Source organism: Bacillus sp. DTU_2020_1000418_1_SI_GHA_SEK_038, assembly GCF_032341175.1.
Lineage (GTDB): Bacteria > Bacillota > Bacilli > Bacillales > Cytobacillaceae > Cytobacillus.
Window position 1 is genome coordinate 692,059 of the sequence record NZ_CP135435.1, and the last position, 461,373, is coordinate 1,153,431.

Below are 461,373 nucleotides of genomic sequence, written 5' to 3' on the forward strand. Positions count from 1 at the left end.
AAACCTTTACCGGCGGCCACGGCCACATCAGCTTTTTCTAGCAAATAATCCGCGAAGGATTCACTTGTAAATCTAGCTGGGACAGGGAGCCACGCAAAGAAGGATCCGCTTGGTGCTTCTGCTTTCCAGCCGATTTTTTTGCATTCTTCTATTAGTACGTTACGGCGGCTTTCATAACGTGTAAGCAGTTCATCCACACAGCTTTGATCCTCTGTTAAGGCTGCAGCAGCTGCTTTTTGTACCGCTGGAAACAAACTGCAGTATAAATGATCTTGAATTAGATTAAGTGCTTCAATAATTTTTGGATTGCCAACTGCGAATCCAACACGCCAGCCTGCCATATTATAGGTTTTGGATAATGTATACATTTCTACACCAATTTCTTTAGCCCCCTCGACTTCAAGGAAGCTAGTCGGTTTCTTTCCATCGAATCCAATCGCGCCATAGGCAAAATCGTGCAGAACAGTTATATTATGTTCCTTAGCAAATGCAACTGTTTCTTCGAAAAAGACACGGTCAGCAGTAGCTCCTGTTGGATTGTTAGGGTAGTTCAAATACATTAGCTTAGCCGCTTCCCTTTGCTGAATAGGGATTGCGTTGAAATCGGGCAGAAATTTATTTTCTGCTTTTAAAGGAAAAGTCTCATATTGGACATTAGCCAGGACGACACCGGATAAGTAATCAGGATACCCTGGATCAGGAAGCAGCATGAGCTCACCTTCATTTAATAAACACATAGGCAGCTCCACTAATCCTGTCTTTGTTCCAAAAAGGATCGCCACTTCAGTTGAAGGGTCAATTTCAACACCGTATTGTTTTTGATAAAATTCCGCAGCTGCATTTTTTAATTCTTGAATCCCGCGAAACGGTGAGTATTTATGCGTTTTTGGATCCTCAGCAGCGGATTGAAGCGCTTTTACGATATGAGGCGGTGTTGGCTGATCTGGGTTTCCTTGTCCTAAATTAATAATGTCCCGGCCTTCTGCAATAGCTTTGTTTACCTTTTCAACCAAGGTAGCAAAAAATTGGACAGGCAGTTTTTTTAAGCGATTTGAATATTCCATGTGCTTCACCTTTTCTATAATAAAATGAAATAATTGAAAAATAAATATAATACTATTGTAGATGCTTGCATTTTAATTTCAAATTTTATATTTTTTCAGTTAAAATGTCTAGAGCCTGATAAGAAAATTTTCGAACAAGATGCTTTATTCATACCGGAAAATATTATATGTTAATGGGGGTCAGTTTCCGCTTGTTTTTGCAGGAGACTGGCCTATTTGTGAAATATTGGTAAGAGGGATAAGTAAAAATGAAGGTAGAAATGCGAAAGAGGGCATACTAAAATCATTTCCAAGAGTGGTTTTAAGTGTTGAAAAAGAGGAAGAGAAAAGAAAAAACTTCAAAAGTTTCAATTAGATTTCTGAATATGATTTTCGACAAGATATGATATAATTATTTTATAAAAATAACAGCGAGGAGCAATCACTATGCTAAAAGATATATTTATGGGCCTATCCCAAAACCAATTTCTTAATAGTGCTGCTAAAAAGTATGGTTTAAAATTGGGAGCGCAAAGTGTCGTTGCGGGAACAAATATCGAAGAAACCATTAAAAGTATTAAAGAACTTAATGCTCAGGGCATCTCTTGTACGGTAGATAATTTAGGTGAATTTGTATTTAAAGAGGAAGAAGCAACAGAAGCGAAGGAACAAATTCTCAAGGTAATCGAAGCGATTCATGAACATCAAGTAGATGCTCATATTTCTTTAAAGCCTACACAATTAGGTCTTGATATTGACTACAATTTTTGCTTAAGCAATTTAAGAGAAATTGTTGACGCAGCAAGTAAGTATGATATGCATATCAATTTTGATATGGAGGATTATGGACATCTACAGCCATCATTTGACCTATTAGACGAACTTTCTAAGGAATATAATAATATCGGGACGGTTATCCAAGCTTATTTCTTCCGTGCAGAAGAAGATATTCAAAAGTACAAAAACTACCGTCTTCGTATAGTTAAAGGCGCTTATAAAGAAACTGAGCAAGTTGCATACCAAGATAAAAAGGATATCGATCGAAACTTTATTAAGCTAATCGAATATCATTTATTAAATGGAGAGTTCACATCCATTGCTACACATGATCATCATATTATCAACCATGTGAAGGAATTCGTTAAAAAGAATGATATTCCAAATGATAAATTTGAATTCCAAATGCTGTATGGCTTTAGAAAAGACATGCAGTTACAACTGGCAAAAGAGGGATATAACTTCTGTACGTATGTGCCATTCGGCAAAGATTGGTATGGATACTTCATGCGCCGCCTTGCAGAAAGACCGCAAAATTTAAATCTTGTTGCGAAACAAGTATTTAACAAGAAAACAAACACCTTCCTTGGTGTGGCAGCGGGAGCATTCTTATTAGGAAGAATGACGAAGAAGAAAAACAATAAATAATTCGGGTCCATTCTCGTTTTGAATGGAAAGGTCTGTCTCTAATTGGGGCAGGCCTGTTTTGTTTGATAAATGATGGTAAAATAAGAATAATAATGAAAAGTGATAGGGAGATTCAAATGTTCAAAGCTCAAAAAGAATATTATTGGAAGATTGGATTATTAGTATCGTTTATTTCGTTTATATTACTTATTACAGCGGTCGGAAAGGTTTTGGATTCAGAGTTAAATATTAAAAACCTTGCTGCTTTTATAGGGTTTTCACTGGCAGTTGGACTGATCGCATTATTATTAGTGCGCTTTGGTTTCAAAGTAGCACTTATCTTCTTTCTCGTTGGTCTCATCATTGGATTTATTGAAATGTATCGCCTTTTCTTTAGTGACTCTTCTGGATGGGGAGATTTAGCGGGACTTATCTCTTTATTTATGTGGGTGTTTATGGGTATTGGATTAGGAGTTTTTGCTCAATTAGGTGCATACTACTGGCGAAAAAGGAAATAGCAGTAACATGGAAGCCTCCACAAACAGTGGGGGCTTAACAGGACGCAAGCATATTTTAACAAATATCATCGATAGCCTCATAATTTACCTGCATGAATTTGAAGTTCCTCAAGAATAAACCATCTAAATGATCCATATCCAAAGTGTAATTCCTACAATTCACGAAGATTTTTCAAAAGGACAAGCATTCTGCTGAGAGCACTCGACTTTTTCGAGGGCTCTCTTTTTTATTATTAGACTAAATGTTTACCCCCTCTAAGACTGTAGACTTAGAAAAATATCTGTCTAAGGCACGTTATGAAAGATTGGAAATGTAGTTAAGATGGTAAAAGAATGAATTGTTAACTTTTACCTAATCATGTTAAAATATCCAAATCTATTTTAACCTACAAGGTAAAGGAAGAGAGTGAGGAGAAAAGGATTGAAATTATTGAAGTTTATTGTGCAAAGGAAAATGTTAATTGCTTTAATGTCAGTGTTGGTTTTAGCCATTGGAAGCTACTCGTTATTTGAATTAGATAAGGAATTAATGCCAGCCATTAGTATGGACGGCGCCTATGTTGAAATTGGTGCGGGAGAAATGGCTGCAATTGAAGTTGAACGGACAATCACAACTCCTTTAGAGCAGAAGATTAGAGGAATTGACGGTGTCGAAAGTATTCAATCGACTACAATGATTGGCAGAAGCGCTCTGCAAATGACATTTGAGCGGGGTCGTGGGGAAGAAGTATTTAAGGAAGTAGAGTCAATTGTTAATGCTGAAAAGGCCGACAATTCAGGAATCAAGGAAATGGCTGCTGGTCAATACGGTGCAAGTCAGAGCTATGAATTCTTTATGGATATTTCGAATGGCAGCATGAATGACATGACGGAATTTGCACAGACCATATTAGAGCCAAGATTAGAAGAGCTTCCAGAGGTACGTGACGTAATGCTTTCCGGAATTCTGGAGCATGAAGTAAAAATTGAATTTAATCGTGCAGAAATGCTGAAGCATGGATTAGAGGCAGGCCAAGTAATCAGTGCAATCCAGATGTCCAATAATGAAGCCACTTTAGGCGAACTTACTAATGAAAAGGATTCTCCTTCTTTGCGATGGAGTACGAAATTAGAAAATATTAAAGATGTAAAAGAAATAAAAATTCCTACTCAATCGGAATATATCGAGCTTAGCAAAGTAGCAGATATTTCCCTGCAGCCTAAGGAGAGTTCATCATTTGTCTGGAAAGATGGAACGAAAGATCTTATTTTTATCCAGGTTGGCAGGGCTGCGGATGTAACGCAAATTGAGATGGCAAAAGCAGTTCGGGATGAAATAAAAAAAATTCGGGATGAAGGTTTAGTTGCAGGATTTCAATTAAATGAAATGGTCGCACAGGCAGATTATGTTCAGGAATCGATTGATGGGGTAACAGACAATATCCTTATTGGCGGGCTAATCTCTGCAATCATTCTTCTCATTTTCCTTAGAAATCTGAGGGCAACGATCATTATCGGCATTTCCATCCCAACATCCGTATTATTAACCTTTGCAGCGATGTGGATGTTTGGCTACAGCTTTAATATTTTGACCTTAATTGGACTTGGATTGGGAATTGGGATGATGGTTGATTCATCCATCGTTATCCTAGAATCCATTTATCGAAAGAAAGAGCTAGGTTTGAACAAGCTTGATGCGGTTTTAGAAGGAACTAAGGAAGTCGCTTCCTCCGTAATTGCATCGGTACTAACGACTATTGTCGTATTCCTTCCAATTGGAATGATCGGTGGCGAAATGGGTCAATTTATGATCATACTTTCAGTAGTTGTTGCTATTACACTAATCAGCTCAATGATTGTGGCCTTTACATTAATTCCTACATTATCAGATAAGTTTATGAAGCTTAAAAAGACAAAGGGATCTGCTAAAGAAGGAATTTTTATCCGGGTGTATAGCCAAGTTGTTTCCTGGACGATAAAGAAAAAGCGCCGCAGTCTTAGTGTCATTACTCTCTTTTTCCTAATGTTTGCAGGGTCATTATTACTAGTAACAAAGATCCCAATGACGATTATGCCCGATATGTTTAACCGATATTCAGAGCTGATGGTGGATCTAGAACCAGGTATAACGAATCAAGAAAAAGTAGAAATTGTTCAAACGATGAATGAAAAACTAAGTGCTATCGAGGATGTAGAAACGAGTTATGTACTCGATAATGGCGGAATGCTGTACAGTATCATCAATATGACAAAAGGCGATGATATTAAAAAGGAACAAAAGGAAGTAAACGAGGATATCCTTAAAACACTGCGGGAAATGCAGAAGGATCATCCAATTGAAAGCATCCAAAGTGCAATGTCAGGTGGTGGAGGCTCACCTGTTCAAGTAAATATTAAAGGGGAAAGCATTGAAGAGCTGCAAACAGCCGGAAATAAATTTAAGGAAAAACTTCAAGAAGTTGATGGAATCGTTGGGGTAAGAACCTCAATAGAACGCATGTCCCAGGAGGAAGTCATTGTTTTAAAAACGGATGAGATTGAAAAAGCTGGACTTTCTCAACTTCAAATTAAACAATTAATCGAGCAGTCATTTTTACAAATGCCTGTTGGTGAAATGATCATAAACGATGAGAAGGTTCCTTTATCTGTAAAGTGGGATAAAAAGACCGGGACGAAAAAAGATTTATTGGAATTAAAAGTTCCCATTATAGATGGAGAGAAGAACTTATCTGCTTTCATTGAATTGAAAAGTGTAGATACGCCTAATGAAATTTCCCATACAGACGGCGAACGGTATATCTCTATTTCTGCTGAAATTGAGGGTAAGGATCTTGGAGCGGTCAATCGGGATGTTCAGAAATTAATCGAAGAGTTCAATGTCCCTGCAGGCTATACAGTGTCAGCTGCCGGTGATCTTGAACAACAGCAGGAATTAATGATGGAAATGATCTTTGTTATAGGAATTGCTTTATTCCTGGTTTATCTAGTTATGGCGGTTCAGTTCAATCATTTAGGCCATCCAATCATTGTTATGTCAGTGATCCCGATGACGATTGTAGGTGCCATTCTAGGTTTATTTATCACCCAAATGGAGCTAAATCTGATGTCAGGAATGGGTGTCATCATGTTAATTGGGATCGTCTTAAACAACGCTATTCTGTTAATTGATCGTACAAAACAGCTTCGCAGTGAGGGCTTCTCTGTTGAAGAAGCGCTTCTTGAAGCGGGAAAAAATCGTATTCGTCCAATATTCATGACAACCTTAACGACTGCTGGCGCGATGCTTCCATTAGCCCTTGCCTCAGGCACATCGGGTAATTATCAGGCGCCAATGGCCACAGTGATTATCTTCGGCCTAATGTTCGCGACTTTTATTACATTACTTCTTATACCGGCCGTTTACCGTTTATTTTCAGTAAAGACACTGAGTTTAAAGGCGGCGAGGAAACAGAGGCGCAAAGATGTTATCGAGGTTCAAGCTGTGCCTGAAACAGTGAAATAGGGAGATCGTTTTAAAAAATAGCCCAGAGCAGATGCTTTGGGTTATTTTTGTTGAAAAAAATGCAAAGGCACCTTCTAACTTTTTATAGCCTTAAGACTTATTCTTATTTAAAATCAATTAAATCCTAAGTCCCTGATAAAAGTCTTGTTTTGAAAAATAGCTAGGTTTAAAGTTTCGTTTTTAGTTTTTGAAAAGGTTTGCAGGAAATCAAAGCGAATTCCTTTTGTGAAATCATAACTCAAGGAGGTTTTCGTTTTGAGAAAAAGTTCGTCCATTTTGCTTTCTACTCTTCTAGTCACTTCAGGTTTGTATCTTGCTCCTATGAATCCCGCCCATACAGCAGAGGCTGCTCCTAATCATGTTGTTCATCCAAGTGAAAAGGCATTTGACCAAAAGGTAATTGCCAGAGTCAGTGCAGAGCGCATGTATGAAGATGTCTATTATTTATCAGAAACGATTGGCCCGCGTGTAACGGGTACAGAAGGGGAGCAGCGTGCCGCCAATTTTATTAAAGAGCGTTTGCTTTCTTACGGCTATGAAGTGACAACACAAGAATTCAGCATTCCTGATAAAATGACTGGGCATTTACAGACAAGTAATCAAAATGAAGTAATGGTTAGTATTCCTGCAGGCTCAGCAGATACACCAGAGGAAGGGATCACTTCTGAGCTTTACGATGCTGGATTAGGAAGGACAACTGATTTTACTCAAGAGGCAGCAGGAAAGATTGCTCTTATCTCTAGAGGGGAGATCACATTTAAAGAAAAAGTCGATAACGCTGTAGCTGCAGGGGCTATCGGGGTACTGATCTATAATAATGTGGATTCCCCTGGACCGCTGAATCCTTCCATTGGTGGGAATGCTTCTATTCCGGTTGGAGGAATTTCAAAAGCAAGCGGGGATGCATTGCTTCAAGATATAGCATCACAGAATAAAACGGTAACCTTAAAGGTGAAGCGGATTACAAATGCAAAATCGCAAAATATCATTGCGACTAGAACTCCGCAAAAAGGGAAGGAACACGATATTGTACATGTATCGGCACACTTTGATAGTGTACCATTTGCACCAGGTGCCAGTGATAATGCCTCAGGTACAGCTGTTGCTTTAGAATTGGCAAGAGTGTTGAAAAGCTATCCTATCGAAAAAGAATTAAGATTTGTTTTTGTAGGTGCGGAGGAAATAGGCCTAGTCGGTTCTGCATATTATGTGAGCCAGCTGAGTCAGAATGAGGTTGAACGAAGTATCGCGAATTTCAACATGGATATGGTTGGAACCTCTTGGGATAATGCAACTGCTATTTATATGAATACACTTGATGGCAAGGCAAACATCGTTACTGAAACAGCATTGGCTACGGCTGAAAGAATTGGAACTCCATCTGAATTGGTTCTCTATCAGCGCGGCGCTTCCGATCACGTTTCCTTCCACGATGCAGGAATTCCAGCTGTTAACTTCATTCGCCGAGAGCCAGGTACAGCGAATTTAGAACCTTATTATCACACACCGTTAGATAAAATCGAATATATCAGTGCTGAACGTTTGAAAGAGGCAGGGGATTTAGTTGGAGCGTCTGTATATCATTTAGTAGGTAAATAGTATAATAAAGAAGCTGATTTCCGATTTGAAGTCAGCTTCTATTTTTTTGATTAGGCAGGAGATCTATCATGTTAGAACGTGATTTTGATGAATTATTAAAAATTGAAACGTCTGGGGACCAGAAAGGTTTTAACCAATCATTTCATTACCATCGATATGAATCAACTCCATATAGTGCATTGGACATTTTATTTAAACAATATGAATTGAAAAGCACCGATAGGCTAGTTGATTTTGGTTGTGGAAAAGGAAGATTAAACTTTTTTATTAATTATTTATTCCATTCTACAGCAGTTGGGGTGGAGATGAATGAAGGGTATTACGCAGAAGCGATTGAAAATCGGCAGAGGTATGTAAAGAAATTTAAAAATAGAAAAGATGATATTCACTTTCATTGTTGTTTAGCTGAAGAATACAAGATTGATCCCGCGGACAATCGGTTTTATTTTTTCAATCCGTTTTCAATACAAATCTTTATGAAAATCATAAATAATATCTTGTTGTCTGTGGAAAAATTTGAGCGGGAAATTGAGCTAATTCTATATTATCCCTCTAAGGATTATACTTATTTTTTAGAAAATCAAACTGCCTTTGAATTGAAGAGTGAGGTATTATTACCGGAATCTAAACATAATCCAAATGAGAGATTTTTGATTTATCATTATTCATTGGGATAAGAATGTCCATGGTGAGCGTTTTAGATATAGTAACGAGAAAACAAGTGCCATAGAGCAGTCATGGAGAGCGTTTTACATAGAGAAACGCAAAAACGAGTGCCATGGAGCTTTCGTGGAGAGAGTTTTGCATAGAGCAACGCAAAAACAAGTGCCATAGAGCTTTTATAGTGAGGGTTTAATGTTTCGCCCCACAAAAATTGTCTTTAGTCAAAAAAATAAATCCTAGTTAATTGATGAATCATATAGGAATATTAATTGGATTTAAGGTAAAATGTTGATAGAATTCATTTAATCAAAACGTTTGTTTAAATACTTAAATTTACAAAGAAGGTGCCTGTTTTGGAAAAGAGATTTGAAACATTAGTTTTGCACAGTGTAGAAAAAACAAAGAAACCGATAAAAAGCAAGGTAACACCCATTTATCAAACGTCTGCGTTTACATTTGAAGATTTAGAGGACATGGAAGGGTATTACCAAGGGGAAGGGAATTACTTATATTCTCGCGTTGGCAATCCAAATACCGATGAACTTGGTCAGGCGGTTGCAGCACTCGAAGGCGCCCCTGCAGGTGTTGCCACATCATCAGGGCTTTCAGCTATATTGGCAGCGGTACTGGCCGTGCTAAAAAGCGGAGATCATATCGTTGCAGCAGAAGATGTTTATGGAGGCAGCTTCCACCTATTAAAAGAAGAATTTAGTCAACTGGGGATTGAAACAACATTCGTGCCATTTTCCAACTTACAGCATGTGGAACAGGCTATTCAGCCAAATACAAAGCTATTGTATACAGAATCAATCACAAACCCGCTATTAAGAGTGGAAGACATTGATGCGGTTGTTCATTTCGCAAAAGAGCATCAATTAGCTGTGCTTGTTGACAACACATTTGCAACTCCCTTACATTGCAGCCCATTTAAGCTAGGCGCAGATTTAGTCGTTCATAGTGCAACGAAATATATTGGCGGTCATAGTGACGTTACTGCCGGGGTAGTTGTCGGAAGAGCAGATTTAGTAGAAAAGGCGAAAGCGAAAGTCGTAAATCTCGGCGCAAATGTAAGCCCATTTGAAGCTTGGCTTACATGCCGCGGGCTTAAAACTCTAGCCCTTCGCATGAGAACCCAATCTGCTAATGCAAGAAAACTAGCCGAGGCACTACAGGGGAATTCAAATATTTCTAAGGTGTATTATCCTTTTAATAAAGCAGAGACCGGATTTGGCGCAATGGTTACGATCGAGCTATCAAAAAGTATAGATGTCAATCAATTCTTTAAATCCCTTTCATGGATAAAATTAGTTCCAACCCTTGCTGGAGTTGAGACAACGGTTTCGCATCCTTTACTGACCTCTCACCGTGCCCTTCCGCCTGAAGCAAGCGAAGCGTTAGGGATTACAAGAGAGGTCGTAAGGATTTCTGTTGGTATCGAACATTCGGAAGATATTATTGCAGCCTTTGAGCAAGCGATTAAAGATTCAATAAAATAGTTTTACAACAAGAACCATTCATGGCTAGAACCCTGGCCGTGAATGGTTTTTTTATTTTTCCGGAATTAATTCTCGCTCGTTAATTTTGTTTTGCTACGTCTCAAGTCCTATAATAATTTAAGGTTGAGGTCTATAGAAGAAAATGTAACTATCCTGTATCTTTATAGATGAGAAGGAACTTTTTATAGCTGAAACCTGTAGTTACTTCATACGTATATATATTAAGGGTTTTATCTTTATTCAGCATTAGTCTTTCACTTCTAAAGTGATGTGATTAATGCAACGAGGTATTCAAATTCAGCAGGGGGTTAGCCCTAGCTGATTAAAAATAAGCCTTCGGCGGATGCCTCAGATTTTTTAGAGGAAATTATCGAGCTCGCTCAGGCAATCTGGGCGCAAATACGCCAAGGCGAATTTGAACTTAGGAGTCGATTAAATATGAATCAATTTTTAGCATTTCTATTACGCATGTTAATTGCGCTTCCAACTTCGTCCAGTGTATGGCTGCTGAGCTATTTTGCCTTTAACCAAACTTTCTGGCTTTCAGGAGCCATTGGCTTTGGGACTGGTGCACTTGCTTATTTAATAACAGGCATGATACAAAAGCAAAGGTTCTTAAAACGCCATCATCTGACAAGGAAGGAATACAAATTTATTAAGAAAAACATCGATGATGCCAAACGAAAAATTTCCCGCTTGCATAAGGCGCTATTCTCGATTCGTCATATTCCTTCTTTGAAGCAAAGAATGGAGCTAATGCGAACAACGAGAAAAATATACAGGCTAACGAAAAAGGAGCCAAAACGTTTTTACAAAGCAGAACAATTTTATTTTTCCCATTTAGATTCAGCTGTAGAGCTTTCGGAGAAATATGTGTTTTTATCCGCCCAGCCGAAGAAAACATATGATCTTGACCAGTCACTTTATGAAACTCGCCGAACACTTGAGCAGTTAACGGCAATGGTGGAAGAGGATTTATACAAAGTCATTTCAGACGATATTGATCAGCTGAACTTCGAAATTGATGTTGCAAAGCATACGATAAAAACAAAAAAGGATTCACAAATTATCGATGAAAGCAGGAGATTAAAATGAGTGAGCACAATCCATCTCTTTTAAAAAACACAAGCAGTACAAATTTAATGGATGATCTGCTATCTAATCCATTTGGGGAAAAACTTGAGCTGACTAGCAAGAGTGAACCCCTAAAAGACAAACCTGTTAAGCTGATTGATGTGATTCCAGAAGAAAATAGACAAAAGGCATATGAGCTGGCCAAGCAAATTGATCCGACAAACCATCAGGCGATGATCTCGTACGGAACGCCTGCACAGTCAAAGCTTTTGTCCTTCTCCAACTCCATGCTTGAACAAGTCCAAAAAAAGGACATTGGGGAAGTAGGGGAAATCATTAGCGAATTAATGTTGAAATTTAATGATGTAAACCCAGATGATTTAAAAATGGAGAAATCATCTTTTTTTGCACGGATGTTTGGGCGAATATCTAGCTCAATTCAAGAGACTTTGTCCAGGTATCAAAAAACAGGTGCACAAATTGACAGGATTAGTGTAAAGCTTGAACGCAGCAAAAACATACTTCTATCGGATGTTGTCATGCTGGAAAAGCTTTATGAGAATAACAAGGAATATTTCCATGCCTTAAATGTTTATATTGCAGCGGGTGAAATTAAGCTGGAGGAATTACATGAAGTAACAATTCCAGCATTGAAGAAGGCAGCTGAAGAGTCGAACGATCAAATGAAATTCCAGGAAGTAAATGATATGATCCAGTTTGCTGACCGTCTGGATAAACGACTCTATGATTTAAAATTAAGCCGAGAAATCACGATTCAGAGTGCTCCGCAAATTCGACTCATTCAAAATACAAATCAGGCGCTTGTCGAAAAGATCCAATCATCCATAATGACTGCCATCCCGTTATGGAAGAACCAAGTAGCAATTGCGCTAACGCTCATTAGGCAGCGTCATGCGGTAGAAGCACAAAAACAGGTATCTAAGACAACAAATGAGCTCCTGCTGAAAAACGCTGAAATGTTAAAGACAAATACAATTGAAACTGCCAGAGAAAATGAACGCGGCCTTGTTGATATTGAAACATTAAAGAAAACCCAAGAAAATTTAATTTCTACACTGGAAGAGACTTTAAGGATCCAAGAAGAAGGAAGACACAAGCGTCGACTAGCAGAGCAGGAGCTGGCCACGATGGAAAGCGACTTAAGGCAAAAGCTGCTTGAAATTAAAGGGTAATACAGCCTCTAAATAAAAAAGAAGATCTATTAATCAAACGCTTGGTTAATAGATCTTCTTTTTAAATTGATAGTCAGGTTAATTAGTCCAATTTTTTATCATTGGTTACTGGCAGTTTGATCAGGACCTCTGTTCCTTCGTTAATCTTACTATTGAAAACGATCGAACCATTGTGAGATTGTACGATCTTAAAGCTGACAGTCAGACCTAATCCTGTTCCTTTTTCTTTAGAAGAATAAAACGGCTCCCCGATTTTTTCCAATCGTTTTTCAGATATGCCACAGCCTTGATCCTTAATAATAATGGAAACCTCATTATTTTCCTTAGATTTTAAATAAACGGAAACTGTTCCTTTGCCTGAAGATGCCTCAATTGCATTCTTGATTATATTGATAAAAAGCTGTTTTAATTGATTCGGTTCACAGTCTATCATATATTCCTGACCATCTGATTTATAATCGATTTGGACATTATATAAATTGGCATCAGATTGAAGCAATGAGATGACCTCAAATAAAATGAGATGGATATCAGCACGTGTAAACTGGACCTGCTGGGGCTTAGCCAATAGGAGCAACTCTCCTGCTATATAATTAATTCGGTTTAATTCGTCAAGCATAATTTTATGATATAAATGATCTTTTTCATTCTCTTTCTGAAGCAGCTGAACAAATCCGATGAGCGAGGTAAGCGGATTACGAATTTCATGAGCCACACTTGCAGCTAATTCACCAACAACGGACAGCTTTTCTGTTTGTCTTAGTCTTTCTTCCGTTTGCCTTATATGGGTCATATCCTTTCCGTAACCAATAATCCCCTCAATTTCTCCATTTACTATGATAGGCAGATTCGTGAATTGTATAGTTATGGTCTCACCATTTTTATGAGGTATCTCAAGCTCATATTTTTGAACACGTTCTCCTTTAAGGATATTAGAAATCGATTCTTTGACAGTCTTATATCCTTCGGCTGTCAGCGAGTCCTTTATTTTTTTGCCTACTACCTTTTCATCATCATAACCAGTAACGGCTTTAAATTGCGGATTGACGTTTGTAATAACGCCGTTAAGATTCATCATAAAAACAATATCAGGATTATATTCAAATAGCGATTTATACTTTTGCCTGCTCCTTTTTAGAAGGTTCTCAATGAGCTTTCTTTCAGTTATATCCCTTCCGATAATGACAAGCCCCTTGCGGCTGCCGTCTTCATGAAAGAGAGGGACTTTAATCGTGTCGAACGTTTTTTGCAGACCATTCGGAAGAGGGATGACTTCCTCAATACGTGTGATCCCTTTATTCTTCCAGGCCTCTTCATCCGATACCTCACAGTAGATTAACGCGTCCCGGTAAAACTCAGTATAATCTGCTAGTTCCGAGTCCTTTTTTCCTTTGTAATCTACATCCTCAAGCTGAAATAATTTTAAACCAAATTCATTGGCTTCGATCCAGCGACCATGCCCATCCTTAAAATTTACAAAGTCCACCATTGAGTTGATAAGGGTTGATAATCGCCTTTCTTCTTTCTCAAGATTGTTTAGCTTTTCCGTCTTTTTAATAAAATAATAAAATAGCCAGGCAGTTGTAAAAATATAAAGGAGTTCTTTTATTCTTTCGATCGTTTCTATAAGATGAGAAGGCTGAAAATGACTAAAAAGATAGTTGGTGCCAAAAATCCAAATAAAACTGATTATTATATACAGGATAATGAGTTTCTTTTTGTTCATTTAGTTTTTGTGACTCCTGTTCCATACCTAAATGGATAAAAATGAAAAATTCCACTTCGCTATGTTCGTAATGGTATAGTTATGATAGAAAAAATATATTTCTAGTTAATAAACATTCTATCTTAGTTTGATAGACAGTAAAAGTCCTATAAAAATTTACCTAAAAAACCACAGGAGTGAAGTTAGAAGTGTATTTAACTATTGAGGAAACAGCTGAATATCTATCTGTGTCTATAACATATGTGGAGAACTTAATTTTACAAGGCAAGGTAAGAGTGCTGCATGATAGTGAGGGGGCCGTATTGGTCTACAAAGATCAGTTTAAGACACATTTTGAACAGCTGGAGAAATATAAAAATTTGGTAAAAGAATTAGCGAATGAACCAATTCCTGAGGATCGAGATATAAAGGATGAGGATTGAATTTTCCGTCTTTAATTATGGTCATAATAGTGGAGAAGAATGATTGTATTGTAAAGTCACTTTATTTTACAAACAGCATTTAGTTCGTTAATCTAATATTATGAAGTGAGATTAAAGGAGGAAACTAGTTATGTACGATATTACGATAATTGGAGCAGGGCCAGCAGGAGGAAGTGCGGCATTATTCGCTGCTAAAGCGGGAAAAAAGGTTTTAGTCATTGATAATGACAAAAGTGTAACGAAGCGCGCTTGGTTAGAGAACCACTATGGCGTGCGTGAGATTTCCGGTCCAGACTTAGTTGAGGTTGGGAAGAAGCAGGCTGCTAAATTCGGTGCTGAAATCGTGGAAGCATCCGTTGAAAATATTGAAAAGTCAGAGGCTGGATTCGCAGTTCAAACAGATAATCAAACATATGAATCTAAGCATGTAATCCTCGCAACAGGCTTTTTAACAGATCTTGCCGAAAAAGCGGGATTAAAAACAACTGATGGTACAGAACCGAGAGTTAAAACTATTTTTGATGTGGATGCCGCCGGAAAAACGAATATTGATGGAATATGGGCAGCAGGTACTGCTGCAGGGGTAAGCGTGCACACGATTATCACAGCAGGAGACGGTGCAAAAGTTGCCATTAATGTGATTAGTGAGTTAAATGGTGAACGCTATGTTGACCATGATGTTTTAAAATAAGTGAGATGAGCCGTCCCTTAATGGGGTGGCTTTTTTCGTGCTTATTTTTACGGGTAAGCTGCAGATCGTGCTTTATTGCCTGAGTCTTTTATCCTTAGTAAAACATAAAAGGAAAAAAATAGAATTTTTGACCTACCTCAGAGTGGTTATAAATCCCCTTTGTTAATATTTAGAATAGTTTAAAATTTTAATTAAACTATATCTAGGAGGGATTCTATGAGAAAACCATTTTTATCTGTGGCATTAGCAACCACATTAGCCTTTGGTGCGATTGGAACTCAGGCTGTATTTGCTAAGCCGAATGAAGCAGGACAAGCTCAGTCAGTTAAAGTATTTGATCACATGGTCATCAATAAGATTAATGCAGAAAATATTTATCAAAATATTGCACATTTGTCCAAAACCCCACGTGTAGCAGGGACTGAGGCAGAGGATCAGGCAGTTCAGTATATTAAAGAACAATTTGAATCGTATGGATACGAAGTTGAAATTCAGCCGTTTACTTATTATGGCTACACTCCTCCAAGTTCGATTGAATTGAGCGTTAATGGCTATGATGGAGAGCTGAGACCAAGTTCCTTTACATACACAGTAAGCGGCGATGTTTCCGGTGATCTTGTTTATGCAGGCTTAGGGAAGAAAGAGGAGCTTGCCAATACAGATCTTACTGGAAAAATTGCACTCATCAAACGCGGAGATATTAGTTTTGCTGAAAAAGTGTTAAATGCGGCTGAAAACGGCGCTGCTGGGGTGATTATTTTTAACAATACGAGCGGCGCAGTAAACGGAACGCTTGGCGAAGCAAATGATAATTACGTTCCGGCTGTCTCTTTGACACAAGCGGAGGGCGAGGCGCTTCTTGCTAAGCTAAATGCAGGAACAGAATTAAAGGCAAACTTAAAAATTGAGGGTGCTAGAGCGGGAGAAAGTCTTTCCCATAACGTAATCGCTACTAAAAAGCCGACAAATAAACAAAAAGATACGGGTAAAGTTATTGTCGTTGGAGCTCATCACGATTCTGTTGCAGGTGCACCTGGTGCCAATGACGATGCCTCTGGAACGGCAACGACCCTTGAGCTTGCGCGTGTATTTAAAAACGTGCCGACTGACACAGAAATTCGATTTATTACATTCGGGGCGGAAGAGCTTGGACTAATTGGTTCAACCTACTATGTTAACAATCTAACAGATGATGAAAAAGAACGCACCATTGCTAACTTTAACCTTGATATGGTTGGAAGCAGAGATGCGGGAGATTTAGTCTTGCTTACTCTTGATGGGAAGCCTAACCTAGTGACTGAGCTTGCACAGGCTTCAAGCACAAGACTTAACGGAGAACCAACTCCATATGGCCAGGGCGGACGCAGTGATCATGTTCCATTTGCCGAAGCAGGAATCCCAGCAGCCTTATTCATTCACAGTCCAACTGAGCCTTGGTACCATACGCCTGAAGATTCTATTGATAAAATCAGTAAAGAAAAGCTTCAGGATGTTGCTGAGATTGTAGGGGCGGCAGTCTATGACCTAGCTCGCTTTGACAACATGGGGCCAAAGCTGAAAAAAGGTCCTAAAGTAAAAGCTGATAAAGATCAGTACCATGAGCAGAATATAAGATAGTATGAAAAAATGAAGTCAGTTCTCTGTCAGGAGGGCTGGCTTTTTTCTTCATGGATTCAAATAAAATGATTTTGTAAAGAATTCCATGATAAAATAGGTTAATTATGTGAAAGTGAAGGAAGAAGGAAATCATTTTGAAAAATATACAAACCTATCTTTTGCTCATTGGGATCATGATTGCTTGGGGATTCAATGTGCCAATTGTCAAGATACTTGTAGGTTATTTTCCACCAGTAACCATTACCTCTTTACGAATTTTTACGGCAGGGATTTCAGTCTTTCTCATTATGGCTTTCATACAGAAAATAAGAAGGCCGAGTAAAGAAGAATGGAAGTTTATTATTTTTGGCAGTTTGTTCAACGTGGTCGGCCATCATTTTTTCTTATCAGTAGGTCTTACGAATACAACAGCTACAAATGGGGCGCTCATTTTAGGAACGGGTCCATTATTAACGGCCATTCTCTCGTCAGTCATCCTGCGTAATCGGGCAACATGGATTCAAATTCTTGGATTCCTATTTGGAAGTGCAGGGGTTTCTTTTATCGTATTATCGGGTGAAAAAGGACTATCAGGTCTTTCGATAGGTGACTTACATATATTCTTTTCGATTCTGTCACAAGCCCTCAGCTTTATTCTTATTAGCAAGGCAGCGAAAACAATGGATCCACGGCTTTTAACCGGATATATGCTGATCCTTGGAAGCGTTCTTTTATTTTTCATTAGTTTGTGGCAGGAGCCAAAAGGGTTTGAAGGGTTATTCGGTGCCCCTATCCTGCTATGGGTTGCCTTCTTTTCATCAGCAATACTTTCAACAGCCTTGGGGCATATGTTTTATAATTCAGCTATTAAAAAAATCGGACCCGCAGAAGCATCCATTTTCATTAATTTAAGCACGTTTTTCTCATTAGTAGGTTCGGCTGTTTTTCTGGGGGAAATCATAACTTCTATTCACTTATTTGGTTTGCTATTCATTGTTTCCGGTGTTGTTCTTGGATCAGGTGCATTAGAGGAGCTGCTGCGGAAACGGAAGAAAAGGGGAGTGGGGCAGACTCAGAAACCAAAAAAGGGATTCATGTAATCCCTTTTTTGCTATTTTAATAACCTTTTTGATAATCAACTAAATTAATTGGAAGCTTCTCCTCTTTTAAATAACTTTTTAAATTCGGGATAAAAATATCCTCAATGACGCGCTTATCGTAATGTTCGGTTGATCCTGCTGTATGTGGCGTGATAATTACATTTTCAAGCGCCCATAAAGGACTGTCTTCACTAAGAGGCTCTTTTTCAAATACATCCAAGCCTGCACCAGCGATTTTTCCTTCAATTAATGCCTTGGTTAGCTCTGATTCTACAACAATATCGCCCCGGCCAATATTAATGAAGAAGGATGAAGGCTTCATGAGGTTAAATTGTTCTTGTCCAAATAAATGTTTTGTTTCCCCTGTGAGGGGAAGTGTTACGACAACATAGTCACACAACGGTAAAACATCATTTATCTGATCAAGTGTATACATTTTATCAACAAACTCCTCAGGTTGACCTGAGCGGCGGAAGCCTAAAACATTCATGCCAAAGGCCTTGGCAATTTTGGCTGTTTCCTTTCCAATGGCGCCTACTCCAAATAGGCCCATTGTTTTACCATGCAGCTCAAGCTTTAATCCTGAATGATGCCATGTTTTTGTCTGTTGATTTTTCACGTATGTATGTATTTTTCTAGTAAGCGCGAGCATGAGTGCAAAGATTGTTTCGGAAATAGGGAAGGAATGGACCCCATTAGCTGATGTTAACTGGATATGATGGGAATTGAATTCCTTCAATGGCATACTGTTTATACCTGCCGACCATGATTGAACCCAACACAGCTTAGAATCAGGGGCTAGCACATATTCTGTTATTTCCTTCTTCCAGCCTGCAATAATTTCTGTTTCTTGTAAATGATCTTGCCAAATTTCCTTCTCTTTTCCAACAATAAGCTCCCAATCGGGAATAACTTCTTTTATGGCTTGGACTAAATCCTGACTTAAATTTTGGGTAACAACTAGCTTCCGTTTCTCCACAAAGACTCCCCCTAATTAATGCTATTTATATCATAGCAAAAAAAGGAAGATCCAATAAGGATAAATAGTTCATTGGAGAAAACTTTTAAAAAATAATGACTTTGAGCGTTTATTTGTTCAAACCGATCGTAGAAGAAATTTATGCGGACATTAAATCCGTTATTTGCATAAAATGCCCTCATTTTATGGGCTAAGCGGACACTGTGTACGTTATTTGCGAAAAAACGAAAGGAAATTATTGTTTTTTTACGAATAGGGGAATCTGTGTCCGTAAACATAAGGAAATACCCCATTTATGTGCAAATAACGAAACTAGAGCCCGCAAAGCTTCAGTTAGGCAAAATAGCACTATTAACCTTTATTGGATGAAATCAATTAATGAACCCCATCGACAAACCGCCCAAAATCTGGGATGGCGATTTTATCAAATTCTTTAACTAGCTTTGTTAAACTTTCTGTTAATAATTCCCCTGATACCGGTACTCCGTGACCTGTTACAGCATAGGCAGGTTGAAGGTCAAATAGTTTTTCAACCGACTCCCGTGATGACTCCCAGTCAGGAGTTAAGTATCTTGGCGGCCCACTTATTTCAAATTCCTGTGTTAGAACTTTATAGAGAGATTCTTGCTTAACCGTAACAAAGGCATCACCCGCAATAAGGGCACGGTCACTTTCTCTAAATAATGCTATATGACCAGGTGTATGTCCAGGTGTATGAACCCATTTCCAGCCCTGCATTTCTGGAACGTTTCCATCATCGGGAAGCGGGTGAACATGTCCCGAAATATTGATAGCCTCATTCGGGAAAAAAGGAGAGATTTTTGAAATCATTCCGCCTTCAACAGATGAATCAGGTTCTACATAATTTTTCTTCCCGGTTAAGTAAGGGAACTCTAGTGTATGGGCATAGACAGGAACTTGCCAGTGATTAATTAAATCAATAATGGCTCCAACATGATCGAAATGACCATGTGTTAAAATAATAGCTTTTGGTTTTGCACCCTCACCGTAGAGCTCTTCAGCAGCATCGATAATTTTTCTGGCAGATTGGGGCATACCTGCATCAACCAATACCCAATCTCCAGGGGTGTCAGAAATAGTGACAAAACAAATATTGACGATTTGAACGGTATAGCATTGGACACCTTGAGCGACAAGTTGAAACATGCCGCTAGCAATAGATGTCATCGGCATAACTCGTTCAGTTGAAGGACTTCCTTCCAAATTAACATCTTCCAAGGGGATGCCTCCTTTTCGTTTTGATATAAGTTTCCCCTTGTTTGAAGATGGGTATGCGGATTGAATTAATTAAAAAACAAAGAGCCCTTTTTTAGGAGAGGGCTCTTCAAAAAGCTATTTAGACTTCACGATTATGATAAAAATTCTTGAGGATTTAATCCTAATTCCATACAGATTTCTGAAACGATCTGCTTTTCACTAGGATCGAAGTGACCGTCTGCATAGCCGAGTGCGATACAATAACGAGCAACAAGGCGAGCAATTTCAGGCTTCGATCTGACACGCCCTAAAGCTCTAAATGCTTCAGCACGCCCGATAATAGAATCACGTTCAATTTTTTGGACAAAGTAATTAAATTGCTGCATCACTTTGCTTGTATCAAAAACGCGCAATTCTTCGCTTTGATTGACAAATTCCATCATTTTTTGTCGCTCGGAAGGATCCAGTCTGCCATCAGCTAATGATACGAGTGCACATGCTGCAACAACAGCATCTAGAACATCCTGGCTTTTATAGCGGGCAAATAATTCTTGAGCTTTTCTTTTTTGCTGGTTAGCCCATTGTGTATAATCAGTTTGATTAGGGGACCAGGCGTTTCCGCAGTTGTTGCATGTAAATTTAAGCTGGTTTTTGCCAATAAATCCTCCTAATAAACCGACCGGACCAAGGATTAACCCGCCAATTGCCGCCTTACCAAGACCAAAGCCTTTCTCACCTGTTCGTACATTTGAGGAACCACATCGAGTGCAATTAATATTGTCTCCGCCATAAGATTGCCCTGAGGAATAGCCTTGACCGTATGTAGGCTGATTATAGCTTGCCTGCTGGCCATAGGCAGGCTGATTGAAAGGCTGGCTTTGCTGCATTGTTTGATTATACGCTGGTTGATTATAGGAAGGATTGTGCGTATTTGGTTGACCGAAAGCCGGCTGATTATAGGCTGTATGTTGTTGGCTCGAAAAAGGCTGCGCTTGATGAGAGCCGGCATATGGTTGATTGATGGGCTGTGATTGATAAGCTGGTTGTGCAGAAGCAGGCTCATCATCTACTTGAACGCCAAAATTTCTGCAAAGTGCAGCTAACCCGCCTTGAAAGCCACTCGCAATGGCATTGAATTTCCACTCTCCGTTATGGCGATACAGTTCAGCTGCCACAATGGCCGTTTCTACAGTAAAATCACGTCCTAAGTCGAAACGAATTAATTCCTCATTAGTAATAGCGTTAAAAATTCGAACATAGGCATTAGCAACTTGTCCGAAGTTTTGCTGTTTAACATGTGCATCATGGATTGTGATGGTAAATGCAATCCGGTGAATAGAAGGAGGAACTTTATTTAATTCTATTGTAATTTGTTCATCATCACTGGCTCCAGCTCCAGTACGATTATCACCGCTGTAAATAATCGAACCATTTCCGCCCCTAGGGTTATTATAGAATACAAAATCCATGTCACTTTGGACCTTTCCAGAAGGGCCAACTAAGAATGCTGAGGCATCCAAATCATATTGAGAATGGCTGTGGCTAACATCCCAGCCTAACCCCGCCACGACAACCTCAAGACCCGGATGAGCCTTTGTTAAATCGACTTTCTGTCCTTTTCGTAAGGTAACACCCACTTTTAATACCACTCCTATCCCTATAGATTCATATCAATATAGTAACTAAGAAAACTTATCTCCGAATTTTTAATTTCAATTAATATTATAATGCAGAATGGAATCAAAAGGAAAATGATAACATCCTGGCTTTTATTTTAAATGGTATACAGTGTGTTTTATACAAAAAATGAACGCAGTCAACCATAAAGGAGATGCTTTCATTTTTTTAGATTCCTATAGAAAAAAGGGTACCAAAGAGCGCGCGATGTTTCCAAAATTTTTAGGCCTCCATTGAAAATTGGAAACAAAGAGCATGATGTATCCAAATTTTTCGAATTCCCATGAAAAAATGGAAACAAAGAGCATGATGTATCCAAATTTTTCGAATTCCCATGAAAAAATGGAAACAAAGAGCATGATGTATCCAAATTTTTCGAATTCCCATGAAAAAATGGAAACAAAGAGGATGATGCTTCCGAATTTTTCAGATTCCCATGAAAAAATGGAAACAAAGGGTATGATGTTTCCGAATTTTTCAGATTCCAAAGAAAAGTGGAAACAAAGAGCACGATGATACCGAGTTTTATAATCCCTAAGAAAAATGGCCAGGCTCTATAGCGAGGCTGACCATTTTTAAGATTATTATAGGGAAAAGTGACAGTTACATAGTAATGAAATGTACACCGACTTTTACCAAAGGGAAGGTTTTACTACCATTAGCCAGAGCATGACCATTAATAGAATAAGATAAAGCCATGTTGATTTTAAAAGCTTTTGGATAAGCTGCTGTTGATTTTGTCCAGGCTCATGAAAACTTCGAAAAATAGGAGTGAACGCCCTTGCTAGAAAAAATACGGAACCAAACATAACAGCTAACGTAGCAATAATCCATGGTGTTTTCCACGTCCAATGACCCATAGCAATAAGTAATGCACCACTCCCGACAAGGAGATGTCCGGCATGCTTTACAAGCCGGACTGTGAAGCGGAAGATATCCAGGTAGGCAAGCTGGACTTCATGTTCAGCTCCTCGTAATTTTTTCGCTATCGGAATTAAAACGAAAAATGGACCAATGGAAAGAACAGCACTGCCTACATGGATGTATAGGATAAAGCGATATAGTGTATCCATGAAAAATACGATTATTCCGAAACAGGACGGAACTCATGCACCCATACTCTCATTTGCGGCAGCCAAGGCATGCCAGGGTGATAGGATAGAATGGATTGCTTATAATCCTCAACGGTTTCATAGCCTTCTTGCTTGGCATGCTCATCTGTTAATTCACCTAAAGATTGTGAATAAACCTTCTCAACGACAAATTTATGTCCCTGAAGGTCCATAATCTCACCGACATCTGCATAGCGGCCATTTCGGCGCGTAGCCGTTTTTTTTCCTGCTAACACCAATTCTATGTCTGCTGGTAAAGTTATAAGTCGCTCAATTGTACAAGTTTTTGGCGGAAGTGTTTGATTTTCATTTTGGTTTGTCATTTTTGTTTCCTCCCTTTGATGTGTTAAGTATGAAAAAAATTGATGCAAATGGTGATGATTATTATAGCTTGAATGAACTCTTTAAGGAAACAATCCGGTTAAATACAGGCTTTTCAGCCGCTGAATGCTTTGGATCCACGTTAAAGTAGCCATGACGGAAAAATTGGAATTTATCCTGTGCTTTAACATCCTTCATATTCGGTTCAATAAAGCCTTGAACGATTTCAAGTGAATTTGGATTTACATAATCCAAAAACGTCTTTTCTTCCCCAGGATTGTCCATTGCTTCAGCTTCCAATTCCGAATCAAGTATTAATGGCTCATATAAACGAAATTCAGCTGGAAAAGCATGTTTAGCATCAACCCAGTGAAGGGTTCCTTTCACTTTACGTCCTGTAAAGCCTGTCCCGCTTTTTGTTTCAGGATCATAAGTGCAGTGAATTTCAATGACCTTGCCTTTCTCATCTTTAATCACATCATTACATTTAATGAAATAAGCATGCTTAAGACGAACTTCATTTCCTGGGAAGAGGCGGAAATACTTATTCGGCGGATTTTCCATGAAGTCATCCTGTTCAATATAAATTTCTCGAGAGAATGGAATTTGCCGTATACCCATTTCTTCATTTTCTGGGTTGATTTCAGCATCAAGCATTTCGACTTGATCTTCTGGATAATTCGTAATCACGACTTTAAGCGGGTTCAATACACCCATAGTTCGCGGTGCAGTCAGCTTTAAGTCTTCTCTGACAAAATACTCAAGCATAGCCTCATCTACAGCACCAGATCCTTTAGAAATACCAGTTGCTTTAACAAATTCACGTATTGCGCCTGGAGTAAAGCCTTTTCTTCTTAATCCAGAAATCGTTGGCATCCGTGGATCGTCCCAGCCATCGACAAAGCCCTCGTCCACAAGCTGCTTAAGCTTTCTTTTACTCATGACTGTATTCGTAATGTTAAGCCGTCCGAATTCAATCTGCTGCGGCTTGCTTTCCATTTCGCATTCTTCAATAAACCAATTATAAAGCGGACGCTGATCCTCAAATTCAGTCGTACAAATCGAATGAGTGACATCTTCAATCGCATCTTCTAAAGGATGGGCAAAGGAGTACATTGGGTAAATGCACCATTTATCGCCTGTATTATGGTGGGCAGTATGTGAGATGCGATAGATGACAGGATCACGCATATTTATATTCGGTGAGGCCATATCAATTTTTGCACGAAGCACCTTGCTGCCATTTTCGAATTCGCCATTACGCATGCGTTCGAACAAATCTAAGTTTTCCTCTACTGAACGATTGCGATAAGGACTTTCTTTTCCAGGCTCAGTCAGTGTCCCGCGGTATTCCCGGATTTCTTCCTGGGATAAATCGTCAACATAGGCTTTACCTTTTTTAATAAGGAGAATGGCACGGTTATACATTTCCTCAAAATAGTCGGAAGCGAAGCGGAGGTCCTCCCACTCATACCCAAGCCACTTTACGTCCTCCTTAATGGAGTCAACATACTCCTTATCTTCTTTTAATGGGTTGGTATCATCAAATCGTAAATGTGTTTTTCCGTTAAACTCATCGGCAAGACCAAAGTTAATGACAATGGATTTCGCATGACCGATATGAAGATACCCGTTCGGTTCGGGAGGAAAACGAGTAATGATATCTTTATGTTTTCCTGATTCCAAATCCTCGATAATAATATTTTTAATAAAGTTTGACGAATTTTGTTCCAAACCGGTATCAGCCTTTCTATATGTAGGTAGTTAATTCTTATTTTACTGTTATTACCCAAGTAAATCAATCGAAGGGGATAACCATATCCGATTGTATGGATATGACATCATGTGAAATTGTAATTATATTGAGTTTTGCTTAGAATGAAAAGAAAAGCGCAGCAAATTGTTTGCAAAATAGGAAATTAGGGTAATCAAGTAGGATCCAGGCATTAGGACTTTTGCCCATTATTTAATTTGTTACATAAGAATACAATAATGTAATCAAAATTGAAAATTTGCCATAAAAATATTTTGTTAGAATAAAAGAATAGGAAAAAAGTAAATAAAGCTACTTAGGCTTTAGCCGTTTCGGCTCGTTTTGATATTAGTTGAAAATATCAAGTATGTAAAAATTTTCTGCGGGGGTAGCATGATGACAATAGATGAACAGTTAATAGGAAAAAGTTATTACAAGATGTTAGTGGAAGGAAAAGAGAATATACATCCCATCAAGGCATTAGGTGAACTGTATGTGGAGGAGCAAAAGAAAGCGATTTCGGATCTTTCCTTTATTCGGTTTGCTCAAGGGGAGATTTACTTCCAGAATTATGATTATGAAACAGCTATTTTTAAATGGGAAAATATTAATAATGAGCTTGAGCCATGGGCAAAGAAGAATATGGCAGATGCTTATTTTGAACTAGAAATTCTCACCACAGCGGAGGAATTGTACCGATCAATACAAACAGATTCAGATGTTCTAAAAATGGAAGTGCTTTTACAGCTATTTTCCACCTATGTCGCACTGGGTAAGCTTGATTTTGCAGTTGAGGCGATAAAAGAGGCTGTTTCTTTTAACCCAGACTATCGGGATGTAACGAGCATCGCTAAAGAGTTTTTTGAAAAGCATCAGGATTGGAAAAATGCCATTGAGCTTGCTGTTAATGAATCCGTTCGGACTAGAGACCTTGTTTGGTTTGATATTCTGCAGATCTATGTCGAGCAGGGAAAGGCAAAGAAGGCAGAACCTAATTATTTCAATGAAGCATTAGTCACATTATTTAAGGAGGATTTGGCAAAGTTTGAAAGACTGGCTGTTTCCTTATGGAATCATTATCGAAATGGAGACTTATATTTTGCTTGGATTAAAGAATTTAATCACATCCTTCTCCATTTGGAAGGGGGAAGCTCCCATTCATGGAAAGAGCTTTCGGCCGTGTATTATGATACATATTTCGAATTAATAAATGGGAAGTATTTAATAAGAGAAATTTCACATTTAATTCCGAATCATTTAAGCAACTGGGTGAAAATGGCTGATTCTGCCTATTCCTCCATTGCTGCAGCTTCAGCTCTTGCCTGGGGTGAAATTTTCCCTTCAAGCATTGAGCACTCAGCCATCAATTTAGCAGAGAATAAGATGGGCCAAATGATGCACTACGGCAATGGATTGGAAGATGGATTCGAGCTATTCAAGACCATTGTCTCTTGGGCAAGAAAGAATGGAATAGAGATTGGCCACCGATTCCAATGGATGGTGAAGGAGCTTCTAGATCTTAATGCACCTTATCTATTAATTGCAGGAGCCGCTGGCAATGAGAAATCGGATTTTATTAATCAATTACTTGGGGAAAGAGTAATTGATGACTCAATTTCAACCACCGTTATGTTCAAGGATGATGCGGCTGTGGAAATACAGGAGATCACAGATGAAGGAGAAAGGGAAATTTCTCAGTTATCCGATGTCAGCGATAACTTACAGACTGTGATCCTGTATAAAAAGCCTGCGCCGTTTCTTCGCGAAAAGCAGCTTGCCTTTATTGATACACCTGGGGTAACTGGTCTGAACCGATTCAGAAATGAAGTATTTCAATATTTGCAGCTCGCTGATAGTCTGCTTTTTGTGCTAAATGCCAATCATGCTTTTACAGAGGAAGAGCTTGAAATTGTCGTGAAAATTCGCGAGCAGGCACCAGATCTTCCTATTCACTTCTTATTAAATGGAATAGATGCTAATGAATTGGAGCAGGAAGTGATAGACAGAGCCACATCTAAAGTGAATACTTATTTTTCAAAAGCAAGGCTATTTGCTTATTCTGGCCATGATGACCAACTTGAGCCTTTAGCTCATTTCTTGGAATCTATCACTAATCACGAGAATCTTGAAGAAAAAAGAACGTCTAAGGTTCAGCATTATATACGTAAGACGATTAAGTTTCTTCTGGAAAGACGCGTTGAGATGGAGAATGGCTTCATAGAATCGATTAAATGGAATGATGAGATGGTAACCAAATTAACGGGAGCCACTAATCAATTACGTGATTTGGAGGAAGATAAGGCCCGAATCATGAAAAGGTCGTTTACGAAGATAAAAGACGAAATCAAGCTGCAGCTAATGGAGGATATTCCTGAGTTGCTGAAAGAGAGTTCTAATTTGATCCAAGAGGACAGCGACTTTGGGAAGATCCATATTCAGCTGAATACAGAAATGAATAATCGTATTTGCCATCATATGGATGAAAAGATTATGCCAAGCTTTCATAAGGTAATTCATCAGTGGATTGACGAGGCGAGTGATGAATTTAGCGGGGCTCAGGAATTCCTGAATGAAATGGGTGCGGGCTTCAACGATCTTTATGAGGAAGATAAATTAATTCTTGCATGTGATTTTAAAGTGCTTGATGATTGGCGCAGAGATGCGGAACGGATGACAAGAGGAAAAGTGCAAATCGAAAATATTAATATATTAAACCGCTTTACTCCATCCCAATTTATTTTAAAGAGTGCAGGAAGATTGCTTGGGGCAATCCAGCCGAACAATCCAATGCTCCATAACAAATATAAACAATTTATTGAAAATGAGGACTATAGTGAAGTGGCTTCAGAAGTTGCAGATCAATTCTTCCAGCCATTTGATCTTTTTGAAAAATCGATTGATAGAGATGTTAGCATGTTTTTTAATCCGCCATTTGCTGAACTGCAGGAGACAGTAAATGAATCAGCAGGACTTATTGAGTCAAGTAAACAGTCTCTGAAGGAAATTAGAGAAAATCCTGAACTATACCGTGATCCGATAACTTTATTCCAGCTTAAGCTCATTCAGCAAGAATGGATGACAGATGTCCGAGAAGAGACTTATCAAAACCAGTAAAAGCAAATAAATGCCGCTCGGCTAGCATTTTAGCCGAACGGCCATACATAACGTTATAGCAGTCATTCTGCACTCATAAATAATTAAACCACTTAAACTTATTTCATCATAAAGGAGGCATATTCATTGAGTTTTAAAAGGAAGCAATATCTAAGCTTAGGCTTGACTGTATTATTTATGCTTCTATTGATGTTTGTCGTCCTATTTATGGCAAATTTAATAAAAGCGAATATGCTGGAGATTGTGAAGGATCGATACTATAAAGTGAATCAAGTTACTGAGATTAGAAGGCTCTTTGATCAAACGGATCGCCAACTGTTGCGGATTTTGATTGTTAAAGAAGAAATAAACCCGGAATTGGTTGAGAATTCTCTAAAAGATAATGAAAAAGGCATTATTTCAGAAATAATTAGTTTAAAATCTACCATTAATACCCCTAAAGGCATAAAGCTTCTAAATGAGATCGAAAAAACTTACACCTCTTACAATCAAATGGAGCAGGAATTTATTGCGAAATTTAAAAGCAGCAAGTTTGATGAAATGCAAACTATTTATGATGCAGAACGAAGCAATCGCGATATGCTTTTACACGACTTAGGAGAATTTATCGAGTATCAGGAATCATTAATGGATGAATCACTGCAAAGTGCTACAAAGACCCATGCCCAGCTTGTCATTGTGCTCGTATCAGCTGTTATGCTAGCCCTAGTGATGATTGTCCTTGTTACACTTTCACTCATTCGAACCACAAGTAAGACGATGGCAAAAATATTAAAGGGGCTTAATCGGATTGACTATAAAAATCTGTCAAAACTCCCGAGGGTGGAAATTCATACAAAAGATGAATTTGGTGAAATCGCAAAGTCCTTTAATGCCATGGCAGCATCCTTAGAAATCTATAATGAAAAAGAAACAAAATATATTTCAGAAATCACGGAGCAAAATTGGATACAAAGCAATTCTGCAGACATCATTCATCTGTATAGCCACCATGTCAATATTCATTCCCTCGGTGAAGCTCTCATTCGCCAATTATCCCATGCAATCAATGCCAATCTCGGTGTTTTCTATGTTAAAGAAACGGAAAACGGAAAGACTGTTTATCGAAAAAAATCTTCCTATGCAGAAGACGGTCAACATGCAGGGAGAGAGTTTTTTTATCCTGGCGAAGGGCTAGTTGGTCAATGTGCCATTGAAAAGAAGCATATCATTCTAAATGATGTGCCAAGCACGTATAGTCTAATTCATACAGGCCTTGGCAGCGTGGCACCAAGAAGCATTATGATGGCACCGGTTTTAGTGAAGGATGAAGTCGTAGCCGTTTTGGAGCTGGCAAGCTTAAGCGAGTTTACTTCCACCCAATTAAAGCTGATGGAGGAAGTGCTGGATACGCTTGGTATAGCTATTACAAATATATTAAGCAGAATGGAAATTGCTCGTTTATTAGAGGACTCACAGGCAAAGACAGAAGAGCTGCAAATGCAATCTGAGGAATTGCAGACTCAGTCAGAAGAATTGCAGTCACAATCTGAGGAGCTGCAAACCCAAGCCGAAGAGCTCCGAATGATTAATGAGCAATTAGAAGAACGCACAAATGATGCAGAGTTGAAGTCAGAGGAATTGAGGTCTGCCAAGGAAGCACTAGAAGAAAAGGCTAGGGAGCTAATGCAGAGCTCTAAATACAAAACAGAATTTCTTGCCAACATGTCTCATGAGCTCCGTACACCTTTGAATAGCATTCTGCTGCTCTCAGAAATGCTGATTGATGATCCGAATCACGGCCTGAATGAAGAACAAGTTGAGTTCACTAAGGTTATTCATTCGTCCGGTCAGGATTTGCTAGACTTAATTAATGATATTCTTGATCTTTCTAAAGTGGAGGTAGGGAAGCTTGAGATTCACTTTGAGGAAGTGAATATGAATGATTTTGCTAGTCGCTTGGAACGGAGCTTTGTTCCATTCGCTAAGAAAAAGAATCTTGAATTCTCAGTTACTGAGAGTGCAGGCGTACCGGCGGCAATTTTTACTGATGAACAGCGCCTTCAGCAAATGATAAAAAACTTACTATCAAATGCCTTTAAATTTACAGATGCCGGGTCTGTTTCTGTTACGTTTGAAAAGGCGGACAGCCATGAGATTTCCAGTTTCCCGCTAGCGAACTGCTCAGATACTTGGTTAAAGGTGATCGTTTCAGACACAGGAATTGGAATTCCAATAGGAAAGCAGGAAGAGATATTCGAGGCCTTCCAGCAGGTGGATGGAGCCACAATGAGAAAGTATGGCGGAACAGGGCTGGGATTATCTATAACAAAAGAGTTTGCACAGCTTCTTGGCGGGGTATGTAGAGTAAAGAGTGAAGAAGGGAAGGGCTCTAGTTTCACTTTATTTATTCCCAGTCTGCCTAATGGGTTACCAAAAAGAGCAGAGGAAACAATGAAAAATGAAGCGGCTTCCGCAAAAGATTTAGAATCTATTATTGAAACATCCATTGAAAATCATTCTATTAGTGATCAGGATGAAAGCCCATCATCTACGGTTCTGCAAGGAAAGTCGGTTCTCGTGGTTGATGATGATCATCGGAATATTTATGTGATAAAAAATGCTCTTGAAAAAGAGGGCATGCATGTTCTAACAGCCGAAAATGGCATGGAGTGTCTAGAGACAATTACGAAAGAAGAAATCATTGACATTGTGTTAATGGATATTATGATGCCTGTTATGGATGGCTATGAAACGATGAAAAGAATCCGTGAGCTTGAAGAATATCAGAATCTGCCCATTATTGCTTTAACAGCAAAAGCGATGAATTATGACAGAAGAAAATGCATAGAGTCTGGCGCATCAGATTATATCAGCAAGCCGCTAAAACTAGATCAGCTATTGTCTGCTATGCGTGTATGGTTATCTTAGAAAGTAAAAATATTGGGATGATGAAGAATGTTTAAAGTTAGTAAAGAGGATGTAGAGCTTGACCTATTGTTATTAGCTATTTTTCGTCTATCAGGCTATGATTTTCGGCAATATATGAGGTCATCGATCAAGAGACGGGTGCAATACCGATTAACCCAGGAACGTTTATCAAGTATCACCAGTCTAACGGAGAAAGTTATTCATGATGAAGTATATTTAGAAAAAATATTAGGAGATTTTTCGATTAATGTGACGGAGATGTTCCGGGACCCTGCCTTCTTCAAGGCATTTAGGAATGAGGTTATTCCATTTCTAAAGGATCTTTCTGAAATTAGAATTTGGCATGCTGGCTGTTCTACTGGGAAAGAGGTATACTCCATGGCCATTTTGATGGAGGAGGAAGGGCTTGGGCACAAAACAAAAATCTATGCAACCGATATGAATGAAAACGTCTTAGCTAAAGCAGAGCAAGGTATAATCCCCCTGCGGAAAATGCAGTTATATACGAGGAATTACATGCTTGCAGGGGGCCATAAGTCGTTTTCCGAATATTATACGGCTGATTGTGATGCTGCTTATTTAAACCCTGATTTACTGAAAAATGTCGTCTTTGCACAGCATAATTTAGTAACGGACCGATCCTTTAATGAGTTTCATGTCATCATATGCCGGAATGTCCTTATCTATTTCAATACTGACCTGCAGGGACATGTGCTGCAATTATTTAATGAAAGCCTGGGTCCGAGGGGATTCCTCGGGCTCGGCAGCAAAGAATCCATTCGTACGGACTATAACTGCTTCGAAGACTTTAACCCAATAGAAAAGTTATTCCGGAAGAAATCATAACTTTCTGAATTTCAGAGCAGCTTCTTATTTAAGAAGCTGTATTTTTTTTTACTATTTTTATGTGCCTTTTCATTGTAATGTTACTTATTTTTTGGTAAATTATTTTTATGTAACATTAGATAATCAGAGGAACAAAAAAACTTCCAGCAATAGGGAGCTGGAAGTGTTCGAAATCTTTATTATAAATCGCTGTCTGTATCAAACGGATCAGTCATTCTGACATTTTTTAATTCTTTGACAATATCTTCTGTTACAACAACTTGCAGTGTTTCTTTATCCTTCATGAATTTGAAAACACCATTATTGAAGTCTGTGCCTTGTTCCTTAAAGAAAATCCCTTCAAATTCAACTTCTTTTGTATGAAGGAAGCTTAGGCGATAAAAATCCCCTTCTTTAATTAGGTATGCGCGAACCCCTTTTTCGAAAAGTCCTTCTTGGTCTCTAAGGGCACGGGAAACAGAAATAATGTGCAGGTCAACAAAAGGAATTTCTCGCAACAAGGAGTTAATGATAGAGCCCTTAGCTATTTGTTCCCAGCGGCTCTGGGCAGTCTGACCTAGGATAATTTGAGTGATGTGCTTTTCGCGGGCAACCTCTGCAATTACTTTTGAGACAGGTCTCTTTTCATTATCTTTTAAGATAAATTCCTCTATACGATGATGCTCAGCGATTTGCTGCCATCTCGTAATATAATCGGATTTTTCTGCATCCAGTTCATCAAAGGGCAGAGGATCAATGGTTAAAATATAGAGTGGGCAATTAAGCATGCTCGCAATTTTACAGCCACGTTGAATAAGACGTTCACCATTTGGCCCATAGTATACACAGACGAGGATGCTTTCGTCCATACGTCCCTTTACTTTTTTCATTTTCATTTCACCTCGTGTTAGATGCGTTTAACAGAAATTAGATTCAATTAAACTATGTTTGAATATATATCATGCCTCTGTATTAAGTCAATCTATTTCCATTATTTATATATAAAGTAGATTGTCAAAGACTAAAAATGAATGAAGAAACAAACATTAATAGAAATTGGTATTTGAAACATTTAATCTTTGTTAGGAGGGGATCTAATTGTGTCTTTGCTACCTATCATGATCTTTCTGCCGTTTATTTTTGCTGTATTAACACCATTTTTATATAAAATGGCTACACCGCGAATACATACGGGCTGGTTTGTCATCATTGTCCCGCTATCAGTATTTCTATATCTGTTACAGTATATTCCTATGATTGCAAATGGACAGACAGTTTTCCAAACACTTTCGTGGATGCCATCATTAAACATTAATATAACAACGTATTTGGACGGATTAGCCTTAATTTTTGGCCTGTTAATTACCGGGGTTGGAACGCTCGTTGTTTTCTATTCAATATATTACATGTCTAAAGAGCGTGAAGCTCTTCATAATTTTTATGTTTATATGCTTTTATTCATGGGTGCTATGCTTGGCCTCGTTTTTTCGGATAATATTTTAGTTTTATATGTATTTTGGGAACTAACTAGTATTTCATCGTTTTTACTGATTGCCTATTGGTATCAACGAAAAAACTCTCGATATGGTGCGCAGAAATCATTGCTTATAACGATTTTTGGCGGATTGGCGATGTTATCTGGTCTAATTATGCTTTCTATGATGACAGATACATACAGCATTCGTGAAATGTTGAGCATGGTTCATACTGTTACTGAGCATCCCTTATTTTTGCCTGCAATGATTTTGCTTCTATTAGGGGCTTTTACAAAATCAGCCCAATTTCCATTTAGTATTTGGCTTCCCGATGCAATGGAGGCACCTACGCCAATCAGTGCTTATTTACATTCAGCCACAATGGTGAAAGCTGGCATATATTTAGTAGCCAGATTTACGCCTGTTTTCGGCGGAAGCAGTGAATGGTTTTGGATGGTAACAGGGGTGGGTCTGATAACATTGCTTTATGGCTCCTTGAACGCTGTCAATCAGAAGGATCTAAAGGCATTACTCGCTTATTCGACCATCAGCCAATTAGGTTTAATTATGTGTCTTCTCGGATTAGGTTCTGCTTCTATGTATTTTGGTCATGGAGATGAGTCAACTGTCTATGCCTTTGCGGTATTAGCGGCTATGTTTCATTTAATTAATCACTCCACCTTTAAGGGGAGCTTATTTATGGTGATCGGGATTATTGACCATGAAACTGGGACACGTGATATTCGCAGATTAGGCGGATTAATGAGCCTAATGCCTATTTCGTTTACACTTACGATTATCGGAAGCTTTGCAATGGCTGGACTTCCTCCATTTAATGGATTTTTGAGTAAAGAGATGTTTTTTACAAGTGTATTAACCGCAGGGGAGCATCCGGTATTTGGAATGAAGACATTTGGGCTGATCATTCCATGGGTTGCATGGATTGCAAGTGTGTTTACGTTTATCTATTGTATGATTCTTGTTTTTAAAACTTTTACTGGCAAGCACCATCCAGAGAAAATAGATAAAATTGCGCATGAACCACCGATTGGGATGTTGATTCCGCCGATTATATTAGCCGTGCTTGTCATTGTTATTTTCTTTTTCCCAAATGTCGTTTCGGAGAATTTTCTTCAGCCTGCAGTAATGGCGATCTTGCCTGGACTTTCATTAAGTGAGATGGATGTAACGATCAAGCCATGGCACGGATGGAATTCGGAACTATTTATGACCATAGGTGTTGTCATCGTTGGTTCCATATTGTATAAACTTTTTAAGCGATGGATGTTCCTATATGATTTCTATCCTAAAGCTCTATCGCTAAATCACCTGTATAACTTATCACTAGAAGGTACGGAAAGAACTTCATTAAGAGTAACCAATCGGTATATGACAGGATCTATTAGAAATTATTTAGTTTATATTTTTGGTTTTATCATTCTTGTTCTCGGCAGTGCTTTATTGCTGTCAAAAGAATTAAACCTGCAATTTTCAACGAATGCTGAGGTTAGTTTATATGAAGGTGTATTGATAGTCGTAATGGTCTTTTCAGCCTTAACTGTGCTTCTTGTAAAATCAAGACTAACAGCGATTATTGCTCTAGGCGCACTTGGCTATCTCGTATCCTTGTTCTTTGTTATTTTCCGGGCACCTGATTTGGCGCTTACACAGCTCGTTGTAGAGACCGTGACTTCAGCTCTATTCCTGCTATGCTTCTATCATTTGCCTAAAATGCGGAAGGAAGTTGGCAGAGTATCATTCAAGATGACAAATCTAATTATTTCTCTTGGGGTTGGCGTCATTGTCACTTTACTAGCAATGTCCGCCAATAATCACCGGCTTTTCGCATCTATTTCGGATTTCTTTGAGGATTCTTATACACTTGCAGGTGCAAAGAATATCGTTAATGCTATTCTTGTTGATTTCCGTGGATTTGACACGATGTTGGAAATTCTCGTTTTATGTATTGCAGGCCTAGGAGTTTATACGTTAATAAAGCTTCAATTAGCAGGGAGGGAGCCTAAGGAATGAACCCGAATGATGTAATATTGCGTTCCGTGACGAAGGTGGCCATCGTCATTATACTAACCTTTTCAATATATCTTTTCTTCGGCGGTCATCATAATCCGGGCGGGGGATTTATCGGCGGCTTGAGTGTGGCGGCAGGGCTGGTACTTCTCTACCTTGCATTCGATATTGAAACGGTTGGAAAAAACATTCCAGTCGATTTTAAAAAAATTGCTGGATTCGGTGTGCTGCTTGCTGTTCTAACAGGGATGAGTTCCATATTTGTCGGGAAACCATTTTTAAACCAAACCTTTGGTTACTTTAACCTTCCTATTTTCGGTAAAACAGAGCTAGCAACGGCGGTGATTTTTGATGTGGGTGTTGCCTTAGCTGTTATTGGCACTGCTGTCACAATCATTCTAAGTATTAGTGAGGATGAGTAGAGATGGAAACACTTATATCTATTCTTGTAGGCTTGTTTTTTTCAATTGGCACTTATTTAGTTTTGAGTAAAAGCTTAATTAGAATCATTTTGGGGACTTCAATTATCAGTCATGGAGTCAATCTGTTAATTCTAACTATGGGCGGTTTAAAGAAGGGGGGTCCGCCTTTATTAGGCGGGATCCAAACAACATTTACCGACCCATTGCCACAGGCACTTATTTTAACGGCGATTGTCATTAACTTTGCCGTTACCGCTTTATTTTTAGTGCTTAGTTACCGAACATATAAAACAGTAGGGACTGATGATATGGAGCAATTAAGGGGAAATAAGGATGAATAATCTTGTTATATGGCCGATAGTCATTCCGCTTATTTCGGGTCTGATTTTAATCCTATTCCGGAAAAGCATTCGTTTTCAGCGCTTGCTTAGTATACTGGCCATAATAGCTATAGGGGTTGTGTCTGTCTCATTAATGAATCAAATAAAAGTGAATGGCGTTCAGACTCTTCAGGCAGGGGGATGGGCCCCTCCCTATGGCATTAGTATAGTAGCGGATATGTTTTCGGCATTACTGCTTTTGAGTGCGAGTATTGTTGCGCTCTTTTGCCTGATTTTCTCCTTTCGTTCGATTGGAAAGGAGAGGGAGAAGCATTATTTTTACCCATTTTATTTATTTTTGATTACTGGTGTGAACGGGTCGTTTTTAACAGGTGATTTATTTAATTTGTTTGTCTGTTTTGAAGTCATGTTAATTTCATCCTATGTACTGATTTCATTAGGTGGAACAAGGATTCAGCTTCGGGAGTCCATCAAGTATGTCCTGATTAATGTTCTGTCATCTTCTTTATTTCTTGTGGCTATTGCATATCTTTATGCCATGCTCGGGACATTAAATTTTGCGCATTTATCTTTACGGGTAGCGGAAGCTGGGCAGGATGGGTTGCTTACTGCGGTTGCGCTGCTATTCTTAATTGTATTTGGGATGAAGGCTGCCCTATTTCTTTTCTTTTGGCTGCCAGACGCCTACAGCGCTCCGCCAACAGCCATCGCGGCCATATTTGCGGCACTATTAACAAAAGTAGGGATTTACGCCTTATTCCGTACGTTTACACTCGTTTTCTACCATAAGCCAGAGGTAACCCATTTGGTTATTGGGATTCTTGGCGCATTAACGATGATTCTCGGAGCAATTGGGGCTATTGCTTATTGGGATATCAAAAGAATCTTAACGTATAACGTGATTGTTGGAGTTGGGTTTATTATCGCTGGGCTGGCCTCCCTTACCCCGAATGGCATATTGGGTTCCTTGTACTATCTCATTCACGACATTCTAATTAAGGCACTTATATTTCTATTAGGCGGAACGATTATTGCCATTACAGGTACGAGTAAGCTGAAGGAAATAAGCGGACTTATTCGTAATCATCCTTATTTAGGGTGGATGTTCTTTATTGCCGCTTTATCGTTAGCAGGAATTCCACCATTAAGCGGGTTCTTGGGGAAGGTCTTTATTACACGGGGAACGTTTGAAGCTGAATATTACTGGCTAGGCGGAATTGGATTATTAACGAGCCTAATGGTCTTGTATTCGATCATGAAAATCTTTATGAATGTTTTTTGGGGCGAAACGGCTTTAAGCAAGGAAATGGAAAAGGGAACTACGAAAGGTTTGATGTTTCCAATAGGATGCCTGACTGCTCTGACGATTGCACTCGGATTAGGAGCAGAGGGAATTCATGAATATGTTCAAATGGCTGCAGATGGATTATTAAATCCGAGCCTTTATATTGAAGCAGTAATGGCTGGAACCGAATAATTAAGAAGGGAGGAGAAACCTTGCCTGTTCAGGTGTTAATTAATCTTTTTATCGCCTTTTTATGGATGTTTTTTCAGGATGAATGGAGCATGTTATCCTTTTTTAGCGGATATCTCGTTGGAATCATCGTGTTATTTTCTTTAAGACGCTTTTTCCCATCATCCTTTTATTTGAAACGGTTTATCGCCATTCTGAAGCTGTTTATCCTGTTTATGACAGAATCGATTATATCCAGCTTTGCGATTATTAAAGAAATCATTAGGCCTACGATCGATGTCACCCCCGGAATATTTAAAATGGAGACAGATCTAAAGGGGGATTTGGAAATTACGTTGCTTGCTTTACTTCTAACATTAACCCCAGGTTCTGTGGTTATAGAGGTTTCTCCAAGCAATAAGATTTTTTATCTTCATGCTTTAAATTTGCCATACTCCAAGCATACTGTTTTCCAGTCGCAGATAAAATATGAGAAAGCGATAAAGGAGGTAACCCGGTAATGTTTAATCATTTTATATTAGTCTGTTTATTCTTCTTGTCCCTTTCAATACTTGCGGCCCTCTATCGTGTTATAAAAGGGCCTTCTACACCGGATCGGGTAATGGCATTAGATAATATTGGGGTAAACCTGATTGCTAGTGTTGCATGTCTTTCGATCCTGCTTCGGACACATGCCTTTTTTGACATCATTTTATTAATTGGCATCCTCTCCTTCGTGGGTACGATTGCTTTTGCAAGATTCATTGAAAGAGGTGTTGTGATTGAACGAAAACGTATACATTGATATCATTGTTGTTATGTTTCTTTTATTCGGCACCGTCTTGAGTTTTCTAAGTGCGATCGGATTAATTCGGATGCCTGATGTGTATTCTCGTTCTCACGCGATATCCAAAAGTGCAAGCTTAGGGGTACTATGTACGTTATTCGGAACTTTTCTTTTCTTTTTGCTTTCTGACGGATACTTCAGTATTAGACTCATACTGGGAATTTTCTTTGTATTCCTGACCTCTCCAGTGGTTGCACATTTATTAAATCGGGCTGCCTATCGTTCAAAGGTTCCTCTTACAAAGGAAAGTGTACAGGATGATTTGAAGGAGTTTCTTGAGGGGAAATAAAATGATGCTCCGCTTTACAGCGGACATTGAATCCGTTATTTTTATTAAATAACGATAAAGTAGGGACTGATCGGACACTAGGTACGTTAATTACTAAATAACACTAGATAAACCCTGTTATTTTACTAATTAGCGGATTCTATGTCCACGAACATATGGAAATCCCCCTTTTTGATTCAAATAACGGCACTGATGTCCGTAAACATCAAAAAAGTATATATTGTAAGTTTTTATAATGTCTGCTACCTTATTTTAGTAACATTTGATTCCAGGAGGAACTACAGTGGAGTATGTCGATCCTATTAAGGATATCGAAAAGATTAATGCGATGAAGGAAAACTTAAAGAAGCAATCATTAAGAGATTTTTTACTATTTGTATTTGGCATTAATACAGGAATTAGGGTGCATGATTTACTCTCTTTAAAAGTAGAAGATGTTTGGGATAAAGCGGAAATTAAGGAATTTCTTTATCTTTATGACGATAAAAAGGATGAACAAAAAGTTCATTATATAAACAGTCAAGTGAAAGCGGCTTTGCAAAACTATTTAGCTACATTTGATTTTAAGGAAGATGATTACCTTTTTAAATCGAAAAAGAATCATCTCCCGATTACACGCCAGCAAGCTTATCGCATTATTAATCAAGCAGCTAAGGAAGTTGGTATTTGTGGCAAAATCGGCATGCATACACTTAGAAAAACATTCGGCTATCATGCCTATCGGAAGGGCATTGCCATTTCCATCTTAATGTCGATATACAATCATCAAACCCATGCCGAAACATTGCGGTATATCGGAATTGAAAAAGATGAGGAAAAATTAATAAAAGTGGATGTTAATCTTTAATAGTCAAAAGGAAGCAGCTATGCTTCCTTTTTTAATTCGCTTGAATTAATACAACGCACATATCATCGTCTGCGTTGACTTGTTGTGTTTTCGTTAAAATAAAATCAATTGGTTCTTTGTTTTTGGCATCATGCCAATAGGATGAGGCGATTTTCTTAATAAGTTCATAGCCATCGGTTTCATAACGATCAATGGTTTCTTCTACACCGTCCGTACATAATAGTAATTGAATAGAATCTGTATATGTAATAATTGACTTTTTGATATCAATTTCTTCAAAGAATCCAACAGCACACGTATTGCTGGATAGCTCAATCAGCTCAGTTTGGCTGACTAGGGCAAATCCAGTTGGATGACCAGCATTTACGTACTCCAGCGTTTTCTCCTTCGTATCAAGCACAAGATAAATCGCCGTGAAATAATAAGGAATTTGCTGGTTTCGATGGTTTAAAGAATTCATCCAGCGGTTAAGCTCCTTCATAACATACTCAGGATCGGCATAGGTTGTAATTGAATCCCTTAAAACAGATGAGATAAACATGCAAACAAGTGAAGCTGATATCCCGTGGCCCATCATATCAAGCTGAATGGCGGCATAACGGTGTTCATTTATTCTATGCCAATAGTACATATCACCTGCTAATTTAAACGCAGGTAAATAGGAAGCCTTTAATAGAAGGTTCTCCTTATAAACAGGCTCGCTCAGCAGGCTGGTCTGGACTTGCATCGATAATTCTAACTCATTTCGAATCTTTTCTTCTTGCTCAACATGCCAGTCCTTCTCGTATTTCAGCCTTAGTGCCACTCGAATTCTTGCTAGAAGCTCTGTTTTATTAATCGGTTTCGTCACATAGTCAATGCCTCCAGCATCAAGTGCCTCAACAACTTTATTGGAATCTTCAAGAGCCGTTACAAATATAACAGGAATATCCTTTAAATGTGGGTATTGCTGAAGTTTTTTACATGCTTCAATTCCGTCCATTTCAGGCATCATAATATCCATCAGTATAATGTCTGCCTGTTTTCCAATTTCTACTGGCTGATCCTTTAGGAGATAAGTGAATAATTCCTGTGCTGAAGTTAAAGATAAGTAATCATCATAGCCTGCACGTTTTAAAATGTTTTCAATAACAAACAAGTTCGCCTGGTTGTCGTCCACAATAAGAATCCCCATATAGTCTGCTCCCTTATTTCTTACATATTTACTTTTATTATATTTTAAAAATGGGTAAAGTTGTTAGAGATAAACACTATAAATGGAAAAAGCATCGGAAGTGTCTAGAATGGAAAAAATAAATAATAGGCTATTAGACCTATTTTGTCCATTACTAGTATACAAATGTCCTTATAGAAAGGAAAAACTCTTGATTATTTTCTGAATAGGAGTAAAATTAGGGATATATTTTTTCAGTAAGGGGTTGTAAAAATGAAAGTCGTAAAGTTTGGCGGATCTTCTTTAGCATCCGGAAAACAACTAGAAAAGGTCTTCCAGATTGTTGTTTCTGATCCCGCAAGGAAGGTAGTTGTCGTATCTGCACCAGGAAAGAGATTTTCAGAGGATGAAAAGGTAACAGATCTCTTAATTGAATGTGCAGAGCTCAGTTTGCAAAATAAAGATCCAAAGAAAAAACTCGATGCTGTTATTGAAAGATATGCTCTAATTGCAGAAGAATTAGAATTATCCGAGGAAATTATTCATACCATTCAACAGGATTTGCTTGAACGATTAAATTCAGACAAAAGCAACCCTGAAAGATTCATGGATTTACTGAAGGCGAGCGGAGAGGACAACAATGCTAAGCTGGTTGCAGCTTATTTCCGTAAACAGGGTGTGGAGGCTACTTATGTAAGCCCTAAGGAAGCAGGGCTTTTAGTAAGTGCAGAACCAGGTCATGCACAAGTTCTGCCAGAGGCCTATGATCGTTTGTTTGAGCTGCGTGAGCGCCCAGGCCTCGTTATTTTTCCAGGGTTTTTTGGTTATAGCAAGGAAGGCGAGATTTTTACTTTTTCAAGGAGTGGATCAGATATCACGGGCTCCATCCTCGCTAACGGAATCAAAGCAGACTTGTACGAAAACTTTACGGATGTGGATGCTGTTTATTCAGTCAATCCTTTTATCGTGGATAGACCAAAGGAAATTAAGGAATTAACCTATCGAGAAATGCGGGAGCTTTCCTATGCCGGATTCAGTGTTTTACATGATGAGGCACTTGTTCCGGCATTCCGGGCTGGGATACCGGTACATATAAAGAATACGAATAACCCATCGGCACCAGGCACTCGAATTGTTTATGAGCGGGACAACACAAATGGCCCGGTTATTGGGATTGCAAGTGACGAAGGCTTCTGCAGCATCTATGTAAGTAAGTATCTAATGAACAGAGAAATTGGATTTGGCCGAAAGCTGTTGGAGATATTAGAAAGCTATGGTCTTTCCTATGAGCATACACCGTCAGGAATTGATGATATTTCTATTATTTTAAGAGAAAATCAATTCACCCCTGGCATGGAAGAAGCGATCATTGATCGAATTAGGACAGAGTTAGAAGCTGATGAAGTCGTGATTGAGCACAGTCTTGCGCTTATCATGGTTGTAGGAGAGGGAATGCGACACAATATTGGTACTACAGCAAGAGCATCCAAAGCTTTGGCAAAAGCGGGGGTTAATATCGAAATGATTAACCAAGGCTCTTCTGAGGTGAGCATGATGTTTGGCGTGAAGGAAGTCGATGAGAAGCGAGCGGTTCGGGCGATTTATGACGAGTTTTTTGCTCCTGTTACGGTTTAAGGCTTTAAGGGCTTAAAAAAAGAGTTGGCGCACAAGTTTTCGCCAACTCTCATTTTTATATTGATTTTTCGAAATTTACGCGTTTATTTAATGCATACATAAGAGGCATTCCAACTGCCATCACGATGAATTCACCAATAGCGGTTGTGAGCCATGTAAACATAAATGGCAAGCCAAAGGCAAGATGGAGCTCAAGGGCAATTAGGAACATAGTGAAGGTGAACACGAGCGTGTTTACAATCATGCGTGCCCATATGTTTTTAATAAATCGGCAGCAAGCAATTGTGATTAATAATGAAATCAGTGTTTGCCCGACTCCGAAAATGAGATCGTACGCGACCATTGGTGAAAATAATAAATTCGTTAAAAATACACCTAATACCATTCCGAAAATATATTTCTTGTTAAAAACGACTAGGTGATTAAACATTTCGGATACACGAAACTGGATATTAGTGAATCCAAAAGGCTGGATAAGCATAGAAACAGCAATATATAAAGCTGCTAAAATGCCATTTCCGACAAGCGTTTTTACATTCATATTCAATTCTCTCCTTAGTTTTTTATCGTGGGATGGTTACGAACCACGCGGGCGCTACCCAAAGATAATATTCTAATAGGCAAATCATATGCTGTCAAACCGCAATTATTGTAAATTTTTTTTGTGTTTTTCAAACCGGAATGAACACTTTGTGAACCTTTTCCCAAAAAACATTAAGATACTGTTAAAATGCTTGACATTACAGTGCTAAAGTATTATTCTAAATTTATAGAAAATTCCATATAGGCGGATGACGGTTGTGGGAGAGAGCATTACGACAAGCCACCGAAGGAGCAAGTTCCAAAAAGACCCTTGGAACCAATCTCTCAGGTAGAGGAACCACAACGGGACGCATCTCTGGAGAGCTCGTAAAAATGAGTACGACACCCAAGGGGACCCCATTATTGATTTGGGCATAAACTCTCAGGTAAAAGGACAGAGAAGGGTAAACAATCTTACCCTTTTTCTGTCCTTTTTTGCGTGGATAAATTTGGGGATTGATTGTTAAAATGTTCACAATATATCCAAAGGAGAGAATGATTTGACCAAAGAATATGATGTAGTCATTATTGGCGGAGGTACAGGCGGATACGTTGCGGCCATTCGTGCTTCACAATTAGGTTTAACAGCTGCGGTTGTTGAAAAAGGGAAGCTTGGAGGGACGTGCCTACATGCTGGCTGTATTCCTAGTAAAGCATTACTTCGAAGTGCGGAGGTTTATGCAACGACAAAAAATGCAGCAGCATTTGGTGTTATAGCTCCCGAAGTGGGACTTGATTTTTCCAAGGTACAGGCAAGGAAAGCAGAAATTACGGATCGCCTGTTTAAAGGTGTACAGCACCTAATGAAAAAAGGGAAAATTGATGTTTATGAAGGAAAAGGCAGAATCTTAGAGTCTAGAAATATATTAGTAGATTTGAATAATGGGGAAGAGGAAGTAACTCTTGTTCCTAAAAATATAGTCATTGCGACTGGATCACGGCCACGGACACTTCCAGGTCTAGAAGCCGATGGGAAGTATGTCATGACATCGGATGAAGCATTGCAAATGGAAGAACTGCCAAAGTCGATTATTATTGTTGGCGGCGGTGTCATTGGAATTGAATGGGCTTCGATGCTCGTTGATTTCGGATTAGAAGTAACAGTGATTGAATATGCTGATCGAATTATTCCGACAGAGGATGCAGATATTTCTAAGGAAGTACAGCGCTTAATGAAGAAAAAAGGCGTTAAGATTGTAACAGGTGCAAAGGTACTGCCTCAATCTCTTGAAAAAGGTGATGGGGTGACAATTAAGGCAGAGCATCGTGGAGAAGAGAAAACGTTTTCTGCAGACAAACTTCTCGTTTCTGTAGGCCGTCTTCCTAATATCGAGTCGATAAGTCTTGAAAATACGACCATTAATGTTGAGCGCGGGTTTATCGTTACAAATGAATACTACCAAACAAATGAGTCAAATATTTACGCAATTGGGGACGTAATTGGGGGCTTGCAGCTTGCACATGTAGCGTCACATGAAGGAATCATTGCGATTGAACATATTGCAGGTAAAAACCCAGCACCACTTGATCCGACATTGGTATCAAAATGTATATACAGCAGCCCTGAGGTTGCGAGTGTAGGGCTTACAGAGGAAGAGGCAAAGCTTCAAGGTTACGAGGTACAAACAGGGAAATTCTCATTCCGTGCAATCGGAAAAGCCCTTGTTTTCGGTGAATCAGATGGATTTGTGAAGCTTGTTGTGGAACAAGGTTCGAATAAGCTGCTAGGTGCCCATATGGTCGGCCCACACGTAACAGATATGATTACGGAGGCAGGACTAGCCCGTGTTCTAGAAGCGACATCGATGGATATCGCTAGAACGATTCATCCCCATCCAACATTAGCAGAAGCAATCGGTGAAGCTGCATTAGCCGTAGATGGAAGAGCCATTCACGCATAATTTTGGAATTGAGGTGTATCAATGACAACAAGAGAAAAAGGAAATAGAGGCGTTTTACTAATTTCTTGTCCGGAAAAGCCGGGGATTATTTCAATCGTTTCCAACTTTTTATTGGAGCATCAAGCGAATATTGTTCACTTTGATCAGCATACAACCGACCCGCTGGCTGGCAGATTCTTTATGCGAATTGAGTTTGATTTACAAAACTCTGACACTTCTATTGAAGGGCTTAAGCAGGATCTTCTTGAAATAGCACAAAATCACTCAATGGAATGGCAGCTTAGCAGCTCAAAGAAAAGAAAGAGAATGGCCATTTTTGTATCAAAAATGGATCATTGCCTCCTCGAGCTAATTTGGCGCTGGAAGTCTAAGGAATTGCCGGTGGATATACCTTTAGTGATTAGCAATCATGCTCACTTAGCTGATGAGGTCGAAAGTTATGGGCTTCCTTTTTATCACATTCCGTTAACTCATGAAACGAAGGAAGAAGCTGAACAGAAGGCGTTGGAACTATTGGATGGGAAAGTAGACTTTATTGTGCTAGCACGATATATGCAAATACTTTCTCCGAATTTTATAGCGAAATATCCGAACCAGATTATTAACATCCATCATTCATTCCTTCCAGCCTTTGTTGGCGCGAACCCGTATGTACGCGCTTTTAACAGGGGAGTGAAATTGATCGGCGCAACCGCCCACTATGTCACAAATGATTTAGATGAAGGGCCAATTATTCAGCAGGATGTTCTGAGAGTAAACCACCGCTACTCGGCAGAGGATTTAAAAATAGCTGGACGGCATGTGGAAAGAACCGTTCTCGCTGAGGCAGTTTCTTGGCATGTAGAGGACCGCGTCCTGGTTCATGGGAATAAAACGATCGTGTTTGAGTAAGAGCTTTTGGGGTTATGTATATAAATGGGAATACATTCTATTAACCATACAACATGAATAAAGGGAGATATTACAATGAGCAGAAAAAGAGTAACATTATCAAATTTAATCAGAAAAAACAGAGAAGAGCTTCTTAGAGACAGAGATCAGCTTGAAGAAATCGAAAAGCGTATTGACGAAAAGCATATCATCACGAAAAAGAAAACTAGCCGTTATGGATTACAATATAATTAGGTTGTAAAATCATTGACAGTGACATTTATTTCAATTATGATTAAAGTATCAATTAAATAGTTTCTCCTAAAGGGGAGTAGCTTTAACGGCAAAGTCGTCACTTCGGAGATCTAATCTCCCGGCATTGTCGGCAACTTATTATCGTTGTTAGCAAGACCTTTACCTATTCGGGGTAAAGGTCTTTATTTGTTTATTAAACCTTTACCGCTTGCTGGTAAAGGTTTTTTGTTTGCAAAAAAGGCATTACCAGCAGATTAAGATGCAGATAACATTAATCAAAAAATGGAGGAATAACAATGGAATTATCGATTTTATTAGAATATGGCTGGGTATTGCTGCTATTGATTGGGATAGAAGGACTTTTGGCAGCTGACAATGCATTAGTGCTAGCTATTATGGTTAGACATCTTCCTGAACAGGAAAGAAGAAAGGCATTATTTTATGGGCTGGCAGGGGCCTTTGTATTCCGATTTGGTTCTCTATTTGCCATTTCATTTCTTGTTGATATCTGGCAGGTTCAAGCAGTTGGTGCACTTTATTTATTATTTATTGCTTTAAATCATATATTTAGAAAGCTTATCGTAAAAAAGGGAAAAGAAAAAGCAACTCCCCAAGACGAAAAGAAAAAGGCTGGCTTCTGGATGACTGTTTTTAAAGTGGAACTAGCGGATATCGCCTTTGCGATTGACTCAATTTTAGCAGCGGTAGCTCTTGCGGTAGCACTTCCGAATACAAGCCTGCCGAACATTGGAGGCCTTGACGGAGGAAAATTTATTGTCATTTTTGCCGGAGGATTTATCGGTTTAATTATCATGCGATTTGCAGCAAATGTATTTGTTAAGCTGCTGCAAACAAAGCCTGGTTTGGAAATTGCAGCTTTTCTTATTGTAGGATGGGTCGGAGTGAAACTATCCGTTTATACCCTGTCCCACCCAGCATTAGCGGTACTGCCGGCAGAATTTGCACACTCCATAGAATGGAAAATTATTTTCTATGCCGTTCTCATTTTGATCGCTGTAGGTGGATGGTTTTTTTCCAAGGAGAAAAAGGAAATGATGACAGAGGAGAAAGCGAGTTAAGGATCAGAACTAGAAGGTTAACCAAATTGGTTAACCTCTTTTTAATGAAATGACTTAGTTAAAATTCGCCGGGCACCATTCCTTGGTGAATTTCATCAGGTTCGCAAATAAATGAGGTGGTTTCGCAAACAAACTGAGTCGTTTCGCAAACAAATCCTGTAATTTTGTAAATACCATGGGAAAAATGCCTGCCCCCGGCATACGGGAGCGCAGGCACACTTTAATTTTGATATTTTTTCCTTTTTAATTATTGATTTTTAGGACTTTATCACTATAATAAAGTGATATCGAGGAAAAAGCATAAAATTATGGAAGCGATGAAGAATCATTTGTATTTGGGCACTTTGAATGGTTCTGAGCGAGTAGTGCAACCGATCCTAATAGATATAGGGTCGTTTTTTTTTTTTTTTGAAACCTTGGAAAATGCCAATTCTGAGTAAGAATGGGTGTGCTCAGGATTAAGAAGTTCTGTCAGCCATTATCCAGTGATGAATTTGAAATATATATAAATCTACTATAATCAAATAAAGGGGTAATTTAAGAATGAAATATAATGGATTCTACAAAAGACAAGAAGGATTTCGACTGGCTTTTAATGAACCTATCCCAGCCACATTTACAATTTTAAATCTAGAAGGAAAAGTCGATGACAGCCAAAATGGATTTTTTCATATTTTAGATATGAGTGTAAAAGGAGCAAAAATCATCTCTATTAAACAAATCCACATCCCTAACTTCCATATAAAAATGGAATGTGTAATTGTTGATGAACCCATTCAAATGGATGGTGAATTAATTTGGGAAAAGAAGAGAAATAATGAATTTATTTACGGAGTAAGTTTTATCCCTAAATCGTATTCGGAACAACAATTGTTACAAGAACTAAAAAAGTATGTTATTAAAAATAAATCTTCATAAAGGGCGCTTTTCTATACTTCGCAAAGATAACAAAGTTTTGGGAACTATTGGTACATTAAGGACGTATATAATAGAGGAAAAAACGGTCCCACTCCACTAAGATTTATTGAAACGTCTTGAAGATTTAACGACATATGGAGTTGCATAGTACGAATAGAGAGGCAGGGAGATAATGTCAAGCTCGTCAGTATTAGGAAATGATCGAATTGTTACATTAGATGTTATAAGAGGATTTGCGATCCTTGGCATATTTTTAGTGAATATGCCATCTTTTACAGGAAGCGAATTTATGGTTTATACAGGCCTAGATAAAACCATTCGAATGCTGTTTGATATGTTTATCCAAACCAAATTCTATACAATCTTCTCATTTTTATTTGGACTTGGATTTTATATTTTTATGACACGAGCGGAGGATAGAGGGGAAAAAGTATTCCGTCTATTTTCAAAAAGGCTATTTGCTCTGCTGTTATTCGGTATTTTCCATCTTGTATTTCTTTGGGAAGGCGACATTTTGCATTCTTATGCGTTAATTGGATTCTTTTTATTATTATTCTATCGCAGGAAGGCAAAAACGGTCCTTATTTGGGGACTCATACTTATCCTTTTCTTTCAATTTTTAACAGGTGCTTCAGCATTGTTAGCGTATGTTGGCGAACAATTTGACGAATCATTAAATATTTCGGGACAGCTGCAAATGGAAAGGATGGAAGAGGGAGAAAAGAAGATAGAGGCCTATACAAGTTTATCATACCTTGAATTGTTAAAATGGCGTATTCCGAATGAACTAAAAGAAATAATCATGAACGAACCTTTTGTTATTCCGGATGTTCTTGGGATGTTTTTACTTGGTTTGTATGCAGGGAAAATTAATTTGTTCCGAAGGGTTAATGAATTAAAGCGAAGGCTTCGTATTATCCAGCTTATTACACTGTTAATCAGTATTCTTCCACTGGCCGCCATTGTTTTTAGTTACTTGAAGCTAGAAGAAGTAGTGTTTATGCACAGTCTTGGAAACTATTTTTATCTTCATTTTAGCGGATTTACATTATCTATTTTCTATATTGTCACGATTGCACTCATGCTGGAAAAGCAAATATGGCAGCGTATATTAAATCCGTTTCGCTATGCAGGGCAAATGGCGCTTACAAATTATTTATGTCAGACGTTTTTTGGTGTCATTGTATTTTACGGGTTCGGTTTGTTCGGGCAAATAACGCTAGCAATGGGGCTCTTAATTTCACTTATCTTTTATTTTGTACAAATAATCTTTAGCTATCTTTGGTTAAAAAAATTCCAATTTGGACCTTTTGAATGGTTATGGCGAGTGATGACATATGGAAAAGTACAACAATTTAGAAGGACGTAAGTAATTGAATACAAAGATAGTACAGCTGGAAATTCTTTGTGAATGTTTTTCAAATAATAGTGAACCCTTTTAATAAGCAAATAAATTAAGGGGTTGATCACTTTGAAAGAAAAGCAAAAGGATAACAAAAAAGTCCATGAAGCTGTTAGTGACGAAAAGCAGCTGATCAGGGAATTTGCTAATCCCGAGTCTAACCAGCCTGTGCCACAGCCTAAGGATTTTGAGGATATTGAGTATTGATTGGAAATAGAGCCAGTACTAGAGGGAAGCTCCGGTCTAGAACTGGCGATTTTTTAAATCAATAGTATTTTCAGCAAGCTTTTTTATTTTTGGAAGCACTTTGTCTAAGATCTATATTTCATCCCGACTGTAAAAACTTCAAATCCAAGCTTTTCGTAATAGGGAGATTTCTTTTCCTCGCTTAATAATTGAATATGTAATTTCGAAGCTTTACCCTTTTCCACTAATCTCAGGACAATTTCCTTCCCAATTCCTTTGTTTCGATAGTCTGGATGGACAATGACCCCGCAAATATATCCATTTATAAGTCCGTCCGAAATTATTCTTCCAGTACCGATTAGTTGTTCACGATCATAAGCACTTAAAACAGACCAGCTTTGAACCATAGCTTTGTGTAAAAGATCCTTAGGTAAATTCAAAAAGTCATTCCAGCCTTCAAGCTGGTAGAGCTGATAAAGTTGATCAGGATTCGGAACTTCAGCTGTATATTTAATAGATTGTTCTTCCATAGTTTACTCCTTCATTCATTGATATAGAAATAATTCTCTATTTCATTTAGAATTCCTTTAATACAAGTTAGTTGCTCATAAATACTCGAAAAAAACAAATTAAATGAGGTATAATATATTTGGAGACAAGAGAGAGTAACTAGCATTAAAGGAACATTTACCCAATCGGGAAGTTATTTTGAAAAAGTATTGAAGAAATAACCTATTTCGTATTAATATTTTTTATGTAGATCCAAAGTGGAAAGAGAGTGGTCAAGTATGGGCCGTAAATGGAATAATATTAAAGATAAAAAAGCATCAAAAGATGCAAATACTAGCCGTATATATGCTAAATTCGGGGTCGAAATTTATGTTGCTGCCAAACAGGGCGAGCCAGATCCGGAAGCCAATCAGGCATTAAAGTTTGTATTGGAAAGAGCAAAAACATACAATGTTCCAAAACATATCATTGACCGTGCGATTGATAAAGCAAAAGGCGGTTCAGAAGAGAACTATGATGAGCTTCGATATGAAGGCTTCGGGCCTAACGGTTCAATGGTTATTGTTGATGCATTAACAAATAACGTGAATCGTACAGCATCAGATGTGCGTGCGGCGTTCGGGAAAAACGGCGGAAATATGGGTGTAAGCGGATCAGTCGCTTATATGTTTGATGCCACGGCAGTTATAGGACTAGAAGGTAAATCAGCAGATGAAGTACTTGAAATCCTTATGGAAGCAGATGTAGATGCACGAGATATTTTAGAAGAAGACGAAGCTGTTATCGTCTATGCAGAACCAGATCAATTTCATGCCGTACAAGAAGCGTTGAAAAGCGCAGGTGTAACCGAATTTACAGTTGCCGAAATTACAATGCTTGCCCAAAATGAAATCACATTGCCAGAAGATGCACAGGAGAAATTCGAGAAAATGATCGATGCCCTTGAGGACTTAGACGATGTGCAGCAAGTGTATCATAATGTTGATTTAGGTGAATAAAACCATTAAGTTTAAATATTAATTGTGAATTGGCAATTAAAATGAAAAGAGAGTTAACATACTTTCAGTTGGAAGAGCGTTGTTCAATAACAATGCTCTATTTTTTTGCAAAGAATTGCGGAAAATAAAAAGCCCTCTTTGCCTGTCAGATCCCACTTAAAATATCATATTTTAAATAGGAAAGGAGTAGCAATCTAAGCTACTTCCTTTCCTTTTGATTAATTTTCACTCGCTATTTTGTTGATGTAAAATATAATTCCCCTAGAAGTTCCTTCACCTGAAAACTACCTGGTGTAAGCTCTTTTTCAATAAAAGTGTTAATAGCTGATTTTTCAACATCGTACATCACTTCAATTTCTTTTGAAAATAGAAGTTTTTCTTTTTCGAGTAAGGTAGAAAGGGCTGGTTGTTGTTTTGGCTGCAGCTCTTCCACATTTAGAGCCTTCTTTAATCCGTCAACATAGTATTCAAACGGACGGCCACCAACAATTTTTACGCCTTTATTTTCCTCATTGATCATTATTATAGTAGGGAAACCTCTGGCACCTAAGCTTCTAGTAAGAGCAAAATCTTCATTCAATAATTGTTGTCCGATTGGTTGTTTTGCTTCATTTACAATGGCCTCTCCATTAAGACCAAGTTTATTTACGATTTCAATCAGAACTGACGTATCTGAAATATTTTGATTAAATGCGAAAAGTTCTTCTCTTGCACGGCGTAAATATTCGAATGCTAATGCATCACTATGATTTTTTTGAATTACTTTAAATACACGTGAGGGTGGGTAGGATGATTGAACAGGATTATCAATCATTAAAGAGCCGTCAATAGGCATTCTTGAGTATTCCCCAACTTCTCTCCAGTGACCAGCAACATCGGCTGGTTTATAAATTCCGTTTGCAGGATCGATTGGTCCATCGTGCCATTTTTCCAGCAAACCACCCATAACCGTATGAAAATTAAAATAGTCTCCATACTGCTCTACAAAACGACGGAGATTAGGTTCAATTGCCCAGCAATGAGAACAAATAGGATCAGTCACATAATAAAGATTAACCGATTTTTTTGGCTGGTTAAAATCAATAACCTCCATTTCTTCCTCTTCTGCTACTCCGCATACACCTGTTTCTAAATCACAAATCATATTATTGTTGTTCGACATATTCTTTTCCTCCATTCATTTAATATCTACTATCTATAGTGTCTGAAAAATAAGCCTCTTATTTGCTTTACAATTGTATTTTAGTACATAATGAAAACGACCAATACCGTTAGTTCATTGTATCTGTCGTTTATACAACACATTGGAAAAATTGTTGAAAAAGTAGGAGGGAGTTGTAATTGACTCAACCAAAGACTGATCCCCGAATTCTGCGTACGCGTAAATTAATTATGGATTCCTTTATCGAACTTTCCGGTAAAAAAGAATTTAAGGATATTACCGTTAAGGATATTACTACAGAGGCCATGATCAATCGTGCCACTTTCTATTATCATTTTGAAGATATATATGATTTACTCGATAAGGTACTATCAGAAGTACTATTGATTAACTTGAATGGTCATACATTTGAGCAAAACGCATTCAATGAAGAATCGATGATTAGTATTTTCATAGCTATAACGGACTTTCAAAAAACTTTATCCAACCGTTGTCATAGAGGATACGAGGATACGATTGCCCGTATAATAAGGGAACAACTCGAAATCATTTTTTACAAAATGTTAGGAAAGCAATATCCAACACAAGATGAGCAAGCTCTCAAAATTACCTCAGCCTTGCTAAGTTGGGGAATTTACGGAGTTTCTGTCGAATGGAGAAGAAGTGGACAGGAGACACCGCCTGAAGAATTTATTAAATTAGCGATACCTTTTATCATGTCTGGGATTGATTTTGGGTCAAAACCTAATTAAACATATTAAGGAGCCTGTTTTGATTAATCTTTTTCAAAAACAGGCTCTTTTTAATTTGTTTTTATATTCCTTCTGGCTTTATGCATAGCTGACTTAAAAGTGATATCACTTTTTTAACATGAACAAACAACAGATTTCTCCAAAGAGTCTTTCATCCTCTCTAATATCATATTACCTTATAATTAGATATTAAAACACTTATTCAAACTTAGTTACTTGACAAAATATAATTATATAAATAAACTTACTTACATAAAGTAACTGATTGGAAAGGAGGTTCAAGCAGCCAAACACTCAGATGAGGCTGGCCTTGATGAAGTGAGATTGTTCTAAAGTGATAAACAACAAGAATTAGTATTAAAAATGGTGGTGTAATAGGATGAGTTTTTTAGAGAAACTATTTGGGAAAACAACGAAGGAGGAAGAACCAATGGCAGAGAAATTAAATATTGGAATTATTTTAGGAAGTACACGTGACGGACGTGTCAGTCCACAAGTAGGAAATTGGGTAAAAGAAATTGCAGACAAACGCGGAGATGCAAACTATGAAATTGTAGATATTGCTGATTTCCAATTACCGTTTTTAGGAACAACTGATGGATCTGAGCCGGGAATTGCAGCCTGGAATGAAAAGCTTGCTAACTTGGATGGTTTCATATTCATCGTTCAAGAATACAATCACAGTATCACAGGAGCATTAAAAAATGCACTTGATTTTGCTCGTGAAGCATGGAACAACAAAGCTGCCGGAATCGTAAGCTATGGTTCAGTCGGCGGAGCTCGTGCAGCAGAACATTTACGTGGAATTCTCGGAGAATTAGCGGTTGCTGATGTCCGTACACATCCAGCCTTATCACTGTTTACAGATTTTGAAAATGGAACAGACTTTAAACCAGCTGAAATGCATGTTGGTACAGTAAATGAAATGTTGGGTCAGCTTGTAAATTGGTCTTCTGCATTAAAAAACGTTAGATAAAGGGATTCATCCATAGTTGGGGGTCACCCTCAACTATTCTGAATAACTGCAAATATTTGTATTAGAAAAAAGAAGACACTACTATTTTAAGAATAGTAAGATGTCTTCTTTTTTATTATTGAATTTAACGGCTAGTGTAGCCAGCATCAAATTGTATAGTTGTACCCGTTACATTCACAACACTTCTTAATATTTATAAGATTGTCCGCCATCGATTGGAATAACGGTTGCATTGATAAAGTTGGATTGATCAGATAGCAGGAATGCCACTAAATATCCTACTTCTTCTGGTTTACCGAAACGTTTCATTGGGTTTGGCTCAACAAATTGTTTTCCTACTTCTTCCCAGTTGACTGGATCCATTTGTTTTAATGAACCTTCGACCATTGGTGTCATGATTGCGCCTGGTGCAATGGCTTTAATACTGATTCCGTATTGACCGTATTCAATTCCAGAGTTTCTTGTTAATCCGACAACGCCGTGTTTACTAGCTGCATAACCAGATTGGCTTCCTACTCCGCGAATACCACCAACAGAAGCAGTATTAACAATAGAGCCAAAACCTTGTTCTCTCATGACTTTCAATACGTGTTTTAATCCATAAAACACACCATTTAAGTTGACATTGACTACTTTTTGGAATTCATCAATACCAAAATCCTCTGTTAGGTTTTGTTTTCCTTCAATCCCTGCGTTGTTGAAGAAACCATCGATTTTTCCAAATTTCTCAACTGTTTCATTTACATAGTTTTCAACTGCTTTTTCATCTGCCACATTTGCAGTGATAAGCAACACTTCTGCATTTGGTGCAACTTCTAACACTTTACTTTTTGTTTCTTCTAATGAAGCAGCGTTTAAATCAACGAGTGAAAGTTTTGCTCCTTCTTTGGCTACTTGTAAAGCTGAAGCTTGTCCTAAACCAGATCCTGCACCAGTAATTAATACTACTTTTTCATCAAAACGATTGCTCATTGAAAATTTCCCCCTTTATTATTATCATCGAAAACGATAAATTACATAGTTATAAGATCTATCTTCAATTTACTCTCATATAAAATATCTCAAATTAAGGATATACTGCATTGTAATGGCAACTTTTTCCCCTTACTCCCCTGATAATACAAGTAATCCCCTATAAATTAATCGCAAAGAACCATTGCTTGTTTCAACTTGATGTAAAAAATCGATCTTCATAATTTATTATTGAGCCGTATACCCACCATCAACGGTTAAACTATTACCAGTCATGAATGAAGAATCATCACAAGCCATAAATAATACAGCTTTTGCCATTTCTTCTGCTTTACCAAGACGTTTTACAGGTGTAGCTGCAGCTAAAACTTGCTTGCTTTCTTCAGGAATAATTGGTGTATCAATAAAACCAGGGCATAATGCGTTAACACGAATATTTTGTTCTGCATATTCAAGTGCAAGTGAACGAGTTAAGTTAACTACGCCACCTTTTGCTGCGTTATAAGCTGCTGAACCAGGTGAACCAACCAAACCGAACATAGATGCCGTATTAACAATCGTACCGCCACCTGTTTTTAACATTTCACGAATGGATTCACGTGCGACTAAGAAAACACCATCTAAGTCAACATTTACGGTATTACGCCATTCAGAGTACTCTAAACTATGTGAAGGATGAACACGGCCGATACCCGCATTGTTGAAGACAACATCTACTTTGCCGAACGTTTCAACGGTTTGTTTAAAGACATTTGCGACATCTTCTTCACTCGTAATATTTGCTTTAATAAAAAGAGCTTCAGCATTAAGCGCTTTCAATTCAGCCTCAAAAGCTTTCCCTTTTTCCTCATTTAAATCAACAAGAACCACTTTGGCTCCTTCAGAAACGAATAAACGTGCTGTTGCTGCCCCAATACCTGATACCCCACCAGTGATCACGGCTACTTTATCTTGTAATTTTCCCATTCTAGATTCCTCCCTGTATTTAAGTTCCCCTACTACATTTTCGTGAAAAAGGCTAGACAGTTTTTCAATCTGTACTATTTTGTTCACAATTTAATTTTACTACTTTGTTCACATTTAACAATCATTAAGATATCATTAAGTGTCTACTTATTAGACACATAAGGTAAATCTGTCTATTTTGAGGGGGAATTCACCATGGGAAAAGAACAAAATACGACATCTATGCGACAAAATCGGACAAAAGAACATCTAAAGCAAGCATTAATTGATCTCATAAAAGAAAAGGGTTACCATTCCGTTACTGTAAAAGACATTGTTGATTATGCCGCTTATAATCGCAGTACCTTTTATGTCCATTACTTAGATAAAATGGAAATCGCTGAAGATTTGCTTTTTTCTATGCTAGAAGGGTTAGAAGATTCAGTTGGCAAACCATATGTAACGGGTCAGAAAGTTTATACAGCCAAGCTAAATGAACCATCTTTTAATATTGTTTCTTATATTTATAAAAACCGGCACTTTTTTGAACTGATTAACTATGATGACACATTACCAGGACTACATACACGGTTTCCTCAAACGATCTTAAAAATCTATAAAGAACAATTTATTTTTGAAACAATCAACAATATCCCTGTCAATATGGATTATTTTAAAAGTTATACAGCCTATGGCTTTTACGGACTTATTAAAAATTGGATCCAAAATGGCTTCAAAGAAACGAAAGAGACATTTATCCAAGAAGTCATAGATCTTACGAAAACACATATTTACGCAGTTGAGTTTATTGGTAAAAATTAAAATGGCTTTGTATCTCAATAATCAATGAGAATGCCATTAAGTAAATTAACAAAAAATACAGGTGAACAAAATGACGATTAAAAGTGAAGAGGATATCGTTAGAATCATTAGTGAAGATACCTGGATGATGGTTTTATTAAAAACAGTTAAAACATTGAACCTTCCCGATTGGTGGATATGTGCAGGTTTTGTGCGTTCAAAAATATGGGATGTGTTACACGATTTTTCTGAAAGAACGCCAATTCCCGATATTGATGTTATTTATTTTGATTCTACCAATTTGGATGAATTAGAGGAAAAGAGTTTAGAAGAAAAATTAAATCATCTTATGCCTGGTATTCCTTGGTCTGTCAAGAATCAGGCAAGAATGCACGTGATTAATAATTTGCTGCCTTATACCTCTTCTATTGATGGAATTTCGAAGTTTCCTGAAACCGTTACAGCTTTGGGGGTTAAGCTAGATGGCAATGACAATGTTATTCTGGCAGCCCCTTGGGGAATCAATGATGTCGTCAATTTAGAAGTCAAACCTACCCCGTATTTTGCTGAGACAAAGGAACGAATGGAAATCTATGAAAATCGAGTGGCAAAAAAGGCTTGGGATTCGATTTGGCATAAAGTAAATATTTTTCGTTACTAAGAATTCAAAAAGAGCAGAATGATAAAGCATTCTGCTCCTCTCATTTTAAACCTCTAAATAATTCCTCATTAAATAAGAAATCCACTTACACTCCGGATGATTTCGAATATTTTCATTTAGGCCTTTTACAATCGCGGGACTTAAAGTCGGATCGATCATCTGTTGCTTTAAGAGAATTAATGACTCCTTTTCAATTGGATCTTCAATATCCGCGATTTTTTCTTCCATCATTTCAATCAACTGTTCCTTTGTTATTTCTTCATTTATCGGCTGCTTAAGAATTTCAAATAGATCTTTCGAAATGAATGGGATCGTTACTTGCTTTGCCAGTAGATTTGTTTTTTCCACGAGCGATTGAGAAAGAAGATTCAAGTCTTGCGGTGAGCTACTGAATAGAAAAAGCTTTGAATAAGTATGCATAAACCCTTTAATACAAAAAATTAAATCATATTTTATCTGTTCGATGGATTTTCCGTATAAACGTTCAATCAGCATTAATATCGTTTTGTCGATCAGCGTGTCGTAATAACGCATTTTTAAAAAGAAATCTTTATTAAACGAATGGGACTGCTCTTTCATGAGGATTTTTGCAAAAGCAAAATGCTCGTGAAAAGAGTGAAAGGTTGCATGATAAAACTCATATAAAAGATTATCATTCGTATTTCTGACTATATGGTCAATATCAGCTGTGAACCGCATCATAAATTGGTCAATGATGGCTAAGATTAATTCATCCTTTGATTTAAAAGATAAGTAAAATGCACCTTTAGAAATCCCGCAATAATCTGTGATTTGTTGGACGGTTGTGGCATCGAATCCTTGAGTTGCAAAAAGCTCTAGTGCTTTTTCCATAATTAACTGTTTCTTCATCATTTTTTAACATCCGCTCCTAGGACTTTCGTTGACAAATGACTTATCGGTCATTATTATAAGGAATTAGGACTGATTAGTCAATTAAGGGCAGGTGTAGATGTGAAAGGGTTAGTAAACTTTGTTTTGAAGAATAAACTAGCAGTTTGGCTGCTGACTATTATTATAACCGTTTCGGGAATTTATTCAGGAACACGTATGAAAATGGAGATGATTCCGGATATTTCCATTCCCTTTTTAATGGTGATGGACGTATATCCTGGGGCTACTCCCGAGCAAGTGATGAATGATGTGTCGATCCCTTTAGAAAAAGCAGTTGAGGGATTGGATCATGTAAAATCTGTTAATTCTAATTCATATTCGAATTTTGCTAATATTCAAGTGGAATATGAATACGGTATTGATATGGATGAGGCGAAGCGGGCTTTGGATTCTGCGATTGATGCAGTGAAATTGCCTGAAGGCGCCCAAAAGCCTACCATTACGGCTATAAGCATGAATATGATGCCAGTTGTAGCCCTAAGTGTAAGCAGCACGAAAGAGGACATTGTTGAATTAACGTCAACAGTGGAGGAAGTTTTACTCCCAAAAATCGATAAAATCGATGGTGTTGCCTCTGCCACGATCACAGGGCAGCACATTGAAGAAGTTGACCTTACTTATAATAAGGAAAAAATGGCTAACCTAGGCTTAACGGAAGATTCCGTCAAGCAAATGATTCAAGCAAGTAATCTCGGTATTTCTTTAGGACTTTATGAATTTGAAGAAGGCGAGCAAGCTGTAGCGATAGACGGCAAGTTCACGACTGTTGACGAATTAAAGGAAATGCTCATTCCTGTTACGCCATCAGCTACACAGCCTTTACCATTTGTGAAGCTTAGTGATATTGCCTCTATTCAAGTAGTAGGGAAGGTACAATCAGTTTCCCGGACAAATGGGAATGATGCGATTGCTATTCAAATTGTCAAAACCCAACAGGGTAACACAGTTGATGTTGTAAACAGTGTGAAGGAATTAATTAAAGAAGAGAAGAAAAGAATTGATGGGATCGTTATCGATGTAACGCTTGATCAAGGGAAACCAATTGAAGAGTCTGTCACTACGATGGTTGAAAAAGCGTTATTTGGCGGTCTAATTGCAGTATTGATTATTCTCCTGTTCTTAAGAGATTTCAAATCGACCATTATTTCGATTATATCTATTCCGGTTTCAATTTTAATGGCTATGTTAATCTTAAATTGGATGGATATTACGCTAAATATTATGACGCTTGGAGCGATTACTGTTGCCATTGGCCGTGTTATTGATGACTCCATCGTTGTGGTTGAAAATATTTACCGCCGCCTGCATTTAAGAGGTGAGAAACTTACAGGGCGTGCACTCATTCGTGAATCAACGATTGAAATGTTTAGGCCAATCATGTCGTCAACCATCGTCACGGTTGCCGTATTCGCACCACTTATTTTTGTTGGTGGGATGGTCGGCGAGTTGTTTATGCCGTTCGCGTTAACGATGTCATTTGCACTCGGAGCATCATTAATTGTTGCGATTACAATTGTTCCAACATTATCTCACTTTTTATTCAGAAAGAAGCTATATAGTGAAAAGACGGAAAGCAGACATAAAGAGGCTGGAAGATTATCCAACTGGTACAAAGGATTCCTTGAAAAAACTCTTAATCATAAAGTGATTACTTCCATTCTTGCCTTTGTTTTATTAGCAGGGAGTTTGGCGTTAACACCATTGATTGGTTTTAGCTTTATGGGCAGTGAAGAGGATAAAGTAATGTATTTAACATACACGCCTAAAGCGGGAGAGCTGCCTGAGGAAACATTAGAAAATATTCAAGTAATGGAAGAGAAAATGCTTGAACATGATGATATTGATATCGTTCAAGTATCTGTTACGGAAAGCGGAGACCAGCAAGCAGCCATGATGGGCGGCGGGGGAAAAGGCGGGTTAATGTATCTTATCTTTGATCCCGAAATGGAGAACTTCCCAGAGGTCCGAGAAGACATAGAAGAGTATATGAAGAATATTGGACAGTCTGGTGAATGGAAGAGCCAGAACTTCTCTTCGATGTCCATGTCAACAAATCAAGTTAGCTATACTTTTTACAGTGAAGATCTAAATAAACTGAACAAATCAGTAAAAATAGTTGAAGATGCATTAAAGGAAATTAAAGGTTTAAAAGATGTTTCTTCTAGTGCAGAGGATGCATACGTTGAATACACCTTTAAAGTGGCACAAGATGAATTATTAAAGTATGGATTAACAACAGGGCAAATTGTCATGATGTTAAGCCCAGAAAAAACAAAGAATGTGTTGACCACGATTGAAAAAGAAGGAAACGCCTTAAATGTCATCGTTCAGCAGGAACAAACAGCTCAGCCAAAATCAATTGATGATATATTGGAAAAACAAGTACCAACACCATTTGGTACGACCATGCCTCTTTCTGAGCTTGTGACTGTTGAGAAAGGTACAACATTAAATACTCTGGCTCGCAGTAAGGGTGAATACTATGCTAGCGTTTCAGGTACGATCACTAGTAAGGATATATCCAAAGCAACAGCTGAAGCAGATAAAACAATTGATAAATTAGATCTTCCTAAAGGGGTCACAGTTGATGTGGGCGGCGTTGCAGCAGACATGCAGGAAACCTTTACACAGCTTGGTATAGCCATGCTTGCGGCGATTGCCATTGTGTATTTTGTTCTAGTTGTCACATTTGGTGAGGGTCTTGCACCATTTGCAATTCTTTTCTCACTGCCATTTACAGTTATTGGATCATTTGTAGGATTATTAATTGCGGGTGAAACCATTTCTGTATCTGTCATGATGGGGCTGTTAATGTTAATCGGAATTGTAGTAACGAATGCGATCGTTCTCGTAGACCGAATCATTAGGATGGAACGTACGGGGATGGTTATGCGTGAAGCGGTTCTTGAAGCAGGCGCAACACGTTTACGTCCTATTCTCATGACAGCCATCGCAACGATTGGTGCGCTAGTGCCATTAGCCTTTGGTGCAGGCGGAGGCGGCTTGATTTCGAAAGGCCTGGCCATTACGGTAATCGGCGGATTAATAAGCTCTACACTATTAACATTAATCATCGTTCCGATCGTTTATGAAGTATTGTCCAAGATGTTTAAGAAAAACCGTATGGAAATAGAAGAGAATTAATGAAGAAGCCCCACAAGATGAGTAAAATCATCTTGTGGGGCTTTTGTTGTTTGGAAATGGCATCATCATTGTTTTCTATGAAGTTAAAGAAAAATGCTCAATTTATGGAGGAAAATAGGGGGGGATTAAATACTATGGTAATTATTTGGGGTTTGTGAAAAAATTGTACTTAAATTAACACCAAAGGAACATCATAAATTGGTAAAATCATTTAACATACAATCTCATTGTTTTACCACCGTTACTAGGAATTGATTTAGTATTTAAAGTATAAAGCGACACTTTAAAGGATAAACCAACAGGTCTTGAAATTGTAATGAATTTAGAGTGACTTCGTTATGGGTGTTTTTGTTTAAGATATTCGAAAGCCTTATTCTTATTGGGAGGATTCGTTTTGTTAGAAATGGAAAAGGTGAGGGAAAGAATTAAACTGTTAGATGAATCAGATGCTAAAAGTTTATTGATGATAATTTATGCAGGACTTGATACTGCATTAACTGGTACGGGTGGGGATGAAGCCCTTAAAGAAATTATTAAGAATTTACACGATATGTATTCAAGGATACCAGACAATAATGATTTCAGAGAAAAATAAATCTTTTTTTACTAACGGTGGCTATTCTTCAACAGATTTATCTCAAGATTCCTTGCCACAAGAATGGCTACTTAAATGGTTGAAGGAGTTAAATAGTTTATAAAGGTAATGGTAACCTTCTTGTTCAACTAGTGGGGGCAAGAGTGAAGAACGGATTGCTGCGGTGTTTCTTTTTTCTTATTCGACTAACGGGACAGAATAGTGTAATAAAATTAGATATATCGTTACATTTATTTTCAAAAAAATGGGAGACAATTAAATATAAGGAGGTGGATTTCCCATATGGGAACAAGTTTTTCGAACGTACAAATAAAAACAAAAAATATTCAAACAGTAAAAGAAGCACTTATAAAAATTCATGAAGATAAAAAATTTGATAACTTGTTTGTAATGGGTAAAAAAAATATTATTTAGGAAAATCAGATGAATGGATTACTCTATTAAACGAAATGTATGATGGATTTTTTTATGATTTTACTATTCTTTTATCAACATACATAAATTTTCCAATGTTCGTAATTGAATGTTTTGATGAATGTTTGCTGGAGATATGTTTTATTCAGAATGGGAAAATAATAACCAAGCATAAAACTGATGAAGAAGAAGAGTTCGACAAAGATGAAATAAATGAAGCCCTTCTATCTGAAGATCCAAATCATCAGTTGGACGATGTCGGAGCCATAATAAAATTATTAGACCTTGATGTTAACGAAAAAGAACTTACTGAAATATTGAAAATAGAAGATATTGAAGACAAAATTTCTTCCTTGGAAAAGTTATTTAAAATTGATATTTGGGTTAAAGCTGATTGGGTTGAGGATGATGACGATTTAAGGTTGAAATTTAAGCTATTTTCTATGAAAGAATAGTTGATAATCTGCAACTAACTGGTAACTTTAACACAATAAGAAATTCCAATACAGGGCCTAAAATATGAAAGTTTTTATGCACTACATTTATAAAGATACTGTCATAACAGCATTTTTAATTGCCAAATACACATATTCCTCCTTGTTAGTATTGTTGTATGGCATCTAGAATAACTAAATATAAAATGAATTATTGTCACTAAGCAGATATACGATATATATTAAATGACCATTTTCCAATAACAATCTTCAAGAATCGGGCGCTTTTCTGTAACAAGGAACAGCGCTTATTTTCATTATAGGGGCATTAAATGAAGGAAAAAAATCAAGACGAATTGAAGGCTTATAGGGTAAGGATAATATGGTATTGTAAAATTTGCTGCACTTAAACTGGAGAAGAGTTGAATAAGGATTTTGATTATTATGGTATTCTTCATATAAGAATGTGGTTAGAACAAGATAGAATGGGAGGAATCACACTTTTTATGATTAGAATTGAAGGACGAAAAGTTGAGTTGAAAGAGGCTACTCAACAGGATATTGATGAATTATATTTTTGGAAATATGAAGAAAAGGAACAAGATGCTAAGAAATGGAATGGTCCCTACATACCTGAGCCTTACATAACAAAAGAACAATTTCAAATAGATTGGGAGAAAAACTATGAAATTGTCCCCAACGTTCCCAATACACTAATCATTTTTGTAGGAGATAAGTTGATTGGAACAGTTGGCTCTTATTGGGTGGACAAAAACACAAATTGGTTAGAAACTGGTATCGTGATTTATGATAAAAATTACTGGAATGGTGGTTACGGAACTGAGGCTTATAAACTTTGGATTGATTTCCTATTCAGTTCTACTGAATTGCATCGGTTAGGGATGTCAACTTGGTCAGGAAATATAAGAATGATGAAGGTTGCAGAAAAATTGGGAATGAAAGAAGAAGCAAGAATAAGGCAAGCAAGAATGGTGAATGGTGAATATTTTGATGCTATTAAAATGGGGATTTTACGAAAAGAATGGGAACGGTCTTTTTGAAGTAGTAGCTTTAGTAAAATAACAGAAGAGCTTTTATTGCAGTTTTTTTATATTAATAATGGGCGCAATCCTGAAACAAGGATAAGCGCTCATTATCCATTTTATGAACATTTTTTGGGATTTCTAAAGTTGTTTTATATTCAATGCAACCAATTGATACTCTCCCATATCTATATATTGAAATACAAAACAACTGGTTAAGTTAGGGGGTGTTGAAATGGGATCACTTAAAGTATTGGTCAAAAAGGCAAAAAAGGGCGATGGAGAAGCGTTTGTTTCACTTGTAAAGCAATACGAAGATGTATTGTATCGTACTGCAAGTAGATTGTTGAACAATGACGACGATGTAGCTGATGCTATTATCTCGGCCTATGAAAACTTACATACTCTAAAAAATGACGAGTACTTCAATACTTGGATTTGTAAAATCCTAATCAATAAATGTAACAGCTTGCTCAATAAAAATAAGAATGTTTCGGTGATTGATGAGAAATTACTCCCAGAAAAGGAAAATGGCGACTTTCAGAAAATCGAATTAGAGGATGCGCTTAATAGTTTAAATGAAGGCTATAGGTTGGCACTTATTTATACTATGGGATATATGAAAATGAAAATACTTTTGTAGATATAAAAATCATTGATGAAGATGGTAAAGATTATGGAGTAACTGGTTTTAGAATGAGTACAAAAAATAACAAAACAATTATTTCAACAAACTTCCCAATAACTTCTTATAACAATTCTGAAAAACTAAAACTAATTGTAGAAGGTATAGGGGAAGTGGAACTGTTTAAAAAATAGACGATGTAGAAATATTAGGGATAGTTGTTTATGGCACAAAAGATGAAATATTAGAAATCATGAAAGAGGAGTATTGTTCAATAATCAAAAGGAAACCTTGAGAAAAAATATAGCAGGAACATAGAAGGTATGAAATTTGAAGATCCAAAGAATGTTGGTGTAATCGTAAATGATCTCTCTGCTGCCAAAGAGTTTTTTCTCGATTTTGGACTTGAGGTGAAAGGGGAATGGGAAATGGAAGAAGAGTTGATGGGATATGCGGTTGGTCTAAATGACGTTAAAGTAGCGTGTGTAGGATTGGGAACGCCAGACGGTCAGACATGGATAGAGCTAATCAAATTTTATAAGCCGTCAGATGAAAGTGATATTCAGCAAACCTTTGCAAATACACTGGGTATTCGACATATTGCATTTACTGTTGAAGATATTGAAGCTGTTGTTGCCAAATTGAAAAAGAATGGTACGGAAATCTTTAGTGAGCTACAGCACTATGAAGAAAGTTATAAATTATGCTACGTTCGTGGTCCAGAGGGAATTATTTTGGAGTTGGCTGAAGAAATCAAATAAGTAATATTAATTAATATGAAAGTACGACTTTTTGTTACTTTCTATTTTTTTCGGACTGTGAAGAAATGTACTTAAACGTAAATAGGTTGGAAACTAAAATCTGTTAAAGAAAATATCCATTTTGAGCAAGGTTTACTCAAAATGGATTGGTTATTTTTTGAATGTTACTGCATTATTCAAATGAATTGCCTTTAGGCTTCGCTCCCATCACAATATGAAGCGACAACTGCAGCCATTGCTTTAGCACAAATGATCAGGCTTTTTTCATTAATATCAAATTTAGGGTGATGATGCGGGTATGCTTCACCTGATTCAGGCATCGCACCGACATAGAAGAAGCAGCCTGGAACCTTTTCAAGATAATAAGCAAAATCCTCTGAAGGCGGTTGTGGCGGTGTTTCCAAAACAGCTTCAACTTCTGGAATAGATGCCTGTTCTAAAGCTTGGTGTACAAGTTCGGTTGCTTCTGGATCATTATATAATACAGGATAGTCATTTTTGTATTCGAAAATAGATTTTACCCCATATGATTTTTCTAATCCTTCCGCAAATGCTCGAACATTTGATTCTACGGTATCTCTTGTTTCAGAAGACATTGTACGAACGTCTCCTTCAAGTGTCACTGCATCTTTGATGACATTGAATGTACCTTTTCCATCAAAGTTTCCAATTGTAATCGAAGCTGTATCAAACGGATTGATGCGGCGGCTGATAATCGTTTGAAGGTTCATTACGAATGAACTTGCTGCCACGATTGCATCGTTTGCCATATGAGGAGAAGATCCATGTCCGCCTTTACCTTGAACGACTAATTTAAAATAGGATCTTCCCGTTTGAGTATTTCCGCTTCTGTAATAGATATTACCTGTCTTCATTGTCGACATGACATGGATTCCAAATATTGCATCTACTCCTTCAAGGACTCCAGCTTTAATCATGCCAATTGCTCCCCCAGGAGGAGCTTCTTCTGCTGGCTGATGAATAACTCTAATCGTTCCACTTAACTGTTCCTTTGCTTCTGCCAATGTTTCAGCTAATACGAGCATATAGGCTGTATGGCCATCATGACCACAAGCATGCATGACTCCTTCGTTTTTCGAGGCAAAAGGCAGTCCAGACTCTTCTTTAATGGGCAAGGCGTCAAAATCTGCCCGAATGGCAATGGTTTTACCCGGCTTAGAACCTTTAATTGTGACAACAATGCCGCGATCTCCACCAAAGTTTGTCTCCACTGAATCCACTGGGACTCCTTTATAAAAATCGGCAATATATTTAGCCGTTTGTTCTTCTTGGAAAGAAAGTTCTGGATGTTCATGAAGGTAGCGGCGAATCTCAATGATACGTTCTTTTTTATCATCTAATTTCTTCATTAATTCGTTCAGCAGCATTTGTCCAGTCTCCTTTCATTTAATGACTAGGCTCTGGTTCCCGTTGACCAGGGGTTTGGATATTTATTCTTTTTCCTGTTTTTTGGGCTCCTGTTTTTCCAGCATCCCCAGGAACTAAAAATAGAATGGATAGAATGGAGAGAACGCCGAATATGACGTTTACGATAATCCCTGCTGATGCTGCCATTTCCAAGTTTCCACCTGCTGAAATTGAACCATAAACTGTCGCTGATATCGCAACACCGAACGCTCCACCAAGCGAGCTCGCCATTTTGTAAATTCCTGCAGCTGCACCAACTTTGTCTGAAGGAGCATTAGATACAGATGTGTCAGTTGATGGAGTCGCATACATTCCTAGTCCGAATCCAAACAAAACAAAGCCGATGAAAACAGCTACGGTATATGGGAAATCAGGTAAGAAGGTGAGACCCATCAATGCTACACCAATAGTCGTGATAAGGGCTCCCCAAACCATTGGCTTTTTTGCGCCAATTCTTTGTAAGATTTTTTCACCAACGCGGATCATCGCTAAAACAACGACTAAATAACCAAGAGAGAGCATCCCTGATTGAAGGGCACTGAAGCCTCTGCCTACTTGAACATACGTATTTGCTACGACTAGTGTACCTGCAATCGCGTTCAACAGGAAATTAGAAACGGTTGCACCAGAATATGGTTTGCTTTTAAAAATTGAAAAGTCAATTAGAGCGATATTTTTACCTTTTTCGACTCTATAGAAAATAATAACCCCAATAATTACCACTACCGCTAGAACTATTGTGGTTAGACTTGTCCAACCAAAATCTGAACCATAAGTGATAAATATGTTTAAAGCAACCATCGTGATAATAAAAATGACTAATCCAGAGTAATCAAATTTAAAAGCACCTGTTGATTCACCTCTACTTTCCGGTGTATCTTTAATGAGCCACATACCAAGTAAAGAGAATACGATAGAAAAGACGAAAATCCATCTCCAGCCCATATATGTTGCAATTGCACCACCTGCGAATGAAGCAGCTCCTGAGCCGCCCCAAGATCCGATGGACCAGTAACTTAGTGCACGCTGACGATCGGCACCTTCAAAATAAGCTTTCATGAGAGCGATTGTTGAAGGCATAATACATGCTGCTGATAGTCCTTGAAGGATACGACCGATGATTAGTAAAACAGATCCTTGTGCTAACACAAGGCATAGGGAACCGATGACACTTAGGATCAGACCGATATATGTTATTTTTTTTCGGCCAACTTTATCTGCTAGTCCACCGGCAGCAACGATAAATAATCCAGAGAACAATGCACTTAAACTGATGGCAATGTTTAATGTACCAAGTGAAATACCTAAATCTTTTTGAACATCCGGCACCACATTGACTACTGACTGTGCAAATAGCCAAAACGAAATAACGCCGAATACAATTCCGGTGATCATTTTATTTGTGCCTTTATAGTTCGTTGTTGTTTCCATAATTAAACCTCCGTTAAAGGGCTACCCCAAATTGATTGATCAGTTCTCATTTAATATTTGCAGTTTTTTTCTAAGATAATCTGCAAAAAATATCCAAGTCTGTTTTTACGTAATCCAATAAAAAAGACGCCTTCTTAATTTAAGAAGCACGCCCTAATTCTGAGCTAGATTTTTTGAAAAATTTAACGAGATTTTTTCACATTATACCCTTGTTCTTCATATGGCTGAAGGTTTTCTAACCATTTTTTCTCAAGCTCGGCCAAGGCCTCTTTCTCATTGAAATAAGGATCGTCTTTCTTTTTAAAAACCTCCAAAGTTTCAATAGTAAAGGCCTCTTTCCCAAAATGGTTCCAATCTTCCTGAAGAGCTTTGTTAGTGTGAGTCCCTGATTCAAGCATAAACTTTTCGCCATTTAAAGTTTTGAAATTTCTTGTGCTGCTGACAAAAACCTTTTGATTCTTCATGTTTTTAATTTGATAAACACCCGCCTCAATGGGGATTTCTTTATATTGTTGTTTTAATTCTTTTTTACGGTCCACTTGTTTAACTCACTTTCCATGATTATTTTTTCAGCCAATATTGGCTTCCATCTTGCTTTCGACCTAAAAATCCATATTCAACTAGGTATCTTCTGATCATGACGTGATCCCCATAAATAGTGTTCAAAATTTGATTTAATTCTTTTTCGTCATAAATTCGCCCACTTTCGATCTGAGCTGCGATTTCTCGAAGGACAATCAGACGCTGCTTTTCCTTTGGCGGGAATTTCTTCAGGCTTCTATTCGGTCCTTCTGTGAAAAACTTATTAATGATTTTTCCCTGTTCTTCTTTAGTGATTGCATATCGTTCATCCACCATTTTTGCACTTTTATGAGGAGCGATAAAGGCCGGGGCATATTCGTCCTTTTCTTTCAAAAGCTCCATCATTGTCAAAAAGACCTTTGCTTGACGTTCCTTCTCTTTTAACGCAAAACGATGATGCCTAATGGTTGAGGTGCTGCCAATGCCCATTTCTTGCTGGACCTCTTTATCACTTTTACCTTGATAAAATAGCTGAAGAAGCTGATTTTGATGGTCAGTTAGACCAGTAAGCTTTTTATCCATACCAGTTAAATAGTCAAATACAGATTGGTGTGTACTCTCAATATGAATCCGCATGTATCTTTCCGCTTCATAAAGTGTATTGTCATAGGAATAAACAATTCCCTTTTCAATCTTTTCCCCGCATAGAAGGCATGTATAGGAATTCTTTTCTTGAATATAACCTCTTTTAAGCTCTTCCAAAGACGCATTCCAGAAGAAATCTATTTCCATTTTAAAATCACACCCAGTCAACATGAAGTAAATATCTATCGTTTGCTTTATCTTAAAATATTATTAAGTTACAGTCAAACATAATTTATAAATGTTTGCCCTTTTACAAACAAAAGAATAAATTATTTATTAATCGGATGATTCAAAAATAGCATTCACCTAATTTATCCAGTTTAGGGTAAAATAAGGGTGTAGCTGATGCAATGAGAAATATGGTTAGTTGTTTAGCCCTGTGCTATGTAGTTGTGAGGAGATGGAGTTATGAAAAAGATATTTAGAAATAGAATAAAACCTTTAGTTATTATGCAGTTGCTGTGTCTAATCCCTATCTTAATTTTATGTTTATTTATTTTCAAAGATGGAAACGTCAATTTTTTCTATAATGGAATATTTCAGCTTATATTTGCTGCATTCTGGTTACTAACGGGGATTGAAAATATAATGATGAAAAAAAGAGGCTATTCTTTTATGTCAGTTGCCTTATGCATAATATTTATATATTTGGCTACACAAAGTTTTCAATTGGCCAACATTAAATAAACATAGTTTGAGGGGAAGCAGGTATGGCTTTTGAACCATTGTATATTTTTATATTCTTATTTTTAAAAGGAGAGGATTTCAAATGAGTTACTTCGCTAAAGCAACAGAGTGTCCAAAATGTGGAGGAACAGAATTGGGGAAAGGGAAGCACTCTGGATATGCTGTTATGCACCCAGATAATAAGATGAGCCTGGGATCGAATGTTGAATACATCCTTTGTACGGATTGTGGATTTATTATCGAAAGCTACGTGAAAAGGCCAGAGAAATTTAAGGGGACGATGTTTTAAACTTAGGGAATAATAATTAGAATAAGGATAGCTACGAAAAAGCAATGTCATTCGTAAAGGAATTTGCCATAGGTTTAATATTTCTTTGCAGGTATAAAATCATAAGCGGATATTTTCCGCTTAATGTATATAATGGAGGCTTAAGAAGTAGATATAAGAGGAGAAATTCCGATTATCTGTTCTAAATAAGGAAAAATCCAGAGATTTGTATAAGATAACCGGAAAAACTTCCTTTATTGTTAGGAAAATATAGATATTTCTTAAATTAAACGGAATTTTTCCGTTTATTTTTCAAACTTTCAGTTATTATTATTAACATAGTAATTCACATCTATTAGCTTCCAATTATCAGATCGAGGATGTCTATTAGTTGAATAGATGAAAGAAGACTGTATATATTTCAATATAATTAAGGGTAAATTAACCAAAACAAAACTATGAGGTGCTAGATGAAAAAATTTGTTTTGGGTATATTGATTATTTCAAGTTTGGTTATTTATCCTTCACAGTCAAAGGGAATATCTTTACCGTGTAGCATGGTATTGGAGCCCATCGATAAAAAACTGACAAATGCAAAGGGAGCAGCATTGATTAATAAAGTACATTTAATTCCTCAAAGTTTTGCAAGAACGAATTTAAGTATTCTTGGGGTGCACCTTCCCAAACCAGCACATTATGGCAATTACGATAGCTATGAAGGATTTGCCTTTATCCCTAATGAAATCAGTTGGCGTTTCAGGCTTTATCCCACTCCAGAAATAGATGGTCCAACTTGGGCTGGGAGAATTGATGACATTACAGCAAAAATGGACAATGTAGAAGTACAGATCAGACTTTCTAATTCAAAGACTCAAAAGCTTGGCCCCAGTCTATTATCAGGAAAAATTAAATTTTGTAATTAGCAGATATAGGCCAAATGCGCATTACTAAAACGGATGAATTTCTATAAAAAAGGAAGGGCTTATTTTACTTCCCTCAAGCCCTTCCCCTCATGAATCTCCCGGATCCCTTCCTCACAAACTCCATATGAACGCCACGAACATGTTTCGCACAAAATTTGAATATCGGAAGGAACAACAAACTTTCGGATGCATGACTCAATGTCCTCCCATTTCAAAATTTGTCCGAGTTTTAGTCCTACTTTCTCTAATATTGCTGCATCTCTTTCATAAATATTTTCGTCTTGGCAGTGATAGGTACCAGAGTTTGGATATTTTTCACACAACTGATCAGGCCCCTTTACAAGCTGAATTAACGATTTGGGATTTTCTCTCAAGTTTTGATGCAATTGCGTCATATTTTTCACGTATTCTTCGGAGTAGCCCATTCCCCGATAACCTAAAAGGCAAAAAAGATGATGACCTCGTAATTTATACATAGCTCTCCCCCGGAACTAATTTCTATGTTAACTTCAATCTTTGGTTGGTTAACATTTATTTTTAATCATATCACAACTTACCTGGGCAAGTGGAAAAGAGTTTACTCCAAATAACACACTTTAGAACCTCATAGACGTTGACAAATATTTCAAAAAATTATAATATAAAAATCCTGCCAATTAAATCTTGGCATTAAGGGGACTTTAAAAGTTCATTCTTCTTTGAAAGGGATGGATAATATGAACAAAGAGCAATTAGTAGAAAGTGCACGTAAGATGAAGGAAAGAGCCTATGCTCCTTATTCTAAATTTCCGGTTGGAGCAGCTTTATTACTAAAAGATGGCACTGTTATTAATGGAGTGAATGTGGAAAATGTTTCATTTGGTGCAACTAATTGTGCTGAAAGAACCGCAATTTTTACTGCAATAGCAAGTGGTTATAAAAAAGGTGATTTCCAGGCTATAGCTGTATCAGGTGATACGGAAGATTATCTTCCACCTTGCAGTATTTGCAGACAAGTCTTAGCAGAATTCTGTTTACCTGAAATGCCAGTTTATTTAACAAATGAGAAGAAAGATATTTTAGAACTGAGCTTACGAGAATTATTGCCGTATGCATTCACAGATTTAGATATGTAAACATATTCCCTATCCAAATTTAATAAAAGAAGGGCAAGTTTTGATTATCTTTTCTCAAAACTTGCCCTCTTCATTTTATATGAACCATGGACTTAGACGGTAGTTTTACTGACAAATGGTCGTTTAATATAGGATAATGATGATATATATTTGTTGAAAAAATATTAGGGGGAAACTCCAAAAAAAGGGAAGTGCAAAACGATGAATACAGAAATGGTTATGGGGGAGCTTGAAGCCCTTGGCAAGGAACGAACTAAAAAAATGTACATATCCAATGGCGCGCATGAGCCGCTTTTTGGCGTGGCTACGGGTGCAATGAAGCCAATAGCTAAGAAAATAAAAATAAATCAAGCTTTAGCTGAAGAGCTTTATGCTACAGGGAACTACGATGCCATGTACTTTGCTGGCATTATTGCGGATCCAAAAGCTATGACTGTGTCTGATTTTGATCGTTGGATGGATTCAGCCTATTTTTATATGCTGTCCGATTATGTGGTAGCGGTTACTTTAGCGGAAGCAGATATTGCACAAGAAGTTGCTGATAAATGGATCGCAAGCGGGGAAGAGCTGAGAATGTCAGGGGGCTGGAGCTGCTATTGCTGGCTTTTGGGAAATCGCAAGGACGTTGAATTTTCCGAAAGCAAGATTGCCGATATGCTAGATCTTGTGAAAAATACAATTCACGATTCGCCTGAACGAACAAAATCTGCGATGAATAATTTTCTATACACGGTTGGAACTTCATATTTGCCGCTCCATGAAAAGGCGGTCGAAACCGCAAAGGCAGTAGGTGTAGTAGAAGTTAAAAGGGACAAGAAAAAAAGCAGTTTCTTAAACGCTTACAAAAGCATTCAAAAAGAAGTAGAGAGAGGGAAGATAGGTTTCAAGCGCAAATATGTAAGATGTTAAATAATAGCCTCGCAACAGGAGTAGTATTCATCAGCTGTACGAAAAGAGTATGAGAATAGAATAGTGGGCATTAGTTAGCACTGAAGAGTGTAAGAAGGCAAATAGAAAAGAAGAAGAATACGCATTTACAAAACAAAAGGAATAAAGGAAGCAATCAACGTATCCTCCTTTAATCCTTTTGTTTATTTTTGAAAGAATTTTTCTAGGGTTTTTCCCGTAGTCCGAGAATACAAAGCCAAATCAGCTTATCCTTTTTGATATAAAGTAACAACACAAGCACCACCAAGGCCTAAATTATGCTGAAGCGCAGTTCTTGCATTTTCTACTTGGCGATTACCTGCTTCACCACGAAGTTGCCATACAAGTTCAGTACACTGGGCTAAACCTGTTGCCCCAAGTGGATGCCCTTTGGACATTAGTCCCCCAGATGGATTGATCACATACTTCCCTCCGTAGGTATTATCACCATCATTTATTAGTTTTTCTGCTTCACCTTCCTCGCAAAGGCCCAATCCTTCATAGGTGATGACTTCGTTTGGAGTAAAGCAATCGTGCAACTCAATGACATCTATATCCTCCGGACCGATTCCTGCCTTTTCAAAAACTTCTTTTGCAGCACGATTGGTCATTCCATAGCCAACCAAATATAGGTTATCACTATCAATACTATTAGGTAAATCAGTCGTCATAGATTGGGCAACTATTTTTACTGTTTGACCAATATTATGTTTTTTGGCAAAAGAATCACTGCAGACAATCACAGCTGCTGCACCACAAGTAGGAGGACATGCCATTAATCTTGTGAGACCTGGATATATGTCAGGCGAATTCATTACGTCTTCCAATTGAATCTCTTCCGTAAATAAAGAATACGGATTATTTACTGCATGTTTTCTTGATTTTACAGCTACTTTTCCGAAAATCTCAGGACTTGCATCGTATTTCTTAAGATATTCTAATGCAGCGGCACCAAATACCTTTAATGCAACTGGCCCCTCTGGCAATTCACTATTCAATTGATCAAACCGATTGTAAATCCATTGGAAAGGTGAGGTCCGGTCTGACCAGTTTTCACCAAGTGCCCCTGGTTTCATTTCTTCAAAACCAAATGCAAGGACACAATCTGCTGAGCCTGATTCCACCGCTTGCCGGGCCATATAAAGGGCTGTTGAACCTGAAGAACAATTGTTGTTTACATTAATAATTGGAATTCCTGTCATGCCTACCTGATATAAAGCTGTTTGACCGCATGTGCTATCCCCATAAACATAGCTGGCATACGCCTGTTGGACCTCTGATAAATCAATTCCCGCATCGTGAAGTGCTCCTGTAATGGCTTTTGATGCCATGATTTCATAGGGCTCATTTCTACCTGGTTTTTCAAATTTGACCATGTTGACACCAATAACGTTTGCTTGATTCGTCATTAGAAATCCCTCCAGTTTAATTCTTTTAAGAGTACAAAGGATTATCTCATTTGAATAGAAGGCAGTATGGTATTATCTTGGGGACATACGAATTCCGCCATCTAAACGAATGACCTCACCATTTAAATATTCATGCTCCATGATAAAGGTTGCTAGCTCCGCAAATTCGGAAGGACGCCCTAATCGCTTCGGAAATTCAACACTTTCAGATAATTTCTGAATGACCTTTTCGGACAAAGTGTCCGCCATGGGTGTCATAAATAAGCCTGGAGCAATTGTATTCACACGAATGCCGAACTCCGATAAATCACGGGCTACAGGCAAAGTCATCCCTGTTACCCCAGCTTTACTTGCTCCATATGCTGCTTGCCCCATTTGCCCATCGAAAGCAGCCACAGAAGCCGTATTAATGATGACGCCTCTTTCGCCGGAATCGGTAATAGGATCGTTATTTTTCATTTCATTGGCTGCTAATCTTAATACATTAAACGTTCCTACTAAGTTAATACCTATAACCTTATTAAAATCTTCAAGTGGCAATACACCTTTTCTGCCTATGGTTTTCCCAGGGGTACCAACGCCTGCACAGTTTACACAAATATGAATCGCCCCAAATGCTTCGATTGCTTGATTGATTCCCTTTTGGACTGATTCTTCATCTGCTACATTCACTATCGCATATTGAACTTGGTCTCCTAATTGCTCAACAGCTTCCTTGGCTTTAGCTTCATTTAAGTCAAAAATTATAACATTAGCACCTTTTTCAACAAGTCTAGTTACTGTTGCTAACCCTAATCCTGAAGCTCCACCTGTTACAACTGCTACTTTATCTTTTAAATTCATATTCTATCATCTCCTTAGTTCATTACTTGCTTTCCGAAGGCTCCTTTATTAGATAAGGCATTAATTGTTTCCTGATCAAACCCTGCTTCTTTCAAAATATCTTCTGAATGAGTTCCTGTTTGTGTGCCCGTAAATCGGTATTCCGCAGGCTGAGTTGAAAATTTTATAGGAAAGGCAATTTGCTTTTGTGTACCACCCTCTGGCTTTGGTACAGAAACAACTAAATTTCTTGCTTTTATTTGTGGATGCCGAACCGATTCAGAGAATGTGAGGACAGGTTCGACACAACCGTCAAAATCATCACCAAGAATTGTTAACCATTCTTCAAATGTTTTCTGCTTAAAAGCATCCGTCAGTTTCTTTTTAAAAGCATGCTGATCCTCTTTACGCTGACTGCCGCTTAAGAATTGTAAATTGCTGTCACCTATTAATTCACAAAGTCTTGCCTGAAATTGCGGCTCTATACTTCCAACGGAAAAAAAACGATGATCCTTAGTTTCATAATAGTCATAGAAAGACCCACCATTTAGCAGCAGGGATTCGGCCTCTGGCTCAACTCCTCCAACTAAATATCCGGAGCCGTATAGGGCATTTAGGGCAAAAGCAGAATCGGTTATACTAATATCGATGTACTGCCCTTCACCAGTTTGATCACGGTGATAAACAGCCGCTAGTATGCCAATGACAGCGGGCATTGATCCTCCTGCGAGATCCGCAACCTGTATTCCGGTTGGAATAGGCGCTTGATTTTTTCTTGACGAATAGCTTGCTGTGCCAGCCAAGGATAAATAGTTGATATCATGTCCAGCCTTATTCCGAAGCGGACCTGTTTGTCCATAACCTGTAATCGAACAATAAATAACTTTAGGATTAATTTGTTTCAGCTTTTCGTAGCCAATGCCCAATTTATCCATGATACCTGGACGAAACTGCTCTACGATGATGTCATAATCGCGGACCAATTGGTATACGACTTCTCTCGCTTCCTCCAGCTTTAAATCCAATGCTAAGGAACGCTTCGAACGGTTAAGATGCCCAAATGCCGCTGAGACCTCACCATCCATCGGTTCCATGAACTTCGTTAAATCCACCCGATAAGGTGATTCCACTTTTAAGACATCAGCCCCCATATCTGCCAGCATCATCGTAGCAAAAGGACCTGGCAATAGAGTCGAGAAGTCTAAAACTTTCAAACCTGTTAAAATTCCCATGCTTACCCCCCAGAACTATTTTCCTAAAATATCTTTACTGATAATTTCCTTCATAATTTCAGAGGTTCCGCCATATATTCGCTGCACTCTTGCATCTGTATAGGCCCTTGAAATTGGATACTCTACCATATAGCCATAACCGCCAAATAACTGAAGGCATCCGTCTACAACCCGGCCTTGAGCTTCGGTGGTAGATAATTTTGCAATACTGGCGTCAGTAGTAGATAGCTGTTTTTTCTCAAGGGCATTTAAACATTGGTTTACATAAGCCCGGTTTACTTTTGCTTCTGTTGTCATTTCGGCAATTTTATGACGGATCACCTGTAATTGACTAAGTGGTTTTCCAAAGGCTTCTCTTTCGTGAAGATATTGAACAGTAATCTCTAAGACTCCTTCCATGGCCCCGCATGCTGCAACAGCAAGTATCGTTCTCTCTCGTGGCAACTCCTGCATCAATGCGGCAAATCCATGATCTAGTTCACCTAATATTTGCCTTGGTGAGACAGTCAAACCATCAAAAAATAATTCGGATGTATCAGCAGAGTGCAGCCCGATTTTCTTTAGCTTTTTTCCTTTGATTAACCCGTTTGTATCAGCATCAACAATAAAGAGAGTGGTTCCTTTTGAAGCAGGAACTGCCTGCGTTGTTTTAGCTACAGCAATAACAAAGTCAAAGTTCTGGCCGTTTGAGATAAAGGTTTTGGAACCATTGATAACATAGTCGCCAGTAACCGTATTTTTTATTGCAGTTGCTTTTATACCCTGTAAATCACTGCCCGCACTTGGCTCAGTCATTGCAATTGCGCTAACGTATTCCCCAGACGCCATTTTAGGTAAATAATGGGCTTTCTGTTCTTCCGTCCCCGCGTTTAAAATATAATGGGCAACAATATTTGAATGAACAGCTAAATTTCCGGCAACAGAGCTGTATCCAAGTCTGCTTAATTCATCGACAATGCTGGCTGCAAAGTGTAACGGTGCCCCTAAGCCGCCGTATTGTTCAGGAATATCTACACAAAGCAAACCGGCATCCCCAAGTTTTTTCCATAACTCTCTTGGAAAAATTCCATCCTCTTCCCATTGGCTGTAATGGGGCTCGATCTCTTTTTTAGCGAAGCCTTCAATTGATTTTTTAAATAATGTAATCTCTTCTTCAATGGCTATTGAATGTTTCACTTTGTTTCCTCCCTTTCTTAACCTTCTATCTATTTTACTTGCAACTTTCATGCCAATTTTCTAATCTGTATTGAAGCCTTTTATTATATAAAGGTGTTAAGTCATATTAACAGGATACTGTAAAATGTTAAGTTAATTAACAATATTCTGTTAACATATCTATATTCATTTGATATAATGTGCATGAAAAGGGGTTGATAGATATGCTTATTTCAGATCTCATGACAACGAATTTTATTTGCTGTACTAATGAGCAGACATTAAAAGAAGTCCTTCCAATGTTTACTGAAACTCAATCAAACATTCTCCCCGTGGTAGATGACTCCAATAAATTAATTGGCATCATTACAAAGAGCAAAGTTTTCCAGGCTTTAGCTTCCCAGCTATCTTTGGACATGACTATTAACCAAATTTATAATCCTAATCCGATCTTTCTTCATCCAACTGATCATGTAGAAGAAACAAGAAAATTGCTGTTAAAATACAATGTTGGACATGCACCTGTTGTCAATAAGGTAAAGATTCCTGTTGGGGTCATCTCAACAAAACAATTATTGTCATCCTATAACATTGTTTATAGTCAATTATCTTCCGTACTCGATATCGCCTATGATGCTATTATTCTTGTGAATAAAAAGGCAGAAATTACGATGGTGAATAAAGGCTTCACCGATTTATTCGGATTAACCAGGAAGGAAGTTTTAAATAAATCTACAACCGATTTGTTTCCTGAACTTGATATTGAAATGGTCATTAATACTGGAATCAGCATTCACAATAACCCGCATATTATTGAAGGACAACAATCTCTCATATCGATTTCGCCTATTAAAGAAAATGGCGAAGTTATTAGTGCGATTTGTAAAGTAACCTATCGAGGGCTAACCCATTTACACGAAGCCTTAACTAAAGTGAAAGAACTAGAGAAAAAGCTATCTTTCTATCGAAATGAAATAAATGAAATGAAGGGTACGAAATATACATTATTTGATATTGCTGGAGAATCAGAGAAAATCAGAAAGGTTAAGCATGAAGCAACTTTAGCTTCTAAAAGTATGTCTACGGTTTTGATTATTGGTGAAAGCGGTACAGGAAAGGAGTTATTTGCCCAAGGAATCCATGCTGCCTCAAGTCAAAGAGGGACCTTTGTTCAGGTTAATTGTGCTGCCATTCCACCTGAATTACTTGAGTCTGAGCTTTTTGGCTATGTTGATGGTGCCTTTACGGGTGCCAAGAAAGGAGGGATGAAGGGTAAATTTGAATGGGCACAAAACGGAACGATCTTTTTAGATGAGATTGGAGATATGCCTTTAACTCTTCAGACGAAAATCTTACGAGTGCTGCAAGAAAAAGAATTTCAGCCAATTGGCAGCTCAAGAACCATTCATCTAAATACAAAAATCATTGCTGCGACCAATCAAAATATCGAAAAACTTGTATCGGAAGGAAAGTTTAGAGAGGATTTATACTATCGGTTAAATATCATAAGATTGGATATTCCTCCTCTAAGAGAAAGACTAGATGATCTGCCGGATATCATTCAGGCCATTATCCAGCGTTTGAGTCAAAATGGATTTTACATTAGAGGAGTCACACATTCAGCCTTGACCCAATTAATGAAACATACCTGGCCGGGGAATGTAAGGGAATTAAATAATGTACTTGAAAGAGCAGCAAACCTTAAAACAGATGATTATATAGATGCAGAAGATATTCCCGCTTTCAGCCAAAACAATGAGAAAAATGATCTAGTTGATCAATCAACTTCAAGATATAAAGATAAACTTCTTTCAACCGAAAGGGATATGATTATCTCGGCATTGAAAGAATCAAAGGGGAATAAAACAAAAGCAAGTCAATTGCTTGGGATCAGCCGACCATGGCTCTATGCAAAAATTAAGAAATATAATATAGAGTAAAAATGCACCGCTGCACCTAAAATCAGGTCAGCGGCGCATTTTCATTAGACAGGAACCAGTTACTATTGCAACTTTATTATCTAATAACCTATTCTCCATTTTAGTAACCTCCACCTAATTTTTAACTGAAAAAATAAAGTGATAATTTAATTGAACAACATAATCAAGATATATTAGTATCACTGTTTATTGACGGTTCTTAAATAGTCTGAATATTTTTGTCTAAGCTCAAATTTCATAAGCTTACCTGATGCATTCCTTGGCAAACTATCTTCAAAGATTATTTTTTTGGGACACTTGAAACCAGCTAGATTTTGTTTTGTAAAATTGATTAATTCGTCTTCGGACAATTCATGGCCTGCCTTTTTGACAACCACTGCGGTTACGAGTTCACCCCATTTGGGATCGGGAGTACCGATAATTGCAACGTCTGATACACCTGGGTGTGATCCAACCACATTTTCTATTTCAATTGAGTATACATTTTCTCCACCCGATATAATCATATCTTTGTTTCTATCAACTAAAAGAATATAGCCTTCTTCATCTCTTACTGCTAGGTCGCCTGTATATAACCATCCATTTCGAATAGTTTTAGCTGTAGCATCTGGGTTTTTATAATACTCTTTCATTATTGATGGAGCCTTGAAAATTAACTCTCCCACATCTCCTGCCTCCTATTGACAAATCAGGAGCATCCCAGTTCTATGACATATCAACAAGAGTCCCTAATAGGTTCACTCTTTTTGATAGAAGGTGACGACACAAGCACTATCAAGACCAAGTTTATGCTGCAGGGCAATCCCTGCTTCTTCATTTGCAGATTGCCTGCAGCTTCTTGTTCATTTTATTAATATCCTCTAAAATCCGGTGTTCTTTTTTCAGTAAATGCTGATAATCCCTCTTGAAAATCATAGGACTGGGTATGACTCTTAAGCGCGAGCAGTTCGTGCTTTAATGCAATGTCTAATGGCTGTTCAAGGCCATCATCAACGAGCCTTTTCATTTCTTTTAAAACAAGAGGGCTCTTCATTGCGATTTTGTCCGCTAACTCCTGAACGAATCCTTCAAGATTTTCAGGTTCCACCACTTCATTAACTAATCCAAATTCTTTCATTTCTTGAGCAGAAATAAATTCACCCGTAAATAATAGATACTTTGCACGATTGATCCCTATCTTACGAGGAAGCCTGACTGCCCCTCCTCCGCCTGGAAGAACGCCAAAGTTGGAGTGGGCATCTCCGATTTTTGCTTTTTTAGAGGCGACAATAATATCTGCGGTCATCGCGATTTCTAATCCTCCGGCTAGGGTAATCCCATTTAAAGCAGCGATTAATGGTTTAGATAAATGATTGAGCTTGTCAAAGAGTTTTCCTGCCAAATCAAGTATCCCAACTTTTCCATTCGGTTCAGTATCTAAATCATCAAGAAGCTCCTTTAGATCCGCGCCAGCACAAAATGCTTTCCCTTGACCAGATAATATAATGACTCGTACTGATGGATCCTCTTCTACAGTTTGAAGGACTTGAATTAATTCCTCCACCAATTTTCTAGAAAGGGCATTCATATGATCCGGCCGGTTTAAGTAAATCCAAGCTGTTTGCTGCTTTTTTTCAAGGATAATAGATTCAAAGTTCACTAAAAACTCCCCTTTGGTTTGTATTTTTACTTTGAAATAAGAGCAGATATTTCTGCCTGTAGCACTAGTTCACCATCGTTTTTAAAAGACGAAAGTAATAAAGTAACTTCCCCGGCAGTTTTTGCTTCCTTTTTCCTAATTACTTCGGTGATAACATAGATGACATCATCCGGGTACACTGGTTTTGTAAATTTAAGGTTATTAACACCTGTTCCGGCAATGACGTGGTCACCAAGCACGTCTAATTCAACCCACAACTTAAAAGAAATACTCAAAGTATGTAGACCTGAGGCAATAATTCCTCCAAACCTACTTTGCTTTGCTTTCTCCTCATTAATATGCATATATTGGGGGTCAAATTGCGATGCAAACGAGATGATATCCTCCTTACTTACCTTATATGATGCTGTCTCAAACTTTCTCCCAACGGTTATTTCATTAAAGTTCATCTCTTCCTCCTCCACCCATAGCAGATCTATAGCCATAAGATAATAGAAATGTAAAATACACCTCCATAAAAATTAATAATCTTTCTAGTTACTAGCAAGAAGCATGCCAATATAAAAAAGTAATTACAAGTATTTTAAACAGTGAGTTAGGGACTTTTTTTCATAAAAGAAATGGTGAATGAATTGTAACCGTTAACTAAAACCGTTAACTTACTTTACAGTTCGCAATTTTCTGTTAATAACACTTAACACAACATAGGCAAAAACCTTTATTTTTCTGGGTGTTATCTTGGCATGGAATTTGCAAAAAAGATACATATAGGAGTATTGAGAATTTTGGCAAGGGAGGAAGGCTCATTATGTCATTGGTAAAAACAGCACTTAACGATGGAGTTTATGAAATAGAACTTAATCGCCCTAAGCAGCTTAATGCACTAAATTCGGAGTTGCTTTCGGATTTAACGGAAGCGGTAAGGGAGGCAAAAATTAATTCGGATATTCGGGCTGTCTTATTATACGGAAGTGGAAAGGGATTTTGTTCAGGTGGAGATTTAAAGGATTTTGGAATCGACAGCACAAATCCGATAGAAGTAAAAGAATTCTTACAGAAGGGCCATGAAGCAATAATAGGCCTCTATAATATGGAAAAACCAGTGGTGGCATCTGTACACGGCCCAGCAGTTGGTGCAGGGTGCAATTTAGCTTTTGCCTGTGATTTAATCGTTGCAGATGAGAGTGCTATCTTTTCGGAAATATTTGCAAAAGTAGGGGCCATACCGGATATGGGAGGATTATATTTCCTTCCACAAAAAATTGGGATGCATAAAGCAGCCGAACTTATTTTTACAGGGAAAAAGATCGATGCTCACACAGCCTCCGAATATGGATTAATAAATGAAGTTGTACCAGAGGGACAGGTAATAGAAAGGGGGAGAGAACTTGCACTTTCATTAGCGAATGGGCCAACTAAGGCTATAGGAATTGCAAAGCGAATTATGCATCAATCCACGCATTTGTCACTTGAAGATATATTAGAACTGGAGGCCTATGGACAATCGGTTATTTTTCAAACAAAAGATTTTTCAGAGGGAAGAAAGGCGTTTCAAGAAAAACGAGAACCTATATTTCTTGGGTTTTAATACTAGAATTCCCAGCTAATAGATTTATATATTAGGAATTGTCAACATATGTAAAGCAGATTGAATGCTTATTTTTTAATATATCTTAGGATAAAAATAAGGAGGAAATAGAAATGAGAATGGTAAAAGGGTGTCCATCTACTTCCATGGATGATTATCAATTAAATACAACGACATTAATACGTCATGCTGTCAGGAACTTTCCAGAGCAGGAAATACTGTATCGAGCAAATAACCATCTTCATCGCTATACGTATAAGGATGCATATACTCGTATGTCAAAAGTTGCGAATTTTCTTGAAAATAAGTTGGGTGTAAAACCAGGTGACAAAATTGGAGTCTTAGATTGGAATAGCCACCGTCATTTTGAGTTGTATTTTGCCATTCCTGGGATTGGTGCTACACTTCTCCAAATGAATTTACGTATTTCACCAGATGATTTAGCCTACGTGACCAATCATAGTGAAGCTACATACATCTTTGTTGACGAATCATTGATATCAGTTGCCGAAGCAATTGCTCCATTATTGAATACTGTCAAGGGATTCATTATTATGACGGATAAGCCAATGTCTGAAATCAAAACAAATCTATCTCCAATCTATCATTATGAGGTAAAAATTATTGATGAAAGTGCTGTCTTTGATTGGCCGATGGTAGAAGAAACAACAGCTTACAGTGCTTGCTATACTTCAGGAACGACTGGAAGGCCTAAAGGTGTGTATTATTCACATCGGAATATTTACTTGCACACTCTTAAAGAAGCTGCACTTGTTGGTGCAAACAGTCATGATTGTTTATTAGTGATTGTCCCGATGTTTCATGGTCAATCATGGGGGCTTGTTCACACGGCTACAATGATGGGTGCAAAAATGATTTTCCCTGGACGATATACAGCAGAGGATACATCACCACTTGTAGACTTAATGATAGAAGAGAATGTCACAATTACAGCAGGTTCACCGGCTATATTCCTTCCAATGCTTCATTATATTCGAACACTTAATGAGAAACCGGATCTTAGTAGAGCAAGATTCTTATCGGGTGCAACTGAACCCCCTATCTCTATGATGAGAGGATTCAAAGAATTAACAGGGGCAGAAATTATTCATGCCTATGGAGCCACGGAAACCACTCCATTAGTTGCAATGAATTATCTTCTAAATCCAATCTTACGTAATAGATTGACTGATGAAGAAAAATGGGACTTGAAACGCAAACAAGGATTACAGGTATCAGGCATCGATTACAAATTATGTGATCCAGTTACGGGGGATGAGGTTCCCCGAGATGGAAAAACGGTGGGGGAAATTTGCCTAAGGGGTCCTTGGATTACAGGTGCTTACCATAATGCACCTGAAACGGAACATAACTTTAGAGATGGTTATTGGAGAAGTGGGGATGCAGGTACAATTGATCAGTATGGTTATGTGAAAGTTGTAGATAGGATTAAAGATGTAATCAAAAGTGGAGGGGAATGGATTTCCTCTATCGATTTGGAAAATACCTTCATGGACCATCCCGATGTTTTAGAGGCTGTAGTTGTAGGAATTCCGCATGAAAAATGGCAGGAGCGGCCTCTTGCGCTAGTTGTTACCAAAAATAATAAAATGATACCAAGGCAAGAATTTGAAGATTTATTATATAAGCATTTTGCCAAGTGGCAATTCCCAGATGAGATCCTTTTCGTTGAAGAAATACCAAAAACAAGTGTAGGTAAATTTAATAAAAAAGAAATTGTTAAAAAGTATAAAAATCTATACCAAGAGTCGTCTGAATGCGAAGTTACCACAGATTAATGAAATGACCATATTTGGGCAAAGAAATTTTCTGAATTGGCAGATTAATTAAGTGTAAGTTTCTAAAATTATTTTTTGGGCCTCTATGAAACTACTGTCAGATGTTATTAGGATGCAACCATATAGTGGTTAATCAATATTTTCCATTTAAGTTGGGGGGAAAAGTAATGGGAATAACAAATAATTTGAAAAATAGGGGATTAATTGGTGACGGATTAAAAAGGGCAAGTTATCGATATCCGTCACGGCAGGCTCTAATTTATTATGATTCTGAAGGAAAACAAACGATTTTTACCTATGAAGAACTAAATAAAGAGGTGAATCGTGTTGCCCATTCATTACTTGAAATGGGAGTGAAAAAGGGGGACCGGATTGCTGCTATTGGTCGTAATAGTCCTGAAATGGTCCTATTATCATATGCCTTATTGAAAATTGGGGCATGGTACACACCTTTAAATTTTATGTTAAAACCTCAAGAAATAAGCCAATTGATAAACATTTCTCAGACCCGCATGTTTTTTGTAGATAGAGCAAATATTGGTGCAGTTAAGTCCATTGTCAATGAGTTGCATAGCGTTGAAAAATTTGTTTGTTATCGAACAGATGAAGTCCCAGAAGGATGGGGAGATTTTAACCAACTGGTAGATGGAGGCACCGATGAATTAGAGATTGAAATTGATGACAAAGATGTTGCAGCCTTATTTTATACAAGCGGAACGGAGTCTGTACCAAAGGGTGTAATGGTCACTCATCGCAACTTTTTTTATTCAAATTATTCATATATGGCAGCAGGCGTTTTTCAACCCGAAGATACTTTACTGCTGACACTTCCATTAATTCATATGGCAGGATTTACTTTAATGCTTCACGGCCACATGGTAGGTTTGACAATAGTAATGACAGAGGTGCCAATTCCTTCTCAAATGGCCACATTAATGGAAGAGCATAAAATTACATTAACTGCTTTGCCGCCAACATTGTATCTGGGTATTCTTAATGTAGAAAAGGTAAATCAATATGATTATTCTGCACTTCAAAAGCTAGTTACATGGTCTAGCACCATTCCAAAAGGGATGGTGGATGGATGGAATAGGATAGCCCCAAACGCTCAATTTTTTACGATACAAGGTTCCAGCGAAACAACAGCGAGCCCATTAACCGGTAGTTGGTTTAAAACATGGGATGACGTGCCAAATGGGGATGGAAGGTATGTAGGAAAAGTGGTTCATACTGGAAGTGAAATCAAACTTGTTGATGATTATGGAAACGAAGTTCCTAATGGTATACCAGGTGAACAACTTGCCAGAGGCCCTGTAGTTGTAAAGGGATATTTTAATAACGAAGAAGCCAATATGAAGGCGTTTCAAAATGGATGGTATCATACAGGTGATGTACTTATTCGTGACAACGATGGCAACTACTTCTTTGCAGATCGAAAAAAGGATATTGTTAAAACTGGAGGAGAGAATGTTTCCAGCCAAGAAATAGAAAATATCCTAAGTTCTCATTCGGAAATTCTTCAATGTGCTGTTTTTGGTGTTCCTGACCCGCGCTGGGGAGAAGCTATAACGGCGGCAATTGTATTAAGGGATGGGTCTGTCCTTACAAAAGAAGAAATAATAGATTATTGTAAAGGAAAACTATCCGGCTATAAAATTCCAAAGTATTTTGTGTTCAGGTCTAGTCTTCCTACGACATCCGCAGGCAAGTTATTAAAACGAACCCTGAAAGATGAATACAAATCTTTAGCACAAAGCTTTAAATAACAATATCAATGTAGGCTAGATAAACTAAACCTAATATTAAGTGAACAGAAACAAGTGGATTTCGGTGGAAAGTGTAGTTTTTACTTGCAAAAGCTACACTTTTTTTCGATTTTAAAGAAAAAACATTACATTACAATCCAATTTGGGATTAGGTATTACTATGTAAGGTTTTTAAATTATGAAAAGGAATGAGGGTATTCGAAAAAAATGTTAAATATTTATGAAGAGGATAATGTTACCTGTGCGGAAGCTATCATTTATAGATCTAATCGAAAAGAAAGGTCGGTTTATTCATTTTTAGTTGATGGCATGCTCATTGATACTGGAGCGAATTCTTTAGAATCAGATCTTTTTACTTTTTATGAACAGTGTTCGTTTGATTTTGTTGTTTTAACCCATAGCCATGAAGATCATACGGGAAATGCCTCAAGGATACAAAGTGAAAGGAATGTCCCCATTTTTATTCACCCTAATGGAATCAATATTTGTGCCAAGCCTGGGTCTTATCCAGAATATAGGAAAAGGGTCTGGGGGGAAAGAAAGGAATTTACCGCTTTGCCCCTTGGGAAAACTATTCAATCTCGGCAATTTGAATGGGAGATAATTTATACACCAGGTCATGCGGACGACCATGTTGCATTGTTGAATAAGGCTACCGGAATACTGTTTTCCGGTGATTTATATTTAGATCCTAAAACAAAAATTCTCATGTATTTTGAGTCAGTACCAGTCATAATGAATTCTATTAGTAAATTACTCTCCTGTGATTTTGATACAATGTTTTGCTCCCATTCAGGTTATATCCCAGAAGGAAAAAAGCAGTTAAGGCAGAAATTGATCAATTTAGAGTATTTATATGGGGAAGTTAAATATTTGTACAATAAGGGACTTTCCATCTCCGAAATTGATAATAAGCTGTTTTCAAAAAAACATCCTATAATCGAACTATCAAATGGAGAATTTGATACATTACATATTGTCACTTCCATTATTTCCGATGCTAAGAGTGAAAAATAGGAAAAAAGCATATATACAGGCGAAGATACGAATTTATGGGGGGGAATGCACTCCCTTTAGGTTATTATCTCAATATAATGTTTTATATAGGCAATACTGCCTCGAATTCTCCAAGATGAAGAGGAGCTCTTTTGGCTATGCCCGTTGTTTGAGCTGTACATAAAGTATTTAATTCAAACTCGACCATTCAACCCGCTAATAAAGGGAAACCCAAAGGGCATATTAAGTTTATATTTAAAGTGGGAGGAAATAAACTTGAGCACAAAAGAGAATGTGTTATCTATCTTTGCTTTAGGCGGCTTGAATGAAATCGGGAAAAATATGTATGCAATCGAATATTCAAACGATATCGTCATAATTGACTGTGGAAATAAGTTTCCAGATGAAAGTTTATTGGGGATTGATTTGATTATCCCTGATATTTCTTACTTAGTTGAAAATAAAGATAAAGTCAGGGCTTTAATTGTCACACACGGGCATGAAGATCATATCGGTGGGATCCCATTTTTCTTGAAAAAATTGAATGTCCCTGTTTATGCCACACGCTTCACACTAGGATTAATTGAGATCAAATTAAAAGAACACAAACTTCTAAGAGAGAGTGAATTGGTTGAAATTAACTCAAACTCAAAATTAAAAATCGGTGAAATGAGTGTGAACTTTTTCAAAGTGATCCATAGTATTCCTGATTGCTTGGGCATGGTCTTTCACACACCAGAGGGAAATATTGTACATACCGGCGACTTTAAGTTCGATTTAACCCCTGCGAATCATGAGCATGCGGATATTCATAAAATGGCAGAGATTGGTACAGAAGGCGTCTTACTTCTACTGTCTGAAAGTACGAATGCAGAGCGTCCTGGTTTAACCCCATCTGAACAAATGGTAGGTGAACATGTGGACGCAGCTTTCATGAAAGCCAAACGTAAAGTGATTGTTTCTACCTTTGCTTCAAATATTAGTCGTGTTCAGCAAGTCGTAACTGCAGCATTTAAAACAAATCGAAAACTTGCGTTACTTGGGCGAAGTATGGTTAATGTTGTGGAGGTTGCGATGGAACGTGGTTATTTAACTGTTCCTGATGGAATGTTAATTGCTCCACAAGAAATTAATGAGATGCCCCCTGAAAAGGTAGCTATTTTATGCACGGGGAGTCAAGGGGAACCATTGGCTGCCCTTGCCCGCCTGTCCACGGGAAACTTTCGCGGAGTCGATATTTTGCCTGAAGATACGGTTATTCTTGCAGCAGGTCCAATACCAGGGAATGAACGTAATGTCACAAGTATCATCGACAACTTATTTACACTTGGTGCCAAAGTGATTTATGGAACAGGAAGTTCATCCGGCATGCATGTTTCCGGCCATGGTTATCAAGAAGATTTAAAGCTAATGCTTACTTTAATGAAACCAAAATATTTTATCCCCATTCACGGTGAATTTAGAATGCTGCATCATCATCGTTTGTTAGCGGAATCCGTTGGAGTAGAGAAAGGACACACGTTTATTATCAAAAATGGAGATGTGATCGATATTGAAAATGGGATCGCCCGTCAAACTCGGACGGTACCAGTTGGAAACACATATGTAGACGATGGGGATGTCGGTAATGTAGGGGAATATGTATTACGGGACAGAAAACAGCTCTCTGAGGACGGAATGTTTATGATTATTGTAACGATAAGCAAATCGGATAGAAAGCTGATGGCTGAACCCGAAACGATTTCTCGCGGATTTACAGATCACCGAGATTTTTCGGAGCTACGCAAAAACGTAAATGAACTCACTATAAAAACGGTCAACGAGCTACAAGAAGCCAATAGAAGCTCAAGGAATGCAATGAAAAAACAAATAAAAAAATCAATACGAGAATATCTATATACACAAACTAAGAAAAATCCAATGATTGTTCCTATACTTATTGAAATTTAGCTGACAGAGCAGTTTAGTTTAAGAAGATAATAATACGAAATAGAACTTCCAATTATTTGGGGGTTCTATTTTTTTATTTAATATCAACCATGTTGTGTAATCTATGTGGCTATATCTGTAAGAAAAGATGGTTGTTATGCCCTGCTTGTGGCAACAATAGGATGAATTATCATCTAATCATTTTACTTTTATTTACTATCATTGGAATGATTATTGGATTTTTAAATTTTTCTATCTCTGAAGTTTTACGAAATAAACTAAAATAGTCTTATTTAACTATTGGGTGCGTTTCTTAAAAAGGAATGCCTTTTTCGATCCAATTAATAGGAAGTAAATGTTATTATTATATTAAAGAGGGTTGCTCTTCTATATAGGTGGAGAAAGCTTTAATACGATATATACTACAATATTAAAAAAGGTAAACTTTGGAGGCACACCACTGCAATAAGACCTTTAACGAAATTAAGTTCTTGATATATCCCGTCAAGGACATATTATGAAACAGTGCTTTTATAAAGGAGTTGTATAAAATGGGTGAAAAAAAAGATACAGAAAAAAAAGCTCTTCAAAAGCAGAAAACATTCTACTTCAGATCAATAGTAAAACTAAGCTAGGCGACTTACGAAAAATCGCGAAGGACATTAAAAAAGATCACGAACTAGCTATGGAACTTTGGTCAACCGAAGAGTTTTTGCCCAGACTATTAGCAATCTTAATTATGGACAGAAAACTTCTTTCACAAGATGTGCTACATAAGCTTGATAAGGATATGCAGACTCACACTTTTGATGAGCGAAATAACTTAATGGATTGGTTAATGGCTAATCAGCTCACCAAAGACAAGAAGAAAATTGCATTGATGGAGTCATGGGAAAATAGTCCTTCTGCTCTTCAAAGGCGAGCTTTCTGGTATTATCAAGGGCGATTGAGATGGACTGGACAAACACCGCCTGATAACACCGCAGACCTGTTATCTGCAATAGAAGCTAATATTACGCAGGAAGAACCGGAAGTTCAATGGGCTATGAATTTCACCGCAGGCTGGATAGGCGTTTATGATGAAAAGAATCGTGCACGTTGTATTAAACTTGGTGAGAAAACGGGTCTTTACAAAGATGAAATAGTAGCAAAAGGATGTACTCCTAGCTATTTACCGGAGTTCATTACGATTGAAGTTAACAAACGACATAATAATTAGTTCGGATAGAGTAAACCAAAATAGTGAAATGACAGATAGAACAACGTATGAATATAAACGTTGTTTTTATTTGCACAAAAAAGGGCTTTTCATTTCAAATGATGTTGTAACGATAATAGTGTACGGTACATAGTATAGTACAAATACTGTATGACATATAGCATGTAAAATGAGGTGGGTGAATGAGTACTTTATTGAATTCATTAATGACAGAACTTAGGAGAGGAACATTGACATTGGCCGTTTTAAGTCAATTGCGAAGACCCCAGTATGGATATTCACTTGTTCAGTTATTGGAGGAGTCGGGCATTAGCATTGATCAAAGTACTTTATATCCATTGCTTCGCCGTTTAGAAAAACAAGAGCTAGTCACAAGCAGTTGGGATACATCTGAGAGCAGACCGCGTAAGTATTATGTTTTAAGTGAATACGGACTGGAGATATTTTTACAGTTAAAAGAGGAATGGATTAAGAATTCGAAAGAACTTTATGGTTTATTAAAAGGGGATGAGGAAGATGAATTTAATTGAGGTTTATATTCAAGAAGTCACTCGCAGGCTGCCTGAGAAAAGCCGTTCGGATATTGCTCTCGAACTGCGTTCAACTATTGAGGATATGCTGCCTGATGATCACAGCGAGGAAGATGTAAAGGCAGTCCTTGAAAAATTAGGGAATCCGGCAGCGTTAGCGAGCGGTTATCGAGACCAGCCCATGCATCTCATAGGCCCACGCTATTTTGACGTATATGTCTCGTTATTAAAAATGATTTTACCAATTGCTGCTGTGGTTGCGCTGATTTCTATGATTGCCAAATATTTTATTGGCTATAATGGGGAAGAGGGTATTGTAAATGTTGTTCTTACTATTATGGGTGAAGGGGTATGGAAAATAATTGAGGTGGGCATTCAAACCTTTTTCTGGCTAACGCTTGTTTTCGCTCTTATAGAAAGAATGGATAAAGGAAAAGACCAACAGCCGTTATCGGCAAGTTTTAAAAAATGGACACCTGATGATTTGAAAAATATCTCTTATATTCCTAAGAAAAAAGCTATTAAAAAGTGCGAAGTATTTGGAAGTTTCATGTGGACAGCGATTTGGGCCACCCTTTATTTTTATGCGAATCACCTTGTAGGTATTTATAGAGGAGGCGGAGATCAACTTGAATTCAAAATTCCGGCTTTTAATCAGGAGGTTTTATTTCAATATTGGCCAGTTGTTCTTATTGTCATCGCTCTTGAGATTATTCTAGCACTCTATAAATTAATCAAAGGGCAATGGACCAAAAAAATAGCCATCTTCAACACGGCAGTCGAGCTGTTCGCAACCATTGTATTCATTGTTATTTTCAGCAATCCGAATGTATTGCACCTAGAATTTATTACGTATATGTCTGAATTATTTACTTCAACAGCCAAGCAATTTGAAACGTGGGTAATAAGTGGTGTGATGATCATATTTATAATAACTGCGGTAATAAATATTATCGAGGGGTTTCGTAAGGCTAGAATTCGTTAATATATTTGTTTATTAAACTAACAATACATTACTTTTATTTCGGGATAATCATATTCTTGTGGTAAATAAGATCACTTTTTACAAAGAATAGAGATAGCACAATTATTTCTGCATACTTTCTATTTTATTATTCCTCTTTATTCTTCAACACTCGGCGCTATCTTCGAATAGAAAAACTAATTTTTTTACAAAAATAAATGAATTCGGGTCTCTTGAAATCCTTCACATTTTGATAATCCATTTTCTTTATATTTTTTTACCTCAATTTAGTGCTTTTTATAAAATAGTCAATTTTCAAAAATCGGGCGCATATCTGTAGAAAGAAATGCGCTCTCCTTAATAAATCGGGCCAGATTATTGAATAAACACTCAGCAGATTTTATGATAATCGTATAGCGATTGTGAAGGTAAGTACTGAAAGGGCAGGTAATGGAATAGTAAATTGATAAAATAAAGCTACAAGGAGGATGTTGAAATGGTCATACAAGCTAATATGTCACCCGAGGCAATTGTTGAAGTTTGGGAAGTTACCGCCGATATTTTCCCAAATACAAAATTCCACTTACAAAAAAGACTTTAGAAGCATTAGTTGAAAAGGAACAGCTAAATACGCTTCTTCAGGAATTAAATGCTGCTGTTGGCAGTTCTACTGCTACCTGTATAGAAGGTGGCTGACAAATGCCATCTAAAAAGGAGTAGTTTACTCCTTGATTGAACATAAAAAGAAAGGTGTTGTATGTAATGAGTACATCTAAAATAATTATGAAAAATACCACGCCAATACTTCGGATTTTTGACGAGGAGAAAGCCAAAGAATTTTATTTGGCTTTCTTGGAATTTGTTTTGGATTGGGAGCATCGATTTGAAGATGATTTACCTTTATACATGCAGATTTCATATGGCAATTGTATTATTCATCTTTCAGAGCATCATGGAGATTGCTGTCCTGGAGGTGCGATAAGAATCGAAGTAGAAAATTTAGAATTACTCCATTCAAACCTTATATCAAAGAAATATAAATATGCTCGCCCTTGCATAGATACAACCCCTTGGAATTCTCGAGAGGTTAGCATTGGAGACCCATTCGGAAATAGAATTGTCTTTTTTGAGAACCTTCAAAAATAACATTGCTATTTTCATCGTACATAAACTTTATTATATGTATGCTTCTTGAAATAACGAGGGCGGTAATCGGACAAGGATTAACGCTTTTTATATTGAAGTTATTAAGCTAATGAAGCAGGATACTAAAAAAGAAGTATAAAATGAGGAGAGGTATCTAAAATTTCTTAAAAGTGCCTGTATCTATAATTACATAGTAATCAAAGATACAGGCTTTATATTTAGTAACTTAATTTCCAAATTTATTTAAATAATTAAAGACCGTGATATCTGTATAATTTAAAGTTGAGCGGAGCCAGATCTCTATTTTACTTGTGCCAGCACTGCCTTTGATGGTGTTTCGTATTTCACATAACCCTTTATGTTTGTGATATAGAGGCTTGCCCCTAAGCCATATTGTCCGCCATACTTGCTGTCATAGCGGTAGACTCGGTATGCTTCTCCAGGTTTTAACACACGTACGAAAACTAGCTTATCACCTTCGCGCTTCCAAAGATTGATCCTTTTCGTTATGGTAACGAGTCCGATTTGTCCCTTTTTCAGCTCCAAACCTTTCCAAAAGACAGGCTTTTGTTGTTTCATTTCTCCCATTATTGGCAGAGTAACAACAATTCTTCCTTCTTTGCTTTTATTTTCAAATTTATCCTCAGCAATAGCCGTAAAAATATCTCCTAGGCTTGGAGCCTTAATTGTGTACTTGAAAACTCCATTCTGATCTGCGAAAGTATCCACGATAAACGTAGACTTTTTATAGATTGTAACTTTTGCATTGGCCTCTGTTTTTCCACTAATTTGCCTTGAATCACTTGTCACAGAATCAAATGCAGGCACAGTAGGCGGCGTTATATCACGAACAGTCATACTGAAATAATCGCTCTCCCGTTCGTCCTCATTTTTCGTGAAAAATATTAGGGAATAACCACCTGGCAGCTTTCCTGTATAGAACTTAAATGTTCCATCAGGATTCACCTTCTGGGATTGGTCCCGAAATAATCCATCTTTTCTTTCAGCTGTAACATAAACAGTCGTATTAGGCTCTGCATTTCCTGTAATATATTCATTTTGATCGGTTATAGAATCTATATTTGGCATCTGGGGCTTTTCCGATTTATAAATTGGCACGGTAATCGTATTGCTTTTAATCCCGAGTTTTGATTCTGCCCAAACCTGTAATTCCGTTAATCCCTCAAGGTTTGGCAGAGCAAATGTAAGTGTGCCGGAAGGTTCAACGACTGCAATTACCTTGCCATTTCCAGCTACAACCACTTTGTCTTCCTCCCCGTAGGCAGTTACGGTCATCTTGTTCGTTTGTAGCGTCACATCCCGATGAATCGAAGGATCTAGGGGTTTATAGTATTTATCCTTGACAGTTAACAGGAAGGAATGTGAAAAATAAGGATCTGTTGAACCTATAATAGAGCAGGTAACGGTTGTTGTCCCTGGTTTTTTTGCTAAAATATTTCCGTTTTCCGTTCTTTCTGCCACCTCTGGGTCTGAAAAAGTTATTGTCAAATCTTTGGAGTGGATACTATCTATCCATTCCTCATCCGAATACTTTGATAAAATAGATCCGTCTGTCACAGAGCCAATAGCCAATTCTAACGGTTTTGGCTTACCTATTTGATATTGTGGATATCCAACAAACTTTGCTGGATTTTGTTCATCTGAGACATCAATCAAATTATGTTTGGCTAACAATGATTGCAATACTGGGAGCTTGGTCATTTCACTGATAGAATGGATATAGTTCGATTCCGCATGAATCGTCTCCAATGAAGGGAATAGACTAGCATGCTCTCCTAGTATATTGATATTGGTAATATTATTGCCATCTACATCCAGTTCCTTTAAATGTTGATATGGAATATCTGTTTGAACAAGCTGAGATAAATCGGCAATCTCATTTCCTCTCATATTTATTTTTTCAATGGCCGGAAATAGATAAGACAGTTTTTCGGCCCCATCAATGGCAGAAAGTTGATTATAGCTTATATCTATATTACTTAGGTGGATCAAAGGTTTATTTATTGCACTGAATAAGGACCTAGTATCCTTTAATGAATATAATAATTTTAACTCCTCTAATCTTGGCATATCGTTAAGGAAATCATAATTTCCTTGGATACCAGTCAATCGTAGGTATTTAAGTTTTGTTAACTTTTTTAAGTCATCTCCCTGAATGACTTTTGGTTTATCAATAAAATTAAAGATTGATAATGATTCTAGATTAGGCAGGGAATGTAAAAAACGAAAGCTGCCATTATAAGACAAAGATAATTCTATCAACTGCGGTGCTTTTGTCAATTCACTATAATCAGGAATTGAGACATCATTTATTTTTAATGTCTTAAGCTGTTGCATCCTTTCAATTCCAGCAAGTGAGGTAACTTTATTTCCGCTAAGTTGAAGGTTTTGTAGGTTTTTTATTGAAGAGATCGTAAGCAACGGTTGATTATGAGCAGCGTTGATCGTTAAATCTTTCAAATTCGGAAGTGCACTTAGCGGAGAGAAATCATTTGCGTATGTATCAAATAATTGCAAACTCTCTAAACTTTTTAACTTTGAAAGCGGTTTAAGATCTGTAATGCGGCCGCTTGCATGGGAGTTTTGAATGGTTATTTGTTTAATGGGCAAATCAGCCAGTTTCTCCATCCCTTTAAATGTTGTGACATCTCCAGAATACCAATTTCCAAGCGTTATGGAGTAATTATTTTTCTCCAAACAGGTGGATATTCGTTCAATGGTGATATCCTTGTTATTTTGGCGGTCGCAAGAGTAAGCATAATACTCTAACCCTTCTTGAAGCTTGGGATCTTCTAATTGTATAACCGTATTCCCAGCCAAATCAGAAGCATATACAAGTGACTGTGAACCCAGTAAGAATAATGCAGAAATAATGGATAAAATAGTACGCTTCATATAAGTCTTCCCCCTGAAATCATATATAGTTAACGCTATTATCTTTGAAAATTAGGGCAATAGATATAGGAAAAAAATGGGCTTTAAAAAAGAAACTCAGTATTTTTGAAGAAGGAAAACATATTTATAGGTGGTATATTATTACAAAAAAGATAATTGTAAAAAGGTAGGGATCGAAGAATGTGGAAAAATTACATAAAGACAATATCGAAAGATTATCATTTCAAAGCACCAGCAACCAATGCTCAAATCACCCTTATTAAACAACGATTAAATGTTGAATTGCCCTACAAATTATTAGAATTGTTCAATGAAACAAACGGAGTATTTGATAAACATGATTGTCCACTAATTTGGCCAGCAGAACAAATAGTTGAAGATAACTTGTTTTATAGGAATTTTGAGGAATACAAAGACTGCTATATGCCTTTTGATAATTTATTATTTTTCTCTGATGCAGGAAATGGTGATTTATTCGGTTTCTCAATATTAAACGGGTGTATCCAAAAAGACGACATATTTGTATGGGACCACGAAGACGATAGCCGAAGTTGGATTGCTTCTTCTTTAGAGGAATTTATCAAAGGATGGATTACTGATGAAATTTCCATATAATTAACAACTTGAAGTAACGGGTAGAGTTAGCGAAAAATCTATGCTGTCCATACTGGCAGTTTTTCTTATTGTGCTAACTAGCAGCAGAGTTAAAGAAAGGATGTTAAAAACGATAAGGGGGAGATTATGAAAAAGGCGTTAATTACTTTGGTAGTTTTAGTTGTATCAGGTGTTGGGATTTTCTTCGTTATCGGGTTATTTAATAATAATCCGCCTTCACCAACTATAACTTTTAATGAAAAGAAACTAGAAGTGGCACGAGGTTCATATTGTTGGGATGGTTTATTTAATTCTATTTGTGCCGATACAATTACTCCGCCAAGGCTAATTGAATATCATGAAATTAAACCTGTGACTGTATTGCCTGAATCTGAAATAAAAATAGAATTTGAAAAAGAACCCAATGCAAATACATTGGGAGTAAATAGATGGCTTAATGATAACGAAGTTGTGCGATAAATAGCTTCTCACTTGCTTTTGAAAAACTTCCACATTCCGCAATGGTTTTAAATACCTCGAAGTCACGTAAATTCATGGAATTCCCCCATTATGCCTTTTGGGCATATTAAATATGATTATTATATATTGTACATTATAAAAGCGTCCTCATATACTTTTAGAAACAGGAGGGATAAAAATGTGTAAAGTTGCTGTCGTTCAGGCAGGTTCAATCGTGATGAATAAAGAAAGATGTATCGACAAGGCAATCAAGATAATTGAAGAGGCTGGGGAACAAGGAGCCAATCTTATTGTTTTTCCAGAAGCTTTTATTCCAGCATATCCACGTGGAATGAGCTTTGGGGCGGTGGTTGGAAATCGTTCGGATCAAGGACGAAATGACTTTTTACGTTATGCCAAAAATGCCATAACAGTACCTGGTCCTGAAACCGATCAATTAGGTGCTGCTGTGAAACAAGCAGGTGCTTATACGGTTATTGGTGTCATTGAGCGTGATCAAGAAACGAGTGGTGGCACACTTTTTTGTACAGCGATTTTCTTTGGTCCAGACGGGGAATTGCTGGGTAAACATAGAAAACTGAAACCAACAGGCAGTGAACGTCTCATTTGGGGTGAAGGGGATGGCAGCACGCTCCCTGTTTTTGATACACCTTTTGGAAAAATTGGCTCTCTAATTTGTTGGGAAAACTATATGCCTCTAGCACGTGTTGCCATGTATGAAAAGGGGATTCAGATTTATATTGCCCCAACTGCTGATGCTCGTGATACTTGGTTTGCTACTATGCAGCATATTGCGATTGAAGGACGTTGCTTTGTTTTATCTTGCAATCAATATTCTACAAAGGAAATGTATGAAGAGGATTTACTAGAAACAGAGGAAATGCAAAATATGCCTTTTGAATTGACTCGAGGTGGCAGTTGCATAGTAAATCCACTTGGGAAATTTTTAGTAGAGCCTGTATTTGGAAAGGAAGAAATACTATATGCATCTCTTGATTTAGACGACATTACACGTGGTCATTTTGATTTTGATGTAGCTGGGCATTACGGACGAAAAGATGTATTTAAATTAATTGTTAATGAAGAAAAGCAATAGATTTCCTGGTAGCTATAAAATCTGTTAGTATTCCAATCTTGCATATGCCTTTGGAAACGACTCGTTTTGTAAAAGAAAACAATATGAAGAAAGTAGGTTTGATAGCTACAGATGGCACGATTAAGTCGAAATTATACCAAAACAGTTGCCGGAATTACAGGATTGATGTAATTGAGCCTGATAAAGAAATGCAAGAAAAAGTGATGGAGGAAATATATGCCATCAAAGGTGGGAATTTGGAAGCTGGATTTTTACATTTTTCGATGGTTGCTAATCAATTAAAAGAAAACGGAGCGGAGGCTATTATAGCAGGTTGCACCGAGGTTCCCCTTGTATTGAAATCATCTGAAATCATTACCATCATTGATCCAACAGAAATTTTAGCCAAAATGGTGATCAAAATAGCTAATGAGAAAGATGAAAAAATAATAGAAGTGTATTTTGAAAGTGAAGAATGCGGTAGTATGCGGCCTTCTTATAATACATATGACAAGCTTAAGAAGCCACCTTAGTTTAGGTATTAACACCGTTAATACTTTTACAACAATAATGATTATGACATATCTGTGAAGTCTATTGTACTTTATACAAAACCGTTGTATATTAAGAGTGTGGAAAGTAAGTGAAAAACTTCACAAACTTTCACCTCAAGCTGGCAGCTATTTTTTTAATACATCTTGTGAAAATATTCACAAATTAATATTAAAGGGGAGATTCCTCATGATGAACTTTTTAAAAGGGCCGAAAATGGCGATAGTATGGACCGTATTAAGAATATGGTTAGGAATTCAATGGATAGAAGCAGGATTTCATAAAATTACTGGTGGATTTGATGCAGGTACCTTCGTACAAGGCGCAATTGCAAAAGCTGGTGGAGATCATCCGGCAGTACAAGGCTGGTACGCAGCATTCCTTGAAGGATTTGCAGTACCCAATATAGAAATATTCAACATCCTTATCCCATGGGGAGAATTCCTAGTTGGCTTAGGTTTAATCATCGGAGCAGCAACTATTCCAGCATTACTTGCGGGTGCGTTCATGAATCTTAACTTCTTAATGGCGGGAACAGTAAGCGTTAACCCAGTTCTTTATACAGCAGCAATCATCCTATTATTCACTGGAGCAGCAGGTTACTTCTACGGAGTTGACAGATTCGCAGTCCCTTATGTTAAGAATTTCTTCAATAAAAAGAAAAACTTACCGAACGAAATGAAACCTACTGTAGCATAAATATTGCACAAAAAAAGTAAGTGATTCCAAGAGAATCACTTACTTTTTTACTTACTGAATCGAGCCTGAAGATAAGGAAAATACTAATCAGCTTATTTCTTCTCCTGTACGCCATACTCTTCAAAAAAACCCCACATAGCCTTATTTATAAGTTTAAATTTATCCCCATTTTTCCTCAGCTATAATTTTATCTGCTCCTGCATTCGTAGTGGAATAATACTTTTTTGATTCGAATACGCAGCTGGCAATTGATTCCGATGTCACAAAAATAATAAAATGCAAAGTAACTGTTGACCTTGTGGTGTACCCCACAGTTTATTATAGGGAGGGAGGGAAAGTATGTACAAGATTAGTGATTTTTCTGAGATGACGGGATTAAGTAAAGAAACCTTGCGATACTATGCGGAAGTTAAATTACTCGAGCCAGCTTATATTGATCAGAATAACAACTATCGCTACTACGATGATGGAAGTTACTTCTTGGCTATCCTTCTAGGGAAGTTAAGAAAGTTTGGTTTTACTATACAAGAAATGATTTCGGTTATGGAGGACGAGTCATTTGCTAATTTAGAAAAGTTATTGATACAAAAAAGAAATAAAATTCAAATGCAGATAGATGGTCTCTTTCTTCAGATTGAAGAGATTGATGATTTTCTTGCATCTGGTAAGGAGGATACAGAGTGATTCAATGGAAAGAAGAAATCGTTATTGCGACTAATATTGAAAAAGTATGGTCTTTATTTTTAGATAAAAACATTAAAAAAATTATGCCTAAAGTGGAGGAACATACATTAATTGAAAAGAGGGAAGAGGATGTCGGGGCCAAGCATCGGCAAACATATCGTGAAGGAAAGCGCTTAGAAACATACATCGTAGATACACTAGCATATGAAGATCTTGCAGAAAAAAAACAAAAACAAATAAGTTTTGTTTTAGGAAAAGCTTTTGAAATTACTCTTGCATTTACGTTGTTTAAAATCGATGATACACACACGAAATTTATTTATGAGGGGCAAAACAAAGGAGTTAATTTTGTAGGAAGAGCCATGTTGAAGCTAGGCAGCGAGAAAAGCAACAATAAAGTGGTTGAAGAGTTTATGGAAAAAGTGAAGGAAGAAGCATTAAAAGTTTAGAAGGGCTGACTACTTGGTTTATATAAGTCTATATAGAATTTTCGATAAAAAAAAAGGTTTATTAGAGGAGTTTCTTCTAATAAACCTTTATTCACCCAAAGATTTAATGGGTTTCGAATCCCTATCAATGGTCAGAATGGCAATCTTTATCCAAACAATTTTTGCAAAAGCCATTTAAATTTCTTTGATTCCACGCTTTTTTGCTGTGTAGTTATGATCCATTCTAACTGTGAAGCGACCTTTTTTTGTTCCATTTTCTGTTCTGTCATAATTTCCTCAATGGTTTGTCTTAATTCTTGTACTTCATGAATCAGCTGCTGGTTCTGTTCTCGAACCTTATTCTGCTGGAGGCGGGATTGTTCATTTTGTTGGACTAAAAAGCTCACTAGCTTCTTCATATGAGCAAGTTCATTGTTAACGGATACGAGTGACCGATCTTCACTCACATTATACGTCATGGTTACCGCTAGGCCACTCTCCTCCAGCTTTGCAGTGACCTCTTCTTTCTTTAAGCCAGCAGAATAATATTGTCGGATCCGTTTTAATTTCTCTATTTCCGAAGCGTGAATCTTATATCGGTTATGTTCCTTTTTAAAGTCTAGGAATTCTTCGTGCTCCTGCAAATATCTATTTAAGCTATTCTCAGGGATTTCGGATAGTGCCTCTTTCAGCTCTTTCATCGTCAAATACTGATTCATTAACGATCCAGCACCTTTCATGATTAATCAACCATCCAACTACCAACATACACCACGACTATTCATAAGCTCGGCTCGGTGCGAGAAAATTATTACGGCTGCAATCTTTATTAGTAGACTTATATTTTCCGTAGAAACCCTTTAGTCTATTAACCACCCAACCACCAGCATACCAACCATCTTCAAATCCATGATCTTTTATATTTTGTATGTAGGGAAAATACTTAATCACCGATTTCTCCGATTTCGTAAAAAAGCAGGAATATCTAGAGATTCGACTGATGGCTGCGGATACTTTCTATCATTTTGAGGTAATACGTCACGCTCGACTCGATGACTGTGGGCATGTTGTACTTCTAGACGCGCGTCTGAAATCCCTTCTTTTGCAGGGGGAGTCGGTTTGGATGATGGCATCTCCTGTTCTGTAAAACCTGTCGCTATTACGGTTACTAAAATATGATCTTTTAAATTCTCGTTAATCACAGAACCAAAAATCATGTTTAACTCATCGTCTGAAGCAGAAGAGACGATGCTTGCGGCCTCTTGTACTTCGAATAGACTTAAATCGCTGCCGCCTGTAATGTTCATTAATACACCGCGGGCTCCTGTGATAGACGTTTCAAGTAAAGGACTTTCAATGGCTGCCTTTGCGGCTTCAATTGCTCTATTTTTTCCTTTGGCTAAACCGATTCCCATTAAGGCTGTTCCTTGATTGGACATAATCGTTTTTACATCTGCAAAATCTAGATTAATTAAACCTGGCAAAGCAATTAAATCCGAAATCCCTTGAACCCCTTGACGCAGGACATTATCTGCTTCACGGAACGCTTCAACCATAGGTGTTTTTTTATCAACAATCTCCAACAGGCGATCATTAGGAATAATAATTAATGTGTCTACGGCTTCCTTCATGAGCTCAATGCCGCTGGCCGCATTGGCTGCACGCTTGCGCCCTTCGAATTTGAATGGACGTGTGACCACACCAATCGTTAAGGCACCAAGCTCACGGGCAATTTTTGCAATAGCGGGCGCTGCACCTGTACCTGTGCCGCCACCCATTCCAGCTGTGACGAAAACCATGTCAGCGCCTTTTAATAACTCCTGGATCTGTTTTTTACTTTCTTCCACTGCCTTCCTTCCTACCTCCGGGTTTGCTCCCGCCCCTAAGCCTCTCGTCAACTTAGAGCCAATCTGCATCGTGATCTCTGCCCTCGACTGTTTAAGAGCCTGAGCATCCGTGTTAACGGCAATAAACTCAACGCCCTCCACACCGTCCTCAATCATCCGGTTCACAGCGTTGTTGCCCCCGCCGCCAACTCCAATTACTTTAATTTTGGCGTTTTCGTCTATAAAACCTTCGAATTCTAACATAATCATACCTCCGATTTTTCTTCTATTATTTCCACTCTAAATGTTTCGTCATTGTTATTGTATTTAGTATTAAAGAATACTAGATTAGCTTGTTAATTTCTATTGGTAGATAGGCATAGGTATATTTTACAGCTTTATTGTTTTGTATTTAAAGATTCTAGTTGGACTAGGTCTATACCTTTTGACTAAAGACCTAGTTGTATTGTGCTTTCAACAGTAATTGATGTATTCGTCTTAATTTTAGATTTCCAGAATGAGAAAGCCTACATAGGGCATTGCCTTAGTAATGACTATTATCCCAAAAGTATTACTTGGAAAAAAGATATTATCTTAACATTTTTTCAAAGTAAAAATTTGTTACCCGGCGTTTTTTTTTCCACCCTGTCCTTTTCTCCAAATTCTCTATATATAAAGATTGAAAGCAGTGAGCAAATGGAAGATCCCAGATTGGTCGGGCTAACATTTAGGATGTGTTCATGCTTTTTAAAATAGGAAAGTTTGGAGGCATACGAATGAGCAAGCTGCTAATCAATGAGAATCCGATTATGATTATTCCATCTTTGGCTTTGAAGATAGGGTTGAATGAGGCGGTGGTTTTGCAGCAGATTCATTATTGGCTAGTGTGAAGAGTTCACATGTGATGGAGGGGCGAAAGTGGATTTATAACACGTATAAGGAATGGCACGTGCAGCTGCCGTTTTGGTCGGAGAGTACGATTATGCGGACAATTAAGTCGCTTGAGAATCAAGGTTATTTAATTTCTGCTAATTTTAATATTTCGAAAATGGATCAGATATGTCAGGACATATTAATAACGAAAGTTACTGTATTTATTTTGAACAGGCCTGGGGAGAATACTTAAATAGTATCAACTTCTTCAATAGTCATGTAACAGCGGTTACTGCCGATCTATGGTGTCATTATCATCAGGAAGCGTTCTTCCCAGATAATTTAAAGGTGGGAGTAAGAGTTGTAGCATTAGGCAGTAAAAAAATGGACCTAGAATATTACATCATATTCGAAGATGAAAGCCTTATCGCGACTGCCCGTGGAACATTAGTTATTATAGATAAAAAAACGAATAGAAGTACAACTATACTTAAGGAAATACAGGACTCAATAAAAATAATAGAGGGATTGGAGCTCGTCTCTAAGTAATTCTCTAGTAGAAAGTTATATCTACTCTTAGCCACTATAAGAAAAGGTAAGGAATATAAGCAGAAATTTATGCTCTTCTTATATTCTTTACTGATTATTGCTGGTAAAATGTTATCCTCAAAAATTGATTATAGTAATTATCACAATTTCAAAACTAAAAAATTTTAACTAAAACTTAGGTAAGCATCCACTGCATCCGCCAAATAACTATATGGATCCTTCAAGTATCTTCTCGTGGTCGCAATGTTACAATGCCCCGCCAATCTCCTTACGATTTCAATATCATTATTGGTAGCTTTTAACATCCACGTATGCCGAAACATATGAATAGTTAATTTCTTTTTTGGCAGACTATATCCTTCTATGGTCTTTTCGGTTAGCCACATGATTGTTTCCTTATCTTTATTGCTGTTTTTAAATCCTGAATATCGAACATTAGATTCTGATAATTAATGTTAAGAAGGATTAAAGCTTACTTTTATTGAACCTATTGTATTAATGAAGCGGGTTTGTTCAAAAAAAGGAAGTAAAGGCACCATTAGTTGAAGTAGAAGGTTAAAGTTTATAATTATAGCAAACAACCGATTCTTCTTTTTTAAATCCTTCTTTAGTATAAAGATGAACCGCTCGTTCATTATCCGCGTTGGCACTTAAAACCGCCTTTGGAAGTCCGGTGTTTTTTCCAAATTCAAGAGCTTTTCTCAATAACTGACGTCCTAATCCTTTTCCTTGATATTCAGGGATAAGGGCTAAAGGACCAATGTTTAGCACAGATTCATTATTGTAAAAATCTCTAGATGAGCGTACAACGCCAATCGGCTTTTCTTGGTGATAAAGAAGAAAGATTCCACCTTCTAAATAATCTGCTTTATTCTCCATGTTCTTGACCTCTTCGACTGTCAGAGGAGTCTCCGAGCCTCTAAGTATTGCAAAACCAGTGTTTCGTACATAAAGATAGACTTCCTCATCTTTATTAAATTGGAAGTTTTTAAATGAGTAGTCATTTGGTAAGTTTGGTTGTGCGACATCCATGTCTTCTCTTGTTAGAAAATAGGCGTAACGCTCAATATTAAACTGCATGAAATGAAAAATATCCCGGACGACCAAATTGTCTTCTTGAATAAAAAGAAAGACCTGGTCTATTTCTGTTGTGTGGGACTTTATACTTTGGAGCATCAGCTTATAAATATTTAGGTTAGGTTCTACAGAGTGAAAGATCCGGAAGCGTCCCTTTTTTCCTCTCCTAAAATAGGAATCCTTGATGAGAGAAACCGCAGCAATAATTTTTGATTGGTCATTTAACACTATATATGTTGGATTGTCCTCATCAGGCTGAAAGTTTTTTAGGTCTTCCTCATAGAGAAAAGAATCGTCTATTTCATTCCTGTATTTTATACAGAAATCTATAAAATCTGAATATCTGGCTTCAGATAAATATTCAATATTCATAAATTGCCCCTCCTGCACTTTGTCTGACCATTAATAGAAATACTTTATGCTTTCTGCCATATTTTTATAATAAATTTTTTATCTAATAAATTCCACCTCTAATAAGGTTATTTATTATGAGAAATGATAACTTTTGGGTTAGACCCTGCATGAAAGCGGCCAGATTGAACAAGATGCCGATGTCATCGCCTATCTCTACCGAGATGACTATTATCATAAACAGTCAAAGAAGCAGAACATCATCGAAATCATTCTTGCCAAGCAGCGCAATGGTCCGATTGGGACTGTGGAGCTTGCGTTTATGAAGGAGTATGGGAGGTTTGCCGATTTGGTAGGAAGCACTTTAGCTAGCGGTTCAATTGAGGGGGAAAATAGTAATGTTATAGAGCATTCCTTGTAATGAGGAATGCTTTTTATATTGTCAAAAGCTAAAATAAACAATAATAATATAATTAAAATCAATATTTATTTATTGTAAAACGATAAATATTGTGTTAAATTCAAATTGCGATAAATAAGTTAGGCAATATAATGTCAGCTCAGAGATATTTTAATACCGAAGTGATGAAGACAGCCAAGAATAAAAAAACGAAGGAAGGTTATTAGGCGGTGAACTTATGTACAAAAACATCAATCTATTTAGTTACTATACTAGGCGGAACTTATACACATTCAGAAAAAGGAGTCACAAATCCATGGGACCATTAAAACAACTCGTTCGATTTGGTTGGGAGCAGGCCCTTTCATGTTTGTTTCCTGTCGTTATTTTTGCCTCGTTGGCTATTACAAAAATCATTCCACTTCCCTTCCTGCCACGGTATGACTGGCTGCTCATCATCTGCCTTCTGATGCAGTGGTGGATGGTACGTACTGGGCTTGAGACAAGGGATGAACTAAAAGTTATTACACTGTTTCACATTATTGGACTTGCACTTGAACTTTTCAAGGTTAATATGGGCTCCTGGTCATATCCAGAGGAAGGATTTTTTAAAATTTTTGGAGTGCCTTTATACAGCGGGTTCATGTACGCAAGTGTAGCGAGCTACCTTTGCCAAGCATGGAGGAGGCTGGAGGTTGAATTAGTAAAGTGGCCACCATTTTTGGCGGTCGTTCCTCTTGCGGCTGCGATTTATTTGAATTTTTTCACCCATCATTTTTGGATTGACGTTCGCTGGTGGTTATCTGGACTGGTCATCATCGTCTTTTGGCAGTCGTGGGTCACATACGAGGTTGGTGGAACTCGTTACCGTATGCCAATCGCACTTTCATTTGTGCTCATCGGATTTTTCATATGGGTAGCGGAAAATATCGCAACATTCTTTGGCGCTTGGGAATATCCAAACCAAACCGAAGCTTGGAGCCTCGTTCATCTAGGAAAGGTGAGTTCCTGGCTCTTGTTAGTGATTGTTAGCTTTCTTATAGTAGCAACGTTAAAACAGGTTAAGGGAAAAATTGAACGAGGATAGGAAGTTGGAGGTTATTAACAACAAAAAAATAATAATAAATGATAATAATTTATTGAAAAACGATAAATTATGTATTAGAATTAAATTATCAATAAATAAATGAGGTGTTATATATGAATAGAGAAACACTCTTTTTAAAGTTCGCTGTTGTTCTAATGGGAATCCCTGTTCTTGCTCTGTGCATCTTTTTAGTTCCTGAGATAGGGAATGTTGCAGCACAATTGCTTCCAAAGTTTGCTTTAATAAAAATTCTTGTTTACATCGTTTTTTATGCATCAGCGATCCCTTTTTACTTTGCTCTGTATCAGGCTTTCAAACTTTTACGCTTTATCGATAAAAGTGAAGCTTTCTCCGAATTAGCTGTAATAGCTTTAAAGAAAATCAAACAATGTGCCGTTACAATCAGTATCTTGCACTTGCTAGCCTTGCCGCTATTCTATCTCTTTGCGGAAGTTGATGATGCTCCAGGTGTCATCTTTGTCGGATTGGTTGTTCCTTTTGCTTCCATGGTGATTGCTGTCTTTGCCGCTGTTCTTCAAAAGCTATTAAAAAATGCGATCGATATTAAATCAGAAAATGATTTAACGGTTTGAGGTGAAAACATGGCGATTATAATCAATATTGATGTGATGCTGGCTAAAAGAAAAATGAGCGTAACTGAACTTTCGGAGCACGTTGGAATCACAATGGCAAACCTTTCTATCTTGAAAAATGGAAAGGCAAAAGCAATTCGATTTTCAACTTTAGAGGCGATTTGTAAGGCGTTGGACTGCCAGCCTGGGGATATTCTTGAATACCGAATTGATGATGGTCTTCAAGAATAAAATTGTTTAAATATAAAAAGGTGAAGAACTTACGGTTGAATTCCTAAAAGAAGACTTTGAATTAGATGGTGTAGTTGAATTGGAGGTTCTTATACGACCAATAATCGTACTAACGGACGAGTGCAAGAGTTAAGGATGGAGGGTTGCTAAAGCAATCCTTTTTCTTATTCCACTAACGGTTAGTGTAATAATTTTTGAGAAGCAAGGATATGATGAATAGCTTCTAAGAATGTATTGTGGATGGGTTTCTGCTGGAGGAAGGACGCTTGTATTGTGGATTGCATAACGGCTACCGCTCCATCATAGAGATTTTTTGGCACAAAACAATTAGTATACAATAATTTACTCCTTGTAGTCGTAAAAAAGCAAGGAATCCTTGCTAGCTTTCTTCATTAATTATGCGAAAATTTAAACAAGGAGGGAAGGAAGTGAACATTGGTGAAAAGTTAAAGTTAAGAAGAAAAAAAGCAGGGTTTACTCAGGAACAAGTGGCGGAAAAAATGAATATAACCAGGCAAACCCTTTCTAATTGGGAAGTCGGGAAAAACTTTCCCGATATTGACTCCATTATTAAGCTAAGCCATATATACCAACTCTCCTTAGATGAATTTTTATTAGGTAAAATTTTTTTCAAAGGAGCGATGGCAATGGTAAAGAAGTTCCCGGAATTGGATATTCAAAATTTGATTCAAATGCATTATCCTTCTGCAGATAATTTTAAAGAGCTTAACGGTGGTCTTGTCTCTCAAACGTACTCCTTTTATTCAAATAATGATCGCTATGTTTTTCAAGTGGGAAATCGATTCGAAGTATATGAAAAAGAGAGATGGGTTTACCATCGCTATCATCACCACCTCCCTTTAAGGGAGGTGCTGGATATACAGGTAACGGAAAGTGGTGTCGCTTATTCCATTTCTAAATTTATTGAAGGAACTAAAATATTTGATTTAAATAGCCAGGAAATACTTGATATTTGTCCTGTTGTAGAAAAAAACCTTGAAGCATTGGAAGCAATTGAAATGACCGAACAGAATGGTTATGGCCGATTTGATCATACTGGTCAGGCGGGTTATCCAACCTGGGAGGATTATATAAAAGCAGTTTACAATGAGAATATTTATGATTGGTCAGCCCTGGAACGGAAAGGATTAGATTCGGATGTAGTTGAAAATGCTATTAAAGAGCTGAAAGCCCATATTAAGAGTGTTTCATTAAGTAAAAAATATTTAGTTCACGGAGATTTAGGATCATTTAATTTATTGGCTAAAGACGGGCAAGTTTCGGGAATGATCGATTGGAGCCTTTCTATGTACGGAGATCATTTATATGACAAAGCAAATATACTTTTTTGGAATGAGGATAAGCTTCAGCCACTCATACAACGGATTACAAATAGGTATATGAGTTCTCCTGAATGTAAGGGAAAAATTTACTGCTATATGCTTCGAGTTGGTCTTGAGGAAATTTATAATACAGTTATTCTTAACGAAATAGGTTATGACATTGAATGGGTTGCAAATAGATTGCAACGAATTATTAATAACAACCATTGAAGGAAGAATAATTAAAGAAATATAGCCATTGGATAAATGGAACCAAATCAATGAACAACGTATGAATTTCAACGTTGTTTTTTTATTTATTTTAAGGCCATTTAATAAAAGAGTGTGTTTGAAGTAAAGTCGAATATATTGTATTAAAATTCAGTAGTATGTATATTTATTATAATAAAGAGGAGGGGTTAGTTTGGAAATTAAACTTGCAGAATTAGCGGATGCTTTAATAATTCATGACTTAATGATTAAGGCATTTATGGAATATAAAGAAGAAGTACCGCCATCAAGTGCTTTAGAGGAAACCGCTGAGTCAATATCAACGGCTTTAAAGAGTAATGAGAAGGGGTTAATTGCTTATGTTGATCATAAGCCAGTCGGAATGGTTCGTTTTCAATTAACAGAAAATGGACTTTATTTTTATAGATTGTCAGTTATTCCAGAGGAACAAGGAAAAGGCATTGCGAAAAGAATATTAAAAGCACTTGAAGACTACGCGAAAAATAAAGAAATGCCTGTAATATATTGTAAAGTTCGGATGACTGTCCTGAGAAATATTAAATTGTATAGTTCAGTAGGATATACAATTTATAATGAAGAAGTAGTACATAAACCAAACGGTATAAATTTAAAGGTTGTGTCCATGAAGAAACAGATTAAGTTTTCCGATTAAAAGGGGAAAATGAAAGGTGTATGTTATGAAAAACTTTATCAATCTGAATTTGAATAAGTAAAAGTAAATTGAGGGGAAAAGCCTTCTATTGCAATTGCAGAAAATATCGGGTTTACCAATGTTTTTAACTATACAGGGTATGAATTTCCAATTGATTAATATTGTTGCTCAACAAAAGGGCGCAATTCTGCAACAAGTATTTCACTCTTTCTTTTTTGTTAAGGGACAGTTTCGTGAGAATGGGAAGGATTTCAAGAAAATATATTGAAATTAGAGAGAGGATTTCATTTTTCCAGTTGGACTCTTATTTAATTTCATGGGGGTGTTAATAATATATACAGGAATATTACTATACCCTAGATTTAGTGAATATGAATTATCAGTGCTTTTATCTGTACTGAAGCAGGGGCAGAAACGAACCGTATTTATTGGGTTGAATAACGAAGTAGTTAAAGGGGAGGCAGGATTGACATGTATTCCTGAAGTAACAGTGAACGAAATGGACATTAATCAATTAGATAGTATTGTACTTCCTGGTGTGGATGATTTTGAACATTTAGTTAACCATCCTGAACTGACCTCGTTCTTAAGGGGATTTTTAACAAGGAATATCATAATAGGTGCAATATCCAGTGCACCATATCTATTATCTATGAGTGGATTATTAAGTGAAAGAAAATATACAACTGGATTAACGGCTGATCAAAGAGATTTCTTAGGAACGTTTAACGAAGGTAATTACTTAGATTCACCTGTTGTGATTGATAGAAATCTTATAACTGCAAAGGGATCAGCTTTTATAGACTTTGCCATAAAGTATGGAGAGTTACTAAATTTAAATTTTGATAGTAGCTGGTACACAATAAAATAAGAAAACTTATTATCAATCTTCAAATAAAGGGCGCGCTAATCCAATAATTTTTTTGTAAGAAATAACAGCTAAAGGAGAGGCGCACTTATATGTCTAAACATAATAATGATGCTTCATTTGGCGATATGAATATAAAAGACAAAATAGCAGCAGTTGCCGGAATAACGCTTCTCATTATTCTGGTGCCCAGCTTTGTTTTGGGAATTTATTTTTTGGGGCTGGCCGGGGTTTTTGAACTGCTTGGAGTCCAGTATCAATCTGTCTGGTCATTGATTGTTTTTGTTGTTTGTTTCTTTATTTTGAGCATGATTGTCGAATTGTTTTCCGGAGCGATTTTTGTGATGCTTAAGCGGAAAATGACAGGAAAATTAAAGATGTTTTTTGTCCGGATCAGTATTGAAGGTGCCTCTAACTGGCTATGTCTCTTTACAGTGGATGAGTTTATGAATAGTATTATCCTTTCATTGAAAACAGAGATCGTAGTTGCTTTGCTGTTGGCTGCAGTAGAAATTGTACTTGATGATAAGATGGAAGAAGAAAAACAGAATGGTGTGGAATAGGTTATTCGAGAGACATCTAGATAATATTCGGCAATTTCGCTTTCAACAACAAATCGACCAGAGCAAAAAAGAAATTTTAAGAAATACGGAGATTAATATAAAATCACTTTGATAGTAGGGAAAAAACATTTCTATCTACTAACGTTGTTTTCCTCTCTTTTTTATTCTTTTATCCTTTATTACCCTACAATACTCCTTCCATTAAGATTTTTTAAAAATTTTCCCTTTTGATCTTTAGTTCAACCACCTGCCACTCCAACTAAAACCCTTTCATTTCCTAGTATATAGTCCTATTTATTGGTAACTTAAGGAATTGATACCTTTACACTAGCAATATAGTAAAAAAGTGCTATAATCTTGTGTGAAGTGAGAGAAAATTGTCGAATTATGTATAATTTTGCACCTGGATAATGGCAAATTCGTTGAAAGGCGATGACGCAAAGCCACAGGTCTAAGGCAATGGCTATGACAGCTGGGCTACCGAAAGGAGACTATATTTTACGAAATGAAAAAATTCAAAATAAGAATGAAAATAATTTTCGTTCTTATTACATGTATGTCCTTATTTGATATTTTGGATGAAAAAGTATTAATGTTCTTTCATTTAAAAGGGGACGGTTTTTGGAAAGTCCTTATAGATACCGGAAGTTCTTTAGTAGTCCTTTCATCGGTTCTATGGGCTTTTTTACTAGGCAAGAAAATCATTCTTAATTACAAAGAAAAAGAAAAACATTATCGGAATTTGATTGATTTATCTCCAGAGGCCATATTTGTCCATCGAAATGGGAAAATCCTCTTTACAAACAAAGCAGGTGTTACATTACTGGGAGCAAACAGTGAGGATGACTTACTTAATCATAACTGGAAAAATTACATACAGTCTAGTTCCAGTGATTGGGATCACCTAAAGGAAAAAGTGAAATATTATAATGGGGGAATATTAACCTTTCAAATTAGAGTTAAAAGATTGGATGGCCAAGTCATCGATTTAGAAATCACATCAACAAATATCGAATATGATGGACTGCCTGCAAGGGAATTTATTGCAAGAGACATTACTTTAAGAAAAAAACAAGAAAGTATGATAAAAAAATTAGCTTATCAAGATACATTGACGGGATTACCTAATCGAAGAGCTGTTTTAGATAGTCTAGAGCAGCTAATAAAAGATTCGGAAAAAAACAAAACTCATTTTGCTGTTTTTTTTATTGATTTGGATGGGTTTAAGAAGGTAAATGATTCCTTAGGACATGATACCGGCGATGAGCTCCTAAAGAGGGTAAGTGTGCTTTTAAAGAGCTGTGTCAGAGGGAATGACATAGTCGCTAGATTTGCAGGAGACGAATTTATGATTCTTTTACCTAAAGCAAATAAACAATATTGCAGCATAATCGCGGATAAAATCATCGGAAGCTTAGATTCACCTATCTACATTATGGGAAAAGAAATTCACGTAACACCTAGTATCGGAATTTCTTTATATCCACAAAACGGAGAGGAAGCAACAGCATTAATTAAAATGGCCGATGAAGCTATGTATCAAGCTAAGAATAACGGAAAAAACAGTTATCAGTTTGTAGAAGAATCTTCTGATTTACCTGAAAGGAGAATATGATGTGAGTTCTACTAATAAAACATTGAATCTCTCAACAAGTCATATAGAAATTTCGGATATATTCTTTCGCTCCATATTTGAACATAACCCGGACACCGTTTTCTTTCTAGATAAGGAAGGTATGATTGCGATGCCTAATGAAGGGTTTTCTGAATACCTGGGTTATACAAAAGACGAAATAGTATTTCATGCGATCGAGCAATTTCTCTATATAAATGAAATCCCAATATATATAAAATGCTTTAACAAAGTTCTTTCTGGCGAAGTGCAGCATATTGATACTGTTTTTATACATAAAGCCGGAAGAAAGGTTCAAATTAATCTCACTCTTATCCCTGCAAAATTTAATGGACAAGTGGTTGGTGTTAGTGGGATAGCCAAAGATATTACAGAAGAAAAGGAAACCGCCATTGAATTAATAGAATCAGAATTAAAATTCCGCAGCCTAGTTGAGGAAGCTCTAGTTGGAGTCTATATCATACAAAATGATAAATTAATATATGGAAATCCACGGCTGCATCACCTTTTAGGAACAGAGATTTCGTCTAGTCCATTAGATGTTTTGGATTATATTCATCCAGAAGATCATGCTGAAATAAAGTCAGTTTTTAATCAATTAATCAATGGGAAGAAAGGCATTGATCATACCTTTAGAATCATAAGTAAAAATAGTTCTATTATTGATATTGAAGCCCATTCAAAACGAATGTATTATCATGATCAATCTACTATTATAGGCACACTACAAGATATTACCGAGCGTAAAAAATCAGAGGAGTTAAACAAATATTTAGCCTATCATGATTTTTTAACCGAACTGCCAAACAGAAGATTCTTTCAAGAAAAATTGGAAAAAGAATTAATTATAAGTAAAACGCTGCAACAAAAAATGGCTGTTATGTTTCTCGATTTGGACCGGTTTAAATATATCAACGACACTCTAGGACATTTTGTGGGAGACGAGCTGCTGAAACTCATTTCGAAAAGGTTAAAAATCTGTCTAGGGGAGAAGAACATACTAGCCAGGCTGGGCGGCGATGAATTTTCCGTTTTATTGCCAAATATTCAAAATATAGATCAGATCATCAAACATTCAGAAACCATTATTAAATCATTAGAGGAACCATTTTTTATTGAGGGGTATAAGCTTTTTATTACGACAAGTATCGGGATTAGTATTTATCCTACCGATGGGGAGGATACAGAGTCATTAATGAAATACGCCCATTCTGCTCTTTATAAATCGAAAGAAAGCGGGAAGAATTCTTACCAAATCTATACCTCTTCAATGAACATACAAACCTTCAAAACATTTAATTTGGAGACGGGACTTCGAAGTGCAATAGAGTTAAATCAACTAGAATTTTATTACCAGCCAAAGGTTTGCACGCGTTCAAATCAAATTGTCGGAGTTGAAGCTCTAATTCGCTGGAATCATCCAGAATGGGGAATGTTATCTCCTGATGAATTCATTCCGTTAGCTGAAGAAACAGGTTTAATCGCGGAAATAGGGGAATGGGTCAAATATAAAGCTTGTTCCCAAAATAAAGCATGGCAAGAGGAAGGCTTACCGGCTATTCCTATTTCTATTAACCTATCTGCCAGTCGATTTTTGGAGAAAGACCTAGTGGGAAATATCGTCAGTATTCTAGAAGAAACAAGGCTTTCACCTGATTACTTGCAAATTGAAATAACAGAAACATCTCTATTAGAAAATGAAAAGGTGGTTTTGGCTACTTTAGATGAGTTGAGGAGCATAGGGGTTAGAATAGCCTTAGATGATTTCGGAACAGGGTATTCCTCACTCTCCTACCTTAAACGTTTTAGAGGTAGGATAGATACATTAAAAATAGATCAATCTTTTATAAGGGATTTAAGCGAGACGGATCCAGATAACTCCAATTTTATAACGAAGACCATAATTGAATTAGCACAGCACCTCAAAATGGAGGTTGTTGCAGAAGGAGTAGAGAGAAAGGAACATCTCCAGATCCTAAATAATTACAATTGTGATACTATCCAAGGCTATTTTTTCTCCAAGCCTGTCCCAGCAGATGAATTTGCTCAACTGTTAAAAATAGGCAAATTTGAAGTTTCGGGAATGAGCGACGCTACTGATAAGTTTGAAGATAAACGGGAGTATTTTAGGATAAATCTCGATTTTCCGTTACTTGCCTCTATGACCCTAATTCGAATTCACGGAAGAAAAGTAGAACTAGGGAGCACGAATGTTTTGATTGAAGATATTGGATTAGGAGGTCTTAGGTTTATATCTGATATAAGGTTAACTGTTCATCGTGATATTATTTTGGAATTTGAAACGGAGATCTTAGGTGAGACGATTAAAATGTATGGTTCTGTAGTATGGATGCACGAAGCAAAGCCTGGTATATTCCAGTATGGATTGGAATTCTTGGTAGAAGAAACTGAGCGCTCAAATCTAGCTAAGTTACTTAATAAGTTCGCGATTCTTCTAAGAAAGAATCCAATCGTTCCGGATTGCAATATTGTTAAAACGGATCGATATCATTTTATAAAGAATCAAAGGGAAATATTAAAAAAGGAATAGTACTTCTAAAATATCGTTTTACTATATCGTGATTTTCAAGGCAAAAAGCAACGAACATTGAATCTTCTAACGCAGATACTGATTATTGGGTTGTTTCGGAAAAAATGACAGAATTAATGGATAACTGGAAATTAACAGGATATGATTAAAGACCGGTTATACATAAAGGGAAGAATCTAAACAAAAAAAGTAGCTCATAAAGCTACTTTTTTTGTAAATGTTCCAATCGTACAACTGGAAACCATCCCTCGACCTCCAAAATTAATTTCCATAAAGGAGTTGGAATCATAGCTTGATGTTGATCGGTAGTTGTTAGTTGGCTTCAATTGTCCGGCGTGTTGCGTCATCATTTTATTTTCAGTTGCGGAAAATGTAGCCATAGGGGCCATCATAAGACGATTTTTTACATGGACACCACTTTTAGATGTGAAGTCTTGAAATAAGTTTTGATACTTGTCTTTCGTTGAAATACTCCTTTAAAAACACCTCAGCATGTGAAAAATAGAGGTGTTATATTTTTACACGTATAGTTTCATCCATTCTTGGAAGTTTGCGATAACGCCGTCTAAGAAGGCGATTGTTGCTTCATCTATTAAGTTTCCTTTAGCGTCAAATTTCTCATGAACAGCGCCAACGTATACTTCATTTCCACCTAGTACTGGAGAATTTAATCCACTCGCAAATAGAATGTCTCGCAGATGCATTTGTGCTTTTACAGAACCTAAAATCCCCATTGAAGAACCCATAATAATGGATGGCTTACCATTCATCACCTTATCTACGCGACTTAACCAATCAATCGCATTTCCTAACACACCCGGAATAGATGAATTGTATTCAGGCGTTACCCAAAGAACGGCATCAGCTTCCTTAACTTTTGCTTTAAAATCAAGTACTTCTTGAGGTGCATCTAGTTCAATATCTTGGTTGTACATGGGTAGGGGAGCTAAGTCTAAAATCTCGACCTCAAATTGATTGGCATAACGTTTTTGAACATGCTTTGCCAGTTGTAAATTATATGAATCTTTACGAATACTTCCTACGATTGCTGCTACTTTCATTTTGTTGACCTCCAAAAGTTAATTGTTGACGAGGGTTTCTATTTCTTTTGAAATGGCGTTACTGCCTGAATGTAATTTTGTGCCACCTGGTAAATTGAACGTAATGAAGCCCAATCAATTACTGAACGCTTTTCAAAACTTTCGCAAAACATTTTATGATGTATAAAATATTGAGTTTGAAGTTTATACACATACCCCATATATTCTAAGGTTGTTAAAATCCGAAAAGCAGTAGATTTACTTAATTTCAGTTCGTCCATCACTTCTCTTAATGTAATGCCTTTACGCTGTTTTACTAATTCTAAAACTAAAAGTCCTTTTTTCAATGTCGATAATTCATTCTGTGCCATTTCATCACCTCAGTCTCCGATAGTATAGATGATTTATTTTTTTTACTCAAAATATACAGAAAGAGTTTCATTATTTGAAACTTCTTCAAAGAAATTAAAATACGGCTAATTTTGCTTTAAATATGTAGTTGAAAAAGGCGGTGGTTTTGCAGCAAATTCATCATTGGCTAGTTAGGAGTACATGTATGGATGGATGAAAGTGGATTTAAATTGCAGGGAACAAGTAACACTTTGAGGTGTCTAAAATAATGACTTTTTTCCAAAGAGAATACATGCTAAAAAATTGAATTCAATATGGTAGAATTTAATATAGGGGGTGGGAAATAATGGATAGAATAAACTTTCATCCGCTAATACTATTAAGTCTTTTTATTAATGCTATTGCAATGGGAATGTTTACTTTTGAAAATTATGAAGAAAATAATATAGGTTATACTGTTACATTTATTATTCTATGTCTATTTTTAATTGTTCTTATTATTTACGGATTAATAAGAAACAGTAAAATAAACCATACCAATAAATAAAAAAAGAGGGACTTATTTAACTTCTCTTAAGCCCTTCCCTTCATGAATCTCTTGAATACCTTCTTCACAAACTCCGTTTGAAAGTCAGGAACAAGTTTCGCACACCATTTGTTTTAATAAAATAAAGTGTTAACCATAAGGGGATATTAGTTAACACATATTAATCATCAGAAACATATCAGACCTAATTTATGGGGACTTTTTGATTCTTTAATGAATAGATATTAGTTGGATGGTTTGAAAGAGATAAAGAAAGCCTTTTTATACATCACTGGATATTAAACTACGATTCAGCCCTTTCAATTGTTCTGCTGTATTCCTTTTTCATCATGACCTTTTTAAAATCTATCTTCGTTGTTAAGATTCCGATTAAGACAAGAAAGGCACCCAAGTATCCTTTTTCCGAAAGAACTTCACCAACGAAAATAAAAGCAAATAAAGCTGCGAATACGGGTTCCAAAGAAAATATGAGACCTGTATGTGTGGGAGTCGTATATTGTTGGGCAGCAGTTTGGCCGATAAATCCAATCGCACTGCAAAATATACTTAATGCCAAAATAGATATCCATGATTCTGTCGTGTTAGGAAGATGTGGATTTTCAAAAAATAAAGATAGCAGCAGCCCCCAAGCCCCGGTAAAACCAAGTTGTAATATTCCGAGAGAAATAGAATCTACATTCTTCGTCAATTTATCCGTCACAATGATGTAAATGGCATAAAACAAAGCCCCTAAAATGATGAGAAAGTCCCCAGAGCTAATGCTTAATCCATCATTCAATGTTAAAAGGGCGATACCTGCTATTGCGAAGACGACACCGATTACCACCCGTTTTTCAGTTTTTTGTCTAAAAAAGATGGCTAATATCAATGGAACAAATACAACCGCGAGACTAAATAAAAATCCTGCATTTGAGACGGACGTGGAGTTTACCCCAATCGTGACAACAGAAATGGCCGAGAACAGGATGGTACCTAATAAAAATCCATATTTAATCGTCTGAAAATCAATGTGCATTAAGCGTTTGTAGAATACGAGGCCTGCTAAAACAAAAGCTATACCGAAGCGTAATGCGATCAAGTTAAATCCTTGAATAGATTCAAGCCCCATCTTCATGAATAAATAGGAGGACCCCCAAAATAAAGTGACCACAAGCATCGTGAAATCTGCCTTTAATTGAGTATTTATACCCCTCCTTTTTACTTGAGCGAACATCGTACTTCCATTCATTTTCCATCATCACCTATCCTGTTATAAATTGATTATTTTACATTATAAATGTAGAATTTGAATTAGAAAAATGAATGTTTTTAAAGGTATGCATGAATAAATTTCATGAAAAGGGAGTGATCAAATTTTCTCTTGCAAAGTTTGAGATTTTTAGTAGCGTTGTGGAATTAGGGAGCCTCACAAAAGCTGGGGAAGCACTCGGTTTAACACAATCTGCTGTTAGTCATGCCATTTCTAGTCTTGAAACGGAGTGGGGATTTTCCATTCTCAATCGCGGACGCTCAGGAATCCATTTGACGAGCAATGGAGAGCGCATTTTAACATACATCCGTGAAATTTTAAAATGGAACGAAGAAATGATTCAAGAAATAGCTAATATCAATGGACTGGAAATCGGTACAGTCCGGATTGGCACTTTTTCGAGTGTGTCCATTCACTGGCTGCCTGAAATCATGAAAGTGTTTAATGAGCGGCATCCTTCTATCGAAATCAAACTGCTGGAAGGAGATTATGATGATATAGAGCATTGGATATCAACAGGTATGGTTGACTTTGGGTTTGTGTCCTTGCCCACCTTGCAACAGTTTGAAATGATTCCACTAAAAAAAGATAGAATGCTCTGCATCGTTTCAGATGAACATCCTCTCGCTGACCAAAATGAGATTTGCTTTGACATGATCAAGGATGATCCTCTAATTAAGTCGAAAAAAGGAAGCGATAACGATTTAACCCGAATGTTAAAAGAAAATAATGTTACGCCTAATATTAAATTTGAACTTACAGATGACCAAGCCATTATTTCAATGGTTGGAAATGGAATGGGAATCAGTATACTTCCTCAAATGGTATTACACCGGGTCCCAGCTAACGTGCGGATTCTTCAATTAGAGGGAGAAAATTACCGGACAATTGGTATTGCTGCTACATCCTTTAAAACCCTTGCCCCAGCTACAAAAAAGTTTATTGAATACCTGAATTCGTGGTTAAGTGAGCCTACGCTCCCATCGGATTTGAATGGCTAGTACGTCATAATCGAATACCTTTCGTAAACTAACTAGGGAGCCATCATGCGATTTTGTTGGGAAATTTTTTAAAAAAAGAAGCTTGTAAATGCATGTTTAAAATTACAAATTTACCCATTTTAATGTTAAAATATAGGTAAATCGGTTATGGATGTGGGAAAAGTGAATTTTTCTTTATCCAAACATGCCAAAAAGCAAAAGAAATATTGAGATAATAGAAGAGCATTCATTAACTGAGATGCTTTAAAAGAGCTATGGAGGACCCACATGAAAGTTCGACTGTCTAATTTTAGTGAAGAGTGGGCTCTAATGTTTCAAACTGAGGCTGAAATGCTGAACACAATTTTTGGCGATGAGATCATTAGAATAGAACATTTTGGGAGTACGTCAGTTCGAGGAATGAAGGCAAAGCCTGTCATAGATATGATGTGTATTGTTAAAAACATTGCGAAGGTTGATTTATTCAACCACAAAATGGACTCTCTTGGTTATGATGTAGCGGGGGAATGGGGCATTGCGGGTAGAAGGTTATTTCGAAAAGGCGGTGAAAATAGAACCCATCATATTCATATTTATCAATATGATAACGCTCAAATTGATAGGCACTTAATTTTTCGGGATTTTCTTCGGTCCCACCCAGATGAAGCAGCAAATTATAGCCGCTTTAAAGAAGAGCTGGCCGAGAAGTTCGATAACTCAAGAGAATATAGTCAAGCCAAAAGAGATTTCGTGAAGGAAATGGAACAGAAAGCACTTCTCTGGTTTGAGGAGTTTCAGCGAAAATAACAACCTTTTATAGGTATATTAATCAAGAATTTGCCGGAAGGAATTTATCCTATAATAACAACGAATTAATATAAAGGGAAACTAAAAATTGAACACTTGGTAATCGAATTAAAGAACAAAACTAGGTTTAATGTAAGGAGAGAAACGATGAAAGAAAATACAAAAAAAGAAATCTTTTCTTGGATAAAATCACTCGCATTTGCACTCATAATTGCTTTTATATGTAGGGAATTCTTATTCTCGCCTACAACTGTTTTTGGAGAATCCATGTCCCCTACTTTTCTAGATCAAGAAAAGGTTGTAATAAGTAAGACGGCTAGTATTCAAAGGTTTGATGTGATCGTATTCAAAGCCCCTGATGTGGAAGACAAAAAATATATTAAGAGAGTAATAGGACTTCCAGGTGATCGCATCGAGATGAAAGACGATGTTCTTTACATTAATGGAAAAGCATTTGAAGAATCATATTTAAAGGAAAATAAAGCTGACAATCCATTTCATAAGCTGACTGGTGACTTTGAATTGCAAGAAGTGCCTAAAGGTTCTTTATTTGTAATGGGTGATAATCGATTAAATAGTAAGGACAGCAGGCATATTGGTTTTATTCCATATGAATCAATCATCGGAGAAGTGAAGTTTCGATTTTATCCGTTTCAGGCAATTGGCATACCGAAATAATGCAGCAGTTGAATGTAAAACCGAGCGTTTCTACAAAATGTAGGGACGCTTTTTTAATAATAGGCTGAAGTGGAGAGTCAGGAATTCTCTCCACTAACGGGTCAAGTTGCTATTCAGAAAACGAAACAGGGGATCCAGTTGAAGTATGCTCATTAACCCAGTCAAGAGAGACCTTTGAAACATCTTGCCAGTCAGATATCTCTGATTTATGCTGCTCCACCCAACTCATACAAAATTGTGGATCTATATTATTTTCTAGGCACTGTTCCAAGAACAATTGGATAGTTGACTCGGTACAATTTTGCCATGTTCCACAAGTGTTGTTAAAAATATTTTCCATTTTGGTTTGTATAGAATCATTTGTAGTGGACATCTTTGCTCCTCCTTTTGTTAAAACACAAGTAACTATTGTAGTACTGCCAACATTAAGTTTGTCCAAAAGCAGATAATTTATGAAATGAAAGAGTTTGAGCATTTTACAAAATTCTATTGGAGATGGTATTTAATTTCGATACGCGAGAAAATATGTGATTTTGCTAATCAAGCATGTAAGAGTAGGGGAAAATGTTATAATTATAATTAAAGTTTTTTTGGAGGGGTAGAAATGGCAAAGTTTGTTGATGACTTGGCTGGGGCTATCTATGATATCTTTAAGTTTATTTTGACTAGTATTTGTTATTTACTTGCTGGAATGTTAATGGTTGGAGTCCCACTTTATCTTTTTGCTAAAATATTCCAGTAAATAACAGGATTTAACGTGGTTGAATTAATAATTAATTTGGAAGGTCAAAAATAGCAACCCTTGTCTTTTGAACGGACAGAGAATCCGCTATATCCAAGAAAACACCTTAATTCACGTTGGTTTAGGACACATAGTCCATAATTTCATAAAAATATGCTTATTTGCCAATATCAACGGAACTATAGTCCGTAACTATAGAATAAATAGGTCCAATAATTCTTTAGTCCCTTTTCAACAGAGGAAAACTCTATAATATCATCAATTGGACCAAGTTAAGATAGGGAAAACGGTCAATCTCGATGAAGATTGACCGTTGTTATTTACGAAAGTTTTTTAAACATCACGATATGCGGACCAATAGGAGGATAATCAAAAACATCACCATGTATGTTAAAGCCTACTCTACTATAATACTCCTGTACAGAGGTTCTGGCATTGCACCATATAAGGTCAAACCCCTGAGCTTTTACTAAATCTTCGGCATAGGCAATAATTAATCTCCCAGCTCCTAGCTTTCTAAACTCTTCTAAAGTAGCCATTCCTCGTAAGCGATATTGCATTTCAATAGAAAAATCAGGATTCTTTTCGATACAAAAGGAAGCAATACTGATTAGTCTGCCATGAGAAAATGCTCCAACATGAAGCGCCCCAGGTTCATAGTCTGTATCATATTTACAGTCCTCAATTGTTTGGTGAGGACGCAGGACAGTATGTCTAAGACGATAAGTCATTTCTTGTGTAATTTTTTTAACCTCTAACATGCTGATCCTCCGATCTTTTTATATTAAATAAATTATTCTCTAATAGATCTAGTATTCCTGCTGCTTATTAAATTGGAACTGCATGGAAAAGTGGTGAAGGAGATAGAAAAAGTGTTAAAAATACCTACCATATGGAAACTGAAATTGCCTTCTAAAATTATATAAAGGACATGACTGTATTTCTGTTTAAAATTTTTATATTGTAAGGATAAAGATGGAAGAGGGGGGACGGATAAATTGAAGAAAATTTATGTTATTAGGCATTGTGAAGCAGATGGGCAGCCACCTGAATCAAAACTAACAGTTAATGGTTTGAAACAAGCGTTAGAGTTATCTGAGTTTTTTTCAGAAATGAAAATCGATCGAATTATTTCAAGCCCATATAAACGAGCGATTGACTCTATAGACCCACTTGCCAAGCGATTAAATATAGAGATTGAGCTTGATAGAAAATTAACAGAACGTATACTAAGCACCAGAAATCTTCCTGATTGGCTAGAAAAACTAAGAACAACCTTTAATATTATGGAACTGAAATTTGAAGGCGGCGAGTGTAGTCAAGCTGCAATGGAACGAATCGTTGAAGTGGCAGAAGAAATTTTTAACGGAGAAAAAGAAAATACTATCATTGTGACACATGGGAATTTAATGTCCTTGCTATTAAAGTATTATAAAAATGATTTCGGCTTCGATGATTGGAAAAAACTTAGCAATCCTGATGTATTTCTCTTAAGAAATGAAAATAACGAAGTAACTTTTGAGCGGGTGTGGAAGTAAAAGGTGGAAGCTTTTGCTTAATGATGCTATTGCCATTGTTGATACAGGCAGCTACCGAATTATATTAAACCACGTTTGGGAATGCTTGCATCCAAAAGAACTTTTGCAATCCAATGGGTTAGGGACAATGGGATATGCCCTGCAAGCAGCCATTGGCGCTCAGCTTGCGCATCCTGACCGAAAAGTCGTTGCCTTTATGGGGGATGCTGGATTAGATATGATTACGGGAGAATTGCCCTTTGAAATCAAGATCAACTTCCAGTTACACTGGCTGTTCTCCGGATAATATGTTTAGATTAATTTGTTTATAGCAGCAGCGAATGGGTTATGAAAGTACGGGAGTCGAATTTATTGCTCCTGCCTATGATCAATTAGCAAAAGACTATGGCGGTATAGGTGTCGTTGTAGAGAATGTTAATGAATACGTGAGGCGGTTAAAATCTCACAACAGAGTGAACGATTTACTTTAATTGAAGCTAGAATTAATCCTAGTGAATACCATGATCAAATGTAAGGGTAAAATATTTATCCATAATCCTAGAAGACAAGATGTCCAAAAAGAGAAACTCTCCAAACTATATCAAACACGTGACGTTAGTTTTTAATAGAGTGTAATTTATATACTTATTCCAAAAATAGTGCCCTTTTCTGTAGTAAAGAAAAAAGTCCAATTCCTCCATTTTAAAACGAAGAAATTGGGCTTTTTATATTGTTAGCTATTAAATCTCTTATTATGTTTAACATCTTTAGATTTAGGGTTCCCAAAGAACATTAAAGAACCTGCAACTACTATGCTTCCTATAAGTGCCTCCCCTGGAAATGCATAATCAGCCATCCATTTTAGCTCTTTTAGTCCAAGTGTTGCTTGAGGGGAGACCATCATCCAAATTCCGATTGCAAAAAGAATATAACCTAATACCTTCATTTCATTATTCCCCCTTTGAAATTAGGATGACTTTCTAGATTGAGTTATAGCTGGAGCAGGCGCTGTTTTCATAGGTGCAAAACGATCTTGTACCATTGCTCCGATTAGACCATCATCTGTTGTATTGACTGCAGTACAAATCATTGGGATAAAGCCAGAGTACATAGTAATAAAGGTTGTGATAAATAACGCTGGATCTGGTACTTGCAGAATGGTAGCTATAACAGGAGACATGAAAAATCCCGCCCCCCCGGGAACGCCTGGTGATTCTAAGCCCAAAATCCACATAGGTAACACTAATAATAAAATTTCAGATAAGGAAAGTGGAATATCCATCATAGCACAGGTCGTTACTGTCACAATTAATACAGCCATTGTAGAAGTACTTTTATTTAATACTGTGCCAAACACAACGGATGTCTCAGCGAATTCTGGTTTTAATTCTAAATCTCTTTCAGCAGAAATAATGTTAACCGCCAGTGTATCATAAGACCCTCCGGTCCCAAAACCTGTTGAATAGACTGTAAAGTAATATTTCCATATTTGCGACCATGTTCTTTTGGAGATAATTTTTGTCAATACAATGATCAGGAGTGTCCATGTTGTTGCTAAAATAAATACCCAAAGGACGGTTTTACCATAATAGGCAACTCCTTCAGTCCCAAACTTTAACGGAATGTTTATCGCTAAACATCCAATCATGATTGGATAATACCAAAGCAGCCACTTAAATGCTGCTAAAATATAATCGCTAATAACCATAATATTTCTTGCAATGGGCTCGAATTTTTTGTTAGTAGCAACTATCCACCCAATTAATACGGAGGCAATTAAAATCTGCAATAATGGCTGCTGGGTGATAATTGTTTTAAATGTACCTAATATACTCATTATAAATGTAGAGAATCCTGCTACTTCCGCACCTTCTGTGGTAAAATCCAGACCTGCAACTAAAAAAATAAAAAGTGCAGCATATCCTACAGCTGTCAATCCTAAAACTAAGTATGACGCAAAGATTCTCCCAAACAATTGGCCAGCCTTATCTTTATGTACCATAATTAACTTTACTGCTGCTCCAGCTAATAGAAAAAAGATAATAGCTGTAGCAAATGTTACGATGCCTTTAGGAAAATACTGTCCGCTTAGAGCTAGACCATGTACCACAGGATTGTCAGGTACAAATAAACCAAGTGAAAATCCAATTGCTAGAGTACTGAAAACCCAAAACGGATACGGAACCCTTTTAAAAAAATTCTGATCATTCTTTTTTCTTGTCATAGAAACCTCTCCTTTACGAGGGATAAAGAAGGTTATAAACTATGTCTGATTACCCCGTTTATAATGGTTTTGTAAATTTATTGCCCTTACCTAAATACACAAAAAAGTACTCCAGAACTTTCTTCAATCCTGTACCACATTTATTTCTTTAATTTTTTGCAGTTAGTATAAACCTCCTCGATTTTAATGTAAGCCTTTGCAATTCCCGGTGGCCGAGACACCCAGCCACTCTTCATTTATTTATTATATTTAAATTTTCGAAAAAATCAATATATTATTTGTTTTTTGAGCATAAAGTAGCAATACCCTTTGATTATAATCATAGAGGTTAATTGTTGTTTATATATAAGAATAACATACAGATTATTAAGAAAATATTGAATTTTTATTAAAATTGTGATTAAATGAAATTATTGGTTGGGTCATTGGGTTATTAATGTTAATGAAGATAATTACAAATCAATCTAATTCTAAATAGTTTTTTCCGCCTGTTCGGCAATTTGTATTAATACTGATCTAATTGTTATTGCCGAGGATAAATAATATCGTATTTCATGTAGCTCATACCTAGTAGAGTTTAGGGATTAACCAAGAATTAAATTAAGGAGCTCAAACATGTATTTAACTATGTTGTTAATCGGTTTTTTATCTGGAATGATTACGGGCTTGTTATCAATTGGAGGAGGAATTATTGTAGTCTTTATGCTAATGTTTGTTTTTCCTTTGCTGACAGGTAAAACTTTCCCGATGCACACGATAGCTGGCTTTTCTATTATGCAAACTTTTTTTTCAACGCTTTCTGGCGGATTTTATTATATACGGAACAAACTTGTCGAACGCAAAGTAGTCTTAATTATGGGAATTCCAGCGTTTATTGGCGGTATGATTGGGGTTCTATTAGCTTCCTATTCCTCTGACTTTCTTTTACGTACCATCTTTGCTTTTCTGGCTGTTACGGCTGCCATTGTAATGCAAATTCCCTATAAATCAAATGAGGAATCGGAACCTTTTAAATTTACCATTTTTTCAACCATCCTAACTGTACTGGCCTGTTTTATGATAGGGATTTCAGGGGGATTAGTAGGAATTGCGGCGGGTTTTATTTTTGTTCCACTTATGATATTTGTTTTCAAAATTCCTATAAAAAATGCAATAGGATCCAGTCTGCTTATTTGTTTTCTTTTAGCATCGGGGAGTTTGATTACTAAACTGAGTATTAGCTCCATTCCAATAGGTTATGCGTTTATGCTGATTATAGGGGGAATCGTGGGTGCCCAAATTGGCGGCCGTATAACAAAAAGACTGAATTCAATAACATTAAAGAGAATTGCGGCGTACTTAATTCTGCTTGTAAGTATAAAGCTTTTCTTTGATATTTATTCTTGAGCAAAAAAGAAGAAAATAAAAACGTACAGTTCAAAGAGCTGCACGTTTTTTGCTTTTTATTAAAGTATGAACGATTTCCTTTAAGTAACGTTAAAGAAGTTCATGATAATCAAATAACCGCCTGTAAAGAGTAGAATCAGATAGGAAATCAATCGAAATGTGCCCTGACTGACCTTCTTAAAAAAGAACTGTCCCAGCAATATGCCTAAAAAAAGCGCAGGAATGGATATAAGGGAAGAAGTCCAAGCGACTGAACTCGTACCGCTAAATATGATTTGCAATATTAAGCTAATGAGGTAGACAAAGAGATTGTAGACTAATGGAATATTCCGAAAGCTATCTTTATCCATTGCACTTCCAGAAAAATAAAGCAACAAGGGTGGACCGGGTATTCCCATGCTTGTCGTTAGAAGGCCAGATATTCCACCAGTCAAGATGTCCCTTTTCTTTGTTTGCTTGATGGTTAATTTTAAAATAAGAAGAACCGTGAAAATCAGAATCAGTACACCCACGATGATCTTTAGCAGGGTGACATCCAAATAAAGATAAATCGGAATTCCTAAGAGGGTTCCTACACTACTTCCTTTTATTAAACGTATTAATAGGGCTTTATCGATGTCTTTTCCTATTTTAAAGATCATAAAGATGGAAAGACAAAGGGAAAGAATAATACTAATTTGAATGGCCGTATGCACGGGGTAGAGCAAAAATAAAAACGGTGTGCTTATAACTGAAAATCCGTAGCCCGTACTTGTTTGCAGTAAAGAAGATATTAGGACAATCAGGAATAGGAAGATCCAACCTTCCTCCATACAATGCCCCCCTTATTTATTAAACTGTAATAACTAGAAGATAAAAGGCAAGAATCCTATTTAAATAGAACTATTGCCTTTTTCCGTTCATTTCTCCATGTTTAAATTTGATTTAATATTTGATCTAGATTTGCTTTTGCAATTTTCTTAATATCCTTGTATTTATTGTTCCCATGGGAATCAATAGAGACAATTAAAGGCCCAAAATCCTTTACCCTGAATTTCCATATGGCTTCAGGCATCAGATCTTCCCACCATACATCTTCAATGGCTTCTACCTGTGTCGTCTCCAATGCTGCCGATCCTCCTAGGATAGAGAAATAACAACCATTAAAATCAACACATGCCTGACTCCCATCCTCGAGGAGTCCTCCTTTTCCAATAATGACTTTCATGCCATAATCTTGCATTAATCCCCTTGTAAAACGATCCATACGATAGCTTGTGGTCGTGCCAATGCTCACCTTTTCGTATGTACCGTCCTCTAACTTTCTTACTCCCGGAGCCGTATGGAGACCGATTGATCCTTGTAATTGGGGAACAAGGTCAGCTGGCAGATCCACCTTCTTATCAAAGAGACGGATTAGATTTGCATCACGGATTCCGAAAATGATCCCATCTAAAGTGACTGTATCCCCAGCATATAACTTCTTAATATCCTCATCTGTCAACGGAGCCTTTAATCTATAATGTGCCATAGTACCCCTCCTAGTGGATTTATTAAACCTTGTCATCCTAAAGGCAACTAAACGATTAGTCTATAAAATTTATTAAAATAGGACAATAATTAGAAGTAAGCTGATAGCTCCCATGATAATGGATGAAATTAACCCAACCATTAAAGGGCGTATCCCTACAGATTTAATCTTTTTTAAATCAGTTCCTAGGCCTACACTGGCCATGACCATTAAAATGACAAATTTAGCAATGAACGTAGTGGGCTCGATAAAGCTGGATGGCAAAGGGAAAATCGTATTGATCGCAGCAGCCCCAGCAAAAAATAATATAAAGAACGGAAAAACCTTACTCATTTTTACTTTCTTCTGATCGGAATTCGCCGTTTTGTTTTTAAAAGAAATATAGATTGATAATAGGACAGCAACAGGCACGAGCATTAATGTTCTCATCAATTTAATTACAACGGATGCATCCCCAGCTTCTGTACTGTAGCTATATCCAGCTGCAACAACAGAAGAAGTGTCATGGATGGCTGTACCCGCCCATGCCCCGAACATACTATCCGGCATGGAAAGCAAATGGCCAATTAGAGGATAGACTAAGACAGCTAATACATTAAAGGCAAAAATGGTGTTCACTGCATAGACGATGTCCTCATCTTTTGCTTTTAGGATTGGCCCTGTCGTGGCAATTGCTGTGGCCCCGCATATTCCAGTCCCTAAACTAATGAGCAGGGGAATATTCCCTTTTAGTTTAAATAACCTTCCGATGAAATAGGTAAGGCCAATACCGAGGATGACTGCAACTAATACGATAATTAGCGTATTTATTCCCAACTGGAAGATCTCAGAAAAACTAAAGCTAAAGCCAAGAAGAATGATGGCCAGTTTTAATAACTTTTTAAGAGTATAGCCGATTCCGGGGAAAAACACTTCGGGAACAACAAGAAACTGTCTCATCAGGACTCCGATAACAATCGCAATGACCGCCCCGCCGATCAGGGGGAAGTCCTTTCCCAAAGAATGGGCGATTAGCCCAATAACAACTGTTAAACCAATACCCGGAAGATTTTGTGACCTTATAAATGGTATTTTCGAATTGGAGACGGCGGATTTTTCTAATTGAAGTTCGCTGCTCATATGAAAACCTCCAGCTTAAATTGTGACTATCAGTAAAATCTTTGGTTGAAAGGAATAAGGTTTTCTTTACTCAATTTCATCTCCCTAATTGGGGGATGAAATTGAGTTTAATAGGTGACCCTTTTTAAAAAATCAAATGAACCATTGGGTTTAATTATAAAACATTTAAAATGAAATTCTAGGATCTTCCCCTTGACTGAAGGTCGCTCTCATTCTACGTGCAGGCCAACACATCATATTGACAGCTACTGGGTTACATGTCATATGGGTATCTGCTGCTTCAATATGGACTGCTAATGCTGTTGTACTACCTCCTAAGCCTTGTGCACCTAATCCTAATTTATTGATTAAGGCAAACAGTTCCTCCTCAAGTTCCCGTACAATTGGATCCGGATTAGGAGAACCCACTTCACGTGCCGCAGCTTTTTTCGCAAGTGCTGCACATTTATCTGCTGTTCCACCGATTCCGATTCCCACGATAGTAGGGGGACATGGGTTGGCGCCAGATTCAAATACACATTCTAAGACGTATTTTTTAATCCCTTCAATACCGGCGGCGGGCGTTAACATTTTTAAATAACTCATGTTTTCAGAACCTGATCCCTTAGGAACAATTAGAATTTCAATTTGATCTCCTTCCACAAATTCATAGTGAATAATAGGGACTTGGTTTCCGGTAGAAGTGCCATGGTTTTTTCTCGTTAATGTGTTTACAATACTGCTTCTTAATGGGTGCTCCAGTGTTGCCCGCTCCGTTCCTTTTCTAATGGCTTGCTCTAGTCTTAGACCATCAAACCGCACTTGATTGCCTACTTTTACAAAGTATACAGGAATTCCTGTGTCTTGGCAGATTAATAATTTTTGATCATCCGCAGTAGAAACAGTTTTGATGAGTGTTGCTAGAATCTCTTTACCACTTTCTAATTCTTCATTTTCGTAAGCTCTTTCTAAAGCAGTTCTAACATCTGGCGGTAAATCCTTAAGGGATTCAATATATAGGGTTTTGCATGATTCCTCAACACTTTTATAAAAATCTTGGTCCACTCCCCAAACATGCTTGTAATCTGCAGCATAATCGGCAACTGTCATAGAGACCACTCCTTTTTTGTTATTTGGAAGCCACTTCGATCTTATTTCCTTCCATTGTTGCCACATCGATACGGGTTTGTTTCGTTTTTTCTACATGATAGCGGGGTTCTCCGTCTTCACCTTTAGTCACATATATATTGCTTAGCCATTGTTCATCATTTCTTTCCCGATAATCCTCTCTGTAGTGAGAGCCTCTGCTTTCAGTACGCATTAGGGCACTAGCCGTAACCATCTTGGCTATCGTTACGAGATTACGAACATTTAAGAATTCTTGCCATGTTAGATTATAGTGTCGTGAACCTTTCACAGATACACGCTCAATTCGTTCTTCTAATATTCTAAGCTCATCTAAAGCAATCTCTAGATCTTTCCCATTTCGGACGAGACCAACTTTTTCCCACATTAAGTTTTTCAACTCATTGCGAATATAAAAGGGATTTTCGCCCTCATCATTATGAAAAGGCTTTACAATATCATTAATAAAGGACTGAACTTGGGCATCTGAAATTTTTCCGCTAGTGCCAATGGTATTAATATAGGAAACGGCCGCATCGCCTGCTCTGGCACCAAATACAGTTGAGTCACAAACGCCATTTCCGCCTAGGCGGTTTGCTCCGTGTACTCCACCAGCATCCTCACCGGCCACAAATAACCCGGGAATATTCGATTCACAGTTGTTCGTTATCCGTACTCCTCCCATATGAAAGTGAGCTGCTGGGGAGATTTCCACCGGCTCCATGCTTAAATCCTTACCAACATCTCGGCAGCGTTCTACCATACCTGGGAACATTCGCCGTACATTTTCTTTCCCAAGATGGGATACATCCACGAAAACCCCGCCTAACGGAGTTCCGCGACCTTCCATAATTTCCATATAGGCTGCTCTTGAAACCCGGTCTCTTGTAGAGCGCTCCATGCGTTCCGGATCGTAATTTTTCATAAATCTTTCACCAAGAGAATTGATCAAATAGCCCCCAGCTCCGCGAAGTCCTTCTTCAAGAACACCGCCATTTAACCGTGAATTCTCAGCGAGCAGTCCTGTTGGATGGAATTGCATCATTTCCATATCCAAAAACTCTGTTCCTGCCCGGTAACACATAGCCATTCCATCTCCCGATTTCTCAAGGCTAGGTGTTGCAATCTTGTACATGGTGGCGGCACCGCCTGTCCCGACAATAACAGCCTTACAGTGAACGACAATAAATTCGCCGGTTCTCATATTGAGCATTAAACACCCAGCTACTCTATGTTTTTCTTCATCAAATAAAATATCAATAGCCCTTACTTCATCCCACGCGGTAACGTTTGGTTTAGCATAAAGCTGATCACGCATCCGAGAAATAATTTCAATTCCTGTTAAGTCACCCTTGTGAACAGTCCGGTCGAATGTTTGACCAGCAAAGGGCTTTTGGTGAATCGTCCCATCTTCATTTCTATCAAAAAAGACGCCCATTTTTGTTTCTAACTCTCTTATTCTTTTAGGCGCATCATTTACTAGCGTCCATGCAAGCTCCTGATCATTGATTCCGCCGCCACCCTTGATCGTATCCTTAAAATGCTTTTCAAATGAATCATCTGGATGAAGTACAACATTATAACCGCCTTGTACCATACGGGTACAGCCGCTTTTTCCTATTAACCCTTTAGCTGAAACGATAATTTTTAAATTAGGATTCTGATCAGCAGCATGATGAGCTGCAAACAAACCAGCACCGCCACTCCCCAAGATTAGAATATCTGTCTCTACGCGTTCCAATGAGTTCACCTACTCTTTTTAATATGTTACTAGGACACAATGACATAAAACATGAGGGCACATAAAACTGCACCAATAACAGTAAAAATAGTAAACACACTTCTATTATCTTTTACAATACCGACATCAATTAGAATTACTCTAAAACCATATAAAGCATGGAAAATTAAAGCGAAAATTAAGAGAGCATCTAAAAAAGCGTTTAAATGTAAGGAAGAAAAAATACCGATACCTGGAAGTTTTCCGACTATTGCATAACCACTGTAGATTTTTAATGGTAAGCAAAATAGTAGGATTAATGCTGTAACCCTTTGAACGATCCATGCAATATAGCCAACAAAAGGACGTTGTTTTACCTTTACTTCTTGAACATTTTTACTTGTTTGCAAACTAGTTGAAGCCATTCCCCAACCATCTCCTATTTTGTTTAGTCGAATTACCACTTCATCCCAATTGCTCTTTTTAACTGCTTCATTTTGATTTTCTTGATTGTTGCCATTGGTTTAATTCCCTTTGGACAAACTTCTACACAAGCACTAAAAGAACGGCAGCCAAATGCCCCATCTGTATCTATCACCATGTCTAGCCTTTCCCCTCTAGCTCCATCTCTTTCATCTGCAATCAAATTGTAAGCTCGGTTTAAGGCAGCTGGACCGATAAACTCATCGACCCCTCTAAGTGAAACTGTATTACAGGATTGAAAACACAATCCGCAAGTAATACAATCTTGATTTTCATCTATGATTTCTCGTCTTCCTGATGATGGAGGAATAATAGCAAATTCATCCGTATCTTCTTTTGGAACAAAATAAGGTTTTACCTTCTCCCAATTTTGAAAGAATGAATCCATATTGACAGCTAAATCTTTTATTACATCCATGTTTCTCATAGGTTGAACTAATATTTTATCCCCTAAATGTTCAATTTTAGTTCGGCATGCTAAACGGCCCCGCCCATTAATGACCATCCCGCAGGAACCGCACATTCCCAGTCTGCATGCACACCGGAAAGATAAACTTGGATCCTGATCCTCGACGATTAAAAACAAGCTATCCAATACCGTCATATTTTTTTTAGCTTCAATTTGAAATGTTTCATACTTAGGCTCATCGTCTGTATGTGGATCAAACCGCATAACAGTTACTTCAACATCCTTCATAATCAGTACCCCCAATTTGTGTGGCAAATTAAGAAACTAACTTCTTCTATCCTCCTTTTAATCTTTGATATGGATAGAACCATTGAAATTCTCTCTAGCCTCTAAAAATATGGTACAGTGACCCAACCAATATAATTTTATTAAATCACTATTTGCGTTATAATTCAATATTTTTAAAATATTTTGACTAATATTATTTCAAATAAATAAGGAAATGTAAAATTTTAAAGTATCCATAATAAAAAGTCATTTTTTGAATGTGATGTTTAAATTGGATAATAAGGTTGAGTCACAATTCCGGATTTGTAGGTGATGGCTAATAAATAAAGATTTATGAGACTAGACACAAAAGAGAGGTGACTTATTATGAGGATTCTTATAACAGAACTTATCTGGAATGAAGGTATAGAAGGACTGGTTAAACAGGGATATGAAGTGGACTACCAAGAGAATTTATGGGAACAACGCGATAAATTGCATCAAATGATGAAACCTTTTATGCAATTATTGTCAAGAATCAGACGAAAATAGATCAAGAATTATTAGATGATGACAATCGCTTGAAAGTAGCTGAACGACTTGGGGGTGGCATGGATAACCTTGAAATTAAAGCAGCAAAGGGAAGGGATATTAAAGTTGTTTTTAGATGTCCTTGAACTAGAACCTATTACAAAGTCTAATAAACTGATGTTATGTGAAAAGTAGTTTTGACGCTACATATTGCTGGCCTGACGAATGAATCACAAATACGAACCTCTTTATTAGTGGCTAAGGAAGTAGCAAAGGTTTTAAAAAAGATTCCACTTTATGTGTCATATGATACTCAATTTATAATTTTAAGAAAATTTAATATTTTCTATTGACTATTAAAGAATTTGGTGTTTTAATAAAACCATAAATAAATTGGTTGGGTCACCACACCAATACAAGGAGGCTTTTAAATGGGAAACAATGGTCAATCAAGCACTCTTACTGAAAAGCAGGAAACAAAGCCTGTAAGCACTCATAAGTTTCTAATCCATCACAGAGGTGATCATGTAGGTGTTGCTACTAGCCCGATAAAAGAGGGAGAGCAGGTAGTCGGCATTTATATGGATGATAATTCTGATGTGGCAGTAACAGCTAGAGGGGATATTCCTTTAGGCCACAAAATTTCTTTAGTCAATCTAGAAAAAGGTGAGCCTGTCTTAAAATATGGCATTCAAATCGGTATAACGACAGAAGAATGGACAATTGGCGATTATGTTCACACACAAAATATTAAAACGGCGAGGTGGTAAAAATGGGACAACAACTTTTTGGATATCGTAGAGAAAATGGTAAGGTTGGAATTCGAAATCATGTAATTATATTGCCTGTTGACGACATTTCAAATGCGGCTTGTGAAGCAGTTGCGAAACAGGTTCAAGGAACATTGGCTCTTCCTCATGCTTATGGGAGACTACAATATGGACCAGATTTAGATTTACATTTTAGAACAATGATTGGAACTGGTTCCAATCCGAACGTAGCTGCTGTAGTAGTAATTGGGATCGAGGAAAATTGGTCAAAGAAGATTGCTGATGGTATTGCCGAAACTGGTAAACCAGTATCCTACTTCTCTATTGAAGGCAATGGGGATTTAGAAACTATCAGAGCCGCATCTTGGAAAGCCAAAGAGTATGTACAATGGGCGACAGAACTTCAAAGAGAACCAATTGAATTAAAAGATCTAACAGTTAGTATTAAATGTGGCGAGTCTGATACGACTACGGGTCTAGGGTCATGTCCTACCGTTTCTCAAGCAGTTGACCGTTTGGTAGATGCCGGGGCTACTGTGTTCTTTGGGGAAACATCCGAACTAACTGGTGGAGAACATTTAATACGTGATCGAATGGCTACCCCTGAACTACGTGAAAAATTCATGGCCATCTTCAATGATTATGTAGGAGAAATTGAATCAAAAGGTGTTGATTTATTAGGATCACAACCTACTCAAGGAAATATTGCTGGAGGTCTGTCAACTATTGAAGAAAAGGCTTTAGGAAATATTGCAAAAACAGGGACTAAAGAAGTAATTGGTGTATTAGATCCTGCCGAAAGTCCAGCGAATGGAAACGGACTTTACTATATGGACACATCTTCTGCAGCGGCGGAGTGTATCACCTTGATGGCAGCAGCTGGCGCTGTATTACACTTGTTCCCTACAGGACAAGGAAATATCATCGGTAATCCGATTGAACCTGTCGTTAAAATCACGGCAAACCCTATTACGGCTGGCACTATGAGTGAGCATATTGATGTTGACGTCCAGGGATTACTAGCTCGTCAGATTTCATTAGAAGAAGCTGGGGATCAGTTAATGGAAATGATTGCTCGTACAGTCAATGGCCGACTTACAAGTGCAGAGGCACTAGGGCATAGAGAGTTTGTAATGACAAAATTATATCGCAGTGCCTAATCTTTCCCCTCTCCCTACACATTATGCGTAGGGAGAGTACTTTTTTGACCAGAATCTTTTAGTACAAAACCATTGACTAAATTTAAAGGGGCTAGCGTATGAATACTTACAGTAATGCTGATCTTAAAGGATTTTGTGATGATGTGTTAGTAAGTATGGGGATGAATCAAGAGAATGCTGCAGTAGTTGCAGAGGCGTTGCTATCAGCAAATTTAGAAGGTGTTGATAGTCATGGAATTAGTAGACTGCCTATCTATACTAAACGCATCAGCGATGGGAGGATCAATCTGAATCCAAACATCCAAATAAATGTGAAAACCCCCTCTGTTTTATTAGTTGACGGGGATAATGGACTAGGGCATGTTGTCAGTTATCAAGCCATTCAAAAAGGGATTGAAGTGACGAAAGAAACGGGCATTACAGCAATAGCCGTTAAAAATAGCAATCATTTTGGAACTGCCTCCTACTTTTGCCAGCTGGCATGTGAACAAGACCTTGCTTGCATTGGATTTACAAATTCACCATCTGGAATTGCGCCTTGGGGGGGGAAACATGCTTTCTTCGGAACTAATCCGATTGCATTTGGATTTCCGACTGGAAATGACCAACCTGTAATCATTGATTTATCGACTAGTATTGTAGCAAGAGGAAAGATTATTTTAGCTGCCAAACAGGGGGATCGTATCCCTGATGGGTGGGCGATTGACGAACACGGTCTTCCAACAAATGATCCTGAAGCTGCTTTAAAGGGATCTGTTCTGCCTTTAGGTGGAGCGAAGGGAGCAGCTTTAGCTTTAGCTGTGGAAATTTTGACTGGAATCCTTTCAGGTGCTGCCTTCGGGCCACATGTGAAAAATCTGTATGATGATAAAGAAATAGGACAGGCAAATGTGGGGCACTTTTTTATTTTGTTGGATATTGCGAAGTTTATGGATTTATCCCTCTTTTTTAAGTCACTCGAAACTCTTTTAGGTGAGATGAAGGCAGTTCCGAAAGTACCTGGAACAACGGAAATTAGATATCCAGGGGAAAGAAGAAAGAGAGAGAAGGAGCAACGGCTTTCAGAAGGAATTCAATTATCAACAAACGTAGAAGAGGAATTAATCGAATTAGGCACTAAGTTTAATGTATTGTTTCCAACACCTATAGCCCTAGAAAATACTCAATAGTCTAAGGAAGGCTGTGTGATTAGTGATTAAATCAGAACAGCCTTTTATTTTATTTAGGGGAGGCGGTGCTTATTGAATGCTGAACACTTTCTAAATGTTCTTTCATTAATTGTTGTGCGACCATAGTATTTTTTTGTTTTATTGCTTGTAATATTTTTGTATGTTCCTGAACAGATTGTTTGACGCGACCAGGGATTTGAATGGATTTAGTTCGAGATTCTGATAGTAGGTCAATTAGATAATTCATGATTCGAATGAGTACTTCATTTTTTGAATTATTAGCTAATGTCATATGAAATTTATGATCTAATTCAGCAAGGCGGTTATAATCAATTTCGCCATTTAGTATTTCATTCGCTTCATCAACAATTTGTTCTAATTCATTAAATTGATCATCATTTGAATTTTCAATCGCCCATTTGACAGTCCATTCTTCAAGAATTTTTCGAACAGCAAAAAAGTCCTTGATTTGATCAGATGAGACAAAAAAAGCTTCAGTCATCTTTTGAATTTGATGTTCAGGTGAAGCCACAAATACCCCTATCCCATGTTTAACAGTGAGATAGCCATACGCTTCAAGTATTTTATATGCTTCTCTTACTGTATTTCTGCTTACAGAGAGCTCAATCCCCATGTCTCTTTCGCCTGGAATTTTATCTCCAACCTTATAAATCCCTGCTTGAATTCTGTTCTTAATACTATCAGCGACTTGTTCAGAAACTCCTTTTCTATTAAGTTGCATCTGCCTCTCAACCTCCTATCATATTGTTTTGTATTGATATAAAAAATATTTGAATGGCTCAAACATTTTATTAAAACATTATATAAAGAAGTAATCACCTTGAAGAAAAAAATTCATTTTATCCTATTGGACAATTTGAAAGCGTTTTCAATTAAACTTAACGTATTGTCCGTATTGTCTCATTTTATTTGCTAGGTTATATTGACTGGGTGACCCAACCAATATTCCTTATTATAATTAAACCATTTTAAAATGAAATAATCAACTAAATTATTAAACTAAGAAAAAGTAATTCATTATTGTTGTGTAGCAAGAAAAATTAATCAACTACAAATGATATCGAAACTAAGAAAAGAACGAATCAACTTCTCTTCCATAGGATATTGACATATTTTTACTTGTGGGTTTATATTATATCAATACATTGGCAAGGAATCCACCGCATCCGCAAGATTACTATACGAGTCTTTCAAATATCTGCTCGGTGTCGCAATGTTGCTATAACCTGCGGGTCTCCTTACCTTTTCAATATCATTATTCAATCGCCTTTAGCATCCATTAACAAAAAGTATGCCGGAACATATGGGGTGTTAATTGGCATTCAATAGCCCTCAAACATCGTCTGAATTAACGAACAGTAAATTTCTTCAATTGCCGGCTATAAAATATATATGAGGAGTCAGCTACATAGAGCTTTTGCTTTGCTATATCTGCCCGATAGCATGTTAATAATGGATATAGGTATATAAAAGAGAGATTGAAGAAGTAGTTTTTGGGCCAGCATCTTTTAATGGGTGCTGGCTGTTGTGGTGTTGGGGAAGTATGTAACAGCCCCCTTTTATTCGTAATAAGAATATAATACTCTGTTAATCAGTTAGTCTTTTAATCTAAATTTCCAAATTACATCGGCTAGTGTACTATACGCCTCTTAAATCTACAATTCATTAACGGAATGACTAGGTTTATTGTATAGATTATTTTTAAAACTGTTACCGCAAACAATGTTCATCTTGGCTATTCCACTAAAAGAGTAACAATAAGAAAAATTAGATAATTACTTTACTAAATTTGTATTATTGCATGTAGTTAGATAATTTTTAAAATTAATAAAATTTAAAATATGAGTTATAATATTACAATAGAATAAAGATGAACAGTACTTTAATGGCTTAAAGAATTAATAATTTTATTATAATGGGGGATTCGAGTTGTTTGATTTATATGCAATTGGAAATAAAGTTCCATTCGGCATTATAGTTGTGGATATTACAGGAGAGATTCATTATCAAAATCTAAATTGCCTTAATATTCTGGATACAGATCAATCAGGCAAAAAATTCATTCAAGAGATTTTACCTGGAAACATTATTATTAAAGTAATTAAAGATGGGCAATTTGTGATAAGTACTCATAATGAAACGGTTTTATTGAACATTTCTATTATTACTGGGAAGCTTGGAATGATACTTTTTTTTCCGAATGATATTTATTCTGAACTAATAAGCAAGTCCTCGAAGGTAATAGATTTAAAGCAAGAACTAGAAGCCATTATGAATTTGAATGGTGAATTAGTAACAATTACTGATGCAGATGGAATTGTTTTACGAGTTAGTAACGCTTGCGAGCAGATTCTAGGTGTAAAGGAACATGATTTTATAGGAAAGTCTGCACCGCTTATGGAGAAAAATGGTGTAATAAAGCCATCATCTACCAAATATGTCATTGAGAACAAACGCAAAATTACGATGAATCAAGTCACAAAGTCTGGACGTCGTTTAATTGTTCATGCACATCCTATTTTTAAGGAGGACGGGTCTTTACATAAAGTTATTAACATATCAAAGGATGTAACGGAAATTGAGAACTTACAAAAGCAATTAGAAGAAACGAAAAGTGTGTTGGATTATTATCAGCAAGAACTTCGTATTTTGAAGAAAAAAGATCAAGAAATGATTTATAAATCGAAAGCAATGGAAAGGGTATACGAACTAGCATGTAGAGTTGCCGATGTGGATGCGACTATTTTTATTCATGGAGAAACTGGGGTGGGAAAAGAAGTATTAGCAAGAACCGTTCATAATTTAAGTATAAGAAAAAATGCTCCTTTTGTAAAAATTAATTGTGCAGCAATACCAGATAGTATTATTGAATCTGAGCTCTTTGGATATGCAAAAGGCACATTCACTGGAGCAAATAAAGATGGAAAAAAAGGATTAGCCCTTGCTGCGCATAAGGGCACATTATTTTTAGATGAAATTGGTGAGTTACCCCTTCAGGTTCAAGCTAAGTTACTTCAACTTTTACAAGAAAAGCGGTTTACCCCACTTGGTGAAACGAAGCTTGTCGAAGTAGATGTACGATTTATTGCAGCAACAAATCGTAATTTGGAAGAAATGGTACGGGATGGGACATTTCGTGAGGATTTGTATTATCGCTTATTTGTTGTACCGATTACCATCCCTCCTTTATCACAAAGAAAAGAAGACATACCTTTTTTAGTAAGCCATTTTTTAGAGAGTTATAGTCAAAAATATAAACAATATAAAACCATTGATAAAGAAGTTATAGAATTTTTTATGGATTATGAATGGAAAGGGAATGTTAGAGAATTACAAAATACGGTAGAAAGACTTGTACTCACTGTTCCTGCTCAGCATATTAAATTATATCATCTTCCAGAAAAATTCTTTTTGCCTCCTTCCAGACAAGCTATAGAAGTGGGGGAAAATGTAGATTTTAAAAAAGAAGTAGAGCAATTTGAAAAACAACTTATTATTCGTGCACTTGAAACTTCCTCGACAATGAGGGAGGCAAGTAAAAAGTTAGGTGTAGATGCATCAACAATTAGCAGAAAAGTTCAAAAATACAAAATTAACGTTGCAAAGTTGCAATTTCTAATGTAACTTTGCAACTTTCTTTTTTGTGCAATATTATTGAATTTTCTGAATATAGGACCATTTAAAAATTGCATATCTGCAATTTGATTTTAAGCACGTAATAAAATCTCATACGAAAAAAGAAAGAAATAAAGAAAAATAAAAAATGATTTACATGGGTATGGACCTAACCAACTTAATTTGACTTTGTCAGCCGTCTCTTTGGTTGACAGGCTGATACTATCTGTATTTTTTATATTAGTCTGCACTGTTTAATTGAAAGTTTGGCCATTAATCTTTGGATTTGGCATGGTACTTGCATTAATAAAAAGTATTACATTAAGGGAGGCACTGCACTATGAAATTATTTGGAGTAGACGTTGGTGGAACTTTTACAGACGTAATATTTAACGATACAGAACAAAGGATTACAGCCATTCATAAAGTTCCCACTACAATGGATGATCCTTCTACGGGAGTTGTACAAGGAATAGTAGAACTATGTGAGCGTCAAAATATTGACAAATCACAAATTGATCACGTTTTTCATGGTACAACGATTGCAACGAATGCAATTCTAGAGTATAAAGGTGCGAAAACCGGGATGTTAACGACAGAAGGATATAGAGATATTATCCATATTGGAAGACATCAACGTCCGCAGAACTACTCTATTATGCAAGATATCCCTTGGCAAGATAAACCTTTAGTTCAGCGTAGAGACCGTATTGCTGTGGCAGAAAGAATGGGACCAGTTAAAGACCAGGTAATTCTGCCTTTACAGGAAGATCAAGTACGTAAAGCTGTTTTGTCGCTTAAAGAAAAGGGCGTTGAATCTATTATTGTTAATTTCTTATTTTCCTATATTAATCCTGGTCATGAACAAAGAGTCAAAGAGATCATTCAGGAAGAATATCCGGAGGCTTTTATCACGGTCTCTTCTGAGGTTTCCCCGCAATTTAGAGAATTTGAGCGTTTCACAACAGCATCTATTAATGGATTTGTTGGACCGAAAGTAAAAAACTATATTCAAAATTTAGAGGAGCGATTAAAGGATTCAGGTGTCTCTGCTGAGCTTCATATTATGTGTTCAAACGGTGGAGTGGCAACTCCTAAAACAGTTTCTGAAAAACCGGTAAATACTTTATTATCAGGTCCAGCTGCGGGTATCCTTGGAGGCGCATGGGCAGGAGAGTTAACAAATCGGCAAAAACTAATCACTTTTGATGTCGGTGGCACTAGTGCTGACATTGGTATTATCACTGATAACGGCTATAGTGAATCTACTGCACGTGACACATGGATTGCAGGTTATCCTGTTATGGTTCCAATGATTGATATTCATACAATTGGAGCAGGGGGTGGCAGCATTGCTCATATCGATGAAGGCGGTGCATTTAAGGTAGGACCAAGAAGTGCAGGATCACATCCAGGGCCGGCTTGCTATGGACACGGAGGGTTAAAGCCTACAGTAAGTGATGCAAACGTTGTACTCGGAAGAATAGATGAGCATAACTTTCTTGGTGGAGAAATGAAAATTTATTCAAATGAGGCCTATAAAGTAATTGATGAGCTAGCCGGAAATCTGGATTTAAGTAGAGAAAAAACAGCAGAAGGAATCTTGCAAATTATGAATAACAATATGGCTAATGCAATTCGAGAAAAAACAATTCAAAAGGGAGAAGACCCGAGGGAATTCTCATTAGTGGCATTTGGAGGAGCAGGTCCCCTCCATGCAGTAGAAGTTGCTAAAATCTTAAATATTCCAGAGGTCATAATCCCACTATATCCAGGAATTAACTCAGCAACAGGATTATTGACTACTGATTTAAAATACGATGTTATTAAAACGGAATTTATGTTTAGTACGAATATGAATTTCTTTAGTTTGAACGATGATTTTAGTGGCTTAGAAACACAATTGGTTACACAATTGAAAGCGGACGGCATTGATGAGAAAGATATTCAAGTGATCCGCAGCGCTGATTGTCGATATGCAGGTCAAGGGTATGAATTACGGGTTGATTTGCCGGATGGTGTGCTTGATGAGGTAACAATTATAGAAGCATTTAATAATTTCCATGAAAGTCATAAATCTGAATATGGTCATAACTTCCTTGATAGCCCAATTGAAATTGTAAATATACGTGTAACAGGTACTGGATATATGCCAAAAATTGAAAAGCAGGCTATCCATCATGAACATCAACTTAAAGCTGCAATGCTAAAAATAGGTGAAACGATTTTTAACGTTAACGGTAATCTTGAAAAAGTGAAGACGAAGTTTTACAAAAGGGAAATAATTCCAGTAGGTGTAGACTTCCAAGGTCCTTGTATTGTGCTTCAAAAAGATACAACCACTGTCATTCCGCCGAACTGTTCAGCTTATATCGAGGAATACGGAAATATGATTATCAAGGTAGGTGTATAGTATATGACACAAATCAAAAGTAAAAAAATCGATCCTATTACTGTTCAAGTAGTTCTTGGTGCTTTAGAAAATGTTGCAGTTGAAATGGGGCATAAGCTTGCGAGAATGGCATATTCGAGCATAATCAGAGAATCAGAAGATTTTGGCTGTGCACTTGTTGATCTTAAAGGCCAACAGTTATGTGAGTCTTCGCACAGTACTCCGCTACAATCCGGTCCAATTCCAGGATACGTCCAAGGAATACGTCAAATCATGGATGAACGTGGTGATACATTTAATCCTGGAGATGTGATAATGCATAATTCTCCTTATCATGGTGCGTCCCATGGGCCGGATGTAGGTTTTTGTATCCCTGTATTTTATCATGATAAGCTGATAGGATTTTCAGTTACAACTGCCCACCATTTAGATATTGGCTCTTCTACTCCAGGAAGCTGTGGAATCGTTGACGCTGTTGATGCCTATGCAGAAGGTCTGCAATTTAAAGCGATAAAAGTATATGAAAAAGGAGTTAAAAATCGTTATATATGGGATTTATTAAAAGATAATATCCGTGCACCTAAATTGGTTGTAGGTGATATGGAAGCACAAATTGCAGCTGCTAAAATCGGTGTTCAAAGATATATTGAGATTATTGAAAAATTTGGATTAGAAACTGTTGAAGCAGCCAGTGAAGAACTAATGAATTACTCGGAAAAAATGATGAGAGACGCGATAAAAAAGCTTCCAGATGGAGAGTACACAGCAGAAGGTAATTTAGATGGCTACTTAGATAGTAATGATCCAGCAAAAAAAGATTTGAAAATTAGAGTAACAGTTAAAGTAAGTGGAAGTGATATTACCGTTGATTTAACGGGCACTTCCCCACAAGTAAGTGATAGACCAATTAATATGCCTTTACTCGGAACAGTTGATATTGCAATATATTTAACTTTACGTTCTATATTATTAGATTCAACCATTTATGGAAATTTCCCGCAAAACTCCGGACTGATTCGTCCGATTAAAATTGTAGCACCTAAAGGGACATTATGTAATCCCATCTTCCCAGCTCCTTCGATTGCACGTTTCTGCTCAGGGAATATTGTGGCGGATACTCTAATGAAAGCTTTGGCACAAGTAGTTCCTCATCAAATTAGTGCAGGTGTTGGAAATCTGCAAGTGGTTGCTTTTAGTGGTAAAAAGGATGATAACTATTGGGTATATATGGACATTATGGAGGGAAGTTACGGCGGGCGCTATGGAAAAGATGGTATGGATGCTGTGGATACGTTGTACGCCAACACGAGAAATAATCCAATCGAGGACATTGAGTCACATTATCCACTAAGAGTAAACCGCTATGAGCTAAAAGATTATGAATGTGCACCAGGTAAGTGGCGCGGGGGAATTGGTTCTGTTAAAGAAATTACGTTCTTAAATGAAGGAAGTTTTTCAGTGGAGGCAGATGGACATAAATATGCTCCATGGGGCTTTGACGGGGGATATTCTGGTTCAACAGGAAGCCTTCGTATTCGCGAAAAAGGAACGGGTGAACTTGTTCAACTTCCATCCAAACTTCCAAACAGAACTGTGAAAATGGGAGATACCATTCAATTAGCTGGACCAGGTGGCGGAGGATATGGAAATCCTTTTGAAAGAGATCCTGAGAAAGTGCTAGGCGACTATTTAGATGGATTTATTTTAAAAGAAAATGCTTTAAAGGATTATGGGGTTGTTATTACAGATACAGGAGAGGTCGATTACGAGCAAACTTATGAAAGAAGAAAAAGTAAGTAACGAGTTTTCGTACTTCCAAGTATTGTTTACTAAAGGAGGATGACATGCAAACAATTTGCAAGATTAATGGCGATAGAATTTATTCTCGTATTCTACGCCTAGGGGAAATTGGGAAAAATGATCAAAATGGTGTACATCGCTTAGCTTTAAGTAAAGAAGATAAAGAAGCTCACTTATTAGTCTCACAGTGGATGGAAGAAGCAGGGCTAAGTGTTTCACATGATCATTTCGGTAATTTAATAGGCAGAAAAGAAGGTGAGAATCCTGATTTACCTGCAGTGATGATTGGTTCTCATATAGATTCCGTGCGAAATGGGGGACGCTTTGATGGCATTATAGGTGTCATTGCAGGGATTGAAGTTGTGCAGGCTATTACATCTGCTCAAATAGTTCATCAACATCCTCTTGAAGTAGTTGCCTTCTGTGAAGAGGAAGGCTCACGATTTAACGATGGACTTTTTGGGAGCAGAGGGATGGTTGGTAGAATAAATGAAAGCGACCTGTTAAAAAAAGATGAAAATGGGATTAGTCGATACGAGGCATTAAAATCATTTGGTTTTGGAGTAGATCCAGATCGAATCAAAGAGTCCATTCGAACAGATAAAGATATCAAATTATTTTTGGAGATGCATATTGAACAAGGACCAATCTTAGAAACAAATGGCCATGCGATAGGTATTGTAGAAGGAATTGCAGGTCCTTCCTGGTACAGCATTTTTCTTTCTGGTGAGGCAGGTCATGCTGGAACTGTACCGATGAATTTACGGCATGATCCTTTAGCGGGAGCAGCAGAAATAATATCTGAAATAGAAAGGCTATGTAAACAAGAACCCGAAAAAAAGACGGTGGGGACTGTTGGAATCATTCAGGCATTCCCAGGTGGAAGTAATGTTATACCAAGCTCTGTTGAATTCTCACTTGATTTAAGAGATATCGACTTACAACGACGAAACAATGTATATGGGAAAATAGTAAACAAAGTACAAAATATATGTGAAAAAAGAGGATTGACATACAGAATCGAAAAGCACTTAGATGTGGATCCGATAGCGTGTTCGGAAAATGTAGTCTCCTCATTACGTGAGATTAGTAGGAAAAAAGGGATTGCTGCTCCGCTTATGATTAGCGGTGCAGGTCATGATGCAATGTTAATGTCAGAAATTACGGACATCGGAATGATTTTTGTAAGATGTGAAAAAGGTATTAGCCACCAACCGAACGAAAAAGCTGAACAAAAAGATATCACACTTGGGACGGAGTTGCTGTTGGAGGCCGTGTTAAAGTTTGTTTAGAAATGTATGGCGGTCAGAAATGGCTGCCATACAAAAAGGTCATTTCGGTTTATATATTCTGAAAATTGTGTATTTTCAGTAAAAAACTAGACATATAAAACTGTGGAGAAATTATTGAAAAATCATTCCTAATAATACTTACCAGATGATACTGAAAACTTTCTTCTAAGTAAAAAAATGAAATGAAAGGGAGATAGGTCTATGAATTATGATTCAGAAAAAGGAATTAGTTTAACTGGTAAGGATATCATGCCTACGACAGACAATCAAAGAAATATTTCCACATTGGGTTTCCTAGTTTTATGGATTGGGATTGCTGTACAACTTGTCACCTTCATTGCAGCAGCACAGCTTTACCCTGCTTTATCACCAACACAAATTATTATTGCTTGTATACTTGGGAATCTTGTTGTCGCTCTTCTCTTAACATTACTTGGAGATATAGGTATTAAATATGGTATTCCGTATGCTGTTTATATCAGAGCCTGTTTCGGTTACCTTGGTGCACATATACCTGCAGTGGTTCGAGCTATTCCCGCTATATTTTGGTTTGGATTCCAAACTTGGATGGGTGCATATGCACTAAATGTCATTATGGAAATGCTAACTGGATATTCAAACCTTATGATGTTAATTATTGTGTTTGGAGCTGTGCAAATCATTAATACGGCCATGGGGATAGAAGCAATAACAAAGTTTGAATGGTTAGCATCCCCTAGTATTTTGATTATCGGAATTCTTTTACAGGTTTTTATCATGAATCAACATGATTTAACGTTCAGTGATATATTTGCTAAAAGTGGTGAAGGTGGCGTATCCATGGGATTTGCTGTTGTAGTCATGATGGGTACTTATATTACGATGGCACTGAATGCCCCGGATTTCACTCGCTTTTTAAAGACTAACATAGATAAAAATAATCCTAGTTGGTGGAAAGAGAATAAGGGGAGCTTTATAGGGCATACATTCGGTCTAGTTGGATCTATGTTATTGTTTACGATAATTGGTTTAACGAGTGGTGTAGCAACTGGAAACTGGAATCCAATTGATGTAATGGTTCAAACGATGGGACAGGATAATCCATGGTTATTAATAGTGTGTTTAGCCTTTGTAATCCTAGCACAGTGGTCTACTAATATAAGTGCCAATTTATTGCCACCAGGATATATTATCGTTAACTTTTTCCCGCGAAAAATAACATTTGTAACAGGATCGATTATTGCAGGTGTTTTAGGATTGCTTCTTCAACCTTGGAATTATGCAGACTATGTTCCTCAAATACTAATGGTCATTACCGCAACTTTAGCACCTATCGTTGGAATTATGTTCACAGACTATTACTTTTTAAGAAAACGTCAGGTTAATGTCGATGAACTATATAAAGCCGAAGGTCAATATAAATATTGGTATAATGTGAATCCTGCTGCAATTATTGCGTATATTCCAGCTGGTCTATCCGTTCTGCTTTTTCCTGATTACGGATTTGTTTCTGCTTTGTTAATTGCAACAGTATTGTACTATACATTGATGAAATATTGGATTTGCAAAGTCTATGAACAGCCAGAAATTACAAATACAAACTTTAAAGTGGATCATCATGAGGCTAAGAAAGAAGCATAAAATCTAGTTTTGGGCGATGGGAAAACTCTATAGCCACTAGATATTTAATTGAATTTTTTAATAGGAGGAAAAATAAAATGAAAATTAAAGTGATTAATCCGAATACAACGTGGGAAATGACGAAAGGTATTGAAAATGCTGCAAAGTCTGTTGCAAGGTCAGACACACAAATAATAGCAGTGAGTCCTCAAATGGGTCCAGCCTCCATCGAATCTTATTATGATGAGTATTTATGTATTCCTGGTGTACTTGAAGAAATTAAAAAGGGGGAAGAAGAAGGAGTAGATGGATTTGTTATTGCTTGCTGGGGTGATCCTGGTTTACAAGCTGCAAGGGAAGTTACAGATAAACCCGTGGTGGGTATCGCTGAAGCGTCAGTCTATTTAGCTTCAATGCTAGCAGCCAGATTTTCCGTTGTAACAGTCTTACCTAGAATTAAAACGATGTTAGAAGATCTTGTTGATTCTTATGGAGTAAGTAAAAGAGTATTAAACATCAGGACGACTCCGATGTGCGTTTTAGATTTTGAGAGAGATCCTGAAGCTGGGATGGAAATGTTAAGACAAGAGGGAAAAAAGGCGGTTGAAGAAGATAAAGCGGAGGCTATTTTGCTTGGCTGCGCAGGTATGGCTGAATTTGCTGATAATCTTGAAAAAGAATTGGGAGTCCCAGTTATTGATGGAGTAGTAGCAGCAGTTAAATTTGCGGAATCTATTGTCGATTTAGGAAAGAAAACTAGTAAGTTAAAAACATATAAATATCCTGAGAAAAAGACATTTGTTGGTGCGTTAGAGAAATTCGGAAAGAGTCAGTCTACAATTAAGTAGTAGATTTGAGTATTTAAACAAATTTTATATATAGATAATCTTATATAAGTATTTCAATTAAGATGGGCAAATATTTAACTACCGTGAATTTGTCCATCTTTTTTTATAAAAAGAAATATTCATCTGCTACATGATTATTGACAGGTTCATATAGCATGCCTAGTTCAATAAATACAAAGCTTTTTTAGAAGAATATAAATGGAAAAACGGGAGGTTGAGAGAAATGGGGCAGAATTCTACGGAAATTGCGAAAGGTTCAAGAAGAGAATCTCTAAATCCAGTATCGAGTGAGAATAGAATTTTTGGGCTAACAACCTATATTACCCTTTGGATTTCGTCTATGGTAGTTATCCAAATTTTTATGGTTGGCCAGTCGTTTTTGCCGCCTGCAGGGAAGTTGAATATATTTCAAGCAGGGGTTGTTACTGTTATTTCTGCTTTGTTTATTGGTTTGCTGTTTGTGATTAATTCAAGGCCCGGAATCAAATATGGGATTCCGTTCATTGTTCAAGCACGATCTTCATTTGGATATAACGGGGCAAGGATTGCTTCATTAATAAGGGTTTTACCTGCTGTATTTTGGTATGGAATTGGATCTTGGATTGGTGCTTCAGCGATGGAATTTGTTACACAAACAATTTGGGGATGGGGCAATATTTGGGTTTATTTTATTTTATTTCAAGTAGTTCAGACGTTTATTGCCTATTTTGGGATGAATACAATTAAGTGGTTTGACTCCATTTTGTCTGTTGTTGTCCTTGGCTTCTTAATTTATATAACAATTCAGCTTATTAATGCAGGTGGGCTAAAAATAGCAAATACGTGGAATACAAGTGGGAGCTGGGGGATGCCATTTTTTGCAGCGATTACAGCATCTGTCGGAATTTTGATTACAGCTGCAATCAATAATGGGGATTTAAGTAGATATCTTGAAAATAAACCAGGTTACAATGCAATTGGGCACTTTGTTGGGATAGTACCAATGTTTATCATCATACTTGGAATAGGGGTATTATCTGCTGCTGCTACCGGGATATGGGATCCGGTGCAAGCACTAGTTTCAGTTATTCCAAACCCTATTGTTGCAGTTGCAATGATGATTTTTATTATCGTTGCTCAAATCACTACTAATTTAACCATTAATATTAAGCCACCTGCAATAGTATTAATGGAAACATTTAATATTACTTGGGGATTGTCAGTTATTATTGTGGGATTGTTAAGTATTGTCACTTTCCCATGGCTATTAATTTCAAGCTCTGTCTTTAACACTTTCATCTCGTTCTATTCTGCATTTCTTGGACCATTGTTAGGTATCCTTATTGCGGATTACTATTTTATCCATAAACAAAAATTTAACGTTGAATCACTTTACAATAAAACAATTAAATATAATTGGTTAGGGCTCGGCTCGCTTCTCATAGGTGGAATTATTGGTGTGATCTTTTTACCGATTTCCTGGATGGTCAGCATGCCAATCAGTGCATTGCTTTACTGGGCTGGTTATCAATATCTTCCTAATTATAAATCGAAGAATGCAAGTAATGGGGTTGATATAACATATTAAAAATTATTATTGGTTCTAATTGTTTGGGAAGTTGAAATTGCAATGCTTGGTAAAGAGAATTATAAAATTGGTATATTTTAATTCAGGAATGAGAGGAGAAAAATGAAAATAATTGACGTACCATTCAGTACTATTGCTTGGAATTCTATTGAACCTAAGTGGGACGAAGGGGAGACAGGGAAGGCTTCATCGAAAACTTTCGAAATTGGCAATTTACGTGTAAGAATGATAGAGTACTCACCTGGATACCTTGCCGATCATTGGTGTAGTCGGGGACATGTAGTTTTAGTTCTAGAAGGAGAATTGGGAATTGAACTAGCTGATGGTCGTATTTTTCAGTTAAACACAGGAATGAGTTTTCAGGTTGCAGAAGGTGCTGAAGCCCATAGGTTATCTGCTGAATCTGGAGCTAAAGTATTTATTGTTGATTAGAAAATTGCAGTGGGATAGCATATATTCTTGAGAATAATACATTGAATGTGTAAGACCACAAATGAATTAAGTAGATATTAAAGAATAAACATGGTAATTAATAGACAAACAGTAAAGCAAAGACCTTCTTTTATGACATAGTACGGATTTATGAATTTTTATAATATGGGATTCTACCATCAATACTTAGCGCATTCAATGGTGATCAAATAGAAAAAATCATTATAAAGGAAGGAATGGAGAATTATCATTTCTTCCTTTTAAATGATTAAGACATCATTTATTTATCTCACATAAAATTTCGATAGAGCATCTATCACATCCACCATATCAATTTACAAACACACCTCAAAAATACCGAGATTGTTATTGTTGATTTAAAATATTGTTCGATAATTTATAAAATATTAGCGGTCAAAAGAAAATTTTATATTATCAGGGGGTTTATCAAATTTAAATATCTTATCAATTTTTTGCTTAAATTGTTCAAATTAGGGATATTTCACGAAATGAGAATTTCGATTAAATTTTGATATTTATATTAGAAGTAGAAAAGCTTTAAACTATGGCGAAGGTTAGCGTTAATGCAAAGTATTAGAATATCAAATATAATAGATATAAAAACAATACTGAAAACTGTGTCTGTAGGTTATTATGGAGGTTTAATAACATGCATTATGACGTAATTGTCATTGGGGCAGGTTCAATGGGGATGGCAGCAGGTTATTTTTTATCAAAGAGTGGGAAAAGAACTCTATTAATAGATTCTTTTAATCCACCACATAACAAGGGGAGTCACCATGGGGACACTAGAATTATTAGGCATGCTTATGGAGAAGGGGAAGAGTATGTTCCGTTAGCTCTCAAAGCCCAAGAATTATGGCATGACTTAGAGAATGCTACTGGAAAACAATTGTTTCTCCAGACAGGAGTTCTCAACGTTGGTAATGAAAAATCGGATTTCATCCAAAACATCATCTCTAGTTCAAAGAGATATGCGTTACCACTTGATGTTCTAGATTCAATTGAAGTGAATAATCGTTGGCCTGGTATCACTTTACCTAACGATTTCATTGGGTGCTTTGAACCAACATCAGGAGTGCTAAAATGCGAGGAATGCATTGATGCATACAGGGAACTTGCTGTGCTGCAAGGAGCTTCCATCTTAACAAACAGTAAAGTGAAAGAAATAGTAGTTCATGACCAAAAAGTAACGGTCAAGACCGAGGACCAGACTTTTTATTCTGAGGCATTAGTCGTTTCAGCAGGGGCATGGTCAAGCAGTCTCCTTTCCATGTTAGATTTGAACCTCCCTCTTAAACCAGTTAGAAAAACATTTGCTTGGTTCGATGCTAATGAACATTTATATAATCATCGAGATTTTCCCGCTTTTGCATTTGAGACATCTCAAGGCCTTTATTATGGCTTTCCAAGCATCAATAGTTCTGGATTAAAGGTAGGTCGTCATGATGGAGGGGAAGAAATAAATCCAGATGAATCCATACTAGGATTTGGTGAAATAGAGGAAGATGAAGCAGATTTAATACAATTTTTGAATGCCTATATGCCTTCTAAAAAACAGTTGAAGTATGGTAAAACATGTATGTATACACTTACTCCTGATGAAAATTTTATTATTGATTTGCATCCTGTATATCCAAACGTGGCTATTGCATCAGGTTTCTCAGGGCATGGCTTTAAATTTAGCAGTGTTGTTGGTCAGATTTTAAGTGAATTAATTATTTCTGGGAAGGCTGACCAAAACATTTCTCCATTTTCAATCAAACGATTTAAAGAGAAATTCTTTAACTAGCTTGGAGAAATATTTTATCTTTCCCGTTAGGGAGCGATTCTGGAGCAACATATCATTATTATAAAACCGATACTTAATTTAGATATGAATCTATTTTGATCAGTCTTTTTATCAAAATGGATTATTTTTACTAGTAAATACTGATTTGTGAAGATTTTTTTGAATGTGTTCCTGGAATAGGTGAAGGCTATAGGGTTCAAGCCCTGAACAGTGAGGGAAGTATTAAAGGTAGTCCGGGAGTTTCACCTTATATTGCTTCAAAACATGCAGTAGTAGGATTAACTAAAGCTTCCGCATTAGAAGTAGCAAGTGCTAATGTAAGTGTGAATTCCATTCATCCATCACCTGTTAACACAAGAATGATGCGTTCTTTAGAAGATGGATTGAATGTAGAACAAGAAGATTTAGCATAGGCTATTCCATAAGGGCGTTACGGTGAACCAAGTGATATTGCTAATTTAGTATTATTCCTTGCTTCTGATGAAATTTCATTTATCACAGGAGTTCAGTATAGAGTTGACGGTGGAATGGGAGCGTAAGATTTCAGGACTCGAAACAAACTCTTTATAATCTGAATTACTGATAATTTTGTAATTAAAAAGAAAGCCCAATATATTTGGGCCCTCTTAGAAGTGATTTTAGGCTAGATTCCCAACAACTACATTCCCTTTAAAAATAACAGCTTCACGTTTAGGGGTTCTTGCTACCGTTTCTGCGGAACAAGATGCATTGACTAAAACTAAATTTGCATCGTCACCCTCAAGCGGCCAGGCAACCTCACCATCTTTATTTAATGGGGTTATTCCGCCAGTGGCCCATTTTAGTGACTGAGATAATGAAATTTCATCGCTTTTCCTAAAGAGTTCGCCATATCTTGTTACCTTTTCCAATACATCCCCATTGCCAAAAGGCCCCCATGAATCATAAAAACCATCACATCCAAGGTAAACATTGACTCCCTTTTGTTCCAAGATGGGGATTGGAGGCAGAGATCTTGCAATTGGAATAGTAGACATAATCGACATTCCTTGATGGCTTAATTTATCTGCAATAGCTTCAGCTTGTTCTGTTGAAACTTCTCCTAGACCAAAAGCATGGCTAACGGCCACGCGATTTTGCCATTTAGCGTCTTCGACCATTTCAGTTAATTTATCGACTGTATAGTAACCAACATGTCCGCCATCATGTAAATGAATATCAACATCTGCATTGAATTCTGCAGCCAGATTCATCACTTCATATAGGGACCCTTCAATATTCCGGTCAATTCCTGCCGGGTCCAGTCCACCAACGATGGTTGCCCCTGATCTCATTGCTTCCTTCATAAGAGAAATGACATTTTCTTTTAAAAGGCCATGTTGTGGAAAAGCAACAATTTCATAAGTAAGTTTATCTGAATAGTCTTCGAGGGCTGCTTTTATCCCTTCGAGGTTTTTCAGTCCAATATAGGGATCGATATTCACATGGGTACGAATATGTGTTGACCCTTTTGATAAGATAAGCTCGATCATTTTACTTGCTCTTTGCTTAGCTGTAGAAGCTAATTCTTCAAGCTCCATCGCTTCAAGGCGCAACCGTTCTTCTAAATTTTTCACAGGTATACATGCCTTCCAATCTAGAGATAAATAAGTTTTGTCTAGATGATTATGCATTTCTTTAAAAGAAGGGATAGCCAAAAACCCTTTACCGTCAATCGTTTTTTCGCCTGGCGGAATCTGAAAGCTATGATTATGCTTTTCTATTATTTTCCCATCTTGAATCTTCAAATGGAATAGCTCCGTTTTCGTTGAAAAGACTCCGTTTTCATCTTGAAGGTACGCTGTTTCTAACAAAACGTTTTTTAACCAATAAGAAGTATGCATCATATTTCCTCCTCGCTCCCTTTTTTATCTAACCGTGGATGGCTCTGTTTGAGTTGATTCCGATAATTTGCTTTCCACCTTTTTCCCTTTAAAAAACAATGATTCCACTGTTGCCCGTCTCGCTATCGCCTCGGCGGAACAAGTAGCATCAACTAACATCATCGTTGCTTCTGATCCGACCTTAGGCCATACTCTTTCACCTTCTTTATTTAACGGGGTAATGCCTCCAGTTCCGTATTTCAAGGAGGAGGATAAGGAATACTCATCAATTAGCCTGAATCTTTCAGCTAGCCTGCCAAGCTTTTGAATCGTATTTCCTGTTCCAAAAGGTGACCAATGGTCGGTAATGCTATCATGTCCAACAGAAACAGTAACTCCTAATTTATCGAGATCTAGCACTGGAATTGTAGGTCGATTAATTGGTATGGTAGTTGTCACATCAATTTCTTGATTCTTCAAAATGGCTGCCATATCGGAAAGGGATTCCCCTTGCAGGTCACCTAATGCGATCCCATGACTTATAGTTGCCTTGCCTTTAAGTCCAGCTTCCTCTGTATAATGAGCCATTCTTTCGAAAGTAAAGGCACCTAATGAATCTGGATCGTGAAGATGAATATCAACGCCTTTATTGTTTTCAACTGCAATATCAAATATTGTGTATAATGATTTCTCGATGTTTCGGTCTACTGTAGCTGGATCAACTCCACCAACCAACGTTGCTCCATTTTTCATCGCATCCCGGATTAATTGTACGGAGTCACTCTTTAGCAATCCATGCTGTGGAAAGGCAACGATTTCATAAGTAAGAACATCTTTGTATTTTTCCAGAGCGTTTACAGTTGCTTCTAAGTTTTTTAATCCAATAATGGGATCAACATTACAGTGGGTACGTATATGGGTATGGCCATTTTTTAAATATAATTCAATCATTTTTTCCGCACGTTCCTGGGCGGTTGGTAAAAGCTTAGGAAGAAGTTCTACTTCTTCTTCTAATCTAGTAAAAATCCCTTTAGTAAGCGGAGTACAGGCTTTCCAAGGTCCTCCGTAATAAGTTTTATCAATATGAATATGCATATCTCTTAATGATGGGAGAAGAAGATGCTGATTTGCATCAAATTGGCTTTCTGTAGAGTCTGGGGATGTATGGGTAATTTCTGCGATTTTTCCATCTTCAATTTTCAAATGGCATATTTCAGTTTCGGTTCCTGCAATTCGATCATTATCATAGATAAAGCCCTTCTCTAAGCGTACATTGGTTAACCAAAAAGTTGACATCCGTATTCCTCCCTTTAGTTTGGAAAAAAGGAAAAAGTACCTTTTAACGTAAGTACTTTTCCTCTAAATTTATTTTACAATTACACAAGAAGTCATTTGTTATATACCTCTAGGTCTCTTAGAATGAAGCTGTTTATTTAATTACGATATCATCGATCATCAAGTAGTTTACTGGGTTTAACCACAAACCACTTATGCTGTTTTTATTGTAATTAGCTAAATGCTCATAGTTACGGATTGGAACATAAACCGCTTCATCCAATTCAATTTGCATAGCCTTCTCATATAGTTGCTTACGAGTTGCTTCGTCTGTTTCTTGACGAGCTTCATCGATGATTTTGTCTACTTCTGGATTGCTATAGTAGAAATGGTTTCCAGGAGCTCCCTGTGATATAGAGTGGAATAAATTATATTGATTGTAATCTCCATCTCCTGTCGCATTTCCCCAGCCTCCGATAAACAAGTCATGCTCAGATTTTCCAATCATATCAATATACGAACCATATTCCATCACTTGAATTTTCACCTCAACCCCAATTCCTTTTAATTGAGATTGGATAACTTCAGCCATATTAATACGTTCTTTTCTGTCATTTGTTAGTAAATTAAGTGTTAGTCCCTCTTCATGGCCAGCTTCTTTTAATAATTTTTTAGCCTCATTTAAATCATAGTCATACGGCTTCACCTTATCACTGTGGCCAAACACCTTTGGGCTCATTGCAGCATTTGCAAGTGTACCTACGTTATTATAAACGCCTTTAATAATGGCTTCTCTTTCGATAGCATGACTAATTGCTTTACGTACTTTCACATCATCTAACGGTTTTTTCTTCGTATTAAAGCCAATATATTCAACAGCAAGTCCCTCTGTACGGTAAAGTCCCATCGTACTTGATGCTTCAATACGTTCAATTTCCGTTACAGGTACTTGGTCGTTAATGTGGGCTTCACCTGTTTCAACCATCGCTAAACGTGTAGCGTCTTCAGGAACAACCTTGAATACAACACCATCAATATTTGGCTTTTTGCCCCAATAGCTCTCATTTTTCTTTAAGGAAATTTCCTTTCCTGACTCCCATTTTTCAAACACAAACGGGCCAGTACCTACTGGATGCTCCGCTAATTTTTCTGGATTCTCGGCTAATGCTTTCGGACTAATGATACTTCCCTCATTACTTGCCAAGATAGAAAGAAGCGGAGAATAAGGATAGTCAAGTATAAATTGTACTGTAAAATCATCTACAATTTTAATTTCATTAATCATCCCTAATTTCTCACGTTGCGGTGACCCAGTGTTAGGATCTAGTAAACGATCAAATGTTGCTTTTACTGCTTCGGCATTAAATGGAGTCCCGTCATGAAAAGTAATACCTTCTTTTAACTTAAACTCCCAAGTTGTATCATTTAGAACATTCCACTCAGTTGCTAAAAGCGGTTGAATGTTCATGTCTTTATCTGGCTCCACCAATGTTTCATATACTTTCTGATAAATAATGTTGGCGGAAGGAATATTTGTAATAAAATGAGGGTCTAATTTTGTTGCATCTGAAAGACTGACAACAGTAAGAGTTCCTCCTTTTTCTGCTACTTCCGTTTTCTCTTCCGTATCTTTCGAAGTCTTTTCCTGAGTCGAACATGCAGAAGCAAATAACATCATTAATCCAATAAAAACAAGTAAAATCGCATTTCGCATAGATCTACTAGCTGTCTCCATTTTTTTATTTCTCCCTTTTTATAATTTAAATTTATCATTCAATAACCCTTTACTTCCTTTCCTTTCACCATCCCCCCGTTAAATCTTAAATGCAATTATAGAAGATACTGAACGGAAATATTTACAGAATATTTACTCGTTTTTATAATATTTTGACAACTGATTGAAAAAATATTTACTTTAAAATTAATTTTGGTAGTTTTAATAAAACATAATTCATTTTAAACAATCTTTTTTCCTGAAAGGGGGGTAATTTTCCATTTAGATATTCTTATATAATTTTTTAAAAAAAACTCTAATAGGGGGGACATATGATGTCAATTGAAGTAAAAACGGAACAGCCTATGGTTGTCACACAAACTGTAAGTAGTCCAAAGGAATCTATACTAAAAGATTTTCTTTCTATATTAATGATCAATAAAGCAGCAATGGCTGGAGCAATAATTATTCTTTTTTATATTTTTATTGCCATATTCGCACCTTTGCTTGCTCCATACAGTCCTTATGAGATTAATTTAGAAAATAAGTTGATACCTCCATCAGCAGACCATTGGATGGGAACTGATGATAAAGGTAGAGACATTCTAAGCCGAATTTTATATGGGGCAAGGCTTTCAATGGGAGTAGGCTTTGCTGCTGTAATATTTGGGGCATTTTTTGGAATTATTTTTGGACTAATCGCAGGCTATTATGGCAAGTGGATTGACTCCATTATTATGAGAATGATGGATGTAATGCTTGCATTTCCTGGAATTTTGTTAGCGCTTGCCATCATAGCTGCTCTTGGGCCAAGTCTTATTAATGTTACGATTGCTGTCGGGGCATTCTCCGTTCCGCTATTTGCAAGAATTGTTAGAGGATCAACCTTAGAAGTGAAGCGGTTGGAGTATATTGATGCTATCCGTTCTTTAGGTGCAAGTGATTTAACGATTATCTTTAAGCATGTTTTTCCGAATATTCTATCACCTATTATTGTTCAAGGAACGTTACGCCTAGCAACAGCGATTCTTTCAGCAGCCGGACTTTCTTTTCTTGGCCTTGGTGCACAACCGCCTTCACCAGAGTGGGGGACTATGTTAAGCAGCGGCAGGGATTTCTTGTTTTCAGCCCCATATATTGCGTTATTCCCGGGATTAGCTATTTCAATACTAGTATTAGGTTTTAATATTTTTGGTGATGGATTACGAGATGCGTTTGACCCAAGGATGAAAAAATAGAAAAGTTTAAGGAGGTTTTAATGAATGGTTATGTTTATGTTTCGCCGTATTCTACAAACAATCCCTGTAATCATTGGGGTATCATTTGTTGTCTTCTTTATCATGCAGCTAGTCCCTGGTGATCCTGCCGTATTACTAGCGGGTGAAGGAGCATCCAATGAAACAATTGAAGCATTGCGTGAGCAATTAGGATTAAATCGGCCCTTGGTCATTCAGTATTTTGACTACCTTATGAATGTTTTTAAAGGGGATTTAGGAGTTTCATTAAAGAATAGTCAGCCAGTATTAGATGAAATTCTAGTTAGGCTGCCAATTACGATTGAACTTGCTTTCTTTAGTATCATCATCACAATCGTTGTAGGTATGTTGGCTGGAATTCTTTCTGCTGTGAAACCCTATTCATTTCAAGATATAGGTGTCATGCTTATTGCGCTTCTAGGAATATCATTACCAAGCTTTTGGTTAGGATTAATGCTTATGTATTTCTTTTCTGTCAAATTACAAATTCTGCCTGTTGCTGGATGGGATAGCCTTTTACATGTTATTCTTCCTGCCATTACTTTAGGAGCTGGTGGTGCTGCCATTGTGGCCCGTATGACTAGGTCTAGTATGTTGGAAGTTATTCGACAGGATTATATACGTACAGCACGTGCGAAGGGGCTCCGTGAGCGAATTATTATTTATAAACATGCATTAAGAAATGCATTGATCCCTGTCATTACAGTAGTTGGTTTACAGTTCGGGGCATTACTTGGGGGAACCGTAATTGTGGAATCCATTTTTGCTATTAATGGTTTAGGCAGAATGATTGTTGACGCCATTCGTATGAGGGATTTACCAATGGTTCAAGGCGGTGTATTAGTAGCTTCACTTATATTTGTCATTGTAAATCTATTTGTTGATATTTTTTATAAATTCTTTAATAAACGTATTGAGTTAAATTAAAAAGGCGGTGAATGATATGAATGATGCGAATAAACCTATTTTAGAAGTAAAAGGATTAAAAACATATTTCACTACCAAACATGGAATAAGCAAGGCCGTTGATGGTATTGATTTTTCACTGCATAAAGGAGAAACCCTAGGAATTGTCGGGGAATCTGGCTGTGGAAAAAGTATGACATCGCTGTCCATTTTAAGATTAATTCCCTCTCCTCCTGGAAAAATCGCAGGAGGGTCCATTTTATTCAAGGGAAAAGACTTGGTATCCATATCTGAGGATGAAATGAGGCAAATACGTGGAAATGAAATCTCGATGATATTCCAAGAACCCATGACCTCTTTAAATCCTGTCATACCTGTCGGCGAACAAATTGCTGAAGCCATTAGATTGCATCAAAAGTTAGGAAAGAAAGCTGCGTGGGAAAAGGCTGTTGAAATGCTTAAATTAGTCGGAATTCCTTCACCAGAAAAAAGAGCGAAGCAAGAACCATTTCAATTGAGCGGCGGTATGCGCCAGCGTGTTATGATCGCCATGGCCTTGGCATGCACACCTGAAGTGTTAATTGCAGATGAACCAACAACAGCTTTGGACGTTACAATTCAAGCCCAAATAATAGAATTAATTAAAGATTTACAAACGAAATTAGGTATGGGTGTTATCATGATCACACATGATTTAGGGGTAGTTGCGGAAACTTGTGATAAGGTAGCTGTGATGTATGCTGGAAACATTGTAGAGCATGCTTCTGTAGAACAAATTTTTGCTAATCCAAAACACCCTTATACTCAAGGATTGCTTAATTCTTTGCCAAAAATTAATGAGGATGTTGAAGAATTAAACACAATTGATGGGAGTGTTCCAAGCCCTTATAATATGCCAACTGGCTGCCGTTTTGCCTCAAGATGTCCTCATTTAAAAGAAATATGTACTGATCAAAATCCCCACCTAGTTGAACTAGCAGATGGTGATAAGGTGAGATGTTGGAAATATACAGAAGAATGGAAAGATGCCTATGAAAAAGAGGAGGTCATCTAAATGGAAACAGCTGTACAAAAAAAGGTTATTTTAGAAGTAGACCAGTTAAAACAATATTTCAAAGTGAAAACGGATTCTATTTTTAAACCAAAAACATTTGTAAAAGCAGTCGATGATATTTCATTTCAATTGTTTGAGGGGGAGACATTAAGTATTGTTGGAGAATCCGGTTGTGGAAAATCAACAACTGGGAGGGCCATTCTAAGACTTGACGAGCCCACTGATGGGAAAGTGCTTTTTGATGGGAAAAATATTTTGGAATTAAATAGAAAAGAGATGAGAAAGCTTAGGGGGGATCTACAAGTTATTTTTCAAGACCCTTTTGCTTCTCTCAATCCCCGTCAAAGGGTTAAGCAAATTTTAAATGAAGCAATGTCTATTCAGGAAGTTGTACCTAAACCGGAAAGATTAGATAGGATGCTTGAATTACTAGGATTAGTTGGACTCCCAGCGGAAGCTTTAAACCGTTATCCTCATGAATTTAGCGGCGGACAGCGTCAGAGAATTGGCATCGCTCGGGCACTTGCCGTAAACCCAAGATTAATTATATGTGATGAAGCCGTTTCTGCACTGGATGTTTCAATTCAAGCACAAATTCTTAATCTATTAAAAAGATTACAAAAGCAATTTAAACTAACATTTTTATTCATTTCACATGATTTAAGTGTCGTACGGCATATTTCGGATCGTGTCATGGTTATGTATTTAGGAAAAATTGTTGAAATTGCTGACAAGAAAGATCTATTTGATCAACCGCAGCATCCGTATACACGAGCACTATTGTCTTCTATTCCAATTCCAGACCCTACATTTAAAAAGGATCGAGTAATTTTATCGGGTGATGTTCCATCCCCGCTTGATCCTCCAAGTGGCTGTCGATTCCATACTCGTTGTCCATTCGCCACCGATCAGTGTAAAACTGAAGAACCTTCTTTAAGAGAATTGAAGAAAAATCATTTTGTCAGCTGCCATATTGCTGAGCAACTTAATTAACAGATAATACGTAAAATTATAATAACAAAATGATATACTAGTAGAGGGAGTACATAGTTTACTCCCTTTTTTCTCATTAAAAGGAGTAGCAATCCATATGCTGACATTTGAATCATTCTCTATTTATATTATGTTATGTGTTTTAGCTCCTTTGTTAGGTGCCTTTACGTTGCTTTTTTTATTTTTCTTTGAGAAGAGAATTGACCTGCTAGAAAAGCAAAAACGAGAAATCGCACTGGAAAGAGAGCTGCAAATTGCCCTTTATAATCAATTAAATCAGGAAATACAGCCTCATTTCCTCTTTAATACGTTAAATTCCATTCTTAGTTTAGCGAGATTGGATCGGAAAGATGAACTAGTCCGTTCAATTGAAACGCTTTCTAAACTATTAAAATTTAAATATCAATCGAATAATAATTATATAACAATAAAAGATGAGCTTACCTATATTCGCTATTATATGGAAATACAGAAAACAAGATTTAGAGATCGGCTTCATTATGAGATCACTACAGAAATTGACGTAGAACATGCAATTATTATCCCTTTTTTAATTCAAACATTAGTTGAAAATGCTTTTAAACATGCATTTGAAAAAAGTATGGGTGAATACTTTTTAAAAGTAAATGTAAAAAAGATAGGTCAGGAAGTTAATGTGACTGTTTGGAACAATGTGCTAAGTGATCAAATTCAGATTCCCAAAAACAATGGAATCGGTTTAGAAAATATCAAAAAGAGGCTTGAACTTCTTTTTCCTGGTGAAAAAACGGCCGTAAAATTGACCAACTCTGAACAAGGCACCACTGTTTTAGCGGTATTTCCATTTGAAATGAAGGAATAAATTTAGGGGGATAAATATGAACATCTTGTTAGTGGATGATGAAATTCTTGAATTAGAGCAGCTTGAATATTTAATCCTTAAAGAGTTTCCAACATGGGAGATTTTTAAAGCCCTAGATGCCTCACAAGCACTTCAAATTGTTAAACAACATCCTATTTTTTTAGCCTTTTTAGATATCCAGCTTCCTGGAAAGTCAGGACTAGAGTTAGCTGCGGAATTATCAGAATCTTACACAATGGATATTGTTATGGTAACGGCTTTTCAAAATTTCCAATATGCACAAACCTCCATCAGACTTGGAGCTGTTGACTACATTACGAAACCTGTCATTGAAGAAGAATTGAAAGCCGTGCTGGATAGGTACGAGCAATTGAATAAGTATTCCGAATCTATTGTTAAAGCCCTGCAAATTATTCAAGAAGAATATAGCGAAAAACTTACCCTAAATTATTTAGCTTCAAAAATTCATATCAACTCGACTTATTTGAGCAGGAAGTTTCATGAGGAAGTGGGGATGGGTTTTGCTGAATACTTAAATGAATTTCGTTTGAACATGGCACAAGAAATGTTAATTAATCATCCAGATTTAAGTATCAGTACGATTTCAGAAAGATGCGGATTCAATAGCCAAAATTATTTTAGCCAAATGTTTCGCAAAATGACAGGTAAATCACCGCGTGAATATCGTGTTGAGGTGATTTACCGTTGAAAAATAGCAATTATCAAATTTATGTCAGCGGGACTATTAAACTGGGCGTTAGTTTTGGCATTGTTAGTTTATTAGCTAGGTGGATAACTGGAAATAGTATTCTATCGTCACCTGAAATGCTAATGAAATATGGATTAACTGGCGGCATCGGATATTCTTTAATGGGAGCAGTGGGACTTATTTTATTTGGTTTTTTAGCCAAGAAAATTCGCGAAAGATATCCTAACCAGAGTACAATTGGAGACGTACTGCACGGAAAATTAACACCTATTGGTTATGGGTATATGATGACTGTTATTCTATTTACTAGCTTTGATTCCATGTTTGTTCAAGCAATAAGTGCTGGAATTCTATTGCATATGATTTCTCCTCTGCCTATTTTTGTGGGAATGTTTATTTTTCTATTATTTTGCTATATTGTTGGTGGAATTGGAGGTATGCAAAGAATACATCAACTTGCTGGCTTGAATGTTTCATTAGCATTTGGGGCCGTCATAGTGATTCCGGTTTATTTCTATATTCAACAAGGGATTTCCCCAGTGTATGATGGAATTAAACTTTATCACCCTTATTTATTGTACCTTAAAAATACGGATGCAACCTTTTTTATTTTTACAGCCATATTAATTGGATTCGGTCAAATTATCATTGATCGCTCAACATGGCAAAGGATTTTTATTATTAAAAAGGAAAAAATCCAATTAACATTTATGTTAGCCGGATTAATATGGTTAACTATTCCATTAGCAATATCGTCTTTATTATTGATAATCATTTATGGCCGAAGCTATGATAATATTTACTCTCTATTATATGAATTGATAAACAAAATTGGCTCTACTCCCCTTATCATTCTATTCGTGCTATTTTGCTTTAGTGCGCTGTCTTCTGCACTTAGTTCAGAGTTGAATGCCACAACTTCATTAATAGTGAAAAATATATTCGGAGTATTTCGCAGTTTATCCAATCAAGGGAAATGGAAATATACTTCTATAATATCTGGGTTAATATGTCTAGTTTTACTAGGACTTGTAAGCTTTCTTAAACCAAATTTATTAGCACTGTTATTTTTCTTTGGTAACATTTATGCTTCCTTAATTGCTCCGATGATTGTCATTGTTCTCAGTAAAAAAATGGTTACTGCTATTGTTCCGTTTGCATCATTAGTTGGGCTAGTCGGTGGCTATATTTCCTTATACATAATAGGGTTGGATCATTTAATGTCAATTTGGGTCAGCTTCACAATTTCTAGTACTATTTGTATACTTTATTCCCTTTATAACACCGTTTTCTTTAAAAATGATTTTATTGAGGGGTCCTAGGGGGCTAAAGAATACGGTCACCGTCATAATGTTCGGGCTGCCCATTGATAAAAAAAGCTGGATAGTAAAACATTAAAAAACCAGAGTATAATAACTCCGGTTTTTTTGTACAATTTTTTTAATGATAACCATTATTGAAAAACTGATCAATTGTTGTCCTAATGATCTTGGAGAATAACTTGCTGATGATTTAAATCCCCATAAACAAGACTGCCATTATAAAAAACTGCCTCTCTTTTGGCCTGTCTTGCGACTGCTTCAGCAGAACAACTGGCATTAACTAAAATAATATTTGCCTTATCTCCCTCTTTAGGCCATACTTGATTTCCTTCTTTATCTAATGGAGTAATACCACCAGTAATATATTTCAGCGTTTGAGCGAGTGAAAACTCATCAGTCCATCGGTTACGCTCTACAAGTCGGCCTGCCCTGGCCAGAATATCACCATTACCTGTCGGCCACCATGAATCATAAATATTGTCGTTCCCAATCGCAACTTCTACTCCATATTCGCTTAGGAGCTTTATCGGGGGAATGGCTCTTCCCATTGGAAGACTAGATACAATAGTAATACCAGCCTGCCGTAAAATTTCGGCCATTTCGGCCGCCTCTTCAGTTGAGACATCTCCGAGCCCGAAGGCATGGCTAATAGCTACTCTACCTTCCCAGCCTGCTTCTTTAGTTAAAAAAGCAAGACGCTTCATTGTAAAGGTCCCAAGATGACCTGGATCATGTAAGTGTAAATCAATATCTGCATCTCCCTCAACAGCTAAGTCCATTAATTGTACGAGAGATGCTTCAATATTATTATCCACAGTTGCTGGATCAACCGCCCCAACAATGCCTGCACCACTTCTAACGGCTTCTCTCATAAGGTTTACTACACCTGGGCGCAATAATCCATGCTGGGCAAATGCGACTATCTCAGAACTTAGTTTTTGGGAATATGAATCTAGCGCCTTTTGAATCTCCACTAAATTATGCAGTTTAACTTCAGGATAAATGTCTACATGTGTTCTTACATGAGTTGATCCAAACGATAATAATTGTTGTAATAAAGCTTCTGCACGATATTGTGTACTTGTCGAAATGGAAGCTAAAATATTCTTTTCAATTTCACATCGGTCAATTACGCTGGAAGCTGGAATACAAGACCTCCATTCATGGTCCCCAATATATGTTTTATCGAGGTGAACATGCTTTTCTACAAATGATGGCAGCATTAGAAGGCCTCGTCCGTCTTTAATAGGTAAATCATCCGGAATCTTTTCTTCTGCTCCTATTATTTTCGTAATACATCCGTCTGATATGAAAATATGAAATAAGTTTGTTAAAGTGCCAGTTACTCGTGCATTCTCTCTTTTGAACCCGCATTCGAGGCGTATATTCTTTAACCAATAGCTCTTCATTTTAATCAATCCCTACTTTACACAATGTAATTTTTACTGATAAAGGGATTATCTATCGATAATCCCTATTAATTGTTTATTTAATTGAAATATCATTAATTTCTAAATACCCTGAAGGGCTAATATCGAATCCTTCTACCTTTTTAGAAACTGCAGCCAAGTTTTCAATTACACGAACAGGAATGTAAACGGCTTCATCAAGTTCAATTTCTTGTGCTTTGGCATATAATTCAATACGCTTATTTTCATCCTTTTCCGCACGGGCAGCTTCGATTAGTGAATCTACTTCTTTATTGCTATAGAAAAAGGTATTTCCATGTGGCCCATGGGAAGATGAGTGAAGTAGATTATACTGATTGTAATCAGCATCTCCTGTTGCATTTCTCCAACTATTTATAAACATTTCAGTATCGCCTGTATTTATCTGCTCTATGAATGTTCCATACTCTAAAACTTGAATAGTTAAATTTATTCCTATCCCTTTCAGCTGCGATTGAAGAACTTCAGCAAGATTTACTCTTTCTTTGTTGTCCATTGTTTTCAGAGTAGCTTCAAAACCCTGTGGATATCCGGCTTCGGCAAGTAATTTCTTAGCTTCATTTAGATTATACTCAGAAGCTTTCAGTCCTTTATGATACCCAAAAACCTTGGACCCTAACAACGAGTTTGCCTTACTCCCGGCATTATTAAAAACTCCTTCAATAATAGAATCACTTTCAATCGCATGTGAAATAGCTTTACGGACACGACTATCATTAAATGGAGCCTTCTGAACGTTGAAAGCAACAAATTCTGTACCAAATGCTTCGCTGCGGTATACCTCAGAGTTTTGTGATGCTTCAACAGTATCAAGCATCGCTACAGAAAGAGGTTCGGCAATATGAGCCTCACCAGTCTCAACCATTGAAATTCTAGTTGTTTCCTCGGGAACAACCTTAAATACAACTTTATCAAGTTTGGGCTTTTCTCCCCAATAATCTTCATTTTTATTTAATACAATTTCTTGCCCAGGAGTCCACTTTTCAAAAACAAATGGACCGGTTCCGCTTGGTTCTTGAATAGATTTTTTTCCGTATTTTTCAATCATTGTAGGATTAATGATACCGCCTTCATGATTGGCTAAAATAGAAAGTAAAGGTGCAAAAGGCTGTGATAAAATAAATTGAACAGTGTGTTCATCGACTACTTTTATTTCATTGACCATTTTTAGAACAACAGCTCTAGGAGAACCGACATTTGGATCCAGCAATCGATCAAACGTTGCTTTAACGGCATCTGCGTTAAAAGGCGTTCCATCGTGGAATTTTACATCTTCTCTTAACTTGAACTCCCACGTTGTATCATCTAATTGCTTCCACTCCTTCGCTAGTAAAGGTTGGATTTCAGAGTTTTTATCTCGGCCAACTAACCCCTCATAAACCTTTCTATGAGTAACGCTGACAGCATTAATTGTAGAACTAAATTGATGATCCAAATTATCCGCATCTGATAGACGTACTATAACTAAAGTGCCTCCATCCTTAGATCCTTCACCTGTTTCGTTATCATTTGTGCTCACATCCTTCTTTGTAGAACAGCCAGCAATAAGAAGTACAATCAATATGACAGTAAACAGCATTGTAATACCTTTCTTTGAACTCATGGCATTACCTCCTAATCCTTATTTTCTATATTCGTTTGTCCGATTATACTAAATATTCAGATAACTATTTTTAAATATCTTTACCTATTCTTTCAGTTTCTTTACTTCTTTAGAAGAATCTTTATTTTAACATTAATTGAGAAAATAAAAGAGCTTATTGGGATCTTACCAGTGTTTGCGCGGGTGACTGGGGAACAATTCAGTGTCCAACACTAATTTCCACTCAATAGCAGATAATTTATTCACCCACTAGACAGGAGGAAGTAATTAAACGCTTTTCACCTTTGCAATTTCTGTGGTGCTTAACATGATATGATCCCTATTAGTTTGACAGATAATAAAATAAATGCGATTGGTAAAAATCGGCTCTTTTTCTTTTAGTGCAGCTGGTGCAAATGCAAATGCTATCTAGTATAAGTAATAGGGCTTATATCATAAATAACAAATCAAATAGAAAAAATAGTAGGAAAGGATATTCAATTAAAACACAGAATAGTATTAATAATTAATAATTTTATAATTTCCTGATGGAGGGATAAAGTGACTCAGTTGTCAGAGATACAGTCGATTGCTCAACAAGTTGCAGAAGCGATTTCTGCTGCTTTAAAAATTGAAACGGAAATTGTTGATGAAACGATGACGGTTTATGCCTATTTTAATATTAAGATAGATCGGATTCCAGTAGAGGAGAGTTTAGGCAAGAAGAAATGTTAAGGAAAGTGGACAAAATTACTCTATAACTGCTTTTTCGTAAATTAAAATGACGAAAACCGATATAAAGGATAATAAACCGATAAAGGTGCGCCTAGCATAAATATAGTTTAAAAGTGGCATGTGGTTTAGACCCAAATATGGAAATGGGAACATTTGTATCGAAACAGCAGCAGGAAAAATAACGCTAACTTAAATTTGAAGTATTGAATCCAAGAACCTCTTTCAAAAATGAAAGGGATTTTTCTTATTATGCTGAAGCTTTAAAATTTATTTCGTTAATGTGAATAATATGTAAAAACTGTTGAATTTTAGGGTGGTGAGCATATAATGGATTACGAGTAAAAACATTTATTTTTTTGTACAGAAAGGAAATTTTAAGTATTTCATCTTCTTAGAAAATACTCAATAAAAATCTTCTAGTAATTATATTCATTATCATACTTCTAGGCTTCCTACACAACGTCATCCCCTGATGTTTCAACTTGAAAAGAGTTTTTCCGAGGATTGTTATTGTCAAAATTAAGAAAAAAGTTAACTTTAAATCTAAGATTTTCCAAGAAATAAAATTCTATTTTCAGGAGGTAATAAAGATGGCTAAACGCGCAATCTCTATTCCAGAAAACCCGGTATCAATGTATTTATTCAATAATACAAAGTCTGCCCTTATTTGGCTTGTCATCCGTTTGTATGTCGGTTATGCGTGGATAAATGCAGGGTGGCATAAAATTACAAACGATAATTGGACAGGTGACAATTCAGGTGGTGCAGTTCAAGGTTTTGTTAAAGGAGCATTAGCCAAGGCTGAGGAAGGAAAAGACGTTACAGGCTGGTATGCAATGTTTTTAGAAAATATTGTCCTCCCAAACGCTTCTACATTCGGTTATCTCGTAGCCTACGGAGAAGTGCTAGTAGGATTAGGATTAATTTTTGGCTTATTAACTGGTATTGCCGCTTTTTTCGGATCGTTGATGAATGTCAGCTTCCTGTTTGCAGGGACACTTAGCACAAATCCACTATTATTTATTTTGGCTACTTGGTTAGTAATGGCATGGAAAGTTGCTGGTTGGTACGGGTTAGATAGGTGGGCACTACCTTATTTAGGTACACCGTGGAATAAAGGCACTTCTGTTATAAAATCGTCTATCAATAAGTCAAACTAAAAATTGTTTAAGAGATCACAATAAAAAGTGCTCTTATCTGGCTGGATAAAAGAAGCATACGGATTGAATTCGATAAAAGATTATAACGCAATTCCAAAGGCAGTGGTCAAGTATTTTAGAACCTTGTGTCTACGTAATTGAGAGAAAAGAAGGATTAATGACTTCTATAGCAGTACGAAGAGCTCTAGTCTATTAAACTAGGGCTCTTACTATTAGGAGGCAGAGGAAGAAGAATAGAGCAAATCAAGTATGTGAGTCCAAAGGATTTAGCTAGTATGCCACGAAAACCATTTGATGTGATTGATGGTCATCAGAACTTTTCAAACTTGATAGGTGGCTTGATTAATAGAGGATATAGTGATAAAGAAATAGAAAAAATAGTAGGCGGGAATTTTTTGCGGCTGTTCTAAAAGGTTTTCGGTCGTCTATTGTTGAAGTAGCATGTAATTTGGAAATTATAATAAAAGAGGAGTAGATCGTATGTTTCCAATTGAAGAAGTCCGTCAGCAATTCCCAGCATTAAACCGCCATTTTAATGGTAAACAGGTAGCCTATTTCGATGGACCTGGAGGCTCACAAGTGGTTGAGAGTGTTATAGATGCTATGGTTTCTTATATGTCAAAAGGTGGGGCTAATCTGCATGGGGAATTCCCTACAAGCAAAGAAACTGAGCAGCACTTTGAAAATGCTAGAAATGCAATCGCAGATCTTGTTGGTGCGAAACCAAATGAAGTGGCATTCGGTCAAAACTCTACTTCCTTAATGTTCTCCATTTCACGGGCTTTGTCTAAAACGTGGACTAGCCTAGATAATATCGTAGTTACTGAAATTGATCACCGTTCAAATGTTGACTCATGGGCAACAGCAGCAAAAGATTTAAACACAGAAATCCGCTTTATTCCAGTAAATACGGAGACATTAACACTTAATTTATCTCGATTACATGAGCTTATAGATGAGAATACAAAGCTTGTAGCCGTTTCACTAGCATCAAATGTGATCGGAACTATAACAGATCTAACAAACATCGCAAAGCGTGCTCATGAAGTTGGTGCCCTTGTAGCTGTGGATGCTGTACACGCTGTTCCACACTTTTCGATTGACCGTGATCAATTAGGGGCAGATATTTTATTATGTTCTGCTTATAAATTTTTTGGACCTCACATTGGAATGGCTGTGATTAAAGAAGAAGTGTTTGAGCGTCTCTCAGTATACAAACTGCAACCAGCACCGACCTATTTTCCCGATAAATTAGAAACAGGTACCCAAAACCACGAAGCCATTGCATCCATTGAGCCTTTGGTAGGCTTTATTGCTAGCTTAGGAATCGGATCGAACCGAAGAGAAAGAATTCGAAATGCTTTTCTAACAATTGAAGAGCACGAAAATAAACTAGCACGGAAACTCCGCGATGCACTAACAGGCATTCCTGAAGTCACTTTATACCAGGCACCAGATAACGTTGCAAAAACACCAACAGTCGCCTTTACAATCAAGGGAGTCGATCCTGTTGAATTTTGTAAAAGGCTAGCAGAACAACATTCTATCTTCATTGCAAGTGGAGATTTTTACGCATCTACTCTTGCCGATAAATTAGGAATCAATGAAACTGGCGGATGGATCCGTGTGGGCTTTGCTCCTTATAATACACAAGAAGAAACAGATCGTTTAATTCATGCTATTCAATATTATGTAGAATCACATGTTGTAAATAAAGCAAATAGTTAGGTAGAATTAGGTTGTGGGTTTATCCCTTTTTATCATTATAGTGATGGAAAAAACAGCTGGGCATACGAGCTGTTTTTTTATGACAAAAATAATAGACTTATTAAAACGACATAGGAGATGGAATAGATGAATGCAAAAATAAAAATGGCCATCTCCATGGCCATATTTGGTTCAATCGGCTTGTTTTCGGAAAAAACAGGTTTGCATTCGATTGAATTAGTTTTTATCCGTTGCGTCAGTGCAAGTATTCTTTTAGGAGCAATCTGGGGATTTAGTGCACTAAAAACAAAGCGAAAGAGGGAACCTATTCCTCGCCGGGAATATTACCTTGCCTTACTATGTGGATTATTCCTGGTCATCAATTGGGTATTTTTCTTTCGATCTTTAGAAGTGATGTCTATTACTGTAGCAGTATCAATTTATCATTTAGCGCCAGTAATTGTGCTCCTTTTAGGCTCTTTCCTCTTTAAAGAAAAATTAACAGGAATGGGATTAGTCTTTTTCTTTATTTGCCTCATAGGAACATTGTTAGTTGGGGGAATCCATCAACACACAAGTATTACTGGATTTTTATCAACGGGTGTTTTATGGGCGTTTGCGGCTGCTCTCTTCTACGCTCTTACTTCGATCACGGGTAAGGGAATTCAATTGCTCAACCCTTTGTTAACAACTGTTATTCAAACGAGTTTAGGTATTTTATTATTGCTGCCGCTTGTGGATTGGTCATACTTTACTCAGCTTACCTTGGAAAACTGGTTCTATATTCTTGTGACAGGATTTATTCATACCGGATTTGTCTATTACTTGTTTTTTGATAGTTTGCGTGAATTGAGGGCTCAAACCATTGCGATTTTAGTCTTCGTTGATCCGGTTGTTGCTATCTTGCTGGATGTATCTATTTTGAGCTACCGTCCTGATTTCTTCCAGCTTCTCGGAATTTTGCTAGTTTTTATAGGGATCAGTTATTCTCCTAAAAAAGAAAGAAGTGTAGAAAAGCCTAAATTTATTCGCACAAACTAAATGTACGGTTTAAGGGAATTATATGAAAATAAATGGTAGAATAATCTAAAACTCTTTTGTAATAAGGGGGAGGAGTATGGAGAAACGAGAAAGTCCAGTAAGTAGTGTTGAAAAGGCACTTAATATTTTAGAGTGCTTTGATAGCAAAAATACATGGTTAACACTAAATGAAATATCAATGAAAACAGGGTATTCAAAGACGGCAACTTTTCGGATGATTAAATCATTTGAAACATACGGTTATGTGAAAAGGGATAGCACACTTAAGGAAGCAAAATTTTCCCTTGGTTGGGCATTTCTGCATAAAGCCAACCTCATTACAGAGCAAATGAATATTCGGGATTTAGCAAAAGATGACTTAATTGATCTTAGAAATAAGACAGAGTTAACTGTTCAACTCGCAATTAGAGATGGATATGAAGCGGTATATATTGAACAATTTGAGTCATTAAATCCGATAAAGATATATTCTCAAGTGGGGAAAAAAGCACCTCTTTATGCAGCAGCTGGGCCAAGGGTTCTTCTAGCGTATAGTAATGAGCAGGAACAAAATCAGATATTAGCAAATTCAGAACTCTTTGCATACACAAAGAACACTTTGACTGATATTAATCAGATAAAAGCAGAACTTTTGAAAATACGAGAAGATGGTTATGCGGTTAGTAGAGGAGAGTTATATGAAGGTACAATGGAAATTGCATGTCCAGTTTTTGATTTAAACGGAATTGTGGCCGGAGAAATAAGTATAGTTGGTTTAGAATCTGACTTCAAAGAGGACCAACTTGAAAAATGCATTAACGATGTAAAGCTATGTGCTAGAAATATTTCTTTAAAACTTGAGAAGCAGAATTATGAGTAAAAGAGGCGTAGTTGATACGCTTCTTTTTTTTGTCGTGTTAACCTGATTGGCTATGGTAAAAAGAAAAATATTAAGACACATTTGATGAAGGAATCACAATGGGGGAGGCTTAACCCTTTTCCAGCCACATCATATTGACCTATAGGGAAGAAAAATCGAATCAAATACAGAAAAATGTTTTCAAAATTGATTGAATATTGTAAAAGTACGTGCTACAATAAATTCATATAAAGGAATTACAATTCCGAATATAGGAATGGTAATGAGAGAACTCAAACTATTAAAGTTTGGATTGTATTTCAATGGAGGTGAAGATTTATTTAAATCTATAATGAGGTTATGTGAAAAAACGGGAAAAAGATTAAACTAGTTTAAAAAATAATGACACTTTAGGGGGGAAAATATGACAATCCATCAATCAAACGGCAAGCTTACACCTAGCCTTATTTTGCGTTTGTTTATACCATTTGCTTCAGCCTATCTCTTATCGGTTCTATTTCGTACGGTTAATGCAGTATTAGCCCCACATTTCATTGAAGAATTCGACTTAAAAGCATCTGATTTAGGGCTCATGACTAGTACTTATGCCCTTGCGTTCGCTATCACTCAAATCCCTTTAGGAATTGCGCTTGATCGTTTTGGATCTAGACGTACTTTATCTACTTTATTATTGTCTGCAGGTATTGGTGCATTTCTCTTCGCAAATGCTCAAAGTCTTGAGCACTTGATGATTGGACGTTTTCTTATTGGTGTAGGGGTTTCCGGTTGTTTAATGGCTGCGTTTAAGGCGTATAATGATTGGATTCCAGCTGAGAGATTGCCCCTTATTAATAGCTTTCAAACTTTCGCTGGTGGACTTGGAGGGTTGATAGCAACACAACCAGTTCACTTTTCACTCAATTTCATGGACTGGCGAGCGGTTTTTATGATTCTTTTAGGGTTGACCGTAGCTAATGCTATATTTATTTTTATGGCGGTTCCAAAAAAACAAAAAGAAGGTCACAATGATGAACCTGTCAAGAATCAATTAGTAGGAACCTTTCAAGTCGCTAAAAGTGTAAATTTTTGGCGCATTATCCCGATTGCTACATGTGTTCAAGCTTCGTATATTGGTTTGGATGGACTTTGGCTTGGCCCATGGCTAAAAGATGTGGCAGGGTATGAGGCGAGTGCCGTACCTACCCTCCTATTAACTTGTACTGCTTTCCTTTGTGTTGGATATTTAACCAATGGGGTCATTGCAGATTGGCTTCGCAAATTTGGAATTAAGCCGGCTATGGTATCCGTTATTGGAATGGTGGGCTTTACTTTATCAATTGGAGTCATAGCATTATTGGGAGGAAAAGTAGGTGTAACTGGTTGGATTATTTTAAACATTTTCGGTCCATTCTGTCTTCTTACTTATCCAATATTATCTTCCATGTTTGATGGAAAATATGCCGGGCGAGTCATCACACTGTACAATTTGGCCGTCTTCTTACTAACTTTCGTTATCCAATGGCTGATGGGTGTCATTATTGACCTCTGGCCTGCAACAAGCTCAGGTGCTTACAACCCTACCGGTTATTCAGTGGCACTTGGAATACTTTTTGCATTGCATGCAGTTTCACTTGTATGGCTGTTCTTATTCAAAAAGGGTAAATTGGAATTTTTCGAATCAAAAACTTCACCTGCAGAAATTCCGAGTAAACATGCCAACTAAGATTGCTACTATGATTATTGGGAGGTTTTCATGTGCTATACACTGATTTAAGGAATAAATTAATTGAACAAGTGGATCAAAAAGAAGATTTACTCATTGATCTCTGTTCTAAGCTAGTAAGAATACCTAGTGAATCACCAATCTCTGATACGCGTCAGATTGCACAAATGGCCGTGGGTTTTTTGGAAATGATTGACGGAGCGGAAGTTACTATTCATACGCTGGAAGAGCCAATCGTAAATGTAGTAGCGAAGATTAAGGGTAATGGGCCTGGAAAACGGCTAATATTTAATGGTCATTTGGACACATACCCAGTCGGAGATCAGTCTGCTTGGACAGTAGACCCTTTCAGTGCGCTAGTGAAAGACGGCCGACTCTATGGGCGTGGATCCTCAGATATGAAAGGTGGAATCGCATCTTATATGCTCGCCTTTATGTTACTGGCAGAGTGTAGAAATGATTGGTCCGGAGAAGTTGTTCTTACTTTAGCAGGAGACGAAGAGACGATGGGGGTGAAAGGAACAAAATACCTTCTAGATACAGTACCAGAGGCTACAGGGGATGCGATGATATGTGGGGACGTAGGTTCGCCAACGGTGTTGCGTTTTGGAGAAAAAGGATTGCTTTGGCTTGAACTGAATGCTGCAGGAAAACCGGGTCACGGTGCTCACGTCCACAAAGGTGTAAACGCTATCGATCGGCTCATTGAAGGAATGACTAAAATAAATGAAACACTTAGAAAACTGCCAGTTAATAATGTTGAGAAGGTAACCAAAGCTATATTAGAGGCGAGTGAAGTATCGGAGGAAATTTCGGGTAAAGGTGAAACTGAAGTTTTACAAACCGTAACAGTAAACTTTGGAATGATTGAAGGAGGAATTTCCGCAAATCTAATTCCAGACAAAGCTTCTGCTAAAGCAGACATTCGATTACCTGTCGGAACAACCATTGCCCAAATCGAGCAAAAGATTAAGGAAATTGTGGATCCCATTGAAGGGCTCTCTTACAACATTGTTCGTCAATATGAACCTAATTGGTCAGATGTAGATCATGAGATCTTTACATTAACTGCACAAAACGTTCACCAAATCATAGGGGAATCTCCTGTTATAACGATGCGAGTAGGGGCGTCCGATGCTCGTCTATACAGAATTCATAAAAAAGTCCCAACTGTAGTTTGCGGCCTGACTCCTTATAATCTTGGTGGACCAGATGAATATATAGAACTAAGCGAGTTGGTTGATGTCGCTAAAATTCATACACTTACAGCTTTTGATTATCTATCAAAATAAGATTCTATTGAGTTGGAATTTGCCATTAAATCTAAGTGAACCATTATATTCATAAAACATCCTGAAAAACAAAAAAATCCCCATGCCAACGAAAGCATTTGGGGATCTCAATATAAGCACACCCTGAAGAAAAAGGTTGGAAATGAGAAGTGATACCGCACTTCTCATTTTTAATTCGACCTGGCCGTTATTTATGTATGTCTTAGGAGTTGAGAAACTTGATAAGTAATATTTATTATTGGTTTTCCGTGTAAATTTGGAAAGTAACACCGAACTTATCTGTTACGACACCGTAAGCAGGGCTGAAATCTGTTTTTTGCAGCGGCATGCCTACTTGTCCGCCTGCTTGTAACGACTCAAAAATTTGGTGTGATTGATCTGGATTGCTAAGAGTAACACAAATGGTTACTTGATTTCCGATTTGATGCGGTTGACCAGGGAAAGTATCAGAAAACATCAATTCTGAATCTCCTACTTTTATCGTTGCATGTGAGACGAGATCTTTTGCTTCCTCAGGTAATGGGAATTCCGGATTAGGAGGCATTTGTCCAAATGTGAGGATTCCCAATACTTCAGCATTAAACACCTTTTCATAAAAATCAATTGCTTCTTTTGCGTTCCCATTCATCATTAAATACGGTATGAATTTAAATGACATGGCTACTCAACTCCCTAGTTAAATATAATAATTAGTGGGGCTCGTTCATTATTTGAAATCAAAATAGTGACTTTGCTCCAATTATCATTCTAACCTAAAAATTCAAAATATAACATTAAATCCCTGTTATCTTTTAATTGGACGTTCTAAAGTTAATATTTCATCTTCCAAGGAAGAAAACTGCTGTGAGACTAATTGTTTAACATCTGAAACAGCTGTATTATAAAAATGAGGAGCAAGTGATTCCTTAACGAATTCTAATATTCTTTCTGCAGCAAAATCTGTTAATTCCTCGTCCCTCTCTTGTGAAAAGAAATACTGAATGTCTGCTATCATTAATTGCTGTTGATCTTTCGAAAGCTTAATAAACAAATAGAACACTCCTTCAAAAATTAGGGTCTTTTTAAATTAATCAGATGCGTTATCGAGATTAGGTTATTCAGATTGAATAATAGGAGCTATTATTTCAATACTGTTAGTCCAGATGCCCCCACTATAATTTTTAGGAAGGCGCTCTAAATCTTTTTCTTTATCAAAACCTTCCGACCACCCGCCATCTCCTCCTACAATGATGACTCGGGAATCAACCTTTTCCATCCGATTTATAAACTTATTTGACCATCCCCATACCAAAGGAGCATATTTCTCTGGAAGATGAATTTGCGAATGATGACAGGATGAGGGGACATATCCTGTCCAACCAACCGCCAAATAAGGCAGCATACAACTTTTCAGAGTAGCCATTGACATGAGACGGAGGGTCGGAAGTTGTTCGTTTAAAGTTTCAATTGGCCGATCGCCGCCATAAACCGTTAGTTGATTTAAACGTTCTTCTGGCAGTTCAGAGAGAAAATTAGCAAGCTCCACCCCTTCTGCTGGATCATTGCTTTTAATATGAATGAGAAATGATACATTTGGAAAAAAGCTCAGTACTTCATCAAGTGTTGGCATTAGCCCAACGCCTTTGCCGCGAAAGGGAAACGTCTTCCCATTATCAGCCGTGTACCCATAGCCTATATCTAATTGTTTCAATTCCTCCATAGTGTGTTCCCTCGTAACACCTTCCCCATTCGTTCGGCAATCAAGAGTCCAATCATGAAAAACAGCAAATTTGCCATCCTTAGTTAGCTGAACATCAAATTCTACAATGTCAGCACCTGCTTTAAAGGCTGCCTCCATTGATGGAATCGTATTCTCCAAAAAAGAATGTTCAGGTTCAAAAATCCTTTCAGCCGTACAGGTTTCACCAGTGATCCCCTCCATTGGGAACGTTTGAGCCATCCCTCTATGCGCTAATAGCAACGGAGCTCCATCTCGCGCTTTAGTAAACAAGGAACTATTATTGAGAAACATGAAAACAGCTAATATTAATAGAGTAATAGTAAATCTTTTAGCCAGTTGTTTTAACTTCTTCATAACTCCTCCATTTTTAATCACTTTTCAATAGTTTAGCATAGAAGCCCAATTTTTTGACTTATCCATTATTTACGGTAATAAAAAAAGCCCTAGATGGGGCGGCAATGATAATAGATGCTCCAAAAATTATGAATTTGGAATTGCACTTGGTCTTAGTAGGCGACAATAGTTATTAACAGAAATTCATTGTGATCTTTGCTTTAACTAACTAGGGCACTTCTTAAAAATAGAAGCTGCCCTGTGTGCATTCATTTAGAAGAGTTCGCTCGATATAATTGTTTAATCGTTTCGATGTGTAATGCCTCATGGTAGAAGCTAAACAAAAATGTCTCGCCGACTGTGTAAAATTTAATGCCAGACCGGTTTGTAAAAGGAGTTGGCAACCTTTCGTGAAATCTCCCTTGAATAAAATTCTTAATTCTCGTTTTTTGTTCCTTCAAAACATCGGCAATTTCCCTTAATGACGGAGGCGTTCCTTTCCAATCTGCCGGACTAGTTCCCGCTCCAAAAAGATGTTCATAATGACTCGGAATTCTCATCTCTTCACCTAAGACTCCAAAAATAAGTTTTTCCTGAATAAATGCAATATGTCCAAAGTTCCAGCGAATATTGTTGTTAAACCCTTGGGGAATGGTGTCTGCCATTTCTTCAGGAATATTTGTTATTGTTTTCTCTGTTATCTCTCGTACTCTTTCCATATGGATAATGATTGTTTGTTCCAAGAAAAAACCTCCTTTTTAATAAGCATTATATAGATAGTTCGCGGCTTTCATGTGCTTTTCCTACTAATATATAAATTTTTCCATTTTAAGAATTGGCGAAAGAAGGAATGCTCAATTCATATATAGAACCATTACCGATATAGAAGCTGACAGGGAGACGGAATAGAATGTTAAATATTGAGATAAGAAGACCAGCTACTAAAGATATTAGGGAACTAAATCAATTTTTAAGAGTAGTCATTACAGACACTTTTTCTAAAGAAGGCATAGGAGAGATGTTAGAAGATATAGAAGAGGAAATTAAGATTAAAAAGAAATACTTAAATTTTGATATTGAAAGAGATGGGGAGAAAAGATACTTTTTGATTGCTTTATATGAGGAGGAGATCCTCAATATTAATTTTACATAGAGGTGAAGCATGGGGTGGAATTTAAAATTGAAAAAATAGAGGATTTAGGGGCGTTAGGTATTTCCCATTTAGTTCAAGAAAGTAAAGCTGCCGGATTCCGTTTTCTAGAAAAGCTGGTTAATGATTATCAAAATGGTACCAATCGTTTTAATAAGCATGGCGAATCATTATTAGGTGTATATAATAAACAAGGCGTACTGATTGCCATTGGCGGGCTTAATAATGACCCGTATTCTAACGACCCAAAAATCGGTCGATTAAGGAGGTTTTACGTTGCAAGTAATTTTCGCCGAAGTGGTGTAGGAACACTTTTATTAAATAAGATAATGTTAGAAGCAAAGAAGTATTATGAAGGTCTAGTATTGCATACTGATACAGTACAAGGAGACTTATTTTATACTGCTTTTGGGTTTTCTAAGACTTGTGACTATCCGAATTCTACTCATTATATAAACTTTTAACAAAAAGGCAATATGTAATTGCGCAATGCCTTTTTAATGCTGACTAAGTCACTTATTATGATTACTTTTTGAATGTGCAAGATGACTAATAGATTCTAAGCTATTGGAGAGTTGTTTAAAAAGTTAAATAAACTAATTAAATAGAATTCCAGCATTTTCTTATAAGCTCCATATATTGAATATCACCTAGCCCATATTCGGGAAAATTCCTCATTAGATCATACACAAGCACTTTTTCAGGTACATTTGAATTACTTTTAATATACAGCATAAGGACGCTATCTTCATTTTGATAATTTAAGTAAAGCTCAATCCCCTTCATTAATGGTTCAGGGTAGATAGTGGCAGGCATGGTTTTATCGATCAAAACCTGTTTGTACAGGTCATAATATCCATTCACTTCAAGTGCGAACTTTTCCAAGTGCTCATAATTGTCATTTATTAGATGAAGGTCAATTGTTTTTTTACATTGTGTTTGGTCGAGCCATGCGAGAATAGTTAGGACATTGATCTGACAGAACATATCAGGACCAAACCATAATGCTAGGTGCATAAAGTTTTTACTCAAAAGTGGCTGCAATGGCTCAAGGGTAATTTCATGATATTTGACGGAAGAAACGTCATGAGTCTGCGCACGAATCGCATTAAATTCATCTGAAAAAAGATTAGCGGATGTGTTTCCATAGCACATCGCTTCGTTAAACGGAACCATTATCTCTTGTTGAATTCTTTGTGTTTTCTTAAAAAAATGGTACATTTCTTGTCCATTTAATACGTTTAATTTTCGTTTACAAGCCATGTTCCCACCTCCTCTTTCAATTAGAATATCATGGATGAAATAGTTCAACAAATTCGAAACATCTAATAGAAAAAGTCGCCATTCTTATTAGGAAGGCGAATTTTTAATATTATTAAACCGATGTGATTAAAAAGGAAAATAATCTTATTAATAATATGTGGAAGATTACTTGTAAGATCAATTCCTATTAATATATTTTCTATTCACTTCAGAAAGGTCTTCATGATGAGCCTGATACCGCTAAAATTAAAATGCGAAAGAGAGCGGAGGAATTAATAGCAGTGAATAGTGGTGCCTGCACCTATGCTTAATAGGATTGTTTATTCCGTGTAAACAATCTGGTAACAAAGTTCAAAATTTTCCGTCCAATATTATATGGAGGGATGGATATGACTAGAAAATTGCTGCTGCTATTCCTGCTTATGGGAATAAGCTTGCTGGGCTATTCTAAAGGAATTATGTCAGAAGAGAAGCCGCCAAATGCATTTATTAAAATTAATAATGATATGTATGAAACGACATTAGGCACTTATTGTTGGAATGGGAAAGGTGTAAGCACTTGTGTTGATACGGCCGGGCCAATTGAACTTTTAGAAGGTAAAAAGCCAATAAAAGTGAAGCCTGGTGAAAATATTACTTTTGTGATGGATTATACCCCTAAGCCAAACGAATTCTATGTGGTTCAGATACATGGGAATGAGGAAAATTCAATAGAGGTTATCGATAATAGTTTTTCAGCACCAGCACAAAAAGGAGTTTATTATTATTCGTATGGAGTTTGGTGGATGGATGAAAAGGTTGAGCATTTATCGAATGGAGATGCTTTTTATGCTTTTGCTTTAGAAGTAGATTGAAGGTAAGGGGAATAAGAACATCCATTAGGCAAGGGGCGAAAAAGCAATCGATTGCTCGTTACTTTTTTAATTTTCCATTCTTTTTAGTAAAATTTTTATTTCTGTGAACGAAATGATGAAAAATTCACCTCTAATATATGAAAAGCAAAAGAAGGGACATAGCTTGAACGCTGAGAAAATTGCTCTATGCCCCTCTTTTTTCAACCATTACTGTTTGTTTTTCCCTTCTAATAGTGGTGAAGACAATGCTAAAAAGGACAAGAAAGGCGCCAAAAAATTCTTTCCCAGACATAATTTCTTGAATAAATAAATACCCGAACAAGGCCGCAAAAACAGGCTCCAGGGAAAAGATAAGCCCAGTTCTGGCTGCAGATGTATATTTTTGGGCAACGGTTTGGATGATAAATCCCAAGGCACTGCACAAAATGCTAAGTGCAAGGATCGAGATCCATCCTTCTTTAGTGGATGGAAGTACAGGGTTCTCAAAAATGACAGAAAAAAGGAGTCCCCAAAAGCCTGCAACCCCTAGCTGAATAATCCCCAAATTTAAAGTATCCACTTTGGGGGCTGCATGCCCTGTAATAATTATATGAATTGCGTACAAGAATGCACACATCACACATAATAGATCGCCCGGCAAAACATGGAAGGGCAACTGGACGGTAAGAAACGCAATTCCTGTTAAAGCTATTAAAATACTAAGCTTCAAATTAAGATCGATTTTATTTTTGAATACAAAGGTATTCAGAATAGGGACAAAAATGACCGTTAGGCTGACTAAAAAGCCTGCATTGGAAGTAGTTGTTGTCTTTAATCCATATGTGAGCATTGTAAAAATGAGAAACAAGATAGACCCTAAAATGATACTGAACTTCAAAGTTTCCCGATCTACATGCCTCAAGCGACGGTAGAATAGAGCTGCCGCTAGGAGAAACGCCAATCCGAAGCGGAGGGCAATTAAGTTGAATTCAGAAAGGGTATCTAATCCCATCTTCATGAAAAGGTAAGAGGAACCCCAACAAATCGTAACAAAAAACATCATTAAATCCGCCTTAAATGCATTCATCCGGCACCCCTCCCTTTTGTTAATAAAGTATACTAGCCAAACATATACAAGTAAAAGGAAAGTTTCTTGGTTTAAGTATTAGCAAATACAAAGGAATTGACTAATTCCATGGTGTATTTAAGTACCGAATAGTTTTTTTCTAATAAAGGGGGAGGTTAGAGTGATGATCGAAGAAAGAATTCACCTGGAAAATGACATAAAAATTAATGTGAATTATTCAGTAGAAAATAAGGAAAAGCCCACAATACTATTAATTCATTTTAGTGGTGGAACGTCACAAATGTGGAACGGTGTGATCCCCTATCTACAAAATGAATATAGGATAATTGCCCCTGATTTACGGGGCCACGGGAAGTCGGATCGACCTTTGACTGGTTATCATATCGATGATTTTTCTCATGATCTGTTTCTATTATTACATAAGTTGGGGATAAATAAATGTCATGTTGTCGGAAGCTCTTTGGGTGCCGAAGTTGGTCTAAGTTTGGCCGCATCGCATCCGGATATGGTAATGTCATTAGTCAATGAAGGTGCAATTTATAACGAGTTTGGGGAATATGGGCTATTTAATGGAGAAAAAGCTGAAATCGAGGCAGAGAAGGAAAGGCTTTTTCAGCAGTTAAATGAGAGGGAACTCGCTAAATATCAAACGAAAGCTGAGTTCGTTGAGGATCTTAAGGCTCCATTAATTAAAAAGTGGCTTTGGAATGATTATTTCAGGATTTTCTTTGAAAGCTGCGCTGAGGAACAGGCCGATGGAAGCTTTGAGCATTTCTATAAAAATCACGTACGTACAGAATACATTCAAAAATACTGCGATATCCGCTTTGAAGATTATTATAAAAGGGTAAAATGTCCAGTTCTATTCCTGCCAAGTGAAAAAGAATGGGGGAATCCAAAAATTAGATATAGCCTTGACTATTTTTCGAGTTTACTAGATGAATATGAAGTATATAGGATTGAGGGCTCGATACATGCTTATGTTTGGATGCAGCATCCAATCAAAGCTGGAAAAGTAATAAAAGATTTTTTAGAAAAACTTCAAACTAAAATGGAATAATCTACCTCTTAGCGAATGACAAGTGAATCGTTCATGACACTCGACTGATGTTACACTGGAAGAAGATGCCCAGTATTAAATAGGTCATTAGATTGTTCCAACTAAATGGCAAAAATTCAAATAATAATATAGTATAATTAAAAAGTCTAAAGATTCATTTTTGTTAAGGAGGCGGTCATTATGGCTATTATTAAATTATTTAGCACAAACAACAATACGGGGATAACGCCTAATTAACAGGTTGTGTTAGGGTTTCCTCAAGTTCCGAAAGGGGAAAAATGGTGAATACAGACAAAGTGGGAATTGTGGAATTAAACGCGGAGAATTGGTATGAATGCTGTAAGTTAGAGGTATTTAAAGAACAAATCGAATATATTGAGCCAAATGCAATTTCGATAGCCCAGTCGAAGTTTGAACCTACTTTAATACCATATGCCATTTATTTTGAAGAAAAAGTAGTAGGGTTTTTAATGTATAATTCTGTTCAAGAAGAACTAGATGGTTATTGGATATATAGAATTATGGTAGATAAAGAGTACCAGGGCATGGGTATTGCGAAAATTGCAACTGAATTAATGATTTCAGAAATGGCAAAATTGCCAAGTGCGAAAAAAATAGTTGTAGGATATCACCCAGATAATATTGGAGCACATAGATTATATGCAAGTTTGGGATTTGTGGATCATGGTGATCGGTTCGGAAAAGAAATGGCCGTTATTAAATATGTTAATGAATAACAATGGAACAACTAGGTTGTAGAAGTCCCTTTTTTAAAATGTTATTTTGAAATATTAATGAATGGAGAATCTCCAATGCAAACAATCAAAAATGTATATTGTGTGGGAAGAAACTATGAGCTGCATGCGAAAGAATTAAATAATGAAATTCCTGCATTTCCTTTTCTATTCGGAAAGACTACACATGCTGTGGCTTATGCCAATGGTCAGGAAATCGTGTTACCAGCAAACCGTGGCTCCATTCATTTTGAAGTGGAATTAGTCATTCGAATCGGTAAACCTTACGAAAAAGGTGCTTCCGTTGACGACCTTGTAGACAGCATGGCTGTTGGGATTGACTTTACTTTACGCGATGTCCAAAGCGAATTAAAGAAAAAAGGACATCCATGGCTATTAGCAAAGAGCTTCCCTAACTCCGCTATATTAAGCGAATTCATCAAGTTTCCTGGTGTGAACGAATGTAAAAGCAAAGAGTTTTCTCTATTAAAGAATGGAGAAAAGGTTCAGATCGGTAATATAAAGGACATGATTTTTGATATGCAGACATTAATAGACTACACAGCCTTACATTTTGGTCTTGATGAAGGCGATATTCTTTTTACCGGCACTCCTGAAGGGGTTGGACCCATATCGGACGGGGACCAACTTGCACTGTTATGGGGGGAACAAGTTCTTGGAAGTTGTTCAATAAAACTTGGTTAAATTATTTAAAAATGATAGACACACTAACAGGAAAATAGCCTTTCAAAAATTAATTTAAAAAATCCGTTGCTATTTTTTGTAATCTATAATAATATGTATAAAAAATCCATTTGACTACATTCAGCAGAAGTCTTCCACATTAATTTATGGGGGATGAATGCAAAAAGGTATCTAATACAGTCGGCGTTCAACTCCAGCTGAATGAAGCCAAGCCTTCGGCGGATGCCTCTGATTTATTAGAGGAAATTATCGAGCCAGCTCGATAAAAATCTGGGGACAATTTCCCCGAGGTGAAATTGATAATAAGCACTGATAAGGACATGAGCTACTTTTACGGTTTCCAGAGAGGGAAGGCTTGCTGAAATCTTCCTAACGCAGAAAAGTATCTTACCGCCTTTGAGCAGTATTGGGGAAACTAAGTATCCAATGCCGTCTATGCAACGTTACTGCACCAGAGCCATAAGAATCTTTTTTTCTTATGGGAAATTGGGTGGAATCACGGGAATAACGCACTCGTCCCTTGCAATAGGGATGGGTGCGTTTTTTATTTTTACAAATTAATCATTTTTGCGATGAAGAGGACATGAATTATTTTTACGGCTTTCAGAGAGGGAAGGATAGATGCGAACTTCCTAGCTTAGGAAAATAATTTACCGCCTTGAAGCTATATCGGTGAACTTTAGTAGCTGATATCGTCTATGCTGCGTTACAGCACCAGAGCCATAAGTGTTTTTTTCTTATGGGAATTTGGGTGGAACCACGGGTATTTAACGCACTCGTCCCTTGCGATAGGGATGAGTGCGTTTTTTTATTTTAAAAAAGGAGCGAATCAATATGAGTATTAAAGTTCAGTTCCAGGATGGACAAATGAAGGAATTTTCAAATGGCATCACTGTGGGAGAAATTGCGGAGTCCATTAGTACAAGTTTGAGAAAAAATGCGGTTGCTGGGAGGGTAGACGGACAGCTGGTAGATTTATGCCACAAGTTAGAACAGGATGCTGAACTCTCTGTTTTAACTCTTGATTCGGAAGAAGGACTTCAAATTTTAAGACATTCCTCGGCACATGTGCTGGCTCAAGCCGTTCAAAGAATATATGGAAAAGTGAAATTAGGGATAGGGCCTGTAATTGAAGATGGATTTTACTATGACTTGAAATTGGAACACAGTTTGACTTCAGATGATTTACTTGAAATCGAAAAAGAGATGGAAAAAATCATAAACGAGGATCTAGAAATTAAAAGAATGGAGGTTTTCTATGAAGAGGCTGAAAAGCTTTTTAAGGATAAAGGAGAGCCATTCAAGCTAGAAATATTAAAGGGCATTCCGAAAGGGGAAAAGATCACTTTATATCAGCAAGGAGAGTTTATTGATCTGTGCCGAGGCCCACATCTTCCGTCTACTGGCTTGATAAAGGCATTTAAATTAACTCGTGTATCGGGTGCGTATTGGCGAGGCAACAGTCAAAACGAGGTTCTCCAAAGAGTTTATGGTGTTGCCTTTAAAAAGAAGAAGGATTTAGATAAGTATTTACATTTCTTAGAAGAAGCGGGCAAACGAGATCATCGTAAGCTAGGAAAACAATTGGAGCTATTCATGTTTTCAGAGGAAGCACCGGGAATGCCATTTTATTTGCCAAAAGGGCAGATTATTAGAAATGAATTAGAAAATTTTTCACGTGAGCTTCAAAGCAAGGCTTACTATGATGAGGTTCGTACTCCTCTTATGATGAATCAACAGCTTTGGGAGAAATCGGGACACTGGGATCATTACCATGAGAATATGTATTTTTCCGAAGTCGATCAAACTAAGTTTGCGATGAAGCCAATGAACTGTCCGGGGCATATGCTCATATTTAAAAACAGTCTTTACTCTTATCGTGATTTGCCAATTCGGTTGGCAGAGTTTGGGCAAGTTCACCGTCATGAGTTCAGTGGTGCTTTAAATGGAATGCTTCGGGTGCGCACTTTTTGTCAGGATGATGCTCATATTTTTGTTCGTGAGGATCAGATTGAAAGTGAGATTAAGGAGGTATTTGAATTAGTTGACCAAGTCTATCGCACATTTGGCTTTGAGTATTCAGTAGAGCTTTCGACTCGCCCTGAAAATTCAATGGGTGATGACAGTCTTTGGGAAATTTCTGAACGAGCATTAATAAATGTACTTGTGGATTTAGGGATCCACTATCACTTAAACGAAGGCGATGGTGCCTTTTATGGGCCAAAAATTGATTTTCACATAAAAGATGCCTTAAAACGAAGCCATCAATGTGCAACAATTCAGCTTGATTTTCAAATGCCGGAGAAATTTGACTTGAGCTATATCAATGAACAAAATGAAAAGGTTCGCCCAGTCGTAATTCATCGTGCTATTTATGGATCCATCGACCGTTTCTTTGGGATTTTAATCGAACATTTTGCGGGGGCTTTCCCAGTTTGGCTAGCGCCGACACAAGTTCAAATTATCCCTGTTTCACATGTTCACCTAGACTATTGTTTAGAAATTCAGGAACAGCTGCGGAAATCTGGAGTCAGAGTGGGAATTGATAATCGTGAAGAAAAGCTAGGATACAAAATCAGAGAGGCACAGATGCAGAAAATCCCGTATATGCTGGTGCTGGGGGATAAGGAAGCAAACGATGCTGACGTAAATGTCAGGAGGTATGGGGATCAGCAATCCGAAAGTGTTTCTTTTGCGGATTTTAAAGAGAGTATTGTAAAGCAAATAAAGGAGCGCAGTTTATAATAGTGGAACATATTGTTAGTTTGGCGAAATAAGGCCGTTCCTTTAGCCTTATTTCGCTATCAGTTTTTGAATAAGCATATGGTAAAATTAATTGGGAATATTGAAAGTTTTGATGGCGCGTGTTTTAGCAGTGGAATCCGGAAAACACTGACTATGAACGTGTCATGGTGCGTGTTTTAGCAGTGGAATTCGGAAAACACTAACTATGAACGTGTCATGATGCGTGTATTGGCAGGGGAGTCGCAAAAACACTAACTATGAACGTGTCATGGTGCGTGTTTTAGCAATGGGATCCGGAAAACACTTACTATGAAGGTGTCATGGTGAGTGTATTGGCAGTGGAATCCGGAAAACACTAACTATGAACGTGTCATGGTGCGTGTTTTAGCAATGGAATCGCAAAAACACTAACTATGAACGTGTCATGGTGCGTGTTCTAGCAGTGGAATCCCAAAAACGCTAACTATGAATATGTCATAGTGCGTATTTTGGCTAGAGAAGATCCTAAACGACAACTATGTTAAAGGAGCAAACAAAAAACCATATGGAAATAAACTATGACCTTAACAAACATTAAGATAGAAGAGCTATGCGCAAGCATTGATCATGTGTTAAGTAACAAACTGGATCAGGCATTATTGAAACCAGAGGAAATCATTCAATCCATCTATCAATTAGAAACAGCTCTAATGCTTTCGATATTGTTTATCTCATTTATTCAAGACTCTAGAAAAAGAGAACATTACCTTAATCGTGTTCATTCTCTTAGCCAAGAAATAAAAAAATATATTAGTTAGATAAGGGAGCAAAAAAAATGCCCCCTTATTTAACCATATTTATTATCTTGCAGCCCAAGCCTCAACCTCCACCTTGATTTCTGGCCGTGCCAGAGCTGTAACATACGCTAATGTTGTAGCAGGAGGGGATTGGTTATGAAATCCGCTCCATTTTCCCAAAAAGAATTCTCTATTAATACTTTCAGTGAACCAAAAATTCACTTTGAAAACATTGCTTACGTCTATACCTTCACTTTTTAAAATGGATTTAATATTTTCAAGTGCATTGGCAAACTGCGTTTCTATATCAGCTGGAAGGATCCCATCCTTATCATTTCCGACTTGGCCTGATAACACTATTAGTTCAGCATCTCTCGGTACTATGGTTACATGATGATATTGAGCGATGGGGGGAGCAACATTATTAGGATTTGATTTTATTATTTTCAAAACGGATTCTCCTTTTATTTTGATAAGTTATTACTTTTTTCACAAAAATTAATTTCCTATTAATTTACTAGAGCGTATCCAATCCATCCAATAAGTAGAATGTTTGGAGAAATCAATAATGCCGATAGCCACCTGAAGTTTCTTTTTAGGGAAAAGGCAGCCCCAAGGTAAAAGAATGGAAATATCAAACCCCACCATTCAAAACGTGGTGTTGCCGCTAAGTAGAGCGATAAGGGCGTTATCAGCAGGCAGGAATTTACAAGAAATAGTGGCTTCTTTAAACGTAAACCAATAAATGAAAATACGATTGAAGCAATCATAAATGGCCAAAATAATAACCCCATAGAAATCCTCCTTAAAACTTCTCATCCTATATTTTTGCTTAGCTCAAACTCTCCAGCTCAGCATTTTGCAAAAAGGGGCTCGGGTTACCTACACTGTATAACTGCAAATAATGCATAGCTCTTGTGCAGGCGGTATAGAACAATCTACGCAAGCTTTCATCACCGTATACTTCTGCAGATGCATCATAAATGATAACGGCATCAAATTCGATGCCTTTGGCCAAATAAGCCGGTATGATAACAACGCCTTGTTCATATTCAATCGCGCCGCTTTTCACGAGCTTGATTTCTTCGATGCTGCTCAAACCTTCGTAGGCAACGGTGCTTTCAGCAGCAGATTTGCAAATAATTGCAATCGTATTATACCGTTGCTCCCGTAACTCAGCGACTTTGGAAGCGATACAGCGGTGCAGGTCGGTATGATCTGTTATTTGCGTCAAAACTGGCCTTTCGCCATCGCGTTCAAAAGCAGTAATTCGATCGCCGCCAGGCACTAGTCCGCGAGTAAATTCAACGATTGGTCTTGTGGATCTGTAGCTTAGGGTCAAGTTAATTGCTTCCGTTTCCTCTGGTCCGTATAATCCAGTAAGTGTATGGAAATCAACCATTTCGCTGGCATGGGCGAATATTGCCTGATTAAAGTCGCCGAGCACAGTCATCCTTGCCGAAGGAAATAAACGTTTCAAAAACTCGAATTGAAACGGAGAATAATCTTGCGCTTCGTCTACAAGTACGTGTTTAATAGAGGTATTCGTCTGAAAGCCTTGAATCAGCTCCTTCAAAAGTAAAAACGGAGTAGCTTCTTCGTAAAACAGTTTGCCTTCATCTAACATTTTCACGGTTAGCAGGCAAATTTCCTTCCATTCTTCAGGTGTTTTACCTTCAATCCACAAATCGATCCGCGTTGGGTCGGTGAAAAGCTGCTTGTATATTCCTGTTATGTCAATGAATCGAAGCGAGCGAATCCATTTACGAATTGGATTTAACTTCTTGCGAACGATCATGTGCCGAAGTACTTTACTCTCTCTATCATAATCATCAAAGGAGTCTTCGTTAAAACCGCGCTTTTTTTGTAAATGGGCATATACCTTTTGATATTCCTCATTGCTTAGCATTTCGATTTCTTCATGAACCCACTGCTTAGTTATTTCGCGCTTTTCTGTTTCATCAATTTGCTCTAATAGCCACTCGGTCAACTTCTCAAGCCTATTATGAAAACGAAGTGTGGTGTTACTGTTATAAAATTTTTCTGAAATTTGATTAGCGGAGACGATCGGCTTTCCTCTGAATTTAATCCCTTTGAAGATCATTCCAGATAACTCAAGCGACTGTCTGTATGTTTTAATGGTCTCAAAAAAACGGGTAGAAGCCTTAAATCGAATACTTGAAGCCCTTGTCAGATATGAAGGGCTATCCTTTGCAGTCAACATAAATTCTAATTGCTCGTAAGGACCCTCGACTTGAAACTCGTTGCCCAACCGATGGTCCAAGTACTCTTGAAATGTAACCTGCTGCATGTTTTCTTCACCGAGCTCTGGCAACACTCTGGATACGTAATGGTTAAACATTGCATTTGGAGAAAATAGAATGATTTGATCGGCTTTAAGCCAATCCCTATATTTATAGAGCAAGTATGCGATTCGCTGCAGGGCCGCCGATGTCTTACCACTGCCAGCCGCACCTTGAACAATAAGTAGCCGTCCATGGTCGTGCCGGATAATTCGATTTTGCTCCTGTTGGATGGTGGCCACAATGCTGTGCATATGTTTGTCTGTGCTTTTGCCAAGCACTTGCTGTAAAATCTCGTCACCAATGGTAAGACTCGTATCGAACATCGATTCGATTACACCATCCCGTATGATATATTGCCATTTTTGATCCAAGAAGCCGCGGATTACTCCTCCTGGTGTGACGTACTCAACCGGACCAGGCGGGTAATCGTAGTAAACACTCGAAATGGGTGCTCTCCAGTCGTAGATCAGGAAATTCTCGCCGCTTGTATCCGTAAGCGTTGTAATGCCGATATAAATTTGTTCTGCTGTTGAAATTCCTTCTTCAGTGATGTTGATCCGGCCGAAATAAGGGGTTCCCTGCATACGGCGCAGTACGGATAGCCGATTGAAGGCGTGCCTGTGGGTGCTTTGGTTTACGGCCAAGTCTTGTGCCTGTTGTCTTAAGCCAATGATTGTCTCAAGGTAATCGTCAAAAGTATCAATATTTACCTTGACATCATCCCAAAAGTGCTTCCGAATATTAACTACTTCTTTTCGGCGCCGGCCAGTTTCGTCTTCCAGCTTATCGATTTGTTCCGTGATTGTTTCGATGACGCTATCTAATCGTTCCTGCTCCTGACGTAGTTCATTGTTCATACCAAGCACTCCTTTAGAAAAAATGAAATTAGAGTTGACAAATAGGGGAGTATATTGTAAAATTATAATTGGGATAGTTTGACTTCATCCCTTTTATTTATGTGTTTCTAAACAAATTTATCACAATTTTTCATTTTTATCAATATCTCTTGAACAATTGATGGATATTTGCTGTAAATTTATTTCAAGATAAATGGACTTTAATATTCTCTTATAATATGAATACGTGTTAAAAAATAACCAGTTGAGCAAATAGCTTTACTGGTTATTTTTTTTTGATAGAAGTACTCTAATAAAGGTATTTAGGAGCAAATCTTTCCTCCTAGAAAGATAGAGGTATTATCAGAATATTAGGAATTAGTTCTCTTACCTCCTAATGATTTTCCAGATATACTAAATTTACTACTAGCAATCTATTAAATAGGAGGTTTCAAAGTATGATAAATCGTAAGATGCCAAAGGTTTTAGCAACGGTATTAGCTGCTTCACTTGCTCTCAGTTCTGTTGGTTATGCTGCACCAGCTGTAGGCGAAAAAGGGAAGTCCACGTATTCTCAAGATCAAAAAATAGTGGCAAGAGTGGATGCGGAGCGTGCTATTGAACACATCAAATATTTATCAAAGGAAATTGGTACTAGACCAGGCGGTTTGGAAGCTGAGAAAAAATCAGCTGACTACATCGCAAAAACATTAGAAAGTTATGGGTATGATGTAGAGTATCAATATTTTCCTGTAGCTGACCAATACATAGCGAATGTAGGATTCTCTGATGGTACAGTTTGGGAAATGGGTGCTTCTCCAAATGGTGTTATTAGTAATACAGCTGTAACCGCCGAAGTTGTATATGTTGAAGGCGGAACAAGTGCCAGCGATTTTTCGGATGTTAGCGGGAAAGTAGTGTTGATGGCAAGAGCAGCTTCTACTGCTCAATACCGTGCACAAGTAGAAAATGCGGTTAAAGCTGGGGCTGCAGGTGTCATTCTTCAGAGTTTAGTAGGAAGCCGTGGAAATTATGGCCAAGCGTTTAATCCGAGTTTAACTCCTGTATATGATGTGCCAGTCTTTGGGGCTGCCTATATCCAAGGGGAATGGCTGAAGGAACAAATCGCAAAAGCCCCTGTTGAGATTAGTTTAACGGCTACACACTATTCCAATCTCCAATCAGTAAATGTTATTGCTACAAAAGAAGCGAAGTCCAAGGATGAGAATGTGAAAGAAGTCATTCTTGGTGCGCATCATGACAGCGTAGTTGGAGCGCCAGGTGCAAATGACAATGCTTCAGGTGTTGGTTTAATGCTTGAACTTGCTCGCGTCTATAAAGGATACAATACGGACAAAACATTGAAATTTATTGCATTTGGTGCAGAAGAAAGAGGTTTACTAGGTTCAAGGTATTATGTAAATCAATTAACACAGGAGCAAAGGGATCAAATTGAGGCTGTTTTCGTTCCTGATATGGTGGCAACCAATTATGATAAAGCAAATAATCTTTATGCCATGACTCCTGATGGAAGCAGAAATATCGTTACAGATTCTACCGTTGAAGCAGGTGCTAGATTAGGAAATTCAGATATTCTCCCAGGTACGTTCGGATCTAGTGACCATGTGCCTTTCCACCAAGCAGGTATTCCCGCTGCCCTATTCATCTGGATGGGCATCGATAGCTGGAGTCCATTAGTATACCATATTGAAAAGGTTTACCACACACCTCAAGATACGATTGAGGATAATATCTCTGTTGAGAGAATGCAGTCTGCATTAGATATCATTGGATCAGGACTGTTTGATGTGGTGAGGAAGAAGACCCCTGGCAACAACTAAATAGGAAAAACGTTAGGGAAGTGTGTCCAGCACTTCTCTTTTTTCTTTAAAAATAAAAACATTTCCATCATAACATGGTACAATTATCCTAAAAATGGGTAATGGGGAGTGCACAATGGTTGTTTTTCGCGGGATTGGAAAAGTAGTAAACACAGTTGTGGGAGGAGCGGCTAAAGGCGGTGTCAAGGTTGTCAGTAAAGCCGTATCTGCTAAAAATGAGGAGTTAGGAAAATATATTGCAGATGTAGGTAATAGTGTTGTAGATGCTTCAAAAGGTGCATTAGACTCCGTTTCTCAATTTGCCGATGGCGCCGTTCGCGGAGCGTATGGAGTGGTCAAAAAAGATGATTACCATAAAGGCAGGGGCTGGAATGATATCAAGGATTCTTCAAGCCGAACGGTCAAAGGTATAGGAACCGGGATTAAATATACAGCAAAAAGTGCCGGAATCACTTTACAGGGCTTGAAAAATAAAGATAAAGACCAAATTTTGCATGGAGTAAAGAATCTTGGCAAGGTAGCCGCTGTTACAACCTTTGCTGTTGGCGTTATTGATATTATTGATGGCTCTGATACCGTTACGGCCCAAGAAATAGATACGAGAAATAGTCATTTAAATGGGCTTGAACATGCTGAAACTGGTGTATCTTTTGAACAAAGAACAATTGAACTTCCGAATGGTGACCTGCAAACGGGTACCTTCCCTGTATTCGAATCACAGTTTAGCGTTGTTTTAGCCGAAGAAATGTACCTAGAAAGTGACCGAACTCATTTTAGCATCGCAAACGAGACTTTATATCAATCGATTCAAGAGAATCCTAGTCTAGCAAGAGAATTAGGCTTATCTTCACATGATATGGGTGGTCTGAAAATGGGTGTAACTCCAGAAGGCTATGTATGGCATCATCACGAACAGCCTGGTGTCATTCAATTAGTAGATGAAGAGATTCATCAAAATACTGGACATACCGGCGGAAGAGAAATTTGGGGAGGAGGAAGTAATTATCGATAACTTGCTTTCAATTTAGTAAACAAAATTTAAGAGCAGAAGGGTAAGGATAGATGAACGTTAAGGTTATCTATCCTTACTCTTTTTACTCGAGATTGCATTGATGTCTATCTTTTACTCATTCCATTAAGTAAACAGATTGCTTATAATTTAGGAATACACTAAACAGCTTAGGAGTTGGACTTTTTAATATGAATAAGAAGGATGTAGCAAACATACGAAAGCAATTCAAGCTTAATAATGATCTTTTGAAAATCGGTGATATCTTCAATGTTTATATAAGGAAGGAAAGCAGTGAGATTTATCATGAGGAAAGTCATCCGTTTCCGATGTTAGATCAGGAACAGCAAGAGTTATTCTTGACTAACTTTAAGAAGGTACTTACAGGTCAAATGGATGTGAAGTTATTTGAAGTAAAGTTCAAACGAGAAGCGGAAAATCATAGTCAGTTCATTCTCCACGATGGGCTGCAATCCGATGATGTAGAAGATTGGAAGGAACAAATGCTGCTTATGGTTGAAAAAATGTTTAAAGATGTTCAATATGAACAGGACATGGTCGTGACTTTTATTCGTGGGAAATATTTTAAGCCAACGAAAAGAAGTAATGAAGAAGCAGAAGTTAGCGCCAGGGATGAGGTGTATAATCATCCTTTTATCCTGTGCAGCATTAATCAAACGATACAGCCAAAAAGATCTTTGTTGTTTGATTATATTGAAAAGGAATTTAAGTCTAGTATTGTCGTTGATTCCATTATCAATCTTACATCTCCTGTTGCAGGTTTTTTATATCCTAGCTTTACTGAGAATTCATCAGATGTAAACCGTGTTCTTTACTCGTCCGGGAAACCAAATCAGCCCGATTATCATTTTATCGAAGAAGTATTGAATGGCGAAGAGATTATGACTGCTCAAGATGATAAAGCCGTATTCGAGGAAATCGTCAAAGAAGTTGTTGGAGACCAGGTTGATGCAACAACCCTATCCAATGTATATGAAGAAATCAATCGAATCATGGCTGAAGAAGAAGAGGAAGATACTCCTAAATTGGATTACAAAGATGTAGAACGTGTATTAAAAGTAAGTGGTGTAGAGGAAGTTAATACTGAAAAGGTTGAAATGGCGTTCCAGAAAATCATTGATGATGAAAAATACGAACTGAAAGCTAGCAGTATTGTACCGAATTATAATACGAAATCTATTAAAATTAACACGAAGGTAGCAAATATCTCTATTAGTCCACAGGATTTAAAATATGTTAGACAGGTTAATTTTAACGGCAAGCGCTGTTTACTCATCGAGGTGGACGAAGATACATTAGTAGAAGGCTTTAAACTAATTCCGGAAACGTTTTTGGGCTAGAACGGGAAGGCAGCGCCTTCTCGTTTTTATTTGAAAATACCAGCTTTCCCTCTTGCTATTCAAATTCAAGGTTTAGCATTTTCAATAATTCTTTAAGTGCATAGGAATGATAGGCCCCTTTTTTAGTTATGATTCCAAGGTTCCAGTATAGAGTAGGGTTTTCCAATTTGACAATTTTAACGTTCTGATTGCTTTGTTTTTCGTAAATGATTTTCGGCAGAAGTGTGATGCCGAGTTTTGCTGAAACTAATTCTAGAATTAAGTCCCATTGGGAGCTTTGGTAGGAAACAATGGGGGAAAATCCCTCTTTTTCACATGCTTGAATAATATAATCATGTAAAGTGAAATCTTCCGAAAATAATATGAATTTTTCGTCCTTCAATTCATTAATGGAGATTGTGTCCCTTTTAGCGAATGGATGATCCTCATGAAGAAATAAGACGAATTCATCTTGAAAAAAAGGATAGATGTTAAATGTTTCTTCATTGGAAGGCAACACCACAATAGCTACATCGATGCTGGCTTCTTCAATTAGTCTGCCTATAAGCTTCGCACCAAGCTCAACTAATTCTAGTGATACTTTTGGATATTTTTCATTAAAGCTTTGGGCAATTTTCGGGAAAAATAATGTGCCGATAAGAGGGGGGATTCCAATTTTAATTTCGCCGGAGGTAATATCTCTGAGTTCATCTAATAGTACATTCAATTCAGAAAGCGAAGCGAATGCTTTTTGGCTTTGACGGTACACGATTTGTCCGGCATCTGTTAGGCGTAAATGTCTTGTTGATCGGTCAAACAATTCTACATTGAGTTCTTCTTCTAGTTTCTTGACGGCTTTACTTAATGAAGGCTGTGTTAAATAAGAATGAGCAGCTGCATTCGTAAAGCTTTTATAATCCGCTACCTCCATAAACGACTTTAAGTCTCTTAATTCCATAACTGCCTCCTAGCTATTCTATAAGTGAATAGTAACTATTATATCTATTCATTTTACATATAAATAGGGAAACTGTCATTAACGGCGAGTTATACAGGGTAATAAATAGGAGAGCCCACAAGAGACTCTCCTATTTTCTTATTCATATCGAACTCTAGACAATCCAACCGTAAAAAACACCACAGCAAAGGCAAGTAAGATGAAAATGGGTGTCAGGATATCTCCTACCGCTGCGCCTCCAACGTTTAGCTCGGTAAATCCTTTTATCGCCCATGACTGAGGAACGAATTGGGCCATTGTTTGCATGAATCCTGGTGTAATGCTAGTAGGCCAATAAACACCGCCAAGCATACAGGTAGAAACGATGATGAGCGTCCCAATCGCGTTTTGCTGCTCAGCTGTTTTGGCAAAGGCAGCAATTGCGAGACCTAATCCCACTACAGCTAAAAGTAATGAGGAGATAAGAACAAGCAAACCAACAGGATCTCCCCACTTTACATTAAAAATGACCGAAGACATGACGATCAATAAGAAGAATTGAATCCAGCCAATGGCGAAAAACGATAGGAAGTACCCAAACATCACTTGAAATTTCGAAGTTGGGGTTGTAAACAATCTTGACCAAATGCCCATATTTCTTGCTTCAATGAGAGCCCCGGTGACAGATAGCATCATCATCATGACAAACATGATAGAAAATCCCGCGGAGCTGTATGACATTCTGTTCAGAACATTTTCAGTTGAGCCATCACCCGCCATAATTTTTGTTAAAGCTGGCTGGTTTTCAAGGCCTCGTGCAAGCTTATGGTAGATGTCATCCAGCTCCATCCCGTTATATTGACTTCCCGTGTTTGCTGCTGAGACTTGCATACCCATAGTTAGTACAGTCCCATTCATCATTTGCTTCACAATTGGTGCGGTAGTGCTATTAGGCAAATGTTGAAAGGTAATTTCAGGCTTTTCCTGTTGAATAAGCTGATTTGCTAATCCCTTTTTTATAGTAAAAACTCCTTGAACCTCTTGCTGCTCTAGCAGATTCTTTGCTTCTGCTGCCGTAACAACATGATACGAAACAAGCTCACTCGATTTCAGCTGTGTAATGAGCCCAGTTGATAATTCTGTTTGATCTTCATCGATAATGCCTATATGAATAGTGGGGTCTGAGCTTCCGCCGAATAGGCTCCCGAATAGGAAAGTAAACAGAAGAGGCATGGCAAGCATCAATAGATAAGCAGATGGCTTTTTAAATGTACGCTTTAGTTCAAACAGGCAAATCGCCCATATTTTCTTCATTCATATTCCTCCTAGAGAGCCTTTTGGCGTAAGCGCAAAGTTCCGATTATGATCGATACAATGCCAATCAAAGTTAATGTGATAGTTGGCGCCAATAATGAGACCCATGTAGTTCCTGACATGATATTTGTAAAGCTGGTTAACGCCCAGGAATTTGGTGTTATCATAGAGATTTTTCTCATCAGGCTTGGAAATACGGAAAGGGGAAGCATGGATCCCCCTAAAAAGGCAAGAAGCTGGACACCCATTCCACCAAGTGTGTCTGCCATTTTTTCACTCGAAGTAAAGGCAGCCACAAGCATCGATAGCCCTGATACTGCAAAGCTGTATATAAAAGCTATGAAGATGGTTTGAAAAGTATTGTTTCCCCAGCCTACGTTTAAAACAAAATGAGTCGCAGCCATAAAGATTAGAAATTGGAAGAAGGCAAAGAATAGCGTCCCTAGAAATTTCCCTAATAAAATAGAGCTATTACTCGCTTGTGTCGTCATCAATCTAGCTAAAGTCTCCGTGCTGCGCTCCTGATGAAAAGCTTTTCCGCCATGCATAGCATTAAATAATAAGAACATAGCCGCCATCGCCGCAGCGTAGTATTGCATGGACGACACATTCTGTTCGCCAACAGGCTGATCCTTGATGACATCCTGCTGAAGCATCATCACCTTTTCCATGTTTTGCAAAAGTTCCATTTGAACTGCTTCTGGCTGAAATCTGCTCCCATTGGCTGCTGCTGTTACTGCGATTTCAGACATAACATCCTTTGTTGATATCGCCATCGTTTGTGCTGTCAGTGTAAAGGAATCAGTGATTTGCTGTACATACGCAGCCTCAAAATCCTTACCTGCTGCTGAATAAATGTAAACAGGATTTTCCTGCTGATTTCCGAGGCTTTCTTCCCAAAGGTTAGGAATGACTAGACCAACATCCACCTTAGAATCCTTGACCCAATTTTGCAGTTCTTCACTTGAATTGGTTTGCTTGACAGATACTGAATCATTCAATTCATCGAGTAAAACCTCATTAATGAACGTCTCCGCAAGAGCATCTGCATCTTCAACGTAAATCCCTATTGTTGTTTTAGGCAGCTGACTATCTCCCATGACCCCTTTCAGAGCAGATCCTAATATCGCGGTCAATAGGATGGGCATGAAGACCATCAAGAGGATGGCTTTTCTATCCTTCAATCTTAGCTTGAGATCCTTCGCAGCAATAATAAACATTTTCATTTCATTCACCTCTAATCACGCAATGAACGTCCGGTTAATTGTAAAAACAATGTCTCTAAATTAGGTTCCTGAAGCTGAATTTGCTGCAGCTTTACACCTGATTGATTTGCTAGTAAAACAATATCAGCTAGGGGCTCTTTATGATTTTGCAAGAAGACATCAATGTCTGATTCTTGTTGAACTGTAACATTTTCAACCCCATCCATGGATTTCAATCCCATCAGAAAAGCAGGCTTTACTTGATCTGCTACAAGATGAAGAACTTTGCCGCCGGAAAGCCTGTTGGTGAGCTCTTTTTTTGACCCGCTTGCGATTAATTGGCCGTAATCGATAATCGCAATCCGTTTGCAAAGGAATTCAACCTCTTCCATATAATGACTTGTGTAAATGATGGTCATTCCTTGCTCGTTTAAGCTCTTGACCGTTTCTAAAATATGATTCCTCGATTGAGGATCGATGCCAACAGTCGGCTCATCCATGATCAGCAGCTCTGGCTTATGCAATAAGGCTGCTCCTATATTAATTCGCCGCTTCATCCCGCCTGAAAAGGTTTCAATTTTATCCTTTGCCCGGTCTAAAAGGCCAACGATTTCAAGCACTTCCTTCGCGCGGTTTTTAGCCTCTTTACTTTTTAATCCGTACATTTGACCCCAAAAAATTAAATTATCGATTGCCGACATTGTTGGATAAAGAGCGATATCCTGTGGCACAACACCAATTTTCTTTTTAATTAATTGTGGTTCCTTTTTTACTGAAACTCCATCAACGAGGATATCTCCATCCTGATACGGAACTAACCCGCAAATCATGGAGATGGTCGTTGATTTCCCAGCTCCATTTGGACCCAGTAAACCGAACGCTTCTCCTTTTTCAATATTTAACGTAATTCCTTTAACTACTTCATTTTGGCCAAAGCTCTTTTTAATATTAGTTAGTGCAAGCACCTTCAACCGCCTCCTTATTCACTACATTCAGTTTAATCCGAAACAGAAATCCATCCATCTAGCTGGCGATAGATTTTCAAGCATAAAAAAAACGACACTCATGTGTCGTTGTGCATCCTGCCGTATGCCAGAAGTCATGTTTAGAATGTAGTGATGCCGTAGCGTACCGCAAAAATGGCTGCTTGTGTACGATCCCTAAGCTCAAGCTTTTGTATAATATTCGAAACATGATTTTTGACCGTTCCTTCGGTAATAAATAACGTATCGGCAATTTCTTTATTGTTTAATCCTTGGCCAAGGTGGCTCAATACTTCAAGCTCACGACCTGTTAACTCATCTAAGGAAGAGGGGATGGAGGCTTCCGAACTGCTTTCTTCTCTGCTAGTTTTTAGCCGCATTTCCGTTAGCACATTGGAAGTGAAATCCTTAGGGAGGACTACACCTCCATGGAAAACGGTTATAATCGCCTGAACGATTGTGTCAGTTGACATATCCTTTAATAAATACCCGCTTGCCCCTTCCTCTAACGCATCAAATATGTATTCACTGTCACTAAAAGTTGTCAGCATTAGCACCTTAACTTGGGGAACTTTTTCCCTTAAAAGTCTTGTTCCTTCAACCCCATTAACATTTGGCATGCGAATGTCCATTAAAACGATATCAGGCATAAGGTTTAAAGCCTTGTTAAGTGCTTCGGCTCCGTCACCTGCTGTACCTATGACTTCGATTTCTTCACGGAGGTTTAAAAGAGAGCCTAACCCTTCCCTAATTAATGGCTGATCATCTACAATTAAAACCTTAATCATTTCATCACCCCTGCTGAGCTCCATTGTACAAATTTATTTGGAAGTTTAATAGAAATCGAAAATCCTTGTCCTTCCGCACTATTAAATTGTACTGTCCCTCCATGCTCTAAAATGCGTTCCTTCATATTGATAAGCCCAAAGCTTGGGACTACATTTTCAGTACCCTTTCCATTATCGTGCAATTCGATATGGACTGCTTCAGTCGTAATCTGAATCGATACGCGACATACATTTGCTGAACCGTGCCGCTGTGCATTCGTTAATGCTTCCTGTACGACTCTTTTGATTGTTGGCTGTAAAGAAAGGGAAACAGAAGAAGGATCTCCATCTAAATACAATACTGTTTCCATCCCTGTCATACTTGAAAAATCATCCATCATCTCACGCAAAACATGCAGAAAGGATACTTTCAGGTGGTCCTGTTCCTTCAATGTCCGAACAGATAAGCGAATTTCATGAAGAGAGTCGCGAGTCAGTTGCTCACATGTGCTTAATATGGCTTTGCTTTTTTCTGGATCCATCGAAATCATTTCATTCGCTAATTGCAGCTGTACGAGCAAGGCTGTCATTTTATGGCCGACTGTATCATGAATCTCACGTGCAATTTCATTTCGTTCCCGAATAACGGTTAATTGTTCCACTTGATTGGAATATTCACTTAACTGCTCATGAGCATTCTGCAGCGCGCCATGGGAGTCATTTAGCTGCTGGAACTGACTGCTAATCGTTTCTCTTGCTGTCTGTAAATTGTGGATTAGGCTCCCGACAATCGCCCCAAATACGATGAACATCAAATTTAATATATTATCGGAAAATGCAGATGACCCGAATAAATAATATTTTTCAAGGGTAATCAGAATCCACATGATGAAAAAGGCGATCGAAAACCATTTTAAAATGCTTCGATTTGAGAAAAATAAAAAGACGGTTGTTGAAATCACACCAAAGAATATTAAATATAGATTGCCACTAGACGGAAATATAGCCCCAAACCCAAAGCTCAAAAGCATGTCAACAGCTGTACAAAATACTCTTACTCTAATACTTTCCGTGAAAATTTGCAGAATATGATTTCCAACAAAAAGAATCATCGCACCAATAATAAAGCTAAGCTTCCAGCCTTCTCGAGGCTCTGCAAATTGAAAATAATAGCTGCTCAATAGTATAAACATGAGAACCCTTGTTGAGGAAAGCAAGAGTAAAGATAAATTTTTCAAAGTTCATCCCGTCCTTAAGAGATATCTTCTTTGTTATTCCTTTCTAAAGGAATCATCATTTTTACCTGAGTTCCCACATTTAGCGTGCTTTCAATCGAAATGCTTCCATTATAGGAATCAATTATTCGTTTGCAGACGGTTAATCCGATGCCAGAGCCATCTTTTTTCTTTGTGAAAAATGGATGGAATATTTTCTCGAGCTCTTCATTTGGAATCCCTATTCCGGTATCTTTTACATAAATAATACAGTTTGCTGAATTGCTTTCGATGGAAATGGTTAGCTTCCCACCGTTAGGCATCGCATGTAAGGAATTCTTGCTAAGATTTAGAATGACTTGTTTTAAATGATCTTTCACGCACGATATATGTGGATCATTAGCAGAATAGGAGATTGTAAGCTGTACATTCATATAATTGGCTTCAGATTGTAAAATGGGTTCTATCTCTTTCAATATTTCATTTATATTGTAGGTTTTATATGTATAGACTGTAGGCCGTCCTAGAAATAACAGCTCACTGACGATTGAATTGATTCGTTCTATTTCAATTTGGATAACCTCGAAATAATTCTGGGCTTTTTTATCATGATATTCCTCGCCTAATAATTTTATTAAGCCGCTAATCCCTGTAAGGGGATTTCTAATTTCATGGGCTGTGCTCGCTGCAAGATTGCCAATCAGTTCCATCTTCTGAAACTCATACTGTTCTTTCTCTAATTTCGCCTTCCATTTTAAGCGGAAATTGTAGATTAAGAGCAAGAGGATATTGGTAAAAATAAAGGCTACAAAAAAGTAATTTAAAAAGGCGGTTAGGCGTAAATGCTTATCATCATAGCTGATGCTTGCTGTTAATGTCCACGGTAGACGGTCCAAGTTTAATTCATTCATGACATGTTTATCATTTGTATGTAAAGAACCAGCTTGAATGATGGTCCTTCCGTTATGGTCAGATATGACGATTTCTTCATTATTCAAAAGGGTAGATAAATTAGCCTCTAATTGACTTAAATTGATACTTGCAAGCAATACGCCAAAGAGCCGTTTATTCTCCATAACAGGAGTAGCTATTGTGATAATATTTTTTCCTGTAATTCTTCCAAGATGTGCTCCAGATATACTCGTGTTTTCGAATTCGATCGCATTCTGGAAATATTGGCGATCACTTACATTTACGGGGGTAAAAGGAGAGATTGAGCTAATTAAAATATCTCCTTTTGGATTAGACCAATAAAAGCCGGAAAACCGATCATCTTGTTTATGGGTTTCCTTCAATACCTCATCTATATGGTTTAAACTAAAGTTATGTACCTTTATTATCGTAGCCAGCATTTCTAGGCGGCCAGAGGTTTCACCTATAAAGTTGTCGATGCTCTTTGTATGAAGGTCTGCACTTCTGTGAGCCTCCTCTTTATGTTCATTTTCATAAAACTCCATTTTTTGTACCGTCAATAAAAAGCTGATTATTAGTGAAGGCACTACTGTGAAGATAAAATAAATGAGGAATATTGTTAACTTTAGTTTAGTGTTTCGAGTATGCATGAAAGTTCTTCCCCTTTATCAAACGCAACTATTTACGAAGGCTATACTTTTTAAATCCTCAAAATATCTTTTCCTTGGAGGAATGAGCAGGTTTGGCGGCCATGTTGTAAATGAATGCGATGCTCAGAGGATTAACGATAACTTTTTATAATTATTATAATAATAAGTTATATATTAAGAAGGTTCAATAGGGTGGCAAGGGGATTGGCGGAGGAACACGCTTTTATAGCTGATTGACGATTAAGCAGGAAGTAAAGGTTTTTTTGTCGAATATAGTCAAGCGATTATAAATATAGAAGTTTACTAGGAAAGGTAAGTATAAATGTTCATACAAACAGAAAGATTAATCATCCGGAAATTTACTTTTGATGATTGGCAGGCAGTCTATCAATACACTTCTAACCCTATTGTAATGAAATATATACCAGAAGGGATTTTTTCGGAAGAGGATGCAAAGGAGTTTGTCATCAAAAATTCAGGCGATCAAGCAGAAAAATTTCCTGTCCTATTAAAGAATGAAAATATCCTAATTGGTCACATCGTTTATGAAAAATATTTTGGGAAGCATACGTATGAGATTGGCTGGGTGTTCAATCCTGAATTTCAGAATAGGGGATATGCATCAGAGGCAGCCAAAGCTATATTGAAGTATGGTTTTGAAGACATGAAGATACATAGAATGATAGCTACATGCCAGCCTGAGAATACCCCATCTTACCGTGTTATGGAGAAAATCAGCATGAGAAGAGAAGGGTTTTTTAAGAAATGTATTCCACAGGGGAATGATTGGTGGGATGAATATTTTTATGCCATATTAGAAGAAGAATGGAGCCATAGTGAACGATGAGTGACGTAAAAGCTATTTATCAATTGAAAATACCAAACACAAGAGCAAGCTTGCACAAGGATTTCCAAAAACTCGGCTTAGAAAAGGGAATGGTTGTTATTGTCCATTCATCCTTAAGTTCCCTTGGGTGGGTTTGTGGAGGACCGGTAGCAGTTATTCAAGCCCTAATGGATACTGTTGGAGAAGAGGGGACTATTATTATGCCAACTCAAACAGCGGATAATTCTGATCCTGCAGAATGGCAAAACCCTCCTGTACCAGAGGAATGGTGGCCGATTATTCGTGAGGAAACACCCGCATATGATCCACATTTCACACCAACAACGGGAATGGGGAAAATTGTTGAAGCCTTTAGAACCTTCCCAGGGGTAAAACGGAGCTTGCATCCAACGTATTCATTTGCAGCTTGGGGAAAGCATGCGGAATACATATTATCTGAACAGCCATTGGAGGAGGGCTTTGGTCTTAAATCTCCTTTAGCCAAAATTTATGAGCTAGATGGCTACGTATTATTGCTAGGCGCACAGCATGATAGCAATACTTCTTTGCATTTAGCTGAACATGCAATTATTAATAGAAAAAAGGTACAAAAGGGTACTGCACTATTCCAAAACAATGAACGTATCTGGAAAACGTATGAAGAGATTGTTTATGATTCTGATCCATTTGATGCTTTAGGGAAAGAGTTTGAAGAGACAACTCCAATTAATTCCTCCAAAATTGGTTTAGCCACGTGTAAGCTCATGAAGCAGCGTCTGCTTGTTGATTTTGGCCGCGAATGGTTACAAAAGCAAAGTAGTTAAAAAATATTAAAAGTCTCGCTAGGCGTTCACTGAAAGAACCTGGAGGACACCTAGCTTTTCTAAGATTACCTAATTATGTTGTAACCTTGCATAATTTCGGGGAGGAGAATTATGGCTGAAGCATTTATTCATGGTGCAATCCTTGCATTTGGATTGATCCTGCCATTGGGTGTACAAAATGTATTTATATTTAATCAAGGGGCAACTCAAAAGCAGTTTGTTAGAGCATTACCGGCAGTTATTACAGCTGGAATATGTGACACGTTATTAATTCTTTTGGCTGTGATGGGGGTATCTATTATTGTCTTAAACTTCATTTGGATAAAGAATTTACTTTTCATTATTGGATTCTTTTTTTTGGCCTATATGGGTTGGTCCATTTGGAAAAGCACAACTAATATGAGCGATCAGCAAGGGGGAGGCTCGTTTTCCATGAAGCGGCAAATAACGTTTGCCGCTTCTGTATCCTTGTTGAATCCACATGCGATTATGGATACAATTGGTGTCATTGGAACAAGCTCTTTAGCATATTTGGGCTACGACAAATGGGCCTTTGCCATTGCTTGTATCGGTATTTCATGGCTGTGGTTTTTTGGTTTAGCCATTGCCGGCAGGAAAATTGGAACCTTTGATACGAGCGGACGCTTTTTAAAGAGGATGAACCAGATGTCTGCTTTAATTATATGGGGAATGGCGCTTTATATCGGATATCAGCTTTTTAATTAGGCCAATCAACTTATTATTAGAGAAAGGAACGAAAGAATGAGAAAGTTTGCCTTGGTTATCCCAATTATGCTCATTGTTGCAGCGGCTGCGATGTGGATGCTTAAAAGGGATTATTCTGAAATAGAATATCAAACAAGAGTACTGTTATCAGGTGGAGCCGCCGTTTTTTCTGGGGTGATATCATTTTTCTTATTTAAATCAGGAGAAGGAAAAAACTAGCTTGAAAGCTGATAATAAACAAAATAATATGTATTATATTGTAAAAAAATAAGCCAGGGAAAATACATCCGGCTTATTTTTATTGGAGAATTCAACTTTATTCATCCTCTGAGTGATAAGAAATAGTAAAGGGACCAGATCCACGAATAATTTTTTTCTTATAGATTTTACTCGGCTTGAAAACACTTACTAAATAGTCAATTGCTTCATCTGGATTAATTTTATCTCCACAAGTATATCCATCAATTGCAGCGTATCCTTTTTCAGGATACGTATGAATAGACAAATGGCTTTCTGCTAATACAACCATCACTGTTACTCCAAATGGGTCAAATGCCCAGCCGTCAACTGATAAAATAGTTGCCCCACAAATGACTCCGGCTTTTTCCATATGATATTTTAAAAAATCTTTATTATTTAGTTTCTCAAATTCAATTCCCCATGCGTCTAAAATAATATGCCTTCCAAATGTTTGATGCTCCGATGTAATCACACCCTTTTGCATATATTTTTATAATACGAAAGCCTGTCTTAAAATGTGCGGACAAGGCCGTAATTATAGAAAAATACATTTTTTTATTATCGTGATATATATATTGACCTGATGGGTATGGAGGAATGATGTTTAACTAGCTTTGAAAGTTCAGTTGTCACTTAAAATTAGGTAAATGTCCAATCTTATTCGCCATTTTACAATATGATATTTTATCTGGACCTATGGAGGGATGGAGATGTCCAATACTCAGAGGGTTCCATGGTTATCCCAGCAAGTAAAAGCAGGATGTAAATCTCATCAATTACCAATAAATCAAAAATTAACATTCGAGGATCAATCCATTAACAGAAGTTCTCGTGGAGACAAATGGGATCAAGTGGGACTATTAGAATTATTAGCGGGTAAACATAAAAAGCTATATGACGGAAAGAGTAAATATCAAGATATCAAAATTGTAGAAGCGACTGATATTAGAATGTATTTGAATGAGCAGCTGCAGTTTAGTTCATTAGATGAACGGATTTATCATGAAGCCTTTGTGCACATTCCTATGGCCTTAACCCGTTGGCATGAGCGCATCTTAATACTTGGAGGCGGAGATGGTCTTGCACTGCGAGAAGTATTAAAGTATTCAGATGTTAAGCAAGTTCATTTAGTAGACTTGGATGAAAAGGTTTTAAATATTGCACGAAATGTGCCTGCAATGGCAACTATGAATGATAGGGCATTTTTTGATAAACGTGTACATGTTTTCGCACAGGATGCTATTCAATTTGTGGAAAAAAGTAATCAGAAATATGATCTTATTATTATTGATTTCCCTGATCCGACAGTACCAATATTAGCTAATTTATATACATTAGAGTTATATCAGATGCTATATAATCGATTGGCTGAAGATGGTATGATTGTATGTCAATCTAACTCCATTGATGAAACGCCAATTGTCTTTTGGAGTATTGGCAGGACAATGGAAGCTGCCCGTTTTTATACGGAAGCCTATCATACTGTTATCCCTTCTTTCGGTGATTGGGGCTTTCATTTAGCAGCAAAAAATCCATTCTCTACAAACGTTGGCAAAATCAATGTTACTCAACGAACCCTGCCAAACAACATAAATACTATGTTTTCTATGCCAAAGGGATCTCTCAAGTATAAAGATAGAGCAGTAATTAATAGTAAGGACCATTTAGTATTGCATGAAATTTTTAATAGAGAAGTTGGAGATTATACGTAAGAGTGTCTTCATCGAAACCACCCGGTTCAATAAGATAATAAAAACCTAATCGTTTATAAAGGTGTTATGGACTTTAGGAGCTTTTATTAGGTGTTTGAATAGGACTAAAAAAATGAAGAATAAAGGAGTGATACCTGTGAATCAATCATATTCGAATTGGTGGTATACGAGGAATTCTATCAGGGATTATATAAGTGAGGAAGAAGAGCCGGAGGGTGAATACCGCATTATTAAAAAAATTAATACCCCAACCCAAAGGATCGCTCTTGTCGATCATAAAGGTGAAATGTTGATTTATAGCAATGGATATGTCATGTTTGGCACAACATATGATGACAATTTATATGCTGAGGCGTTGGTGCACATTCCAATGTCTGCTGCAAGCGATAGAAAGAAGGTTCTAATCATTGGTGGAGGCGGTGGAATAACGACCCGCGAGGCACTTCGCTATTCTGAAGTAGAGAAAATCACTACGCTCGACATCGATGAAGTGATGATTGATTTTGGCAAAAATTTAGAGCCATTAGTCAAATTTAATAAAGGTTCAATGAATCATCCTAAAGTTCAAACAGTAGTTGAAGACGGCAGAAAATTCATAGAGGATAACAGAGAAAAGTGGGATGTTATTATTATTGACCTTCCCGAGCCAACCTTTAATAGTCTTGAGCTCTCCCGCCTCTACAGCAAAGAGTACTACAGCCTTTTGAAAGACCGTTTAAAACCAGGAGGAGCAATATCTGTAGCTTGTTCTGCTCCATCTTGGATGCCTGAATACTTTTGGAGTATACAGGCAACTCTCAAAAAAGCTGGGTTCTATGTACTGCCATACCATAATTTCATTTTGGAAGACTGTGAAGATTGGGCATTTTGTCTAGCAACAACTTCACCTGTTAAAGCAATAGATTTACGCAATTTAGTTCCAAAAAAGTTCCTGTCACGTGAACGGCTAAAAGACATAGTACACATCCCGCTCCATTTTGTGAATACCAAAAAAATAGGAAGGGTCCAAACAGACAGCAACACGGTTTTGGCTGAAATAGTTAGTGAAAATGATGAGAGCTCGAGTTCATAGATTACTATTTTGGGCAAATACAACAAACAGGCAATTACGTGCATTATAATGGCTCCTTCCCTTTTTACAAAAAGATAGAATCCCTCAAATATTTGAGGGATTCTACCATTTACTGGTTAATAGACTATTTCTGAGACCCCTTTTGATTCAGAATGTCTTATTTCTGTTTTAATTCGCTTTTTATTAGAGCGGCTTCTACAAATAAACGCTTATCTGTTAAATAGAGGGCATCCAAAGGATAGCAAGTTTCGAGTGCAATGGCTGGATAGGCCATATTGGGCAGTGAATCGTTAACGCTTAAAATACGCTGCCCTGTTACAGAAAAGGTAAACACACCTTGTTCAGTTGTTACAGTAAATTCCATCCCCTTTTTCAGCTGATCTAGATGGCGAAAGATTGATGTATTGTGTGCTGCTACGATACTCGTTCCGATTTGTCCTGGTAATACACTATCGGGCAGATGCCCTGGGGCTTTAGCTAACTCTTTCTGGCCAGTTCCTTCTAAAATAGCTTCCTGAATCCTAAGGTGTGGAATGGAAAGCATCCCAATGATCTCTCCGGTTTGCCGTTTTATGGTTAGCTCTGGGGCTGGTTCAGGGAACAATCCAGTTTGATAGATTTTAAGAATAGTCTCAGTTTCATTCATAGTGGTGATTGCTTCCTGTACTGCTTGTAGGTCTCCGGTAATTTCTTGTGATGGCTCTGCTGAGGAATTTTCTTGTATGAACAGCGATTGAGCTTCTTCCTGCAAGACTTGGGACATAGCTTTCGAATAGCCTAATTGAAAAAAAGGGAAAAGGAGGACAAATAGACCTAAAGTTACTAATCCTCCAGATACCTTCATAAGTGTTTTTTGATACATCGTTTAATTCATACGGCGGCGCGCTAACAAAGGCAGGACAAGCCCTGCAAAAAGGAGGGCAGAACCTCCAATGGCCCATGTCGTCATATTCATTCCTGTCACTGGTGAAGTGGCGTTCTTTACTGGAGCTGCAGGAGAAGTAACAGCCCAGCCAACTGGTGCACCTTTAATCGGATGAGACAACGTAGTTCCTTCGATTGTTGCAGGTACTTTATTTAAAGAGAAGGTGCCATCTACTAAAGTGTCATAGTATTTGCTTCCTGAATTCACTTTTTCATCTGTATAGCTAAACATGACTGCTTTTTCAAACATGCCTATTAATTCATTCGTTGAAAGATCTGTCACTCTGAAAGCGAAATTCATTAAAACAGTTTCACCTTCAGGAGCATTCTTTTGGAAATCAGCTAATGGACCTTCTAAAATTTGAAACTTTACTGGGTTTAAGAATGTCCCCTCTGGAATATCAATTTTGACATTTCCATATGTAATGGAATCAGCTTTGCCAGGATCAATCTCTTTCTCAGCAACTACATTAGGGAAGCCAATCGTTTGGAAATCAGGCACTGCAGCAAAGGCCGAAGTAGCCAGCAGCGAAAGAGCCATCAACACCATCACCAAAGTAAAAGTTAAACGTCTCATACACACACTCTCCTAAATAAATTTTTTATTGTCTTTCATTTAAGTAAACGATGCGTTTTAATAAACGGTTTGCTATTTTGAAAAATATTTTTAAATTATTTGACAATTGCACCATTCTGCTCTAATGATAGTTAGTAATAATGAAGGTTCAGGGGTGGATCAAGTGGGATTGCCAAAAGAAAAACAAAGTGAGTTTCTTCCGGAGGGGAGTTTGGGAAATGGAAAGATTCTTCATGACGTTACAGGAGAAAACATCTCATCGGGCTTGATTTCTAGTACATTGGTTATGACAGGGCCAGCAATTATTATATTGCAGGCTGCGGCTGCTGGAGGGTTTACAGATCAGCAGACAATAAGCTGGATGTTTGCTGTTTATTTTTTTGGAGGACTGTTTGGATTGCTTATGGCCTTGCGTTACAGGATCCCGATTACGGGAGGTCACTCTATTACGGGTGTTGCTTTTTTAGCCACGGTCACCGCACAATTTACCTACCCACAGCTAATAGGCAGTTATGTGCTTTCAGGATTACTGATTCTTTTAATCGGGGTTTCAGGACTTTTTACAAAGATTATTAAATGGGTTCCGAAAGAGGTAATAGCAGCGATGCTTGGGGGACTTGTAACTGGATATGTGGTGGAATTGGTTCCTGCTGTTAAGTCTATGCCGTTAGTAGGCGGAGCTGCGGTACTCAGTTTCTTCATTTGTTCAAGGTATTTGAAGCGGTTCCCGCCGGTTTTGGCTGCTGTCATAGTGGCATTTATTTCGCTGTTACTGACGGAGAAGCTGGAACCGGCAAAGGAAATTGCCTTTTTCCTGCCTTCTCTGCAGATGCCAGAGTTTACTTGGATCGGCATGCTGACGGTGGCGCTTCCTCTTGCCATGCTGATTTTGAGCAATGATGCTGCACCGGGAATAGGTGCTCTAGAGAGCGCTCATTATGAGCCGCCAATTCGAAAAATTATTTCCTTTAGCGGGCTATTTTCTATTATTGCAAGTTTTTTCGGCGGTCAAAGTGCCAATATTGCCGGTATGATGACAGCCATAAGTTCTGGACCCGATTCAGGTCCGCGTTCAAAAAGATATATGGCGTCGATTGTATCAGGAGTTGTCATTTTACTTTTTGGAATTTTCGCGTGGAAAATTGTTCCGTTTATTCAATCATTGCCACAAGCTTTTGTTTCCTTGCTCGCTGGATTTGCCCTGATTGGTGTTTTACATTCCAGCATTCAAATGGGATTTTCTGAGAACCGATATCGTTTAAGTGCAATGGCTGCCTTTATTGTAACGATGTCTGGTGTATCATTTTTGCATATTAGTGCACCTGTATGGGGACTTGTCTTTGGTGCGGTGCTGGCAAGAACGATTGAGAAATGATCAATATGCTAAAAAATGAGAATATCCTTTCCTATTTCACAATAAGATGAAGTAGAATGTGTGGAATGAGGGGATATAATTGAGTAATCAGAATGCCTTAATTACAAGAGAGATGCTAGCCAATTATAATGAATTAAATCGCAGGAAGAAGGAAATTGAAACACAGTTGGATGAATTGAAGAAGGTTTTTAACCAATATTTTGACATGGCATTTGGGAAAAATGAAAAAGGTGAACTAACTGTAAATGAATATAAACTTCAAAGACAAATAAGAATAACCGAGAAATATGAACAAGTATCAACAGTTCATAGATTAGAAGAATTGAATCTGATGGACCTTATCCAGAAGAAGCCTGATGAGGCAAAAATAAAATCTGCTTTAAATTTAGGATTATTAATGGATGAAGATATAGAGGGCTGTAAGATTATTAATACGAGCCAGGCCATTTATGTGAAATGTGCAGATCCAAAATAGTCAGAGTGGGTTGATGTATAATAGGCATAAGACGAGCCTCATAGTTTGGTGATGGACACCTTCCTATGAGGCTCGTTTTGTGCAAAAATAGAGGAAAGGTTCTTAGAGTTATAAGGTCCCCATTACTTTTTGTCCCTTAGGCTGCGTGTTGCCAGTATTCGGTTCTAGTGTAATTCCAATATCATCAAAAGTGTGGTCTTTCGGCAGCTGGTAGGTGATTAAGCCATTCCCGTTTTGATCAGGCTTTAAAATACCCGCGTTATGACGGTTCCCATTTTTTAAAAGCCATACTTGATAAACTTCATCGTTTTCCGTCATCGGCATATTGTTTAACTCAATAATGAGATTTGTGTTTTGACCTTCTTGTAAAAGGTAGGCAATACCACTTGCTGAAGCAGCTAAATCCTGTCCTTTTAAATCGATCGTTCTTACAATTTGTGCAGGGGATAAAGCTTTATTTTCTAATGCTGTAATGGATTCTTTCAATTGCAGGTTATTCCAAAGCAATCCGATTAGACCTATTGCTAAAACGGTCATTATCCCTGCAGATAATGGTGAAAAATGCTTAGCTAACATTCCTTTTAATTGTTCAAAAAAACTTTGCTTTTTATTAACTTGTGTTTGCATATTGTTTTCCACAAAAATAAAATTCATTACCTCATCTTTTAAGGAATCAGGAACCTCTGTTTCTTCGATATCATAAGAGAGCATTTGCCACGTTTCCTGAAAGGAATTGACTTCATTTCGACAATGGGCACAAGTGTTTAGATGTTTTTCAAATTGTTCTTGTTCATATCCTGATAACTGATCAGTGATAAATAAAGACAGGTTTTCGCATTTATTTTTTTCCATGCTGAACACCTTCCGTTTCTTCATTGAAATACTTCCGCAGCTTCTTCAGAGTTTGATGAAGCCTGCTTTTTATCGTCCCAAGCGGTTTTTGTTCAAGCTCGGCAATTTCGCTTAAGGAGTAACCTTCCCAGTATAATAAATTGATTAAGCGCTGCTGTGGTTCTGAGAGCTGTTGCTTCGCTTCTTGAACTTGATGCTTTAACAGATTTTTTGAAACTTGCTGCGATACACCTTCTGTTTGTAGATCTTGAATTTGTCCCCATTCGTTTGATTCTAGCTGGATAGTTCCTGTATGCTTTTGTTCTTTCCGAATGAGATCAATCGCAATGTTTCTAGTTATGGTAAGAAGCCAATTTGGAAATTTCCCTCGTGACGAGCTATACGTTTGATTTGTTGTCCAAAGCCTGAGAAAAACATGCTGTACGATTTCCTTTGTTTTCTCTGTATCACCCTTTGACATTTTTAAGGAGAAGCTGTAGACGAGCTTTACGTAGCGATCATACAGTTCTTCAAGTGCAGGGCGATGCTTTAGGACAATTAACTCCATAAGTTCTTCATCCGTTTTCGATTTCACTGCAAGTTGTCTCTCCCTTATTAATAGCGTTTTATTAAGTATAAGACATGTACATGGCAGTTGGAATAAATAATTGGAGAGGAATAGGAACTGTCAAAAAGAGGGCTATTTCTATATGCTTGTTTAAGGTAGCATTCAGTCAGATATTCTTTAGCGGGTTAATCCTGTTACATAAGGTAACGAAGGATTCTTTTAAAAGGTTCGATTATACCTTCCTAATAAAAAAAGTGATTTAGATATACCCATATTCGTTTTATAGAATCTTCTCCAAAAACATTGTAATATTAATCTAGTTCTAATTATACTTCTGCTTGGAAGGGAACGATCGCCTATAAGGCAATTGCCACTGGTCATAAGGCTTCCGAATTTAGCAATCGAGATGTATTTGGAGTTCTATACCATGGAATGGCCGTTCCGTTTGATGATGAGCAGCTTCGGGAATATTATCAAGAAGCCCTAACAAGAGGCGGCCACACTCCTCACATATTGGAAAAAGCTCTTTCTTTCATACGGATTTTGCGAAGAATGGAACGATGCTGAAGGCTTTAGTAGAAAGTAAATAGAGATGTGAACTCTAGGCAGATTTTTGCCTAGAGTTTTTTTATAGTTTTTTTGGTCTAAATCTAGCAGCAATCTAATATTTTATATAGAGGTTACAAAATGTGTAACAAATACTATATGAAATAGGTGATCCCAAAATGTTTGCTGTTCATTTTATTGAAAACAAAAATCATTTATTATGCCAGCTGCTCAATCGTGTACCACTAGTGAACGAAGAATTAAAAATTAAAGGTCGTAAAGCAAAAGTTTCTAGTGTTAAAAGTATGGATGAAAAAAATATACATGTACAAGTAATCTTAGAGGCGGTTAAAAAAGATAAAGGGGTAATAGATCAGTCGAAAAAGAAAAAAAGGTAGGTAAAAGTAGAAGAGAGTAGGTACTAATCCCTCATTGGAAATAGTGCCTATTTTTTTAATTCCTTTTTTATGAGAGTTTGAAAACTATAAGCATTACAAATTTAAAGTTGATCACCTGTGATTTTGATTATTAATATTGGTGGAAAGGATTGGTATGGAACAGGGAGGAGCAGTTTAATAAAAATCATCTATGATAAATAATGAATTTTCGTCATAAAATAATAACGAGAAGAAAGATAACGGAGGATGAAAGTATGAGTGATGGGGTTAGATTAAGGCCGCTGGAGAGAGTGGATTTAGGATTTGTCCATAAATTAAATATCAATGCCAACGTGATGTCCTATTGGTTTGAAGAACCATATGAGGCTTTCGTTGAACTGCAGGATCTGTATGATAAACATATTCACGATCAAGGTGAACGGCGATTTATTGTGGAAAAAAGCGGGGAGATGGTCGGTCTTGTAGAATTAGTAGAAATTGATTATATCCACCGGAGAGCAGAGTTCCAAATCATTATTGATCCCAATCATCAGGGGCACGGTTATGCAAAGGCAGCAACCCAACGTGCAATGGATTATGCTTTTTCGGTATTAAACCTTTATAAACTCTATTTAATTGTAGATAAAAATAATGAAAAAGCGATTCATATTTATAAAAAACTGGGATTTCATTTTGAAGGAGAATTGATTGACGAGTTTTTTGTGGATGGCGAGTATCATAATGCTATTAGAATGTGTATGTTTCAGCATCAGTACTTGGGGAGCAATTCAATGGATGCCTAATAATTATAGATTTCCCGGCTAATGGAGAACTTTTAAAGAGTTCTTCTTTTTTTCATTCATATTAATTGACAGTAGCTAGTGCTTATCTGTTTAATAAAAATAAAATATCCTTTTTAAATAAAACCTTTAGGGGCTGGCGATGGAGATTCAGCAGTTAGAATTATTGCAGAGAACGATTGATTATATTGATGAACACATAAAAGAGGATATAAATGCTGAGGAATTAGCTAAAATAGCGGGATATTCGCCGTTTCATTTTTATCGTATTTTTCGCAATGTTCTTGGCTATACGGTGATGGATTATGTTGTAAAAAGAAAGCTGCAACATGCCTTATTTGAATTAGCCAGCGGTAAAAAGGTCCTTCAAATTGCTCTAGATTATGGATTTGATACACATGCAGGATTTACAAAAGCCTTTAAAAAATGCTTTGGAAGTCCACCCAGTTTATATAGGCTTCATTGTCCTATTTTACCTCCTCATAAATTAAATTTAAAAGACTTGTTTGAAAAGAACCTTGGCGGAATTGTTTTACAGCCTAAGATTATTACAAGACAGTCGTTCTGGGTTGCCGGAAAAAGGTTTGAAAGTTATGTTCCAAATGTTATTTACACAAGGGATGCCCCAGCCTTTTGGGATCAGGATGGCTTAAATGATGGTTCCGTTGAAAGAGCCTTATATGAAACATTGTCACCAAAAAAGCATGGAGAGTATTGTATAAATTTAACTAACGATATCCATCAAGATTATTTTACGTATTTATTTGCGGTTGAGTTAGATCATCAGGCAGAACTCCCAAGTGGATTTATGAAATTTAAAGTTCCCGAGTCTGTTTATGCCATTTTTAAAACGCCTCTTGTTGAAAAAGAACAATTCGCTTCAGCCATTAAAGGAACTTGGCGATATATTTTAGAAGATTGGCTTCCATCCTCTTCATATGAAGTGGATGAAAAGGGCTATGACTATGAATACTATGATGAACATTGCCATTATTGGGATTACGAGCGAATCTATATGGAAATCCATTTGCCGATAAAAGAAAAATCCAGGGGATAAGAACATTATCCCCTAGATTTTTTTAATATGGTCCTATAAAAAAAGGACAGGTGTTAATAAAAGAGCACTAGCCACAATGGCTGCTTTAATCGTAAAGCCTGAAGCAATAAATCCAATGACAGGACCTCCGCCGATTTGTCCAATTGCATCTACTTGGCCTTTAACTGAAAAGAATGTTGCCCGGGTTGATGAATCGGGGATCAGCTTATTTAGCCAAATATCTTCCAAAGGATACATAGCTTGTCTTGTCACTTGAATAAGAATATAAAAAACAATCAAACCTATGATGCTAGTTGAAAATGCAAAGCCGATTAATGAACTTAAAATAAGGCAGCTGCCAATAAAGAGGGATACATAGATGAGTTTCAACTGCTCATGAATATAGCTGCGATTTAAATAATGAAGTACTGTAAATGATAGTAGAACAACTACAAATTGGACTCCGCCTACTAAAATCACTAAGCTTTGATCAGATAATGCTGTTAGATTGGATGCTTCAAAGAAATGAGAAATCCATAGCCTGTCAAATCCTTCGCTGTAAAATCCGACAAACAAAGCAATAAGGAAGAGCAATCTCATCAAATAGTTAGCTCTTGAATAAACAATAATTTTCTTCATATTTCCTTTCATGTTTGCCCATGTTGATGTTCGATTCACTTTATCTAATGGCTGAAAGTTTTCTTCTTTCATAAATAGGATTAAATAAATACTAAGTCCAATCATGCATAGACCGCCAATTACAATAGGAAGATTAATCATAAAATAACCAGTAAAAATGCTTAAAGGAATCGCAATCATCTGCCCAAGATTGCCAGCCTTTGCACCTGTTATAAATGCAGAAGAAGCACGTTCTTCCCCTATTTCATCTGCAATCCATGCCTGCTGTGAACCACTTGTAAGGGTGTAACCAATTCCCCAAATGACTTGAGAAATCATAACAGCTGTAAAAAAAGGAAATAACCCCTCCACTAGAAATCCTGCTCCAATTAAACAGTACCCCATAACAATGGAAAGCTTTCGGCTTTTTAAATCCGAAATGACCCCAGTCGGAATTTCAAAAAGGAAAACAGTTAGCTCCAATACAGTTCCCACTAAAACTAACTCAATTGGAGTGAGCTTAACGATTTGCACTTGATAAAGCAAGTTCATTGTAAAAATAAAAGTAAAGAAAAATTGTGCTAAGAAACATGTGTTGATATATACCTGATATGGATTTTTTGTGCTGAATAATTTCATTTTCTTTCCCTCCTCCATTCATTATAGAAAGGAGGGAGTTGCATTTCTTTTCCAAAATTGCGATGTTAAGGAATACGAATTTTTACATGGGTTTAATAATTAATTAAAACCGCTATGTTATGTTGTGAATAGAAAGTTCCATTGAAAAAGATAAGGAGCATACTAATATGATCATTAATAAAAGAAATGTTCCAAAAATAATATTGACTGTTATTCCAAAAATATTGCAAATCTTTTTGAATGCTTCACTTGTCATTTTGGCAACTATTTTATCTTTTTTATTAATAAAAGAGTTAATCATTTTTTTTCAACTGATAATAGAAAATGACAGTAATGATTACAAGCTTTTCTTAGCTAATATTTTAATTTTCTTTCTGTATTTTGAATTTATTTCGATGATTGTTAAGTATTTCAAAGAAAATTATCATTTTCCCCTTCGATACTTTATCTATATTGGCATTACCGCAATGCTGAGACTGATTATTGTGGACCACGAAAACCCGCTTCATACACTTATTTATTCACTAGTTATTTTGGTTCTTATTATTGGATATTACATGATGCATATTACTCCAAGGACAAAATAGAATTTTGTAGGTGAATGATCATTGAAAGCAAACAGGACCAATCATTTGATTAGCCCTGTCTAAAAAAAATTATTTCGTTATTTGCTTAATAAGCTTTTTGTTTCCTTTTTCCAATATGTTTTCATAATCGATATATTCGTAAATATCATCTGAAATACTGCCACTAAACTTCGCTAGCTCTTCAATCGTTAAATCTTCAATGGCTTTCTTTTGCTCTTCGCAATAGATAATAATTTTGCCTACGATTTCATGGGCATCCCTAAATGCTGTTCCTTTGCTTACTAAATAATCGGCGACTTCAGTAGCGTTGAGGAACCCAGCTTTAATGGCCGCTTTCATGTTTTCTTCCTTAACATGAAGGGTATCAATCATTTTTGCCATGATTTCAAGGCAATCCATCACAGTGTCAAGAGAATCGAAAAACTGTTCTTTATCTTCTTGCATATCTTTGTTATAAGTGAGCGGCAAGCCCTTCAGCGTCGTTAATAATGAGAAAAGAGAGCCATATACTCTGCCTGTTTTTCCTCTAATTAATTCAGCCGCATCGGGATTTTTCTTTTGCGGCATGATACTGCTGCCGGTAGAGTACGCATCGTCCATTTCGATAAATTTGAATTCTTGGCTGCTCCAAAGAATCAGTTCTTCACTTAAACGGCTCAAGTGCATCATCGTAATGGAAAAGCTGGACATAAGCTCAAGCAAATAATCACGATCACTCACACCATCTAAGAAGTTGTCTACTGGTTTTGAAAAACCTAATAGATCAGTCGTGATTTGACGGTTGATATTATGTGTCGTACCAGCTAATGCCCCACAGCCAAGCGGGTTTTCATCTAAAATTTCGATGGCATTTTCGATTCTCTTTTTATCACGGCTAAACATTTGCACGTATGCACCTAGATGGTGACTGAAAGTAACAACCTGTGCTCGCTGCAAATGGGTATATCCAGGCATAATGACATTATTGCTCGCAGCTTTCTCATTTAATGAATCAATAAGCTGTTGCAGCACAGTCATGACTTCCTTAGCTTTGTTTTTTGCGTAAAGTCTCATGTCAACAGCGACTTGGTCATTCCGGCTTCTAGCTGTATGAAGCTTCTTCCCGGTTTCACCAATTCTTTGTGTCAAATTCATTTCCACAAATGAGTGGATATCTTCATAATCGCCTTCTACTTTTAACAAACCTGATTCGATATCTTTTAAAATTGATTCAAGCCCGCTGATCAGCAGATTTCCCTCAGACGAAGTCAGTAAATCACATTTCACTAGCATCGATACATGTGCAATGCTTCCAGTTATATCTTCAAAATATAGTCGATGGTCTACAGGCAGAGAAGTATTGAATTTCTCCATGATTTCATCTTCTCGTTTCGTGAATCGTCCACCCCATAGTTTCACTTATACCTCAACCTCTCTTCTATTCTTTCCTGTTTGTATTTTCGATAATATAAAGACAGCTACAATGAGCAATCCTAACGTCAAGATTAACGTATAGGCACTTCCCGTAATTCCAGCCACAATAAATCCAATGAGCGCAATTGATGCATTTAAGATTGCATAAGGAATTTGCGTTTTCACGTGATCGATGTGATCTGCCCCAGCCCCAGTGGACGAAAGGATAGTCGTATCAGAAATTGGAGAACAGTGATCCCCAAAGATTCCTCCAGATAGGACAGCTCCAATACAAACTAATAAATGTGCATCAAGTCCGATTGCCATTGGAATCGCAATTGGAAGCATAATCGCGAATGTTCCCCAAGATGTTCCAGATGCAAGGGAAATGACAACCCCTACGAGGAATAAAATAGCAGGGATAATGAATGACGGAACATTTCCTTTCATGATTTCAACAATGAAAGTAGCTGTACCCATTTCTTTAATCACTTTACCAAGTGACCATGCAAGAACAAGTGTGATAGCAACATATCCCATTTTCTGCATGCCTGCTGTATAAATATCAAAAATTTCACCGAATTTCTTCACTTTATAAATAAGCATCAGTACGACAATCGTCACTGCAGCGAATAAATATGCCGCACTTAGAGATACTCGGAAATCGCTGCCCGGTACTGGTTTGAAAGGGAAGCCATATGAAATTAATAATCCAAATAAAGTAATGAATAATACTAATAATGGCAGCCAAATTAAGATCGCTCGTCCACCTTGAGCAGCTTCTTCGAATTTCTCAGATCTTCTAAGCGGCTTAGACTCTGGCCAATACAGTTGTCCAGTTTGTTGGACCCTTCTTTCAGCTTTTGCCATCGGACCAAAATCTAATTTAGTTAGCGCAACAAGTGGGACCATGGAAACAGCTAATATCGCATAAAACTGAAATGGAATAACTTGAATAAGCGTACTAAACTCAGATGTTGTAATGTTTAACGCATCAAATTCTGTTTTTATTAATCCCATGATGTAAACACCCCATCCGATGAAAGGGATTAATACAGCAACTGGGGATGAGGTAGAATCAATGATCCAGGCGAGCTTTTCTCGTGAGATTTTCGCTTTATCGAAAATCTTATCAAACACAGGTCCTACGATTAGAGGTGTACCTAAATCGGAGAAGAAAATGATAATTCCGCCGAACCATGCGGATATTTGTGTTTTTGCTCTCGTGTTAATGAATTTTGTCACGTTTGAGGCGAGTGCAGCTCCTCCGCCTGATTTCTCCATTAACGCCACAAATCCGCCAATGAAGAATAGTAAAACTAATATAGCGGCATTGTACCCATCAGCTACGATTGGAAAATAGTAATTTCCGATCGTTTCCATAGTTGCTTTTAATGGGTTTCCTCCTATTATAATAAGTACTCCGATATAAGCCCCGGAGAAGAGGGACACGATTACATTTTTTGTAATGATAGCAAGAATAACTGCAAGAATAGGTGGTATCAAAGACACCCAGCCAAAATGCTCCATAAGTAAATCTCCCCTTAAGTGAATTACATAAAAGGGTAAATATTTAGAATTTACCCTAAAAGAATTATATTTTAACATGCCTTTGAAAAGCAATAACTTTTTTTATAGTACTCAATTTTGCTGGTTTTATTAGTTTAAATAATAAAGACCGTTGAGGTATTTATTCTCAACAGTCTTTAACTACTTTATTAGACGAATTTGTCAATTTGTATATGCGCCTTGGTCTACCCCTTACAGGGTTTGGTTCCATTCCGATGTATTCAGCTAAGCCAGCATCACATAGGTCCTCTATAAAACGCCTTGTATTTCTTTCATCTTTGGAAAGTTGAACTGAAATGTCTTTCACTGTAAAATCTTTAATTCCTGAATTTCTTATAAAAGCAAATAACTCAATATAATGTTTCACATTGATTTTCGCGTTTTTGAGCTTAGTCATGAAATCTTTATCATTAAAGTATGGAAATTCAATCGTTTCGATATGTTCACTTTTAGCCTCCACGACTTCGCCATTTTCCTGTACAAAAATAATGGAGCCAAACCTCTCTTTGGATTGTCTTAGCGCGTTGTTTGCATTCAACTCTGCAGAAAAAACAGTTTCACCAAAACCAATACCTACACCGACCTTTAATCCAGATATTAATATTAAATTGTTTACTGCCACCTTAATCTTTGGTAATCCCCGCTCACAGTCGCCACGTGAACTAAATATTAAATAGCGCCCAAGTCCTTTTTCTATGAGTGAACCATTTAAGTGTTCACTTAAGTTTATTAAAGTTTCCTTTAATTTCAATTCTAAAAACTGTAATTGATAAGTTTGTTTTGAGCTTTTGAAATGATTTTCTAAATGATCCATTTCAAATAGCTGAACGGCAACTTGGGAGTCTTTAAAGTAGAATGTTTTTATTTTTTCAGAAAGAATGTTTAATGTATGTTGAATTTCAATATCACTTGTTGAAATTCTGAATGCAGGAACACCTAATTCCTTCAGGTGGACATATACTTCTTCAAAGCAGGTAATTGCCCCTTTCGTTTTTCCAAGTTCCCATAATTGACTATGGAAACTTATTAATTCCTCTGTGGAAGTCATTTCAGAAAAAGTTTTCACAAATATGTTAGTAGGTTTTATTGTGAGTTGGTTTAATGCGGTCTCCAAATGACTGGTTGATATCTCATCTATACTAAATTGATCGAATAAAGTTCCCGTTGTGTGGGCGAACTCTAACAGACCTTTGAAAATCCCAGCTTCGGTATGTTCGATAAAAATTAGTTTTTCTGAATTTCCTTCCGTTCTACATGCTATGTTATAGGAAATTCTTCCTGAAAAAATCCACAAATCAACACTATTCATATTATTTTTAATAATATCTTCAGTCTCTCTAACCTTTTTGTATGGAAACGTTAAAAAAATTGCATCTAAAATTAACCCTTCGGCAATATGTATTATTCTTTCCACAGTGGAATGTGGTCCAACGAGCCCCACTCTAAGCATGAATAAAGCACTCCTTTAAAAATAACTTACAAAGCAGAAATCTGTCTTAATCATACACATTATTTTGAAAATTTTTAAGTTCATTTAATAAAAAACTTAAGCCTTCACAAAGTATTTACTCAGCTTTTACTGAAAATGTTTTTTGGTTTTTCTTTTTAATCAGTTCCTCCTGTGAAGATTATTTGACAGATTCCGAGAGATTTCCCGGGAAAATGTTCAACTTATGTAATATAACGCTGAATTAAAGCAAGAAAAAATCCTCCCTTTAAAAAAGGAGGATTTTTCTATCATTCACTCGTTAGTAACCTAACGCTTTCATCAAACTCTTTCTCAATAACCTCGTTGCGTTTATATGTTATTAAGCTGACAACATAGGTAAGGATTAAGTTGATGATAAAGCCTGGTACGATTTCGTAGAGGGTATCTCCAAGGCCGGCATTTTTCCAAATGATAACCGTTAAAGCACCAGCGATCATACCAACAATCGCTCCCCAGTTCGTCATCTTCTTCCAGTATAAGCTTAAAATAATAGTTGGACCGAATGCTGCTCCGAAGCCAGCCCATGCATAAGCAACTAGACCTAAAATCGTATCATTTTGTTCCCAAGCAAGTACTGCAGCAATAACTGCCACAGCTAAAACTGCCATACGGCCAAAGAAGACATATTCTTTATCAGTACCATCTTTTCTTAATAATACTTTATATAAATCTTCAGTTAACGCACTTGATGTTACAATTAATTGAGACGAAATCGTGCTCATGATGGCTGCTAGAACAGCAGCTAATAAGAATCCTGCAAAAAGAGGATGGAAGACAATTTGACCTAAAGTTAGGAAAATAGCTTCAGGATTGTCTAACGTATATTGTGGATTCTTATAGAAAAATGCAAGCCCAATTAAAGCTGTGAAGATAGTTCCTAATAAAGAGAAAATCATCCAGCCGATACCGATGCGGCGAGCACTTTTTGTTTCTTTAACTGATGTAATTGCCATAAAGCGAACGATAATATGAGGCTGACCAAAATAGCCTAATCCCCATGCCATCGCGGAGATGATTCCAATCGTTGTTGTACCTTTAAAGAAATCAAGTAATGTCGGATCAATTTCTCTAACAGTAGCGAAAGTTTCACCCAATCCGCCTGTTTGTGATAAGGCCAAAATTGGGACAAGCAGTAATGCAACTAACATCATTAGCCCCTGAATAAAGTCAGTGTAGCTTACTGCCAGGAAGCCGCCAAATAACGTATAGGCAACAACTACTCCTGAAACAATTAAAAGACCTGTATGGTATCCAGTGCCAAACGAGCTTTTGAAAAATACTGCTCCTGCTACCATTCCTGAAGACACATAGAATGTAAAGAAAATAAGAATAACAATTCCGGAAACAATTCTTAATAATTTCGTTGTGTCTTTAAAACGATTTTCAAGATAGCCTGGAATAGTAATGGAATCATTTGCTACCTGTGTATAAGTTCGTAGTCTAGGTGCGACAAGCAGCCAGTTCAAATAGGCGCCAATGGTTAATCCAATAGCAATCCAAGCATCTGCTAAACCGCTTACATAAATTCCGCCAGGCAATCCCATTAAAAGCCAACCACTCATATCTGCTGCTCCAGCACTAAGAGCTGTAACTGCAGGACCAAGAGAACGACCGCCAAGCATATAATCAGTTAGATCACTTGTTTTTCGATATGAATACCAGCCAATTAAGAGCATAGCTGCCATATAAATACCGATGGAAACAAGCTGAAGACCTGTATCTGACATTTACATCCCTCCAATTTTTTTGAAAAAATTTAATAAACTAAGAAAAAAGACTATTCGTATTCTAACACTATTCGACATAAAATGCGATGTTAAATTTTTTCAAAAATAGAACACGAAAAATTCTGAAAAATTTTATCTCCCTGAATAAAATTATTTCCTATCTAGGTTTAATTAATTTTAGAAGCTGTGAAATAAATCAATTTGGTGTATATGCTCACAAGTGATAATATCTATACATGAAGTAAATAAATGATTGGGTGAACAAATGAAAAACGAAATATCTTTAAAAGTGAAATCTGTATATGTAAGGAATTTCCAAACTGGTTATCCTCTAATTACTGAGGATGCATTTGTCAAAATGCCAGTTGATATTGAAGAAGGAACGATTATTAACTTGTTGGATGAGAAAAATCGGTATTTGGCTACAGGTTATTTTGGCAAGCAAAATAAGGGCAGGGGCTGGATATTAAGCAGAAATCAGCAGGAATTAATTGATCAGGACTTTTTTGAAACGAAGCTAAAAAAAGCATTAGATAACAGAAAAGTTTTTTTTGATGACAAGGATACAACCGCCTTTCGTGTTTTCAATGGCGAAGGTGATGGAATTGGCGGAATGACGATTGACTATTTTGCTGGTTACTATTTAGCTACTTGGTATAGTGAAGGGATCTATCAGTTTAAAAATGATATTTTACAAGCTTTATTCAAGGTAGCAGATGTGAAAGGGGTTTACGAAAAGAAGCGGTTTGACGTGAAGGGAACTTATATAGAGGATGATGATTTTGTTGCAGGGGAGCGCGCTGTCTTTCCTCTCATTGTAAAAGAAAATGGCATCAACTTCGCGGTCTATCTGAATGATGGGGCCATGGTGGGTGTTTTCTTGGACCAAAGGAATGTCCGCAAGGCAATACGTGATAAGTATGCTAAAGGCAAAACGGTATTAAATACTTTTTCCTATACAGGAGCATTTTCTGTAGCAGCTGCTTTAGGCGGGGCCGCGAAAACAACAAGTGTGGACCTTGCCAACCGCAGTAAGAGCAAGACGATTGAGCAGTTCAGTGTGAACAATATTGATTATGAAGCGCATGAAATAATTGTGGAGGATGTATTTAATTATTTTAAATATGCTGTTCGAAAGCAATTAAAATTTCAAATGGTCATTCTTGATCCTCCAAGCTTTGCACGTTCTAAGAAACATACCTTTAGTGCAGGGAAGGATTATCCGGCTTTACTCGAGCAAGCAATTCAACTAACTGATAGCAACGGAATTATCGTTGCCTCAACGAATTGCAGTACGTTTGATATGAAAAAATTCAAGGGGTTTATTGAAAAGGCATTTAAGCAAACAGGAAGTAAATATACGATTCTTGATGAATTTAGTCTTCCTGAGGATTTTAAGACGATAAAGGAATTTAAAGAAGGCAATTATCTTAAAGTGGCGATTATCAGAAAGTTGACTTAAAAAGTAAATGGATGCATTAGTATCCCCTAATGCACCCCCCTTTTTTCTATTAAACAACTCCCTGTACAATCATAGCATTAGCCACACGAATAAAGCCTGCGATGTTTGAACCGATAACTAGATTGCCTGGATAGCCATATTCTTCAGCCGCATTGACGGTGTTGCGGTAAATATTTTTCATGATTTGATGAAGTTTTTCATCTACTTCTTCAAACGTCCATGCAATTCTTGCACTATTTTGTGACATTTCGAGTGCTGAAACAGATACCCCACCTGCATTTGCGGCTTTTCCTGGTGCAAAGAGGATATCATTCTTTAGAAACACATCGATCGCTTCTAGGTTAGACGGCATATTGGCTCCTTCACCGACTGCCTTGACACCATTAGCTACAAGAATTTTTGCAGAGCACTCATCTATTTCGTTTTGAGTCGCACATGGAAGGGCGATATCACATGGGATCGACCAGATACCAGAACATCCTTCAACGAATTGTGCATGAGGGTGTTCATAGACATATTCAAGTATTCTCTTGCCCTCAACCTCTTTTAAGCGTTTAACAGTTTCAAGGTTTAACCCATTTTCATCATAAATATACCCATTGGAATCACTGCATGCCACTACCTTAGCACCTAATTGCATGGCTTTTTCGATCGCATAGATTGAAACATTCCCTGATCCAGATACAATCACAGTGCTTCCATTAAAGCTATGGCCTTTATCTCTTAACATTTCTTCAACAAAATAAACAAGGCCATATCCTGTTGCTTCTTTACGTGCTAAACTTCCACCGTATTCAAGCCCTTTTCCTGTTAGAACACCAGCTTCATAGGCGCCGCGAAGTCGCTTGTATTGACCGAACATATAGCCAATTTCTCTTGCGCCAACTCCAATATCTCCTGCTGGAACATCAGTATCAGGACCAATATGCTTATATAGTTCAATTATAAAGCTTTGAGTAAAACGCATGATTTCGCCATCTGATTTTTCCTTCGGATCAAAATCTGCCCCGCCTTTTGCTCCTCCAATTGGGAGACCAGTTAAGGAATTTTTGAAGATTTGTTCAAAACCGAGGAATTTAATGATGCTGGAATTTACGGTAGGATGAAAACGAATGCCGCCTTTATAGGGGCCGAGGGTACTGCTGTACTGGACACGAAATCCGCGATTTACTTGTACCTTTCCTTTATCATCAGTCCATGGAACACGGAAGGTAATCACCCTTTCAGGTTCAACAATTCTTTCGAGAATGTTTTGCTCCATATATTTAGGGTGTTTAGAAAATACAGGTAATAGTGAATCAAAGATTTCTTCAACAGCTTGATGAAATTCTGATTCATACGGATTTCTGATTTTCACCTTTTCAAATACTTCATTTACATAATTAACGGCTACTTTTGACTCGTTATTTCTCACTTCCTCTATAGTTTGCATAATGATCAATTCCCCTCTGTATAAATTAAGTGTTTATTAGTTAGCGATATTTGGATACTTTTAGAACTTTTAGCCAAATAAATGGATTTTCTATTAAAGAAATTTTATAATGAAAAAATAATCTAAACAATATGAATTTTAGATAAGAACAATGCCGATGTGAGATGAATTGGGGGAGGTGGGTTTATGGAGTTAAGACAAATACAGTATTTTATGGAGGTTGCGAAAAGGGAGCATGTGACGGAGGCGGCAGATGCGCTCCATGTCGCTCAATCAGCAGTCAGCAGGCAGATCTTTAATTTAGAAGCAGAGCTGGGTGTAGACTTATTTATTCGCGAAGGGAGAAATGTTCGATTAACACCAATAGGAAAAATATTTCTCGAGCACATGGAGGAAGCGATGAATGTTATTGAAAGTGCCAAGAGGGAAGTAGACGAGTATTTAGATCCTGAAAAAGGAACGATTCGCGTTGGGTTCCCGAGCAGTCTGGCTGCTTACACTCTCCCCACGGCCATTTCTGCCTTTAGCCGAAAGCATCCAAATGTAAAATATCAGCTCCGTCAAGGCTCTTATCAAAGTTTAATAGATGGGGTTAAAAAGGGAGATATCGATATGGCACTCCTTGGTCCAGTGCCGAAAGATGATAAAAAAGTGCTTGGAAATATTTTATTTACAGAAAAAATGGTCGCCCTATTGCCAATAAGGCATCCTCTAGCGGATAGAAAGTCAATAAAATTAAGCCAATTACGGGATGATTCCTTCATTTTATTTCCTAACGGCTATATTTTGCGTGAAATTTCTGTGAAAGCCTGTCAGCAACAAGGTTTTCAACCGAATGTGACATTTGAGGGAGAGGATATTGACGCGATAAAAGGCTTGGTTTCAGCCGGTCTCGGTGTAACGCTAATCCCCGAAATCACATTGATTGACAGCTTGCCGCGCCATACAGTAAAAACCAATATCGAACCTCAAGTCACAAGGACGGTAGGTGTGATAATCCCCTCAGATCGGGAAATGCTACCAACTGCAAAGCTTTTCCATGAGTTTCTAAATGAATTTTTTAACATGCTGGGAAGCTTTCAAAAATAAACTAATAAAGGGGTGAAGGTAAATGTATCAAAGACCAGATATAAATGAATATCCAGCATATTATTCAGCTTATGTAAATTTAGTGCCAGATGGAGAAATGATTGTTTTATTAAATGAACAGTTGAAGGCAACGGTGAATGCGATTAAAGGTGTGACAGAAAAACAGGCTCAATTTCAATATGATTCAAATAAATGGACGGTAAAAGAAGTGATTGGGCATTTGGCAGACACGGAACGAATTATGGCTTATCGAATTCTTTGCATTGCAAGAGGCGAAACGTCTCCGCTTCCGGGGTTTGACGATAATCTTTATGTTCAAAACGGCTCGTTTAATCAATTGTCCATGGAAGACCTTCTAAAAAATTTCTCCATTGTACGCCAATCCACAATTGTTTTGCTGAAAAGTTTAGACCCTGATGCATGGCTGAGAAAAGGAAATGCTAACGGCTCTGAAATTACAGTCCGAGCAGTCGCAAGTATTATAGCAGGACATGAATTGCATCATCGAAATATTTTGCAAGAGCGCTATTTCATGTCGAGTGAATATCCATCTAATTAAAAAATGGCTATAAAAAACACGGTGAACTAGAACTCCACCGTGTTTTTTAAACCTTTATTCTAACCCTTCAATTAATATTTCCTTCGCAGGCAGGAAGGCTTCTCCTGTATCCAAGTAAGTTACTTTCACCATATCGCCTTCCTGCAAATAAATGGCCATCGGGCTGTTTTCTGAAGAAATGACATAGTTTGATTTATTATCTAATAGGAAGGATACAACCGTGTAGTCTCCAGTCTTTTCTTTATAAACTCGAACAACGGTACCGTTTACTTGTTTTTCTTCCGATTTAGAGCTTCCGTCCACAGTGCCGCCGCCTCTCTGGAGAGCCGTTTTGTACAGCTTTAAGGCTTCGTTTGGCGTATTTCCATACACAGAAATTTCCGGATTCGCTGCTGAAACAATAAAGTAATTTTGTAAAAAACCGTTAGAATCGAGCACAGCTGTTAGCCAGCTTGCTTCTCCATAGAAGTTATATAGGACAGGCATCTCACCTTCCCATTTCTTTTCGATAAATTTCTTTTCAATGATTTGTAAAGCACCTTGGGAGTCCATATAGGATTCTTCAAGATTACCAGTATAATAAATCGCTTCACCAGTTCTTGAATTGGTTAGGGAATACCCAAGCATCGAATCCACCCCTTCTTTCGGACTCGTAAAATCAGTGAAATAATACATATCGCCATTTTCATCAAAGATTGGACTGACATTCGCCTCTGTACCTTCATCAGAAGGGAGCTTTACGTCTTTTTTACCAAATACGCTATTCCAAAATCCGTGTACATACTTTCCGAAATAGCTATTTTGTAAACTGACTGCTTCTGGAGAAACCGCGCCATCAATAAATGCTGGCACATTCGCTATTTGATATTCCTTCGTGTCGCCATTATTTGGGTCCACCACGATAATTCCTTTTACATCAAACCCATTCCGCGCTGAAACAAATTCACCAAATGTACGGATATAATGTGGTTTGCCCTCGTCATCAACCTCTAATTGGGCTTCACCGTAAAAGATATGCTTCGGGTACTGCATCCGAATATGGCGTTCAAGATTTTTATTAAAATAAGAAGAGGGAGTGTAAATCATTTCAGCCTGAATAAATTTAGGATTTGCAGAAGAGTCAGTTGCACTAATGGTAAAATACCCTGGAGTTTGTTTACCATTGATCCATTTGAACAACCCAGAAAATTCAACCGGAGCAATGTACACATAATTACCATTTACCTTTTGGATTTGCAAGTTTCCGAGCTCATAATAGCTTGTGTTAGGTACTTGGCCGAATGCCTTTTTCATCTTATTTCGTGCAAACTGAGGCGGAACACTTGCAGGTGTTTCATTTTCATCGAACGTTTCTATCTCCATTTTCTCTTTCATATTGGCAATATCGTATTTTTCATCGGCATTGAAAAGAAAGGCAGTTAAGAAAAAAACTCCAACTAATAGACTAACAAGGAAAAGTAGTCCTTTGATCATTCTTTCCTTACCCGAGGCGAGCAACGCTCCACCAAGAGTTACGATAATAGCAAAAAACCATAAAGACGTCAGGTTACGATCTAGATTGGTAATATAATAGAAGGAAAAGACAATTACAATGATAAGAATAATGGCTGCAATAAGTCCTGCAGAATTGGTCTTTTTACCGTCTTTTGATTTGTTTTTTATGAAAGGGATAAGCACTAGCGCAGAAGCTAATCCTGCAATAAGTGTAAATAGAATGATATTGCTCATATAATCACTTCTTTCAAAGGAGTTATTAGTTATTTACGATTGGTTAGGTTGAAAGGTTTCAATTTTGATTGTAAAACCCCGTATACGGTAACCATAAACGCTTCATGGAACGTGTTTTCTGAGGAACCCATCAAAAACGCAAGCCATAAAGTTTTTTGTATAGTGTTTCCCTAGGCTACCGTAGTAAAAAAACACTGTCACGTTTTTCTAATTGGAACGACTGATGAATAAACAGGTGAAAAAGGCGGGTGAGGAAGAAATTGAACAAGAAACGGGAAGAGCTCGTGATGGAGTGGTATGAACAATATTATGAAGATGTCTATCGATTTATTTTGTTTATGATTCAAGATAAACAAAGCTGTGAGGATTTTGTTCATGATACATTCGTTCGGGCGTATACGGCTTTTGAACGTTTTGATAACCGTTCGAGCATTAAAACATGGCTATTTAGTATCGCCAAGCACATTGCCATCGATGAAATTCGCAAACGACAGCGTTGGAGAATTTTTAATTCTATTTCTCAAGGGAGAGAAGTGCCATCTACTTTCAATGTGGAGCAATATGTAGAAAATAAAGAAACGGTGCTGAACCTGATGGAGGCAATATTTCGTTTAAAATCAAATTATCGACTTGTCATTATTTTAAGAAAGATAGAAGGCTTTTCAACAATTGAAACGGCAGAAATACTAAATTGGTCCGAGGCTAAGGTCCGGAAAACACTGTCAAGGGCATTGAAATCATTAAAAATGACCCATGAAAAAGAAGGTGGTGAACATGTTGAACAATCCATTTGACGACCAATGGAAGCAATTAAAACATCTCTATCCAACACAGAAGGAGAAGGACGCTTTAAGAGCGAGGCTTTGGCAATCCCTTAAGAACCAATCTGTTAATCGTTCTCCAAAAAGAAATTTCCAATGGAAAGCACTATTAGCCTCAAGTCTATTCGTACTAATTTGCAGCGGATTTATTTGGAAAGTAATTTCAAATGGTACAGGGCCTCACGCAGGAGAACAAAGAAATGCTGAGGAACAGCCGATTACGATGGACATTAGGTTTAGCTGGGAGGCTAAGGATGTTCAAATTGAAAAGTCATCAAAAGGCTGGGATGTCTATTCAAAGGATTCAGCTAATAAAGTTGGTACCATTGAGGTGGTAACAGAAGAAGAATTAAAGGAGATAACCTCTTCATTAGCTATGTTCGTAAAAGAAGAACTAGGAAATTTCCCGTACCCAACTACTATGAATATTGAGCATGTGAAAAGAATGGATACAGCTATCCGTTATCACTTCTTTATTTCTATGGAAAATGAGAAATTTGCTCATTTTAGCTTTGATTATCCGAAACTTGAACACGCTGAGATTTTCCAAGCGATGGCTACTTTAAAAATTGCGGGGATATCTCCTGTACAGTCTGAAGAACCGATATATGTGAAACATGGCTATGGAGCGATGATCTTTCCAGTCGGTTTGGAACCAATCTCCCTTTCGCATGCCGAAGAAATATATCATTGGAAAGAAGCTTCCTTACCCGCGTATCATCAATATTTAGATAAAATTCTAGAAGGACATTGGAAAAGGGAAGCGTCAAAAGGAACAACAGCTACATTTGTTTCTGGTGATGGAAGGGAAATTGTATCGATCACTTTAGAAGATAAATACTTAATATATGAATTTACTTATCTTCATGATGATCAACAATGAAATATATTTCTTAGAGACCAATCAGCATTTGAAAATTGGTCTCTATTTTTTAGTTAAGGGTGATTGTCCAATCAGCTTTTTTTGCTGGATTATACTCTGATACATATTTATCCTCGGCAGGAAAATAGCGTTTTTCATATTTTGCTAAAATGGCAGGTTTATCTCCGATATAAAAATCTCTCTTTAGAACCCTTTTTAATCTTTCTTCCTTGGGAACATCGATATATATAACATAATCCAGAAAAGGCCTTACTTCAGCCCGCTGTAAAAATACCCCTTCAATAATCAAAACAGTGTCCAAATCCATTTTCAAATGATGATTCATATATTTATCGTTTTCTTTGTCATATAACTCAATTTCCTTATTAATCGGATGTCCCATTCTTATCGGCATTAATATTTCGCTAATAAGGTAATCATAGCGCCACTGTAAATTGTAATAACATTCCCATTCACTTTTTGAATCGTTGTAGCGAACAAATTTGGGGTGAATAAAATCATCAATGTGCAATACCGAAGTTTTCCTTCCTTTGTTCCGCAAGTCTTTTTCTAATGACTTGGAAAAGGTTGTTTTCCCAGATCCGCCTAACCCATCAATTCCAACAATAAAAATACGATTCTTCTCTTTTGCCATGAGTATTTTTTCTATATGCATTTTTCCACTCCTTAACGAGCAGTCATTACCAATATATATACCATTTTACATCAGTAAAGAGATATTTGACGGGACTAAAGAAGGAAAAGTCAAATATAAATATAAATTGGTTTGTGGGCTAGGTCTTTTTTTGCCCATTTTTAAAATAATCTAAATATTTATTGTATTCCAAAAAGTTAGAACGTATAATAAAATTAAATCAACCAAAAAAATTAGGGTGGTAAAGAAATATGGATTATCAACAAAAAATGATGGAAATCAATCTCGATCAGCAAAAATTAATTTCAAGCCCATTAAGGGTGAAAATTATTTACTTGCTTGACGAACAGCCGATGACGGCTAAGCAGGTGGCAGATGAAATGGGGAAGACAGCTGGCAGTATCCATTATCATATTCAGCAGCTTTATAATGGCGGAATTCTAGAAATTGTGGAAACGAAAGAGAATAGAGGAATTATAGAAAAATATTACCGTTCAAAAGCAACCCATTTTAGATTAATAGACGAGAATGCACCTATTAAGGAAAAAAAGACACGTACGAGGGAATCAAGTTTATCCCTTACAGATGAAGAGTTGGAAGGATTTGAAGCAGAATGGGATCAACTCGTATTAAAATATTTAAAGAAAACGGTAAAAGGCGATAAAGAGCGTACACCTTATCGAGTTTCCTGTCAATTTGAAAAGCTAATGGATGAGGAGGAGAATTAAATGGCAGGGACAATACAAAAGAATTTATTCCTGTTTCTGATCGGCAAAATGACAGCGGTCCTTGGCTCATCGATATATGGCTTTGCAATCGGATTGTATATATTAGCCAAAACGGGTTCAAGCCTTAACTTTGCCATTACACTGCTATTAAGTGCTTTGCCAAGGATATTGCTCTCACCGATAGCTGGAACATTGAGTGACCGCTGGAATAGGAAGCTGATGATTATTTCATCAGATTTTGCCTGTGCCATTTGGCTCGTGATTGTCTTTTTCATATTTACCTTTGTTTATCCGGAAATTTGGGTTCTATATTTAGCAACAGCTGTCCTTAGTATCCTCAACACATTTTACTCCATTGCTGTCACATCAGCGATCCACAACATGGTTGGCCCAGAATATCTGCAAAAGGCGATGTCCTTAAATCAGGCAGCCGCTTCCCTTTCCGCTATCCTAGGACCTGTCCTCGGCGGTGTATTCTTCGGTCTCTTTAACATTACCACATTCATGATTATTAACATCATCACCTTCACGATATCAGGATTGGCAAGTGTGTTCATACAGTATGATTTATTTGCTGAAAAAAAGGAGAAAGCCAATGGCAATTCTGTTTTGACAGATTTAAAATTTGGATTTATTTACGTAAAGAATCAACCATTTATAAAGAATTTAATTATGATTTGTATTTGGCTTAATTTCTGGTTTGCTGTGTTTCCGGTTGCGATTCCGTATCTCGTTCTAACCATTCGAAAGATGGAATCTATTCAGCTTGGGGTTATCGAAGGAACCTTCTCGGTCGGCATGATGGTGATGGCTATTATCCTATCAACTCGTCCAGAGATAAAAAGAAAGGAACTTAGTATTTTTGGCGGGTTGATTGCCATGTCCACAGTTCTAATTTTATTGGGATTGCCGAACGTTCCAGGTATGACGCATATTTCAAATACACTGTTCTTTCCTTATTTAGTCATCATGGTTTTCCTGCTGTCTACTTTTATTATGCTGATTAATATGCCAATTATGGTTCTACTCCAAAAGAGCACACCAGATGAATACCGGGGGCGGGTTATGTCTCTCCTTGAAACGGGAGCAAGCGCCATGACACCGCTTGGTTTTATCATTTTTGGTTTCGCTCTTGAAAAGATGCCGGTTTGGATATTACTGGCAGTCTGCGGCCTTAGTATCATAGTCTTAATCCTCTATCATATTAAAAAGAAAACCATTACACCCTATTTACGTGAGGAAAATAATCCTAAGGAAGTTATATTAGAAGTGTAGGCGTTAGATGAATCATTGGCGTATTTTTGAAAGAGAAGTGGAAAAACACTCACATATCATTTTTTGGCCCAATGTGAGTGTTTTTGAATGAAAAGCAGAAAAACGCATTGATAAAGTTTTTTTATTCTTTTTTATCCTGAATTCCACAGCTCTCGTCCGTACAGCTTGCATCTTCCATACCTTCTGCAGAAAGATCCTGGAAAGCAGGAGCGTCGGATTCTTCTTCCCAAACCTTTTGAAGGGCACCTGCAAACGTTTCGGGGGCTTGAGCGCCTGAAATCGCATATTTATTATTAATGATAAAATATGGCACCCCTTTAATGCCATACTGCTGGGCGATTGCTTCATCAATCCGTACATCGTTAGCAAAGGCATTTTTATCCTGAACAATTTTCAAAGCTTGATCACGATCAAGCCCTGCTGATTCCGCAATTTCAGCCAGTACTTCTTCATCGCCTATGTTTTTTGATTCTGTGAAATAAGCGTGAAGCAGCTTCTCAGTAAGTACTGCCTCTTTTCCGCTTTCCTTTGCAAACTTTGCCAGCCGATGGGCATCGAACGTATTGCCATGCTTCATTTCATCGAAACGAAAATCTAATCCTACGCTCGCTGCTTGTTGTCCGACTCCTTCATTTGCCTGTTTTGCTTGTTCAATACTCATTCCATATTTCCCAGCAAGGATTTCATGAATGCTTTTGCCGTCATATTTAGGAGAATTTGGATCTAACTCAAAGCTTTTGAATTCAACCTCAACTTGATCTTTATGGGGGAACTGGGCTAGTGCCTGTTCCAATCTGCGTTTTCCAATATAACAAAACGGACAAACAAAATCTGACCAAACTTGAATTTTCATAAACGAACACCTCAATTATATTTTCCCCCATATTAGCATACTCATTATAGAAACCACTTAAAAGATGCTCAAGAATCCAAACACACCATGTTTAACTTGAAATTAGTGTGGGAAAACTTAAATTATGGGAAACCTGGATAAATGATTTTAATATACTGAATATATATGCGGTTGTGCAGTAGCTAGTCATATTCTTTTGGAAAAGAGACACAAAGCCATTTGTAATCTAACTTCACTCCAAATATAATGTGGTGATAAAAGGTGATTTATGATCAGGGTGAAAACATCACGTTTCAAAATTTACAAGAACGAAATTTGACGTTTGATATGGTTTTTTCCAGAATTCTTAAGTTTATTAGAAGGAGTCCATGTGGTCATTATCGATTAATGGTAGGGACGGATTCCCAGGTTCATTGTGATCGTACAATTTTTATTACGGGAATTGTGATTCAAAATGAAGGAAAAGGGGCTTGGGCATGTATAAGGAAACATATTATTCCAAGAAAAATGCTTCATTTGCATGAGAGAATCTCGTATGAAACCTCATTGACGGAACAAGCAGTAGCCCTTTTTACACATGAGAAGAAGAACGAAATAATTGATCTAATCCTTCCATATATTTACCATGGAGCAACATTTACAATGGAAGGTCATCTCGACATTGGTATCGGCCAAAGAAATAAAACACGGGAATTTGTGAAAGAGATGGTTTCTAGAATGGAGTCAATGGGGGTCGAGCCAAAAATAAAGCCTGACGCTTTTGTAGCCTCTAGTTATGCCAATCGTTACACAAAATAACTGCGTTGAAATTATCTATATTAATGAAACTCCAGAAATGGGGTTTTTATTTTTTTTGTTCTATGCAAACTATAACAAATTGAAAAAAATCAAATTCAATATCTTGTAGAAATGATTGTGTTCGGATATGAAAGGGAAGTCATAACCATTAATGCAGAAGAAACAGCGCAACTTATACAAATCCTGATTTTCCCTTGGCTGATGGCCTAGTGGAGCATATAATTGGGTTCTTGGAAAAAAATAAAGTACTAGAGAAATAAAAAACAGGGGCACTCTTACTTGAGGGTGCTCCTGTTTTTGTATAAAAGATAAGTATAAATTTTCTCGAGTATGAGAACTGTCTAGCTTCAGCACCCAGCCCCTCGAGGTCATAAGCCAATCCGTCATGAAGGTTAAAGAGCAACCTTCCTGCCGGCTCGTCTTATGCTTGTCGGACTTGCACAGGATGTGCTGACATCGATGTTCGCCACAGGACGTGGCGGTCTTTAATCGATGTTCCCCTGTCAGGGCGCTTACGCATTTCTATGCATGCTCCTCAATTTTGGCAGCTACTGCTTCTGTTAGTTCTGATGTCGTTTCGGGGAGCGAGGTTGTTAAAATCGAGTTTGCGACCTTTGCCAGCATTCCTTCCGCTGTAATATCAAGGCAGCCTGTCATGAGCACTTTCGAGTTTCCTTTTTGTTTAGCTAAAAAGTAGCCGTGGCCCGTAAATTTTTCATTTAACCCCTTCAAATTAAATGTCACTTTATGAGGCTCCTCCCAGCCTGTAATATCAACCTTTAATTCAATTTTTTTCTTCATGAAACCCATATCACTTTTAAAGCACCAGGTGGACTCTTTATCACTGAGAATCTGATGTTCAATATATCCAGGTACAAGTGGAGCCCAGTTATCAATACGACTCACGAATTCCCATACAGTCCAAATAGGTGCATTTACTTCAATTTCATGGTTATAAACCGGCATTTTTCCCGCCCCTTTAGAAATTATTCATCGTTGCCCTACATGAAAATGTATTCTGACTAAACAAAAGGTATTCCTTTTATAGCGCAGGCACCCCAAAAAGACACACTTTCATAAACTGTCCACCAAAAGTACCTACTGCAGTTGTTTCCATTTTTTCGTAGATTACTATAAAAATTTGTACTCTTCCCAGCGGTTGTTTCCATTTTTCCGTAGATTTCTAAAAAATTTGTACTCTTCAGCCACCGTTTTTTGAAAAATAATTCTAATGGCCTATCGAAGTGAGGATGAAGGACTCAAGGGTTATCATTGAGGGATACAGAATATTTCCAATGTTATACATATTAGGATACTGGAGGTGCGTTTTGTAAAGAGGCATCCTAACCAACATCAAAGGAGATGAAAGGATTCATGTTAAAGAAGAATATGAAAGCTTTTTTATTGGCACTTGTACTATTATTAGCATTTTCACCAATGGGGGCAGGTGCAGCTGGTAAAACGGAAAGCAAGTCAGCTGCCCAGCTAGCCCAATTAGTCGGGGAGTTTAATTTTTCTTCATCAAACAGAACTAGTGTTATTGTTGAATTAACTGAGCCATCCTTGGTAGAAGCAAAGCATAAAGGAAAGAGTCAATCTAAAGCAAATCTTGCTAACGCTCGTAATCAAGTAAAATCAGATGTTAGCAATGCAGCAAAAAGCTCTCAAGTTATTCGCGAATATGATTATGTATTCTCTGGCTTCTCTGTTGTATTGGCGGAAAATGAAATTCCCGCTTTATTATCTGTGCCTGGGGTAAAAGCAGTCTACCCTGATGTACAATATCAGGCAACGAGCTTAGGGGAAGGGGAAATGATTTCCTCCGAGGAGTACAGCCCGCATATGCTTAACAGTGCACCGCATATTGGTGCCAACGAGGCTTGGGAATTTGGATATACAGGAAAGGGTGTAACGGTTGCAGTTATCGATACAGGGGTTGATTACACTCATCCGGATTTAGCTAATGCATTTGGGAGCTATAAAGGCTGGGATTTAGTTGACAACGATAATGATCCACAGGAAACACCTGCTGGCGATTCTAGAGGCGATGCAACAACACATGGTACGCACGTTGCAGGAACAGTTGCTGCAAATGGCCTTATTAAAGGTGTAGCCTCTGAAGCCACTTTACTTGCTTACCGTGTATTAGGTCCTGGCGGGCGTGGAACAACGGCAAACGTAATTGCTGGAATTGAAAAGGCAGTTCAAGATGGCGCAGACGTTATGAACCTATCACTAGGAAACTCACTAAATGATCCAGATTATGCTACAAGCATAGCATTGGACTGGGCGATGGCTGAAGGCGTTGTTGCTGTTACATCCAATGGAAACAGCGGTCCGAATAACTGGACAGTCGGTTCACCTGGGACGGCTCGTGATGCTATATCTGTAGGGGCAACTCAGCTGCCTTATAATGTTTATAATGTAGCCATCTCTACAACCGAAGGGGCTAGTTATCCTTCAGCAAAAGTAATGGGATTCCCAAATGACCAAGCACTTTTGGCTTTAAATGGGGCTGAATTCGAGTTTGAATATGTAGATTTAGGTTTAACAGGTGATTTTGAAGGAAAAGATCTAACTGGAAAAATAGCTTTAATTAAACGTGGAGATATCCCATTTGTCGATAAGGCAACGAATGCTAAAAATGCTGGTGCGGTGGGTGCCATTATCTTTAACCATAGCCCAGGGGAACAGCCTGATGTGCCAGGTACGGATGTTCCAACGATTAAAATATCGCAAGAAGATGGACAAAAGCTTCTTGATGAGTTAGAACAAGGCAATAATAAAGTGTCATTAGACATTCAATTTGCCAATCGTGTTGGTGAAACAATGGCAGACTTTTCTTCACGCGGTCCAGTCATATACACATGGATGATTAAGCCAGATGTTTCTGCACCAGGTGTCAATATTGTAAGTACAGTTCCAACTCATGATCCATCGAATCCTCATGGATATGGAGCAAAGCAGGGGACAAGTATGGCATCTCCTCACGTGGCAGGTGCAGCAGCTTTAATTCTGCAAGCAAATCCGAATTGGAGTGTTGCTGATGTGAAGGCAGCTCTAATGAATACAGCTGAAAATCTTATCAATCCAGCTACAGGACAAGCTTACCCACATAATACTCAAGGGGCAGGAAGTATCAAGGTTTTAGAAGCGATTCAAACCAAAACACTTGTTACTCCTGGAAGTCACTCTTTTGGAACGTTCTATAAAAATAAAGGGAAGCAAGTTGAAAAGCAGAAATTCACAATAAAAAATCTAAGTTCAGAACGAAAGACTTATAGCTTTGAAGTGAACATGGGAGCAAACTCTCATGCAATTAAAGTATCAACAAGCAATAACTTAAAAGTGAATCCTGGTCAATCTCAAAATGTTAACTTAAATGTACAGGTGGATGCAGGAGCCCTTGCACCAGGGTATTATGAAGGCACCATCACGATTAGCGATGGTTCAGAAACGCTTGATTTACCAACGATTCTGTTTGTAAAAGAGCCAGATTATCCACGTGTGCAATATCTTGGAGCAGGACAGGTTGCAGATGGAAAAATAGAAATTGAAGGCTTCTTCCCAGGAGGAGCGGAGGAAGTTGACCTATTTGTCTACCTATCTAATAAAGACGGGCAGCCACTGGCATATGTAGGTGACATTGCCGTTTACAAAGATGTAAAGGCAGGCTATACGACCTTCGAATGGAATGGAGAACTGACAAACGGAACTAAGCTTTCAGCTGGCCAATATTACAATATCTATGCCTTTGCTACTTACAAAGGGCAAACCGATTTAGCTGGAACAAATGTTTTTATCGAGTAAAAAATAACAAAAAGGTCATCGTTCACATATGGAACGATGACCTTTTTACGATATTAGATCCCTGGAAGAATGCCGGAAAATAAGCTTAGAATATAAACCATAGCCAATGCCGATAAACCAGCTAAGAAACCGCCGACAGTCCATGCTTTCAATGTTTGCGGAATGGTCAGCTTTCCAAATTTGCTGACAACCCAGAAACCAGAGTCGTTTGGAAGAGATAATCCGATTCCTCCAGAACAAATAGCAAGTCCTAATAAAATGGGAGAAACGCCAAGGTCAACTGCAAGAGGCCCCATAATGCTGGAAGTTGTTACAAGAGCAACAGTTGCAGAACCGAGTGATGCACGTAAAATTTGCGAGAAGATGAAAGCTAGTAATAAGACTGGGATGCTTAAATCTTGCAGCGTTGCAATTAGATGATCGCCAATTCCGCTCTTATTAATAACAGCTCCAAATGCACCACCCGCACCAGTAATAAGAATGATGATTCCTGCAGAATTAATGGCTTCAGCATATAATGTTTCTTTAGGGGTTGAAATATAAGGGCCAAGTACAACAATAGCAACGATCACACTAATAAAGAGCGCTACATTCTTCTCCCCAATAAAACCTAACGTAGAAGAAATAATCGTGCCAGGAACTAAAATTTGTGATACGGTATTAGCTAAAATTAGGACGATTGGCAATGCAAGCATAAAGAAGGATAGACCAGTGCTAATTTCTTTTCTTGGAGCATCTTGGACGCCTGCGCTTTCTTCCATCTCACCAGAATGATTTACACGTTTTCCGATAAACAAACCATACAGATATCCGCCGATTAATGTGGCTGGAATAGCACAAATAATGCCATATAAAATGAATAAGCCGAGATCGGATTTTGTGTTTTCAGCAACAACTAGTGGACCAGGTGTAGGTGCGATCATGTTATGAGATACGATTAAACCTACGCCTAGTGAAGTAACAAAAGTAACGATAGAGAGACCCGTTTTCTTTGATAAGCTTTTAATTAATCCGCTAAGAATCACGAAGGCTGCATCAAAGAATACTGGAATGGAAACGGCTGTGCCTGTTAAACCTAGACCTGCTGCTGATCTTTTCGTTCCAAAGACTTTTAACACAGCTTGGGCAATTTTTTCAACCGCACCTGATGCACCTAGGAACTGACCGAATATAACGCCTAGACCAATTAATATTCCAACACCTGTTAATGTAGCCCCGAAACCTCCAGCGACAATTCCCGGTACTTCTTTAATCGGAAGGCCAATCACTATAGCTGTTGCCAAAGCAACTCCTATTAAAGATAAAAATGGTTCAAGCTTTAATTTTAAAATTAGAAAAAATAATGCCGCTAATGATATAAGAAAAATGACTATAAGCATATTTCCTGTGACCATTTTGTTTTCTCCCCTTATTAAATGGTTAAATTATAAAATAATTCAAGTTGGAATCTAAAATTAGCCGATAGACCAGCTATCACAGTGCTTTTTATAGCTTGATCAAGGAGGTCTATGGATAATGATATCTCTTAATTTTTGAGAATTACTTTCCTTCTAAACAAAGGACAACCTCTTTTAGCGTTGTGGTGGTTCCAACATTTCCAGGGAAGATAATATAAGGAATATGAGGGAATGTGCTTTCATCACCCGTTTTCCAAACCGGAACACCAGGAGCGATTTGCCCAGCAACGGCTGCACGCTTGACCTTTAGCCCTTTTGTTCCAATATCGCTTGAGGTAATGCCGCCCTTCCCAATAATATAATTAGGTCTGACAGCAAAGTTACTTACGATACTTGTGACCGCATTAGAAATTTCTACGGAAAGCTTTAATTCCTCTTCCTCCATGCCTTCACCAAGATCAAGCCGCTCCCGTCTTGTGTAAATAACTGTCGTCACACCTTCAGAGACCTTTTGCTCTGCTTCAAGCTTGGCTCGTTTCACTTCATTTAAGAAGGCTGGTTTGTCTAATACAAGATGAACGTTTAATTCAATAAAGTGAAGGGAGGATAAAGATTTTAAGGCTTGCAGCTGATCAGTTGTCTTTTTAACATGGGAACCGACAATGACAAGACCGCCATTTTTTTGTTCTTCTGTAATTAATTCCGACCTTTCTAATAAAGGACGTGAAGAAATATCCCCGATAACCTTTGTAAATGCTGCAGCAGTTCGAAACAAGAATTGTTTTCCCTTTTGTATAGCTTGGATCAAGGCGCAAGAGAAAATTATTAAATCCTCTTCTTCAATCGCGTTGACAACCACTTTTCCGAAATTTGAAACCTTCATTAGCTGCTCTGTAATATCGTCAACGACCATTTGGCGAAGAGATTGTAAAGAAATATAGGTTACATTTTCCTTAGAAAACTGACCGCCTGTTTTTTCTTCAATCCATTCTCCTAAGTGGCTTGAGTGGTAGCCAAACGTTCTGTCTTTAGCAAATTCCGTTTCACCAGCAGGAACTAATGCATTTCCTTGTTGAACATAGTGAATATCGTTGATAGTTAGGCGCCCTCCTTCTTTAAAGAAAGGAATTAGCACCTCACCGTCTAATGGTGCCCCGCTATTATTTTCAATCGTATGGCGCATCACTTCTGTTTCAAGTGGGTAATGTCCTCTTAAAGTAGAGTCGCCACGGCTAATAAGAATAAAAGGGCGATCGTATTTCTTAGAGATTTTCTCAACCCGTTCCGCGATGTCACGATGAACCTGTTCTGTTTCCTTTGCCGTAAAAGCTCTAGAATTTGTCAGTATAAAAAACATTTGTGCATCATCTTGGAATCCGTGTTCAATCGTATCCTCTGACCAATCAGTAAAGACGGAGACATTATGAACCGTTTGTACGCCAGTCGGGTCATCATCAAGAACAATAATTTTATGATCAAAACTAGGACGGATGGCAGTCCATAATTTCCTTACAGCTTCTTTATCAATGGGAGGATAGGATGCAATTACTTCATCTGCTTTCTGCCATTCCATTAATTACCGGCACCTTTCACTTCAAAATTAGCAAGCTTTTCATAATATTGAACTAAGCCACCATGATCATCTGCTTCTTTGCCATCAACTTTTAAAGCATGGAACATTTCAAGTACTTGTGTTGTAAGAGGGATAGGAACTCCGATTGAGTGAGCTGTATCCATTACATTCGTTAAATCTTTGAGGTTGATATCAATTCTTCCGCCTGCTACAAAATTTCTTTCAAGAATTAATGGAACTTTGGCATCAAGTACTGAACTTCCAGCTAGACCTCCGCGAATAGCCTCGTACATTTTCTGAATATCTATACCAGCCTTAGCTGCAAGGACGAGAGCCTCTGACATCGCAGCAATGTTCACATTGACCATAATTTGATTAGCTAGCTTGGCCGTTGTCCCGCAGCCGTTATCTCCAACAAGAGTAATAGCCGATCCCATGCATTCTAAAATAGGTTTTACTTTTTCAAAAATTTCTTCTTTTCCGCCTACCATAATGGCAAGTGTACCGTCTATAGCTTTAGGTTCCCCGCCGCTTACCGGCGCATCCAGCATATGAAGGCCTCTTTCTGCTAGGGCAGCCGCTAGTTCCTTCGAAGCGACAGGAGTGATGGAGCTCATATCGATGATAATAGAACCTTCATGTGCGCCTTCCATAATCCCGTTTTCACCATAAATAACACTTTTTACATGCTCAGTTTTTGGAAGCATCGTGAAAATAACCTCGCTGCTTTGAGCGACTTCCTTTGGAGATTGAGCTTCTTTGGCTCCATCTTGCTTTAATTGCTGAACCGCAGCCTCATTTATATCAAATACAGTTACCTCATAGCCTTTTTTTAAAAGATTACATGCCATGGGCCTTCCCATGATTCCGAGTCCGATGAAACCAAGTTTCATTTCAAATCCTCCTCTTAATAAACCGCTTTCAAATCCTCTGTTAATTACACACGAAAATTGTACACAAATTATTCAAAAATGTATACAAAAATAATTAGAAAGTGTACAAAAGAATAAAAATCGTATACAGTCAGGTTATTCCTTTTAAAAATGAATCATTCAAACTATACTTTTACATAAGGAGTAAGCGATCCTATTTACAGTATTTATTATTTTCCTAATGGAAGAAATTACTCTTCCTTCACTTCTTTTTGTCATAACTTTTATTAGGAGTCGATAGTCATTGGTAAGGCAAACGACAGGATTAGCGTATTTGCAATCATATGAATATATAAGAGATAAAATTTTAAACGGTGAGCTGCCGAGGGGTACGAAGCTTGTTGAAGAAAGACTGGCTGAAGAACTAGGTGTTAGCCGGACACCAGTGCGTGAATCAATCAGAAAGCTCGAACAAGAGGGATTAGTTAAACAAAAGAGGGTCGTTAATCCAACAGATATGGATTTGCGAAATATTTTCCAAGTTAGGATCCTGCTAGAAGGATTTGCTGCGCGCTATTCAGCGACTTATATGAGCCAAGCGGCATTGGAACAGTTAGAGCAGTGCATAGAAATTGGACACTCGGGAACAACGGAAGAAATTATGAAAGCAAATGAAGAATTTCATAATATCATTGTACAAACAACAAATAACCCGATGATGATTGATATTATTGACCGGATGCAATCCATTATTTATTTGTTCAGAAAAACGGTTGTCTACCATAAACGTCCATTTTTAATTGAGGAGCACAGACAAATTTTTGAAGCCATTCAATCTCATGATGGTGAAGAAGCAGAGAGGATCATGAAGAAACATTTGCAGGCAGACTTGGATTTTTGTTTACATATGCTAAATCAATAAAGCAAAATGTAAAGCCGTTCAATATTTTGAACGGCTTTGCATTTTTTAATATTGCGATTAGAATGATTTCGTACTGGCCTTGAACGATTTATTTAGTCGAACGAGTCTTATCCCTCAATTTCTCATACCATAATATTGTCTTGCTTGGATCTTTATCATTGATGAAGATTTTCCTTTTTTCCAGTTCAATATATACATACGGGGAGGCTCCTTTCTGAATAAAAAGCAGGCTGCTTCCATAATCTTTCACCTTAAAATGGCCTTTTGACAGCGTTGGCATTCCGATACCGTTCGTTCTTACTGTAATATCGGGCATCACCTCCAATAATTCAACGTGTATAATGCCATCAATTGGCCATTCATCTCCGTACATCCCAGTTATCTCAAAACTATTTTCCTTTACACTTAGTTCATATCCCTGATAGCTAAATACAGAAAGAGTTGTGATCGTCCCAATTACTACGATAAATAGGATGGTGCTGATTATATAGCTTCGCTTTCTTTTACTAGGAATATCAAATTTAGATAAATAAATGAGGCCGCCCATTAATAGAACCAGTATAACTCCAAATTGAACTTCCATCGAATATGTAAAAGAACTAAACGAGAGAGGCAGCATAATGATCATAACAACTGCCGTAACAAGTAACAGATTTCCGATTTTTTGAGGATATCCATTCGCAATCAACTGCTGTTTTTCCGTTTCAGAACGGGATGAAAATCCCGAAATTAAAAAATAAGCTTTCTTGTAACGCACAGCCCAGCCAAGCACTAAAAACAATAATCCAATCATTAATTGTGAAATAAAAAGCCCCCACATGGATATATGAATACCACCTTTTAAAAATATTCTTTCTCCTATTAGTTTAACAGAAATGGGGCTGCTTTTTTGGATGAAAAGAGGAAATGGATGTTTGATGTTGTGCTCTTTACTAAACCAAAAAGATGCCACCTAATAGGGCAGCATCCATTTATTTAGATCCTAGATTCATAGATTTTCAGATTTGCGTAAATGGTTTCTAATGTTGGTGCTTGAATGCTTGTGGCTTGTGCTTGTTTTAGTAAGTAACCGAAAAAATGGTCTGCTTCGATTGGCAGTCCTTTTTCCATATCTCTTTGTAAGGATGATTTAAATTCATAGCCGAGTCGCTGTATTTGAGATAATTGAACTTCTTCAATATTCTCAGCAACAGGTGCGCCAATTGCTCTCATAATGCTGACTGTCTCCATAAGAACTCTTTCGATCGTTTGAAGGCCGAGCTCCTGTTCGCAAATGGGTCCGCTTGGCGATTGGAATAGAGAGGTGACTCCTGATGCAGTGGTTATAAATAAATATTTATGCCACATATCCTGCATGATATTTTCGGATAATCGAAAGTTTGCTTTAGTTCCAGAAAAGGCATCCTGCAGTTTTAAAATACGTTCCGTTTTTTCGCCATTTCTTTCTCCAAATACAAGGTCATGGATCGGACTTTTTTGGAGAACTTTTCCGGAGTTATCAAGGGTCGTTTCAATAAAGCATAGTCCCCCAATAACCCGCTCCTCCCCGAACACATCAATAAGCTTCTCAATATGGGCAATCCCATTAAGAAGTGGGAGGATCATTGTTCGATCTCCGGCATAAGTCCGAATACTTTCAATGCCGCCATCCAAATGATAAGCCTTCGTTGAAAGGATAATGACATCGAACGGGTCAGCCTTTTCTCCAGATAATAGTGCTTTAGGTTTTAGGCTCAGATCCCCGTGTATACTCTCAATGATCAATCCATCACGGTCAAGCTGCTGTTTTCTTTTCTCTCGAACGAGAAAGGTAACATCTTCTCCTTTTTCCACAAGGCGTCCGCCAAAATACCCGCCAATTGCCCCTGCTCCTACAATCAATATTTTCATATTGTAAAAAACCTCCTAAGTAGATCTGCTTCTGCATCTTCTAGGTTGTCTTAATATTATAATAATTCATATTGAAGTTTCCATGAAATGAAAAGCACCATTAATTAGTTGCCGGCGGTATGATGACAGGATTAGGATTGAGTGTGCCGCCTCCATTATAATATTGAGGTACTTTGCCAGGGTGAAACCAGTCCCCGATTTTGATCTGGTTGGAAACCTCAATCGGTTCTTCGATTAAAGGGATAATAACGTTCATATGCACTCTTACATTTATATAGACTTCAAGATACGTATTATTAATGCCTGTTTCGACAATCTTTGTTTCTAAATCTGATGTGACATCTCCAAGGATTTCTAACCTGACAGGGATTTCTGGTCCAAGGTTGGATAGTAACGTCATTTTCGTAGCCATTCCTAATGGGATGTGATAAACAATGCCTTTCGAGCTTTTTGTTTTTTCTTTGTCGATATTAATATCATTCTTGAAGTTTTCAAGCTGGTCTAAATCTCCGGCTTCAACTAAATCTAAATATTCCTGTACTCTAATCGTTAATTCCGAAATGACTTTATTATACTGGGGATTAAAGCTGTAGCTGGCTTCACCGGCATTTTCATGCTTTACGATTAATTCATTAATATCTATGCTTTCTGTAGCTTTTTTGGCAATCGCATCATTTATTGCCTGAACTGCGAATTGGCGGGCTCTCGTTTCGGCGATCCCTATTAATGTTGGCTCTAGATTTTTGTTTATGATAATAACACTGAAAATGGTCGTTAGGATAAAAATAACAAACGTAATAAGAAAAACATATTTAAAGGGGAGCGGCCCCTTTTTAACAGTCCATCTCCTTCTTCTTTTAATGAGCATTCAAAACCCTCCCAACTGAGCTGAGCTTGTTTGTCGTTCCTTAAGTTCCACGAAAAAATTGATTCGGGCTTTGTACAAATATATGACCATAACAAGAAAATAAACATGCTCAATTTGTCAGTTTTGAAAGGGTTTTGTAGAATCGTTTAATTTAGTCAGCTTTTTCGGAAAATAACTTCCTGATCTAGCACGACTTCTTTTGGAGGAAACTCCATAGGTGGAGCATATGGAATTAATGCAAAATGGATCTCAGTGAGATCAGATGGCAGAGGAGGAGAGATGAGAAAGCCCATCTGTGTATTCCCGCCGCCGCCGCGAGATCCCTTTTTTGCTACCTTATATTCGGTAGGGCCTGTTATTTCAAGCATTAAATGTGGAATAATATGTCCAATGTTTTCGTTTTCTTTATTTTTATAATTGATTTCTAACGTTACGATGCTTCCGTGCTCATGCTGCATAGCATGAGTTAAAATATAGTCAAAATCCCCAACAGTTGATTTTTTCATAATTTGAATGACGCCTAAAAGCTCACCGGGCCCCTCTGGCATGTAAAATGGTCCGCTGCCATCATTTAATTCATGCATAAGCCAGCCAATCTCCGAAACCTTCATCTTGTATTTTTGTGACCATTCCTCCAATAATTCAGCAGGAGGGGAATAACGCTTTCCTTTGGCAGCAGCTTTTCTTTCACATAACAGCCTAATGATTTCTTCGTCAATTTTTTTATAAAAATCGGTGTATTCACTTTTTACTTGTTCAAATTCAGCCCATCCCATTTGATAACCTCCACAGTTACATTTATTAATTAGTTTAACAAAATTGGTTAATTAAACCAATTTGTCAATATAAGTGTTTTATTGCAATGCTTGAAAGACAACCACCATCAATAAAGCTAAAGTAAAAAAAGATTGTAAGAGTTGAAATATTTCAAATTCAAGCCAATTACAAGTAATATAGGTTATAAAGACATTTTAGATATAGGAGTGATTACGATGAAGGCAGTAATTCATGCAGAGAAGACTGGTTTAGAGGGACTTACATATAGTGAAATAGCAGCAATGGAGCCAAAGGCGGGAGAAATTAAGGTTAAACTTAAAACAGCAGGATTAAATCATCGTGACCTATTTGTTCTTGAGCGCCACAAGTCTACAGAGCCTCCTTTAGTCATTGGTTCCGATGGGGCTGGAATCGTAGAGGCTGTTGGAGAAGGCGTCACTCTTGTACAAATTGGGGATGAGGTTATGGTAAATCCTGGCCTTGGCTGGAAGGAAAAGAGTGATGCTCCGCCTGCAGGATTTGAGATTGTCGGTCATCCTTTCCATGGAACCTTTGGTGAATCTATTATTTTGCCAGAGGAAAATGTAGAGCGAAAACCAGAATATTTAACTTGGGAAGAAGCAGGTGTACTGTCATTGGCAGGTCTGACTGCATACCGTGCATTGTTCACAAGAGGAAAAGTGCAGCCAGGAATGAAGGTGTTTATTCCGGGAGTAGGGAGCGGGGTTGCTACATTTTTAGTGCAATTCGCTAAAGCTGCCGGGGCTGAAGTATATGTGAGCTCACGTTCGAAGGAGAAATGTGAGAAGGCGTTAGAAATTGGAGCCCACAGAGCCATTGATAGTCATGAAGATTGGAATACAGCCCTAGAAGGATTGAAGATGGATCTTGTCATTGAATCTGTTGGAGCCGCTACTTTTAATAAGTCGTTAGAAATTCTCCGGACGGGCGGAACGATTGTGACATTTGGAGCTTCAGCAGGAGATGAAGTCAAAATAAATCTTCGGACCTTTTTCTATGCCCAGCAAAATCTTCTCGGTTCAACATTAGGAAGTGCGGAAGAATATAAAGAAATGCTGCAATTTATGGAGAGTCACCGAATTCGGCCTGTTATGGATAAAGTTTTTACCCTTGACCAATTTGAACAAGCTTTTAACAGGATGGAACAAGCTGATCAATTTGGTAAAATTGGCTTTAAAATAAGCTAAACTTCTAGAAACACCTCAATCTTTTGGGGTGTTTTTACGTTAATCGAAAAATAGAATATAATAAAAAGAAGAAAACCAATTATTGAAGGGACAGGAATCATATGATAGTCAAAAATGATGAAGAATTAGCAGCTTTAAAGGAAATTGGAAAAATTGTTGCGGTCATCCGCGATGAATTGATTTCACGGACAAAACCTGGCGTAACGACGAAAGAACTGGATGATTATGCAGGGGAGCTGTTTGAAAAATACGGTGCGGTATCAGGTCCAAAAGGAGAATATGACTTTCCGGGTTTTACTTGTATCAGTGTAAATGAGGAAGTGGCACATGGCATCCCGGGAAATCGAATCATAAACGATGGGGACCTAGTCAATATAGATGTTTCTGGATCCAAAAACGGATTTTTCGCAGATACTGGATTATCGATTGTAGTTGGGAATTCAAATGAAAAGCTGCTTCACCTTTGTGAAACGGCACAGAAGGCATTTGAAGAAGGCTTGAAAAAGATAAAAGCAGGCTCTAAGCTAAGCACGATCGGAAAAACGGTTAACCGAGTAGCGAATCAGAATGGTTATACCGTTATAAAAAATCTAACTGGTCATGGAATTGGAAGATCCCTTCATGAGAAGCCAGACCATATTTTAAACTATTTTGAGCCTTGGGATTCCCAATTGCTGCGCGATGGAATGGTTATCGCATTCGAACCATTTATCTCTATGGGAGCGGAAGAGGTAATCGAGCTTGGTGACGGCTGGACATTCGTGACGCCTGACAAGAGCCTAGTCGCACAATGTGAGCATACGATAGTCGTGACAAAAGGGGAGCCGATTATTATTACGAGGTAAATTAATTTTTAGGAGAAAATAGATGGCTAAATATAAGTAAACTTTTTTTCAGCAAGGAGGCAAGTTCCTCTTGTTGATAAAAGTTTACTTTTTTTGTTACACGGAACTTGTTCCACGATATGATATTGGACTAGAAGATAGTATTGAAGTGCTAATGGAGGATACATGGTGGAATAAGACAATATTCATAGATTTAAAAAAACTATGGGTATGTTTTGATACGATTGAATTGACTTTATTGAGGATGAGACCATGAAAGGTTCATAGTGCGTGTTTTATCCTTCCACTTGCTCAAACGCTTACCATGAAAGGTTCATAGTGCGTGTTTTTTCCTTCCACTGGCTCAAACGCTTACCATGAAAGGTTCATAGTGCGTGTTTTTTCCTTCCACTGGCTCAAACGCTCACCATGAAAGGTTCATAGAGCGTGTTTTTTCCTTCCACTGACTCAAACGCTCACCATGAAAGGTTCATAGTGCGTGTTTTTTCCTTCCACTGGCTCAAACGCTTACCATGAAAGGTTCATAGAGCGTGTTTTTCCCTTCTACTGACTCAAACGCTCACCATGAAAGCTTCAAAGTGTATACTTTCTAAAATTCACCCAAAAAACTGATAAAAAAAACATTTCACCTTTTTTATTTGATTGGAACGGAACCTTTTTGCAGCAAATGTGGTCTAATGAGCACAAGGGGGGATGATGGTGCTTTCGGAAAATGATGTTCTTCTTGCCCAGAGCGGGAACGAGGAGGCTTTTATTCGATTAATAAGAAATTGTGAGTCTTCCCTTTATCGAGTGGCGAAGGGGATTCTTAAAGAAGAATTGGATTGTGGGGATGCGATACAGGAAACGATATTGAAAAGCTATCATTCTATTTCTAAGCTGAAAAATCCAGCCTATTTCAAAACATGGCTAATTCGGATTTTAATAAATGAATGCAATGATATGTTAAAGAAAAAGCATAAGAGCTACTCTCTCAATAATATAGAAAACTTGGCAGAACCTCAAAAAGCTGAAAATGAATTTGATGAATTAAGGTCGGCTATTTCGGAGTTAAACGAAAAACATCGGATGGTTGTCGTATTATTTTATTTTGAAGATTGTTCCATAAAGGATATAGCGCAAGTTCTAAATATTAGGGAAGGCACAGTAAAATCAAGATTAAACCGTGCACGGGCGCTGCTCGCATCCTATCTTAACCAAGAAAATGAAGAAGGGAGAGATGATAATGGACCACTCAAAATTTGACACGAACATCAAAAAAATCATACAAGAAGAGGAGTTAGAAGCACCTATTTCAGTTAAAAATCGAGTCCATCACACCCTTTCAAATCTTCCAAAAAAGAAACAATCCTTTACTTTTCCAATAAAGTATTTATTAAGCGGGGCTGTTTGTATATTCCTTACTATTGGTGCCATTTATTTTTTAACTAATGAAAATACACGCCAACCCAGTGAAACTAGACTTGCTGAAGAGAAAAATGGCAAAGACGAGAATATCGTTATTCATGATTACCTATATGCTGGAGAAAGTGAACATTGGAGAGCCATACATGAGTTCTATGGAAAAGGAGTATTTGCTAAAAAAAAGGATGGCCGGATTGGCTATAACAGTGAATCAGAAGAATTATTTTACATTGAGTATAAAGGCGAATTTGCAGAAATAAAAGGAAAACCCTTATCCTATAGCTATAAAACAACCGCTGGTGGGAGTGGCAGATCATTAGACCAAATGGATAAAAAATCGTTCACAAATCACTCAGGACCTGATCGTGGAGCAGCGATGATGCAGGAAAATGAAACCGTTGAAGTGACAGTGGAATGGGATGAGAAAAAGGAAACATTCCTACTGCACCCTGATAACACAAGGAATTGGAATATAACCCCAACCTTTCCTGCACCATCTGACGGAGGAAATCAATCAATATTAAGAGGCTTAAAAGGGAAGGCCGTATATATGGATTTAGATGACATAAAGGCTGGTAAAGCTTACAAAACGCGATGGTTTTTTTGGGGGAAGGGTTTAAAGGAGAATCCAGGGGAACAGCTTAAAATAACAGCCACCCAAAAGGATACAGGTAAGCGGATAGAGATGGTTCGTGCTAATAATTGGGAAATTACCCTTCCGCAAACTGAAGATTTAAAGGATGTACTAAAAGCACAAGCCTCACAGCATGTGATGATGAACTTTCCATCTTCTGGAGTATGGCGGCTTGATGCCCATATCGGCAACAAGTATTATGCAAGCATTGTTTTAGAGGTAAAATAAAGCAAAGAATGCCCCCGCTGATTATGAGGGCATTCTTTTTTTACTCAAACTTACCCCGGCTATTTCCGAATTTCGGTTCATAGCGACTAGTAAAATAAATCCACTCACTATTAGGAGCAAACTTGTTGTGAAAAATACAGCAGAAAAGCCAAAATAGCCAGAAATAATTCCTCCCATCACGGGACCAATAATGTTTCCGAAAAAGCGCAGGCTTGTGTTATAGCCAAGAACTTCCCCTTGCATGGCGATGGGTGCCTCCTGCCTGATATAAGCAATCCGGACGGGAATAATACCTCCGATTGTCACGCCAAGAGTAAATCGAATGAGCACCAGCTGCGAATAATTCGTGACAAATCCTCCGGGCAGATAGAAAAGGCCTGCTAGAAAAAGCAAAATAACTAGAATTTTAATATAGCCGTAGCGGTCGGCAATTTTTCCCCATTTTCTAGCCATTATCAAGTTCCCCAGCCCTCCTGCTGAAAAAGCAATCCCGGCAAAAAATGCAAGGTTTTCCGTGCCATGAAGCTCACTGACATATAAAGAGAGAATGGGCTGGATGCTAAAGTGAGCCATTTGAATAAGAGCTGAGATGAGCAAAACGGTTAACAAAACAGGGTGGCGGATAATGTGAAGAATGACTTCCTTACTCGAATAACTTGTTTTCTTATCTTCCTTATTCTGCAGAATGATTTCTTTAGTAAATAAAACGAGCAGAGCGGAAATAAATATGAAAATCGAAGTCCATTTAAATGTATCAGCATAACCAAATATATCTGCAAGGATACCGCCAAGCATAGGCCCCATCAGCGAACCTGTAATACTGCCGGTCTGTAAAGTTCCCATTACCTTTCCTGCAATATGCTTCGGGGTTTGCGTTGAAATAAATGCCTGCGACATTGGTATAAAGCCTGTAAAAATCCCCATAAAAAGCCTGAGCATAAAAAGCTGCCAGACAGAAGTAACGTATCCCATGAGGAAAATGGATAATCCCATACCTAAGCCTGAAACAATGAGAATTTTCTTTCTCCCGTATAAATCACCAATTCTTCCCCAAATCGGCGAAAAGAGAAAAGCGGCAACAAAGGTAATGGCAAACGTCCATCCAGACCAATGCTGTACATAAGTCGAAGAAAAATTCCCAAACGTCTTAATGTACAGAGAGATAAATGGCAAAACCATCGTCATGCTGCCAGCAACGAAGAAATTGGCGAACCACATTATGAATAAATTCCGTTTTGAATCAGGATTCATTCCTTTAAAACACTTCTTTCTTTTTTATTTCGTTTCCCTAAATATAGTATACATGAGTTTCTGAAAATATGAAAAAATATGCAAAGTGGGTGCTTTTTCAAAGTTTACAGCAGTAAAGTATAAAGGTGTAGGATGGGTATGAGAAGGGTTAAATTACTTTATCCAAAAAGCAATATATTGGATATTACAGGGCTAAAGCTATAGTCTAATAGGTTTATTGACAAGTGTAAATAAATTTTAAAATAATGATTGTTTTATTTTTGTACATGTTTTATAATTCTTAATAGGAAAAAGATTCAGAATATACAACACAAAGGGGGATTTTATTTGGAAGCTTTTGTTAATGGATTGAATAATATTTTATGGAGTACACCTGTCATTTATATTTGTCTTGGTGTAGGGCTATTATTTTCAATTCTTACTCGTTTTCTTCAAGTTAGACTAATTAAAGACATGGTTATGCTCATGTTCCAAGGAAAAAGTTCTTCTGCGGGCGTTTCATCTTTCCAGGCCTTATCTATTGCTCTTTCTGGCCGCGTAGGAACTGGTAATATTGCTGGAACTGCCACTGCTATTGCAATGGGTGGTCCAGGTGCTGTTTTCTGGATGTGGGCAATTGCTTTTATCGGGGCAGGAACTGCCTTTGTTGAATCAACATTAGCCCAGATTTACAAAGTAAAGAAAGACGGGTTATATCGTGGGGGCCCAGCCTATTACATTGAAAAGGGTATGGGGGTTAAATGGTTTGCTGTTCTTTTCGCTATCTCTGCTTTAGTGGCATTGTCACTATTAATGCCTGGTATTCAAGCAAATGCAATTGCTTCAGGGATTGAAAATGCATTTAGTGTTCCTAAATGGATTACAGGGCTATTTGTTTGCGGATTACTTGCACTAATTATCTTTGGTGGAGTTAAGCGTATTGCAAATGCGGCACAATTAATTGTTCCGTTTATGGCTATTGGATATATTCTAGTTGCATTAATTATTATGGCAATGAATATCGGAGAAATTGGAAACGTTTTCTCTTTAATCTTTAGAAGTGCTTTCGGTGCCGATGCGGCATTTGGAGGAATCATTGGTAGTGCAATTGCTTGGGGAGTTAAGCGTGGAATTTACTCTAATGAAGCTGGACAGGGAACTGGTCCGCATGCTGCTGCTGCTGCAGAAGTTTCCCATCCTGCAAAGCAAGGTTTAGTGCAAGCGTTTTCAGTTTATATCGACACATTATTTGTGTGTTCAGCGACAGCATTTATGATTCTTTTTACAGGTATGTTCAATACAGTTGGCACAGATGGAAATATGATTGCGGAAAACTTGCCAGGAGTTGAAGCAGGACCTGGATATACTCAGGCAGCTGTTGAATCAGTATTACCTGGATTTGGAGCAGGCTTCGTAGCTATTTCACTTTTCTTCTTTGCCTTTACTACACTAATGGCATACTACTATATGTCAGAAACAAACGTTACCTATTTATTTAAAAACAGTAAATGGCCAACATTTATTCTGAAGTTTGTATTGCTAGGTTCAGCCTTCTATGGATCTGTTAAAACGGCTGGTCTTGCATGGGCATTAGGAGATGTTGGATTAGGTCTCATGGTTTGGCTAAACATTATTGCCATCCTCATTCTTGCTAAACCAGCTTTGCTGGCCCTAAAAGACTACGAACAACAAAAGAAACAAGGACTCGATCCTGTGTTCAACTCAACAAAGCTTGGCATCAAAAATGCTGAGTACTGGGAAAACGGTTACCAAGAGGAAAAAGAAAAAGTATCTTAATAGATTACAAGAAGGATGCTTGGCATATGCTGAGCATCTTTTTTCTGTTCTCTTTTAAAAAACTTAAAAATATTTGCGTTTTATTAAAAAATTTAAAATATTTTTTAGTCCATCCGCCCCTTGCTACTATAGGTTTTTATTAATAATTGAGTAAAAAATTATGCCCATCGAATTAATATTTTTAAAAATAAATATTGTGTCTACTTTTTGAATAATATATAATTATTGTAATATGATTAATAGTCTTAATTACAATAATATTCTGAAATATTAAAGGAGGATTTTTAGAGAAAGAAAGGGTTAATCGATCATGAGATTTTAACTAACAGAGAGAAGGGGAAACAATATGACAGATATTCTATCAAAAATTGCAGATTTTGTTTGGGGACCACCCTTACTAGTATTATTAGTTGGAACAGGACTTTTTCTTACTATTCGTTTAGGATTTATGCAGTTTAGCAGTCTTCCATATGCACTTAAACTAGCTTTTTCAAAAAACCAGGATAAAAAATCAGCAGGAGATATTTCACATTTCCAATCATTAATGACAGCTCTAGCTGCGACTATTGGAACTGGTAATATTGCAGGGGTGGCAACAGCGGTTGTTCTTGGGGGGCCTGGTGCTGTATTTTGGATGTGGATCACAGCCCTTGTAGGGATGGCAACGAAATACGCGGAAGCCATTTTAGCCGTAAAATATCGTACAGTTGGTAAACGAGGAGAAATGGCCGGCGGACCGATGTATTATATTGAAAAAGGATTAGGCTGGAAATGGCTTGCTGTATTATTTGCATTCTTTGGAGCAATTGCTGCATTTGGTATTGGAAGCTCAGTTCAATCGAACTCTGTTGCAGCTGCAGTTCAGTCCAGCTTTGGGATTAACCCTTGGATAACTGGTATTATTTTAACTGTTGGAACAGGGGCGGTTTTATTAGGCGGAATCAAAAGTATAGGTAAAGTTACTTCCTTAATGGTTCCATTTATGGCGATTTTCTATGTTTTAGGTGGATTAACTATAATTTTATTAAATGTTAGCGAGCTTCCTTCTGCATTAGCTCTTATTTTTACTGATGCATTTACTGGACAAGCAATGGCTGGCGGTGCAATTGGTTCGGTTATCCGTTACGGGGTTGCACGTGGAGTATTCTCTAATGAAGCGGGTATGGGATCTGCACCAATTGCTGCAGCTGCTGCAAAAACAGATCATCCCGGACGTCAAGCTCTAATTTCTATGACAGGAACTTTTCTTGATACAGTTGTTGTCTGTTCAATCACTGGTATTACCCTCGTTATGGGTGGACTATATGCAAAAGGTGAATCAACAGGTGCTGCGTTAACGACACAAACCTTTGATCTATTGCTCCCAGGTGTTGGCGGCTGGGTTGTAACAATCGGATTAATTTTCTTTGCTTATTCAACTGTATTAGGCTGGGCATATTATGGTGAAAAATGTTTTGAATACTTATTTGGCTTTAAATCTATTGCAGTTTACCGAATCATTTACACAGCAACTGTGCTGCTTGGTGCAGGAGCAAGTCTTGGTTTAGTATGGACGATTGCAGATATTTTCAATGCATTAATGGCAATCCCTAACTTAATCGGACTTCTATTCCTATCTGGAGTTGTTGTAGCTGAAACGAAAGCATTCAAGCAAATTAGAGCACAAGAAAAGGCACAAAAAGCTAATACAGCAGCATAATATCTATACTATAGTAATATAAAGTATAAGAAGGTGAAACCTATTAATGATAGGTCTCACCTTCTTTTATGGCGTTATCCCTAAATACTCAGCCATTTTACTTAGATCCGAATTATTTTGGTCAATCGTAAAAAAGTAAACATTGTTTTCATCATCAAAAATCATGATATAAGGGTCTTCTTCAACTGGATAAAAAATATTCATTTCATCTGCAAGAGTATGAATCCATTGATTTTGAACTTTAATGGGAGGACGAAGAGGAATCCTGACAATAAACCCTTTTCTAGGAATGGGATTTATTTTCTTATATATACCCTCAATATTGGATAGGTAGTTTTCAGCTTCTTTATTGATGGCTGCTGTAATAGGAATTTCTTTAACAACCTTTGCCTTATCTATATGATATACTTCAATCCTCTCGCTCTTTCCCTCGGCATGAATAGGTAATGAATAAACTAGTAATCCTATTATTAAAACAATGGGAATTATACGGTTCAAAGGCTTCACCTCATTAATAATATGACCGGATAGGTGCCTAACTATTCCTCACAAAAGCTGACTTAGACTAGACATCTTATGCGTGATACGCTAGTATCAGTAGCGAAAATACTTTTCAAAAAATGAATGTTTACATATATAAAATTTAAGGAGTCCTATATGACACAAACTTTAATTAGCGAACTAAAGCCATTTATCCAAGAGGTATGGAAAAAATCGAATTTTTCACAACCAACAACGATTCAGTCAAATGCAATTCCAGCTGCAGTTGAGGGAAAGGATCTAATTGCTGAGTCTCCGACAGGTACTGGAAAGACGCTTGCTTATTTGCTGCCGATATTAGAGAAAATTGAAAGTGATCAAAAGAGCCTTCAGGCGGTTATTATTGCACCTTCTCAAGAGCTTGTAATGCAAATCTTGCAAGAAATTCAAAAGTGGTCCGAAGGCAGCGGTATTCGAGCAGCCTCCTTTATTGGAGGCGCCAATGTAAAGAGGCAGCTGGAAAAATTAAAAAAGCATCCTCATATTGCTTTAGGTACACCTGGGAGAATGCTGGAATTAATTAAGCAGAAAAAGCTGAAAATGCATGAAGTCAAAATGATTGTGCTCGATGAGGGGGATCAGCTGCTAGTACCTGAGCATTTGGAAACAGTTCGAAATATCGTCAAGTCCGCTTTAAGTGAACGTCAAATCCTTTTGTTTTCGGCTACACTGCCGCAGGGAACAGAAAAGCTGGCACGAGAATTAACAGCAGATCCTGAAATTATCAGAGTTGAAAAAGATGAAACAATCAACGCAGCCAATGTTGATCATTTTTACTTTATTACGGAAAAAAGAGACAAAATCATGATGCTTGAAAAAATCTCAAGGTTGGATGAGATTAAAGCACTTGTTTTTGTAAAGGATATAGGGAATTTAACAGTTATGTCAGAGAAGCTAGCTTATAAAAATATTTTAACAAGTTCTCTGCATAGTGATTTAAATAAAATGGATCGGCAAAATGCTTTAAAGGATTTACGGACAGGAAAGACAAATTTGCTGCTTGCAACAGATGTAGCAGCAAGAGGGTTGGATATTAAAGATGTCACTCATGTCGTTCATTTCGATTTCCCGAAAGATTTGAAGCAGTATGTTCACCGTTCAGGAAGAACAGGGAGATTTGGCGCGAGCGGAACAGTTATTTCCTTAGTAACGGAGAGAGAGGAAAGAGAACTTAGGAAATTTACGAAGGAGCTTGGCATTCTAGCTTCAAAGAAAGTCATGCGTGCTGGTAAAATAATCGATCCGGACCAACGAAAATAATTATTAGAATAAAGTTTCGATATTCGCCCATACTACTTTTTGAAATAGTAAAAAGGAGTCGAGGAAGCTATGGGCAGAAAAAAACAGGGTAATGCAAATGCGGAACGCAATAAGAATGCCAAAAAAGGCAATCGAACGAGCTCAGAACTAGTTGAGTTTACAACAGGACACGATAATCCACAAAAAAACCGCCGCCAAGAGTAAAAGGCAGTAGTTATATTTTTTAAAAGAAAATTAAAAAAATCCTCTTTATTCTTCACGAAAGAGGATTTTTTCTATCTCTATTGTAAATCAATCTTTTTAAGCGGCAATTTGGTTGGTCCGTTTAGTACTTCTCCATCATACGTGTACCTTGATCCATGGCAAGGACAATCCCATGTCCTATCTCCCTCATTCCACTCCGTTTCACAGCCCATATGTGTGCAGGTTGTATTAACAAGATGCATATTTCCTTCTTTGTCCCGGTATGCACCGGCTCTTTCTCCATTAATCATGACAACAGCGCCTTCGTCCTTCTCGATATCATCCAGCGCTTTTGGTGTAACGGCGAGCTTTCCTTTAATAAGGTGACCAGCAACATCTGTATTAATAGAGAACACCTTTTTAAGACTTGGATCTGCTTGGAATCGAGAAGGAGAGAACAGCTCTTCATAAGGATTTTCCTTTCCAATAATGATATCCTTCAGAAGCATAGCTGCCGCTGTTCCATTCGTCATTCCCCATTTCCGGAAACCAGTAGCAACGTGTATATTTGGTTTATTGGCCTTGATTCGACCGATATACGGGAGTTTGTCCAATGTTACCAAATCCTGCGCTGACCAGCGGTATGGGAATTCGGTAATCCCAAACACCTCAGCTGCAAAGTTTTCAAGTGCTTCATAATGCTTCATTGTGTTAATACCTTGTCCTGTTTTATGGCTTTCGCCTCCAACGAGGATTAATTTATCTCCATTATATGGCGTATATCTGAGAGAGCGGGTTGGTTCATCAGCGCTAATATACATACCATCTGGGAAATCTGTGCTTGTTTTGATCCCAAGTATATAGGAGCGATCGGCATACATTCTGGCAAAATAAAATCCCATTATGTCTACAAATGGGTAATGAGAAGCAACAATTACTTGTTTACATTTTACTCGGTGTCCATCTCTCGTAATCACGACAGGATGGTCATTTTCCCCAATGTCTACAGCAGTTGTATGTTCATAGACAATGCCGCCAGCATCGAGAAAATCCAGCAGCAAGACATTTAAGTACTTTAATGGGTGGAATTGTGCCTGATCATTCATCACAAGTGCCAATTTAGTATTAATATTAAAAGGAATGCTCTCCTCTAGCTTGCCATTAATCCCAAGTTTTTCGTATGCTTCCATTTCTGTCTCAAGCTTCCTCGCATACTGATCAGAAGTCGCATACATGATGGCACGCTGGTCACTAAAGTCACAATCAATCCTTTTATCTTGTACTTGGCTGCGAACAAAATCGATCGCTCCCATTTCCGCTTCGAAATAAAGCTTTGTCCTTTCCAGACCAAAGTGATTAATAAATTCATCGTAAATTAATCCATGCTGGGCGGTAAGCTTTGCTGTAGTATGGCCAGTTGTTCCAGTCAGGATGTTTCCAGCCTCCAAAATAGCTACCTTTAATCCCTCTTTCAAAAGAAGGAATCCAGCTGTAATACCGGTAATTCCGCCCCCAACAATGGCCACATCAACAGAAGTATGTTCAGTGAGCTTTCCGAAAGATGGAAGGGGAGCTTCTCTCCAATAAGACTCAGGAAACTGGGGCATTTTTTTATTAGACATACCTTTCCTCCTATACGTTACTTCATCCATAATTTTTCCAATAGATGTCATTTGTATACAGTTTGTAGGAGGATATAACTATAACATTTTTCAATAGAATAAAAAGCCGGCTATAAAAAATAGCCAGCCATTCAATCGGAAAAAAATAAATTAAGACGTTTCATCACTTTTTCAATCTCCGCTTTCAGTCACTTCATCATTCGGAATAGGATCAATAGACTTTGCGTCTTCCAGATTCAGTGCTTTATTCGTAAAATAATGCAGAAGGATTCCAACAATACCTAAGGAAATGACAAAACCGAGTGTTGTCACAATCATTAATATCATTATTTTGCCTCCTTTTTTTGCGATCCTTGTAAGACTTGAATCGATCAAATTCGTGTTATAATTGGAAAAAAGGTGATCATTTTAGATATATGCTCGGGAAACACATTTTTTTCCGATAATAAAGGGATAATCGTTATTTATAATGAAATAAATAGAAGATGGGAAGAAAAAATAGTTTAGGAGGTTGAAGAATGATTAAGAAAACAGCCGATCTTTGTGATAAATTCGGAAAGGAATTGGAAGTATGCCAGCAAGAATTCCGCTCTTTCGGGAAGAAGAAACAGTTCGATGGTCCAATTTCAACAGTGAGAGTATTTGAAGATAATGTGTTAGTAAAGCAATCATTAGAAACCATACCCGAAGGAAATGTCCTTGTAGTAGACGGAGGCGGTTCGAAAAGATGTGCGTTGGTTGGTGATATGCTAGCTGAAATTGCGGTCAGCAGGAAGCTTGGGGGCGTCATTATCAATGGCTGTGTTAGGGATTCCGCAGAACTTGCCCAAATGGATATTGGACTTCTAGCGCTGGGAACTAATCCATTGCGGAGTAAAAAGGATGGAAAAGGTGAAAAAGATATTATTGTTACATTTGGAGGGATTGATTGGAATCCTGGCGATTATATTTATGCGGATGAAGATGGAGTAGTAATAAGCTCCAAAAAATTAATCTAAAAAGCGAAGAGGCCCTCCTCTTCGCTTTTTTTGGTGCCTGGCTCAACAATAAATCAATATCTATATCCTATATCTAAAACATGAAACTAGATATTGAATCGTGGCCTCTGGCACCTGTGCTTATATTCATCATTCTTCCCCGGTAGTTTGGATTTCTTCAGGCAGAGTTTTCGAAGCGCCTGGAACGATTCGAGGCTCGTATTCGATTTCATCAGATGAATATATTTGGATCGCAATTTGTCCTCCGGAAGCTCGAGCCCGAATTAATAATGGAAAGGTATATTCGTTTTTAAAGCTGAAGTCAGGTCCATACCAGCTGACAGCAGCATCCCTTCCATTTGGTACATACGGAACGCTTTTGGAATGGGAATAGCGTTCAATGATTTTCAAACCAGCCCGATCAACCGAGTTAAATAGGGTAGATGAGACTTGGCAGATTCCCCCGCCAATATCCTCGGCTAACTCTCCTCGAACAATAACAGGCGCACGCATATAACCCCTATTCTTCGTTCGCTTTCCTACAACACGATTAAAGGAAAAAGTCTCACCAGGAAAAACAACCTGATTATTAATGGCTTCTGCCGCAAGAGCTATATTATGAGAGCGTGCTTTATTTCTTTGATTGAAAAAGGTCACATATCTTCCAATTTGCTTAACGTGAATATGCAACAATAAATCCCGATCCACTCGTGGATGAATCGCAAGCATTGGCACTTCAATTTTAGAAGTGTTCCTGTTGTAAAAGTATGTATAGAACAGGTCTGTAAAAGCCTTTCGGTGTAATCTCCTGCCTTTTTCTTCTGCTATAGCTTTTCCTGTCTGGCTAATATAAGCATTTTTCGGTGCTAGATACGTTTGTTTATCGACCACTTCAAGGAGCTCATTCAATTTTTCTATATCGATTAAAGGAAAATCTGGAAAAGAGATTGCGTAATCCATTCGGTCAACTGTTATGACTGATTCTCCCTCGCATTCGATTGTGAGGCTTCCAGGCGGTTGAGCAGGTTGGATAAAAAGTAATATTCCGCATAGCCAAGAAAGGTACATATTATGGCACACCTCCTAAATCTAGTATGGTTTAGAGCAGAGAATTCATGTATTATTCCTTTCTATTTTTTACTATAGGCTGTTAGGTGAAATTGGAGTCTTTTCCTGTTCATTTTAATGTCTCTTACCTTAGGCCGCTCATATGCTCGGTCTCTGGACCTAGTTAAAAATAAAGCTCAGGCTCGTTATGAGAAGAATGAAATCAAGGTAAGATGATATCAAGAAAGGAGGAAACGAAAATGAAAAAATTCGGTTTACTATTAGCAGGAGGAATTGCTGCATTTGTATTATTGTCAAATCTTGGACCATTGGTGGCCCTAGGAATCAGCATCGTTATTCTGTACTACGTGTTTAAACAATTTTTGAAAACAGATTCAACATTAATGAAAATTGGCTGGGGGATCATCGGCTTTATTGCACTGATGGCCACTGCTTCCAATATACCAGCAATCCTTGGTATTGCCGCTGCTTATGTTCTGTATCTTGTGTATAAAAAATGGAATGAAAAAAAGTCAGTCGTTGTAGAAGACAATGACCCATTCACAAATTTTGAAAAGCAATGGGCAGAACTAAAGAAAAAATAAAAATCTTAAGGAGAGAGAAAAATGACAAATCTATTTACTCGTATTAAAAACACTGTATTAGCAGATATCAATGAGGTGCTAGATCAAAAGGAGAAGAGAAATCCAATTACCCTCTTAAATCAATATTTACGTGATTGTGAGAAGGAAACTGAAAAAGTCCGCAAGCTGATGGAACGTCAATATGCGTTGAAGGAAGAGTTCAGCAGAGAATATCGCCAAGCAGAGGATTTAGCAGGAAAAAGAAAACGTCAGGCTGAAATTGCTTCACAGGCTGGAGAAAATGAACTTTACTTATTTGCTTCCGCGGAGCATGCACAGTATGAGGAACGTGCGGCACGCCTAAAGGATGCACTGAACCAGTCAAACCAGCAGCTTGCTGAATTAGAAAAAAAATATGAAGAAATGAAGCATAAGCTGAAAGACATGCATATTCGCCGCATGGAGCTAATGGGCCGTGAAAATATGACAAGAGCTCAAGTGAAAATGAATCAGGTGCTGGATCAGGACATTTCTTCTAATAAGTCAGCTTCCCGCTTCCAAGAAATTGAATCATATTTAGATCGATTAGAAAATCAAGTGAACAGCTCCTATTATCGCAGTACGATTGACGCGCGCATCGCACAAATAGAAAAAGATATGAAAAAAGAAGAAACTCATTCTATTTCATAAGGGAAACATGGTATTCTAAAAAGGCGTGGACAACTGCGCCTTTTTTGGAAGTTTCATAGTGAACATTTTAGAACCATCCATTATCATTGCACTTGTGCTTATTTAATAAGGAGGGAGGAGTCCCATGATAAATAGAGTGAAGAGTGAATATATAAGTTGGATATTATTGCTGGGGGCAGTTGTTCTCTTTTTGGAATTTACATTTTTTAATCGGGGATTGATCTTTTCCCTCCTTGTGGAAGTGGGCATGATTTATATCGGGAGAAAATGGATGCCCCGTAAATCCGGAAAACTCCTGTTTTGGCTTGGAATTATCTTTTTGATTATTAGTATTTTTAGTATGATTACATTTAAATTTTTTCTGTTAGCGATTCTAATCCATTTCTTAATCCAATTCGTTCAGGCTAAGAAAAATCCAGCACATATCAAGCCTGAATTGAAGGAACCAAGTATGAATCTGGAGAAGGAAACGGTCATTCGGCATAAACCGTTCTTCGGCAATCAATTATTCGGACAGCAAAAGACTCCCGACCACGTCTACGAATGGAGCGATATTAATATTCAGACAGGGATCGGGGATACCGTTATTGATTTAAGCTACACTGTTCTCCCAAAAGGGGAAACGGTTATTTATATTAGAAATCTAATTGGAAACATTCAAGTCCTTGTTCCTTATGATATAGAAATAAGTGTAAATCATTCTGTATTAGCTGGTTCAATTGAAATCTTTGGAGCTCAGGAACCAAAGGTTTTTAATCAGACATTGAAGGTTCAAACTACAGGGTTTGATCAAGCTGAACAACGTGTCAAAATTATTACCTCGATCCCAGTAGGTGATTTAGAGGTGAAGCGCGTATGAATATTGTTCAGCGACAAGTCGTTATAGGAGTAGCAGTATCCATTCTCATCTGCAGCTTCTTTATCATTTCTTTTCTATTTCGTTTTCCGCTAATTGATTGGAAAGAGCTATGGGATACAAATATTATGGATATTCCATATGTTATTTTTGTTCCAAGTGTCAGTATTTTTATTGGTATTATGTTTGGTTTAATCTCAGGATTCAATTGGAAAAAGCAAATTCTAACTGTCGATAACTGGCTCTATCATATTGAAGAAGGCCGTCAAATAGAAACGAAAGAGATGAATGCTCCGCCTGATCTGCATTCTATTGTAAACAGAGTAGGCAAAATTCAGAAGCAAATTACTGAACAGGCAAAGCTATCACAAAAGCTGGCAACTGAAAAAGCGGAGGATATGGAGAGCCGTGTTCAGGAAGTTATTTCTCAGGAAAGAAATCGTTTGGCAAGAGAGCTTCATGATTCTGTCAGCCAGCAGCTGTTTGCTGCTTCTATGCTAATGTCAGCTATCAATGAAGCAAAGCCTCAGACAAATGAAAGGGAAACGAAGCAATTAAAAATGGTGGAGGAAATGATTCACCAGTCACAGCTCGAAATGAGAGCCCTTCTCCTTCATTTAAGACCTGCTGCTTTAAAAGGGAAATCCCTTCAAGAAGGAATAAAGGAATTACTTGTCGAATTATCACAAAAAGTAACAATGGATATTAAATGGAAAATAGAGGACTTCCCTCTTGATAAAGGAATAGAGGATCATTTATTTCGCATTCTTCAAGAATCGGTTTCTAACACCCTCCGTCATTCGAAATCATCGAAGCTCGAAGTTTTGCTAATTCAAAGGGATGAGTTTGTTATTTTAAGAGTTGTGGATGATGGGATTGGCTTTGATGTTGAGGAAGCAAAAGCTGGGTCCTATGGTTTGCAGAATATGCATGAACGAGCGGTTGAAGTTGGAGGAACCCTCAAAATCATTAGTTTGAAAAGTAGCGGTACACGGCTTGAAGTGAAAATTCCTATTATAAAGCAAGAGGGGGAGGCCAATGATTAGAGTTTTATTTGTTGATGATCATGAAATGGTAAGAATCGGAGTTTCTTCGTATTTGTCTGCACAGCCCGATATTGAAGTGATTGGTGAAGCGGACAATGGTAGAACAGCTATTGATATGGCGTTGGATTTACGTCCGGATATCATTTTAATGGATTTAGTCATGAAGGAAATGGACGGAATTGAAGCAACGAGAAATATTATTGAAAGATGGCCAGAAGCGAAGATTATTATTGTCACAAGCTTCTTGGACGATGAAAAGGTCTATCCTGCTTTGGAAGCCGGGGCAACAAGCTATATGCTGAAAACTTCAAAAGCGAGTGAAATTGCTGATGCTGTCCGTTCCACCTATCAGGGACAATCCGTCTTAGAACCGGAAGTTACAGGAAAAATGATGGTAAAAATGAGGCAGAGGAACCAGCAGCTCCCTCATGAAGAATTGACAAGCAGAGAAATGGAAATACTCTTGCTCATGACGGAAGGAAAGACGAATCAGGAAATCGCTGATGAACTGTTTATCGCCTTAAAAACAGTCAAGACACATGTCAGCAACATACTCAGCAAGCTCCACGTACAGGACCGGACCCAGGCTGTGATCTATGCATTCAAGCATTCTCTTACTGAATAGCCATGAAAAGACCAACTCTAATTTTTCCGAGAAGGTCTTTTTTTTCATCTCTTTAATGGTGCCAGGCACCGAAAAAGGACAGTATTCATTTTTGTGTTTTTGGGGTGGAAAGTTTTGGTGGATGGATTGTTTGGAGGAAGAGTCCATCTCCCTCTAGCCATTCAGCTAGAAAGACATCCTTATAATGAGTAATACCTTGATTGCTGAGCTGCGTTTTTAACCAATCTTCCTTAAAACCAATTTCTTCAAGTTCATCCCATAATACAGTTCCATCACGAATCAGTGTTATGGGGACATAGACTGATTTTCCCGGGAGATTGAAATCCTCCTGAGTCGTTTTTTGATAGCGCGATTTTTTTAATATACTAATGGAACCGTTGCTTTCTAAGTAACAGAAGGCTACCTCTCTAATGGAAAAGGTCTCGCTTTGACGGAGCAAGCTTTGAAGCTGGTTAAGATTCAACCTGCTTTTCTTTAAGCCTTCTCTATCGATGACGCCGTTTTTGATAAGGGCGATAGGTTTTCCTTGGAATATTCCACGGAAAAAGAGGGATTTTCGATCGAGGTATTCTACGATAAATAGCAGTGCCCCCCATAGGATCATTGAGTAAATAATGTAAAAAACGCCAATCTTATCCTCATACATAGCATTCCCAAGCATTTCACTTAATACAATTGAGGCAATAAATGTAAAAGGAGTGATTTGATTAATAATCTTTCTGCCGACAATTTTGACGATGATAAATAAAAAAAAGAAGCCAACAATTAAGTCAATGGATAAATGTAACAGGCTCAATACAGTGTCCCTCTTTAATAGTGATTTTTGTTTTGTTACATTCTATTATTTTCCTAAGATTAGGAAGTTATGAGTCCAATGGGTACGCATTTTATATCTTCCTGAAAATGTTAATAACATGTAGAACATAAAAACAAATGATATGATAAAATTTACTTAAGTTATTCTGGATAAGACAGGTGGAGAAAAAGTGGACAAACATAAAATATTAGCGATTTTAGAAAAGGAACTTGTTATAGCACTAGGATGTACAGAGCCTGTTGCTATTGCATTGGCTGCAGCAACAGCGAAAAGCTATGTGGAAGGAACGATCCAAGAAATTTGCTTAAAGGCAAGCGGGAATATTATCAAAAATGCAAAGTCTGTTGGAATACCTGGGATGTCTGGGAAGGGGCTGGACTTCTCAGCAGCACTTGGAGCGGTTGCCGGAAACCCAGAGAAAAAATTGGAATTATTAGAGGGATTAACTAAGGAAGATGAGCTCTTGGCCCTTCAGCTGATTAATGAAGGAAAAGTGAAGGCAGGGCAGGCTGATTCACCAAAAAGGCTTTATATAGAAGTAACGGTTCAAACAGATAAGCAGACTTCTAAAGTAGTGATTTCGGATAATCACAGTAATATTACGTTAATTGAAGTGGATGGAAAGGCTGTGTTCCTCGGTGGCTGCGAGAATATTGGCATCCAAACCGATGAGGAGGAGCTAGAAAGTTTAACCATTGATGAAATTTATCATTGGGTTCTTCAGGCTGATATAAAGGATTTATCATTAGTAAAAAGGAGTATTGAATTAAACCGGGTTATCGGGATGGAAGGTTTGTCTGGTAATTACGGGTTAAATGTCGGAAGAACAATTCAAGAGAATGTGAAAAAAGGGTTCCTTTCCGATGATTTAGCAACTGCTGCTATGTCTCTTGCAGCTGCAGGCTCGGATGCGCGGATGGCAGGCTCTACTCTTCCGGTTATGGCGAATACGGGCAGCGGAAACCAAGGAATTGCTGTTACTCTTCCTGTTGTTGCCGTAGCAGAAAAACTGCAGGTGTCCGAGGATAAAATGATTCGGGCTGTTGCTTTAAGTCACCTGATCACAATCCATATCAAATCAAAATTTGGCCGGCTGTCTGCCTTATGCGGTGTAACAGCGGCGGGAATGGGCGCGAGCTCCGCCATTGTTTACTTGTTAGATGGCAAATTAGAGCAGGTGAAAGCAGCAGTACAAAACACAATCGGAAATGTATCTGGGATGATATGCGATGGGGCAAAGGCTGGCTGTGCGATGAAGGTATCCACCTGTTCGAATGTCGCTGTCCAATCTGCATTATTAGCCCTTAATCATCAAGAAATTCAATCAACAGACGGATTTATCCACGATGATGTTGAGAAAAGCATCGAAAGCTTCTGCAAGCTAGGTAATGAAGGGACTCGGCAAACAGATGAGCTTATTTTAAAATTAATGATGGAGAAATAAAGAAAGTGGACTCTGATTCCGTTATTTACCTGGAAAGAGGGTATTTCAAGTGGGTAGCGGACTCTAGTTCCACAATAGTATGAAAAATAGGGTATTTACCTCGTATTTTTGTTAATTAACGGATTCTATGTCCTCATCATTCGAAAAAGATGCGAATTTTTTAGAAATAGGGGATTCGCTGACTGCTAAAATCTTTTTCAAAACGTTCGACATAAATAATATTTCAAAGACTTGTCTCATATCTTATACAATACGATTCTGGCAATACAGCCGGGTCATATTTGGCAGATGTATAAGGAGAGGCAAAATGAATAAATTTTTCAAAGGAACATTATTATTAGCTGTTGCAGCATTTGCGGGAGAATGCATCGAATTTTTAGTAAATATGGTTTTAGCGAGGGAACTGGGGGAAAGAGGACTTGGCCTGTACATGTCCATTCTTCCAACGATTTTCTTGATTGTTTTGCTGGCGAGCTTTGAACTCCCCATCTCCATTTCAAAGTTTATTGCGGAAAAAGACAAGAAATATCATTATAGCATGCTCAACCATGTTATTAAGTTAACCGTTATTTTTACAGCTATTTTACTGCCATTGGCCATTACGATTATTCCATTTATCTCAGTATTTGATCAGTATCATCCTTATCTGAGATGGGTAGTAATTGCCTTTATCCCGATTGTTTCTTTCTCCTCGATTACAAGAGGATTTTTTATGGGGAAGCAGCAAATGGGGAAAATCGCTACTTATAATTTTATGAGAAAAATTGTACAGCTTTTATTACTAGTTTTCCTGTATCAAGTCTTTCAATTTGATACGGAGACGGCTGTGTTAATTGCCTTTTGTACCTTCATAGGGAGCGAGATTGTTGTTTTCTTCTACTTGCTCCATATGTTTATTCTACAATTTCAGCAGGTAAAAAGAGAGCCGCGCGAAAGAATGAGCGGGGGTACTGTTTGGAGAAGCTTGATGGCAGTATCCATTCCAACAACGGCATTAAGAGTATTTCATGCTTTGACACATGCGGTAGAGCCATTCCTCATTAAGGCAGCTCTATTACAAGCTGGAGTGAGCGGGATCGTGGCCACTGAACATTTCGGCATGCTGGCGGGAATCGCGATGACGGTAGGTTTTTTTCCAGCGTTTATTGCCCATTCCTTTTTAATTATGCTCATCCCAACCGTTTCTGAAGCCTATTCTGAAAAAAATACTGACAAGCTCCAACGCCTTCTGCAGCAAGTATGTATGATCACCTTTCTTTACGGAATCCCGGCTGTCATTTTCTTCTACTTATTTGCTGAACCGATTACACTTAACTTTTTCCATTCTTCTGATGCAGCTATTTATTTACAAATGCTATGGCCGTTTTTCCTGCTGCATTATTTCATCATTCCGATGCAGGCTTTCCTAATCGGTCTGGGACTTATGAAAGAGGCTTTTTACCATTTTGTTTGGTCAACGATTGTATCTTTTTCAGTGATGTACGTCCTCGGTTCCATGCAAAGCTTCCAAATGGATGGCATTATCATTGGGATGAATGCCGGGGCTGTTCTCTTATTTCTCATGCATTACCTAACTATTTGTAAGAAAATTGGTGTTAGCATACTGCTTTCTCCCGTTAGAGAGTTTCATTAGACTATTAATGGAAAGGCTATATTAGCGATTAATGTTGAATACCAGCCTTAAGCATGCATGCGGACGGGTTTTATTCGGGGTGAAAACAGGAGAGAGCATGTATGCATAAGGCGGTCTGATCGCCAAAAAAATACATTAACATAGCCTGTAGAAATAACAAGAGCAGCCAAGTTTAAATGGCTGCTCTAAAAATGTTTTTAATTAGGCAGATTCATTTTGTATGAATTTACCCTTTCGATACTGTCTTTTTTCCGTTTTTTTCTTATTTCTGCGCGTTCCTTTGCGGAATCGTACAGGCTTTTCTCTTCCTCTGATTCTGGAATTACGGCGGGAACGGGAGTAGGCTTTCCGTTTTTATCGACAGCGACCATCGTTAAGAAAGACATGGCACAAATATTGCTTTCACCCGTTAATAAATCTTCCGCAATGACTTTTACAAATACTTCCATAGAGGATCTTCCTGTATATGTAACAAAGGCTTCTAGGCAAACGGCATCACCTTGATGAATGGGGTGCAGGAAATCAACCGAATCCGTAGAGGCTGTTACTACGTTCTTCCTTGCATGGCGCGTGGCTGATATCGCGGCTGCATCGTCTATGTAAGCCATTAATTTCCCCCCGAATAAAGTTCCGTAAGCGTTCGTATCTGGCGGCAATACGATACTTGTTTTCATAACATATGATTCTTTGCATTTTTTTTGTTCCTGCATAATGCCCTCCTATGAGTCCTATCTGTATATTCTAAATTCATCATAACAAAAGGATATTAATTCCGTTTAAAATTTATTTACAATTTTATATTTGTTCCTATATAAGTATGCACGATAATGCTGTTCATTATTTTCAAATTGCTGCACGATTTTCCGCCTTAAACGTCTTACCTATAAATAAACTAAAAAGGCAGATGAATTTTAATGAAGTGAAGAGTTTGAAGTAATGATAGAAGGACAGTATCCGTTAGCAGCGACATTAACAATTCCTGATGCCGAGATGGTGGGAAAAAAATATATTTCTAGAGTTGGAACTAGTGCCAAGCATTACGCGTCTACAAGAAAGACCTTCTTATGACTAAATATGCGGACATTGATTCCGTTATTTTCATAAAATAGCCCTAATTTATGAGCTAGACGGACACTATGGAGCTCTGTCAAGAAAGTGGACACCTAAATATCGAAATTTATTGTGCTAGGCTTGTCTTAAATTATTCAAATTATAGATGATTCCGTGGAAGCGTCAAGCCCAAACCGCTTGACCCATCCACGGAATCATCTGGCTAGTCGCTAGTTTAAGACAAGCCACCAAACTGCCTATCACCAACTTATGCAGAAATCCTCTCATAATACTTTTGCGCATATTCGACTGGAGATAAATATCCTATAGATCCGTGTATTCTTTTCCGATTGTAAAAAAACTCAATGTACCGAAAGATTTCGGTATATGCCTGCTTTTTAGTCTGGAATCGGCGACCTTGTATCAATTCTTTTTTTAGAAGGCTAAAAAATGATTCCGCACAGGCGTTATCATAACAATTTCCCGTGCGACTCATGCTTGCTTCCATACCGTATTCCTGGAGTTTTTCCCGATAGTCTTTTGAGGCATACTGAGTTCCACGATCCGAATGATGAAGCAATCCTTCGTCTGGCTTTTTTGCTTGATAAGCGTCATTCAATGCGTCTAATACCAATTGAGTTTCCATATGTCCGTAAAGCCGCCAACCAACAATTTCACGGGTAAACAAATCAAGAATACTAGCTAAATATAAACGCCCTTCCCCACAGGGAATATAGGTAATATCAGCTACCCACACCTTGTTTGGTGCCGAAGTAGTAAAGTTTTGATTCAATTTATTAGGTGCAACAGGATAATCATGATTTGAGTTCGTTGTAATTACCTTGAATTTCTTAGAAACACATGAACGCAGTCCTAATTCCTGCATGTACTTACTAACTGTACGTTCAGTAATTGTGTAACCTTCTTTCTGCAATTGTTTTGTAATTTTTGGGCTGCCATACACATTTTCCGAATCATAATAATGAAAGACAATGCGATCTTTAATCTTTTTTCTAAGCAATTCTTGTTGGCTGGGCTCACGATTTCTCCACTTAAAATAACCGCTCCTAGACACATTTAATGCTTTACACATCTTCATCACTGAAAAGTCAGAGCGATTGTTTTCAATGAATTCATACTTCATGGCTTTGGTCTGCTGAAGATGTGCACCGCCTTTTTTACAATAGCTAATTCTTCTTGAGTTTCAGCTAATTTTTTATCTTTAGCTTTTAGTTCACGTTCTTTTTCTCGTAATTGTTTTTCTAACGTTCTTATACGATCTTCAATTGCGACAGGTTCATTTTCAAACTCACGATATTTTGTCATCCAATCATGGAGACAACTTAGTGGAACCTTTAACTCATCAGCAATATCTCTCATTGATTTCTTTTGCTGTTGCTCTTGTGCAAACCTAACTGTTTCTCGTTTAAATTCTTCACTATATCTTTGACGATGTTCACCCATGGAAACCCTCCTAATTATTATCATCATAACCAATTATGATGTTCGTTAAGGAGATGTCCACTTTTTATTCTAGTTGCACTAGGTTCGTTATTACAAAAAAACACGAGGAAAATACAGCTTTTTTACAAAATAGCGGTACCTAAGTCCGTAAGCATAAGAAATTAACCCATTTTATCATAAATAACGGCACTGGTGTCCGCCAATCATAGATGGGCTAGATAACCAATTTTTAAAATAATGTTAATGATGTAGGGGACCAGGACAATAGCAGAAAAGAAAAGAATATCAATGAGAAGGAGGGCAGCTGCGCAAGGCTGCCTATATTATCTCAATTTTGTTAAAAGTAGTTTCTCAAATTTTAGCCAGAGCTTGTTAGTGAATATAAATTACAGATATAAAACCATATGCTCCTCATCAAAATATAGATCTCCAATTTTTAATGCCCTTTTGTCCCTTCCAAATGTTTCAAAACCAAAGGAATGGTACAGTTTCTTGGCAGCCTCGTTTGTTGCCTCGACAGTTAAGTATATTTGTTCGATTTCGTTTAACTCTTTTGCTTTTTCGATTGCTGCAGATATTAATTGTTTTCCAATGCCCATTTTGCGTTTTTCAGGAGAAACATACATTGCAAAAATATTAGCTCGATGATTTAGCTTCATTTTGGATTCTATAAACAATGTCACCGAACCGATTAAAGCATCGCCTTCAAACGCGCCGAAGGTAAAGGAATCCCCTGATTGAAATCTTTCTCCATAAACCACAGAAGGACGGTCTTTCTCTTCTTCGTAGCTGGACGCAAAGGCGGATGGATGATTTTTTAAAGCAATTAATCTTAAATATTGATAAGCTTCAGCATCGCTGGGGTTTAATAGTCTTATATTCATTGTCTCACCTCATAGTTTCTATAGAACAAGTTAGGGAAAAAATTAATTTGTACAGAAAAATGAGCTTGGTTAACGTTCCAAGTACTTTACTATTTTGTTATTTCCAACTTCACGCAGGTGGGATAATTCCAGAAATAAGTAGAATAAACAATACTAAACCGATAGAAAGAAAAATCACAGAGGAAGTAAATATTGGACCTCTTTTAAAAACAAACGGCTCTCTCTTTTGAATGAGTCCAGTTTGGGCACTTAAATGACTGTCGATAAATCGCGTGGCGGTACCTCCACTGCTTGAGAACCAAAATGAAATAACTGAAAAGGCAGCACCAGTGAAAAACATTACCTCAATAAAACGAACAGAAAACTTTGATGCGACAAAATATGTTATAGCAACTTCTATAACAAAAGTTATAAGCAAAATAATTAAATTTTTCGTACGAATACCTTTCTCCTCCTCTATTTAAAAAATCCCGTTGTATATTTTTCTATATATATTTAGTGTACAACACCCATGAAGTTTTTCCATATTAAATTTGGGTATATAGGAAATAATAGGCATACGAGTTTAACCACTTTATCAGTCATGGAGAACGATTAGATGAGAAAGCGCCGGTTTGAGTTTTTAATTGCACTTGTTTTAATTTTTTCCTTTTATATCATCCTTTTCGGCCGTTACGGTTTGGAAGTCAAAGCAGTAATTTCACTGTTATATATATCTGCACTCTCGATTAGTATCTATTCCTTAATGCTGGAGAATCGATCTCCACAGCATACCCTTTTATGGGTATATGTTTTAATTTTTTTTCCTGTTTTAGGATATTTGTTTTATTTATTTTCTGGGCAGCTTTATTTAAAGGGGTCTCTTTTTAAAAGCAAGCGAAAACGGGATCGAGATGAGTGGAAGAAACTCTTGCAGCAGGAGTCTGCACCGGATTTTTCCTTTTTGCAGGATACACAGCATTCGTTTTTAAAATATGCCAGTAATGCTTCTCCCACTCCTATTAGTACAGCCTCACGAGCATTTATCTTAAAAGATGGGGAAGATACCTTTTCCGAAATTAAGAAAAGGCTAAGAGAAGCAGAAGTTTTTATTCACATGGAATATTATATTTACCGTTCTGATCGTCTTGGCAAGGAAATTATCCAGATACTTATTGAAAAGGCGAGAAAAAATGTAGAGGTTTTGTTTATGGTCGATGCAGTCGGAAGCAGAAAAATGGATGCAGAAGACATACAGGCTATGCAGAAGGCCGGGATAAAAGTACAATCATTTTCCCCATTAAAGTACGGCTTTTTCAACCAAAAAATAAATTTTCGCAATCACCGTAAGATCATTGTGATCGATGGCAAGGTTGGCTTTGTTGGCGGATTGAATGTTGGGGTGGAGTATCTTGGCGAGGATCGAACGATCGGATTCTGGCGTGATACTCATATGCTGCTTAAAGGAGAGGCTGTTTATTCCCTTCACACCGTCTTTTTGCTCGATTGGGAATATGTCAGCGGGGAAAAGCTTCTCGGGAAATATACATCGAATAAATTAAAAATAGAAGAGGATGTCCTTGATGGTGCCGTCCAAATTGTAGCGAGCGGTCCCGACACTCAGCAGGCGCTGATGAGTGATTTTTATTTTTCCATGATTTCCTCAGCTACTAAGTCGATCTGGATAGCCAGTCCTTACTTTGTACCCGATGAGGCCATTCGAACCGCATTAAGGGTTGCTGCTGGAAAAGGAATAGAAGTTCGAATCATGGTTCCGGAAATTAATGATGGTTTTCTAACGCAATATGCAAGCAGATCCTATTTCCCTGAGCTGCTTCGTTATGGAGCAGAAATCTATTCTTATAGGAAAGGATTTTTGCACCAGAAAATTATAATCATTGATGGGAACTTGGCATCGCTTGGAACGGCGAATATGGACATGCGCAGTTTTCACTTGAATTTTGAAGTCAATGTATTCCTGTATGGAACAAGCTCCATCCGTGATCTCGTTGCCCATTACGAAGAAGATATGGAATATAGCGAAAAAATCAGCCCTGTTCAATATTTCAAAAGAGGTTTTGTGGAAAGATCGAAGGAGTCATTTGCAAGGCTGTTCTCAGGGGTCTTATAATCCAGTAAGCCAAACAATCACCATGCTTCTATATGATAAAAAAAGGAAATGTCAAGAATAAAACAAAAAAATAACATAATTTTTGAATATTTAGAAGAAACTAAAAATATATTGACTATGACGAACCATAGGTATAATATATAAGTTGAATGCAGACGAATCGAAAAAAAACAAACAAATAAATGTAAGCGTTTCATTTATAAGAATCTTGGGGATAGGCTCGTTTCTACGGGTATGTCTTCCAACCGTATTAAAACCGGTCGCTTGAATTCTATTGATTGGAATTAGAGAAGCCGCAGACTTAAAGGCGTGTTTTTACATGTCTTAAATCTGCGGTTTTTTTGATATGTATGTAAATGGTGTAGTGAAGAATTTCTTTGGATCAGGCTGTGTAGAATGTCATAAGGGGGTGTTTTTACTTATAAAAATGGAAGTACAAGGGGTTTAGAAAAGATGACTAAAAATTAAAAAGAAGCTGGAGGTGCATTTTGTTGAACAAGTCAGCTGTGTATTATCCCTGGTTTAAAAGGGAAGATATGGACGGATTTTTCGCCTTGTTTCAAAACAACCTCGCGGATTTTGTCATCATTGCAGTCAGCATGCTGGGGATGGGTTTTCCTAAGGAGATCGTTTTTGGAAAGGTGATACCTGGTGCAGCCATTGCAGTCCTAGTTGGAAATCTGTATTATGCTTATACGGCAAACCGACTTGCGAAAAAGGAAGGGCGTGCGGATGTTACGGCATTGGCATACGGTATAAGCACTCCTGTTATGTTTGTTTTTCTATTTGGAGTTCTTCTTCCCGCAAAGACTATAGTCGGTGATCCGGAACTCGCGTGGAAAATAGCTGTAGGTGCATGTTTGGTCAGTGGATTAATAGAAATCCTGGTCAGTTTTATTGGAAGGTGGATTCATAAGCATATTCCAAGAGCTGCCATGCTGGGAGCTTTGGCTGGAATCGCTCTAGCTTTCATTGCAGGAGAAATGCTATTTAAAACTCTGGAAATCCCGGTAGTGGGTTTAGTTGTTTTAGCGATTATTATTGTCGGAATTATTGGTAAAATAGCTATGCCATTTAATATCCCGGCCTCCCTGTTCGCCATCATTATTGGAACAATCATCGCTTATTCAATGGGACAATCCAGTTTTGCGCAGATTACCGAGGGGCTTGGAGATTTAGGTTTTTATCCATTCATTCCAACACTTGCAGCTTTTGATGGAACTGTGCTGCTGTTTACTACCCTGACCGCAATATTGGCTGTCGTCATTCCCATTACTATTTACAATGCGGTAGAAACAATGAATAATGTCGAAGCTGTCGCAACTTTGGGTGATAAATATGATGTAAAAGAGTGTATGGCTGTCGATGGAGTGGGTACAGTTCTGGGAACATTTTTTGGCGGGGCGTTCCCGACAACTGTCTATATGGCCTCAGTAGGGTCCAAGTGGATGGGAGCAGGCCGAGGTTACAGTATACTGAATGGAATTGTCTATGTTTTCGCCGCTATGTTCGGACTGATCGCCGCGATTTCCAGCATCATTCCTGTTTCCGCGATTGCACCAATTATGGTATTTGTCGGGATTTCGATGATTGCAACGGCATTCCAATCCAATCAGGCAAAGTACTTCATGGCCGTATCCATTGCCATGCTGCCATATTTCGCGAACTACATCATGACCCGTTTTAATAATGCAGCGGGGGAAGTCGTAGAAGGCATTTCATCGGCTATTGTTCCCTTGGGGCAGGGAGCGATGTTCTCGGGTATCATCTTAGGGGCAATCACTGTCTATGTCATTGATCATAACTTTAAGAAGGCTGCCATATTTTCAATGGTCGGATTCCTGTTCTCATTCTTTGGAATCATGCACGCTCCAAAACTAGCATTTAATGCTGCGCCTGCCTATGAAATCGGCTATCTTCTCATGGCGGTCTACTTTATTTATTATGCCTATAAGGGAGTCAGAGTCCTTGCTGAACCGGAGATTGACGAGCCGATTATTAAAGAGAAAAGCGGGTAATGCAAACAATAGACAAATAGTAAAAAAGAATAAAAACTTTACAAAGATCCTGTTTTTCGGGATCTTATTTTTATGTATAAAACTAGAGGATATTATCAATCAAATCAAAGCAGACCACGAAGAAATCGAAACCCACAATAGTAGTAAAAATAGGAAAAAACTAGTATGATATAATTGTTTGATGGTTTAGAATAATCTGACCAAAGAGGGGGAGTTTCATGCTTTCAACAGCTGTCATTGAGGAAGTACTTGCCGCTGCGCTTGCAACCGGCGGTGATTTCTCTGAAGTGTTTGTTGAGGACCGGTATACAAACAATCTGACACTTCAGAGCGGCAAAATTGAAAATAGTTTGTCTGGCAGGGATTTTGGGATAGGCATCCGGGTTTTCAAAGGATTACAAAGTGTCTATACGTATACAACGGATGCTTCAAAGGAAGGATTGTTAAAAGCAGCAAGAAATGCAGCTCACGCCATTTCCGGAGATAAGATTATCCAGCCGCAGCCTCTCGTTAAAGAAATTATTACGTGTGCCCATCCGATTACAATAAATCCGAAAGATACCGAAAAAAGCCGCAAAGCGGACGTGATGAAAAAGGCGTATGAGATCGCAAAAAACTACCACTCTACTATACAGCAGGTTCTGATTCGTTATTTGGATGAAGAGCAAAATGTGCTGATTGCAAATAGCGAAGGGAAATTTGTTGAGGATAAGAGAGTGAGAAGCAGATTGGCGATCCAATCCATTGCCTCTGACGGCAGTCAAATGCAGCCTGGCTTCTACGGACCGGGTGCCCATAAGGGGTTTGAGTTTTTCGAGAATTTAAATCTTGAGCATTATGCGGGAGAGGCCTCGCGAATCGCTGTGACAATGCTAGGTGCTGAACCATGTCCAAGCGGGAAATTCCCGGTCATTATTGATAATGAATTTGGCGGGGTTATTTTTCATGAGGCTTGCGGACATGGGCTCGAAGCAACCTCTGTGGCAAAAAATAACTCAGTTTTTGCGAATCGGATAGGTGAAAAAGTGGCGTCAGATGTCGTTACATATATTGATGACGGCACACTCGAGAATGAGTGGGGATCCATTACAATCGATGATGAGGGTGAGAAGGCTCGTAAAAATGTACTCATAGAAAATGGGATATTAAAAGGTTACTTGATTGATAAATTTAACGGTCGAAGAATGGGGATGCCTTCAACAGGTTCCGGCAGAAGACAATCATACCGTTTTGCTCCGACTTCTAGAATGACAAATACTTATATTGCAGAAGGCGAATCCACTCCAGAAGAAATTATCGCCAATACGGAGCATGGAATTTATGCTAAATATATGGGTGGCGGATCAGTTAATCCGGCAACCGGGGACTATAACTTTGCGGTAATGGAAGCTTATTATGTAAAAAATGGTAAGCTGGGTAAACCGTTAAAAGGAGCTACCCTAATTGGGAACGGTGCTGAAACATTAAAGCTTGTCGATATGGTAGGCAATAATTTAGCTCATGGTGAGGGAATGTGCGGCTCCTTAAGTGGAAGCATTCCAGTCAATGTTGGCCAGCCGATGATTCGTGTTAGTGAAATGACGGTTGGCGGCAGTAAGGAGGCTGAATAAGGATGATGGTCCAGGATTTTAAGCAGAAGCTTTTTTCACTTGCGGAGCAGCATGGCTTTTCTGATATGGAGCTTTATTATGAAAAAGAGGAGAAATTCAGCTGCAGTTTGTTTAAAGGCGAGCTAGATTCCTATGAAAGCTCTGAAATAGCTGGGGTCTCTTTTCGGGGTATATGTGATGGAAAAACAGGCAGTGCGTTCACTGAAAAGCTTGATGAGGAATCCTTGTTATTTTTGGTAGAAAGCGCCAAGGAAAATGCTCTAGTTTCTGAGGAAGAAACAATGGATGAGATGTTTGCTGGAAGTGACTCTTACTATGATGGAAGCTTTTATTCAAATGAGCTGGAGAAAGTGTCCATTCCAGAAAAAGTAGAACTATTAAAGACAATCGAAAAGCATATTTATGCTTATGATGAAAGAGTCACAGGGACGAATTATTTTATGCTGGAAAGCGCAGATTCAGAGAGAACCATCATAAATAGCAAGGGGCTCGCACTTAAGGAAAGGCTTAACCATATCGGTATGTTTATTTCTGTTGTTGTGAAGCAGGGGGATGAAATAAAAACAGGGTTATATATAAACGTGACAAGGGATTTCTCCTCTTTAGATCCTGAAGAGATTGCCAAGCAAGCTGTTGAAGAGGCTCTTTCACAGTTAAATGCACAAACAGTGCCCAGCAAACGCTATCCGGTAATATTACGAAATACCGCAGCAGGAAGTCTCCTGCAAACTTTTTCGCCGGTTTTTTCTGCCGAAAACGCACAAAAGGGCCAGTCTCTTTTAAAAGAAAAGGTTGGAGAATCCATTGCTGTTCCGGCATTACAAATTGTAGATGATCCGTTTCTGGAAAACGGACTGTTCAGTAAAACCTTCGACAGTGAAGGAGTGGCAACAGCTAAAAAGGAAATTGTCAAAGATGGAAGACTTGTTACACTTCTTCACAATCGAAAAACAGCAGAGAAAGCAAATGTTGAGTCAACGGGGAATGCTTATAAATCTTCCTATAAAGGAACTTTAGCTGTTTCACCAACAAATTTCTATATTACCCCAGGCCAAACGAGTTTGGAAGGGCTGACTTCATCGATAAAGGAAGGCATCATCATAACCGATTTGGAAGGGCTGCATTCTGGTGCAGATTCGGTTTCCGGTAATTTTTCTTTAGCCGCCAAAGGCTATTATGTAAAGGATGGTGAGATTCAGTTCGCCGTCAAGCAAATGACAATTGCGGGAAATTTCTATGAGCTATTAAACAGCATTGAGCAAATTGGCTCAGATCTTGACTTTTCATTTTCTTTTGTCGCTCCAGGCTATATCGGTTCACCATCCCTATTAATAAAGGAACTGGCTGTAACAGTGGAATAGATGGAAGGGCATATCACATTTGCTTGTGGTATGCCTGTCTTTATATATTCATTTCAATCTTAAATAAAGGTGTGTGCAGAAATGGAAATACTGGACGGAAAACGAGTGATCCTACGCTCGCTAACCCTTGATGATGCTGAAAAAGTTGAAGAATACGCAAGTGACTATGAGATATCGAAAACAACCTTAAATATTCCGCATCCGTATCCAAAGGGCTCTGCTAGAGATTTTATCAGGAGTGTTTTAGAGGCGCAAAAAGAGGGAAGAAACTTCAACTTTGCGATTATCTGCAAGGAGAATCGAAGTTTTATAGGCCTTATTGGGCTTCGACCTGTAACGGAGCATAAAAGGGGAGAAGTTGGCTATTGGATTGGTAAGCCCTTCTGGGGAAATGGATATGGAACCGAAGCGGCAAAGCTGATCATCAAATACGGCTTTGAAGTATTAAACCTGAATCGTATTTATGCAGCGGCTTTTACAAGTAACCCTGGTTCGTGGAGGATTATGGAAAAGTGTGGGATGAAGCATGAAGGAATTTTCCGCAATCATGTATGTAAAGATGGCAAGCCATTGGATTTAACGTATTACGGAATTTTAAAAGAGGAATATAAGGTCGAATAAATGCAAATCCCTCCTTCAATGCGAAAGGAGGGATTTGCATTTATTAGTCTCTGCTTCCAAGAATACCGAAAATACGAAGAATATTAATGAATAAGTTAATAAAATCAAGATATAAGTTAAGAGCCATTAAAGGCACTTCTTCTGCCGTTACACCATATCTCTTCATACGATTAAAGTCAAAGAGAACATATCCGCTAAATACAAGCACTCCAATAAAGGAGAAAGCTAGCATTCCCGTAGAGCTAAGCGGCCAGAAAATATGAAAGATTGAAATGGCTATCAGTGCAAACAGAGCAGCCATCAGCATGCCGCCCAGGAAGGTCAGATCACGCTTTGTTGTTGAAGCATAAATCGCTAAGCCTGTAAAAACGGTAGTCGTTGTGGCTAATGCTAGCAATACTGGGTTCGGACCGATTATCGCAAGATAGTGAGAAATAATTGGATAAGTCGTCATTCCCGAAATAAATGTAAAGGAGAAAAGGAAAGAATACGACATAGCCTTTCTTCGGCGTATAATAAATGCAAATAATAGCATTCCTATTTCAAGAATAATGAGCGGCAAAAACATAGCCGGCGGAACGAAAACCCCTGCCATTGTGCCAATAAAGGCAATTCCTAGTGAAATCGCAAATGTTCTTAAAACGGCGGGTAAATACCTATGGTTTGCGGTTTGTTGCATATACATTCTGCTTCACCCCAAAAAAATTTTCTATATAATTATACGTTAGTCCTTTAAAAGAGTTTCAAAAATTTTATTTTTCCTTTAATAAATCTCTGATTTCTGCCAAAAGAACCTCCTTCTTATCGACTGCTGGCTTCGATTCTTCCTGCTTTTTAAAGCGTTTGTTTATGATCCTGACAAAAATAAAAATCGAAAACGCAACGATAAGAAAATCTAGAATCGTCTGAGCAAACGCGCCAATCTTTATTTCAGCTGTCCCAACTGTAATAACGAGCAGCTTTGTTAAATCAACCCCGCCAACTAGCAGCCCTACTAGCGGCATAATTATATCTTCTACGAGGGAGGAAACAATTTTTCCAAAAGCAGCCCCAATGATCACTCCGACTGCGAGATCTAGCACATTTCCTTTTAGCGCAAATTTTTTAAATTCATTTATCATAGTTTGAAAAAACACCTTTCTCTTACAAAATTAACGTCTATTATACTATGTTATATAGATGAATTTCCAGTTAACAAAGACTTATGTAATTTGCAACATTTGTTGTGTGGGAGGTTCCTTCAACTATATAATATAGAAAAGCAGAGGAATTCTGCTTTTTTTATTGAAGTTATATATTGGACTTTTAAAGAGGAAAAAATATTAAGGAGAACAAAATGGAAAAAAGAAGCCATAAAGTAGATCCACGGTTTAAAATTGCTGAAAAAGAAGCATGGATCGGAATTGGACTTGTTCTATTTAACTTTATCTGGTGGTTTGGCTTTGCATATGGAATGGGCTCAGCTCCTGTGGAAAAATACGAATACATATGGGGTCTGCCAGCCTGGTTTTTCTACAGCTGTGTAGCTGGGTTTATCATCATGGTCATGCTTGTAATTGTTGCTGTTAAGTTTTTCTTTAAAGATGTCTCCTTTGATGAAGAGACGGAAGGGGGGACCTCTGCGAAATGAGCTGGCAAGTAGTCGCTCCGTTAATTATTTTTCTTGTTCTTATTTTTATTATAGGATTTTGGGCAAGCAGGCAGATGAATGAATCCAACTCCTTTCTGCAGGAATATTTTCTTGGGGGAAGGGAGCTTGGCGGATTTATTTTGGCGATGACGATGATGGCGACCTATGGAAGTGCAAGCAGCTTCATCGGTGGTCCGGGAGTTGCCTATACACAGGGGCTTGGATGGGTGCTGCTCGCTATGTCTCAAGTAGTGACCGGCTATTTTGTCCTCATGGTTCTAGGGAAGAAATTTGCCATCACAGCGAGAAGATATCAAGCAGTTACTTTGATTGACTTTTTAAAGGAGCGTTATCAAAGCAAGTGGGTTGTCCTCCTATCAGCCTTTAGTATCATCGTGTTTCTTTTTTCTGCAATGGCGGCACAATGGGTTGGCGGGGCTAGACTGATAGAATCGCTGACAGGGCTAAGCTATCTTTCAGCTTTATTTATTTTTGCGATTTCTGTCATGGTTTATGTCATTATTGGCGGCTTTCGGGCAGTAGCTCTAACAGATGCTGTACAAGGAGCTATCATGTTTATTGGGACGCTAATATTACTGATTGCTGTCATTATTGCTGGCGGCGGAATTCCAAACATAATTAAGGATCTCGCAGCGGAAAATCCGAATTTAATTAGTCCATACGGTTTCGATAGGGGGTTAACCCCGCTTTATGTATCGTCATTTTGGATATTAGTTGGAGTTGGAGTGGTTGGGCTGCCGCAAGTAACGGTACGTGCCATGTCATATAAAAATTCGAAAGCAATGCACCGGGCTATCATTATAGGGACAGTTGTTGTTGGATTTATTATGCTCGGCATGCATTTAATCGGTGTGTTTGCCCGGCCAATTCTTCCGGGGATTGAAATTGGCGATAAGGTAATGCCGCTTATCGCGCTTGAAGTGCTGCCTCCGTGGCTTGCTGGAGTAGTATTGGCTGCACCAATGGCTGCCATCATGTCAACGGTTGATTCCTTATTGCTGCTTGTAAGCTCTGCTGTCGTGAAAGATGTATATTTGAACTATATTAGACCAGATGCTAGAGAAGGCACCATTAAGAAAATGAGCTTTGGGGTGACCGCGATTTTAGGTATACTTGTCTTTCTAATGGCCCTGAGTCCGCCTGATCTTATCATTTGGCTCAACTTATTTTCATTCGGCGGTTTAGAAGCAGCCTTTATTTGGCCAGTAGTTCTAGGATTATATTGGGAAAGAGGCAATAAATTTGGAGCCATTTCATCAATGGCTATAGGGATTGGATCTTACATTATAATCCATATGTATTTTCCAAATCCTTTTGGTATGCACACGGTTGTCATGCCGATTGTATTATCATTGATAGCGTTTATTACAGTTAGTTTACTTACTGGAAGAAGAGAAGCGAACGTAATAAATAGCTATTAAACGAATGGCAAGAGCAGTAGCCTTTATTAGGGTTATTGCTCTTTTTATATTTATAGTTTTTCGAAAAATGGGTATATTGGGAGATTTGTAGAATGGCGGGCTATTTGTTACACTCTTAACATACAATAAATTTTTGTCATGTTTGTAATGATAATATAATAAAAATTGTTTTAGCTAATAGGGAGTTTTTATGAAAAATAATATATATATCCTTTTTTTAATCATGTTATCAGGAACGTTAGCCGCATGCTCTAATGAAACAAATGCATCCAATGATACTCAAAAGACACAAATCAAATCTTCTGCTGCACAATTGGCTGTTGATAAGATGGAGACTAAGGACACAGCTTGGCTAGAGGAAAAAGCACTTTACAAGTTTGAAGCGACAGAAGGGTCAATCGATTATGCGGTATATCTTTATGCTGAGGATGAGCAAAATGTAATGAAAGAGGAGAGCGGTTCAGTTGGAAAAAATCAATTATTTACTGGAACGTATTTCTTTTATTTAGCAGATAAAGCTTCATCAGTCGCATTTAAACAGGCAGCCCTAGTCAATGGGGGGACCCCTTTCAAATTTAATCCTTCCTTAAACCAGGCCTATTCTTTAAAGTTAGGGAAAACTACGGTTTTTGCTGTACATCATTCAAGTGAGCAAGGGAATTATAAGCCATTAATGTATGCAATAAATGATGGAGAGATTGTGAAAATTTCCTCTGAAGAAGGACTAGATGAAATTACCGGAACGGAAATAAAAACGATTAATCAAAAATATTTGCAAACTGCACATCTGCAGGAAAATAAAGTTTGGAAGTTTAGTACATGGGAGTTTAATGGAGAAGCATTGGAGATCACCAAAAAAGATGAATCTACATTTGACGCAACGTCTAGAAATGTAAGTGAGCACTGGTATAAACGGTGGAGCGAAAAGAAAGAGTTATACTATCCCTTCCATAATATAGAACTTAGCCATGATATGGTCGAAAAGGCGAAGCAAGGAATCCCTTTAGGAAGTCCGTATCCAATCGGAACGAATATTGCTAACATTAAGAAATCCGAGCCGAATTTTATGGAGGAAGGGTTAACGGAAGGTACTCCTTATTTGATGTACCCAGAAATAACCTATTATTATGAGCAAGCAACTGGAACGGTAACAGCCGTTTCCTTCCCCGGTGAGCGGGTGAAAACAACAATGGATGAGATTAAGAAATTACTTGGAAATCCGGAGCAAGAGGAGATCAATGCGGATAAAGAGATTCTCGCTGTCTATAATGCAGATAAATATGTTGTAAAGGTTTTATCTAGTGAGGATGGGAAAGTGAAAACCATTTATTTATCGAAAAAGTAAACATAGTAAAGGCTGCCGACAAAGTCGACAGCCTTTCAACTGTTATTGTCTAGCTTCAGCGCCTAGCCCCTCGAGGTCATAAGCCAATCCGTCAAGAAGGTTAAAGAACAACCTTCCTGCCGGCTTGTTTTATGCTTGTCGGACTTGCACAGGATGTGCTGACATCGGCGTTCGCCACAGGACGTGGCGGTTTTTAGTCGATGTTCATCTGATCAAGGCGCTTCCGCTTTTCTTATTAAAATGCCCAATCCCCATTGCGGAAGACAGGCTCTGTTTTTCCGTCTACTGTAATGCCATCAATGTCCATTTCAGCAGATCCAATCATGAAGTCCACATGAGTAAGACTTTCATTTAGGCCATGTTCCTTTAACTCATCACTTGACATCTGCTTTCCGCCTTCTAAACAGAATGAATAGGCACTGCCGATTGCAAGATGGTTTGATGCGTTTTCATCGAATAATGTATTATAGAAAAGCAGATTAGATTGGGAAATTGGCGAATTAAAAGGAACAAGCGCCACTTCACCAAGATAATGTGATCCTTCATCTGTATCGACAAGCTGTTTAAGAATTTCTTCACCTTTCTCTGCCTTAACATCAACAATTCGGCCATTTTCAAAGGTTAATGTAAATTGATCGATAATATTTCCGCCATAGCTTAATGGCTTTGTACTTGATACTGTTCCATTCACACCAGTTTTATGAGGGACAGTAAACACCTCTTCGGTTGGCATATTGGCCATGAATTCATGACCTTTTTCATTGATGCTGCCTGCACCACACCAAAGATGCTTTTCAGGAAGCTCGATCGTTAAATCAGTTCCAGGTGCTTTATAGTGCAGCTTTTTATAACGTTTACTGTTTAAATAATCTACTTTCTCGTGCAGCGTTTCATCGTGCTGCTTCCAAGCTTCAACTGGATTTTCTACATCCGTACGTGTAGCTTTAAAAATCGCATCCCATAATAATTGTACTCTAGAATCTGCAGGTGCGTCAGGGAAAACCATATCGGCCCATGCTGGGGATGGAGCGGCAATGACAGTCCAGCTGACTTTATCCGCCATCATCATTTTTCTGAAGTTAGAAAGCGCTTTCCCTGCAGCTTTTTGAAAATTACCGATTCTCTCGGATTTAACACCCTTTAGTAAGTCCGGGCTTGCGGAAACGATCGACATGAAGGCAGCACCGTTCTTTGCCAATTCTTCAGATTCTTTCGCACGCCATTCAGGATATTCATTGAAAGCCTCATCAGGTGCGAGTTCATATTTCGTACGAGATACAAGATCATCGTTCCAATTCACAACTACATTATAAGCACCTGACTCATACGCTTTTTTCACAATAAGACGAACTAAATCAGCTGAATCAAGGGTTGTATTAATGACAAGAGTTTGCCCTTGTTGAATATTAATTCCAACCTTTACCGCAAGCTCTGCATATTTCTCTAAATTTGTTTGAAAATCATTCATTAAGTATTCTCCTTTACCAAAAACTTCTTTTTAATTGTAACTTTTTTGATGTAAAAAAGATACTTTGAAGAAATATTAATTCTCCCAGACGCACAAAAAGGAATCCTAGACAGATCCCTTTTTGCTAACTACAGTATTTGGTTTCTCAGAAATAGCAAACATGAGCCAGTAAAGCACGGCACTTAAAACCGCAAGGCCAGCCAAAATTATAAACGTCCAGTCATACCCAATCCATACAGTCAAAGGAATGGAGATGGGGGCAATTGTTTTGCCGAATGTAAACCGCAGGCTTGCTGCCGCAAAATATTGGCCGCGCATATGCTCAGGAGCGATTTTTGAAACAAAGCTTTGCTGAATGCCCACTGTCATTAGCTCACCAAATGTGAAGAGTGCCATAGCGATAATTAATCCCCAAATCCAATTTGTTTGTCCAAACATGAAAATGGCTGCTGCATACGTAAGGGAGGAAATAACAAATACATTTCTTTCCTTATATTTAATCATGATTTTCGTAACAGCTACTGTGAATAAGGCAACAAGGAAGCCGTTTTCAGATAAAAGAATGCCAAAAGCTTGTTCACCACTGACCGAAAAAGCCCAATCACCGAATTTCAATAATGGCTGATTGTGTACAAACTCGCTCGTATAAATCGGAATTAATAAATCCAGCTGCATAAATGTTTGTGCCGCCAATACACCCGCAATGATAAAAAGGAGGAAGGTTTTATCCTTAAAAATAATCCCGTAGTCCTTCATCTGGTGGATTAAAAAGGAATACCATTTATCATTCTCATTAACTAGTTGGGACTGCTGAGGCACAGTTTCTCTTGTCATTTTTGCTAAAATCACAGCTAAAATAATACAGATGATGCCCGCAATTAATAGAAGCTCGAAACGGTATTTCGTGTAAAAAATGGCGCCCAACACAGGCCCAATAACAACCGCGATATTAATCGATGTATAGAAGATCGCAAATACATGACTGCGATGCTTTTCCTCGACAACATCTGCGACCATTGCCTGACTTGCCGGCCAATAAAACGAACTGAATACGCCAACAAAGGCGAAACAAATAAATCCAAGCCATGGTGAATTGAGCCATGGAGAATCTGCGAGCGCAAAGACTAGAAAGCTAAGACCCTGTCCGAAGGCTGATAAAACCATCATCGTTTTTCGTCCAAAACGATCCGCACAATAGCCTCCCATTAAATTCGCTAAAACGGAAAATACTTGAGAAAAAATAAGCAGCAGTCCCGCTTTATCCTTCCCAAATTCACCTGCAAAATAAATCGTCAAAAAAGGGAAGAACATCCAAAAAGTGATGTTGATTGCCGCTTCTCCAAATAATCGTACTTTTAGATTCGAATCCCAATCTCTAATCTTCATATTAAATCCTCTTTTTCCCTTAAAATAGCTATGTAATACTACCATTTTTTAGAAGGGAATACAAGATTTTAAAAGAAACAGAGAAGGCACTTACTGCAATGATATCGCAAATGGCAAGATTTTTACCCTTTAGCTGGGCTTTTCAATCCCGTATTTTTTTATGTGATATTGAAGACTTTGACGGGTAATCCCAAGTTTTCTGGCTGCTTTTGATATATTCCAATCCGTTTGCTCTAGTGTTGTTAGAATAAAGTGTTCTTTTGAATTGGCAAAAATTGATTTTATTGGCTTCTTCTCTAATTCTTTCATTTCACTCGATTTATTTTTTGTTTGGGAAAATATTTTTCTTCTAATATAGGTTGGCAGATGATCTACTTCAATGACTCGATCTGTTTCGTTCACTCTAATAATGATGTTCTCGATTAAATGCTCAAGCTCCCTCGTATTTCCTGGCCAATAGTATTGGAGAAGAGTAGTTTGTAACGATTTAGATAGATTTGGCACTTCTTTATTAAACTTGTCTTGATAAGATTCTAAGAAATATTCTATAAAGAAATGAATATCCTCTGTCCTCTCTCTTAATGGAGGAATGAAAAGACTCGTGCGTGCAATTCGATAAAATAAATCAAGACGCATTTTACCTTCAGAAATAAGCCTTTCCGGGTCTTCGTTTGAAGCACTAATCACAGTGCATTGCACGGGTGTTACATCGTTTGATCCTACTCGTCTGACTAACCGTTCCTGTAAAACACGCATAAGCTTAGATTGCAATGTCATTGGCATAGAGTTGATTTCATCTAGAAATAAAGTGCCATCCTTTGCGTGTTCAAAGAGACCAATTTGATTGGTCGCTCCAGTAAAAGCTCCTTTCACTGTGCCAAAAAGGGTGCTTTCTAAAAGGTTTTCAGGTATGGCTGCACAATTAATAGCGATAAATGGGCTGTTAGCTCTTGGGCTGTGATTATGGATGCTTTGGGCAAACAGCTCCTTCCCTGTTCCTGTTTCTCCAACAATTAACACATCGGTGTTATGAATCGCAATGTTTTGTGCCTCTTTTATTAAATTTTTTAATGCGAGGCTATTTCCTTTAATATTTTCAAACGTATAAGTAGTGCCATTTTTTGATTCAGCCCCGCTTTTTTCAGAACTAGTAATTTTTCGTTTCTGTTCAATAGTCTGATAAAGCATATCTTTGAGTCTAGTTTCATTTGTACTAATGGAATAAACGGCAATTGTTTCTCCATCCTTTTGGATAGGAAATGTGCTGTAATTCACATATTTTGGCACTCCATTAACAGTTGAATGAGCTCTATATCTTGAAAAAATAGGCTTTCCAGTCTTGAAGGTATGTTTATGCTCGGAATTTTGCGGATTGTAATTATAAACAGACCACAAGTGCTGGCCTATAATCTCATTCCTATTCAGCCCTTCCATTTTCTCCTGAGCAAGATTGTATAAAACAATTTCGCCCTTTTGATTGCTCATCATAATCCCTTCACCTAATGATTCGATAATTTTTTCCAAGCAATATAATCTCATTTTTGGATTCTTTAATAAGTCAGAAATATCCTCAAAGCAAAGAATAATATAAGGATGATTGGCAGAAAACACCTTAACCTCAACAGAAAATTTTCTCTGATTGAGTGTAACCGAAAAAGATTCATTATCCATAAATCGTACATGCTCGCAGGGGATAAAATTAGAAATATGAGTGCCTTCAGTAAATTCAAACGAAATAATTTCGCTTAGGTCTTGCCAAAGTATCTCGTAATTTTCATTTAAGATTATTACGCCATCCGCCTGACCTTTCATTAGTGAACCAAGTGATGCTGCAATCAAATCTTCTCCTCCTGACTTAATAAACTTACAACAGTTAATTTCGAATATAACATTAATTATAAATTTTTTAAATAGTCTGCATGCAGTATTTATCTGCATCGATATAAATTAACCTAGAATGCACTTGATTGTGTGCAAATCTAGGTCTAAATAAAAAGGCGCAAAATCTATCTGCGGATCCTTCTAAAAAGTTATTTGAAAAGCTCGACATTCCAATTAGAAAAAAAGATTTTAATAAATAAAAAACTTGATAGTTTCGGCTTTTTTGTATGAACAATCAGGAAATTTCCATTACTCGTTTTCATTTGGCACACTCCTTGCATTGTCTAATAATGAGTGTCAGCAATTATTAAATCTAGGAGGAATTATACATGTCAAAACCAGAAATCCTATATTCCGTTAAAGCACAAAGAGGACCAGAGCTACGCTGTAAAGGGTGGAGACAAGAATCTATTCTAAGAATGCTAGAAAATAATATGGAAAATGCCGAAAAGCCTGAAGAACTAGTGATCTATGGCGGAATCGGTAAAGCTGCTCGTAACTGGGAATCTTACCATGCGATTGTTAAATCTTTAAAAGAGCTTGAAGATGATGAAACGCTAGTTGTGCAATCTGGGATGCCTGTTGCGGTATTTAAAACACATAAATATGCTCCAACAGTTGTCATGGCAACGACTAACATCATGAAGGCTGACTGGCCAACATTCTATGATCTACAAGATAAAAACTTAACAATGTATGCAAACTATACAGCAGCACCTTGGGAGTATATTGGTACACAGGGTGTTATCCAAGGTACATTTGAAACATTATCGGCAATTGCTCGACTTCATTACAATGATTCACTTGTTGGAAAAATCCTATTAACAGCTGGAGCTGGCGGAATGGGCGGAAACCAGACAAGAGCGATGACGATGCATGGCGGAGTAGCGATTCTATGTGACTCAAACGTTGAAATTATTAATCGCCGTATTGAAAAGAAATTTATCGATGTATTAGCAGATTCATTGGATGATGCGATTGCGATGGCGAAGGAAGCAGCTGCTGAAGGCAAACCACTTGGTATCGCAGTAGTTGGAAATGCAGCGGATATTTTTGAAGAGGTTCTTGAAAAAGGCTGGTTGCCAGACATTACAACTTCTATGACACCAGGACATGACCCAATTTCCTACTTGCCGGCTGGCTACACAGTGGAAGAAGCAGAAAAGCTTCGTGACACTGATCGCACTCTATATTTAGAAAAAGCACGTGAAACGATGATTCGTGAACTGAAAGCGCTAATCAAATTTATGGATCTTGGTGTTCATTCATTTGAATACGGTACAAGCCATCGTAAAGAGTGTATCGATGCCGGATTTGATGAGAAGGAAGCGAAGCGTCTCCCTGGTTTCGTAGCTGAATACCTTCGTCCATTATTCTGTGAAGGCCGTGGACCTTTCCGTTGGATCTGTCTATCAGGTGAAGCAGATGACTTACGTAAAATTGATGAAATGATTTTAGAGGAGTTTGCTGATGACTATCTAGTCACTCGCTGGATCAAGTTAGCGATGAAGCATATTCCGATTGAAGCCTTACCAGCACGTATTTGCTATATGGGCTTCGGTCAGCGTAAGAAGTTTGCTTTAAAAGTAAATGACATGATTCGCAAAGGTGAACTTGCAGGACCAGTTGCCTTCTCACGTGACAACTTAGACTCTGGTTCCATCGTGAATCCAACATTTGAATCTGAAAATATGAAGGACGGATCTGATTTAATTTCTGACTGGCCTGTATTGAACGGTCTATTGAATGCAGTTGGCATGTGTGACCTAATTGCGCTTCAAGCAAACTATTCAATGGGTGAGGCTGTTCACACTGGAGTAACGATGATTGCAGACGGTACAGCTGAATCTGATATGAGACTTGAAGTAGCAATGACAGTGGACTCCGGAATTGGAGTTGTCCGTCACGCACAAGCTGGCTATGAAATCGCCCAAGATGTTGCGAACGGAAAAGGAAAGTTAACGAAGGAAAGCATCCAAATCCCATTATGGTGGTCGCCAAAGGCAACATTTGGACCGAAGGATTTAGAAAAAGAAGAAGTAAAAGCATAGTCATATTTAGGTTCCCCTACAACACTTGTCTTAACGTAAACAGTCTGCTTTTCCCTTGGATGGAGGAGCGGGCTGTTTTTTCGATGGAAAAACTTATTGTTTTTTATTAGCTTCAGTCGATAGCAGAATTTATCTGCGTTTAGATAATGGCCTCTTATTTTAGGGGGATACTTGATATTAACAGTGTTTGCTTATTTGTTAGCAAAATTAAGTTAACCATTTACAGTATAACCACAAAAACCCGCCAAACCTATCTGCATAATATGAATGCTTCTAAATTGAATGGATTATCAATAAAAGTACTTTCTTATATTAAAAGAGCAAAAATCATCTGCGTTATTACGTGTCATATTTTTATAAAAGGGGGAACAATTCGTTCTGCATATGACTAGAACACCCGCATAAATCGGAATTTTCTGAATAATAGGTCATTCTGGCATAATTTTTGCAAAGATTTTAATTGATAACTAAAAAAATGATCCGGGGTGAGATTGCATGAAAAAGATGCTTTATCTATTATTATTAGTTTTTTCTTTGATTTTAACAGCTTGTAGTGCAGAAAATTCAGATGGAAAGGAAGCCTCTAAAGATTCAAAAAAGAACAGCCAAGATGCGATTAAAATTGGTTGGTTTGGACCGTTGACAGGGCCTACATCTACTGACGGGCAAATAAGTTTAAATGCTTCACAACTGGCCGTAGATCAAATTAATGAAAATGGTGGAATTAATGGACAAAAGGTAGCACTAATTTCTGTTGACGACCAAGGCAAGCCGCAAGAAGCCGCAAAAGGAGTTCAAAAATTAATAAATAGTGATAAGGTAGTTGCCGTTATAAGCGGAGCCTACTCAGGTCCAACTTTAGCAGCGGCTTCCCTAGTTCAAAAAGAAGGCGTACCAATGATTGTTTCATATGCGAAGCACCCAGAAGCTACAAAGGGAGGGGACTATGTTTCTAGAATGATCTACACCTCTGATGTACAAGCAAAAGCTCTTGCGGATTATGCCGTAAATGAAGAGAAATTAAAAACCTTTGCTATTGTATATATGAATATTGATTATGGTAAGGAAAGCCAGGTTGCTCTAGAGAAAGAAATAAGTGAGTTAGGTGGTAATGTTTTAGTAAGTAAATCATTTAATATGGGTGATACTGATTTTAATTCAGCTTTATCAGCTGTGAAGGAAAAAAAACCTGATGCTATATTTGTTGTAGCCTACTACAATGAGGGTGCTTCCATCGTAAGCCAAGCAAAACAAATGGGTCTAGAATCTAGAATAATCGGCATTGATGGTTTGGATGCACCAAAATTTCTCGAATTAGCTGGGGATCATGCTGAAGGAACTGTCATAACTACCTCATTCTATACGGCAGATGAGAGAGAAATAGTTCAAAAATTTGTTAAAGCCTATAAGGAAAAATTCAATACCGAATTAAGTATTACAGCTTCCCAGAGCTATGATGCGGTTTTAGCGATAAAGGATGCAATTGAACGTTCAAGTACTGATAGAGGGGACATAGCTAAGGCAATTAATTCAACTAAAGATTTAGAAGGCACCTCCGGAAATATTACAATTGATGAAAATCATGAAGTCGTTAAGCCAATCGTATTCATGAAAGTTGAAAATGGAGAATTTAACTACCTGCATTCAAAAACATATTAAATATATAAGTGGAAATAAAAGGGATTCAATATAATATTGTATCCCTTGTTTTCCTTTTTAACTGTAAAGGGGTGGGATGACTTGATAGTTGAACAGTTAATTAATGGAATAGCATTAGGTTTCGTATATGTACTAATAGCACTTGGGCTAACAATGGTATATGGAGTATTAAAAGTTTTGCACTTTGCCCACGGTGTTATATATATGGTTGGAGCCTTCTCGGCAATGGTAGGAATATTATATCTAAATCTTTCTTTTATACCATCTTTGATATTTGCCTTAGTAATTTCTGGCCTGGTTGGTGTAGGGATTGAAAAGTATGCTTATAGACCTCTAAAAGATGTCCATCCAATCACGGTTCTTATAAGTGGTGTAGGAATAGCTATATTACTTCAAAATCTATTTCAAATTATTTTTACATCTGATTCTCATGCCTTCCCAAAAACGAATATTGGGGTACACAGTATTGATATTTTGGGGATTGCATCATTAACTAATATTAAACTTTATATGATCATAATTGGTCTTATTGTTTTAGCTGTGCTTTACCTGTTCTTGAATTTCACCAAAATAGGTATAGCTATTAAAGCAGTTTCTCAGGATCGGAAGGCAGCTGCATTAATGGGTATAAATGTTAATAGAATTGTCATGGTTACTTTTCTGCTTGGTTCTATGCTAGCCGCTTTAGCTGGCATTATAACTGCGTTAAATTATAATACACTATCACCTGCTATGGGGGATATTCCCGGATTAAAAGCTTTCTGTGTTGTTGTACTAGGTGGTTTAGGTTCAATTCCCGGAACAGTCTTAGGTGGATTGATATTGGGAATAGCAGAGGCATTAAGTACAGGATATTTAGAGGGCATGCCTATTGATACGAATGCCATCGCTTTTATACTGCTAGTTGTTATTTTACTAATAAAACCTTCAGGAATATTCGGAAAGAATATAGAAAAAGTGTAGGTGATATCATTGTTGGATTTTATTAACCCATATTATATAGATATTTTAATTTTTTTAGTGATTAATATTCTTTTAGGCCTAGGATTGAATTTAACAACTGGATTTGCAGGTCAGGTTTCTTTGGGACACGCAGCATTCTATGGAATTGGTGCTTACACATCAGCCATATTATCTGCTAATTATGGTTTAAATGTTTGGATATCCATGCTCATTGCTATTGTAGTAACTTTCTTATTAGGTGCACTTTTAGGGCTGCCTAGTTTGCGTTTAAGGGATGATTTTCTTGCAATTACAACATTGGGCTTAGGACTTGTCGCGCACTCTTTTTTTAATAATTCCCAACTTACAGGAGGAGCGTATGGAATAAATTCAATACCTGCCCCAACCTTTTTTGGGATAGAGGTGGAGAACGTAGGATATCTCATTTTGGTTGTCATTGCATTAATCTTAGCCATCTATATCATGAGAAAAATGACACGGTCTAGAATTGGGAGAGCTTGGGTGACTATAAGAGAAGATGAAACTGTAGCTCAATCGATGGGAATCAATACCATGTATTATAAAGTGTTAGCCTTTGCAATCGGAGCAGCCTTTGCAGGTGTTGCAGGTGCCTTATTTGCTCATAAAATTTATTTTGTAAATGCTGACTCTTTTACATTTACAACTTCAGCAACTATCTTAAGTATGATCGTTATAGGTGGGTTGGGTAGTATAAGGGGAACTTTATTAGGTGTGACACTTTTATACACAATACCGGAACTATTTCATATTTTTGATGTAGGAAATTTGTTGAACTTAAATTATCTAGATAATTATAAAATGATGTTTTACGGATTACTTATGGTTTTAGTTATGAGATATAGTCCTAAAGGATTGATAGACATTAAAAATATAAAAATTAGAAATTTAAAACCAGCTGTGAAAAGTGGTGATCAGAATGTTGGAAGTTAAAAATGTTTCAAAGTTTTTCGGTGGATTAACAGCTATAAAAAATGTAAGTCTGAAGGTACAAAAAGGTGAAATTTTTGGTTTAATTGGACCAAATGGCGCAGGTAAAACAACATTGTTTAATATGTTAACAGGAATTTATAGTCCTAATAATGGAGAAATAGTATTTGAAGAAACTATGATTCAAAAGTTAAAACCATTTCAAATAGCCAGATTAGGAGTTTCAAGGACATTCCAAAATATAAGGTTATTAGGTAATGAGACTGTTGCAGAAAATGTAAAGATAGGAATGTTTCGAAAGACAAAGTCAGGCTTAATTTCAGCTATAATGAATGCTAAATCTCAACGGAAAGAAGAGCAATTTGTTGAAGAAAAAGTTAAACAAATATTAATGGAGGTTGGTTTAGAAAATTACATGGATTTAAATGCAGGTAATTTATCTTATGGAAATCAGCGTAAGGTAGAGATAGCCCGCGCACTTGTATCTGATCCAAAACTTATATTATTAGATGAACCATGTGCGGGTATGAATGATACTGAGGTAGAAGAAATAAATTTATTAGTAAAAAGTATACGAGACAAAGGGACAACAGTGATCATTATCGAACATAATGTCCCTATGCTAGTAGGATTGTGTGATAGTATGGCTGTATTAAATCACGGAGAGAAGATAGCTGATGGATCTCCTGAGCAAGTTACTTCTGATAGCGCAGTAGTAAATGCCTATATAGGAAGTGAAGAAGAGGAAGTGATTTAATTGCTAACAATAAAAAATCTGAATGTTTTTTATAACCAAATTCATGCAGTAAAAGATCTCAACATAGAGTTAAATAAAGGGGAAATAGTAACCTTAATGGGATCGAATGGTGCTGGAAAGTCCTCAAGTCTAAATGCGATTTCTGGATTAATAAAATCCTCAGGTTCCATCCTATTTAATGGTGATGAAATAAATAGATTAAGTCCAGATCAAATTGTTAAAAAAGGAATAGTAATGGTTCCCGAAGGTCGAAGAATTTTTCCTAAATTAACAGTTTTGGAAAACTTGCTATTAGGAGCATATACTAGAAACGTTACTAATAATATTAAAGCACAGGAATTGGAAGAAATATTTGAATTATTTCCTAGACTTGAAGAAAGAAAAAGGCAATTAGGCGGTACAATGAGTGGTGGTGAGCAGCAAATGTTAGCAATAGGCAGGGCATTAATGGGGAAACCAAAAGTTTTAATGCTTGATGAACCATCTATGGGGTTAGCACCAATCGTTGTAAAAGATATTTATGAAACTATTAAGAAAATTAAAGGCCAAGGGCTAACAATATTATTAGTTGAACAAAATGCAAATAAAGCATTATCTGTTGCTGATAGGGCATACATCATCGAGAATGGACAAATTAAATATCATGATAAGGCACGAAATTTATTAGAGCAAGATGTTATCCAAAAAGCCTATCTTGGTGGCTAAATATTGTTCTTATAAATTCAGCTGCGATCTAGTAATACGAACCCTAATTTCTATTCTAAAAGTTTAATAAAAGTAATTGGCAAGATACATTCTTAATATTAGTTAATATTAGAAATAGCCTATTTTCCCTTAAGGAAAAGTAGGCTATTTTTTATTAAGCAAAAAACATCTGCATGTAAATAGGGTCTACTTAATAATGGCGTGACTAATACTTTTCATCGAATATCCTGCAAAAACGCAATAATTAATAAAAATTACAGTTTTTTTATTTTGCTTATGCAAAAGTAATCTGCATGATTAAAGAGTAGCTAAATAAAAGATTTTGACGAATAAACTGTTTGCAGTTAATAAAATAGCAAAAAACATCTGCAGTTTTATTTGCTGAATTTATTGAATAGAGGGAATATTTAGGAATAACGAGACTAAAGAAGCCCCTGTGATGCGAAATTATATTACATTAGTCATTTTGGCACAATCCTTGCAAAAGATTTTAATTGATTAGAAAAAATCATTTAAGAGAGGAGAGCGGTATTTTTCAAAGGATTAATCTCCTGATTGAAAAGATATTAGTAAATAGCTTACTAGATTTTACGGAAAGTTTTGGTTACAAAATCCAAAGGGGGCAATGAAATGAAAAGGTTTACAATTTTTGCTATTGTAATGATTTTCTCACTTATTCTATCAGCTTGCGGTACGAGTCAAAAGACTTCAGAGGGAAGCGGAGATAGTGCAGCTTCAGGTGAAGGTAAGAAAAAACTTAAAATCGCAACAGAGGCAAACTATGCGCCATTTGTATTTTTAGATAATGGTGAAATGAAAGGCTTTGACGTTGACTTTATGAGTGCCGTTGCTAAGGAAGCAGGCTATGAATATGAAATGGTCCATGTCGGCTGGGATCCTCTATTTGTCGAAGTAAAAGACAAACTTTCGGATATGGGGATTTGTGCGATTACGATTAATGATGTGCGATCAGAAACCTATGATTTTTCTGCACCATACTATTTATCAACGAATGAGATTCTAGTTCCAGAGGGCAGTGATATTAAGAGTGCAGCTGACTTAAAGAATGACAAGGTAGTGGCAGTTCTTGGCGGAACGACTGGGGAAGCGGCAGTAGAGAAAATACTTGGAGTAAACAATAAAAACATTAAAAAGTTTGATAATAATAATTTAGCCATTTTGGAATTAACGAGTGGCGGTGCAGATGCAGTAGTTGCCGATAATGCAGTAGTTCAGGCTTATGCCCAGAATAATCCAAACGATAAGCTAAATGTTATTAGCGATAAAGAAGGCTTTGAAAATGAATTTTACGGCCTTATGTTTCCAAAAGGCAGTGAATTAAAAGCAGAATTTGATGTGGCTGTTACTGAGGTTTTGAAAAATGGAACTTATACTGAAATTTATAAGAAATGGTTCGGAGTAGAACCGGATGTTGAGACCATTTTAGCTCAGCAAAAATAAATAATTAAATCAAAATTGCGTAACGCAGTAGGAAAAGTTACGCAATTTTGGTTTACATAGGGGGAAGAGCAATGGATTTCAGGTTGGACATCTTAGTAAATTATATTCCTTTCTTTGTAAAGGGGACATTATTAACGATTGGTTTGTCAATTGTAGGTATTATATTTGGAACCATTCTTGGTTTATTTATCGGCTTAGGGAAAATGATGAAAAATAAGCTGCTTGCCTTTATTTTTAATTGCTACATTATATTTTTCCGCGGAACACCTTTATTTGTTCAAATATTATTAATTCATTTCGGGGTAGTACCATTATTTATTGGGCATACGAATGGGATTGTGGCTAGTATTATTGCGCTCTCCTTAATTGCAGGTGCCTATATAGCTGAAATTTTTCGTGCTGGTATACAGTCCATTGATAAAGGACAGATGGAAGCAGCCCGTTCTCTCGGCATGTCCCATGTTCAAGCAATGAAACATGTCATATTGCCTCAGGCCTTCAAACGAATGATCCCTCCTCTAGGGAATGAGTTCATTGTCCTTATTAAAGAGTCCTCCCTCGCAGCCATCGTGGCGACACCTGAACTGATGTACTATGGACGAGCATTAGCTAGTCAAACTTTCCGTGTGTGGGAGCCTTATATTACAGCAGCGCTCATTTATCTTGTGTTAACAACAACATTAGGCTTCTTATTGAATAAACTTGAAAGAAGGTTGACAACAGAATGATTCAAGTGAAGAAATTAAAAAAAACATTCGGACAAAATGAAGTTTTAAAAGATATTAATGCTTCTATACAACCACAGGAAGTTGTCGTTGTGATTGGTCCATCAGGGTCAGGAAAGTCTACATTTTTAAGATGTATTAATTTGCTTGAATCGATAACAGACGGTCAAATTACAATTGAGGGCGTTGATATAACCGATAAAAAAACAGATATTAATAAAGTAAGAACTGAAGTCGGAATGGTTTTTCAGCAATTTAATTTATTTCCTCATAAAACGGTCATTCAAAATATCATGCTTGCTCCTATGCAAGTGAGAAAAATATCTGCAGAGGAAGCTAAGAAAACAGGTCTTGAGCTTCTGAAAAAAGTGGGACTTGAGGAGAAGGCAAATGTTTATCCAGATTCATTATCAGGCGGGCAAAAGCAGCGGGTTGCAATTGCAAGAGCGTTAGCGATGAAGCCAAAAATCATGCTTTTCGATGAGCCGACCTCAGCGCTAGATCCAGAAATGGTTGGAGAAGTGCTTGAAGTAATGAAGCAATTGGCTAAAGAAGGGATGACGATGGTTGTTGTAACTCATGAAATGGGATTTGCCCGAGAAGTGGGAGATCGGGTTTTGTTCATGGATGGAGGTGTCATTGTCGAAGAAAATAGTCCGAAAGAAATTTTTGAAAACCCAAAGCATGAAAGAACGAAAGCTTTTTTAAGTAAAGTTTTATAAGAATAAAAACATCGGCTGAGTAAAGCTGATGTTTTTTTGCAGAAATGGATAAGATATCTGCTCCATGCAAAATCCATCTGCATGGAATAAATGAAATCGTTTTCAAGGGTTGTATCTCTTTCCTTACAAGACTATACAAATATCTGCAAAATTCATCTGCGATAGATTGCTTGAATTTGATTTTAAATGTAAGAAAAAGGAAGGAAAATAATAAGTTTATCGTGTGAAATGGGCCAAAAAACTATCCTTATCTTTATTTAATTGAATATTCCGCCTTATCCAACTTACTTGGCACAGTTTTTGCAACAGTATTGATTAAGAAATTTAAATTTATCATTCAGGGAGGAAATACACATGTCTAAACCAGAAATCCTATATTCCGTTAAAGCACAAAGGGGACCTGAGCTTCGCTGTAAAGGCTGGAGACAAGAATCGATTTTACGGATGCTTGAAAATAATATGGAAAACGCTGAGAGGCCAGAAGAACTAGTTATCTATGGAGGGATCGGGAAAGCAGCCCGTAACTGGGAGTCTTACCACGCGATCGTAAAATCTTTAAAAGAGCTTGAGGATGATGAAACTTTAGTTGTTCAATCTGGAATGCCAGTTGCGGTATTTAAAACCCATAAATATGCGCCGACAGTTGTCATGGCAACGACAAACATCATGAAGGCGGATTGGCCAACATTCTATGATTTACAAGATAAAAACTTAACCATGTATGCAAACTATACAGCAGCTCCATGGGAGTATATCGGTACACAAGGAGTTATCCAAGGGACTTTCGAAACTTTATCAGCGATTGCTCGCCTTCATTACAATGATTCTCTAGTTGGAAAAATCCTTTTAACAGCAGGTGCCGGCGGAATGGGTGGAAACCAAACGAGAGCGATGACAATGCACGGCGGAGTTGCGATTTTATGTGACTCTAATGTTGAGATTATTAAGCGCCGTATTGAAAAGAAATTCATTGATGTTTTAGCAGAATCATTGGATGAGGCTATCGCCATGGCAAAACAAGCTGCAGCAGAAGGCAAACCACTTGGTATTGCAGTAGTCGGAAACGCTGCAGATATTTTTGAAGAGGTGCTTGAAAAAGGGTGGCTTCCAGACATCTCAACTTCTATGACACCAGGCCATGATCCAATTTCTTACTTACCAGCAGGCTACACAGTAGAGGAAGCAGAAAAGCTTCGTGATACAGATCGTACCCTTTACTTAGAAAAAGCACGCGAAACAATGATCCGTGAATTGAAAACGCTAATCAAATTTATGGACTTAGGCGTTCACTCCTTTGAATACGGTACGAGTCACCGTAAAGAATGTGTCGATGCCGGTTTTGATCCGAAGGAAGCGAAGCGCCTTCCAGGCTTCGTAGCTGAATACATTCGTCCATTGTTCTGCGAAGGCCGCGGACCTTTCCGCTGGGTATGCTTATCCGGAGACGCAGAAGATTTAAGAAAAATTGATGAAATGATTTTAGAAAAATTTGCAGATGATTACCTAGTTACTCGCTGGATCAAGCTAGCAATGAAGCATATTCCGATTGAAGCACTGCCAGCTCGTATTTGCTACATGGGCTTCGGACAGCGTAAAGCATTTGCGCTAGAAGTAAACGATATGATCCGCCGCGGTGAGCTTTCTGGTCCGGTTGCATTCTCTCGCGACAACTTAGACTCTGGTTCAATCGTGAACCCAACATTCGAATCTGAAAATATGAAGGACGGCTCTGATTTAATCTCTGACTGGCCGGTATTGAATGGCCTATTAAACGCAGTTGGTATGTGTGACTTAATCGCACTTCAAGCGAATTACTCAATGGGTGAAGCCGTTCACACAGGCGTAACGATGATCGCAGATGGAACAGATGAGTCTGATATGAGACTAGAGGTAGCGATGACGGTTGACTCTGGAATCGGAGTTGTCCGCCATGCACAGGCTGGCTATGAAATCGCACAAGATGTAGCAAATGGAAAAGGAAAATTAACGAAAGAAAGCATCAAAATCCCATTATGGTGGTCTCCAAAAGCAACATTTGGTCCTAAGGATTTAGAAAAAGAAGATGTGAAGGCTTAATCATTTTTTCAAAATAATTAGGTGGCTCATAGGATTATTCCCTTTTGAGCCCCCAATCTTTTTAGAAGAGTCAAAATTACAGCTGGTTTGACTAAAAGGAGGTTTTTGTGAAGTGTCTGAAACGAAGGTCAAGTTAAATGTGGACATAGTGATCAGCAATGCATCTGAGGTCATTACATGTATCGGTGAGGGTATGGAGGAAATTGGTATCCTGACTGATGCATGGATTGCGATTAAGGATGAAAAAATTGTTGGAGTTGGAACAGAGGCAGAGGTAAAAAGTAATTTTGATTTGGAAGAGTCTTCTTTTATCGATGCAAAAGGTAAAGTGGTCGCTCCGGGGTTTGTTGATTCACATAGCCATTTAGTTTTCTACGGAACACGGGTGGAAGAATATGCGGCTAAACTGACTGGGAAACCAGAAAAATTGGAGCAGCTAAAAATTACAACAGGCCCGAGCCGAACGGTTGAGCTTACACGCAACGAACCAGAAGAGGAATTATTCCAGCAATCCAAAAAACGCGTCATGACAATGCTTGAGCACGGAATCACAACAATTGAAAGCAAGAGCGGATACGGTTTAACGACGGAAAGTGAAATCAAAATTTTAGAAGTAGGCAGAAGGCTGGACAATGAAACACCGCTAGATGTGTTAAATACATTTTTAGGTGCACATGGATTTCCAGAGAATCTGACGAAAAGTGAGTATTTGGATGTCATCATCAACGAAATGATCCCTAAAGTCGGAGAGCAAGGACTAGCAGAATTCTGTGACGTTTGGTGTGACGAAGGCTATTTTACGGCTGAAGAATCTGAACTAATCCTGAAAGCAGGATTAAAATACGGAATGAAGCCAAAGATTCATGCGGATGCATACTCTTATATCGGCGGTTCTGATTTAGCAGCGGAAATGAAAATGGTTTCAATCGACCATTTAAATTATACACCAGCTGAAGTCGTGGAAAAGCTGGCTGAGGCAGAAGTGACAGGTGTCTTAATGCCAGCTTTAGATTTTGCTGTTGGTCATAAACAGCCTTTTGATGCTCGGCAAATGTTAGACAAGGGAATGGAAATCGCACTTGCGACAGACCTCTGCCCGGCTTGTTATACAGAGTCCATGCAGTTTGTTATTAATTTGGCATGCCGATTATATAAATTCTCCGTTGAAGAGGCAATCAAAGCTGCTACATATGGCGGAGCGAGGGCACTTGATTTAGATGACCGCGGCGTAATTCAGGAAGGAAAGCTAGCAGACTTGCAAATTTGGGATGTCCCAACCTATAAGCATATTGCTTACGAGCTTGGAACAAATATCGTAGAAAAGGTCATTAAAAAAGGAAAAGTTGTTATTAGCCGCTAGTCAATAGATTCATACAATTGGAGGGTTCAAAAAATGACAACAAAACATGCATCTAGTGCTGCAGAGTTTGTAAATGCGGATCGGTTACAGGAATTATTTCTAGAGTTAGCAAAAATTAATGCACCGAGCACGAAGGAACAGCTTGTAGCTGATTATTTAGTGAAGGCATTGCCAAAACTTGGCTTTTCCATTGAGTTTGATGAGGCTCACAAAAACTTCGATGGAGAAGTCGGAAACTTAGTTGCCTGGCATGAAGGTACTGATCCATCTATTCCGCCATTATTCTTCTCCACACATATGGATACAGTACTGCCAACTGAAGGGTTAAAACCTGTTATTAAAGATGGTGTCATCCATTCTGATGGAACAACCATTTTAGGAGCAGACGATCGTGCAGCCTTAGCCGCTTACTTAGAAGCGATGAGAGCGATTATTGAAGGCGGTATTCCACATGGCCCGATTGAGTTCATTTTAACAGTCAATGAACAGCCAGGATTAGTCGGTGCAAGATACATGGACTACTCAAAAGCAAAAAGTAAAACAGGTTATATTTTTGACAGCAGTGGAGATGTAGGACAAATTATCCTAAAAGGTCCTTACAGCTCAAGGATTTGGATGGAAGTAGAAGGAAAGGCAGCACATATCGCTCTCAATGCAGAAGAAGGGAATAGTGCGTTTTTAATAGCCGCTGAAGGGTTAACAAATATGAAGTTAGGTACGATTGATGAGGAGACTCTAGCCAATATAGGAATTATTAAAGGCGGAGAACTGACTTCAATTATTCCTGGAAGTGTGACGGTTGCTGGGGAAGTTCGCAGCTTTTCAAAGGAAAAGCTTGATCAGCAGCTTGAGCATATGGCAGAAGCAATGAAACAAGCCGCTGAGAAAATAAGCGGCAAAGTAAATGTGAAAATTGAGAAGAAATACAGTGGATTTGATATCCCTGAAAACGATATTCTAGTAAGAAATGCAGAAGAAGCGGCAAGAAATATTCATGTAAAGCCATATTTAACAGAAACACTCGGCGGGGCAGATACAAATGTTCTAAATGAAAATGGTCTAACATGCTTAACCCTTGGCTTAGGCTTCCAAAATATTCATTCTTTCAGAGAATGCATTAGCATTGAGAACTTAGTTAACACTGGCAGACTAACAGCAGCTTTAATTGAACAATGGTATATAAATCATAAGGATAAATAGGTTAAGAGACTTTAGGTGTTATGATAGATTTTTAAAAAGACTGCACCTAGGACTAAACACAATCGAAGAAAATATTACCGCTATTTCTTGTTAAGTCAAGAATAGCGGTAAAGGTTAATAATTGAGTAAATTTCATATTGTATTCAACAGCTGATACACTATGAAATTCATTCGATTATGAATATATGGATTCTTTAAAACAGAGGTGGGTTTGTATGTTAAGTAATCCCGTACTAATATCTGTTATCGTTTTATCTGTTCTAAGTCTAGCAAGAGTACATGTTATTTTTGCCCTATTAATTTCCGCCATTGTTGCTGGCTTAACAGCAAATTTAACTTTATCAGATACAATCAATTCATTAATAAATGGTATGGGAGGGCAATCCTCTACGGCATTAAGTTATATTTTGCTAGGTATTTTTGCAGCCATGATTGCTTATTCCGGAATTACAACCATTCTTATTAATAAGTTGCTTGCCATGAAGAAGCAAAGTAAAATCTTGCTATTGCTGATGTTTGCTGTGATTGCTTGTTTATCAGGAACGCTAATTCCGGTTCACATTGCGTTTATCCCAATCTTAATTCCTCCGTTATTACTATTTTTAAATTATTTAAAAATGGATCGCAGGGCAGTGGCTTGTGCACTCACTTTTGGGCTGAAAATGCCGTACATTGTCATTCCAGCAGGATACGGGATTATTTTCCATGGGATTATTGCTTCTGAAATGAAGGCGAGTGGACTGGAAATTGCTCAATCACAAATTCCGCTTGCAATGATCATCCCAGCGATAGGTATGTTTGTTGGTCTATTTATTGCAATGTTTATTTCCTACCGAAAACCAAGAGAATATGGTGAAGATCAAGTGATGGCTTTGGCTGAGGTGAGTGCTGCAGCAGAGACGCCAGCACGTAAACTGCAATTTAAGGATTTTATTACAATCGGGGCAGTCGTTGCGGCATTAATCGTGCAATTACAATTTGGCTCGCTTGTTCTTGGAGCGTTAGCTGGGATCATTATCATGTTTGCCGGCAGAATTGTAACGTTAGGTGAAGGGGAGCAGATTGTCCAAGATGGTGTAAAATTAATGGGAGCGATTGCATTCGTTATGCTTATCGCATCAGGATATGCAGCTATATTAAAGGAAACAGGGGCAGTTACTGAATTGGTTACAGCAGTTGACACTGTGGTAGGAGGCAGTAAATTTATTGCAGCTGTTGTACTACTGCTTATTGGTTTGTTAGTAACGATGGGGATTGGCACATCCTTTGGGACAGTTCCTATTTTGGCAGCCGTGTTTGTTCCGCTTTGTATCTCCATTGGGTTTAGCCCATTAGCTACTGCTGCTTTAATCGGAACAGCAGGAGCGCTCGGTGATGCAGGATCTCCGGCATCGGATAGTACACTTGGACCAACATCGGGATTAAATGCAGATGGAAAGCATAATCATATTTGGGACACATGTGTACCAACATTCATTCATTACAATATCCCATTATTTATATTTGGCGTCATTGCCGCATTAGTTTTATAATACTTTTTAGAGTCTGAATTTTTAGTCATTTAAAATAGAGGAGTGGACAACTTATGAGCAACAGTGGAATCGCAGGATTAGATGTAGTAGAACTTGATGGAGTAACATTAGATCGACATAAGGTAGAAAAAATTGTTAGAGGTACTGCAAAAGTATCAATCCCAGAGGAAAACCGTCTAAAAGTTCGTGCAAGCCGAAACCGTATTGAAAAGCAACTCAGTGACGGAAAAATTCTTTACGGTGTGAACACTGGATTTGGAAAGCTTAGCGATATAGAAATCGAGAAAGAAGATATCGAAAAATTACAGTTGAACTTATTACGAGCAGATGCTGTAGGTGTTGGAGACCCTCTGCCTACTCCAGTTGTAAGAGCGATGATGACGTTGCGTGCAAATGCTTTAGTACGCGGATTTTCTGGAATTAGAGAAGAAACTGTTCAACTGCTTATCGATATGATCAATGAAGGTGTGCATCCTGTCGTACCAAGCAAAGGTTCTGTCGGGGCCAGCGGTGATTTAGCGCCACTTTCTCATATCGCAATCGTTTTAGTTGGTGAAGGGAAAGCAGAATACAAAGGTGAAATTCTTCCTGGGGGAGAAGCTTTAAAACGGGCTGGATTGGAAGCGGTTACCTTACAAGCGAAGGAAGGACTTGCATTAATCAATGGAACACAGTGTATGTCTGGAGTTGGGGTTGTTGCTCTTAACGAAGCGGAGAGAGTCGGTTTGGCAGCAGATATGGCAGCTTGCTTGACGATGGAAGCACTGCATGGAGTTATTTCCGCTTTTGATAGTGAATTACTTGCTGTCCGTCCACATCCTGAGCTTGAGTTCGTAGCTTCACGGATGAGAAAGTGGCTTGAAGGCAGTGAACGTATTACGCGTCAAGGGGAAATCCGCATTCAGGATGCTTACTCCATTCGCTGTATTCCACAGGTGCATGGTGCATCATGGCAAGCCTTTAACTATGTGGATGACCGTCTAAGGATTGAAATGAATTCCACTACTGACAATCCAATCGTGCTAGAAAACGGGGAAGTTATTTCTGGAGGACATTTCCACGGTCAGCCAATTGCTCTGTCAATGGACTTCTTGAAAGTAGCAGCTGCAGAATGGGCTAATATTTCTGAGCGCAGAACGGAGAGACTAGTAAATCCGCAATTAAGTGGATTATCGCCATTCTTGGCTCCAGATCCCGGCCTAGAATGTGGCCTAATGGTAGCACAATATGCAGCAGCAGCCCTAGTTTCTGAAAATAAAGTTCTTGCTCATCCAGCGAGTGTTGATTCCATTCCAACTTCTGCAAATCAAGAAGACCATGTGAGCATGGGTACAATCGGTTCTCGTCAAGCAAGGGAAATCATTCATAATTCTGCTAGAGTCATAGCGATTGAAATGATTTGTGCTTCCCAAGCGATCTATTTAGAAAAAGCAGAAAGCCAGCTTGCTCCTGCGACTAGAGAATACTTAGAAAAAATAAGAGCCATTTGCCCGCCGTTAGAAAGTGACCGTGCCATTTCGGATCAAATGGAAGAATTGGCTCAGTTTATTTTGAGAGAAGATGTATTGAAGTAATAAATATTGCGAAGTTGTCTATTAATCGGGTAATTGGATTAATGGACAACTTCTTTTTAGTTATAGTTTTGAAGGAAACTGCTGGAAATTGTCATGGGAGGTTCATGGAACGTGTTTTGATAAGCAGACATCGTAAACGGTTACCATGAGGAGTTCATGGATCGTATTTTTAAAAGAAATTGCTGTAACCGGTCTGCATGAATGGTTCATGAATCGCATTTTGATAAGTAGCCATCGCAAAAGGTTGCCATGGGGGATTCATAGATCGTGTTTTTAAAGAAATTGCTGTAAACGCTCACCATGAGAGGTTCATGGAACGTGTAATCGAAAGAAAGCTCCGCAAAGGCTCACTATGAGAGGTTCATGGAACGTGTTTTCAAAAGAAAGTACCCGAAACGCTCACTATGAGAGGTTCATGGAACGTGTAATCGAAAGAAAGCTCCTCAAACGCCCACCATGAGAGGTTCATTGGACGTGTAATCGAAAGAAAGCTCCTCAAACGCTCACCATGGGTGGTTCATGGAACGTGTAATCGAAAGAAAGCTCCTCAAACGCTCACCATGAGAGGTTCATGGAACGTGTTTTCAAAAGAAATCACCTCAAATGGTCGTCATAAATCCCTCGTGAATCATGAAAGCTCTATAAATCTTTTAATTCACCTCGAAAAACGATCTGCGATTCTCGTTAACATATTGTCGCACTCCTTTCCATTGTTAGTACATGCCTCTGGAGTGGACATGTCCTTTATGTCAAAAAGTGGAAGGTGGTGCAATGGATTATTCAGAAAAACAGCCTGTATGTTATATTTAACTTACGTAATTTGAAAGGATGTTTTTTAAAATGGCAAAAAGTGTTGTAATTGCTGAAAAACCTTCTGTTGCACGTGATATTGCACGTGTGCTGAATTGTAATAAAAAGGGAAATGGGTATCTGGAAGGCGATAAATATATTGTTACATGGGCGCTAGGGCACCTCGTTACACTTGCTGATCCAGAAAACTATGATGTGAAATATAAGACATGGAATTTAGAAGATCTGCCTATGCTGCCTGAGCGGATGAAATTGACAGTCATTAAGCAGACGGGAAAGCAATTTCAGGCTGTGAAAAGTCAGCTGATTAGAAAGGATGTCAATGAAATCATTATCGCGACAGACGCTGGAAGAGAGGGGGAGTTAGTCGCACGATGGATTATTGATAAAGTTAAGGTCAATAAACCGATTAAACGGCTATGGATTTCTTCTGTTACGGATAAAGCGATAAAAGATGGTTTTGCTAATTTGAAGCCGGGTAAAGCTTATGAGAATTTATATGCCTCCGCAGTCGCACGTTCAGAAGCTGATTGGTATATCGGTCTAAATGCAACTCGCGCGTTAACAACCAGGTTCAATGCCCAGCTTAACTGTGGCCGCGTGCAAACACCAACTGTCGCAATCATTGCAGCCCGTGAGGATGAAATCAAAAATTTCAAGGCACAAACCTATTACGGCATTGAAGCCCAAACAACAGACCAATTAAAGCTGACTTGGCAGGATGCCAAAGGGAACAGCCGAAGCTTTGATAAAGAGAAAATTGATGGGATTGTAAAAAAAATAGGCAAACAAAATGCGACCGTAACGGAAATTGAGAAAAAGCCGAAGAAATCATTTTCTCCAGGACTTTATGATTTAACAGAATTACAGCGCGATGCAAATAAAATCTTTGGCTACTCTGCAAAGGAAACATTAAACATTATGCAAAAGCTGTATGAGCAGCATAAGGTTTTAACGTATCCTCGTACTGATTCACGTTTCATCTCTAAGGATATTATAGGAACGCTTCCTGAACGATTAAAAGCTTGTGGAGCAGGAGACTATCGTTCATTAGCTCATAAAATTTTAGGCAAGCCGATTAAAACTTCGAAAGCATTTGTGGATGACAGCAAAGTGTCCGATCACCATGCGATCATTCCAACAGAAAGCTATGTAAACTTCACAGCCTTCACTGATAAAGAACGAAAAATTTACGATCTAGTGGTAAAACGATTCTTAGCCGTTTTATTTCCTGCCTTCGAATACGAGCAATTAACGCTTCGTGCAAGGATTGCTGATGAGAATTTTATCGCTAGAGGAAAAACGATTTTATCGGCTGGATGGAAGGAAGTATATGAAAATCGCTTTGAAGATGATGAGGCTGAAGACGATCTGAAAGAGCAAATTTTACCACGCATTGAAAAAGGCGATACATTGAACGTAAAATTAATCGCACAAACGTCTGGCCAAACAAATCCGCCAGCACGCTTTAATGAGGCAACATTGCTTTCGGCAATGGAAAATCCAGCGAAGTATATGGACACGCAGAATAAGAAATTAGCCGATACTTTAAAATCAACGGGCGGACTAGGTACGGTAGCTACACGTGCTGATATTATTGATAAACTATTCAATTCGTTCTTAATCGAAAAGCGCGGCAAAGACATTCATATTACCTCGAAGGGCCGTCAATTACTAGATTTAGTGCCAGAAGAGCTTAAGTCTCCTGCACTGACAGCGGAGTGGGAGCAAAAGCTTGATCAAATTGCTCATGGCAAGCTGAAAAAAGATGTGTTTATCAGAGAAATGAAAAACTATACAAAAGAAATCGTTGCTGAAATTAAAGCCAGCAATAAGAAATACAAGCACGACAACATTTCCACAAAATCCTGTCCAGACTGTGGAAAACCAATGCTTGAGGTGAACGGCAAAAAAGGCAAAATGCTCGTTTGCCAAGATCGTGAATGTGGACATCGTAAAAATGTTTACCGCGTTACAAATGCACGTTGCCCGCAATGTCATAAGAAACTGGAACTGCGCGGAGAAGGCGAAGGCCAAATCTTCGTATGTAAATGTGGATATCGTGAAAAGTTATCTGCTTTCGAGGCACGCAGAAAAAAAGAATCTAAAGGAAAAGTGGATAAACGAACTGTCCAAAAGTATTTGAAAAATCAGCAGAAAGATGAAGAGCCTTTGAATAATGCGCTGGCAGAGGCATTAAAAGGGTTGAAGTTTGATTAATGTAGCTTTAAATAGGGTTTTATTGATCAAAATGATTCGATTTAATATAGAAAGAGCGTGTTTTGATCTTTTCAAAACACGCTCTTTCATTTTTGTTCGGTGTTAACAGTATAAATACTGTCATCCCTTTGTTAAGCGGATCTTTAGCTTATTGTAAGCTTTTGACCGATTACAAGGTATTTTGCTGGGTCAAGCTGGTTAGCTTTAATGATTGTATCCACAGTTGTATTGTATTTTTGAGCTATTTTCCACAAAGTATCCCCAGATTGTACAGTATGAATAACGGGCTCAATAACTGGAGATTTTACCGGAATGTCCAAAGATTGACCGACAAATAAATGTTTTGCCGGGTCGAGCTTGTTGGCTGCAACAATCGCATCAATTGTAGTTCCAAACTTTTGGGCAATTTTCCATAAAGTATCCCCAGATTGTACTTTGTAAGCAGTTGATGGCTGTGGAGCAGGACTAGCCATCGGAATAACTAGTTTCTGTCCGATTGAAAGGTATTGATTCGGATCAAGCTTGTTCGTTTCAATGATTGACTGTGCAGTGACATTGTATTTCTGGGCAATTTTCCATAGCGTGTCGCCGGATTGAACGGTATGAATCGTTTGCTCTGACGGCGGAACCGGTTCTGGCGTAAAGTTTGGAACTTTTAGTGTCTGTCCCACGGTTAAATACTTATTCGGATCTAACTGGTTTAACTTGATGATTTCCGCAATAGTTGTTTTGTGTTTTTCAGCAATTTTCCATAAAGTATCGCCTGGCTGCACGATATAGTCAGTCGTATTTTGCTGCGAAGGTGACTCAGTAACGATTTCAACATCGTTCACATTTATTTTTCCAGATACGCCTTCTTTCACAAGGACATCATATTTTCCGTTTTCAACGGTTTCAGAAAGAAGCGGGAAGATGTCGCCTTTTTGCGCTACATATCCTTGTCCCAGTGGATCAATAGACATGCTTGCTTTTTCGCTAATGACACGAACATTTTTTTGCGGCTGCAAAATTTTAAATTCATAGCCGCCTTCAGATCTCAAAATTGAATGAGGGAAGGAAATATAACCTAAATTTGCACCTTCAATGACTAACAATTTAATGGTGAAATTCCCATTCGGGACTTTCCCGCCCATCATGTCAGTTCCATCCCAGTTAAAAGTATGCACACCGGGTTGAAGAGCCTGTTCAGTCATTACATTTTTCACATGTGCACCTGCAGCATTTGCAATATAGACGGAAACTTTTGCAGGTTCAGCAAGAGTAAACTGGCCTTCTGCTATATCATTTATCCCATCACCATCAGGTGTGATGACGGAGCTTTTAAAAGTGGCCTCTGTAACTAATTCCTTCAATCTCCATTGCGGAATATCATAATCGCCATCTTTAATAGTAATGATTCCAGCCTTTTCAGAACGCTGTATTGTTTCGGGATAATTGTAAGCTGTTTCGATTGTCTTAAAAACAACGTTATACTCCCCATCAGCTACAATTCTTCCGGACTTATCTGTGCCGTTCCAATTGAAGGTTTGAATGCCAGGTGTTAGCTTCATTTTATTGCCCAGAAAAATTTCATCTCCATTCTTCTGAATGCTAAGCTGAACTTCCGCTGGACGGTTAAGATTGTATTGAATTTGGGCAACACCAGAAGAATTACCGTATTTAGGTGAAAAAACGCCTGGATTTATAGAAACTTGATCAAACAGCGGTTTCGGATTAGGCTCTGATACAACCGTTAATTTTCCAAGCGGGTATCCGACCATTTGGTTTAAGTTTGCATCGGATAAATTAGCTTTAATCTGGTATTCTCCTGCTGGCAGCGGTTCTTTCTTCACATCGTCCCATGGAACCCAGTCGATCTTGTGAGTTGTTTTGTACTCAAATGAAGAAAGATTAATTTTTGCTTGGCGGCCATTCCCTTCAACTCTTAGGTAGCCGCGTGTTGGCTCGCTCGTTTTTAAATCAACTGTTACATAACCAGGGACACTTCTGCCTTGAAATGCAACTGTATTTGACGAGAGATGAAAAGAAACTACTTCTGCTTGTGCAGAGGCAAACTGTGGCATAGTTGCCGCAGCAATGATGAAAAGTATGGAAAAAATTCTGAATAATGATTTTGTCACTCTCGTTGCTCCTTCTTCCATTAAAATATATTACAACGTTTATATTAATCTGCTTTATAAAAAATCAGCAATGAAAAAATTTTTCCATGTCTTTGGAGCGCCGATAGGGAAATACTTTACTACACTAATAATCTACCAATCTAACTTGTTAAAAATTTACAAATTTCAATTGACATTGATAGTTAACTAAACATACAATTAATTATATTCGGAAAATTTTATAGTGGGAATGATGGTTATGACTCGCAAATTAAAATTAATGAGCATATTTTTCAAAAAGGCTGTATTTCAAACTCTTGTTTGAAGTATAGCCTTTTCTTTATCTCACTAATGTACTGAGGAGGAAGGAAATGGTTGTTTTATCTGATCACACTTTAACATTAAAGGAAGTTAATAACGAACTGAGGGGGAAGGACATGGTTACATTAACAGGAAATTCATTAACATTAGAGGAAGCAAGAAGGATTTTATTTGAAAAAGAAAAGGTAGAGGCATCTAAAGAAAGTATGGTAGCCGTGAAGGAAAGTCATGATGCTGTAAAGAAGATTGTGGAGGAAGAAAGAGTTATTTATGGAATCACTACAGGATTTGGGAAGTTTAGTGATGTTCTTATCGATCAGAAGGATGTAAAGGATTTACAGCTTAACCTTATCCGGTCACATGCTTGCGGAGTGGGAGAGCCATTTCCTGAGCCCGTCTCACGTGCCATGCTCCTATTTAGAGCGAATGCCTTGTTAAAAGGGTTTTCAGGTGCAAGACCCGTTGTTATTGAAAGATTGCTTGAGCTTGTGAATAGAGAAATCCACCCGGTAATTCCACAGCAAGGCTCGTTAGGAGCTAGCGGGGACTTAGCGCCGCTTTCTCATTTAGCTTTAGTTCTTGTCGGAGAGGGGGAGGTTTTTTACAAAGGAGAGAGAAAACCTTCCCTTGAGGTACTGATGGAAGAGGGCTTGGAGCCGCTAACGTTGGAAGCAAAGGAAGGTCTGGCTCTCATTAATGGTACACAGGCAATGACGGCTATGGGCGTTGTTGCGTATTTAGAAGCGGAAAGACTGGCCTACCAAAGTGAATTAATTGCGGCTGTGACAATGGAAGGATTAAATGGGATTATTGATGCCTTCGATGAAAAAATTCATTTGGCTAGAGGATATAAACAGCAAGTAGAAACAGCGAAAAGAATGAGAGAGTACTTATCGGGCAGCGGGCTCATCACGAAGCAAGGGGAAATTCGTGTTCAAGATGCTTATTCGATTCGTTGCATTCCACAGGTTCACGGGGCTTCATGGCAAGCATTAGACTATGTGAAAGAGAAGCTTGAAATTGAAATGAATGCAGCAACAGATAATCCGCTTATTTTTGACCAAGGGGAAAATATCTTTTCAGGCGGAAATTTCCATGGACAGCCGATCGCACTTGCCATGGATTTTATGAAAATTGCGGTTGCAGAGCTTGCTAATATTTCTGAACGCCGAATTGAAAGGTTAGTAAATCCCCAGTTGAATGACTTGCCGCCGTTTTTAAGCCCGGAACCAGGACTTCAATCTGGTGCTATGATTCTTCAATACTGTGCGGCTGCTTTAGTTTCTGAAAATAAAACTTTAGCTCATCCTGCTAGTGTTGATTCAATTCCATCTTCAGCAAACCAGGAAGATCATGTCAGTATGGGAACAATTGCCGCAAGACACGCTTATCAAATTATACAGAACGTGAATAATGTTCTAGCAATTGAGTTGATTTGTGCGCTTCAGGCTGCAGAGTTCAAAGGATTTGAAAAAATGGCGGAGAAAACAAAGAAATTTTATTTAGAAGCTAGAAAGGTTGTGCCATCTATTACAAAGGACCGGATTTTCTCGAAGGATACGGCAGCTTGTGCTGCTTGGCTGAAGGAGATTGATATAAACCTTCTGTAGGCTAGGAATTGAAAAGGTATGATGTTCAGGTTTATTGGACAGCTATTCTAGGAAGGTAATCAACCTGTCAATAAAAGTTTTTTGGACAGGTTTTCAGGAAAAGTGAAAAAGCTGTCCAGAAAAGTGTTTTATTTGGACAGGTTTTCGAGAAAAGTAAAAAAGCTGTCCAGAAAAGTGTTTTATTTGGACAGGTTTTCGAGAAAAGTAAAAAAGCTGTCCAATAAAGTTGATTAATTGGACAAGTATTCGAGAAAAGCCAAAAAGCTGTCCAAAAAGTTGCATGATTGGACAGCTTTTCGTCTATTTATCCCTAAATTCAGTACCATCGTGGCCTTCTATTCGATTTTTGAAGGCTTCTTGCACGACAAGAAATTCTTCATCCTCCTGTGCTTCTGTTGCTTTATTTTCGATTACGGAGTTGTCAGGGAAATTACCTGGGTGATTTTTATTTTTGTGGTTGAAACCCTTGCCTCGAGCCAATGTGTCCACTCCTTTCGGTATTCTCCACGTATTTTCCCCTGATACGTTAAATCGTATGTATGAAGAATGGATATCTTTTACGCTAAGGTATTCATATAAGCGGCTTTAAAAAGGGGGCTGCTCACTTTTTTTAAAAAAAAGATTCGAAATCATTATGTTTGTCCACTCAAAAATTTATCAATGACATACCTTATAGTAGCTGCTAGCGAAGGAGGGGATAAAAAATGTGTGGACGTGACCGTGACAGAGATCGAGACCGAGACAGAGACCGTGATGACAGAAGAAGACGCATCGATGCTGACAATGTATTTATTCGTGCAAATCGTGTAATTATCGAGGATGATGACAGAAGACGCGATAGACGTGATGATGTCAGAGGTATTTTTGATGACAGAAGAGACAGAAGAAATAGATGCTGCTGGTTCTAAAGCAATAAAAGGAGACAGGGAAGCACCCTGTCTTCTTTCTAATTTATCCTAGTATTCAATCACTAGAAAAAATAAGAAGTTTTACCTAAATCTTTAGTGGAAAATGTCGAAATAAGAAAGAGGGAGTATTTTTAAATAAAGATAGGTGAGGACATATGGATAAAACAACGTTAATTGGTTTAATATTGGGTATCATCGCTGTCGGAGTAGGGATGGTTTTGAAGGGAATAAGTCCTGCAGTACTATTTAACCCCGCAGCTTTATTAATTATTATACTTGGAACAGTTGCTACGGTTACAATTGCATTTCCGACTAGCGAAATAAAACGAATTCCAAAGTTATTCGGTATTATTTTTAAAGAGAAAAAACAAATGAATCCAGTTGATTTAATAAAAATGATTTCTGAATGGGCACAGCTTGCCAGAAAAGAAGGACTGCTTGCCCTTGAAGCAAAGACAAGTGAAATCGATGATCCATTCCTGAAAAATGGGCTTTCGCTAGCTGTAGATGGTCAAAGTGCAGATTACATACGGGACGTTTTGAATGAGGAAATTGAAGCTATGGAAGAGAGACATGCAGCGGGAGCGCAAATTTTCTCTCAGGCTGGAACCTATGCCCCGACACTTGGAGTATTGGGAGCTGTTGTCGGATTAATTGCAGCCCTTGGAAATATGAATGATACGGATTCATTAGGTCTTGCGATCAGTGCTGCGTTTGTAGCAACATTACTAGGAATTTTCACGGGATATGTCCTTTGGCATCCATTTGCTAACAAACTGAAAAGAAAATCCAAGCAGGAGTCAAAGCTAAAGACGATGATGATTGAAGGTGTTTTATCGGTTCTTGAAGGAGAGGCTCCGCGAGTGATTGAACAAAAATTAGCTTCTTACCTACCGGCAGGAGAAAGAAAAGTATTTCTTGAAGAAGGTGGCGTGAAGAAAGGTGAGTAGAAGGAAAAAGAAAGACCAAAAAGAGGAGCATGTTGATGAATCATGGTTGCTCCCTTATGCAGACTTATTAACCTTGCTGTTAGCCTTATTTATCGTTCTGTTCGCTTCAAGCTCAGTTGATGCTCAAAAGTTTCAGGCCATATCAAGGGCTTTTAATAGTGCATTTTCGGGAGGAACAGGGGTTTTTGATTTCCCAAGTCCAATACCTGAAGGGCAGATGCAGTCAACAGATGTTAAAGGTGATGATACGAAAAGTAAAGATGATCAGAAATACGAAGCGGAGTTACTTCAGCAAGCAGATCAACAGGAACTTACTAACATCCAAAATAAAGTAAATTCGTATATTGATCAGAATAACTTGACTGAAAAGCTTGAAACTTCCCTTACAGACGAAGGATTGCTCGTTTCTATTCGCGACAATGTATTATTTTCACCTGGAAGTGCTGACGTTAGGACGAATGATTTAAAGGTAGCAGGTGAAATTGCCGAGCTCCTTGTTATGGATCCCCCGCGGAATATTATCATTAGCGGGCATACAGACAATGTTCCAATCGGAAATGCACCGTTTGAATCAAACTGGGAATTAAGTGTGATGAGAGCGATAAACTTTATGAAAATCGTCCTGCAGAATGAAAAATTAGATCCAAGCTGGTTCAGTGCGAAGGGCTTTGGAGAATTTCAGCCCGTTGCATCTAATGATATGAGCGAGGGAAGAGCGAAAAATAGAAGAGTCGAAATATTAATATTGCCTAGAACCGGAAACTAAACCTTAATTGGTTTAGTTTTTTTTATGCCTTTGTTAAACAGAATTGTTGATAGACCGCGGGTTCGATTTACCTTCCGAAAAGCGGTTTTTGCTACGCAAAAAAGGTTTTCTCCAGGCAAAATCGCCCCGCTCTTTATCAATTACAACATCCTATTTTAACAGAACTAAAAAGGAAATCAGCCAACAAGCTGATTTCCTCCAATTAAACTTCTGATGTCTTTCTGGATTGTGGCAATAATGCATTCTTTCCGTGTAACAAAAAGTAAGCAAACAGAGCAAGAAAAATGACTCCGACTAAAATGAAATAGACAGTTGAAAAGCTTGTATAAGCGGCGATTATTCCGAGAACGTAAGAACCAAGTCCAATGCCAGTATCGAAAAATGTAAAGAATGTCGAAGTGGCTAGCCCTCTTCTTGAAGGATCAGAATTTTTAATGGCTATCGTTTGTAAGCAAGGAGTAAGGCTTCCATATCCTAAGCCGATTATGACCCCGGCAAGTAAAAATCCAAAGGTGGTAGTAGCCTGGCTAAGCAAAAACATCCCAATGGCAAATAAAATGATTGCCGGATAGACAATCTTATTTTCCCCATAAAGATCAAACCATCTTCCGGTAAAAGGCCGGGAAATAAGCATAGCAGCAGCATAAACAACAAAGAAGAAGCTAGCAGCTTCGATTAAACCAAGCTCTTTTGCATAAACAGATATAAACGCAAGAATTCCAGAATAACTAATAGCAAGAATTCCAGCCACGATTGAAACAGGAATTGCTTTCTTCTCAAATAAGCTGGCAAACGATAACTTTGGCTGCTGAGCTGTTTTTGACACGATCGTATTCCCTTTAGGCAATTGTACAGCGAATGAAAGAAGTATGGCTAGGAATGATAAAATGGAACATAAAATAAACAGCGAGTTAAAGCTCGCGTACTGAATAATAGTTAAACCAGCAAAAGGCCCCATTACCATGGCTAGGTTCATAAACATCGAATAATAGCCAAGTCCTTCCCCTTTTCTTTCATTTGGTACAATATCAGCTGCAATCGCACCAGCTGCTGTAGTCACCATCCCAAACCCGATGCCGTGAACGAATCGTAAAATAAGCAAAGCCGGCATTGTATTCGCCCAAAAATAAAAAATACTGGAAACGAAAAACAAGATCAGTGCAATTAGAAGAATCTTTTTCCGACCAATTTCATCAAGCCATTTTCCTGAAAATGGTCTGATCAACACCGCTGCTATGAGGAAAACGGAAGTAATCAATCCTACTTGGGTTCCGTTCCCATTTAAATCGTCCAATACATAAATCGGCAGTGTTGTCAGCAAAATATAAAAGCCGATAAACATAAAAAAGCTTGTAATTGAAATACTTAAAAAGTCCTTTGTCCATAATGGTTGCTTTTTCATAGATGTCCTCCTAAAAATTTCCATCAGATATAACTTAAAGATTGACTGACATCTTTTTCAAAATTGACAGCATTTCTGTGGTCTCTTGATCAGAAATATTTTTTAAAACTTGTTCCTCACATGACCGTACAGTTTGAAGCCAAGTATCATACATATCGTTAGCTGCCTCAGTAAGTATTATTTGTTTTTCTCGTTTGTCGATGCCGGTCTTTTTTGTTATCCAGCCTGATTTTTCCATTCTTGCTAGCGACCGCGTCATTGTCGGCGCCTCAACTCCTAGATAATGGGACAATTCCTTTTGAGTGGCTGGCCCATTCGTCTTAAGTAAATATATAATTGTCCATTGAGCTGTGTATAATCCAAGAGGAGTTAATGCTTCATTTAGGACTTTTGAAAAGTGCCGGCTAAACTGGTTAATCGAATGAAAAAGATTATTTTGTATTTGATGCAAAAAAATCACCCTTCAAAATTAGTTACCTAGCTAATTATATTCCTGATTCCTTTTTCTGTCTAGTTAATAACAATAATTGAATAATTAAAAGTGGGGAAAGGTAGAAGGGAATAATCAGTAATCCCTATTTAAAAAAGGGCTATAAAAAAGATATTGCATAAATTAAAACAAATGTTTATAATTAAAACAAAAGTTTATTAAATAATAAGGGCTGAATCATTATGAACCAAAAAGAGTCGTTAATATTACAGCTTATTGAGGAAAATCCTTTTATCTCACAAAATGAGATTTCTGAAAAGACGGGGTTGTCCCGATCAGCGGTTGCCGGCTATATTTCATCTTTAACAAAAGAGGGAAAGCTTCTCGGCAGAGCCTATGTGCTTCCAAAACGGAAGCATATCGTCTGTATTGGGGGATCCAATGTGGATAGAAAAATACAGACACTTCAAACGCTCCAGCTTGGCACATCCAATCCTGCTGAAAGTTCGCAATCATTTGGCGGGGTGGCTAGAAATATTGCAGAGAACCTAGGAAGATTAGGATGCGATGTCGCTCTTATGACTGCAGTCGGTGAGGACGGAGAAGGCGATTGGCTGCTGGAGCATACAAAATCGTATGCAGACATTAGTCCATCCCAAGCTTTCTCGAATGCTGCTACAGGAACATATACCGCCGTGTTAGATCATGAGGGTGAAATGGCGATTGCTCTAGCAGACATGTCAATCTATGATTTGGTTGACATTGATTTTGTAGAGAGAAAATGGGGACATATTGCTTCATCAGATTTAGTTGTTATTGATACGAACTTTCCAGCAGAAGTCATTAAGCAGCTAATCGTTCGTTGTCATGAAGCAAAAATTCCAGTTTGTATTACACCTGTCTCTGCGCCAAAAGTAAAGAAGCTTCCAAAAAGCCTGGCTGGAGTCACGTGGTTAATTGCCAATAAGGACGAGGCAGAAGCCTTATCTGAAATGGAAATTAAGAATGATAGCGATTTTTTCAAGGCAGCAGAAAAAATGCTGGAAAAGGGTGTAGAAAAGGTCGTTATCACTAGAGGAGATAAAGGTCTCATTTACTCTACACAAAATGGTGAGTCTGGAACAGTCCTTCCGCCAAAAATTCAAGTGGAAGATGTAACAGGTGCTGGTGATTCTCTAGTCTCGGGAATCATGTATGCACATTTACAAGGATTAGGTATCGAAAATGCTTGTAAAATAGGGATATCCTGTTCTGTTATTACACTGCAATCTCACGAAACTGTGAATCCGAATTTAAATCAAGTTCACTTGCAAGAAACTTATAACCAATACTTTAAATAAGGGAGTTTTGCCATTATGTTAGAAAACTGGATCGAATACTCAGAAGAAGTACAAGAAGCAAAGAAAGCAAACAAACCAATTGTTGCATTAGAATCTACAATCATTTCACACGGAATGCCTTACCCGCAAAACGTACAAACGGCTAGAGAAGTGGAAGAGATTGTCCGCAAAAACGGTGCGGTTCCAGCAACAATTGCGATTTTAGGTGGAAAAATTAAAATCGGTCTTTCTGATGAAGAGTTAGAATACTTAGGACAAGCCAAAGATGTCGCGAAAGCTAGCCGCCGTGACCTGGCATACCTAGTAGCGCAAAAGAAAGATGGTGCTACAACAGTTGCAACGACAATGATTTGCGCAGAGCTTGCAGGTATTGAATTATTCGTTACAGGCGGAATCGGCGGGGTTCACCGTGAAGCAGAAACTACAATGGATATTTCTGCTGACCTTCAAGAATTAGCACAAACAAACGTAGCTGTCGTATGTGCAGGTGCTAAATCGATTCTTGATATCGGCTTAACATTAGAATATTTAGAAACACATGGTGTTCCTGTTGTCGGATATGAAACAGATGTCCTTCCTGCATTCTATACACGTACAAGTCCTTTTGGCCTGCACCAACGTGTAGACACTCCTGAAGATGCAGCAGCTATTATCCGTACAAAATGGGAGCTTGGCCTTAACGGCGGTGTTGTCATTGCTAACCCAATCCCAGAAGCGGATGCAATGGAAGAAGCATTCATTACAAATGTCATTGAATCTGCATTAAAAGAAGCGAAGGAAAACAATATCGCTGGTAAAGAAGTAACGCCATTCCTTTTAGGAAAAGTAAAAGAACTTACAGAAGGTACAAGCTTAACAGCTAATATTGCACTTGTGAAGCATAATGCCGAAGTTGGTTCTAGAATTGCAGTTAGCTTACAAAAATAATAAGTTTTCATAATAAAATGGCCAACTCCTCCGGTTCTTAGCTAACCGTGCGGATTGGCCATTTTAATTTGTAACGGGTTTTTCTGTTCGATGTGCGGTTAACACATAGCGATAAGGGGCGTCACCAATATAGGAAAAGGGATAACAGGTGGAGACTGTTAGTGTTTCTGTAGGTGCGGTAGATTTGATAACAGTTGTATCATTTGCTTCGACAATTTGGGAGCCTGTAATTTCGTAGCTAAAGGAGCCATATGGCATGATGACGTGAAATACATCCCCATTTCTTAAATCTCCGAGTCGGCGAAAGACAGTTTCCCGGTGGCCGGAAAGCAGAATTTGATCAGGCTGTCCTGGCAGAGCCGTACTGGAGTAATGGCCAACTCCTTTTTCTAGTTCATATTCGCTCGTCCCTTCAACAATCGGAAGCTCAACTTGAAGTTTAGGGATTTCTAAAATTCCGATCACCTCTCCTTTTTTGAATGAGTTAATAATCTCCTTTTGTTCATTTTGAAGATCAAGATCATGTTCCTGTTCTTGAGACTTAATTTGGACTTTCTCTTTAGCTTCTATTAAAGAAGTTTTTTTGTTCTTCTCATGGATATAAATATCTTTTATTGAGAAAAGTACAAGTCCCATCCCCGTTAACATAATGATTGAAGCGGAAATAAGAACGAATTGTTTCTTGGCAAACACTTATTCATTGCCCCCGTTCATGTTCTTAAATTTAATAAAATCCAAATAATGAGCAAATTCCTCTTTCGTCACTCCATTATCAATCGCATCATGGACCAATTCAATCCATTCACGATCTACTTGAATCATCTCAGTTGGCTCTGCTTTTTTTCTCTGATCCAATAAATCCTCAACATCCGTATCAAGAGTTTTTGCTAGTCTTGATAACACTTGCAGAGATGGATTTTGTTGAATGCCTCTTTCTATGTAACTTAAATAGGATTTAGATACACCCGCTTTTTCGGACAGCTCATTGATGGATAACCCCTTTTCTATTCTTAACCTCTTTATACGGATTCCAACCATATATTTAATCCCCTTTTATTTATTAAACTGCATTTTCATTATAACGAACAAAGTGTTCAATAAAAAATACGGAATATTGAGAAAACTAAAGAATAACATAGTAAACAAAAGAAAAATGTTCTTTAAAACGAAAAAACGGGGGAATTTGATTTTTTATAAAATAGGAATATTAGACTATACTCTATGAGAAGGTTCTGTAAAAAGAACAAAAATTCCATTGTAGGTGGTGTCATGTATGTATCAAAAAAACTGTGATCAATGCCATCGACCATCTTATAGCAGCAGCGAAATAGGAAGTTGGCTGTGCCCTGTTTGCGGAAAAGATTTAACAGCGTACCCATTTTTTGATGCTTTGACCATGGAAAGAATTCATATAAAGGCAGTACCGTATCGGAAGAAAATAGAAAAATATGATTTTAAACAATTAAGGTAATCATTTAATTTAATAAGAACTAATTTTAGGGGGAGAGCAGTCTAATGGAGACTAAGGTACTCAATGATAAGTTAGATATGGAATGGATCGAGCTTATACTAGAGGCAAAAAAATTAGGAGTTGAAAAAGAAGATGTTCGCGATTTCCTTCAAAATTACATTTTAAACGAGCCTTTACCTAATAAGTCGATATGCTAATACACGATAGAATAATAGTATAACCTCGAGTATTTCTTACAAGGATTTTTTTATTCCTTTTAAGAGATACTCTTTTTTTGTCTCTTTGCAATGTTAATTAGAAGTTCTATAGAGAGAACAAAAGTGTTCTAAATAAATTACAAAATAGTTAGAAAACAAGAGAAATATCAAGGAAACAAGCATAAAACGTTCTTTACATAGAAAAAATGGCCGTTTTTGGGGTTTTTAAAATTAAGGCTTTTGACATATACTCAAATCAGCAAGTTCGTTAAAGAGAACAAAAAACTTAATCTAACTTGGAATTGTTCCTTTTTATGAACAAAGCAACGGAATGTATTTGACTGAATTTGTTAGGAACCAAACTTAATATAACGAAAGTTTCAAGGGGTGAAAGTAATGAAGAAAGTAATGAAAGGATTAAGTAATGCAATTACGGTACTACTGTTTTTACTAGTAATATTGATGGCTGTTTTAGTAATTTCCTCTAAAGCTTCAGGAGGAGAGCCACAAATATTAGGATACCAGCTGAAAAATGTACTATCAGGATCAATGGAACCGACTTTTAAAACTGGTTCAATCATCGCTGTTAAACCTGCTGGAGATAAAACTAGATTCCAAAAGAATGATGTCATCACATACATGGAAGATGAACAAAAAATCGTTACTCATAGAGTCATTGATGTTGTAAAAAGAGGCGACCATGTAATGTATCAAACTAAAGGTGATAATAACGAACATCCAGATTCCAATCTCATTCTCTCAGAGAATGTAGTGGGTGAATACACAGGATTTTCGATTCCATATATAGGTTATTTTATAGACTTTGCAAAATCAAAAGCTGGAACAGCAGCTCTACTAATTGGGCCGGGAGTTTTATTACTCCTATATTCTGCAATATCAATATTTAAGGCTCTGAAAGAAATAGAGCATGCAACAAAGAGAAGAGATGAAAACCAGGGACCAGAAAAAACTGCTTAATTATGGTTGTTCTCCTTATGAAAACATAAGGATTTCAATAAAAAAACTACATACCTCGTAAAAAAACGAGGGAGAAACCAAGGAGGAAGAAAAATGTCAATCAAAAAGAAATTAGGTTTAGGAGTAGCATCAGCAGCACTAGGATTATCATTAATTGGTGGAGGAACTTGGGCAGCGTTTAACGATGTTGAAACAATGCAAAATCGTGTGCAGGCGGGAGTACTAAATTTGGAGATTGGTAATAAAGTTACAGGTGAAATGAAGGTAAAGAAATTGATTCCTGGGGATACAATGACTAGAGAATTCACTTTACAAAATCAAGGTAATCTAAATATTCCGGATGTTTGGTTAACAGTTGATCCTGCGGATGAAACAATTCCTGGCTTCTATGGTGAACTAGCAGTAACTATTCTTAATTCTGACAATCAAAACAAATTGGCAGGAATTACTCCAACAGGTGTACGTGATGACAACACGAAATATGTTTCTATGCAGGATTTAATTGATTATGCAAATAATAATAAATTTGATATTTCTAGTGACAATTTAAATAACGGAGATAAAGACTTTGACGGTAGAGATGCAGATACAATTAAAATCAAAGTTGAATTTGTTGATAAGAAGGCAGATACCGACGGTGATGGTGAATATGATCAAAATAAGTACCAAAATGCGGTTGCCGAATTTAACTTCAACTTCGAAGCAGTACAAGAAGCTGGTTCTGAAAGAGCAAACAACTAATAAAGGAATGAAAGGTGGGTTAATTAACCCACCTTTCTATATCTTGAATTTTCTTTATTAAAAAATTAATAGGAAGAAATGGTGAGTCAAATGACTATTAAAAAGAAATTAACTCTAGGCATTGCTAGTGCTGCTCTAGGACTTTCATTAGTAGGCGGAGGAACCTTTGCGGCATTTAATGATGTTGAGACAATGAACAATACCCTAAAATCAGGTGTTCTAGATCTTAAAGTAGACCCTTCTGTAATATTTAATGTTTCAAAATTAAAACCTGGTGACTATATGCTCCGTGATTTTAAAATTGAAAATATTGGAACATTAGACATTGAAAAAGTCCTCATGCATACTAGTATTGAAGTGAAGGATAGAGAAGGCAATATTGTTGATAGTGATTTTGCCTCACAATTTATAATTAATTTTTTAACTAGTGATCTGCAGCCTATCATAACACCTTGGGATAATGTATCACTACAGGACCTTAAGGGACTAACAGATAACGGAAAATCTCCAGATATTACAACATATTTAAAACAAGGGTTAATTGTACCGTTAAAGCCTGATTTACCGGTAGGAGATACTGATCATATAGTTGTGATGATAACATTTAAAAATGATGATAAGAAAGATAATGAGACAGGTTTATATTTTCAAAATGAATATCAAGGTTTAGATATGAAACTAACTCTTAATTTAGAAGCAACACAATACTCAGGGACAGAAAGGGAAAATAATTACCAATCACAAGAAACTCCAGATGCGATTACAATTACCGAGGTAAAAATAATAAAAAATGAATGGAAATGGCAAAATGAAAAACAAGGCTATAAGCTAAGTGCTCAAGTTGAATTTTCGTTCAGTGATGGAAATACAATTAAATCAAATACTGCAAATATAAATAATGCAAATCCAGCTGGGGAAAGTATTACCTTTACACAAAAGTATAAGAATAATGATTATTCTATTACTTTAGACATACCTTTTAATTAAAAGTAAAAAAACATCGAAAAGGTTATTCCCTCATCTCTATATTTATTGACACACATTCTTTTCTTTTTAAGGAAAGAAAGGAGTTCCTATGAGATTACAGTTATTAATCATTACATTTATATGTGCCTATGTAGTATTATTCCTTAAACCCATTAATATTCAAGCAAGTACCAACCAACAACCTAATATTGAAACAAAACCTAGTAACTATTTATTCGATGTGAAAAATATGTCACCTGGGGATTGGGCGACAAGGATTTTAACTATTCAAAACCGTGGAGAAAGTGATTTTAACTATAATACAGAATCTTATTTCAAAGATGGTTCAAAGAAACTTTACAATGAATTTCTTTTAAAAGTATGGGATTCGGAGGAAGTTTTATATAGTGGCAAATTATCTGACTTCGATGGGTTTGAGCCTAGACATTTACCTTCAAAAAGCCAAGAGGATTTAAAGTTTGAAGTAACTTTCCCCTATGAACTAGGGAATGAATTTCAAGGTTTAGCTTTTGATTTTGAGTTAAGGTTTGTAATAGAAAAATCAGGTCAAAATCCAAATCCTGAACCTAATCCAAATCCAAATCCAAATCCAAATCCTGTTCCTGAGCCTAGTCCAGATCCTAATCCAAACCAAGATTCTGATTCAACCACTGTCACCGATCCAATAGATGATAATGCTGCACCCCCTACTACCAGTCCTGAAACGAGGTCAGATCAAGGAAATGATCAAAATAATAATATAGAAAATCCTGCTACGGAAGAGGATACGGCTATGCCGATACCTATACGTTCCATTCCTATTGAAGAATTGGATGCACCAATCGTAAAGGGACAAATCTTACCTTCAACAGCCACAAATATGTATAACTATTTATTAATAGGGGTCATATTAATGACTGCAGGCGGTGGTTTTCTCCTATATCAAAAAAGACGTATAAGAGATAATCAAAGGCCTTGATTGGAAATAATGCGATCAAGGCCCTTTTATTACTAGTATTGGTCGGGAATGATAATAAGTGAACAACGATTTAAAAAAGATCTTTCTTTATTTAGCTTTACTGAATTTGTACGATGGTTTAGTCACATTTTTCGGTATTCAGTTTTCTTTAATTGAGGAAAGTAATCCCATCATGAATGCCCTTTACCAAAAAAATCCGTTCTATTTTCTAGGTTTTAAAGTTATTCTATCAGCTGCTCTATGTATATTCCTTTTTATTAAAAAACTTCCTCAAAAAAAAATTGTACATCATTTAGCCCTAGCAGCCACTGGTATATATACGGTTGTCTTTGTAATTCATGCCATTTGGATCATAACCCTCATATAAATGATTTAAAAGAATTTCGACTATATTTAACACGATTATGTTAGAAACTAGTTAATAATAGACTTTTTTTCTAGGATTAATTAGAGTCTAACGGTGAATATGTAAAAAATGTGGTAATTTGTAGAAAAAAGAGTAAAAAATTATTTGAAAATTGACAAAATATAACACATTTATCAACAGCCTATCCATTACAATAAAATTAGACGATATTTTACCTATGAGATAAGCTTCAGAAAAAGGCAAACCTATTGAAAGATAGGGACGCAAAGTCACAGGTCTAAAGTATGAATGAAGTGTTCTTTTTTAAGATTTGCTGCATAAACTCATTATAGCAGGCAGCTCATAGAAAAGGCAGATTCCATACCAAGATGGCTGGATTGCCTGGAATACGATTCGTATTTTGGGGGGAAGAGTGTGGGGAAAACAAGAGTCCAACTGGAATTACTAGACAGTGAGTGGATGGAGTTAATTGTAAAGGCGAAGCAAATGGGGATTGAGAAAGAGGAAATTAGGGAGTTCTTATTAAAAAATGGGGTAAAAAAGCTAGCTTGGAAAGTGGCTGAATAGAGATAATAGAACAGAAAGCTAAGTGTTTCTTAAAGGACTGCCGTTCTTTATAGGAATGCTTTTTATTTTGCAAAGGGAGATTAGTGATTGTTGTTGATTTTGCCATATGTGTGCATGTGAACGGGTTTTATTCGGGATGAATAACTTAGAGAACATGTGCGCATATGGCGGTTTGACAAGGAACCCATTGCAAAAAAGACGCAGAAGCTCATAGCTTACCTACCTTGCTTCTGCATCTTTTTAGAAATAGCCAATGTATCTATTTATTCTGATCAATTCTCCATTTATTAAATTCGAGAAATTCCCGGAATTGTTCTTTCGAAACACCTGAATTCATCGCTTCTTGAACGATATCGACCCAATCCGAATCCAATTCATCTGTATTCGGCTGTTCATGAATTAAATGATCAACCGGAACATGAAGGACAGCTGCGATTTTTTCAAGAAATTGTATGGAAGGATTGGTTTGCAGGTTTCTTTCTAGTGAACTTAAGTAAGACTTGGCCACACCAGCTTGTTCGGCAAGCTCGGATAACGACATTTTCTTTTCTTTACGAAGTAATTTTACGCGATCACCGATCATCCAATCTCACACACCTTATCATCGAATATATAAAATCATCATAACAAAAATAGTTCAATAGTTCCATATTAAGAACAATATGTTCAAAAAATATACTAACATCTTATCATAATATTCGAATAAGTATTTATTTTTTTGTCCTTAATTTTAATAAGAATAAAGAAAAAACAAAAAGTGCTCAAATTACTTTGATAGAGCACTTTTTGTTTCCAATAACTTCAAAATCTCTTCGACTGCTTTCTCCGTATTTTCAGCTTCAATATGATGAAACGCTCCCACATAATCTAGTTGCTTATGGGAATACCGAGGATCGTAATATTCTTCTAGCAGAACTTGAATGATCAATTTATAGTTTTTATTTCTTGCTGCCTCATTTAAAGCGGCTATAATGTCTGAATCCTTTATTCGTTTAAAAATATATTTTAACCGTTCCATAACTTTATCATGAAACCACTGTTCATGCTGATAAGGCTCTACATACTCTCGATAAATCCGCTCGATACGAGAGGATAATGACGCTTGAAGGTTAATATTAAAGCCTTGATGTTTTATTGCCAGCAATTCATCAGGCTGAACCACCTTGCCAATCCGTTTACTTTCGGCCTCTACTAGGAAAAATGGGGAGTCCTTTACTTCCCATAAGGTTTGAAAGAGAAGGGAGTCAAAAGTTTTTTGATTATGTCCTTCGAATAAACCAAACGATCCAAAGATGGAGCCACGATGGCGGGCGAGTGCTTCTAAATTAATGACAGGCATGCCTTTTTCCTTTAATTTTTCCAATACTTCGGTTTTGCCTACACCTGTCATGCCGTGTATGGATATGGCTCGAGAAGGGATTAGCCCAGGTATTTCTTCAAGTATAAATTGCCGGTAGGCCCGATATCCCCCAGCCAATCGATGAATGGATATTCCTGCAAATGATAGAAAGGTAGCAACCGATTGACTGCGCATTCCGCCTCTCCAGCAATAAATAACAGGATGCTTGCCTTCTTCCCGAATGCCCTTGATCTGCCCCAATATGGAAGGGAGCTTTGGAGAAACGACTTCCATCGCTCGCCACTTTGCCATATCTGACCCTTCCTGTTTATAAATAGTTCCGATCATCGCTCGTTCTTCATTCGTAAATAAAGGGACATTGACTGCCCCGGGAATTTTGAATTCGTCATATTCGCCAGGTGATCTCACATCAATTGGAACAGCATTCTTTAACGCAAGTAGCTGTTCGACACTGATTTCTTTCATTTTGATTTCCTCCGAGTCTGCATCTGTTAAAAATATTTTATCCATTAATTTGCAAAATGAAAAGGCGTTGATTGATTTTACAAAAAATAAAAGCAGCCTTCATACCGGCTGCTTTAGCAATTACTTATTTTTTCTTAAATTCCCAAGCTCCTCTGCCAAAGCTTGCATTTCGTTGGGACTAAAGCTGTTCTTTTTCATGACGAGATCATAGATATCCTTTAATTCCTCATACATTTCCTCGTCAAAATGGGAAGGTTTAATTGCTCCAAAGTTTAAAACCTTTAGTTTTTCTTTAATTTTTTCAATCATGTATTCCACATTTTCTACTGATTTCTGTGCTAAATCCACCCGAATTCCTCCTCTAAAAAATCTATCCGCCAACTCCATCAAGTATTCTCATCTTTCCATGTTATGAATTAAAAGTCAACCATAATTGGCATCTTAATTCAAGCTAGCTTTCCATAAGTGTTTGCATATTGCCCGCGGAGGTGAAAAAGAGCTGCTCACGGTAAAAGAGAAGGGGTTTCATTTCCCGTGAAGAGGTTTCATACCTGCGAAGAGTAAAAAAAGCTGTTACCGGTAAAAGCGAAGAGGCTCACTGAGCACTTCTCTGACATATATAGTTGCGCAACGACAAAATATGAAAGAAAATGTTGTCAAGGAGGGTATCACAAGATGATTAACGTATTATTTGTTTGTTTAGGAAACATTTGCCGCTCGCCTATGGCGGAAGCAATGTTTCGTGATTTAGTAAAAAGGGAAGGGTTAGAACATACAATCCAAGTGGATTCAGCCGGGACTGGCGATTGGCATATTGGACAACCGCCGCATGAAGGGACAAGGAAGATCCTGAAAAAATATAATATTTCTGCAGCGGGGCTGAAAGCGAGACAATTTCAGAAGAATGATTTTCAAGATTTCAATTACATCATCGCGATGGATGCTTCCAATGTGCAAAACATTGAAAAGCTGAGAAACCAAAACACTAATGCCCGTGTCATAAAGCTGCTAGACTTAGTTCAAGAGGCAACAGACAAAAATGTACCAGACCCCTATTTTACGGGGAACTTTGAAGAGGTGTACGAGCTTATCGGAAAAGGCTGTGAACAATTGTTAAAAGAACTGCGTAAAGACCATAATATATAAGAAAGTGAGTGTGACTAGAATGGGGAAGTCGTTATTTTGGAAAGGTGTGTTATACGGAGCTCTTGCAGGTGGTGCTTTAAGCCTGCTTGATCGGGATACCCGGGAGTCCGTTACAGCTAATTGCAAAAGAGCAACTAAAGAAATATCCTACTATGTAAAAAATCCGGGACAAGCAATAAGTCAGATTAAGGACATGTCTAATCAAATTCAATCAACGTTTGAACAGGTTAGCTCAGAGGTTTCATTTATTATGGAGAAAGTGGATGAATTAAAGGAATCAACAACCGAGGTAGTGGAGCTAATGGAAGAGACAAAGGAAGCTTTTTTTGAAAAGGATGAGGATGAGGATGAGGACAACAGTAAATTTGTGAATTAGAACTACTTAAGAGGTGATGGGATGGGACTAGCCTTTTCGAATTTGGTTTCGCAATTGAAGAAAAGATTGATGGAGGACGATTTATTCGGATGGGCTGCGCAGTTAGCCTATTTCTTCCTGCTATCTCTTTTTCCTTTACTTCTATTCTTAATCTCACTGCTTCCTTATTTACCGATTACCCAGGAGGATATTCTTTCGGTGATTCGAGATTTTGCACCGCAGGAAACGATGAAATTGATTGAGACGAATCTTAATGAGTTATCGAAAAAGAATGGTAAGCTGCTTTCTCTCGGTATCATTGCAACAATTTGGTCAGCATCCAATGGAATCAATGCGATCGTTCGTGCTTTTAATAAAGCGTATGATGTGAAAGAAAGCCGGTCCTTTATCGTGGCTAGAGGTATGGCCATTCTTTTTACGTTTGCCATGCTATTTGTTTTCGTTGTCGCCTTATTGCTGCCGGTATTCGGAAAAATAATTGGGATCTATCTTTTTGCTAAATTTGGCTTATCTGATGAGTTTATGACGATTTGGAATACGCTTCGCTGGCTTGTGAGCTCGATTATTTTATTTATTGTATTCACGGGCTTATACTGGATTGCCCCAAATATAAAACTGAGATGTATTACCGTTATACCTGGTGCTATTTTTGCAACGGTGGGCTGGGAGCTGTCTTCCTTGGCTTTTTCCTATTATGTGAGCAATTTCGGTAATTACTCGGCTACTTATGGAAGCATCGGAGCGATCATCGTTTTGATGATCTGGTTTTATTTAACCGGAATCATTATCATCTTGGGTGGAGAAATCAATGCGGTATATAGTAAATACAAAAAGGAAGATTGTTAAGGTGATCTTTTACTATAAGTTTCCTTCATAAATCCTGTCCGAATTCAAAGAATAAGACAGGGGGAAAAATACTCGTCTTCAAAGAAGGAGGCTTATATTGATGTCTAAGAAATCGAAGAAAGATGGCGGAACAAAGCAAAAAGGAAAGAACAAACCAAACCAGAAAACTTCAGGTTCAGCTAACGGACAGAATGGATATCACTAAATAAAAGTTTTATAAAAATGGGGCCAGGAGAAATTCTCTTGGCTCTATTTTAATAAAAAATGCACATCCCTTAATAAAGGATATGCATTTATTTTAATTTATTTTGTTACTCTTTTTCGTTTTGTTCTTGAAGGTAAAATGTTAATAACTTCAATGAAAAAGTCATTTTGATGAACAGCATAGTAAATCAAATAATTTAACATAAGGTGTTTGCTTTTTCCGTAAGTAATCCTTCGCAAACCTTTAAATTTTCCTTTATCAACGGAACGACCGATAAAAGGATTAGTGGAAAGTAAGCTTTCTATATAGTCAATAATTTCTTCTTCTTTTAAATACCACCAAGCTAAAGTTTCGTCGCCTTGATCTGCATAAAACTCCTGGATTATATCCAAACACAAATCGAATTCATCTGTAAAGACAACTTGATATGTTTGCTTAGCTTCTTCTTTCACGACGCTTTTCCTTTAATTCAGTTCCAGAATAACGCTTCATATTGGGGGAATTGAGATATCTTGTTAATGAATCTTTAAGTTCAGAGTCTTCTTCAATTTCCTTTGCTAAATCGTAATGAGGCAATTCGTTTAAATCCTTTTCGTTCTCATCAATCTCAACAGAAACAAGTTTACCATTAACAACAAAAGCAACGGATTGTTTCCCCTCAAGGGCTCTAAATAGCTCTTGTTTAGCATTTTCACTTAAAGTACTCATAAAATATCACCTCGAAATAATTATATCAAATCCCTACTTAAAACTACATGTTATATTACTTAAATCCCGGATTGATTAAGACTTCAACAACCTCAAGCTATTCAATATAACCAAAATCGTACTTCCTTCATGGGCAATGACGCCAAAAGGCAAATCAACAAACTGCAGGAAGTTGGATGCAATTAACAGCATGATCACTGTTATTGAAAAAATAACATTCTGCTTAATGATTCCATTCATTTTTCTTGAAAGTTTGATGGCTTCTGCAATGCGGGGGAGATCGTTTTTCATCAGGACAACATCTGCTGTTTCCAGCGCCACATCTGTACCTTCTCCCATCGCAATTCCGACATTAGCTGTAGCTAATGCAGGTGCATCGTTTATTCCATCTCCAACCATCCCTACTGTTCCATAGGTTTCCTGAAGCTTTTTTAGGTGCTCGACTTTATTTTCTGGCAGGCATTCGGCAATATAATCATGAACATGGGAGTCCTTCGCGATGGCCATTCCCGTATTTTTGCTATCACCTGTAAGCATGATTGTGTAGATGCCCTGTTTTTTTAATTGATCGATTGCCATTCTCGTCTCTTCGCGGACGACATCCTGCAGAGCAATAATGGCGGCAATACCGACGTCTTTTTGAACGAAAACAACCGTTTTCCCTTCACTGGCCATTTTCCGCGCGGCTCCATTACTGAAGCTTTGTGCAGCGTCAATGCCAACAAAAGCGGCTTTCCCAATTTTCCATTCTTCCCCGTCAATATTGGCCTTTACTCCCCAGCCCGTAACATCCTCAATACTTTCAGGACTGATGAGGGAATCAGTTAAATGGTCTTTTGCAAATTTCACAATGGCATTAGCCAATGGATGTGTTGAGTGACTTTCAATAGAAGCAGCTTTTAATAAAATATCTTCTTTGGATAGTCCTTCAGCTACAATGATATCTGTCACTTCTGGTTTTCCCTTTGTAAGGGTGCCAGTTTTGTCAAACGCAATAGCTTTTACATGACTTAAATTTTCTAAATGCACGCCGCCTTTAAAAAGAATTCCGTGTCTCGCCCCATTTGAAATGGCTGACAAGGTGGCAGGCATAATCGAAGCAACAAGGGCACACGGTGAAGCAACAACAAGTAAAATCATTGCCCGATAAAAGCTTTCTGTCCAGTTCCATCCTAAAAGGAAATGGGGGACAAACATCATCAGAACAACAACGGCTAAAACGATTTTTACATAAGTGCCTTCAAACCGTTCGATGAACAGCTGGGAAGGAGATTTCTCGCTCTGAGCGGATTGTACAAGCTGAATGATCTTTTGAAAAAGAGTGTCACTGTTTGGTTTTGTAATTTCCACGGTAATCGAACCATTTAAGTTAACTGTGCCAGCGAATACAGCATCTTCATTTTCTTTCGAAACCGGAATCGATTCCCCCGTGATCGCTGATTCATCAATGGTGGATTGCCCTTTGATAATTTTTCCATCGGAAGGAACCCGTTCTCCTGGCTTAACTAGAATTTGATCGCCGATGCGCAATTGTGATACATGGATTTTTTCCTCCATGCCATGATTAACCCGCAAAGCTTCCTCAGGCTGAATCTCCATTAAGGCGGAAATTTCCTTATGGCTTTTGTTCATCGTATACGTTTCAAGTGCACCACTTACTGCAAAAATAAAGATAAGGATGGCGCCCTCTGTCCAATAACCAATAATAGCCGACCCGATCGCCGCAAAAACCATCAGCATTTCAACATTTAATTCTTTATTAGCGATCGTTTCTTCGATTCCCTCTTTTGCCTTTGCAAACCCGCCGATTATAAAAGCGAGGATGTAAGCAGCAACTGAAGGGGCTGCCAGCTCATTTCGATCCAATATCCATCCAGCGGCAATGAGTACACCGCTAAATAGAGCAGCCATTAATTCAGCATGTGGTTTGATTTTTTCTATAAAGCTTTCATTTTTGCTTACTGGACTTTCTAATAGTGCTTTCACTTCTGTACTCATATTTATCCTCCCCTTAATGATACTAATTTTCAATTGTTATTTCTAATTGAGAAAAATAATCAACATCAATACCCCTATAAAACAACGAAAGCTGCCGCCTCTAAGGCGACAGCAATTACTCTAAGTTGGAAATACAGTTGTTTTAAGTTGTTACCCATAGTTTACTATATAGGTTATGAAATGGGAAGGAATATGTTCATCTTTTATAATAATTATTAATTTAATATTATTTTACTTATTGAGAATAAGACTCCTTCTCAGAGGCCACTTGTTTTTGCCCAAAAATGGCGACAGTTAAGAATATAAGAAACAGCATGACGCTTATTATATGAAAGAAGCTGAAAGAGTGAAAATGCTGAATGAAAACTCCGCCAAGAAATGGACCGGCCAAGCTTCCGATGCTAAATGCAACGCCACAAAGCAAATTTCCCGTAGGTAGCATGTTTTTAGGGGTTAAATCGGCCATATAACTGATCCCAAGGGAAAAAGTGGAGCCGACACCCATTCCAGCTATGAATAAACAAATCGTTAACCCGATCATCATCTCTTCTAGGAAACTGGCTGCCATAAAGCTTAAAAAACCAGTGAAAAGGATGATCATTAAAATATTTCTTCTGCCAAACTTATCGCTTAATAATCCAAGCGGCAATTGAAATACGATAGCCCCAATTGCAAATGAGGTTAAAAGCATGGAAACATATGTAACTTCCAGTCCAATCCTTAGCCCGTAAACAGGAAAGCTTCCATTTAATGATGATTCAAGAAATCCATAGCCAAATGCCGGTAGGAAGGCCACCCAGCCGTATTTCATCGCTTTATTAAATCTCTTCATTGTTTCTTTAAAAGAATTAATCTCAATGGTTTGCTCCGGAAAATCGTTCTTTAATGTAAATATAAATAACCATGCAATGAGGCAAAGTACGGATGAAACAATAAAAGGAAGGGCTTCACTAATTTTTATCAATGGTGCCATCATAGGTCCAATCGCGAAGCCTGCACCAAAAAACAATCCATATAAGGAAATGTTACGGCCTCTTTTATGTTCTGGTGAAAAAGAAGTAATCCATGTCTGTGTTCCGAAATGCAGGGAGTGGTCGCCAATTCCAATCAATAGACGAAGGAAAAACCAAAACCAAAAGGATTTCCAAAAAGGGAACAGCATGAGTGAAACAATCACAAGCAAGCCGCCAAAAATGATAACGGGTTTATATCCGTATTTTCTCAATGGGTGTTCCATAAAAGGGGAAATAAGCAAAATTCCTATGTACAGACCCGTTGCATTGAGTCCGTTTAAGCTCGAAGAAACGCCATCATTTTCAAAGATAATAGCTATTAACGGAAGCAGCATTCCTTGGCTAAATCCCGAGATCGCAACAATACTAACTAAAATCCAAAACCGCATATTTTCTTTCATTTTTTTCAAAACCTCAACTTTGAACAGAAATTCCTGCATAAATTTAGTAAATAAAGACTTAATAATGATGGTATATGCAATCACAATTATTGGCAACAAAAATCATTTTTTTCATTCTTTTGGGAAAGATATGGTGACAGACTTTTGATTAATTTTTAGGAAACCAGTCAGTTGGACGGTCAAATTTTCAAAATATCAGTCAGTTTGAGGGGGAAATTGGCCTGAATCCATTTATATCGGTCAGTTTGATGGGTATATCGGCCAGAATGTAGAGATATCGGTCAGTTTGATGGGGATATCGGTCAGAATCCATTTATATCGGTCAGTTTGATGAAAATATCGGTCGGAATCCAAATATACCGGTCACTTTGATGATTATATCGGTCAGAATCCAAAAATATCAGTCAGTTAACATTCTTATTTGAAGGGATGAGTTATAAGAATGAATAAAATTTTTTCAGCATTAGTATTTATCGGTGTGCCTCTTTCTGTCATTGGGACTCTTATGCATTGGTCTAGCATTTTACTGTTTATTATTTATTGTGTGACCATTATTGCTCTTGCAAGCTTTATGGGGCGGGCAACGGAGAGCCTTGCGATTGTTGCAGGTCCGAGAATTGGAGGTTTGCTGAATGCGACATTTGGAAATGCTGTTGAACTAATTATTTCGATATTTGCTCTTAGGGAAGGCTTGGTTGGAGTAGTGCTTGCGTCCTTAACGGGGTCTGTCCTCGGAAACCTTCTTTTAGTCGCTGGTTTATCCTTTTTTGTCGGGGGATTGAAGTATAAACGCCAAACCTTCAACGTGTTTGATGCAAGACATAATTCTGGATTGCTTATGTTTGGAGTGATTGTCGCGTTTGTCATCCCTGAAATATTTTCAATGACGATGTCAGAGAGCGATACGCTTAACTTTAGTGTAGGGATATCGATTATCCTAATTGCATTATATTTAGCAGCATTATTTTTCAAACTTGTTACACATCGTGGGGTTTATCAGACAGAAAATGTGAATGAAGATAGACATGGTGAGGAAGAGCCTGAGTGGGGGAAGGGAAAAGCGCTGCTCATTCTTGCTCTAGCGACTGTCGCGGTTGCATATGTATCCGAAAATTTAGTCCACACATTCGCAGCAGTCGGTGAAACCTTTGGCTGGACAGAATTATTTATTGGGGTTGTAATTGTTGCCATTGTCGGGAATGCTGCAGAGCATGCATCAGCGATTATTATGGCTTACAAAAATAAAATGGATATTGCTGTTGAGATTGCTGTAGGGTCAACCTTACAAATAGCGATGTTCGTTGCCCCATTGCTTGTGCTGATTTCCTTAATGTTCCCGGTAAAGATGCCGTTAGTTTTCACTATGCCAGAGCTAATCACAATGGTGACTGCTGCGCTTCTTATGATCATCATTTCAAATGATGGGGAAACGAACTGGTTTGAAGGAGCAACTTTACTTGCAGCCTATTTAATAATGGGGATCGGGTTTTATTTATTATAGAAAAAGACATTTACATTCTGCACCCAATCCAGAATGTAAAGCCTAAAGGATTCATTGGTGATTACATCTAGAACAAGTCCTGCTTAATCTGATGACAATTTATTTCACACAAAAAACGACTCTGAATTTTCTCCAGAGTCGTTTTAACTTAAATAATTTAGAAAAAGGATGTAAATCAAACTCGCTTTTTTAGGAATTTACCACCAGCCTTTATATGTTTACTGGACCATAAAACCTTTAATTGGGAATGATGAAACTTTAATAAACTGTCATCCTCCTTTTTAGTAGCGAATCGACTTATCGGCCCTCCTTTTACTTGAAAGTAAGTTTATTATACATATGTTTTTAATATTTGTAAATATTCAGAACATTACATTAATGTTACAAATTAATTTTACAAGGGGGTTCTGATAAATTTTTTTTCAAAATGGATAATATGCATGAACTCCGAAAAAACTATAAACAAATCGAATGAGATAGTGATTTGAAAGGAGTCTCACATGAAAAAATATATGTCAATCTTAATCATAGGTCTAATATTTATGCTATCTTTTCAGAATGAAGCCGCGGCTATAATGGATGAGGAAAAAGCGAGTCCATCTGAGAAAATCATTGCTGTGCCAAATTCTGTTTTGACGATCACAAAGGAAAATACGTATCCTAACCCTGCACAGGATATGCCCAAACTGCAGCCAAGTGAATTAACACAAAGCTTAATTGAAACATCTAAGGTCAAAATTGAAAATCCAGATTTAATCCGGATGTTAAACGAGACGACCGTTAATAGCACTCCATTTGCTATTGGTTATCGGGCGATCATATACCTGGGGCAGTGGCCGTTAAATTATGAATCATCTGAAACCTCCCCGAATTGGGAGTATCAAAAGATTAACACAAATTATTTCGATAACCGTGGTGGAAATGCACCATATCAGATCCACTACGTCCAAGAAGCTCAGAAAATGATAAGAGGCGGCCTAACTTCCAAAGTTCCAAACACAGAAGATGTCAAAAAAATGATGCTCTTAAAGGCAATGGAAAAGTCAGGACTTTCCCTTTCCTTTGAAACCATAATTGGAGCCGGAACAAAAAAGGATCATAAATACAATATCCCGCCGAAAAGGTTAGGCTATCTATACGGCTATGCCCCAGCCATTAACGAAAAAGGAAAAGTAACGTACGGGGAAGTCTACTTAATGCTAAAAGGAAATAAGAAAATGATTATTATTAAAAATGTAACATCGCAAGGAGTAGGGGCATGGATTCCAATTCAGGATCATGTGTCCTTCGGATTTTTCGCATCGGAGAGGCCGAGGTAAATAACTTCATTTAAACCTGTGGGGGTGTGTACCTCGGTACGCATTTCTGCGGGTTTATTTAATTTTAATTCATAGTGCGTTTTTTCGCCGGTGCGAATTTAATACGCTGACTATGAAAGGTCTATGGTGCGTGTTTCAGGAGGAAAGGTTTAAAACCGCTCACTATGAAAAGGTCATGGTGCGTGTTTCAGGGGGAAAGGTTTACAAACGCTCACTATGAAAGGTTCATGGTGCGTGTTTCAGGGGGAAAGGTTTACAAACGCTCACTATGAAAGGGTCATGGTGAGTGTTTAAGGAGGAAAGGTATAAAAACGCTGACTATGAAAGGTTCATGGTGCGTGTTTTAAGGGGAAAGGTTTAAAAACGCTCACTATGAAAGGTTCATGGTGCGTGTTTTAAGGGGAAAGGTTTAAAAATGCGCACTATGAAAGGGTCATGGCGCGTGTCTAAAGAGGAAAGAATCATAAACGCTTACTATGAACGGATCATAGTGCGTGTTTTAAAAGGAAAGAGTCCAAAACCCTTACTATAAAAGATTTATGGACCCTTATCCACCTCATCCCTATTAAAGCTGAGGTATTTTACTTTTTAAATTCATAAAATCAAGACCCTGATAGTAACTATTTTTCACCAATACATTAGGTCCAAGACAGCGGACTTTAGGACAGTGGCAATTTAATGATCGGGCTAGATCAGTGTCAAGCCATTTATCGAAAATGTCCGTGAGGTGATCAGTTTCGACATTCCCTAGTGCCGGCGTGTCACCAAAATCCGTTACAATGACATCACCTGTAAAAATATTAATGTTCAAGCGGGAGCGGCCATCTGGGTCATTTCGAACAGTTACATTTTTCGCTGCGTATAAGCGTGTCAACAGCTCCAAATCCTTTTCATTCCCACTGCATGCGTAAAAAGGAAGGGTGCCAAATAGCATCCAAGTGTTTTCATCGCGGATATCCAATAAATGATGGATCGCGGAACGAATCTCATCCAATGACAGCGTTTCTAAATTGGAAGCAAAATCCGATGGGTACATCGGATGAATTTCATGGCGCTGGCATTTCATCTCTTCGACAATTTGCTTATGGATTTTTTCAAGGTAAGGCAAGGTCCGTTTATTTAGCATCGTCTCAGCTGAAACCATCACACCTGCTTTAACGAGCTCTTGGCTGTTTTCAATCATGCGCCTAAAAAGCTTTTCCCTTTGCTCATACGTTGGCTTCCGTTCCATCATGGCAAAGCCGCCTTCAATAAATTCTTCTTCCGTTCCCCAATTATGTGAAATATGAAGTACATCTAAGTAAGGAATAATCGCCTCATATCGAGCTAGTTCAAGTGTTAAATTCGAGTTGATCTGCGTTTTGACCCCTCGATTATGTGCATATCGGAGCAAGGGGACTACATACTCTTCCACAGACTTCTTAGACAACATAGGCTCTCCGCCAGTAATACTTAAAGCCCTCAATGACGGAACCTCTTCAAGCCTCTTTAGCAATAAATCAATTGGCAGTCCATCTGGATCCTTAGGCTGTAACGTATACCCAACCGCACAATGCTCACAACGCATATTGCATAAGACTGTTGTCGTAAATTCTATATTTGATAGAGTTAGCCTTCCGTATTCATCGATATCCCGATAAGCTTCCCACTGGTCATTTTCGGGCATCATTTGCAGCATTTTAGTTTTCATCGCGCTCTCCTTTATAATTAAATCCTTTCTCATTTTAAAATAAATTGCTCTTATGTCAAAGATAAGCCTAACAATATAATAAAATGACTAAAATTATTTGGTTATTTTTATAAAAAATAATTTGACGGAATGCCTCAAACAGTTTATTATTACCCTATTAACGACTATTTAACGACAATTAGAAATAGTCGAATAATTAGTTATGTTTGGAAAAACGAAAAAAAGGGGAAATAACCGATGCAAAAAAGGGAGATGACTTTTGGCCTTGCCATTATACCGCTAGTGGTGATGATTGCGGTTATGGCAGTAGCTGTTATTGTACTTGAACAGGGACCGCATATTCCATTAATTGTTGGAACTTCTGTTGCAGCAATCGTAGCATGGCGCGCAGGTTATAAATGGAATGATATTGAAGAGGCGATGTACAAGGGGATTCGCCTCGCGCTTCCGGCAGTCGTAATCATTATGCTTGTGGGTCTGACAATTGGGGCTTGGATTGGCGGCGGAATAGTTGCGACAATGATTTATTACGGTTTAAAGATTATTACGCCATCATTATTTCTTGTAGCTATCTGTGTGATTTGTTGTATCGTTTCACTGGCAATAGGAAGCTCCTGGTCAACCATGGGTACCATTGGAGTCGCGGGAATGGGAATTGGATTAAGTATGGGAATTCCTGCTCCAATGATTGCGGGTGCGATCATTTCTGGTGCTTATTTTGGCGATAAAATGTCACCGCTTTCAGACACGACTAACTTAGCAGCAGGTTTGACGGATACTGATTTATTTGTTCACATTAAACATATGTTTTACACAACTGTCCCTGGTATTATAATTGCATTAACAGCCTATGCGATTATAGGAAGAAAATTTGCAAATGGTGCAATGGATTCACAAAGTATTGAACAAACTATCCAGGTTCTGCAGGACAGCTTTGTCATTTCTCCATTCCTATTAATAGTTCCTGTTCTGGTTATTGTGCTTGTAGCTAAAAAAGTCCCGGCGATACCTGCATTAATAATTGGTATTTTACTAGGATTCTTGGCGCAGATTTTCGTACAAGGCGGAAATGTTGCCGATGCGGTTGCTGCCTTACAAAGCGGATTTGTGATTGACACTGGCAATGAAATGGTAGACAACCTTTTTAACCGCGGTGGTTTGGATTCCATGATGTACACAGTTTCCATGACGATCGTAGCCATGACATTTGGGGGAATCTTAGAAAATACGGGCATGCTTGAAGCAATTGTAAAGCAAATTTTGAAACTAGCTAAGTCAGCAAAGAGCTTAGTAGCGTCAACTGTTGTATCTTGCTTTGCTACAAATGCGTCTTGTTCGGAGCAGTATATTTCAATCGTTATTCCATCACGTATGTTTGCAAAAGCCTACCGGGATAAGGGACTTCATTCGAAAAACCTTTCACGTGCCCTTGAAGACGGCGGAACGCTAACTTCCGTGTTTATTCCATGGAATACTTGTGGGGTTTTCATTCTTGGAACGCTAGGTGTTCATACATTTGAATATGCTCCATACGCAATATTGAACTTTGTTGTGCCAATTCTTTCGATCATCTTTGCATTTACAGGCTTCTCTATTGTAAAACTAACTGATAAAGAAAAGCTTGAGCTTCAGAAAAAAGATGAGCTAGTAATGAAGGGGTAATATGAATAAAAAAAGGAAGGTTCCGTAATAAAGAACTTTCCTTTTTTCCTTAAAAATAAATCGGGATATTCAGTTTATATAAGGAGCGCGGACGACCCTGCTGATAGGTCATTTCCTCGCCGGCGATCTGAATGTATCCATGATCAGAAAGCTTTTTTATCATTCTTTCCGCTGTACGTCTTGTGACTTGAAGAAAATCTGCCAGATCAGCTGAAGTAAAATGATGACTGACCTTAGAAAATTCAATGATTTTCGAAAGATTAGCAGGACTTAATTTTGCATTTTGTGCGATCAGATATAAATCAGGGTGATCATTTACGAGTTTTTGCCCTTTATTCATTTGTGGAAAAGGTCCTTGCAGTTCCTTTTTCTCCGTTAAAATATAGCAGCAGTGTTCACTCTCATTTTTCTCAGCAAAGCCTAATGCAATCATGGCGTTTTTTTCAGCTTCTTTCATGGTGGCACCATAGCCAAAGCCAACGGCACTTTTCAGAGTTTTTGAAAATAATCCATTGAGGTCATCTGGCTTCATAGACTCAATGTCCCCTCGGGTGCTGTATAAAATATACTGGGAATCATTTATTTGTTGAACAGTAGCATAGATCTCATGTGCAAAAGCATCAAGATATTTCCTTTGTAGTTCATTAGGTAAATCAACTGAAATATAGCCGACAGCCACTTGGGAGGCTTGGCTTTTCACATATTCAGCTTTTGCCTTCGCATCTTGCAGACCGCGAATCAAGGCAGTCTTAGGATCAGCCATCCGAATGGCGGGAACGCCTTGAAGGATTAATTGATCATAAACGGCGTGTACGCTTGTAATCGCTAAGTCGATTTCGCCTTGCATCCATAATAAGTGATGAAAGGAAACAAGCTGATCGAAATTATATGGTTCTTGTTGTAAAATATTCTCATAGTCTCTAACATGCAAGGGGCTTGTCTTAATATCAACCGCATCAAGGACATTTGAAACAATGGAAGCATCAAATAAATCCATTGAAATGCGATTCAATGCAATATTTTTATGATATAATGCGGCAAGCAGGGTAGAGGCAATCGTCATTTCGTCCTGTGCCAAATAGAGGACAGGGATTGGTAATTGATCATGATGTTTTTTTGAAAATAGGTATGGCAATGTCCCTGATAGGAAGACTACATCACAAGGCTTAATTTGCTTTATTAAATGCTCTGCTTCCTGTGGCTGTTGATAAATATAGCCTTCTAATTCAATATTTGAGACTTGATTCGAAACAGCTTGAATCCGTTCGAAAAATTCAGCTGAACCGATGACCGCTATTTTTGTTTGCATGTTTCACCTCTATAAGGGGAATTTTATTTTTAAAAATTAACGACTATTTAACGACAACTATATCAAATTATTTGAAAATCTTAAACAAAAAAGGAGAAAAAATTATGAAAATTACTGCTATCCATCTTCACGCAATTCATTTCCCGCTTCATGTACCATTTGTCGTCAGCTATCATTCTTACAATGATATGCCTTCTGTTATTGTTAAGATTGAAACAGATGAAGGGATTGTCGGATATGGGGAAGGAGTTCCTGATGAGCATGTAACAGGAGAATCCTTGCAGGGGGTTTATGAAATCCTTAAGAATACATTAGCTCCAGTTCTTCTTGGTCAAAATCCAATGGAAATCGAGAAAATTCACGACATTATGAATAAATCAATTTATGGGGCACCAGCAGCTAAAGCTGCTATTGATATTGCCTGCTTTGATATTATGGGGAAGAAAATGCAGCAGCCGGTTTATCAGCTAATCGGCGGACGTTATCATAATGAGTTCCCGATTACACATGTTTTAAGTATTGCAGAACCTGAGCTGATGGCTTCAGAAGCAGCAGCAATGCTAGATCAAGGATATCGTTCTTTTAAAATGAAGGTGGGAACTGATATTAGAAAGGATGTCGAGCGCATCCAAGCTGTTCGTGAAAAGGTTGGGGAAGAAATTGCGATTCGGGTTGATGTGAATCAAGGCTGGAGAAATAGTGCCAACACTCTTGTCGCATTAAATCAATTGCGTGATTGCAATTTAGATTGGGTAGAACAGCCGGTTGTGGCTGATGATATAGATGGAATGGTTGAAATAAATGCGAAAACAACAGTTCCTCTCATGATTGATGAAGGCTTAAAAGGACAGCGCGAAATGCTTGAGATCATCCAAAAGCGTGCAGCCCATAAAGTAAATATTAAATTGATGAAATGCGGCGGCATTTATCCTGCGGTCAAGCTTGCACATCAAGCAGAACTTGCTGGAATCGAGTGTCAAATTGGATCGATGGTCGAATCCTCAGTTGGGTCAGCAGCTGGCTTCCATGTTGCTTTTTCCAAAAAAGTGATTACTAGTGTTGAGCTTACAGGACCATTGAAATTTTCAAAGGATATCGGCAATCTGCATTATGATGTACCATTTATCCGCTTAACGGAAAAAGCTGGATTAGGTGTGGATATTAATGAGGAAGTATTAAATGAATTAACCGTCAGACAGGAAGTAGTTCGCTAAGGAGTGGTATTTAGGTTATGCATATTTATGAAGGAACGCTAATTAAAGATGGCGGAACGATTCCCTTTGTTGTCCAGCCTTTAACGATGGCGGATTTAGGGAGAATTTTGGAAGTGCAGGAGAAAGTGGTTTCACATCTAAATGGAAAAACTACACTTCAGCCGCTAACTGAGGAAGAGTTTCAATATATTCTAGAAGGCAACGGAATGATGATTGGAGCATTTGTTGGTGGAGAGCTAATTGCTTTTCGTGCTTTATTGGTGCCTGTTATGGATGAAGAGCACTTAGGGTTAGATATTGGTCTTGGTGAATCTGAGCTGCCAAAAGTTATTTATCAGGAAATCTCAAATGTTCTACCTGATTATCGCGGAAATCAGCTGCAGAAAACGTTGGCTGGGTTGATTATGAAGGAATTATCAAAGAATGATCATGGCTATAGGTATGTTTGCTGTACCGTAGCCCCATTCAATATTCCAAGCTTAAAGGATAAATTCTCACAAGGCATGATGATCGCAGCATTGAAAGAGAAATATGGCGGCAGCTTACGTTATATTTTTGTGAAGGATTTAGGGGAAACTATTGAGCTTGATTGGAGCGAGAGCTTGTTTATTCCAATGGTGGATACAGCTGCACAGCAATCGAAGCTGGCTGAAGGCTGGAGAGGCATTCGGATGGAAGATCGGAATCGAGAACTGTGGGTGGAGTATAAACGTTAATTTAAGTCGTCCTTTTCGGGCTTGCCATTATTTTACCTGCCTGAAAAAATACTGCTTAGAGGACATACTAATTAGTAAAATCAATTTGCGAAATGAGGAATTTTTCGGTAGGATGGTAACGTAATGAAAGGAGAGAACGTTTTGGGAAGTCCGATACAAGATAAAAATAACCAGGTGGTATTTTTAAAACAGCGATTAAATATGTTTCTTGATGTACTGGATGCTATTGAGCCAGAAGAGGCTGATATTGATGATATTGACCGTCTAATCGAAATCATTGACGACATTGAATCGAAATGCCGCGAGTTTAATAATCGTGATAACTAAGGAGCCATTTGGCTCTTTTTATTTTGCGTGAAGTTTCCTGTTTTTCATAAAAAGAATGGAAAAGAGGAAACAAAGGGATAGAAGACTCCAATTTTTCAAAAATAAAATTGAAAAGAGGAAACAAAGGGCTGGAAGACTCATAATTTTCGAATATAAAACTGAAAAGAGGAAACAAAGGGCGCTAATTTTCCCATCTTCCAAAAAGAAAACAAAAACTTGGAATCATCCAACAGTGGGCACGTTTTCCTATAACAGATTAAAACCTTTATCTTTAAATACCTTCTGGATAGGAGTATAATATAGACGGCAATTATTATCATTTGATTGAAAAAATAGATATACTCGAAAAGGGGACGGGGAACGAGGATGAATATCGAAAAGTTTCAAGAGAGTATGTATCAGCTGATTGTTGAAACATCAACAAGGCTTCCAAAAGACGTACGCCGTGCAATTCAGGCTGCGAAGGAAAACGAAAGTGCTGGAACTAGATCAGCCATGAGTTTAGCGACAATCACAAATAATATAAAAATGGCCGATGATAATGTTTCACCGATCTGTCAAGATACAGGTCTTCCAACCTTCAAAATCAAGACGCCTGTTGGGGCAAACCAGCTTGAAATGAAAGAAGCAATCAGAAATGCGATTGTACAAGCTACGAAGGATGGAAAGCTTCGCCCAAATTCAGTTGACTCGCTTACTGGGGATAATAGCGGGGACAATCTTGGAGCAGGCGTGCCAGTTATTAAATTTGATCAATGGGAAAATGACTATATTGATGCTCGCCTTATTTTAAAAGGGGGCGGCTGTGAAAATAAGAACATTCAATATAGCTTACCTTGTGAGCTTGAAGGACTTGGTCGTGCAGGCCGAGACCTGGATGGCATTCGTAAATGTATTATGCACTCTGTATACCAAGCACAAGGACAAGGCTGCAGCGCAGGCTTTATCGGCGTTGGTATTGGAGGGGACCGTTCTTCAGGCTATGACCTTGCTAAGGAACAGTTATTCCGATCAAACGATGATGTAAATCCGAATGAAGATCTTCGCAAGGTTGAAGAATATGTAATGGAAAATGCCAACAAGCTTGGAATCGGTACAATGGGATTTGGCGGGGAAACAACCCTTTTAGGCTGTAAAATTGGAGTAATGAACCGTATTCCTGCGAGCTTCTTCGTATCTGTAGCTTATAACTGTTGGGCATTCCGCCGTTTAGGTGTTGCTGTAAATGCTGAAACAGGTGAAATCAACGAATGGATGTACCAAGGAGGCGAAAACATCGATTTCGCTGCAACTGAGGCTGAAAAAGAAACAGCGGCAGCTGCAGAGACAAAAGCTGAAGTGATTACTTTACAAGCTCCAATTACAGAAGAACAAATTCGCAGCTTAAAAGTTGGAGACGTAGTTCAAATTAACGGCAGAATGTACACAGGCCGTGACGCGATTCATCATCACTTAATGTCACACGATGCACCAGTTGATTTAAATGGCCAAGTTATTTACCACTGTGGTCCTGTCATGCTGAAGGATACTGAAGGCAAATGGCATGTGAAGGCTGCTGGACCAACTACAAGTATTCGTGAGGAGCCTTACCAAGGAGACATTATGAAAAAATTTGGCATCCGCGCGGTTATCGGAAAAGGCGGAATGGGTCCGAAAACATTAGCAGCCCTTCAAGAGCATGGCGGTGTGTACTTAAACGCAATCGGCGGTGCGGCTCAGTACTATGCGGATTGTATTAAGGATGTTGAAGGCGTTGATTTGATGGAATTTGGTATTCCAGAAGCAATGTGGCATCTAAGGGTAGAAGGCTTTACTGCAGTAGTAACGATGGATTCACACGGAAACAGCTTGCATGCTGATGTAGATAAATCTTCTTTAGAAAAATTAGCTCAATTTAAAGAGCGTGTATTTTAATATTGTACGGCTCTAGTCATTTACGTGGCTAGGGCTTTTTTTATGGAGTTTATTGGCATGGAATGGAGCGAATGTTTTTCCAAAACGGCACAAACAATAAGAAAAAATAGAGGAGGAGTGAGGATGAAACTTTTTAAACATCTGATCATCCTAAGTGTCTTATTATTTGCTTTTTCGCCAACTGTTAATGCCAACTACGCCAATTCTCCGATTCACTGGGGTTTTAAAAAAGGATCAAACGAACAGCCTGCCGATGCTGGCAAGGGATTAGATGATATGCTCGAAAGGCTGGGTGCTTACTATAAAGGGGATACAACTAAAAAAGAAATTTATTTAACTTTTGATAATGGCTATGAAAATGGCTATACGGAAAAAGTTTTAGATGTATTGAAGAAGGAAAAGGTTCCAGCAGCTTTTTTTATTACGGGGCATTATTTAAAAACTGCACCTGATCTAGTCAAACGAATGGCTAATGAAGGTCATATTATCGGCAACCACTCCTGGCATCATCCAGACATGACGACTATTAGTGATGGGAAAATTGCTAAGGAATTAGAAATGGTTCGTGAGGGAACGGAAAAGCTAACTGGGATTAAACATATGACGTACCTCCGTCCGCCTCGCGGAATTTTTAGCGAACGGACGATTGTAGTGGCTAAACAACATGGCTATACTCATGTTTTTTGGTCTTTAGCTTTTAAAGATTGGATTGTGGATCAGCAAAAAGGCTGGCAATATTCCTATGACAACATCATGAAACAAATTCATCCAGGAGCCATATTGTTGCTTCATACCGTTTCAAAGGACAATGCCGATGCATTGGAAAAAGCGATAGTGGATTTGAAAAAGAGGGGCTATACGTTTAAAAGCTTGGATGATTTGATGATGAGTAAGGGGGTTGAGGAGAGAATGCTTTACTGAAAAGGGGCTAGCAGATTTATTAATGGAGTCGCTGATATAAAGCGAAAGTCGCCGATAAATCTGGAAAGTTGCTGATAAAATGAGAAAGTCGCCGATAAATCCAGGAAGTCGCTGATAAAATGAGAAAGTCGCCGATAAATCCAGGAAATCGCTGATATAATGGAAAAGTCGCCGATAAAACCAGGTAGTCGCTAATATAATGGTGGAACTGACCGATAAACAGCAGCACTGGCGGATATATTTGAAAAGTCGCGGATATCTCAATGAAAGTGGAGGATATGTTAAAAAATCAGACCCAATAATGGGTCTTTTTATGTTTCCAAGTACAGCTTTAGCTAAAGTATTACGAAAAATGCTATAATTACGGAAAAATGGTTAAAGGACGGATCATTCTTGGAAACAATACAAATAAAAGGCCCTTACAATTTTGATCTTGTACTGGACAGGCTTTCCATCGACCCGCTTAATCAAGTGGATATAGCCAATCGATCGGTAAAAGTGCCGCTGCTGATAGAAGGCGAACCGCTAGTTGCAAGAGTAACAGCAGTGGGAACAACCTTAAAACCAGAATTTATCATTGAGGGGACAGAGGGAAAGTATAAGGAAAAAGCCGATAAAAGACTAGCGGAAATTTTTCAATGGCATGTGCCTCTTGAAATGATTAGCGATCATTTTAAGAACACGGATCTTAAAGAAATCTTTGAAAAGCATCATGGCACACCCATTGTTCTCGATTTTTCTCCCTATAACTGCTTGTTAAAATGCATTATCCATCAGCAGCTGAATATGTCCTTTGCCCATACGTTAACAGAGCGGTTTGTCAAAACATTTGGATTTGAAAAAGAGGGCGTTTGGTTCTACCCGCTGCCGGAAAAAGTGGCCGATCTTACTGTCGAGGATCTTCGTGAGCTTCAGTTCAGCGGACGCAAAGCTGAATATGTTATTGGAATTGCAAAGGAAGTAATTGCAGGTAATCTAAACTTTGATGAATTAAAAACGCAATCAGATGAGGATGTTTTTAAACAATTAATTAAACTGCGCGGAGTTGGTCCATGGACTGTTCAAAATTTCCTCATGTTTGGACTAGGCCGTCCGAATCTTTTTCCAGTGGCAGACATCGGCATCCAAAATGCATTAAAAAAATTATATCAATTAGAAGCAAAACCAGCTTTAGAAGAAATGGAATCTTACTCAAAAGGCTGGGAACCTTACTTAAGCTATGCTTCTCTTTATTTATGGAGAAGCATCGAATAATCTGGAGTGATGGAGCATCATGAAACAAGAACAAACAGCAAAACTCAAACTGAATCAAACTTTTCCGCTAACAATCAAGCGGCTTGGAATTAATGGCGAAGGGGTCGGCTATTTCAAAAAGCAGGTTGTCTTTGTGCCGGGAGCCCTGCCTGGGGAAGAGGTTGTTGTAGAAGCCACAAAGGTGAATCCTAAATTTGCAGAGGCAAAAATTAAGAAAATCCGTAAAAAATCAGAGCATCGCATCCAGCCGCCATGTCCGATTTATGAACAGTGCGGAGGCTGCCAGCTTCAGCATTTGCAATATAGCCAGCAGTTGAAGGAAAAACGGGATATTGTCATTCAGGCATTGGAAAGACATACGAAGCTGAACCCAGACCAACTCGAAATTAAAGACACAATCGGAATGGAAGACCCGTGGAATTACAGAAATAAGAGTCAGTTTCAAGTTGGACTAAAAGACGGAAAAGTACTAGCAGGCCTATACGGAATGAACTCCCACCGCCTTATCAACATTGACCAATGTGCCGTCCAGCATCCGCAAACAAACAAAGCAACCGTAACTGTCAAAAAGATTCTGCAAGAACTGAAAATCCCTATATATAATGAAAGAACAAGAAAAGGGCTAGTCCGAACCATTGTCTCAAGAGTCGGCATTCAAACAGGCGAACTGCAAATCGTCTTAATCACAACGAAAAAAGAGCTGCCGAAAAAAGACATTATTATCCAAGAAATTAAAAAGCGGCTGCCAGAAGTAAAATCCATCATCCAAAATGTGAACGGTCAAAAAACATCCTTAATATTTGGAGAAGAAACCGTCAATTTGGAGGGAAATGACTTTATCCAAGAAACACTTGGCGATCTCTCTTTCGAATTGTCAGCTCGGACATTTTTCCAGCTTAACCCTGAACAAACGGTCAAGCTTTATAATGAAGTGAAAAAAGCAGCAGGATTAACAGGGAGAGAAAAAGTGGTCGACGCCTATTGCGGAGTCGGAACAATCGGTTTATGGGTAGCGGATCAAGCAGCTGAAATTCGCGGAATGGACATCATCCCAGAATCCATCGAAGACGCCAAGAAAAACGCCGCCCGTCACGGGATTAAGCATGCCAAATACGTTACTGGAAAAGCCGAAGTCTTGCTGCCGAAATGGGTGAAAGACGGATGGAGACCAGATGTAATTATTGTGGATCCACCTCGAACCGGGCTTGATGAACAGCTGTTAAAAACAATTTTAAAAGTGAAGCCGAAGAAGGTTGTGTATGTGTCTTGTAATCCATCAACATTGGCGAAGGATATTGATGTATTGAGTTCTAGCTACAATGTTGAGATGATTCAGCCGGTGGATATGTTTCCGCAGACGGCGCATGTGGAAGCAGTGGCGAAGATCGTTCTTACAGTGTAAAGGAATAATAATCCCTAACATCTAAAAACAAACCCAAAGAATAATCAAAACAAAGTTCTGATATACCTGTGGAAAAAATGTGGGTTAATGCAGGAATACAAGGAAGAATCAAAAGGGTGGGAACTGGTATCCCACCCTTTTTCCTGAATAAATAGAGCTCACTCTCATTAATAGGATACTTACCATATTTAATAATCTCTCCACTTCAAACTGTATGTACCTCATCTATGTGCTCATACATTCAATCTTCCTCTCCTGAAACTTCAATATATCGACATTTATTGATCTTTTTTTACTGTTAGTTTAATTCTTATTACGTAAATCGAAAAATTTGATAAGACGAAATCCAAAGAGTGGTAATATTAGGGTAAGAAAAATGTAATATAGCGCTTGAAAGTGAATTAATTAAGGAGATATAGAAATGGCAGAGAAAGAACAGCAAATACAAATCAATAGAGTTCTAGAATATATAGATGAACACCTAAATGAATCACTCCCCCTTGAAAGGTTGGCCAAAGCTTCAACTTATTCGGCTTATCATTTTCAGCGGACATTTAAAGCTATTACAGGTGAGACCCCTGCCAGTTATATCAAAAGACTAAGGCTTGAGAATGCTGCCCATTTTCTAATTTATGAGCATCAAATTCCAATTACTCAAATTGCATACATGTGCGGATTTTCGTCATTGTCTTACTTTACGTATTCATTTAATGAGTATTTTAAGACGAGTCCTAAGAAATGGCGTGAAGGCGCCTATCTGGAACGTTTTCCTAGGGAGTATCAGGATAGCAAGAAATCTAAACTTCTTAGCAATAATATGAAAGAAGAAAATCATAGCAACACATATAATGAGTTTAAATGGTTGGACTTGACCAAAGTAAAAATAATTGAAATGCCAGTTTGCGCAACTGTCAATAGACAAAGTGTCGGCCCTTATACACGCGGGATTCCTGGTGTTTGGGAGGACATTTATCATTGGTCAAATTCAAGAGATTTACTTAAACAAGATACATTTCTATTTGGCGTTCCCAGAAATAACCCATATATCACTCCACCTGAAAAAAGCCGATACGATTGCCGTATTGCAATAAATGAGGAGCATCTTTCAAATATAGATGATGAACTTACTTATCATTTTAAGGGTGGTAAATATGTCGTCTATGAATTTGATGAGCCTGTAATGTATAGTGAGCGAAGCAAATTAATAGAATGTTATTCAGAGTTATACAGCTTCTGGCTGCCGAAAAGTGGATACAGATATTTGGGAAATCCAATTGAATTGGTCGAAATCAAGCCAATAGAAGGATCGCTTTCAATCCAATGCAAAATTAAGGCGATTTGTTTAGCGATAGAACCGAAATAGGGGGAAATTATTTAATGTTCATTGATTTTGGAAGTCTTCAGTATTTACCCATAATAGTGGGAGGCATTGTTTATATGGTATACGGTGGAATCTATTACTCTGTCGTATTATCAAATAAAAACAAGAATCAAGAAATTCTTGAAAATCAAAGTGCCGGTCCATTTAAATATATCTACTCTATCATCCTGGCATTTATTAGTTCATTCATAGTAGGTGTGCTTATTCAATCAGTAGGATCCGATCATCTTCTCGAAGGAGTAGGAATTGGTTTCATCTTAGGGTTAATCATTTCATTGGTTTATTTGAAAAATACGTTATTTGGGCTATTATCCAGGAAGTCATTTCTAGTTGCGATAGGAGACCATTTAATCATATTCACACTGCTTGGAATGGTTCACGGACTGTTCATGTAAGAGTTCTATAATTAAGTAGAAGAGGACAAACTAAGATTTGTTCTCTTTTTTTATCATTATTGACTGGCATTGACTAACATGTTACCATAAGGTCACGTAATGATGAGTGACCTTATGGTAACATATAAAATAATATTAATGAAAGGATCGATGGAATGGGTAAAGAACTTTCAACCGTTTTTAAAGCATTAGGACATCCGATCCGAAGGGGGATTCTCGATATTCTAAAGGTTTCACCGAAAACAACTGGAGAACTAAACGACTATTTTCCGGAAGTAACTAGGTATGCCATTATGAAGCATTTAAAGATTCTAGAGGATGGAAATTTGGTGGTGGTCCGGCGTGAAGGAAAGTATAAAAGGAATTTTCTTAATGCCATACCTCTTCAAGAAATGCATAACCGCTGGGTAGGTAAATATATGCAATCTCCTGCAAGTTCGCTGTTAAACTTACGGGCGGCAATACAAGAAAAAGGAGGAAATGATACGATGGAAACAAAGAAGGATTTTCGAATTGAACAGGAGTTATTCCTAGATGCATCACCCGAAAAGGTTTTCAAAGCATTAACAGAACAGGTGGAAGACTGGTGGGAATTTCGTCTAGCTCCAAAAGGAGTAACATCCCACTTTACATTTGATCCCGTTCCTGGCGGACAATTTATCGAAAAATGGGGTGAAACAGAAGGAGCAATCTGGGGGAATGTTTATTATGTAAATGCTCCTGCAGAAATTCGCTTGCACGGCCATCTTGGCATGCAAGGGGCGATAAACAGTGCCTATACGTATCGTCTTCTAGAAAAAGAAGGAGGAACATTGCTTCAACTATCTCATACAGCCTCTGGTGTCATACAAGAGCATTGGGAAGAGGAGCACTCCAAAGGCTGGAAGTACCTACTTGGAACTTTACTTAAAAATTACGTAGAAATGTAATAAAGTAGGAGGACATAATGGTAGATGTATTAACAGAAATTACAATAAAATGCCCGATTTCAAAGGTATCAGAATATGCAACAAACCCTGATCATGCACCTGAATGGTATGTAAATATACATTCGGTAGAGTGGAAAACACCAAAACCACTTACACTAGGCTCACAAATTGCTTTTAAAGCGAACTTCCTTGGCAGGGAACTTGCCTATGTGTATGAGATTGTTGAATTTATTCCTGAGAAAAAATTTGTAATGAAGACAGCGAATGGTCCATTTCCAATGGAGACTACCTATACATGGCAAGCGATAGATGAAAATCATACTCGGATGACTTTAAGAAATAAAGGTAATCCAAAAGGATTCAATAAGATTGTGTCCCTTTTCATGTCATCTATGATGAGGAGAGCAAACATGAAAGATTTGAAAAAAATTAAAGCCATCCTTGAACAGTAAGCCAAATGGTTATATGATTTTTACGACTGTTTCAAAAAAAGCCCCCATGTTGGAACAATATGAAATAAGGATTTTTCGGGTCGTCACTGAGAATTTTCCTATATAAACAAATAATTGAAAGGTGGAAACTAATATGACACAGGGAAATAAGGAGTTGTCACTTGAACAACGTGAAGAATTACTCACAGCATTGAAAGCACGTTTTGAGAAAAATATGAACCGCCATGAAGGCCTTGAATGGGCTAAAGTCCAGGCAAAGCTGGAAGCTAATACTGAAAAACTGTGGTCACTGAATGAAATGGAAAGAACTGAAGGTGAACCAGATGTAGTTGGTTATGATATGACGAAGGACGAATACATATTTTATGATTGTTCGGCGGAAAGTCCTAAGGGCCGCAGGAGTGTTTGTTACGATCGTGAAGCACTGGAGTCAAGAAAAAAACACAAACCAGAAAATAGCGTTATTGATATGGCAACTGCCATGGGCATTGAACTTCTAACGGAAGATCAATATCGGGAGCTGCAGAAACTTGGAAATTTCGATATGAAAACGTCGAGCTGGGTGCAAACACCTGCTAATATTAGAAAGCTTGGCGGGGCAATCTTTTGTGATCGTCGCTATGACACTGTCTTTATGTACCACAATGGAGCAGATTCCTACTATGCTGCCAGGGGTTTCCGTGGTTCGCTAAGGATCTAAATTTTGCGCAGACGCTTAATTGATCACGTGCGAAAGGCTTTAATTTCATTCTTCAATGATTGAGTCTTTAACAGAAAAAAATAAGAGCCTAACTTATGTACTTTGGTACACCCTATATGTAAGTGTATGAAATCCGATGATTCCCCTGAATCATCGGATTTTTTGCTTTTAATAAAATGTAAATCTACTCTGTGCATATTATCCTTCATACCCACATCTTCTACTATTTAACAAAAATTAACACGACTTATGTTGTTTTTAATAAAATTTACAAAACCTTTACAAAGTTTATACAAAGAATTTACACTGAACATTTAATCTACTATAGGTGTCAATAAACGACAAAATCATCGCTAACATTATTATCTCGGAGGTAATAAATGCTTATTTTTAAGAAACTAAAAATGGGGTTATCGTTGCTTACTTTACTAGCTATATTAACAGCATGTACAAGTAATAGTGATACTGATACACAAGAGTCAAATACAAGTAATTCGACAGTATCTATTTCAGGATCTACGTCTGTTGGTCCGCTAGCTGAAAAATTAGCTGCGAAATATAAAGAGAAAGATCAAACGAAAATTGAAATAAATCAAATTGGTTCTTCTGCCGGTATTACAAACGCAACCACTGGTGTGTCTGAAATCGGTATGTCTTCTCGGGATTTAAAAGAAGAAGAAAAAGCAAATGGATTAAATGAAGTCATAATTGCTTATGACGGAATAGTTGTCGTGACTCATCAAAGCAACAAGGTAAAAAATCTGTCGATGGAGCAAGTAAAGCAGATCTTTACAGGTGAAGTCACGAACTGGAGTGAACTAGGCGGGGATGACATGGAAATTGTTGTTGTCTCACGTGAGGATGGGTCTGGTTCTCGTGATGCGTTCCAGGAAATCGTAGGCTATAGCTCTGGTGAATTAATTAGAAACTCCATTATCGCAAGTGGTAACGGAAATATTAAAACAACTGTTTCAAACAATAAACATGCAGTTGGCTTTATTTCTTTTGAATATATTGATGACTCCATTTCAACAATCGACATTAATGGAGTAGAGGCGACTGCAGAAAATGTTCTTCAGCAAAAATACAGTTTGTCTCGACCATTCTTGTTTGTTTACAAAGATGGGAATTTAACGAAAGCTGGCCAACAATTTATTGATTTTATCTTAAGTGAAGATGGACAACTTATTGCAGCAGAGGCTGGGGCAATTCCTGTGAAGTAATAGACAATAACAGAATTTTTAATAGTAATTTTGGAGGAATACAGAGTGTCTATTCAAACAAAACACAATGTAGAAATTGGCAAGGCAAATAAAAGGAAGTATATGTTAGAGAAGATATCAGCAAGAGTGTTCTTGATATGTGCACTTCTTTCAGTCATCACTTTATTGTTAATTATCGGATTTGTTTTTTATAAAGGCTCACATCCATTTGTGGCTGGGGGCTATAGCTTTTTGGACTTTATTTTTGGAACAGATTGGGTCCCAAGTGAAGATAAATTCGGCATTTTTCCAATGATTGTGGCATCCACTTTTGCAACTATTGGGGCATTAATTATCGGAGTTCCTATCGGTTTATTTACTGCGATTTTCTTAGCAGAAATAGCCTCGAAAAAAATAGCCAAAATCATTTCCCCTGCAATTCAACTGTTGGCGGGTATCCCATCTGTTTTATATGGTGTTTTTGGACTCGCGATTATCGTTCCTTTTTTACAAAATACTTTCGGCTTAGTGAAAGGCCAAAGCTTAATAGCTGTCATTCTTGTGCTGGCCATCATGATGTTGCCAACCATTGTGACAGTAGCAGAGACTGCCATTCGTGCAGTGCCAAACACCTATCGCGAAGGATCATTAGCTCTTGGAGCATCACAAATTGGAACCATTTTCAAAGTCATTGTACCAGCAGCTAAATCAGGTATTATGGCGGCAATCGTATTAGGCTTAGGCCGAGCAATTGGCGAAACGATGGCTGTAATATTAGTGGCTGGCAATAGTTTAATAGTACCAACGAGCCTGACTGATAGTGTTCGTCCACTAACGACAAATATTGCGTTAGAAATGGGTTATGCTGCGGGCACTCATCAAGAGATGCTGTTCGCTACAGGAATTATTTTATTCTCATTTATATTAATTTTGAATTTTGTATTAGCGAAAATTAGTGCGAAGGGCGGTAAATAAGATGAGAGCATTGAAAGATAACTTGTTGCGTGGATTTTTATGGCTTTCCGCTCTTCTTTCTGTTGCCGTCCTCGTTATGATTGTTGGATATATCTTTTATAAAGGGATTCATTTGATTAGTTTCGACTTTATCTTTGGCGATTATTCACCAACTGGTGGTGGCGGGATTTGGCCAATGATTATAGTAACTATTTACACCATTGTTATTTCATTAATCATTGCCATACCAATCGGGATCTTAGCGGCCGTTTATTTACAGGAATATGCGAAACAGGGACGATTAGTAAAAATCATTCGCTTTGCAACAGAAAGTTTAACGGGAATTCCCTCGATTATTTATGGTTTGTTTGGTGCAGTATTCTTTGTAACAACATTAAAATTTGGTATGTCCATTTTAGCCGCTTCGTTAACTTTAACGATTATCGTTTTACCTGTTATCATCCGAACAACAGAAGAAGCGTTAAAAACAGTCCCACAGTCGTATCGTGAAGGCTCATTAGCTCTTGGAACAACAAGGTTACAAACATTATATAAGGTGATTTTACCTAGTGCGATGCCAGGAATATTATCTGGTACAATTCTCTCTATTGGACGAATTGTTGGTGAATCAGCTGCCATCTTTTTAACGGCAGGAACAGTTGCTGCTATGCCAGAGGGTATTCTTTCATCAGCAAGAACATTAACTGTCCATTCTTATTTAGTCACACAAGAGGCTGGAGACATTGAATTGGCTGCTGCAATTGGCATTGTTCTAATCGTTATTATTCTGGCCATCAATCTATCAGCAACATTTATTTCAAAAAAATTAAACAAAGCAGACCAATAAGTTAGGAGTATGTTTATGAGCACATCAGTAATGGAACGTAGTGAGACTGCGATTAAACAAAATCAAACAAGGAAGATATTTACAGAAATAGAGGAAGGTCCAACGAAAATTAGTGTGAAGGATTTAAATCTATTTTATGGAGAGAAACAAGCACTTTTCGGTGTATCTCTTGATATTTATGAAAAAGAGGTAACTGCTTTAATTGGCCCATCAGGTTGTGGGAAATCGACTTTTTTACGTACGTTAAATCGTATGAATGATTTAATCGATGGTGTGAGTATTATCGGTGATATTGAAATCGATCAGGAGAATATTTATAAATCGAGTGATGTCATCAAATTACGTACAAAAGTGGGTATGGTCTTTCAAAAACCAAATTTATTCCCTATGAGTATTTATGACAATGTTGCTTATGGTCCAAGAATGCAAGGCATAAAGAATAAAAAAGAATTAAATAAAATTGTTGAAGAGAGCTTGCGCGGGGCAGCGATTTGGGACGAAGTAAAAGACCGTCTTAAAACATCTGCACTAGGTTTGTCAGGCGGTCAGCAGCAGCGTGTTTGCATTGCACGTGCGATTGCAATGAAACCGGAAGTGATTTTAATGGACGAGCCAACTTCAGCCCTAGATCCTATTTCAACGTTAAAAGTTGAAGAATTAATCTCAAATATGAAGAAGGATTATACGATTGTCATCGTTACTCATAACATGCAGCAAGCTGCACGGATTTCTGATAAAACAGCTTTTTTCTTAAATGGAGAAGTTGTTGAATACGATGATACAGATAGGATTTTTTCAACGCCAAAAGACCAGAGAACAGAAGATTATGTAACAGGTCGATTTGGATAATAGGAGGCAATAAATGGTCATTCGTGAGAACTTTGAGAATAATTTATTGAATATAAAAGGAAAAATCACCGAAATGGGGAAACTCTCCATTGCTGCCTTAGAAAAGGCTTTTGATGCCTTAAAAACGCAAGATGTAGAGCTCGCATTAAAAGTGATAGATGAAGATACAGGTATTGATGATCTTGAAATGGATATTAATCAGCTAGTCATATGGCTAATGGCAAAAGAACAGCCAGTTGCAAGAGATTTACGTGTCATTATTGGAGTGCTCAAAATCTCATCTGAAATTGAACGGATTGCTGATTTTGCGGTTAATATAGCAAAAGCAACAATTAAGATTGGGAAAACAAATTCTTTATTGCCACTTACCCATTTAGAACAGATGAAAGACGTATCGATTCAAATGTTACAAAAAGCACTCCAATCTTTTATGGAGGAAAATATTGTTCTTGCTAAAGAGGTTAGTGGCTTAGAGGATGAAGTGGATAAATATCACGGTGAAACATATAAAAAACTTACTGCTTATTTAAGTGACCATCCAGAAGAAACAAATCAGCTTGTACAATTATTATTTGTTAACCGTTATCTCGAAAGAACAGCAGACCATATAACAAATATCGCCGAAAGCTCAGCATATTTAATTAAAGGAAAAATGTATGATTTCAACTTATAATCATTAGCAGGGGGAGAGATACAATTGTATTTCTCCTCTTGTTTCATTTAGAGTAGATTTAATAGAGCTTGAGTTAGCTAAATAATCTTTTAACTGATCTGTTGATTGTGTTTTGAATTAATCAATCAATTCTAAAAAGTTTTTACCAAGAATATATTCTTTTTGGTTATCAGGAATTTGAAGTGAATCAATCCATCTTTTCTTTTCCGAATAGTCATAAGTATTAAATTTCCTCATTCCATATGGTCCGTCGCAACCATAAAGTACTTTTCGATATCCTAAAGATTCTACGGCCTTCTTTACAATAGATGGATTAAGGTAGTCACTTGATGTATCAACAAATACATTTGGTTGATCCTTAGCGTATTTCCATAGGCTTTTCCAAAAAGGAAGACCAGCATGAGCATAAATTAATTTAAGTTTAGGGTATTTTTCAGGCAAATATTTATAAGAGTCTGTTTCTGAAGATAGATGAATAATCATAGGTATGCCTTTTGATTCACACATAGCCGCAACTTGATCAAGTGCCCTAATGCTATATTCATGCATGAATGGATGGGCTTTCACCCCAATAAAACCAGGTTTATTAAGATATAATTCTATTTCTTCCACTGATACATGAATCATTGGGTTCACTGCCACCCAGCCCATAAATCGGTCTGGAAATCTATCAATGGCAGCAGAAACAATAGCATTGTTCGGCTTGGTAAAAATCTTATATGAATTGCCATATAGTTTGAAAAAGCCATCCTTTACTAGATCATCATAAATTTTGAACCCAATTTTAGGTGCATTTAGTATTAGAAAACGGGAAAAATGTTGCAAATAATTTTGAAAAGTACTTTCCACTTCAAACATTGTTTCATTCATAGGAGCAATAAGCGCTGTTTTAGTTACATCATTTTTATCCATGCCCTCTATCATTTTTACTAGAGTTAACATTGATTCATCTGCATGAAAATGGCAATCAACAATCATTTTTATTCGCCCCTTCGAATTACTATCATATTTGGATTAGCAAACCAAACATAACTGTAAAATGCGATTTCATTTACATAAAAAATAGGCGAGCGCTAAAAAGCATTTCATAAAATATATTACTTACGACCAGATTAAGGAGGAAAACTAAATGTACCCGAATTGGGATCTGTATTCGAAATATCATTATAGAAACGTACCTGTATCCACGATAGGTAAAAAATCGTGCAAAGGAAGACAAATTTTGAGAATCGATTAGGACTTCTTATAAGCTTGATTAGGATACAATCAATTATTACGATCCCTTGAGCTGCAATAAAATAGGGTGATTACACAATAACAAAAAATTTAGCTGGATTAACTTTCCACTATAAACAGCTGTTATTTATTATTGCATACCCTCTTCTTTAGCTCGTTTTATAGCTTCAAATCGATCGGCAACTTGTAACTTATTATAAATATTTGAAACATGGTTTCTGACGGTTTTTGAACTTAAACCAAGTCTTTCTGCGATACCTTCATTTTTAGTCCCCTGAACAATAAGGTTTAAGATTTGTCTTTCTCTACTGGTCAGCTCTGGAAAGGCAATATTTCCCTGACTTTTGCTCATGTAATTAAAGTAGTGTATGAGTCTCGCCGCAATGGTCGGACTGAAAATTGCTTCGCCACTCGCAATCGCACGAATTGCGCGAACGGTCTCCTCTTGACTTGCACCTTTAAGTAAATAGCCTTTAGCTCCTGCTCTCATTGCAGCAAATACCGAATTATCATCCTCGAACATGGTGAACATAATGATACCTATGTGCGAGTTTTTAGCGAGTATTTCCTTTGTTGCCTCAATACCGTTAATGTTAGGCATTTTAATATCCATCAATACAATATCAGGTTTTAGCGAGTTGGCTAGAGTAATAGCCTCTTCTCCAGAAATAGCCTCACCAATGATTTCAAAGTCCGAAATAGAAGTAAGTAAATTTCTTAAACCATCACGAAACAAAGTATGGTCATCAGCAAATAATATTTTTATCCTATCCATGACTAAGCCTCCTTATCTATTAATGGAAAAATTGCTTGAATGCTCACACCTTGTTCAGGAGTAGAATTGACATGAAAAGTTCCGTTCAATTCCTCTGTCCTTTCTCGCATTGAGGCCATCCCAATCCCCTTTTTTGAATTAAAAGAAATCCCTTTGCCGTTGTCCGTAATCTCAATTTTAATGAAGTTATTCATGGTTATTTTAATTATACATTCTGTTGCATTTGAATGACGAATGACATTAGAAATCGATTCTTGAATAATACGATATGTAGCAATTTCTATTGCTGCAGGTAATGTGGATATACTGGGAGGCACAAAAACCTGAAAATTTATTTCACTATGACTGTATTGTCTAATGAAATCATTAATAGCAAATGTAAGTCCTAATTCATCTAGGATAGGTGGTCGTAAATCGTAGACAAGTTGACGAATGTCATTTATAGCATCCTTTAAATGTTTATGTGTAGTTATCAATAGTTCGTCACCAGCTTTGTGGTTTATTTTATATAAATTACGCGCAGCCTCTATATTCATTCCTAAGCTTGCAAGTTGCGGACCTAGACCATCATGGAGATCTCTTCGGATTCTCTTTCTTTCTTCTTCCCGGGCCTTAACAAGATTTTCTCTAGACTTCATTAAATCTGTTGTGACTTTTACAGAATACACCGCAATACCTACTTGACGTGCAAGATCCTGTATCAGGCGTTGTTCGTAATCAGAGAACCCCTCGTTTGATGTCCTTGTCCCAAGGACTAGCTCCCCAACCACATCTTTCTGATAAACTAAATTGATTCTCTTTGCTGATGTATTCAGCTTGCCATATTCAGCAGCTAACTGAAAAGAATTTTCCGTGTAAAGATAGATGGCTGCATATGGCAGTTTTAACACCTGACTAATCGTTTCAACAACGGAAGTAAGAACAGTTCTAGTGTCCGACGTTGCTTCCAACTTTTGTCCTAACATGGACAAAGCAGCATAAGGAGAACGACTTTCTCCATACATCAAACGGTTAATAGCAGCTTGTAATTTCTCTTTTATCGGTTGGAAGAGTATGGCGATGACACTTACGGCAATAAAGGAAATGAAAAAGCCTGCTTGCTGAAATATTGTTCCAAGTATTCCGATAATGCTTGCATAGATGATAGCTACAAGACTACTGAGCATGATATATAAAACAAAACGGTTAATATAGATGTCTAGATTCCACAACTTATATTGCAATATACTAATAGCTAAAGAAATAGGTATTACTATGATTGTGATTAACAACAAAGGAGTAATAACTTTTATAATAGCAGTTTGTTCATCACCAAAAATACCTACCCAACCAATGTGTAAAATAATGATGATAATGCTAACAATTAACCATTTTGCTTGTTGTTTTTGAACTGAGTTCGATACCTTTCGAAATCGATAGAGTTGCGCGTAGAAGACCAGAAAATAGAAACCCATCCACCCAACAATATCAAGCCAAAATGGCCATAATTCTGGATTTAAAATGGAATCGGGCATGAAAATTCGACTATATGAAAATATCATCCACAAAGCTGCAATGCCAATGGTCCATTTAGGCACAAATCTCCCATCGGGAAATATAAAAAGAAAAACAATTATTCCAGAAGCTACAAAGTCAATATAGTTTGTCATCCACATGATATTGGGAAAAGCTTGACTTAATGTATCCATACCAAAATTAGCGCCATAGGCGATAATGATCATAGAAGTAAATGTGATAAACTTATCTGAACTATTTTTCAAAAATAGAAAGATACCAGCAGAAAAAAAACTAAACCCAATAATAAAATTCATTATTGTTTTAAACCAGGCGTAGGAAATGAGGGAGATCCCAATAGTTTGAAGTTCATCGGATTCTTCTAAGGTTAATTGACCAAAGTCTATACATCCACTTGCAGGGCAAGGTACTTGATAAATGGTGTTTTGTATGAAGACACTAAAAAAGAAGAGCCCAACTGATATCAGGGCTGTAATTATCCACATGAATTTCATAATATTGTTTAGGATTAAGTTGAAGTCTTTATTCATTAGGAAATCTCCCTACTCCATTGAACTTAAATTGGTAAATTTACACTTAATATATTCATTGGAGCAGAGTATATTTCATCGATAGGTTAAAAATTCACTTCGGAAGAGATGGATTGACAAAAAATGGGGGATTTTTTCAAGTGGTAATGAAGTTATGAATTAGCTAATGTTGCATCCTTTCCTTGGACAACTTCTGTTTTAGTTCTTTTGTAAACAGCAGTACTCAACCAAATAATTGCGATTGCCCAGAAAATTGACCCGAAGTTACTAACAATGCCTAATGGAGCAAAATCTAAAAAAAGTGATACAGCGACTAAAACTGATGGAATTACAGGAAGGACCTTCACTTTGGCTAAACTGATCCCAAAATAAACCCATCCAATAAATAATAAAAGTAAACTGAACATCAAGCCCTCACCTGAAGGAGTTGGCCATGTGGAAGCTAATTCTGCAGCATGAACTTTAAGCATTGGGGATACAAAAGTGACTGTCCACATACCTCCCACTTCGAGCATGCTGCCGATGAATAAAACGATAAAGCTTATAAATAGATTTAGACTTGCTTTAATTTGATAAGAATATAAAAAGACTGCAATCATACCAATTAAAATAAGGATCATACCTAATACATTAATTAACCCGACAACTACAGCTACTCCCATTGTGTCATGACCCAACATATATTGATATCCAAATCCAAATGTTGCCACGATTTGAAAAATCCCACCAATAATTGAGAATAAAGCAAGCTTTCTTAGTAAATTATTATTCATTTCAATCCCCCTACAAAGTTTAATTAAAGGGAATATAACATTTTAATGTCCCTTGTTCATGGGAGTCCTGTCATGTCAAACGGGGATATTTACAAGTAATGTGAAAAGAGTAGAACAAACATCATAGTTTTTTTATTGGGGATATATTGAGGTGGTGTGTATAAAGTTATGATAATTGGATGCTCCATATGTTGAACCGCATCATAAGTAAAAGAAGTGTTTAGGGTAAAGTAAAGAAGAGGGAGCCCGGTACCGATCTATAGTACCTGACTCCCTCTTTTTAATTTTATAATCAATGGAAGTGTGAAATCATGTCTTTTTGGGCATTCTCTTTATCGAGCTAGAAGGAGTTAGGAGTGATTAGATTGAACGATGCATTGTCAGATTTTCAAATATCATTTCAACATATTGAGTTACTAGTTCCTAGAATAAATAAAGGGATTCAATTTATTCTGGTCATTAGTGGTGAATTAAAAATAGAGACGTCCAGTCGCTTTTATCATTTGGCAGAAAACGATTTGCTTGTTCTTAATCGTAATCAGCTTTACCAGGTTCAAGGAAATGAACAGAACAGGGTTATGATATTATCCATTTCCGACAGCTTCATGGACCATCATTATGCTGACTATCGCAATCAGCGCTTTGAATGCTATTCAAGAGAAATTGATCTTGGAAGAGAAGAGATGATTCTTGCCATTCGCAAGCTATTGGCCAATGTGATGATTAGTTATTATAGAAAAGATGAATGCTATCGAATTGAGGTTAAAAGCTATATCTGTCAAATGTTGCTTATATTGATTCGCAGTTTTAAAGAAGAAGGCAGTGTCATCCAGAAAATAGATACAGAAGATCGGCGCCTATTGCAAATCATTGATTATATGGAAAGAAATTATGATCAGCTGATTACATTAGAGGAGGTTGCAAAGAAATACTTTCTTTCAACAAGCTATCTATCCCGCTATTTTAAACAGAAAATGGGGATGGGATTTAGTCGTTATTTAATGAATATCAGGCTTAAGCATAGTATGAAAGATTTACTTTACACAACAGACTCCATTTCACAAATCGCGATGAATAATGGCTTTCCTAACACAAAATCTTTTTCAGCCTTTTTTAAAGAAGTATACGGAATGACGCCACATGTATATCGGAGTTCGTAATCTCATTAGTAATACGGCCATTCCGCCTGAGGTAGAGACAGATGAAGAGATTCCGACAACATCACCATATTTTAGTATTGATAGTGCTTTGGCATTCATGAAAAAGCATGATTTATCTTTGTTTATACGGACAGATTATATAGATATTTCGAGAGATGAAGAACAATACTTTCCAAAACTCATTCAATTCATCAGACATTGCTTACAGCTTTACGGAGAGTCGTTTGTTAAAGAGTGGCATGTGATGTTTTACGAGCCCTTTTATACAGGAGTGGAAGCTAAAGAACTTCAGAGAATTTATTTAAAACTGCATGAAGTATTAAAAACGATGCTTCCTTCGATTCAGATAGGTTTGTATATGCCTTTTTCTTACCGTAAAGAAAAAGCGGGTGATCATCATGAATGGCAGTTAGAGCAGGGGGAGTTTATTGATTTTATCGGCTATAACGCTAATCAAAATGAGGTAATTGATTTTAAAGAAATGGCGGAAATGAATTTTGATTTAGCAAAAGATTACATAAAAGAAAAAACGAATAAGCTGAAGCGCTACTTAAAGAGGCACCATATTGAAAAACCACTTCATCTCGTTTCATGGAACACGTTGTCAGGCAATACTCGGTATACGAATGGCACATTTTTTCGCGGAGCCTTGCTCTTGAGAAATGTATTGGATATATCCAATGATGTGAAATCAGTTGCTCTCTGGATTAATACAATCGTACATGAAGACACAGGGAAAGATCAGCGTTATCGTATGGACGGTGTCGAATTATTCCATTATCTAAAGGGAAAACGTCCAGCTTATTTTGCATTGAAGTTTCTAAAACGTCTGCATGGTGAAATTGTTGCACAGGATAAGGATTATGTGATGACAAGGAATGAGCGGGGATATCAGTTGATCCTAATGAATTGTAATATAATCAATCCTTATTTATCCATTGAAGAGACATTTCTGCAAAAACTCAATAAAGAAATTCATGTAACGATTTCTGGAATTCCTAAAGGAGAATATCAAATACGCAAGCATGTGTTTGATAAAAATCATGGAGCGTTATATACAACGTGGTGGAATTTGAACAGTAAGCATGGCATGGATGCTGAAATCATTGATTATATTATCAATTCTAGCAGGCCTTCTTTAGAAATCTTCGATGAAACGATTGAAGAGGCTTGGTCATTTTATTCCTATTTAACGAGCAATGCTATTCACTTTTTTGATATTCGCAAAGCCTACTGAACTTATGAGCTAGTCTCAAACCGTCTGGGCCTGCTGTCTTCTATCCTTTGAATGGGATAGAAGGGAGTAAAGCCATCCCCTTCACTTGTATACACGACAAAAATTCACCCCACAATTTTTCCTTAGCAAAATGATGGTAAATTTTTTTGAGCTTTAGTCTAGTGATTTACACAAAAAATGACTCTCTTAATACAGCTTAAATTTTTATAATCATAGTATAGAAACGCTACAAGATGTTCCTGTTACTCCTAATTTGTTGCAGTAGTGTTTCTTTATTAGACGTATTAAAAAATTTAGTTAAAGTGTGGGAGGTTCAATCATGGAGACAAAATATAAAGGTACGGATAAGCTGATCACAGGGATTGTGTTCGGGGTTATCACCTTCTGGCTTTTTGCACAGGCAATGGTCAATGTCGTCCCAGCTGTTCAATCAGATTTAGGGGTTTCATATGGAACGCTAAATATAGCCATCAGTTTAACAGCCTTATTCTCAGGTATGTTTATTGTAGCTGCTGGTGGGATTGCAGATAAAATTGGACGTAAAAAAATTACGTATATTGGGTTAATTTTAAGTGTTATCGGTTCCTTATGTCTTGTATTAGCACAAGGATCTGTCTTGCTAATTATTGGACGTATTATTCAGGGGATTTCCGCAGCTTGTATTATGCCATCAACGATTGCTTTAATGAAAGCTTACTTTGAAGGAAAAGACAGACAACGTGCTCTTAGTTATTGGTCAATTGGATCTTGGGGCGGTTCAGGTGTCTGTTCGTTTGCAGGTGGTGCCATTGCAACGTATATGGGATGGAAGTGGATTTTTATCTTCTCCATTATTTTTGCACTCCTTGCTATGTGGCTAATTAAAGATACACCTGAAAGCAAAGCAGAAGGAAATGGTTCTTTTAAATTTGATTATAGTGGCTTGGCTATCTTTATCGTTACGATGATTGCATTAAACGTCTTTATTACATTCGGTGCGGACTTAGGCTGGACAAGCCCAATTACCATTATTCTTGCCATCGTTACCATTATCGGAGCTATTGTCTTCTTCAATGTTGAAAAAAGGAAAGCTATTGCCCTTATTGATTTCTCTTTATTTAAAAATAAACCATACGCAGGTGCTACTTACTCAAACTTTTTATTAAATGCAATTGCCGGGACACTTGTTGTTGCAAATACGTATGTTCAAGTAGGCCGTGGATTTACTGCATTTCAATCAGGAATGCTATCAATTGGATATTTAATCGTTGTTCTTGCGATGATTCGTGTCGGAGAAAAAATCCTGCAAAAAGTAGGAGCAAAATTACCAATGGTCTGGGGTGCTATTATCACGACAGTTGGTGTAGCGATGATGGGTCTAACCTTCTTGCCTGGATTTACTTATACAGTTGTCGTATTTATTGGGTTTGTTTTATTCGGGCTTGGACTTGGCATTTATGCAACACCATCTACAGACACATCTGTTTCCAATGCGCCATCGAACAAAGTGGGTGAAGCTGCAGGAGTTTACAAAATGGCAAGCTCATTAGGCAGTGCGATCGGTGTTGCAATTTCTGCAACGGTTTATAGTTCAGTTGCAGCGGCTGGAAGTGTTGAGACCGCAGCATCAGTAGGGATTATCGTGAACGTAATATTTGGTATCCTTTCAATTCTTTCAATTGTGATCATGGTTCCAAAAAATGCTGGTAAAACATCAAATGCTTCATCGAAAAAAGCAGTACACACACAACTAACAAATAAGGTTGCTAATTAAAAAATAGAGGTTAGATAGAAGTCGGATTCAGCTCATTTTTATAAATTGGAACAGAATGGAGGCTTTTGTCATTCTGTTCCGTAAAAAAAGGAGACGAAAATGATGAAATGTGAATTAATGAGCATGTTGGAATCACGTAAAGAAGAAATAATCAAAATCCGCCGCCATTTACATGAAAATCCTGAGATCTCATTTAAAGAGGAGAAAACTGCTCAATATATTGCGGATTTTTATAAGGGAAAAGATGTGGACATTCAAACGAATGTTGGAAATGGCTATGGCATTGTCGTCACGATTAAAGGTGGAAAACCTGGAAAAACGATCGGTCTGCGCGCAGATTTTGATGCTCTTCCAATTGTAGAAGAAACAGATGTACCGTTTAAATCAAAGAATGAAGGCATTATGCATGCGTGTGGACATGACGGGCATACGGCTTACTTATTAGTTTTAGCTGATTGCCTAATTCAATTAAAGGACTCTATTCCAGGTACAATAAAAATCATTCACCAACATGCAGAAGAGGTGCCGCCAGGTGGAGCGAAAAGTATCGTAGAGTCTGGTTTGATTGATGACTTAGATGCGATTTATGGCATTCATTTGTTACCAATGGGACCTTCGGGCACAGTAGGATATCATGCTGGATATTCCTTTAATGGACGAGCATACATGAAATTAAAAGTCCAAGGAAGAGGTGGGCATGGTTCCTCTCCTCATCTAGCTAACGATGCAATCGTTGCTGCTGCTCATTTTGTTACAGCTGCGCAAACCATTGTCAGCCGCAGATTAAGCCCATTCGATATCGGTGTGATCACCATTGGGTCTTTTGATGGAAAAGGCACATTCAACGTGATCAAGGATAGTGTAGAACTTGAGGGCGATATTCGGTATATGACTATTGAAACAAAAGAAACGATTGAGAGAGAAGTAAAACGGATTGTAAGAGGAATTGAAGAAGAGTTTGGCGTAACATGTGAGCTTACTTATACTCCAGATTATCCGCCATTATACAATGACCCTGAGCTTACAGCTAAGGTGGCAGAAAGTTTACGAAGCATGGATGATAAAGACATTAAAGAAGTGAAAGAATTTCCGGCCATGTCTCCATCTGAGGACTTTGCTTATTATGCTGAAAAATTCCCAGCCTGCTTTTTCTACATTGCCTGTACACCTAAAGGGGTAGAAAATCCTTACTTCAATCATCATCCAAAATTTGATATCGATGAAGATGCACTCCTCGTAGCTGCGAAAGCTGTTGGAGAAGTTGTTTGCAGTTATTATGAATTAGACTAAAAGAAATATTAAGGAAAAAGGTATGCCAACGTCTCGGTTTGCATACCTTTTTTCGTTATGAAGTATCTCGATATAATGTGTTGAATATATGTAATAAATATACTTTTTCTCTTTATCAAATTTTACTAAACAAATACAAAAGAATCCATTTCTAATACCATACGGATGAGTTGGTTTCTCTCCCATGGGATCGTCTGATTGATTTCTCATTACTTGAGAAAATGCCCCAGTTTAATATTTTGGACAAGACAGACTGTTCCACTTTTTGGCGGAAATAAAAAAGGATAGACTTGATAGCTATGGTGCCTGATCCCCAGTGTGGTAATAATCAAATACGGTGGGGGTCAGGCACCTTGTTATCAAAACCCTGAAATTTTTGTAATATTATTCTTGGTCAACTTGAATGAAAATAACCTTCTTGATTGTTTACTTTTAATGAATTATTCAAAATGGACATAGCTTCAAAACGTTTATTTAAAAGGGTTCCTTTCGCTTTTTTATATGATAACAGCTTACTTTTGTTCAAAGTGAACAGATGATTGTTCGAATGTAATGTTTTATTAGAAAAATATGCATGGTATACAAACCTTTAATCATTCCTTTTGTCCAATAAGTATAAAGACCTTATTGGAAAAGATTCGTATAATAAAAGAAGATAACTCTGATAACGTTTTCAGTTTATCTTGCAATACAAACTTTATTTTTTGGTGAAATAACTTTCGCATTTCACTTAAAAATTACAAAGTTAGTTTTTTATTTTAGAAAATTAAAAGTTTCCTAGTAATTGGGTATTAATTTAGGAGGGGTATTATGTTATTACAAGAGAAAGTTGCATTAATTACAGGCGCTGGGTCAGGACTAGGTAGAGCACAGGCAATTGAGTATGCAAAAGAAGGTGCCAAGGTTATCCTTAATGATGTGAATGCAGAAGGTTTAGCTGAAACAGAGAAACTAATCAAAGATAATAATGGAGCTGTAATTAGTATTGTTGCTGACATCTCTAAAAAAGAAGATGTTCATATAATGATTAATAAAGCGCATGAAGAGTTTGGAACAGTTGATATTTGTGTGAATAATGCTGCTATTTTGGCGGATTTTAAAGCATCTCTTGATATTACTGAAGATGAATGGGATAGAATCATGGCTGTAAACGTTAAAGCTGTCTATTTACTAACAAATGAGCTTTTGCCATATATGCTTGAAAAAGGGAAGGGAACATTTATTAATGTTGCTTCTATTGGAGGAACAATTGCTGGCGTTGGAGACGCAGCATATATTACTTCTAAGCACGCTCTTGTTGGATATACGAAACAGTTAGCATTCAATTATGCTAAAGATGGAATTCGTGCTGTTTCACTTTGTCCAGGATTAACAGATACTCCAATGGTCCGATATGCAATTGATGAAGCACATCCTGCAGTTGTTCGACAAATAGCCTCTATTCCGTCTGAACGTATCGGTCGCTCTGAAGATGTTGCCTATTTTTCTGCCTATTTAGCAAGTGATAGAGCTAGTCATATTAACGGTGTAGAAATGAAAATTGATGGTGGACAATCAATTGGTTAGTTGATTTCTCCAAATTGCGAGGTAGCCCTTTAGTCTGATAAAGTATTATCGAGCTGGGGGTCAGGCCTCTTTTTATGAATACAATTACAGGAGGTATTTTCCATGGGTAATATAATTATTCGAAATGCACATATTAAAGATGGAGAAGCTCATAAAGATATCAAAATTATTGATGGGAAAATTGTAGAAATAGCCACTGTCATTCAAAATGACAATAACTTAGAAGAAATTGATGCAAAGGGCAATGCTGTTTTACCAACTCTAATTGAAAGTCATATCCACCCTGATAAAGCATTTCTTGAAGATCGCAAACCTAATATATCAGGTACATTAGAGGAAGCATTGAAGAATACGGCTGAATTAAAGAAATTATATACGTATGATGATGTGAAAAAACGTGCTGAGAAAGTATTAAGATGGTCTGTGTTAAACGGAACGACAATAATGAGAGCGCATCCTGATGTGGATCCTTTTGAGAAAACACTTGGAGTAGAGGTACTTGTTGATTTAAAAGAAAAATTCAAAGAAGTTCTAGATATGCAAATCGTTGCATTTCCTCAAGAAGGCATTGTTCAATCTCCAGGCGTATTGGAGATGATGGAAGAATCCATCAAAATGGGAGCCGATGTAGTTGGGGGCTGTCCTTATAGTGAAAAAACAATGGAAGATACAAAAAAACAACTAAAGATTGTCTTTGATTTAGCAGAAAAATATAACCTACCTATTGATATGCATGCTGATTTTGGCACAAATGCTGATGATCCACAAAATAGATGTATTGAATTAATTAGCGATATGACAATAGAAAGAGGATATCAAGGTAGAGTTGCCATCGGACATGTTACAACATTAGGGTCACTTGATCCAGAAGTGGCAGCACCTATTTTTGATAAAATTGCTAAAGCGGGAGTTTCAATCGTTCCATTGCCGGTAACGGATATGTTTATGACTGGACGCTCTGAGAGGAAAAATATCCCACGAGGTATGGCACCGGTATTGTCAATGATGGAGCGTGGAGTGAACCTTGCTTATTCTTCCAATAATATTCGCAATGCTTTTACACCATTTGGTAATGCTGACTTAATTGCTGTTGGCTACTTATTACAGGTTTCACAACAAATGGGTTCTGCGGATCAACGCCGTGCAGTTTTAGATATGGTCACCTATAACGCAGCTAAGGCAATAGGGGTTAACGAAACTTACGGTTTAGAAGTTGGTAAAAATGCTGATATTGTTATCTATGATTGTGACGATTTGAGCAATTTAATTAATGATCAACCTTTAGTTCGCTATGTGATTAAAAATGGTAATATCATTGTGCAAAATGAATTAACTAGTAAGATGGCACCTGTTTTGATGGGAGATTAATAAATAAACTGTTTGTTTCGATCTAACTAACTCATGAAAGGTGAAAAATATGGCTTCAACAAAAACTAATATGTTAAATAATTCTCGCTTAACTATCTCTGATCAACCACCTTATGATGCGCTACAGTCATTTGTTCGTGAAAACCACATCGCTATGAAAGGATCTGGTAAAGGGAATCTTGAAGGACTTGTATTTGCAGTCAAAGATGTTTTTAAAATTTTAGGAAGCACTTATAGTAATGGACATCCTGAATGGCTTCGGACTCATGGTCCAGATGACTTTACTTCTAGTATTGTCACTAAAACATTATCTGCAGGAGCAGATTTAGTTGGGAAAACAGTTTGTGATGAGCTATGTTACAGTATAAGTGGAGAAAATTGGAATTATGGTTCTCCAATCAACCCTCACGACCCAAGACGCTTTACAGGAGGGTCTTCGAGCGGAACGGGGGCAGCTACAGCTGGAGGTTTAGTAGACTTTGCTTACGGAAGCGATTGCCTAGGGTCTGTTCGGGTGCCTGCAAGTTACAATGGAGTATTAGGTGTTCGTCCTACTTATGGACGTGTTGCCAATGATGGAGAGGCTCCGTATTGTGAGAGCATGGACGTTCTTGGATATGTGGCTAGAAATACTGATATTTTTAGACGGGTTTCTAAAGAAGTATTAGGAAATGACAGTAAAAAAGTGACGTTTAATCGATTACTCATCGCTGACGATTGTTTTGATTCGATCAACAAAGATGTTGTAGAAGCATTACAGCCTGCTGTCAACCATCTGAAACAAAATTTTGATATTGTTGAAAATATAAAAGTGAGTCCTAATGGTTTAGAAGAATGGACAGAAATTTTTAGAATTATTCAAGGATATGAAGTTTGGGAAAGTTATGGTGGTTGGATTAGGAAATATCGTCCAAATCTTTCATCAGGTCCAAAAGAGCGCTTAGAGTGGGCATCTACCATTACTATGAGCGAATATAAAGAAGCGCTGAATAAAAGACAAGCTATTATTGACCGAGTGAAAGAGATTTTACCGGAAGGAACACTGCTTTGCTTACCTACAGCTGCTTCTGTTGCACCTTTAAGAACTAGCTCATTAGAGGAAATAAATGCAACACGTGCACAATCAACTAAATTATTATGTATTTCACCTTTATCGGGTACACCACAAATTACACTTCCATTACTAGAACAACATGAAGTTCCACTCGGTATTTCCTTAATTGGAGCCCATGGTTGTGATTTACAGTTAGCCGAACTTGCTGCAGATTTAGTTGATAGTTATCATAAAGCCAATCGTTAAATGTAAGTCTAAATAATTAATATCGGGCATTTAGGGCGTATTTAACTCGTATTTCCATCCACGGAAAACATTGAAGTGATTACGAGTGACATACGTCCCTTACCAAGGATAAATATAGTGATTATTAAAGACAATGAACAAGGGGGAATTGATAATGGGTAGATTATCAGGAAAAGTAGTAATTATAACTGGGGCAGCTAATGGTATGGGAGAAACGAATGCAAGAATGTTTGTAAAAGAAGGAGCAAAAGTTGTATTAACTGATATTGAAGTAGAAAAGGGTCAAAAAGTAGCAGAAGAACTTGGTGAAAATGCAATTTTTATTAAACACGATGTAACTAATGAAGAAGATTGGCAAGCTGTTGTTGACAAGACAGAGAATACATTTGGACCAATTACCGGACTTGTAAATAATGCTGGAACAGCTGGAAGAATTGTTCCATTGGAAGAAGTAACAGATGAAGATTTCTATAGAATTATTAACCTTAATCAGTATAGCGTTTTTAAGGGGATGCAAACTGTAGTAAAATCTATGAAAAAAGCTAATAGTGGATCCATTGTAAATATTTCTTCTACTTCTGGTATCGTTGGATCTAGAAATCTTATTCCTTATGTTGCTTCAAAATTTGCAGTAAGAGGAATGACTAAAGTCGCTGCACTTGAGTTAGCTGATTTTAATATCCGAGTTAATTCCGTTCACCCTGGTGGAATAAATACAGAGCGAGCTGTCATATTTGATGAAGTTAAAAAAGCAACTCCTTTAGGACGTGGTGGAAAACCTGAAGAAATTGCCTATTTAGTTTTACATTTAATTTCAGATGAATCGACATTCACAACTGGATCAGAATTTGTTGCAGACGGTGGATTTACAGCTCAATAATTTTAAAAACGAAAAAATAAAATAATAGCCTCCAGGAGGTTTGGTTCAACATGGGTCAGGAACATATTAGGGTAAATCCAGAGTTCGATATAAATCACGAAGATATTAGGGTAACTCAAGAAGATGTTAAGTTATTCAAATCAAGAGGGTACGATAACGAGGATCTATTACCGAAAACTAAAGATAAACGAAATATGAAAAGTGGTAACTATTTCACACTTTGGATGGGTAACTTACACAATATTCCAAACTATGCTGCGGCTGGTGGTTTCTTAGTTTTAGGTTTAGCTCCTATCAATGTAATGCTTGCTTTAGTTTTAGGTGCCATATTTACAGCGGTATTTATGGCCTTTAATGGAAAAGCTGGTTCAAAATACGGTATTCCTTTTTCAATGCATTTACGAGCAACGTATGGAGAGGCTGGAGCTAAATTACCAGGCTTCTTAAGGGGGATCGTTGTCGCCATAGGTTGGTTTGGTTTACAAACTTTCGTAGGATCTCAAGCCCTGCTCATCATTATTGGTAAACTTTGGCCTGGCTTTTTAGCAATTGGTGGAGATTTTACTTTCTTTGGTATCGGTATGCCAGGACTGATATCTTTTATCATCTTTTGGTCAGCGAACCTTGCAATAAGTATTAGTGGAAGCAGTTTCTTAAATAAATTTAATACGATGTTAACGGTCTTAATTTATGTTCTGTTTATCTCCATGGGAATTTGGGGAGTCATTGTTGGTGGGGGCTTTGGTAATATTTTAAGTTATTCTTTTGAAGGATCAAACCAAGGTATAAGTCCTCTATTTGCTTACTTGATGATCATTAATGCTGTGTTGGCATTTTGGTCAGCGCCAGGGACTAGCGCTGCTGACTTTACACAAAACGCAACTTCAACGAAAGACCAAATGGTTGGACAAGGATTAAGTTTAGTAGTTGGTTACGTTATTTTTGTTTTTACTAGTATCTCTATTCTTATTGGTAGTTCAATTCATTATGGAGTAGAACAATGGGATGTGTTAAATGTAATTAACCATTGGGATAGTTTGCCAGCCATTCTTTTTGCGATGCTAATCTTATTGTTGATCACTGTTAACTCGAATGCTACGGCTAACATTACGCCAGCCGCATATCAGCTAACAGCACTCTTCCCTAAATGGATAAATTACCGAAGAGGAGTAATAATCGCTTGCTTAATGGGATTCGCGATTATGCCGTGGAAGTTGATGGAAAATCCAGATAGTATTTATACTTTCTTAAACGGAATAGGTGCTATTTTAGGTCCTGTATCTGGTGTAATGATTTATCAATATTTCGTTGTTTTTAAACAAGAGATAAACCTTAAAGAGCTATATTTTGATATGAAAGATACGAAAGCTGTTAATAAATTTCGCGGAATTAACACGAATGCATACATCGCGACAATTCTTGGGGCACTAGTATCTCTAAGTGGTAATTTCATTCCAGCCTTTTCGATTTTTACGGATCTTTCTTGGATAAGTGGTTTTGTAACAGCATTAGTATCGTATGGAATTCTTGTTAAGCTTTTTGTAAATAAATAATAGAAAATAGTTGGTAGTGGGAGGGATGAAATGCAGGGCATTTCCTCCCTCTTTCTATCTAAACTAGATTGAGAACAGTCAATTCTAATGCTTAATCGTACTGAAAAAATATAAATCAAAGGAGTGGTATTCATGTTAGATTTACGTATTGGATCTTCATACACAAAATTGCCCCAAGAAATAATCGATGGGTTAGGTGCTATTAGTACGACAATTATTGCCGATGCCATGGGAACATTTAATGCAATGATAGGAGTTGCCCATTTTAATAATCCGGATGTTCAAATGGTTGGGCAGGCCTTAACAGTCAAAACAATTCCGAGGGACAATTTGATGTTTCATAAAGCGATCGATATCGCATCCCCTGGCGATGTCATTGTTGTTGAAGCCGGTGGAGATATGAGCAGAGCATTATTAGGAGATATGATGTGCATGATTGGGCAGAAAAAATGCATTTCTGGCTATGTAGTGGATGGGGCGATCAGAGATGCGGAAGGGATAAGACAAATGGGCTTTCCCGTTTTTGCAAAAGGTGTGAATCCTGGGGGTCCTTTCAAAGAAGGTCCGGGACAAATCAATGTTTGTATTACTTGTGCTGGGGTTTCAGTGAACCCGGGTGATGTCATTGTAGGTGATAACGATGGGGTAGTGGTTGTCCCTTATCAACAGGCGGCTGAGGTTCTAGAAAGAGCAAAAGCAATATACGCTCATGAACAAGAGATGCTCAATCAAATCGAGGCTGGTACATTAGACAGGAGTTGGATAGACGAAACAATAAAAAAGAAAGGTCTAAAATATTAAGTTGTAAGATCTTGGGGCCAGTCCCCAGTTCAGTAAAGTTTTACTAAACTGGGGGACTGGCCCTTCCTTGGGTGTTTATGCTAATTTCTTTTGTTTTTCGTCTAAAAGATAACTAAAGCAAGTTAGGAGACAAGCACAGACTGCCACGATTCCACCAACCCATGTGACATTCATTAAATTTCCTTGATGATACACCAATCCTCCTAAAGCTGAACCGAAAGCAATACCAACGTTGCTTGCTACTGGCATCAGTGAAGCGGCGAGACCTGTTGCTTTTGGCTGATAAATGCCAGCAAGATCAATTAAATAAAGCTGTGTAGATGTTGTTAACATAATCGCCATTAATGACATTAAGCCGATGTTGGTTAACCCGACAACGAAGTTTTGGTTCGTCCAAAATAAACTTGCCAGCACCACTGCCTGCACGAGAAAAACAAACCGAAGGCGACCGATTGCATTGTGGCTGGCAATTTTACCAGCTAGGATGTTACTGAAAATCGAGATAAATCCGTAACCAAATAAGATTAAGCTAATTGACTGATTGGGTGCTTCCATTTCCTTTAAGATAGGCACAAGGTAAGTAAAGACAGCATATGTTGCACCAAATCCGAGAGCAGGAATGAAAAATGCTATCAAAATTCGTGGCTTGGTTAATAAAGAAAACTGATCCCGTATCGAACTGCGTACTTGGCTGAGTCTATTAGGCAAGACGAAAAAGGATGCCAAAAACGCCAAACCACCTAGGAAAGTTGTTAACATGAAAGTCGCATTCCAGCTGTACCAATCGGCAATGACTGTACCAATCGGCACTCCAACGACATTTGCAAGTGTGAAACCACCGAAAACGAATGATATCGCAAGTCCGCGTTTTTGAATCGGCATCGTTTCACTCGCAACAATCATGGCTAGAGAGATTAATACTCCTGTTACAATCGCTGTCATAATCCGAAGTGCAAGGAGCATAATGTAGCTCGTTGAAATGACACACAAAGCATTCAAGACGATGAAAGATCCGATCAAAAACAACATCCATTTACGCTTTGGAAAATGACTTGTTGCTGACATCACTAATGGTGTGGCGATGGCAAACGTAATGGCAAACGCAGAAACGAGTGTGCCTGCTTTTGCATTTGTTATATGAAGGCTTGAGGAAATATCGGTTAAGATGCCGACAATCACAAATTCGCTTGTCCCAAGAACAAATGTTAATAAACTAAGTGTTAAGATGAGCAACCAATGTTGCTTTGATAATTTTGTAGGATGCATAAATACCTCTCTTCTTAGATGTAAATGTGTCAAATAGTAGATACACAACCTAAACATCATACCATAAAATATTTTTGTTAGAAAAACTCTTTCTTATCAAAGAGAGGTTAATTGATTAACAGGATCGTCTAGGCAGCAGAGCTTGCGGAAAGCACACTTCTGTTGATAATGCTATTATTAGCAGTAAGATAAAACAATAATATTTTTCAATTATTATGCTATACCAAAGGAGGCACTGCTATGAAGCAACTTTATATAAAGCAGAAGGTATTCAGTCTAAGTGGGAAATTTACGGTAAAGGATCAGCAGGAGAAGGATGTTTATTACGTGGAGGGCAGCTTTATGCAAATTCCAAAAACATTCTCCATTATGAATACAAAAAGAGATGAAGTTGCGCTCATTACGAAAAAGGTGTTCAGCTTTTTACCGAAGTTTTTTGTTGAGGTGAATGGCAGAGAGGTGTTAACGATTAAGAAGGAGTTTTCTTTCTTTAAAGCGCGCTATTCAATTGATGCGGCAGGCATTGAAGTACAAGGTAAATGGCTGGATATGGATTTTCAGGTATTACAGCATGGTGAAGTCATCGGCTATGTGAGCAAGGAGTGGTTTACTTGGGGCGATAGCTACAAGGTTCAAATATTGAATGAAGAGATGGAAGCCATAATAATTGCACTCGTTGTCGCAATTGATTGCGTAAAGGCTGACCAAGCATCTGCCTCCTCAGCTGCGATAGATTAACGTATGAACTTACAGTAAATGATACTGTCGGGATTTCTTTAGAAATTAAAATTTGCAGTTAAATACTTCAGAAAATTAGGGAATTCACGAGCGGATTCCCTGCGTTTTATTATGGTGGAGTTTCTATGTGGATATTTCTCGGAAAAGCCATTTATTATTAAAAACTCTCACTAAATATAATTTTATCCGCCATATGGTTTGGAATAATAAAATTTAAAAATATATAATAAGGCAACTCAGATATTTTTATCAAAGCCAGATACTTAGATTATTGTAAATGCTTAGGTGGATCGTTTTTATGTGCTTTATTTTGAACTTCTGCGAATATATCCTCTTGGCTTTCAGCTGTATATTGCTTGTTTATCACGTTTAAAATTTCGTTTATATGAGTAAGTTGAGAATTACTAGGTATCAAATTAATCATTGTTTGTTTAAAATCTTCAAAATCCTTTTTTGTTACAGGTTGAGCATCCTGCTTCAACTCAAAACCTAATTGCCCATTTGGCTCTAATGTTGCCCATTTTACATCACTTATTTTAGATACACTATTTTGTCTTAGTTTCATTTCGAGTTGATCGACCGATAATCTAAGTTTCAATAAATTTTTTTCATTCAGAGTTCCGTTCTCGATTACCACCTTTGCTTTACCTGTAATCATTTTTTCAATAGTATCAGATTTTATTTGTATAAATTCCATTACTAATAGCGTTCCGACAAGAACACCACCAATCAAAAAGGTTGTCCAAATATTTTTCCCTGCAACAGGTTGAATAAGCAAAGTCCCAATAGCAATCATTATAACTGTTTCAGCCAATGTCATTTGTGAAATTGTTTTCCTGCCTGCAATTCTCAAAAGCACTGTTCCAGCTAGAACAATCAGTATGGCTTTCCATATATAATCCCATTCCATTTAATAAATAACCACCATTCATTTGAAAAGAATTAATGTTATCTTTTCCAAATCACCCTCTATTATTCTTTAGAGAAATTATTTAAAGAAATCTTCTGTAATAAAGCTCGATTAATTAAGAAAAGCGCCATTTTCTAGTTCAAATAAAGGTACAAACCTCTGACTTGTAGAAAATTGCACCCTAATATTAATTGGTCCAGACTGTTTGTGAGGAGCAAACTAATAAATTAAAACACATATAAATGATTATATAAAATGAAGCAGCTTAGCAGTTTAATAGAAGACACAGACTGACAGACTGATAGGAAGTTTGATATTCTTTATATATGAACCATTATTTATAATAATTGTAAATTTGTTGATAAAATCTATTCCAGCATAAAAAGGGGGGGAAACCTATATGATTCCAGCAAAAATAAATCCCATTTCTACCACCACAATTAGAGAAAAAGGCGTGGAATCCATCGTTGATTGGTTCCATCAGCATAAGCGATCGTTCTATACTCTTGGCTGGTCTTATCTTAGTAATCAGCAGCAAATGGAGGAGCTTTTTTACCGGTCCGTTATACAAGTCCAAAAGGAATGGCCCCGATTTAAAAATAAAACATCATTCGAAATGTGGGTTACATCCATTTTTATACAAAATTGCCGGGAGCTTTCGGGTGTTAGAAATTTACAAGCTTCAGATGAAGGTGAACCACGGCAGGATTTATTTAAAGCGCTTGATCAATTGAAGGAATCCGAGAGAGAGGCCATGGTCCTTACATACGTACAAGGATTCTCTCAGGAGGAAGCGGCACATCTTCTCGAAGTTTCAGTGGAAAAGATGAAAGAGCTTTTGGCTTTAGGAATCCTGTCACTTAGAAATGAAATGAGGCCCGGGTTAACCTTTAATGGATGTAAGGAGTATCAAAAGGATTATATCGATTACTTAGAAAGAGCTATGGAACGCCCGAAAAAGATTGATTTCGAAATACATATTTATCATTGTCAAGATTGTCAGGGGGATCTGTCTGCTTTTCAGGATGTCATGTTAACCATGTCGGACCTTACTCTTAGGATGGAAGATTTGCATGTGCCGTCTAGTTTCATGGAAAATGTCAGAAATCGGCTGATAGAAAAAGAGAGGCAAAGACAACAAAAGAACAAGAAACGTAAAAGAGTGGGACTTGTTTTTGCAAGTGTATTCGCATTATTGATAGGTGTAGGTTTCTTTACTGGGGCGTTTGCCTATCTATACTATACATGGACAGAAGAAGATCTGGAATTGCGTTACTTTCTACAACAAGGCCTGGGTCAAAGGCTGAACCTTGAAGCGGAAAGCGATGGGGTGAAAATTAAGATTAAGAGCGCAATCTCTGATGATGTTCAGACGGTTGTTTTTTATGAAATCGAAGATACAAATGAAGACAACCAATATATGATGAATTATGATGATGGGGTTTTTGTAGAGAATGAATATGAAATCATGAGACGTGCAACTTATCCAAAGTTCTATCCTCCTGACCTTGAATCGGATATCAATAATAAGGAAAAGAACGTGTATCATGGGAAAATTAGTCTGTTGCCGCTAACAGAGGATAATGGGACAATCCAACTCAAAATTACGAAGCTTGTGAAATTAATTCGTAATGCCTCTGATCCGAATGTCTTTAGTCATTACGGGAACATGGAATTTAATACAGGAGAGTGGAGCTTCGAGATACCTGTAACAAAACAGCCTTCCACCGAATATGCATTGGATGAAGTAACAGAAATAGAGGGAATTCCGGTTCGGTTTGATAAATTCATCATTGCTCCAACTGGAACGATATTGCGATTTAGCATTAGTAATGAACAGCCGAAGAAGCGGATAGATGTATTGAACTTTAACCATTTAGAAGTGAACAGTAAAAAAGTGAAAGCTCATATGTATGGCAGCTCTTTTTTTGAATCACAGCCAGACATGAATTGGTATACTTTTCAAGCACACTTTGATCCTCTATTAGGAGAAAAACCAAAAGAGGTTAAGGTTCAATTTGGATCTGCCCATTTATCAGTTGATGACACATTTATCCTCGAATTAGACGACATTAGAGAATATCCTCATACTTTCGAATATGCGGGCAGTACAATCTCCATAGACAGGATGGAAGATGGGCAGTCTACCAATATTGTGATTAGCAATCATGAATTTAAGAATCGAGTATATGAGTGGCTTCAATTCAATATTGCAAGTGAATCGAGTTCAATGGAGATGAATTCTGAAGGGGTAATCGTTGATAAAAACGGAGTAGTATTCGATATAAGTAATATGCCTATCTCGTATGAAGAAATCGAGCAGCCCCGTCATTTAGCTACAGTTCAAAGCGTTCGGTTCCAGGGGAACAATGTGAACCCTGAGAGGCTGGAGATTTATGGGTATAATAAAACGAAATATTTGGATGATGTTGTGAAGATTACTTTGGAATAACAGGTGAAGGGTAGAGGTAATTCAGAATTTCGGTTGATCAGTGGTCATTCCCCGTATTAGGTTAAAATGCTTGTCCGCGGTAAAAGCGAGGTCGTCTCATTACCCGTCCCAAGGGAAAAAGGTGGTCCGCGGTAAAAGCGAGACCAAGGCAGGCTGTTCCACCTTTTGGCGAAAAAATAAAAGACTAGATTGGAAGGCTATGGTGCCCGTCCCCCAGTACCGTAATACTCAAATACAGTGGGGGTGAGGCACCTTTTTTCGATGATTTCCATACTTAAAATACATGGGAGTACCATACAAACCAGCTTGTCCATTGGAACATATATTAGTAGTAATTTATAAAGAAAGGATGTGAAATTATGGGGTTAAGTTGTTCGTGTGGTGTACGTACAAATCCTGTTGCAACTAGCAGATTTGACATGTTTTTCTTTGAAGATCGTTCTACTAGGCGTGGATCAATAACTCTTTCTGTTAATGCCTGTGCAGATCGGCTCGAATCCACTACATTTACCGCAACATTTACTGATCAAAGCGATCTTGGGGATAATAGGAGTTTTATATTTTCTGCAACTCCAGCAAATACTAGATCGGTTAGCTGCGGTTTTGTGGATGTCGGAGAATGTATAGTTACAATAAAAGGTGAGGGGCTTGTGACTGGTGAAACAACTCTAAGAGTATTTGAAGTTAATTTTATAACTCGTCCGTCTACTTTGTTTAATTTCATTATCGATGATTTTGCTTCAGGCCCCTCCTTCGGATCCGAGGATATCCAATCAGACTTAACCTTCTTTGGCTGCAATGAAAATTAAAGGAGAAGCAAAAGATCATCTTATACGAGATGGTCTTTTTTTGGGTTTGTATGAATGAAGCCATTGAAGTTGAAAAAGCAGGTTTGGAAGTGAATTTTTAAAGGAAGAAGAATTCATTCGATGTTTCTAAACTTAAAATACATAGGAGTATTGTACAAACCCCTTGTCTATTTGTACATATATTAGTAGCAATTTATGAAGAAAGGATGTGAAATCATGGGATTAGTTTGTTCGTGTGGCGTGCGTACAAACCCTTCTGCAACAGGTAATCTTGATATGTTTTTCGTTGAAGATTCTTCTACTAGGCCTGGATCAATAACTCTTGCTGTTAATGCCTGTGCAGATAGATTAGAATCAACCACATTTACAGCAACATTTGTTGATCAAAGTAATGCCGTGGATGATAGGAATTTTACATTTACTGCAACTTCAGCAAATACAAGATCAGTTAGCTGCGGTTTTTTGACTGTCGGAGTATGTATAGTTACTACAAAAGGTGAGGGACTTGTAACTGGTGAAACAACTCCAAGAGCATATGAAGTTTCGTTTACGACTGGCCCACCTTCTTCAAATGATACTTTGTTTAATCTCACTATTGCTGGGTTTGCTTCCGGTCCTGTCCTGGGATCAGCGGATCTCCAACCAAACTTGACCTTCTTTGGCTGCAATGAAATTTAAATTATTGATGCCTGACCCCCAGTGCAGGAATATTTTAAAATGGTGGGGTCAGGTACCTTTTGGTGAAGAGATGTTTTTAGAAAAATATTAACCTATTAACTTGGCTGCAATCGTTTTAGCTTTGACAACGTCCTTCGTACCGTGGATCAACATGCGGCCGTCACGGAAAAGAACAATTCGGTGGCCGTTAAAATGGCATGAAAGAAGATGCATATTACAAATGAGCCCAGTTACGATTGGATGAATGGCTTCGGCAAGCTGCCTTAATTCCACTTTCCGATCTTTAGGCCATGTCAATTGCACAGTATCCCGACCGCATAAGATTGCTGTTCTTGTCTGATTTTCCTTAGATAAGAATGGATATATGGCATCTTTCGAACAGCTCGGACAATCAGACCGACGAAGCGATGTTACATCTATCGCGGCCTGATCGCCCGTCCAAAGATCAAAAGATTTCAAATTGGAATCCACTTCTTCACCGACAAGATATTTGAATATATTCGTTACTTGGTGAGCAGCTACCACCTGAATGATCGGACTGATGACTCCTGCTGTATCGCACGTTAGTGTTTGTGGAGGAAGTGTTTCCAACAAACAATGAAGACAAGGACGCTCCCCCAATCCAATTGGATAAGTTAATCCATAACTGGCAACAACCGCTCCCATAAAAAATGGAATGCCCAGCTTCCTTGAAGCATCATTCATTAACAGTCTCGTTTCTATATTATCTGTTGCGTCTACAATCAACGTTTTTCCGCTGACAAGCTCTTCTGCATTTTCTACTGTGACATCAGCTACAATTGTTTCTACATCAACCGTGCTGTTGATTTCACTTAGCCGCTTCTTGGCAGCAACAGCCTTAGGAAGCTGGTCTATTACATCTTTCTCTGTATAAAGCTGCTGCCGTTGCAAATTGCTCCAGTCAAGGATATCCCGGTCAACAATCGTGAGCTTCCCGACGCCCGCGCGTACAAGCATTTCTGCACTTGCCGAGCCAAGCGCCCCTGCGCCAATGATTAAAATGTGAGCCTGGCTAATTTTCTTTTGGCCTATTTCTCCAATCGGTTCAAATAATTCCTGTCTTGAATAGCGGCTGTTCACGATGGGAGCAATCCTTCAAGCGGACTGCTTGCCACAGCATAATCCCTTTCATCAATCCGGCCTGCTTCATAACCTAAACGGCCTGCTTCGATGGCGAGCTTCATCGCTTCAGCCATTTTTATAGGATCTTTCGCACCGGATACTGCGGTATTCAACAGAACGGCATCAGCTCCAAGTTCCATAGCATATGCTGCATCTTTTGGTGAACCAATACCAGCATCGATAATAACAGGAACGGAAGATTGTTCAATAATAAATTTCAAATGAAGCGGATTTAAAATTCCTCTTCCGGAGCCGATCGGTGATGCACCTGGCATGACCGCATGAACACCAAGCTCTTCCAACCTTCTTGCTAAGACAACATCGTCCGATGTATAGGTAAGTACAGTGAACCCTTCTGCCAACAGCATCTCAGACGCTCTTAACGTTTCTACAGGGTCAGGTAAAAGCGTTCGGTCGCAGCCGATAATTTCGACCTTTATCATGTCACACAGCCCTGATGCTTTGGCCAGTTTCGCCGTCCGTACCGCTTCTTCAGCTGTTTTGGCTCCTGCCGTGTTTGGAAGTAAAGTATATTTGGATAAGTCAAGCATTTCCAGGAAATTTGGCTGCGATGGCTCGAAAACGTCCATCCTTCTTACGGCAAATGTAAGAATATCAGCATCGGACACGCGGACCGCTTCCTTTTGAATTTCAAAAGATGGATACTTTCCTGTCCCTAATAAAAGTCTTGATTGAAAGGTTTTATCTCCTATTTTTAACATGCTCATTCTTCATCCTCCTCCTACAAAATGGATCATCTCTACTTGATCACGTTCGCGAATGGGGCGATTATATTGGTCTTTTTGAACAATTTCCTTATTTACTTCAACAATCACGATCCGCTTGGAGAGCTCCAAATGCTGGAGTAATTGCTGAACGGTTGAAACATCTTCGGGCAGCGTATATGCTTGACCATTTAGTGTAATACTCATTAAAATTCAGCTCCTATTATCCTTTTGATAAGCAAATAGCTTGTTGACAAGCCTCGTAATATTCCTTTGCAGCGGATACCGGATCATCGCTTTCAAAGATCGTTGACATGACAGCGATCCCATTTACCCCGATATGGTGCAGCATGTCGATATGTTCCGGTTTAATCCCTCCAATTGCATACAAATCAACCATCACTTTTTTCGAGATTTCTTGAAGTTCCGAAAGCCCGCGGGGTTCTAAGCCACTTTTGCAGTTCGTTTCAAATACATGTCCATATAGCAGCCAATCAGCGCCCGCATACGAAGCGTGTTCAGCCTCTATAGCAGAATGTACTGAACGTCCTGCGAGTAACTGGGGGAAATGGTCTTTCACCTGCGAAACGGCAAGCCCGTGGCCTGGAAGCTGCACCCGTTGAATATTCGAAACAAGAGCTACATCCACCCTGTCATTCACAATTAATTTATCCTTACTGACTTTTTCTTCAGTCAATGCAGCGATCAACTCTATGTAATCATTGGCTGTTTTCGTCCGTTCCCTGATGATGAAATAATCTACGAACGGATCTATATTAATCATGATTTTAGTTAGATGATCCACCTTTAACCGATCATTCGTCACGGCCATCAGCTTCAATCACATTCCCCCTAACAAATAAAAAAACCACTCTCCTAAGCAAGGAAAGTGGTACTTTAAATAAAAAATAAAGTAACATAGCACTTCCCTACGCAGGCTCAAACCTGATCAGGTTATAAGGGTATCAGAGTACACTCTTCTCTCAGTCCTTTAAAAGGATTCCCCTAGTGATTTCACATTTACAATTTTCTGACTATAGGAATCATAACATATAAGCTATAATTATGGAAGTATGCGAAACAATCAAACTCCTAAACAGATAGAAACAAAATGGAACGAGGAGGTTTTTCTTAACAGGGATTACTTTCCTTTCCCATGCAATATAATTTGTAATTTGGGAATCCATTGAAACGAAAAAATTAGCACAATCAGCTGTTGTAAATAAAACAGTCTGAGGAAATATTTTGTAATAAAGGAATTGGTTCTTAAATATAATGATGCTATACTTGGAGTGAGTAAATATACCTACAGTAAAGCTTTCGATAATTGCAAACCTATCAAAAGGTAGGGGACGGAAAGCTACGGATTTAAGGCATTTTTGCTATGATGGTCGAGACAAAGATGAAGATGGATACTCATTAATTAAATCCACTTTTTTTTAGGTGGATTTTTTGTACGTTAACGAGGGATAAAGTGTAAGATTTTGAGGTGGTACAAAGTGGAACTGATTATAGGTTTTATACTTGCAATAGTGGTTGTTTTCATACTTGTCTTCTTTTGGACCCGTATAAAGAAAAAATTTTCGCGTGAATTATCTAATCAAAGATGGAAAGAGGAGTCTCTAAAAACTTACAATCAAGAGTTAGTAGATACAATCAGACTGCAGCAAGGGATGATTTTTAAGTTTATTAAGGATGGCGATAGATTTATTCATACTCTGTGTGATGGAAGGTTACTATATCGAATGGATCTTTTCCCTGAAAAGATTATTGGAAACGAATTATGTGATTTCCTTCCACATCTTGATGCAGAAACGGTTATTCAATATTATTGGCGAGCTTGGCAAGGCGAAGATAACGTCACGTACGAAGGGGGAATAAATGGTGTTTACTACCTGGCATCGTTGCGGCCTATTAGAAAAAAAGGTGAGGTAGTTGAAATCATTGGTTCATGTGTTGATATTACCGAAAGGAAGCGGGTAGAAAATGCTCTAAAGTTGAGTGAGGACAATTATCGTCTTATTACAGAGAACATGTTGGATTTAGTTGGACTCTGGGATATAGATGGAAGAGTTATTTATGCATCCCCTTCGCATGAAAAGGTATTGGGGTTTGATCCAAAAAAGTATATAGGAGTATCGGCCTTTGATTTGGTTCATCCTGACGATTCTCTGAGGGTATATGAACAATTTTTTCAAATGATTTCAACTAAGTTACCATTTCAAGTCGAGTTTCGGTGTGAAAATGCTGATGGTGAGTGGGTTTACGTAGAAGCTCAGGGAACCCCTGTAATTGGGGAGAGTGATAAATTAGAACATATTGTTGTTGTAGGGCGTAATATATCTGAGCGAAAGAAGGTAGATGAATTTATACGAAAAACGGAAAAGCTATCACTAGTAGGGCAATTGGCTGCAGGTGTTGCACATGAAATTAGGAACCCTCTTACTTCGATAAAGGGTTTTCTGCAGCTTATGCAAATGGAAATAGACAAACCAAACTATCTTGAAATTATGTTGTCTGAGATTGATAGTATAGAAAAAATAATACAAGAATTCTTATCACTTTCTAAACCACAAGCAAGTAAATTGGCACCGACTGATATTAATGAACTTTTGCAATATGTAATTACATTAATTAATACACGTGCCAAACTAAAAAATATTGCTATCGTTCAAGAGTCTGATTCCGAATTACCAATTATTCATTGTGACGAGCATCAAATCAAACAGGTTTTTGTCAATATTCTTCAAAATGCTGTGGAAGCCATGGAAAATGGAGGCGTAATTCAAATTCAAACAATGCGATCCGAATCAGACAATATTAGATTTAGGATTATTGACCAAGGATGCGGCATTTCTGAAGATCGAATTAAAAGTATTGGTGAGCCTTTTTATAGTACGAAAGAAAAAGGAACGGGATTAGGATTAATGATTAGTCATAAAATTGTTCAAGAACATGGGGGCACCCTAAGCCTAGAAAGCACCATAAATAAAGGAACCATTGTTGATGTTATTTTACCTATTGGGAAAAGTGAACCGGTGCTTGTCACTCCCTGATAAGTTCGAACTAGAGGAGAAGTAATACTGAATGTAAAGTTCCGCAAATAGAATTTGAAGGAAAAAGAAAGCTCTGTTTACCCCTTTTGAATACAAGATGTAAAAGTCAAAAGGAAAAAGAGAAAATTAATAACACCAAATTCCACGAACGGGCGCAATCCTGGAACAAGGATAAGCGCTCATTTTCTATTTTAATGGCCAGTTTGTTATCTAGGGCTATTCGCATAATAACACAAAAAAAACGCCGTGATCGGCGTGTTTTTAATGCAGGCAGGAAAATAATATAGCCTTTTTTCAACAAAAGCATCTGATTGTTTAATTATGGTTGCTCTACATATTTTTGCTTTCCAGAAGAAGTTTGGATTCTCCTGTACGCTCCCATTCTTCTACAGTTTCATATGCTTTTTCAGGAGTAAATCCCTTTCCTACAAGAACTCCCATTAGAATAAACTCTTGAAGAATATGTGTCATATTAATTCCTCTTTTAACGTCCTCCAAGCCTTCTTTTACCAAAAACTCGGTATGTCTTACCCATTCATCTGGAGTCTTTCCGGAAATTACTGTTTTCCCATTCCCATTACCTAAACCTTCTTCCATAGCCATTGCATCTGCCTTAGTCTTATGAACAGTACCAAATGGATGGTTTGGTGGGGCATATATTGAGTATAGTTTCAACGGAACATTTCCTGTATTTGTGATATTGTGCCACATTCCCGCCGGTACCATAATTGCAGAATCATCGAAAATTCTCCATTGGAAACTTAAATTATCTTTACTTTTGCCCATTTGGACAATTCCCTGACCTTGTTCAACTCGTAAGAATTGATCCACATCAGGGTGCACTTCCAATCCGATATCTTCACCAACATTGAGACTCATTAATGTGACTTGCAAATGATTTCCTGTCCAAAGTGCAGTACGATACGTGTTGTTTTGTTTGGTGGCCTCATTGATATTTATAACAAATGGGTTTCCTCCATAATCTTTTAATCCGTTTCTGCTGTCACCATAAAAAGACCGATAAGAACTAAATGCCAACTCATTAGGAGTAGTCAAATAACCAGTAGGATTTCCGTAAGTATGCGTTGGTACATTTGTATAATAAGGATATTGATACGTATAGGGCACATAGTACATTTCCCTCAATCCCTTCATATTATTTATTATTACTAAATTATCTTATGTACGCTAAAAGAGGAATGTACTTATTAATGTTAAATGACCTCTTCGAGTATCCAAGGTACATTTCGATTCCTTTTTTATACTCTATTAAGAGAATAACTTGGAATTAGCAGCATGATGAGCCACAACAACTGCTCAGCAGCAGGAAAAAAATTTAAGAGGTGAAAGGAGGGTATTATCTTATGTATGAGGACTGTGTACCACCATTTTGTGCACAACCAAATGATATAGCACCCCTGTTTGTGGCAGAAGCTTACGACAATGTAGAAAAAAAAATTAAAGAAATTCGCCTAGAAAGTTATCGTGGAAAATGGGTGATCTTATTTTTTTATGCAAGTGATTTTACTTTTGTTTGACCGACAGAGTTGGCAGCGGTCGCTGCTATTTATAATCAGCTGAGGTTCCTAAATACAGATGTACTTGCCATAAGTACAGACAGTGTATATTCTCATAAAGTTTTTACTGAGGTTTCTCCTTCTGCTTCTCAGGTGACGTTTCCATTATTAAGTGACCGAACCCATAAAATTAGTAAAGCATACAGAGTGTTAAATGAAAAAACTGGGTCTACAATCAGAGCAACCATCATAATAGATCCAGAAGGAACGATTGTTACCAAATTCGTAAATCCACCGGAAGTTGGTCGAAATGTTTACGAGATTTTAAGGGTAATTCAAGGGATTCAATATAGTAGAAGGACTGGGGAAGGAGTCCCTGCTAATTGGGTACCAGGTAAATCTGGAATTATTAGGGATCCAAAGTACATTGGTAGAATTTAAGGGCCACCCAATGTTTAATTTTTAGGAGTGAATTATGTGTACTACTATAATAATTTTCTTTATATGAATCAGTACCCTAATTATGCTAACAATTGTAAGAATTATACTCATTTATCAATTAGAAATTTACTTAACAATTATCCAACTGGGTTTACAACTAATAATATTGCATCGAATAGTTTAAATAGGGGCAGAACTAGCTTTTCAAAAGAGGAAGCAGCAGCAATAGCTATACTTTTAGGTATTGACTTTACTAAAAGTAAGTTTGATTTAGATGAGTTTTGGATGGGAGTAAATACTGAACTTGAACACGGGAAACAATCCAGCCAAACTAATGTTACTGGGGATGACCCACTAATTACGGGGAAAATTGCATTAGCTCATCTCAATGAGTTCCCTGATTATTATAAAAGATTAAAAGTTCTTGAGGAGGAAGCAAAAGCATATTGGAACAAGTAATCACCCTATAAGAAAATTGTATTTTTTGTATACTAAATAAAAATTTTTGATTTGAATAATACATGTTGGGTGGTAATAATATTTACAAATGCTAATTAATCCCTCCTCGTAAATTCGTCCCTATTGGACAAAATATGAAACGGGACAGTGCTGCTAAAACAATAGCACTTCCCTATAAAAAACGAGGGAGTGAAATAGATGGCTGATATCAACAAAAGCAAACGTGCCGATAACGATACTAGCAAGGAAGTAGAAACTGGTGTAGGTGCTTTTACTGGAGATACCATGGCTTCTGCTCTTGATCCATTTGGTTCAGTTGCAGTCGCAGGTGCTGTTTCTGGCGGAGCGCTGGACAACGAGGCGGGGAAAGGTACCGTTGATGACGACAATCAAAGAGATTAGAATTAAGTAAAGTATTTGAAAGTACTTATCTTCAACCAAACGGGCGCTATCCTGAACAAGGATAAGCGCTCATTTTCAATTTAAGGGCGCAATTCAGCAGCAAGAATTGAACTCTTTTTTTTATTTTGGGCCATTTAATAGTATAAGTTTCATTCCATTTTCCCTTCCTATTTTTGTATTGTGAATATTTTTCCATTATTTAACTCACACCAATCTAATTCGCCATATGCTTCCTCCTTACCGTATTTTTCCAAAAAGGCTTCCTTATTATCGAATACTTCCATTAACCCATTTTCTAGTAATGTTATCATTTGAAAAGTGTTCAATTGGAAAACCTTTGAAACAGCTATTAATTCACCTATATGGATCAATTCAGAAAAATTTTTCATGATGTTCTCTCCTTAAACAGACCAGGATAATTCCTTATCTTAAAAGATTAAATATGTCCTTAATTACATTTGCTTCCATTTATTAAAATAGATATTCTTTAGTTTTCTATTTTTATAAGAAAACATACGCTAGGCAAAATAGTCTTCAAATATAAGTGCTAAAATACATAGTGATATGAAATTAATCATTTGAATGAAAAGCATTTTAAAGACAAAAGGGGGAGTTGTGTTGAGAAAAATTAGAATTGCTTTATTGCACTTATTACCAATTGCTGGGGATATACAATATAATCAAGATTTAATTGAAAGGGCAGTGAAACTCGCAGCACATAAAAATGTTGATTGGATCATAACACCGGAATTGGCTGTTAGCGGGCTGCAATTTTCTCGAAAAATCGGGACAGATTGGATTAAAAAGCAACCCGGTGAATGGATGAATCATTTCTGTGTGTTGGTCAAGTCTCTAAATACGAATGTATTTCTTGGCTGCCCTGAAAAGTCTGATGATGGGAAGCTTTATAACACCGTATTTGTCATTAATAAAGACGGAGATGTAATAGGAAGACAAAGGAAGATCGCCACGATTTCAGATGGCTGGTGTCATTCGGGTACTTCTATTGAAACGCTCGATTTAGCAGGCATCAAAGTTGGGGTTATGATCTGTGCAGATGCTTATACAGACAAGTTTGCACATACCTTATTAGCGAAAGGAGCAGAAATGATAATAGCTCCATCTTCTTGGGGGCCAGGTTTGCATGGACCAAACGGTGAGTGGGAACAGAGATCAATTGATACTGGGTTGCCTATATTCGTCTGTAATCGAACAGGAGAAGACGAAACAATTACCTTTTGGGGAGCAGAAAGTATGATCATAAAAAATGGGAAACAACTTCTATCGCATAAGTCGCTACAATCGGCCATTCTAACTGTTGATTGGAATGTAGAACAGATGGATTTAATATCATCTGAATTTCAAATTGAATATATATAAAATAAAATTTGAAATCATGGAAAGGGCCATAATATTGAATAAGAAGCCGCATAAAAAAACCATTATAGTTAGGGGTTTATCATTAGAAATATAACTTCAAAACCTTCTTTTCTAGTGTAGAATAGGTGGAAGGTTTTGAAGGTTATTTGTGTTTTTCATGCTTACATGCAGTTCATTCATATCGTTAATGGCTGCATAAAAGACATCCTTTACATCGAAAATATTTTTTCTTTCTAACTCCTCATAAAGCCATGATTCATTTAAATTCCTTGAATATAGGACTTTTTCATAAATCTGTCCATCAATAACAACTGGTACATCAATTCCCTTATTAAAAACATTCGGTTGTGGTATATGTTCGATGCGTGCAACTTCCTTTTCAGGATACAATTTAACAGATAAATATCCATTTGCTTCAACTATAGCTAATTCAACATCCTTTACATTAAAAATTTGTTGTTCTCTTAACATCTGTAAAATGGTATCAATCGGGTACTGTATTTTTTTCATTTTGTTCACTAAGAATTGCCCTTGATAAATGACCATTGTAGGTTCAAATGTTAACAAACGGCCTATTTTACGATTTTTGATTTTCCAAGTTGCAACTAATTTCTGTAGTAAAGCTATTGCAATAATGGCAATTGCTGTATATATATGATTAACCTTTGGGTCTGCAATATCAGCACCAACTACAGCACCCAAAGTTATAACGACTAAAAAATCAAACACCGGCAATTCACCTATGGAGCGTTTTCCCATATAAAGTGTTGCAAATAGTGCTAGTGGCAAAATGGTGACAATTCGGCCTAAAACTTTTAATATTTGTAAAGCATGTTCCATAAAATCACCTCATCTAGGGAACTTTACATTTTAATATGACTCAGATTTTTATTAATTATTTACATGTCAATGGAAATATAAAAAAGCTGTAGAAAAATCTTTATCTCTACAGCTTAATTTTTTCACATTTATTCTCTTTTTATAAGTCGATAGAAATATAAGCCAATAGGAAGTGTCTTGATTTATTTGAGCTTGAGAAAGAATAATGAGATAACAAAATATGTACTGGAATGGCAGCTATTTATTGTGGTTAAGATAAGCATTTTTTATAGAAGGATTTTCTTCAAAAAAGTCAAGGAGTCTCGAAATACAAAGTGCTGTCTCCTTACTGATATAATGTTCCAGTTTTTCTACTTCCTCATAAATATTCTCATCTTGTACCCCTATCATATGTAAAAACTCTTCTAACATTTGATGTCTTTCAACTAATTTTTTTGCCAATTTTCTACCTTTTTCGGTTAATGTGAAACCTCTGTATTTTTCATATATCCCTAAATCTGCTTCATCAAGCTTTTGCATCATTTTCGTTACAGATGATGGAAGTACATTAAGTGAAGAAGCAATATCAACACTTCGTGCATATCCTTTTTGATTAATAGTTATATAAATTTTTTCTAAATAATCCTCCATACTTGGTGTGGGCAACTTATTTTCCCCTTTCATCCAATGATAGACAAACTATAGTTAGTATATAACAAAATCTCTATTAGGTTAAATTACGTACACAAATTACCTGCTGCAGGAATATATTTTTATTGACACGTTTTTTCGATAAGTATAAAATGTTTCTCATAGGAAAGATTTTTATATTGATGCATATAATGTGATTGAAGTGAAATATGGTAAATTACCATTTTATTTTTGAGTAAAAGTTGCCTTAGGTAAACATTATTAGTTTATGACAAACATTAGTTCAAAGGAGACGATAAAATGAGTTCCGCACTTACAGTGAAAAGTTTGTTTGTTTCCTATCATGGAAATGAAGCGGTAAAAAACATTAGTTTTTCAATTGATAAAGGAAATCTGGTCGGAATAATTGGTCCAAATGGAGCAGGGAAATCAACGCTATTAAAGGCGTTATTAAACCTTATCCCAAAAGATAAGGGTGAGATTCAAGTATACGGAAAAAGTTTTCATGAATTAAGGAAATCTGTTGCCTACGTTCCGCAAAGAAGCAATATTGATTGGGATTTCCCAATCACTGTTTTGGACACAGTCTTAATCGGAACGTATCCAACACTCGGTCTATTTAAAAAACCAAAGAAAAAAGAAAAAGAATGGGCCCTTCAATGTTTGCAAAGGGTTGGGATGGAGGAATTTAGTAAACGTCAAATTGGTGAGCTTTCAGGAGGTCAACAGCAAAGAGTGTTTTTAGCAAGGGCGCTTGCTCAGAAATCCGAAATATTTTTTCTCGATGAGCCTTTTGTTGGAATCGATGTATCGAGTGAAGAGACGATCATTACGATTTTAAAAGAATTAAAGAATAGTGGAAAAACGATTCTTGTTGTTCATCATGATCTTAGTAAAGTAAGTGATTACTTTGACCAGCTTATTTTGTTGAATAAAGAACTAATCGGTTTTGGAGATATCAATCAGGTGTTACGAGCTGATGTTTTGTCCAAAGCATATTCTGGACAATTTTCTTTTCTTGATAGATTGGGGGTGGAGGTATAAATGGCTTTTATTGATGCTGTGATCCAATATGGTTTTTTACAAAAGGCATTATTGACTTCAATTATGGTTGGAATCATTTGTGGAGTGGTAGGCTGTTTCATCATTTTAAGGGGAATGGCATTAATGGGTGATGCAATTTCTCATGCTGTTCTTCCGGGGGTGGCCATTGCTTATATGCTTGGAATGAACTTCTTTGTTGGGGCGGTTATATCAGGTGTTGTAACAGCAATGGGAATCGGTTTTGTCAGTCAAAATAGCCGCATCAAAAATGATATCTCCATTGGAATCATGTTTACTGCTGCATTTGCACTAGGGATTATCCTTATTACTCTTATGAAGAGCAGTACAGATCTTTATCATATCTTGTTTGGTAACGTGTTAGCGGTTCGACCTTCGGATATGTGGACTACACTCGGTATAGGAGTCTTTGTTCTCATTTCGATTTATTTATTTTATAAAGAACTGCTTGTTACTTCTTTTGACCCAACCATGGCAGCAGCGTATGGATTACCGACAAAAACGATCCATTACTTTCTAATGACGCTGCTCACAATGGTAACCGTTGCTTCCTTACAAACGGTTGGAATCGTACTTGTCGTAGCAATGCTGATTACACCAGCAGCGACAGCCTACTTATTAACAGATCGATTATGGGTAATGATTTACCTTTCTGCGGGATTTGGGGCCATTTCGTCCATTATCGGGTTATACTTTAGCTTCACTTATAATTTAGCTTCTGGTGCAACTATTGTTCTGGTGTCAACCGTCTTATTCCTTTTAGCATTTGGCTTTTCACCAAAGCAGGGAATTCTATGGCGTTCCATAAAAGCGAAAAGAAAAAAACTTTCACTTTCATAATAAAGACGAGGAGGAGTAAAAATGAAGCATTTACTAAAATTATTTTTCACAAGTTTTCTTGCAATAGTGATACTTGCTGGATGTAGTGAAAATAAAGGAAACGTTAAGGAAGAAGAAAATAATACTGATAAGTTACAAGTGGTTACGACCTACTCAATCCTATATGATATCGTAAAAAATATTGGTGGCGATCAAGTGGAGATTCATAGTTTAGCACCAGTGGGATCCAATCCCCATGAATATGATCCACTTCCATTAGATATCCAAAAATCAACGGATGCAGATGTTGTTTTTTACAATGGATTGAATCTTGAGGCAGGTAATTCTTGGTTTGAAAAGCTTATTCTAACAGCTGGGAAATCTGGTGAGGATGGTCCTGTTTATCGACTTAGCGCTGGTGTAGACCCTCAATATTTAACATCTGAAGGCCATGAAGGGGAAGAAGACCCGCATGCTTGGCTTGATATTCGAAACGGGATAAAGTATGCAGAAAATGCAAGAGATGCACTTATTAAAGTTGATCCTGATCGTGCAGATATTTACGAAAAAAACGCTAAAGAATATATTGAGAAATTACAAAAACTTCATCAAGAAGCCGTAGAAAGCTTCAATAAAATTCCAAAGGAAAAGCGTTTTTTAGTTACAAGTGAGGGGGCCTTTAAATATTTTAGTGACGCCTATGATTTTGAAGCAGGCTACATTTGGGAAATTAATGCAGAGAATCAAGGAACACCACAACAAGTTAAGGAAATTGTAGATTTAATTAATAAAAAAGATGTATCAGTGCTCTTCGTCGAAACAAGTATCGATCCTCGTAGTATGGAAATGGTTTCAACAGAGACAGGAGTGCCAATTGGTGGAACGTTATTTACGGACTCTCTTGGAAAACCTGGTGAAGATGGAGATACTTATATCAAAATGATGGAATCGAATATAAATGTAATTCTTGATAACTTAATGAAATAAGAAAAAATAAATTAATTTGTATGCATATTTAAGAAGCCGTTGGATAAAACGGCTTTTTTGCTGTATAGATCAATTTAGGCCTATCATTTTTTTCTACGGACGGCGTTTTGCGCCGTCCATCGTGAAATTACCGGCTTACTCTACCAGTTTCTTGGTTTTAGCTCTGGTCCAACAAATTTCGCAACTTCCCCTGGATTTGATTCATCATGAAAGAAATGTGCGGCATACCAAAGAACAACATCTTGTCCATTAATAGATTCTCCATTTACGAATTTATCCAAATTAGCTCTTGCTGCATTTACATCTCTAGTGTAACCCTGGCCATCATCTAATTCAAAACTGTGGTAGCGAAGAATCCAGACATCTCCAACCCCAAAACTATCAGATGTGCCATCGTTTGAACCTGGAATTAAAGTATAGCCTTCACCAGTTAATTGGTTAGAGATGATCCATTGCCTATTAAACTGAGGGGCACGCGATCGTCTAATTTCAAAATTCTTTGTATGCAAATTCGAATTACCAATAATAGGCGGATTATTAAACTCCTGTACAACGTTGTTGCCTGCTGTTCGAATATCGAAATCAAATCTCCAGTATGCGTGGTGAATATGACGATTGCATGTACATGAATTCGCTACCGCACTGAATCCAAATCGAGGGCGAATTGTTCCATCCGCATGAAGGCGCCATTGACTGATGTATCGATACCATCCAGCTTCCATTTCGCTCACTAATACAACTTCCTGGCCTTCAACGTAGATGGCAACCCCTAGAAAGTTTCCAGCATCAAAGCCAGAATCGAGGATGGTTCTTGCAGGAGCAGAACACAAACGGAATCCGGGGGCAACATCTGTTCCGATCGCTTCAATCATCCCTTCCTGATACTGCCAATCACGGAAAGGGCCGCAAGTATCATTTTCATAGCGAACATTTAGGATCGGTACATGAGCACGATATAAAACTTGTTTCCCTCGATACTTTACATGTCGAAGTTCAATTCCAGAGCCCTCAATACCTGTAGAAGCAGCCGGCCTGACTGCAGTAAAGGACCAAAGCTCTATTCCTGCTTGTTGTACGGTTACCTGTACTTGTCCTAAAGTACCTTGACTTGCCGTAGCCTGATTTGAGTCAACCGGGGGCTCACAGATCCGTAAATCTACTCTTGAAGCTGGAGGGGCATTATTTAGATATAAAATTATATCCCGTCTAATCATATTCACTCCGACAATCTGATGTAATGGTTCAAGGGTATCCTGTATTCCGATCTCAGGCTCTTCTGGCTCTTCTTCAAGAATACCGCAGGGAATAAGCCCTACAGCAATGGTTCTTTCAATACGTCCATCCGGAAGCTCCGTATCAATGAGCGGAGGCATTGGGCTATATGGACGCAGAAGATTTCCGCGTATTAAGCTGCCTAGTTCAGGGTGATCTCGGACAATATTTACAGCTAACTCAAACTCCTCTTGGCTAGGCAACGGCTGAATATCTAATTCGGCAGCAATAATACTATCAGGATTATTAAAGGATCCAGTGGCTCGAACGGTACGATTATTTGTATAGTCATAATAAGTAGCTTGAAATTCACTAGGAGGAGTCGGCTGAGAACTTTTCGGAAGAGTTGAACATACGTTACCTGGGATGTCTTCAGGATTAAAAAATTCCATCGATAGCAAAAGATGATTTGTTCCCCTTAAAAATCGTTGAACAGAGGGATGGTCGGCTAGGATTCTATTTAATCGAAAAACCTCGTCTTGACTTGGACCAAATGGCTCTACGTTAACCATTATGTCTGGTCTAATTCCCAAAAGGATCACTCTCCAATATATTATTGTGAGGTAAAAAGAACACTCCTTAGCATCTTATGCAGAATAAAGACAGAGGAAATAATAGATTCACCTAATTTTAACCAATCGGCAAATTTCCATTAAAGAGGGACATCCGTTAATATGCAAAGAGCTAACTTTATTCACGAATGCCATTATAGTTCTTGACGAAGCACTTGAAACGAAAATAATCTTTTTACTCCAAATCATCCATCCTTAATTTTAACTTGTATTGCCTTGGTATGCTGGGGATCAGGCATCTTTTTTGTGTTAAATTTCAAGTTTCATTTGGTGGCAGGCTCCATCTATTTTATTTGGCGGACAGAGGAGCCTTTATTTCTATAAAATCCGCACTTTTAGTCAATGAAGAGGACACAGCATCCGTTATTAATGATAAACATGAGAAAATTAGCCCTATTTTCAGGCATCAGTGGAACCAGAGTCCATTCACCTCGAAAAAAACCGCCTTTTTGAGTACTTAACGGAACCAGTGTCCGCACCCGAAAGCGTAAAGAAGGTTATTCAGTTTTCAAGATCCCCTTCTGTGCTGATTACCGAAAGTAACCATTTTAAACGCACTGTACGCTAGTATATTAGAGCCGCGTATTAATTTTTTACATTAATATTTTTTGTTATGTTAAAATTCTGAATATAAGAAGAGTGAAATGAGACATGGGGGAGATAAGATGGATTTGATGGATATTCAGCCTGTTGTGCAAAGAATAGCGGATGCCATCGCCGCTGTTTTAAAAATTGAGGTTGAAATTGCAAATCATCATTTTATCAGAGTTGCTGGTACAGGAGAACAAAAAGTAAGTGTCCTTCACAAAATGGAAGGGGATTTGGTCTATCAATCCGCCATTCGAACGGGTGAACCTGTCATTATTACTAATCCCGGATTTGCAAAAGTATGTGAACGGTGCAGGTTTTTCCAAAATTGTTCAGAGACAGGGGAAATTTGCGCTCCTATTAAATATGAAGGCCAAGCAATTGGGGTTATAGGATTATTAGCCTTTAATGAAGAACAAAGGCAGAGGCTTTTTGAAAACACGGACGGGATATTAACCTTTTTGGGAAAAATGGCAGACCTTTTATCTAGTAAATTACATTCACACTTTTTACTTCAGGAGCTGACAAGGAATTCTGAAAAAATGGTAAAGCTAATGAACTTGGTGAATGAGGGTATGATTGTCATAGATGCAAAAGGGGAGCTACACGAAACGAATTTAAAAGCTGAGCTGTTGTTAGATTTGAAAAATAAAGTAATCCCAAAAGTTATTCAAACATTGCTACAGGAATTTATACGAAATGAAGAAAATCAAAAATTAAACATTACATTTCCAACTAAAAATGGAGAAAAATCATTATTTTTAACAAAACAAAAACTATCCTCTAGTGGGCATTTGAATACGGAGTATCTTATTACTTTACAAGACGTTAATGAGATTCGCACCCTTGCTGAAATGGCAAGTGAAGATCAAAGAAAGCCTTTTGATAAAATAATTGGTGTGAGCACACAAATGTTAGAGGTTAAAGAGTATGCCTTTCAAGTTTCCCAATCAGATTCGACCATTTTAATTCAGGGTGAGAGCGGTACGGGTAAAGAAGAGTTTGCTAAAGCCATCCACTTTTCTAGTATGAGAAGAGGAAATCCGTTTATTACCGTTAATTGTGGAGCCATTCCAGAGAATTTATTGGAGAGTGAATTATTCGGATATGAGCGCGGCGCTTTTACTGGAGCTAATCATAAAGGAAAACCGGGGAAGTTTGAACTTGCTCAGAAGGGTACGATATTCCTAGATGAAATCGGAGAGATGCCCACATTTCTACAAGTAAAACTATTACGCGTGCTCCAACAGAAAGAGATTGAACGACTTGGCGGGACTAGTCCAATTCCTGTTGATGTCCGTGTTATTGCTGCTACCAATAAAGACCTGAAAGAGATGGTAAACCATGGCCAGTTTCGAGAAGACTTATTTTTCCGTTTAAATGTAATTCCCATTGTCATTCCTCCTCTTCGCAGCAGGAAAGAAGATATACTTGCCCTAAGTGAATACTTTGTTTCCTATTTTAATGATCACTTCCAATCTAATGTTTTAGGCATTGGAAAGGAAGTAAAAACTTTAATGGTAAAATTCCCATGGAAGGGAAATGTCCGTGAATTAAAAAACTTTATTGAATACTTATTTAATTTTATAACAACAGGTTGGATTACGATGGAAGCAGCAGGCGAATTAATCCACAGGAAGTTAGATATAGATAAAAAAAGCCTTCCCCATTCTTCCCCATCTTTTTCATTAGTTGAAATGGAAATAGAGCTAATAAAAAAAGCACTTCAATATGTACAAAGTCAACAATTGAACATTGAGGATGCAAGTAGGTTATTAGGAATCGGAAGGGCAACCTTATTTAGGAAGATTAAAAAGTATCAAATTGATATTTAATCTCAATTTGATACTTTTATATTTTTACGATTGTGTAACTGAAAATTCAGACTTCTCTCCAGATACAAGTATCATTGTGATACTTAATTCCTTTTTTATTTTTAAGTAAAGTGCTGTGTTCCAATGTTTTCTAATTGGCACGGATATTGCAAATATAATATACAGAACCAATAGGAGGAATTTTAAATGCAAAATACGATTAGTACTTACGCTCAATGGGTAAGAAACCATTTTTATGATCCAGCTTATAACGAAAAGGAGCTGCAGTTTTTTCAAGAAAAAGAGATAGAAGTTATTCATACCTTTCAAAAGACACATCAAGCTTATACAGAAACGCCATTGTTCCACTTGAAAAACTTAGCAGAGTACCTAGATGTTGCTGAAATTAGAGTAAAGGATGAATCGTACCGTTTTGGCTTAAATGCTTTTAAGGTAATGGGGGGAATTTATGCGATAGCAAAATATTTAGCCGATAGGCTGGGAGAAGATATTAAGAATTTGTCCTTTCAAGAGCTACAGTCCCCGAGGGTAAAAGAAAAATTAGGTGAACTAACCTTTATCTCTGCAACCGATGGGAATCATGGTCGTGGAGTAGCGTGGGCTGCGAGAGAGCTGGGGCATAAGTCAGTAATCTATATGCCCAAAGGATCATCACAAGTTCGACTTGAAGCGATCCGCCAAGAAGGTGCTGTGGCTGATATTACTGAATTAAATTATGATGATGCTGTTAGAATGTGTGCAAATCTAGCAAACCAGAATGGCTGGATTATGGTTCAAGATACAGCTTGGGAAGGGTATGATGATATTCCGCTTTGGATTATGAAGGGATATTGTACATTGGGTAAAGAAATTATTGACCAACTTCATCGAGATAGAGGGGAGCCGCCAACACATATTTTTCTTCAAGCTGGAGTAGGTTCTTTTGCAGCTGGAATTGCCGCATATATGGTACAGCATTATCGGGAAAATCCTCCGATTGTCGTTGTCGTTGAACCAGATAAGGCTGATTGTTATTACAGGTCTTTTTCCAATAAGGAGGGTAAACGAGAAATTGTAACAGGAATGATGGATACGATTATGGCAGGTCTTGCTTGTGGTGAACCGAACACTAGAGCATTTCGGATCCTTCGGCAATATGCTATGGGAGCCTTTTCCTGTGATGATAGCCTTGCTGCATTAGGGATGAGAATTTACGGGAATCCATTAAAGAATGATCCTCATATTATTTCAGGTGAGTCAGGTGCTGGAACACTTGGATTGCTCTATTATTTACGGCAATTTGAAAAGAATCATTCAATTTGTCAGGAGTTGTCACTAGACTCTCAATCTCGAATCCTTTTAATAAGTTCAGAAGGAGATACGGATCCAGCACACTACAGGAAGGTAGTATGGGGAGGCAGTTGCCCGTTTCCTAAGTTCTGAAAACTTACAATGGGGGAATAGAAGATGTTGACAGAAAGAAGAAAAACAAATGTCATTCAGCTTTGTCAATCGTTAGTAAGGTTAAAAAGCTATTCAGGAGAAGAAGATTTAGCAGCAAAAGAAATTAAGCACTATGCAGAACAGAACGGGTTTGACGATGTCATTGTTGATGAGCTAGGTAACGTCATCTTAGTCATGAAAGGGAATACAGAAGGACCTACAGTTCTATTAGATGGACATATTGATACAGTGCCAGTAAATGCGGATAGGTGGACATCGGATCCTTTTTCCGGTGAATTGAAGGATGGAAAAATATACGGTCGTGGAACCTCTGATATGAAGGGGGCTGTTAGTGCAATGATTTGTGCGGCCGTAAACTTCGCAGAGGATACCGGCAAAAAGTTCTCAGGCAAAGTAGTCGTTTCTTGCAGTGTTCATGAAGAATGCTTTGAGGGAGTTGCGACACGAAGAGTAAGTGAAATTGTTAATCCAGACTTTGTTGTGATTGGGGAGGCCACCGATTTAAAATTAAATAGGGGGCAAAGAGGCCGGGCGGAAGTCGTGGTTGAAACGATTGGTAAACCGGCACATTCCTCGAATCCTGAAAAAGGAAACAATGCTGTTTATCAGATGATGAAGCTTATTTCTGGAATTCGTAATCTGCCAATAATAGAGCATGATATTTTAGGGAAAGGAATCCTTGAGTTAACGGATATTAAATCATCCCCGTACCCTGGTGCATCTGTTGTACCCTCTTTATGTACAGCGACTTTTGATCGCCGTTTATTGGTAGGGGAAACAAAAGAATCTGTACTAGCACCTATACAAAGTTTAATAGAAAAGCTGGAATCGGAGAATCCAGAGTTTGAAGCGACTGTAAAATATGCTTTCGGTAAGGAAAGATGCTATACGGGAGCATCGATTCAAGATGAGCGGTTTTTCCCAGGCTGGTTATTCCATGACGAAGAAGATTTTGTTCAGCTTCCATTAAAGGAACTTGTTGCTATTGGCCTTCATTCAGAGTTATCTCATTATTCCTTCTGTACAAATGGAAGCCATTTCGCAGGTGAAGTGAATATACCGACAATCGGTTTTGGTCCTTCATTAGAATCTCAAGCCCATGTTGATAATGAGTATATTGAAATCGATCAATTGGTGAAAGCAGCGGCTGGGTACGCAGCGATCATAAAGGCACTAACCTCGTTAGAATTAAAGAAAAAGGAGACAGCCGATCATGTATGACTTAATCATTCGTAATGGAAAAATTATTGATGGGACTGGATCACCATGGTATTACGGGGACATAGCAATAAAGGATGGAAGAATTGCTAGAATTGGGAAACTATCTAATTGTCGTGCCATAGAGGAGATAGATGCAAGGAATCAGGTAGTGAGTCCCGGTTTTATTGATATGCATACCCATTCAGACTTAGTGATATTAGATGAACCTTTGATTGAAGCTAAGGTTCGTCAAGGGATCACAACGGACTTACTTGGTCAGGATGGAATTGCCGCGGCACCGCTGCCAAAAGATTATGTGCCAGCCTGGAGAAAAAACTTAGCTGGCTTAGATGGGAATCCGCCAATAGATTGGGATTGGACAACTATTTCTGAATATTTAGATAAAATCGAGAGAATGAAGCCAAGCTACAATCTAGCCGTTCTCGCCCCCCATGGAAACATCAGAATGGAGGTCATGGGTCTTGATAATAGAGTTGCAACAGATGAGGAAATTAAGCAAATGCAAGAAGTTCTGCGGCGATCACTAAATGAAGGTGCAGTTGGCTTATCGACAGGATTGATTTACCCACCATGTTGTTTTGCTGAGATGAAAGAATTAGAGGCGTTATGCGAAGTCATTGCCGATTATGGTGTTCCCCTAGTAATTCACCAAAGAAGTGAAGGGGATGAGATCTTAGAATCGATGCAAGAATTAATGGATATGATGAAGCTTCGTGGTGCTCATCTCCATTTTTCTCACTTAAAGAATTGTGGAAAAGATAACTGGTACAAAACACCTGATGTTATAAAAATGATTGACAAGGCTCGAGAAGATGGTTTGGAAGTAACTTTTGATCAGTACCCTTATACTGCCGGAAGTACGATGTTAAGCGCGATACTCCCTCCTTGGGTACATGATGGAGGGACAGATCAGCTGCTTATGCGTTTAGAGGACCGTGAACTAAGGGAAAAAATGATGCGAGAAATGGCAACAGGTTTCAAGGGCTGGGATAGTATGTCGAAGTGGGCTGGTTGGGATGGCATCATTATCACTTCCGTTGAATCGGCAGAGAAGCACTATTGTGTAGGGAAGACCATCAAAGAAATTGCTGAAATTGATCAAAGGGAAAATTGTGCGGAGGTGGCGCTAGATTTAATTTTACACGAGAAAAACGGTGTTGGAATGATTGATTTTGTCATGAATGAAGAATCAGTAAAAATGATTCTATCTCATCCATCTGGCACAATCGGCAGCGATGGATTGTTGGGAGGGGAACCCCATCCTCGAGCATTCGGATCCTTCCCTCGTATTCTTGGAAAGTATGTCAGAGAAGAAAAGGTCATGCCGTTGGAGGATATGATCCGAAGAATGACTTCACAACCAGCTAGAATTATAGGTTTACAAGACCGAGGAATTTTAAGAGAAGGATTAGCTGCTGATATTGTCATTTTTAATCCGGATCATATTATCGACCAAGCTACTTATGAAAAGCCGCGACAGTATAGCTTAGGGATTGATACGGTCATTGTCAATGGAGAAGTCGTTATTCATGTCGAAAAGGCTTACAGAAAGCCAGCTGGAAAGGTGGTGAGGAGAAAGTACAATGTAGAGGTGCAAGGAAATACTAGCTATATATATTAATATTCCTGCAGAATGATGAGGCTTCTAAATTTTTCAGCTAAGGAAGAGGAACAAGGGATTTCAAGCTATTTTTCTAGATATAGATTATAGACAACAATTGAAAGGTAGATGACGGTTTTTTAAAAAAAGGAGGAATGTTTGTGGGAGCTGGTATCGTAGTAATAGGGATTGTCGTTGTGTATTTGGCAATTATGGTTTATATCGGTTATGCATCCTCGAAAAAAATCGAAAATAATGAAGACTTTTTAGTTGCAGGTCGAAAAATGGGTCCGTGGCTGCTGGCAGGAAGCTTGGCCGCTACTGAAGTAGGCGGGGGTTCCACATTAGGGGTAGTATCAAAAGCATATGGAGATTGGGGGCTGTCTGCGTTTTGGTATGTTTCAGCAATGGCTGTGGCCTTTATCATCCTTGCTTTTATAGCTCCGTTATTGAGGCGTTCTTTAGTAAAGACAGTTCCGGAGTTTTTTGCAAAAAGATACGGTCCAAAAAACGGATTTATTACTTCAATCATCATGTTACTTCCAATGGTTGGATTGACTGCTGTTCAGTTAATCGCTTCAGCAACGATTTTGTCAGTGATGACAGGGTGGGATTATAATTTATCTGTTGTTGTTGTTACGGTAGTAGTTGCCGCATACAGTGTAATGGGTGGAATGTTCAGTGTAGTCTATACGGATGTTGTGCAGTGGGTGTTTATTGTAGTGGGAATGGCGTTAATTATTCCGTTCGCCTTGAATGCTGGTGGTGGTTTTGCAGAATTAACTGTAAATGTTCCAGCTGAGAAATGGAATATGTTTGATGGTGCAGGCATCGGGACAATTATCGCTTTAATCGTCATGTATATTGCTTCCTTTACAGTTGGTCAGGAAGCCGTTCAACGTTATTACGCTGCGAAAGATGAAAAATCAGCAAAATATGCATCTATTATCACATCAATCGTATATGCCATTTTTGCCTTTATTCCTGCAGTCATCGGTATTTTAATGTATGGCATGGTCCAAAATGGAATCATAGATGAATCCATTATGACGGAACGTGGTGCCAATTATGCCCTTCCATTAATGGCATTAGAGGTTTTACCTTCATACGTGGTAGGAATTTTATTCGCTGCTCTTATCTCCGCAACGATGTCAAGTGCCTCAAGTAATCTTTTAGCTGCTGGCTCAATTTTTACAAATGATATTTACAAACCATATTTAAAAAAGACTGCTACAGATGCAGAACAATTAAAAATGATCAGATGGACAATGGTAATCGTTTGTGGCTTAAGCCTTGCCATTGCAGTCTTCAATTTTGCAGATATTATCACTCTTCTTATGTTCTCCTTTACGCTAAGGGCTGGTGGAGCCTTTATTCCATATTTAATTGGGCACATTTGGGAACGAGCTACAGCTGCGGGAAGTATGACATCACTCATCCTAGGAAGTATTACTGTTGCTCTAGCTGAACGTGGAATAATCAACTTTTTCAATTTAGATCCAATATATCCTGCGTTAATTGTCAGCGCGATTTCATTCTATATTGTTTCCATATTTACAAAGGGAACAAAACAGAACATGGTAAAGTTTCATGAAGATAAAGAGCAAAATATGTCATAAAATATTAGAATATTAAAAAAATAAAAGTGTTCTATTTTAAAAAATGTGCCTGCCCCTTAGTTTAGTCTTACTGGGGGGCAGGCACATTATTTATTCGACATCGATATGTTAAAAATCGGTGTCTTTTTATTTAATGGGAAGGAACTTCACGAAAATTATAGGAGCCTTGGTGGTGGTACCTGGATGAAATTGATGAGGGCAACTTACCATTTGGTGTTACATCATTTGTACATGGAGAGGTAATTTAATTTTACTAGGAAAACATGGGGAGCGTCCCCGTGTTTTTGAATAACGAAGAAATAATGGTAGTTGAGCAGTCATATATTCCTAATGAAACTCGAAATGGAAAGCCATTACTTAGCAAGAAAAGGATAGGGGGATTCCATTGTTAAAAACCATGAATCAAGCCTATATGGATGATTTAGTATCAAATGCGGTGTCCAAGAAACACATTTTCGGTGCTGTATTATGTGTTGAAAAGGGAGATGACTCGTTATCACTAATCAGTGCTGCTGGAAACCTAAAGACAAATCGGCCCTATTTCATAGCGAGTGTAACAAAATTATATGTAACCGCAGTCTTGTTAAAATTAAGAGCAGAAAATCGCCTGCAACTTCATGATAAAATCTCCAAATATTTATCTAAAGATATCCTGCACAAACTCCACATGATTAACGGTATAGATCACTCCAAGGTAATAACCATTCAACATTTAATGTCTAATACATCGGGAATTCCTGATTACTTTACTAGTGATGTAATTGCCGAATTAACGGCAGGAAAAGATCAAGGCTGGGGCTTCGAGAAAACCATCACAAGTGCAAAACAGAAAAAACCGAAATTTATCCCTGGAAAAAGGGCTCATTATTCAGATACCAATTATCAGCTTTTAGGAAAAATCATTGAAACTATTACAGAGAAAGATATTCTTACAGTATTCAAGGAGGTTATTTTTGATGAACTAGCATTAGAGACAACATACCTATTTGAAAAACTGAACGATGTAAAGCCGGCACCACTCTATTTCAAAGATAAGGAACTACATTTGCCTTTATACATGTCTTCTATAGGACCAGAAGGAGGTATTGTATCGACAGCGAGAGAATCTATGATTTTTTTAAAAGCCTTTATGAGTGGACGCTTTTTTCCAAAAGAATATTTTAATGAGCTAAGAAATTGGAAGATCCTTTTTGGTCCAGGATTATTTTTTTATGGGATGGGGATAGCAAGTCAGCCCATATCTATTAGACAATTTAAGGAGGGATTAATTGGACATTGGGGTCAAACAGGTGCTTTTTCGTTTTACCATCCAAAGACGGATCTTTACTTTACAGGAACGGTTAATCAGTTTTATGGGCATAGAGTTGCAGCAAAGATGATGATAGAAGTCATCAAGATGTATAAATCGGAGAGCTGATTGACATACAGGGATTACCAATAATGAAGCAGCAGGTGGCTGCAAATGTAAGAAGCATCAATTGAATTAGGTTCCTTAAAAATCAACTAAAAAGATCCATCATCTTATTTAATGATGGATCTGCATACAGGGCAGTTAATTTCTTTAGATTGTTTGAATTTAATATTTTTAAGATCATTTCGGGTGAATGTGGAAAATGGATTGTATTTTTTTCCGCACTCTGATAGGTTTTTGTCTTTTACAGCATGCCTTACTTGTGTATTGTTACAAAAAAATGTTGGATAAAATATCATTATTCTCCCTCTTAATGAAAAATTAGGCAAATTAGAAAGAGATCAATATTCGATAGAAATACAAGAAAAATTCTTGGCAACCCGGCTGCCATGACAATAAATGTTTTAGGCCCGTAGCTTTGCGTCTTTTACTTTCGTAAAATTTGCCCATATTAAAGTTAACATATTTTGTTGTAAAAAGGTGAATAATGTCGAAAATATTAATTGAAAATTTACAATTTGAACAATTTGAAACTTGGGAGTTATTAAGTTTCTTATTATAAATTCCTTCTTCTGAGTTACAGGGCAAGGCATGCGTTAGGCACAATAAGGATTTTTTGGGCCTTGCCCTGTAGAGCTTCCAATAGGGATTTGATATAGCTCTGTGATAAAAAAGCCTTTGAAAAATAGATCAATAATTAAGAAATACCCATACTCGTTTGTTAACAAAAAAGTAGCCTTTCTTTTGAGAGGCGCTTTTTTTTGGACGGGTATCTACCTGTGTTACTCTAGAATACATTACTTAAAAAGGTGGTTTAATAGATTTAAATCTAAATGTAAAAATATTAAACAGATTTTCAACCGAAAATAGACGTAGTATACTAATCATTGAAATTCATTGAAAGTCGAGGATTACCATGATAAAAAAGCTGACAGAACTCTTGCGTCCTACTAACCTTCTAGTAATCATTATCTTAATTGTTTTTCCAATCATTCCGATGACATTTATTAGGGCGCTAAATCTAGAAATTGCTGAACCAGATACATTAGCCTATTTTGGTTCAATTTTAGGGGGAATATTAACACTTGTTGGGGTGTCTTTAACGATTAGACATTCTGATAATTCATATAAGAAGGCGTTTGACAAAAACTTAGAAAATGAATTTATTCAATCCTTTCCTCAAAAAATAGAAGCCATTAATAATGTAAAAATTGAAAGTGAAAAATTCCTTTCTGAATTTAAATCTATGATTGGTCAAGTTATTGAACAACCAGATGCAGCAGGGATAAACTCTGAAACTCTTAAGGAGTTAAAAAATAATTATAGCCTTAAACTTTTACCAGTGGCAGCAAAATTGGACGGTCATGTCTATGTTGAAGTGATCCATTATTTAGAGGAAATGGATCATTTTAATGATTTTATCCTTGATAAAGATCGGTATATCGAACGTAATGGTCTTGAAATGTTTAAGGAAGAATTTAAAGTAAAGTATGCACAGGCGTGTCTTAAAATAAGTCGTTCCATCGAATTTTTTGATGAATATCAAAAATCAATGGGGGATTACTTTACAAAGATCACAAAAGATAAGAATCTTTGGAAGCCTAACCCAATACTTAGTCATCAACAGAGAAAAAGAAAACTGTATGAAAAGCTCTTCCTGAGAGTCGGTCAATCTAAGAGAGAAAAATTTAAGATTACGGTTGCACATAATCAAACCTCTCTTGAAAATCCTTATCATTTAGGGATGCAGAAATTTAAAGAAGTAGTCGAAACAGCATCAAATGATGCGATTCAAGTTGAAATTCACCCTGGGACACTCGGAACAAATGAGGTTGAATTATTGAACAAGCTTCAAAAAGGAACCATTGATGTCATTGTCGTTTCCCCAAATGTCGTATCAAGGACAGGGATTCATGAACTTGATCTCTTAACTTTACCTTATCTTTTTGACAGCTACGAGCATTGGGAGAGAGCGGTGGATGGGAAAGTTGGACGGTACATTTCTTCTCTAATTAAAAGAAAGTCAAATAATCGGTTACACGTCTTAGGCTACTTGTCAGCCGGTGTCAGACATTACTATGGAAAGAAACCTATTGTTGGATTAGATGATTTAAAAGGAATGACCGTACGAACACAAACAGCAGGTGTTGCAGCGGACTATTTAACAAAAATCGGTGCCATTACGACCTCTATGGTTTGGGGGGAAATCTACCAGGGACTCCAACAAAAAACGATTGATTTTGCAGAGAATGCATATCCTTACTTTGTTGAACAGAACCATCATAAAACAGATAATGGAAAATATATCACGGAAACAGGTCACGATTATACAACTCGCTTTTTGTTAATGAATGGAAAGAAATATGCGGCTTTATCAAGACAACAGAAAAAAGTTCTTATGGAAGCAGTTAAAGCAGCTGTTGATGAGGAAAGACAAGCATTATATGATCAGGAAGCAGTGTACAAGGAAATCGCTTTACAAGATGGAGCAGAAATATTCCAAATTGATCCTCAGCCTTTTAAACAAATTGTGGAGCCTATCCAACAAATGTTAGCAAAAGATATTGAAACAGAGAATCTGTTAAAAACGATTAAGGAATTAAAACAGATTAGTTAGGTCAAGGTAATTCCTCTGTTTTTTTGGAATTTGGAGTTGGTAAACGCAAGCACCTTTCGTGTTGCCATATACACTCTGGACATGTGGGTGCTGCTCACTGCTTGTAAGAAAATAATAATACGAGATGTAACATTGAAAAGCCTTTCCATTTGGGAAGGCTATTCGTTTTTGTAAATATAAAAAAGTTCCTAATTTCTGCGTTGCCGGGTCGAGGATTGAAATTTCCTAAAATAAACTTAGCTAATTAAGACTAAAGTGTGCGATTGGCTCTAAGATAAATTTTTTTAGAACATGTCATTAAGGAAGAAAACCGCAGGAAATAGGATTAACCATCTATGTATTTATAAACATTTTTATATTTTAAGCTGCGGCTTTTGTATTTGTAGTTTGAAAAACGGATAAAAGCAAGAATTTTAGCTGATAGGCAAGTTACCAAAACCAGCTTCAAGAAATAAGTTAATTGTAAGGCGAAGGGAGGGAGAAAATGGGTAGACGAATAAAACATACTTCAAATGATGTGGATCAGTTAGCTAGGCTCATGCTCGCGGAAGGGATTGGTGAAGGACCCAAAGGGATGAACATGGTAGGAACGGTTGTGGCCAATCGAGTCGAAGCTGACTGTGCTCCTGACTTCAAGGGGTTGCGCAACATCAGACATGCGATTTATCAAACTATACCTGGGACTGGAATTCCTCATTTCGAGCCAGTCTTAAATGGAACATTATATACACAACGTCCAAAAGAAGCTGACCTCCAAAGGGCTAGGGATTTGCTGCAGGGTTATAGGGAACCTCGGTCTAGAATGAATTTGTGGTTTTTTAACCCCAGTCCGGGGAAAAAATTCCGAGCTCCTTGTACCGCCACGATGCCAAGATCCCCCAATACGACGTTCGATCATGCCTACAGGAATCATTGCTTCTATGTAGCTGTACCAGGCTACTGTGAAGAGTTTTATAGGTAAATTAAAAGGAGCTGATCTTCATGACTTGTGGAAACTCTAGTTATTACCCAATGTATTATAATGGTTTTTATCCAGATTCTATGATACGGGGCGGTAGCACACAACCTGCTGGCTTCCCGATGGCTATGCCTTCTGGACCCACGTATTCCGTCCCAACGGTCCCAATAGGAACAGGGCAGCAACTTCTCGGTGGTGTGATGGAAGAATCATTTATTGAAAATATTTTACGGCTCAATAAAGGTAAGATTGGTACATTCTACTTTACTTACCAAGGTAACAACAAATGGAATGCGATGGTTTACCATGGACGTGTAGAAACGGCTGGTCGTGACCACATAATTATCAGTGACCCGTCAAGCGGTAAGCGCTATCTGCTGATGATGGCCAATCTTGACTGGGTGGAGTTCGATGAAAGAATTAACTATCCTTCCCCTACAATTACTCCGGAAGTCCAGGCATCCCTGACGACAACGGACTGAGTTTGTAGAAATCTAAAAATCCGCTTACTTCCTTTTTGGAAAATGAGCGGGTTTTTAGTTATAACGCATATAGATTGTAAATTCGGGAATAAATTGAAGAGAACTTTTTCGCTGGTGCCATTAACACAAATGAAGATCACACAGATGTTAAATTCAAGCGGGACAATCCTTTATTCCTACTCTGCTATTCAATAAAAAAGACTAAATCCCTATCCTTTATTAGTCAGAATAATCCGAAAAAACCATTCTGTTTATATATTCTTTCAACTATACTAGTAATGTATTTGAAAATAATGATAGTTTGGGAGGGGTTCTGTTGAAAAAATTATGGATGTCTTTTGTCGTAATAATGTTCTTTGTGTCAGCTCTGTTAACGTCTCAAGCAAATGCAGCTGACACCGTTCCTGGAGGTCCATCGACAAATGGAAACACAAGCATGGACAGTATGATTACATACGATGATATGATTAAAGAACTGAAGAAAATCGAACACACAAGTAAAGGGAAAGTAGAAGTATTCACGTTAGATGAATACGGAAAGAGTGAACAAAACCGAAGCTTCTACGCAGCTAAAGTGGGTACAGGTCCAATTAAAATTTGGGTACAAGCTCAAATTCACGGAGATGAAAAATTAACAACGGATGCCGTATTAGAACTGTTAAAAACTTTTGGAAGCAGCGGATCTAAAGATATTGAAAAGATCTTAGAAGAAACAACTATTTATGCAATTCCAATGTATAATCCGGATGGAAGCATCATGAACACACGAACAACGCTGCTTCATGATGAAAATGGACAACCAAGAGTGGACAACAGAGGTCGTAACATGACGATTGATTTAAATCGCGATTGGGCAGAAAACGGGTTTCAAGCAAAAGAATCACTTGTCTTCTACAAATACTGGGCAGATGTGAAACCAGATTTCGCTGTGGATCTTCACCATCAAGGATTTAAAACAGTTTACGGAACAAATGAATCAACATCCATGTCGCTTGGGATATCATTAGCTCCAAATGGACCGACTTTACCAGGTATTAAAGATGGCTTATACAATGACCTTACGCGCCAAATGAGCGTCTATGTATACGATGCATTAAAAGATTACGGATATATGCATATTGATCGTTACCAAACTGGCAGTGGTGATAAGAGATACGAAATTGACATCAAAGGCGGAGTTGTTTCCGCAATGATGATGGGCTTAAACTACGACAATATCAATCCAAATAATCACAGCAACCCAGCCATCTTCTTTGAAACAAAAGGCAATACAAGAGATGGAAATCTCGGCCAAAAATCAAACGGGTATTTAATCAAACAAAATTATCTTGGATTAAAAGCCTTACTTTACGGCTTAGCCACAGGTGAAGTAGAAAAGGTTAATCCAAACCGTTGGGAAGAAGAGATTCCGGCATATCCGTTAGCTGGGTATCAAACGGATACAGGGATTACACCGGTAATCTATTAAAAAATATCGAAGCCCCATAAGGAGTAATCCTGTATGGGGCTTAGGCGTTTATTTCGGTTTCATTAGTTGGAATGGAAGATCATTTACCTTTAGTATCGGTGAGATTTAATACTGGAATGAAATAGAAATTTACTAATATGATGCTTAATGCTGGCTGTTTTTTTGCAATTTAGATACAGACTTATATAAAGAAATCTGGCTGATACTTGATTTAGAAAATGCGATCATACGAATAATGTACGGAAGTGAAATCTGTATTGAACAAAAAATAATTACAATATTAAAAGACTGAACAATGTGCATTCAGCCTTTTCAGGTTTTCGTATACAGGGCAGCTTGATCGTAACCGTTGTATTATTTATCCAATGAAACCATAAACAGTCCAATAATCGCCAGTACATCCATTATATAATGGACAATCATAATAGGAACTAATCTTCTGATTTTTAAGTAGACTAGGCCAACAACAAATGCGAGAGGAAGCATAGATACAAAATGCCAAATCATAAACTTGTAATCATTTATCGTAATAGGCAGAGTAATATGTTGAAATGCTAAGAAGAAGGAAGATAATATAAGTGCAAGAATTTTTGAATTAAATTGGACTTCTAATCTTGATAAACAATACCCCATATATAGTGGTACTTCTACTAATGCATTTGTAATAGGGAAAAGAATAAGCCCAATAATTGCTGCCCAAATGGGTAATGGTTGAATTATATTATCTGGTGGCATGAAACTGCCATACATAAAGAAACCAACACCATTCAATCCGATGCCGCCCACTACTCCACCAATGATCAATACCCACCATACAGCTTTTAGATCTTGTATTAATTTACTTTTGTCAAAATGGATGATATCAAGGTAACTTTTATTTTCTCGTTTAGCTAAAAAAGAAATTAAGAAATAACAAATTATGTTTGATAAAATAGCAATTATTGGCCACCATGGAATAGACTCCACCCAAGAAATGCTGAAAATGAGTATAAATAACGTCTGTATAAAGCCAAATAATAGCGTCCTTACAAAAAGAATAAGGATCGGTGCTTTAGAAAGGCTCACATGATGGTGTACTTCGGATTTCATTTCAGGATTATTCATATTATCCCCTTTTAATTTCCATTTTATTAGTTTTTTACTCTAGAATTCTATTTGTTTATTGACAATTCCTTTTATTAAATAATCTTTTTGCATAAATTGTTGTTTTTAGAGTATGCAAATACTGGGCAAATGTGAAGCGAGATTTCGCTGTGGATCTTCACCATCAAGGATTTAAAACAGTTTATGCAACAAATGAATCAGCACCATGTCTTTTGGAGTTTCATTAGCAGAAAATGAACCAACTTTACCAGGTATTAAAGACGGCTTATACTATGACCTTACACGCCAAATGAACGTCTATGTATACGATGCATTAAAAGATTACGGGTATATGCATATTGACCGTTACCAAACCGGCAGTGGTGATAAGAGATACGAGATTGACATCAGAGGCGGAGTTGTTTCTGCTATGATGCTGGGCTTAAACTACGCCAATATCAATCCGACTCATCACAGCAACCCAGCCATCTTCTTTGAAACAAAAGGCAATACAAGAGATGGAAATCTAGGCAAGAAATCAAACGGACATTTAATCAAACAAAATCACCGTGGATTAAAAGCCTTACTTTACGGCCTAGCCACCTGTGAAGTACAAAAGGTTAATCCAAACCGTTGGGAAGAAGAGATTCCTGCTTACCCGCTAGCTGGGTATCAAACAGATTCTGGAATTGTTCCGGTGAGTTATTAACAAAGAACGAAGCCCATAGGGAGTCTGATACTGTATGGGGTTTTTCGTGTATTTTTGTTTCTTTAGTTTAAACAGAAATGTATCAAAAAAGGAGCCTCCCTCTAATATTCTCGTGTAGTTTAACTCTTAAAAACGGGGGCATGCATCATTTTTGGGAATTTCAAGTTTGAACTGGTGGCAGGCTCTGTCTATGAGTAGCAGGGAATCCTTTATTTCTATTAAATCCGCACTTTTTGCGAATGAATAGGACAGAGAATCCGTTATTAATGAAAAAGATGAGAAAATAGACATATTTTCAAGCATTAGCGGAATCAGAGTCCGTTCACCTCTATAGAAACAGCCTTTTAGGGTAATCAACGGAACGAGTGTCCGCGCTTTCGTAAGCAGATAGACGGAAATGTGGACATACATTTGCTATTTCATGCTACATCTGTTACTGTTAGAGAGAATTATTTTTGTTCTATATCAGATTGAGAATAGATTTTGTTTTTCGTCTAAGGTTATTTGAGCAAGGATAGTAACAAATTGTGTGGGATTCCGCACTAGGAGGAAATAATTATGGAACAAGGTAAAGTTAAGTGGTTTAATGCAGAAAAAGGATTCGGTTTCATCGAGCGTGAAGCAGGAGAAGATGTATTCGTACATTTCTCAGCAATCCAAGGCGAAGGTTTCAAATCTTTAGACGAAGGTCAAAGTGTAACTTTTGATATTGAACAAGGACAACGTGGCCCACAAGCTACAAATGTTCAAAAAGCTTAATAATTGCTAAAGACAGACCCTTAATGTTGGGTCTGTTTTTTTATATTTTTAAGCGAAAAACAAAAAAACCTATTCAAAAAATGAATAGGATTTTTGCAGTAACAAACACGAAACAGTAAAAAGTATAAATGGTAGACTAAGTATAACACAGTAAGGTAGTAATCCCTAATTTTTACGTTTTTTCGTTCTGCACTATTATATATTGTCTACGATCCAGAAAAAGCGCCTGACCCCAGTGCGTTAATCCATTAATATAATGGGGAATGGCAGCGGATCTTTCTTGAGAACAGGTGCCAGACCCCCGGTACGGTAAGAAATTAATAAATAACACAGCCCCATACGGAGTAATAATCCTGTATGGGGCTTTTGATAGGACCAGAGGGAGGCATTGTATCAACAGCGAAAGAATCTATGATTTTTTAAAGGCATTTATGAATGGACACTTTTTTCCAAAAGAATATTTTAATGATCTAAAAAATTGGAAGATTCTTTTTGGCCCAGGGTTATTTTTTATGGTGTGGGGGATAGCAGTCAGCCCATATCTTTTAAAGAGTTTAGGGAGGGGTTAATTGGACATTGGGGTCAAACAGGTGCTTTTGCGTTTTACCATCCAAAGACGGATCTTTATTTTACAGGAACCGTTAATCAGTTTTATTGGCATAGAATCGCGGCAAAGATGATGATAGAAATTATTAAGATGTTTAAATAGTTATCAGAAGCAGGTTTCCGCTAAGGATACCTGCTTTTTCGTATTTCTCCCACCCAGCTTAAGATAAAACGCAGGGATCCACCTTTAAAGAAGGTTTTACTGGAAAAATAAAGAATATATTTATGGTGATAATAGAAAGGAGTGGCGAGTTTGCAAATAAACAAAACAAAATGGAAATATGTTTTAAAAATAACATTATTCTTTTCGTTTATTCAGGCGAATCTTATCCAATTAATAAGAGTCTTATTTGGTGATTTGACTTTTGAATACGAAGCAACCTTACTGATGATCACTGCTTGGATTCTTGGTTCGATTGCTGTAACGATCGTTCTTTTTCCAATAGGTATTTTCTTTGGTTTGTATTTTTGGAATAAAGGTAAGAAGGGGCAAAGTTTATCTCTATTATAAAACTTTGCTATTTACATGATGACGGGGAAATTCACCTTACAGACTCCTCATACTAACAATCAACTTTAATTCCCGGTGTATTTTATCCACCTTGGAATATTTAAATAGTTTTGGCTTTCAAACAATCAATTTGATATAACAGGTTTTCAACATCCTTGATGATTTTTTCTTAAGGAATAAAGGTAATGAGCAGCCATATTTTAAGGGCGAAGAAGAATATGATGTTTGTCGTTGAGGTTGGGATTTAGCTTGGGAGAACCAGAGGAGCCTAGCTTTCTTATATAGGGCTAGGTTTGTTTCGAGTTAAGTTTGTGAATACTTGATAAAACCGATTTAGTTTAACTGTTACGGTTATCCTAGTTTATTTCCTGAATTTTTGATGATGTGATGTGAAAAAATACACCAAGAGAAAAGATACATGCATGCTTCAATAAAAGTAAAGAAAACTTCCATTATGAACTGCATCCCAATTGTTAGAAACGACTAACAATTGGATTACAGTTTACTTTTGAGTAGTTTTTCAATCCCGCATCGCCCCTGCTTCCCGCGAAGTCATCGCACCTTGTCCTTCACTCACATCTTTTCTAATTTCCTGTTTCACTTTCTGTGGATCAGTTCCAACAAATCCTGATTTCAAATTAGAACCAGAACCCAAATTCTTATTAGCTTGTTGATTCGGCTGCATACTATTCCTCCTCAATTGATGTCTTAACCTTTATATTATTTACCAATATCACACATATATCCCAAGGATTTACTCATTCGATCAAGTTACGGATGCTTTTTTCCAATGATTACAATCAGAAATACGCATGCGGTTCACCATTCAAGGCAACCATTTTAATGTATAATAACCAGTACGATTTAATCGGAAATTATCTACAAGTAGTAAATAACAAGGGGAAACCAATGACAACAACCAAAACACACATCAAAGAATGGCAGCAAGCCATACAACAAGAGATTAACCACTTAAAAAAGTTCGGCGGAAGCCGCTATTCTATCATAAAAGGAAGGCTGTTATCAAACGATGGCCCGTATAGCTACTATTTTGATACATCCACCTCATTAAGGATACCCGTTGGTTCCTCGATAAAATTGGAATGGGGAACGATGAAAACTAGTGGAAAGGTGCTTTCCTCGGAGGGCAGGGGAATTATTCTTGCTTTAGAGCAGAACTTTGGCGACCTCATTCCGGATGCGTATCTGCTGCATGACCCTTGGGAATTGCTTGAACAATTAATCGAGCGTTTGGATGAAATCAAAAAAAATAAACAAAAGCGGATGAGAGTGAAGAGATTGATGAATCCTTCCATGGAAACGAAACATCCTGAGGAAAAGATTCAGAGTAATGTCCATGAATTGGTTTTACGGTCCAAATACAATCCGGCCACTTTCGTCTGGGGGCCCCCGGGAACCGGAAAAACATATACTTTGGCCAGAACGGCAGCTAATAAATATTTTCAGAAGAAAAAAGTATTGATTTTGTCGCATAGCAATCAAGCAGTTGATGTTCTGATGGGTGAAGTGACAGATTTTATTAAGAAGAAAGAACGATTTCGTGAAGGAGATGTGCTTCGCTATGGCGGGAACATTGGGGAAACTCTGTCGGCCCACCAAGAAATTACGACAAATCTGCTGATTGAAAAGCAGGACCCGCTCCTTGCCAAGGATAGAGAGAGGCTGGTTGAAGAAAGACGCCACTTAAAGCAAGACTTGGCTCATTCTTTTAGTAAACGAGACTCGGATCATCTGCTTGAACTAGAAACAAAAATTGCTAGGCTGCTGGAAAAGGTTCGGAAGGAAGAAGTTCAGTTAGTCAAAGAGGCGTTCATTGTCGGCACAACGCTAGCAAAGTCGGCTAGTGACAGCGCTATTTATGAACAGGATTATGACCTAGTCATCCTAGATGAAGCGAGTATGGCTTATGTACCACAAGCTGCTTTTGCTGCAGCCTTGGGCAAGCGAGTCATTATTTGCGGCGACTTCAAGCAATTGCCTCCGATTGCCGCAAGCCGGGATCTGCTTGTGGCCACATGGCTGAAAGAGGATGTGTTCCATAAGGCGGGAGTGGTAGATTGGCTGAATGACGAGAAGCTTCATCCGCAGCTTTTTTTATTAAAAGAACAGCGGAGGATGCACCCTGATATTTCAGCTTTTACGAATCGGTACATCTATCATTCGCTGGTTGGCGATCATGAAAGTGTCTTTAATAGCAGAAATAAGATCACAAGCCTTGCTCCTTTTAAAGAGCGAGCGGCTGTGCTTGTAGATACGAGCTTCACGGGCCTGCATTGTATAAGTGACAAAGCAACCAATTCCAGGTTCAATCTATGGCAGCTGTTGTTGTCTTTTCAATTAATTCATGAAGCATACTTGAGTGGAGCTAAATCGATCGGGTATGTGACTCCATACCGTGCTCAAGCGAATCTTATGGAGCAGCTGTTGGAAGAGATTTATGAGAATGAGCGCAGCCAAGCGGATATCATTGCGGCTACTGTCCACCGATTCCAGGGAAGTGAACGGGATGTGATGATCTTTGATACGGTCGATAGTGCCCCGCAAGAACGCGCTGGTATGCTGCTGACTGGCAAGGAAAGTGAACGTTTGATTAATGTGGCCATTACGAGAACGAAAGGAAAATTTCTTCACGTTAGCAATAGAGATTTTATCGAAAGTCATGTTTATCGGGGAAAAACACTGCGGCAGCTCGTTGACCATCAAGTAAGGAACAAACAAACGGTGACAACGAAAGAAATTGGCTCATGGATTCGCAATCAACACCCAAAATTAAGATGGATGCATGCACGAAAATTAGAAGCTGTTTTTCGGGACATGAGATCGGCGAAGTCATCTATTACCATCTCCTTGCCGGAGGGAAGCGAGTTATCTGAAGAATGGTCTAAGCAGTTATTAAATAGAGAAAAACGAGTAAAATTGACCTTTATTACGAAACAAAAGTGGAGCGAGTGCGACATCTGGCTGGAAAGGAGCTTTCCCTTTCCGTTTGTGATCATTGACGGGAAAGTTTTGTGGCTCGGAATTCCGCTTGAAGGCGCCAGAGGAGTCCAGCCTCCTTATGTAGCGGCTAGGCTTCGTTCGAGTAATGTGTGTGAATACATGTTAAAACAGATTTAGTGAAGCTGCTTTGTGATAGGGAAAAAGAATGTGTTGTTAGCACACTCATTTATGTGAAAAGAATCGAGTCCATTTTAGAAAGGCAACTACCCATTGTGAGTTGCCTTTTTATTATTATGGATGATTTGAAACATGTGGAGTCACACTCGGATTTCTGAAAGCCATGTTCAAAATATAAAGACACTTCACGTTTGGTAAATCGAGGCATTCATGGTTAAATAGTCTGTAAGCAAATATCTTATAATTGCAAAACTGTTCAAAATTCCACACAAGCAGGGGGAAGCATATGATTAAGGAAAGGCTTTGGACGAAGGACTTTATTATCGTTTCTTTGATCAATTTTTTATTAACGCTTGTATTTTTTTTATTGATTGTAACGATTGCTCCTTATGCTGTTGAAAAATTCGATGCCTCAACGAGTATAGCAGGGCTCGTATCAAGTATTTTTATTATTGGTGTTTTGATTGGCCGGTTAGTAACAGGACGTAAGATTCAAGATGCAGGGAGTAAGAAAGTTTTATTTACGGGTTTGATTTTATTTATTATCACAACGGCCTTATATTTTGTTGCCGTTCATTTACCGTTATTGTTACTGAATCGATTTCTGCATGGAATAGCGCTTGGGGTTGCTAGTACGGCTACGGGAACGATCATTGCCCAAATTATTCCGAAAAATAGGCGAGGGGAAGGGATTGGCTATTATAGCTTGAGTTCTATTTTAGCTTCTGCCATTGGCCCTCTAGTGGGAATTCAACTTACACAATATGGGGATTATTCAATGGTTTTTATATTTAATTTAATACTATCTATCTTTTGTTTATTCATATCCTTTACTTTGAAAATACCAGTTTCTCAATCAATGAAGGGAAATCTTGAAAAAGCTGGTCAGGGCTTTAAAATTTCTAACTTCCTTGAACCAATGGTTATACCCATTTCAATTGTTGCCCTTGTCATTGGTTTTTGTTATTCAGGTGTGATGTCATTTCTCACTTTTTACACGAAGGAAATTCAATTAGTTGAGGCTGGGAGCTTCTTCTTTCTTGTATATGCCATCATTATTATTATTTCAAGACCTTTTACAGGTCGATTAATGGATCTAAAAGGGGCAAATATTGTTGTCTATCCTTGCCTCATCATTTTTTCAGCAGGAATGGTCCTATTTAGCCAAGCGCATAGTGGATTCGTTTTACTATTGGCGGGTGTCCTTATTGGCTTAGGATATGGAAACTTTAATTCTATTGTTCAGGCAACAGCAATAAAAATCACTGTGCCTCATCGTTTAGGATTAGCTACATCAACTTATTTTATTTTATATGATTTAGGTCTTGGAGCAGGGCCTTATTTGCTTGGATTCCTCGCTCCAATCATTGGCTACCGGGGACTTTTTTTAGCGATGGCCATGGTAGTCTTATTATCTATTATTCTGTATTACTTCCTGTATAGCAGAAAGGAAAGAGAGATCTACCAAAGCATTGCAAATAGAACTGCTTAGCAGGAATTCATTATTTAGTATCGGCTGACTCAATAGTTACGTTTTCATTCATCGAGTTGAATAATTAAATCTAAGAAGGTGCTTATAAGTGCTGGCGAAAGAATTAGATCCAAACGAGTATTATATAGAGTCACCCGAAGAGTTAAGAAAATTATATAAACGAGTGTTGTTTGTTGTCAGTCTATCACAAATTTTTGGTGGGGCTGGACTTGCGGCAGGTGTGACTGTAGGGGCTCTCTTAGCTCAACAAATGCTGGGAACGGATGCCTATGCTGGAATTCCCTCTGCATTATTAACTTTAGGGTCAGCCGGAGCCGCTTTAATCGTAGGAAGGCTTTCACAAAGATACGGACGACGTACTGGTTTAGCGACAGGATTTATGGTTGGTGGATTAGGAGCTATTGGCGTAGTGGTTGCTGCGATGTTGAATAGTGTGATCCTTTTATTTGCGTCTCTCGTAATCTATGGTTCAGGAACTGCGACAAATTTGCAAGCCCGTTATGCTGGAACGGACTTAGCTGATAAGAATCAACGAGCAAAAGCGATAAGTACAACGATGATGATGACAACATTTGGAGCGGTTGCCGGTCCGAATTTAGTAGGAATTATGGGGGAATTTGCACTTTTCATTGGTGTGCCAGCTCTTGCCGGACCATTTATTTTAGGGGCTGCAGCCTTTAGTTTGGCAGGGCTTGTCCTTTTTATCATGTTGCGTCCTGATCCATTAGAGATTGCGAATAGGATTGCCATTTATAAACAAGCAAATGGGCATGAAAAGAAAACAGATTCCTTTAACACAGGAAGTAATAAAAGTGGACTTTTGGTTGGTGCGACTGTGATGGTTTTAACTCAAATAGTCATGGTTGCCGTTATGACGATGACACCCATCCATATGAAACATCATGGGCACAGTTTATCTGATGTGGGAATTGTGATTGGATTTCATATAGGTGCTATGTATCTCCCTTCACTTGTAACAGGGATCCTTGTTGATAAAATCGGCCGAACAGCGATGAGCATCGCTTCAGGTGTTACACTGTTATTCGCTAGTTTATTAGCCGCTTTTGCACCGGGTGATTCCATGATTCTATTAGTCATTGCTCTTTCTTTACTTGGATTAGGGTGGAACTTCGGCTTAATTAGTGGCACCGCCCAAATCGTTGATTCAACAGAGCCTTCCACACGTGCAAAAACTCAAGGGACACTTGATGTCAGTATTGCTTTAGCAGGCGCTTCTGGGGGAGCTCTTTCAGGAATGGTAGTAGCAAGTTCAAGTTTTACGATATTATCTTTAAGTGGAGGACTATTATCACTAGCTCTTATCCCTGTTGTGTTTGGGTATCGCAGGTACAAAAATAATGCGGTTTTAAAATAAATCCCCCCTTAAAAAGGCACGGTTAATAACAAACGGTATGGAATTCTATTGTTATCTTAAATAGATTATATATTTGCTGTCATTCACAGAAATGACAGAACAGCCCTTGCTGCACAGTATGTTGGGGTGCTTCACGATATTCATATAGGTATGAAACACGAATGGAGAATACAAAAAAGGGGAGCAGAATAAAATTTCTACTCCCTTTTATCAGGTGAAAATTAATTAACAATCTTCTGCTTTATAATGATGTAAAGGTGGTGGAATAAGCCATCCTTTTTCTTTATTTAGACGGAGAACTTTAGCTCCAAGTGCTGCCTTTTGAATATGAAACTGGCCAAACATCATTGCAATATCTTCTCGAATGGATTGCCCCATTATTGTACTGCACGCTACTAATCCTGCAGCAATGCTCATTGAAAGGCCAGCAGCTATTTCAGGATCTGCAAAACGTGCCCCAACAGGAATATCCTCTAAGCAAGCATTAGGTCTTTCTGGAGGTGTTGGAGGTAATCCAACTCCATTCGCTTTTAACAAAGCTTCAATCTGTTTGATTTCTTGTTGTCCTCCTTGAATGGCCTCCTCAAGCAATTTCTGTAAATCTTCATCACCAGCATGATTTAGGTGAGTTTGATACCCTGCAATTGCCCCTTTAGCCGTTAAAAGAAACGACCAGGTGCTAAATACTTCCCCATAATGCATAGGTTCATCTGTTGGATTTCCACTTAATATTCCCATTTTAATCCTCCTAATCAAATTCATTTATAGTGCCTCCTTTCGCCAAAGCACATGTTTTTATCATTCGCCTTTCGCAGGTTATTCATTCATTTTTTTGTGGCTTCGAAATAAAGCTCGATCATTATGTTGACAATAAAATTAGATCAGAAATCCTGTTTTAAAAAATAAACAAAAAACGGGAAACAATTTCTAATCCCGTTTCGTCTGTTAAAATGAAAAGGAGACTTATTGGGAGGGTAAAATGGGAGAAACAGATTTTATATTCATAATCAAAATGATTTTAATTGGGATAGTGCAAGGTTTTACAGAACCAATTCCCGTATCGTCTAGTGGACACGTAATGATTGTCAGTGAGATTTTAGGGCTTGGTGAACAAGGTCTTACCTTTGCTATATTAACAAATACAGCTTCACTGCTTGCAATCCTTTATATTTACAGACAAGATATTGTGAGACTTACTGCTAATTCAATTCGTTATTTAAAAACGAAAAATCAGAGCTATAAGAGTGACTTTCGCTTTGTTTGCTTTATTATCATTGGTACTATTCCAGCAGGAGTTCTTGGGATTTTATTAAATGACTTTATCGCAGAAAATGTTAGTATGGCTACCATTGCGGTGATGCTCTTCGTCACAGGAATTGCCTTGTGGTTCATTCGCAATATGAAAGGAACAAAAGGCGAGAGTAATATTAAGATTAAGGATGCGTTCATTGTTGGTTTAGGGCAGGCTGTCGCCTTAACACCAGGGATTAGTCGTTCAGGTGCAACGATTATTTCATCAATTGCTGTTGGAATGAAACAAGATACGGCACTTCGATTTTCATTTATGTTGTATATTCCAGTGAGCCTCGGAGGCGTTATACTTGGTTTTTCCGATTTTTTAAATGAACCAAATAAAGCAGACTTAGCAATTCCATATTTAGCTGCATTTGTTGCCACACTTTTAATGACCTATTTTGCGATGAAATGGTTTATGGGAATAATGAAAAATGGAAAGCTCGTTTATTTTACATATTATTGTTTCATTGTCGGGGCATTACTTCTTATTTTCTTCTAAAAGGATTAGGCGCTTTCCTGTAACAAGGATCAGCGCTAATTTTTCATTATAGGGCCACTAAACGGGCCATAGCAATTGTACCTATTTTAATATCTATTTTAAGTAAAGGGCAAAATTAATTTGGAGGGGTTTGATATGTTAAAAGAGGCGATATTACCGGAAGCAAAAGAAGCTGCTCAACTTGCTTTATTGCTTTGGCCAGGTCACACTTTAGAAGAATTTATACAAGAAATGACGCATCTTATTGCTCAGCCTGACGCAATTGTTATTTTAGCTTATCATGAAAGCGAAGCAATTGGGTTTGCACAATGCCAACTGCGATATGATTATGTTGAAGGGACTAGTTCAAGTCCGGTAGGATATTTAGAGGGACTTTACGTAAAAGAGGCTTTTCGTAAACAAGGCTTTGCTAAAAATCTAGTTAATGCTTGTGAGAAATGGGCTAAGAAAAAAGGTTGTCACGAGTTTGCTAGTGACTGTGAATTAGAAAATGAAGAAAGCTTAGCAATGCATCTTAAATTGGGGTTTAGTGAAGCAAATCGTATTATTTGTTTTAAAAAGATGTTATAGGGACAGACGAGAAGGTAATTTTTCTACTGTAATCACTATTAGGGAAAGTGCATCGAAGCCCAGCTTTTTTAAACCGAGCTTACAAATCTATTTTTTTTGCAGTTGTCCTGTTGCTCTATCTAATTTTTCTTCAATTCTATCTAATTGTTCCTTTCTCTTCTTTGAAGAACGAACAAAAAATACAATACCTACAATGATTACGATAGGAATTAAAAGTGCAAATAACTGAAAAATAATGTCGCCAATATTCAACATTTTTATCACCTCACCCTTAGATTATTATACCATTGATCGCTAGTATGGTCCTTGTAAAAGACTGTACTTAAATTTTAGACACAGTTTAGTTTATGAAATTGTTAACATTTTAATAGAATTATTTACTTTTAGGAGGATCAAATTAGACCGGTTCCTGTCACTCTCCGATAAGTTAGATGCCGGAAACAGCAAATGGGAACTCTTTATTATTGTAATTAACACCTGCCTTCTTACACAACAAAGCATGTTACTCATTCTGTTTAAATATAATGAATGGGTATATATGTTTTTATTAATTAAAATTTCTCCAAAAAATTAAAGCTAAAAAAAGTTTGTTTTGGTAGAAATTTTTCTAAAAATAGATGATAGGTGGTAATGAAATGGATGAAATAAGTCTAGATCCTTATCTGCATGTTCTTACGGTGAAAAATCTTGAATACGAACCAAATGGAAAAAAGATAAGCTTTATCTGTGATTATACGGGATTGCCACAGGTATGGGAGTATGATGGAGAAAATAGGGAGCTTGCCCAATCCTCTTTTACTAAGGAAGGAATCACATTCATAAAATATGTTACTGGTACATCGGATTTGATTATTGGGATGGACGTTTCCGGAAATGAGAGGGAACAGCTTTACTTATTAAAGAAGGATGGAGAGCTGATTGCCCTGACAAACTCCCCAGAACATGTTCATTTGTATGGTGGAAGCTCTCCAGATGGAAAATGGATTGCTTGGTCTAGCAATCGACGAAATCAAGCATTTTTTGATATTTATATCCAGAATCTTGAGACTCTCGAAATCTGCCTCGTTTTTGCCCAAGATGGGGCGTTTTCTGTTCTGAAATGGTTTCCCGATGGGCATTCATTATTGGTTAGAAAAACAAACACTCCCCTTGATCATGATTTAGGAGTGTTATCACTATTAACTGGAGACATGAACTGGATAACAGAACATTCGGGAGAAGCAAGCTTTAAGAATGTCCATTTTAATAAGGATCGAGATCATATTTATCTGTTATCAAACAAAGACCGTGAATTTTTTGGGCTTGCATGTATTTATTTACCTACTAAACAATTCACTTGGCTGGAGCAGGGAGAGTGGGATTTTGAAGGGCTAGCCATGAATGAGAAAAAAAATCAATTAGCTTTCACGATCAATGTAGGGGGGATCTCCAAAGGGTATTTACTAGATTTAGATATAAGTACCCTTTATACATGGGAAACACCAATGGGTGTGATCTCCAATCTCAAATTTTCACCAAAAAACCAAAAGCTCCTCTATATATTAAACGGGCCTGCACACCCATCTGATATATGGGCGCTTAACCTAGAAACCCTCAAGGCAGAACAGCTTACACATGTTTCTCACATTCCAATACTTAAGGGAAAATTAATTGAGCCTGTGCAAATATTCTATCGTTCTTTTGACAACGTTCAGATCCCCGCCTTTTACTATAAACCGAAACCTGCGCTTAAGAAAATGCCGGTTGTCATATATATTCATGGTGGCCCGGAAAGTCAAAGTCGTCCCGTTTACAATCCCCTTTTCCAATATTTTTTAAACCGAGGTTATGCAGTGGTGGCTCCAAATATTCGCGGCAGTACAGGTTATGGAAAGACGTATACCCATTTAGATGATGTTCGTAAACGGATGGATGCTGTGAAAGATCTAATTTATTTAGTGGAATGGCTTAAAGGAGATATCCATGTTGATACTGGTAAGATAGCGGTTATGGGAGGCAGCTATGGTGGATTTATGGTTCTTTCCGCCATTAGTCACTATCCTAGTTTGTGGGCGGCTGCGATTGATATCGTTGGAATCTCAAGCCTGAGAACCTTCCTAAAAACTACAAGTCCTTGGCGTAAGAGGTTTAGAGAGGCTGAATATGGAACGGTTGAAGAAGATGGGGAATTTTTTGATCAAATCGATCCATTGAATCATGCAGATCAAATCACCTCTCCCCTTATGGTGATCCATGGAGTTAATGACCCGCGTGTCCCAATTGAAGAATCTGAGCAGATTGTGAATAAACTAAAGAAACGAGATCATCCTGTTACGTATATTCGTATTGAAGATGAAGGTCATACGTTTTCAAAACTAAAAAATAAAATTTATGCATATTCCGAGTTGGCTGACTTCCTTGAAAAACACATTGGAAATAATCAGCATTACTCTGTGGTAACAAACAAACAAACAAACAAACAAACAAACAAACAAACAAACAAACAAACAAACAAACAAACAAACAAACAAACATCCTAACTGAATGATGATAAATAGTAAAAAAAACAGCTGGCTTAAATGGATGGGCCAGCTGATTTTACTTATTGATAGAGTGAAAACTGCGATTTAGAAATCGTTTGGAGTCTACTATTGCAAATGCCATAGTTTATATCAAATCCAGACAGTGGTTGGTGACTATCTTGCATAAATACGCTTTTTTGTTTTCGATTTGTTCGCTGTTGGGGAGCTGATTAAAGGTTATAAACGCTTCTTGGACAATATCCTCTGAATCCATCACGCTGCCTAACATACGGTAGGCTAAGGAAAAAAGCAGAGGTTGATAGGTTTGATAAAGTCCTTCCATACTCATAATTTGATTTCCTCTCTAGTATTCAATAGTTGAGAAACGGCTCGTTTAGCGCTAGCTACAGATGCATCTACGAGCAGTTCTCCATGTGAGGCCCAGTCACCAGCAACATATAGTCCCTTAATTTCAGGAACAGCAGGGCCTGGATCGACCTTTCTTTTTATATGAGGAAAGTCATGGACAACAGTCATTTTCGGCAGGAACTGTCTTATAACTAATTCATTCTGCCAGCCGGGTTGAACCATATCTAACACTTGCTCTAACTCTTGTTCATCCTTCGCTGCATCTGTTTGTGGACCCTGATACTTAAAAAGTGATATCAATTGTGTCCCATCATCACTCAAGATAGCTGGCCTTGGTTTTCCCTCCCGTGATTGGTTCGTAAAGAAAATTGGTTGATCCAATCCATAGATAAATTGGTGTTCATGTATAGGCAGCTGGCGCAATCCAACATCTAGGCAGGCAACCGTAACAGGAATCGCTTGCTTGTTCCACGTGTCGAGTGCTGTTTGATCCGCATGGGGAACTAGTTTGTGAGAAAAGGAAGGCGGTGTAGTTAGTATAATGTTCGCTGCTTCTATTCTAGTGCCGCTTTCACATAAAATCGAGTGTACTTTTTGATCTTGATGCTCGACAGCAATCACTTTACAACCAGTAACTAGCTTCACTCCTTGTCGGACAGCAAGTTCACGCAGCTCTTCTACGAGTGTCCCCCAGCCTTTATCGAGATACAAGACTCCTTTTAGTGAACGCTGCAGCTGTTTTAAGGCAGGACCAGCAGCGTGTAATTCAGGAGCAAGCACATAAGTGGATGTTCGGAGCAGTGCATAGAACAGGTTACGCAGCATTGGATCATGTAATTGAGTTTCAATCCAATCACGGATACTGATATGATTCCAAACGCTTGTGTCCATTTTTCCTAATTTAATGAACCATTTTGCAAGATCTAGTTTTCCTCCCCAACTTAGGAGCGGCGTTTGAAAGAAGGAGAATGTGTTCGTTGGTAAGGGCAATATTTGTTCTTTCCACATCCCGTAAGCATCAATAGACGGTGTGCCTCCCTCAAGCCGTAATCCGAGTTCGCGGAATGCTTCATACGCTTCGCCTTTATACAGTGCATGCGCGCCCAAATTAAAATATACCCCCTGCTTTTTGATGGTGATGGCTCTGCCCCCCAATTGTTTTTGCTGTTCCAATATAATGGTTCGTTTCCCTGCTTTTGCTGCATAGATCGAAGCAGTTAAACCCGCAATTCCCCCGCCTACAATAGCCACTTCATATTTTGTCATGATCATCATCCTTTTTGATTATTTACAAATATAACGGATGAGTGAATGATTTTGTGACAAAATGGAGGCGAAAGTTTTTTGATGGAGTGGATTGTTAGGTAATACAAACTGATTTAAGAAGCTTATTTACTGGCCCCACTAAAGAGTTTGGTAAAAGAATGGAATGAGATGCATAAGAAGTGAGTTTTAAATAGAATTTGTGAATTACCGGAGGAAAAAAATGTGGATCTTACTTCAGGGGACATAAAATATTCGTTACTGCTGCATACTATTTTTATCAAAATATTTTAATGAATTGAGGTTTTTGAAAATGGATGAAATGAGAACTACAAATCAAGTAGAAGAAGTAAATAAACACCTTAAAGAAATTCCTAAGGAAGCCGAAGAAAGAAGAATTGAAAATCAGCCTCAAACTGGTAAAAACGAGAAAGCCATTGAGCCGTTTTAAGCCCATCAGACCTGTAGGGAAGCCTTCAGATCTGATCTGGGATACGAACGGCAAACCGAAGAATCTTGCTGACCACAAATATCATAAGCAAAAAAGGGGTTTTTTTACTCTTACGCTGTTTTATTCGTTGTTATGTCAGGAAATGTTTCAGCTGCAATATGGTTTTTGTTTCGGATGATATCGGCGGGCGTTAACGCTCGCCTTTTTATTTGGTACGGAGATTGTGAAAATTGTTTCTTAATAGCTGTCTCTTTTGTATTGCTTACGTCAAAGACGTAATGCTCTTATTTTATAATCTCTAACAGGCTTTCTAATTTATTTATTTCGTAAGTAGGTTTTATAGATGTATTATTTTCCTTGTACTTAGGATTGAACCAACAAGTATCAATACCATAGTTAATTCCACCTTGAATATCAGAAGTCAACGAATCGCCAACCATTAGTACGTTGGATTTATCTGTAATCTGTAGTTTATTAAAAGCATAATCAAAAATTTCTGTTTGTGGTTTTTGGAATCCAGTGGATTCAGAGATAATAATATGTTCAAATGTACCTTCAAACGGGGAATTATTAATTCTTGATGTTTGTACATCAGTGTAGCCGTTCGTAATAATTGCTAAGCGTTTATGCGAGAGATCGCTAATGACTTTTTCAACTCCTTGAACAAGGTGCGATTGTTCTCCAAGAAATCCCAAATAATCTTCATTGAATACAACTGCGTCAATTTCGAGTTCATGATCTAAAAATAATCTCCTAAATCTTTCTGAACCTAGTTCAACAAGGCTCATTTTCCCATTTTCTAAATCTCTCCACAACACTTTACTAATTTCTTGGTAATTCTTCTCGTATAGCTTTAAGCTATTTAATAAATTATATTTATCAAAGACTTTATTAAAAGCTTCTTGCTCCGATTTAGTAAAGTCAAAAAGTGTGTCATCTACATCAAAAAATATAATATCGTAATTCTTCATTTTTTCTCCTGCTTTTTAATTCTGTTAAGGATACTCAAAAATTATCTACTCCCTATAAATTTTCTCACACATATTATTGTTATTCAAGAATAGGGCCCAATCCTTGAAGAAGGATAAGTGCTTATTTTGCATTTAAGGGAAATATTCTTGAATAAAGTTTAGATTGTATAGCGAAAAATTGAGAAGAAATATACTTAAGCTAAAGGGTACTTTAGTGAAAAAAAAGACTGTCTTTTTGACGGTCCTTTTTTGGTGAGATTAACACAAGAACATTTTTGTAAAGTGCCTGCTACTTATTTATAGAGTTATTATTGCTCTCATCACGATTTGTGGAAGCTGATTTGTCATCGACTTCAGCCCCCTCTACGATCTGGTTACCAATAGCACCGCCTGAAACACCGCCTATCACAGTACCAATTAGTCCAAATGGAGCACCTATCATAGCACCCGCAACGGCTCCATTAAAAGCTCCTGCTGCTTCACCAAGGTCACTCGCATCTTGATTAGCATTACTACCAGCTTGATTTTTGCCGCTTTCTTCTACATTTCCACCAAAGTTATTGCGAACGTTACTCTGATCCATCTATTCACTTCCTTGTTTATTAATGGGGAATATGCTAATGATGAAAACACACCATCCCAAACATATACTACCCAGCTGAAGTAGTTTTACTCACTATATGTTGGTTTAAGATATAGTTGTCTTAACGGCAGCCATTTTTCTTCTAACGGGGGCTTTAGCACAATAGAGGCTGACCGCTTTTGGTGGTAAAGCCGCAGAACAGTTAACAATGAAATCTACTTGACGAAAGTTTAGGAAGGAAATACCATGGAAAAAAACAATCAGATTTTCGCAAAAACAACAAGACTTATTTTAAGAAGATTTAGTCTTAACGACACTGATGACTTCCATTTATATCGTTCAAATTCTGAAGTTGCTAAATTTCAATCATGGGAGAATTATCAATATCACGAAGCCGAATCGTTCGTTAATGAACAAAGTAAAAATAACCCTAATCAGCCAGGTACTTGGTTCCAATTTGCCATTGCTTTAGCTGAGACTAATCAACTCATTGGAGATTGTGCACTTCATACGCTTTTAGACGAACCCCGTATTGTAGAAATCGGGTTTACTCTTTCTCCAGGATACCAGGGGAATGGATATGCAAGTGAGGCTGTTAGTGCGTTATTGGATTATATATTTAAAGTATTAGGAAAACACAAAGTAATTGCACATACAGATGTTAGAAATAACAAGTCTATTGCTTTACTTGAATGTGTTGGTATGAGGCGAGAAGGGCATTTTTTACAAAATTACATGTCAAAAGGACAGTGGGTTGACGAATATCAATATTCAATTCTTAAGTCTGAATGGGAGAGTACCTCAAACCTGTTAATTTAAGGAAAGAAAGAGTTTTTCGTTGTGTTAAGCTGGAAAACCCATTACCGAAAGTTATAAAGTTTCACAACTCTACTTTACTTGAAGATCGTTGAGCTGCTTAGACGGCTCTTTTTTCTTGTTCAAACAAAGGGCATGTTAGTTAAATAAAGTAAAAAATGGCGGTTTCTGTGGCTATTGAATGTCCACAGAAACGCCGCCCTATTATTTTGATGACTTATAATAATGATTAAATGAAAAAACTTTTTAATTGTTTGTTTGCTCTACGTATTTTTTAAAATTATTTAAAATCGCCTGCCACCCTTGTTGTTGTAACTCAATTGAATTCGTAGTCTCGGCATCAAAAGTTTCAATTACTTCAGTTTCGTTTCCTCTGTCGATAAAAGTGATTTTCACTTTTCTTCCATCGTCTATTGTATAAGCAATTAACTTATGTAGTTTTATTTCATTATAAACTCCTCCAAAATCGAAACCAAAACTACCATCTTTGGCTTCCATTCTTGAAATGAATTTCCCGCCCTCTCTTAAATCATTTTCAGCAAAAGGGGAGTGCCATTCATCTGAAGCAAAGTTCCATTTTGTCATATGAGTTGGTTTTGTCCAATATTCCCATACCTTTTCAACTGGTGCTTGAACAGTTGTTTCTACTGTAATTTCCTTAGATATTTCCATTTTTATCTGCCTCCTTTTAAAATGAATAATTTAAGCGGTTTTTCCAAAAGTTACCTTGCTATATTATAATTTATATTGAAAAGAGAATCTATTCTGAAACTTGATTAATGGATGGGTAAGATTTATTTGTTCATTGTGATGAAGGTAGCGGGTGGACAGTTATGTTAATCTGTTATATGTAAATTCTATCTAATTGTTCCTTGCATTTATATTGTTCAAGACAACACTATCTATGTAATGATTACGGAAAATCTTTTAATGATATGACTAATACGCTATTTTCAGGCTCTCAATACCCTGAAAAAAGGTAAAAACTTTGTATTTGAAAATCGAGTTGAGCACATGCTTATTTCAACGTGTCAAAAATATAATTATACAACGATTGGGATATTAAGGAGTGTATAAAAAAGCTCGTATAAACAGTCTCATTATTGTTCAATCATTTGGTTTGCAATTTCCATAATTTCATTTTTGTGTTGTTCTTTAGGAATTTCACCATTTGTATAAGCGATATTGTAGGAGACTCCATCTGAATTGAATGATAGAGAATTACTTGTATAATAAGCAGTTACACCACTGTTTAATTTAACCTCTTCCGAATTAGAACTATCCAATTCTTCTTCACTATTAATAGCAGTTATCATTAGAATAATTGATTTCTCAGAATTACCTTTTGAGAAGGTTTTAAATTCAACCATCAAATTTTTGCCATCACGAGACATATCGTTAATAGTAGGTGGTTGAAAAGGCAGAGCATCGAAAGGGAGAACTTTAGGCAATTTCATTTTGAATGGAAGTGCTGTAAGTCCTTCCTTAACTGAAAGTGCTTGATAAATGATTGGCATCTTTTCCTTTTGTGTGTTTGTAAGATTATTCATTTCTCTCTCTCTTAAATTAGAAGTATCAAGAATCCTGTTTTCATTGTTTTGGCAACCAACAAGCAAAACCAAAACAATAGTAGACACTGCTATTATTTTCTTCACAAATATACCCTCGTTCAAGTTGTTAATATTTTTTACGATTTTACTCTATAAAAGTTTCATTATCCTTTTCTTTGCATTTGATAAAATTTGAATATCCTATAAAACAACAAATTTTACGAATACAGCTTTGGAGAACACCACGTCTGGAAACTAAGAAAACAATCTGTATCATTAATAAAGGTATACAGATTGTTTTCTTAGTTTTTTTTAAGGATAGTTTTAAATCGAACAGCCGTCAGGACCACAAACACCAATATCGGTTTCGCCGAACTTTTTCAGTGTTGGTTTAATGCCTTCTTCTGCAATTTTTATACCCACTTTAAATACTTATTCTAAAGGACCCTTCGTAATCTCCGTAAGTTTTGAATTGATAGCGAAGATCTTTCCATTCACATGAGTAATACCGAATCCCGCAAGTCTTTTCGTATGCATATCTAAATACTTTTCAGCTGTTTCTTTTGTTTCGAAAAGGTAAATGCCTCCTGCTTCCTTTGTTTCCTGATTCTCAGTCCAAATTTTCCAAATGAAGCCTTCTTCTTCATTAATACTCTTTGCTAAATCTGTAAAGGCTCCTGCCATTTCATCACCAAATGGACCATCCATGTGGAAATCTACTTGTAGTAAGTATGCCATTGTCGGCCTCCTAAATTAATTGTGTCCTGCCTTTTATCTTCTAACTGTTTTTAGAGCATTAGACCAAGCGACCACTTCATCCAACATTTTGTTTAAAACTTCTTCATGGTGAGGTGCTGGATTGAATTTCGTCATATCTTGGAAATCTGTGAACAGACTCATATTTACGCTTGGGCCTACTACAGCCACCTTTGGAACACTTAAAATTAAACGTAAGTCATTTGTTACGGTAACGCCAAGGGTAGAACCGTAACTTACAACCCCAGCCGCTTTATGGTTCCATTCAACATATAGATAATCAATGGCATCTTTTAATCCAGATGAAACCGATTTATTATATTCTGGTGAAACAAATACAAACCCATCAAATTCGCTAATTTTTTGTGACCAAGGTTTTGCTTCTGGTGTTTCATAATTACCTCCTGACATAATAGGTGGGATGGACTCATTGAATCTTGGAAGGTTGTAATCTTTAATATCCACTAATTCGTATTCTGCATCAGTGCGTTTATCAGCAATGGATTTTACCCATTCCGCCACGTTTAAATTTACTCGAGAATCCCGAGTACTTCCTGTTATAATACCGATTTTACCCATTTCTATTCCTCCTAAAAATTCTATTAGAATAACCTTCTAACTTAAACGTTGCATTCGTGTAGAAAGATATACTTATCTTATAAATGAATTGTAGAGCTTATTTGAAATTAACAACACCAATAATTATATGGATTTGTTGTTTATCCAACTCTTTAAAGAAATTGTTGAAAAAGTAGGAGGGAAATCAAAATGACAGCCCTTCCTTATTTAATTTCTGGGAGGAATTATCGTTTGACAATTAAATCATGATAATATTTCATAATTTGGAAAAAGTAATGTATAGGAAAGGAGGGTTAACGAATGTTTGGGAAAAAGTATTTAACAGGATTGGCAGTTTTGCTTGCGATGATTGTGGTTATGAGCACTTCAGGCTCACTCGGCGTATTAGCCGAATCCGGTGCCATAACACAACCCTTGGAGACGGTGAAATCGATTGAGGTCGAGTTGAACGATGATTCCTTTAATCCGAAAGTCATCACGATTCCGAATGGAACAACAACAACGTTGATATTGAAAAACAAAGGGAAGAAAGAGCACACTTTCACAGTGGAAAAGCTGGGAATTGATGCCGAGGTCCAGCCAGGAAAGGAAAAAACCATTACCGTGAAACCGACACAGACTGGTACATATGAACTGATATGTCGGTACCATTTCCAGGAAGGAATGGTTGGACAAGTAATAGTCAAATAACAAGCAAGGCCAATCAGGCCTTGCTTGTTAATAATGAGTTTGTATCACTGAATAATTTCAAAAACAGTACCTTGGTTAAAGTCAGTCACTTTCATAGAGCCATAAACTCCTAAATATAGTTTGGTTTGATCGAGATTCGTCCCCAGACTAACATAATGAGCTGCCCCGGAACCAAAATTATAATCGGTTTGAATAACACTATAATCATTAAGTTTACCATCTGTTCTAATCCTTGTATAAGCTAATACCCCTCGAGCCGGAGACCCGGATTCTTCCTTCCGGGCAATATCAGTAAACAAGACACTTCCTGTTAAAGCGGGGATTTCATTCCCCATATAGGCTTGCACTCCTGTAAGGGCAGTTCCTCCAAATTTATCGGGTCGGGGATCACTATGAAAATAACTAGTTAAGGGCTGAAGACGACAGGCTGAATATTTTACTGCTTCATCATAAAAAGAGATTGTTTTCTCATCCAATGACGGATTTTCAGAGCAGCCCCTTATAATCGGAGTAGGGAACACACCTTCCCACGCTCGCCAGCCAAAGTTAATAAATCCTTCTTGGTCAACTTCGGCGTTTCTTAAAAAAGCTTGAACAAGCCTGGTAACCGGTATTGGTTTATACTGGCCGAATGAAAAAATAGACTCTATCAAATCCTGTCCGACATTTCCCGCATATTTAATATATTGATTATTAAACCTTTGAAATGAAATGCCTGGTATATTCCGTACTCCTTTAGCCATCACCATAAGTGTTTCCTGAATAGGTACGGGAAGTTCATTAAACCGTGTGACTACAGGTGGACTCTGAATATATGTATTTTTACCTACGTCAATTTCAATTATTTTACCGGCGATTTCCATATCATTCTGGCTTAAATTGAATGGATCATAGCCTGATCCGCCATCTCCGTTGGTTAAAACAAGCTTTCCTGTTTCAGGTGAAAAGTTTAAGCTATTGACCCCATTGTGATTATAAAATGGTCTTCTTAAGTTAAGTAATGTCCGTTGTTTTTGAGATTGACCATTCGATTGTAAAATCCATTCTTCAACTGTATCAATATGATCATATTGAGTTTCTCTATTTGTCCACCTTACGTTTAACGTTTTGGGATCACACGGGTCAGGGGAATAAGATTCAGGAAGAGCACCTGGACCTTGTGTTCCAGCAACTGAATAATGCAGATAAAACAAACCGTTATAATAAAATTCGGGATGAAACGCTAGCCCCAGCAATCCCCGTTCATCATATCCGCCACCCAAAGCTCCTAGTTTTATGACTCGCGGGCGAATATCTAAAAAAGTCCGTATCACTCCGTCTCTTATGTAAAAAATCTCCCCTACCTGGGTTGCAATAAATAATGCTTCTTTTGCGTCACCCGGAAGTATAGCTGCTTTCAAAACAGTCGGTAAATTTACCTTACTTACAATAGGCCGTAAACGAACCTTCACCTTTGTCAGCAAACTTTACACCCCTTCTTAGTTTTCTTTTTATAAGAATATGATTAGAACTGTTTTATTAACACTTCATTAGGGTTTGGAATTGCATCATAACCTGTCATTGAGCAGTCCATGTAAGTTCTATATCCCTATCAAATAATTTTTGCACTTGAACTAGATTTTGATCTACCTCTTTTCAATTCAGGAATAAGGCTATTTCATCAGCAAGTTTGCCCCTTACAAAAGAGCTCTTGAACGCATAAGGTAAGTAAAAAGTAGGTGTACTATGTTTTAAAAAATATGTTTCAGAGAGGAGATTTTGTATGGGATCATCTTGTAACAAGAATAAAAAAGATGGAAGGGATCAAAACTCTCATCCTAAATATCGAAACTTACCTCGTCTTTGGTCTGAATTATCCTATGCGGGTGAAAAGAGAGTACCACAGCCAATCGATTCCACTGCGGGTTCCTGGCCAACCTTTTTTTTAAGAAGAGATTCATCTGGTAATTTCTTAGATCCAGATGGAAATGAAATAGTCTTTGCTATTCATCATCCAGATACGATAGATTTTGAGGGGCAAGAACTAAGACAAGTACAGGAAATATTACAAAATCTCACATCTGAGCAAATTACAATCGCGGAATATTGGGGATCAGGTCCTGCGACGAAACAATGGACCCCAATTATTGATCGGTTGATTGACACATATGGTTTGACGCCTGTTAGAGCTGCACGCCTGCTTGCTAACGTACAATCAGCTATTAATGATGCGTTTGTCGTAACATGGTATCTAAAATATCGTTGGGATATCCCCCGTCCAAACCAGCTAGATCAAAATTTACGGACCATCATCTGTACACCAAAGTTTCCATCGTATCCATCTGGCCATGCGACCATCTCTGGTTGTGCTGAAGCAATATTAAGCTATTACTTCCCGGCAGAAACAGAAAGATTACGAGAGTTAGCTGAAGAAAATGCGATGTCACGGGTTTATGGTGGGGTTCATTATAATCTAGATGGATTGAACGGACTTACATTAGGGAGGCAAATTGGACAAATTGTCGTCAACGAACTTCGAACCCAGCGAGACAGTGACATGTTAAGGATAGAGTTACCTGAAACAGAAGACCGCAATGCACAACTTCCCCCACCTCCATATAAACAAGTCATTCCTTTTCCAAGAGGAAGGGAATGCTCATCTTTATTAGATCCACGGGAAGATCCGTCTGCAAGGTAATTTATCCTAATTGAAAACCCCCTTTATGGCCTGGTGACTGGGTTTTTGTCATAGATCGCAAATTAAATTCCATTAAAATGGAAAATAGAGAATGCTAATTACACAATTGACACAAAGGAATTAAGAAATTTTAGGTATTCTAATATAGGGGCCATTCTTGAATAAAGATTTGCGCCAGTATAAGGGCCATATTGGTGCATAAACGCACGGTAGCATAAGCATACCTATATTAAAGGGAGGTATGTTAAATTGAAAAAGGTTATTATAAGTATGCTATTAATGGTTTGTTTTGGTTTTAGTGGACTTTTTATTTTTAGTAATAACTTAGGGAACACAGTTGCACTTGCCATTTCCAAGGGCGAAAAGCAACCTAAGGACGTTTGTATAGAAGAATAAAGAAAAAAGTGGGAAGAATTTGATAAGAAGGTGTTAAAGGATATATTTAAAGGCTTTAACCTAGATTTATCAGAGTACCAAGAAATTATCTATGATGATTTGATGTTAAAAGTAGGAGAAAATCTTAATATTCATTCTGACAAGCTTTCATTAAAATCTTTATTCATCGGTACCAATAGTGGTACAAACAATTATTCTTAAAGAATGGCTTAGAAGGAACAGAAGGTTATATTCTTTATAAAAGAACCGACGGAAGCAATGTCAAAAAAAGTTACACAAGATGGGTGAAGTCTGGGGTGTTATGACAGTAGATGAAAAGAAGGCAAAAAGGTTTAAAATAAAACGATTCGATTGGAGCAAATGCTCTGAACGTTAATATCCCCAAGACAATTTATAGACATAGCTTAATGCTTGTAGCACTGACGGGGTACCAACCTAAATTTTGTTCAGCAAAAAAACAGCGGAAAGTCCCGCTGCTCTCTTAACACCAACCGCCTTCATCACAGTCGGTGTATCTAGCTTGTGGATGTTCGGTAGTTGTCACATGCTGATATATTTTTTGTTGGTCTGTTTCGAAATGATGATCCATTTGGATTGAATACCCATTAGGCAATTGAATGTTTCCGATTTTCTCATTTTCTAAGTAAAGTTCAATCTCGCCATTTTTTAATTTTCCTACTATACGGTCCGTAACGTCTATTTTCTGTTGTTTTAAAACCATATGATTCATCCTTTCAGAGAGTCTCTGGAGATAGTGTTCCCTGATTAGCCAGATTATTATTAGGGCTTTTAGCAAAATAAGAAAGGAAAGCCTCCATATAGAAGTAAAGGGGAAGGTTTGTTCAATAAAAAGTGTAATTGTTTCTAGCTATTCTAATTGCAATCTGTGAGGAGATTGATTATGTTCGTACTTTATATGCTGTTTGCAATAGCGGGGATGGCGATATTGCTATGCGTTCTAATTTTCTTTACCTACAAAATAGTAAGGGACAAAAAGAACGTTTACTCGTGGTTCACCTTGATAATAACACTCCTCTTTTTAGGTCTTGCCATTTGGCAATGTTTATACTTTTTTAACATTAGACTTTAATTTTTATTAAAGTAACAAGCTTTAGTGAAAGAAGAAATAATTGATTTTATGATTAAGTGCATATTTAATTATTCCATTCAAGGGCGCATTCCTATAAGGATCAGCACTTATTTTCTATTTTAGGACCTGATTCTTGAGGAATGCCAATTTAAAATGAATAAAATTAGAAATAAGAAAAGACCAACAACCCGTTAGTCTTTTCGCTGATAAATATAATCATTTAAATGAATGTCATAAGTGAGCCACCAATTGCTCCAGTCACCACAATAATCCAAGGAGGTAATTTCCAATACACTAACATACTAAATAAAATCGCAGCAAAAGCAAAATCAATTGGAGCTAATATGGAACTGGTCCAAATAGGTTGATAAAATGCCGAAATTAAAATCCCAACAACTGCTGCATTCACACCCATTAATGCTCCTTCTATTTTTGGGTTGCGACGTAAAGAATCCCAAAAAGGCAATGTACCTAAGATAAGCAGGAACGCAGGCAAGAAAATTGCTATCGTTGCAAGTAATCCTCCTTGCCACCCATCCATAACTGCACCTAGATATGCAGCAAATGTAAATAGAGGACCCGGTACAGCTTGTGCAGCACCGTAACCAGCTAAGAATGCTTCTTCGCTTAACCATCCAGTCGGTACAAATTCACGTTCAAGTAAAGGTAAAACGACATGCCCCCCACCAAAAACTAAAGAACCTGAGCGGTAAAAGCTATCGAACATTGCAATCCAACTTAAAGAGGTTATTTCTCTCAATATAGGTAAAAGGAAAAGTAAACCAAAAAACAAAGATAAACAGATAAGGGCAAATCCACGAGATATAGGAAAATGTATTCTTGAGTCATCACTTTCAGTATGTTGTCTATAAAGAATAAATCCAATAATTGCTGAAATGACTATGACACCAACCTGAGTGAATGCTGTCTGCCATAAAAGCGTAACGACCAAGGCAAACAAGGCTAGAGATTTTCGTTTTAAATCAGGGGTTAGTTTTTGTGCCATCCCTAATATGGCGTGTCCTACAACGGCTACGGCTACTATTTTTAATCCGTGAATCCAACCGGCATCACCATACTCTAGTCCCTGCAAGATTAAGGCAAATATAATTAGAGCAATTACAGAGGGCATGGTAAAACCAAGAAATGATACAATTCCACCTAGTACTCCTGCTCGCATTACCCCGATTCCAATTCCTACTTGACTACTTGCCGGACCAGGTAAGAACTGACATAAAGCAACTAAATCAGCGTAACTTTTTTCATCCATCCATTTTTTTCTTTGGATGTACTCATTATGAAAGTAGCCTAGGTGGGCAACGGGTCCCCCAAATGAGGTTAACCCAAGCCTAGTTGAAACGAGGAGGATTTCTAAAAGAGTCTTAATATTACTTTTTTTATGATTCTGTTTCATTTGTTGTCACCTTCAATTCTTTTTAATCTTTGATTTCTTTAAATAGCTCGTATGCTTTTTTTCTTGCCTCATCAAGCACCGTATTCCCTTTTTCAGTGGTGGTATAATATTTTCTGATTTTCCCTTCTACATTTCTATTTTCTCTTACTAAAAGTCCATCCTCCTCCATATGGTGCAGGATAGGGTAGAGAGTACCCGAGCTGATATCATAACCGTGCTCTTTAAGTTCTTCGAGCATCCATGCACCAAAAATAGGGTGTTCCTTAGCATGGTGTAAAATGTGTATATGAATAAAGCCAAGAAATAACTTACGTAATACTTTATCTTCCATACCATCACCTCCATTATAAATATCGGGGTTCAATATCGTATTTCGATATCGGAAGTATATAATATACTATTTTTAATTTCAATGTAATAATTGATCATTTACATAATCTTTACATTTGTGTCATGTAGAAATTTTTTTCGTATTCTGCAATCGGGCGTGTTTAAAGAGGAACGCGTCTTTTTGAATAGGATCATTTAATTAAACGAACGACAAATATAAAGTCTAATTTACTTAAGTTAATAAGGCAGATCCTTTTGGAATGAATAAATGGAATTAAGCGTCCTAGGTGAGAATATAGTAGATAAAAACTAGGAGTGAGGAAAGCGTATGTCCTTTTTAACTGGAAAATACATTGAAGTTGATTCTGGAGTTGAGTTGTTTGTACAAGAAGCTGGCAGCGGAGAACCTATCGTGTTTATCCCCGGGTTTACATTTACAACGGAAGTTTTTTCTAAACAGGTAGAATATTTCTCAAAAACAAATCGAGTGATTGTTGTTGATCCAAGGAGCCATGGCAGATCGACAATGGTCATTCATGGAAATGATTATGTCACCCATGGATCGGATTTACATTCGGTACTTCGGTCGTTAGATGTTAGAAATGCTACTCTTTTAGGGTGGTCTTTTGGTTGTTTAACAGTTTGGGAGTATATAAAGCAAAATGGTTTGGATAATATCAAATCCTTAATCCTTGTCGACATGCCGCCTAAGTCTTTATCTACGGAAGCTGATGATTGGGTTGAAGGGCCACTAGATGATATTTCAGCAATCTATAATTCTTATTTACGAAATTCAAGCGGACAAAGGGAGTTCATTTCAAGTTACATAACTCAAGTAATGGTGCAAAGAGAACTTGAGGAAGAGGAATTAACCTGGCTGGTTGAGCAGTCTTTAAAAACTCCCTATTATATTGCAGGCAATTTGTTTGCTTCAGGCATGTTTTCTGATTATCGAGATGAAGCAAGAAAAGCAAGCCAGACTGTTCCTACATTAGCCGTTGTAGCGGAGCATTGGGCTGATGCTGCAGTTAGTTATATAGAACGAATGACACCGGAAACACAAACAGAAGTTCTTGGTGGACACATGATGTTTTGGGAGCATAGTAAAAAGTTCAATGAGATTGTTAACAATTTTATAAAAAAGAAATAATTAATGCTTCCCGAAGTTTATCGAATGTTAAAAAGCAATTGAGAAATTGCTCGAGTTTGCTTGTACTCCCACTTATTTCTTGATTGAATTGTGTTAATGGGGTACTTTTGTTATAATGGTATCAACTTTTTAGAAATGGAGGTTTTCCTTTTGACAGCATCAATGAGATTAAGATTCCCATTTTTCATTCGTTAATTGAATACGATTGAAGGCTCTGCCTATGTTCAGAGCAACGGGATTGGTCTGTCTATTTTTAGGAAAACCTATATTTAACGGTTATTTTAAAAGAGGGATAAGTCTCCCTCTTTTTTTGTTGTCTTTAAAAATAAAAAGATCGGTACGGGCTTGTGAATGTAGGGAGCATTTTAAATAAATATTATAGAAATGGGTTGTTAATCAATGAACACAATAAATAATGATATCAAGGAGAATTGGCTAAAGAATATTATTCTCTTTTTAAGCAGCCAGACTATCTCGCTTTTTGGATCGTCCTTGGTTCAATACGCAATCATGTGGTATATAACGCTAGAGACGGAATCTGGTGTGATGATGACTCTGTATATCATTTGCGGTTTTATTCCGACCTTTCTTTTATCTCCAGTAGCTGGGGTTTGGGCAGATCGCTACAACCGAAAAATATTAATTATTTTAGCGGATGGACTCATCGCATTGGCTACACTCATTCTGGCTACTCTCTTTTTAATGGGATTTGATTCGATTTGGCTGCTATTTGTGATGGCTGCCGTTCGGGCTTTTGGTACAGGAATACAAACACCTGCTGTAGGAGCCATTTTGCCGCAAATAGTTCCAAAAGATAAGCTGACTAAAGTAAACGGAGCAAATGGAAGTATTCAAGCTGTTATTATGTTCATATCTCCAATGGTCAGTGCCGCTCTACTAGCAATGACTTCGATTGAAATCATATTTTTTATCGATGTCATTACGGCAGCAATTGCGATTGTGACACTACTTGCCTTTTTAAAAATCTCTGTACATGAGAAGGCAGCGGAAAAACAAACAACAAGCTACTTTAGCGACTTTAAACTAGGGTTACAATATGTAAATAACCATGCGTTTCTAAAGAAGTTCTTCATGTTCTTTGCCGTCTTCTTTGTATTAATGGCACCTGCAGCATTCTTGACTCCACTACAAGTTACACGCAGCTTTGGTGGTGATGTATGGCGGCTAACCGCAATTGAAATTGCCTTTTCCATTGGCATGATGGTGGGTGGAGGAATCATTGCTTCATGGGGAGGCTTTCCAAATAAAATGAAAACGTTGGGATTCGCAAGTGTGATTATGGGAGTCTGTACATTTGCGCTTGGCATCGTTCCGGTATTTTGGATTTACTTAGTTTTCATGGCCATATTCGGAATCGCCATGCCTATTTTTAATACACCAGCAACCGTTTTGTTACAGGAGAAAATCGATGAAGATTATTTAGGCAGAGTTTTTGGCGTAATGGGGATGATTTCAACCTCGATGATGCCGCTTGGAATGCTAATATTCGGTCCAATCGCAGATATAATCAAAATAGAATGGCTGTTAATAGGAACCGGTGTATTCATTATCATCCTGGCGATTCTTTTAGGCCGAAACAAAGTATTAATTGAAGCGGGGAAACCTGCACTGAAAGAATCATAATTTGAAACAGGGAAAAAGGAACGATCCAATAGGGTTTGTTCCTTTTTCTATATTAAATGCATTTTAGCAACTTCCACTAATCAACACCCTTTGTAAATTTTAATAATAAATTATTCTATTATTCAACTGGATGACTAAATCATATTGAAATGTTTAAATACTTCTCTTATATCATTTTGTTTGGATTCTGGGCAGGGATGTACCCTAGAGCTTTGAGAATATCTCCTAGCAGACACTTTTGGGTGAAGTCTACAAACTTCTTTCATGTGTGCAATCCAGCATGATTTTGCAGAATACCCATAGGTTTCTTTAACAAATTCTTGAATTTGTTTATAAGTAGCCATATTTTGCATCCCTTTTTTGGGTAATTATACAATGTTTGTAGGCATTTAACATTAGTATAGAAAGGATGCGTAAAAAAGTGTAGGTTAGTTTTAAAGGAGTGATAATTATGGAATTAAAAGCTTTTAATGAATTTTTATATTTACATAAAATATTACCATTCAAAGAAAATGAGAAGTGGAAAAAAATAACAACAGAGTACAAATTTAAAACTAGGGAAGAGTTGAAAGTACATAATAAAGAAATTGGTAGAAAATTGAAGGAATTCGGATTTAATAAAGGTTTATACATATATGTAAATAGTAAATCTGAAATTTTATATATTGGAAAAGGAGTTAATAAAGGTAAAGGCATTTTGGAAAGAATAAAAAGTTACAGTGAAAAAGCCTGTATTGAGGATTACGTACCCAAAAGAAAGAGACACGAGAATTTAATGAATTTATTTAGAACAAATTTTGGAGAAATTAGCATATTTGTATACAACATAGAAAATGAATATGAAGCGATTGCGATTGAGGCCATGCTAACAAGAGTGTTGGATCCCTTATATGTGGACAAATATCTTCAAAATAATTTTTAAGAAACACGAGCTAAGGCACCTTTATTCAGTTGTTTAAAAAAATACTATACAAGGAGGTGAGCTAACGCTCTAGCTCAGCCTCCATAAAATCTAACGACGATGCTGGGCAAGGTCTATTACTCCTAATACTACGTGTGCTAAGCCAAAACCAAAAACGGTATTTGCAATCATCTTATTCGAACCTCGTTTTTGTTTTAAAGCGTAACCGGCAGCAGTAACAGCTGTACCTAATGCAGTTGGAATGATTCCTTCACGAATATTCATAGTAATATCCCCCTACATCGCATTTAGTTGGTGTTTGATCACCACCATTATTGTTGCCTATATAGGTATTAATATGCTATCTACAATGCCTTAGGGAGGCAACTTCTTTTTAGGTAAAATACTCTAATTTTGCTTCGGGGAAAAACTTCTCCATATAAGTGTAAAGATGTTTTTTAATATCCTCTTCTTCTTCTTTTTGATAAATATATTTACCTATTCCATATTTTCCCCATTTATATCTACGTTTTTCTTCATCTAATTCTAATTTTGTCATCGGGTAGTTTTTTTCAATTACTCTTTTTGCCGGCTTTGTAAAACGATGCTGGATAAATTCAAAGGTAAGGTCTTTCTTTGCTTCAGGAGGCAATTCAGCATCTAAACGCTCAAACATATGAAAGTATCCATCCTCCCATCCTTCATGAAGATAGATAGGTGCTACTATAAATCCAAGTGGATATCCAGCTCTTGCAACTTTTCCGGCAGCTTCAATTCTTTTTTCTAAGGGTGAAGTCCCGGGCTCAAAGTTTTTAATGATATAATCTGCATTCACACTAAAACGAAATCTTGTTTTTCCGTTATGTTTAGCATCAAGTAAGTGATCTACATGGTGAAATTTTGTAACAAATCTTAATTTGCCGTATTCTGATTTTCCAAAATGCTCAATGGCTCTTTTAAGAGTATGGGTTAAATGATCAATCCCTACAATATCGGATGTACAAGATGCTTCAAATCTTGTAATTTCTGGAGCACGCTCCTCCATATATTTGTCGGCAGCCTCAAGAATTTCCTCTACATTGACATATGTACGGATATACGGCTTACTTCCCATCGTCGTTTGTAAGTAGCAATAATGACAATGACCCATGCAGCCTGTAGCAAAAGGAATGGCATACTCTGCTGAAGGCTTCGAGGTGTCAAATTTAAGCGTTTTTCTAATCCCAACTACTAGTGTAGACTTGGCTACCCGGTATCTTTGAAATTCGTTATCACCGGGGAGATTTCTTACTTGATTGTGGGAAGTGGTATGCCTTATCTCGATATCTGTCTTATTAAATTTCTCATATAGTTCTTTTCCTAAAGGATAATCTAATGCATCAGGCTCAAAATAAACAAGTTTGGGTGTAAATGGTTTCATTCCAATATCCCTTCTGAATCATATCCATAATAATAATGATAGGCTTGGTTTGCTTCTTCTTCTGTAGTATAAACAGCCATTTCATTGGAGAGCGGATAATAAGTTTCATATAAAAACAAAGCTAATTCATCCGCTTTTTCAGGGTTATTAACAACTGCTGCTACTTGAATATTAGCTACATCTTGGGTATGGGGGTTACGATAAAAAACATAGACAATATCTCCGGCCTGATAATTTTGATTTTCCATTCCATCACCTTCGTTTTATTAGTCCTATTATGATTCTGCCATTCATTCTGAAAAATTATGATTTCTTAATTATGGAAAGGGATGAACATGGAGTAATAAATTTATATTTGGCTCATAATAATTTTGATTTATACAATATGAAGGAGTTGGATGTAACTTGGAAATGAATTCTAGAAACTCTACTGAAGCTGCACTTATCCATTATAAAGAAGGGCTTGGAATGTTTGCCGAAAAAATGCCTGAATTTGTCAGACAGTTTAATTCGTTTACTGAAGAGTGTTTTAAAGAAGGAGCATTAACTCAAAAACAAAAACAGTTAATCGCATTAGGAATAAGTATTCATGCTCAGGATGAGTATTGTATCATCTATCACACAAAAGGATGTCTTGATCAGGGATGCTCAGAGCAGGAAATTCTTGAAGCTGTAGGTGTGACGGCGGCATTTGGTGGGGGAGCTTCCATGAGTCAAGGGGTTACTCTTGTTCAGGAATGTATAAATGAGATGAGTCATTTGAAACAGTAAAAGTGTTAAATGACAGATAACGATTTTGATAAATTTTAGGTGAAATCGTAAAGGTTTCATCTTTTTTGTTGTATATAGGTATTTATATTTGAATAACCTTCTAGGCATTTTGTTCATACCATAATTCAGGAGGGGAAGTCATGGATTCAATAGGGGTCTTTTTACATGAATTGTTAACGCTTTATGGAATTGCCATTTTGGGTTTTATCGCTAGTAAAAGCGGAATCCTGAATGAAAATGCAAATGATGTGTTAACACAATTGATTCTTTACATTACATTACCAGCCTTGATTTTATTTTCATTAGATATCTCATTTTCTTATACGTTAGTCAAAGAATTTTTGACGCTCATCGCTATGTCTGTTTATATACTTGGATTATCCAGTCTTCTAGCCTTTTGGATGAGAAGGCGTTCTCAACTTCTGGAAAAACAAAAAAGTGTGTACGAAGGATTGATCATTTTTGGAAACCAAGGATTTATCGGTTACGCAGTCATTTTTATTGTTTTTGGAAACGAAGGAATTATTTACTTAACGATGTTTAATTTATGTTATTTATTACTTATTTGGTCGTATGGCATATACCTTTTTAGCAAAAATAATAATGTTATGGGATGGAAAAATATATTCTTGAATCCGGGGATTCTATCCACAATAGCAGGATTAGCTATTTTTTTATTGCCGATAGGCTGGCCAAGAATGGTTTCGAATGGTCTTGAAATGGTAGGAAAGATGACAATTCCTCTATCCATGATCATAATAGGAAGTTTAATCGCTAATGTTAAATACATGTCCCTTGTTTCCGCGTTGAAAAATAGCTCACTGTGGAAAATGGCGATAGCAAAACTTCTATTGATCCCCTTACTGTTAATCCCATTTGCTGCTTTGTCCGTACCAACTTCATTGCTGCTGATCGCTGTTATTGTGTCTGGAATGCCCTCCGCACCAACAATTTCCCTTTATGCACAAAAATATGGCGCTGACGCTTTTTTTGCGTCTTTAGGTGTTTTGCTAACCACATTGTTATGTATAATGACCATTCCGTTTCTATATTTAGTTGTAGATCTTTTAACTCATTAAAATATGATAAAAGCACGATAGTAGAATGGGAATCTAAAAACAGTTATAAAATTATTGCAAAAGACGATTTAAAAAATCTACATGCTGCCTATCTTTGTCTAGCACTTCCTCAATCAATTGGCGGCTTTCTAGGTCTAGATCCCCTTTTACAATTTCTTCAGATATTTGAATCCCATAATAATCTTCTCCTGTTAAAGCACTTTCGATAATACCTGAAGAAGTATCAGGAATCTTAAATTGACTAATAAAGCCTTGAATAGAACCAATAACCCCTTCATCATCTACTGGCGTACCTCCGAGGTTTTGAATTCTTTCCGCAACTTTAAGGGCATGGTTCTTATGATCTTGTTGAATTCTTTGAAATTCACTTTTTATGTAAGGGTCTTTTAATTTTTGTATATGGTGCTCATAAGCATGGATCCCCATGTATTGACCCTTCAGAAATTTATTTAATGTATCTATTACATTGTTAACTTCCATTTGTATTCACTCCTTTTTCTGTGAAAATAATCTTTTATCTGTTAGTAGGTATAGATCATTACTTGAGTGGTCATCCTAAATTTTACAATAAGAAAGCTGAGCTACCTTGTGGAGAGGTATCTCGTATATATTATTGTGGACTTGGCTATACTAACTAGTTTGTAGCGGTTCTTTATATAGCTCTTTGTTGATTAACATAGAGTAAATCGTACGAAGCATTCGATGGCCTGTGGCTACGAGTGCTTTTTTCTTTCCTCTTCTTGCTGCAGTAGACCAATATTTTAGTGCGAACCATTTATTTCTACTTCTCGATGCAGCCCAAGCAGCTTCACATAAAGCAGATTTAATATGAGGATTCCCTTTAGTTGTACGTGTACTCTTTCTCTTTCCTGCACTCTCGTGATTTCCTGGGGATAATCCTGCCCAAGAAGCAAGGTGCTCAGATGAAGGAAACTGGCGCATATCTACCCCGATTTCTGCGATAATTACCGAAGCGGTATTTTTACTTATACCTGGTATAGACGTTAGGATAGCTACTTCCTCTTGGTAGCTTTTAAGTATCTGGTCAATTTTTTGGTCAATTTCATCGGTCAGAGACTCCAAGTATTCAATATGCTTCCAAGACTGTCTGATTAAAAAAAGTTGATGATTGTTAATCGTTCCAAATAAGGAATCGGAAATACTTTGTTTTTTGTGTTGCATCCGTCCATGAATAGAGGATTCTACTTCTTCCTCATCTATATAGCCTTTTTCTAGAAGACGTGCAAGCAACTTTCGGCCAGACACTCCAAAGACATCGGAGATGACGGAACTTAGCTTAATATTCGAACTCTCAAAAGTTTTTTGAATACGGTTCTTTTCAGAAGTGATATGTCCTATCCACTTTTTTCGAAGTCGAGTAAGATCCCGAAGCTCACGTATGTCTGAGGGTGGAATAAAACTTTTTTCTATCAAACCTACCCTTAACAACTTGGCTATCCATTCTGCATCACTTACATCGGTCTTACGACCAGGGACGTTCTTAATCCTTTGGGCGTTAGCTAAGGTGATATCAAAAAAGTCTTCCAGAATATTAAACACTGGCTTCCAATAAACACCTGTACTTTCCATCGCAAGGTGTGTAACTTGTTTTTCTTCTAGCCATTTTAAGAGACGAAATAAATCTTTTGTAAAGGTAGGGAAAGTCTCAATCTCAGTTGTTAACTCGTTATCATCGTTCCCTTTAAGTACACAAACAACAATACTTTCCGCATGAACATCTAAACCTGCACAACGTTCCAACAATACTTCCATCATAACCACCTATTCTTAAACAAGATCATAAACAGGGAACGAGTTTGACAATAAGTATTTTTCTGTCCGTAGTCACCCGATTGCAGGTGCTCACAAAGGGTTGAACTCCAAACTCATTCAAGCAGTTTTTGTTACAGGATCGAGGTCACCAAAAAAAGACACGCACTGAACCTGCTTATGTCATCTATCAGTATGGACGGGGTTTAAACATTTTCATGCCTGGGTTGGGAGTAAAATTTAATCATGTTAGTTTTTGTATATTTTCTTCTATAAATTGCAGGTTATCCCCCTTGTGAAATTTTTGTTTTTGGAAATGATAAGAAGGAAATTCAAAAGACATAAAAAAGGAGTACCAATTAATGAGTAAAGATTTAAAGGAAAAAGTGCTAAAAATTATATCTGATCATAGAACAGGTATCTTGTCATCAGTTGAAAATAATAAGCCCCATTCACGATATATGACGTTTTATAATAACCATTTAACGTTATATACACCAACAAAAAAGGATACTGAGAAAGTAGAGGAAATAGAAAAAAATCCTGCTGTTTCGGTGTTATTAGGTTATGAAAAGAATGGGCAAAGTGATGCCTATGTTGAAATTACTGGGACAGCTGCCATTAATGATTCACAAAAATTGAAAAACCAATATTGGGATGAATCATATAAAAAATGGTTTGACAGTCCAGAAGATCCAAATTACGTGTTTCTACAGGTGCAGCCTGAAACTGTTCGTTTATTAAATATGGATGGTGAGCCGCCTCAAGAACTTACTTTAGGTAATTGAGGAAACTGAGTCTGACTCCATAAATTGGCTCTTCTTTCGATCATTTTAAAGAGAAAGAAGAGCCGTCAATAATTTCAACATCTTTCCTTGTTTTTACCACATCCATTAATTTAAAAAGCGCCTCATCTTTCCTCTTAGCCTCAATCATACAATCAATTTGCGGAACACTGCCTCGTATTACGTTAAGGAATCTAAAAAACATATCGATATCAACATAATCTGAGTGATGGCGAAATGCTTTAGCACTCTTTGGACTTGATATATGCATTTTTATTGGGAGCGGGGAATCTCTCCAAGTCCCCACAACTCTATCCCAGTTGGTTTCCCAATTTGGATCTTGGTGATAGGCAAGATGGTGATGATAATCGAAAACTAGCGGGATATTCAGTTTTTCACATAAGTAAAGTGTGTCCTCTAAGGTAAAAGAAGTATCATCATTTTCAAGCATAATCATTTTTTGAATCTTTTTTGGGACGTCCATCCAATTATCGACAAAACGTTCAAGTGACATGTCGGTTTCTTTATAATTACCGCCAACATGCATGACACAGCGATGAGTCGGGTCAATCCCCATCGCCTTTAATAATAAGTAATGCAGCTTTAAGGTGCTTATTGAATTTTTCAAGATGTCCTTCTTTTTAGAATTGATGAGAACAAAGTGGTCTGGATGAAAATCAATTCTTATATTATGTGTTTTTGCAAAATCCCCAATCTCACGAAGCGGTTCTTTTAACGGTTTTATATAATTCCAATCAAGAAGCTCTTCATGGTTGGCTAAAGGAATAAGGCGAGAGGTTAATCGATAAAAATGAATATCTGACGCTGCATTATGTTTTAACAGTCTTAGTGTATTGTGCAAATTCGATAGTGCAATACGTTCTAATTTCCGAATGGCCGCTTCCCGATCATCAATTTTCTGGAATTGGGCGAAAGTCATTGTTTGCGAAGGGGATGCATTTTTAAGTTCCATACTCATTGCGACATAGCCTAGACGTACAATCGTCATTCATTCCACCTCATCAAAAATATGTCATTCTATTCTCCACGATTACCATTCCACCGCTGCACCTGAAATACGTTTGATACCTCGAATGGCAGCTATTTCTTCAACAAGTCTATGCATAGCAAGGTTCTTTTGTTTTGCTTCTATCATTATGTCAAAGTCTTGATTTAGCTCCTTGGCCATCTTTAAGAAGGGAAGGACAAAATCAAGAGAAACAAAATCAGCATGGGAACGATAGGCTTGATCAGACTTTGGGGAAGAAATGTGGACTTTAGGTACAATATTAAAGTTTTTCCAAGTGTTAAATATACGGGGTAGATAAAGAGGGAGGTCACTCTCCTCATTATTCGCCATATAGTGATGATAATCGAGTACCATTGGAATGTTTTCCTTTTCACAAGTAGTGAGTGTTTCCGGAACATTATACGTTTTATCATCGTTCTCTAGCGTCATATGCTTCTTAATCTTTTCTGGCAATTTTTTTAGATTCTGATGGAATTGGTTTAATGATTTATTTTTATCCCCGTAGGCTCCGCCAATATGAATATTAATTAATCCGGTTTCGAGAGCATTCATGGCTCCCAGCATCTTAAAATGATAGTCCATATCTTTAACTGCATTCATTGTCACTTCTTCTCTTGGGCTTGTGAAAAGTGTAAATTGATTTGGGTGAAAGCTTACTCTAAGCTTAAATTGCTGAACTAGTTTTCCAAGTTCTTCCCATTCATTTTTGTATGGGGTAATGAAATCCCACATCACTTCCGGATGGGTTGCTAAAGGGACAAGTGAGCTGGAAAACCGATAACATTCGATTTCATGCGCAATATTATAATGCAAAATTCTTTTCGTGTGCTGTAAATTTTGTGCTGTTACTGATTTCAGCTTTTCCATTCGCTCATCTTTTGGAAGAGTTGAATAGCGTGCGAAAGTTACAGTTTTTGACGGACTTGCATCCCATAAGCCCAATGCATTTGCTACATAGCCGAAACGAATCTTCATCTGTTTTTTCCCCTTGAATAAGGTTATTTATAAGAGCACAAATCGTAATTTATTTTCTGCAATAATCTATTTCTGTATACAGATTATGAGACGTTATAGCTTTTCTAGAGTTTTAATTGTGAACCGACAGGGTTTGTTTGCGAAACTATGGAGTATATTTGCGAACCGACAGGGTTTGTTTGCGAAACTATGGAGTATATTTGCAAACCGACAGGGTTTGTTTGCGAAACTATGGAGTATATTTGTGAACCGACAGGGTTTGTTTGCGAAACTACAGGGGTGTTTGCGAACCTGCGCTATTCATTTACGAACCGGTCATTTGTTTGCGAAACGCACTCTTCATTGCTAGTGTCTTCAATATTCAGTATAGTTTAGATAAAGATGGTAAATAAATGAAGCTGAAGATAATGAAAGGAGAGGATAGCAAAAAATGTATGAACTTAAGACGAAAGAAACTGATGGCAGCGTCATTGAATTTATCGAAAAAGTCGAAAACACCAAAAAGCGGAAAGATGCATATGACTTATTGGATATCTTCACAGAAGTGACAGGTTTTCAGGCCAAGATGTGGGGGCCAAGTATTATTGGGTTCGGTTCTTACCATTATAAATATGAATCTGGGCACGAAGGGGATGCACCGCTTGTTGGCTTTTCGCCTCGCAAAGCAAAATTCAGTCTTTATTTTAATATGAGTGAAAAAGAACGAGAAAAGCTACTAGAGAGTTTTGGGAAGCATACAACAGGTAAAGCTTGTGTTTATATCAATAAACTAGATGATATAGATGTACAAATATTAAAGGAGCTAATAAAACAATCTGTTAGCTATTTAGAGAATAAATACCCTGAAAAATGATTTTAAAATAAAGCCAAGTTGGTGAAAGGGAGAAAAAATATGAGTATTGGAGCATTTTCTGTTAGTTTGACGGTAAAGGATATTCATGCTTCAAAAGCATTTTATGAGAAACTGGGGTTTACTGATTTTGGTGGAAATATCGATCAAAATTGGTTAATCATGAAAAATGAAGACTGTATAATTGGCCTGTTTCAAGGCATGTTTGAAAAGAATATATTAACCTTTAATCCTGGGTGGGACGAAAACGCTGAAGAGGTAAATCCTTTTAAGGATGTAAGGGTATTGCAAGAGGAACTTAAAGAAAAGGGTATAGACTTTATTACGGAAGCCAATTTAGAAACTGAAGGCCCAAGCAGCTTTATGATTAAGGATCCGGATGGTAATCTAATCCTTGTTGATCAGCATAGGTAGAAAATAATCTTTTGAATATACTAGGAGGTTTATGATGGGAAGAGTCGTTCATATCGAGATTCATGTAAATAATATGGAAGTGGCAAAATCTTTTTATGGTGAGGTATTTGGCTGGACATTTCAAGACTGGAGCGAATATGCTGGAATGCCTTACTTTGGGGTAGTCACTGGAAATGAAGGTGAACCCGGAATCAATGGTGCTTTAATGCAGCGGCAAAGTGCTTCACCCGAAGCGGGACAAGGCTTAAATGCATATGTTTGTACAATTGGCGTAGAAAATTATGATGAATCGGAAGCTAAAATCCTTAACAATGGCGGAAAAGTCGCATTGCCAAAATTTGCATTGCCAGGTATGGCGTGGCAAGGCTATTATTTGGATACAGAGGGCAATATTTTCGGACTGCATCAGCCTGATGTTAATGCCAAATAAGGTTATTAACTAGAAAAGATACATAGAATTTACATAGCTTAAAAGCCTGCCCCCATTGAAAAAATGCATTGGAGGCAGGCTTTTTTTTACATTTCGGCATCAAATGTTTCCCCGCCGCGAGCTGATCTATATTTTGTAACAAAAACCATGTCTGGGAGCAAAATAACAGATACAATCAATAAAACAATCTTCATAGAGTGCTGATTTCCATCAGTGGTCCCTGTAGCAAACATAACTCCAAATAAACTAGAAGCTAGGATGTTGCCTATAAATCTAGAAGTCATAAATAATCCTGCGGCAAGGCCGCTTTCAGATCTAGAAACCAATGAATACAGAATGGTTTGTAGACCAATGTTTAAAATTCCATTGCTTACCCCAATGATCGATAAGGTGATGAATATCCAATATAACGGAGAGTTATGATTGATTGTCATTAAGAAAATTACCCCTAATACACCTACGATTACCCCGGAAATTAAAGGGATTCTATAACCCGATTTTTCAATCCAGCGTGTAGCAATTGGCGTAACAATGACTGCGAAAATTGAAATAGAAAGCATCATGATTGTTGTATTTAGTGGATTTAAGATCACCCCAAGTGCGACTGCTGCAATTAACAGATTTGGTCTTACTCTTCGAGAGCCCAGACTTATTACTGACATGAATAATTCATTCCTTCTATAAAAAAGTCGAAATATAATCTTCAAAATTCGAAAAAAAATCTTCTAATCTATTAAATCAGTTAAACACTTGCCTTAGCTAATTAAACTAAATAGTGCTATTCAAAAGATGGGAGGAATTATTGGAATAATGGTGGAATAATTATGAAGTAGTTTCAGTGGACATCAAGCGATGAGATCTAAAAAACGCGGAAAAGTTGACGAAAAAGAGCAATAGTTATGAAAAAAATATATAGGGGTGGGGAAATTGAGAGGAAATATACATAATAAAAAGCGTGAAATTCCAGAGGAAAGTGCTTATCACTTTTTGAAAAAGGGGAAGGTGGCACATGTAGCAACGGTCGGACTCGATGGATTTCCATACGTCATTCCCTTTGTCTTTGTGTATGAAGAGGGAAAGCAGCTATATCTTCATATAGGGAACTTAAGGGAGAGTCATTTCTGGACGAACATTACCCATAACCCGCAAGTTTGCATAGAAGTAAGTGAAATGGGAGACGTCCATCCGGGTAAAAAATTTGCATGCCAATCCGCGCTCGTCTACACAAGTGTGGTTTTATTTGGAACCATTAAGCATATAGAGGATGATAAGAAAAAAGAATGGTTCTATGACCGATTAATGGAAAAGTACGGAAACCCAGAATGGACCTTCGAAAAAGGCTACCCAGCCCTATCGAAAACTGAATTATTTGAAGTACAGATTGATAAAATAACTGGAAAATTAAGTGAAGGATTAAGTCATTAACTAGGATGCCTGACCCAAATGCGGTATTGCTATTATACCGGGGGTTAGGCATTTTCTGTGTAAAACAAAATTGTCGTTGGTCCAGCAGTACTTATCCTTGATGTACGGGGTAATCACAAGAGCAGAGAAATGATGAAGCCAACGACATTTAAAAACTGGATTGAATCATGAATGTTTTTCTGTGGGAAAATTAACGTTTGAACTTAAAGCAAGGTCTATCTAATTTATTTTGCGGACAGAGAATCCCTTATTTCCATAAAATCCCCACTTTTGTCGAATGAATAGGACACAGATGTCGTTATTAATGAAAAATATGAAAAAATAGCCTTCTTTTCAAGCAATAGCGGAATCAGAGTCCGATCACCTCCAGGAAAACAGCCTTTAAGGATAAATAAAGGAACGAGTGTCCCTAAGTGATAAAACCATTTCATATTTCGTAAATCCCACAACGAAACTTACATAAAAATAACTATACATACAATAGTATTTTGAAAACCAAGAAATCACTAGGTCTCTCACTAATTATCGGAATAATCACCTAATTATGAATATAGTTAATAAAAATAATAGTATTGTAATATATTTTATAACACCGTATAATACTTTTCATAGAAAGACAAGTGTCCTTAACGTATGGAATAATTTTGGAAATATTGAGGAATGAACAACGCGATATTTATCATATCGTAATTTTACTACTAAGGAGGAACATCTATGAAAAGCTTATTAAAGAAGTGGAATCAACTTAGCATAGTTAAACAAATAATCATAGGATTGATTATCGGTATATTACTAGCTTTGACGATCCCAGAAGCAGCAAAACCGATTGTCATTTTTGGCTCATTGTTTGTCGGTGCGTTAAAGGCAATTGCACCTGTGTTGGTACTCTTATTGGTTATGTCGGCTATTGCTCACCACAAAAAAGGTCAGCAAACGAATATGAAATCTGTTATCATTCTTTATCTTTTAGGAACTTTTATAGCTGGCTTAATCGCTGTTATTGTGAGCTTTATTTTCCCTGTAAGCTTAACGCTTGTAAAGGGTGCTGAAGGAGTTACGCCACCGAGCGGAGTGGTTGAGGTTCTCAAAACCTTGCTGCTGAACATTGTGGATAACCCAGTGAAGGCGATTTTTAATGCGAACTATATCGGAATTTTAGCTTGGGGTATTCTACTTGGTTTGGCTTTAAGAAATGCCGCAGATTCAACTAAAACATTGATTTCTAATTTTTCTGATGCGGTTTCCAAAATGGTTACATGGGTCATTAAGCTTGCTCCGCTAGGAATTATGGGCTTAGTATTTGAGTCCATCACGACAAGTGGATTAGAT

General features: G+C 37.6%; 436 protein-coding genes, 8 pseudogenes, 8 riboswitches and 1 other annotated feature (2 of these 453 cut by a window edge). Of the genes and pseudogenes, 283 read left to right on the plus strand and 161 right to left on the minus strand.

The genetic code is table 11. From position 1 onward, the window contains the following. Positions 1-1,064, minus strand: the 5' portion of a protein-coding gene (locus RRV45_RS03545; protein ID WP_315667369.1) for a pyridoxal phosphate-dependent aminotransferase. The gene continues 115 nt to the left of window position 1, outside the view; the window shows 1,064 of its 1,179 coding nt (coding positions 1-1,064); the start codon lies at positions 1,062-1,064; its stop codon lies beyond the left edge, outside the window. Between the two features lie 426 nt (positions 1,065-1,490). Between RRV45_RS03545 and RRV45_RS03550 the strand changes: the two genes are divergently transcribed. From RRV45_RS03550 to RRV45_RS03585, 8 genes are all read left to right on the plus strand, one after another. Further along, a complete protein-coding gene (locus tag RRV45_RS03550; RefSeq protein WP_315667370.1) occupies positions 1,491-2,468 on the plus strand; it encodes a proline dehydrogenase family protein in 978 nt (325 codons plus the stop codon). Positions 2,469-2,584: 116 nt separating this feature from the next. After that, on the plus strand, positions 2,585-2,965 hold the full coding sequence (locus RRV45_RS03555) for a hypothetical protein (protein WP_315667371.1): 381 nt from the start codon (positions 2,585-2,587) through the stop codon (positions 2,963-2,965). 421 nt (positions 2,966-3,386) lie between these two features. Then, entirely contained in the window at positions 3,387-6,446 is a 3,060-nt protein-coding gene (locus RRV45_RS03560) for an efflux RND transporter permease subunit (protein WP_315667372.1), read from the plus strand. Between the two features lie 255 nt (positions 6,447-6,701). Continuing rightward, positions 6,702-8,045, plus strand: a complete 1,344-nt coding sequence (locus tag RRV45_RS03565; RefSeq protein WP_315667373.1) for a DUF4910 domain-containing protein — start codon at positions 6,702-6,704, stop codon at positions 8,043-8,045. Positions 8,046-8,113: 68 nt separating this feature from the next. After that, positions 8,114-8,722, plus strand: coding sequence for a methyltransferase (locus tag RRV45_RS03570; RefSeq protein WP_315667374.1), 609 nt, complete (start codon positions 8,114-8,116; stop codon positions 8,720-8,722). Between the two features lie 339 nt (positions 8,723-9,061). Beyond that, a complete protein-coding gene (locus RRV45_RS03575; RefSeq protein WP_315667375.1) occupies positions 9,062-10,204 on the plus strand; it encodes a trans-sulfuration enzyme family protein in 1,143 nt (380 codons plus the stop codon). A 438-nt stretch (positions 10,205-10,642) separates the two neighbouring features. After that, entirely contained in the window at positions 10,643-11,299 is a 657-nt protein-coding gene (locus RRV45_RS03580; protein ID WP_315667376.1) for a 5-bromo-4-chloroindolyl phosphate hydrolysis family protein, read from the plus strand. Then, positions 11,296-12,471, plus strand: coding sequence for a toxic anion resistance protein (locus RRV45_RS03585; RefSeq protein ID WP_315667377.1), 1,176 nt, complete (start codon positions 11,296-11,298; stop codon positions 12,469-12,471). The genes RRV45_RS03580 and RRV45_RS03585 overlap by 4 nt, the downstream gene beginning before the upstream one ends. An 82-nt stretch (positions 12,472-12,553) precedes the next feature. Here RRV45_RS03585 and RRV45_RS03590 read toward each other — a convergent pair whose 3' ends face one another. After that, positions 12,554-14,197: a PAS domain S-box protein gene (locus RRV45_RS03590; RefSeq protein ID WP_315667378.1), complete on the minus strand. Its 1,644-nt coding sequence runs from the start codon at positions 14,195-14,197 to the stop codon at positions 12,554-12,556. A gap of 188 nt (positions 14,198-14,385) precedes the next feature. Between RRV45_RS03590 and RRV45_RS03595 the strand changes: the two genes are divergently transcribed. From RRV45_RS03595 to RRV45_RS03610, 4 genes are all read left to right on the plus strand, one after another. After that, positions 14,386-14,619, plus strand: a complete 234-nt coding sequence (locus tag RRV45_RS03595; RefSeq protein WP_315667380.1) for an excisionase family DNA-binding protein — start codon at positions 14,386-14,388, stop codon at positions 14,617-14,619. A 130-nt stretch (positions 14,620-14,749) separates the two neighbouring features. Beyond that, entirely contained in the window at positions 14,750-15,310 is a 561-nt protein-coding gene (locus RRV45_RS03600) for an FAD-dependent oxidoreductase (protein WP_315667381.1), read from the plus strand. Between the two features lie 216 nt (positions 15,311-15,526). Then, the gene (locus RRV45_RS03605; protein WP_315667382.1) at positions 15,527-16,927 is read left to right on the plus strand and encodes a M28 family peptidase; all 1,401 of its coding nucleotides are present in this window, start codon (positions 15,527-15,529) and stop codon (positions 16,925-16,927) included. A gap of 134 nt (positions 16,928-17,061) precedes the next feature. Continuing rightward, positions 17,062-18,006 (plus strand): DMT family transporter, encoded by a 945-nt coding sequence (locus RRV45_RS03610; protein WP_315667383.1) that lies wholly within the window; start codon positions 17,062-17,064, stop codon positions 18,004-18,006. A 16-nt stretch (positions 18,007-18,022) separates the two neighbouring features. Here the strand turns inward: RRV45_RS03610 and RRV45_RS03615 are convergent, their stop codons facing one another. The 6 genes from RRV45_RS03615 to RRV45_RS03640 all read right to left on the minus strand — a co-directional run bounded on the left by RRV45_RS03615 (position 18,023) and on the right by RRV45_RS03640 (position 25,047). Further along, a complete protein-coding gene (locus RRV45_RS03615) occupies positions 18,023-18,985 on the minus strand; it encodes a D-2-hydroxyacid dehydrogenase (protein WP_315667384.1) in 963 nt (320 codons plus the stop codon). A gap of 375 nt (positions 18,986-19,360) precedes the next feature. After that, complete coding sequence (locus RRV45_RS03620) at positions 19,361-20,179, minus strand: MBL fold metallo-hydrolase (RefSeq protein WP_315668920.1); 819 nt, start codon at positions 20,177-20,179, stop codon at positions 19,361-19,363. Between the two features lie 176 nt (positions 20,180-20,355). Continuing rightward, positions 20,356-21,840 (minus strand): TerD family protein, encoded by a 1,485-nt coding sequence (locus RRV45_RS03625; RefSeq protein ID WP_315667385.1) that lies wholly within the window; start codon positions 21,838-21,840, stop codon positions 20,356-20,358. A 672-nt stretch (positions 21,841-22,512) separates the two neighbouring features. Beyond that, positions 22,513-22,953, minus strand: coding sequence for a hypothetical protein (locus RRV45_RS03630; protein WP_315667386.1), 441 nt, complete (start codon positions 22,951-22,953; stop codon positions 22,513-22,515). 11 nt (positions 22,954-22,964) lie between these two features. Further along, positions 22,965-23,315 carry an ASCH domain-containing protein gene (locus RRV45_RS03635; RefSeq protein WP_315667387.1) on the minus strand — a complete coding sequence of 117 codons (351 nt, stop codon included), beginning with the start codon at positions 23,313-23,315 and terminating at the stop codon, positions 22,965-22,967. A gap of 61 nt (positions 23,316-23,376) precedes the next feature. After that, on the minus strand, positions 23,377-25,047 hold the full coding sequence (locus RRV45_RS03640) for a glutamine--tRNA ligase/YqeY domain fusion protein (protein WP_315667388.1): 1,671 nt from the start codon (positions 25,045-25,047) through the stop codon (positions 23,377-23,379). 412 nt (positions 25,048-25,459) lie between these two features. Between RRV45_RS03640 and RRV45_RS03645 the strand changes: the two genes are divergently transcribed. The 3 genes from RRV45_RS03645 to RRV45_RS03655 all read left to right on the plus strand — a co-directional run bounded on the left by RRV45_RS03645 (position 25,460) and on the right by RRV45_RS03655 (position 31,936). Beyond that, the gene (locus RRV45_RS03645; protein ID WP_315667389.1) at positions 25,460-28,180 is read left to right on the plus strand and encodes a dynamin family protein; all 2,721 of its coding nucleotides are present in this window, start codon (positions 25,460-25,462) and stop codon (positions 28,178-28,180) included. Positions 28,181-28,306: 126 nt separating this feature from the next. Then, positions 28,307-31,090, plus strand: a complete 2,784-nt coding sequence (locus tag RRV45_RS03650) for a response regulator (protein ID WP_315667390.1) — start codon at positions 28,307-28,309, stop codon at positions 31,088-31,090. Positions 31,091-31,117: 27 nt separating this feature from the next. Then, positions 31,118-31,936, plus strand: coding sequence for a CheR family methyltransferase (locus RRV45_RS03655; protein WP_315667391.1), 819 nt, complete (start codon positions 31,118-31,120; stop codon positions 31,934-31,936). 179 nt (positions 31,937-32,115) lie between these two features. Here the strand turns inward: RRV45_RS03655 and RRV45_RS03660 are convergent, their stop codons facing one another. Continuing rightward, positions 32,116-32,805 (minus strand): universal stress protein, encoded by a 690-nt coding sequence (locus RRV45_RS03660; RefSeq protein WP_315667392.1) that lies wholly within the window; start codon positions 32,803-32,805, stop codon positions 32,116-32,118. A gap of 210 nt (positions 32,806-33,015) precedes the next feature. Here RRV45_RS03660 and RRV45_RS03665 point away from each other — a divergent pair, with 210 nt between their 5' ends. The 8 genes from RRV45_RS03665 (at position 33,016) to RRV45_RS03700 (ending at position 39,617) form a co-directional block, all read left to right on the plus strand. Next, on the plus strand, positions 33,016-35,421 hold the full coding sequence (locus RRV45_RS03665) for a Na+/H+ antiporter subunit A (RefSeq protein ID WP_315667393.1): 2,406 nt from the start codon (positions 33,016-33,018) through the stop codon (positions 35,419-35,421). Beyond that, on the plus strand, positions 35,418-35,840 hold the full coding sequence (locus RRV45_RS03670; protein ID WP_315667394.1) for a Na(+)/H(+) antiporter subunit B: 423 nt from the start codon (positions 35,418-35,420) through the stop codon (positions 35,838-35,840). Before RRV45_RS03665 ends, RRV45_RS03670 begins: the two co-directional genes overlap by 4 nt. Positions 35,841-35,842: 2 nt before the next feature. Then, a complete protein-coding gene (locus RRV45_RS03675) occupies positions 35,843-36,181 on the plus strand; it encodes a Na(+)/H(+) antiporter subunit C (protein ID WP_315667395.1) in 339 nt (112 codons plus the stop codon). Next, positions 36,174-37,658: a Na+/H+ antiporter subunit D gene (locus RRV45_RS03680; protein WP_315667396.1), complete on the plus strand. Its 1,485-nt coding sequence runs from the start codon at positions 36,174-36,176 to the stop codon at positions 37,656-37,658. The genes RRV45_RS03675 and RRV45_RS03680 overlap by 8 nt, the downstream gene beginning before the upstream one ends. Before the next feature lie 20 nt (positions 37,659-37,678). After that, positions 37,679-38,155 (plus strand): Na+/H+ antiporter subunit E, encoded by a 477-nt coding sequence (locus RRV45_RS03685; protein WP_315667397.1) that lies wholly within the window; start codon positions 37,679-37,681, stop codon positions 38,153-38,155. Beyond that, on the plus strand, positions 38,155-38,439 hold the full coding sequence (locus RRV45_RS03690; RefSeq protein ID WP_315667398.1) for a Na(+)/H(+) antiporter subunit F1: 285 nt from the start codon (positions 38,155-38,157) through the stop codon (positions 38,437-38,439). The genes RRV45_RS03685 and RRV45_RS03690 overlap by 1 nt, the downstream gene beginning before the upstream one ends. 13 nt (positions 38,440-38,452) lie before the next feature. After that, positions 38,453-38,770 (plus strand): monovalent cation/H(+) antiporter subunit G, encoded by a 318-nt coding sequence (gene mnhG, locus RRV45_RS03695; RefSeq protein WP_410489357.1) that lies wholly within the window; start codon positions 38,453-38,455, stop codon positions 38,768-38,770. Between the two features lie 283 nt (positions 38,771-39,053). Further along, positions 39,054-39,617, plus strand: a complete 564-nt coding sequence (locus RRV45_RS03700) for a tyrosine-type recombinase/integrase (protein ID WP_315667400.1) — start codon at positions 39,054-39,056, stop codon at positions 39,615-39,617. A gap of 31 nt (positions 39,618-39,648) precedes the next feature. On the opposite strand, the gene RRV45_RS03705 is transcribed toward RRV45_RS03700, so the two are convergent. Then, positions 39,649-40,791, minus strand: coding sequence for a PP2C family protein-serine/threonine phosphatase (locus tag RRV45_RS03705; RefSeq protein WP_315667401.1), 1,143 nt, complete (start codon positions 40,789-40,791; stop codon positions 39,649-39,651). A gap of 252 nt (positions 40,792-41,043) precedes the next feature. On the opposite strand from RRV45_RS03705, the gene RRV45_RS03710 reads away from it, so the two are divergent. Then, positions 41,044-42,405, plus strand: coding sequence for an aspartate kinase (locus tag RRV45_RS03710; protein WP_315667402.1), 1,362 nt, complete (start codon positions 41,044-41,046; stop codon positions 42,403-42,405). 55 nt (positions 42,406-42,460) lie between these two features. On the opposite strand, the gene RRV45_RS03715 is transcribed toward RRV45_RS03710, so the two are convergent. Continuing rightward, positions 42,461-42,946: a QueT transporter family protein gene (locus RRV45_RS03715; RefSeq protein ID WP_315667403.1), complete on the minus strand. Its 486-nt coding sequence runs from the start codon at positions 42,944-42,946 to the stop codon at positions 42,461-42,463. 8 nt (positions 42,947-42,954) lie between these two features. After that, positions 42,955-42,999: riboswitch (PreQ1 riboswitch) on the minus strand. Positions 43,000-43,196: 197 nt separating this feature from the next. After that, positions 43,197-43,298, plus strand: a riboswitch (glycine riboswitch). A gap of 189 nt (positions 43,299-43,487) precedes the next feature. On the opposite strand from RRV45_RS03715, the gene lpdA reads away from it, so the two are divergent. The 7 genes from lpdA (at position 43,488) to RRV45_RS03750 (ending at position 49,619) form a co-directional block, all read left to right on the plus strand. Further along, the gene (gene lpdA, locus RRV45_RS03720) at positions 43,488-44,888 is read left to right on the plus strand and encodes a dihydrolipoyl dehydrogenase (protein WP_315667404.1); all 1,401 of its coding nucleotides are present in this window, start codon (positions 43,488-43,490) and stop codon (positions 44,886-44,888) included. Positions 44,889-44,909: 21 nt separating this feature from the next. Further along, complete coding sequence (purU, locus tag RRV45_RS03725) at positions 44,910-45,779, plus strand: formyltetrahydrofolate deformylase (RefSeq protein ID WP_315667405.1); 870 nt, start codon at positions 44,910-44,912, stop codon at positions 45,777-45,779. Between the two features lie 75 nt (positions 45,780-45,854). After that, positions 45,855-46,013, plus strand: a complete 159-nt coding sequence (locus RRV45_RS03730; protein WP_315667406.1) for an FbpB family small basic protein — start codon at positions 45,855-45,857, stop codon at positions 46,011-46,013. 296 nt (positions 46,014-46,309) lie between these two features. Then, positions 46,310-47,092, plus strand: coding sequence for a TerC family protein (locus tag RRV45_RS03735; protein WP_315667407.1), 783 nt, complete (start codon positions 46,310-46,312; stop codon positions 47,090-47,092). Positions 47,093-47,393: 301 nt separating this feature from the next. Beyond that, positions 47,394-47,478, plus strand: a riboswitch (cyclic di-GMP riboswitch). Between the two features lie 157 nt (positions 47,479-47,635). Further along, the gene (locus RRV45_RS03740; RefSeq protein ID WP_315667408.1) at positions 47,636-48,010 is read left to right on the plus strand and encodes a PilZ domain-containing protein; all 375 of its coding nucleotides are present in this window, start codon (positions 47,636-47,638) and stop codon (positions 48,008-48,010) included. Between the two features lie 172 nt (positions 48,011-48,182). Beyond that, positions 48,183-49,379: a DUF418 domain-containing protein gene (locus tag RRV45_RS03745; protein ID WP_315667409.1), complete on the plus strand. Its 1,197-nt coding sequence runs from the start codon at positions 48,183-48,185 to the stop codon at positions 49,377-49,379. A 102-nt stretch (positions 49,380-49,481) separates the two neighbouring features. Beyond that, positions 49,482-49,619: a hypothetical protein gene (locus RRV45_RS03750; RefSeq protein ID WP_315667410.1), complete on the plus strand. Its 138-nt coding sequence runs from the start codon at positions 49,482-49,484 to the stop codon at positions 49,617-49,619. Positions 49,620-49,723: 104 nt separating this feature from the next. On the opposite strand, the gene RRV45_RS03755 is transcribed toward RRV45_RS03750, so the two are convergent. Then, positions 49,724-50,128: a GNAT family N-acetyltransferase gene (locus RRV45_RS03755; RefSeq protein WP_315667412.1), complete on the minus strand. Its 405-nt coding sequence runs from the start codon at positions 50,126-50,128 to the stop codon at positions 49,724-49,726. A gap of 258 nt (positions 50,129-50,386) precedes the next feature. On the opposite strand from RRV45_RS03755, the gene RRV45_RS03760 reads away from it, so the two are divergent. Next, the gene (locus RRV45_RS03760; protein WP_315667413.1) at positions 50,387-51,106 is read left to right on the plus strand and encodes a YebC/PmpR family DNA-binding transcriptional regulator; all 720 of its coding nucleotides are present in this window, start codon (positions 50,387-50,389) and stop codon (positions 51,104-51,106) included. Between the two features lie 232 nt (positions 51,107-51,338). On the opposite strand, the gene RRV45_RS03765 is transcribed toward RRV45_RS03760, so the two are convergent. Further along, positions 51,339-52,268, minus strand: coding sequence for a DsbA family protein (locus RRV45_RS03765; protein WP_315667414.1), 930 nt, complete (start codon positions 52,266-52,268; stop codon positions 51,339-51,341). 179 nt (positions 52,269-52,447) lie between these two features. On the opposite strand from RRV45_RS03765, the gene RRV45_RS03770 reads away from it, so the two are divergent. Further along, positions 52,448-53,020, plus strand: coding sequence for a TetR/AcrR family transcriptional regulator (locus RRV45_RS03770; protein ID WP_315667415.1), 573 nt, complete (start codon positions 52,448-52,450; stop codon positions 53,018-53,020). A gap of 379 nt (positions 53,021-53,399) precedes the next feature. Beyond that, the gene (locus RRV45_RS03775; RefSeq protein ID WP_315667416.1) at positions 53,400-53,996 is read left to right on the plus strand and encodes an NADPH-dependent FMN reductase; all 597 of its coding nucleotides are present in this window, start codon (positions 53,400-53,402) and stop codon (positions 53,994-53,996) included. A 186-nt stretch (positions 53,997-54,182) separates the two neighbouring features. Here the strand turns inward: RRV45_RS03775 and RRV45_RS03780 are convergent, their stop codons facing one another. After that, a complete protein-coding gene (locus tag RRV45_RS03780; RefSeq protein WP_315667417.1) occupies positions 54,183-54,968 on the minus strand; it encodes an SDR family oxidoreductase in 786 nt (261 codons plus the stop codon). A gap of 228 nt (positions 54,969-55,196) precedes the next feature. Then, positions 55,197-55,934 (minus strand): SDR family NAD(P)-dependent oxidoreductase, encoded by a 738-nt coding sequence (locus tag RRV45_RS03785; protein ID WP_315667418.1) that lies wholly within the window; start codon positions 55,932-55,934, stop codon positions 55,197-55,199. Positions 55,935-56,129: 195 nt separating this feature from the next. Between RRV45_RS03785 and RRV45_RS03790 the strand changes: the two genes are divergently transcribed. Together RRV45_RS03790 and RRV45_RS03795 are read left to right on the plus strand one after the other, a co-directional pair. Next, the gene (locus tag RRV45_RS03790; RefSeq protein WP_315667419.1) at positions 56,130-56,735 is read left to right on the plus strand and encodes a TetR/AcrR family transcriptional regulator; all 606 of its coding nucleotides are present in this window, start codon (positions 56,130-56,132) and stop codon (positions 56,733-56,735) included. Between the two features lie 70 nt (positions 56,736-56,805). Next, on the plus strand, positions 56,806-57,375 hold the full coding sequence (locus RRV45_RS03795) for a nucleotidyltransferase family protein (protein WP_315667420.1): 570 nt from the start codon (positions 56,806-56,808) through the stop codon (positions 57,373-57,375). A gap of 45 nt (positions 57,376-57,420) precedes the next feature. Here the strand turns inward: RRV45_RS03795 and RRV45_RS03800 are convergent, their stop codons facing one another. Continuing rightward, on the minus strand, positions 57,421-58,248 hold the full coding sequence (locus RRV45_RS03800; protein WP_315667421.1) for a TetR/AcrR family transcriptional regulator: 828 nt from the start codon (positions 58,246-58,248) through the stop codon (positions 57,421-57,423). Positions 58,249-58,347: 99 nt separating this feature from the next. On the opposite strand from RRV45_RS03800, the gene RRV45_RS03805 reads away from it, so the two are divergent. From RRV45_RS03805 to RRV45_RS03835, 7 genes are all read left to right on the plus strand, one after another. Continuing rightward, a complete protein-coding gene (locus RRV45_RS03805) occupies positions 58,348-61,431 on the plus strand; it encodes an efflux RND transporter permease subunit (RefSeq protein ID WP_315667422.1) in 3,084 nt (1,027 codons plus the stop codon). A 394-nt stretch (positions 61,432-61,825) separates the two neighbouring features. Beyond that, complete coding sequence (locus RRV45_RS03810) at positions 61,826-62,026, plus strand: hypothetical protein (protein WP_315667424.1); 201 nt, start codon at positions 61,826-61,828, stop codon at positions 62,024-62,026. A 282-nt stretch (positions 62,027-62,308) separates the two neighbouring features. After that, positions 62,309-62,440: a hypothetical protein gene (locus tag RRV45_RS03815; protein WP_315667425.1), complete on the plus strand. Its 132-nt coding sequence runs from the start codon at positions 62,309-62,311 to the stop codon at positions 62,438-62,440. 95 nt (positions 62,441-62,535) lie between these two features. Further along, positions 62,536-62,895, plus strand: coding sequence for a hypothetical protein (locus RRV45_RS03820; protein ID WP_315667426.1), 360 nt, complete (start codon positions 62,536-62,538; stop codon positions 62,893-62,895). Between the two features lie 485 nt (positions 62,896-63,380). After that, a complete protein-coding gene (locus tag RRV45_RS03825) occupies positions 63,381-63,935 on the plus strand; it encodes a GNAT family N-acetyltransferase (RefSeq protein ID WP_315668922.1) in 555 nt (184 codons plus the stop codon). A gap of 217 nt (positions 63,936-64,152) precedes the next feature. Further along, on the plus strand, positions 64,153-64,560 hold the full coding sequence (locus RRV45_RS03830; protein WP_315667427.1) for a sigma factor: 408 nt from the start codon (positions 64,153-64,155) through the stop codon (positions 64,558-64,560). A gap of 305 nt (positions 64,561-64,865) precedes the next feature. Continuing rightward, complete coding sequence (locus RRV45_RS03835) at positions 64,866-65,303, plus strand: VOC family protein (RefSeq protein WP_315667428.1); 438 nt, start codon at positions 64,866-64,868, stop codon at positions 65,301-65,303. A gap of 191 nt (positions 65,304-65,494) precedes the next feature. On the opposite strand, the gene RRV45_RS03840 is transcribed toward RRV45_RS03835, so the two are convergent. From RRV45_RS03840 to RRV45_RS03855, 4 genes are all read right to left on the minus strand, one after another. Continuing rightward, positions 65,495-66,691, minus strand: a complete 1,197-nt coding sequence (locus tag RRV45_RS03840; protein ID WP_315667429.1) for a M20 family metallopeptidase — start codon at positions 66,689-66,691, stop codon at positions 65,495-65,497. Between the two features lie 19 nt (positions 66,692-66,710). After that, a complete protein-coding gene (locus RRV45_RS03845) occupies positions 66,711-68,162 on the minus strand; it encodes an MFS transporter (RefSeq protein ID WP_315667430.1) in 1,452 nt (483 codons plus the stop codon). A gap of 182 nt (positions 68,163-68,344) precedes the next feature. Next, positions 68,345-68,701: a GIY-YIG nuclease family protein gene (locus tag RRV45_RS03850; protein WP_315667431.1), complete on the minus strand. Its 357-nt coding sequence runs from the start codon at positions 68,699-68,701 to the stop codon at positions 68,345-68,347. 22 nt (positions 68,702-68,723) lie between these two features. Continuing rightward, positions 68,724-69,476 (minus strand): DUF2087 domain-containing protein, encoded by a 753-nt coding sequence (locus RRV45_RS03855; protein ID WP_315667433.1) that lies wholly within the window; start codon positions 69,474-69,476, stop codon positions 68,724-68,726. 261 nt (positions 69,477-69,737) lie between these two features. Between RRV45_RS03855 and RRV45_RS03860 the strand changes: the two genes are divergently transcribed. The 3 genes from RRV45_RS03860 (at position 69,738) to RRV45_RS03870 (ending at position 71,207) form a co-directional block, all read left to right on the plus strand. After that, entirely contained in the window at positions 69,738-70,016 is a 279-nt protein-coding gene (locus RRV45_RS03860) for a hypothetical protein (RefSeq protein ID WP_315667434.1), read from the plus strand. Between the two features lie 82 nt (positions 70,017-70,098). Further along, positions 70,099-70,305 carry a transcription initiation factor TFIIIB gene (locus RRV45_RS03865; RefSeq protein ID WP_315667435.1) on the plus strand — a complete coding sequence of 69 codons (207 nt, stop codon included), beginning with the start codon at positions 70,099-70,101 and terminating at the stop codon, positions 70,303-70,305. 449 nt (positions 70,306-70,754) lie between these two features. Then, entirely contained in the window at positions 70,755-71,207 is a 453-nt protein-coding gene (locus RRV45_RS03870) for a hypothetical protein (protein WP_315667436.1), read from the plus strand. A 59-nt stretch (positions 71,208-71,266) separates the two neighbouring features. Here the strand turns inward: RRV45_RS03870 and RRV45_RS03875 are convergent, their stop codons facing one another. Beyond that, positions 71,267-71,683 carry a DUF1284 domain-containing protein gene (locus RRV45_RS03875; RefSeq protein WP_315667437.1) on the minus strand — a complete coding sequence of 139 codons (417 nt, stop codon included), beginning with the start codon at positions 71,681-71,683 and terminating at the stop codon, positions 71,267-71,269. A 231-nt stretch (positions 71,684-71,914) separates the two neighbouring features. Between RRV45_RS03875 and RRV45_RS03880 the strand changes: the two genes are divergently transcribed. Both RRV45_RS03880 and RRV45_RS03885 read left to right on the plus strand, forming a co-directional pair. After that, positions 71,915-72,322 (plus strand): cytidine deaminase, encoded by a 408-nt coding sequence (locus RRV45_RS03880; RefSeq protein ID WP_410489358.1) that lies wholly within the window; start codon positions 71,915-71,917, stop codon positions 72,320-72,322. Positions 72,323-72,523: 201 nt separating this feature from the next. Beyond that, positions 72,524-73,231, plus strand: coding sequence for a DNA alkylation repair protein (locus RRV45_RS03885; protein WP_315667439.1), 708 nt, complete (start codon positions 72,524-72,526; stop codon positions 73,229-73,231). Between the two features lie 245 nt (positions 73,232-73,476). On the opposite strand, the gene RRV45_RS03890 is transcribed toward RRV45_RS03885, so the two are convergent. The 4 genes from RRV45_RS03890 to RRV45_RS03905 all read right to left on the minus strand — a co-directional run bounded on the left by RRV45_RS03890 (position 73,477) and on the right by RRV45_RS03905 (position 77,888). Further along, positions 73,477-74,658 (minus strand): lipid-transfer protein, encoded by a 1,182-nt coding sequence (locus RRV45_RS03890; RefSeq protein WP_315667441.1) that lies wholly within the window; start codon positions 74,656-74,658, stop codon positions 73,477-73,479. Positions 74,659-74,730: 72 nt separating this feature from the next. Continuing rightward, positions 74,731-75,501, minus strand: coding sequence for a 3-hydroxyacyl-CoA dehydrogenase (locus RRV45_RS03895; RefSeq protein WP_315667442.1), 771 nt, complete (start codon positions 75,499-75,501; stop codon positions 74,731-74,733). A 14-nt stretch (positions 75,502-75,515) separates the two neighbouring features. Continuing rightward, entirely contained in the window at positions 75,516-76,712 is a 1,197-nt protein-coding gene (locus tag RRV45_RS03900; protein ID WP_315667443.1) for a CaiB/BaiF CoA transferase family protein, read from the minus strand. A gap of 15 nt (positions 76,713-76,727) precedes the next feature. Next, positions 76,728-77,888, minus strand: a complete 1,161-nt coding sequence (locus RRV45_RS03905) for an acyl-CoA dehydrogenase family protein (RefSeq protein ID WP_315667444.1) — start codon at positions 77,886-77,888, stop codon at positions 76,728-76,730. A gap of 203 nt (positions 77,889-78,091) precedes the next feature. On the opposite strand from RRV45_RS03905, the gene RRV45_RS03910 reads away from it, so the two are divergent. Further along, entirely contained in the window at positions 78,092-79,807 is a 1,716-nt protein-coding gene (locus RRV45_RS03910; RefSeq protein WP_315667445.1) for a sigma 54-interacting transcriptional regulator, read from the plus strand. A gap of 179 nt (positions 79,808-79,986) precedes the next feature. On the opposite strand, the gene RRV45_RS03915 is transcribed toward RRV45_RS03910, so the two are convergent. From RRV45_RS03915 to RRV45_RS03925, 3 genes are all read right to left on the minus strand, one after another. Continuing rightward, positions 79,987-80,472, minus strand: coding sequence for an AMP-binding enzyme (locus RRV45_RS03915; RefSeq protein WP_315667447.1), 486 nt, complete (start codon positions 80,470-80,472; stop codon positions 79,987-79,989). A gap of 185 nt (positions 80,473-80,657) precedes the next feature. After that, positions 80,658-81,446 (minus strand): enoyl-CoA hydratase/isomerase family protein, encoded by a 789-nt coding sequence (locus RRV45_RS03920; protein WP_315667448.1) that lies wholly within the window; start codon positions 81,444-81,446, stop codon positions 80,658-80,660. A gap of 26 nt (positions 81,447-81,472) precedes the next feature. Continuing rightward, positions 81,473-81,895, minus strand: a complete 423-nt coding sequence (locus tag RRV45_RS03925) for a MaoC/PaaZ C-terminal domain-containing protein (protein WP_315667449.1) — start codon at positions 81,893-81,895, stop codon at positions 81,473-81,475. 359 nt (positions 81,896-82,254) lie between these two features. On the opposite strand from RRV45_RS03925, the gene RRV45_RS03930 reads away from it, so the two are divergent. The 9 genes and pseudogenes from RRV45_RS03930 (at position 82,255) to RRV45_RS03970 (ending at position 93,383) form a co-directional block, all read left to right on the plus strand. Continuing rightward, entirely contained in the window at positions 82,255-83,034 is a 780-nt protein-coding gene (locus tag RRV45_RS03930; RefSeq protein ID WP_315667450.1) for an enoyl-CoA hydratase/isomerase family protein, read from the plus strand. 113 nt (positions 83,035-83,147) lie between these two features. After that, positions 83,148-84,833 (plus strand): long-chain-fatty-acid--CoA ligase, encoded by a 1,686-nt coding sequence (locus RRV45_RS03935; protein ID WP_315667451.1) that lies wholly within the window; start codon positions 83,148-83,150, stop codon positions 84,831-84,833. 167 nt (positions 84,834-85,000) lie between these two features. Next, positions 85,001-86,599 carry a class I adenylate-forming enzyme family protein gene (locus RRV45_RS03940; RefSeq protein WP_315667452.1) on the plus strand — a complete coding sequence of 533 codons (1,599 nt, stop codon included), beginning with the start codon at positions 85,001-85,003 and terminating at the stop codon, positions 86,597-86,599. A gap of 207 nt (positions 86,600-86,806) precedes the next feature. Continuing rightward, positions 86,807-87,616 (plus strand): MBL fold metallo-hydrolase, encoded by an 810-nt coding sequence (locus RRV45_RS03945; protein ID WP_315667453.1) that lies wholly within the window; start codon positions 86,807-86,809, stop codon positions 87,614-87,616. Positions 87,617-87,871: 255 nt separating this feature from the next. Then, positions 87,872-89,545, plus strand: coding sequence for a ribonuclease J (locus RRV45_RS03950; RefSeq protein ID WP_315667454.1), 1,674 nt, complete (start codon positions 87,872-87,874; stop codon positions 89,543-89,545). Between the two features lie 530 nt (positions 89,546-90,075). Next, a pseudogene (locus tag RRV45_RS03955) lies at positions 90,076-90,743 on the plus strand (DNA alkylation repair protein). Between the two features lie 182 nt (positions 90,744-90,925). Next, positions 90,926-91,273: a PadR family transcriptional regulator gene (locus tag RRV45_RS03960; protein WP_315667455.1), complete on the plus strand. Its 348-nt coding sequence runs from the start codon at positions 90,926-90,928 to the stop codon at positions 91,271-91,273. Then, positions 91,260-92,258: an HAAS signaling domain-containing protein gene (locus tag RRV45_RS03965; RefSeq protein ID WP_315667457.1), complete on the plus strand. Its 999-nt coding sequence runs from the start codon at positions 91,260-91,262 to the stop codon at positions 92,256-92,258. The genes RRV45_RS03960 and RRV45_RS03965 overlap by 14 nt, the downstream gene beginning before the upstream one ends. A gap of 741 nt (positions 92,259-92,999) precedes the next feature. After that, positions 93,000-93,383: a glyoxalase superfamily protein gene (locus RRV45_RS03970; RefSeq protein WP_315667459.1), complete on the plus strand. Its 384-nt coding sequence runs from the start codon at positions 93,000-93,002 to the stop codon at positions 93,381-93,383. Between the two features lie 300 nt (positions 93,384-93,683). Here RRV45_RS03970 and RRV45_RS03975 read toward each other — a convergent pair whose 3' ends face one another. Beyond that, positions 93,684-96,299 carry a leucine-rich repeat domain-containing protein gene (locus RRV45_RS03975; protein ID WP_315667460.1) on the minus strand — a complete coding sequence of 872 codons (2,616 nt, stop codon included), beginning with the start codon at positions 96,297-96,299 and terminating at the stop codon, positions 93,684-93,686. A gap of 180 nt (positions 96,300-96,479) precedes the next feature. On the opposite strand from RRV45_RS03975, the gene RRV45_RS03980 reads away from it, so the two are divergent. Beyond that, entirely contained in the window at positions 96,480-96,914 is a 435-nt protein-coding gene (locus tag RRV45_RS03980; protein ID WP_315667461.1) for an SMI1/KNR4 family protein, read from the plus strand. Between the two features lie 126 nt (positions 96,915-97,040). Beyond that, positions 97,041-97,373, plus strand: coding sequence for a hypothetical protein (locus RRV45_RS03985; protein WP_315667462.1), 333 nt, complete (start codon positions 97,041-97,043; stop codon positions 97,371-97,373). Here the strand turns inward: RRV45_RS03985 and RRV45_RS22065 are convergent. Next, positions 97,348-97,449, minus strand: a complete 102-nt coding sequence (locus tag RRV45_RS22065; protein ID WP_410489327.1) for a LysR family transcriptional regulator — start codon at positions 97,447-97,449, stop codon at positions 97,348-97,350. The genes RRV45_RS03985 and RRV45_RS22065 overlap by 26 nt on opposite strands. A 102-nt stretch (positions 97,450-97,551) precedes the next feature. Here RRV45_RS22065 and RRV45_RS03990 point away from each other — a divergent pair, with 102 nt between their 5' ends. The 5 genes from RRV45_RS03990 (at position 97,552) to RRV45_RS04010 (ending at position 100,832) form a co-directional block, all read left to right on the plus strand. After that, positions 97,552-98,469, plus strand: coding sequence for a carbon-nitrogen hydrolase family protein (locus RRV45_RS03990; RefSeq protein WP_315667463.1), 918 nt, complete (start codon positions 97,552-97,554; stop codon positions 98,467-98,469). Positions 98,470-98,498: 29 nt separating this feature from the next. Next, entirely contained in the window at positions 98,499-98,981 is a 483-nt protein-coding gene (locus RRV45_RS03995; protein WP_315668923.1) for an aspartate/glutamate racemase family protein, read from the plus strand. 211 nt (positions 98,982-99,192) lie between these two features. Beyond that, positions 99,193-99,699: a DoxX family protein gene (locus tag RRV45_RS04000; RefSeq protein ID WP_315668924.1), complete on the plus strand. Its 507-nt coding sequence runs from the start codon at positions 99,193-99,195 to the stop codon at positions 99,697-99,699. Between the two features lie 339 nt (positions 99,700-100,038). Continuing rightward, positions 100,039-100,383 (plus strand): MerR family transcriptional regulator, encoded by a 345-nt coding sequence (locus tag RRV45_RS04005; RefSeq protein ID WP_315667464.1) that lies wholly within the window; start codon positions 100,039-100,041, stop codon positions 100,381-100,383. After that, positions 100,380-100,832, plus strand: coding sequence for an SRPBCC family protein (locus RRV45_RS04010; RefSeq protein WP_315667465.1), 453 nt, complete (start codon positions 100,380-100,382; stop codon positions 100,830-100,832). Before RRV45_RS04005 ends, RRV45_RS04010 begins: the two co-directional genes overlap by 4 nt. Positions 100,833-100,978: 146 nt before the next feature. Here the strand turns inward: RRV45_RS04010 and RRV45_RS04015 are convergent, their stop codons facing one another. Together RRV45_RS04015 and ftsZ are read right to left on the minus strand one after the other, a co-directional pair. After that, positions 100,979-101,551, minus strand: a complete 573-nt coding sequence (locus tag RRV45_RS04015) for a hypothetical protein (protein WP_315667467.1) — start codon at positions 101,549-101,551, stop codon at positions 100,979-100,981. A gap of 383 nt (positions 101,552-101,934) precedes the next feature. Then, positions 101,935-102,901, minus strand: a pseudogene (gene ftsZ / locus RRV45_RS04020) (cell division protein FtsZ); the annotation flags it as partial. 795 nt (positions 102,902-103,696) lie between these two features. On the opposite strand from ftsZ, the gene RRV45_RS04025 reads away from it, so the two are divergent. Beyond that, positions 103,697-104,059: an acyl-CoA thioesterase gene (locus tag RRV45_RS04025; RefSeq protein WP_315667469.1), complete on the plus strand. Its 363-nt coding sequence runs from the start codon at positions 103,697-103,699 to the stop codon at positions 104,057-104,059. 164 nt (positions 104,060-104,223) lie between these two features. Here the strand turns inward: RRV45_RS04025 and RRV45_RS04030 are convergent, their stop codons facing one another. Then, a complete protein-coding gene (locus RRV45_RS04030; protein WP_410489359.1) occupies positions 104,224-104,448 on the minus strand; it encodes a tyrosine-type recombinase/integrase in 225 nt (74 codons plus the stop codon). 166 nt (positions 104,449-104,614) lie between these two features. Further along, positions 104,615-105,508 (minus strand): GNAT family N-acetyltransferase, encoded by an 894-nt coding sequence (locus tag RRV45_RS04035; protein ID WP_315667470.1) that lies wholly within the window; start codon positions 105,506-105,508, stop codon positions 104,615-104,617. A 145-nt stretch (positions 105,509-105,653) separates the two neighbouring features. Here RRV45_RS04035 and RRV45_RS04040 point away from each other — a divergent pair. The 10 genes and pseudogenes from RRV45_RS04040 to RRV45_RS04085 form a co-directional block, all read left to right on the plus strand. Then, positions 105,654-105,908, plus strand: a pseudogene (locus RRV45_RS04040) (DnaB-like helicase C-terminal domain-containing protein); the annotation flags it as partial. 295 nt (positions 105,909-106,203) lie between these two features. Beyond that, positions 106,204-106,974 (plus strand): DUF817 domain-containing protein, encoded by a 771-nt coding sequence (locus tag RRV45_RS04045; protein ID WP_315667471.1) that lies wholly within the window; start codon positions 106,204-106,206, stop codon positions 106,972-106,974. A 113-nt stretch (positions 106,975-107,087) separates the two neighbouring features. Beyond that, positions 107,088-107,567 carry a DUF2975 domain-containing protein gene (locus RRV45_RS04050; protein WP_315667472.1) on the plus strand — a complete coding sequence of 160 codons (480 nt, stop codon included), beginning with the start codon at positions 107,088-107,090 and terminating at the stop codon, positions 107,565-107,567. Between the two features lie 9 nt (positions 107,568-107,576). Beyond that, positions 107,577-107,798 (plus strand): helix-turn-helix domain-containing protein, encoded by a 222-nt coding sequence (locus tag RRV45_RS04055; RefSeq protein ID WP_315667473.1) that lies wholly within the window; start codon positions 107,577-107,579, stop codon positions 107,796-107,798. A 428-nt stretch (positions 107,799-108,226) separates the two neighbouring features. After that, entirely contained in the window at positions 108,227-109,351 is a 1,125-nt protein-coding gene (locus tag RRV45_RS04060; RefSeq protein WP_315667474.1) for a helix-turn-helix domain-containing protein, read from the plus strand. Between the two features lie 193 nt (positions 109,352-109,544). Then, a complete protein-coding gene (locus RRV45_RS04065) occupies positions 109,545-110,024 on the plus strand; it encodes a GNAT family N-acetyltransferase (protein WP_315667475.1) in 480 nt (159 codons plus the stop codon). Between the two features lie 316 nt (positions 110,025-110,340). Then, positions 110,341-110,895 (plus strand): DJ-1/PfpI family protein, encoded by a 555-nt coding sequence (locus tag RRV45_RS04070; RefSeq protein WP_315667476.1) that lies wholly within the window; start codon positions 110,341-110,343, stop codon positions 110,893-110,895. A gap of 89 nt (positions 110,896-110,984) precedes the next feature. Continuing rightward, positions 110,985-111,455 (plus strand): regulatory YrvL family protein, encoded by a 471-nt coding sequence (locus RRV45_RS04075; RefSeq protein ID WP_315667477.1) that lies wholly within the window; start codon positions 110,985-110,987, stop codon positions 111,453-111,455. A 402-nt stretch (positions 111,456-111,857) separates the two neighbouring features. Beyond that, a riboswitch (cyclic di-GMP riboswitch) is annotated at positions 111,858-111,940 on the plus strand. 20 nt (positions 111,941-111,960) lie between these two features. Next, the gene (locus RRV45_RS04080) at positions 111,961-113,070 is read left to right on the plus strand and encodes a sensor domain-containing diguanylate cyclase (RefSeq protein ID WP_315667478.1); all 1,110 of its coding nucleotides are present in this window, start codon (positions 111,961-111,963) and stop codon (positions 113,068-113,070) included. A gap of 1 nt (position 113,071) precedes the next feature. After that, positions 113,072-115,639 (plus strand): EAL domain-containing protein, encoded by a 2,568-nt coding sequence (locus RRV45_RS04085; protein ID WP_315667479.1) that lies wholly within the window; start codon positions 113,072-113,074, stop codon positions 115,637-115,639. A gap of 518 nt (positions 115,640-116,157) precedes the next feature. On the opposite strand, the gene RRV45_RS04090 is transcribed toward RRV45_RS04085, so the two are convergent. The 3 genes from RRV45_RS04090 to RRV45_RS04105 form a co-directional block, all read right to left on the minus strand. Further along, the gene (locus RRV45_RS04090) at positions 116,158-116,700 is read right to left on the minus strand and encodes an NADPH-dependent FMN reductase (protein WP_315667480.1); all 543 of its coding nucleotides are present in this window, start codon (positions 116,698-116,700) and stop codon (positions 116,158-116,160) included. 38 nt (positions 116,701-116,738) lie between these two features. Next, positions 116,739-117,050, minus strand: coding sequence for a helix-turn-helix domain-containing protein (locus tag RRV45_RS04095; RefSeq protein WP_315667481.1), 312 nt, complete (start codon positions 117,048-117,050; stop codon positions 116,739-116,741). A gap of 810 nt (positions 117,051-117,860) precedes the next feature. Then, positions 117,861-118,763, minus strand: a complete 903-nt coding sequence (locus tag RRV45_RS04105; protein ID WP_315668925.1) for a DMT family transporter — start codon at positions 118,761-118,763, stop codon at positions 117,861-117,863. Positions 118,764-118,897: 134 nt separating this feature from the next. On the opposite strand from RRV45_RS04105, the gene RRV45_RS04110 reads away from it, so the two are divergent. From RRV45_RS04110 to lepB, 3 genes are all read left to right on the plus strand, one after another. Continuing rightward, positions 118,898-119,827 carry a LysR family transcriptional regulator gene (locus RRV45_RS04110; protein ID WP_315667482.1) on the plus strand — a complete coding sequence of 310 codons (930 nt, stop codon included), beginning with the start codon at positions 118,898-118,900 and terminating at the stop codon, positions 119,825-119,827. Between the two features lie 267 nt (positions 119,828-120,094). Continuing rightward, entirely contained in the window at positions 120,095-120,613 is a 519-nt protein-coding gene (locus RRV45_RS04115; RefSeq protein WP_315667483.1) for a GrpB family protein, read from the plus strand. Between the two features lie 147 nt (positions 120,614-120,760). Then, positions 120,761-121,291, plus strand: a complete 531-nt coding sequence (gene lepB, locus RRV45_RS04120; protein WP_315667484.1) for a signal peptidase I — start codon at positions 120,761-120,763, stop codon at positions 121,289-121,291. Positions 121,292-121,400: 109 nt separating this feature from the next. Here the strand turns inward: lepB and RRV45_RS04125 are convergent, their stop codons facing one another. Further along, positions 121,401-121,664 (minus strand): hypothetical protein, encoded by a 264-nt coding sequence (locus RRV45_RS04125; protein WP_315667485.1) that lies wholly within the window; start codon positions 121,662-121,664, stop codon positions 121,401-121,403. A 231-nt stretch (positions 121,665-121,895) separates the two neighbouring features. Between RRV45_RS04125 and RRV45_RS04130 the strand changes: the two genes are divergently transcribed. Then, a complete protein-coding gene (locus tag RRV45_RS04130; RefSeq protein ID WP_315667486.1) occupies positions 121,896-122,033 on the plus strand; it encodes a hypothetical protein in 138 nt (45 codons plus the stop codon). 320 nt (positions 122,034-122,353) lie between these two features. On the opposite strand, the gene RRV45_RS04135 is transcribed toward RRV45_RS04130, so the two are convergent. Beyond that, entirely contained in the window at positions 122,354-122,794 is a 441-nt protein-coding gene (locus RRV45_RS04135) for a GNAT family N-acetyltransferase (protein ID WP_315667487.1), read from the minus strand. Positions 122,795-123,031: 237 nt separating this feature from the next. On the opposite strand from RRV45_RS04135, the gene RRV45_RS04140 reads away from it, so the two are divergent. Genes RRV45_RS04140 through RRV45_RS04150 form a run of 3 tightly spaced genes read left to right on the plus strand, consistent with a single transcriptional unit; the run spans position 123,032 to position 124,041 of the window. After that, a complete protein-coding gene (locus tag RRV45_RS04140; protein ID WP_315667488.1) occupies positions 123,032-123,571 on the plus strand; it encodes a histidine phosphatase family protein in 540 nt (179 codons plus the stop codon). A gap of 13 nt (positions 123,572-123,584) precedes the next feature. Beyond that, positions 123,585-123,857 (plus strand): thiamine pyrophosphate-dependent enzyme, encoded by a 273-nt coding sequence (locus tag RRV45_RS04145; protein WP_315667489.1) that lies wholly within the window; start codon positions 123,585-123,587, stop codon positions 123,855-123,857. Positions 123,858-123,891: 34 nt separating this feature from the next. Then, on the plus strand, positions 123,892-124,041 hold the full coding sequence (locus RRV45_RS04150; protein ID WP_315667490.1) for a hypothetical protein: 150 nt from the start codon (positions 123,892-123,894) through the stop codon (positions 124,039-124,041). 242 nt (positions 124,042-124,283) lie between these two features. Here RRV45_RS04150 and RRV45_RS04155 read toward each other — a convergent pair whose 3' ends face one another. Beyond that, the gene (locus tag RRV45_RS04155) at positions 124,284-124,496 is read right to left on the minus strand and encodes a hypothetical protein (RefSeq protein ID WP_315667491.1); all 213 of its coding nucleotides are present in this window, start codon (positions 124,494-124,496) and stop codon (positions 124,284-124,286) included. A 21-nt stretch (positions 124,497-124,517) separates the two neighbouring features. Further along, a complete protein-coding gene (locus tag RRV45_RS04160) occupies positions 124,518-125,774 on the minus strand; it encodes a cation:dicarboxylate symporter family transporter (RefSeq protein WP_315667492.1) in 1,257 nt (418 codons plus the stop codon). Positions 125,775-126,389: 615 nt separating this feature from the next. Here RRV45_RS04160 and RRV45_RS04165 point away from each other — a divergent pair. Then, positions 126,390-127,160: a sulfite exporter TauE/SafE family protein gene (locus RRV45_RS04165; RefSeq protein ID WP_315667493.1), complete on the plus strand. Its 771-nt coding sequence runs from the start codon at positions 126,390-126,392 to the stop codon at positions 127,158-127,160. Between the two features lie 80 nt (positions 127,161-127,240). On the opposite strand, the gene RRV45_RS04170 is transcribed toward RRV45_RS04165, so the two are convergent. From RRV45_RS04170 to RRV45_RS04200, 7 genes are all read right to left on the minus strand, one after another. Continuing rightward, a complete protein-coding gene (locus RRV45_RS04170) occupies positions 127,241-127,972 on the minus strand; it encodes a sulfite exporter TauE/SafE family protein (protein ID WP_315667494.1) in 732 nt (243 codons plus the stop codon). A 101-nt stretch (positions 127,973-128,073) separates the two neighbouring features. After that, positions 128,074-128,670, minus strand: a complete 597-nt coding sequence (locus RRV45_RS04175; RefSeq protein ID WP_410489328.1) for a fumarate hydratase C-terminal domain-containing protein — start codon at positions 128,668-128,670, stop codon at positions 128,074-128,076. 72 nt (positions 128,671-128,742) lie between these two features. After that, positions 128,743-129,789, minus strand: coding sequence for a YeiH family protein (locus RRV45_RS04180; RefSeq protein ID WP_315667496.1), 1,047 nt, complete (start codon positions 129,787-129,789; stop codon positions 128,743-128,745). A gap of 165 nt (positions 129,790-129,954) precedes the next feature. Continuing rightward, positions 129,955-130,878, minus strand: a complete 924-nt coding sequence (locus RRV45_RS04185) for a fumarate hydratase (protein WP_315667497.1) — start codon at positions 130,876-130,878, stop codon at positions 129,955-129,957. Between the two features lie 19 nt (positions 130,879-130,897). Next, the gene (locus tag RRV45_RS04190; RefSeq protein WP_315667498.1) at positions 130,898-132,634 is read right to left on the minus strand and encodes an FAD-binding protein; all 1,737 of its coding nucleotides are present in this window, start codon (positions 132,632-132,634) and stop codon (positions 130,898-130,900) included. Between the two features lie 29 nt (positions 132,635-132,663). Further along, on the minus strand, positions 132,664-133,038 hold the full coding sequence (locus tag RRV45_RS04195) for a succinate dehydrogenase/fumarate reductase transmembrane subunit (RefSeq protein ID WP_315667499.1): 375 nt from the start codon (positions 133,036-133,038) through the stop codon (positions 132,664-132,666). A gap of 32 nt (positions 133,039-133,070) precedes the next feature. Further along, positions 133,071-133,793, minus strand: coding sequence for a succinate dehydrogenase/fumarate reductase iron-sulfur subunit (locus tag RRV45_RS04200; protein WP_315667500.1), 723 nt, complete (start codon positions 133,791-133,793; stop codon positions 133,071-133,073). A gap of 527 nt (positions 133,794-134,320) precedes the next feature. On the opposite strand from RRV45_RS04200, the gene RRV45_RS04205 reads away from it, so the two are divergent. The 4 genes from RRV45_RS04205 to RRV45_RS04220 all read left to right on the plus strand — a co-directional run bounded on the left by RRV45_RS04205 (position 134,321) and on the right by RRV45_RS04220 (position 137,402). Next, positions 134,321-134,449 (plus strand): hypothetical protein, encoded by a 129-nt coding sequence (locus tag RRV45_RS04205; RefSeq protein WP_315668927.1) that lies wholly within the window; start codon positions 134,321-134,323, stop codon positions 134,447-134,449. A 285-nt stretch (positions 134,450-134,734) separates the two neighbouring features. After that, positions 134,735-135,073 carry a UxaA family hydrolase gene (locus RRV45_RS04210; RefSeq protein ID WP_315667501.1) on the plus strand — a complete coding sequence of 113 codons (339 nt, stop codon included), beginning with the start codon at positions 134,735-134,737 and terminating at the stop codon, positions 135,071-135,073. Positions 135,074-135,075: 2 nt separating this feature from the next. Then, positions 135,076-136,233, plus strand: a complete 1,158-nt coding sequence (locus RRV45_RS04215) for a UxaA family hydrolase (protein ID WP_315667502.1) — start codon at positions 135,076-135,078, stop codon at positions 136,231-136,233. Between the two features lie 98 nt (positions 136,234-136,331). Then, a complete protein-coding gene (locus RRV45_RS04220; protein WP_315667503.1) occupies positions 136,332-137,402 on the plus strand; it encodes an Ldh family oxidoreductase in 1,071 nt (356 codons plus the stop codon). A 49-nt stretch (positions 137,403-137,451) separates the two neighbouring features. Here the strand turns inward: RRV45_RS04220 and RRV45_RS04225 are convergent, their stop codons facing one another. Further along, complete coding sequence (locus tag RRV45_RS04225) at positions 137,452-138,144, minus strand: FadR/GntR family transcriptional regulator (RefSeq protein ID WP_315667504.1); 693 nt, start codon at positions 138,142-138,144, stop codon at positions 137,452-137,454. Between the two features lie 1,208 nt (positions 138,145-139,352). On the opposite strand from RRV45_RS04225, the gene RRV45_RS04230 reads away from it, so the two are divergent. The 10 genes and pseudogenes from RRV45_RS04230 to RRV45_RS04275 all read left to right on the plus strand — a co-directional run bounded on the left by RRV45_RS04230 (position 139,353) and on the right by RRV45_RS04275 (position 153,320). Next, the gene (locus tag RRV45_RS04230) at positions 139,353-141,047 is read left to right on the plus strand and encodes a sigma-54 interaction domain-containing protein (protein WP_315667505.1); all 1,695 of its coding nucleotides are present in this window, start codon (positions 139,353-139,355) and stop codon (positions 141,045-141,047) included. A gap of 331 nt (positions 141,048-141,378) precedes the next feature. Beyond that, positions 141,379-143,451 carry a hydantoinase/oxoprolinase family protein gene (locus RRV45_RS04235; RefSeq protein ID WP_315667506.1) on the plus strand — a complete coding sequence of 691 codons (2,073 nt, stop codon included), beginning with the start codon at positions 141,379-141,381 and terminating at the stop codon, positions 143,449-143,451. 3 nt (positions 143,452-143,454) lie between these two features. Continuing rightward, positions 143,455-145,230 (plus strand): hydantoinase B/oxoprolinase family protein, encoded by a 1,776-nt coding sequence (locus RRV45_RS04240; RefSeq protein ID WP_315667507.1) that lies wholly within the window; start codon positions 143,455-143,457, stop codon positions 145,228-145,230. 44 nt (positions 145,231-145,274) lie between these two features. Next, complete coding sequence (locus RRV45_RS04245; RefSeq protein ID WP_315667508.1) at positions 145,275-146,522, plus strand: Zn-dependent hydrolase; 1,248 nt, start codon at positions 145,275-145,277, stop codon at positions 146,520-146,522. A 201-nt stretch (positions 146,523-146,723) separates the two neighbouring features. Then, positions 146,724-148,142, plus strand: a complete 1,419-nt coding sequence (gene ncs1, locus RRV45_RS04250; protein ID WP_315667509.1) for an NCS1 family nucleobase:cation symporter — start codon at positions 146,724-146,726, stop codon at positions 148,140-148,142. Between the two features lie 77 nt (positions 148,143-148,219). Next, positions 148,220-148,969, plus strand: coding sequence for an aspartate/glutamate racemase family protein (locus tag RRV45_RS04255; protein WP_315667510.1), 750 nt, complete (start codon positions 148,220-148,222; stop codon positions 148,967-148,969). A gap of 223 nt (positions 148,970-149,192) precedes the next feature. Further along, positions 149,193-150,536 carry an NCS1 family transporter gene (locus tag RRV45_RS04260; protein ID WP_315667511.1) on the plus strand — a complete coding sequence of 448 codons (1,344 nt, stop codon included), beginning with the start codon at positions 149,193-149,195 and terminating at the stop codon, positions 150,534-150,536. 102 nt (positions 150,537-150,638) lie between these two features. After that, positions 150,639-150,968, plus strand: a complete 330-nt coding sequence (locus tag RRV45_RS04265; protein ID WP_315667512.1) for a DHCW motif cupin fold protein — start codon at positions 150,639-150,641, stop codon at positions 150,966-150,968. A 670-nt stretch (positions 150,969-151,638) separates the two neighbouring features. Beyond that, a complete protein-coding gene (gene solA / locus RRV45_RS04270; protein WP_315667513.1) occupies positions 151,639-152,781 on the plus strand; it encodes an N-methyl-L-tryptophan oxidase in 1,143 nt (380 codons plus the stop codon). Positions 152,782-153,002: 221 nt separating this feature from the next. Continuing rightward, positions 153,003-153,320, plus strand: a pseudogene (locus tag RRV45_RS04275) (SDR family NAD(P)-dependent oxidoreductase). A 99-nt stretch (positions 153,321-153,419) separates the two neighbouring features. Here RRV45_RS04275 and RRV45_RS04280 read toward each other — a convergent pair. The 3 genes from RRV45_RS04280 to RRV45_RS04290 all read right to left on the minus strand — a co-directional run bounded on the left by RRV45_RS04280 (position 153,420) and on the right by RRV45_RS04290 (position 157,611). After that, positions 153,420-154,643: an amidohydrolase gene (locus RRV45_RS04280; RefSeq protein WP_315668928.1), complete on the minus strand. Its 1,224-nt coding sequence runs from the start codon at positions 154,641-154,643 to the stop codon at positions 153,420-153,422. 24 nt (positions 154,644-154,667) lie between these two features. Next, entirely contained in the window at positions 154,668-155,918 is a 1,251-nt protein-coding gene (locus RRV45_RS04285; protein WP_315667514.1) for an amidohydrolase family protein, read from the minus strand. A gap of 133 nt (positions 155,919-156,051) precedes the next feature. After that, positions 156,052-157,611, minus strand: a complete 1,560-nt coding sequence (locus RRV45_RS04290; RefSeq protein WP_315668929.1) for a glutathione ABC transporter substrate-binding protein — start codon at positions 157,609-157,611, stop codon at positions 156,052-156,054. 335 nt (positions 157,612-157,946) lie between these two features. Between RRV45_RS04290 and RRV45_RS04295 the strand changes: the two genes are divergently transcribed. From RRV45_RS04295 to RRV45_RS04325, 7 genes are all read left to right on the plus strand, one after another. Continuing rightward, positions 157,947-158,849, plus strand: coding sequence for an ABC transporter permease (locus RRV45_RS04295; protein WP_315668930.1), 903 nt, complete (start codon positions 157,947-157,949; stop codon positions 158,847-158,849). Positions 158,850-158,873: 24 nt separating this feature from the next. Continuing rightward, positions 158,874-159,794, plus strand: a complete 921-nt coding sequence (gene nikB / locus RRV45_RS04300; protein WP_315667515.1) for a nickel ABC transporter permease — start codon at positions 158,874-158,876, stop codon at positions 159,792-159,794. A 16-nt stretch (positions 159,795-159,810) separates the two neighbouring features. Beyond that, the gene (locus RRV45_RS04305; protein ID WP_315667516.1) at positions 159,811-160,827 is read left to right on the plus strand and encodes an ABC transporter ATP-binding protein; all 1,017 of its coding nucleotides are present in this window, start codon (positions 159,811-159,813) and stop codon (positions 160,825-160,827) included. Beyond that, complete coding sequence (locus RRV45_RS04310) at positions 160,828-161,820, plus strand: ABC transporter ATP-binding protein (RefSeq protein ID WP_315667517.1); 993 nt, start codon at positions 160,828-160,830, stop codon at positions 161,818-161,820. Between the two features lie 97 nt (positions 161,821-161,917). Further along, positions 161,918-162,661 (plus strand): sensor histidine kinase, encoded by a 744-nt coding sequence (locus RRV45_RS04315; protein WP_315667519.1) that lies wholly within the window; start codon positions 161,918-161,920, stop codon positions 162,659-162,661. A gap of 16 nt (positions 162,662-162,677) precedes the next feature. Then, on the plus strand, positions 162,678-163,370 hold the full coding sequence (locus RRV45_RS04320; protein ID WP_315667520.1) for a response regulator transcription factor: 693 nt from the start codon (positions 162,678-162,680) through the stop codon (positions 163,368-163,370). Next, positions 163,367-164,692, plus strand: coding sequence for an SLC5/6 family protein (locus RRV45_RS04325; protein WP_315667522.1), 1,326 nt, complete (start codon positions 163,367-163,369; stop codon positions 164,690-164,692). Before RRV45_RS04320 ends, RRV45_RS04325 begins: the two co-directional genes overlap by 4 nt. A 158-nt stretch (positions 164,693-164,850) precedes the next feature. Here the strand turns inward: RRV45_RS04325 and RRV45_RS04330 are convergent, their stop codons facing one another. Continuing rightward, positions 164,851-166,101 (minus strand): amidohydrolase, encoded by a 1,251-nt coding sequence (locus RRV45_RS04330; protein ID WP_315667523.1) that lies wholly within the window; start codon positions 166,099-166,101, stop codon positions 164,851-164,853. 76 nt (positions 166,102-166,177) lie between these two features. Next, positions 166,178-167,743 (minus strand): glutathione ABC transporter substrate-binding protein, encoded by a 1,566-nt coding sequence (locus RRV45_RS04335; RefSeq protein WP_315667524.1) that lies wholly within the window; start codon positions 167,741-167,743, stop codon positions 166,178-166,180. Positions 167,744-168,283: 540 nt separating this feature from the next. Here RRV45_RS04335 and RRV45_RS04340 point away from each other — a divergent pair. The 8 genes from RRV45_RS04340 (at position 168,284) to RRV45_RS04370 (ending at position 176,218) form a co-directional block, all read left to right on the plus strand. Further along, positions 168,284-168,457, plus strand: coding sequence for a hypothetical protein (locus RRV45_RS04340; protein WP_315667525.1), 174 nt, complete (start codon positions 168,284-168,286; stop codon positions 168,455-168,457). 590 nt (positions 168,458-169,047) lie between these two features. Then, entirely contained in the window at positions 169,048-169,617 is a 570-nt protein-coding gene (locus RRV45_RS04345) for a DoxX family protein (protein WP_315667526.1), read from the plus strand. A gap of 275 nt (positions 169,618-169,892) precedes the next feature. Continuing rightward, positions 169,893-170,027 (plus strand): membrane dipeptidase, encoded by a 135-nt coding sequence (locus RRV45_RS22070; protein WP_410489329.1) that lies wholly within the window; start codon positions 169,893-169,895, stop codon positions 170,025-170,027. Between the two features lie 70 nt (positions 170,028-170,097). Then, positions 170,098-171,345, plus strand: coding sequence for a cysteine desulfurase-like protein (locus RRV45_RS04350; RefSeq protein WP_315667527.1), 1,248 nt, complete (start codon positions 170,098-170,100; stop codon positions 171,343-171,345). A gap of 126 nt (positions 171,346-171,471) precedes the next feature. Continuing rightward, the gene (locus RRV45_RS04355) at positions 171,472-172,365 is read left to right on the plus strand and encodes a DMT family transporter (RefSeq protein WP_315667528.1); all 894 of its coding nucleotides are present in this window, start codon (positions 171,472-171,474) and stop codon (positions 172,363-172,365) included. 76 nt (positions 172,366-172,441) lie between these two features. Further along, positions 172,442-173,224, plus strand: coding sequence for an IclR family transcriptional regulator (locus RRV45_RS04360; protein ID WP_315667529.1), 783 nt, complete (start codon positions 172,442-172,444; stop codon positions 173,222-173,224). Positions 173,225-173,627: 403 nt separating this feature from the next. Next, positions 173,628-174,926: an MFS transporter gene (locus RRV45_RS04365; protein ID WP_315667530.1), complete on the plus strand. Its 1,299-nt coding sequence runs from the start codon at positions 173,628-173,630 to the stop codon at positions 174,924-174,926. Between the two features lie 32 nt (positions 174,927-174,958). Continuing rightward, positions 174,959-176,218, plus strand: a complete 1,260-nt coding sequence (locus RRV45_RS04370) for an ArgE/DapE family deacylase (protein WP_315667531.1) — start codon at positions 174,959-174,961, stop codon at positions 176,216-176,218. 235 nt (positions 176,219-176,453) lie between these two features. On the opposite strand, the gene RRV45_RS04375 is transcribed toward RRV45_RS04370, so the two are convergent. From RRV45_RS04375 to RRV45_RS04390, 4 genes are all read right to left on the minus strand, one after another. Continuing rightward, the gene (locus RRV45_RS04375) at positions 176,454-176,876 is read right to left on the minus strand and encodes a VOC family protein (RefSeq protein WP_315667532.1); all 423 of its coding nucleotides are present in this window, start codon (positions 176,874-176,876) and stop codon (positions 176,454-176,456) included. 126 nt (positions 176,877-177,002) lie between these two features. Next, complete coding sequence (locus tag RRV45_RS04380; RefSeq protein WP_315667533.1) at positions 177,003-177,248, minus strand: DUF2164 domain-containing protein; 246 nt, start codon at positions 177,246-177,248, stop codon at positions 177,003-177,005. A 63-nt stretch (positions 177,249-177,311) separates the two neighbouring features. Then, positions 177,312-178,292: a glycerophosphodiester phosphodiesterase family protein gene (locus tag RRV45_RS04385; protein WP_315667534.1), complete on the minus strand. Its 981-nt coding sequence runs from the start codon at positions 178,290-178,292 to the stop codon at positions 177,312-177,314. A 248-nt stretch (positions 178,293-178,540) separates the two neighbouring features. Continuing rightward, positions 178,541-179,014, minus strand: coding sequence for a DinB family protein (locus tag RRV45_RS04390; RefSeq protein ID WP_315667535.1), 474 nt, complete (start codon positions 179,012-179,014; stop codon positions 178,541-178,543). Positions 179,015-179,181: 167 nt separating this feature from the next. Between RRV45_RS04390 and RRV45_RS04395 the strand changes: the two genes are divergently transcribed. Both RRV45_RS04395 and RRV45_RS04400 read left to right on the plus strand, forming a co-directional pair. Continuing rightward, complete coding sequence (locus RRV45_RS04395; protein WP_315667536.1) at positions 179,182-179,424, plus strand: hypothetical protein; 243 nt, start codon at positions 179,182-179,184, stop codon at positions 179,422-179,424. A gap of 14 nt (positions 179,425-179,438) precedes the next feature. Next, positions 179,439-179,885, plus strand: coding sequence for a GNAT family N-acetyltransferase (locus RRV45_RS04400; protein WP_315667537.1), 447 nt, complete (start codon positions 179,439-179,441; stop codon positions 179,883-179,885). Between the two features lie 136 nt (positions 179,886-180,021). Here RRV45_RS04400 and RRV45_RS04405 read toward each other — a convergent pair whose 3' ends face one another. Continuing rightward, a complete protein-coding gene (locus RRV45_RS04405; RefSeq protein WP_315667538.1) occupies positions 180,022-180,684 on the minus strand; it encodes an AraC family transcriptional regulator in 663 nt (220 codons plus the stop codon). A 389-nt stretch (positions 180,685-181,073) separates the two neighbouring features. Between RRV45_RS04405 and RRV45_RS04410 the strand changes: the two genes are divergently transcribed. After that, a complete protein-coding gene (locus tag RRV45_RS04410; protein WP_315667539.1) occupies positions 181,074-181,538 on the plus strand; it encodes a hypothetical protein in 465 nt (154 codons plus the stop codon). A gap of 184 nt (positions 181,539-181,722) precedes the next feature. Here RRV45_RS04410 and RRV45_RS04415 read toward each other — a convergent pair whose 3' ends face one another. Continuing rightward, positions 181,723-182,604 (minus strand): DMT family transporter, encoded by an 882-nt coding sequence (locus tag RRV45_RS04415; RefSeq protein ID WP_315667540.1) that lies wholly within the window; start codon positions 182,602-182,604, stop codon positions 181,723-181,725. A 163-nt stretch (positions 182,605-182,767) separates the two neighbouring features. Between RRV45_RS04415 and RRV45_RS04420 the strand changes: the two genes are divergently transcribed. The 6 genes and pseudogenes from RRV45_RS04420 (at position 182,768) to RRV45_RS04440 (ending at position 188,645) form a co-directional block, all read left to right on the plus strand. Next, positions 182,768-183,664 carry an alpha/beta fold hydrolase gene (locus RRV45_RS04420; RefSeq protein WP_315667541.1) on the plus strand — a complete coding sequence of 299 codons (897 nt, stop codon included), beginning with the start codon at positions 182,768-182,770 and terminating at the stop codon, positions 183,662-183,664. A gap of 278 nt (positions 183,665-183,942) precedes the next feature. Beyond that, positions 183,943-184,401 (plus strand): GNAT family N-acetyltransferase, encoded by a 459-nt coding sequence (locus tag RRV45_RS04425; RefSeq protein ID WP_410489330.1) that lies wholly within the window; start codon positions 183,943-183,945, stop codon positions 184,399-184,401. A gap of 75 nt (positions 184,402-184,476) precedes the next feature. After that, a complete protein-coding gene (locus RRV45_RS04430) occupies positions 184,477-185,103 on the plus strand; it encodes a fumarylacetoacetate hydrolase family protein (RefSeq protein WP_315667542.1) in 627 nt (208 codons plus the stop codon). Between the two features lie 330 nt (positions 185,104-185,433). Continuing rightward, positions 185,434-185,516, plus strand: a pseudogene (locus RRV45_RS22075) (hypothetical protein); the annotation flags it as partial. 150 nt (positions 185,517-185,666) lie between these two features. Then, positions 185,667-185,890 (plus strand) — a binding site (T-box leader). A gap of 47 nt (positions 185,891-185,937) precedes the next feature. Continuing rightward, positions 185,938-187,848, plus strand: a complete 1,911-nt coding sequence (gene thrS, locus RRV45_RS04435) for a threonine--tRNA ligase (RefSeq protein WP_410489331.1) — start codon at positions 185,938-185,940, stop codon at positions 187,846-187,848. Between the two features lie 557 nt (positions 187,849-188,405). Continuing rightward, positions 188,406-188,645 carry a hypothetical protein gene (locus RRV45_RS04440; protein ID WP_315667544.1) on the plus strand — a complete coding sequence of 80 codons (240 nt, stop codon included), beginning with the start codon at positions 188,406-188,408 and terminating at the stop codon, positions 188,643-188,645. A 42-nt stretch (positions 188,646-188,687) separates the two neighbouring features. On the opposite strand, the gene RRV45_RS04445 is transcribed toward RRV45_RS04440, so the two are convergent. From RRV45_RS04445 to helD, 3 genes are read right to left on the minus strand one after another with little or no spacing between them, the layout of a single operon-like run. Continuing rightward, the gene (locus RRV45_RS04445; RefSeq protein WP_315667545.1) at positions 188,688-189,074 is read right to left on the minus strand and encodes a RidA family protein; all 387 of its coding nucleotides are present in this window, start codon (positions 189,072-189,074) and stop codon (positions 188,688-188,690) included. 59 nt (positions 189,075-189,133) lie between these two features. Then, positions 189,134-189,418 carry a hypothetical protein gene (locus tag RRV45_RS04450; RefSeq protein ID WP_315667547.1) on the minus strand — a complete coding sequence of 95 codons (285 nt, stop codon included), beginning with the start codon at positions 189,416-189,418 and terminating at the stop codon, positions 189,134-189,136. Between the two features lie 38 nt (positions 189,419-189,456). Beyond that, positions 189,457-191,787 (minus strand): RNA polymerase recycling motor HelD, encoded by a 2,331-nt coding sequence (gene helD / locus RRV45_RS04455; RefSeq protein ID WP_315667548.1) that lies wholly within the window; start codon positions 191,785-191,787, stop codon positions 189,457-189,459. A 437-nt stretch (positions 191,788-192,224) separates the two neighbouring features. On the opposite strand from helD, the gene RRV45_RS04460 reads away from it, so the two are divergent. The 3 genes from RRV45_RS04460 (at position 192,225) to RRV45_RS04470 (ending at position 195,977) form a co-directional block, all read left to right on the plus strand. Then, positions 192,225-193,607: a M28 family metallopeptidase gene (locus RRV45_RS04460; RefSeq protein ID WP_315667549.1), complete on the plus strand. Its 1,383-nt coding sequence runs from the start codon at positions 192,225-192,227 to the stop codon at positions 193,605-193,607. Between the two features lie 115 nt (positions 193,608-193,722). Continuing rightward, positions 193,723-194,619: an HNH endonuclease gene (locus RRV45_RS04465; protein ID WP_315667550.1), complete on the plus strand. Its 897-nt coding sequence runs from the start codon at positions 193,723-193,725 to the stop codon at positions 194,617-194,619. A 188-nt stretch (positions 194,620-194,807) separates the two neighbouring features. Further along, complete coding sequence (locus RRV45_RS04470) at positions 194,808-195,977, plus strand: DUF4317 domain-containing protein (RefSeq protein ID WP_315667551.1); 1,170 nt, start codon at positions 194,808-194,810, stop codon at positions 195,975-195,977. Between the two features lie 55 nt (positions 195,978-196,032). Here RRV45_RS04470 and RRV45_RS04475 read toward each other — a convergent pair whose 3' ends face one another. The 7 genes from RRV45_RS04475 to RRV45_RS04505 all read right to left on the minus strand — a co-directional run bounded on the left by RRV45_RS04475 (position 196,033) and on the right by RRV45_RS04505 (position 203,938). Beyond that, positions 196,033-196,914 carry a LysR family transcriptional regulator gene (locus RRV45_RS04475; protein WP_315667552.1) on the minus strand — a complete coding sequence of 294 codons (882 nt, stop codon included), beginning with the start codon at positions 196,912-196,914 and terminating at the stop codon, positions 196,033-196,035. 138 nt (positions 196,915-197,052) lie between these two features. Continuing rightward, positions 197,053-198,207: an ABC transporter permease gene (locus tag RRV45_RS04480; RefSeq protein ID WP_315667553.1), complete on the minus strand. Its 1,155-nt coding sequence runs from the start codon at positions 198,205-198,207 to the stop codon at positions 197,053-197,055. A gap of 11 nt (positions 198,208-198,218) precedes the next feature. Further along, positions 198,219-199,433, minus strand: a complete 1,215-nt coding sequence (locus RRV45_RS04485) for an ABC transporter permease (RefSeq protein WP_315667554.1) — start codon at positions 199,431-199,433, stop codon at positions 198,219-198,221. A gap of 11 nt (positions 199,434-199,444) precedes the next feature. Continuing rightward, complete coding sequence (locus tag RRV45_RS04490; RefSeq protein WP_315667555.1) at positions 199,445-200,377, minus strand: ABC transporter ATP-binding protein; 933 nt, start codon at positions 200,375-200,377, stop codon at positions 199,445-199,447. A 140-nt stretch (positions 200,378-200,517) separates the two neighbouring features. Continuing rightward, on the minus strand, positions 200,518-201,183 hold the full coding sequence (locus RRV45_RS04495; protein WP_315667556.1) for a response regulator transcription factor: 666 nt from the start codon (positions 201,181-201,183) through the stop codon (positions 200,518-200,520). Beyond that, the gene (locus tag RRV45_RS04500) at positions 201,180-202,400 is read right to left on the minus strand and encodes a sensor histidine kinase (RefSeq protein ID WP_315667557.1); all 1,221 of its coding nucleotides are present in this window, start codon (positions 202,398-202,400) and stop codon (positions 201,180-201,182) included. Before RRV45_RS04500 ends, RRV45_RS04495 begins: the two co-directional genes overlap by 4 nt. Before the next feature lie 14 nt (positions 202,401-202,414). Next, entirely contained in the window at positions 202,415-203,938 is a 1,524-nt protein-coding gene (locus RRV45_RS04505) for an ATP-binding protein (RefSeq protein WP_315667558.1), read from the minus strand. A gap of 322 nt (positions 203,939-204,260) precedes the next feature. Here RRV45_RS04505 and RRV45_RS04510 point away from each other — a divergent pair, with 322 nt between their 5' ends. The 4 genes from RRV45_RS04510 (at position 204,261) to RRV45_RS04525 (ending at position 206,533) form a co-directional block, all read left to right on the plus strand. Next, a complete protein-coding gene (locus RRV45_RS04510) occupies positions 204,261-204,785 on the plus strand; it encodes a GNAT family N-acetyltransferase (RefSeq protein WP_315667559.1) in 525 nt (174 codons plus the stop codon). Continuing rightward, entirely contained in the window at positions 204,782-205,588 is an 807-nt protein-coding gene (locus RRV45_RS04515) for an AAC(3) family N-acetyltransferase (protein WP_315667560.1), read from the plus strand. Before RRV45_RS04510 ends, RRV45_RS04515 begins: the two co-directional genes overlap by 4 nt. A 111-nt stretch (positions 205,589-205,699) precedes the next feature. Continuing rightward, positions 205,700-206,314: a LysE/ArgO family amino acid transporter gene (locus tag RRV45_RS04520; RefSeq protein WP_315667561.1), complete on the plus strand. Its 615-nt coding sequence runs from the start codon at positions 205,700-205,702 to the stop codon at positions 206,312-206,314. Positions 206,315-206,350: 36 nt separating this feature from the next. Then, a complete protein-coding gene (locus tag RRV45_RS04525) occupies positions 206,351-206,533 on the plus strand; it encodes a histidine kinase (RefSeq protein WP_315667563.1) in 183 nt (60 codons plus the stop codon). 97 nt (positions 206,534-206,630) lie between these two features. Here RRV45_RS04525 and speD read toward each other — a convergent pair whose 3' ends face one another. After that, on the minus strand, positions 206,631-207,026 hold the full coding sequence (speD, locus tag RRV45_RS04530) for an adenosylmethionine decarboxylase (protein ID WP_410489332.1): 396 nt from the start codon (positions 207,024-207,026) through the stop codon (positions 206,631-206,633). A 238-nt stretch (positions 207,027-207,264) separates the two neighbouring features. Between speD and RRV45_RS04535 the strand changes: the two genes are divergently transcribed. Further along, positions 207,265-208,266, plus strand: coding sequence for a spermine/spermidine synthase domain-containing protein (locus RRV45_RS04535; RefSeq protein ID WP_315667565.1), 1,002 nt, complete (start codon positions 207,265-207,267; stop codon positions 208,264-208,266). A gap of 136 nt (positions 208,267-208,402) precedes the next feature. Continuing rightward, a complete protein-coding gene (locus RRV45_RS04540) occupies positions 208,403-209,338 on the plus strand; it encodes a spermidine synthase (RefSeq protein ID WP_315667566.1) in 936 nt (311 codons plus the stop codon). Between the two features lie 157 nt (positions 209,339-209,495). Here RRV45_RS04540 and RRV45_RS04545 read toward each other — a convergent pair whose 3' ends face one another. Then, positions 209,496-210,200 (minus strand): sortase, encoded by a 705-nt coding sequence (locus RRV45_RS04545; RefSeq protein ID WP_315667567.1) that lies wholly within the window; start codon positions 210,198-210,200, stop codon positions 209,496-209,498. A gap of 3 nt (positions 210,201-210,203) precedes the next feature. Further along, complete coding sequence (locus tag RRV45_RS04550) at positions 210,204-210,839, minus strand: hypothetical protein (RefSeq protein ID WP_315667568.1); 636 nt, start codon at positions 210,837-210,839, stop codon at positions 210,204-210,206. Positions 210,840-211,002: 163 nt separating this feature from the next. On the opposite strand from RRV45_RS04550, the gene RRV45_RS04555 reads away from it, so the two are divergent. After that, positions 211,003-212,214, plus strand: coding sequence for a benzoate/H(+) symporter BenE family transporter (locus RRV45_RS04555; protein WP_315667569.1), 1,212 nt, complete (start codon positions 211,003-211,005; stop codon positions 212,212-212,214). 79 nt (positions 212,215-212,293) lie between these two features. Beyond that, the gene (locus RRV45_RS04560) at positions 212,294-212,689 is read left to right on the plus strand and encodes a hypothetical protein (RefSeq protein ID WP_315667571.1); all 396 of its coding nucleotides are present in this window, start codon (positions 212,294-212,296) and stop codon (positions 212,687-212,689) included. A gap of 108 nt (positions 212,690-212,797) precedes the next feature. On the opposite strand, the gene RRV45_RS04565 is transcribed toward RRV45_RS04560, so the two are convergent. Together RRV45_RS04565 and RRV45_RS04570 are read right to left on the minus strand one after the other, a co-directional pair. Further along, positions 212,798-213,541, minus strand: a complete 744-nt coding sequence (locus RRV45_RS04565; RefSeq protein ID WP_315667572.1) for an anti-sigma factor — start codon at positions 213,539-213,541, stop codon at positions 212,798-212,800. Continuing rightward, positions 213,528-214,115, minus strand: a complete 588-nt coding sequence (locus RRV45_RS04570; protein WP_315667573.1) for an RNA polymerase sigma factor — start codon at positions 214,113-214,115, stop codon at positions 213,528-213,530. The genes RRV45_RS04565 and RRV45_RS04570 overlap by 14 nt, the downstream gene beginning before the upstream one ends. A 315-nt stretch (positions 214,116-214,430) precedes the next feature. Between RRV45_RS04570 and RRV45_RS22080 the strand changes: the two are divergent. The 4 genes and pseudogenes from RRV45_RS22080 to RRV45_RS04585 form a co-directional block, all read left to right on the plus strand. Continuing rightward, positions 214,431-214,541, plus strand: a pseudogene (locus RRV45_RS22080) (LytTR family transcriptional regulator); the annotation flags it as partial. Between the two features lie 272 nt (positions 214,542-214,813). After that, complete coding sequence (locus RRV45_RS04575; RefSeq protein ID WP_315667574.1) at positions 214,814-215,032, plus strand: hypothetical protein; 219 nt, start codon at positions 214,814-214,816, stop codon at positions 215,030-215,032. A 254-nt stretch (positions 215,033-215,286) separates the two neighbouring features. After that, entirely contained in the window at positions 215,287-215,814 is a 528-nt protein-coding gene (speG, locus tag RRV45_RS04580) for a spermidine N1-acetyltransferase (RefSeq protein ID WP_315667575.1), read from the plus strand. 139 nt (positions 215,815-215,953) lie between these two features. Further along, entirely contained in the window at positions 215,954-216,868 is a 915-nt protein-coding gene (locus RRV45_RS04585) for an AraC family transcriptional regulator (protein ID WP_315667576.1), read from the plus strand. A gap of 33 nt (positions 216,869-216,901) precedes the next feature. On the opposite strand, the gene RRV45_RS04590 is transcribed toward RRV45_RS04585, so the two are convergent. Continuing rightward, positions 216,902-218,104, minus strand: coding sequence for an MFS transporter (locus RRV45_RS04590; RefSeq protein WP_315667577.1), 1,203 nt, complete (start codon positions 218,102-218,104; stop codon positions 216,902-216,904). Between the two features lie 167 nt (positions 218,105-218,271). On the opposite strand from RRV45_RS04590, the gene psiE reads away from it, so the two are divergent. Beyond that, entirely contained in the window at positions 218,272-218,691 is a 420-nt protein-coding gene (gene psiE, locus RRV45_RS04595; RefSeq protein WP_315667579.1) for a phosphate-starvation-inducible protein PsiE, read from the plus strand. Between the two features lie 69 nt (positions 218,692-218,760). On the opposite strand, the gene argH is transcribed toward psiE, so the two are convergent. The 4 genes from argH to putP form a co-directional block, all read right to left on the minus strand. Then, positions 218,761-220,089: an argininosuccinate lyase gene (gene argH, locus RRV45_RS04600; RefSeq protein WP_315667580.1), complete on the minus strand. Its 1,329-nt coding sequence runs from the start codon at positions 220,087-220,089 to the stop codon at positions 218,761-218,763. Next, a complete protein-coding gene (locus RRV45_RS04605; RefSeq protein WP_315667581.1) occupies positions 220,090-221,613 on the minus strand; it encodes a Na+/H+ antiporter NhaC family protein in 1,524 nt (507 codons plus the stop codon). Positions 221,614-221,779: 166 nt separating this feature from the next. After that, positions 221,780-223,066 (minus strand): hypothetical protein, encoded by a 1,287-nt coding sequence (locus tag RRV45_RS04610; RefSeq protein ID WP_315667582.1) that lies wholly within the window; start codon positions 223,064-223,066, stop codon positions 221,780-221,782. Positions 223,067-223,389: 323 nt separating this feature from the next. Then, on the minus strand, positions 223,390-224,868 hold the full coding sequence (gene putP / locus RRV45_RS04615) for a sodium/proline symporter PutP (protein WP_315667583.1): 1,479 nt from the start codon (positions 224,866-224,868) through the stop codon (positions 223,390-223,392). 265 nt (positions 224,869-225,133) lie between these two features. Here putP and RRV45_RS04620 point away from each other — a divergent pair, with 265 nt between their 5' ends. Then, positions 225,134-226,330, plus strand: a complete 1,197-nt coding sequence (locus tag RRV45_RS04620) for a class I SAM-dependent rRNA methyltransferase (protein WP_315667584.1) — start codon at positions 225,134-225,136, stop codon at positions 226,328-226,330. Positions 226,331-226,379: 49 nt separating this feature from the next. Here the strand turns inward: RRV45_RS04620 and gdhA are convergent, their stop codons facing one another. Then, positions 226,380-227,762, minus strand: a complete 1,383-nt coding sequence (gdhA, locus tag RRV45_RS04625) for an NADP-specific glutamate dehydrogenase (RefSeq protein WP_315667585.1) — start codon at positions 227,760-227,762, stop codon at positions 226,380-226,382. A 186-nt stretch (positions 227,763-227,948) separates the two neighbouring features. Here gdhA and RRV45_RS04630 point away from each other — a divergent pair, with 186 nt between their 5' ends. Together RRV45_RS04630 and RRV45_RS04635 are read left to right on the plus strand one after the other, a co-directional pair. After that, entirely contained in the window at positions 227,949-228,851 is a 903-nt protein-coding gene (locus RRV45_RS04630; RefSeq protein ID WP_315667586.1) for a LysR family transcriptional regulator, read from the plus strand. A gap of 22 nt (positions 228,852-228,873) precedes the next feature. Further along, positions 228,874-229,410 (plus strand): DinB family protein, encoded by a 537-nt coding sequence (locus RRV45_RS04635; protein WP_315667587.1) that lies wholly within the window; start codon positions 228,874-228,876, stop codon positions 229,408-229,410. Positions 229,411-229,464: 54 nt separating this feature from the next. On the opposite strand, the gene RRV45_RS04640 is transcribed toward RRV45_RS04635, so the two are convergent. After that, a complete protein-coding gene (locus RRV45_RS04640) occupies positions 229,465-231,138 on the minus strand; it encodes a hypothetical protein (protein ID WP_315667588.1) in 1,674 nt (557 codons plus the stop codon). A gap of 260 nt (positions 231,139-231,398) precedes the next feature. Here RRV45_RS04640 and RRV45_RS04645 point away from each other — a divergent pair, with 260 nt between their 5' ends. Both RRV45_RS04645 and RRV45_RS04650 read left to right on the plus strand, forming a co-directional pair. Continuing rightward, positions 231,399-231,932: an RNA polymerase sigma factor gene (locus RRV45_RS04645; protein WP_315667589.1), complete on the plus strand. Its 534-nt coding sequence runs from the start codon at positions 231,399-231,401 to the stop codon at positions 231,930-231,932. Next, positions 231,913-232,842, plus strand: coding sequence for a hypothetical protein (locus tag RRV45_RS04650; protein ID WP_315667591.1), 930 nt, complete (start codon positions 231,913-231,915; stop codon positions 232,840-232,842). Before RRV45_RS04645 ends, RRV45_RS04650 begins: the two co-directional genes overlap by 20 nt. 49 nt (positions 232,843-232,891) lie before the next feature. Here the strand turns inward: RRV45_RS04650 and RRV45_RS04655 are convergent, their stop codons facing one another. After that, positions 232,892-233,497: an AAA family ATPase gene (locus RRV45_RS04655; RefSeq protein WP_315667592.1), complete on the minus strand. Its 606-nt coding sequence runs from the start codon at positions 233,495-233,497 to the stop codon at positions 232,892-232,894. 230 nt (positions 233,498-233,727) lie between these two features. Here RRV45_RS04655 and RRV45_RS04660 point away from each other — a divergent pair, with 230 nt between their 5' ends. Next, positions 233,728-234,204: an ArsR/SmtB family transcription factor gene (locus RRV45_RS04660; protein ID WP_315667593.1), complete on the plus strand. Its 477-nt coding sequence runs from the start codon at positions 233,728-233,730 to the stop codon at positions 234,202-234,204. Further along, positions 234,205-235,479, plus strand: coding sequence for an MFS transporter (locus tag RRV45_RS04665; protein WP_315667594.1), 1,275 nt, complete (start codon positions 234,205-234,207; stop codon positions 235,477-235,479). It abuts the gene before it with no gap. Positions 235,480-235,600: 121 nt separating this feature from the next. Here the strand turns inward: RRV45_RS04665 and RRV45_RS04670 are convergent, their stop codons facing one another. Next, complete coding sequence (locus tag RRV45_RS04670) at positions 235,601-236,332, minus strand: DsbA family oxidoreductase (RefSeq protein WP_315667595.1); 732 nt, start codon at positions 236,330-236,332, stop codon at positions 235,601-235,603. Positions 236,333-236,659: 327 nt separating this feature from the next. Between RRV45_RS04670 and RRV45_RS04675 the strand changes: the two genes are divergently transcribed. Next, positions 236,660-237,130: a ribonuclease H-like YkuK family protein gene (locus RRV45_RS04675; RefSeq protein ID WP_315668934.1), complete on the plus strand. Its 471-nt coding sequence runs from the start codon at positions 236,660-236,662 to the stop codon at positions 237,128-237,130. Positions 237,131-237,652: 522 nt separating this feature from the next. Here RRV45_RS04675 and RRV45_RS04680 read toward each other — a convergent pair. Then, positions 237,653-238,096, minus strand: coding sequence for a CoxG family protein (locus tag RRV45_RS04680; protein ID WP_315667596.1), 444 nt, complete (start codon positions 238,094-238,096; stop codon positions 237,653-237,655). A gap of 408 nt (positions 238,097-238,504) precedes the next feature. On the opposite strand from RRV45_RS04680, the gene RRV45_RS04685 reads away from it, so the two are divergent. Beyond that, positions 238,505-240,940, plus strand: coding sequence for a S8 family serine peptidase (locus RRV45_RS04685; RefSeq protein WP_315667597.1), 2,436 nt, complete (start codon positions 238,505-238,507; stop codon positions 240,938-240,940). Between the two features lie 53 nt (positions 240,941-240,993). Here RRV45_RS04685 and RRV45_RS04690 read toward each other — a convergent pair whose 3' ends face one another. The 3 genes from RRV45_RS04690 to garR all read right to left on the minus strand — a co-directional run bounded on the left by RRV45_RS04690 (position 240,994) and on the right by garR (position 244,803). Beyond that, a complete protein-coding gene (locus tag RRV45_RS04690; RefSeq protein WP_315667598.1) occupies positions 240,994-242,334 on the minus strand; it encodes a GntP family permease in 1,341 nt (446 codons plus the stop codon). Positions 242,335-242,479: 145 nt separating this feature from the next. Then, a complete protein-coding gene (locus RRV45_RS04695; RefSeq protein ID WP_315667599.1) occupies positions 242,480-243,910 on the minus strand; it encodes a four-carbon acid sugar kinase family protein in 1,431 nt (476 codons plus the stop codon). Continuing rightward, the gene (gene garR, locus RRV45_RS04700) at positions 243,910-244,803 is read right to left on the minus strand and encodes a 2-hydroxy-3-oxopropionate reductase (protein ID WP_315667600.1); all 894 of its coding nucleotides are present in this window, start codon (positions 244,801-244,803) and stop codon (positions 243,910-243,912) included. The genes RRV45_RS04695 and garR overlap by 1 nt, the downstream gene beginning before the upstream one ends. Positions 244,804-245,086: 283 nt before the next feature. Between garR and RRV45_RS04705 the strand changes: the two genes are divergently transcribed. Then, positions 245,087-245,704, plus strand: coding sequence for a GntR family transcriptional regulator (locus RRV45_RS04705; RefSeq protein ID WP_315667601.1), 618 nt, complete (start codon positions 245,087-245,089; stop codon positions 245,702-245,704). Between the two features lie 88 nt (positions 245,705-245,792). Here the strand turns inward: RRV45_RS04705 and RRV45_RS04710 are convergent, their stop codons facing one another. From RRV45_RS04710 to RRV45_RS04725, 4 genes are all read right to left on the minus strand, one after another. Further along, positions 245,793-246,524, minus strand: a complete 732-nt coding sequence (locus tag RRV45_RS04710) for a DUF3784 domain-containing protein (protein ID WP_315667602.1) — start codon at positions 246,522-246,524, stop codon at positions 245,793-245,795. A 155-nt stretch (positions 246,525-246,679) separates the two neighbouring features. Then, positions 246,680-247,594, minus strand: a complete 915-nt coding sequence (locus RRV45_RS04715; protein ID WP_315667603.1) for a ketopantoate reductase family protein — start codon at positions 247,592-247,594, stop codon at positions 246,680-246,682. A 100-nt stretch (positions 247,595-247,694) separates the two neighbouring features. Next, the gene (gene yunB / locus RRV45_RS04720) at positions 247,695-248,462 is read right to left on the minus strand and encodes a sporulation protein YunB (protein ID WP_315667604.1); all 768 of its coding nucleotides are present in this window, start codon (positions 248,460-248,462) and stop codon (positions 247,695-247,697) included. A gap of 155 nt (positions 248,463-248,617) precedes the next feature. Continuing rightward, positions 248,618-249,238 carry a hypothetical protein gene (locus tag RRV45_RS04725; RefSeq protein ID WP_315667606.1) on the minus strand — a complete coding sequence of 207 codons (621 nt, stop codon included), beginning with the start codon at positions 249,236-249,238 and terminating at the stop codon, positions 248,618-248,620. 216 nt (positions 249,239-249,454) lie between these two features. Here RRV45_RS04725 and RRV45_RS04730 point away from each other — a divergent pair, with 216 nt between their 5' ends. The 4 genes from RRV45_RS04730 (at position 249,455) to RRV45_RS04745 (ending at position 253,558) form a co-directional block, all read left to right on the plus strand. Continuing rightward, complete coding sequence (locus tag RRV45_RS04730; protein WP_315667608.1) at positions 249,455-250,447, plus strand: zinc-binding dehydrogenase; 993 nt, start codon at positions 249,455-249,457, stop codon at positions 250,445-250,447. Between the two features lie 101 nt (positions 250,448-250,548). Continuing rightward, positions 250,549-251,292, plus strand: coding sequence for a type I methionyl aminopeptidase (gene map, locus RRV45_RS04735; RefSeq protein ID WP_315667609.1), 744 nt, complete (start codon positions 250,549-250,551; stop codon positions 251,290-251,292). 693 nt (positions 251,293-251,985) lie between these two features. Continuing rightward, entirely contained in the window at positions 251,986-252,537 is a 552-nt protein-coding gene (locus RRV45_RS04740; RefSeq protein WP_315667610.1) for a sigma-70 family RNA polymerase sigma factor, read from the plus strand. Further along, positions 252,518-253,558, plus strand: coding sequence for a hypothetical protein (locus RRV45_RS04745; protein ID WP_315667611.1), 1,041 nt, complete (start codon positions 252,518-252,520; stop codon positions 253,556-253,558). The genes RRV45_RS04740 and RRV45_RS04745 overlap by 20 nt, the downstream gene beginning before the upstream one ends. Positions 253,559-253,579: 21 nt before the next feature. Here RRV45_RS04745 and RRV45_RS04750 read toward each other — a convergent pair whose 3' ends face one another. After that, the gene (locus tag RRV45_RS04750) at positions 253,580-254,809 is read right to left on the minus strand and encodes an MFS transporter (RefSeq protein ID WP_315667612.1); all 1,230 of its coding nucleotides are present in this window, start codon (positions 254,807-254,809) and stop codon (positions 253,580-253,582) included. Between the two features lie 327 nt (positions 254,810-255,136). On the opposite strand from RRV45_RS04750, the gene RRV45_RS04755 reads away from it, so the two are divergent. After that, positions 255,137-256,585: an alanine/glycine:cation symporter family protein gene (locus tag RRV45_RS04755; RefSeq protein ID WP_315667613.1), complete on the plus strand. Its 1,449-nt coding sequence runs from the start codon at positions 255,137-255,139 to the stop codon at positions 256,583-256,585. 346 nt (positions 256,586-256,931) lie between these two features. After that, positions 256,932-258,284, plus strand: a complete 1,353-nt coding sequence (locus RRV45_RS04760; RefSeq protein ID WP_315667614.1) for an alanine/glycine:cation symporter family protein — start codon at positions 256,932-256,934, stop codon at positions 258,282-258,284. Between the two features lie 66 nt (positions 258,285-258,350). Here the strand turns inward: RRV45_RS04760 and RRV45_RS04765 are convergent, their stop codons facing one another. Further along, entirely contained in the window at positions 258,351-258,782 is a 432-nt protein-coding gene (locus RRV45_RS04765) for a hypothetical protein (RefSeq protein ID WP_315667615.1), read from the minus strand. A 159-nt stretch (positions 258,783-258,941) separates the two neighbouring features. On the opposite strand from RRV45_RS04765, the gene RRV45_RS04770 reads away from it, so the two are divergent. Both RRV45_RS04770 and RRV45_RS04775 read left to right on the plus strand, forming a co-directional pair. After that, positions 258,942-260,084, plus strand: coding sequence for a DEAD/DEAH box helicase (locus RRV45_RS04770; RefSeq protein WP_315667616.1), 1,143 nt, complete (start codon positions 258,942-258,944; stop codon positions 260,082-260,084). A gap of 69 nt (positions 260,085-260,153) precedes the next feature. Then, positions 260,154-260,288, plus strand: coding sequence for a hypothetical protein (locus RRV45_RS04775; protein WP_269433520.1), 135 nt, complete (start codon positions 260,154-260,156; stop codon positions 260,286-260,288). Positions 260,289-260,365: 77 nt separating this feature from the next. Here the strand turns inward: RRV45_RS04775 and RRV45_RS04780 are convergent, their stop codons facing one another. Beyond that, entirely contained in the window at positions 260,366-261,889 is a 1,524-nt protein-coding gene (locus RRV45_RS04780; RefSeq protein ID WP_315667617.1) for an FAD-dependent oxidoreductase, read from the minus strand. Positions 261,890-262,060: 171 nt separating this feature from the next. Next, positions 262,061-262,216, minus strand: a complete 156-nt coding sequence (locus RRV45_RS04785) for a hypothetical protein (RefSeq protein WP_315667618.1) — start codon at positions 262,214-262,216, stop codon at positions 262,061-262,063. Positions 262,217-262,407: 191 nt separating this feature from the next. On the opposite strand from RRV45_RS04785, the gene rraA reads away from it, so the two are divergent. Further along, a complete protein-coding gene (gene rraA, locus RRV45_RS04790) occupies positions 262,408-262,887 on the plus strand; it encodes a ribonuclease E activity regulator RraA (protein ID WP_315667619.1) in 480 nt (159 codons plus the stop codon). A gap of 129 nt (positions 262,888-263,016) precedes the next feature. Here the strand turns inward: rraA and RRV45_RS04795 are convergent, their stop codons facing one another. Then, a complete protein-coding gene (locus RRV45_RS04795; protein ID WP_315667620.1) occupies positions 263,017-263,934 on the minus strand; it encodes a VanW family protein in 918 nt (305 codons plus the stop codon). Between the two features lie 239 nt (positions 263,935-264,173). Here RRV45_RS04795 and RRV45_RS04800 point away from each other — a divergent pair, with 239 nt between their 5' ends. From RRV45_RS04800 to RRV45_RS04820, 5 genes are all read left to right on the plus strand, one after another. Continuing rightward, the gene (locus RRV45_RS04800; protein ID WP_315667621.1) at positions 264,174-264,518 is read left to right on the plus strand and encodes a lmo0954 family membrane protein; all 345 of its coding nucleotides are present in this window, start codon (positions 264,174-264,176) and stop codon (positions 264,516-264,518) included. A 21-nt stretch (positions 264,519-264,539) separates the two neighbouring features. Then, positions 264,540-265,187: a PspA/IM30 family protein gene (locus RRV45_RS04805; RefSeq protein ID WP_315667622.1), complete on the plus strand. Its 648-nt coding sequence runs from the start codon at positions 264,540-264,542 to the stop codon at positions 265,185-265,187. A 124-nt stretch (positions 265,188-265,311) separates the two neighbouring features. Then, positions 265,312-266,046 carry a cell wall-active antibiotics response protein LiaF gene (gene liaF / locus RRV45_RS04810; protein ID WP_315667623.1) on the plus strand — a complete coding sequence of 245 codons (735 nt, stop codon included), beginning with the start codon at positions 265,312-265,314 and terminating at the stop codon, positions 266,044-266,046. After that, positions 266,043-267,089, plus strand: coding sequence for a sensor histidine kinase (locus RRV45_RS04815; RefSeq protein WP_315667624.1), 1,047 nt, complete (start codon positions 266,043-266,045; stop codon positions 267,087-267,089). The genes liaF and RRV45_RS04815 overlap by 4 nt, the downstream gene beginning before the upstream one ends. Continuing rightward, positions 267,082-267,714, plus strand: coding sequence for a response regulator transcription factor (locus RRV45_RS04820; RefSeq protein WP_315667625.1), 633 nt, complete (start codon positions 267,082-267,084; stop codon positions 267,712-267,714). Before RRV45_RS04815 ends, RRV45_RS04820 begins: the two co-directional genes overlap by 8 nt. Before the next feature lie 85 nt (positions 267,715-267,799). Here the strand turns inward: RRV45_RS04820 and RRV45_RS04825 are convergent, their stop codons facing one another. Further along, on the minus strand, positions 267,800-268,510 hold the full coding sequence (locus tag RRV45_RS04825; RefSeq protein ID WP_315667627.1) for a DUF421 domain-containing protein: 711 nt from the start codon (positions 268,508-268,510) through the stop codon (positions 267,800-267,802). A gap of 190 nt (positions 268,511-268,700) precedes the next feature. On the opposite strand from RRV45_RS04825, the gene RRV45_RS04830 reads away from it, so the two are divergent. Together RRV45_RS04830 and RRV45_RS04835 are read left to right on the plus strand one after the other, a co-directional pair. Beyond that, positions 268,701-269,975, plus strand: a complete 1,275-nt coding sequence (locus tag RRV45_RS04830) for an L-cysteine desulfidase family protein (RefSeq protein ID WP_315667628.1) — start codon at positions 268,701-268,703, stop codon at positions 269,973-269,975. A gap of 307 nt (positions 269,976-270,282) precedes the next feature. Then, entirely contained in the window at positions 270,283-271,608 is a 1,326-nt protein-coding gene (locus RRV45_RS04835; RefSeq protein ID WP_315667629.1) for a polysaccharide biosynthesis protein, read from the plus strand. A gap of 197 nt (positions 271,609-271,805) precedes the next feature. On the opposite strand, the gene RRV45_RS04840 is transcribed toward RRV45_RS04835, so the two are convergent. Further along, positions 271,806-272,318 (minus strand): acyl-CoA thioesterase, encoded by a 513-nt coding sequence (locus RRV45_RS04840; RefSeq protein ID WP_315667631.1) that lies wholly within the window; start codon positions 272,316-272,318, stop codon positions 271,806-271,808. Between the two features lie 226 nt (positions 272,319-272,544). On the opposite strand from RRV45_RS04840, the gene RRV45_RS04845 reads away from it, so the two are divergent. Then, a complete protein-coding gene (locus tag RRV45_RS04845; protein ID WP_315667632.1) occupies positions 272,545-272,676 on the plus strand; it encodes a hypothetical protein in 132 nt (43 codons plus the stop codon). A 250-nt stretch (positions 272,677-272,926) separates the two neighbouring features. Here the strand turns inward: RRV45_RS04845 and RRV45_RS04850 are convergent, their stop codons facing one another. The 3 genes from RRV45_RS04850 to RRV45_RS04860 form a co-directional block, all read right to left on the minus strand. Continuing rightward, entirely contained in the window at positions 272,927-273,802 is an 876-nt protein-coding gene (locus tag RRV45_RS04850) for an IS3 family transposase (RefSeq protein ID WP_315667633.1), read from the minus strand. After that, positions 273,799-274,122 carry a transposase gene (locus RRV45_RS04855; RefSeq protein ID WP_315667634.1) on the minus strand — a complete coding sequence of 108 codons (324 nt, stop codon included), beginning with the start codon at positions 274,120-274,122 and terminating at the stop codon, positions 273,799-273,801. The genes RRV45_RS04850 and RRV45_RS04855 overlap by 4 nt, the downstream gene beginning before the upstream one ends. A gap of 386 nt (positions 274,123-274,508) precedes the next feature. Beyond that, positions 274,509-275,006, minus strand: a complete 498-nt coding sequence (locus tag RRV45_RS04860) for a GNAT family N-acetyltransferase (RefSeq protein ID WP_315667635.1) — start codon at positions 275,004-275,006, stop codon at positions 274,509-274,511. Positions 275,007-275,604: 598 nt separating this feature from the next. On the opposite strand from RRV45_RS04860, the gene cls reads away from it, so the two are divergent. The 5 genes from cls to RRV45_RS04885 all read left to right on the plus strand — a co-directional run bounded on the left by cls (position 275,605) and on the right by RRV45_RS04885 (position 282,726). Further along, entirely contained in the window at positions 275,605-277,116 is a 1,512-nt protein-coding gene (gene cls, locus RRV45_RS04865) for a cardiolipin synthase (protein ID WP_315667636.1), read from the plus strand. 536 nt (positions 277,117-277,652) lie between these two features. Beyond that, the gene (locus tag RRV45_RS04870) at positions 277,653-279,134 is read left to right on the plus strand and encodes an NCS2 family permease (protein WP_410489360.1); all 1,482 of its coding nucleotides are present in this window, start codon (positions 277,653-277,655) and stop codon (positions 279,132-279,134) included. Positions 279,135-279,352: 218 nt separating this feature from the next. Continuing rightward, positions 279,353-280,744 (plus strand): TldD/PmbA family protein, encoded by a 1,392-nt coding sequence (locus tag RRV45_RS04875; RefSeq protein WP_315667639.1) that lies wholly within the window; start codon positions 279,353-279,355, stop codon positions 280,742-280,744. Positions 280,745-280,746: 2 nt separating this feature from the next. After that, complete coding sequence (locus tag RRV45_RS04880; protein ID WP_315667640.1) at positions 280,747-282,105, plus strand: TldD/PmbA family protein; 1,359 nt, start codon at positions 280,747-280,749, stop codon at positions 282,103-282,105. A gap of 81 nt (positions 282,106-282,186) precedes the next feature. Continuing rightward, positions 282,187-282,726, plus strand: coding sequence for a GNAT family N-acetyltransferase (locus RRV45_RS04885; RefSeq protein WP_315667641.1), 540 nt, complete (start codon positions 282,187-282,189; stop codon positions 282,724-282,726). 43 nt (positions 282,727-282,769) lie between these two features. On the opposite strand, the gene RRV45_RS04890 is transcribed toward RRV45_RS04885, so the two are convergent. Beyond that, positions 282,770-283,411, minus strand: coding sequence for a Bax inhibitor-1/YccA family protein (locus RRV45_RS04890; protein WP_315667642.1), 642 nt, complete (start codon positions 283,409-283,411; stop codon positions 282,770-282,772). 67 nt (positions 283,412-283,478) lie between these two features. Then, positions 283,479-283,847, minus strand: coding sequence for a large-conductance mechanosensitive channel protein MscL (gene mscL, locus RRV45_RS04895; protein ID WP_315667643.1), 369 nt, complete (start codon positions 283,845-283,847; stop codon positions 283,479-283,481). 215 nt (positions 283,848-284,062) lie between these two features. Between mscL and RRV45_RS04900 the strand changes: the two genes are divergently transcribed. From RRV45_RS04900 to RRV45_RS04910, 3 genes are all read left to right on the plus strand, one after another. After that, positions 284,063-284,356, plus strand: a complete 294-nt coding sequence (locus RRV45_RS04900; protein ID WP_315667644.1) for a YhdT family protein — start codon at positions 284,063-284,065, stop codon at positions 284,354-284,356. Continuing rightward, positions 284,353-285,798, plus strand: coding sequence for a sodium/pantothenate symporter (gene panF / locus RRV45_RS04905; RefSeq protein ID WP_315667645.1), 1,446 nt, complete (start codon positions 284,353-284,355; stop codon positions 285,796-285,798). Before RRV45_RS04900 ends, panF begins: the two co-directional genes overlap by 4 nt. 190 nt (positions 285,799-285,988) lie before the next feature. Then, positions 285,989-287,143: a hypothetical protein gene (locus tag RRV45_RS04910; protein WP_315667646.1), complete on the plus strand. Its 1,155-nt coding sequence runs from the start codon at positions 285,989-285,991 to the stop codon at positions 287,141-287,143. 235 nt (positions 287,144-287,378) lie between these two features. Here the strand turns inward: RRV45_RS04910 and RRV45_RS04915 are convergent, their stop codons facing one another. From RRV45_RS04915 to RRV45_RS04925, 3 genes are all read right to left on the minus strand, one after another. Beyond that, a complete protein-coding gene (locus RRV45_RS04915) occupies positions 287,379-288,611 on the minus strand; it encodes an aminopeptidase (protein ID WP_315667647.1) in 1,233 nt (410 codons plus the stop codon). Positions 288,612-288,716: 105 nt separating this feature from the next. After that, positions 288,717-289,997 (minus strand): MDR family MFS transporter, encoded by a 1,281-nt coding sequence (locus tag RRV45_RS04920; protein ID WP_315667648.1) that lies wholly within the window; start codon positions 289,995-289,997, stop codon positions 288,717-288,719. A 129-nt stretch (positions 289,998-290,126) separates the two neighbouring features. Then, the gene (locus RRV45_RS04925) at positions 290,127-291,836 is read right to left on the minus strand and encodes a sigma-54 interaction domain-containing protein (protein WP_315667650.1); all 1,710 of its coding nucleotides are present in this window, start codon (positions 291,834-291,836) and stop codon (positions 290,127-290,129) included. A 371-nt stretch (positions 291,837-292,207) separates the two neighbouring features. On the opposite strand from RRV45_RS04925, the gene hutU (RRV45_RS04930) reads away from it, so the two are divergent. The 15 genes from hutU (RRV45_RS04930) (at position 292,208) to RRV45_RS05000 (ending at position 312,641) form a co-directional block, all read left to right on the plus strand. Further along, the gene (gene hutU, locus RRV45_RS04930; RefSeq protein ID WP_315667651.1) at positions 292,208-293,929 is read left to right on the plus strand and encodes a urocanate hydratase; all 1,722 of its coding nucleotides are present in this window, start codon (positions 292,208-292,210) and stop codon (positions 293,927-293,929) included. 495 nt (positions 293,930-294,424) lie between these two features. Next, positions 294,425-295,588 carry an ABC transporter substrate-binding protein gene (locus tag RRV45_RS04935; RefSeq protein WP_315667652.1) on the plus strand — a complete coding sequence of 388 codons (1,164 nt, stop codon included), beginning with the start codon at positions 294,425-294,427 and terminating at the stop codon, positions 295,586-295,588. An 81-nt stretch (positions 295,589-295,669) separates the two neighbouring features. Further along, positions 295,670-296,551 (plus strand): branched-chain amino acid ABC transporter permease, encoded by an 882-nt coding sequence (locus RRV45_RS04940; protein WP_315667653.1) that lies wholly within the window; start codon positions 295,670-295,672, stop codon positions 296,549-296,551. A gap of 12 nt (positions 296,552-296,563) precedes the next feature. Next, on the plus strand, positions 296,564-297,502 hold the full coding sequence (locus tag RRV45_RS04945; protein ID WP_315667654.1) for a branched-chain amino acid ABC transporter permease: 939 nt from the start codon (positions 296,564-296,566) through the stop codon (positions 297,500-297,502). Continuing rightward, on the plus strand, positions 297,489-298,256 hold the full coding sequence (locus RRV45_RS04950; RefSeq protein ID WP_315667655.1) for an ABC transporter ATP-binding protein: 768 nt from the start codon (positions 297,489-297,491) through the stop codon (positions 298,254-298,256). The genes RRV45_RS04945 and RRV45_RS04950 overlap by 14 nt, the downstream gene beginning before the upstream one ends. Further along, entirely contained in the window at positions 298,257-298,961 is a 705-nt protein-coding gene (locus tag RRV45_RS04955) for an ABC transporter ATP-binding protein (RefSeq protein ID WP_315667656.1), read from the plus strand. 630 nt (positions 298,962-299,591) lie between these two features. Beyond that, positions 299,592-300,422, plus strand: a complete 831-nt coding sequence (locus RRV45_RS04960; RefSeq protein ID WP_315667657.1) for a basic amino acid ABC transporter substrate-binding protein — start codon at positions 299,592-299,594, stop codon at positions 300,420-300,422. 71 nt (positions 300,423-300,493) lie between these two features. Continuing rightward, entirely contained in the window at positions 300,494-301,150 is a 657-nt protein-coding gene (locus tag RRV45_RS04965) for an amino acid ABC transporter permease (protein WP_315667659.1), read from the plus strand. Then, entirely contained in the window at positions 301,147-301,869 is a 723-nt protein-coding gene (locus tag RRV45_RS04970; RefSeq protein ID WP_315667660.1) for an amino acid ABC transporter ATP-binding protein, read from the plus strand. The genes RRV45_RS04965 and RRV45_RS04970 overlap by 4 nt, the downstream gene beginning before the upstream one ends. 354 nt (positions 301,870-302,223) lie before the next feature. Further along, on the plus strand, positions 302,224-303,945 hold the full coding sequence (gene hutU / locus RRV45_RS04975) for a urocanate hydratase (protein ID WP_315667661.1): 1,722 nt from the start codon (positions 302,224-302,226) through the stop codon (positions 303,943-303,945). 112 nt (positions 303,946-304,057) lie between these two features. Then, complete coding sequence (gene hutI / locus RRV45_RS04980; RefSeq protein ID WP_315667662.1) at positions 304,058-305,305, plus strand: imidazolonepropionase; 1,248 nt, start codon at positions 304,058-304,060, stop codon at positions 305,303-305,305. A 33-nt stretch (positions 305,306-305,338) separates the two neighbouring features. After that, positions 305,339-306,505, plus strand: coding sequence for a M20/M25/M40 family metallo-hydrolase (locus RRV45_RS04985; RefSeq protein WP_315667663.1), 1,167 nt, complete (start codon positions 305,339-305,341; stop codon positions 306,503-306,505). 215 nt (positions 306,506-306,720) lie between these two features. Next, positions 306,721-308,037, plus strand: a complete 1,317-nt coding sequence (locus RRV45_RS04990) for a Na+/H+ antiporter family protein (RefSeq protein WP_315667664.1) — start codon at positions 306,721-306,723, stop codon at positions 308,035-308,037. Between the two features lie 53 nt (positions 308,038-308,090). After that, complete coding sequence (gene hutH, locus RRV45_RS04995; RefSeq protein ID WP_315667666.1) at positions 308,091-309,611, plus strand: histidine ammonia-lyase; 1,521 nt, start codon at positions 308,091-308,093, stop codon at positions 309,609-309,611. Between the two features lie 840 nt (positions 309,612-310,451). Beyond that, positions 310,452-312,641 (plus strand): DNA topoisomerase III, encoded by a 2,190-nt coding sequence (locus RRV45_RS05000; protein ID WP_315667667.1) that lies wholly within the window; start codon positions 310,452-310,454, stop codon positions 312,639-312,641. A gap of 143 nt (positions 312,642-312,784) precedes the next feature. Here the strand turns inward: RRV45_RS05000 and RRV45_RS05005 are convergent, their stop codons facing one another. Next, the gene (locus RRV45_RS05005; RefSeq protein WP_315667669.1) at positions 312,785-314,761 is read right to left on the minus strand and encodes a LysM peptidoglycan-binding domain-containing protein; all 1,977 of its coding nucleotides are present in this window, start codon (positions 314,759-314,761) and stop codon (positions 312,785-312,787) included. 416 nt (positions 314,762-315,177) lie between these two features. Between RRV45_RS05005 and hutH (RRV45_RS05010) the strand changes: the two genes are divergently transcribed. Beyond that, the gene (hutH, locus tag RRV45_RS05010; RefSeq protein ID WP_315668935.1) at positions 315,178-316,671 is read left to right on the plus strand and encodes a histidine ammonia-lyase; all 1,494 of its coding nucleotides are present in this window, start codon (positions 315,178-315,180) and stop codon (positions 316,669-316,671) included. 300 nt (positions 316,672-316,971) lie between these two features. On the opposite strand, the gene RRV45_RS05015 is transcribed toward hutH (RRV45_RS05010), so the two are convergent. Further along, the gene (locus RRV45_RS05015; RefSeq protein WP_315667670.1) at positions 316,972-317,160 is read right to left on the minus strand and encodes a hypothetical protein; all 189 of its coding nucleotides are present in this window, start codon (positions 317,158-317,160) and stop codon (positions 316,972-316,974) included. A 215-nt stretch (positions 317,161-317,375) separates the two neighbouring features. Here RRV45_RS05015 and RRV45_RS05020 point away from each other — a divergent pair, with 215 nt between their 5' ends. The 3 genes from RRV45_RS05020 (at position 317,376) to motB (ending at position 319,295) form a co-directional block, all read left to right on the plus strand. Beyond that, positions 317,376-317,579 carry a hypothetical protein gene (locus tag RRV45_RS05020; RefSeq protein WP_315667671.1) on the plus strand — a complete coding sequence of 68 codons (204 nt, stop codon included), beginning with the start codon at positions 317,376-317,378 and terminating at the stop codon, positions 317,577-317,579. A gap of 155 nt (positions 317,580-317,734) precedes the next feature. After that, a complete protein-coding gene (gene motA, locus RRV45_RS05025; protein WP_315667672.1) occupies positions 317,735-318,529 on the plus strand; it encodes a flagellar motor stator protein MotA in 795 nt (264 codons plus the stop codon). Next, positions 318,522-319,295 carry a flagellar motor protein MotB gene (motB, locus tag RRV45_RS05030; RefSeq protein ID WP_315667673.1) on the plus strand — a complete coding sequence of 258 codons (774 nt, stop codon included), beginning with the start codon at positions 318,522-318,524 and terminating at the stop codon, positions 319,293-319,295. Before motA ends, motB begins: the two co-directional genes overlap by 8 nt. A gap of 202 nt (positions 319,296-319,497) precedes the next feature. Here motB and RRV45_RS05035 read toward each other — a convergent pair whose 3' ends face one another. Next, positions 319,498-320,697 (minus strand): MFS transporter, encoded by a 1,200-nt coding sequence (locus RRV45_RS05035; protein ID WP_315667674.1) that lies wholly within the window; start codon positions 320,695-320,697, stop codon positions 319,498-319,500. A 34-nt stretch (positions 320,698-320,731) separates the two neighbouring features. Continuing rightward, entirely contained in the window at positions 320,732-321,148 is a 417-nt protein-coding gene (locus RRV45_RS05040) for a MarR family winged helix-turn-helix transcriptional regulator (protein ID WP_410489333.1), read from the minus strand. A 221-nt stretch (positions 321,149-321,369) separates the two neighbouring features. On the opposite strand from RRV45_RS05040, the gene RRV45_RS05045 reads away from it, so the two are divergent. Continuing rightward, complete coding sequence (locus RRV45_RS05045; protein WP_315667676.1) at positions 321,370-322,467, plus strand: carbohydrate kinase; 1,098 nt, start codon at positions 321,370-321,372, stop codon at positions 322,465-322,467. A 15-nt stretch (positions 322,468-322,482) separates the two neighbouring features. Then, positions 322,483-323,394 carry a pseudouridine-5'-phosphate glycosidase gene (locus tag RRV45_RS05050; protein ID WP_315667677.1) on the plus strand — a complete coding sequence of 304 codons (912 nt, stop codon included), beginning with the start codon at positions 322,483-322,485 and terminating at the stop codon, positions 323,392-323,394. A gap of 63 nt (positions 323,395-323,457) precedes the next feature. Here the strand turns inward: RRV45_RS05050 and RRV45_RS05055 are convergent, their stop codons facing one another. Both RRV45_RS05055 and RRV45_RS05060 read right to left on the minus strand, forming a co-directional pair. Beyond that, positions 323,458-324,087, minus strand: a complete 630-nt coding sequence (locus RRV45_RS05055) for a class D sortase (protein WP_315667678.1) — start codon at positions 324,085-324,087, stop codon at positions 323,458-323,460. Then, positions 324,088-324,432 carry a helix-turn-helix domain-containing protein gene (locus RRV45_RS05060; RefSeq protein ID WP_315667680.1) on the minus strand — a complete coding sequence of 115 codons (345 nt, stop codon included), beginning with the start codon at positions 324,430-324,432 and terminating at the stop codon, positions 324,088-324,090. It lies immediately after the preceding gene. Between the two features lie 235 nt (positions 324,433-324,667). On the opposite strand from RRV45_RS05060, the gene RRV45_RS05065 reads away from it, so the two are divergent. From RRV45_RS05065 to RRV45_RS05095, 8 genes are all read left to right on the plus strand, one after another. After that, positions 324,668-324,865 carry a hypothetical protein gene (locus RRV45_RS05065; protein WP_315667681.1) on the plus strand — a complete coding sequence of 66 codons (198 nt, stop codon included), beginning with the start codon at positions 324,668-324,670 and terminating at the stop codon, positions 324,863-324,865. Positions 324,866-324,909: 44 nt separating this feature from the next. After that, entirely contained in the window at positions 324,910-325,062 is a 153-nt protein-coding gene (locus RRV45_RS05070; RefSeq protein WP_315667683.1) for an anti-repressor SinI family protein, read from the plus strand. 396 nt (positions 325,063-325,458) lie between these two features. Further along, complete coding sequence (sipW, locus tag RRV45_RS05075; protein WP_315667684.1) at positions 325,459-326,040, plus strand: signal peptidase I SipW; 582 nt, start codon at positions 325,459-325,461, stop codon at positions 326,038-326,040. A 93-nt stretch (positions 326,041-326,133) separates the two neighbouring features. After that, positions 326,134-326,781, plus strand: coding sequence for a TasA family protein (locus tag RRV45_RS05080; RefSeq protein WP_315667685.1), 648 nt, complete (start codon positions 326,134-326,136; stop codon positions 326,779-326,781). Positions 326,782-326,871: 90 nt separating this feature from the next. Next, positions 326,872-327,768 (plus strand): TasA family protein, encoded by an 897-nt coding sequence (locus RRV45_RS05085; RefSeq protein ID WP_315667686.1) that lies wholly within the window; start codon positions 326,872-326,874, stop codon positions 327,766-327,768. An 88-nt stretch (positions 327,769-327,856) separates the two neighbouring features. Next, a complete protein-coding gene (locus tag RRV45_RS05090; protein ID WP_315667687.1) occupies positions 327,857-328,726 on the plus strand; it encodes an LPXTG cell wall anchor domain-containing protein in 870 nt (289 codons plus the stop codon). A 58-nt stretch (positions 328,727-328,784) separates the two neighbouring features. Next, positions 328,785-329,093 carry a DUF5658 family protein gene (locus RRV45_RS22085; RefSeq protein ID WP_410489334.1) on the plus strand — a complete coding sequence of 103 codons (309 nt, stop codon included), beginning with the start codon at positions 328,785-328,787 and terminating at the stop codon, positions 329,091-329,093. Between the two features lie 228 nt (positions 329,094-329,321). Next, a riboswitch (cyclic di-GMP riboswitch) is annotated at positions 329,322-329,478 on the plus strand. Positions 329,479-329,507: 29 nt separating this feature from the next. Beyond that, positions 329,508-329,660 carry an anti-repressor SinI family protein gene (locus tag RRV45_RS05095; RefSeq protein WP_315667688.1) on the plus strand — a complete coding sequence of 51 codons (153 nt, stop codon included), beginning with the start codon at positions 329,508-329,510 and terminating at the stop codon, positions 329,658-329,660. 259 nt (positions 329,661-329,919) lie between these two features. On the opposite strand, the gene RRV45_RS05100 is transcribed toward RRV45_RS05095, so the two are convergent. The 3 genes from RRV45_RS05100 to RRV45_RS05110 all read right to left on the minus strand — a co-directional run bounded on the left by RRV45_RS05100 (position 329,920) and on the right by RRV45_RS05110 (position 331,833). Next, on the minus strand, positions 329,920-330,243 hold the full coding sequence (locus tag RRV45_RS05100) for a helix-turn-helix domain-containing protein (protein ID WP_315667689.1): 324 nt from the start codon (positions 330,241-330,243) through the stop codon (positions 329,920-329,922). Between the two features lie 183 nt (positions 330,244-330,426). Then, positions 330,427-331,485: a tRNA 2-selenouridine(34) synthase MnmH gene (mnmH, locus tag RRV45_RS05105; RefSeq protein ID WP_315667690.1), complete on the minus strand. Its 1,059-nt coding sequence runs from the start codon at positions 331,483-331,485 to the stop codon at positions 330,427-330,429. 120 nt (positions 331,486-331,605) lie between these two features. After that, complete coding sequence (locus RRV45_RS05110; protein WP_315667691.1) at positions 331,606-331,833, minus strand: DUF1128 domain-containing protein; 228 nt, start codon at positions 331,831-331,833, stop codon at positions 331,606-331,608. A gap of 327 nt (positions 331,834-332,160) precedes the next feature. On the opposite strand from RRV45_RS05110, the gene RRV45_RS05115 reads away from it, so the two are divergent. The 3 genes from RRV45_RS05115 to RRV45_RS05125 are packed head-to-tail and all read left to right on the plus strand — an operon-like array spanning position 332,161 to position 333,853. Then, a complete protein-coding gene (locus RRV45_RS05115; protein WP_315667693.1) occupies positions 332,161-332,631 on the plus strand; it encodes a low molecular weight protein-tyrosine-phosphatase in 471 nt (156 codons plus the stop codon). Positions 332,632-332,650: 19 nt separating this feature from the next. Next, the gene (locus RRV45_RS05120) at positions 332,651-333,007 is read left to right on the plus strand and encodes a YtxH domain-containing protein (RefSeq protein WP_315667694.1); all 357 of its coding nucleotides are present in this window, start codon (positions 332,651-332,653) and stop codon (positions 333,005-333,007) included. A gap of 21 nt (positions 333,008-333,028) precedes the next feature. Beyond that, positions 333,029-333,853, plus strand: a complete 825-nt coding sequence (locus RRV45_RS05125; protein WP_315667695.1) for a YihY/virulence factor BrkB family protein — start codon at positions 333,029-333,031, stop codon at positions 333,851-333,853. Positions 333,854-334,156: 303 nt separating this feature from the next. On the opposite strand, the gene RRV45_RS05130 is transcribed toward RRV45_RS05125, so the two are convergent. The 4 genes from RRV45_RS05130 to RRV45_RS05145 form a co-directional block, all read right to left on the minus strand. After that, on the minus strand, positions 334,157-334,510 hold the full coding sequence (locus RRV45_RS05130) for a type II toxin-antitoxin system RelE/ParE family toxin (protein ID WP_315667696.1): 354 nt from the start codon (positions 334,508-334,510) through the stop codon (positions 334,157-334,159). Then, entirely contained in the window at positions 334,494-334,766 is a 273-nt protein-coding gene (locus RRV45_RS05135) for a hypothetical protein (RefSeq protein WP_315667697.1), read from the minus strand. Before RRV45_RS05135 ends, RRV45_RS05130 begins: the two co-directional genes overlap by 17 nt. A 75-nt stretch (positions 334,767-334,841) precedes the next feature. Further along, positions 334,842-336,764 (minus strand): heavy metal translocating P-type ATPase, encoded by a 1,923-nt coding sequence (locus RRV45_RS05140; RefSeq protein ID WP_315667698.1) that lies wholly within the window; start codon positions 336,762-336,764, stop codon positions 334,842-334,844. Between the two features lie 235 nt (positions 336,765-336,999). Next, a complete protein-coding gene (locus tag RRV45_RS05145; protein ID WP_315667699.1) occupies positions 337,000-338,178 on the minus strand; it encodes an MFS transporter in 1,179 nt (392 codons plus the stop codon). Between the two features lie 442 nt (positions 338,179-338,620). Between RRV45_RS05145 and cax the strand changes: the two genes are divergently transcribed. Continuing rightward, positions 338,621-339,679, plus strand: a complete 1,059-nt coding sequence (gene cax, locus RRV45_RS05150; RefSeq protein ID WP_315667701.1) for a calcium/proton exchanger — start codon at positions 338,621-338,623, stop codon at positions 339,677-339,679. Positions 339,680-340,179: 500 nt separating this feature from the next. Then, complete coding sequence (locus tag RRV45_RS05155) at positions 340,180-340,998, plus strand: YfkD famly protein (protein ID WP_315667703.1); 819 nt, start codon at positions 340,180-340,182, stop codon at positions 340,996-340,998. Positions 340,999-341,563: 565 nt separating this feature from the next. On the opposite strand, the gene yfkAB is transcribed toward RRV45_RS05155, so the two are convergent. After that, positions 341,564-342,688 (minus strand): radical SAM/CxCxxxxC motif protein YfkAB, encoded by a 1,125-nt coding sequence (gene yfkAB / locus RRV45_RS05160; protein WP_315667704.1) that lies wholly within the window; start codon positions 342,686-342,688, stop codon positions 341,564-341,566. A gap of 237 nt (positions 342,689-342,925) precedes the next feature. Between yfkAB and nhaC the strand changes: the two genes are divergently transcribed. Continuing rightward, positions 342,926-344,350 (plus strand): Na+/H+ antiporter NhaC, encoded by a 1,425-nt coding sequence (gene nhaC, locus RRV45_RS05165; protein ID WP_315667705.1) that lies wholly within the window; start codon positions 342,926-342,928, stop codon positions 344,348-344,350. Positions 344,351-344,399: 49 nt separating this feature from the next. Here nhaC and RRV45_RS05170 read toward each other — a convergent pair whose 3' ends face one another. Continuing rightward, complete coding sequence (locus tag RRV45_RS05170; RefSeq protein WP_315667706.1) at positions 344,400-345,659, minus strand: HTH domain-containing protein; 1,260 nt, start codon at positions 345,657-345,659, stop codon at positions 344,400-344,402. Between the two features lie 104 nt (positions 345,660-345,763). Here RRV45_RS05170 and RRV45_RS05175 point away from each other — a divergent pair, with 104 nt between their 5' ends. The 17 genes from RRV45_RS05175 (at position 345,764) to phoU (ending at position 361,789) form a co-directional block, all read left to right on the plus strand. Continuing rightward, entirely contained in the window at positions 345,764-346,873 is a 1,110-nt protein-coding gene (locus tag RRV45_RS05175; RefSeq protein ID WP_315667708.1) for a mandelate racemase/muconate lactonizing enzyme family protein, read from the plus strand. Positions 346,874-346,890: 17 nt separating this feature from the next. After that, positions 346,891-347,589, plus strand: coding sequence for a GNAT family N-acetyltransferase (locus RRV45_RS05180; RefSeq protein WP_315667709.1), 699 nt, complete (start codon positions 346,891-346,893; stop codon positions 347,587-347,589). A 141-nt stretch (positions 347,590-347,730) separates the two neighbouring features. Beyond that, positions 347,731-347,916 carry an SE1561 family protein gene (locus tag RRV45_RS05185; protein ID WP_315668936.1) on the plus strand — a complete coding sequence of 62 codons (186 nt, stop codon included), beginning with the start codon at positions 347,731-347,733 and terminating at the stop codon, positions 347,914-347,916. 366 nt (positions 347,917-348,282) lie between these two features. Continuing rightward, positions 348,283-349,830: a fumarate hydratase gene (locus RRV45_RS05190; protein WP_315667710.1), complete on the plus strand. Its 1,548-nt coding sequence runs from the start codon at positions 348,283-348,285 to the stop codon at positions 349,828-349,830. 123 nt (positions 349,831-349,953) lie between these two features. Next, positions 349,954-350,751 (plus strand): delta-lactam-biosynthetic de-N-acetylase, encoded by a 798-nt coding sequence (pdaA, locus tag RRV45_RS05195; RefSeq protein ID WP_315667711.1) that lies wholly within the window; start codon positions 349,954-349,956, stop codon positions 350,749-350,751. Positions 350,752-351,144: 393 nt separating this feature from the next. Next, complete coding sequence (locus RRV45_RS05200; RefSeq protein WP_315667712.1) at positions 351,145-352,005, plus strand: DNA-3-methyladenine glycosylase family protein; 861 nt, start codon at positions 351,145-351,147, stop codon at positions 352,003-352,005. A gap of 19 nt (positions 352,006-352,024) precedes the next feature. Beyond that, a complete protein-coding gene (rlmD, locus tag RRV45_RS05205; protein ID WP_315667714.1) occupies positions 352,025-353,407 on the plus strand; it encodes a 23S rRNA (uracil(1939)-C(5))-methyltransferase RlmD in 1,383 nt (460 codons plus the stop codon). 421 nt (positions 353,408-353,828) lie between these two features. Further along, positions 353,829-354,770, plus strand: a complete 942-nt coding sequence (locus tag RRV45_RS05210; RefSeq protein ID WP_315667715.1) for an AraC family transcriptional regulator — start codon at positions 353,829-353,831, stop codon at positions 354,768-354,770. A gap of 14 nt (positions 354,771-354,784) precedes the next feature. Beyond that, positions 354,785-355,183 (plus strand): DUF1761 domain-containing protein, encoded by a 399-nt coding sequence (locus RRV45_RS05215; RefSeq protein ID WP_315667716.1) that lies wholly within the window; start codon positions 354,785-354,787, stop codon positions 355,181-355,183. Between the two features lie 155 nt (positions 355,184-355,338). After that, a complete protein-coding gene (locus RRV45_RS05220) occupies positions 355,339-356,112 on the plus strand; it encodes an SRPBCC domain-containing protein (RefSeq protein ID WP_315667717.1) in 774 nt (257 codons plus the stop codon). A gap of 17 nt (positions 356,113-356,129) precedes the next feature. Next, on the plus strand, positions 356,130-356,564 hold the full coding sequence (locus RRV45_RS05225) for an SRPBCC family protein (protein WP_315667718.1): 435 nt from the start codon (positions 356,130-356,132) through the stop codon (positions 356,562-356,564). Positions 356,565-356,697: 133 nt separating this feature from the next. Continuing rightward, positions 356,698-357,264, plus strand: a complete 567-nt coding sequence (locus RRV45_RS05230) for a DUF4256 domain-containing protein (protein ID WP_315667719.1) — start codon at positions 356,698-356,700, stop codon at positions 357,262-357,264. 380 nt (positions 357,265-357,644) lie between these two features. Continuing rightward, a complete protein-coding gene (locus RRV45_RS05235) occupies positions 357,645-358,487 on the plus strand; it encodes a phosphate ABC transporter substrate-binding protein (RefSeq protein ID WP_315667720.1) in 843 nt (280 codons plus the stop codon). Positions 358,488-358,532: 45 nt separating this feature from the next. Then, positions 358,533-359,441 carry a phosphate ABC transporter permease subunit PstC gene (pstC, locus tag RRV45_RS05240; protein ID WP_315667721.1) on the plus strand — a complete coding sequence of 303 codons (909 nt, stop codon included), beginning with the start codon at positions 358,533-358,535 and terminating at the stop codon, positions 359,439-359,441. Between the two features lies 1 nt (position 359,442). After that, entirely contained in the window at positions 359,443-360,267 is an 825-nt protein-coding gene (gene pstA, locus RRV45_RS05245) for a phosphate ABC transporter permease PstA (protein WP_315667722.1), read from the plus strand. 15 nt (positions 360,268-360,282) lie between these two features. After that, the gene (pstB, locus tag RRV45_RS05250) at positions 360,283-361,116 is read left to right on the plus strand and encodes a phosphate ABC transporter ATP-binding protein PstB (protein ID WP_315667724.1); all 834 of its coding nucleotides are present in this window, start codon (positions 360,283-360,285) and stop codon (positions 361,114-361,116) included. Positions 361,117-361,129: 13 nt separating this feature from the next. Then, positions 361,130-361,789 (plus strand): phosphate signaling complex protein PhoU, encoded by a 660-nt coding sequence (gene phoU / locus RRV45_RS05255; RefSeq protein ID WP_315667725.1) that lies wholly within the window; start codon positions 361,130-361,132, stop codon positions 361,787-361,789. Between the two features lie 117 nt (positions 361,790-361,906). Here the strand turns inward: phoU and RRV45_RS05260 are convergent, their stop codons facing one another. The 4 genes from RRV45_RS05260 to RRV45_RS05275 all read right to left on the minus strand — a co-directional run bounded on the left by RRV45_RS05260 (position 361,907) and on the right by RRV45_RS05275 (position 366,618). Next, on the minus strand, positions 361,907-362,767 hold the full coding sequence (locus RRV45_RS05260) for an amidohydrolase family protein (RefSeq protein ID WP_315667726.1): 861 nt from the start codon (positions 362,765-362,767) through the stop codon (positions 361,907-361,909). 388 nt (positions 362,768-363,155) lie between these two features. After that, positions 363,156-363,800, minus strand: coding sequence for a response regulator transcription factor (locus tag RRV45_RS05265; protein WP_315667727.1), 645 nt, complete (start codon positions 363,798-363,800; stop codon positions 363,156-363,158). A gap of 2 nt (positions 363,801-363,802) precedes the next feature. Beyond that, positions 363,803-365,845, minus strand: coding sequence for a GAF domain-containing sensor histidine kinase (locus RRV45_RS05270; RefSeq protein ID WP_315667728.1), 2,043 nt, complete (start codon positions 365,843-365,845; stop codon positions 363,803-363,805). 152 nt (positions 365,846-365,997) lie between these two features. Continuing rightward, a complete protein-coding gene (locus RRV45_RS05275) occupies positions 365,998-366,618 on the minus strand; it encodes a hypothetical protein (RefSeq protein ID WP_315667729.1) in 621 nt (206 codons plus the stop codon). 365 nt (positions 366,619-366,983) lie between these two features. On the opposite strand from RRV45_RS05275, the gene RRV45_RS05280 reads away from it, so the two are divergent. The 11 genes and pseudogenes from RRV45_RS05280 (at position 366,984) to RRV45_RS05330 (ending at position 379,526) form a co-directional block, all read left to right on the plus strand. After that, a complete protein-coding gene (locus RRV45_RS05280) occupies positions 366,984-367,778 on the plus strand; it encodes an AraC family transcriptional regulator (RefSeq protein ID WP_315667730.1) in 795 nt (264 codons plus the stop codon). Then, positions 367,759-369,015, plus strand: coding sequence for a GH39 family glycosyl hydrolase (locus RRV45_RS05285; protein ID WP_315667731.1), 1,257 nt, complete (start codon positions 367,759-367,761; stop codon positions 369,013-369,015). Before RRV45_RS05280 ends, RRV45_RS05285 begins: the two co-directional genes overlap by 20 nt. A gap of 319 nt (positions 369,016-369,334) precedes the next feature. Beyond that, positions 369,335-370,768 carry an MFS transporter gene (locus RRV45_RS05290; protein ID WP_315667732.1) on the plus strand — a complete coding sequence of 478 codons (1,434 nt, stop codon included), beginning with the start codon at positions 369,335-369,337 and terminating at the stop codon, positions 370,766-370,768. Positions 370,769-370,870: 102 nt separating this feature from the next. Further along, positions 370,871-372,058 carry an amidohydrolase gene (locus RRV45_RS05295; RefSeq protein ID WP_315668937.1) on the plus strand — a complete coding sequence of 396 codons (1,188 nt, stop codon included), beginning with the start codon at positions 370,871-370,873 and terminating at the stop codon, positions 372,056-372,058. 158 nt (positions 372,059-372,216) lie between these two features. After that, positions 372,217-372,336: pseudogene (locus RRV45_RS05300) on the plus strand (iron chaperone); the annotation flags it as partial. A gap of 532 nt (positions 372,337-372,868) precedes the next feature. Next, positions 372,869-373,624 (plus strand): SDR family NAD(P)-dependent oxidoreductase, encoded by a 756-nt coding sequence (locus RRV45_RS05305; RefSeq protein WP_315667733.1) that lies wholly within the window; start codon positions 372,869-372,871, stop codon positions 373,622-373,624. A 102-nt stretch (positions 373,625-373,726) separates the two neighbouring features. Continuing rightward, positions 373,727-374,992 (plus strand): amidohydrolase family protein, encoded by a 1,266-nt coding sequence (locus RRV45_RS05310; RefSeq protein ID WP_315667734.1) that lies wholly within the window; start codon positions 373,727-373,729, stop codon positions 374,990-374,992. A gap of 49 nt (positions 374,993-375,041) precedes the next feature. Beyond that, the gene (locus RRV45_RS05315; RefSeq protein ID WP_315667735.1) at positions 375,042-376,292 is read left to right on the plus strand and encodes an amidase; all 1,251 of its coding nucleotides are present in this window, start codon (positions 375,042-375,044) and stop codon (positions 376,290-376,292) included. Positions 376,293-376,446: 154 nt separating this feature from the next. After that, the gene (locus RRV45_RS05320) at positions 376,447-377,172 is read left to right on the plus strand and encodes a glucose 1-dehydrogenase (RefSeq protein WP_315667736.1); all 726 of its coding nucleotides are present in this window, start codon (positions 376,447-376,449) and stop codon (positions 377,170-377,172) included. A gap of 50 nt (positions 377,173-377,222) precedes the next feature. After that, a complete protein-coding gene (allW, locus tag RRV45_RS05325) occupies positions 377,223-378,725 on the plus strand; it encodes an allantoin permease (RefSeq protein ID WP_315667737.1) in 1,503 nt (500 codons plus the stop codon). 132 nt (positions 378,726-378,857) lie between these two features. Continuing rightward, positions 378,858-379,526 carry an RraA family protein gene (locus tag RRV45_RS05330; protein ID WP_315667738.1) on the plus strand — a complete coding sequence of 223 codons (669 nt, stop codon included), beginning with the start codon at positions 378,858-378,860 and terminating at the stop codon, positions 379,524-379,526. A 75-nt stretch (positions 379,527-379,601) separates the two neighbouring features. On the opposite strand, the gene RRV45_RS05335 is transcribed toward RRV45_RS05330, so the two are convergent. Continuing rightward, positions 379,602-380,792 carry an MFS transporter gene (locus tag RRV45_RS05335; protein ID WP_315667740.1) on the minus strand — a complete coding sequence of 397 codons (1,191 nt, stop codon included), beginning with the start codon at positions 380,790-380,792 and terminating at the stop codon, positions 379,602-379,604. Positions 380,793-381,032: 240 nt separating this feature from the next. On the opposite strand from RRV45_RS05335, the gene RRV45_RS05340 reads away from it, so the two are divergent. Next, entirely contained in the window at positions 381,033-381,530 is a 498-nt protein-coding gene (locus RRV45_RS05340; RefSeq protein ID WP_315667741.1) for an LURP-one-related/scramblase family protein, read from the plus strand. A 268-nt stretch (positions 381,531-381,798) separates the two neighbouring features. On the opposite strand, the gene RRV45_RS05345 is transcribed toward RRV45_RS05340, so the two are convergent. Beyond that, the gene (locus tag RRV45_RS05345) at positions 381,799-382,440 is read right to left on the minus strand and encodes a DUF421 domain-containing protein (RefSeq protein ID WP_315667742.1); all 642 of its coding nucleotides are present in this window, start codon (positions 382,438-382,440) and stop codon (positions 381,799-381,801) included. A gap of 400 nt (positions 382,441-382,840) precedes the next feature. Between RRV45_RS05345 and RRV45_RS05350 the strand changes: the two genes are divergently transcribed. The 3 genes from RRV45_RS05350 (at position 382,841) to RRV45_RS05360 (ending at position 386,379) form a co-directional block, all read left to right on the plus strand. Then, the gene (locus RRV45_RS05350; RefSeq protein WP_315667743.1) at positions 382,841-384,892 is read left to right on the plus strand and encodes a DUF4179 domain-containing protein; all 2,052 of its coding nucleotides are present in this window, start codon (positions 382,841-382,843) and stop codon (positions 384,890-384,892) included. Between the two features lie 359 nt (positions 384,893-385,251). Beyond that, positions 385,252-385,701, plus strand: coding sequence for a hypothetical protein (locus RRV45_RS05355; RefSeq protein ID WP_315667744.1), 450 nt, complete (start codon positions 385,252-385,254; stop codon positions 385,699-385,701). 216 nt (positions 385,702-385,917) lie between these two features. Next, positions 385,918-386,379 (plus strand): hypothetical protein, encoded by a 462-nt coding sequence (locus RRV45_RS05360; protein ID WP_315667746.1) that lies wholly within the window; start codon positions 385,918-385,920, stop codon positions 386,377-386,379. 87 nt (positions 386,380-386,466) lie between these two features. Here the strand turns inward: RRV45_RS05360 and RRV45_RS05365 are convergent, their stop codons facing one another. Genes RRV45_RS05365 through RRV45_RS05380 form a run of 4 tightly spaced genes read right to left on the minus strand, consistent with a single transcriptional unit; the run spans position 386,467 to position 389,079 of the window. Continuing rightward, positions 386,467-387,480, minus strand: coding sequence for a ThiF family adenylyltransferase (locus RRV45_RS05365; protein ID WP_315667747.1), 1,014 nt, complete (start codon positions 387,478-387,480; stop codon positions 386,467-386,469). Further along, entirely contained in the window at positions 387,477-388,250 is a 774-nt protein-coding gene (locus tag RRV45_RS05370) for a thiazole synthase (RefSeq protein WP_315667748.1), read from the minus strand. The genes RRV45_RS05365 and RRV45_RS05370 overlap by 4 nt, the downstream gene beginning before the upstream one ends. 3 nt (positions 388,251-388,253) lie before the next feature. Then, entirely contained in the window at positions 388,254-388,454 is a 201-nt protein-coding gene (gene thiS, locus RRV45_RS05375) for a sulfur carrier protein ThiS (protein WP_315667749.1), read from the minus strand. Positions 388,455-388,470: 16 nt separating this feature from the next. Then, a complete protein-coding gene (locus RRV45_RS05380) occupies positions 388,471-389,079 on the minus strand; it encodes a thiamine phosphate synthase (RefSeq protein ID WP_315668938.1) in 609 nt (202 codons plus the stop codon). 77 nt (positions 389,080-389,156) lie between these two features. Continuing rightward, positions 389,157-389,264: riboswitch (TPP riboswitch) on the minus strand. A gap of 301 nt (positions 389,265-389,565) precedes the next feature. Further along, positions 389,566-389,651, plus strand: a riboswitch (cyclic di-GMP riboswitch). 95 nt (positions 389,652-389,746) lie between these two features. Between RRV45_RS05380 and RRV45_RS05385 the strand changes: the two genes are divergently transcribed. Further along, positions 389,747-391,303 carry a PAS domain-containing sensor histidine kinase gene (locus RRV45_RS05385; protein WP_315667750.1) on the plus strand — a complete coding sequence of 519 codons (1,557 nt, stop codon included), beginning with the start codon at positions 389,747-389,749 and terminating at the stop codon, positions 391,301-391,303. A 330-nt stretch (positions 391,304-391,633) separates the two neighbouring features. Here the strand turns inward: RRV45_RS05385 and RRV45_RS05390 are convergent, their stop codons facing one another. Continuing rightward, positions 391,634-392,440 carry a cupin domain-containing protein gene (locus RRV45_RS05390; protein WP_315667751.1) on the minus strand — a complete coding sequence of 269 codons (807 nt, stop codon included), beginning with the start codon at positions 392,438-392,440 and terminating at the stop codon, positions 391,634-391,636. 227 nt (positions 392,441-392,667) lie between these two features. Here RRV45_RS05390 and RRV45_RS05395 point away from each other — a divergent pair, with 227 nt between their 5' ends. From RRV45_RS05395 to RRV45_RS05405, 3 genes are all read left to right on the plus strand, one after another. Then, a complete protein-coding gene (locus RRV45_RS05395) occupies positions 392,668-393,261 on the plus strand; it encodes a peroxiredoxin (protein WP_315667752.1) in 594 nt (197 codons plus the stop codon). Between the two features lie 36 nt (positions 393,262-393,297). Beyond that, positions 393,298-393,720 carry a DUF5661 family protein gene (locus tag RRV45_RS05400; RefSeq protein ID WP_315667754.1) on the plus strand — a complete coding sequence of 141 codons (423 nt, stop codon included), beginning with the start codon at positions 393,298-393,300 and terminating at the stop codon, positions 393,718-393,720. A gap of 198 nt (positions 393,721-393,918) precedes the next feature. Beyond that, positions 393,919-394,122, plus strand: a complete 204-nt coding sequence (locus tag RRV45_RS05405; RefSeq protein ID WP_315667755.1) for a hypothetical protein — start codon at positions 393,919-393,921, stop codon at positions 394,120-394,122. A 167-nt stretch (positions 394,123-394,289) separates the two neighbouring features. Here RRV45_RS05405 and RRV45_RS05410 read toward each other — a convergent pair whose 3' ends face one another. Continuing rightward, positions 394,290-394,511, minus strand: coding sequence for a hypothetical protein (locus tag RRV45_RS05410; protein WP_315667756.1), 222 nt, complete (start codon positions 394,509-394,511; stop codon positions 394,290-394,292). A gap of 229 nt (positions 394,512-394,740) precedes the next feature. Between RRV45_RS05410 and RRV45_RS05415 the strand changes: the two genes are divergently transcribed. Then, on the plus strand, positions 394,741-395,502 hold the full coding sequence (locus RRV45_RS05415; protein WP_315667757.1) for a carbon-nitrogen hydrolase family protein: 762 nt from the start codon (positions 394,741-394,743) through the stop codon (positions 395,500-395,502). Between the two features lie 111 nt (positions 395,503-395,613). On the opposite strand, the gene RRV45_RS05420 is transcribed toward RRV45_RS05415, so the two are convergent. Further along, positions 395,614-396,342, minus strand: a complete 729-nt coding sequence (locus RRV45_RS05420) for a DUF421 domain-containing protein (RefSeq protein ID WP_315667758.1) — start codon at positions 396,340-396,342, stop codon at positions 395,614-395,616. A gap of 237 nt (positions 396,343-396,579) precedes the next feature. Further along, complete coding sequence (gene mntR / locus RRV45_RS05425; protein ID WP_315667759.1) at positions 396,580-396,987, minus strand: transcriptional regulator MntR; 408 nt, start codon at positions 396,985-396,987, stop codon at positions 396,580-396,582. A gap of 285 nt (positions 396,988-397,272) precedes the next feature. Between mntR and RRV45_RS05430 the strand changes: the two genes are divergently transcribed. The 3 genes from RRV45_RS05430 to RRV45_RS05440 are packed head-to-tail and all read left to right on the plus strand — an operon-like array spanning position 397,273 to position 399,840. Continuing rightward, positions 397,273-398,016, plus strand: a complete 744-nt coding sequence (locus RRV45_RS05430) for a metal ABC transporter ATP-binding protein (RefSeq protein WP_315667760.1) — start codon at positions 397,273-397,275, stop codon at positions 398,014-398,016. Next, positions 398,017-398,874 carry a metal ABC transporter permease gene (locus tag RRV45_RS05435; protein ID WP_315667761.1) on the plus strand — a complete coding sequence of 286 codons (858 nt, stop codon included), beginning with the start codon at positions 398,017-398,019 and terminating at the stop codon, positions 398,872-398,874. It begins immediately after the preceding gene. Positions 398,875-398,895: 21 nt separating this feature from the next. Continuing rightward, complete coding sequence (locus RRV45_RS05440; protein WP_315667762.1) at positions 398,896-399,840, plus strand: metal ABC transporter substrate-binding protein; 945 nt, start codon at positions 398,896-398,898, stop codon at positions 399,838-399,840. 140 nt (positions 399,841-399,980) lie between these two features. Here the strand turns inward: RRV45_RS05440 and RRV45_RS05445 are convergent, their stop codons facing one another. Further along, positions 399,981-401,645 (minus strand): copper amine oxidase, encoded by a 1,665-nt coding sequence (locus tag RRV45_RS05445; RefSeq protein ID WP_315667763.1) that lies wholly within the window; start codon positions 401,643-401,645, stop codon positions 399,981-399,983. A gap of 704 nt (positions 401,646-402,349) precedes the next feature. Here RRV45_RS05445 and RRV45_RS05450 point away from each other — a divergent pair. From RRV45_RS05450 to RRV45_RS05495, 10 genes are all read left to right on the plus strand, one after another. Continuing rightward, complete coding sequence (locus RRV45_RS05450) at positions 402,350-404,107, plus strand: sigma-54-dependent Fis family transcriptional regulator (RefSeq protein WP_315667764.1); 1,758 nt, start codon at positions 402,350-402,352, stop codon at positions 404,105-404,107. A gap of 186 nt (positions 404,108-404,293) precedes the next feature. Continuing rightward, complete coding sequence (gene dpaL, locus RRV45_RS05455; RefSeq protein WP_315667765.1) at positions 404,294-405,529, plus strand: diaminopropionate ammonia-lyase; 1,236 nt, start codon at positions 404,294-404,296, stop codon at positions 405,527-405,529. A gap of 24 nt (positions 405,530-405,553) precedes the next feature. Then, positions 405,554-406,771, plus strand: a complete 1,218-nt coding sequence (locus RRV45_RS05460; protein ID WP_315667766.1) for a YgeY family selenium metabolism-linked hydrolase — start codon at positions 405,554-405,556, stop codon at positions 406,769-406,771. Next, on the plus strand, positions 406,764-408,392 hold the full coding sequence (locus RRV45_RS05465; RefSeq protein WP_315667767.1) for an N-acyl-D-amino-acid deacylase family protein: 1,629 nt from the start codon (positions 406,764-406,766) through the stop codon (positions 408,390-408,392). Before RRV45_RS05460 ends, RRV45_RS05465 begins: the two co-directional genes overlap by 8 nt. Before the next feature lie 140 nt (positions 408,393-408,532). After that, positions 408,533-409,990, plus strand: a complete 1,458-nt coding sequence (locus RRV45_RS05470) for a sodium:solute symporter family protein (RefSeq protein WP_315667768.1) — start codon at positions 408,533-408,535, stop codon at positions 409,988-409,990. Between the two features lie 385 nt (positions 409,991-410,375). Next, the gene (locus RRV45_RS05475) at positions 410,376-411,407 is read left to right on the plus strand and encodes a serine hydrolase domain-containing protein (RefSeq protein WP_315667769.1); all 1,032 of its coding nucleotides are present in this window, start codon (positions 410,376-410,378) and stop codon (positions 411,405-411,407) included. A 365-nt stretch (positions 411,408-411,772) separates the two neighbouring features. Then, a riboswitch (cyclic di-GMP riboswitch) is annotated at positions 411,773-411,858 on the minus strand. A gap of 459 nt (positions 411,859-412,317) precedes the next feature. Further along, positions 412,318-414,018 (plus strand): TRAP transporter substrate-binding protein, encoded by a 1,701-nt coding sequence (locus tag RRV45_RS05480; protein ID WP_315667770.1) that lies wholly within the window; start codon positions 412,318-412,320, stop codon positions 414,016-414,018. A gap of 484 nt (positions 414,019-414,502) precedes the next feature. Continuing rightward, positions 414,503-414,979 (plus strand): cell wall hydrolase, encoded by a 477-nt coding sequence (locus RRV45_RS05485; RefSeq protein WP_315667772.1) that lies wholly within the window; start codon positions 414,503-414,505, stop codon positions 414,977-414,979. A gap of 20 nt (positions 414,980-414,999) precedes the next feature. Beyond that, complete coding sequence (gene gerQ, locus RRV45_RS05490) at positions 415,000-415,458, plus strand: spore coat protein GerQ (protein WP_315667773.1); 459 nt, start codon at positions 415,000-415,002, stop codon at positions 415,456-415,458. A gap of 316 nt (positions 415,459-415,774) precedes the next feature. Continuing rightward, positions 415,775-416,926, plus strand: coding sequence for a M14 family zinc carboxypeptidase (locus RRV45_RS05495; protein WP_315667774.1), 1,152 nt, complete (start codon positions 415,775-415,777; stop codon positions 416,924-416,926). Between the two features lie 354 nt (positions 416,927-417,280). Here RRV45_RS05495 and RRV45_RS05500 read toward each other — a convergent pair whose 3' ends face one another. Next, entirely contained in the window at positions 417,281-418,030 is a 750-nt protein-coding gene (locus RRV45_RS05500; protein WP_315667775.1) for a CPBP family intramembrane glutamic endopeptidase, read from the minus strand. 205 nt (positions 418,031-418,235) lie between these two features. On the opposite strand from RRV45_RS05500, the gene RRV45_RS05505 reads away from it, so the two are divergent. The 3 genes from RRV45_RS05505 (at position 418,236) to RRV45_RS05515 (ending at position 420,594) form a co-directional block, all read left to right on the plus strand. Beyond that, complete coding sequence (locus RRV45_RS05505) at positions 418,236-418,718, plus strand: hypothetical protein (protein WP_315667776.1); 483 nt, start codon at positions 418,236-418,238, stop codon at positions 418,716-418,718. A gap of 558 nt (positions 418,719-419,276) precedes the next feature. After that, positions 419,277-419,477: a cold-shock protein gene (locus RRV45_RS05510; protein ID WP_315667777.1), complete on the plus strand. Its 201-nt coding sequence runs from the start codon at positions 419,277-419,279 to the stop codon at positions 419,475-419,477. An 859-nt stretch (positions 419,478-420,336) separates the two neighbouring features. Beyond that, complete coding sequence (locus RRV45_RS05515; protein ID WP_315667778.1) at positions 420,337-420,594, plus strand: hypothetical protein; 258 nt, start codon at positions 420,337-420,339, stop codon at positions 420,592-420,594. A 520-nt stretch (positions 420,595-421,114) separates the two neighbouring features. Here RRV45_RS05515 and RRV45_RS05520 read toward each other — a convergent pair. Then, entirely contained in the window at positions 421,115-421,279 is a 165-nt protein-coding gene (locus tag RRV45_RS05520) for a hypothetical protein (RefSeq protein ID WP_315667779.1), read from the minus strand. A gap of 224 nt (positions 421,280-421,503) precedes the next feature. On the opposite strand from RRV45_RS05520, the gene RRV45_RS05525 reads away from it, so the two are divergent. The 3 genes from RRV45_RS05525 to RRV45_RS05535 all read left to right on the plus strand — a co-directional run bounded on the left by RRV45_RS05525 (position 421,504) and on the right by RRV45_RS05535 (position 426,599). Continuing rightward, a complete protein-coding gene (locus RRV45_RS05525) occupies positions 421,504-423,732 on the plus strand; it encodes an AAA domain-containing protein (protein ID WP_315667780.1) in 2,229 nt (742 codons plus the stop codon). A 286-nt stretch (positions 423,733-424,018) separates the two neighbouring features. After that, complete coding sequence (locus tag RRV45_RS05530) at positions 424,019-425,224, plus strand: MFS transporter (RefSeq protein ID WP_315667781.1); 1,206 nt, start codon at positions 424,019-424,021, stop codon at positions 425,222-425,224. Between the two features lie 88 nt (positions 425,225-425,312). Beyond that, positions 425,313-426,599, plus strand: coding sequence for an MFS transporter (locus tag RRV45_RS05535; RefSeq protein WP_315667782.1), 1,287 nt, complete (start codon positions 425,313-425,315; stop codon positions 426,597-426,599). Positions 426,600-426,824: 225 nt separating this feature from the next. Here the strand turns inward: RRV45_RS05535 and RRV45_RS05540 are convergent, their stop codons facing one another. Beyond that, positions 426,825-427,337, minus strand: coding sequence for a DUF3231 family protein (locus tag RRV45_RS05540; protein ID WP_315668939.1), 513 nt, complete (start codon positions 427,335-427,337; stop codon positions 426,825-426,827). 241 nt (positions 427,338-427,578) lie between these two features. On the opposite strand from RRV45_RS05540, the gene RRV45_RS05545 reads away from it, so the two are divergent. Together RRV45_RS05545 and aac(6') are read left to right on the plus strand one after the other, a co-directional pair. Further along, entirely contained in the window at positions 427,579-428,394 is an 816-nt protein-coding gene (locus RRV45_RS05545; RefSeq protein ID WP_315667783.1) for an undecaprenyl-diphosphate phosphatase, read from the plus strand. A 135-nt stretch (positions 428,395-428,529) separates the two neighbouring features. Next, on the plus strand, positions 428,530-428,964 hold the full coding sequence (aac(6'), locus tag RRV45_RS05550; RefSeq protein WP_315667784.1) for an aminoglycoside 6'-N-acetyltransferase: 435 nt from the start codon (positions 428,530-428,532) through the stop codon (positions 428,962-428,964). An 87-nt stretch (positions 428,965-429,051) separates the two neighbouring features. On the opposite strand, the gene RRV45_RS05555 is transcribed toward aac(6'), so the two are convergent. Further along, a complete protein-coding gene (locus RRV45_RS05555) occupies positions 429,052-429,219 on the minus strand; it encodes a DUF4083 family protein (protein WP_315667785.1) in 168 nt (55 codons plus the stop codon). Between the two features lie 380 nt (positions 429,220-429,599). On the opposite strand from RRV45_RS05555, the gene RRV45_RS05560 reads away from it, so the two are divergent. Next, on the plus strand, positions 429,600-431,483 hold the full coding sequence (locus tag RRV45_RS05560) for a S9 family peptidase (RefSeq protein ID WP_315667786.1): 1,884 nt from the start codon (positions 429,600-429,602) through the stop codon (positions 431,481-431,483). A gap of 136 nt (positions 431,484-431,619) precedes the next feature. Here the strand turns inward: RRV45_RS05560 and RRV45_RS05565 are convergent. Next, positions 431,620-431,814: pseudogene (locus RRV45_RS05565) on the minus strand (sigma factor); the annotation flags it as partial. Beyond that, positions 431,811-433,100: a phytoene desaturase family protein gene (locus RRV45_RS05570; RefSeq protein WP_315667788.1), complete on the minus strand. Its 1,290-nt coding sequence runs from the start codon at positions 433,098-433,100 to the stop codon at positions 431,811-431,813. The pseudogene RRV45_RS05565 and the gene RRV45_RS05570, both read right to left, overlap by 4 nt. A gap of 310 nt (positions 433,101-433,410) precedes the next feature. Between RRV45_RS05570 and RRV45_RS05575 the strand changes: the two genes are divergently transcribed. After that, positions 433,411-433,548, plus strand: coding sequence for a hypothetical protein (locus tag RRV45_RS05575; protein WP_165903271.1), 138 nt, complete (start codon positions 433,411-433,413; stop codon positions 433,546-433,548). Between the two features lie 284 nt (positions 433,549-433,832). Here the strand turns inward: RRV45_RS05575 and RRV45_RS05580 are convergent, their stop codons facing one another. Both RRV45_RS05580 and RRV45_RS05585 read right to left on the minus strand, forming a co-directional pair. Then, the gene (locus tag RRV45_RS05580; protein WP_315667791.1) at positions 433,833-434,519 is read right to left on the minus strand and encodes a YjjG family noncanonical pyrimidine nucleotidase; all 687 of its coding nucleotides are present in this window, start codon (positions 434,517-434,519) and stop codon (positions 433,833-433,835) included. 289 nt (positions 434,520-434,808) lie between these two features. After that, on the minus strand, positions 434,809-435,102 hold the full coding sequence (locus RRV45_RS05585; RefSeq protein WP_315667792.1) for a hypothetical protein: 294 nt from the start codon (positions 435,100-435,102) through the stop codon (positions 434,809-434,811). A gap of 246 nt (positions 435,103-435,348) precedes the next feature. Between RRV45_RS05585 and RRV45_RS05590 the strand changes: the two genes are divergently transcribed. Beyond that, a complete protein-coding gene (locus RRV45_RS05590; RefSeq protein WP_315667793.1) occupies positions 435,349-435,921 on the plus strand; it encodes a GNAT family N-acetyltransferase in 573 nt (190 codons plus the stop codon). Between the two features lie 243 nt (positions 435,922-436,164). On the opposite strand, the gene RRV45_RS05595 is transcribed toward RRV45_RS05590, so the two are convergent. From RRV45_RS05595 to RRV45_RS05610, 4 genes are all read right to left on the minus strand, one after another. Further along, the gene (locus RRV45_RS05595; protein WP_315667794.1) at positions 436,165-436,590 is read right to left on the minus strand and encodes an SRPBCC family protein; all 426 of its coding nucleotides are present in this window, start codon (positions 436,588-436,590) and stop codon (positions 436,165-436,167) included. 428 nt (positions 436,591-437,018) lie between these two features. Beyond that, the gene (locus RRV45_RS05600; RefSeq protein WP_315667795.1) at positions 437,019-437,573 is read right to left on the minus strand and encodes a hypothetical protein; all 555 of its coding nucleotides are present in this window, start codon (positions 437,571-437,573) and stop codon (positions 437,019-437,021) included. A gap of 327 nt (positions 437,574-437,900) precedes the next feature. Continuing rightward, positions 437,901-438,206 (minus strand): monooxygenase, encoded by a 306-nt coding sequence (locus RRV45_RS05605; RefSeq protein WP_315667796.1) that lies wholly within the window; start codon positions 438,204-438,206, stop codon positions 437,901-437,903. A 33-nt stretch (positions 438,207-438,239) separates the two neighbouring features. After that, positions 438,240-438,803, minus strand: coding sequence for an NADPH-dependent FMN reductase (locus tag RRV45_RS05610; RefSeq protein WP_315667797.1), 564 nt, complete (start codon positions 438,801-438,803; stop codon positions 438,240-438,242). A gap of 300 nt (positions 438,804-439,103) precedes the next feature. Between RRV45_RS05610 and RRV45_RS05615 the strand changes: the two genes are divergently transcribed. Beyond that, a complete protein-coding gene (locus tag RRV45_RS05615; RefSeq protein WP_315667798.1) occupies positions 439,104-439,493 on the plus strand; it encodes a cupredoxin domain-containing protein in 390 nt (129 codons plus the stop codon). A 44-nt stretch (positions 439,494-439,537) separates the two neighbouring features. On the opposite strand, the gene RRV45_RS05620 is transcribed toward RRV45_RS05615, so the two are convergent. Continuing rightward, positions 439,538-440,953: a PQQ-dependent sugar dehydrogenase gene (locus RRV45_RS05620; RefSeq protein ID WP_315668940.1), complete on the minus strand. Its 1,416-nt coding sequence runs from the start codon at positions 440,951-440,953 to the stop codon at positions 439,538-439,540. 302 nt (positions 440,954-441,255) lie between these two features. Between RRV45_RS05620 and RRV45_RS05625 the strand changes: the two genes are divergently transcribed. Both RRV45_RS05625 and RRV45_RS05630 read left to right on the plus strand, forming a co-directional pair. Next, a complete protein-coding gene (locus tag RRV45_RS05625; RefSeq protein WP_315667799.1) occupies positions 441,256-442,170 on the plus strand; it encodes a vanadium-dependent haloperoxidase in 915 nt (304 codons plus the stop codon). 249 nt (positions 442,171-442,419) lie between these two features. After that, a complete protein-coding gene (locus RRV45_RS05630) occupies positions 442,420-442,566 on the plus strand; it encodes a hypothetical protein (RefSeq protein WP_315667800.1) in 147 nt (48 codons plus the stop codon). Positions 442,567-443,047: 481 nt separating this feature from the next. Here RRV45_RS05630 and RRV45_RS05635 read toward each other — a convergent pair whose 3' ends face one another. From RRV45_RS05635 to RRV45_RS05645, 3 genes are all read right to left on the minus strand, one after another. Continuing rightward, positions 443,048-443,287, minus strand: a complete 240-nt coding sequence (locus tag RRV45_RS05635) for a YusG family protein (protein ID WP_315667801.1) — start codon at positions 443,285-443,287, stop codon at positions 443,048-443,050. A 589-nt stretch (positions 443,288-443,876) separates the two neighbouring features. Beyond that, entirely contained in the window at positions 443,877-445,070 is a 1,194-nt protein-coding gene (locus tag RRV45_RS05640; RefSeq protein WP_315667803.1) for a chromate transporter, read from the minus strand. Positions 445,071-445,092: 22 nt separating this feature from the next. Then, entirely contained in the window at positions 445,093-445,401 is a 309-nt protein-coding gene (locus tag RRV45_RS05645; protein ID WP_315667804.1) for a PadR family transcriptional regulator, read from the minus strand. A 327-nt stretch (positions 445,402-445,728) separates the two neighbouring features. Here RRV45_RS05645 and RRV45_RS05650 point away from each other — a divergent pair, with 327 nt between their 5' ends. The 3 genes from RRV45_RS05650 (at position 445,729) to RRV45_RS05660 (ending at position 449,116) form a co-directional block, all read left to right on the plus strand. Next, on the plus strand, positions 445,729-446,550 hold the full coding sequence (locus tag RRV45_RS05650) for an alpha/beta fold hydrolase (protein ID WP_315667805.1): 822 nt from the start codon (positions 445,729-445,731) through the stop codon (positions 446,548-446,550). A 399-nt stretch (positions 446,551-446,949) separates the two neighbouring features. Next, entirely contained in the window at positions 446,950-448,194 is a 1,245-nt protein-coding gene (locus RRV45_RS05655) for an MFS transporter (RefSeq protein WP_315667806.1), read from the plus strand. A 451-nt stretch (positions 448,195-448,645) separates the two neighbouring features. Next, entirely contained in the window at positions 448,646-449,116 is a 471-nt protein-coding gene (locus RRV45_RS05660; RefSeq protein WP_315667808.1) for a hypothetical protein, read from the plus strand. A gap of 90 nt (positions 449,117-449,206) precedes the next feature. Here RRV45_RS05660 and RRV45_RS05665 read toward each other — a convergent pair whose 3' ends face one another. The 3 genes from RRV45_RS05665 to RRV45_RS05675 form a co-directional block, all read right to left on the minus strand. After that, positions 449,207-449,380 carry an asparagine synthase gene (locus RRV45_RS05665; RefSeq protein WP_315667810.1) on the minus strand — a complete coding sequence of 58 codons (174 nt, stop codon included), beginning with the start codon at positions 449,378-449,380 and terminating at the stop codon, positions 449,207-449,209. A 109-nt stretch (positions 449,381-449,489) separates the two neighbouring features. Continuing rightward, positions 449,490-450,515, minus strand: a complete 1,026-nt coding sequence (gene splB, locus RRV45_RS05670) for a spore photoproduct lyase (RefSeq protein WP_315667812.1) — start codon at positions 450,513-450,515, stop codon at positions 449,490-449,492. After that, positions 450,512-450,763 carry a transcriptional regulator SplA domain-containing protein gene (locus RRV45_RS05675; RefSeq protein ID WP_315667813.1) on the minus strand — a complete coding sequence of 84 codons (252 nt, stop codon included), beginning with the start codon at positions 450,761-450,763 and terminating at the stop codon, positions 450,512-450,514. Before RRV45_RS05675 ends, splB begins: the two co-directional genes overlap by 4 nt. Before the next feature lie 157 nt (positions 450,764-450,920). Here RRV45_RS05675 and RRV45_RS05680 point away from each other — a divergent pair, with 157 nt between their 5' ends. Next, entirely contained in the window at positions 450,921-451,286 is a 366-nt protein-coding gene (locus tag RRV45_RS05680; protein ID WP_315667814.1) for a carboxymuconolactone decarboxylase family protein, read from the plus strand. Between the two features lie 140 nt (positions 451,287-451,426). Then, positions 451,427-452,365 (plus strand): AEC family transporter, encoded by a 939-nt coding sequence (locus tag RRV45_RS05685; RefSeq protein ID WP_315667815.1) that lies wholly within the window; start codon positions 451,427-451,429, stop codon positions 452,363-452,365. Positions 452,366-452,416: 51 nt separating this feature from the next. On the opposite strand, the gene RRV45_RS05690 is transcribed toward RRV45_RS05685, so the two are convergent. Together RRV45_RS05690 and RRV45_RS05695 are read right to left on the minus strand one after the other, a co-directional pair. Further along, positions 452,417-452,845 carry a ferritin-like domain-containing protein gene (locus RRV45_RS05690; RefSeq protein WP_315667816.1) on the minus strand — a complete coding sequence of 143 codons (429 nt, stop codon included), beginning with the start codon at positions 452,843-452,845 and terminating at the stop codon, positions 452,417-452,419. Positions 452,846-452,995: 150 nt separating this feature from the next. Next, positions 452,996-454,138: an IS110 family RNA-guided transposase gene (locus RRV45_RS05695; RefSeq protein WP_315668941.1), complete on the minus strand. Its 1,143-nt coding sequence runs from the start codon at positions 454,136-454,138 to the stop codon at positions 452,996-452,998. A gap of 359 nt (positions 454,139-454,497) precedes the next feature. Between RRV45_RS05695 and RRV45_RS05700 the strand changes: the two genes are divergently transcribed. After that, positions 454,498-454,923 (plus strand): pyridoxamine 5'-phosphate oxidase family protein, encoded by a 426-nt coding sequence (locus RRV45_RS05700; protein WP_315667817.1) that lies wholly within the window; start codon positions 454,498-454,500, stop codon positions 454,921-454,923. A gap of 40 nt (positions 454,924-454,963) precedes the next feature. On the opposite strand, the gene uvsE (RRV45_RS05705) is transcribed toward RRV45_RS05700, so the two are convergent. Both uvsE (RRV45_RS05705) and uvsE (RRV45_RS05710) read right to left on the minus strand, forming a co-directional pair. Then, complete coding sequence (gene uvsE / locus RRV45_RS05705) at positions 454,964-455,929, minus strand: UV DNA damage repair endonuclease UvsE (protein ID WP_315667818.1); 966 nt, start codon at positions 455,927-455,929, stop codon at positions 454,964-454,966. Positions 455,930-455,971: 42 nt separating this feature from the next. Beyond that, positions 455,972-456,925 carry a UV DNA damage repair endonuclease UvsE gene (gene uvsE / locus RRV45_RS05710; protein WP_315667820.1) on the minus strand — a complete coding sequence of 318 codons (954 nt, stop codon included), beginning with the start codon at positions 456,923-456,925 and terminating at the stop codon, positions 455,972-455,974. A gap of 430 nt (positions 456,926-457,355) precedes the next feature. On the opposite strand from uvsE (RRV45_RS05710), the gene RRV45_RS05715 reads away from it, so the two are divergent. Genes RRV45_RS05715 through RRV45_RS05725 form a run of 3 tightly spaced genes read left to right on the plus strand, consistent with a single transcriptional unit; the run spans position 457,356 to position 458,619 of the window. After that, a complete protein-coding gene (locus RRV45_RS05715; RefSeq protein WP_315667821.1) occupies positions 457,356-457,778 on the plus strand; it encodes a DUF1801 domain-containing protein in 423 nt (140 codons plus the stop codon). 39 nt (positions 457,779-457,817) lie between these two features. Further along, on the plus strand, positions 457,818-458,189 hold the full coding sequence (locus tag RRV45_RS05720; RefSeq protein WP_315667823.1) for a VOC family protein: 372 nt from the start codon (positions 457,818-457,820) through the stop codon (positions 458,187-458,189). Positions 458,190-458,223: 34 nt separating this feature from the next. Then, positions 458,224-458,619: a VOC family protein gene (locus RRV45_RS05725; protein ID WP_315668942.1), complete on the plus strand. Its 396-nt coding sequence runs from the start codon at positions 458,224-458,226 to the stop codon at positions 458,617-458,619. Positions 458,620-458,705: 86 nt separating this feature from the next. Here the strand turns inward: RRV45_RS05725 and RRV45_RS05730 are convergent, their stop codons facing one another. Beyond that, positions 458,706-459,281 (minus strand): MFS transporter, encoded by a 576-nt coding sequence (locus RRV45_RS05730; protein ID WP_315667824.1) that lies wholly within the window; start codon positions 459,279-459,281, stop codon positions 458,706-458,708. 256 nt (positions 459,282-459,537) lie between these two features. On the opposite strand from RRV45_RS05730, the gene RRV45_RS05735 reads away from it, so the two are divergent. Both RRV45_RS05735 and sstT read left to right on the plus strand, forming a co-directional pair. Next, complete coding sequence (locus RRV45_RS05735) at positions 459,538-460,044, plus strand: pyridoxamine 5'-phosphate oxidase family protein (RefSeq protein ID WP_315667825.1); 507 nt, start codon at positions 459,538-459,540, stop codon at positions 460,042-460,044. A 714-nt stretch (positions 460,045-460,758) separates the two neighbouring features. Continuing rightward, positions 460,759-461,373, plus strand: partial view of a serine/threonine transporter SstT gene (sstT, locus tag RRV45_RS05740; protein ID WP_315667826.1) — the 5' end (the start) only. Its footprint extends 624 nt past the window's final position; 615 of the gene's 1,239 nt are visible here — the first part of the coding sequence; it begins with the start codon at positions 460,759-460,761; its stop codon lies beyond the right edge, outside the window.

Bases quoted from the DNA above. Each gene is read 5' to 3' on its own strand.
- RRV45_RS03550 (WP_315667370.1), top strand. From the start codon at position 1,491: ATGCTAAAAGATATATTTATGGGCCTATCCCAAAACCAATTTCTTAAT.
- RRV45_RS03555 (WP_315667371.1), top strand. From the start codon at position 2,585: ATGTTCAAAGCTCAAAAAGAATATTATTGGAAGATTGGATTATTAGTA.
- RRV45_RS03570 (WP_315667374.1), top strand. From the start codon at position 8,114: ATGTTAGAACGTGATTTTGATGAATTATTAAAAATTGAAACGTCTGGG.
- RRV45_RS03580 (WP_315667376.1), top strand. From the start codon at position 10,643: ATGAATCAATTTTTAGCATTTCTATTACGCATGTTAATTGCGCTTCCA.
- RRV45_RS03585 (WP_315667377.1), top strand. From the start codon at position 11,296: ATGAGTGAGCACAATCCATCTCTTTTAAAAAACACAAGCAGTACAAAT.
- RRV45_RS03590 (WP_315667378.1), bottom strand. From the start codon at position 14,197: ATGAACAAAAAGAAACTCATTATCCTGTATATAATAATCAGTTTTATT.
- RRV45_RS03600 (WP_315667381.1), top strand. From the start codon at position 14,750: ATGTACGATATTACGATAATTGGAGCAGGGCCAGCAGGAGGAAGTGCG.
- RRV45_RS03605 (WP_315667382.1), top strand. From the start codon at position 15,527: ATGAGAAAACCATTTTTATCTGTGGCATTAGCAACCACATTAGCCTTT.
- RRV45_RS03620 (WP_315668920.1), bottom strand. From the start codon at position 20,179: ATGCCGATGACATCTATTGCTAGCGGCATGTTTCAACTTGTCGCTCAA.
- RRV45_RS03630 (WP_315667386.1), bottom strand. From the start codon at position 22,953: ATGGATACACTATATCGCTTTATCCTATACATCCATGTAGGCAGTGCT.
- RRV45_RS03635 (WP_315667387.1), bottom strand. From the start codon at position 23,315: ATGACAAACCAAAATGAAAATCAAACACTTCCGCCAAAAACTTGTACA.
- RRV45_RS03645 (WP_315667389.1), top strand. From the start codon at position 25,460: ATGATGACAATAGATGAACAGTTAATAGGAAAAAGTTATTACAAGATG.
- RRV45_RS03655 (WP_315667391.1), top strand. From the start codon at position 31,118: ATGTTTAAAGTTAGTAAAGAGGATGTAGAGCTTGACCTATTGTTATTA.
- RRV45_RS03660 (WP_315667392.1), bottom strand. From the start codon at position 32,805: ATGAAAAAAGTAAAGGGACGTATGGACGAAAGCATCCTCGTCTGTGTA.
- RRV45_RS03670 (WP_315667394.1), top strand. From the start codon at position 35,418: ATGAACCCGAATGATGTAATATTGCGTTCCGTGACGAAGGTGGCCATC.
- RRV45_RS03675 (WP_315667395.1), top strand. From the start codon at position 35,843: ATGGAAACACTTATATCTATTCTTGTAGGCTTGTTTTTTTCAATTGGC.
- RRV45_RS03680 (WP_315667396.1), top strand. From the start codon at position 36,174: ATGAATAATCTTGTTATATGGCCGATAGTCATTCCGCTTATTTCGGGT.
- RRV45_RS03690 (WP_315667398.1), top strand. From the start codon at position 38,155: ATGTTTAATCATTTTATATTAGTCTGTTTATTCTTCTTGTCCCTTTCA.
- mnhG (WP_410489357.1), top strand. From the start codon at position 38,453: ATGTTTCTTTTATTCGGCACCGTCTTGAGTTTTCTAAGTGCGATCGGA.
- RRV45_RS03705 (WP_315667401.1), bottom strand. From the start codon at position 40,791: ATGGGGATTCTTATTGTGGACGACAACCAGGCGAACTTGTTTGTTATT.
- RRV45_RS03710 (WP_315667402.1), top strand. From the start codon at position 41,044: ATGAAAGTCGTAAAGTTTGGCGGATCTTCTTTAGCATCCGGAAAACAA.
- RRV45_RS03715 (WP_315667403.1), bottom strand. From the start codon at position 42,946: ATGAATGTAAAAACGCTTGTCGGAAATGGCATTTTAGCAGCTTTATAT.
- purU (WP_315667405.1), top strand. From the start codon at position 44,910: ATGACAACAAGAGAAAAAGGAAATAGAGGCGTTTTACTAATTTCTTGT.
- RRV45_RS03730 (WP_315667406.1), top strand. From the start codon at position 45,855: ATGAGCAGAAAAAGAGTAACATTATCAAATTTAATCAGAAAAAACAGA.
- RRV45_RS03735 (WP_315667407.1), top strand. From the start codon at position 46,310: ATGGAATTATCGATTTTATTAGAATATGGCTGGGTATTGCTGCTATTG.
- RRV45_RS03740 (WP_315667408.1), top strand. From the start codon at position 47,636: ATGAAATATAATGGATTCTACAAAAGACAAGAAGGATTTCGACTGGCT.
- RRV45_RS03745 (WP_315667409.1), top strand. From the start codon at position 48,183: ATGTCAAGCTCGTCAGTATTAGGAAATGATCGAATTGTTACATTAGAT.
- RRV45_RS03755 (WP_315667412.1), bottom strand. From the start codon at position 50,128: ATGGAAGAACAATCTATTAAATATACAGCTGAAGTTCCGAATCCTGAT.
- RRV45_RS03760 (WP_315667413.1), top strand. From the start codon at position 50,387: ATGGGCCGTAAATGGAATAATATTAAAGATAAAAAAGCATCAAAAGAT.
- RRV45_RS03765 (WP_315667414.1), bottom strand. From the start codon at position 52,268: ATGTCGAACAACAATAATATGATTTGTGATTTAGAAACAGGTGTATGC.
- RRV45_RS03775 (WP_315667416.1), top strand. From the start codon at position 53,400: ATGAGTTTTTTAGAGAAACTATTTGGGAAAACAACGAAGGAGGAAGAA.
- RRV45_RS03780 (WP_315667417.1), bottom strand. From the start codon at position 54,968: ATGAGCAATCGTTTTGATGAAAAAGTAGTATTAATTACTGGTGCAGGA.
- RRV45_RS03785 (WP_315667418.1), bottom strand. From the start codon at position 55,934: ATGGGAAAATTACAAGATAAAGTAGCCGTGATCACTGGTGGGGTATCA.
- RRV45_RS03790 (WP_315667419.1), top strand. From the start codon at position 56,130: ATGGGAAAAGAACAAAATACGACATCTATGCGACAAAATCGGACAAAA.
- RRV45_RS03795 (WP_315667420.1), top strand. From the start codon at position 56,806: ATGACGATTAAAAGTGAAGAGGATATCGTTAGAATCATTAGTGAAGAT.
- RRV45_RS03800 (WP_315667421.1), bottom strand. From the start codon at position 58,248: ATGATGAAGAAACAGTTAATTATGGAAAAAGCACTAGAGCTTTTTGCA.
- RRV45_RS03815 (WP_315667425.1), top strand. From the start codon at position 62,309: ATGGGAACAAGTTTTTCGAACGTACAAATAAAAACAAAAAATATTCAA.
- RRV45_RS03820 (WP_315667426.1), top strand. From the start codon at position 62,536: ATGTTCGTAATTGAATGTTTTGATGAATGTTTGCTGGAGATATGTTTT.
- RRV45_RS03825 (WP_315668922.1), top strand. From the start codon at position 63,381: ATGATTAGAATTGAAGGACGAAAAGTTGAGTTGAAAGAGGCTACTCAA.
- RRV45_RS03830 (WP_315667427.1), top strand. From the start codon at position 64,153: ATGGGATCACTTAAAGTATTGGTCAAAAAGGCAAAAAAGGGCGATGGA.
- RRV45_RS03835 (WP_315667428.1), top strand. From the start codon at position 64,866: ATGAAATTTGAAGATCCAAAGAATGTTGGTGTAATCGTAAATGATCTC.
- RRV45_RS03840 (WP_315667429.1), bottom strand. From the start codon at position 66,691: ATGCTGCTGAACGAATTAATGAAGAAATTAGATGATAAAAAAGAACGT.
- RRV45_RS03845 (WP_315667430.1), bottom strand. From the start codon at position 68,162: ATGGAAACAACAACGAACTATAAAGGCACAAATAAAATGATCACCGGA.
- RRV45_RS03855 (WP_315667433.1), bottom strand. From the start codon at position 69,476: ATGGAAATAGATTTCTTCTGGAATGCGTCTTTGGAAGAGCTTAAAAGA.
- RRV45_RS03860 (WP_315667434.1), top strand. From the start codon at position 69,738: ATGAAAAAGATATTTAGAAATAGAATAAAACCTTTAGTTATTATGCAG.
- RRV45_RS03865 (WP_315667435.1), top strand. From the start codon at position 70,099: ATGAGTTACTTCGCTAAAGCAACAGAGTGTCCAAAATGTGGAGGAACA.
- RRV45_RS03870 (WP_315667436.1), top strand. From the start codon at position 70,755: ATGAAAAAATTTGTTTTGGGTATATTGATTATTTCAAGTTTGGTTATT.
- RRV45_RS03875 (WP_315667437.1), bottom strand. From the start codon at position 71,683: ATGTATAAATTACGAGGTCATCATCTTTTTTGCCTTTTAGGTTATCGG.
- RRV45_RS03880 (WP_410489358.1), top strand. From the start codon at position 71,915: ATGGATAATATGAACAAAGAGCAATTAGTAGAAAGTGCACGTAAGATG.
- RRV45_RS03885 (WP_315667439.1), top strand. From the start codon at position 72,524: ATGAATACAGAAATGGTTATGGGGGAGCTTGAAGCCCTTGGCAAGGAA.
- RRV45_RS03890 (WP_315667441.1), bottom strand. From the start codon at position 74,658: ATGACGAATCAAGCAAACGTTATTGGTGTCAACATGGTCAAATTTGAA.
- RRV45_RS03895 (WP_315667442.1), bottom strand. From the start codon at position 75,501: ATGAATTTAAAAGATAAAGTAGCAGTTGTAACAGGTGGAGCTTCAGGA.
- RRV45_RS03900 (WP_315667443.1), bottom strand. From the start codon at position 76,712: ATGGGAATTTTAACAGGTTTGAAAGTTTTAGACTTCTCGACTCTATTG.
- RRV45_RS03910 (WP_315667445.1), top strand. From the start codon at position 78,092: ATGCTTATTTCAGATCTCATGACAACGAATTTTATTTGCTGTACTAAT.
- RRV45_RS03925 (WP_315667449.1), bottom strand. From the start codon at position 81,895: ATGAACTTTAATGAAATAACCGTTGGGAGAAAGTTTGAGACAGCATCA.
- RRV45_RS03930 (WP_315667450.1), top strand. From the start codon at position 82,255: ATGTCATTGGTAAAAACAGCACTTAACGATGGAGTTTATGAAATAGAA.
- RRV45_RS03935 (WP_315667451.1), top strand. From the start codon at position 83,148: ATGAGAATGGTAAAAGGGTGTCCATCTACTTCCATGGATGATTATCAA.
- RRV45_RS03940 (WP_315667452.1), top strand. From the start codon at position 85,001: ATGGGAATAACAAATAATTTGAAAAATAGGGGATTAATTGGTGACGGA.
- RRV45_RS03945 (WP_315667453.1), top strand. From the start codon at position 86,807: ATGTTAAATATTTATGAAGAGGATAATGTTACCTGTGCGGAAGCTATC.
- RRV45_RS03960 (WP_315667455.1), top strand. From the start codon at position 90,926: ATGAGTACTTTATTGAATTCATTAATGACAGAACTTAGGAGAGGAACA.
- RRV45_RS03965 (WP_315667457.1), top strand. From the start codon at position 91,260: ATGAATTTAATTGAGGTTTATATTCAAGAAGTCACTCGCAGGCTGCCT.
- RRV45_RS03970 (WP_315667459.1), top strand. From the start codon at position 93,000: ATGAGTACATCTAAAATAATTATGAAAAATACCACGCCAATACTTCGG.
- RRV45_RS03975 (WP_315667460.1), bottom strand. From the start codon at position 96,299: ATGAAGCGTACTATTTTATCCATTATTTCTGCATTATTCTTACTGGGT.
- RRV45_RS03980 (WP_315667461.1), top strand. From the start codon at position 96,480: ATGTGGAAAAATTACATAAAGACAATATCGAAAGATTATCATTTCAAA.
- RRV45_RS03985 (WP_315667462.1), top strand. From the start codon at position 97,041: ATGAAAAAGGCGTTAATTACTTTGGTAGTTTTAGTTGTATCAGGTGTT.
- RRV45_RS22065 (WP_410489327.1), bottom strand. From the start codon at position 97,449: ATGAATTTACGTGACTTCGAGGTATTTAAAACCATTGCGGAATGTGGA.
- RRV45_RS03990 (WP_315667463.1), top strand. From the start codon at position 97,552: ATGTGTAAAGTTGCTGTCGTTCAGGCAGGTTCAATCGTGATGAATAAA.
- RRV45_RS04000 (WP_315668924.1), top strand. From the start codon at position 99,193: ATGAACTTTTTAAAAGGGCCGAAAATGGCGATAGTATGGACCGTATTA.
- RRV45_RS04005 (WP_315667464.1), top strand. From the start codon at position 100,039: ATGTACAAGATTAGTGATTTTTCTGAGATGACGGGATTAAGTAAAGAA.
- RRV45_RS04015 (WP_315667467.1), bottom strand. From the start codon at position 101,551: ATGAAAGGTGCTGGATCGTTAATGAATCAGTATTTGACGATGAAAGAG.
- RRV45_RS04025 (WP_315667469.1), top strand. From the start codon at position 103,697: ATGTCAGGACATATTAATAACGAAAGTTACTGTATTTATTTTGAACAG.
- RRV45_RS04035 (WP_315667470.1), bottom strand. From the start codon at position 105,508: ATGAATATTGAATATTTATCTGAAGCCAGATATTCAGATTTTATAGAT.
- RRV45_RS04045 (WP_315667471.1), top strand. From the start codon at position 106,204: ATGGGACCATTAAAACAACTCGTTCGATTTGGTTGGGAGCAGGCCCTT.
- RRV45_RS04050 (WP_315667472.1), top strand. From the start codon at position 107,088: ATGAATAGAGAAACACTCTTTTTAAAGTTCGCTGTTGTTCTAATGGGA.
- RRV45_RS04055 (WP_315667473.1), top strand. From the start codon at position 107,577: ATGGCGATTATAATCAATATTGATGTGATGCTGGCTAAAAGAAAAATG.
- RRV45_RS04070 (WP_315667476.1), top strand. From the start codon at position 110,341: ATGGGGGTGTTAATAATATATACAGGAATATTACTATACCCTAGATTT.
- RRV45_RS04075 (WP_315667477.1), top strand. From the start codon at position 110,985: ATGTCTAAACATAATAATGATGCTTCATTTGGCGATATGAATATAAAA.
- RRV45_RS04080 (WP_315667478.1), top strand. From the start codon at position 111,961: ATGAAAAAATTCAAAATAAGAATGAAAATAATTTTCGTTCTTATTACA.
- RRV45_RS04090 (WP_315667480.1), bottom strand. From the start codon at position 116,700: ATGAAAGTAGCAGCAATCGTAGGAAGTATTCGTAAAGATTCATATAAT.
- RRV45_RS04095 (WP_315667481.1), bottom strand. From the start codon at position 117,050: ATGGCACAGAATGAATTATCGACATTGAAAAAAGGACTTTTAGTTTTA.
- RRV45_RS04110 (WP_315667482.1), top strand. From the start codon at position 118,898: ATGAATAAATTTCATGAAAAGGGAGTGATCAAATTTTCTCTTGCAAAG.
- RRV45_RS04115 (WP_315667483.1), top strand. From the start codon at position 120,095: ATGAAAGTTCGACTGTCTAATTTTAGTGAAGAGTGGGCTCTAATGTTT.
- lepB (WP_315667484.1), top strand. From the start codon at position 120,761: ATGAAAGAAAATACAAAAAAAGAAATCTTTTCTTGGATAAAATCACTC.
- RRV45_RS04125 (WP_315667485.1), bottom strand. From the start codon at position 121,664: ATGTCCACTACAAATGATTCTATACAAACCAAAATGGAAAATATTTTT.
- RRV45_RS04130 (WP_315667486.1), top strand. From the start codon at position 121,896: ATGGCAAAGTTTGTTGATGACTTGGCTGGGGCTATCTATGATATCTTT.
- RRV45_RS04135 (WP_315667487.1), bottom strand. From the start codon at position 122,794: ATGTTAGAGGTTAAAAAAATTACACAAGAAATGACTTATCGTCTTAGA.
- RRV45_RS04150 (WP_315667490.1), top strand. From the start codon at position 123,892: ATGGGTTATGAAAGTACGGGAGTCGAATTTATTGCTCCTGCCTATGAT.
- RRV45_RS04155 (WP_315667491.1), bottom strand. From the start codon at position 124,496: ATGAAGGTATTAGGTTATATTCTTTTTGCAATCGGAATTTGGATGATG.
- RRV45_RS04160 (WP_315667492.1), bottom strand. From the start codon at position 125,774: ATGACAAGAAAAAAGAATGATCAGAATTTTTTTAAAAGGGTTCCGTAT.
- RRV45_RS04165 (WP_315667493.1), top strand. From the start codon at position 126,390: ATGTATTTAACTATGTTGTTAATCGGTTTTTTATCTGGAATGATTACG.
- RRV45_RS04170 (WP_315667494.1), bottom strand. From the start codon at position 127,972: ATGGAGGAAGGTTGGATCTTCCTATTCCTGATTGTCCTAATATCTTCT.
- RRV45_RS04175 (WP_410489328.1), bottom strand. From the start codon at position 128,670: ATGGCACATTATAGATTAAAGGCTCCGTTGACAGATGAGGATATTAAG.
- RRV45_RS04180 (WP_315667496.1), bottom strand. From the start codon at position 129,789: ATGAGCAGCGAACTTCAATTAGAAAAATCCGCCGTCTCCAATTCGAAA.
- RRV45_RS04185 (WP_315667497.1), bottom strand. From the start codon at position 130,878: ATGACAGTTGCCGATTATGCTGCAGATTACAAGCATGTTTGGGGAGTG.
- RRV45_RS04195 (WP_315667499.1), bottom strand. From the start codon at position 133,038: ATGGCTTCAACTAGTTTGCAAACAAGTAAAAATGTTCAAGAAGTAAAG.
- RRV45_RS04200 (WP_315667500.1), bottom strand. From the start codon at position 133,793: ATGAAGGATGTTGAAGTAACTGTTATGCGGTTTGATCCACATACAGAC.
- RRV45_RS04210 (WP_315667501.1), top strand. From the start codon at position 134,735: ATGGGAAACAATGGTCAATCAAGCACTCTTACTGAAAAGCAGGAAACA.
- RRV45_RS04215 (WP_315667502.1), top strand. From the start codon at position 135,076: ATGGGACAACAACTTTTTGGATATCGTAGAGAAAATGGTAAGGTTGGA.
- RRV45_RS04220 (WP_315667503.1), top strand. From the start codon at position 136,332: ATGAATACTTACAGTAATGCTGATCTTAAAGGATTTTGTGATGATGTG.
- RRV45_RS04225 (WP_315667504.1), bottom strand. From the start codon at position 138,144: ATGCAACTTAATAGAAAAGGAGTTTCTGAACAAGTCGCTGATAGTATT.
- RRV45_RS04235 (WP_315667506.1), top strand. From the start codon at position 141,379: ATGAAATTATTTGGAGTAGACGTTGGTGGAACTTTTACAGACGTAATA.
- RRV45_RS04240 (WP_315667507.1), top strand. From the start codon at position 143,455: ATGACACAAATCAAAAGTAAAAAAATCGATCCTATTACTGTTCAAGTA.
- RRV45_RS04245 (WP_315667508.1), top strand. From the start codon at position 145,275: ATGCAAACAATTTGCAAGATTAATGGCGATAGAATTTATTCTCGTATT.
- ncs1 (WP_315667509.1), top strand. From the start codon at position 146,724: ATGAATTATGATTCAGAAAAAGGAATTAGTTTAACTGGTAAGGATATC.
- RRV45_RS04255 (WP_315667510.1), top strand. From the start codon at position 148,220: ATGAAAATTAAAGTGATTAATCCGAATACAACGTGGGAAATGACGAAA.
- RRV45_RS04260 (WP_315667511.1), top strand. From the start codon at position 149,193: ATGGGGCAGAATTCTACGGAAATTGCGAAAGGTTCAAGAAGAGAATCT.
- RRV45_RS04265 (WP_315667512.1), top strand. From the start codon at position 150,639: ATGAAAATAATTGACGTACCATTCAGTACTATTGCTTGGAATTCTATT.
- solA (WP_315667513.1), top strand. From the start codon at position 151,639: ATGCATTATGACGTAATTGTCATTGGGGCAGGTTCAATGGGGATGGCA.
- RRV45_RS04280 (WP_315668928.1), bottom strand. From the start codon at position 154,643: ATGCATACTTCTTATTGGTTAAAAAACGTTTTGTTAGAAACAGCGTAC.
- RRV45_RS04285 (WP_315667514.1), bottom strand. From the start codon at position 155,918: ATGTCAACTTTTTGGTTAACCAATGTACGCTTAGAGAAGGGCTTTATC.
- RRV45_RS04290 (WP_315668929.1), bottom strand. From the start codon at position 157,611: ATGCGAAATGCGATTTTACTTGTTTTTATTGGATTAATGATGTTATTT.
- RRV45_RS04295 (WP_315668930.1), top strand. From the start codon at position 157,947: ATGTCAATTGAAGTAAAAACGGAACAGCCTATGGTTGTCACACAAACT.
- nikB (WP_315667515.1), top strand. From the start codon at position 158,874: ATGGTTATGTTTATGTTTCGCCGTATTCTACAAACAATCCCTGTAATC.
- RRV45_RS04305 (WP_315667516.1), top strand. From the start codon at position 159,811: ATGAATGATGCGAATAAACCTATTTTAGAAGTAAAAGGATTAAAAACA.
- RRV45_RS04310 (WP_315667517.1), top strand. From the start codon at position 160,828: ATGGAAACAGCTGTACAAAAAAAGGTTATTTTAGAAGTAGACCAGTTA.
- RRV45_RS04315 (WP_315667519.1), top strand. From the start codon at position 161,918: ATGCTGACATTTGAATCATTCTCTATTTATATTATGTTATGTGTTTTA.
- RRV45_RS04320 (WP_315667520.1), top strand. From the start codon at position 162,678: ATGAACATCTTGTTAGTGGATGATGAAATTCTTGAATTAGAGCAGCTT.
- RRV45_RS04330 (WP_315667523.1), bottom strand. From the start codon at position 166,101: ATGAAGAGCTATTGGTTAAAGAATATACGCCTCGAATGCGGGTTCAAA.
- RRV45_RS04335 (WP_315667524.1), bottom strand. From the start codon at position 167,743: ATGAGTTCAAAGAAAGGTATTACAATGCTGTTTACTGTCATATTGATT.
- RRV45_RS04345 (WP_315667526.1), top strand. From the start codon at position 169,048: ATGGCTAAACGCGCAATCTCTATTCCAGAAAACCCGGTATCAATGTAT.
- RRV45_RS22070 (WP_410489329.1), top strand. From the start codon at position 169,893: ATGCCACGAAAACCATTTGATGTGATTGATGGTCATCAGAACTTTTCA.
- RRV45_RS04350 (WP_315667527.1), top strand. From the start codon at position 170,098: ATGTTTCCAATTGAAGAAGTCCGTCAGCAATTCCCAGCATTAAACCGC.
- RRV45_RS04355 (WP_315667528.1), top strand. From the start codon at position 171,472: ATGAATGCAAAAATAAAAATGGCCATCTCCATGGCCATATTTGGTTCA.
- RRV45_RS04360 (WP_315667529.1), top strand. From the start codon at position 172,442: ATGGAGAAACGAGAAAGTCCAGTAAGTAGTGTTGAAAAGGCACTTAAT.
- RRV45_RS04365 (WP_315667530.1), top strand. From the start codon at position 173,628: ATGACAATCCATCAATCAAACGGCAAGCTTACACCTAGCCTTATTTTG.
- RRV45_RS04375 (WP_315667532.1), bottom strand. From the start codon at position 176,876: ATGTCATTTAAATTCATACCGTATTTAATGATGAATGGGAACGCAAAA.
- RRV45_RS04385 (WP_315667534.1), bottom strand. From the start codon at position 178,292: ATGAAGAAGTTAAAACAACTGGCTAAAAGATTTACTATTACTCTATTA.
- RRV45_RS04395 (WP_315667536.1), top strand. From the start codon at position 179,182: ATGTTAAATATTGAGATAAGAAGACCAGCTACTAAAGATATTAGGGAA.
- RRV45_RS04405 (WP_315667538.1), bottom strand. From the start codon at position 180,684: ATGGCTTGTAAACGAAAATTAAACGTATTAAATGGACAAGAAATGTAC.
- RRV45_RS04410 (WP_315667539.1), top strand. From the start codon at position 181,074: ATGACTAGAAAATTGCTGCTGCTATTCCTGCTTATGGGAATAAGCTTG.
- RRV45_RS04415 (WP_315667540.1), bottom strand. From the start codon at position 182,604: ATGAATGCATTTAAGGCGGATTTAATGATGTTTTTTGTTACGATTTGT.
- RRV45_RS04420 (WP_315667541.1), top strand. From the start codon at position 182,768: ATGATCGAAGAAAGAATTCACCTGGAAAATGACATAAAAATTAATGTG.
- RRV45_RS04425 (WP_410489330.1), top strand. From the start codon at position 183,943: ATGGTGAATACAGACAAAGTGGGAATTGTGGAATTAAACGCGGAGAAT.
- RRV45_RS04430 (WP_315667542.1), top strand. From the start codon at position 184,477: ATGCAAACAATCAAAAATGTATATTGTGTGGGAAGAAACTATGAGCTG.
- thrS (WP_410489331.1), top strand. From the start codon at position 185,938: ATGAGTATTAAAGTTCAGTTCCAGGATGGACAAATGAAGGAATTTTCA.
- RRV45_RS04440 (WP_315667544.1), top strand. From the start codon at position 188,406: ATGACCTTAACAAACATTAAGATAGAAGAGCTATGCGCAAGCATTGAT.
- RRV45_RS04450 (WP_315667547.1), bottom strand. From the start codon at position 189,418: ATGGGGTTATTATTTTGGCCATTTATGATTGCTTCAATCGTATTTTCA.
- helD (WP_315667548.1), bottom strand. From the start codon at position 191,787: ATGAACAATGAACTACGTCAGGAGCAGGAACGATTAGATAGCGTCATC.
- RRV45_RS04460 (WP_315667549.1), top strand. From the start codon at position 192,225: ATGATAAATCGTAAGATGCCAAAGGTTTTAGCAACGGTATTAGCTGCT.
- RRV45_RS04465 (WP_315667550.1), top strand. From the start codon at position 193,723: ATGGTTGTTTTTCGCGGGATTGGAAAAGTAGTAAACACAGTTGTGGGA.
- RRV45_RS04470 (WP_315667551.1), top strand. From the start codon at position 194,808: ATGAATAAGAAGGATGTAGCAAACATACGAAAGCAATTCAAGCTTAAT.
- RRV45_RS04475 (WP_315667552.1), bottom strand. From the start codon at position 196,914: ATGGAATTAAGAGACTTAAAGTCGTTTATGGAGGTAGCGGATTATAAA.
- RRV45_RS04480 (WP_315667553.1), bottom strand. From the start codon at position 198,207: ATGAAGAAAATATGGGCGATTTGCCTGTTTGAACTAAAGCGTACATTT.
- RRV45_RS04485 (WP_315667554.1), bottom strand. From the start codon at position 199,433: ATGAAAATGTTTATTATTGCTGCGAAGGATCTCAAGCTAAGATTGAAG.
- RRV45_RS04495 (WP_315667556.1), bottom strand. From the start codon at position 201,183: ATGATTAAGGTTTTAATTGTAGATGATCAGCCATTAATTAGGGAAGGG.
- RRV45_RS04505 (WP_315667558.1), bottom strand. From the start codon at position 203,938: ATGCATACTCGAAACACTAAACTAAAGTTAACAATATTCCTCATTTAT.
- RRV45_RS04510 (WP_315667559.1), top strand. From the start codon at position 204,261: ATGTTCATACAAACAGAAAGATTAATCATCCGGAAATTTACTTTTGAT.
- RRV45_RS04515 (WP_315667560.1), top strand. From the start codon at position 204,782: ATGAGTGACGTAAAAGCTATTTATCAATTGAAAATACCAAACACAAGA.
- RRV45_RS04520 (WP_315667561.1), top strand. From the start codon at position 205,700: ATGGCTGAAGCATTTATTCATGGTGCAATCCTTGCATTTGGATTGATC.
- RRV45_RS04525 (WP_315667563.1), top strand. From the start codon at position 206,351: ATGAGAAAGTTTGCCTTGGTTATCCCAATTATGCTCATTGTTGCAGCG.
- RRV45_RS04535 (WP_315667565.1), top strand. From the start codon at position 207,265: ATGTCCAATACTCAGAGGGTTCCATGGTTATCCCAGCAAGTAAAAGCA.
- RRV45_RS04545 (WP_315667567.1), bottom strand. From the start codon at position 210,200: ATGTATCAAAAAACACTTATGAAGGTATCTGGAGGATTAGTAACTTTA.
- RRV45_RS04550 (WP_315667568.1), bottom strand. From the start codon at position 210,839: ATGAGACGTTTAACTTTTACTTTGGTGATGGTGTTGATGGCTCTTTCG.
- RRV45_RS04565 (WP_315667572.1), bottom strand. From the start codon at position 213,541: ATGGAAAAAAATAAATGCGAAAACCTGTCTTTATTTATCACTGATCAG.
- RRV45_RS04575 (WP_315667574.1), top strand. From the start codon at position 214,814: ATGTTTGCTGTTCATTTTATTGAAAACAAAAATCATTTATTATGCCAG.
- speG (WP_315667575.1), top strand. From the start codon at position 215,287: ATGAGTGATGGGGTTAGATTAAGGCCGCTGGAGAGAGTGGATTTAGGA.
- RRV45_RS04585 (WP_315667576.1), top strand. From the start codon at position 215,954: ATGGAGATTCAGCAGTTAGAATTATTGCAGAGAACGATTGATTATATT.
- RRV45_RS04590 (WP_315667577.1), bottom strand. From the start codon at position 218,104: ATGAAATTATTCAGCACAAAAAATCCATATCAGGTATATATCAACACA.
- psiE (WP_315667579.1), top strand. From the start codon at position 218,272: ATGATCATTAATAAAAGAAATGTTCCAAAAATAATATTGACTGTTATT.
- RRV45_RS04605 (WP_315667581.1), bottom strand. From the start codon at position 221,613: ATGGAGCATTTTGGCTGGGTGTCTTTGATACCACCTATTCTTGCAGTT.
- putP (WP_315667583.1), bottom strand. From the start codon at position 224,868: ATGTCAGATACAGGTCTTCAGCTTGTTTCCATCGGTATTTATATGGCA.
- RRV45_RS04620 (WP_315667584.1), top strand. From the start codon at position 225,134: ATGAAAAACGAAATATCTTTAAAAGTGAAATCTGTATATGTAAGGAAT.
- gdhA (WP_315667585.1), bottom strand. From the start codon at position 227,762: ATGCAAACTATAGAGGAAGTGAGAAATAACGAGTCAAAAGTAGCCGTT.
- RRV45_RS04630 (WP_315667586.1), top strand. From the start codon at position 227,949: ATGGAGTTAAGACAAATACAGTATTTTATGGAGGTTGCGAAAAGGGAG.
- RRV45_RS04635 (WP_315667587.1), top strand. From the start codon at position 228,874: ATGTATCAAAGACCAGATATAAATGAATATCCAGCATATTATTCAGCT.
- RRV45_RS04640 (WP_315667588.1), bottom strand. From the start codon at position 231,138: ATGAGCAATATCATTCTATTTACACTTATTGCAGGATTAGCTTCTGCG.
- RRV45_RS04650 (WP_315667591.1), top strand. From the start codon at position 231,913: ATGTTGAACAATCCATTTGACGACCAATGGAAGCAATTAAAACATCTC.
- RRV45_RS04655 (WP_315667592.1), bottom strand. From the start codon at position 233,497: ATGCATATAGAAAAAATACTCATGGCAAAAGAGAAGAATCGTATTTTT.
- RRV45_RS04660 (WP_315667593.1), top strand. From the start codon at position 233,728: ATGGATTATCAACAAAAAATGATGGAAATCAATCTCGATCAGCAAAAA.
- RRV45_RS04665 (WP_315667594.1), top strand. From the start codon at position 234,205: ATGGCAGGGACAATACAAAAGAATTTATTCCTGTTTCTGATCGGCAAA.
- RRV45_RS04670 (WP_315667595.1), bottom strand. From the start codon at position 236,332: ATGAAAATTCAAGTTTGGTCAGATTTTGTTTGTCCGTTTTGTTATATT.
- RRV45_RS04675 (WP_315668934.1), top strand. From the start codon at position 236,660: ATGGTTTTTTCCAGAATTCTTAAGTTTATTAGAAGGAGTCCATGTGGT.
- RRV45_RS04680 (WP_315667596.1), bottom strand. From the start codon at position 238,096: ATGCCGGTTTATAACCATGAAATTGAAGTAAATGCACCTATTTGGACT.
- RRV45_RS04685 (WP_315667597.1), top strand. From the start codon at position 238,505: ATGTTAAAGAAGAATATGAAAGCTTTTTTATTGGCACTTGTACTATTA.
- RRV45_RS04690 (WP_315667598.1), bottom strand. From the start codon at position 242,334: ATGGTCACAGGAAATATGCTTATAGTCATTTTTCTTATATCATTAGCG.
- RRV45_RS04695 (WP_315667599.1), bottom strand. From the start codon at position 243,910: ATGGAATGGCAGAAAGCAGATGAAGTAATTGCATCCTATCCTCCCATT.
- garR (WP_315667600.1), bottom strand. From the start codon at position 244,803: ATGAAACTTGGTTTCATCGGACTCGGAATCATGGGAAGGCCCATGGCA.
- RRV45_RS04710 (WP_315667602.1), bottom strand. From the start codon at position 246,524: ATGTGGGGGCTTTTTATTTCACAATTAATGATTGGATTATTGTTTTTA.
- RRV45_RS04715 (WP_315667603.1), bottom strand. From the start codon at position 247,594: ATGAAAATATTGATTGTAGGAGCAGGGGCAATTGGCGGGTATTTTGGC.
- yunB (WP_315667604.1), bottom strand. From the start codon at position 248,462: ATGCTCATTAAAAGAAGAAGGAGATGGACTGTTAAAAAGGGGCCGCTC.
- RRV45_RS04725 (WP_315667606.1), bottom strand. From the start codon at position 249,238: ATGGGATGGGCTGAATTTGAACAAGTAAAAAGTGAATACACCGATTTT.
- RRV45_RS04730 (WP_315667608.1), top strand. From the start codon at position 249,455: ATGAAGGCAGTAATTCATGCAGAGAAGACTGGTTTAGAGGGACTTACA.
- map (WP_315667609.1), top strand. From the start codon at position 250,549: ATGATAGTCAAAAATGATGAAGAATTAGCAGCTTTAAAGGAAATTGGA.
- RRV45_RS04740 (WP_315667610.1), top strand. From the start codon at position 251,986: ATGATGGTGCTTTCGGAAAATGATGTTCTTCTTGCCCAGAGCGGGAAC.
- RRV45_RS04745 (WP_315667611.1), top strand. From the start codon at position 252,518: ATGGACCACTCAAAATTTGACACGAACATCAAAAAAATCATACAAGAA.
- RRV45_RS04750 (WP_315667612.1), bottom strand. From the start codon at position 254,809: ATGAATCCTGATTCAAAACGGAATTTATTCATAATGTGGTTCGCCAAT.
- RRV45_RS04760 (WP_315667614.1), top strand. From the start codon at position 256,932: ATGACAGATATTCTATCAAAAATTGCAGATTTTGTTTGGGGACCACCC.
- RRV45_RS04770 (WP_315667616.1), top strand. From the start codon at position 258,942: ATGACACAAACTTTAATTAGCGAACTAAAGCCATTTATCCAAGAGGTA.
- RRV45_RS04775 (WP_269433520.1), top strand. From the start codon at position 260,154: ATGGGCAGAAAAAAACAGGGTAATGCAAATGCGGAACGCAATAAGAAT.
- RRV45_RS04780 (WP_315667617.1), bottom strand. From the start codon at position 261,889: ATGTCTAATAAAAAAATGCCCCAGTTTCCTGAGTCTTATTGGAGAGAA.
- RRV45_RS04785 (WP_315667618.1), bottom strand. From the start codon at position 262,216: ATGATATTAATGATTGTGACAACACTCGGTTTTGTCATTTCCTTAGGT.
- rraA (WP_315667619.1), top strand. From the start codon at position 262,408: ATGATTAAGAAAACAGCCGATCTTTGTGATAAATTCGGAAAGGAATTG.
- RRV45_RS04795 (WP_315667620.1), bottom strand. From the start codon at position 263,934: ATGTACCTTTCTTGGCTATGCGGAATATTACTTTTTATCCAACCTGCT.
- RRV45_RS04800 (WP_315667621.1), top strand. From the start codon at position 264,174: ATGAAAAAATTCGGTTTACTATTAGCAGGAGGAATTGCTGCATTTGTA.
- RRV45_RS04805 (WP_315667622.1), top strand. From the start codon at position 264,540: ATGACAAATCTATTTACTCGTATTAAAAACACTGTATTAGCAGATATC.
- liaF (WP_315667623.1), top strand. From the start codon at position 265,312: ATGATAAATAGAGTGAAGAGTGAATATATAAGTTGGATATTATTGCTG.
- RRV45_RS04815 (WP_315667624.1), top strand. From the start codon at position 266,043: ATGAATATTGTTCAGCGACAAGTCGTTATAGGAGTAGCAGTATCCATT.
- RRV45_RS04820 (WP_315667625.1), top strand. From the start codon at position 267,082: ATGATTAGAGTTTTATTTGTTGATGATCATGAAATGGTAAGAATCGGA.
- RRV45_RS04835 (WP_315667629.1), top strand. From the start codon at position 270,283: ATGAATAAATTTTTCAAAGGAACATTATTATTAGCTGTTGCAGCATTT.
- RRV45_RS04840 (WP_315667631.1), bottom strand. From the start codon at position 272,318: ATGCAGGAACAAAAAAAATGCAAAGAATCATATGTTATGAAAACAAGT.
- RRV45_RS04845 (WP_315667632.1), top strand. From the start codon at position 272,545: ATGATAGAAGGACAGTATCCGTTAGCAGCGACATTAACAATTCCTGAT.
- RRV45_RS04850 (WP_315667633.1), bottom strand. From the start codon at position 273,802: ATGAAGTATGAATTCATTGAAAACAATCGCTCTGACTTTTCAGTGATG.
- RRV45_RS04855 (WP_315667634.1), bottom strand. From the start codon at position 274,122: ATGGGTGAACATCGTCAAAGATATAGTGAAGAATTTAAACGAGAAACA.
- RRV45_RS04860 (WP_315667635.1), bottom strand. From the start codon at position 275,006: ATGAATATAAGACTATTAAACCCCAGCGATGCTGAAGCTTATCAATAT.
- cls (WP_315667636.1), top strand. From the start codon at position 275,605: ATGAGAAAGCGCCGGTTTGAGTTTTTAATTGCACTTGTTTTAATTTTT.
- RRV45_RS04870 (WP_410489360.1), top strand. From the start codon at position 277,653: ATGGACGGATTTTTCGCCTTGTTTCAAAACAACCTCGCGGATTTTGTC.
- RRV45_RS04875 (WP_315667639.1), top strand. From the start codon at position 279,353: ATGCTTTCAACAGCTGTCATTGAGGAAGTACTTGCCGCTGCGCTTGCA.
- RRV45_RS04880 (WP_315667640.1), top strand. From the start codon at position 280,747: ATGATGGTCCAGGATTTTAAGCAGAAGCTTTTTTCACTTGCGGAGCAG.
- RRV45_RS04885 (WP_315667641.1), top strand. From the start codon at position 282,187: ATGGAAATACTGGACGGAAAACGAGTGATCCTACGCTCGCTAACCCTT.
- RRV45_RS04890 (WP_315667642.1), bottom strand. From the start codon at position 283,411: ATGTATATGCAACAAACCGCAAACCATAGGTATTTACCCGCCGTTTTA.
- mscL (WP_315667643.1), bottom strand. From the start codon at position 283,847: ATGATAAATGAATTTAAAAAATTTGCGCTAAAAGGAAATGTGCTAGAT.
- RRV45_RS04900 (WP_315667644.1), top strand. From the start codon at position 284,063: ATGGAAAAAAGAAGCCATAAAGTAGATCCACGGTTTAAAATTGCTGAA.
- panF (WP_315667645.1), top strand. From the start codon at position 284,353: ATGAGCTGGCAAGTAGTCGCTCCGTTAATTATTTTTCTTGTTCTTATT.
- RRV45_RS04910 (WP_315667646.1), top strand. From the start codon at position 285,989: ATGAAAAATAATATATATATCCTTTTTTTAATCATGTTATCAGGAACG.
- RRV45_RS04915 (WP_315667647.1), bottom strand. From the start codon at position 288,611: ATGAATGATTTTCAAACAAATTTAGAGAAATATGCAGAGCTTGCGGTA.
- RRV45_RS04920 (WP_315667648.1), bottom strand. From the start codon at position 289,997: ATGAAGATTAGAGATTGGGATTCGAATCTAAAAGTACGATTATTTGGA.
- hutU (WP_315667651.1), top strand. From the start codon at position 292,208: ATGTCAAAACCAGAAATCCTATATTCCGTTAAAGCACAAAGAGGACCA.
- RRV45_RS04935 (WP_315667652.1), top strand. From the start codon at position 294,425: ATGAAAAAGATGCTTTATCTATTATTATTAGTTTTTTCTTTGATTTTA.
- RRV45_RS04950 (WP_315667655.1), top strand. From the start codon at position 297,489: ATGTTGGAAGTTAAAAATGTTTCAAAGTTTTTCGGTGGATTAACAGCT.
- RRV45_RS04960 (WP_315667657.1), top strand. From the start codon at position 299,592: ATGAAAAGGTTTACAATTTTTGCTATTGTAATGATTTTCTCACTTATT.
- RRV45_RS04965 (WP_315667659.1), top strand. From the start codon at position 300,494: ATGGATTTCAGGTTGGACATCTTAGTAAATTATATTCCTTTCTTTGTA.
- RRV45_RS04970 (WP_315667660.1), top strand. From the start codon at position 301,147: ATGATTCAAGTGAAGAAATTAAAAAAAACATTCGGACAAAATGAAGTT.
- hutU (WP_315667661.1), top strand. From the start codon at position 302,224: ATGTCTAAACCAGAAATCCTATATTCCGTTAAAGCACAAAGGGGACCT.
- RRV45_RS04985 (WP_315667663.1), top strand. From the start codon at position 305,339: ATGACAACAAAACATGCATCTAGTGCTGCAGAGTTTGTAAATGCGGAT.
- RRV45_RS04990 (WP_315667664.1), top strand. From the start codon at position 306,721: ATGTTAAGTAATCCCGTACTAATATCTGTTATCGTTTTATCTGTTCTA.
- hutH (WP_315667666.1), top strand. From the start codon at position 308,091: ATGAGCAACAGTGGAATCGCAGGATTAGATGTAGTAGAACTTGATGGA.
- RRV45_RS05000 (WP_315667667.1), top strand. From the start codon at position 310,452: ATGGCAAAAAGTGTTGTAATTGCTGAAAAACCTTCTGTTGCACGTGAT.
- hutH (WP_315668935.1), top strand. From the start codon at position 315,178: ATGGTTACATTAACAGGAAATTCATTAACATTAGAGGAAGCAAGAAGG.
- RRV45_RS05020 (WP_315667671.1), top strand. From the start codon at position 317,376: ATGTGTGGACGTGACCGTGACAGAGATCGAGACCGAGACAGAGACCGT.
- motA (WP_315667672.1), top strand. From the start codon at position 317,735: ATGGATAAAACAACGTTAATTGGTTTAATATTGGGTATCATCGCTGTC.
- RRV45_RS05035 (WP_315667674.1), bottom strand. From the start codon at position 320,697: ATGAAAAAGCAACCATTATGGACAAAGGACTTTTTAAGTATTTCAATT.
- RRV45_RS05045 (WP_315667676.1), top strand. From the start codon at position 321,370: ATGAACCAAAAAGAGTCGTTAATATTACAGCTTATTGAGGAAAATCCT.
- RRV45_RS05050 (WP_315667677.1), top strand. From the start codon at position 322,483: ATGTTAGAAAACTGGATCGAATACTCAGAAGAAGTACAAGAAGCAAAG.
- RRV45_RS05060 (WP_315667680.1), bottom strand. From the start codon at position 324,432: ATGGTTGGAATCCGTATAAAGAGGTTAAGAATAGAAAAGGGGTTATCC.
- RRV45_RS05065 (WP_315667681.1), top strand. From the start codon at position 324,668: ATGTATCAAAAAAACTGTGATCAATGCCATCGACCATCTTATAGCAGC.
- RRV45_RS05070 (WP_315667683.1), top strand. From the start codon at position 324,910: ATGGAGACTAAGGTACTCAATGATAAGTTAGATATGGAATGGATCGAG.
- sipW (WP_315667684.1), top strand. From the start codon at position 325,459: ATGAAGAAAGTAATGAAAGGATTAAGTAATGCAATTACGGTACTACTG.
- RRV45_RS05080 (WP_315667685.1), top strand. From the start codon at position 326,134: ATGTCAATCAAAAAGAAATTAGGTTTAGGAGTAGCATCAGCAGCACTA.
- RRV45_RS05085 (WP_315667686.1), top strand. From the start codon at position 326,872: ATGACTATTAAAAAGAAATTAACTCTAGGCATTGCTAGTGCTGCTCTA.
- RRV45_RS05090 (WP_315667687.1), top strand. From the start codon at position 327,857: ATGAGATTACAGTTATTAATCATTACATTTATATGTGCCTATGTAGTA.
- RRV45_RS05100 (WP_315667689.1), bottom strand. From the start codon at position 330,243: ATGATCGGTGATCGCGTAAAATTACTTCGTAAAGAAAAGAAAATGTCG.
- mnmH (WP_315667690.1), bottom strand. From the start codon at position 331,485: ATGAAAGAAATCAGTGTCGAACAGCTACTTGCGTTAAAGAATGCTGTT.
- RRV45_RS05115 (WP_315667693.1), top strand. From the start codon at position 332,161: ATGATTAACGTATTATTTGTTTGTTTAGGAAACATTTGCCGCTCGCCT.
- RRV45_RS05120 (WP_315667694.1), top strand. From the start codon at position 332,651: ATGGGGAAGTCGTTATTTTGGAAAGGTGTGTTATACGGAGCTCTTGCA.
- RRV45_RS05125 (WP_315667695.1), top strand. From the start codon at position 333,029: ATGGGACTAGCCTTTTCGAATTTGGTTTCGCAATTGAAGAAAAGATTG.
- RRV45_RS05135 (WP_315667697.1), bottom strand. From the start codon at position 334,766: ATGAGTACTTTAAGTGAAAATGCTAAACAAGAGCTATTTAGAGCCCTT.
- RRV45_RS05140 (WP_315667698.1), bottom strand. From the start codon at position 336,764: ATGAGTACAGAAGTGAAAGCACTATTAGAAAGTCCAGTAAGCAAAAAT.
- RRV45_RS05145 (WP_315667699.1), bottom strand. From the start codon at position 338,178: ATGAAAGAAAATATGCGGTTTTGGATTTTAGTTAGTATTGTTGCGATC.
- cax (WP_315667701.1), top strand. From the start codon at position 338,621: ATGAATAAAATTTTTTCAGCATTAGTATTTATCGGTGTGCCTCTTTCT.
- RRV45_RS05155 (WP_315667703.1), top strand. From the start codon at position 340,180: ATGAAAAAATATATGTCAATCTTAATCATAGGTCTAATATTTATGCTA.
- yfkAB (WP_315667704.1), bottom strand. From the start codon at position 342,688: ATGAAAACTAAAATGCTGCAAATGATGCCCGAAAATGACCAGTGGGAA.
- nhaC (WP_315667705.1), top strand. From the start codon at position 342,926: ATGCAAAAAAGGGAGATGACTTTTGGCCTTGCCATTATACCGCTAGTG.
- RRV45_RS05170 (WP_315667706.1), bottom strand. From the start codon at position 345,659: ATGCAAACAAAAATAGCGGTCATCGGTTCAGCTGAATTTTTCGAACGG.
- RRV45_RS05175 (WP_315667708.1), top strand. From the start codon at position 345,764: ATGAAAATTACTGCTATCCATCTTCACGCAATTCATTTCCCGCTTCAT.
- RRV45_RS05180 (WP_315667709.1), top strand. From the start codon at position 346,891: ATGCATATTTATGAAGGAACGCTAATTAAAGATGGCGGAACGATTCCC.
- RRV45_RS05190 (WP_315667710.1), top strand. From the start codon at position 348,283: ATGAATATCGAAAAGTTTCAAGAGAGTATGTATCAGCTGATTGTTGAA.
- pdaA (WP_315667711.1), top strand. From the start codon at position 349,954: ATGAAACTTTTTAAACATCTGATCATCCTAAGTGTCTTATTATTTGCT.
- rlmD (WP_315667714.1), top strand. From the start codon at position 352,025: ATGAAACAAGAACAAACAGCAAAACTCAAACTGAATCAAACTTTTCCG.
- RRV45_RS05210 (WP_315667715.1), top strand. From the start codon at position 353,829: ATGGCAGAGAAAGAACAGCAAATACAAATCAATAGAGTTCTAGAATAT.
- RRV45_RS05215 (WP_315667716.1), top strand. From the start codon at position 354,785: ATGTTCATTGATTTTGGAAGTCTTCAGTATTTACCCATAATAGTGGGA.
- RRV45_RS05220 (WP_315667717.1), top strand. From the start codon at position 355,339: ATGGGTAAAGAACTTTCAACCGTTTTTAAAGCATTAGGACATCCGATC.
- RRV45_RS05225 (WP_315667718.1), top strand. From the start codon at position 356,130: ATGGTAGATGTATTAACAGAAATTACAATAAAATGCCCGATTTCAAAG.
- RRV45_RS05230 (WP_315667719.1), top strand. From the start codon at position 356,698: ATGACACAGGGAAATAAGGAGTTGTCACTTGAACAACGTGAAGAATTA.
- RRV45_RS05235 (WP_315667720.1), top strand. From the start codon at position 357,645: ATGCTTATTTTTAAGAAACTAAAAATGGGGTTATCGTTGCTTACTTTA.
- pstA (WP_315667722.1), top strand. From the start codon at position 359,443: ATGAGAGCATTGAAAGATAACTTGTTGCGTGGATTTTTATGGCTTTCC.
- pstB (WP_315667724.1), top strand. From the start codon at position 360,283: ATGAGCACATCAGTAATGGAACGTAGTGAGACTGCGATTAAACAAAAT.
- phoU (WP_315667725.1), top strand. From the start codon at position 361,130: ATGGTCATTCGTGAGAACTTTGAGAATAATTTATTGAATATAAAAGGA.
- RRV45_RS05260 (WP_315667726.1), bottom strand. From the start codon at position 362,767: ATGATTGTTGATTGCCATTTTCATGCAGATGAATCAATGTTAACTCTA.
- RRV45_RS05265 (WP_315667727.1), bottom strand. From the start codon at position 363,800: ATGGATAGGATAAAAATATTATTTGCTGATGACCATACTTTGTTTCGT.
- RRV45_RS05270 (WP_315667728.1), bottom strand. From the start codon at position 365,845: ATGAATAAAGACTTCAACTTAATCCTAAACAATATTATGAAATTCATG.
- RRV45_RS05275 (WP_315667729.1), bottom strand. From the start codon at position 366,618: ATGAATAATAATTTACTAAGAAAGCTTGCTTTATTCTCAATTATTGGT.
- RRV45_RS05285 (WP_315667731.1), top strand. From the start codon at position 367,759: ATGTATATCGGAGTTCGTAATCTCATTAGTAATACGGCCATTCCGCCT.
- RRV45_RS05290 (WP_315667732.1), top strand. From the start codon at position 369,335: ATGGAGACAAAATATAAAGGTACGGATAAGCTGATCACAGGGATTGTG.
- RRV45_RS05295 (WP_315668937.1), top strand. From the start codon at position 370,871: ATGAAATGTGAATTAATGAGCATGTTGGAATCACGTAAAGAAGAAATA.
- RRV45_RS05305 (WP_315667733.1), top strand. From the start codon at position 372,869: ATGTTATTACAAGAGAAAGTTGCATTAATTACAGGCGCTGGGTCAGGA.
- RRV45_RS05310 (WP_315667734.1), top strand. From the start codon at position 373,727: ATGGGTAATATAATTATTCGAAATGCACATATTAAAGATGGAGAAGCT.
- RRV45_RS05315 (WP_315667735.1), top strand. From the start codon at position 375,042: ATGGCTTCAACAAAAACTAATATGTTAAATAATTCTCGCTTAACTATC.
- RRV45_RS05320 (WP_315667736.1), top strand. From the start codon at position 376,447: ATGGGTAGATTATCAGGAAAAGTAGTAATTATAACTGGGGCAGCTAAT.
- allW (WP_315667737.1), top strand. From the start codon at position 377,223: ATGGGTCAGGAACATATTAGGGTAAATCCAGAGTTCGATATAAATCAC.
- RRV45_RS05330 (WP_315667738.1), top strand. From the start codon at position 378,858: ATGTTAGATTTACGTATTGGATCTTCATACACAAAATTGCCCCAAGAA.
- RRV45_RS05335 (WP_315667740.1), bottom strand. From the start codon at position 380,792: ATGCATCCTACAAAATTATCAAAGCAACATTGGTTGCTCATCTTAACA.
- RRV45_RS05340 (WP_315667741.1), top strand. From the start codon at position 381,033: ATGAAGCAACTTTATATAAAGCAGAAGGTATTCAGTCTAAGTGGGAAA.
- RRV45_RS05345 (WP_315667742.1), bottom strand. From the start codon at position 382,440: ATGGAATGGGATTATATATGGAAAGCCATACTGATTGTTCTAGCTGGA.
- RRV45_RS05350 (WP_315667743.1), top strand. From the start codon at position 382,841: ATGATTCCAGCAAAAATAAATCCCATTTCTACCACCACAATTAGAGAA.
- RRV45_RS05355 (WP_315667744.1), top strand. From the start codon at position 385,252: ATGGGGTTAAGTTGTTCGTGTGGTGTACGTACAAATCCTGTTGCAACT.
- RRV45_RS05360 (WP_315667746.1), top strand. From the start codon at position 385,918: ATGGGATTAGTTTGTTCGTGTGGCGTGCGTACAAACCCTTCTGCAACA.
- RRV45_RS05370 (WP_315667748.1), bottom strand. From the start codon at position 388,250: ATGAGCATGTTAAAAATAGGAGATAAAACCTTTCAATCAAGACTTTTA.
- thiS (WP_315667749.1), bottom strand. From the start codon at position 388,454: ATGAGTATTACACTAAATGGTCAAGCATATACGCTGCCCGAAGATGTT.
- RRV45_RS05380 (WP_315668938.1), bottom strand. From the start codon at position 389,079: ATGGCCGTGACGAATGATCGGTTAAAGGTGGATCATCTAACTAAAATC.
- RRV45_RS05390 (WP_315667751.1), bottom strand. From the start codon at position 392,440: ATGTACTATGTGCCCTATACGTATCAATATCCTTATTATACAAATGTA.
- RRV45_RS05405 (WP_315667755.1), top strand. From the start codon at position 393,919: ATGGCTGATATCAACAAAAGCAAACGTGCCGATAACGATACTAGCAAG.
- RRV45_RS05410 (WP_315667756.1), bottom strand. From the start codon at position 394,511: ATGAAAAATTTTTCTGAATTGATCCATATAGGTGAATTAATAGCTGTT.
- RRV45_RS05420 (WP_315667758.1), bottom strand. From the start codon at position 396,342: ATGGAACATGCTTTACAAATATTAAAAGTTTTAGGCCGAATTGTCACC.
- RRV45_RS05430 (WP_315667760.1), top strand. From the start codon at position 397,273: ATGAGTTCCGCACTTACAGTGAAAAGTTTGTTTGTTTCCTATCATGGA.
- RRV45_RS05435 (WP_315667761.1), top strand. From the start codon at position 398,017: ATGGCTTTTATTGATGCTGTGATCCAATATGGTTTTTTACAAAAGGCA.
- RRV45_RS05440 (WP_315667762.1), top strand. From the start codon at position 398,896: ATGAAGCATTTACTAAAATTATTTTTCACAAGTTTTCTTGCAATAGTG.
- RRV45_RS05450 (WP_315667764.1), top strand. From the start codon at position 402,350: ATGGATTTGATGGATATTCAGCCTGTTGTGCAAAGAATAGCGGATGCC.
- dpaL (WP_315667765.1), top strand. From the start codon at position 404,294: ATGCAAAATACGATTAGTACTTACGCTCAATGGGTAAGAAACCATTTT.
- RRV45_RS05460 (WP_315667766.1), top strand. From the start codon at position 405,554: ATGTTGACAGAAAGAAGAAAAACAAATGTCATTCAGCTTTGTCAATCG.
- RRV45_RS05465 (WP_315667767.1), top strand. From the start codon at position 406,764: ATGTATGACTTAATCATTCGTAATGGAAAAATTATTGATGGGACTGGA.
- RRV45_RS05480 (WP_315667770.1), top strand. From the start codon at position 412,318: ATGATAAAAAAGCTGACAGAACTCTTGCGTCCTACTAACCTTCTAGTA.
- RRV45_RS05485 (WP_315667772.1), top strand. From the start codon at position 414,503: ATGGGTAGACGAATAAAACATACTTCAAATGATGTGGATCAGTTAGCT.
- gerQ (WP_315667773.1), top strand. From the start codon at position 415,000: ATGACTTGTGGAAACTCTAGTTATTACCCAATGTATTATAATGGTTTT.
- RRV45_RS05500 (WP_315667775.1), bottom strand. From the start codon at position 418,030: ATGAATAATCCTGAAATGAAATCCGAAGTACACCATCATGTGAGCCTT.
- RRV45_RS05505 (WP_315667776.1), top strand. From the start codon at position 418,236: ATGTCTTTTGGAGTTTCATTAGCAGAAAATGAACCAACTTTACCAGGT.
- RRV45_RS05510 (WP_315667777.1), top strand. From the start codon at position 419,277: ATGGAACAAGGTAAAGTTAAGTGGTTTAATGCAGAAAAAGGATTCGGT.
- RRV45_RS05520 (WP_315667779.1), bottom strand. From the start codon at position 421,279: ATGCAGCCGAATCAACAAGCTAATAAGAATTTGGGTTCTGGTTCTAAT.
- RRV45_RS05525 (WP_315667780.1), top strand. From the start codon at position 421,504: ATGACAACAACCAAAACACACATCAAAGAATGGCAGCAAGCCATACAA.
- RRV45_RS05530 (WP_315667781.1), top strand. From the start codon at position 424,019: ATGATTAAGGAAAGGCTTTGGACGAAGGACTTTATTATCGTTTCTTTG.
- RRV45_RS05540 (WP_315668939.1), bottom strand. From the start codon at position 427,337: ATGGGAATATTAAGTGGAAATCCAACAGATGAACCTATGCATTATGGG.
- RRV45_RS05545 (WP_315667783.1), top strand. From the start codon at position 427,579: ATGGGAGAAACAGATTTTATATTCATAATCAAAATGATTTTAATTGGG.
- RRV45_RS05555 (WP_315667785.1), bottom strand. From the start codon at position 429,219: ATGTTGAATATTGGCGACATTATTTTTCAGTTATTTGCACTTTTAATT.
- RRV45_RS05560 (WP_315667786.1), top strand. From the start codon at position 429,600: ATGGATGAAATAAGTCTAGATCCTTATCTGCATGTTCTTACGGTGAAA.
- RRV45_RS05570 (WP_315667788.1), bottom strand. From the start codon at position 433,100: ATGACAAAATATGAAGTGGCTATTGTAGGCGGGGGAATTGCGGGTTTA.
- RRV45_RS05575 (WP_165903271.1), top strand. From the start codon at position 433,411: ATGGATGAAATGAGAACTACAAATCAAGTAGAAGAAGTAAATAAACAC.
- RRV45_RS05580 (WP_315667791.1), bottom strand. From the start codon at position 434,519: ATGAAGAATTACGATATTATATTTTTTGATGTAGATGACACACTTTTT.
- RRV45_RS05585 (WP_315667792.1), bottom strand. From the start codon at position 435,102: ATGGATCAGAGTAACGTTCGCAATAACTTTGGTGGAAATGTAGAAGAA.
- RRV45_RS05590 (WP_315667793.1), top strand. From the start codon at position 435,349: ATGGAAAAAAACAATCAGATTTTCGCAAAAACAACAAGACTTATTTTA.
- RRV45_RS05595 (WP_315667794.1), bottom strand. From the start codon at position 436,590: ATGGAAATATCTAAGGAAATTACAGTAGAAACAACTGTTCAAGCACCA.
- RRV45_RS05605 (WP_315667796.1), bottom strand. From the start codon at position 438,206: ATGGCATACTTACTACAAGTAGATTTCCACATGGATGGTCCATTTGGT.
- RRV45_RS05610 (WP_315667797.1), bottom strand. From the start codon at position 438,803: ATGGGTAAAATCGGTATTATAACAGGAAGTACTCGGGATTCTCGAGTA.
- RRV45_RS05615 (WP_315667798.1), top strand. From the start codon at position 439,104: ATGTTTGGGAAAAAGTATTTAACAGGATTGGCAGTTTTGCTTGCGATG.
- RRV45_RS05625 (WP_315667799.1), top strand. From the start codon at position 441,256: ATGGGATCATCTTGTAACAAGAATAAAAAAGATGGAAGGGATCAAAAC.
- RRV45_RS05635 (WP_315667801.1), bottom strand. From the start codon at position 443,287: ATGGTTTTAAAACAACAGAAAATAGACGTTACGGACCGTATAGTAGGA.
- RRV45_RS05640 (WP_315667803.1), bottom strand. From the start codon at position 445,070: ATGAAACAGAATCATAAAAAAAGTAATATTAAGACTCTTTTAGAAATC.
- RRV45_RS05645 (WP_315667804.1), bottom strand. From the start codon at position 445,401: ATGGAAGATAAAGTATTACGTAAGTTATTTCTTGGCTTTATTCATATA.
- RRV45_RS05650 (WP_315667805.1), top strand. From the start codon at position 445,729: ATGTCCTTTTTAACTGGAAAATACATTGAAGTTGATTCTGGAGTTGAG.
- RRV45_RS05655 (WP_315667806.1), top strand. From the start codon at position 446,950: ATGAACACAATAAATAATGATATCAAGGAGAATTGGCTAAAGAATATT.
- RRV45_RS05660 (WP_315667808.1), top strand. From the start codon at position 448,646: ATGGAATTAAAAGCTTTTAATGAATTTTTATATTTACATAAAATATTA.
- RRV45_RS05665 (WP_315667810.1), bottom strand. From the start codon at position 449,380: ATGAATATTCGTGAAGGAATCATTCCAACTGCATTAGGTACAGCTGTT.
- splB (WP_315667812.1), bottom strand. From the start codon at position 450,515: ATGAAACCATTTACACCCAAACTTGTTTATTTTGAGCCTGATGCATTA.
- RRV45_RS05675 (WP_315667813.1), bottom strand. From the start codon at position 450,763: ATGGAAAATCAAAATTATCAGGCCGGAGATATTGTCTATGTTTTTTAT.
- RRV45_RS05685 (WP_315667815.1), top strand. From the start codon at position 451,427: ATGGATTCAATAGGGGTCTTTTTACATGAATTGTTAACGCTTTATGGA.
- RRV45_RS05690 (WP_315667816.1), bottom strand. From the start codon at position 452,845: ATGGAAGTTAACAATGTAATAGATACATTAAATAAATTTCTGAAGGGT.
- RRV45_RS05695 (WP_315668941.1), bottom strand. From the start codon at position 454,138: ATGGAAGTATTGTTGGAACGTTGTGCAGGTTTAGATGTTCATGCGGAA.
- RRV45_RS05700 (WP_315667817.1), top strand. From the start codon at position 454,498: ATGAGTAAAGATTTAAAGGAAAAAGTGCTAAAAATTATATCTGATCAT.
- uvsE (WP_315667818.1), bottom strand. From the start codon at position 455,929: ATGACGATTGTACGTCTAGGCTATGTCGCAATGAGTATGGAACTTAAA.
- uvsE (WP_315667820.1), bottom strand. From the start codon at position 456,925: ATGAAGATTCGTTTCGGCTATGTAGCAAATGCATTGGGCTTATGGGAT.
- RRV45_RS05715 (WP_315667821.1), top strand. From the start codon at position 457,356: ATGTATGAACTTAAGACGAAAGAAACTGATGGCAGCGTCATTGAATTT.
- RRV45_RS05720 (WP_315667823.1), top strand. From the start codon at position 457,818: ATGAGTATTGGAGCATTTTCTGTTAGTTTGACGGTAAAGGATATTCAT.
- RRV45_RS05725 (WP_315668942.1), top strand. From the start codon at position 458,224: ATGGGAAGAGTCGTTCATATCGAGATTCATGTAAATAATATGGAAGTG.
- RRV45_RS05730 (WP_315667824.1), bottom strand. From the start codon at position 459,281: ATGTCAGTAATAAGTCTGGGCTCTCGAAGAGTAAGACCAAATCTGTTA.